287 protein-coding genes, 4 tRNA genes and 3 pseudogenes are annotated in these 354,196 nt (G+C 45.8%); 139 read left to right on the top strand and 155 right to left on the bottom strand.

What is annotated here, in order from left to right:
* On the top strand, positions 1 to 2,854 hold a 2,854-nt coding region (locus LRP50_RS00005), incomplete at its 5' end, for a tyrosine-type recombinase/integrase (protein WP_274162474.1).
* Positions 2,855 to 3,324: 470 nt separating this feature from the next.
* Here LRP50_RS00005 and LRP50_RS00010 read toward each other — a convergent pair.
* The 7 genes from LRP50_RS00010 to LRP50_RS00040 form a co-directional block, all read right to left on the bottom strand.
* The gene (locus tag LRP50_RS00010; RefSeq protein WP_274162475.1) at positions 3,325 to 4,008 is read right to left on the bottom strand and encodes an RES family NAD+ phosphorylase; all 684 of its coding nucleotides are present in this window, start codon (positions 4,006 to 4,008) and stop codon (positions 3,325 to 3,327) included.
* A gap of 6 nt (positions 4,009 to 4,014) precedes the next feature.
* Complete coding sequence (locus tag LRP50_RS00015) at positions 4,015 to 4,422, bottom strand: MbcA/ParS/Xre antitoxin family protein (protein WP_274162476.1); 408 nt, start codon at positions 4,420 to 4,422, stop codon at positions 4,015 to 4,017.
* Positions 4,423 to 4,744: 322 nt separating this feature from the next.
* Positions 4,745 to 5,236: a metal-dependent hydrolase gene (locus LRP50_RS00020; RefSeq protein WP_274162477.1), complete on the bottom strand. Its 492-nt coding sequence runs from the start codon at positions 5,234 to 5,236 to the stop codon at positions 4,745 to 4,747.
* Positions 5,236 to 5,412, bottom strand: coding sequence for a hypothetical protein (locus tag LRP50_RS00025; protein ID WP_274162478.1), 177 nt, complete (start codon positions 5,410 to 5,412; stop codon positions 5,236 to 5,238). Before LRP50_RS00025 ends, LRP50_RS00020 begins: the two co-directional genes overlap by 1 nt.
* Positions 5,413 to 5,455: 43 nt before the next feature.
* Positions 5,456 to 6,085, bottom strand: a complete 630-nt coding sequence (locus LRP50_RS00030) for a hypothetical protein (protein WP_274162479.1) — start codon at positions 6,083 to 6,085, stop codon at positions 5,456 to 5,458.
* A gap of 386 nt (positions 6,086 to 6,471) precedes the next feature.
* A complete protein-coding gene (locus LRP50_RS00035; RefSeq protein WP_274162480.1) occupies positions 6,472 to 6,771 on the bottom strand; it encodes a hypothetical protein in 300 nt (99 codons plus the stop codon).
* Positions 6,768 to 7,976 (bottom strand): site-specific integrase, encoded by a 1,209-nt coding sequence (locus LRP50_RS00040; protein WP_274162481.1) that lies wholly within the window; start codon positions 7,974 to 7,976, stop codon positions 6,768 to 6,770. The genes LRP50_RS00035 and LRP50_RS00040 overlap by 4 nt, the downstream gene beginning before the upstream one ends.
* Before the next feature lie 347 nt (positions 7,977 to 8,323).
* Here LRP50_RS00040 and LRP50_RS00045 point away from each other — a divergent pair, with 347 nt between their 5' ends.
* Positions 8,324 to 8,554 (top strand): helix-turn-helix domain-containing protein, encoded by a 231-nt coding sequence (locus LRP50_RS00045; RefSeq protein WP_274162482.1) that lies wholly within the window; start codon positions 8,324 to 8,326, stop codon positions 8,552 to 8,554.
* Between the two features lie 209 nt (positions 8,555 to 8,763).
* Here LRP50_RS00045 and LRP50_RS00050 read toward each other — a convergent pair.
* The 6 genes from LRP50_RS00050 to LRP50_RS00075 form a co-directional block, all read right to left on the bottom strand.
* Positions 8,764 to 8,839, bottom strand: a tRNA-Val gene (locus LRP50_RS00050).
* Positions 8,840 to 8,888: 49 nt separating this feature from the next.
* Positions 8,889 to 8,965: transfer RNA gene (locus LRP50_RS00055), tRNA-Val, on the bottom strand.
* Positions 8,966 to 8,997: 32 nt separating this feature from the next.
* A tRNA-Val gene (locus tag LRP50_RS00060) sits at positions 8,998 to 9,074 on the bottom strand.
* A gap of 23 nt (positions 9,075 to 9,097) precedes the next feature.
* Positions 9,098 to 9,174 (bottom strand) — tRNA-Val (locus LRP50_RS00065).
* 189 nt (positions 9,175 to 9,363) lie between these two features.
* Positions 9,364 to 10,380, bottom strand: a complete 1,017-nt coding sequence (locus LRP50_RS00070) for a DUF3080 domain-containing protein (protein WP_274162741.1) — start codon at positions 10,378 to 10,380, stop codon at positions 9,364 to 9,366.
* Positions 10,381 to 10,519: 139 nt separating this feature from the next.
* The gene (locus LRP50_RS00075) at positions 10,520 to 11,890 is read right to left on the bottom strand and encodes an MATE family efflux transporter (protein ID WP_274162483.1); all 1,371 of its coding nucleotides are present in this window, start codon (positions 11,888 to 11,890) and stop codon (positions 10,520 to 10,522) included.
* 417 nt (positions 11,891 to 12,307) lie between these two features.
* Between LRP50_RS00075 and LRP50_RS00080 the strand changes: the two genes are divergently transcribed.
* Entirely contained in the window at positions 12,308 to 12,916 is a 609-nt protein-coding gene (locus tag LRP50_RS00080; protein ID WP_274162484.1) for a riboflavin synthase subunit alpha, read from the top strand.
* A 90-nt stretch (positions 12,917 to 13,006) separates the two neighbouring features.
* On the opposite strand, the gene LRP50_RS00085 is transcribed toward LRP50_RS00080, so the two are convergent.
* The 8 genes from LRP50_RS00085 to hutC form a co-directional block, all read right to left on the bottom strand.
* On the bottom strand, positions 13,007 to 13,210 hold the full coding sequence (locus LRP50_RS00085; protein ID WP_028025481.1) for a CPXCG motif-containing cysteine-rich protein: 204 nt from the start codon (positions 13,208 to 13,210) through the stop codon (positions 13,007 to 13,009).
* Positions 13,211 to 13,539: 329 nt separating this feature from the next.
* Positions 13,540 to 14,190: a hexitol phosphatase HxpB gene (hxpB, locus tag LRP50_RS00090; RefSeq protein ID WP_274162485.1), complete on the bottom strand. Its 651-nt coding sequence runs from the start codon at positions 14,188 to 14,190 to the stop codon at positions 13,540 to 13,542.
* 97 nt (positions 14,191 to 14,287) lie between these two features.
* The gene (locus LRP50_RS00095; RefSeq protein ID WP_274162486.1) at positions 14,288 to 15,154 is read right to left on the bottom strand and encodes a fructosamine kinase family protein; all 867 of its coding nucleotides are present in this window, start codon (positions 15,152 to 15,154) and stop codon (positions 14,288 to 14,290) included.
* Positions 15,155 to 15,333: 179 nt separating this feature from the next.
* On the bottom strand, positions 15,334 to 16,866 hold the full coding sequence (hutH, locus tag LRP50_RS00100) for a histidine ammonia-lyase (RefSeq protein WP_274162487.1): 1,533 nt from the start codon (positions 16,864 to 16,866) through the stop codon (positions 15,334 to 15,336).
* Between the two features lie 10 nt (positions 16,867 to 16,876).
* Positions 16,877 to 18,571, bottom strand: coding sequence for a urocanate hydratase (hutU, locus tag LRP50_RS00105; protein WP_274162488.1), 1,695 nt, complete (start codon positions 18,569 to 18,571; stop codon positions 16,877 to 16,879).
* Positions 18,568 to 19,581 (bottom strand): formimidoylglutamase, encoded by a 1,014-nt coding sequence (hutG, locus tag LRP50_RS00110; RefSeq protein WP_274162489.1) that lies wholly within the window; start codon positions 19,579 to 19,581, stop codon positions 18,568 to 18,570. Before hutG ends, hutU begins: the two co-directional genes overlap by 4 nt.
* A complete protein-coding gene (gene hutI / locus LRP50_RS00115) occupies positions 19,574 to 20,782 on the bottom strand; it encodes an imidazolonepropionase (protein WP_274162490.1) in 1,209 nt (402 codons plus the stop codon). The genes hutG and hutI overlap by 8 nt, the downstream gene beginning before the upstream one ends.
* Positions 20,783 to 21,034: 252 nt before the next feature.
* The gene (gene hutC / locus LRP50_RS00120) at positions 21,035 to 21,739 is read right to left on the bottom strand and encodes a histidine utilization repressor (RefSeq protein WP_274162491.1); all 705 of its coding nucleotides are present in this window, start codon (positions 21,737 to 21,739) and stop codon (positions 21,035 to 21,037) included.
* Positions 21,740 to 22,091: 352 nt separating this feature from the next.
* On the opposite strand from hutC, the gene LRP50_RS00125 reads away from it, so the two are divergent.
* Positions 22,092 to 23,300, top strand: a complete 1,209-nt coding sequence (locus LRP50_RS00125; RefSeq protein ID WP_274162492.1) for a glycerophosphodiester phosphodiesterase family protein — start codon at positions 22,092 to 22,094, stop codon at positions 23,298 to 23,300.
* Positions 23,301 to 23,446: 146 nt separating this feature from the next.
* Here LRP50_RS00125 and LRP50_RS00130 read toward each other — a convergent pair whose 3' ends face one another.
* Positions 23,447 to 23,872 carry a hypothetical protein gene (locus tag LRP50_RS00130; protein WP_274162493.1) on the bottom strand — a complete coding sequence of 142 codons (426 nt, stop codon included), beginning with the start codon at positions 23,870 to 23,872 and terminating at the stop codon, positions 23,447 to 23,449.
* Between the two features lie 233 nt (positions 23,873 to 24,105).
* Here LRP50_RS00130 and LRP50_RS00135 point away from each other — a divergent pair, with 233 nt between their 5' ends.
* Positions 24,106 to 24,567, top strand: coding sequence for an RNA methyltransferase (locus LRP50_RS00135; RefSeq protein WP_274162494.1), 462 nt, complete (start codon positions 24,106 to 24,108; stop codon positions 24,565 to 24,567).
* A 103-nt stretch (positions 24,568 to 24,670) separates the two neighbouring features.
* Here LRP50_RS00135 and LRP50_RS00140 read toward each other — a convergent pair whose 3' ends face one another.
* Entirely contained in the window at positions 24,671 to 26,020 is a 1,350-nt protein-coding gene (locus tag LRP50_RS00140; RefSeq protein ID WP_274162495.1) for a magnesium transporter, read from the bottom strand.
* A gap of 56 nt (positions 26,021 to 26,076) precedes the next feature.
* On the opposite strand from LRP50_RS00140, the gene LRP50_RS00145 reads away from it, so the two are divergent.
* On the top strand, positions 26,077 to 26,232 hold the full coding sequence (locus LRP50_RS00145; RefSeq protein WP_274162496.1) for a hypothetical protein: 156 nt from the start codon (positions 26,077 to 26,079) through the stop codon (positions 26,230 to 26,232).
* A 346-nt stretch (positions 26,233 to 26,578) separates the two neighbouring features.
* Here LRP50_RS00145 and LRP50_RS00150 read toward each other — a convergent pair whose 3' ends face one another.
* From LRP50_RS00150 to LRP50_RS00165, 4 genes are all read right to left on the bottom strand, one after another.
* Positions 26,579 to 28,384, bottom strand: a complete 1,806-nt coding sequence (locus tag LRP50_RS00150) for a hypothetical protein (RefSeq protein ID WP_274162497.1) — start codon at positions 28,382 to 28,384, stop codon at positions 26,579 to 26,581.
* 242 nt (positions 28,385 to 28,626) lie between these two features.
* Positions 28,627 to 30,078 carry a UvrD-helicase domain-containing protein gene (locus tag LRP50_RS00155; protein ID WP_274162498.1) on the bottom strand — a complete coding sequence of 484 codons (1,452 nt, stop codon included), beginning with the start codon at positions 30,076 to 30,078 and terminating at the stop codon, positions 28,627 to 28,629.
* A complete protein-coding gene (locus LRP50_RS00160) occupies positions 30,075 to 31,784 on the bottom strand; it encodes an ATP-dependent nuclease (RefSeq protein WP_274162499.1) in 1,710 nt (569 codons plus the stop codon). The genes LRP50_RS00155 and LRP50_RS00160 overlap by 4 nt, the downstream gene beginning before the upstream one ends.
* 591 nt (positions 31,785 to 32,375) lie before the next feature.
* Positions 32,376 to 32,945, bottom strand: coding sequence for a hypothetical protein (locus LRP50_RS00165; RefSeq protein ID WP_274162500.1), 570 nt, complete (start codon positions 32,943 to 32,945; stop codon positions 32,376 to 32,378).
* A gap of 821 nt (positions 32,946 to 33,766) precedes the next feature.
* On the opposite strand from LRP50_RS00165, the gene LRP50_RS00170 reads away from it, so the two are divergent.
* The 5 genes from LRP50_RS00170 to LRP50_RS00190 all read left to right on the top strand — a co-directional run bounded on the left by LRP50_RS00170 (position 33,767) and on the right by LRP50_RS00190 (position 36,028).
* The gene (locus LRP50_RS00170) at positions 33,767 to 33,913 is read left to right on the top strand and encodes a hypothetical protein (protein ID WP_274162501.1); all 147 of its coding nucleotides are present in this window, start codon (positions 33,767 to 33,769) and stop codon (positions 33,911 to 33,913) included.
* A 274-nt stretch (positions 33,914 to 34,187) separates the two neighbouring features.
* Positions 34,188 to 34,610: a hypothetical protein gene (locus LRP50_RS00175; protein ID WP_274162502.1), complete on the top strand. Its 423-nt coding sequence runs from the start codon at positions 34,188 to 34,190 to the stop codon at positions 34,608 to 34,610.
* 393 nt (positions 34,611 to 35,003) lie between these two features.
* A complete protein-coding gene (locus LRP50_RS00180) occupies positions 35,004 to 35,282 on the top strand; it encodes an ankyrin repeat domain-containing protein (RefSeq protein ID WP_274162503.1) in 279 nt (92 codons plus the stop codon).
* A gap of 4 nt (positions 35,283 to 35,286) precedes the next feature.
* Positions 35,287 to 35,532, top strand: a complete 246-nt coding sequence (locus LRP50_RS00185; RefSeq protein WP_274162504.1) for a hypothetical protein — start codon at positions 35,287 to 35,289, stop codon at positions 35,530 to 35,532.
* 61 nt (positions 35,533 to 35,593) lie between these two features.
* The gene (locus LRP50_RS00190; RefSeq protein ID WP_274162505.1) at positions 35,594 to 36,028 is read left to right on the top strand and encodes a hypothetical protein; all 435 of its coding nucleotides are present in this window, start codon (positions 35,594 to 35,596) and stop codon (positions 36,026 to 36,028) included.
* A 388-nt stretch (positions 36,029 to 36,416) separates the two neighbouring features.
* Here LRP50_RS00190 and LRP50_RS00195 read toward each other — a convergent pair whose 3' ends face one another.
* Positions 36,417 to 36,857, bottom strand: a complete 441-nt coding sequence (locus LRP50_RS00195; protein WP_274162506.1) for a hypothetical protein — start codon at positions 36,855 to 36,857, stop codon at positions 36,417 to 36,419.
* Between the two features lie 281 nt (positions 36,858 to 37,138).
* A complete protein-coding gene (locus LRP50_RS00200) occupies positions 37,139 to 37,324 on the bottom strand; it encodes a hypothetical protein (RefSeq protein ID WP_274162507.1) in 186 nt (61 codons plus the stop codon).
* 421 nt (positions 37,325 to 37,745) lie between these two features.
* Here LRP50_RS00200 and thrS point away from each other — a divergent pair, with 421 nt between their 5' ends.
* The 4 genes from thrS (at position 37,746) to rplT (ending at position 40,916) form a co-directional block, all read left to right on the top strand.
* Positions 37,746 to 39,674, top strand: coding sequence for a threonine--tRNA ligase (thrS, locus tag LRP50_RS00205; RefSeq protein WP_274162508.1), 1,929 nt, complete (start codon positions 37,746 to 37,748; stop codon positions 39,672 to 39,674).
* 3 nt (positions 39,675 to 39,677) lie between these two features.
* Positions 39,678 to 40,223 (top strand): translation initiation factor IF-3, encoded by a 546-nt coding sequence (gene infC / locus LRP50_RS00210; protein ID WP_081796374.1) that lies wholly within the window; start codon positions 39,678 to 39,680, stop codon positions 40,221 to 40,223.
* Positions 40,224 to 40,326: 103 nt separating this feature from the next.
* On the top strand, positions 40,327 to 40,521 hold the full coding sequence (gene rpmI, locus LRP50_RS00215; RefSeq protein ID WP_017010327.1) for a 50S ribosomal protein L35: 195 nt from the start codon (positions 40,327 to 40,329) through the stop codon (positions 40,519 to 40,521).
* A gap of 41 nt (positions 40,522 to 40,562) precedes the next feature.
* Positions 40,563 to 40,916: a 50S ribosomal protein L20 gene (gene rplT / locus LRP50_RS00220; RefSeq protein ID WP_016962081.1), complete on the top strand. Its 354-nt coding sequence runs from the start codon at positions 40,563 to 40,565 to the stop codon at positions 40,914 to 40,916.
* A gap of 77 nt (positions 40,917 to 40,993) precedes the next feature.
* Here rplT and LRP50_RS00225 read toward each other — a convergent pair whose 3' ends face one another.
* A complete protein-coding gene (locus tag LRP50_RS00225) occupies positions 40,994 to 42,355 on the bottom strand; it encodes a polysaccharide deacetylase family protein (protein WP_274162509.1) in 1,362 nt (453 codons plus the stop codon).
* 486 nt (positions 42,356 to 42,841) lie between these two features.
* Between LRP50_RS00225 and pheS the strand changes: the two genes are divergently transcribed.
* From pheS to btuD, 6 genes are all read left to right on the top strand, one after another.
* Positions 42,842 to 43,825: a phenylalanine--tRNA ligase subunit alpha gene (gene pheS, locus LRP50_RS00230; protein ID WP_028025509.1), complete on the top strand. Its 984-nt coding sequence runs from the start codon at positions 42,842 to 42,844 to the stop codon at positions 43,823 to 43,825.
* 19 nt (positions 43,826 to 43,844) lie between these two features.
* Complete coding sequence (pheT, locus tag LRP50_RS00235; protein ID WP_274162510.1) at positions 43,845 to 46,232, top strand: phenylalanine--tRNA ligase subunit beta; 2,388 nt, start codon at positions 43,845 to 43,847, stop codon at positions 46,230 to 46,232.
* A 411-nt stretch (positions 46,233 to 46,643) separates the two neighbouring features.
* Positions 46,644 to 46,940 (top strand): integration host factor subunit alpha, encoded by a 297-nt coding sequence (ihfA, locus tag LRP50_RS00240; protein WP_016962084.1) that lies wholly within the window; start codon positions 46,644 to 46,646, stop codon positions 46,938 to 46,940.
* Positions 46,941 to 47,190: 250 nt separating this feature from the next.
* Positions 47,191 to 48,246 carry a succinylglutamate desuccinylase gene (locus tag LRP50_RS00245; RefSeq protein WP_274162511.1) on the top strand — a complete coding sequence of 352 codons (1,056 nt, stop codon included), beginning with the start codon at positions 47,191 to 47,193 and terminating at the stop codon, positions 48,244 to 48,246.
* Positions 48,247 to 48,309: 63 nt separating this feature from the next.
* Positions 48,310 to 49,296 (top strand): vitamin B12 ABC transporter permease BtuC, encoded by a 987-nt coding sequence (gene btuC, locus LRP50_RS00250; protein ID WP_274162512.1) that lies wholly within the window; start codon positions 48,310 to 48,312, stop codon positions 49,294 to 49,296.
* Complete coding sequence (gene btuD / locus LRP50_RS00255; protein WP_274162513.1) at positions 49,293 to 50,048, top strand: vitamin B12 ABC transporter ATP-binding protein BtuD; 756 nt, start codon at positions 49,293 to 49,295, stop codon at positions 50,046 to 50,048. The genes btuC and btuD overlap by 4 nt, the downstream gene beginning before the upstream one ends.
* A gap of 75 nt (positions 50,049 to 50,123) precedes the next feature.
* Here the strand turns inward: btuD and LRP50_RS00260 are convergent, their stop codons facing one another.
* From LRP50_RS00260 to LRP50_RS00270, 3 genes are all read right to left on the bottom strand, one after another.
* Entirely contained in the window at positions 50,124 to 50,582 is a 459-nt protein-coding gene (locus LRP50_RS00260) for a tellurite resistance TerB family protein (protein ID WP_274162514.1), read from the bottom strand.
* A gap of 218 nt (positions 50,583 to 50,800) precedes the next feature.
* On the bottom strand, positions 50,801 to 51,208 hold the full coding sequence (locus LRP50_RS00265) for a VF530 family protein (RefSeq protein ID WP_274162515.1): 408 nt from the start codon (positions 51,206 to 51,208) through the stop codon (positions 50,801 to 50,803).
* A gap of 105 nt (positions 51,209 to 51,313) precedes the next feature.
* Positions 51,314 to 52,918, bottom strand: a complete 1,605-nt coding sequence (locus tag LRP50_RS00270) for an ABC-F family ATPase (RefSeq protein ID WP_274162516.1) — start codon at positions 52,916 to 52,918, stop codon at positions 51,314 to 51,316.
* A gap of 537 nt (positions 52,919 to 53,455) precedes the next feature.
* Between LRP50_RS00270 and LRP50_RS00275 the strand changes: the two genes are divergently transcribed.
* The 3 genes from LRP50_RS00275 to LRP50_RS00285 all read left to right on the top strand — a co-directional run bounded on the left by LRP50_RS00275 (position 53,456) and on the right by LRP50_RS00285 (position 58,011).
* The gene (locus LRP50_RS00275) at positions 53,456 to 54,517 is read left to right on the top strand and encodes an AraC family transcriptional regulator (RefSeq protein ID WP_274162517.1); all 1,062 of its coding nucleotides are present in this window, start codon (positions 53,456 to 53,458) and stop codon (positions 54,515 to 54,517) included.
* Between the two features lie 380 nt (positions 54,518 to 54,897).
* Positions 54,898 to 56,355 carry a coniferyl aldehyde dehydrogenase gene (locus LRP50_RS00280; RefSeq protein ID WP_274162518.1) on the top strand — a complete coding sequence of 486 codons (1,458 nt, stop codon included), beginning with the start codon at positions 54,898 to 54,900 and terminating at the stop codon, positions 56,353 to 56,355.
* An 87-nt stretch (positions 56,356 to 56,442) separates the two neighbouring features.
* A complete protein-coding gene (locus tag LRP50_RS00285) occupies positions 56,443 to 58,011 on the top strand; it encodes an AMP-binding protein (protein WP_274162519.1) in 1,569 nt (522 codons plus the stop codon).
* Between the two features lie 550 nt (positions 58,012 to 58,561).
* On the opposite strand, the gene LRP50_RS00290 is transcribed toward LRP50_RS00285, so the two are convergent.
* From LRP50_RS00290 to LRP50_RS00310, 5 genes are all read right to left on the bottom strand, one after another.
* Positions 58,562 to 59,860 carry an outer membrane protein transport protein gene (locus tag LRP50_RS00290; protein ID WP_274162520.1) on the bottom strand — a complete coding sequence of 433 codons (1,299 nt, stop codon included), beginning with the start codon at positions 59,858 to 59,860 and terminating at the stop codon, positions 58,562 to 58,564.
* Between the two features lie 331 nt (positions 59,861 to 60,191).
* Positions 60,192 to 60,560: a hypothetical protein gene (locus LRP50_RS00295; RefSeq protein WP_274162521.1), complete on the bottom strand. Its 369-nt coding sequence runs from the start codon at positions 60,558 to 60,560 to the stop codon at positions 60,192 to 60,194.
* Positions 60,561 to 60,579: 19 nt separating this feature from the next.
* Positions 60,580 to 62,745 carry a lipoxygenase family protein gene (locus tag LRP50_RS00300; protein ID WP_274162522.1) on the bottom strand — a complete coding sequence of 722 codons (2,166 nt, stop codon included), beginning with the start codon at positions 62,743 to 62,745 and terminating at the stop codon, positions 60,580 to 60,582.
* A 666-nt stretch (positions 62,746 to 63,411) separates the two neighbouring features.
* The gene (gene trhO, locus LRP50_RS00305; RefSeq protein WP_274162523.1) at positions 63,412 to 64,395 is read right to left on the bottom strand and encodes an oxygen-dependent tRNA uridine(34) hydroxylase TrhO; all 984 of its coding nucleotides are present in this window, start codon (positions 64,393 to 64,395) and stop codon (positions 63,412 to 63,414) included.
* 189 nt (positions 64,396 to 64,584) lie between these two features.
* Complete coding sequence (locus tag LRP50_RS00310) at positions 64,585 to 65,421, bottom strand: calcium-binding protein (RefSeq protein WP_274162524.1); 837 nt, start codon at positions 65,419 to 65,421, stop codon at positions 64,585 to 64,587.
* Positions 65,422 to 65,843: 422 nt separating this feature from the next.
* Between LRP50_RS00310 and hrpA the strand changes: the two genes are divergently transcribed.
* The 4 genes from hrpA (at position 65,844) to LRP50_RS00330 (ending at position 72,943) form a co-directional block, all read left to right on the top strand.
* Positions 65,844 to 69,746 (top strand): ATP-dependent RNA helicase HrpA, encoded by a 3,903-nt coding sequence (hrpA, locus tag LRP50_RS00315; protein ID WP_274162525.1) that lies wholly within the window; start codon positions 65,844 to 65,846, stop codon positions 69,744 to 69,746.
* Positions 69,747 to 70,083: 337 nt separating this feature from the next.
* Complete coding sequence (locus LRP50_RS00320; RefSeq protein ID WP_274162526.1) at positions 70,084 to 70,695, top strand: murein L,D-transpeptidase catalytic domain family protein; 612 nt, start codon at positions 70,084 to 70,086, stop codon at positions 70,693 to 70,695.
* Between the two features lie 214 nt (positions 70,696 to 70,909).
* Positions 70,910 to 71,812, top strand: a complete 903-nt coding sequence (locus tag LRP50_RS00325) for a DNA ligase (protein WP_274162527.1) — start codon at positions 70,910 to 70,912, stop codon at positions 71,810 to 71,812.
* A gap of 126 nt (positions 71,813 to 71,938) precedes the next feature.
* Positions 71,939 to 72,943 (top strand): LacI family DNA-binding transcriptional regulator, encoded by a 1,005-nt coding sequence (locus LRP50_RS00330; protein ID WP_274162528.1) that lies wholly within the window; start codon positions 71,939 to 71,941, stop codon positions 72,941 to 72,943.
* 65 nt (positions 72,944 to 73,008) lie between these two features.
* Here LRP50_RS00330 and LRP50_RS00335 read toward each other — a convergent pair whose 3' ends face one another.
* From LRP50_RS00335 to LRP50_RS00350, 4 genes are read right to left on the bottom strand one after another with little or no spacing between them, the layout of a single operon-like run.
* Positions 73,009 to 75,858, bottom strand: coding sequence for an FAD-binding and (Fe-S)-binding domain-containing protein (locus LRP50_RS00335; protein WP_274162529.1), 2,850 nt, complete (start codon positions 75,856 to 75,858; stop codon positions 73,009 to 73,011).
* 2 nt (positions 75,859 to 75,860) lie between these two features.
* Positions 75,861 to 76,535 carry a LutC/YkgG family protein gene (locus LRP50_RS00340; protein ID WP_274162530.1) on the bottom strand — a complete coding sequence of 225 codons (675 nt, stop codon included), beginning with the start codon at positions 76,533 to 76,535 and terminating at the stop codon, positions 75,861 to 75,863.
* Positions 76,532 to 77,962, bottom strand: coding sequence for a LutB/LldF family L-lactate oxidation iron-sulfur protein (locus tag LRP50_RS00345; RefSeq protein ID WP_274162531.1), 1,431 nt, complete (start codon positions 77,960 to 77,962; stop codon positions 76,532 to 76,534). The genes LRP50_RS00340 and LRP50_RS00345 overlap by 4 nt, the downstream gene beginning before the upstream one ends.
* Entirely contained in the window at positions 77,959 to 78,732 is a 774-nt protein-coding gene (locus LRP50_RS00350; protein WP_274162532.1) for a (Fe-S)-binding protein, read from the bottom strand. The genes LRP50_RS00345 and LRP50_RS00350 overlap by 4 nt, the downstream gene beginning before the upstream one ends.
* Before the next feature lie 149 nt (positions 78,733 to 78,881).
* On the opposite strand from LRP50_RS00350, the gene LRP50_RS00355 reads away from it, so the two are divergent.
* Positions 78,882 to 79,787: a LysR family transcriptional regulator gene (locus LRP50_RS00355; protein ID WP_274162533.1), complete on the top strand. Its 906-nt coding sequence runs from the start codon at positions 78,882 to 78,884 to the stop codon at positions 79,785 to 79,787.
* Positions 79,788 to 79,878: 91 nt separating this feature from the next.
* Here the strand turns inward: LRP50_RS00355 and LRP50_RS00360 are convergent, their stop codons facing one another.
* The 6 genes from LRP50_RS00360 to LRP50_RS00385 all read right to left on the bottom strand — a co-directional run bounded on the left by LRP50_RS00360 (position 79,879) and on the right by LRP50_RS00385 (position 85,608).
* Entirely contained in the window at positions 79,879 to 80,703 is an 825-nt protein-coding gene (locus tag LRP50_RS00360) for an HDOD domain-containing protein (RefSeq protein WP_274162534.1), read from the bottom strand.
* Between the two features lie 161 nt (positions 80,704 to 80,864).
* The gene (locus tag LRP50_RS00365) at positions 80,865 to 81,587 is read right to left on the bottom strand and encodes a DUF3581 family protein (protein ID WP_274162535.1); all 723 of its coding nucleotides are present in this window, start codon (positions 81,585 to 81,587) and stop codon (positions 80,865 to 80,867) included.
* 145 nt (positions 81,588 to 81,732) lie between these two features.
* On the bottom strand, positions 81,733 to 82,182 hold the full coding sequence (locus LRP50_RS00370) for an NUDIX domain-containing protein (protein WP_274162536.1): 450 nt from the start codon (positions 82,180 to 82,182) through the stop codon (positions 81,733 to 81,735).
* 118 nt (positions 82,183 to 82,300) lie between these two features.
* Positions 82,301 to 83,836 (bottom strand): diguanylate cyclase domain-containing protein, encoded by a 1,536-nt coding sequence (locus LRP50_RS00375; protein ID WP_274162537.1) that lies wholly within the window; start codon positions 83,834 to 83,836, stop codon positions 82,301 to 82,303.
* Positions 83,837 to 83,918: 82 nt separating this feature from the next.
* A complete protein-coding gene (locus LRP50_RS00380) occupies positions 83,919 to 84,353 on the bottom strand; it encodes a type 2 periplasmic-binding domain-containing protein (protein ID WP_274162538.1) in 435 nt (144 codons plus the stop codon).
* Position 84,354: 1 nt separating this feature from the next.
* On the bottom strand, positions 84,355 to 85,608 hold the full coding sequence (locus LRP50_RS00385) for a hypothetical protein (RefSeq protein WP_274162539.1): 1,254 nt from the start codon (positions 85,606 to 85,608) through the stop codon (positions 84,355 to 84,357).
* 168 nt (positions 85,609 to 85,776) lie between these two features.
* On the opposite strand from LRP50_RS00385, the gene cobB reads away from it, so the two are divergent.
* Positions 85,777 to 86,502 (top strand): Sir2 family NAD+-dependent deacetylase, encoded by a 726-nt coding sequence (gene cobB, locus LRP50_RS00390; protein WP_274162540.1) that lies wholly within the window; start codon positions 85,777 to 85,779, stop codon positions 86,500 to 86,502.
* 106 nt (positions 86,503 to 86,608) lie between these two features.
* Here cobB and LRP50_RS00395 read toward each other — a convergent pair whose 3' ends face one another.
* The 4 genes from LRP50_RS00395 to potA form a co-directional block, all read right to left on the bottom strand.
* Positions 86,609 to 87,652: an extracellular solute-binding protein gene (locus LRP50_RS00395; protein WP_274162541.1), complete on the bottom strand. Its 1,044-nt coding sequence runs from the start codon at positions 87,650 to 87,652 to the stop codon at positions 86,609 to 86,611.
* Between the two features lie 129 nt (positions 87,653 to 87,781).
* Positions 87,782 to 88,552 carry a spermidine/putrescine ABC transporter permease PotC gene (gene potC / locus LRP50_RS00400; protein ID WP_274162542.1) on the bottom strand — a complete coding sequence of 257 codons (771 nt, stop codon included), beginning with the start codon at positions 88,550 to 88,552 and terminating at the stop codon, positions 87,782 to 87,784.
* Positions 88,549 to 89,403 carry a spermidine/putrescine ABC transporter permease PotB gene (potB, locus tag LRP50_RS00405; RefSeq protein WP_274162543.1) on the bottom strand — a complete coding sequence of 285 codons (855 nt, stop codon included), beginning with the start codon at positions 89,401 to 89,403 and terminating at the stop codon, positions 88,549 to 88,551. The genes potC and potB overlap by 4 nt, the downstream gene beginning before the upstream one ends.
* Positions 89,390 to 90,487 (bottom strand): spermidine/putrescine ABC transporter ATP-binding protein PotA, encoded by a 1,098-nt coding sequence (potA, locus tag LRP50_RS00410; RefSeq protein ID WP_035025614.1) that lies wholly within the window; start codon positions 90,485 to 90,487, stop codon positions 89,390 to 89,392. The genes potB and potA overlap by 14 nt, the downstream gene beginning before the upstream one ends.
* A gap of 358 nt (positions 90,488 to 90,845) precedes the next feature.
* Between potA and LRP50_RS00415 the strand changes: the two genes are divergently transcribed.
* The 3 genes from LRP50_RS00415 to LRP50_RS00425 are packed head-to-tail and all read left to right on the top strand — an operon-like array spanning position 90,846 to position 93,073.
* Positions 90,846 to 91,655 carry a DUF2189 domain-containing protein gene (locus LRP50_RS00415; RefSeq protein WP_274162544.1) on the top strand — a complete coding sequence of 270 codons (810 nt, stop codon included), beginning with the start codon at positions 90,846 to 90,848 and terminating at the stop codon, positions 91,653 to 91,655.
* Positions 91,656 to 92,432 (top strand): glucosaminidase domain-containing protein, encoded by a 777-nt coding sequence (locus tag LRP50_RS00420; protein WP_274162545.1) that lies wholly within the window; start codon positions 91,656 to 91,658, stop codon positions 92,430 to 92,432.
* A complete protein-coding gene (locus LRP50_RS00425) occupies positions 92,429 to 93,073 on the top strand; it encodes a DUF2987 domain-containing protein (RefSeq protein WP_274162546.1) in 645 nt (214 codons plus the stop codon). The genes LRP50_RS00420 and LRP50_RS00425 overlap by 4 nt, the downstream gene beginning before the upstream one ends.
* A gap of 75 nt (positions 93,074 to 93,148) precedes the next feature.
* Here LRP50_RS00425 and ttcA read toward each other — a convergent pair whose 3' ends face one another.
* The 13 genes from ttcA to ccoN all read right to left on the bottom strand — a co-directional run bounded on the left by ttcA (position 93,149) and on the right by ccoN (position 105,550).
* Complete coding sequence (ttcA, locus tag LRP50_RS00430; protein ID WP_274162547.1) at positions 93,149 to 94,075, bottom strand: tRNA 2-thiocytidine(32) synthetase TtcA; 927 nt, start codon at positions 94,073 to 94,075, stop codon at positions 93,149 to 93,151.
* A gap of 201 nt (positions 94,076 to 94,276) precedes the next feature.
* Complete coding sequence (locus LRP50_RS00435) at positions 94,277 to 95,803, bottom strand: hypothetical protein (protein WP_274162548.1); 1,527 nt, start codon at positions 95,801 to 95,803, stop codon at positions 94,277 to 94,279.
* A complete protein-coding gene (locus tag LRP50_RS00440) occupies positions 95,790 to 96,419 on the bottom strand; it encodes a hypothetical protein (RefSeq protein WP_274162549.1) in 630 nt (209 codons plus the stop codon). Before LRP50_RS00440 ends, LRP50_RS00435 begins: the two co-directional genes overlap by 14 nt.
* Positions 96,420 to 96,631: 212 nt before the next feature.
* A complete protein-coding gene (gene uspE, locus LRP50_RS00445; RefSeq protein ID WP_274162550.1) occupies positions 96,632 to 97,576 on the bottom strand; it encodes a universal stress protein UspE in 945 nt (314 codons plus the stop codon).
* 144 nt (positions 97,577 to 97,720) lie between these two features.
* Entirely contained in the window at positions 97,721 to 98,464 is a 744-nt protein-coding gene (locus LRP50_RS00450) for an FNR family transcription factor (RefSeq protein ID WP_274162551.1), read from the bottom strand.
* Between the two features lie 63 nt (positions 98,465 to 98,527).
* A complete protein-coding gene (locus LRP50_RS00455) occupies positions 98,528 to 99,202 on the bottom strand; it encodes a sulfite exporter TauE/SafE family protein (protein WP_274162552.1) in 675 nt (224 codons plus the stop codon).
* Positions 99,202 to 99,390, bottom strand: coding sequence for a cbb3-type cytochrome oxidase assembly protein CcoS (gene ccoS, locus LRP50_RS00460; RefSeq protein ID WP_274162553.1), 189 nt, complete (start codon positions 99,388 to 99,390; stop codon positions 99,202 to 99,204). Before ccoS ends, LRP50_RS00455 begins: the two co-directional genes overlap by 1 nt.
* Before the next feature lie 2 nt (positions 99,391 to 99,392).
* Positions 99,393 to 101,786 carry a heavy metal translocating P-type ATPase gene (locus LRP50_RS00465; RefSeq protein WP_274162554.1) on the bottom strand — a complete coding sequence of 798 codons (2,394 nt, stop codon included), beginning with the start codon at positions 101,784 to 101,786 and terminating at the stop codon, positions 99,393 to 99,395.
* On the bottom strand, positions 101,783 to 102,274 hold the full coding sequence (locus LRP50_RS00470) for a FixH family protein (RefSeq protein ID WP_274162555.1): 492 nt from the start codon (positions 102,272 to 102,274) through the stop codon (positions 101,783 to 101,785). The genes LRP50_RS00465 and LRP50_RS00470 overlap by 4 nt, the downstream gene beginning before the upstream one ends.
* 73 nt (positions 102,275 to 102,347) lie before the next feature.
* Positions 102,348 to 103,319, bottom strand: a complete 972-nt coding sequence (gene ccoP, locus LRP50_RS00475) for a cytochrome-c oxidase, cbb3-type subunit III (RefSeq protein WP_274162556.1) — start codon at positions 103,317 to 103,319, stop codon at positions 102,348 to 102,350.
* Entirely contained in the window at positions 103,316 to 103,489 is a 174-nt protein-coding gene (locus tag LRP50_RS00480) for a cbb3-type cytochrome oxidase subunit 3 (protein WP_274162557.1), read from the bottom strand. Before LRP50_RS00480 ends, ccoP begins: the two co-directional genes overlap by 4 nt.
* A 9-nt stretch (positions 103,490 to 103,498) precedes the next feature.
* Positions 103,499 to 104,110 (bottom strand): cytochrome-c oxidase, cbb3-type subunit II, encoded by a 612-nt coding sequence (ccoO, locus tag LRP50_RS00485; RefSeq protein WP_274162558.1) that lies wholly within the window; start codon positions 104,108 to 104,110, stop codon positions 103,499 to 103,501.
* 12 nt (positions 104,111 to 104,122) lie between these two features.
* Entirely contained in the window at positions 104,123 to 105,550 is a 1,428-nt protein-coding gene (ccoN, locus tag LRP50_RS00490) for a cytochrome-c oxidase, cbb3-type subunit I (RefSeq protein WP_274162559.1), read from the bottom strand.
* Between the two features lie 273 nt (positions 105,551 to 105,823).
* Here ccoN and LRP50_RS00495 point away from each other — a divergent pair, with 273 nt between their 5' ends.
* On the top strand, positions 105,824 to 106,234 hold the full coding sequence (locus LRP50_RS00495; RefSeq protein ID WP_274162560.1) for a hypothetical protein: 411 nt from the start codon (positions 105,824 to 105,826) through the stop codon (positions 106,232 to 106,234).
* Positions 106,235 to 106,347: 113 nt separating this feature from the next.
* Here LRP50_RS00495 and LRP50_RS00500 read toward each other — a convergent pair whose 3' ends face one another.
* Complete coding sequence (locus LRP50_RS00500; protein ID WP_274162561.1) at positions 106,348 to 106,971, bottom strand: hypothetical protein; 624 nt, start codon at positions 106,969 to 106,971, stop codon at positions 106,348 to 106,350.
* A 157-nt stretch (positions 106,972 to 107,128) separates the two neighbouring features.
* On the opposite strand from LRP50_RS00500, the gene LRP50_RS00505 reads away from it, so the two are divergent.
* Positions 107,129 to 108,322: an FIST signal transduction protein gene (locus LRP50_RS00505; protein WP_274162562.1), complete on the top strand. Its 1,194-nt coding sequence runs from the start codon at positions 107,129 to 107,131 to the stop codon at positions 108,320 to 108,322.
* Positions 108,319 to 110,412, top strand: a complete 2,094-nt coding sequence (locus LRP50_RS00510; RefSeq protein ID WP_274162563.1) for an ATP-binding protein — start codon at positions 108,319 to 108,321, stop codon at positions 110,410 to 110,412. Before LRP50_RS00505 ends, LRP50_RS00510 begins: the two co-directional genes overlap by 4 nt.
* Positions 110,413 to 110,512: 100 nt before the next feature.
* Here the strand turns inward: LRP50_RS00510 and LRP50_RS00515 are convergent, their stop codons facing one another.
* The 5 genes from LRP50_RS00515 to LRP50_RS00535 all read right to left on the bottom strand — a co-directional run bounded on the left by LRP50_RS00515 (position 110,513) and on the right by LRP50_RS00535 (position 116,930).
* Positions 110,513 to 111,415: a LysR family transcriptional regulator gene (locus LRP50_RS00515; protein WP_274162564.1), complete on the bottom strand. Its 903-nt coding sequence runs from the start codon at positions 111,413 to 111,415 to the stop codon at positions 110,513 to 110,515.
* A 63-nt stretch (positions 111,416 to 111,478) separates the two neighbouring features.
* Positions 111,479 to 114,106, bottom strand: a complete 2,628-nt coding sequence (locus LRP50_RS00520; protein ID WP_274162565.1) for a nitric oxide reductase activation protein NorD — start codon at positions 114,104 to 114,106, stop codon at positions 111,479 to 111,481.
* An 83-nt stretch (positions 114,107 to 114,189) separates the two neighbouring features.
* Positions 114,190 to 115,011, bottom strand: a complete 822-nt coding sequence (locus LRP50_RS00525; RefSeq protein WP_274162566.1) for a CbbQ/NirQ/NorQ/GpvN family protein — start codon at positions 115,009 to 115,011, stop codon at positions 114,190 to 114,192.
* A gap of 91 nt (positions 115,012 to 115,102) precedes the next feature.
* On the bottom strand, positions 115,103 to 115,462 hold the full coding sequence (locus LRP50_RS00530; protein WP_028025567.1) for a ribulose bisphosphate carboxylase small subunit: 360 nt from the start codon (positions 115,460 to 115,462) through the stop codon (positions 115,103 to 115,105).
* Positions 115,463 to 115,511: 49 nt separating this feature from the next.
* Positions 115,512 to 116,930 carry a form I ribulose bisphosphate carboxylase large subunit gene (locus tag LRP50_RS00535; RefSeq protein WP_274162567.1) on the bottom strand — a complete coding sequence of 473 codons (1,419 nt, stop codon included), beginning with the start codon at positions 116,928 to 116,930 and terminating at the stop codon, positions 115,512 to 115,514.
* Between the two features lie 571 nt (positions 116,931 to 117,501).
* Between LRP50_RS00535 and tkt the strand changes: the two genes are divergently transcribed.
* From tkt to LRP50_RS00655, 24 genes are all read left to right on the top strand, one after another.
* Entirely contained in the window at positions 117,502 to 119,607 is a 2,106-nt protein-coding gene (tkt, locus tag LRP50_RS00540; RefSeq protein WP_274162568.1) for a transketolase, read from the top strand.
* A 53-nt stretch (positions 119,608 to 119,660) separates the two neighbouring features.
* Positions 119,661 to 120,725 carry a class II fructose-bisphosphate aldolase gene (gene fba, locus LRP50_RS00545; RefSeq protein WP_274162569.1) on the top strand — a complete coding sequence of 355 codons (1,065 nt, stop codon included), beginning with the start codon at positions 119,661 to 119,663 and terminating at the stop codon, positions 120,723 to 120,725.
* A gap of 44 nt (positions 120,726 to 120,769) precedes the next feature.
* Positions 120,770 to 121,696 (top strand): phosphoribulokinase, encoded by a 927-nt coding sequence (locus LRP50_RS00550; RefSeq protein ID WP_274162570.1) that lies wholly within the window; start codon positions 120,770 to 120,772, stop codon positions 121,694 to 121,696.
* A 19-nt stretch (positions 121,697 to 121,715) separates the two neighbouring features.
* Positions 121,716 to 122,777: a class 1 fructose-bisphosphatase gene (locus LRP50_RS00555; protein WP_274162571.1), complete on the top strand. Its 1,062-nt coding sequence runs from the start codon at positions 121,716 to 121,718 to the stop codon at positions 122,775 to 122,777.
* 237 nt (positions 122,778 to 123,014) lie between these two features.
* On the top strand, positions 123,015 to 123,941 hold the full coding sequence (locus LRP50_RS00560; protein WP_274162572.1) for an inositol monophosphatase family protein: 927 nt from the start codon (positions 123,015 to 123,017) through the stop codon (positions 123,939 to 123,941).
* A 155-nt stretch (positions 123,942 to 124,096) separates the two neighbouring features.
* Complete coding sequence (locus LRP50_RS00565; protein WP_274162573.1) at positions 124,097 to 125,929, top strand: NAD(P)H-dependent oxidoreductase subunit E; 1,833 nt, start codon at positions 124,097 to 124,099, stop codon at positions 125,927 to 125,929.
* The gene (locus LRP50_RS00570; RefSeq protein ID WP_274162574.1) at positions 125,926 to 126,630 is read left to right on the top strand and encodes a 2Fe-2S iron-sulfur cluster-binding protein; all 705 of its coding nucleotides are present in this window, start codon (positions 125,926 to 125,928) and stop codon (positions 126,628 to 126,630) included. Before LRP50_RS00565 ends, LRP50_RS00570 begins: the two co-directional genes overlap by 4 nt.
* Positions 126,627 to 127,262: an NADH-quinone oxidoreductase subunit B family protein gene (locus LRP50_RS00575; protein ID WP_274162575.1), complete on the top strand. Its 636-nt coding sequence runs from the start codon at positions 126,627 to 126,629 to the stop codon at positions 127,260 to 127,262. Before LRP50_RS00570 ends, LRP50_RS00575 begins: the two co-directional genes overlap by 4 nt.
* Before the next feature lie 21 nt (positions 127,263 to 127,283).
* Positions 127,284 to 128,750, top strand: a complete 1,467-nt coding sequence (locus LRP50_RS00580; RefSeq protein WP_274162576.1) for a Ni/Fe hydrogenase subunit alpha — start codon at positions 127,284 to 127,286, stop codon at positions 128,748 to 128,750.
* Complete coding sequence (locus tag LRP50_RS00585; protein WP_274162577.1) at positions 128,734 to 129,288, top strand: hydrogenase maturation protease; 555 nt, start codon at positions 128,734 to 128,736, stop codon at positions 129,286 to 129,288. The genes LRP50_RS00580 and LRP50_RS00585 overlap by 17 nt, the downstream gene beginning before the upstream one ends.
* Positions 129,281 to 129,784, top strand: a complete 504-nt coding sequence (locus LRP50_RS00590; RefSeq protein WP_274162578.1) for a Crp/Fnr family transcriptional regulator — start codon at positions 129,281 to 129,283, stop codon at positions 129,782 to 129,784. Before LRP50_RS00585 ends, LRP50_RS00590 begins: the two co-directional genes overlap by 8 nt.
* A 460-nt stretch (positions 129,785 to 130,244) precedes the next feature.
* Positions 130,245 to 130,586 carry a hydrogenase maturation nickel metallochaperone HypA gene (gene hypA / locus LRP50_RS00595; RefSeq protein ID WP_274162579.1) on the top strand — a complete coding sequence of 114 codons (342 nt, stop codon included), beginning with the start codon at positions 130,245 to 130,247 and terminating at the stop codon, positions 130,584 to 130,586.
* 35 nt (positions 130,587 to 130,621) lie between these two features.
* Positions 130,622 to 131,461 carry a hydrogenase nickel incorporation protein HypB gene (hypB, locus tag LRP50_RS00600; RefSeq protein ID WP_274162580.1) on the top strand — a complete coding sequence of 280 codons (840 nt, stop codon included), beginning with the start codon at positions 130,622 to 130,624 and terminating at the stop codon, positions 131,459 to 131,461.
* Positions 131,454 to 132,935, top strand: a complete 1,482-nt coding sequence (locus LRP50_RS00605; protein WP_274162581.1) for a sigma-54-dependent transcriptional regulator — start codon at positions 131,454 to 131,456, stop codon at positions 132,933 to 132,935. The genes hypB and LRP50_RS00605 overlap by 8 nt, the downstream gene beginning before the upstream one ends.
* A 33-nt stretch (positions 132,936 to 132,968) precedes the next feature.
* Positions 132,969 to 133,277 carry a HypC/HybG/HupF family hydrogenase formation chaperone gene (locus LRP50_RS00610; RefSeq protein ID WP_274162582.1) on the top strand — a complete coding sequence of 103 codons (309 nt, stop codon included), beginning with the start codon at positions 132,969 to 132,971 and terminating at the stop codon, positions 133,275 to 133,277.
* On the top strand, positions 133,264 to 134,457 hold the full coding sequence (hypD, locus tag LRP50_RS00615) for a hydrogenase formation protein HypD (RefSeq protein ID WP_274162583.1): 1,194 nt from the start codon (positions 133,264 to 133,266) through the stop codon (positions 134,455 to 134,457). Before LRP50_RS00610 ends, hypD begins: the two co-directional genes overlap by 14 nt.
* Positions 134,458 to 134,479: 22 nt before the next feature.
* Positions 134,480 to 135,562: a hydrogenase expression/formation protein HypE gene (hypE, locus tag LRP50_RS00620; protein WP_274162584.1), complete on the top strand. Its 1,083-nt coding sequence runs from the start codon at positions 134,480 to 134,482 to the stop codon at positions 135,560 to 135,562.
* A gap of 75 nt (positions 135,563 to 135,637) precedes the next feature.
* Positions 135,638 to 136,249 (top strand): HupE/UreJ family protein, encoded by a 612-nt coding sequence (locus tag LRP50_RS00625; RefSeq protein ID WP_274162585.1) that lies wholly within the window; start codon positions 135,638 to 135,640, stop codon positions 136,247 to 136,249.
* Between the two features lie 7 nt (positions 136,250 to 136,256).
* Entirely contained in the window at positions 136,257 to 138,605 is a 2,349-nt protein-coding gene (gene hypF, locus LRP50_RS00630; protein ID WP_274162586.1) for a carbamoyltransferase HypF, read from the top strand.
* Positions 138,606 to 138,649: 44 nt separating this feature from the next.
* The gene (locus LRP50_RS00635; RefSeq protein ID WP_274162587.1) at positions 138,650 to 139,603 is read left to right on the top strand and encodes an NADH-quinone oxidoreductase subunit B family protein; all 954 of its coding nucleotides are present in this window, start codon (positions 138,650 to 138,652) and stop codon (positions 139,601 to 139,603) included.
* On the top strand, positions 139,603 to 141,123 hold the full coding sequence (locus LRP50_RS00640; protein WP_274162588.1) for a nickel-dependent hydrogenase large subunit: 1,521 nt from the start codon (positions 139,603 to 139,605) through the stop codon (positions 141,121 to 141,123). The genes LRP50_RS00635 and LRP50_RS00640 overlap by 1 nt, the downstream gene beginning before the upstream one ends.
* 4 nt (positions 141,124 to 141,127) lie before the next feature.
* Positions 141,128 to 141,613 carry a hydrogenase maturation protease gene (locus LRP50_RS00645; protein WP_274162589.1) on the top strand — a complete coding sequence of 162 codons (486 nt, stop codon included), beginning with the start codon at positions 141,128 to 141,130 and terminating at the stop codon, positions 141,611 to 141,613.
* Entirely contained in the window at positions 141,610 to 143,805 is a 2,196-nt protein-coding gene (locus LRP50_RS00650) for a PAS domain-containing hybrid sensor histidine kinase/response regulator (RefSeq protein WP_274162590.1), read from the top strand. Before LRP50_RS00645 ends, LRP50_RS00650 begins: the two co-directional genes overlap by 4 nt.
* A 79-nt stretch (positions 143,806 to 143,884) precedes the next feature.
* Positions 143,885 to 145,114 (top strand): response regulator, encoded by a 1,230-nt coding sequence (locus LRP50_RS00655; protein WP_274162591.1) that lies wholly within the window; start codon positions 143,885 to 143,887, stop codon positions 145,112 to 145,114.
* Between the two features lie 48 nt (positions 145,115 to 145,162).
* On the opposite strand, the gene LRP50_RS00660 is transcribed toward LRP50_RS00655, so the two are convergent.
* A complete protein-coding gene (locus LRP50_RS00660; protein ID WP_274162592.1) occupies positions 145,163 to 146,071 on the bottom strand; it encodes a LysR family transcriptional regulator in 909 nt (302 codons plus the stop codon).
* A 253-nt stretch (positions 146,072 to 146,324) separates the two neighbouring features.
* On the opposite strand from LRP50_RS00660, the gene LRP50_RS00665 reads away from it, so the two are divergent.
* Together LRP50_RS00665 and LRP50_RS00670 are read left to right on the top strand one after the other, a co-directional pair.
* Positions 146,325 to 146,837 carry an SLATT domain-containing protein gene (locus LRP50_RS00665; protein ID WP_274162593.1) on the top strand — a complete coding sequence of 171 codons (513 nt, stop codon included), beginning with the start codon at positions 146,325 to 146,327 and terminating at the stop codon, positions 146,835 to 146,837.
* A gap of 367 nt (positions 146,838 to 147,204) precedes the next feature.
* Positions 147,205 to 147,987, top strand: a pseudogene (locus LRP50_RS00670) (ISNCY family transposase); the annotation flags it as partial.
* A gap of 59 nt (positions 147,988 to 148,046) precedes the next feature.
* On the opposite strand, the gene LRP50_RS00675 reads toward LRP50_RS00670, so the two are convergent.
* The 8 genes from LRP50_RS00675 to matP form a co-directional block, all read right to left on the bottom strand.
* On the bottom strand, positions 148,047 to 148,520 hold the full coding sequence (locus LRP50_RS00675; protein ID WP_274162594.1) for a GNAT family N-acetyltransferase: 474 nt from the start codon (positions 148,518 to 148,520) through the stop codon (positions 148,047 to 148,049).
* Entirely contained in the window at positions 148,517 to 148,735 is a 219-nt protein-coding gene (locus LRP50_RS00680; RefSeq protein WP_274162595.1) for a hypothetical protein, read from the bottom strand. Before LRP50_RS00680 ends, LRP50_RS00675 begins: the two co-directional genes overlap by 4 nt.
* A gap of 81 nt (positions 148,736 to 148,816) precedes the next feature.
* Positions 148,817 to 149,350, bottom strand: a complete 534-nt coding sequence (locus LRP50_RS00685) for a phosphotransferase-like protein (protein WP_274162596.1) — start codon at positions 149,348 to 149,350, stop codon at positions 148,817 to 148,819.
* A 292-nt stretch (positions 149,351 to 149,642) separates the two neighbouring features.
* A complete protein-coding gene (locus tag LRP50_RS00690) occupies positions 149,643 to 150,311 on the bottom strand; it encodes a class GN sortase (RefSeq protein ID WP_274162597.1) in 669 nt (222 codons plus the stop codon).
* A 2-nt stretch (positions 150,312 to 150,313) separates the two neighbouring features.
* A complete protein-coding gene (locus tag LRP50_RS00695) occupies positions 150,314 to 152,416 on the bottom strand; it encodes a marine proteobacterial sortase target protein (protein ID WP_274162598.1) in 2,103 nt (700 codons plus the stop codon).
* Positions 152,417 to 152,705: 289 nt separating this feature from the next.
* Complete coding sequence (locus tag LRP50_RS00700; protein WP_274162742.1) at positions 152,706 to 153,140, bottom strand: PPC domain-containing DNA-binding protein; 435 nt, start codon at positions 153,138 to 153,140, stop codon at positions 152,706 to 152,708.
* Positions 153,140 to 153,430 carry a DUF3634 family protein gene (locus LRP50_RS00705; RefSeq protein WP_274162599.1) on the bottom strand — a complete coding sequence of 97 codons (291 nt, stop codon included), beginning with the start codon at positions 153,428 to 153,430 and terminating at the stop codon, positions 153,140 to 153,142. Before LRP50_RS00705 ends, LRP50_RS00700 begins: the two co-directional genes overlap by 1 nt.
* Positions 153,431 to 153,440: 10 nt before the next feature.
* Entirely contained in the window at positions 153,441 to 153,890 is a 450-nt protein-coding gene (gene matP / locus LRP50_RS00710; RefSeq protein ID WP_274162600.1) for a macrodomain Ter protein MatP, read from the bottom strand.
* A gap of 260 nt (positions 153,891 to 154,150) precedes the next feature.
* Between matP and LRP50_RS00715 the strand changes: the two genes are divergently transcribed.
* A complete protein-coding gene (locus tag LRP50_RS00715) occupies positions 154,151 to 155,824 on the top strand; it encodes a Lon protease family protein (RefSeq protein ID WP_274162601.1) in 1,674 nt (557 codons plus the stop codon).
* Positions 155,825 to 155,892: 68 nt separating this feature from the next.
* Complete coding sequence (gene fabA, locus LRP50_RS00720; RefSeq protein ID WP_274162602.1) at positions 155,893 to 156,405, top strand: bifunctional 3-hydroxydecanoyl-ACP dehydratase/trans-2-decenoyl-ACP isomerase; 513 nt, start codon at positions 155,893 to 155,895, stop codon at positions 156,403 to 156,405.
* 252 nt (positions 156,406 to 156,657) lie between these two features.
* Here the strand turns inward: fabA and rmf are convergent, their stop codons facing one another.
* The 10 genes from rmf to pepN all read right to left on the bottom strand — a co-directional run bounded on the left by rmf (position 156,658) and on the right by pepN (position 173,739).
* A complete protein-coding gene (rmf, locus tag LRP50_RS00725; RefSeq protein WP_274162603.1) occupies positions 156,658 to 156,828 on the bottom strand; it encodes a ribosome modulation factor in 171 nt (56 codons plus the stop codon).
* Between the two features lie 165 nt (positions 156,829 to 156,993).
* Positions 156,994 to 158,832 carry a DUF3466 family protein gene (locus tag LRP50_RS00730; protein WP_274162604.1) on the bottom strand — a complete coding sequence of 613 codons (1,839 nt, stop codon included), beginning with the start codon at positions 158,830 to 158,832 and terminating at the stop codon, positions 156,994 to 156,996.
* A 2-nt stretch (positions 158,833 to 158,834) separates the two neighbouring features.
* Positions 158,835 to 160,754 (bottom strand): ATP-binding cassette ATPase Uup, encoded by a 1,920-nt coding sequence (gene uup, locus LRP50_RS00735; RefSeq protein ID WP_274162605.1) that lies wholly within the window; start codon positions 160,752 to 160,754, stop codon positions 158,835 to 158,837.
* Positions 160,741 to 160,995 (bottom strand): glutaredoxin family protein, encoded by a 255-nt coding sequence (locus tag LRP50_RS00740; protein WP_274162606.1) that lies wholly within the window; start codon positions 160,993 to 160,995, stop codon positions 160,741 to 160,743. Before LRP50_RS00740 ends, uup begins: the two co-directional genes overlap by 14 nt.
* Positions 160,995 to 163,127, bottom strand: a complete 2,133-nt coding sequence (gene rlmKL, locus LRP50_RS00745) for a bifunctional 23S rRNA (guanine(2069)-N(7))-methyltransferase RlmK/23S rRNA (guanine(2445)-N(2))-methyltransferase RlmL (protein WP_274162607.1) — start codon at positions 163,125 to 163,127, stop codon at positions 160,995 to 160,997. The genes LRP50_RS00740 and rlmKL overlap by 1 nt, the downstream gene beginning before the upstream one ends.
* A gap of 978 nt (positions 163,128 to 164,105) precedes the next feature.
* The gene (locus LRP50_RS00750) at positions 164,106 to 164,654 is read right to left on the bottom strand and encodes a cell division protein ZapC (RefSeq protein ID WP_274162608.1); all 549 of its coding nucleotides are present in this window, start codon (positions 164,652 to 164,654) and stop codon (positions 164,106 to 164,108) included.
* 138 nt (positions 164,655 to 164,792) lie between these two features.
* Positions 164,793 to 165,803 carry a quinone-dependent dihydroorotate dehydrogenase gene (gene pyrD, locus LRP50_RS00755; RefSeq protein WP_274162609.1) on the bottom strand — a complete coding sequence of 337 codons (1,011 nt, stop codon included), beginning with the start codon at positions 165,801 to 165,803 and terminating at the stop codon, positions 164,793 to 164,795.
* Between the two features lie 58 nt (positions 165,804 to 165,861).
* Positions 165,862 to 170,679, bottom strand: coding sequence for an NAD-glutamate dehydrogenase (locus LRP50_RS00760; protein ID WP_274162610.1), 4,818 nt, complete (start codon positions 170,677 to 170,679; stop codon positions 165,862 to 165,864).
* A gap of 155 nt (positions 170,680 to 170,834) precedes the next feature.
* On the bottom strand, positions 170,835 to 171,062 hold the full coding sequence (locus LRP50_RS00765) for a DUF2835 domain-containing protein (protein ID WP_274162611.1): 228 nt from the start codon (positions 171,060 to 171,062) through the stop codon (positions 170,835 to 170,837).
* 67 nt (positions 171,063 to 171,129) lie between these two features.
* Positions 171,130 to 173,739 (bottom strand): aminopeptidase N, encoded by a 2,610-nt coding sequence (gene pepN, locus LRP50_RS00770; protein WP_274162612.1) that lies wholly within the window; start codon positions 173,737 to 173,739, stop codon positions 171,130 to 171,132.
* Between the two features lie 309 nt (positions 173,740 to 174,048).
* Between pepN and pncB the strand changes: the two genes are divergently transcribed.
* A complete protein-coding gene (gene pncB, locus LRP50_RS00775) occupies positions 174,049 to 175,215 on the top strand; it encodes a nicotinate phosphoribosyltransferase (protein ID WP_274162613.1) in 1,167 nt (388 codons plus the stop codon).
* A gap of 147 nt (positions 175,216 to 175,362) precedes the next feature.
* Here the strand turns inward: pncB and LRP50_RS00780 are convergent, their stop codons facing one another.
* The 4 genes from LRP50_RS00780 to LRP50_RS00795 form a co-directional block, all read right to left on the bottom strand.
* Positions 175,363 to 176,028, bottom strand: coding sequence for a lipocalin family protein (locus LRP50_RS00780; RefSeq protein WP_274162614.1), 666 nt, complete (start codon positions 176,026 to 176,028; stop codon positions 175,363 to 175,365).
* Positions 176,029 to 176,175: 147 nt separating this feature from the next.
* The gene (gene prc / locus LRP50_RS00785) at positions 176,176 to 178,179 is read right to left on the bottom strand and encodes a carboxy terminal-processing peptidase (RefSeq protein ID WP_274162615.1); all 2,004 of its coding nucleotides are present in this window, start codon (positions 178,177 to 178,179) and stop codon (positions 176,176 to 176,178) included.
* A gap of 17 nt (positions 178,180 to 178,196) precedes the next feature.
* Positions 178,197 to 178,853 carry an RNA chaperone ProQ gene (gene proQ, locus LRP50_RS00790; RefSeq protein WP_274162616.1) on the bottom strand — a complete coding sequence of 219 codons (657 nt, stop codon included), beginning with the start codon at positions 178,851 to 178,853 and terminating at the stop codon, positions 178,197 to 178,199.
* Positions 178,854 to 178,967: 114 nt separating this feature from the next.
* Complete coding sequence (locus tag LRP50_RS00795) at positions 178,968 to 179,426, bottom strand: GAF domain-containing protein (RefSeq protein WP_274162617.1); 459 nt, start codon at positions 179,424 to 179,426, stop codon at positions 178,968 to 178,970.
* A 345-nt stretch (positions 179,427 to 179,771) separates the two neighbouring features.
* On the opposite strand from LRP50_RS00795, the gene LRP50_RS00800 reads away from it, so the two are divergent.
* From LRP50_RS00800 to rsmF, 3 genes are all read left to right on the top strand, one after another.
* Positions 179,772 to 180,986 (top strand): paraquat-inducible protein A, encoded by a 1,215-nt coding sequence (locus LRP50_RS00800; RefSeq protein ID WP_274162618.1) that lies wholly within the window; start codon positions 179,772 to 179,774, stop codon positions 180,984 to 180,986.
* A complete protein-coding gene (locus LRP50_RS00805) occupies positions 180,973 to 183,597 on the top strand; it encodes an MlaD family protein (protein WP_274162619.1) in 2,625 nt (874 codons plus the stop codon). The genes LRP50_RS00800 and LRP50_RS00805 overlap by 14 nt, the downstream gene beginning before the upstream one ends.
* Before the next feature lie 193 nt (positions 183,598 to 183,790).
* Positions 183,791 to 185,224 carry a 16S rRNA (cytosine(1407)-C(5))-methyltransferase RsmF gene (rsmF, locus tag LRP50_RS00810; RefSeq protein ID WP_274162620.1) on the top strand — a complete coding sequence of 478 codons (1,434 nt, stop codon included), beginning with the start codon at positions 183,791 to 183,793 and terminating at the stop codon, positions 185,222 to 185,224.
* A 300-nt stretch (positions 185,225 to 185,524) separates the two neighbouring features.
* Here rsmF and LRP50_RS00815 read toward each other — a convergent pair whose 3' ends face one another.
* Together LRP50_RS00815 and LRP50_RS00820 are read right to left on the bottom strand one after the other, a co-directional pair.
* A complete protein-coding gene (locus LRP50_RS00815) occupies positions 185,525 to 186,361 on the bottom strand; it encodes a CvfB family protein (RefSeq protein ID WP_274162621.1) in 837 nt (278 codons plus the stop codon).
* Positions 186,362 to 186,686: 325 nt separating this feature from the next.
* Positions 186,687 to 187,490 (bottom strand): putative PEP-binding protein, encoded by an 804-nt coding sequence (locus LRP50_RS00820; RefSeq protein WP_274162622.1) that lies wholly within the window; start codon positions 187,488 to 187,490, stop codon positions 186,687 to 186,689.
* Positions 187,491 to 187,830: 340 nt separating this feature from the next.
* Between LRP50_RS00820 and LRP50_RS00825 the strand changes: the two genes are divergently transcribed.
* Positions 187,831 to 188,889 (top strand): 3-deoxy-7-phosphoheptulonate synthase, encoded by a 1,059-nt coding sequence (locus LRP50_RS00825; protein ID WP_274162623.1) that lies wholly within the window; start codon positions 187,831 to 187,833, stop codon positions 188,887 to 188,889.
* A gap of 62 nt (positions 188,890 to 188,951) precedes the next feature.
* Positions 188,952 to 189,431: a YajQ family cyclic di-GMP-binding protein gene (locus LRP50_RS00830; protein WP_274162624.1), complete on the top strand. Its 480-nt coding sequence runs from the start codon at positions 188,952 to 188,954 to the stop codon at positions 189,429 to 189,431.
* A 110-nt stretch (positions 189,432 to 189,541) separates the two neighbouring features.
* On the opposite strand, the gene LRP50_RS00835 is transcribed toward LRP50_RS00830, so the two are convergent.
* Positions 189,542 to 191,926 carry a helicase-related protein gene (locus tag LRP50_RS00835; protein WP_420791164.1) on the bottom strand — a complete coding sequence of 795 codons (2,385 nt, stop codon included), beginning with the start codon at positions 191,924 to 191,926 and terminating at the stop codon, positions 189,542 to 189,544.
* 360 nt (positions 191,927 to 192,286) lie between these two features.
* Between LRP50_RS00835 and LRP50_RS00840 the strand changes: the two genes are divergently transcribed.
* From LRP50_RS00840 to LRP50_RS00855, 4 genes are all read left to right on the top strand, one after another.
* Positions 192,287 to 193,978: an NAD-dependent malic enzyme gene (locus LRP50_RS00840; RefSeq protein ID WP_274162626.1), complete on the top strand. Its 1,692-nt coding sequence runs from the start codon at positions 192,287 to 192,289 to the stop codon at positions 193,976 to 193,978.
* Positions 193,979 to 194,107: 129 nt separating this feature from the next.
* A complete protein-coding gene (locus tag LRP50_RS00845; protein ID WP_274162627.1) occupies positions 194,108 to 194,800 on the top strand; it encodes a SanA/YdcF family protein in 693 nt (230 codons plus the stop codon).
* Positions 194,801 to 195,086: 286 nt separating this feature from the next.
* Positions 195,087 to 196,457, top strand: coding sequence for an SLC13 family permease (locus LRP50_RS00850; protein ID WP_274162628.1), 1,371 nt, complete (start codon positions 195,087 to 195,089; stop codon positions 196,455 to 196,457).
* Positions 196,458 to 196,644: 187 nt separating this feature from the next.
* The gene (locus LRP50_RS00855) at positions 196,645 to 197,733 is read left to right on the top strand and encodes a ketoacyl-ACP synthase III (RefSeq protein WP_274162629.1); all 1,089 of its coding nucleotides are present in this window, start codon (positions 196,645 to 196,647) and stop codon (positions 197,731 to 197,733) included.
* 133 nt (positions 197,734 to 197,866) lie between these two features.
* Here the strand turns inward: LRP50_RS00855 and LRP50_RS00860 are convergent, their stop codons facing one another.
* The 4 genes from LRP50_RS00860 to LRP50_RS00875 form a co-directional block, all read right to left on the bottom strand.
* Entirely contained in the window at positions 197,867 to 199,234 is a 1,368-nt protein-coding gene (locus tag LRP50_RS00860; RefSeq protein ID WP_274162630.1) for a GGDEF domain-containing protein, read from the bottom strand.
* Positions 199,235 to 199,341: 107 nt separating this feature from the next.
* Complete coding sequence (gene nagK, locus LRP50_RS00865) at positions 199,342 to 200,247, bottom strand: N-acetylglucosamine kinase (RefSeq protein ID WP_274162631.1); 906 nt, start codon at positions 200,245 to 200,247, stop codon at positions 199,342 to 199,344.
* Positions 200,248 to 200,398: 151 nt separating this feature from the next.
* A complete protein-coding gene (locus LRP50_RS00870) occupies positions 200,399 to 201,115 on the bottom strand; it encodes a tRNA-uridine aminocarboxypropyltransferase (protein WP_274162632.1) in 717 nt (238 codons plus the stop codon).
* Positions 201,116 to 201,234: 119 nt separating this feature from the next.
* Positions 201,235 to 201,579, bottom strand: coding sequence for a DUF3802 family protein (locus LRP50_RS00875; RefSeq protein ID WP_274162633.1), 345 nt, complete (start codon positions 201,577 to 201,579; stop codon positions 201,235 to 201,237).
* Between the two features lie 267 nt (positions 201,580 to 201,846).
* Between LRP50_RS00875 and LRP50_RS00880 the strand changes: the two genes are divergently transcribed.
* The 3 genes from LRP50_RS00880 to LRP50_RS00890 all read left to right on the top strand — a co-directional run bounded on the left by LRP50_RS00880 (position 201,847) and on the right by LRP50_RS00890 (position 206,439).
* The gene (locus tag LRP50_RS00880) at positions 201,847 to 205,119 is read left to right on the top strand and encodes an ATP-binding protein (RefSeq protein WP_274162634.1); all 3,273 of its coding nucleotides are present in this window, start codon (positions 201,847 to 201,849) and stop codon (positions 205,117 to 205,119) included.
* Between the two features lie 74 nt (positions 205,120 to 205,193).
* Positions 205,194 to 205,883, top strand: a complete 690-nt coding sequence (locus tag LRP50_RS00885; RefSeq protein WP_274162635.1) for a DUF3334 family protein — start codon at positions 205,194 to 205,196, stop codon at positions 205,881 to 205,883.
* Between the two features lie 88 nt (positions 205,884 to 205,971).
* Positions 205,972 to 206,439, top strand: a complete 468-nt coding sequence (locus LRP50_RS00890) for a hypothetical protein (RefSeq protein WP_274162636.1) — start codon at positions 205,972 to 205,974, stop codon at positions 206,437 to 206,439.
* A gap of 142 nt (positions 206,440 to 206,581) precedes the next feature.
* Here LRP50_RS00890 and fruA read toward each other — a convergent pair whose 3' ends face one another.
* The 3 genes from fruA to fruB are packed head-to-tail and all read right to left on the bottom strand — an operon-like array spanning position 206,582 to position 210,408.
* On the bottom strand, positions 206,582 to 208,321 hold the full coding sequence (gene fruA, locus LRP50_RS00895) for a PTS fructose transporter subunit IIBC (RefSeq protein WP_274162637.1): 1,740 nt from the start codon (positions 208,319 to 208,321) through the stop codon (positions 206,582 to 206,584).
* Positions 208,318 to 209,286 (bottom strand): 1-phosphofructokinase, encoded by a 969-nt coding sequence (pfkB, locus tag LRP50_RS00900; protein ID WP_274162743.1) that lies wholly within the window; start codon positions 209,284 to 209,286, stop codon positions 208,318 to 208,320. Before pfkB ends, fruA begins: the two co-directional genes overlap by 4 nt.
* 6 nt (positions 209,287 to 209,292) lie before the next feature.
* Positions 209,293 to 210,408, bottom strand: a complete 1,116-nt coding sequence (gene fruB / locus LRP50_RS00905; protein WP_274162638.1) for a fused PTS fructose transporter subunit IIA/HPr protein — start codon at positions 210,406 to 210,408, stop codon at positions 209,293 to 209,295.
* A gap of 242 nt (positions 210,409 to 210,650) precedes the next feature.
* On the opposite strand from fruB, the gene cra reads away from it, so the two are divergent.
* The 3 genes from cra (at position 210,651) to LRP50_RS00920 (ending at position 213,070) form a co-directional block, all read left to right on the top strand.
* Positions 210,651 to 211,631 carry a catabolite repressor/activator gene (cra, locus tag LRP50_RS00910; RefSeq protein ID WP_274162639.1) on the top strand — a complete coding sequence of 327 codons (981 nt, stop codon included), beginning with the start codon at positions 210,651 to 210,653 and terminating at the stop codon, positions 211,629 to 211,631.
* A gap of 236 nt (positions 211,632 to 211,867) precedes the next feature.
* A complete protein-coding gene (locus tag LRP50_RS00915) occupies positions 211,868 to 212,224 on the top strand; it encodes a YibL family ribosome-associated protein (RefSeq protein ID WP_274162640.1) in 357 nt (118 codons plus the stop codon).
* A 285-nt stretch (positions 212,225 to 212,509) separates the two neighbouring features.
* A complete protein-coding gene (locus LRP50_RS00920; protein WP_274162641.1) occupies positions 212,510 to 213,070 on the top strand; it encodes a type II secretion system protein in 561 nt (186 codons plus the stop codon).
* Between the two features lie 881 nt (positions 213,071 to 213,951).
* On the opposite strand, the gene LRP50_RS00925 is transcribed toward LRP50_RS00920, so the two are convergent.
* The 7 genes from LRP50_RS00925 to LRP50_RS00955 all read right to left on the bottom strand — a co-directional run bounded on the left by LRP50_RS00925 (position 213,952) and on the right by LRP50_RS00955 (position 221,743).
* Positions 213,952 to 215,508: a hypothetical protein gene (locus tag LRP50_RS00925; protein ID WP_274162642.1), complete on the bottom strand. Its 1,557-nt coding sequence runs from the start codon at positions 215,506 to 215,508 to the stop codon at positions 213,952 to 213,954.
* 247 nt (positions 215,509 to 215,755) lie between these two features.
* On the bottom strand, positions 215,756 to 215,992 hold the full coding sequence (locus LRP50_RS00930) for a putative periplasmic lipoprotein (RefSeq protein WP_028025650.1): 237 nt from the start codon (positions 215,990 to 215,992) through the stop codon (positions 215,756 to 215,758).
* 13 nt (positions 215,993 to 216,005) lie between these two features.
* Positions 216,006 to 216,329: a hypothetical protein gene (locus LRP50_RS00935; RefSeq protein ID WP_274162643.1), complete on the bottom strand. Its 324-nt coding sequence runs from the start codon at positions 216,327 to 216,329 to the stop codon at positions 216,006 to 216,008.
* Positions 216,330 to 216,434: 105 nt separating this feature from the next.
* On the bottom strand, positions 216,435 to 217,304 hold the full coding sequence (locus LRP50_RS00940; protein WP_274162644.1) for an aldo/keto reductase: 870 nt from the start codon (positions 217,302 to 217,304) through the stop codon (positions 216,435 to 216,437).
* A gap of 209 nt (positions 217,305 to 217,513) precedes the next feature.
* On the bottom strand, positions 217,514 to 218,632 hold the full coding sequence (locus LRP50_RS00945; RefSeq protein ID WP_274162645.1) for a lipocalin-like domain-containing protein: 1,119 nt from the start codon (positions 218,630 to 218,632) through the stop codon (positions 217,514 to 217,516).
* Positions 218,632 to 221,091 carry an ABC transporter permease gene (locus LRP50_RS00950; protein WP_274162646.1) on the bottom strand — a complete coding sequence of 820 codons (2,460 nt, stop codon included), beginning with the start codon at positions 221,089 to 221,091 and terminating at the stop codon, positions 218,632 to 218,634. The genes LRP50_RS00945 and LRP50_RS00950 overlap by 1 nt, the downstream gene beginning before the upstream one ends.
* Complete coding sequence (locus tag LRP50_RS00955; protein WP_274162647.1) at positions 221,072 to 221,743, bottom strand: ABC transporter ATP-binding protein; 672 nt, start codon at positions 221,741 to 221,743, stop codon at positions 221,072 to 221,074. Before LRP50_RS00955 ends, LRP50_RS00950 begins: the two co-directional genes overlap by 20 nt.
* Positions 221,744 to 222,098: 355 nt before the next feature.
* On the opposite strand from LRP50_RS00955, the gene LRP50_RS00960 reads away from it, so the two are divergent.
* A complete protein-coding gene (locus tag LRP50_RS00960; RefSeq protein ID WP_274162648.1) occupies positions 222,099 to 223,562 on the top strand; it encodes a DUF2867 domain-containing protein in 1,464 nt (487 codons plus the stop codon).
* A gap of 40 nt (positions 223,563 to 223,602) precedes the next feature.
* On the opposite strand, the gene LRP50_RS00965 is transcribed toward LRP50_RS00960, so the two are convergent.
* The 3 genes from LRP50_RS00965 to rsuA all read right to left on the bottom strand — a co-directional run bounded on the left by LRP50_RS00965 (position 223,603) and on the right by rsuA (position 226,481).
* Positions 223,603 to 224,256 (bottom strand): DUF2913 family protein, encoded by a 654-nt coding sequence (locus LRP50_RS00965; RefSeq protein ID WP_274162649.1) that lies wholly within the window; start codon positions 224,254 to 224,256, stop codon positions 223,603 to 223,605.
* A gap of 4 nt (positions 224,257 to 224,260) precedes the next feature.
* Positions 224,261 to 225,460: a Bcr/CflA family multidrug efflux MFS transporter gene (locus LRP50_RS00970; protein ID WP_274162650.1), complete on the bottom strand. Its 1,200-nt coding sequence runs from the start codon at positions 225,458 to 225,460 to the stop codon at positions 224,261 to 224,263.
* A gap of 325 nt (positions 225,461 to 225,785) precedes the next feature.
* Entirely contained in the window at positions 225,786 to 226,481 is a 696-nt protein-coding gene (gene rsuA / locus LRP50_RS00975) for a 16S rRNA pseudouridine(516) synthase RsuA (protein WP_274162744.1), read from the bottom strand.
* 497 nt (positions 226,482 to 226,978) lie between these two features.
* On the opposite strand from rsuA, the gene LRP50_RS00980 reads away from it, so the two are divergent.
* The 3 genes from LRP50_RS00980 to rplY all read left to right on the top strand — a co-directional run bounded on the left by LRP50_RS00980 (position 226,979) and on the right by rplY (position 229,857).
* Positions 226,979 to 227,446 (top strand): GNAT family N-acetyltransferase, encoded by a 468-nt coding sequence (locus LRP50_RS00980; RefSeq protein WP_274162651.1) that lies wholly within the window; start codon positions 226,979 to 226,981, stop codon positions 227,444 to 227,446.
* Positions 227,447 to 227,533: 87 nt separating this feature from the next.
* Positions 227,534 to 229,309: a DNA repair helicase RadD gene (radD, locus tag LRP50_RS00985; protein ID WP_274162652.1), complete on the top strand. Its 1,776-nt coding sequence runs from the start codon at positions 227,534 to 227,536 to the stop codon at positions 229,307 to 229,309.
* 269 nt (positions 229,310 to 229,578) lie between these two features.
* Positions 229,579 to 229,857, top strand: a complete 279-nt coding sequence (gene rplY, locus LRP50_RS00990) for a 50S ribosomal protein L25 (RefSeq protein WP_274162653.1) — start codon at positions 229,579 to 229,581, stop codon at positions 229,855 to 229,857.
* A 143-nt stretch (positions 229,858 to 230,000) separates the two neighbouring features.
* Here the strand turns inward: rplY and LRP50_RS00995 are convergent, their stop codons facing one another.
* Together LRP50_RS00995 and LRP50_RS01000 are read right to left on the bottom strand one after the other, a co-directional pair.
* A complete protein-coding gene (locus LRP50_RS00995; protein ID WP_274162654.1) occupies positions 230,001 to 230,282 on the bottom strand; it encodes a DUF1289 domain-containing protein in 282 nt (93 codons plus the stop codon).
* Positions 230,283 to 230,431: 149 nt separating this feature from the next.
* Positions 230,432 to 232,795, bottom strand: a complete 2,364-nt coding sequence (locus LRP50_RS01000; protein WP_274162745.1) for a DNA polymerase II — start codon at positions 232,793 to 232,795, stop codon at positions 230,432 to 230,434.
* A gap of 500 nt (positions 232,796 to 233,295) precedes the next feature.
* On the opposite strand from LRP50_RS01000, the gene LRP50_RS01005 reads away from it, so the two are divergent.
* The 6 genes from LRP50_RS01005 to LRP50_RS01030 all read left to right on the top strand — a co-directional run bounded on the left by LRP50_RS01005 (position 233,296) and on the right by LRP50_RS01030 (position 240,991).
* On the top strand, positions 233,296 to 234,039 hold the full coding sequence (locus tag LRP50_RS01005; protein ID WP_274162655.1) for a winged helix-turn-helix domain-containing protein: 744 nt from the start codon (positions 233,296 to 233,298) through the stop codon (positions 234,037 to 234,039).
* On the top strand, positions 233,985 to 236,552 hold the full coding sequence (locus LRP50_RS01010) for a PAS-domain containing protein (protein ID WP_274162656.1): 2,568 nt from the start codon (positions 233,985 to 233,987) through the stop codon (positions 236,550 to 236,552). The genes LRP50_RS01005 and LRP50_RS01010 overlap by 55 nt, the downstream gene beginning before the upstream one ends.
* Before the next feature lie 176 nt (positions 236,553 to 236,728).
* Entirely contained in the window at positions 236,729 to 237,751 is a 1,023-nt protein-coding gene (locus LRP50_RS01015; RefSeq protein ID WP_274162657.1) for a sugar ABC transporter substrate-binding protein, read from the top strand.
* Between the two features lie 273 nt (positions 237,752 to 238,024).
* On the top strand, positions 238,025 to 239,092 hold the full coding sequence (locus LRP50_RS01020) for an ABC transporter permease (protein WP_274162658.1): 1,068 nt from the start codon (positions 238,025 to 238,027) through the stop codon (positions 239,090 to 239,092).
* Positions 239,089 to 239,880 (top strand): ATP-binding cassette domain-containing protein, encoded by a 792-nt coding sequence (locus LRP50_RS01025; RefSeq protein WP_274162659.1) that lies wholly within the window; start codon positions 239,089 to 239,091, stop codon positions 239,878 to 239,880. Before LRP50_RS01020 ends, LRP50_RS01025 begins: the two co-directional genes overlap by 4 nt.
* A 166-nt stretch (positions 239,881 to 240,046) precedes the next feature.
* Positions 240,047 to 240,991, top strand: a complete 945-nt coding sequence (locus LRP50_RS01030) for a substrate-binding domain-containing protein (protein ID WP_274162660.1) — start codon at positions 240,047 to 240,049, stop codon at positions 240,989 to 240,991.
* A gap of 50 nt (positions 240,992 to 241,041) precedes the next feature.
* On the opposite strand, the gene LRP50_RS01035 is transcribed toward LRP50_RS01030, so the two are convergent.
* Positions 241,042 to 241,950: a DMT family transporter gene (locus LRP50_RS01035; RefSeq protein ID WP_274162661.1), complete on the bottom strand. Its 909-nt coding sequence runs from the start codon at positions 241,948 to 241,950 to the stop codon at positions 241,042 to 241,044.
* Between the two features lie 211 nt (positions 241,951 to 242,161).
* On the opposite strand from LRP50_RS01035, the gene LRP50_RS01040 reads away from it, so the two are divergent.
* A complete protein-coding gene (locus LRP50_RS01040; RefSeq protein WP_274162662.1) occupies positions 242,162 to 242,851 on the top strand; it encodes a DUF2786 domain-containing protein in 690 nt (229 codons plus the stop codon).
* A gap of 338 nt (positions 242,852 to 243,189) precedes the next feature.
* Positions 243,190 to 244,173: an OmpA family protein gene (locus LRP50_RS01045; RefSeq protein ID WP_274162663.1), complete on the top strand. Its 984-nt coding sequence runs from the start codon at positions 243,190 to 243,192 to the stop codon at positions 244,171 to 244,173.
* A 75-nt stretch (positions 244,174 to 244,248) separates the two neighbouring features.
* Here the strand turns inward: LRP50_RS01045 and LRP50_RS01050 are convergent, their stop codons facing one another.
* The gene (locus LRP50_RS01050; protein ID WP_274162664.1) at positions 244,249 to 244,815 is read right to left on the bottom strand and encodes a gamma-glutamylcyclotransferase family protein; all 567 of its coding nucleotides are present in this window, start codon (positions 244,813 to 244,815) and stop codon (positions 244,249 to 244,251) included.
* A 294-nt stretch (positions 244,816 to 245,109) separates the two neighbouring features.
* Between LRP50_RS01050 and LRP50_RS01055 the strand changes: the two genes are divergently transcribed.
* Positions 245,110 to 246,603, top strand: coding sequence for a carboxypeptidase M32 (locus LRP50_RS01055; protein ID WP_274162665.1), 1,494 nt, complete (start codon positions 245,110 to 245,112; stop codon positions 246,601 to 246,603).
* A 116-nt stretch (positions 246,604 to 246,719) separates the two neighbouring features.
* Here the strand turns inward: LRP50_RS01055 and LRP50_RS01060 are convergent, their stop codons facing one another.
* The 9 genes from LRP50_RS01060 to LRP50_RS01100 all read right to left on the bottom strand — a co-directional run bounded on the left by LRP50_RS01060 (position 246,720) and on the right by LRP50_RS01100 (position 255,983).
* Positions 246,720 to 247,157 carry a GNAT family N-acetyltransferase gene (locus tag LRP50_RS01060; RefSeq protein ID WP_274162666.1) on the bottom strand — a complete coding sequence of 146 codons (438 nt, stop codon included), beginning with the start codon at positions 247,155 to 247,157 and terminating at the stop codon, positions 246,720 to 246,722.
* Positions 247,158 to 247,219: 62 nt separating this feature from the next.
* Positions 247,220 to 248,014 carry a sulfotransferase family protein gene (locus tag LRP50_RS01065; protein WP_274162667.1) on the bottom strand — a complete coding sequence of 265 codons (795 nt, stop codon included), beginning with the start codon at positions 248,012 to 248,014 and terminating at the stop codon, positions 247,220 to 247,222.
* 13 nt (positions 248,015 to 248,027) lie between these two features.
* Positions 248,028 to 249,230 (bottom strand): MFS transporter, encoded by a 1,203-nt coding sequence (locus tag LRP50_RS01070; RefSeq protein WP_274162668.1) that lies wholly within the window; start codon positions 249,228 to 249,230, stop codon positions 248,028 to 248,030.
* Positions 249,227 to 250,417, bottom strand: coding sequence for an ATP-grasp domain-containing protein (locus LRP50_RS01075; protein ID WP_274162669.1), 1,191 nt, complete (start codon positions 250,415 to 250,417; stop codon positions 249,227 to 249,229). Before LRP50_RS01075 ends, LRP50_RS01070 begins: the two co-directional genes overlap by 4 nt.
* Positions 250,395 to 251,663, bottom strand: coding sequence for an aminotransferase class III-fold pyridoxal phosphate-dependent enzyme (locus LRP50_RS01080; protein WP_274162670.1), 1,269 nt, complete (start codon positions 251,661 to 251,663; stop codon positions 250,395 to 250,397). Before LRP50_RS01080 ends, LRP50_RS01075 begins: the two co-directional genes overlap by 23 nt.
* Before the next feature lie 4 nt (positions 251,664 to 251,667).
* Positions 251,668 to 253,092, bottom strand: a complete 1,425-nt coding sequence (locus tag LRP50_RS01085; RefSeq protein WP_274162671.1) for a hypothetical protein — start codon at positions 253,090 to 253,092, stop codon at positions 251,668 to 251,670.
* Positions 253,093 to 253,117: 25 nt separating this feature from the next.
* Positions 253,118 to 254,104, bottom strand: coding sequence for an iron-containing redox enzyme family protein (locus LRP50_RS01090; RefSeq protein WP_274162672.1), 987 nt, complete (start codon positions 254,102 to 254,104; stop codon positions 253,118 to 253,120).
* 18 nt (positions 254,105 to 254,122) lie between these two features.
* The gene (locus LRP50_RS01095) at positions 254,123 to 255,103 is read right to left on the bottom strand and encodes a thiaminase II/PqqC family protein (protein ID WP_274162673.1); all 981 of its coding nucleotides are present in this window, start codon (positions 255,101 to 255,103) and stop codon (positions 254,123 to 254,125) included.
* 493 nt (positions 255,104 to 255,596) lie between these two features.
* Complete coding sequence (locus LRP50_RS01100; protein ID WP_274162674.1) at positions 255,597 to 255,983, bottom strand: recombinase family protein; 387 nt, start codon at positions 255,981 to 255,983, stop codon at positions 255,597 to 255,599.
* 60 nt (positions 255,984 to 256,043) lie between these two features.
* Here LRP50_RS01100 and LRP50_RS01105 point away from each other — a divergent pair.
* The 5 genes and pseudogenes from LRP50_RS01105 to LRP50_RS01125 all read left to right on the top strand — a co-directional run.
* A pseudogene (locus LRP50_RS01105) lies at positions 256,044 to 256,310 on the top strand (carboxypeptidase); the annotation flags it as partial.
* A gap of 845 nt (positions 256,311 to 257,155) precedes the next feature.
* Positions 257,156 to 258,853: an ABC transporter ATP-binding protein gene (locus LRP50_RS01110; protein ID WP_274162675.1), complete on the top strand. Its 1,698-nt coding sequence runs from the start codon at positions 257,156 to 257,158 to the stop codon at positions 258,851 to 258,853.
* A gap of 88 nt (positions 258,854 to 258,941) precedes the next feature.
* A complete protein-coding gene (locus LRP50_RS01115) occupies positions 258,942 to 260,078 on the top strand; it encodes an efflux RND transporter periplasmic adaptor subunit (RefSeq protein WP_274162676.1) in 1,137 nt (378 codons plus the stop codon).
* Positions 260,065 to 260,727, top strand: a complete 663-nt coding sequence (locus LRP50_RS01120; RefSeq protein ID WP_274162677.1) for an ABC transporter ATP-binding protein — start codon at positions 260,065 to 260,067, stop codon at positions 260,725 to 260,727. The genes LRP50_RS01115 and LRP50_RS01120 overlap by 14 nt, the downstream gene beginning before the upstream one ends.
* Positions 260,724 to 261,968: an ABC transporter permease gene (locus LRP50_RS01125; RefSeq protein WP_274162678.1), complete on the top strand. Its 1,245-nt coding sequence runs from the start codon at positions 260,724 to 260,726 to the stop codon at positions 261,966 to 261,968. Before LRP50_RS01120 ends, LRP50_RS01125 begins: the two co-directional genes overlap by 4 nt.
* A 10-nt stretch (positions 261,969 to 261,978) precedes the next feature.
* Here the strand turns inward: LRP50_RS01125 and LRP50_RS01130 are convergent, their stop codons facing one another.
* The 10 genes from LRP50_RS01130 to LRP50_RS01175 all read right to left on the bottom strand — a co-directional run bounded on the left by LRP50_RS01130 (position 261,979) and on the right by LRP50_RS01175 (position 270,580).
* Positions 261,979 to 262,584, bottom strand: a complete 606-nt coding sequence (locus LRP50_RS01130; RefSeq protein ID WP_274162679.1) for a CPBP family intramembrane glutamic endopeptidase — start codon at positions 262,582 to 262,584, stop codon at positions 261,979 to 261,981.
* Position 262,585: 1 nt separating this feature from the next.
* Positions 262,586 to 263,188 carry a GNAT family N-acetyltransferase gene (locus LRP50_RS01135; protein WP_274162680.1) on the bottom strand — a complete coding sequence of 201 codons (603 nt, stop codon included), beginning with the start codon at positions 263,186 to 263,188 and terminating at the stop codon, positions 262,586 to 262,588.
* Positions 263,181 to 263,660, bottom strand: coding sequence for a GNAT family N-acetyltransferase (locus LRP50_RS01140; protein ID WP_274162681.1), 480 nt, complete (start codon positions 263,658 to 263,660; stop codon positions 263,181 to 263,183). Before LRP50_RS01140 ends, LRP50_RS01135 begins: the two co-directional genes overlap by 8 nt.
* Complete coding sequence (locus tag LRP50_RS01145) at positions 263,661 to 264,170, bottom strand: 3-hydroxyacyl-ACP dehydratase FabZ family protein (protein ID WP_274162682.1); 510 nt, start codon at positions 264,168 to 264,170, stop codon at positions 263,661 to 263,663.
* Positions 264,171 to 264,196: 26 nt separating this feature from the next.
* Positions 264,197 to 265,447: a beta-ketoacyl-[acyl-carrier-protein] synthase family protein gene (locus LRP50_RS01150; RefSeq protein ID WP_274162683.1), complete on the bottom strand. Its 1,251-nt coding sequence runs from the start codon at positions 265,445 to 265,447 to the stop codon at positions 264,197 to 264,199.
* Positions 265,440 to 265,727 carry an acyl carrier protein gene (locus LRP50_RS01155; RefSeq protein ID WP_274162684.1) on the bottom strand — a complete coding sequence of 96 codons (288 nt, stop codon included), beginning with the start codon at positions 265,725 to 265,727 and terminating at the stop codon, positions 265,440 to 265,442. The genes LRP50_RS01150 and LRP50_RS01155 overlap by 8 nt, the downstream gene beginning before the upstream one ends.
* A gap of 599 nt (positions 265,728 to 266,326) precedes the next feature.
* Entirely contained in the window at positions 266,327 to 267,361 is a 1,035-nt protein-coding gene (locus LRP50_RS01160; RefSeq protein ID WP_274162685.1) for a nuclear transport factor 2 family protein, read from the bottom strand.
* A gap of 3 nt (positions 267,362 to 267,364) precedes the next feature.
* The gene (locus tag LRP50_RS01165; protein ID WP_017009696.1) at positions 267,365 to 268,243 is read right to left on the bottom strand and encodes a carbohydrate ABC transporter permease; all 879 of its coding nucleotides are present in this window, start codon (positions 268,241 to 268,243) and stop codon (positions 267,365 to 267,367) included.
* A 9-nt stretch (positions 268,244 to 268,252) separates the two neighbouring features.
* The gene (locus LRP50_RS01170; protein ID WP_017009695.1) at positions 268,253 to 269,284 is read right to left on the bottom strand and encodes a carbohydrate ABC transporter permease; all 1,032 of its coding nucleotides are present in this window, start codon (positions 269,282 to 269,284) and stop codon (positions 268,253 to 268,255) included.
* Positions 269,285 to 269,335: 51 nt separating this feature from the next.
* Positions 269,336 to 270,580, bottom strand: coding sequence for an ABC transporter substrate-binding protein (locus tag LRP50_RS01175; protein WP_017009694.1), 1,245 nt, complete (start codon positions 270,578 to 270,580; stop codon positions 269,336 to 269,338).
* 440 nt (positions 270,581 to 271,020) lie between these two features.
* On the opposite strand from LRP50_RS01175, the gene LRP50_RS01180 reads away from it, so the two are divergent.
* The 14 genes from LRP50_RS01180 (at position 271,021) to LRP50_RS01245 (ending at position 285,231) form a co-directional block, all read left to right on the top strand.
* On the top strand, positions 271,021 to 272,112 hold the full coding sequence (locus LRP50_RS01180) for an ABC transporter ATP-binding protein (protein WP_102259073.1): 1,092 nt from the start codon (positions 271,021 to 271,023) through the stop codon (positions 272,110 to 272,112).
* Entirely contained in the window at positions 272,109 to 272,645 is a 537-nt protein-coding gene (locus tag LRP50_RS01185; RefSeq protein ID WP_274162686.1) for an ester cyclase, read from the top strand. Before LRP50_RS01180 ends, LRP50_RS01185 begins: the two co-directional genes overlap by 4 nt.
* 52 nt (positions 272,646 to 272,697) lie before the next feature.
* Positions 272,698 to 274,014 carry a histidinol dehydrogenase gene (gene hisD, locus LRP50_RS01190; RefSeq protein ID WP_274162687.1) on the top strand — a complete coding sequence of 439 codons (1,317 nt, stop codon included), beginning with the start codon at positions 272,698 to 272,700 and terminating at the stop codon, positions 274,012 to 274,014.
* Positions 274,015 to 274,020: 6 nt separating this feature from the next.
* The gene (locus tag LRP50_RS01195) at positions 274,021 to 275,076 is read left to right on the top strand and encodes an ester cyclase (RefSeq protein WP_274162688.1); all 1,056 of its coding nucleotides are present in this window, start codon (positions 274,021 to 274,023) and stop codon (positions 275,074 to 275,076) included.
* Positions 275,073 to 275,843 (top strand): SDR family NAD(P)-dependent oxidoreductase, encoded by a 771-nt coding sequence (locus LRP50_RS01200; protein WP_274162689.1) that lies wholly within the window; start codon positions 275,073 to 275,075, stop codon positions 275,841 to 275,843. Before LRP50_RS01195 ends, LRP50_RS01200 begins: the two co-directional genes overlap by 4 nt.
* Positions 275,843 to 276,862, top strand: coding sequence for a LacI family DNA-binding transcriptional regulator (locus LRP50_RS01205; RefSeq protein ID WP_274162690.1), 1,020 nt, complete (start codon positions 275,843 to 275,845; stop codon positions 276,860 to 276,862). The genes LRP50_RS01200 and LRP50_RS01205 overlap by 1 nt, the downstream gene beginning before the upstream one ends.
* Positions 276,859 to 277,827, top strand: coding sequence for a nuclear transport factor 2 family protein (locus LRP50_RS01210; protein ID WP_274162691.1), 969 nt, complete (start codon positions 276,859 to 276,861; stop codon positions 277,825 to 277,827). Before LRP50_RS01205 ends, LRP50_RS01210 begins: the two co-directional genes overlap by 4 nt.
* A gap of 41 nt (positions 277,828 to 277,868) precedes the next feature.
* Positions 277,869 to 278,831 (top strand): cupin domain-containing protein, encoded by a 963-nt coding sequence (locus LRP50_RS01215; protein WP_274162692.1) that lies wholly within the window; start codon positions 277,869 to 277,871, stop codon positions 278,829 to 278,831.
* Positions 278,828 to 279,535 (top strand): alpha/beta fold hydrolase, encoded by a 708-nt coding sequence (locus LRP50_RS01220; protein ID WP_274162693.1) that lies wholly within the window; start codon positions 278,828 to 278,830, stop codon positions 279,533 to 279,535. The genes LRP50_RS01215 and LRP50_RS01220 overlap by 4 nt, the downstream gene beginning before the upstream one ends.
* Positions 279,535 to 280,230, top strand: coding sequence for an RraA family protein (locus LRP50_RS01225; protein ID WP_274162694.1), 696 nt, complete (start codon positions 279,535 to 279,537; stop codon positions 280,228 to 280,230). The genes LRP50_RS01220 and LRP50_RS01225 overlap by 1 nt, the downstream gene beginning before the upstream one ends.
* A gap of 131 nt (positions 280,231 to 280,361) precedes the next feature.
* Complete coding sequence (locus LRP50_RS01230) at positions 280,362 to 281,345, top strand: TRAP transporter substrate-binding protein (protein WP_274162695.1); 984 nt, start codon at positions 280,362 to 280,364, stop codon at positions 281,343 to 281,345.
* 91 nt (positions 281,346 to 281,436) lie between these two features.
* Positions 281,437 to 281,937, top strand: a complete 501-nt coding sequence (locus tag LRP50_RS01235) for a TRAP transporter small permease (RefSeq protein WP_017017945.1) — start codon at positions 281,437 to 281,439, stop codon at positions 281,935 to 281,937.
* The gene (locus LRP50_RS01240) at positions 281,934 to 283,232 is read left to right on the top strand and encodes a TRAP transporter large permease (protein ID WP_274162696.1); all 1,299 of its coding nucleotides are present in this window, start codon (positions 281,934 to 281,936) and stop codon (positions 283,230 to 283,232) included. Before LRP50_RS01235 ends, LRP50_RS01240 begins: the two co-directional genes overlap by 4 nt.
* A gap of 196 nt (positions 283,233 to 283,428) precedes the next feature.
* On the top strand, positions 283,429 to 285,231 hold the full coding sequence (locus LRP50_RS01245; protein ID WP_274162697.1) for a DCC1-like thiol-disulfide oxidoreductase family protein: 1,803 nt from the start codon (positions 283,429 to 283,431) through the stop codon (positions 285,229 to 285,231).
* Between the two features lie 212 nt (positions 285,232 to 285,443).
* On the opposite strand, the gene LRP50_RS01250 is transcribed toward LRP50_RS01245, so the two are convergent.
* The gene (locus LRP50_RS01250; protein WP_274162698.1) at positions 285,444 to 285,929 is read right to left on the bottom strand and encodes a DUF1097 domain-containing protein; all 486 of its coding nucleotides are present in this window, start codon (positions 285,927 to 285,929) and stop codon (positions 285,444 to 285,446) included.
* Between the two features lie 625 nt (positions 285,930 to 286,554).
* Between LRP50_RS01250 and brnQ the strand changes: the two genes are divergently transcribed.
* Positions 286,555 to 287,871, top strand: coding sequence for a branched-chain amino acid transport system II carrier protein (brnQ, locus tag LRP50_RS01255; RefSeq protein WP_274162699.1), 1,317 nt, complete (start codon positions 286,555 to 286,557; stop codon positions 287,869 to 287,871).
* Positions 287,872 to 288,031: 160 nt separating this feature from the next.
* On the opposite strand, the gene LRP50_RS01260 is transcribed toward brnQ, so the two are convergent.
* Positions 288,032 to 289,285 (bottom strand): Y-family DNA polymerase, encoded by a 1,254-nt coding sequence (locus LRP50_RS01260; RefSeq protein ID WP_274162700.1) that lies wholly within the window; start codon positions 289,283 to 289,285, stop codon positions 288,032 to 288,034.
* Positions 289,273 to 289,680, bottom strand: a complete 408-nt coding sequence (locus LRP50_RS01265) for a LexA family protein (protein ID WP_274162701.1) — start codon at positions 289,678 to 289,680, stop codon at positions 289,273 to 289,275. The genes LRP50_RS01260 and LRP50_RS01265 overlap by 13 nt, the downstream gene beginning before the upstream one ends.
* 304 nt (positions 289,681 to 289,984) lie before the next feature.
* On the opposite strand from LRP50_RS01265, the gene LRP50_RS01270 reads away from it, so the two are divergent.
* The 11 genes and pseudogenes from LRP50_RS01270 (at position 289,985) to LRP50_RS01315 (ending at position 303,833) form a co-directional block, all read left to right on the top strand.
* Entirely contained in the window at positions 289,985 to 291,439 is a 1,455-nt protein-coding gene (locus LRP50_RS01270) for an NAD-dependent succinate-semialdehyde dehydrogenase (protein ID WP_274162702.1), read from the top strand.
* A gap of 661 nt (positions 291,440 to 292,100) precedes the next feature.
* On the top strand, positions 292,101 to 293,138 hold the full coding sequence (locus LRP50_RS01275) for a TRAP transporter substrate-binding protein (protein ID WP_274162703.1): 1,038 nt from the start codon (positions 292,101 to 292,103) through the stop codon (positions 293,136 to 293,138).
* A 111-nt stretch (positions 293,139 to 293,249) separates the two neighbouring features.
* Positions 293,250 to 293,804, top strand: a complete 555-nt coding sequence (locus LRP50_RS01280) for a TRAP transporter small permease subunit (protein WP_274162704.1) — start codon at positions 293,250 to 293,252, stop codon at positions 293,802 to 293,804.
* Positions 293,801 to 295,270 (top strand): TRAP transporter large permease, encoded by a 1,470-nt coding sequence (locus tag LRP50_RS01285; protein WP_274162705.1) that lies wholly within the window; start codon positions 293,801 to 293,803, stop codon positions 295,268 to 295,270. Before LRP50_RS01280 ends, LRP50_RS01285 begins: the two co-directional genes overlap by 4 nt.
* An 88-nt stretch (positions 295,271 to 295,358) precedes the next feature.
* Positions 295,359 to 296,279 carry a LysR family transcriptional regulator gene (locus LRP50_RS01290; RefSeq protein WP_274162706.1) on the top strand — a complete coding sequence of 307 codons (921 nt, stop codon included), beginning with the start codon at positions 295,359 to 295,361 and terminating at the stop codon, positions 296,277 to 296,279.
* Between the two features lie 254 nt (positions 296,280 to 296,533).
* Positions 296,534 to 298,207 carry a GMC family oxidoreductase gene (locus tag LRP50_RS01295; protein ID WP_274162707.1) on the top strand — a complete coding sequence of 558 codons (1,674 nt, stop codon included), beginning with the start codon at positions 296,534 to 296,536 and terminating at the stop codon, positions 298,205 to 298,207.
* A 431-nt stretch (positions 298,208 to 298,638) separates the two neighbouring features.
* Positions 298,639 to 299,541: an NAD(P)-dependent oxidoreductase gene (locus LRP50_RS01300; protein WP_274162708.1), complete on the top strand. Its 903-nt coding sequence runs from the start codon at positions 298,639 to 298,641 to the stop codon at positions 299,539 to 299,541.
* Positions 299,538 to 301,238, top strand: coding sequence for a dihydroxy-acid dehydratase (locus LRP50_RS01305; RefSeq protein ID WP_274162709.1), 1,701 nt, complete (start codon positions 299,538 to 299,540; stop codon positions 301,236 to 301,238). The genes LRP50_RS01300 and LRP50_RS01305 overlap by 4 nt, the downstream gene beginning before the upstream one ends.
* Positions 301,239 to 301,274: 36 nt before the next feature.
* A complete protein-coding gene (locus tag LRP50_RS01310; RefSeq protein ID WP_274162710.1) occupies positions 301,275 to 302,612 on the top strand; it encodes an NAD(P)H-dependent oxidoreductase in 1,338 nt (445 codons plus the stop codon).
* Between the two features lie 204 nt (positions 302,613 to 302,816).
* A pseudogene (locus LRP50_RS25685) lies at positions 302,817 to 302,930 on the top strand (integrase core domain-containing protein); the annotation flags it as partial.
* Between the two features lie 255 nt (positions 302,931 to 303,185).
* A complete protein-coding gene (locus tag LRP50_RS01315) occupies positions 303,186 to 303,833 on the top strand; it encodes a heme-binding beta-barrel domain-containing protein (protein ID WP_420791165.1) in 648 nt (215 codons plus the stop codon).
* A gap of 400 nt (positions 303,834 to 304,233) precedes the next feature.
* On the opposite strand, the gene LRP50_RS01320 is transcribed toward LRP50_RS01315, so the two are convergent.
* From LRP50_RS01320 to LRP50_RS01330, 3 genes are all read right to left on the bottom strand, one after another.
* Positions 304,234 to 304,476: a hypothetical protein gene (locus LRP50_RS01320; protein ID WP_274162711.1), complete on the bottom strand. Its 243-nt coding sequence runs from the start codon at positions 304,474 to 304,476 to the stop codon at positions 304,234 to 304,236.
* 434 nt (positions 304,477 to 304,910) lie between these two features.
* The gene (locus tag LRP50_RS01325; RefSeq protein WP_274162712.1) at positions 304,911 to 305,828 is read right to left on the bottom strand and encodes a mechanosensitive ion channel family protein; all 918 of its coding nucleotides are present in this window, start codon (positions 305,826 to 305,828) and stop codon (positions 304,911 to 304,913) included.
* Positions 305,829 to 306,116: 288 nt separating this feature from the next.
* Complete coding sequence (locus tag LRP50_RS01330; protein WP_274162713.1) at positions 306,117 to 306,461, bottom strand: hypothetical protein; 345 nt, start codon at positions 306,459 to 306,461, stop codon at positions 306,117 to 306,119.
* Between the two features lie 277 nt (positions 306,462 to 306,738).
* Between LRP50_RS01330 and LRP50_RS01335 the strand changes: the two genes are divergently transcribed.
* From LRP50_RS01335 to guaD, 9 genes are all read left to right on the top strand, one after another.
* Entirely contained in the window at positions 306,739 to 307,605 is an 867-nt protein-coding gene (locus LRP50_RS01335; RefSeq protein WP_274162714.1) for an urea carboxylase-associated family protein, read from the top strand.
* Between the two features lie 428 nt (positions 307,606 to 308,033).
* Positions 308,034 to 315,482, top strand: coding sequence for an Ig-like domain-containing protein (locus tag LRP50_RS01340; RefSeq protein WP_274162715.1), 7,449 nt, complete (start codon positions 308,034 to 308,036; stop codon positions 315,480 to 315,482).
* Between the two features lie 16 nt (positions 315,483 to 315,498).
* Positions 315,499 to 317,691 (top strand): type I secretion system permease/ATPase, encoded by a 2,193-nt coding sequence (locus tag LRP50_RS01345; protein WP_274162716.1) that lies wholly within the window; start codon positions 315,499 to 315,501, stop codon positions 317,689 to 317,691.
* Positions 317,684 to 319,066 (top strand): HlyD family type I secretion periplasmic adaptor subunit, encoded by a 1,383-nt coding sequence (locus LRP50_RS01350; RefSeq protein ID WP_274162717.1) that lies wholly within the window; start codon positions 317,684 to 317,686, stop codon positions 319,064 to 319,066. Before LRP50_RS01345 ends, LRP50_RS01350 begins: the two co-directional genes overlap by 8 nt.
* Before the next feature lie 26 nt (positions 319,067 to 319,092).
* The gene (locus LRP50_RS01355; RefSeq protein ID WP_274162718.1) at positions 319,093 to 320,457 is read left to right on the top strand and encodes a TolC family outer membrane protein; all 1,365 of its coding nucleotides are present in this window, start codon (positions 319,093 to 319,095) and stop codon (positions 320,455 to 320,457) included.
* Positions 320,454 to 321,053, top strand: coding sequence for an OmpA family protein (locus LRP50_RS01360; protein ID WP_274162719.1), 600 nt, complete (start codon positions 320,454 to 320,456; stop codon positions 321,051 to 321,053). Before LRP50_RS01355 ends, LRP50_RS01360 begins: the two co-directional genes overlap by 4 nt.
* A 62-nt stretch (positions 321,054 to 321,115) precedes the next feature.
* Entirely contained in the window at positions 321,116 to 323,065 is a 1,950-nt protein-coding gene (locus LRP50_RS01365; protein ID WP_274162720.1) for a bifunctional diguanylate cyclase/phosphodiesterase, read from the top strand.
* A gap of 393 nt (positions 323,066 to 323,458) precedes the next feature.
* A complete protein-coding gene (locus tag LRP50_RS01370; RefSeq protein ID WP_274162721.1) occupies positions 323,459 to 324,763 on the top strand; it encodes a solute carrier family 23 protein in 1,305 nt (434 codons plus the stop codon).
* Positions 324,760 to 326,124: a guanine deaminase gene (gene guaD / locus LRP50_RS01375; RefSeq protein WP_274162722.1), complete on the top strand. Its 1,365-nt coding sequence runs from the start codon at positions 324,760 to 324,762 to the stop codon at positions 326,122 to 326,124. Before LRP50_RS01370 ends, guaD begins: the two co-directional genes overlap by 4 nt.
* A 97-nt stretch (positions 326,125 to 326,221) precedes the next feature.
* Here guaD and LRP50_RS01380 read toward each other — a convergent pair whose 3' ends face one another.
* The gene (locus LRP50_RS01380; RefSeq protein ID WP_274162723.1) at positions 326,222 to 327,037 is read right to left on the bottom strand and encodes an SDR family NAD(P)-dependent oxidoreductase; all 816 of its coding nucleotides are present in this window, start codon (positions 327,035 to 327,037) and stop codon (positions 326,222 to 326,224) included.
* Positions 327,038 to 327,235: 198 nt separating this feature from the next.
* On the opposite strand from LRP50_RS01380, the gene LRP50_RS01385 reads away from it, so the two are divergent.
* Both LRP50_RS01385 and LRP50_RS01390 read left to right on the top strand, forming a co-directional pair.
* Positions 327,236 to 328,144, top strand: coding sequence for a LysR family transcriptional regulator (locus LRP50_RS01385; RefSeq protein WP_274162724.1), 909 nt, complete (start codon positions 327,236 to 327,238; stop codon positions 328,142 to 328,144).
* Between the two features lie 355 nt (positions 328,145 to 328,499).
* Entirely contained in the window at positions 328,500 to 329,411 is a 912-nt protein-coding gene (locus LRP50_RS01390; protein ID WP_420791166.1) for a 2OG-Fe(II) oxygenase family protein, read from the top strand.
* 683 nt (positions 329,412 to 330,094) lie between these two features.
* Here LRP50_RS01390 and hchA read toward each other — a convergent pair.
* Together hchA and LRP50_RS01400 are read right to left on the bottom strand one after the other, a co-directional pair.
* Positions 330,095 to 330,946 carry a glyoxalase III HchA gene (gene hchA, locus LRP50_RS01395; RefSeq protein WP_274162726.1) on the bottom strand — a complete coding sequence of 284 codons (852 nt, stop codon included), beginning with the start codon at positions 330,944 to 330,946 and terminating at the stop codon, positions 330,095 to 330,097.
* A gap of 57 nt (positions 330,947 to 331,003) precedes the next feature.
* Positions 331,004 to 331,945, bottom strand: coding sequence for an NADP-dependent oxidoreductase (locus LRP50_RS01400; RefSeq protein ID WP_274162727.1), 942 nt, complete (start codon positions 331,943 to 331,945; stop codon positions 331,004 to 331,006).
* 155 nt (positions 331,946 to 332,100) lie between these two features.
* Here LRP50_RS01400 and LRP50_RS01405 point away from each other — a divergent pair, with 155 nt between their 5' ends.
* Positions 332,101 to 333,033: a LysR family transcriptional regulator gene (locus LRP50_RS01405; RefSeq protein ID WP_274162728.1), complete on the top strand. Its 933-nt coding sequence runs from the start codon at positions 332,101 to 332,103 to the stop codon at positions 333,031 to 333,033.
* 101 nt (positions 333,034 to 333,134) lie between these two features.
* On the opposite strand, the gene LRP50_RS01410 is transcribed toward LRP50_RS01405, so the two are convergent.
* The 8 genes from LRP50_RS01410 to LRP50_RS01445 all read right to left on the bottom strand — a co-directional run bounded on the left by LRP50_RS01410 (position 333,135) and on the right by LRP50_RS01445 (position 342,368).
* Complete coding sequence (locus LRP50_RS01410; RefSeq protein WP_274162729.1) at positions 333,135 to 333,671, bottom strand: hypothetical protein; 537 nt, start codon at positions 333,669 to 333,671, stop codon at positions 333,135 to 333,137.
* A gap of 246 nt (positions 333,672 to 333,917) precedes the next feature.
* Entirely contained in the window at positions 333,918 to 334,055 is a 138-nt protein-coding gene (locus tag LRP50_RS01415; RefSeq protein ID WP_274162730.1) for a hypothetical protein, read from the bottom strand.
* 171 nt (positions 334,056 to 334,226) lie between these two features.
* On the bottom strand, positions 334,227 to 334,772 hold the full coding sequence (sigZ, locus tag LRP50_RS01420) for an RNA polymerase sigma factor SigZ (RefSeq protein ID WP_274162731.1): 546 nt from the start codon (positions 334,770 to 334,772) through the stop codon (positions 334,227 to 334,229).
* A gap of 60 nt (positions 334,773 to 334,832) precedes the next feature.
* The gene (locus LRP50_RS01425) at positions 334,833 to 336,284 is read right to left on the bottom strand and encodes a glutathione synthase (protein WP_274162732.1); all 1,452 of its coding nucleotides are present in this window, start codon (positions 336,282 to 336,284) and stop codon (positions 334,833 to 334,835) included.
* A gap of 76 nt (positions 336,285 to 336,360) precedes the next feature.
* Entirely contained in the window at positions 336,361 to 338,145 is a 1,785-nt protein-coding gene (locus tag LRP50_RS01430; RefSeq protein WP_274162733.1) for an ABC transporter ATP-binding protein, read from the bottom strand.
* On the bottom strand, positions 338,135 to 340,018 hold the full coding sequence (locus tag LRP50_RS01435) for an ABC transporter ATP-binding protein (RefSeq protein WP_274162734.1): 1,884 nt from the start codon (positions 340,016 to 340,018) through the stop codon (positions 338,135 to 338,137). Before LRP50_RS01435 ends, LRP50_RS01430 begins: the two co-directional genes overlap by 11 nt.
* Before the next feature lie 43 nt (positions 340,019 to 340,061).
* Positions 340,062 to 341,600 carry a glutamate--cysteine ligase gene (gshA, locus tag LRP50_RS01440; protein WP_274162735.1) on the bottom strand — a complete coding sequence of 513 codons (1,539 nt, stop codon included), beginning with the start codon at positions 341,598 to 341,600 and terminating at the stop codon, positions 340,062 to 340,064.
* A 246-nt stretch (positions 341,601 to 341,846) separates the two neighbouring features.
* Entirely contained in the window at positions 341,847 to 342,368 is a 522-nt protein-coding gene (locus LRP50_RS01445) for a DUF2058 domain-containing protein (RefSeq protein ID WP_274162736.1), read from the bottom strand.
* A gap of 417 nt (positions 342,369 to 342,785) precedes the next feature.
* Here LRP50_RS01445 and LRP50_RS01450 point away from each other — a divergent pair, with 417 nt between their 5' ends.
* Positions 342,786 to 344,069: an acyl-homoserine-lactone synthase gene (locus LRP50_RS01450; RefSeq protein ID WP_274162737.1), complete on the top strand. Its 1,284-nt coding sequence runs from the start codon at positions 342,786 to 342,788 to the stop codon at positions 344,067 to 344,069.
* Complete coding sequence (locus LRP50_RS01455) at positions 344,062 to 346,983, top strand: ATP-binding response regulator (RefSeq protein WP_274162738.1); 2,922 nt, start codon at positions 344,062 to 344,064, stop codon at positions 346,981 to 346,983. Before LRP50_RS01450 ends, LRP50_RS01455 begins: the two co-directional genes overlap by 8 nt.
* Before the next feature lie 123 nt (positions 346,984 to 347,106).
* Here LRP50_RS01455 and LRP50_RS01460 read toward each other — a convergent pair whose 3' ends face one another.
* Complete coding sequence (locus tag LRP50_RS01460) at positions 347,107 to 349,053, bottom strand: RecQ family ATP-dependent DNA helicase (protein ID WP_274162739.1); 1,947 nt, start codon at positions 349,051 to 349,053, stop codon at positions 347,107 to 347,109.
* Between the two features lie 823 nt (positions 349,054 to 349,876).
* Here LRP50_RS01460 and LRP50_RS01465 point away from each other — a divergent pair.
* Positions 349,877 to 354,196 (top strand): S8 family serine peptidase (locus tag LRP50_RS01465; protein ID WP_274162740.1); only part of this gene is annotated, 4,320 nt, incomplete at its 3' end.

Here is a 354,196-nt window from a genome sequence, read left to right on the forward strand (position 1 = left end):
ATATGATGTTCTTGAGTTTGTTCTCTACATGTCCCAAAAAAAGTATGGCTTTGAGTTTCCAGACTTACCCCATCTTGTTGCTCTGTCTCAAGATAAGCCAGTTATTACGCCATCAGGCTTTATAGCAGCCAGTCATGGGAAATTTCTCTATGAGTTGATGCGGGAGGAATCGGTTCGGCCAACAAACCTTCAAAGCGTTCACTATATAGCAGGGCGTCTTTTTGTTTCATTGATGCTCTATGACGGTATCATTAAGAAAAAAACGCTTGAAGCGATGCTGGCAAGTTCACGCAAGGGTTGGCGAGAGATTGATGGTGAACTGTACTTTGTTGACGATACTGTCCAAGTCTTTCCATGCAAAGTTACTCGCCTATGGTTAAATCAGTATTGGTTGCATCAACTCTCCTCACATAAATCAATATCGTTTGACCGGTCAATCGCCGATTTTTACGCCCATCACAACTTGCGGATTGGGAAATCAGCTTTTACTAAACTCAGACAAATTGCACGAGTGGCACTAGTTCTGAACTTGAACCCTGCTGCCCAAAGTATGGCGTTTGGAACGCTCAAATACACGCCGTTACCTGAACATGTCCTTCAAAGACTGATTGTGAGCTTACCTTGCAGCGCAATTAATACAGTCAAACCCTCATCATCGATGACTCATCGAAATTGGCGTAAATGGCAGAACCAGATAAAAATGGGCTACCAGGATTATGAGGTTTCTTTGGAAAGCCAACTAGGCCAGTTGAAAAATACGGTTTTATATCCGCTGTCGATGGTTTTACAAGAAAGTTGCAAGCCTGTAGCAAACGACATTCAGAACTGGCTTGATGAAAACAGTAATCTTACGAAAATGCCATGGCTTTGGTTAATTATCAGTTGGTCATGGAAGCTGATAATTTATGGAAATGTAAAAAAGAATTTGAGGGTGGATACTGTAAGGAAATACGTCAATGCTATCGCGACGCCCTTTTTGACGGAGTTTTCTAACACTGATCCTCAAAAGATGGATGATGATATCTGGTGTGAAAAACTAAACAATGTCATAGAGCAAATATCAAATGGTCAAAGCAAACAATATGTTCACTACTTTGCTAGATACTTGTCAGCAAGCGGTCATTTCTCAACAGCAGTATTTGAAAACCTTGATGCAACGTCAGTCAATGGCAGAGTAGACGCGAATTTGGTCGTGCCTAAAGATGTGTCTTATCTCTTGGATTATCTTAGGACGCTCCATGGGGAAATTTATGATATCGCTCGGTTGATCCTTTGCATGGGGTTCTATAGTGGCCTAAGGCGCGGTGAAGCAGGGGGGCTCAAAACCAAAGACATCGATCGTTGGATGAGTGACGTTGTTTTGTTTGTGAGGAGAAATCATAAACGAAATCTGAAATCGTCATCCAGTCGACGCAATCTCTATATTCATCACTTGTGGCCTTCGCAAGAAATTGAACTTTTGTTACTCAGGTTACATAAGCGTGGAGGTCGTAAAGAAGATTTACTGTTTCCTGACCAAGATGTCTTAGCGGATGCATTTGACTTGATTACCATGTTACTTAAGAAAGTTACGGGTGATCATTCCCTTCGTTTCCATCACCTGCGCCATGGGTTCGCCAATCTGATTTGGCTTTGCTTAAATCGGCATTCCATTAAACAGATCCCAGATTGGCTTGAAAACAGTTATCAGGAGTATTCCACGATTGCTGCAGCAGAACGTATTCAAAAAATGCTGGGGGTTTCCGCATATGGCAGAAAACGTTTGATGGTGCTCAGCGAGCTATTAGGGCACCAGCACCATGCAACAACCGTTGGCAGTTACATACATATCCAATCATTGTTGATGCCGATGCTACAGCATCACATACCCAGTGTTCGAGCCTACAAAGCAATACTTGGCCAAGCGTGCTCTAGTGAGCTTCATCATGATGAGGAGTGTTGGGAAGAGGCACTCAGGTGTCCTGAACCCAGTGTCGTTCGAGTTGGCGTTGTACCGTTTTCACAGATTGAAAGGGCCGAGATTGAAAGTCCTTTAACGATGACTTCCGTTCTTCAAATCTTGCATCGACTTTCTCAGCAAGAAACATGCGCAAAAATTGCAAATGACCTTAGTCTATCTTCGAGAGCAGTGACTGGTTTACGAACACTCGTGAGGAGTTTGGAGAACACACGGGTAGGAAATTCCAAGTCCAAGATTCAGATTATCGCGATGAAACAGAGGGACAGTAAAAAGGCTAACTTGATAGTTAGATTAGCCGACGCCTTTGATCGCAAGATAGACCCCAAAATTTCATTTTGTTACGTAGAAAGCGCAGCTTTACTTGCTCACTGTACTACACCAAGTAAAGACTGGCAGATACGAACGGACGATATCAACAGTATCCAATCATTTCTCAAATTGCTGGTGTGGTTAGGTATCAACAAAGACCATTTTAAAGTTAAGTGGTTCTTGCCTCGCTTAGAACGGCTCCACGGACAAGAACGGGCTGAGCTGTTGCTAGCTTTACGCAATGAAGTATATGAAACGCTTAATGAGGTTAAACCTGAAAACATCGAAATTCGAGCATTAGAACAACAAAGGCACGATATCGAAGTACTTAATCAGGGTAAGGTAACAGATGAAGGTAGGTTCCTCAGTGATAAAAAAATAGGGATATTTGCACTGTCTGTGGTTCGCATGAAAACATACAGAGGCGGTGGATATCATTGGTTCGATAATCCTCGACGATCAGAAGTTATTCCGGCTTTTGTGCAACTTATCCATCTTTGGAGCGAGGCAAGGTTCGCCTATTATGATTCCAGCGATCCAGGTAACACCCATCTATTCAAAGCCTTTGAAGAGGCAAAAGGCTGAGAAGCGAGAAGCTCTCTGTTACGCAAAGAAATATTGGTTACGGCAGTGCGCGAGTGAAAAAGGATTTAACACTACACAGTTAAGATGCGGCGAAAAGGGCGCTAATCTGTAACAACCAATGCCCTATCAATGCCTTTTCGGGATATCTCGAAGCCTGCTATCAGGCGTTGGACTCAGCCCAGTCAGTGCGAGATAGTGTGTTTAAGAGCCCTTTGATCTTTTCTCTCCATCAACGCACTTCATTGGGCTCTGATTTTAATAATGCCGCCAGCCTTCTGAATACCGACGGAGACTGGAAATCTCTCGTTATGAGCTGTCTTGTTAACGGGGAAGTGGACAGTCTGACACTGTGATCACCAGTTTCAGCTTTCCCCAATGTCATGATTTCAGCCATTTCCGTGCTGGCTGGCTCGCCTGCCGCCAAAGAAGCTCAGATATAGTTGATAACACCTTTTAGATAAACCTCTGGGTTAATCACTGCCTGGAGTCTTGATGGTTTTTGCAAGTGCGAGCTGAGATATTTTGGTTCCATTCCATGTCATGTCGATTTTCGTTGTCGGCTTGATAGAGGTAATGCGTTTGGGGCTAAACAGCACCCAATTGGTGGCGCCGGACAATCGGACTGAGGGGTATTGAATGCCATCATAGCCATCTGCGATCAATTGGTTTGCAAAAGCTTGCGACTGCACATAGCTCGTGGGATTGAGCACGGGATGATCTGCTGGGTATTCCGAGAAATCATACAGATTTGGCGCGTCAAAGCAGACCTCTAGAGTTTGCAGGGTAAATTTGTCGTAGTGCAGACTTTCAACGTTACGGTAGTAACGGTCATGGTGATAGAAGACTTCTGCTTGTGCGGTGGTTTCATTGTCAGCGATATAAAATGCGCCTCTGCTGCCATCCGCAAATCTACTGCCATCCTTATTGATGTGCGTAAACGGTGCCACAGCATAGCTCTTATGCGGACAATCATAAGGGATCTCGCTAGGATGGATCAGAGAAACGTCGCCGGCCTCATTTTGCAACCTTGGGTTGGTCAATGCCTGTAGGGCGTAGAGCGCCTCAAACTCCTCTTTTGAGGCGACATCTTCAAACAAAGCAATCTTTGGGTATTTAGTGTTGATTAAACGGTAACCTTTTAGCGTTTTTCCCATTGATGCTTAACTCCACTGACCACTTCTTAATTCGTCAATGCGAGATGCAACTTCGTATAAATCGGCCACACGGCCTTGCTTGATGACGTCGATTGGCGCTCGCCCTTCAAAATATGCGTTGTTATTGATCATATTCATAAATCCTTGAACGTTTTCTTGATTGTCAAAAACAATGCGCAAAGCACTATGGATATTTAGCAAGTAACTCACTCGCTCCAGTTGATCTTTTGTCAAGTTGGCTTTCTCTGGATCGGCTTTGTACTTGTGGTAGGTTGACTTGGCTAATCCCATGATCTTCATTGCATCAGCTGCCTCGATGCCCCAACCTTTCAATATGTTGTTCGCAGCTTTAAAGCCTGCGACAGACATTTGCTTGGTTGTGATTGGGCTTTTTTTTCCACTGATCTCACTCATTCTTAAATCTCCGTGCCCACTTTCTATCAGCACTCTTGGTGGTGCAGGAAAGTAGGAGTTGCGTCATCCATAACAGACTCATAAAACACACTGCAAAATGATAAATAGATTATCTGAAAATGGAGTCTCTTTATGTACTCTTTATGAATACAAGTCTACAAAGAGACTTGGAGTTGTCAAATTATTCAGCTCACTGAGCGCACCCTATTCACGTTTGAAGATTGAATGTCGTGCTTGCTGCCGTTTCCGCTCTCGCTGCCCTGACTCTCTGAAAGCTCGGAATATGGGGCGGGTTAGGGGACACAAAAGCAAGTTGTCCTGGCTAATTGAAAAGTGGACAAAGTCCTTTTTCATACATGCCGCCCCAGTCATAGAAAAATGGGGAAAATCCACTACTGCCTGTCAGGTGTGAAAGGCCAATGCAGGCGATCACCACTGCACCGACAATGGCGTATTCAATCGGGTCACCGGTGCGAAACCTTCCGCCGAATAAATGAAAGCGTCGGTCGCTGTAGGGTGAGAACGGCACGCCAGATACGGTCATGGCAACGGTGACAATGTGACTGACGCCACCCCAGGCAAAAGCGGCTAACAGGCCGTGCCAATCCCAAACGAACGTCGCAGCGAGAGCGAATATTAGCCAATGGGTGAATATATGGGTTGGCCCACGGTGCTTGCTACGTTTTCCGGTGAGTTTTACGACCCACTCCATCCAATCGGGTGCGGTTGCGCCGGCAACACAAGCGGCGACGTGTGGTGGCGATATAACTGCGCACATTGCACCGGCGATCAAGGTATGGCTAAACCAGCGCATTAGCCGTTGCTCTCGCCTGCGGCGGGTAACCATGCGAGGCGTTTGAGGTAGTTGTTTATCTCGGGTGCTTTGGCGTTGTCACACATGGCGGAAAGCGTAAGGCGGCGCTCTGTCACTTTGGCTTCAAATTTTAGGGTGTCGCATTGCGAGCTGGCCACGGTTTCAAGGTAGGCCACTTTTTCGGTGATTGATCTCTAGCTCACCTGCGTCTTAGTAGTATCAACTAGAGTTTTTCAAGTTACGAAGGGTACATTTATTGGAATATAGCCCTGCAAGATCTATGAGCGTATCTGCTTTCTCTACATCTAACACTGCTTCCATTGGTGTCATCCCCAAATCGTCATCGTAGGTCATAAACCAGGTAGCGACTCCCCAGTCACTCAACGGATGAAGGAGTTTCGCGATGGTAGGGATGATTGGAAGCACACGGTGGTTTTCGGGATCAAATTGAAACGCAGGAATACACATGCTCTCTTTATTGCCGAAGTTAAAAACTAGCAGGGTTTGAAGGTGTGCTTGTTCGGTAATCGATGTTTTAGCCTCTTGGGCATTGTGGCACGGCACATTTAGTATCTGGAGGGCATCTATGGGAGAGAGGGTTGGATGGCCTCGCATATTGGATTCGATGGTTTGCAGACGCGAAAGCAACGCTTCTTGGATATTTATGCCAGCATCTTCATAAAGATCAGTGGGGGGAGCGATCGGGTAGCTCTCTTCTTCATATACTTCAACGTTAGTAATCAACGCTTCTAGTTCTTCTCCCTCGGGCGTGTTCGGGTTGGCATCCCAAAGCTGCTCAATTCGCGATAACGCGGCTTGGTGATCATCTTTTGTTTTGATGGGTTTCACGGCATGTCTTACCTGCGTTGTATGTTGTAACTTTCGAACCAAGCACGATCATTGTGGTTGAATTCAACGTGTGTCTTCAGTGTAAACCATTTGCAAATGACGATTGATGCCTCACGCCTGATTTAATACCGCGATTTCATCAGAGTTAGCCATTTTTGTTTATGATTTTCTTTTTGAATACTCTGAAAATCGCAAATCCCGCTAACATAACAAGCTGAATACAAAAGAATATTGCAACCCACTGTCCATCAGTCATAAAGCCTACTCTTGGTTCGTTAGGATTAGCCCCATAGATTAACAATAACCGATTTGATAAAGATTGTGCCAATACTCACTGCTTTGGTACTAAGGCTATTTTGAGCATGGAATAACCACTGGCACATTCTCTAGTTCGAATTGGGCAACGATGAGCCTGACTCAAACCACTCCAATATCATATCAACAGTGGGGTAGTTCGAAGTTTTGCATTTTTGAAGGAGTGCTACTACTTTTTGAGCAATATCCTCTGCGGTATGTTTGTCACCTCCGAATGCTTTAGTTGACCCGTCCATTAAGCGCGCTTGAACCATATCAAGGATCTCTTGGTAATAGCCCGAAATGTCTTCTTGCGAAGCATTTCGAAAGTGCTCTGAGGATAAGATATCTAAGCAAAGACTTGTCGCGTGTACGCTCGTGGGACTAATCATAGGGTGTCTCCTTGAATGTGTTTAGACAAAAGCGCTTCAAAAGCACTACCGTCTTGTCGAGTGAGGTTTGGAACAAATCGGCTATAGACTTCAAATAGCATTTTTGTATTGGCGTGGCCCATTTGTCGGGCGATCCACTCTGGTGCTTCACCTGCTGCCAACCAAAGTGTTGCTGCGGTATGGCGTGTTTCATAGGGTCTTCGATAATCGAAGCCCATCTGATTTAGTGCAGGTTTCCAAATACGGTCACGCAGGTTTCGGTGGTCAAGTGGAGTACCTGACTTCGTGCAGAAAACGTATTCGCTCTTATCTGTGTTAATTCGCTTTTGCTCTAAGAAAGCTTGGCGTACGACCTGCGACATTTGAATTTCGCGAACAGAGCCGTCGGTTTTGGCGGTTTCGGGACGTCCGTTGACAAGAGTCTCCCGAATTCGAATGTAGCCGCTGTCAAAATTCACGTATCGCCACTTTAGTCCGTCAATTTCAGCAGTCCGCATACCGGTGAAAAATCGTACTGTGTAGTAGGGGAGAAAGTCTTTTCTGATGTGCTTTAGAAAGTGAGTCACTTCCTGCAATGAGAATGGGTTGACGTCCCGTTTGTTTAACCGTAACGCTTTGATGTTTTCAAACGGGGTTCGGAACTCATATCGATCAGCGGCTTCTGAAAGAATCATGCGCAGAGGTGTCATGATGTGGTTTATGTAATCATTTGAAAGTGATCTATCACGTTGAGATAGAAGAGCCCGAAATTTAAGAATGTCCGCTCGGGTTACGTTGGCAATAAGGTGTTCGCCAAATGTGGGTAGCAGATAGCGATTTAAGATGATTGTGATTGTTTCATAGTAGCTTTGCTTCCAACGCGGTTTGTTTTCCTCAAACCATTCATCGGCAAAAGCCCTAAAAGTGACATTGTCACACGCGGTGAGCTGACTATGTGTGGCGATATAGTGATGTGATATTTCTTGCTTTCGTTTTGCAGCTGCATTGTCTAAGCGATAAAACTTATTAGCTCGTTTTGAATCAGGAAAGTAATCTCGATAGACAAAGCAACCAAGGCGCATGTCGGCATCGATACTTGCCAACAGTTTGGTTAGCTTTCGACGATTGGTTTCCGTGTCATGCAATACTGTTTGTTCGCGGCATCTTTCTCCGTGAACACGAAAGTCTAATCTAAGCTTTCCAGAGCGTACGGTTATACTAGCCATTGCAAACTCTACCTCCCGCCATTGGAATATAGGTTTGGTTGCGATTAGCACTTCGATACATCTCTTCTTCGACAGCCTCCCAGATATAAAGAATTTTCCTACCGTTAAATGGGCGGATATAGTGGATACCCTCCACAAAAACTGAGTCTCTGAGTGTAGAGTTTATGTAGTTCGGGTTAAACTTGATCCTTAGTGCTAGTTCCCTTGCTGAAAGTAACGTCTGTGTCATCTTCGGCCTCTATGCGCTCAAAATTGATATATTGTGCCTAACAAGAACAATATAGTGGTTAATAAATGTTCCCGCAAGGAACGAAAGCATTAAATTAGGAATATTTTAGAGGGTGTAAATGATCCGGTTTCGCATCAAAGAGTTAATTGCTGAAAAAGAGTTCAGTGAGAGAAGAAAGATCACGTTGCAGGAAGTTGCTGAAGCGACTGGTGTAAACAGAACGGCTTTGTCGAAGATGATGAACCCAACATACGAATACTCAACGACGACGAAAGCTATTAATGCACTGTGTAAGTATTTTGCATGTACTGTTGGGGATGTAATTGTTTACGTTCAAGATGATATGTAGTGTTTAATTTAAAGTTGGGCCCAGTTTAGGGTAGGGGTCTAATTTTAATTAGTTATATCTAAATTAGATTTTCACGATGGTCCCAAAGTGGTCCCAAGTAAAATATTGAACAGAAAGTTAGCCGCTAGTGATAATTTGTCGGATTAGTTAAATTATCTCAAACACAAAAAAGCCTGCTCGAAAGCAGGCTTTTTTGTTTCTTACGAAAGTGGTGGGCGATACCGGGCTCGAACCAGTGACCCCCTCCTTGTAAGGGAGGTGCTCTCCCAACTGAGCTAATCGCCCGAATAATCGCGATTGGGATTCTCTAAAAGAGAGTGCGATTATTAGAATTTGGTGGGTCTAGGCAGACTCGAACTGCCGACCCCCGCCATGTCAAGGCGGTACTCTAACCAACTGAGCTATAGACCCAAATTCTGATTCCATCCTGGTTAGGGAAGGAATGGTGCGCCCGGGCAGACTCGAACTGCCGACCCCCGCCATGTCAAGGCGATACTCTAACCAACTGAGCTACGGGCGCATTACTTTTTCTAATGGAAAGCTTGGTGCGTCTAGGCAGACTCGAACTGCCGACCCCTGCCATGTCAAGGCAGTACTCTAACCAACTGAGCTATAGACGCATCGTTTGCTGAACTTCAGCGAGGCTTTCCGTGAAAGCGGGGTGAATATTAGCGAGTAGGGCGAAGGCGCGCAAGCGTAAAACACGACTTTTTTGCGCTTCTGCGTGCGTTTGATGCTTTGATGAGCAAATTGCTCTCTCTGTGTACATGAAACCACAAGTAATTGGTTTCACAAAGGTAACGAGTGGACTATTTTTTGATCGAATTGCCGATTTCCATTTGGCATCGAGCAAAGAGGGTTTGCCAATAGCTGACATGATCTTTGACGGATGTTTGAAATCTTCGGTAGTGCTCCCCACCAAAATACGCGCTATTGAAGTCTGAATTAGGTACGGTTGCTGAAACTTGGCGGTGAAGTGCGTCCAGTGAAGGCTGAGCATCTAGGTAAAGGCTGTTGAGTTTCGACAAGTAGGGTTGGACGGCACCAATAAAAAACGTATCGAAAACATTCCTCACATAGTTCAGTTTGGTTTGATTTCTATTAGCACCACATATCACCAAAGCGTCATCACGCTTAAGTTGCTGCGTGATGGTGTTAAGCCAACGTGTGCTTTCATCCATGGAGTAAAATAGTGCGCCGAGGTAGCGCTGTTTTTCGATAGACTCTTGCAACGCTATCACGTCCATATTGGTGAGATTTGCATGACTTATTTCCGAATATCTATGAATGGCCAGTAGGGCTTCACTGTGCGGGAAAGGCGTGTCGGGAGTGATAAGAGTGGTGCTTGGCGGCGTGAGTTGCTTTCTCCATGCATCACTGCCTATTAAGGTATTCCAATACACGCGTGCAAATTGTTGATTCTTTTGTTCTTGAATATCTTCGAGAAGCTCTATCAGCGTAGGATCTTCAATGAGACTTAAACAGCCTGCCAGTGTGTTGAGTAATTGGATCTCGTAGTCCAGTTGGTGAAAAGCATCCTGGACTTTACCGAGAATCGAATTTCGTTCTGCAATGAGTTGGAACAGACCACACTGGCGCAATTCATAGGCATCAAATAGGCCCATTCGTACGTCGTCAATAGGCAACATAGCATCCCGCTTTCGTGGTAGCGCGATAAATATGGATTCTTGAAGGAGAAGTGGGTCTGTATCGACGACATTGGCGAGACGCTGCTGGTAGGTATCAAAGGATTGTACGGCAGGATCGGTTCCGAAACAGCCACTGAGAAGGTGTGCCAGTAATGTAATGGTCAACAAGCGTAACATCTTCAAGCCGTCAGGTTCCCTAAGCAGCACCTACATAATGGTTGTTACGAAGTATATGAAAATGACGATCGAAAATCGTGCAGCACAAAGAAAAATCCCGACATGAAGTCGGGATTTATGAAGCTAGAATCTAAGAAGATTACTTTTCGGCCATCGCCAACTGGTAAGAATCCGGTTGTCGACGAATCCACTGCAGTCGCATACCAAGCATAATTGCCGCAGAGGTTAATCCGATAATAATACCAATCCAAAAACCGTACGCGCCCATCGGCTCCACGATCCAGTCAGTCATACCCAACACATAACCCATCGGCACGCCCAATATCCAATAGGCAATAAAGGTACGCTCGAAAATCGCGCGCATATCTTTGTAACCGCGCAGTGCACCGGCAGCGACAACTTGAATCGAGTCAGTGCATTGATAGATGGCAGCAAGCAACATTAGGTTTGCGGCAATGGCAACCACCTCAGCATTGTCCGTATATAGTCCAATAATTGGCTCTCGGAACAAAACAGTCAGAGCAGCGGTAAAAATCGCGGTGCATAAGCCAATCAGAATGCCCAGTTTGGCAGCGCGCGCAGCGCCTTCGATGGAACGCTCACCTAATTGATGGCTAACACGAATACTGACGGCTGTCGCCAAACTCATTGGCAACATAAACACCATAGACGAGAAGTTAATCGCGACTTGGTGAGCAGCAACAATGGTTGAACCTAACGGGGCAATCAGGAGCGCAATCACAGCGAATAGGGTGACTTCAAAGAAGATGGCAGCAGCAACAGGGACACCAAGTTTGAATATACGCCACAGCGCAGAAACATCTGGCTTACTGAAGCCAGTAAAGGCTTCCACACGGTTAAGGCGTTTATTGATTTTGATGTAAACAAGCATGGCTGCCAGCATGAGCCAATAAACAATCGCAGTAGCGACACCACAACCCACACCACCCAACTCAGGTGCGCCGAATTTACCGTAAACAAAGATCCAGTTTAGCGGCACGTTTGCAGCAAGACCGATAAAGCCAATCACCATCGCAGGAATGGTGAGTGACATACCTTCAGCAAGGTTGCGTAATGCTTGAAACAATAAGAAAGCAGGCACCGCCCAGCTCACTGCATGCAGATAACCAATGGTTTTCTCTGCAAGTGCGGGCTCGACGTCCATATAGTTAACGATATGACCAGCATTAATAAGAACCAAGATGATAGGTACTGACATAATCAATGCCATGTATATACCTTGCTGAACTTGAAACGGAATTTTGCTTTGACGGCCTGAACCATGCAGTTGTGCAATGATCGGTACCATGGCAAGCAAAATACCAATGCCAAACAGAATGGAAGGTAACCAAATACTGGACGCCACAGCAACGGCAGCCATATCAGTAGCACTCACGCCACCCGCCATAACGGTGTCGACGAACCCCATAGAGGTCTGCGCAAGTTGCGCGATAAAAACAGGAATACCCAACTTGATGATGGATTTGGCTTCTAGGCGATAATTTTGCACCTACAACTCCGAAATAAAAATGAAGCGGAAAAAAGGACAGCGCATTATACGTCCGCATAGATATTGGGCAATCAATACTATGGAGAAACTACAGAATATTCACATATGGTGTTGTGTTAGGGTTATGGCGCCGAGCAAGCTGTTGTTTTACTAATTGTTGCTGAAATTGTCTGAAAGCTTTGTTTCTGTTTTCAGACTTACAGATACTCAAGTCATCTGAAGATGCTCGATTTCAGAGGCCCTTCCGGCGAGGTTACTGACACTATGCTCGGTGTTATCTCTTTTTGATGGAGATCACTACAGGCAAAGGGACGGCTTGATCATAACGTCAGTAAAACTCGCTGAATCCTACATCTTCAGGTTGCTTGGGTATACACTGAGCGCTAAGCGTTTGAAATACAGGTTATGAGGGCGGATATGTTTACGGGAATTGTGCAGACAACGGCTGAAGTTGTTCAAATAGACAAAAAAGTGGATTTTCAAAGCCACGCTGTTCGTTTCACTCAGGAACTGCTCGATGGATTGGCGCTTGGTGCTTCGGTTGCCCATAACGGTTGTTGTTTGACCGTGACGAGAATTGAAGGTGATTTGGTGTGGTTTGATTTAATGCAAGCGACACTCAATCTGACCAATCTAGGCTCTGTGGAAGCGGGAGATAAAATCAACCTTGAAAGAGCAGCAAAATTTGGAGACGAAATTGGTGGGCACTCGATGTCTGGCCACATTATGTGTGCAGCTCAAGTCGTTGAAGTGATTGATTCGCCGAACAACCGTCAAGTGTGGATGGAACTGCCAGAGAACATAACAAAGTATGTTTTTGACAAAGGTTACATTGGTATTGATGGAATTAGCCTTACCGTGGGTGCTGTCGATGGTCGGCGGTTCTGCGTCAATTTAATTCCTGAAACCCTTCAGCGCACGAATATGGGGTGGAGAAAGCTGGGAGATAGTGTGAACATCGAGGTTGACCCTCAGACTCAGGCGGTTGTGGATACGGTAGAACGTGTTTTGGCAGCGAGAGGATAGTCGAACTAATCGGTTCATGTTGAACGGTATAGATGTAAAAAAAGCCAGCGAGTGCTGGCTTTTCAGTGTTAAACGGTTCGCCGTAAAAAATCAGAAAATTTGCTCGTCGTCTGCATCAACGAATAAGTTAATGGTCTTGTGCAGTGAATCTATCTGCAGGTTTAGGTGAATAGCATTACAGCATGCGGGGCAGTCATCATAAAATTCTTGGTCGCCGCCACTCGTGTCTAACGTAATTCGAATCTTATGCCCACAATGCGGGCAGTCGATTCCTCTCTCTGTATAATTTTGCATGTCCAACTCCCTATCTGAACTGCGAGCTTTTCAACATGAAGGTAAAAAGGTAGCTGTTTCCTCAACCTTTCACGTGTTCCCATTCTAAGAAGCTAAGAATCTTTGCTCAGTGAAATAAGGTCAAACTATGACCCGAGGCCAATATTTACGTTATTGCATTCAGTTGCATTATGTATAAATACAAAAACATAATTTGGTTGAAGTGGTTTACGTAAGAGGATGTTTCAATGTGTGAAGGGGTTTGTCTAAATGCGAGCGGTATTGGAATAATGGATGAATCAAGGGCGAAGCATACAGAAAACCTCACCCTTTTCGTCAAAAATTTGGACTTATTTCGTCAACATTTCGGCGGTTAATTCGTCTAGCGAGTTAAGTTTTACGTCACTAATCACCCACTGTTTTTGTGTTGCAACCTGATGCTCAGGAACAACAACAGTGCGCATTTGTGCCGATTTAGCTGCAAGCAACCCAGCAAAAGAATCTTCAAAAGCGATACAGTTTTCTGGTGAAATCCCTAGGCTTTCTGCTGCATTCAGGTAAACCTCAGGGTGTGGTTTGCCGTATTTCAAATGTTCAGCGGAATGGCAGTGCTCAAACCATGCTTCTAATTCAAGCGCTTTCAATGTGGTTTCAATTAGGCGAAGCGGCGAAGAAGACGCCAATGCAATGCGAAGGTTGGCTTCTTTACATAGTGTTAGTGCGTGTATCACACCCGGCATGATAGGTTTGTGAATGGCAACAAGCTCAATGACTTTGTCTAAAATCATGTCACAGACGTCATCACAAGAAGGGCCTTGCCAACCCTGAGTTTCAGAGTAGTGCTTGACGATTTGGTCAATGCGGATGCCAGTGGTATTTATTGTATCTTGTCGGGTAATGTTGATACCAAGATCACCAAACACAGCCAATTGTGCGTCTTGCCAGAATGGCTCAGAATTAACGAGCAGGCCGTCCATATCAAAAATTGCAGCTTTAATCATTGGGATAATCATCTTTCGAAAGGAAAAAACGCGCGCAGCAAAAGAGGGCGCTTAACGCCCTCAATCTAATTCAACTTATCGTGATTCGTAAATGACTTTATTCGGTTAATGCCAGTTTGTTGACCAGTGCTTCAGTTTCTTCTAAATAATGACCGCCAAAGAGCAAGCAATGGTTAATCATATGATAAAGATTGTAGATATCTTTGCGAGATTCAAACCCTTCATCGAGTTGCCAGACTTCGTTGTAGCCTCTGTAAAATTCGTCTGGGAAGCCGTTAAATAGAAGACTTGCCGCGATATCAACTTCGCGGTCGCCCCAATAACAGGCGGGGTCAAAAACTACTGGACCGTTAACGGTGGTTGAAGCATTACCTTTCCAAAAATCGCCATGTAGTAGGCTGGCTTTGGGCTGGTGTCCGTTCAACCTTTCCTTGACTGCTTCAACAATGGTCTCAACATCACCAAACGACATGCCGCGTTCTTCAGCCAGTTTTAACTGCCAGCCTATTCGATGGTCAGCAAAGAAGTTGGACCATTTTCGGTGCCAACTGTTACGTTGTTCGGTTGTTCCAATGTAGTTATCAATATCAAAGCCGTACTCCAATTGATCTCCCCATTGATGAAGCTTCGCCATATCTTTACCTAGCAAGTAGCCGCTTTCTGAATCTAGCGGCTTCATCGGTAAGTAGTCGAGAACCAACACGGCTTTTTCTTTGATGACACCCATGTAGACAACTTGCGGTACAGAAACCTCTCCACTATTTGCAAGGTGTCTTAGCCCTTCGGCTTCAGCCTCATAAGTAGGGAGGTTCTCTCGGGAGTTTATTTTGACGAAGAAGCGAATTTCACCGCAGCTGATGGCATAACATTCATTGATGTCGCCACCATCAATAGGCATTTTTTCTTCGACTTCAAACTCCTGTCCGAGCGCAAGAGAAAGCTGAACAGAAAGGGAGTGCCACATAGAAACACCTCTGCATAATGAATGAAAAATTGGTGAGATAACAAAATAGTAGCGCAATATGACAAGAGTGAAGTGTGGCGAACCTAACAATCTATGATAGATGTTCGAATTTTGTACAAAAAACACCGAAGCCTTTTACGGTTAAGGCTTCGGTAAGACAAGTGATAGAGATTGAACAGTTAGATGCTAGGTAACAATTGCGTGGGCATGTATTTATTGTGGCTAGCATCCAGTAGATGAAGATTCGCTTTCTCTATATCTGGCGCGAAATAACGGTCTTTATCATAGAAATCAACATGACTCCTTAGCTCCGCCTTGATTTGTTCAAGCTTTAGCGTGGTTTTTAGCGGGGCGCGAAAATCCAGTCCCTGACAGGCCGCGAGTAATTCAACGGCGAGAATTCCACGTGTGTTTTCAGCCATTTCGGCGAGTCGACGTCCCGCAAACGTTGCCATTGAAACATGATCTTCTTGATTGGCGGAGGTAGGTAGGCTGTCTACTGATGCGGGGTGAGCTAATGTTTTGTTTTCGCTCGCGAGAGCGGCTGCGGTTACCTGTGCAATCATAAATCCACTGTTGACGCCGCCATTATCAACCAAAAATGGAGGAAGCTTACTTAACCCGCTATCGATTAACAGCGCCATCCGACGCTCTGAAAGACTTCCTATTTCTGCAATGGCCAAAGCGAGGCCGTCAGCAGCCATGGCAACAGGCTCTGCATGGAAGTTACCGCCAGATATAATGTCGTCATCATCGGCAAAAACCAATGGGTTATCAGACACTGCGTTAGCTTCGATTTCGAGTACGTCAGCGGCTGTGCGAATTTGTTGTAAGCATGCGCCCATCACTTGCGGTTGGCATCGCAGTGAGTATGGGTCTTGCACCTTTTCACAGCTTTGGTGACTGCTGCCAATCTCGCTCTCGTCTTCTAATAGATAACGATAGGCTGCCGCAGAGTCAATTTGGCTAACGTGTCCACGAACTCGGTGAATACGAGGATCGAATGGACGACGGCTCCCCAAAGCGGCTTCGACCGATAAGCTGCCACAGGCCGTGGCTGACGCGTAAAGATCTTCTGCGGCGAATAAGCCTTCGAGAGCAAATGCCGTGGAAGCTTGTGTACCGTTTAATAGTGCAAGCCCTTCTTTAGGCCCAAGGGTTATGGGAGAGAGCCCAGCGATTTTTAACGCCACGGCGCCGGAAATGATTTCACCTTTGTGTCTGGCTTGTCCTTCTCCCAATAATACGGTGCTCATGTGCGCAAGCGGGGCAAGGTCGCCTGATGCGCCGACAGAACCTTTTTTGGGGATGCAAGGATAAACCTCAGCATTGATTAGTGTTGCTAGTGCTTCGACGACCGAAAATCGAATGCCGGAATAACCGCGAGCAAGACTATTGATTTTCAATACCATCATGAGTCGAACGGTTCTGTCGTCCATAAACGCCCCAATGCCTGCGGCATGTGAGAGCACAATTGAACGCTGCAGGGTTTCAAGGTCTTCTTCATTGATACGCGTGTTGGCGAGCAAACCAAAACCTGTATTGATGCCATAGACAACGCGATCTTCTGAGAGAACACTGGCAACCGTATCTATACTGGCTTGCATTTGTGATTCTACGTCGTCTGCAAACGACAATTGCACGCCTTCACGACTGATCGCGCGCATTTGTTTGACGGTGAGTTCACCCGGGGTAAGTGTCAATGCGTTCATGTATTTTCCTTTACTTAGACACTGGGATATTAGGGATATCGAGCAACGGCAAATCGAGTTGTTGTTCTTTGGCACAGTTAATCGCAATGCCATAGCCTGCATCTGCGTGACGCATCACGCCTGTTGCAGGGTCATTGTGAAGAACTCGGCCAATACGTCTGGACGCATCTTCAGTTCCGTCACACACAATCACGACACCGGAGTGTTGTGAGAACCCCATTCCGACACCGCCGCCATGGTGGAGCGATACCCACGTTGCGCCTGACGCGGTATTGAGTAACGCGTTTAACAATGGCCAATCAGACACGGCGTCAGAGCCATCAAGCATGCCTTCAGTTTCACGGTTCGGACTGGCGACCGATCCTGAATCGAGGTGGTCTCGACCGATTACGATTGGCGCTTTTAGTTCGCCATTTTTGACCATTTCATTGAATGCTAACCCTAACCGAGCACGATCTTTCAATCCTACCCAGCAAATGCGCGCAGGTAGACCTTGAAACTGAATACGTTCCTTAGCCATATCTAGCCATTGATGTAATTGAGGGTTATCGGGGATAAGCTCTTTGACTTTTTGGTCCGTTTTGTAGATGTCTTCGGGATCGCCTGATAGCGCCACCCAGCGGAAAGGGCCAATACCTTGGCAAAATAATGGGCGAATATAGGCTGGAACAAACCCTGGGAAATCAAAAGCGTTTTCGACGCCTTTTTCCAGCGCCATTTGTCGAATGTTGTTACCGTAGTCCAATGTTGCTGCGCCACGGCTTTGCAGTGTGAGCATGGCATTGACTTGTTCGGCCATGGAAGACTTGGCGGCTTCTACGACGCCAGCTTCATCCACCTTTCTTTGTTCAGCAGCATATTCCATACTCCAACCTTTTGGCAGGTAGCCATTCAGTGGGTCATGGGCTGAAGTTTGGTCTGTGACCACATCGGGTGTGATCCCTCGGTCAACAAGCTCTGAAAATACATCAGCGGCATTGCCCAGTAAGCCAATGGAAATGGGCTTATTGTCGTCAATAGATCGTTGCAAAAGTGACAAAGCATCATCAAGGTTGACGGCTTTCTTATCGACATAACCCGTACGAAGGCGATAGTCGATTCGGCTTTCATCACAATCAACCGCAATCATCGAAAAGCCAGCCATGGTTGCCGCAAGGGGTTGTGCGCCGCCCATGCCGCCCAAGCCGCCAGTAAGGATCCAACGGCCTGATGCGCTGCCACTGAAGTGCTTCTTGGCGACGGCAACAAAGGTTTCGTAAGTGCCTTGAACAATGCCTTGAGAGCCAATGTAAATCCAGCTTCCTGCGGTCATTTGCCCATACATCATCAGGCCTTGCTTATCGAGTTCGTTGAAGTGTTCCCAATTTGCCCAATGTGGTACTAAGTTCGAGTTAGCTATCAGAACGCGAGGTGCATCTTTGTGTGTAGGAAACACACCAACGGGTTTGCCGGACTGAACCAGAAGCGTCTCATCGTCTTCCAACCGTGAAAGGACCTCGACAATCTTGTCGTAACATTGCCAGTTTCTTGCTGCTCGCCCAATGCCGCCATATACCACCAATGCATGAGGATGCTCTGCGACATCAGGGTGTAGGTTGTTCATCAACATGCGAAGAGGGGCTTCGGTTAACCACGATTTGGCGGTGAGCTGTGTTCCTGTAGGGGCGTGTATGTCCCTATTAAGGTCCAAACGAGGGTCATTCATCGCGTTACTCCTTTTGCAATGTGGCTGGTGGGTTCAGATAGGCTGTGTGTGATGGTCCATACAAGGCGTGCAGCCAGTCTTGCTGTATGGTTATCAATATCGAATAAAGGGTTTAACTCAGCAATATCAGCGAGTTTTAGCTTTCGGTTTCCGCGTTTGTCATTGGCGTTGCTGATCAAGCGGATAAGGTGTTCTACTTGAGGGAAATCGACACCGTGAACAGCAGGGGCGCTAACACCTGGTGCAATACTGGCTGGGAAGACATCGAGATCGATCGTCAGATACAGTACATCAACGTCATTCATAAACGAGGCCAATTTCTCTGATATCTCGCTTAATCGCTGTGGTTGACACTCTATGTCTTCGACGGTGAGCACATTGAGTTCTTGAGCCTTTTTAAACAGCGCTTGAGTATTGCTTGCTCTGCTCACGCCGAGACACGCATAGTGAAAAGGCCAAGCATGTTGCTCACAAAACGCGGCAATTTGTGAAAATGGCGTGCCGGAACTGCCATGTTCCGATGAGCCAGAAGGTGTCCTAAGGTCAAAATGAGCATCAAAATTAATAATGCCAATGCGAGGAACGGAAGGTGTGTTTTGCTGCAAATAGTGGTTCGCCAAGCCTTGAAAGCTTCCCCAAGCAACGTCATGTCCGCCACCGAGAACCATTGGGAAAAGATGGTTATTGAGCGCGTGACTGACATTTGTTGCGAGTTTGGCTTGTGCGCTTGTAAGGTCATTATCATCACAACAAACATCTCCGGCATCAAAGATAGCCAGTTCGTTGTGGTGCCAAGGAAGGTTTGCCAGCATTTTCCGGATAACCACTGGAGCGTTGCGCGCACCTCTGCGTCCTTTATTGCGCTCGACGCCTTCATCGCTGGCGAAGCCAAGCAGCGCAACACCCGATGAGCCCGCATTTTCTATGGGCTGGACTTTTTGGTGAAAACGCAAACCCAGTTCGCCATCTTCATCGTCAACTCTGCCTTGCCATATGTTCTTATCAATCATTGGCAATCATCCCTTTTAGATAGCGAGCGTGGAGGGGAGAAAGGCCGATTTGATAACTGATTTCAGCGGGCGTTTCGACATTCCAAACGGCAAAGTCAGCGTCAAAACCTTCTGCTATCTGTCCTTTGGCAAGTAGTCCTGTCGCCTGCGCTGCGTGCCTTGTCACACCATACAGCGTTTCCTTTGTGGTCAACCCAAACAATGTTGAGGCCATGTTCATCATTAACGTAAGGCGAGCGAACGGCGATGTGCCGGGGTTGAAATCTGTCGCGACTGTCATCGGTACTTGGTGTTTACGCAGTAAATCAATGGGCGGCTTTTGAGTTTCTCGTAAGAAATAAAATGCACCGGGGAGTAACGTGGCAACTGTGCCATGTTCGGCGAGGGCCTTAACCCCGCTTTCATCGAGGTATTCGATGTGGTCGACAGACAATGCCCCCATACGTGCAGCCAACGCACTGCCACCCAAGTTTGATAGTTGCTCTGTATGACCTTTGATGTGCAAACCGTGCTTAAGGGCGGCATCAAACACTCGGGACATTTGAGCCGGAGTGAATGCCATGGTTTCACAAAATACATCTACGGCGTCCGCGAGGTTTTCCTCTGCTGCCGCGGGAATCATTTCGTTGCAGACAATGTCAATGTAGGCATCGGCGTTGTGGTTATATTCTGGAGGAAGGGCATGCGCCCCTAACAAGGTAGTTGTGATATTCACGTTAACGTTTTTCGCGATCATTTTCGCGGCTCGTAGCATTTTCAGTTCATCTTCTACCGTCAGGCCATAACCACTTTTAATTTCGATGGTTGTGACGCCGTCACGGATGAGGGATTGTGCACGAGGAATTGCGAGTTCGACAAGGTGTTCAATAGACGCTTCGCGGGTCGTTTTGACCGTAGAAAGGATGCCCCCTCCAGCTTTCGCTATCTCCTGATAAGAGGCGCCATTAAGCCGTTGCTCAAATTCGGTTGCGCGATTACCTGCAAATACAAGGTGAGTATGCGAATCAATGAAACCCGGTGTAACAAGTCGATTTTCCAGTGAATGGCACTCAAATCCATCCATTGGCAAGTCGTATCCGACACCGGTGATAGCTCCATTCTCTACCGCGATCATCGCGTTTTCAATGACTTGATAACCACCAGTCAGTTCAATGCCTGTGTGCATTGCAACTAAACGGCAATCAGTGAACATCCTTTTCATAGTGCGCCTCTCTAGTGTATATACAAATGTATAGACAAATGGAGCGCTGTTTTCAAGATGTTAAATGAATGAGTTGTGACCTAAGGTGTAAATTAAAGTAGCCGAAGGGGGATTTTGAGGGTTGGAAAGAGTTGGAAAGAGAGAGTAGTGGGGCCTTCGCCAAAATTGGTGATATGGGATTCATAACCTGTCGTGAGGGTACCGACAGGCTATCTTCTATAGGCATAGGCATAGGCATAGGCAATAGCCGAATCATAAATTGACGCTGGCGCTCAATTTATAGCGATTGCCTGGGTGAAACAACAGGGCAGAACTGACTAACTGATTGTCACTCCACGTGCGTCGATGTAATAACAAGCAAGGCTGGTCGGTGTCTATTTTCAGCAGGATTGCAATATGCTTGGGGGGCAAAATGGCTTCTACCGTGTGCTCTATGGTGCCGAGCGGACAATTCTCAGTGAGATACTGATTTGGGGTAATAACTGAGAAATCTTGATTCAGATAATCAGGGGCGAAAGCTGGGTTAATCCAACGAAGTTCAACCTGCAGTGGCACGTCATCGGCGTAATGAACAATTTCACTTTTGAACACGTCACTGCCGAGCTTTATGCCTAATCGCATTGCGACGTTTTCTGATGCACTGACCCTTCTCAGTGTGATTATTTCGCTGTTGTGTCGTCCGCCGCGCTCAGTGATTTCATCTGCAATATTGCGAATCTCCATCAGCGGGCTTTCTGCTTTTCGATGACAGACAAACGTACCTAACCGTGGGGTACGTTCAAGCCATCCCTCGCTAACAAGATCTCTAACGGCTTTGTTAGCAGTCATCCTGCTGACAGAGAACTGTTCGCAGAGTTCTGCTTCTGTAGGCACCTTCGAACCAACCGACCACTCTTTTGATTCGATTTTTTGAATAAGAAACTCTTTAATCTGTATATAACGCGGAGATTTAGTCATTACATCGCAACATTAATTCGTATATACAATTAATAGTTAACGAACTTTCTTTGAAAATCAAGAATGAATCGGTATTGATCTGACACTCTGCATGTCAGAAAAGGGATGAATTGTTCTATTTCTAGGAAGTGAATAGAACTCAGTCAAACAGTCAAATCGTTGTATTAAGATGTTCATTGCTATACGCAGGTAACCTGAAGATGCTCGCTGAATGCTGCATCTTCAGGTTGTTTGGATTAGACAGATCTTCGCTCAGTTTCAGGGCTCGTTTTTATTGCCAGTTTGTAACAATTGGCCCACAGTCATTTTCGAAGCTTTGGAATGAATCTTCCCACTTTTGGAGTTATGGACAATGAATTTCATCACCACCTTTGGTTTAGTGGCTTCTATTTTGGTCGCAAATAGTGCCTTCGCATCTGGTGACTACTCTCTGGGTCCTCGACCTCAATTTCTCGTGCTTGATATGGATGATGGGGAGCTCAAGCAAAAGTTAATGGCGTGCCTGAATCAATCGGCACAGAAAAGTCATTTTTCAATCGGGCATCGTGGTGCTTCCATGATGTTCCCTGAGCATACTAAAGAGTCATACATTGCTGCGGCAAAAATGGGGGCAGGCATCATTGAGTGTGACGTCACGTTCACCAAAGACAAAGTCCTAGTTTGTCGCCATTCTCAAAATGACCTCCATACGACAACGGATGTTTTGGCTCACCCAGATTTGGCGAGTAAATGCACCGTTCCGTTCACGCCAGCAAATCCAGAGGAGGGCAAAAAAGCGAATGTCGAATGCCGGACATCGGATTTTACATTGGCAGAGTTTAAGCGCTTGAAAGGCAAAATGGACGGTGCGGATGTGATGGCAACGACGCCGTCGGCGTACATGAATGGTACGGTTGGTTGGCGGACGGATCTCTATTCCAGCCGAGGCACGTTGATGACTCATGCCGAAAGCATTGAATTGTTTAAAGCTCTTGGCGTAAAAATGACGCCAGAATTAAAATCGCCAGTCGTCGATATGCCTTATGAAGGGCTTACTCAGCAAGGCTACGCGCAGAAAATGGTGGATGAGTATAAGGCTGCTGGGGTCAAAGCGGCTGATGTGTTTCCGCAGTCGTTCAGTATTGACGATGTGAAGTATTGGGTTGCCAATGCCCCCACATTTGCTCAGCAAGCCGTGTTTCTTGATGGGCGAATGTATAAAAATAAGATGTGGAAACCGACGTTAGCTGACATGAAAGAGATAAAGTCATCGGGTGTTCAGTACATCGCCCCACCAATGTTTGCGTTGGTGGAAGTGAATCAGGAAGGTCAGATTGTTCCCTCAGAGTACGCCAAATTGGCGAAAGAAGCTGGTTTAGGGGTGATAACGTGGACACTCGAACGTTCAGGGCAGTTAGGAAATGGCGGCGGTTGGTATTTTCAAACTGTGAAAGAGGTGACTAACAACGACGGGGATATGCTCACGCTGTTAGATGTGTTGGCAAAAGAGGTGGGAGTGAAAGGCGTATTCTCAGATTGGCCTGCGACCACGACGTTTTATGCAAACTGTATGGGGCTATGAACAAGCGGTTAGATGGGGCTGACTCCAGAATACGGACAAAAAAAACTGGTCTCGGAGACAGACTCGCGAGACCAGAAACTACAGCATTGCAACATCAAAAGTGAATACGATAGAGGCATGATTTTTGGTTCACTTTTTGTGCGATCTTATTCTTGTCCATCGAGTTCAGATAGTTTCTTGGCATATTTTATGTAGGCTCGTCGTTCGAGCGTCGGCAGTTGCCTGTTAACCGCGAGAAAAGAAATAAAGCCGTCCACAATAGGCTCTAGTGAAGTTTTAGCAGGGGAGTCGCAATCAATATATCTTGGCAACAATCTATGCATTTGTTCTAGCAGGCTGGGCGTAAGTTGGAACTCACGGTCCATTTCTTGCGCATTGGCCAGTGCGAGAGACACTTTAACAAATGCTTCTTGGTCTCTGTCTTCTTGTGTTACCGGAGATGAGCAGGTGGACATGATTAACTGGCTGTAACTGAATACGTGATGTTGTAAATCATTGTTGTTATCGTCGGCGAGAGTGACGCTTGAATAAAGTAGTGTTGCGATAAGCGAATAAATGGCTGTTCGTTGCATTCCAAGAAAATCTCTGTACGACCGTAAGGCTAGGGCGGGTTTATACCATTTTCCTGATTGTTTTCCTTTCAAAACAATTGTTTTGACATTTATGTGATGTTAATTCAGGCGTTTTTGACGCTTTCTAACGCTTGAATGAGAGTGCTTTTCTAATGAAACTGTCTTCAATTCGACAGAAGAAGGCTATTTTCATGTAGAATGTCGCCAATTTAATTCTTGGCGTTATCCGAAAAATGAAACAAGGCTACAGTTGTATCGGGTTAGTAAACCCTAAAACACCCGAAAATGTGGGTTCTGTTATGCGTGCCGCTGGCTGTTACGGCGTAAACTCGGTGTTTTACACGGGAACACGTTATGACAGAGCGGCGAAGTTCTGCACTGACACCAAAAACCGAGTGTTAGACACGCCGTTGATTGGCGTTGAAGATCTTAAGGCAATTGTGCCTGTAGGGTGTATTCCTATTGCTGTTGAGCTTGCAGAAGGTGCAAAACCTTTGCCGGACTACAAGCATCCTGCTCGTGCGTTTTACATCTTTGGCCCAGAAGATAACTCGCTAAAGAAGGATATTACTGACTTTTGTGCAGAGACCATTTATGTGCCTACCAACGGTTGCATGAACTTGGCTGCAGCGGTCAATGTGATTTTGTACGACCGCATGGCTAAGGGCACGAATTTTTCTGGTCACCTTAAGTAGAAATAGCGGGATTTCAGTTCGAGCTATTTGGATAAAAAGCCTCAGGATAACTGAGGCTTTTTTGATCCGGAATGCTGCGGGACAGTTCACACCGCTTTGTCTGTTAGCTAATCAATAACAAACTACCCAAACCTAAGAAAGCGACAAACCCTACAATATCAGTAACGGTAGTCAGTATGACTGAACCTGATAACGCGGGGTCGATTTTGAATTTGTCGAGTATGACAGGAATAAAAATCCCTGATATAGCGGCGCAAACAATATTGGCAACGATGGCGACGCCAATCACCACTCCTAGCCACAAGCTATCAAACCAATACCCAGCAACCAGACCAATTACGATTGACCACAACACCCCGTTTAGCGCTCCGACCTTTATTTCTTTCGTCAGTAGGGGTTTGAGGTTGGCTTTTGATATTTGCCCCAACGCCAAGCCACGAACAATCAGTGTGAGAGTTTGACTGCCAGCAATGCCGCCCATAGAGGCCACAACAGGCATTAACACTGCCAATGCGACAACCTGCTGAAGTGTTGCTTCGAACAAACCGATAAACCACGACGCCAAAAAAGCCGTCATAAGGTTTATGCCGAGCCAGATCGCGCGATTTTGAGCACTTTTGCGCACAGGAGCAAACAGGTCTTCGTCTTCATCAAGACCGGCTTTTGCCATTAATTGTGATTCCGCTTTTTCGCTCTGTAGCTCATAAGCTGTACCCATATCTAAGCGCCCAATAAGCAATCCACTGTCAGTTACAACGGGCAATGAAGACTCCCCACTTAACGCGACTTTATCTGCGGCTGAATAAATGCCTTCTTTCGCGTTCAGTGAAGGGAAGTCGTCTTCCGAAAACTCAGAAATTCTCAATGTAGGGTCGACACCAAACAGGCGATTGATTCTCACTGTGCCTTCCCAGTTGCCACGATTATCAACCAAAAAAATAACGTGGCTGTGCGGTGGCAGATGACGGCGCAACAATCGCATCACTACTTTGATTTTGGTTTTGGCGGGCACGACTAAGGGCTGATGATCACACCAGTGTCCAACTTCATCATCTTCAAACTGTTGTGCTGCTGAGTAGCGATGCTGCTGCTCTTCGTCCATGCGACCAAGAACATTCTCGAGCAAGTGATCGGGAATACTGTCTTGAAGCTCAAGCAGGGTATCTGCATCTATACCCGTGAAAAGCGACAGTAAATGGTCGTCGTCTTGATTAGAAAGAATTGAAGCGCTGGCATCCGTGCGCATTTCTACCAAAACGGGCACTTTCATTGAATCAGCGAGCTGATCCCATGTGTTTAGACGTTCCGCGAAAGGAAGTGACTCGAGAAGGAGTGCTAAATCAACCGGTGACGTTTCAAGTTTTAGTTGTTCAATAATGGCTTGTTGCGAATTCGCGTCGCCATTTTCTGTCAGTAGCTCACTGACAACATCCTGAATGGACTGGTTTTCCATATATCCCCAAAAGAAGCAGATAAGACATAGTGCAAGGGTAAGGAAGGGGTCTCACAATGGCAACCCTAAACGAGCCGCTGGTTGCATCGATTGAGAAGCGAAAACAATGGATAGTAGATGAGCGACAGAGGTTAGAGGAGTACGCAAAAGCCCAGGCAAAAAGAGCTGTCAGTGCCGAAGTGCGGGGGAACGGGAGTGACAAAGGTGGTTGATATCTATTCTGGATGTGGAGGTAGTGGAGGTGTGACGCTTAAGGCGGATGGGGTGCGAAAGCATTTGAGGCAGATGGGGATTTATAGCGTGTGGAGTAGGGAGCTAGAGGCGTTGTTTGAAAGGGTGTTGATGGGCCTGTGTTGGGGGAGTGCCTATTGAATGAGAATACTCAATAGGCAGGGAAATAGATGTCATTACTGAGCGCTGAGACGTTTTTGGACAAAAGTGGCTTAGAGCTAGAGTTTTAAGCCGTCATTTTCGGATAACTTCAGGTAGGGAAAAGTCAAATAGACGGCTTTGTTGTTCAAGAGCGATGCCTATTGAGAGGAGTAAGGCTCTTATGTGTTAGGCAGACTCATTACCCTCGTCATTTCCAATATAACGATTAAGCGATAACTCTCTATGAAACCGTATATAGGAGAGCCTCAAACTGCTACCGTCAAAGTAATCACAACGGTTATTGGACAATTTACTTAGCTCTTTACGCAAGTCTTGAGTAATAGTTGAATATTGATTTATTTCTATCTTACCTGTATCAGATATATAGATATATCCATTTTCAAACAGCTTATCGCAAGAAGCACACTGCAACATCGCAATATTCTTTATGTCTAATTTTTCTCGAGTGCTACACAAACTTCTCTTTTTTACATGAGCTGCTATCAATAACTCCACAGGATAAAGCTTATTACATATCTGACACTTTCCACCGTTGCTTAAAGACATGGGGTTTTGTTCAATTAAATATTTCCTTAATAAACTCTGCTCAAGCCTCAATTGACCCGCTGGTAGGTCATCAAAATCTATATCTTCTAGCTTTATATACAGAGAATTAATTTCTTCTTCGCAAGATTTTTGATTCGAAATCGTTTCATTAATTTGTTTTCCCGTCTCGTAGATATCATCGAGTGTTTTATAAAAATCATTTCTTCTTCCCTCTCCTTCCTTGTAGTATAAAACAGGATATGTATACAAACTTGATTTAAATGATTCTCTAAAATTCAGAACCTCTCTGTATATTCTACCAAATTCCATTGATGTAACGGGTTTACCATATTTTCTTAATTCATTAACAATTCTTATTTGAGCTTCATATAGCTCACCAGGCACATAACTTTCTAGATTTTCAATAATTTCTTTTCCTGGCTTGCGCATGACGTCGTCAACTGACTCTAAAAGCAAAGTTCGAACACAGAATTCGTCAATTGCTTCACCTGAATCATCAATAATTTCGAGTTCATGCTCCCTCAACTGACTATTTGGCTTCGACATGAATCTATGAGTAAGCCCTCTTTTAATCGAATTTATTAGAGTGTACTTGGGGATATGGCCATTATATGCTTTGAATATGGGTAAAAGCATAGAACTAATACGTTCGTCTCTTTGAATAAATGAAAAGTACTTTTCATCATTGAGAAGAATTAAATCAGACTGCATTCTCAATAAATCAATCTTGAATTTTTCATCAATCTCTTTATGTATGTAATTGATTTCTTCTGGTAAGTTACGGTGCCATTCAGGATTATAAAGCTTTGAAATGGGGAAAATTCCGCCCATATGTGTGGCAATTTTCCCTGCTTGCTGAATAAGATCTTTAGTAAAATGCTTTTGGTTAGAACCTTTTTTGAAAATTATTCTAAAACCATCATGATCATAAATTTCAAAGTTTGTTTCGATGGATGCTGATTCAGCAAGCTCTGCTACCAGTGGAAAATATAAGGAACTATCAATTAATTTACTATCTATAAGATCTTGTTGAATTCGATCAGCAAAAACAGGCAAAGAATATGACCTAATTGACTCGCAGATAACTTTAATGACTTTTATTAGATCTAATAAATCCTGTCTAGCCTCTGTAAGAATGTTATCTTCATATGTTATTCCCTGATTTAATAGCTTAAACTCCTTTGGTAAATCTACATTTTTGAACTTATGTAAAATCTGTCTAGAACGCTCTCGAGTTACTTTTCTATCTAAATTGTCAAGATTTCCAAGAGCTTCTAACGTAATTCTCCGACGTACATCAGCACCTTGAGTAAAATATTCTTTTAATATTATTGAGGCAGTGCGTTGGCCAACTCGAGGATAAAGTCTATCAATGACCTTTATGATACTACTGTGAAATGAAGCTCCGGATTTTAGATTGCTCATTTTTATAATAATCCTTATGTGACAATTCTATCTACAAGTTTACCAATTATTCATTTAGTCCTAAATCGAGGTTATTTAACATATGGCCATACGGTTTTTCTTGCTGAAAATTTCAATAAATCGCCATAAGCTTATCTTTCTTTAGACAGTCTATCGAAAAACTCTTGACATGAGGTTGAAAATAATTTTTCATGACCAGGTGTTGTGGAAATAAGTTAATAAACTGTTTTTGGTTAATATTATCACCCATCTGATTTTTCTTCAGTTTTGTGGTTTGGATGATTTGGATCTAACTCTTCAAACCCAATAGATTTAAGACTATTAACAATGTCTTCATGCTTATATTTTTTACCAAGCAAATCCATGTCTACAGCAATGACTAGCTCAGATTCTGCACGAGTTAATGCGACATAAACCATATTCCAAGTCTTGTTGAATTTTTCGACTTCATCTTGCATTAAGTACTTGAAAATCGGCGGTGTTAAGATTAGTACACACACCTCAGACTCTAAGCCCTTGGTTATTTGGATGCTGCTGATTGCGTACTTGGCTGAATTATCTTTGGATGAACTGTATTGTTCTGCTGATCGACAAAGCTTCTTGAATAGTTCTTTTTCGTACGGAATCTCTAGCTTATTAAGAAATAAACGTATTGATGTATTGTTGTCATTGTTGGTTAACAAGGTTGCAAAATAGCGCTGCAATGAGTATATGACCACACCTTCTTCGTATTCAGGAAACTTCACTGTAAGTGCCTCTTCTACCTCTGGGTCAAATTCGGGGAGAGATCCCGCTTTCTTGGTTGAGTAATTACCTTCTTTTCTGAATATGCTAACTAAGCTTCCATTCTTAATGTGATGACAGAGCACTTGGTCGTAATGCTCATCTTCAGAACAGATGTAAGTTAGGCGTCCTTCGACTTCAGACAAGCTAGTTTGCGCTTGGCCTTTGGGACAGAAGTTATTTGATAGATCAAGAATTCTCTGAGGAACCCTACGAGAAGTCGTAATATTCGGCAGTACTTTAACTTTTTCGTTGGCTTTGTTCGCAGCTAACCAGACTTTGAAAGATTTTGGATAATCTATTGCTTGCTTTGGATCGCCCACCATGTAGATGTCAACCGAATTCTCGCCGATTTGTTGAAAAGCTCTGAGAGCAATTTCATCAAGATCCTGAGCTTCGTCGAGGAAAATCTTATCAATAGCGCTACTTAGGATTTTGTGTACTTTCCTAACTTTAGATTTTTTCTTCTGGCTGCTGTGTTTGGAGTAGTTTTGATCTACAACTCTCCATGCAGCGGCATATGTTTCGTCAACGTGAATAACACCTTTCTTCTTTAGTCTACTAATGGTGCTTGCAGTTTCTCTTTTCTTTTGTTCTTCAGTTTTTCCAGGAGGAAAGTTTGAGAACGTTTTGCAGCGAGAGGAGGTAGTATGCATCTCATTTAGGACGAATGGAGAGTAAGGGTAAATGATCTCATTCAAAAGAAACGCATGAACTGTACAAACCACGATATTTTCTGGCAGAGATCCAAATCGATTGATAATCGCCTGTGAGATGTTCTTTGCAGCATTGTTGGTATAAGTGATGGCAAAGATCTTTTTATGCGATGTTGGGTCGTAGTGTGCGATGATCTTCTCTGCCAGGCCATAAGTCTTACCTGCACCTGCACCTGCTATTTGAACTTCAATCATTTCATGAAATCCAAAGCTTCTTGGATATGTTTGGGTAGTTTGATCGGGTCTTCGTTATTTTCGTCTAAGATCGAGTCGGCAATCTTAAGCATCCTTTCGGCTTTATTTTTCTTTAGAAACTCGGCCATTTGTTTAGAGGTTTGGTAGCTCTTTTTGAACAGTGTGTTTAAACGGTCAAGGTTCCCATCCGCCTCTGCAAGATCATCTTCGAGCGTATATTTGGTAGTGGTTCTTACTCGAATGTTATCATTATCTGTATCATATTTTTCATGTTTATTCTTGGTAGTATCATTCTCATCATAATCTCGAATGATACTTAGTCTCTTCTTAGTATTACCTTTGTTGACTTGTAACCAGACGTCCATGAATGTCGTGAAGCCTGTTTGCTCGATAGATATTACTTCAAGGCTGCTAACGTTTTTATTATCACGGTAGAGTATAGCGTTGATCAACATTTCTTCGGTGGTACCTTCAACGAGCACGGTCTTGTTGCTCAGTAGTAGTTTCAGTATGTCGAAGTTTGGTCGTTTTCGAAGGTAGTTCGTGAGCTGCTTCTTACTATCAGTTAGATGGATCGCATCGTTTCCAGATAAAACGATCACGTTAGTTAGCTCAAGTTTATTGATGACCTGTGGGCTATGGGAGCTAATGAGTGTTTGTAGAGATGATCCACCTTTTTGCGTACTTTTATATATGAAGTCAGTAGCGAAGCGCAGGTTGTTCACGCTTAGGTGCGCTTCAGGTTCTTCGATGCAACAAAGGTTGAGAGCATTCTTGTTGCCTTTAAAAAACTCAAATAGCAGGTAGATATATACGAGGTTACGATACCCAAGGCCACGCTGGTATAAGTAGCTTTCACCAGACTTCAGGGTGATATTGGACAGGATGCTTTTTAAGTTTGGTAAGTTGGGAATACATTCAAGCTTATCTACAATCTCGTCGAAGAAGTTTTCAAAGTCAGGGTCAGGAGTGACGATCTTCTCGAAAGTCTCGGTGTTTTCTATGGCATCAAAGAATGATGAGTACGCGCTATTGATTTTGGCCTTGTCAGCATCCACGAGCGAAGAGATCAGCATCTTAGTCAGAATGTCGTTTGATTTCTGAGTATTACTCTCAGCAAAATCGTCACGTTCGGCGTTAATCGAGTTGATAGATATCAGTCTTAGATCAGAATAGCTGACCTTTAACCCATTATTGCTTTGCGTTACGTCGTAGTCGTACAGCTCAATTGGAAGGTTGAACCAACGAGTATCTTTGATGTCCTCAATGCCTTCGAGTAGATCCTTGGCTGTCTTTACAAAGAGATCTGCATCTTTGGGTCTGAAGTCGTAGCGAATCTTATAGCTATCGTCGGCTTCCTCTCCGATTATCCACTTTCCAACAACGCCTTCTTCAATTATGTTCTTTGGCTCAGTGAACTCTACCTCAATTCGAACCTTTGGAATCAAGGCCTTGATTTCATCATCTTCCTTGTCGTCCATGATTGCTTGGTAAAAGTCTTTGATAGCTTCCCGATTGATATCTGATACTGAGAGACGTTTATTATTGAAGCTAATATCATTGCTGTTAAGAGGCAGGGTAAGTGCGCTAAAAAGGTTGGTTTTGCCTGCTTCATTTTCACCAATAATTAGGCTTAGCGGTGAAAGTTTAATCTCAAATTTTTTGAAGGCTCGGTAGTTTTCAATTTCGACCGTACGAATGTACATTTATGCTCCAACAACAGTGTATTAGGTGACAAAATGGCGGAGTGATACACTATTTTTTGTCTAAATTCTTCGGCGAAAATATATCACAAAGTGTATAAAGCAAGACTTGATTTTGATCTCGTCTAGTGACTTATCGAACACTATTCATACGCGGCGCAGACGAAGATTGTCCTAATAACAGGTCGACAGCAGTATTCACACTGTCACTTTGCATAACATTAACTAAGGCAAGCTAACGAAAACTAAGCGTTAGTGATCTTTTACTCTAAATGAGAAAGGGGCAAAAGCTACTTACGCTACCGCCCTTTGCTTATCGGGACGCAACACGCCATTACTGCCTAAAATTTCTAGCGGCAATGTACCATGAAGTGCATAAGGGTAGGCATGATTTAGATCGTGTTTACGGTGCTGGTGGGGAGGGGGTTATTCAAAGAAATTAGGCGGTTGTGATATGAGAGCTGTTTAGGGGGGAGAGGGTGCAGGTGCTTTTCAAAAAGCGTGAGAAGCGATGACTCTCAGTTAATCTGAAGAGAGTAGAGCGAATAAAGTGTCGGCTGCGCGACACTTTATTCTAGTGCTCAAAACTTCCGACTACATATCTCTCAATGCAGTAATTAGTTTGGTAAAAGTAAATGAAGCGCTAGGGGGCTCTGAAAGCGTCAAAGCTTGGTTTGCACTTACCTCATTTTCATCTTTAATCTTTCTGTCTAAAGCCAAAAGTTGCTCAATTACTTGCTGCGCTACCAGTGGCGAATCCTCTGTTGATAATAGATTGATTGTCTCGGTAGTAAGTTTGAACGAACTTTCACTGCCAACCCATGAGATTCCGGCTGTTCCGTTTAAAGCAACTCCTGTTTTCCAAGTGACATTCTCAGGGTTCTTTTCGGATGCCATGCTTTCCTTAATTTTGTCGGCTACGTAACTCAAAGTACCTGACCAAAGGATTTTGTCATTAAGTATAACTTCGGCTTCAGAAAAGGTTCGTTGCTCACTAATTACACCAATTTTCTTGTAACCACCATCAAAGTTAACAGTTGCGTAATCTTGTTTTGGCTGATCAAAAGAGCCCATCGCAAACAATGCAGTAACACAAATTGTTATGGTGATGATGATTGATGCGATTGGAGCAGTAATTAATTGCTTGGGACTTTCAGTACTCATATGACTTCTTTCCTGTATTAAAATGTGAATGAGATCTACTGCGCAAAGGAATCCAGACACTTTCGGCATTCGATATGTCATTACTGTCTAAGTTTGACGGCGAGAATTTATCATGAAGTGCATAAGGGTAGGCATGATTTAGATCGTGTTTACGGTGCGGGTGGGGAGGTTTTATTCAAGAAAATTAGATGGTTGCACGGTGAGAGGGTTTGATTGGTATTGGTATTAACAATTAAAACTTCGCTCAATTCTTTGAACGACCAATTCCCTCACTTTGGCTGAAAGAAAGTGTGAGGGGATGTATCTAAGGCAATAAGAGCGACGCGTTGGCCGAGACGTTTGCTTGATGTAATTCAGAATCGCCTCTGCGTGCTCTTTGTCCCATGCCCACAGCAATTTACCTCGGATTTCCCATTGCCAATATGCATCAATTGGCCAGTTCAATTTATGCTTTCTATTTGAGTGGCAATGAGAACATAGAACTAAACCATTCGTAAGCAGTGGGTAACCGGCATAACCAGAGTCACCACCACTTCTTAGAAACTGGCTGGAGCCTGATGGAGGCTTCCAGCTTATTTTAGAAGGAAACCTTTCGAGAACTCGCCAGCTGCCCCATCTATGAACCGGTCTTGTCTCATCAGGGTGAATCTTCCGGCTCGATAAGAACTTAAACGGTTCTTCGAATTTAGATAGCTCACCACAATCAGGGCACTTTATGTCTATTGGCTTGTCATTCATTCGGTGCTCAAGTTTGTATTGTTGTTCATGGAGGACAGCTTACGCGAGTAAAGGATGCACAGCAAAGGAGGCAATCTAAGGCCGTGACTTGGATTAAACTCTTACTCGTTCCTGATGGAGCGGAAAATATGGAATACTTCTTGGAGGTTTTTATCGTCAATCAATTGCTTGAAGACATTGGAAATATAGGCTGCCAGCGGATTATTGATTACGCCATTAAGGATGTTTAAGCTCAAACTTGGTCCGTAGCGAAAGTGACGTAAAAAGTATCTTTGAGTGTTTTTGGGCGCCTTTCAATGTAAGCATCGATATGAGTCCAACAGTCAGTTATCGAGAGTAGATTCTGATGGGCAACCAACATGTCGTTAACTGCTGAGCCCGTAACTACCCAGCAGTCTTATGTATAGGGAAATTTGAACTCCACATAATTTACAGACGATATTGTTCCGACACGGATGTGTGAGTGGAGTCCTGAATAATAGGAAAGGTGAAGAGAATATATTTATGAACGCTAGTTACAGCAAAATGCTTGGCCTGACTTACGAAGAGCTGTTGAAAAACAGTGCGTTTTTGTCAGCAATTGGTGGGAATGTACCGGAGAAAATATCAAAGGACTCGAAGAACTTTCATGTTTTGTCCCCATCAAAGAATATCTCATTCACCTTTGGTAATGATACCAGGTCTCTAAAATTTGCCTCTTTGTCACCTGACTCAAACGGTTGCTTTGCTTTTGGCTTAACAACGGAAATGAATGAGCAGCGGGCTACAGCAATGTTTGGCAAACCTCTTGAAGGTAGACCCGCGCAAAAAGTGCCTCTGCTAGGTCAGGTTGGAGCCTGGGGGACGCATGTTGTGGAAGGTTGTAAGCTTATGTTGATGTACTCAGCAGATACGGGCAATCTCGAGGTAGTGCGCTTTACGCTTTAAAGGGTAGAATCTGGCGTTCAAATGATAAACCGCGTGAACCTCACCAAAACGGCGCTATTTTCTTCTAATAATACATAACCTCGGCCTTTAAACAGGGCGAGGTTTTTTTATGCTCAATCTAACCCGCCACTGCGCGGTTTTTTTTGTACCTGAATTTTGAGCAGTGATGGCTATGGCTTATCGACCCGGCAAACGTTCTTCCACACGATTAGTGCCAGTTCACGCAGGTATGGTGCGAGTGGTTAAGCGAGCCATACAGATTACCCCTGTTAATTTTGCCATCTTGACGAATTGTGCGTACGACAGCGACTTCCGCTCAACAAAGCCGCCAAAAGGAAAGTAGACCAGGCTGCCGTCTTTGAGGAGCGCAGGAAGATTCTCGCAACGGGACACTTGATTTATGCGGTAAGGCAACGGAATATTCCGGCCATCAAGCTGCTTTTAGATAATGGTGCAAAGTCACTTATTAATCATCAAAGTGTACGTGGAACATCAGCGCTCAGTATGGTGTTTGACAGTAAGCCGTATTCCACGGAAATTGTTGCAACGTTACTCGAAGCTGGCGCTGATCCCGATATTAACCCCGAAGGTGGCAACTCTTTTAGGAATTCAGTTTCGATATTGGCTGATATGCCACCGGAGATACCAGAGTTGTTGGTGAATCGTGAGTAAAAGAATGACTTTATCTGACGTTATTAAGAATATTGCCAGTATAGATGCAGATATGACTATCTACGCCAAGACGCCCTGGCTAGAGGATTCTCCTGCATTTGTCGATTACGAACCAGATGACGGGAGCGTTCCTGATGGAGCGGAAAATATGGAATACTTCTTGGAAGTATTTATCGTCAATCAATTGCTTGAAGACATTGGAAATGCAGACTGCCAGCGGATTATTGATTACGCCATTAATGATGTTTAAGCTCTGAATTCGCCGAAGCAAAAAAACACATAAATATACACAAAGAAAACGGATTGTATTGATGAGTACGGAATATGGAAAGATGATAGGTCAAACGTACAACCAACTCATTAAGCAGGCTCACTTTACCTCTTTAAGTGGTGGAAACGTGCCACGCGATGTTGATCCTGCTTTCGATACGTTTTTCGTGACGTCTAAATCCAACAATGTTTCGTTTGTCTTTGATCGACCAACAAACACGCTCATTGGTATTGAAGTTAAACCAAATCAGGTTGGCGCATTACCGCTGGGAATAACGGTAAACATGAAATCGAATGAAGTGACGGATTTACTGGGTCAACCAACAGCAGCTATGCCAGCAAAAAAGGTACCAGTACTTGGGTTGGTTGGTGCTTGGGAAAGATTCAACGTCAGTGGCGACACTGTCCTAGTGGTGTATGACCCAGAATCAGAGAACGTTAGTCAGCTCCGTTATGAGCAACCTTCTTGCGACTAGTGTTCTGTTTAAAAGCATAAGCTGATGCAGTGTTGAGAGTCGCACCGCTCTATTTTCTTCTAATAATGTATAACCTTGACCTTTCAACAGGGCGAGGTTTTTTTATGCTCAATCTAACCCGCCACAACGCGGTTTTTTGGTACCTGAATTATGAGCAGTGACAACGATGACTTATCCGCTCGGTAGCCGCTCACGCCGCAGGCTTTCGTTACTTCATCCTTATCTAATTCGAGTGGTAGAAAATGCTATTACGCTCACTCAAGTTGATTTCACTGTTCTAGAAGGGATGAGCTGAAAGTGAGGGCAGGGTATACGTAGCCATCAATGACGGTAAGTTCAAAGATGGCGAAGCGTGTCGGGTGTTAGCCGTGTTGATGAAAAATGTGAGTTATCGATTTGCCCATAGGCGTGGGGATTTAAAGCCGTATCTGTATAAAGCATAAGAAAGTGGCAGGTAGATCGTCACAAAGGTAAAGGCGTAGTTTTCCAAAAAATATGATGAGTAGGCATAATCTCTTCTGCAATAAATGAGAGAGATAATCGCAAAAATTTCATAGATGGCGAATATCGGAAGGGCTTGCCGCCACACTTTTTCGGTGAAGATAGGTTTCCAAAACGCGTAGCCAAACAACCCGATGGATAAATACCCATAAGTCAGGATTTCGAGTAATAGTAAACCCTCTGGAAGGAACTGATTCTCATAAGCGCCCACCACCGCTGTGACCTCAAGGTAGACAAAGACGAAAAAGAATATCTTCCAGAAATAGCTGTTTGGTGGTTTAAAGGAGAAAATCCCTTCAAGAATGTTGACCTGTTCCTTGTCCCGCATAGGACGTTCCTATCTGAGTGGTATCTAAGCTCTCATCATGACCGAGTTCTCAATAGAAGTAGTGACTTGTTAACAAGAAAGGAAAGGCAAACAAGAGCATTCATCCGTTCTGTCGTTCCCATTCCTGTTGAATAGCAAAGCCATCAGTTACAGCGTACGTTCTTTTCACACGTAAACAGGGGCAAGCTAACTCGTGTTTGTTTACGAAACTTGCTTGAATAGCCTCTGAGAGCCCTTCACTCCTTTCTTCCTGTCAACGCGCTGTGCTTGGGCTCTCAAATTTATCGCGTAGAACCTTCAATCTCATCAAGGCGAGCTTCATGCCCGAGGATGGCATCAGCTTGTTCACTGGGCTTAGTCAGTTTATTGAGTGCTGCATCCAGCATTATGTCGAGGGTATCTACGGTTTTTGCTCGGCGGAAGAAAATTAGCCAGTCAGTTCGGCTATGTTTTTGATTCGTTGTCATGGATTGTCCATATAGTGATGATGGTGAGCATTATAGCCAATCCCTGTCCTGTTCATAGAAGATGAAGATAGAGAGGTGAGGGCATTGATAGCAGTCTGGTTTATTGTTTCCCCTCCAATACAGACTCATCATGCCTCATTCATCGCGTAGGCGGACAAATTGATGCCTTGTGGATGAGATAGGCGTTCGTCAAAATCCTCGCAGCGCTTTAAATACCTGTAAATTCTTTAGACTGGTTGCGTTATTCTTCAAGGCGGTTACAATTCTCGTCGTTTCAAATACGTTCATATTTTTTTGTACAAAGATTTGTACCAAATTCATTGGCGTAGAATTATCCCGCTCTTAACTTCTTGTTATACTGCGGAAAAAATACCAACAAGTGTTACTGCGTGTGTAACACCACTGTAAATAGGACAATAAAATGCCTGTAATTACTCTTCCTGATGGTAGCCAGCGTTCATTCGACAACCCTGTGTCGACGTACGATGTTGCTTTTGACATCGGCCCTGGTCTCGCTAAAGCCTGTATTGCTGGTCGTGTTGATGGTCAACGTGTTGATGCATGTGACCTTATTGAAAACGACGCAAAACTTGAAATCATCACTGCAAAAGACGCTGACGGTCTAGAAATCATCCGTCACTCTTGTGCGCACTTGCTAGGTCATGCGATCAAGCAACTGTTCCCTGATGCTAAAATGGCGATCGGCCCTACCATCGACAGTGGATTCTATTACGACATCGACTTGGATCGTTCTTTGACCCAAGAAGACCTTGATGCGATTGAAAAACGTATGAAGGATTTGGCGAAAACCAAATATGGCGTAGTTAAGAAGAATGTTAGCTGGCAAGAAGCACGTGATACGTTTGAATCACGTGGCGAGTCTTACAAAATTGAAATCTTGGACGAAAACGTTGCTCGTGACGATCGCCCAGGTCTTTACCACCATGAAGAATACATCGACATGTGCCGCGGTCCGCACGTGCCGAACATGAGCTTCTGCCAAAACTTCAAGATTCTGAATGTTGCTGGTGCCTACTGGCGCGGTAACAGTGACAATAAAATGCTGCAACGTATCTACGGCACAGCGTTTTACGATAAGAAAGAACTAAAAGCGCACCTTGTTCGTCTTGAAGAAGCAGCGAAGCGTGACCACCGTAAACTGGGTAAGCAACTTGATCTGTACCACATGCAGCAAGAAGCGCCGGGTATGGTGTTCTGGCACCACAATGGTTGGACTGTTTTCCGCGAACTGGAAGTATTCATCCGTGAAAAACTGACTGAATACGATTACCAAGAAGTGAAAGGCCCACTGATCATGGATCGCGTTCTATGGGAACGTTCAGGTCACTGGGAAAAATATGCTGATTACATGTTCACGACTCAGTCTGAGAGCCGTGAGTATGCACTGAAGCCAATGAACTGTCCTGGTCACGTTCAGATTTTCAACCAAGGTTTGAAATCTTACCGTGATCTGCCATTGCGTATGGCAGAGTTTGGCAGTTGTCACCGTAACGAGCCATCAGGCGCACTTCACGGTCTGATGCGTGTTCGTGGTTTCACTCAAGATGATGCACACATCTTCTGTACGCCTGAACAGGTTCAGAAAGAAGTGACTTCGTGCATTGAGATGGTATACGACACTTACAAAACCTTTGGTTTTGATGAAATCGTCGTTAAACTATCAACGCGTCCTGAACAGCGTGTTGGTTCTGATGAAATGTGGGACCGTGCTGAAACCGCGTTGGCTGAAGCGCTTGACGCTATGGGCATCAAATTTGAGATTCTGGACGGGGAAGGTGCTTTCTACGGTCCGAAGATTGAATTTACCTTGCATGATTGTTTGGATCGCGCATGGCAGTGTGGTACTGTGCAACTCGATTTCGCTCTGCCTGAGCGTTTGGGCGCAACGTACGTTGGCGAAGACAACGAACGTCACACCCCAGTGATGATCCACCGCGCGATTCTTGGTTCACTAGAACGTTTCATCGGTATTTTGATCGAAGAATACGCAGGGCATTTCCCGACTTGGTTGGCTCCTCAGCAAGCTGTTGTGATGAATATCACCGACAATCAGGCCGAATATGTTCAGGAAGTAGCGAAAAAACTGCAAAAAGCAGGATTTAGAGCATCAGCGGACTTGAGAAACGAGAAGATTGGCTTTAAAATCCGCGAACATACTTTGAAGCGCGTACCTTACATGCTTGTTTGTGGCGACCAGGAAATGGAAGCTGGCGAAATTGCAGTACGTACTCGCAAAGGTAAAGATTTGGGTAAATTCAAGATTGAAGATTTTGTTTCTCTGCTCGAGAACGAAGTTCGTACCCGAACGCTCAATATTTTGGAGGAATAAGGTATTAAAGGCGCAAGAAAAGCCCCGGTTAAACAAAATGCTCATCGCTTGAATGATGAAATTCGTGGTATTGACGAAGTTCGTTTGACAGGTCTTGATGGTGAAGCGATTGGAGTTGTTACTCTCCAGGAAGCGATTAAGGTCGCTGAAGAGGCGGGAGTAGATCTGGTTGAAATCAGCCCTAATGCCGAGCCGCCTGTCTGTCGTGTGATGGACTACGGTAAGTTCATATTCGAAAAGAGCAAGGCTGCGAAAGAGCAGAAGAAAAAGCAAAAGGTTATTCAGGTTAAGGAAATCAAATTCCGACCTGGTACCGACATTGGCGACTATCAGGTAAAACTACGCAACCTGGTTCGCTTTATTGAAGAGGGTAACAAGGTCAAGGTTACAATCCGATTCCGTGGTCGCGAAATGGCGCACCAAGAAATCGGTGTTGACGTTTTGAATCGTTTGAAGGAAGACACTGCCGAAATTTGTTTGGTAGAAAGCTTCCCGACTCGAATCGAAGGTCGTCAAATGATCATGGTTCTTGCCCCTAAAAAGAAGTAATTTCGGCATACAAGTAACATAAGAGGCTATGCCTTCTGGCATAGCCTCTTTGTTCGCCGGATTACATTGTTATTAACATGCATACAATGCGGAGTTATTCATCATGCCTAAGATGAAATCAAACAAAGGTGCAGCTAAGCGTTTCAAGAAAACTGCTGGCGGCTTCAAGTTCAAGCACGCAACTAAACGTCACATCCTGACTAAGCGTACTACTAAGAACAAACGTCAACTGCGTCCAAACGCGATTTTGCCTAAGTGCGAAGTAGCAGCAGTTGTTCGTATGCTTCCATACGCATAATTTTTCTTAGTTTATTAACGATTTAGTTTAGGAGAGAGTCCATGGCTCGCGTAAAACGTGGTGTACAAGCTCGTGCACGTCACAAGAAAGTTCTAAAACAAGCTAAAGGTTACTACGGTGCACGTTCACGTGTTTACCGCGTAGCTTTCCAAGCAGTTACCAAAGCTGGTCAATACGCTTACCGTGACCGTCGTCAGAAGAAACGTCAATTCCGTCAACTATGGATTGCACGTATCAATGCTGCGGCTCGTCAGAATGGTATGTCTTACAGCCGTTTCATCAACGGTCTGAAGAAAGCGTCTATCGAAATCGATCGTAAGATCCTTGCTGATATCGCTGTATTCGACAAAGCTACTTTCTCTGTACTTGTTGAGAAAGCGAAAGCTGCTCTGTAATTTTACAGAATAGATTTTGCAAGAAAGGGGAGCCTCGGCTCCCCTTTTTTATTGTCTAATTTTCACCAACTGTTTGATTATTGTTCTGGCGTGCAAGCATCGAGTGATTTCCATGGGGAGTTTTCGTATAACCCAGGGATCTGCTGCATTGTCCACCAAGCTGCTTGATATTGCTCACCCATGTATGTGACGCCGTCACCTTTTTTGTAGGCTTTATGGGCATCCCACTCTGACGTAGAGCATAGAGTGAGGGGTTCAGGTTCCTCCATCCAATCGACTAGCTGCTTGTGGCTAACAAATCTTACCTCAGGCTTGGATAAAGCATATTCGGTGAATTTTTCCAGTACACGGCGTCTTGATTCGACCGTCGACTCAGGCATGCCAAAGTGTTCTTGTCCGTTTTGGTATCCGTAAAATCCTGAATGCAAACCGAGTACAAGAGGGGATTTGTTTCCACTTAACCTCAGGTCGAGATTATATTTGTATATCGCAAGCACATCATTTTCATTCAAGCCGGCGGCGCCCCATGCGGGTTCAAAATACAAATTCCAATCGAAGTTATCTCCTTTTCCTGATATCGCATCAAACCAAGGAACGCGAGAAGCGATTTTGTCGCGCAATGAATAGGCTAATCCGTAGCGATCCATTTCATTGTCAGGTGGCACAATCAAGGTATGTAGCGGGATTTCCCAAAGATTAGGGTAGTTTGAGAGAGGGGGTTTCCAGCCATTGTTCACGCCAATATCGTGCTCTGGGCTTCCGTTATGCAGTGTATATGGCCAATAATTGTTAGTCCCGTCGTGCTCAGGTGTGTTTCCTGCCGGTAGGCTCACATCATATTGGATATGATTGTCGGAAAGCGCTCTAAACGTATTGTCGTTATAGGTTAAGAAGGGGGCTCGATAGCCACTGACGCTTGCCAGGCCAACACCGCCTTGCGCTTCTGATGCCATCAACAGTTCGTTACACTGTGTTATTTCCTGCTGCCACTGCTCTATAGTCATCCAACTTTCTAGTGGGTTCCAGTTCACCTTGTCATCAGGGTGAGTCTCGGTGTGGTTGCCAATGTCATGGCCTTCTGAGTGCGCTTGTCGCCATTTGGTTAGTACATCATCATTCCCACGTGCAGGCCCACAATGCATAAAGAAACTTGCTTTTAGCGATGAATTGGCGAAAGCATCAGCACCATCGGGGTTTTTGTTACTGCCGAGTAATCGAAGGACCCATGACATACCATCCACATCGAGATTGTCATCAAAGCCGAGGCTGACAAACATAGGTGTTACTTGGGCTGGGATGGGGGAGTGTTGCATGGGATCCACGCTTATATCTCCAGAATAGGATGGTAGAGAGAGGAACAGTATAGAGGGTGTAATAATGGCTTTCATCCAAAACAACTGCGTCAAGTTATGTCCTTTCCGCCGAATTAATGTATTCATTTTTATAACCTTATTAGTATTGCAGCGATTACGTGCTAGAACGGCGCACATTTACAACCTAGATGTTTTGGATAGAAATAAGAGGGTTATGAGCAAGTTGATAGGATTTTTTGGACGCTAAATTGAAAACCGAATGTTTGTTACATTTTTCGAATGAAATGGATTTGGTATAGGTCTCGTTAATGACTTGATCATGGTTGGCAATTGGATCAGTCGCGATGGATTTACAAGCACCTAACCGATTGCACCAGGATTCTTACTTCGTGAAAGCGGTAAATTGATGACGAATTGTCCATGACTCCTACTTTAACGCAGTTTCAGTTTGGCTTTGTCACGCGGTTTATTTACTATGTAGCGTTACGTCTATACCAATTCTCAGAGCGAAATCTAGGCGGTTGCTGTAAAAGCAACAAATCCAAATTTTGTTACGAGAATTGGTATTTTACTCACCGTAGGACACTGCCCGATTGGGTAGATGAGGAAACGATGCAACAACTAGAAGACATTCTGTCCAACGCAACAGTAGCCATTGAAGCGGCTGACTCTGTTGTGGCTCTGGATGAGGTACGTGTAAAGTACCTGGGTAAGAAGGGCGACCTGACTTTGCAACTTCAGGCTCTAGGTAAATTACCTCCTGAAGAGCGCCGTGAAGCTGGCGCGAGCATCAACAAAGCGAAGCAAGCTGTACAAGCGGCTATTTCTGAGCGCAAAAATGCGCTAGAAAGCGCAGAGCTTGAAGCGAAGCTTGCTGCGGAATCTATTGATGTGACCCTACCTGGTCGTCGCATTGAGAACGGTGGTATTCACCCAGTGACGCGCACCATCGAACGCATTGAAAGCTTCTTTGGTGATCTCGGCTTTGACGTGAAAACGGGCCCTGAAATCGAAGATGCATTCCATAACTTCGACGCACTGAACATTGCAGAAGATCACCCTGCACGTACTGACCATGACACTTTCTTCTTTAACCCAGATTTGATGCTTCGTACGCACACTTCAGGTGTTCAGATCCGTACCATGGAAGAAAACCAGCCGCCATTGCGTTTCATCGCGCCTGGCCGCGTTTACCGTAATGATTACGACCAAACGCACACGCCAATGTTCCACCAAGTTGAAGGTATGCTGGTTGACGAAAATGTTAACTTTGCGCAGCTTAAAGGCATCCTTCATGACTTCCTATGTAACTTCTTTGAAGAAGATCTTGAAGTGCGTTTCCGTCCTTCTTACTTCCCATTCACTGAGCCTTCAGCGGAAGTGGATGTTCGTCGTAAAGACGGAAAATGGTTGGAAATCCTGGGTTGCGGTATGGTTCACCCGAACGTGCTTCGCGCAGTGAACATTGACCCAGAGAAATACTCAGGTTTTGCCTTCGGTATGGGTGTAGAGCGTCTAACCATGTTGCGTTATGGCGTGAATGACCTGCGTGCGTTCTTCGAGAACGATTTGCGTTTCCTGAAACAATTCAAGTAAGCATTGGGGTAATTGAGAAATGAAATTCAGTGAATCCTGGCTTCGCGAGTGGGTGAGTCCTGCTGTAAATAGCGAAGAACTGGCACACCAAATCACGATGGCTGGTCTAGAAGTAGACGATGTTGAGGCTGTCGCTGGCGAGTTTACTGGCGTTGTTGTTGGTGAAGTTGTTGAGTGTGGTCAACACCCTGATGCAGACAAATTGCGTGTAACTAAAGTGAATGTTGGTGGCGAAGAGCTACTAGACATCGTTTGTGGTGCATCAAACTGTCGCCTTGGTATCAAAGTTGCCGTTGCAACTGTTGGTGCGGTTCTGCCTGGTGATTTTAAAATCAAAAAGGCGAAACTACGTGGTCAACCATCTCACGGCATGCTGTGTTCATTTACCGAGCTAGGCATTAACGTAGAATCAGATGGCATCATGGAACTACCTGCAGACGCAGTTCTGGGTACGGATTTCCGTGAGTTCTTGTCACTAAACGATGTGACTATTGACGTTGATCTGACAGCAAACCGTGCTGACTGTTTGAGCCTGAAAGGCATGGCACGTGAAGTGGGTGTATTGAACCGCGCTGAAGTGACTGAGCCTGCATTTGAAAACGTGGCTCCTTCAATTGACAACAAAATTTCGGTTGCTATTGAAGCGCCTACTGCATGTCCACGTTACTTAGGTCGTGTTGTTCGCAACGTGAATGTGAAAGCAACGTCACCGCTTTGGATGCAAGAAAAACTGCGCCGCAGTGGTATTCGTTCTATTGATCCAATCGTAGATATCACTAACTACGTAATGCTTGAGCAAGGCCAACCAATGCATGCATTCGACCTATCAAAGGTTGAAGGTGGCATCGTTGCGCGTATGGCGAAGCAGGGCGAGAAACTGGTTCTTCTTGACGGTAATGAAGCAGAGCTGAATGACAACACGCTTGTTATTGCAGATCACAACAAAGCACTGGCTATCGCGGGTATCTTTGGTGGTGAGTTCTCTGGTGTGACTGGCGAAACCACTGACGTATTGCTTGAAGCTGCATTCTTTGCTCCTGATGCAATCCGTGGTCGTGCACGTAGCTATGGTTTGCACACTGATTCTTCACACCGTTTTGAACGTGGTGTTGATTCAAACCTTCAGTACCACGCTATGGAACGTGCAACCCAACTACTGATTGAAATCTGTGGTGGTGAAGCGGGTGAAATCGTTGGTCAAGAGTCTGAAGATAATCTGCCAAAAGCGAAAACCATTGCACTACGACGCACTAAGCTGGACCGTCTTCTAGGTCACGCTATCTCTTGTGATGATGTGGTTGAAATTCTGACGCGTCTTGGTTGTGAAGTCGAAACCACAGAAGCGGGCTGGACAGCGAAAGCACCTTCGTGGCGTTTTGACATGGCTATCGAAGAAGATTTGGTTGAAGAAGTCGGTCGTATTTTCGGTTACGACAACATTCCGAACCAAGCGCCTCAAGCTCACCTGACCATGAATGAGTATAAAGAAGCTAACCAGCCTCTGAAACGCGTTCGTGATCTGTTGGTTGACCGTGGTTATCACGAAGCCATCACGTACAGCTTTGTTGAGCCAGCTCAGCAAGCGCTGATCGTGCCAGACGTTGAGCCCTTGATTCTGCCACACCCAATCTCTGCTGATATGTCAGCAATGCGTTTGAGCCTGTGGACGGGTCTACTTAACACGGTTGTTTACAACCAGAAACGTCAGCAACCTCGTGTTCGCTTGTTTGAAGCGGGTCTGCGTTTTATTCCTGAAGCATCTGCTGAAAATGGCATGCGTCAGGAAATGATGTTGGCTGGTGTGATTGCCGGTGCGCGTTCTGAAGAGCACTGGGACATCGCAACTAACACGGTTGACTTCTTTGACTTAAAAGGCGATTTAGAAGCGGTTCTTGAACTGACGGCTAATGAGCTAGCGTATAGCTTCAAAGCGTCTAAGCACCCAGCACTGCACCCAGGTCAAAGCGCTGCTATTGAAGTAGACGGTAAAATCATCGGTCACATTGGTACTGTACACCCAGAACTAGAGCGCAAGTTTGGCCTGAACGGCCGTACGATTGTGTTTGAAATCGAATGGGCTGCAATCAACCAACGTGTGATCCCTGAAGCCGTGGCTATTTCTAAATTCCCAGCAAACCGTCGTGATATCGCGGTCATCGTTGCTGATGAAGTAGAGTCAGAAGCTGTTGTTCGTGCATGTTTGAAAACAGACAATACGCTAATCACGGCTTCTAAATTGTTCGACCTTTACAAAGGTAAGGGTGTTGAAGAAGGTAAGAAGAGCCTAGCGATTGCTCTCACCCTTCAGTCGACAGAGCGCACCTTAGAAGAAAGTGATATTTCTGAGGCAGTTGCAGCAGTAGTTGCAACACTCGGCGAGCATTTTGGCGCACATCTACGCGATTAATGCCAAAATCATCAATAAAAAGCAGCCCTCGGGCTGCTTTTTTTTATGTCCAAAAGTTCTAACACCTATCGTTTTGATAAACCTATGTTTTATCGAACCATTGATAAATGATGGTTTGCAATGGATTAAAAAATGAATAAAAACATCATCTAAACGAATAATTGTGAAGTCTGTGTCTCATTTTTTATGCATGACTCAAGAATGAAATCCTCATAAACAGAGCACTGTTCTAAATAATGATATGGAAAAAAGTTGGCGCAAATCAGCCAGTTGGCTTACACTATTCGTAAGTTACTGATGCGGAATATGCTGCCCGACAGAGGAGCAAGTGAATATTTCCAATGCAGTGCAATTGGTAGTGTAGATACAGAGTATCTCATTTATGTTTAACATTTCTTGAGGGAATGACCTATGGCGCTCACTAAGGCCGATTTGGCTGAGAACCTGTTTGAAAATGTCGGGATGAGCAAGCGGGACGCCAAGGACACCGTTGAAGCCTTTTTCGAAGAAGTTCGAAAAGCTCTCGAAGGTGGCGAGCAAGTCAAGCTGTCTGGTTTTGGTAACTTCGATCTTCGCGAAAAGAACGAACGACCAGGCCGTAACCCAAAAACGGGTGAAGATATTCCAATCACTGCTCGTAGAGTCGTGACATTTAGACCAGGACAGAAACTGAAAGCACGCGTAGAAAACGCTAAAATCGACAAGTAATTGTCGACGAGGACTTCTTGAGTTGCCGTCTGTTTCTTAGACTTATCCTCGTTGAATTCTCGCTTACAGTGACAAACCTGATATGAAACCGTGGCTTTTAGCTGCGGTTTTTTATTGCTTGAAAATCGTACGTATGCCTTTCAATCTCTCAAATCTGGCGTCATTCCATGCCGTAAACATGAATCCTGTGATCGTTTGGGTATAGTAAGTGCTGAGATACGAAAAATAATATAGTTAGGGACGTATGAAAATGGACACTTACCTCTCTGAGGGCTTTCTCGAGCACACCTTATTTCCGCCTGAACAATTCAATCCAAAAACCTTCCAACTTTCCAATGGTACTGATGTAATTCACCATGATATTGGCGTTTTAGAGTTCGTACCGCCAAGTGCAGATCACGCTATTGTGCTCTCCTCTGGTATACACGGAGACGAAACAGCGCCGATTGAGCTGGTGAATCAATTGGTGAACGAAATACTTAACGAAGAGTGGGTGCCGAAGGCACGCACGCTATTTATCATTGCGCACCCAGATGCCATACATGCACATACCCGCTTTATTGAAGAAAACCTCAATCGGCTATTCGCGGGTGTGAACCCGGAAAGAAACAAAGAGTGTCGGTTGGCGAATCGTCTACAGCATCATGTTGGTCAATTCTTTACATCTTGCGAAGCATACATTGGCAAATGGCATTTTGATCTTCACAGCGCTATCCGTGAATCCAAGCACTATATGTTTGCTGTTGTACCCGCTTCGAGTCATGCCACCGATGTTCGCCCTTTGATTCACTTTCTAAGCGGCGCAGACATGGATGCCATGCTGCTCAGTCGTACACCATCTTCGACGTTTAGTTGGTGGAGTGCAGAGCACTTTGGGGCGCTAGCTGCAACGTTTGAAATGGGACGAGTAGCACCGCTGTATCAAAACAATATGGAAGAGTTTGCTGCACTTAAAGAAGCGCTAGTGGCGAGCTTAACGAAGAGTGAGTTGCCAGCGAGTCAGAATAAGCCAGCACTTGAGATTTACAAAGTCACTCGCACTATCACGAAAACGGACGAAGCTTTCTCTCTGGCTTTTAGCAACGACGCTGCTAATTTTACTTTTTTTGAAGAGGGGGAGTGTCTTGCCGAAGAAAACGGAACAGAATATAAAGCGATTAAAGGAGGGGAAGCCGCGGTGTTTCCTAATGCAAATGTCGCGATTGGTCAGCGAGCATGTTTGCTAGTTCAACCTTTCACTCCGGATGAATCTCAGCCACTTTTCGTGAATGTGAATAATGAGCCGGGGCCTTATGCAATCAGTTAAGGCTTTTCATTTTTCAAGGTTCTCTGTATGGTTGGCGGCTATTGATGTTTAAGCCTTAAAACCATGCATTTACTTGAACTTGTTGAGCGACATACTCGTCGTTGGCATATCGCGCTTGTCACTGCTTTTGTGCTTCTTATCGCCTGCGCGCTTCTCTCATTGTCGGCGGGTGAAATCTGGATTTTCCCATTTCATTCTGAATCTGCTTTAGCGCAGCAATTATTGATAGAACTCCGCGTTCCTAGGGTTATTGCCGCCATTTTGATTGGCGCTTCATTGGCTGTTTCTGGCGCAGTACTGCAGGTGTTACTCGGTAACCCACTTGCCGAACCGGGAGTTCTGGGAATTTCCGGTGGAGCAAGCCTTGCGCTTGTACTCGTGATGTTTTTCTTTCCAGCTATGGCTAGCCAATATGGCTTGATGTCAGCGGCTATGCTAGGGGCGCTGTCTTTCACTGGCATATTGGTTTGGCTAGCCAGAAAACGCACCATGTCGACAGCTCGTTTGCTATTGATAGGTGTAGCGTTAGGGATCTTGTCAGGCGCTATTGTGACGTGGGCTTTTTACTTCAGCTCAGATCTTAACCTTCGTCAGCTTTTATATTGGCTAATGGGCAGCTTGTCTGGTGTGCATTGGGCGCAACTCAGCCTTGCTGTTGTTGTTATTCCTGCTGTGCTTTGGCTTTGTACACAAGGGCACAACTTGGACTTGATGATGCTGGGTGAAACCCCAGCGAAACAACTAGGCTTGAATACTCAAACTTTACGCTGGCAACTTATTTTGATGGTGAGCATTCTAGTCGGTGCATCAGTTGCCATGGCTGGCGTGATTGGTTTTGTCGGGCTTGTGGTTCCACATTTCCTCAGGTTATGGCTAGGAACCGAAAACAAATTTCTATTGCCTCTTTCAGCGCTTGCGGGGGCTTCATTGCTTTTGGTCGCTGACACCATAGGGCGTATGGCGATTTCTGAAGCTGAACTGCCTGTTGGCGCAGTGACAACGTCACTTGGTGCGCCGTTGTTTATCTGGATGTTGTTGAGGCGCGTATGATTGACGTTAAAGATATCGCCTTAGGCACTCGTTTGTTGCCATTAAGTTTTTCAGTTAAACAAGGTGAAATCGTCCATTTGTTGGGTGCCAATGGTAGTGGGAAAAGTACGTTGCTGGAGTTGTTGTCTGGATTAACGGAGGGGCAAGGTGATGTCTTTTTGAATGATATCTCATTAGACAACATAGACAGTAAAACGCTGGCTAGACAACGTGCCTACTTGAGCCAGCAACAGAAACCAGCTTTTGCCATTGGTGTTTACCAATACCTTAGCTTGAGTCTTTCTGCCCTGGCGGTAAGCAGTTTTGAAACGCGAGATAAAGCGGTTAAAGACATATGCTCAACCTTGGGGATTGAAGACAAGCTCAATCGAAATACAGAGCAACTTTCTGGTGGAGAGTGGCAGCGAGTGAGGTTGGCGGGCGTGTGTTTACAGATTTGGCCGGACATTAATCCTGATGGGAAACTCCTCATTCTTGATGAGCCAGCAAGTGCTCTGGATATTGCGCAGCAGAGTGTGATGTACAAGATGGTCAGGCGGATCGCAGACCGAGGTATCGCTGTTGTGATGTCTAATCACGACATCAATCGTACATTGAGTGATGCGGATAGGGTGATGCTGTTGAAAAATGGACATCTAGTTGCCCAAGGTGAACCCAAAGACGTAATGCATGTTGATACACTGGAGTCCGTCTTTGGTACTCGATTACGCCGAGTGGAAGTGGATGGGCAATTACTGTTACTTAATACTTAGTTGGCGCACGTCTTACTATCGCACATGGCGATAGTAAGAAGGCTCGACCTCGGTGTTATCGAGATAACAATGAAATCAAAAATTGCTGTCTGCTTGCGCTTCGAGCTTCGCTTTGATGAACATTGCGTGATCCAGATAAAGTAATTCGGCAGTTTTGCGGATCACTGAATCTTCCAATGGATCCAGCTTTCCATCGGCGTACGCGACTCCCCACATTGCTTTTATCAAGTCAAATCGTTGTGGCTGTTCCAGCTGTCGCAACTTATCGGTGTAGTCGTAGAGCGAAACTGAATTAGAGCTATCGACTTTTGCGTCGTTAACTAATGCAGACGCGGCGGTTTCATCTATGTTCAGCAGGGCAGCTAAGAGGCGTGTTTTCGCCGCTTCTTCACGAGGGTCAAGCTCGTTGTCTGCGTCAGCCACCTCACACAGTAAGCCCGCCATCGCTCGTTGATATCGGTTCTCATTAGATGCGACACTTCCACCTTCCTCGGTGAACACTTCTCTAAGAATTGATGACAATTTTGAAAACATGATGGGTATCCAACTAAATCAATGAGTGATCTTTGTCAAAGAATATCAGTAGTTGAACCTATAACGCCAAAAAAATTAGCTCTTAATCATTTCAGTGAAGGTGTTAAAGCACGCGAAGTGACGTTTTGGATTCAACGGGTGTGGGGTCAGAATGGCGACAAAAAAGCCAAACCTGGGTAGGTTTGGCTTTTTAGATGAAAAGGGTCACAAGCAGATTATTAGCGACGGCTTGGTCGGCGTCCTGTACGTGCTTTATGTGCTGACGCAGCTTTGGCTTGAGACAGCAAAATGGAATCGACGGTGAGTTCCATTGGCTCGCGAGGCTCTAATCCGTGCGGGAAAGGGCGTGCGCGAGGTGGCAATTCAAATTCAGCTTCTGTCGCTTTTGGCATGCGCTTAAAACGATAAAGATAGAAGTTTTCTACTTTCTCTCTCGCCCAATCTGTTTTTTTCAAATACTTCACACTGCTTGTAATGCTTGGCTTCGTATTAAAGCAGTTTAATCGCATTGCAGTGTCCAGAATTTCCCAGCCGTAATGATCAACAAGCTGTTGCAGCATGTCTTCCATTTTCAGACCATGCAAAGGATTGTTCTGTTGTAGCTCGATTCTTTCTTGTTCTGTCATGAAGGAATTCTCCATTTTAGGTGAATCGCACGCAGTGCTGATTGGGTAGTCATCAGTGTGCGTGCGGTTCGAAATCATATTTCTGCGTTAGTGAGTTGTAACGCGTTAAGCAACGTTTAACATCTTTTGCTGGTGCGCGAGGTATTCGTCAAACGTACCTTGGAAATTCACCAGTGTCTTGTCTTTCACGTCAATAATAGACGTAGCAAGTGATGATACAAATTCGCGGTCATGGCTAACAAAGATGAGCGTACCTGTGTACGTTTTCAGTGCATTGTTTAACGCTTCGATCGCTTCCATGTCCATGTGGTTCGTTGGTTCGTCCATGACAAGTACGTTGATGTCTTGCATCATCAACTTGCCGAACAGAAGGCGGTTCTTTTCACCACCAGAACAATTCTTGGCTTTCTTGTTTACGTCGTCTGCAGTGAATAGAAGACGACCAAGAATACCGCGCACCATCAAATCATCATGCTTCACAGTACGCCATTGTGAAATCCAATCAAAAATGGTCATATCATTGTCAAAATCCGCAGTGCTGTCCTGCGGGCAATAGCCCACTGACGCATTTTCTGACCATTTAACGATACCGTTGTTAGGAGATAGCTCGTTCACCAGACAGCGCAATAGGGTGGTTTTACCCACGCCATTCTCTCCGATGATAGCGAGACGCGAACCCGCTTCTAGCAATAAGTTACCGCCTTCAAATAGCAACTCATCGCCAAATGCATGACCAACGTTTTGAAGTTCCAAAGCTTGGCGGTGAAGCTTTTTACCTTCGCCAAAATCAATAGAAGGACTCATACGGCTTGATGACTTCACTTCATCTAGCTTGATTTTGTCCATTTTCTTGGCACGAGAACTCGCTTGCTTCGCCTTGGATGCGTTTGCACCGAAGCGGTTAACGAAGTCCTGCAATTCGCTGATCTCAGCAGCTTTCTTGGCGTTACCTGATAACAACTGATCGCGGATCAGTGCAGATGCTTCCAAGAAATACTCGTAGTTACCTGGGTAAATACGCAGTTCACCGTAATCGATATCTGCCATGTGAGTACATACAGAGTTCAAGAAGTGGCGATCGTGCGAAATGATAATCATCGTACACTTACGCTGGTTTAACTCTTCTGCTAGCCAACTGATGGTGTGAATATCCAAGTTGTTGGTTGGTTCATCAAGCAACAGAATATCTGGGTTTGCGAAAAGCGCTTGCGCTAACAGCACGCGCAGTTTCCAGCCTGGCGCAACGTGTTGCATCAAGCCGAAGTGAAATTCTTCTTCGATACCCGCTTTAAGTAAGATGTCACCAGCGCGACTTTCTGCTGTGTAGCCATCCATTTCTGCGAATTCGCTTTCAAGCTCTGCGACCTTCATGCCATCGTCTTCGCTCATTTCTGGCAGCGAGTAAATACGATCTCGTTCTTGTTTGACTTCCCAGAGCTTTTTGTCACCCATGATGACAACATCAATAACGTTATGTTGTTCAAAGGCGAATTGGTCTTGGCTCAACACACCTAGCTTTAGTCCTGGCGTGATAGATACATTGCCAGAGCTCGGTGATAACGCACCGCTAAGAATTTTCATGAACGTTGATTTACCACATCCATTGGCTCCGATTAAGCCGTAACGGTTACCGTTACCGAACTTAGCAGAAATGTTTTCAAATAGTGGCTCGGCGCCGAATTGCATGGTGATGTTAGCGGTTGAAATCAAAGAAATATTCCTAGGTAGATGAGACGGGTGATTCTCTGGTTAAGTGTGTCTAGATCAAACAGTGTTAATGCACGAATGAATAGGGCGCGAATTATACAGACTTATTTAACAAATAACAGATGTGAGAACTAAGTCACGGAAAAAGAGGCGGATAACGACGCAGATATTGGGATGGGTGGTGTGTTGTAACAATGTGCGCTAACGATTTACGGGTTTCACCTTGCACGATATGAGCGCGATAGGTGGTTGTTTAACCGAGCTATTGTTACATCAATGTGTTGATGTGCCGTTTAATCTAAGGTGAATGCTAGATCTTAGAGATCTCACGGTCTCATTCTGTCTCAATATTGAAAGTATTTATGTAAAAATATTTGAATTTTGAATCGATACAAATCAATCATTTTAACAAACCTTAGTGGTATTAATATGTTATCAATATTCAGTTAGAACAAAGGATAAGAGCGACCCTGTACCTCCCTTTACAATTTGAAACATTGTGGTAACACTTGAGGCGTTGTAGAAAGAAAAGTGGCTCAAATGAACGCATATTACTCCACATTGAGTGGTTGGATCATTCCGGTAACGCGTGCAATCAAAGCGCTAGATCTCGACCCCGTTGAAACCTTGAAGCGGTTTGATATTGACCCAGCCGAAGTGAACAATCCTGAAGGGCGGATTTGCGTTGAGAGTTTGGGAAACCTGTTTACTTACTGCAATAAATATTCAGGTGCTCGCAATTTCAATATCGAAGTTGCTAAGTGCTTTCACCCTTCGATACTGCATGCTTTGGGTTACGCAGTGCAATCAGCTTTTTGCCTGCAAGAAGCACTAGAGCGTGTGAGTCAATATAAGCGCGTTGTATCAAACTGCAGCAATATGGAAGCGTACGAGATGAGAGATCACCTCGTCGTGGAGTTAGTGGTTTATCGTTACACCGACAGCGGGCGCTTAGTTCTTTCAGCCGATTTGATTGAGTCTTTTCTTGCGACGCTTGTCCAATTGTCTCGCGGGTTGGTAGGCGGCGATTTGAATCCAGTAAAGATCGAATTTACGTTCGACCGTTCAAGTGATGCATGTCCTACTGCCATGGAGTTTTTCAATTGTCCCATTGAGTATGGTTGTGAGCGAAATGCGGTGTTGCTTGACCTGAACCAAGCCAAAGAGAGAGCTTTTGGTAACAACCCTGCAATCAATCAAATGCACATAGAGCTTTTGAACCAGTTCATGACCCGGGTTGACAGAACCAACCTAACTTACCTGATTGAATCCAAAATTCTTGATGAATTGCCTGTGGGCGCGCCATCACAAGCTGATGTTGCTAAACATCTCGGGTATAGCCTTCGAAACCTGCAGCGTAAGCTTAGTGAGCAGGGGACTTGCTACAAAGATATTCTTGATAATACTCGTAAGCGCATCACGTTGAATTACATCAAACAGCCACATATGAGCATTAGCGAAATAGGATATTTGGTGGGTTTTTCGAACGTGGCAAACTTCAATCGTGCTTTTCGGCGTTGGGAAGGCTGTGCTCCTGGTGAGTATCGCACCAAATACCTTTCTACTAACGATATGGTTGAACACATCCAATCCAGAGTGTAGTGCTGATTATTGATGGCACTGATACTCAAGTAACCTGAAGATTTTTGAAATTGAGTCGCTTCAGGTTGCTTGGATATATCACTAACCGCCTGAATGTTTTCGTCTATTCCTGATAATTTTCCTTCCTACGCAATCCCCAATCTGCATCTGTCTTCATTCGAAACGAAAAGATAAGTCTTTGGCGCAAAATAACAACCTGATCGGATACCTCCTGATTCATATTGACAGAGAGGGCGATTTTCAGTCCTTCGCACTGTACGTGTAGTTGTTGCTATTGCTCTTAGGAATGTGCCGAATTGACGTATCAATTTTGACCAAGGGGCCGCTTCACATCACCGTTATTCAAAACAGTGCATCGCAAATACAAGGAGTTCTAATCCATGAGTAACGTTGAGCACATATCGGGAGTTGCGATAACTGAAAAGTCTGACTTGTCAGAAAGAGTGCGTATGCTCGCGATGTTTGATGCACAGAAAGCGGCCTTTGAACAAGATCGGTACCCTTCATTTGATTCACGAGTCAGTAGCTTGAAACAGCTCAAGCGCGGCATCTTGGCGCAGAAAGAGGCCTTGCTGGGTGCGTTGGAAAAAGACTTTCGCTACCGAAGTCATGACGAAAGTATGTTGGGTGACATATTTTCTTCGATATCAGCGATTGAATACACACTAAAGCACTTAAAGGGGTGGATGAAGCCGGAAAAGCGGGCTGTTGGCATTGTGTTTCAACCCGCGCATGCGAAAGTGCTTTATCAGCCCAAAGGGGTTGTAGGAATCATTGCCCCTTGGAATTACCCTGTTTTTCTCACCATTGGCCCATTGGTCGCCGCCATTGCTGCGGGCAATCGAGCCATGATCAAAACGTCGGAATACACGCCGAATACCAATACAGTGTTGGCAGAGATTCTGGCGGGAATTTTTGATACTGATAAGGTCTGTGTAGTTCAAGGCGATGTAGACATTGCTCAGGCTTTTTCAGCATTGCAGTTCGACCACATATTGTTTACGGGCTCGACTGAGGTGGGGCGTCATGTCATGAAAGCAGCGGCCGAAAATTTAGTGCCAGTCACGCTGGAGTTAGGTGGCAAATCCCCCGTCATCATCGACAACCATATTTCTCTGGATGAAGCGGTTAAGCGTTTTATCTATGGCAAAACCATGAATGCCGGTCAAACCTGTGTGTCACCGGATTACGTTTACTGCCCCAATGGGAAAATTAGAGAGTTGGTCGCCTCATTGAAACTCCGCTACGAATCGATGTATCCCGTCAATGACGGTTATGCAAAACGGACGCGAATTATTAATAGTAAACAGCACCAGCGTCTACTCGGTTACTTAGAAGAAGCCAAGAAGCGTGGAGCTGAAGTGATTTCGTTAGGCGACGCAACAGTAAACTCAGAAGAATGCTATATGCCATTGACCTTGGTAATTGGCACTGATCGAACGATGAAGATCATGCAAGAGGAAATATTTGGTCCAATCTTGCCCATTATCGGATACGACGACTTGAATACAGTGATTGAGGAGATAAACGCAAACCCACGTCCATTAGGCCTCTACATTCAGAGCTTCGATAAAAACTTTCAACAAACGGTTCTAAAGAATACGCATGCTGGAGGGGTTTGTATCAATGATGCTGCATTCCATGTGGTGATTGACGATCTACCATTTGGGGGAGTCGGCGACTCCGGACTTGGAAGCTATCACGGTGTCGAAGGATTCAAAACATTCTCACATGCCAAAGCGCTATTTAGCCGCGGTAGGCTGTTCTTTTCCGATATGTTGTACCCACCTTATGGAAAGCGAATGCATCATTGGTTCTATAAGCTATTTGTTCGCTAATCGTGTGTTTTCACTGGCTACATATTGGAAGTGATTTGGCTAATCATAACCTTGGTTATGTTTAGTTTGACGAAAGGAGAATTGCACATGTTGGAAAACGAAAGTACTACGGAAAATTTGGCGGGTTTTATCGTGCAAGCTTGCAAAGCATATGGCGATAAAGTGGCATTTTATTGTGGACCCGCGCAGTTAACTTATCGAGAGGTTGAAAGCAAATCTCGTGCATTGGCATGTTGGTTTCAACAGCATACCGCATTGCAGCCAGGGGATAGGGTCGCAATTCAGCTTCCCAATATATTGGATTTCCCTGTTGCGGCGTTTGCAGCATTGCGAGCAGGGTTGATCATTGTGAATACCAATCCTCTTTATACTCAAAGAGAAATGCAGCACCAGTTTTCAGACTCAGGTGCAAAAGCGATTGTTATCTTCTCTCCACTTGCTGAAAAGTTGTCTGGGGTTATTGATAAAACAGACATCGAAGTTGTGTTATGCACTTCCAGTGAGCTACCAGATATTGTCTGCGAAAAAGACATGAATATCTCATCCATTGAGCTCGCTATTGATAGCTGTGTCGACTCAAGCCTTATGCCTGTTATCGTGCCTCCAGACGCCGTTTGCATGTTGCAATATACAGGGGGGACAACGGGAAGAGCAAAAGGGGCATGTTTAACGCATCGATCTGTTTTGAGTAATATGGCGCAGTTATCCGAAAGGCTTAATGGTGTCGTCGAGCCGGGAAATGAGATCTTCGTTTGTCCTCTACCTCTGTATCACATCTATGCGTTTGCGGTGAATTTAATCCTCTTCTTTTCAATGGGTAATGCCAATATCCTTATCCCAAACCCTCGTGACTTAGACAGCATGGTGGCGTTGATGAAGCCTCATAAATTTACTGGTATGGCTGGGATAAATACCTTGTTTGTCGGGCTATGTCAGCACCAAGGTTTTCGTGATTTAGATTTTTCCCACTTAAAAATCACATTGTCAGGTGGCACGGCATTAATCGACAGTGCAAGACTTGCGTGGAAAGAAGTGACAGGTGGCGAAATTACAGAAGGGTACGGTATGTCTGAGACATCGCCCGTTATCAGCATCAATCATCCTGGAAAAGAGCATTACGGCACGGTTGGACATGCTTTGATAGATACCGATGTCCAGATTTGGGATGTGAATAATACCGTTGTTGCGAAAGGGGATGTTGGGCAAATTGTTGTGAAAGGCGCTCAGGTGATGAAAGGGTATTGGAACAACCCTGAAGAGACGTCGGAAGTTCTCACGTCCAATGGTTTTTTTAAGACTGGGGACATGGGAATGATCCTTGATGATGGCTCTATCCAAATTGTCGATAGACTAAAAGATATGATTCTGGTGTCAGGATTTAATGTCTATCCGAGCGAAGTTGAACAGGTACTGTCGTCACATCCGGATGTATTAGAGGTTGCGGTTGTGGGCGTGCCTGATGCTGTTACAGGCGAGGCGGTAAACGCACATATTACGGCGAAAGAGACCATCGATCTGGTCGCCCTCCAACAATATTGCCGTGAAAACCTTGCGGCATATAAAATCCCGAAACAAATCCTAGTTGTTAGTGAATTACCTAAATCGGCGGTCGGAAAAATTCTACGAAGAGAGTTACGAGCGACCCAAAGCGGTTAGTCACAATACCAGTATGATCTAACCCAGAGTGTGAAACTCCGAGGGATGATGTTTTTAGTGTTAATTTCTTGTCCATTACTGTTGTTTGATGACAGTTTGCACCCCGGCATGAGCCTGTCGAGGTGCTTTTTTTTATCTGAATTTTGTGGTTTATACCCAATCAATTCTGCATCTTATGGTTGTTTGGGTATCGTGTTATGTGTGCGAGTTTTGTCTAGTTAGAAGGTGATACTGCCCAAGACATATCACGAGTCGTTGATTTGCAACGTCCAATAGCCAATCTTGAACCGGTCATCGGATTGTTGAATGCGTGTAGTGAACTTTTTTCAGATGCATTTTCAGGAGCAATCACTGAGTGAGAGTTAACATTTCGTTATGTATAAAAAGCCTATGGCAGAGAGGCGGAATGGCGAAAATTAATGCAAATGCATACCAAGCATTTTAGTAAAGCCAGTAACAACGCAGATATATCAACAGCAAAAAGCCCAGCGAGCTGGGCTTCTTCGTTTTCAATCGGTGAGTCGTCCGTTAGTGACCAATATGAAAGGCTTTAGAAGCGATAGTTTGCCTGAGCACCCACAATAACTAGATAACCTTTTGTTTGGTATTCCTGCTCTCCCACGAACAGGCTTGTTTCTTTAAAGGTTTCCTTTGAACGATCCATGTAAGCAAGCCCAACATCAAATGACCATTCTGGGCTATATGTGTAATTTAAACCCGTAGAGAGCCACAATGCATCTTGGTCTGGAATGCTTAACGTTGTTGCGCCTGCTTTTTCATCCAACGCGACACCAGCTCTAAGGGTGACTGCTTGATTTAGCTGGTAGGTTGCGCCAAGGGCCCATCGCCAACTGTCATCGTACTTTTCGGGCTTAACAAAACAGGTACCGCCATTAATGGAACAGCCGGCACCGCTAGCCTTGAATTCTGTGTAATCACTCCATTGTGTCCAAAGAGCGCTATAGTGGACAGCCAATGTATTGTTGAGCTGGTGAAAGCCTGAGAATTCAATGGTTGCTGGCAATGGTACATTGGAAACACTGTCAGCACTGCCACCACCTGGAATAGCCACAAAACCGACCGTATGATCGATGAAGTCGCCGCTAAGTTCGAGATCGACCCCCGCACGATAAGCCAGACCGAATCGATTGTTCTCATCGAGCTCCACCAGAGCGCCTACGTTCCATCCGAATGCCCAATCGTCAGCGTCCCAGCTGAGTAACTTATCCGAACTGTTCTTGTTAAAGTTGCCACCAGAAGCGCCATAGTGACGGTTCACTTCCCCCGTTGCGTAGATAAGGCTAACACCACCACCAAGACTCAGCATGGGGTTGATCCGATATGAGACGGCAGGGTTGAAGTTGACCGATAACAGAGAGGTGTCACCCCCAATATCGCCCGCGGCAAAATCATCTTTTAGGTCAGTGCCTAAGCCATAATTTGAATAAACACCAAGGCCCACTGCGATTTTTTCATCGATAGGGTGAACGTAGTAAGTCGAGGGCACGAACTGTGCAGGCACTGTATCGTTAGATGAAAAAGCATCCGAGCCACCTTTCACATCAATACTGCCATCGAAATAAATGAGTGCGCCAGAGAGTTCAGCCTGCTCGAACAAAGACATTAGTGCTGGGTTTCTTCCCATCGCCGCCGCAGTGTCACCAATAGCTGCTTCCCCTGCATAGGAACGGCCAAGACCGCTGACGGAGTCAAATGCGATTTGGTAGCCGGCTGCGTTAGCAGAGCTAATGCAGAGTGTAGATGCGATGATAGACGAAGCTGCCACCAGAACAGTGATGGTTCGTTTGTTCACAGAACGTTGAATACTTGGATAATGCGTCACTAACATATGGACCTCCATGGTTACTCTCAATAATGTTGTGATCGACTCGTGAAACGTCGTGGTTAGTTTGATGTTATGTGTTTGCGAGGTAGGGTGTTTGTCTTGATGTGCCATAAGGCTATCTGCAAATCATCTTGTGTTGTGTGGATTTGAATTTTTCATGAAAACAACGTGTTGCCATGATGAAGTCTGCAGTTTAAAGGTGACAAAACGCCTGATTTTTTCGACACAAAAACCGATGGGTCCTATGACGTTTGGCAGTAAGAGAAGATTGGGAGGATGTGACAAGTTAGTTGAAGCGAAGAAACGGGCTATTTAGACATAGCCCGTGAACAATTTACGCGTTTACATAGCGAATGAAATAATCCATCAATTGAAACTCTTGCTGTAGGTTACTGAACGCAGCTTTGAAATCAGTACCTTTGGGACTTGTTTCCACCAGCTGTTTTGCAAAATCTGCAATTTGTTCGTCTTTAACCGTTTTTGAGTGAATCAGGTTTTGTTTAATAGCGATAAACACATCTTGCTCTGGCGTGGTTAGTGCTAATTCGTCAGCCACAGTGACAGGGGTAGAATGACTTCGTGCGGCGGCCAAAGCCTGTTTAGGCTGTTTCCAAATATTGACTTGTGATAACGCCAGGCATGAACCACTCGCGACTAAAAGTGTTCGCATTGTTGCTCTGCGAGATAGATTAATTTGTTTCATGTTGACCTCTCCTAAACAACTAATTCCAAGGGCTGACAGTGATGGTTGATGGCATTCTTAAGTCGTAACTCCAGCGGCGGTCAGCGTTTTTCGCACGAATATCGTCATCGAGTGATTGAAGTTGAGATTGGAACACATCCAAAAGCGGGTAAACATTGGGATCATGCTTGAATTGTCCTTTGGGGTATTTACCCAAAGAACGGTGCCAATCCTCTGGAAGATCGGTAAAGATCCTTGAGAAGAAAAAGAGACCAGCTCCGACATTCATTGGTGGGCAGACGTTCAGCCAATCTCTTTCTGAATAGCCATGAGTGGGCTCGATAGGGTGGTCGCGGTAAAAGCCGAGAGCGCCAAGCTTCATAAACGATGCAAAACTTGAAAAGCCGTGGTTTACAGACATCCAATAGATAATGCTCGAGATGATATCAACCAAGCGGTCAATCGAATCGGCATTGTCTGGGAAGCCACGAACCTTGCCATCATGAGTGGTTTCGTAGAGGAACGCTTGAAGTTCAGTGTCCTCGATAACGTCGTTATCAGAGTGATAATAAAGACGAAGGTAACCGTCTACCCACTCTCTGATAATGGGCATCATCTTGTCATCATCATGTTGTGGATAGTCGTCTATTTGGGCGAGGCTTGGATCGTCCATACGATCAAACGGTGTACCTTGCTCAAAAAAGCTGTAGTGGTTCTTTCTTCTTACCGTCGCGTTAACAAAGGTGGCACTGCTAAAACCAGATAGTTTTTGAATAGCGCCTGTTAGAAGACCGTTATAGGGATTCCCATAGGGGTCATCATCCCCGATGATTTGTGCACCTACCTCAGTAAATATTCCGGTGTGGTTGTTGGTGACCAATGCCATGAGGTGTGTGTCTAGCAACGGACGAAGCGGGTGGTAATCTGGAATGTTTCGAAAATAAGCAACTGGGATTGGCCCAAGATAAACATGGGTGGATAAATGATCAATAACCGAGGCCATCGATGTCATGGTAGTGATGGCGTTTTTGGCCATTTGCCATGCCCAATAATTGTCAGCAGGCGTGATAATTTTTGACTGAGGATGTTGATTGCCACCGTAACCAAAGATATTGGTGAGTGTCCAGCCAAGGCCATCCCAAAATGAATTTCCAACAGGGTTTTGTGTTGGCTGTATGGCGACGGTTTTTAAAGTATTGCTATGGGTAGGTATGGCAAACAACGCAATACCTGCATGCAACCTTGCGCCATAGTTATCCCAATTTCGCGGAGCGACGGTTTCTTCGTGAAAGTCTTTGAAATCAAGAATAAACAGTCGACCTTCCGCCATGGCTTGGTCGAGATTATCTGATTCAAAACCGGGCACACGCTTAAATTTATCATTGGTCATTGGGAACTTGCGCATGTGTTCGGTATACGGTTGAAGATAGTTGAACACCGGGGTTTGAGATGCGGTCATTAGCCAAGCAATCAAATCGTCGGAGCGGAAGTCGTTGTCATATGGGGCTTTGGGCCATTGTTTGATGCGCTTTTCGTACTCAGGATGAGACGGGCAAAAATCAGGGTAAAAATCGAGTTCCTCGACACTGTTACATTTGCGGTGAGGGAAAGTCACCAAGATAGGATCCATGATTTCAACGGTGAACCTTCCCAAGTTGTTGTCGAACACAGAACTGTAGATAACACTAAGGAAGCTCAAGAAACGCGCGGCAATGTCAGGGGTCAATACGATGGCTGCGAAGTGCTTACCCAAATAGGCAATCGTCCCCTCGAACATGCGAAGGCCTTCAAAATCAGGGTCTGCATCGTTAACCCCAAAATTATACTCTTGCTCTTCGAGCCCTCCGCGGTACTGCCAGTCTTTGGCTGTTTGTACATCCTCACAAGTGACATTTCCGTGTACAACAGCGCCAGGAAGTTTTGCGTATTCGAAGAAATTATCAATTTTGGCCTGAATCAGAGCTTGTTCGCGCTCGGTAAGTGTGGAGCTATCATATTGAGGAAGTGAGACACTGGGGTACGGATCTTTGAAAAACTCAACACCGCCAAGCCCAACGGGTGGGCCACCTTGTATGATGTCACCGCTATAACACTGAGGTGCATTGAAAAATCGAGCTGCTCTTAAGTCTGAGCTATTTACTGTTGCTTTAGGCGCATTGATGAGCGCCCTGAGTTCTTCAATTTTATCGTTTGTATCATCGCTCATTGTTTCATCCCTTCATCGCTGCTGGATACGTCACTTGATTAACTTCAACAGTACAAACCGCGGTTAGATCATCCTTTACGCTGAGTTTTATGTACTTGCTGAACAACAGATAACCTTTGGTGATGTAAGCCTTTGATGGATTGTCATGATCTTCTGCACAAATGGATTTTTCATGCGCTGTTGCTACTTAGCTGAAACTGCGAGTTTCAGTTTTTTGAGCAGAAGCCACATATATTCCTCGCCACTAAACGTAATGAGGAAATGCCATGTAAAGGTATCAGCAGATAATCACTAGGGTTTATCCGAACGCGAATAACTGTTGTCCGAGTAAACACGTCTTCTGGTGTAACGTCATTACCGTTCGATCTTTCAAGAAAAGTGTAAACTTTACTGACAAAATTCATCTCTTAATGATGAGATTCGACGCATGTTTGATGCAGGTAAGTGGATTCGCTAATTGAAAATATCAGGGTATAAATAGGTGCTAGGGCGGACTGGCGAAATCACGGATGGGGAATATCATCGGTCGGCAATAAGTCGCGGTGACTAACAGGCAGAACAAGGATAAATGAGTTCAGGTCATTACATTGTGGTGCAGTGATTTTACAGTGGCGAGATCAGTCTCGGCACAGGCTAAGTATGGGTTTAGCCTATGCCGCACTTTGTCTATTTACCGCGAGTACGTTGTTTCTGTTTTTGTGACAGCTTCTGAGCGCGCTTGATTTCTTTGTGCTTGACGGCATCAGAGCCCACGTGGACTTCGCCCCGTTGATTGGCGAGCTGCACTTGTTTCTCTCTCTCCTTGAAACTCGCAATTTGTTCGTCGCTATGCGTGCCAAAGCACTTCGGGCAACTCACGCCTTGCTCAAACTGAGGAGATTGCTTGTCTTCTTCGGTGATGGGGAAGCGACAAGCATTACATAGACTGTAATCACTTTGCTCAAGCTGGTGGTTGACTGCAACACGGCCATCAAAAACATAGCAATCGCCATTCCACAGGCTGTTTTCTTCTGGTACTTCTTCAAGGTATTTTAGAATGCCACCTTCAAGGTGATACACCTCGTCGAACCCTTGCTCTTTCATGTAGGCCGTAGACTTTTCACAACGAATACCGCCGGTACAAAACATCGCCACTTTTTTGTGCTTTGTTGGATCCATGTTTTCTTTTACGTAGCTAGGAAATTCGCGAAAGGTTTCGGTTTTGGGGTTCACTGCACCTTCAAACGTACCAAGTTCGATTTCATAGTCATTTCGTGTATCAACAACAAACACTTCTGGGTCTGCGATTAAGGCATTCCAGTCGGACGGTTTGACATAGGTACCCACCACAAGGCGAGGATCAATGCCTTCGATGCCCATGGTCACGATTTCTTTCTTTAATTTGACTTTGGTTCGGTTGAAAGGTTGTTCGTCACTGAATGATTCTTTGAAATTGATTCCTGCTAGGCGAGAGTCTGCATTGAGATAGGCCAGCAAAATATCGACGCTTTCACGTGAGCCAGACACAGTGCCGTTGATGCCTTCCTGTGCTAACAGGAGAGTTCCTCGGACTTGATGTTTTTCCATTAAATCTGTCAAAGGTGATTGAATATCTAGGTAATCTTTTAGTTCGACAAACTTATATAAAGCGCAGACAACAAACTGACTCACGGAGCTTCCTTTCTAAAACCATGTGCATAGACGGATATTGTAACTGAGGTCATCAGCAACAAACATGGAGAAATTATAGGGATATTATTACTGTGAAGAACATCCAATGCATAAGTCGGAGGACGCAATATGGACTAAAGACAAGAAAAGCGATGGTACTGCCTTTCTTATCTTTTTGACGTTTGCAGATTAAACGTTATAGAAAATGAAGTCATCCGACGAAAAATCAGAAAGCTGCGAATTGTTAAACACGATAGAGTGGGTATCCGAAAGCGTTAGCTGTACGGTTGGACCTGCCTGTTCAATAAGCAGATCGTCAAATGACTCTGCTACGTTGAGTAGGAAAACGGTATCGATGTCTTGCTCAAAATCGACAATGCGATCGACACTTTGTTGACCTTCAAACAGGTTAGTAAACATAAAATAATCTTGGCCTTCGCCGCCAAAATAGAAATCGTTACCACTCGTACCAACCAGATAATCCGAACCGTCATTCCCAAACAGGCGGTCGTTACCTATACCACCAATAAGAACATCATCGCCACTGCCACCCAATAGAGCATTGTCGCCAGCCAATCCGATCAATACATCGTTGCCGCTGCCTCCACGAAGAACATCATCACCGGCTCCTCCGTAAAGGATATCGTTGCCGCGACCGCCGACAACAGTGTCATCGCCGCCGTAAGTGGCGGCATGGCTCAACAGTGCTTGATTCTCGGCAAAAAACTGCTGAACACCAGCAACTGCATAACTAACATCTGACGGTGAGACCCAAGAGAAGTCTTGTTCTTTGACCGATTCATACAGAGCACTAAGCGTATCTGAAAACGTAGTGTCTTCTGTGTCTAAGTACTCATCAATAGGAATATCGTCACCGAGTATTACATCGTCACCACTAAACCCCACGATGGTGTCAGCACCGTCTAGGCCGTTGATAAAGTCGTCACCATCCGTTCCAGAGAGCGTGTCGTCAACGTCAGAACCTAAGCCTATATAATCAAAATCTATTCCATAAACTGTCGTCATGGTTACCTCCATTGTCTATATATGAACGACCTGTGTTGAATTTAGTGTACAGATTGAGTGATTCTGAAATGTGTCAATAAGTAGAGAATGTCTTTGATAGCAAGTGCTGCAACGGATATGTCAGTGATGAGAATATGTCTGCGCGTCTGGAGGGAAGAAGCGTTGTATATTACCAGTGTTGAGTGATCGCTAGACAAGGTTGATAGGAATGTTCGAAAAGATAAGAAGAGGTGTTAATAGTCAGATTGAGAGCGTTGTCGATTGAAGTAGTGATTTGCTTAGTGGCTGATATTGGGGAGAGAGTTTGTTTCGGTCTGTGGTAGAATCGTCGCAATTTTTTAAGACGGTATTGCGCCATTTTAAGCCGCAACGACGTACCGTGTATGGATATTCACCATTAACCGCATTTCTTGGATACCGTTTTGACTGCTTCAATCCATCAAAATAACGCGAAAACACTATTCAGTGCCCTTGATGACTGCATGCTTAGAGACAAGTTTCGTCTCAGTAAACGCATCAAGGGCGCTCAACGCATTAAACAAAACGATGCTCGTCAGGCTGTTTTTGACCAAATCGCGCTAGATATCGCTAAGTCGATGCAAGTGCGTATTCAAAGACAAACTAATACCCCGAAAATCACTTACCCAGAACAGCTGCCAGTTAGTCAGAAAAAAGACGACATTGCAGAAGCCATTGCCAACAATCAAGTTGTGATTGTGGCTGGTGAAACCGGTTCAGGTAAAACCACTCAGCTTCCCAAAATTTGTATGGAATTGGGATTGGGCGTTTCGGGTATCATTGGTCATACTCAGCCACGTCGTCTTGCCGCACGCACCGTTGCCACACGTATTGCAGAAGAGCTTGAATCTGAACTTGGCAATACCGTGGGTTACAAAGTTCGATTCAATGATCAGGTGTCAGAAGCATCACGAGTCAAACTGATGACAGACGGTATTTTGCTGGCTGAGATCCAGCATGACCGTTACTTAAATCAGTATGACTGTATCATTATCGATGAGGCGCACGAACGTAGCCTAAATATCGACTTTATTCTTGGCTACTTGAAGCAACTGTTACCAAGACGCCCTGATCTCAAACTCATCATTACGTCGGCAACCATTGACCCTGAGCGTTTCTCTAATCATTTCCGTGGTGCGCCAATCATTGAAGTGTCGGGTCGTACTTATCCGGTTGAAGTGCGTTACCGCCCATTGGTTGAAGACAGTGAAGACACTGATCGAGACCAGCTTCAGGCAATTTTCGATGCCGTGGATGAACTTCATGACGAAGGGCCGGGCGACATTCTGATCTTTATGAATGGTGAACGAGAGATTCGTGATACTGCAGATGCCCTAGAAAAGCGCAATCTTCGTGGTACAGAAATTCTTCCACTATATGCGCGTTTGTCTTCAGGTGAACAAAACCGTGTATTCCAAACCCATTCAGGTCGTCGAATTGTTCTTGCTACCAACGTAGCGGAAACCTCGTTAACGGTCCCGGGCATCAAGTATGTGATCGACCCAGGTACAGCGCGTATTTCACGTTATAGCTACCGTACCAAGGTTCAGCGACTTCCTATTGAAGCAATATCGCAAGCCAGTGCCAATCAGCGTAAGGGCCGATGTGGTCGCGTGTCTGACGGTATCTGTATTCGATTATTCTCTGAGGAAGATTTCCTTTCTCGTCCAGAATTTACTGATCCAGAAATTATTCGCACAAACTTGGCGTCCGTTATCCTGCAAATGACAGCCATCGGTCTGGGTGACATTGCATCGTTCCCATTTGTTCAGCCGCCAGACAGCCGAAACATTTCTGATGGTGTTCGACTGCTTGAAGAGCTTGGCGCTCTAAAAGAAGGCAAAACCCATGATGATAAGAAACAGCTGACTGAAACGGGTCGTGCATTGGCGAAATTGCCCATTGATCCGCGATTGGCTCGCATGGTGCTGGAATCTGCGCGCATGGGCGCACTGAAAGAAGTCATGGTGATTGCGTCAGCGCTGTCGATTCAAGATCCGCGAGAGCGCCCATCGGACAAGCAGCAAGCCTCCGATGAAAAGCATCGACGTTTCAGCGACAAAGAATCTGATTTTCTGTCGTTTGTGAACATGTGGGATTACATCCTAGAACAACAAAAAGCGTTGTCTGGTAATCAATTCCGCAAACAGTGTAAAAAAGAATACCTTAACTATTTGCGCGTGCGCGAATGGCAAGATGTGCACTTCCAAATTCGTCAGGTAGTGCATGAGCTTGGTTTTAAAATCAATCAAGAGCCAGCGGATTATCAGTCTGTTCATATGTCATTGCTGGCAGGTTTGCTCTCACATATCGGCTTAAAAGATCAGGAGAAGAACGAGTACCAAGGCGCCCGTAACGCAAGGTTCGGTATTTTCCCGGGATCTGGCATCTTTAAGAAGCAGCCAAAGTGGGTCATGGTGGCAGAGCTGGTGGAAACCTCAAAGCTATGGGGACGCGTGGCTGCCAAAATTCAACCAGAATGGGTTGAGCCACTTGCCAAGCATTTGATTAAGCGTAGCTACAGTGAACCGCATTGGGAGAAAAAGCAGGCTGCTGTTTTTGCTCATGAAAAAGTCATGCTTTATGGAATTCCAATTGTTCCGAAGCGCAAAGTGAACTACGGCAATATCGATGCTGTAGTCAGCCGCGAGATTTTCGTTCGCTCCGCGCTGGTGGAAGGAGATTGGGATACCAAGCACAAGTTCTATCATCAGAACCGTAAACTACTAGCCGAAGTTGAAGAACTGGAGAAAAAATCTCGTCGCCGCGATATTTTGGTAGACGATGACACTCTCTATGAGTTCTATGATCAGCGCATTGATTACAGCGTTGTATCTGGGCGTCACTTTGATTCTTGGTGGAAGAAGGCCAGCCGAGACGAGCCAGAGAAACTCAACTTCGAAAAAGCGATGTTGCTGGCGGGTGATGCCAGTCATGTGACTGAGCTCGACTACCCGAACTTCTGGTATCAAGGCAATTTGAAACTTAAATTGTCGTATCAATTCGAGCCGGGGTTGGACCACGATGGTGTGACAGTGCATGTTCCGTTGCCTGTTTTGAATCAGGTTGAACCTGATGGATTTGACTGGCAGATCCCGGGATTGCGTCATGAGCTTGTGGTGGCATTGATCAAATCGCTACCAAAAACGTTACGACGTAACTTTGTGCCTGCACCAAACTATGCGTCAGCCTTCCTGCAGCGCGTGACACCAATGGAAGCGCCAATACTGGATTCGCTAGAGAAAGAACTCAAGCGTATGACAGGCGTGACCGTGGTACGTGATGATTGGCAACTGACGCAATTGCCAGAGCACTTAAAGATTTCCTATCGCGCTGTGGATCATAAGAACCGCAAACTGAGCGAAAGTCAGGATCTCTATGCGCTGAAAGATGGCCTTAAAGAGAAAGTTCAAGAAACGTTGTCGCAAGTGGCTGATGACGACATTGAGCAACAGGGTTTGACAACGTGGAGCTTCGGGCAGCTTCCACAAATGTATCAGCAAAAACGTGGTGGGTTTGAAGTGAAGGCGTTCCCAGCCATCATTGATAATAAAGACTCTGTTGGCATCAAGCTGTTTGAAACCGAGGAGGAACAGCGTCAGGCGATGCAACAAGGTCAGCGTCGTTTGATTTTGCTGAATGTGCCATCACCGATAAAATATCTACACGACAACTTGCCCAACAAATCTAAGTTGGGCTTGTATTTCAACCCGTATGGGCGCGTGTTGGATCTGATTGATGACTGCATTGCTTGTGGTGTGGACAAGTTAATTGAAGCGCAAGGCGGCCTGAAATGGGAGCCTGAATCTTTCGATTCAATGAAAGAGTATGTGCGTGCAGAACTTGGCGATACCGTAGTGGATATTGCGAAACAGGTTGAGCAAATCCTAACAACGGCTTTCAGTATCAATAAGAAGCTTAAGGGCAAAATAGATTTCACCATGGCGTTTGCATTGTCGGACATCAAGGCGCAAATTGATGGTCTTATCTTTAAAGGCTTTGCAACTGAGTGTGGTTGGAAGCGTTTACCTGATATTCAACGTTACCTAAATGCCGTTGAACGACGTTTGGAAAAGCTACCTATCGATCCAAACAAAGACCGTTTGCATATGTTGAAAATCGAATCAGTGGCTGGTGAGTATAAAGAGCTACTGAATAAGATCCCGAAAGGGCAAAAAGTGCCAGTTGCAGTAAAAGAAATTCGTTGGATGCTAGAAGAGTTGAGAGTTAGCTATTTTGCCCAGCAATTGGGGACGCCATACCCGATTTCTGATAAACGCATCAAAAATGCAATTGACGCCATATAAGGCCTTTACAGCACTGTTTCACATCAGACGCAAGTTCCCATAAAAACAGAAGCCAGCAGCAATGCTGGCTTTCTCACATTTTGCCGCTATGGCAAGATCTTCACTATCAGATGTAAAAAGCGGCAAGCTAATGCCCCTGCATTCTGTGCAATGTCACCCAAATGATGAATAACAAATCAGCACTGGTGACAGATGATTTCTAACTCGTTGAATGACCATTATTATTCGTTGTCAGACGCTGTTTGGCACGAAATTTGGTATATCGATCACTAACGTTCAAAACGTTTCCGTTTTGGTACGTTGAAGCTGAATGATGTACTAATTGATAGGGAATACCATGTTTAGGGCTGTAAAAGCGCTGTGTGCGCTGATGTTATTGTTGTTGTCGACCAATGTATTTGCATCACACCTTTCTGATGCGAAAACCATGTATAGCCAACTTAGGCTATCGCATGAAGTGTCTTATGATAAGTTTGAAAAAGCATACAACCACTTCAGAACACATAGAGGAAATTCTTCTGTGTTTACGTTGATTGATTACAGTAAGCCTTCGTCGCAAAAACGCTTTTGGGTGTTTGATGCTGCAAAGCGAAAGACGCTTTATTCTTCTTATGTCTCTCACGGTAAAAACAGTGGCAACCTTTACGCTAAGACGTTTTCAAATCGTGTTAATTCACACCAAACATCGATTGGGGTCTTCCGCGCTGGGGAAACTTACTACGGTAAACACGGTTATTCATTGCGCTTAGATGGGCTTTCAAAAGGCATCAATGATAATGCACGCAAGCGTGCCATTGTGATCCATGGCGCTGCCTATGCGCACCCAAAAGTTATTTCGAAAACAGGTCAGCTTGGCAGAAGTTGGGGATGCCCAGCGTTACCGAGCTATTTGTCGAAAAAAGTGATTAATACCATAAAAGACGGCACGTATATTTACGCATTTGGGTAAAGCTTAAGCCTCACACTCACACTATCAGTCTATTCCCTGGCTAAACATTGTCAGTTTTGTTTTATTGGCGCGTATCGAGAGAACGCGCCATTTTTATGCATAAATCTGCAACGACATCAGTCTAAATATATAGACACTCTCAGCGTGAATCATTTCTGTGGTACTTCCCATTCACCAAGCGAAAATGGCAGCATAGTTTTCACTTGGAGTCGTGATGAATAAATACCTTCTCGCCGGTGCAATAACGTCAGTGCTGAGTTACCAAGCCTATGTAATGGCGACTGAAAGCCATCTGGCATCCGGTAAAAACAGTAAAATAGTGCAAAAAGACAAAGCTTACATTCCTATACAATTGGCCTCGGAATATCGACACGGTATGGCCATTGATTGGGCGGATTACTTATTCAGCGAAAAACTGGATGGGATTCGTGCGATCTGGACAGGAGAAAGGCTTATTACTCGTCAAGGTAATCAAATTTCTGCACCTGCTTGGTTCACAGAAGCTTTGCCACCTTATGCTGTGGAAGGAGAGCTTTGGTCGGGTAGAAATCGTTTCGAACACATTATGTCAGTGGTGATGGATGACACGCCCAACGACGATGATTGGCAAACCATTCAGTTTATGCTGTTCGATTTACCAACACTGGATGGAGACTTTACGACGCGATTTGATGCATTAGTACACCTTGTGAATTCGACTGATTCTGACCATATCCAGTATGTGCCTCATTTTCCTTCCTTGAGTGAGCACCACATTGAGAGACTGCTTCGAGATATTGATGGCAATGGCGGAGAAGGCCTTATGCTGCGAAAAATGTCTAGTGGATATTTGTCGGGACGCAGCGATAACGTATTGAAGTTTAAAATCTCAAAAGATGCAGAGGCCTTAGTGGTTGGTTATCACGAAGGAAAGGGTAAGCATCAAGGCAGAATGGGCTCACTGATGGTGAAAACGGATAGCGGCAAAGTCTTCAAAATAGGTACGGGATTTAGTGATAAGCAAAGAGAAAATCCTCCTGAAATCGGCAGTATGGTGACATTTCGCTACAACGGATACACCAAGAACGGTATTCCCAAATTTGCACGGTTTATGCGTGTTGATGAAACCAAGCAATGAAGGTCAGTGTAACAGTGCATTAAAGAGAAACCTTGAGTCACAGTTTGCAGATAAAACATGGAAGATTTCTGAATTTGTTCAAAAACTTAACAGAGTCACATTTGTGCTTTGTTAAGGGTTTTGGATATGCAAAAAAAGCGTCGGCCAACTATGCAAGATGTCGCTGAACGGGTAGGGGTTACGAAGATGACGGTGAGTCGTTATCTTAAATATCCAGAGCGCGTCGCTAAAGCGACTGGCGAACGCATTCAATCTGCACTGGACGACGTTGGGTATATCCCTAACCGAGTACCTGACATTCTTTCTAACCGCCGCAGTCATACTATTGGTGTCGTCCTTCCATCCCTAAGCCAGCCTGTTTTTCATCAAGTTATCAAAGGGATTGAGAAAGTGACTGAAGCCTCTAAGTATCAAGTGATGGTAACTCACTGTGGTTACGACTTAGAGGCAGAAGAACAACGTATTCAATGTTTGTTGTCGTTCAATGTTGACGGTCTTATCCTCGCAGAGAATCAACACTCTGACCGAGCATTGAGAATGATTGAAACTGCGGGTATTCCTGTTGTGGAAGTCTTGGATGCAGATACCTGTATTGAGCGAATGTCTGTGGGAATAGACAACGAGCAGGCAGCAACCGCGATGGTGACCTTAATGATTGAACGAGGTTACAAGAACATTATTTGTTTGAGTGCTAAAAAGGGGATCAGAACTCAAAGCAAGCTGCAGGGTTATGTGAATGCCATGGAGAGTGCTGGATTACAAGCGCGGAGTTTGACGGCAAAATCTGAATCTTCAGTTTCACTGGCAAAGAAAATGACGCGAAAAGTCCTTGAGCGATATGGTGATACTGATGCATTTTTCTGCACCGACGATGAACTGGCTGCGGGGGTGTTACTCGAATGCCAACGACAAAACATTGATGTACCGGAAAGAATGGGCATTGCTGGCATCCATGCGTTGGACATTGGACAATCCATGATGCCAAAGCTTGCAAGTGTTGTGACACCAGACGTTGAGACGGGCGAACGTGCGATGTTATCACTTCTCTCTGTGATAGAAGGGCACAGTATGCCTGTTGAGCCGCTAGAATTTGAAATTGATGAAGGCGAGAGTTTACTCTCGCCATATTAACCATATTATCTTATCACCGCAGCACCACTTCAGCGCTAGATGAATCAGACTAATAGCGCTTTTGCTCAGGCGCTTGTGGCAGGCACAGGTTGCTGGCTCGTTGCTTCTTCTAACAAGAATAAGATTGAACGATACGGTATCCCGCTATGCTCAGTTAAACCGATTTCACAGGTTCGACTATTGCTAAAACCGCGTGTACACCCGGATGGAATTTGCCCTTTAAGTGGATTCAATGCAGACGCATTAAGCTCTGGTGTAAAGAACCCCTTGTCGCCCGCGAAGCCGCAACACTCAATATGTTCCGGAACAATCACTTCTTTCGCACAAGCCTGCGCGGCATTTAGCAACGTATCTGCTAACCCCATGCGTTTTGTACTGCAGGTTATATGCAACATAACCGTTTCATCGAGCGGTGTGACCTCTAACTCCTTCAACAGATATTGAGTAATAAAACCCGCGGGTTCAAAGATATCCATTTCTTTTTCAAATTGTTCTTTGCTCAGTTTGCCGCATGGGCTGGTGTCCATCAGGATTGGCCATTTACCGCGTTGACTGGCATGCCACAAAACATCTTGGAGCTGATCACTCTTACTCTTGGCGACGTTGGTCATTCCCTTGCTGTCATAGGGCATCCCACAGCATTGGTCTTGTAGTGCATTAGGGATGATAACTTGATAGCCAGCACGCTCAAGTAGTGACATTGTCACTTCTGTAAGTGTTCTACCATCATGACTTCCCACTTCATTGGCCATATTTCGGCTGGCACAAGAAGGGAAGTAGACCACTTGCTTCTCTCGGGCGACTGATGAGCTTTCGATGTTACTTCGGTTGGCCGTCGGGAAGCTTTTGTGCCAAGACGGGCTTCGTCCTTTCGTGAGTGAGCGCAGTCCATTGACGGTTTTACTCATGACCTTCTCACCCAGTGACTTTTGCATCACCTTGTTAGCAGTGAGACCTACACGAGCGACTGCCGTGACTGCTGAGAAATGATCTGCCGTCCAGCGCGCAATCGGTTCATAGCGTTGGTATTTGTCTATACGAATCTGTTTGATGAGATCGCCAGTATTAATGCCAACCGGGCATCGATCAGCGCACAATCCTGTTGCTGCGCAGGTATCAACGCCAAGGTAGTCAAACGCCTTTTGGATTTCCTGATGACGAGACGTGTTTCCTTCCCGTTCTAATCGGCTTAACTCACGATAGATAACAATACGCTGACGGGGAGATAGGGACAGCGTTCTAGAAGGGCAGACAGCTTCACAGAAACCACACTCAATACAGCGATCGATAATGTCGTCCGCTTTTGGCATCGGCTTAAGATGGGTGATATGTGCGTTCGGATTGTCGTTGATGATCACGCCAGGGTTAAGCAGACCGTTGGGATCAAATAAGGCTTTAATGCGTCGCATCAATTGATAGGCGTCCGCGCCCCATTCAAGCTCAACATACGGGGCCATGTTTCTGCCCGTACCATGCTCTGCTTTCAACGAGCCGCCATATTTTACCGCCACCAACTGTGCAACGGCATCCATGAACTTGCCGTAGCGGGCAACTTCCTCCTCGCTTTCGAAGCCTTGAGTGAAAACAAAATGAAGGTTGCCTTCAAGCGCATGACCAAAAATGATCGCTTCACGGTAACCAAAATCGTCAAATAGCGCCTGTAATTCTCGAATACCTGCGGCAAGACGTTCAACAGGAAACGCTACATCTTCAATAATGACGGTAGTTCCTGCTTCTCTGACAGCGCCTACCGCGGGGAACATGCCTTTGCGGATCCCCCATAGCGTTGCGATAGTTGGCGCATGCTGGGTGAACGCAACTTGATGCGGAATACTGAACTCTGCCAGAATTGACATCACTTCATGACAGTGTGCGTTTAACGTGTCCTCTTCACTCGCTCTAGACTCCACTAGCAAAGCGCAATGCTCAAGGTTGAGTTGAGGGAGAAAGTCAGGCACTCCTAGATTGTATGCGACCGACTTAAGTGCACGACCGTCCATCATTTCAACTGAAGAGACTGACGCATTTGATAGTGCTGTCACTGCGTTAGAGGCCGCTTCAATGTCATTAAACACCAAAAGCGCGGAAGCCTTGAAAGGATGTTCTATCACCGTGTTGTAGGTGATTTCTGCAATAAAGCCCAGTGTGCCTTCTGAACCGACCATCAAGTGCGTGAGCACGTCCAACGGGTCAGAGAAGTCGATGAGTGCGTTAAGTGCATAACCAGTGGTGTTCTTTAGGCGGTATTTATGTGCAATACGCTGCTTTAATTCAGGGTTCTGGCTGACCTCAGCGCAAAGGGATTGAATACCTTCGAGCAAATATTTGTGACTTTCTTTAAACGTGGAAATAGACCGATAGTCTGCGGTGTCGAGGACAGTCCCATCATGAAATACCAGCTTCATCGAATCGACGGTTTTGTAGGTGTTTTGTGCAGTGCCGCAACACATTCCGCTCGCGTTATTCGCGGCGATACCGCCAATCTTACAGCTGTTGATAGAAGCAGGGTCGGGGCCAATTTTACGTTGGAACGGCATGAGGTACCGGTTGGCGTCTGCACCGATAACGCCGGGCTGCAGGCGTATTCTCTCGCCGTTGTCGATAATTTCATGCTGTCGCCAACTGTCAGTTAACGTGATCAACACGGAATCTGACACGGCTTGTCCTGATAGGCTCGTACCCGCCGCACGAAAGGTAAACGGTATGCGCATTTCGCCACAGGTGGTGATGATAAAGATGATGTCATCGAGTGTATCTGCCTGCACGACGACTTCTGGGATCAACCGATAAAAGCTAGCATCGGTGCCAAATGCCAGCGTTCGAGTGGCGTCAGTGATAAGCCGTGTGTCTGGAATTCTCAGCGCAAGCTGCGATAGAAGCTCCGTCTTCGTGTCGTTTGTCATCCTTGGTGACATGGTTACTCCTCAACCATAAAGACAATTAGTCGCTTAGGTCCATGTGCACCATAAGCCAATGTTTGTTGGATGTCGGCAGTTTTTGATGGGCCAGAGATGAGCAGTAAATTGGTGGGAGGCTGGGTATCCCATCCTGCTTCTGTCCAAAAAGGTGTAGCCATCAACTCATTGAAGTTACTAACAATGTCACATTCACGCAGTATGGCAATATGTGTAGGGGGAACGAGTGACAGAGCTCGCGGTTCTTTTTCACCCGTGACAATTGCAAGTGTCCCAGTATCAGCGATGCCGGCGGGAATAACCGAAAGACTGGCATCAATGTCGTTGAATAATGCAACTTTGTTATCATCTAATGGCTGATCATAGGTTTTCACGTCACAGGAAAGTCCTGTGTCGTTCAGTATGGACCCATAAGGATTGTCTTTCCCAAGCAGAATGGTGCTAAATGCGTTGTCGCGAATGAAAGTGACTAGTGAGTCATAAAGGCTGTCTTTTGTTGTTTGAATCACTTCGGCATGTGCAGCCGTCATGCAACTAATAAATCGCTCAACGCGGTGAGCTAAATCAGGATCATGCCATGCTTGCCAACCAGGAAGCTCGGTATCCGCTGATTGTCTTGGTGCTGCGTTCAGTTTTGCGAAAATCGCCGCACGCGCATTTTGGCTTCGAATATTCATTGTTTATCTCCTTTACGCTTGGCAATTCTCGCTTTCAACGACACGGTTGCGAGCTTGGGCTTGACGCGACATTGGGTCCAATTACCAAGATGATTGGGGATCACGCCATTCATCTTTCGCGCAATGCTGAGTGCGTTGTGATAAAGGGAGGGATGGCTGGCAGCATAAGCAAAACCTTTCATTGCCACCTTTTCTAACTTGCTTTCATCTGCATCCTGCCCCCGAAGTGGTTCGTGACCAGTAGAAGCTTTATGTTTGGCTTCCTGTCTGAGCCTTTGAAGCATGGCGGGAATAGGAATTCGGACGGGGCACACTTCTTCGCACGCTCCACAAAGACTAGAGGCTGTGATGATGGATTTTGTGCTTTCTAATCCCATCATGTGTGGCGAAATAATCTTTCCAATAGGGCCGGGATATACAGTGCCGTACGCATGGCCGCCTATTCGTGTATAAACAGGGCAGTGGTTCATACAGGCTCCGCAACGAATACATTGCAACGTTTTACGTAATTCTTCGTCGTGGTATGCCTGACTGCGCCCGTTATCTAGCAAGATAAGGTGAACTTCTCTAGGGCCATCAAGCTCTCCGTCTTTGCGTGGGCCACTGATCATATTGAAGTAAGTGGTAATATTTTGCCCTGTCGCGGAACGGGTCAGCGCACTGTACAGCGGAGGGATATCTGATAGGAACTCAACGACTTTCTCAATTCCGGTGATCGCAATGTGTACATCAGGAATCGTTGTACACATTCTTCCGTTACCTTCGTTTTCCACTAAACACAGGGTGCCCGTTTCAGCCACGGGAAAATTAACTCCGGAAATACCAATATCCGCATCTTGGTAAGCTTGGCGAAGCATCGTTCGACCGGTATTGATCAAGCGATCGACATCGGTGGTGGGCGTGAAATCCTGAATGTTGTGTTCAAAGGTATCGGAGACTTGCTGTTTGTTTTTGTGAATGGCGGGCATGATGATGTGAGAGGGGGTATCCCCGTCTAATTGAACAATATATTCGCCCATGTCGCTTTCAAGGCATTGTACCCCGAGTTTTTCCATGTGGTGATTGAGGCCGATTTCCTCACTGACCATGGATTTACCCTTCACCATGAGCTTGGCGCTATGCTTCGCGGCAAGTTCGCTAAATATTGCATTCGCTTCGTTCGAATCTTGCGCCCAATGTACTTGTATACCATTTCGCTGGCACTGAACTTCTAGCTTTTCGAGCAGTTCTGGTAGTTTGCTTAAGCAGCGTTTGCGTATCGCTTCCGAACGATCTCTGACAGCGTTTTCTTCGCTAGCATCAGGGAAAGCATCGCGTCGCTTGTTGCGCAGGTAATCCATTGCACCGCGAAAGTTCCCCCTTAGTTCGCTGTCTTTGAGTGCGTCATGAGCTTGTTGATGAAATCGTTCCGGGCGGTTGTGACTCATGATACTTCTCCATCCAAACACGTACGTTTCGCCAAAAAGCGAGCAATGTGCTGGCCTTTGATTGGTTTGCCTTGATATTCCAACGCGCCATTGATATTCAGCATGCAACCCCAATCTGCGCTGATGAGTTCCACTGCGCCACTGTTGATTAAATTTTGCGTTTTATCCGTTACCATCGCTTCACTGATATTGGGATGCCGTACTGAGAATGTACCACCGAAGCCGCAGCATTCTTCTTCATATGCCGCTTGTTTGATCTCGACGTTGGTTAACTGGTCGAGCAAATGCGATGAATAGCGATGAACATTCATTTCACGTCTCGCCGCGCAGGAAGTATGGATAACGACCGAGGTGGGTTCGCCGCTGTCCTCGAGTTTTACACGGCAAACATTGGTGAGAAATTCGGTAAATTCATAAACTCGTTGAGAGAATGATGTCGCTTGTTGCTCTAGCGAGTGATTTGCGAAAAGCTTCGGATAGTGGTGCACCATCATGCCGCCGCATGATCCAGACAGAATAACAATGGGAATGGGTTGAGGGAAAAGTGACATTTGGTGTGCCGCAACATCACGTGATTCTTCGGTATAACCTGAGCTATATGCTGGCTGTCCGCAGCAGGTTTGTTTTTCAACAAAGATGACCTCGATACCTTGTTTTTCTAGGACTGTTATGGCGTCAATGCCAGTGTCTGGGTCAAACATATCCACGAGACACGTTGCGTAGAGGTATATCTTTTGTGGTTTTGCAGGGTAAATTCGGGTCTGTTGCATAATTCTTCCTCGTTACACAGTGTTCTTTGATGACGCCGCCCAATCCTAGTAATGGCAACACCCACTTGCTGTTACTCGAGAATAGGTAATTGCTATAAGCGAATAAATAGCATTAAATGAATTTATTATTTCCAAATTAGAGATAATCAATGCGTGCTGATGATGTCATTTTATTTGCTCAGGTGGCGGAACTAGGTTCATTCAAGTTAGCTGCAGATAGGCTTGGCTTAGCCAACTCTGTCGTCAGCAAGCGTATTCAGAGGCTTGAACAAGATTTGGAGGTGCAATTACTTCACCGCACCACCCGAAAACTCTCGTTGACAGAAGCGGGTGTGTCACTTTTACCAACCGCAAAACAGATGGCACAGCTTCGGCAGGATGTTACTGAGTCTGTGACGCAACTCTCTTCAGTGATTAAAGGAACGTTACGTGTCTCTGTACCAACTATCTCAGGTGATCTCTTATTGGCAGAAGCCATCGCGGAGTTTGCTTCTCTGCATGATGAGCTAAGGATAGACGTAAAGCTCAGTAACCGATTCGTAGATCTTATTGATGAGGGCTTTGATTTGGCTATTCGGACGGGCTATTTAGAAGACTCTAGCCTGATCGCACGACATATTATTGATTCACAATGGTTAGTATGTGCTGCGCCAAGTTATATCGCTAAATTCGGTAAACCAAGCTCTCCTGAGTCGCTCGAGTACCACAACTGTTTACACTATACCTATCAGTCAACGGGTGAGGGGGATTGGGAGTTCTTTATTCCGGGCACGGAAGACAAAAGAATCGTGAAAGTGAACGGGAACTTTTCGACAAATAATGCGGCTGCATTGAGAAAGGCAGCGATAGCGGGACATGGTATTGTTTATGTACCTAAGTGTTTGGTTTACCATGATTTACAAGCGGGTATATTGATGGACATTTTCCCACATCAAGTTGCCAAAAAGCTTGGTATTTACGCGATATATCCTTTCACACGTCACCCATCCCCAAAATTGCGGGCACTCATTGCCCATATCCGAGATAGGTATCTCGCAATGGCTCACTACTTCTAGGTATGGACTGATAGATTAGCGTTATCACTAGTAATGCGTGGGTATTTGAAAAAAATTAACCGCCACTCGGCGGTTAATTACAAGGTATTGATTACGCGAGGGAGCTGGCTAAATCTCGACCTAGTCCTCTGTTGTTTTCGATGACGCTGATGATGTCTTCGCTCAATCCTAACATGCTGTATTCAAGTTGATGATTAAGCCAGGTTTGCCGTGCTTCTTCATCTGCGAGATCATCCCAACTATCATCAATTTTACGTGCAAGGTTGATATTCGCTGCGAGTTGAGAAAACTCATCACCTTGCACCGCAGAATATTGGTGTGCAATAGCATTAACCAATGTATCAGCAAATTTCCAGTTTTTTGCTAATAGCCCACCAAGTTCAGCACCATCAGTGCTCAATACAATTTGCTGTGCTTCAGCTTTGGACTTTCCTGTTTCCATATGAAGCTCAACTTTTTGAGCTTTGTCTGGATAGACGGTATAGATGAGTAGGTCACCAATGTTGTGTAGCATACCTGCTGTAAACGCTTCGTTTTGGTCTGCTTTTAACTCTTTGGCTATCACTTTACACAGAGTTGCCACTTCAAAAGTTGTTCCCCAAAACTTATTAAGGTCAAGGCCTTCTATCTTAGGAAAGGTACTCATTAAGGCAGAGGCTGTCACCAGTGTTCGAATCGGTCCAAGCCCAAGGCGAACAACAGCGTCATCGACAGAAGCAACTGAGCGACCACGTCCAAAATGCGATGAGTTTGATAACCGTAATACACGCGCACTGATCACCTGATCTAAGGCAATCTTCTCAGCGATATTATTCATATCAGAGTTATCGTCGTTAACAAGGTCCATAAGTTCTTGAACAACTTTTGGAATCTTTGGAAGCTTGTCAACGTGTGAGAGTAAAGAGGCAGTTGTCATATTCGACTCCAAGGCTAAGTCCACATTTTAAATATAGAACACAGTCTCGAATTTGTGGTTAAATATTACACATAAGACACTGACAGGTATAAAAAACCCCGATTAAATCGGGGCTTTTATTGTGCGCTTAAATGCACATGAATGCATAAAAATCGAACGTATTAGCTATGCGGTTGTGTTGAAAGAAATGCTGACTTTCTTACATTGAATTTATCTACCAATGCTTCAACTGCCGAATGTTCAAATTCTCTAAGTCCACTGCAAACCATTGTTTTTTTGCCTTCACCAATAATCTCGCCGTTTTCTTTGAAGCAAAATGCTAACGAGACAGTACCGCGTTTACCCGATACCAACATGTCGGAATGGGTAAGCTCGACGGTAGGTGAACTGAAATCAAGATGATGGAAATCAAGTTGCATACTTTCGTAGATGACGAGTGGGCGATCGGGGTTAATCATCATCCCGCTTTTTTCCATCAACGGAACCATAATATGCGGGAAGTTCATGCCGGAAAATTTCACATAGTTTTCCGCTACGCGGGCGGCGAGTTCTTGATCAACGAGGTTTTCACCACTGCGAGCCATTGTTAGATAACACTTACCGTTAGTATCAAGTACCTGCATATTTGCAGATTCATCTTCTTTAAAGATAAGTGGCATATTGTCAGACACCATACCTGCGAATGACACGTGCATTTTTTGGCTAATACCTGCTTTAGCAAGCAGGATAGAAAATAATAGGTCGCCTGGAACACAGAAACGCTTGGAATCTTCATCATGAATCGGGTTGTAATCACCTGCAACCAGTTTGGCAAAATGGCTTGCTTGCTGACGAGAAAAGGTTAACTGGTCGTCGCTTTGACTAAAGAAGTTATTTAATTGCATGATGCTATAGAAGGCTTTCTGGTTAATATTGTGGGCATTGTAACTGACTCAAGTGCGTCAAATGGTCTAGCCAGTTTAAATCAACTTGTTGTTATCACCTCTGAGACCAATTAATCACTGACAAAGCGAACCAGGCTGCCGAGCGTTACATAATGTGCCCTTGATACACACGGTCAAATTGGCGAGTTTGAAACGCTACCGTCATCGCCTTTGGGAAGAACAATAACTCGGGGAGTTTATCTAGTGGCATCCATACGTAGCCTATTTGGTCTTTGTCAGGGTTGGAGGGCGCCGCGACTGAGCGGAAATCGGTTGCTTCAACGAACAGTTCGATTTGATGCAAGTGTTTAGGCAAGAACGTGGTGTCCAACTTGTCTGCAATGACTTCTCTGACAAACAGCACATCTCCCATTGTGGCTTCGCCACCCGTTTCTTCAAGCAGCTCGCGTTGAAAGGCAATATCGAGAGTTTCATTATGTTGAATACCGCCGCCAGGTAAAATATACCAAAGACCACGTTCATCTCTGTGTTCGGCAAGTAAAAGCGTGTTGTCACGATAACAAACAGCCCGGACGGAAACGCGTAATGGATGCATGATTCTTCCTTTGAATGATGCCAGTTGGCTTAGGGTGATAGCAATTGGCTATGCTAAGACCCTTATCAACGAGGGAGGTTTGTTGAAGATTAGCGCGTGTGGCAGATCTAATTCAAGGCTAAGTGAGCTTTGATGTAGAAGCGGGTTCACTTTCTTTTTTATAGAAATTGAAAAAATTCTTTCCGTTGTTTTTCACAAAGTACATGGCTTCATCAGCTTGCTCTATGAGGGCGGGCACTGAACTTTCATTATCTGGATATACGCTTATACCTATGCTCGAACCCACGCTGGCGGTTTGTTCATGACCAATGTGAATCGGTTGAGAAATTTGGAATTGAAGATCCGTTGCAATATCTGACACTGCAGATTCATAGTTAGGGTTATATGAAAATGCGATTAAAAATTCATCTCCACCCCAGCGAGCCACCACATCTGACCCTCGGAAAAACTGTTTAATACGTTGGGCAACTTCGATAATGACTTTATCACCCGCATCGTGTCCGTAGGTATCGTTGACGTGCTTAAAACCATCGAGATCTATCATAAGTACCGCAAAATTACGCTCTTTCTTTTGCGCATCAATGACCGAGCTTTCGAGTTTACTCATTCCGGCTCTGCGGTTAAGCAATTGCGTGATAGGGTCATGCTCCGACTCATAGATAATGTTTTGCTCACGTTCTGCCCGTTCCGTGATGTCGTAAAGCACGACTTCTAATAGGCTATCGTCTGGATTATTAATGTCTTCAACCTTTGAAAACAGACAATGTACCCAACGGTCAGCTGCGCGTACTTTGTGTTTAAGTTGAATGTCTACAGCACTGAATTGATTCCCTGGCTTTGCCCAAAAGTCTTCAATAAACTCTTTGATCACTTGTGGGTCATGAAAAAATGCCGTGAAATCAGTTTTAGAAAATCGCTCAGTATCAACAATAAAGGTCTGTCCGAGTAGCCTTAAAAGAGCAGGGTTCGCAACAATAAGTAGGTTATTCGCGTCGATCAATCCTATGCCTGCACTCGCTCGTTCGAAAATGAAGCGGAATTTCTTTGACAGGTTCTCTGTCTGAGAGCGGAGATCTCGCTCGTTATCAATCTGACTATTGACGGCATCTAGTAATGTGTTGATATCTTTAACTAATGCGCCAATTTCGTTCTGGCTATTCCCCGTAGGCACGTTGATTCGTGTTGAATCCCCCGGGGTGATCAAGTGAAAACGATTTGCGACGTATTTGAGTGGTTCGGTCAATATTCTATTAACGATAAAAAGCGTTAATAACGCGATTATAATGGAGTAGGCGACCAATACGACGACTTGGATTTTTGCTAATGATATTGCGTTATTCTCAATGTACTTCTGATTCGGATAAATGAGGAGATCCCCGACAATCTCGTTTTGGTTGAAGGGAGATCGAATAGGAAAAATCACCGCGATATCAGAGTGGGTTAGGCTACCTTCACCCTCAAATGAAGCAGACAAACCGTTTTGACTTGTGAGCCGTGCTGCAGAGATGATGTCATTCGCTTCAAGCCCACGCAGGACTTCTTCTGCTAACTCTTTGTTACCAAGGTACATCGCAATAGATGCGGTTTGCTCTACCGTAACAACAATCTGATTAATTTGGTTTCGAGAGCGATTAACTTCCTCGTGGTACGACATATAGAACCAGATAACAGAAGCAATGATCGAAAATAGGAGCGCGCCACTTGCAACCCCTGAAGCTACACGTATGTGTACGTTTTTACTGAGGATTTTCAAATCGGTATACCACTTTTAGTCCTTGAGTGAGCTCTGCTTCATTAATATATGCAATGGCATTTTTATTTTTCTTTACATAATCGATAACGTCATCGATAGAGGGCACTGTTTGTGGAGGCTCTGACTTGCCAGTGAAAAGGAGTCGCGCCCAATAGGCATTAATTTGAGCAACTGATTTTCCAACCAACTGGCGGTAAAAGGCTTCACGCACTGGACTGTTATTGGGTAAGTCTGTGGTTAACACTTCTGATCCGTCAGGATAGGCGTTAAACCGCCCCATATAGAGGTCGACAACTTGGCGAGTCGATAGGTCAACGACAGGGTTTTCTTGATTAACAACAACAACCAGTTCGGCACGGACTGAGGGAGCCCATGCTAACCAAGTGATTGTGAGTAGTGCTAATACAAGTTTCTTCATATCAGAATACAAACGTTAGACTAATTGAGTAAGTGTCAATGTAGCTAGGTGGAACAGCACTGATGCCTTCAATGGTTGTTAGCCATGCTCCAGCATTGCCGTCATTTATCCACGTACGTTCTATTTGCCCCTTGAGTGCGATTTGAGAATCAAGATCAACACGAATACCAAAGCCAAGGCTTTCTTGGTCTATCACTCGCGTGTCTAACGAAGCCTTGGTGAAATTGTATAGCCCAGCAATAGCCGGAATTTGAAGTGCTTGTAGGCTAGGCGCTTCAAGTTCGTAGAACTCACCAACTGACTTGGCCCGTGAGACAAATCCAAATGCCGTCACATTGCTAAACGATTTACCCGCGCTCAGATAGCCTGCTGCTAGGTCAGGGAAGAATGGCCACTCTGCATCTGTGTAACTAAGTTCTGTTTGAAGTGTCCAATCTCCGGTTTCGTAAAATGCGCCGAGAGAATAATAATTAAAGCGAGAACCAATAAAGTTAAAATCCTTACTGATACTTCCAACTTCAGGCCAAAGTTGGGAAAGCGCAGGATCTTGTTGGAGAGAATCTATGATGCCTTCTGACGGGTTGCCTTCGTCAACTTTGGTTGTTGCCGCAACGCTGGAAAATAGCCAATCATCGATTGAATATGAGAGCTTTGCACCAAGAACAGGGGATAAGGTTACATCGTAAGGATCGCTCGTGGTCTCAATGGTGATGTTGGATTTTCCGCCAAAGAGACGTGTTTCTAATAAGCCTCCACCTATCTGATAGATATAAGCAATATCAGCACCATCAATACTGGCAATGGGAATGTTGGCGTAGAAATCGGTAATTGGCTTTGTCCAGAGGTAGGCAAAACCAACATCTCTATATTCAGAAAGCATGTAAAGAGGGGTGGCAATTCTGCCCACGCGGGCAGTGAAGTTGGGAGTCACCCTATATCGCAAAAAAGCCCATGCAATGGTTTTGTCTAAGTCGTTTTCGATGCGGTCTTGAAATACACCCTGGATCACGAAATCTACGTTTTGTGACACCTTTGCGTTAAGTTGAAGTCCAAATGCAGAACCTGTGTCTGCAGCCCAGCCACCATACTGTGCTTCTTTTGTTAGGTCGTATTTGTAACCGAAATCCTCTGTGCCTGATTTGATGAGGCTGATGTTACCAAATCCGCTTACTTGAATGTGCTCGTTAGCCGAAACGGTTGAGGCCGTCAGCAACAAGAGTACATGGGTCAGTAAGGGGAAAGTAAAACGCCGCAAATTTCCGTTCCAGTATCAAATTAAACACACCTATTAAATATAAGACATATTTCAGATTTCACGTGTAAATTCAATAAATCAAACCAAATTCGACCATGGTCTACCATCCTTGGTCTGTTTTGCTTATATCAACAATGTTATAAAGGTTTAAGTTCAAGTAGAGAAAGGATGCTCAACATGCAATTCCCATACAAAAACATAGTGATACTTACCGGTGCGGGGATCTCTGCTGAATCGGGAATTCGCACTTTTCGAGCGCAAGATGGACTATGGGAAGAGCACCACATCGAGGATGTCGCGACGCCTGAAGGGTTTGCAAGGAATCCCGCTTTGGTGCAAACATTTTATAATCAGCGAAGAATTCAGTTGCAGTCAGGCGTGGCACCCAACCTAGCGCATGAAGCATTATCACAATTGGAGCGCGATCTTGAAGGCACCGTTACTATCGTGACTCAGAACATTGATAATCTACACGAGCGAGCCGGCAGCGAGAATGTTATTCATATGCATGGCGAGCTATTGAAGGCCCGATGTAGTTATTCAAATCAGGTCGTGGACTGGACGGGTGATATTTCTGTGGATGATGCCTGCCATTGCTGCCAAATGCCTTCACCCATGAGGCCTCATGTGGTTTGGTTTGGTGAAATGCCGATTGCCATGGATAAAATTCATGATGCGTTACTAAAAGCCGATCTCTTCGTATCAATTGGCACGTCAGGCTCAGTTTATCCCGCTGCTGGCTTTGTCCATGAAGCTTCGATAGGTGGTGCAAAAACGATTGAAATCAACCTTGAGCCAAGTGCGGTCGAAAGTGAATTCGATGACAAACGCTATGGAAAGGCGAGTGTGTTGGTTCCTCAATTAGTTGCAGAGTTACTCGCACTACAAGAATGATCAGCGGTTTCATACCGTCGTGTTTTTAGTCAAACAAAAAAAGCGGCTATTAAGCCGCTTTTCTGTGTCTGCCACTCTATAGAGTGGCTTAGTATTTCTCGCTGATCTATTGACCCGCTTTAAGCTTTTGGAAGTACTCTTCGTAAAGCACATTTGCCTCACCGACAGAGCTTTGCCATTCGCCTTTTTCCATCACCTCTTGCGGTGGGTAAACGCTAGGGTCGTCCTTGAATGCTTTTGGAAGAAGCGGATAAGCCGCTTTTACTGGCGTAGGGTAGCCAATTTCAATAGCAAGACGCGCCGCGATTTCAGGGCGAAGAAGGAAATTAATCATTTGGTGCGCAGAATCCGCATTCTTAGCTGTTGCTGGAATGGCAAGGTTGTCCATCCAGAAAATCGCGCCTTCTTCTGGCCATACGATATCAACAGGTGCGCCTTCGCTACGAGCGATATAAGCAGAACCGTTCCAGAGCATACCCAGCGCTACTTCACCTGCCATGTAAGGGTTTGCAGGGAAATCTGAGTTGAATACCAGCACGTTTGGCATGATCTTCTTCAGTTCTTCGTAAGCCTGTTTGATTTCTTCTGGGTTGGTGGTGTTTGCAGAATATCCAAGCTTAGTAAGAGCAATGTGGAAGAACTCACGCGCATCATCCATCATCAACAACTGACCTTCGTAGTCAGGACTCCAAAGATCGGCCCACGAGCTAACACTGTCTTTTTCAAGGACGTCGGTGTTAACCCCAATGCCTGTCGCACCCCAAATATAAGGAATAGAATAATCGTTGTTTGGGTCAAAAGGTTTGTTGAGGTTGTTTGGATCTAGACCTGCGAAATGGCTCAATTTCGATTTATCGATAGGTTGGAGCATACCTTCGTCACGCATTTTCTTGACGTAATACGTCGAAGGTACAACAAGATCGTAGCCTTCAGGGTGCGTTTTCAGTTTGGCGTACATGCTCTCATTCGACTCATACGTTGAGTAAATGACTTTAATGCCCGTCTCTTCGGTAAATTCTTCTAGAACTTCCGTGGGAATATATTCAGACCAATTGTAGAAATAGAGTTCATTTTCAGCTGAAACAGCAGCATGAGAGAAAAGAGAGAAGGCTAGAGAGCTTCCCAGCACAAATTTAGACCAGAGTTTCATCGACAACTCCTGTGATTTTCGTCGGTATTGATTATTTAGAATAACGGGTAGGCTGCGCCATCCGTGACTGAATAGTGCGAAAACTAAAAAGGCGAGGGGGAGAAAAACTCACCACTCGCCTTCGTTTAGCTATCGAACTTTATCGCGTGCCAGCAGCTGAGAGAAAATAACTAACACGAGAGATACGATCAGCATCAGTGTTGCAAGTGCGTTCACTTCTGGCGATACGCCAACCTTGACCATCGAATAGATCTTCAACGGTAAGATTTCGTAACTTGGCCCAGTAACGAATGAACTGACAATCACATCATCCAAAGAAAGGGTAAAGCTGAGTAACCAACCAGCCGCCACGGCCGGTGCCGCAAGAGGAAGAATGATTTTAGTTAAAATTACCCACTCGCTAGCCGCCAAATCTTTAGCAGCTTCAAGCATACGAAGATCGAAGCCATTGAGTCGGCTGTAAACGGTGACAACTACAAACGGTAAACAGAAGGTAATGTGAGACAAAAGTAGTGTCAAAAAGCCTAACTGTGCGCCGAGTAGTACGAACAACGCCAGCAGAGAAATTGCCATAACGATGTCTGGAGACATCATCACTACAAATAGCATGCCGTTGACGAAGTTCTTTCCACGGAAACGATAACGATAGAGTGCCACTGCTGTCAGACTACCAATAACGGCAGCCGCAGTTGCGGAAAACACCGCAATCGTCAGAGAGTTTCCAGCCGCTTGTACCAAGCTATCGTTGCTTAGCAGTTGGGTGTACCACTTAGTCGTAAAACCTTTCCATTCGATACCAAACTTACTTTCGTTGAACGAGTTAACGATAAGGATGACGATCGGGATGTATAAGAATGCATAGACCAGCGACATAAAGCTGGTTTTAAAGAAACGACTCATTCCAGCTCTACCTTCTTGTTGATTAGCTTGCCGACACGCCAATAGGCGAAGAGCATTAGGCCCATCAATACTGTCAGAGAAATACTCGCTGCCGAACCAAATGGCCAGTCGCGAACGTTGAGTATCTGACTCTTGATGACGTTACCAATTAACAAGTTCTTAGCACCACCCAATAGATCTGACACGTAGAACATGCCAAGAGCGGGTAGGAGAACTAATAGACAGCCAGCAATAATGCCAGGCGTCGTCAGCGGTAGAATGACCTTTACGAAGGCTTGGAATTTGCTTGCACCCAAATCTTTCGCAGCTTCAAGGTAGCTGTTATCAAGTTTCTCGATGCTTGAGTACAACGGAAGAATCATGAAAGGCAGAAGAATATAAACCAAGCCAATCATCACCGCATACTCGGTGTACATGATGCGAAGCGGCTTTTCAATCAAACCGAGAGTGAGCAAACCATCGTTTAACAGGCCACGCGTCCCCAAAAATATTTTTAGACCATATGTGCGGATCAAGGAGTTCGTCCAGAAAGGGACGATCACCATAAACAACATAAATGGGCGCATTTTTTTTGGCATGCGAGAAATGATGTAAGCGAATGGGTAGCCAATCAACAAACACAGCAAGGTGGCTATGGCAGCCATGTAGAAGGAGTGCCATACCACTTTTGCGTAAAGTGGATCCATCAACTTGGCGTAGTTGCTCAAGGTGAAGGTCATCTCAATCAGGTTTGCATCATCGCGAGTTAGGAAACTGGTGATAATAATCATCAGGTTCGGGATCATGACGAACAGCAGCAACCAACCTACAATGACACCAATGATGGCGTTTTGGAGATTAAGCTTCTTCATCAGGTAGCACCACTTCCCAGCTTTCAACCCAGGTAATCGCCACTTTCTGATCTAATGAGTGATCAACATCTGGATCATCTTCGTTGAAGAACTCACTCACCATGACAGACATGCCGGACTCAAGTTCAAGCACAGAATCTAAAGTCATGCCTTTGTAGTTACGTTCGCGAACATAACCCACAATGCCATTGCCAGATTCTGAAGCACTGATTTCTTCAATGCGAAGATCCTCAGGGCGAAGCAGTACTTTCACTTTGTCACCAGCGCTCACATCAAGTTTGCAATAAACCTGACATTCCTGGCCTTCGACGGTGGCAGTAATGCGCTCTGCATCGATTCGAGCAATTACATGAGCGTCAAACACATTGATTTCGCCAATGAAGCGGGCGACAAAAAGGTTGGCGGGTTCTTCGTAAATTTCTCGCGGCGTGCCGTCTTGCACCACATCACCTGACTGCATCACTATGATACGGTCGGACATGGACAGGGCTTCTTCTTGATCGTGAGTCACGAAAATGAAGGTAATACCTAGCTTACGTTGAAGCTGCTTAAGCTCATTCTGCATCTGTTTACGGAGTTTGTAATCCAGTGCGGAAAGCGACTCATCGAGCAACAACACTTTTGGCTTATTAACAACAGCACGCGCAATAGCGACGCGTTGTTGCTGACCACCGGAAAGTTGATGCGGCTTGCGAGGGGCAAACTTCTCAAGCTGAACCATGCGCAATGCTTCCATAACACGCGGTTCGATTTCACTTTCGTTTACTTTCTGCATGCGCAGACCGAAAGCGACGTTTTCGAACACAGTCATGTGCGGGAAAAGCGCGTAGCTCTGAAATACGGTATTAACGTGTCTGTGTTCTGCGGGGATTGCAGTCACATCTTGATCGTCAATAATAATTTGGCCATCGTCTGCATCTTCAAGACCAGCAATCAAACGAAGTACTGTGGTCTTGCCACAACCGGACGGACCTAGGATTGTCAAAAACTCGCCGTTGTTTATCTCGAGATCAAATTTAGAGATGATCTCTTTACCATCGAAACTCTTACAAAGTCCCTTCAGTTGTACAACGGGTTTTTTCATTGGTTGTGTCGCGTTCAATTCTACTCTCTCTCCTTACACCACGGGCGATTAGCTAGAAAAAATTCCCCAAAAAGTAGACGGCGCATGATAGACGTGCAAACCATGAAGTTAAAGCGTTTTTTTGTATTTAGAGGGCAAAATAATGCCCATTATCTGCGAGATAACCGAGATGTGCGGAAACATCAACCAAAATGCGGTTTGTGAACTCCATCGCGAAATCCGCCACGCAAGCGTTGAGTAGTATAGCGCGTTAATTCGCTGCCTAAAAATGCATCACTTTGAGACGAGTTCAAAAAATATCACCTATAACTTTATAAAGACGGAATTTTCTTAGGCTAAAGACAAAAGTTACTTTGCTATGAATAAACAACAATTGAGCAATGCACTTCACGTTGGCGGGACATTAGAGAATGCACTGACAGGGGATTACACCCTGAGCGCATCGAGTGTGGTCCAAGAAGCCCTAAAATTGACGCAGAAGCACTTCTGGCGATTTTTACCAGCCACGTTACTGTTGGCTGGAGCCAATGTTGCCATTTTCTTGGTCGCGTTATCGATAATGCAAGACTCGCCCATGGTGCTGTTTGATGCGTTGTTAGGTAAAGCGCCGATGAATGAAGATTTATTGGCATCAGGGCGAATAGCGCTTTTCGCCACGACGGTGTTAAGTGCGCCGCTGTATGCGGGAGCGAGTTTAATGGGCTTAAGCCATGCTATTGGTTTCCGTACCAAGCCTAGACACATTATTAAAGGGATGGCCTTTGCGCTAGCCGTGACAATTGCGATGGGTTTCATTTCGGCCCTGCAAAGTGTAGGAAGCCAGATTATTCCATTGTTCGGTGTTTTCCTTGGTATTACATTTTCAATGACCATTCTACTAATCTGCGAAAAACGCCTGCGCCCCGTGGAGGCGATGATTGTTTCGTTTAGAGCGATCATCAAAAAGCTGATACCATTGAGCTTGGTTTACATCGTCATTGCAATTTTGTTCGTGTTCTCTTATGCGACAGGCGGTATCGCACTGCTGTTTGCTCTGCCTTTTATGTTTAACGTGAAAGGTGTGATCTATAGAGAAATGTTCGGTGTAGGTATTGAAGTGACCGTGTCACAAGAAGGGGATGATGATTCCCCATCGGATGGCGGTAATAAAGAGGTTTTCAACGCGTAAATGAAGCTCTCCTATGCTGTACTGGCTTCGGCTCTGTTTATTTCTGCGTGTAGCGACGCTCCCCAAGCACCCACAACTCGAATTGACCAACTTCAACAGGCTTCTCCGCCACCAGAAATGGTGGTGAAGCCCGATTTTGCTAAATATGAAATCGTGGATGAAAAGAAGAAAGCGTTTGTCGCTTTTTTAAAGCCAGGTGTGGATTACATCAATGGCTTGATTGAAAAAGCGAGAGTGCGTTTAACTCAATTGTCTGATACGGCGTCTCCGACGAAAGATGACCTGGCTTTCCTTGCAAAGGTGGCGGAGCTTTTTAATCTGCCTCTTCCAGAATCTGGTGCTGATAAAGCGTGGTTCGATGAAGCGTTGAAACGTGTTGATGTTATCCCGAGTGATTTGGTACTCAGCCAAGCGGCGAAAGAGTCTGGGTGGGGTACGTCACGATTTGCTCGTGAGGGTAATAACTACTTCGGACAGTGGTGTTACACTTCGGGCTGCGGCATGGTGCCAAGTGCACGAAGCCAAGGTAAAACACACGAAGTTGCCGCATTTAAAGATGCCTACCAGTCTGTTCGCGCGTATTTTCTTAACGTAAATCGTAACAAAGCATACTCGTCACTACGTGATATTCGAGCTGATCTTAGAAAACAAGGTAAGCCTATCACAGGGGTGGCACTTTCAAACGGTTTGGGTAGTTATTCGGAACGCGGTCAGGCATATGTTGATGAAGTGCAGGGCATGATTCGTTATAACGAAAAATATTGGAGCCAAGGATGATCAAAGGACTTACGGCTGCTGTCATTGCAGCTGTAATTTCACTGCCTGTCAGCGCAGTGCAGATTGAATTTAGTTACAGTAAATTGTATAGCCAATTAAAGCACAACCTTGGTGAAAACCACCCTGATGTGAAAATAGGTTACTTTATGGTTGCCCCAGAAACGGGGAAAGTTTGCACCATTACGAAAGCGTGGATGGTAAAAAAGAAAAACTACGAAGAATTTGTCATTCCTGATTCCCAAGAGCTCCCACTGCCGATTGATAGTCGACTCCGTCAGGTGAACCCTGATGTGTTTATCCAAACGGAAGGTGAGACGCCTTGTGATGTTTCTTTCCAAGTCTTGGCTAAAGAGATCTATGAGAAGGAGCTGTCTGAGCAGGAGCTAGGTCACCTAGTACCACAAATGACAGCAATGATGCAGGATTTGGGTGGCATGTTCTCATCATGGTTTATGCCAGATGTTGAAGGTGTTTCTGTCCACTTTGATCAAGCACCGAGTTCACTTTCAACTTCAGAAGGGAGGGTGATCGAAGTTGTTGGTAACGTGGCCGTTTTGAAGCTAGCTGATCTTAAAGAAGGTGAACGCGTGTTATTTGAGCGAACCCCAGTAAAAGTAACACCTTGGATACCGCAAAGCTGACTTACCTCGTGAGACGGTAATGCCATAAAAATAGAGCCCGCATTGCGGGCTCTATTTTTTTAATCGTTGGTTTTATCAGCTTACCTGAACAACGTTCAGCGCCATTGCTGGGTCAACTTCAATCACGTCGTCTTGTGACGGCGAAACATCAGTGAATTGCTCTTTGTCGAATGCGGTGTCACCGCCGTTGATCACGCCTGATTCTTTGTTGATGCTCTTGAAGTCGAACAAGTTAAAGTCCGCTAAGTGAGAAGGCACAACGTTTTGCATAGCAGTGAACATGGTTTCAATGCGGCCAGGGAAACGCTTATCCCAATCGCGAAGCATTTCTTTGATCACTTGGCGTTGAAGGTTCGGTTGAGAACCACAAAGGTTGCACGGAATAATTGGAAACTCTGCCGATTGTGCATATCGCTCGATGTCTTTCTCACGGCAGTAAGCCAATGGACGAATAACAACATGTTCGCCATTATCAGAAACCAATTTAGGCGGCATACCTTTCAATTTTCCGCCATAGAAAATGTTGAGGAACATGGTTTCAAGGATATCGTCACGGTGGTGACCCAGCGCGATTTTCGTGCAGCCAAGCTCTTTTGCCGTGCGGTATAGAATACCGCGACGCAGGCGAGAGCATAGCGAACACGTCGTTTTACCTTCAGGCACTTTGTCTTTAACGATAGAGTAAGTGTCTTCTTCCACAATCTTGTACTGAACACCAAGTTTCTCAAGGTACTCAGGCAAAACATGTGAAGGGAAACCTGGCTGTTTTTGATCTAGGTTTACCGCAATCAGTTCAAACGAAATTGGCGCGCTTTTCTGCAAGCTTTGAAGGATCTCTAACATGGTGTAGCTGTCTTTGCCACCGCTTAGGCAGACCATGATGCGGTCGCCGTCTTCGATCATATTAAAGTCAGCAATAGCTTGGCCTGTGTTACGGCGAATGCGCTTTTGCAGTTTGTTCTGATTGTACTTTTGTGATTTTGTGAGTTCTTGATTCAACATGGTAATACTGTGTGCCTCTGAAATATCTCTACGCCAACAAGCAGGCAATAGGTTGAAGAGTTCGCTGTGAGCTTATCTCGTCAGTGCTTGATGCGAGGGTTTGGCGCGTATGATACGGATTTCGCGACAGGATGCTAGTGTACCGTGTTCAAAGGAGAAGAAAGAGAGCACATACGTTGGTAGTGTGCTCTCTTATGACGGTTAATGGGGGACGCAGATTGGCCTTACTTCTTCTAGCTTCAATTTCGATGGTTTGGTTAGTTTATTCTCTTTGAACAACTTATCGTGGGCGTCGTAATCCGATTGATCCAAGGTAACCACAGTGAGAAGCGCCATATCAACGCAAGCTATGTAGTGATTAGAGGTGCTTCCCCCATTTCCGGGAAACAGAGCGTGCTTGATGTTTAACTTTTCATCAAATCTGTCTGTAATTTCAACCTCTGTAGCAGGCTGAGGGATACCATCGAGCCTCAGGTGTTTGGCTGAATTAAAAGGAAAATAGGTGGTTAACATATAGCTACCATGTTTAAGCCAGTCTCTCTCTTTTTCATCGCCACATTGTAATACCTCATAACCATTCAATGGTTTTGAATTGAGAGGAGTTGGTTTGAGGTCTTGGTTGGAAGAGAGCTTGAGTGAACCTCTATAGTCAACACCATCAGCGAGTTCTTGATTGTTAGGAGGGTTTCTCGGATCATAGTTGGTATATCCGGAACGATAGAGTTTGTTCTTGTAATCGGTTTGTCCAAGGACAGCAGTATAGTATCCACTGAAATTAAATATTGGCGTGAGTTTTAGCTCCACAAGATAATCCTTCATTTCAGGTTTACTAACACTGAGTAATTCAGATTTAATCATGGATACGACTCTAGACTTAAGCCCTGAAGGGGCATTGAGATAGACATCAATATAGTTATGCCCTAGAGGGTCAGTATGAAGGACTGCTGGCGGCCAAACGTAATTGGCTTTTAATCCACGACCTGTGAGTACATCAAGCGAGTTGATGACTGCATCACCACTAGAAAGTATATATGGGCCGTTTAGCGTTGGTGATGCGGGTGCTACGTGGACAGCTTTAACTGCGCCTGATGAATAAGCCTTGACGTTTTTTACATGTTCATAAGCTTTATTCATGAAAAGGTTGCCTTGTGAATGAGCCAACAAGACGACTTTGTTTCCTTGCCACATAAGCGCGTCTAACAGTGCTTTATGCTCTTGGCTTGTTTCGAGCTCTGCCTGATTGTCGTAAAGGAAACCCAGCATCTTGTTAATAACGTCATGACGCTGTTCAGTGAGAACCTCCGCGAATAGGTCTAGATAACTCGAAAGTACATCGCCCAAGTAGTCCCATATGTTTGATGATTGTTGTCCGCTAAGTACTAACCAAAAAAGCTCCCACCGATCAGATAGCCGGACATCAATTTCATCAGCTCGTTGCTCAAAGGTCTCTGCAAAGTCTCTCAATGCGCCGACAAAGCCGTCTCCCTTTTCTGTTTCGTTATAGGCGAGAACGTACGTAAGCTTTTCAGAGTTATATGAGTTATTGATTCCAAGAGCAAAACGCGTTTCTAACACATTGCTTTGAGCTTCATACTTGTCTGTTAAAACACCATTGAAAAATACGAGGCCATAGTCCTCCACTTTGCAGGTGTTGGGAGCGGAAGCAAAAGTTTGTACTGAAAATAGAGCGAGTAGTAAGGCGACAAAGGATGATTTATTCACATGCATCTTCGAATCCTCCTACTGTGAAAGCCATTCCATCAGCGATGCTATTACTTTTGATGAAATGCAGGGAGCGATTCTTAGTGTTATAAGTCAGGGCTTTTAGTATGCGAGAAGGGCCTGAAAATCCAGCACCTAGCGTTTCCCCCAAGCATTGAGACGCCTTAGACATATCTGAAAACAAGGTTCGCTGCATTGACTTCGCTTCTTCATCAGAAAGGACTCCCCAATCTACCGTCAATTCTTTTTGGTAAGAGGTCGCTACTTGCACGAGCGCTTCTTTGATCGGTGTGTCTGAAGTTATATCGTTGATGATTACATCGATATCATCTCTGACTCCATTACCATTGTTGTCAGTCCCTGTAAGGCTGCTATCCCGATCAAGGTTGGGAGCATGGCGCAGATAAGACTGTTCTAGCTCTCGTTTTATAACCTCGGCAGGTGATTCGGATAACGCTTGTTCCTCGTCCTCTTGTTTCTCTTTGTCTGCGCTATCATTTCCTGAGTCTTGTTCTGGTTCCTGCTCTTGGTTGGGGGAAGATGGCGTCGTTGATATGTTGTTTTCGTCATTACATCCAAAAAGGAATATGGCGAGAACAAATACAAGTGAAATCCGTTTCATTTTAATAGCCTACTGATATTGTTGTCAGATTAGACTAAAGGGGCATTTCCTAAAATTCTGGCTTAACAATGAGAATACATTCAATAGGATAGGTCGAATGATGGAACTGTGAAGCCTGATATTATTTCCGTGATAATGAATATGTTCCATTGGTGGTATCCAAGTAAAACAAGCGAAGAAAGCGCTTGTTTTACTTGGAGAAAGGTTTGTGACTAGGAAAGATTTGGTGCGAGAGGACTCACGTAGCCATCGGGCTTTATCGCCAACACATCACAGTTTAATTGGTCGATGGTATGCTCAGCGGTGTTGCCAATAAATATGGCAGATAAACCAACACGCCCCGTCGTTCCAAGTATGACTAATTCTGCATCGAGCTGTTTAGCCACTGCAGGAATAACATCTTCTGGCAATCCCTCCTGACAATATGTCTGCGCTTCGTCAATACCATGTTTTTGCCTTAGCGCTTTCATTTCAAGTAAATGATGGCCTCGAACAGCATCAGTGTAAGATGCAGGATCAAACTCTGGTAACTCAATCGTGACATTGACGGGTGTTGCAGGGTAAGCATTGACGAGGTTAACTTCTGCATTGAGCAATTTGCTCATCGCATTTGACTCATCTATGAGCTTGTCATTAAGCGGTATATGCGTTTCGTTTTCGGAAGACACATTGACGGCAGTGAGTATTTTACCGTTTTCTGGCCAACCGTGTTCTTTTACTAATAAAACGGGACAAGGACATTTTCGGAGTAAATGCCAGTCTGTCGGGGTGAAAATAACGGAGCCTAGTTTATCGTGCTCGTGTGTCGCTTTGACTAATAAGTCATGATTGCTATCAAACACTTGGGCAATCATGCTTTCGTAAGGGCGATTGTGCCAAACAACATGGGGAATCACTTCAACGCCTTGTGTGTCTTGGGCTGTCACCAATGAGGCAACCCATTCTTCACGTTGACGAAGTACACCGGAACGCATAGCTTGACGCTCTTCTGCTGATAGCATCGAGGTCATTTCGTAAGAAAAGTCGTAGATAGCAAGGAAAAGGGTAAGCTTAACACCGGCAGACGATTTTCTGGCGATATCAAGTGCTCGCGAGAGTGCGGGCTGTTCTTCGTGGTCGGGATCGATAGCCACGAGCAAGTTGGTATATCTGTTCATAACAAACCTCCAGCTTGGTGATGCCGATACTTTACTGTAACGCAATCTTAGCGGATAGTGAGATAAATTCAGATATATAAACGTAAAAAAAGAGAAATGGCGCGTAAAGCGCCATTGGGAAATTTGTCAATTTGTGAGAGCGAGTTACTTGCTGATTCCAGCGAGTCGGCCCAGTTCTTCTTGGTCTAGTATCGTAATGTATTTGCCTTTTACGCTTAACATTTCGCTTTTCTGGAAACGTCCAAGTAAGCGGCTGATCGTTTCAACCGTTAGGCCGAGATAATTACCAATATCACCACGAGTCATAGTAAGGCGAAACTCTTTTGCAGAGAATCCGCGCTGAGAGAATCGAGTAGACAAAGTATGCAGAAACGCAGCTAAACGCTCTTCAGCATTTTTCTTTGACAAAAGTAGGATCATTTCTTGATCCCCTTTAATTTCGCTACTCATTAATCGCATGATTTGTTGACGAAGTTTCGGCATTTTACCTGAAAGGTCATCAAGTATCTCAAAAGGGATTTCACAAACCATTGAGGTTTCAAGAGCTTGGGCAAAGCTAGGGTGAGACATGTGATTAATAGCGTCGAAGCCGACGAGATCACCAGCCAGATGGAATGCAGTGATTTGCTCATCACCTTGCTCTGTGATGGTGTAGCTTTTTATCGTACCTGAGCGAATGGCATAAAGTGAACGAAGTGCGTCGCCTGCTTGGAACAATGGCTGACCTTTTTGAATTGGCTTCTTCCGTTCAATAATTTGGTCAAGCTGATTTAGCTCACTTTCACTCAAGGTGAAAGGGATACAGAGCTGACTGATACTGCAGTCCTGACAATGGATTGCGCACCCGCCGGATTGAACTCGTTTAGTGATGATCTTGTCTTGAATCATGAGCCTGCTTTGCCAAATTGATTTGAGTCAATATTTTACCACTTCTACATGATAAATCGAGCCTTAGTACAACTGATTGTATACAGAATAAGCGGTAACTATTCCGTACATTAGTAGTATCATCGATGAGAATCTTCTAAAAATCAGGTTGTTAAGTAACTTTTTGGCTGCTTCAGCAAAAGAGCCAATAAGTAGCATTGCAGGGAGCGTTCCTAGGCCAAATGCGAGCATTATCAATAATCCATGTAACGCATTACCAGATACTGCTGCCCAACTTAACGCTGAATAAACCAATCCGCATGGCAACCACCCCCAGATCATGCCAAATGGAAGTGCTGCCCATGGGCTTCTCAACGGTAGAAATCTAGAAGATAGGGGAGAGATATGTCTCCACAGTACTTTACCAATTCTCTCTACATAAGACAGTCCGTTCCAGAACTGTCCTATATATAGTGCTAATAAAATCATCATGATAGCAGCAGCTAGTCGTAACCAAATGAGCCCTTGAGACATTTGACTAATACCGATAACACCGGAAACTACGCCGCCACCAATTGCTCCAATGACGCTATAAGACAACAGTCGTCCGCCATTGTAAAAAAGTAAAAATGGCATTTTACTTTTGTCAGTAGGCGTGCCAAAGGAAACGGCGGCAGCGACGCCACCACACATCCCTAAGCAATGGCCTGCCCCCAAGAGGCCAACCATAAATGCAGCAATGAAATCAGCGTACGGCATTACTGTTCTTCCGAACTATCAGGCTTATTTTTTTTGCTTGCTGGTTCGCTGTCGTCATCAAGAAGAATATTCATTCCCTGACGCTCCAGATCTTCAAATTGTTCGGTTTTTACCGCCCAAATGAAAATGCCAACAGCAACACAGACAAGCAAAATGGCTATAGGTATTAGAATATACAGGCTTTCCATAACTACTTATCCTTTAAGCGTTCGATAAGGTCTTTCTTAAAGAGACGCAAAGAGTTGGTGACCACAATGACGGAGCTGCCTGACATACCTGCAACGGCAATGTATGGAGCAACAAAACCCATTACGGCAAGCGGCAAAATAACGAGGTTGTAGCCTAGTGCCCAAGCAAGATTCTGGCGGATTATCTTTTGCGTAAAACCCGCCAAATGACGCGCATCAAGGAGCTTTGTAAGATCATCACCCAGTAATACCATATCCGCTGACGCTTTCGCGACATCAGTCCCGCCACCCATAGCAACAGAGAGGTGAGCACCAGCCAATACAGGGGCGTCATTGACACCATCTCCAATCATCATCGTGATTTGGTCTTTTGGCAGGGAGTTAAGGTAATCAAGTTTACCTTGCGGTGACACGCCAGAAACAAGCTCATCAATGCCAAGTTGTGTCGCAACGGCTTGGGCTGTTTTTGAGTTATCACCGGTTAGCATTGTTACCGCAATGCCAGCTTCATGAAACTTATCGATAAGCGTTTTACTGCTTACACGGATAGGGTCTACGAGTTGGAAAGAGGCAACTTTTTCACCTTCACAAGAGAGCCAAATCTGATGGTCTATCGTTTTGGCTTCATGCGCGTTTGTTAATGCAAACTCGGGCTTACCAATTCGCCATTCTTGACCAAGGTAAATGCCTTTCAAGCCTTCACCAATAACATTTTCAACCTGCGTAATGCCATCTGCCGCTTCAATGTCGCAGAATGCTTCTGCAATTGGATGGTTAGCGTATGATTCTAGTGCTGCAGCAATACTAAAAGCTTGCTCAGAAGATGTACCACCATAAGTCGCACTGTGCGATAAGGTGATATTGCCTTCTGTGAGTGTGCCTGTCTTGTCGACAATAACCCGGTTAACCTTAGTCAGCGTTTCAAAGACGTGACCGCGACGTAGTAAGATCCCGAGCCTTCCAAATGTCGACGTCGAGCATGTCAACGCAGTAGGTGTAGCTAGAGACAGGGCACATGGGCAGGTAGCCACTAATACCGACAACATGATCCAAAAGGCATCGTCAGGGCGATGGCTCTGCCAATACCACCAAGTTAACGCAGAGATCAATAAGATGACCGCCACGAAATACCTAGCGACGATATCGGCTATTTGAGCAACTCGCGGTTTCGCGAGTTGCGCTTCATCTTGAAGCTGCACGATATGGGCAATCAAGGAGTCCTTTTTCTCTGCTGACACTTTCACATTAACATTACCATCAATGTTGAGCGTTCCTGCAAATACTGAGTGACCAGACTCACGAGCTTCTGGCATCGACTCTCCGGTTAGCATGGATTCATCAACGGTGGTGACGCCTTCAGTAATAACGCCATCAGCAGGAAAGGGTTCTCCTGGAAGCACGCGAACGATATGACCGACCGAAAGTGATTTGGCCGGGATTTGCTCACCAGAATCGAGTGTTGCTAAACGCGGTATCAGCTTAAGTAAATTTGCACTTGCCGCTGCCGCTGTTCGACGCGCACGCATTTCAAGGAAACGACCAACAAGCAAAAAGAAGGTAAACATCGCAATCGATTCGAAAAACACCTCGCCGACGCCGGTGACAGTGGCATATAAGCTGGCAAAATAGGCGAATAACAACGCAATGGATACGGGAACATCCATACCGAGTGTTCTTGCTTTCAAGTTACGCCACGCATTGATGTAGAACGGCATGGCCGAATACAGCAGAACCGGAGTGGCAAAGATCAAACTGACCCAACGGAAATAATTTCGGAAAGATTCATCCATATCACCAAAGACTTCGAAATACATAGCAACGGCCAACATCATAACCTGCATGGTTGCGAGACCAGCAACACCCAACTTATAAAGGTATTGCTTCATCGTACGGTGATATTGCGCTTCTTGATTATCTGCCTCGAAAGGCGCGGCTTTGTAACCGAGGTTATGAATTTCCCCAAGTAACGTACTTAGCTTGGCTTTTGAGGGATCCCAGCGCAGTGTGGCGCGATTTGTGGTCGTATTTACTTGAATACGAGAGACGCCAGCTTGGGCACTGATTTGTTTCTCGATTAACCAAGCACAGGCGGCACAGGAAACGCCATCGACAGAAAGAATAACTTCATCAATACCGTTCTCATGGCGGACAAACTCTTGCTGAACATCTTCGTTGTCGTAAAGGCTGAGGGATTGAAGCTCTTCTGGGACGAGGTTTGCTCTTTCTGCAGGTGCAGTGCGGTACTCGTAATATGAGGTTAAGCCGTTCGCAACGATGGTTGTTGCAACGGCCTCACAACCCGGACAGCACATCGTACGGTTTGCGCCCTGAATTTCGACTTGGTAGGAGTCACCAGTTAATACTGGCTCTCCGCAGTGATAACAATCTTGCGTCATTCCTTGATCTGACCATACAACTTAACAGGTTCTGAAGATGGGAGGTTTGCACGTCCATTCAGTGCCCAAGAGCCATCAAACGCATTAAGTTCGATATACCAAGGTCCTTCAAGTGGCTCTGAGAGAGCGATACGATAACGACCGTTAAGGTCAGCATTGACCATTTGTTCAATATCTTTGTTAGCAAGGGTACGGTGCTGGAATGTCACTTTTAGGGTAGGGAATTGCTTGAGTTGACCCTTGTCGAGGGTGAACACGGCAGAGTCTTCTTGCATCGTTAAAAACGCAGACAGTGATAAGGAATCGGCATGACGAAGTCGAGAAAGGTCCTGATTAATGCCTTTGCCTTCTTTGTAATAATCTTCTGCGACGAGAGAAACCTGATTTTTGCTGAATAACGTGAAGGTGAATAAGCTAGCAACGACAACTGTGCCGGGCAATGCAATCAGGAACCAAGGCCAGAACTGCTTATACCATGGTTTGTTCATATCGCTTTCCTGTATTTACTAATTTCTTGGGTAAAAAAGCCCCTGAATGCAGGGGCTTAACAACAACGACTTCTTATTGATTTTGTGTATTGCTTAGTTGCCAAACATACGCAGAAAGAAGTTGGATCTTATCTTCGTCCAAAATATCTTTCCATGCTGGCATCACGCCTTGACGCCCATAGCGAACGGTATCTTCAACGGCTTTACGAGAGCCACCAAATAACCAGACGTTATCTGTTAGGTCAGGTGCACCAAAGGCAGGGTTACCTTTACCATCCGTACCATGACATGCGGCACAAACAACAAAGCGCGCTTTACCTTTCGCCGCTTCTTCTGCATTCACTTTACGACCTGAAAGGCTCAGAGCATACGCAGAAACTTCCTTAACACCATCTTCACCAAATGCATCTAACCATGCTGGCATGTTACCGACACGACCATGTAACAAAGTAGCTTTGATAGCTTCAGGCTCACCGCCATACAACCATGCTTTATCAGTTAGGTTCGGGAAACCTGACTGACCGCGAGCATCAGAGCCGTGGCACTGAGCACAGTTCTGAATGAACAAGCGCTGTCCCACTTTAACCGCTTCTGGGTTCTTGGCGATTTCAGTAATTTCAAGTAGCTCATCGCTACCAGGCTGGTAAGCAAGCTGACGGAAGGTCTCACCAAAGATCTCGTTTGCAGAAGATAATTCACGAGCATATTGGTCAATACCCTCGCTATTTACCATCAATTCACGAGATTGCTCGATGTTTTTGACGTTCTGCGCTGAACTCTGCCAATTGAATAACCCTTGGAAGTTTCCTAGGCCTGGATAAAGCGCCAAGTAAACGGCACCGAATACAATGGTTGCCCAAAACATGTAGGACCACCATTTCGGTAGGGGGTTATTCAATTCACGAATACCATCGTATTCGTGGCCCATATCTTCACCGTCAGCAATACCTTTAAGGTCTTTGCCACACCAAATAATCAGTGCAGCACACCCAACTAGCGTACCGACGACAATGACAGTGATAAATAGACTCCAAAATGTCGTCATTTGTTATCTTCTCCTGTCTTTTTTGCACCTTTTTCCTCATCCGCAAAGACAAGGTTCGCAGCGTCTTCAAATTCCGTTTTACGACGGCTGCTGTAGGCCCAAAGCACTATCCCAATGAAGCTCACAAAAATTACGAGTGTCCAGATACTATGGAACGAAACAATTTCCATAACGATTCCTTACTTCATTGCGTGGCCGAGAGACTGAAGGTAAGCAATTAATGCTTCCATTTCAGTTTTTCCTTGAACGTCAGCTTGTGCGTTCTCGATTTGCTCGTCGGTGTATGGCACGCCGAACATATCTCGGAAAACTGTCAGTTTTCTCTCTGTCGTATCGCCTGATAACACATTTTCAGCTAACCAAGGGAAGCCAGGCATGTTTGACTCAGGCACAACGGCGCGAGGATCAATCAAGTGAACGCGGTGCCATTCGTCAGAATAACGACCACCAACACGAGCCAGATCAGGACCAGTACGTTTTGAACCCCACAAGAATGGGTGCTCCCAAACACTTTCACCCGCTACGGAATAGTGACCGTAACGTTCGGTTTCAGCACGGAATGGACGAATCATTTGGCTATGACAAACGTTACATCCTTCGCGGATGTATATATCACGGCCTTCCATTTCTAGTGCAGTGTAAGGACGTAGGTTATCTACAGGTTCCGTTGTTTGCTTTTGGTAAAGCAATGGCGTGATTTCAACCAGTGCACCTAAGCTGATAGCAATAACGATTAGGATTGCCAACAGACCAACGTTTTTTTCTACTATTTCGTGACGACTAGTACTCATTCGTCGATCTCCTTATGCTGGTTGCTCAACGGCTTTCAGGCTAGCTTTCGGCGCGGAGATGGTTTTGTACGTGTTGTACGCCATCAAGAACATGCCAGAGAGGAAGATAGCTCCACCAACGAATCGAACGAAGTAAAACGGGTACGACGCTTCTAATGATTCTACAAAGCTGTAGGTCAAGGTGCCGTCAGTGTTAACTGCACGCCACATCAAACCTTGCAGTACGCCTGAAATCCACATCGCAACGATGTATAGGACAGTACCGACTGTTGCCAACCAAAAGTGAACGTTGATTAGGTTGAGCGAGTACATGCGCTCTTGATTGAATAACTTAGGGATCAGGTGATATACCGCGCCAATAGAGACCATGGCTACCCAGCCCAATGCACCGGAGTGAACGTGACCAATTGTCCAGTCGGTATAGTGAGACAGGGCGTTAACCGTCTTAATCGCCATCATTGGACCTTCAAACGTGGACATACCGTAAAACGACAGAGATACCACAAGGAAACGAAGGATTGGGTCATAACGTAGTTTATGCCAAGCACCAGACAGGGTCATGATACCGTTGATCATGCCGCCCCAAGATGGCGCGAACAGAACGATAGACATCACCATGCCCAACGACTGAGTCCAGTCTGGAAGTGCAGTGTAGTGAAGGTGGTGAGGACCAGCCCATATATACAGAGAGACAAGCGCCCAGAAGTGAACGATGGATAGACGATAAGAGTAAACCGGGCGACCAGCTTGCTTTGGTACGAAGTAGTACATCATACCTAGGAAGCCTGCAGTCAAAAGGAAGCCTACAGCGTTGTGTCCATACCACCATTGGATCATGGCATCTATTGCTCCAGCGTAAATCGAATACGATTTCATGCCAGAGACAGGGATAGCCATGCTATTCACAATGTGCAAAACGGCAACGGTGATAATAAATGCACCAAAGAACCAGTTTGCGACATAAATATGGGACGTTTTACGTTTTATCATGGTCCCAAAGAAAACCACGGCGTATGAAACCCAAACGACCGCAATAGCGATATCGATTGGCCACTCTAACTCAGCATATTCTTTACCACTGGTGTAACCCATAGGTAAGGTAATTGCTGCAGATAGAATAATTGCTTGCCATCCCCAGAAAGTAAATTCAGCCAGCTTTCCTCCGAACAGTTTTACCTGACATGTGCGCTGAACAACGTAATAAGACGTTGCGAACAGTGCACTTGTGCCGAATGCGAAGATCACTGCATTAGTATGCAGAGGACGCAGACGGCTGTAGGTCAGGTATGGAACATCGAAGTTAAGCGCAGGCCATACCAACTGAGCGGCAATGAGAACACCAATACCCATGCCCACAATACCCCACAAAATTGTAACGAGGGTAAATTGACGGACAACGCGGTAATTGTATTCGAGTTCAAGCTGCTTATCTTGGCTCATATTGCATGCTTCCACTTTTTAATTACTACACTCACGTATATACAAAGTGACTTAGTGTCACAATGCCACCCAGGAGCAATGCAATGCGAATAGTGCTTGATTTATACCCACTTGATGCATTCCATTGCTATTTTATTGTAAAAGTGGCATTTTCGGTGTTGATAATACTTCACTTATTCAGTTAAAAACAGGTCTCTAACCACACTCGGTTTACCCTTAGGTAACATTTCTACTAAAACTTTGAGCTCTGTAACACGGGAAAAGCAAAGTCATATGGCTGCAGAAAAATTAACCACCGGTCGTTTAATACAAATATTAGTCGTTATGGCTGCACTTATTGCGGCATTTATTTGGCGAACATTTGACTATTCGGATTCAACTAATGTCTTTCAATGTGAGATGTCTTCAGGGGGTTGTCAGTTCACTGTGAATGGCACTCAAGTTGAAGTTTTGGCTAAAAAACAGTCAGATAAGTCAGTCTTGCTTGTGGTGAATTCCGCCATCAATCCATCGTCTTTATATGTTAATAGAGGCTCAGTTAAGACAAAGATCGACGTGAAAAATATCGAGGTAACTGAGAACAATCGCGCTTATCTTTACGCTTTATCAGACAATGTTAAATATAGGGCAGGGGATAAATTGACATTAATCATTGATCGAGATCAAATAGAAATTAACTTTTAACAACAAATTAATATTTATGCGATTAGGGTTAACATTTTGATGATTGGTAACGAATATTGAGTGAAAGTTATAAAATCTTACATAAAAGCAGCGGAAGGCTGCTTTTTTACTGCTTATTTATCCCTCAGATTTTCAATATAGAAAGCCTGACGATAGATGGCGCGGGCATGTGAGGACGTTAGATAATGTATCAGGTTAGAGACATCAGTGGAGATATCCGAGAACACTGAGCTTTCCATCAGTTTTTCGTCCGCCTTTGTTGATATCACAACGTAATTTACTCGAAGCGCACTAGGTTTTTCGTATAAATGAGATTGGGCACACAAAGCTAAGTGTATCGCTTTTAGCGACTCTGTTTGTGTGTCGTCATTTGAAACGATGACATAGGTGAGTGGGAGAGTCTGTACTGATTCTTTCAACACCACGGACGAAAACAAGGAGTGGTCTTCAAGCGGCATTCGAATGCCTTGCACCTCGGCTGCAGACACCATGGCAACAATGCCATCAATGGATGAAACACACCGTTGTGTCCATTCAACTTCAGACAAAATCATGTTTTCATCTTTAGGCTGGCAATAACGATAGCGAATGCGAGGCTCTTCAGCCGCCAATCGATAGCCTTCTTGTTCATCGTCGTCAAGATAGACGACGACATTTCCTTTTTCTGCCAACCGTTTACTGACTTGTTGGCCCAAACATTGTATTTGGTTTACGACTAAATAGAGCTGGCTATCCATGGCGAGCGAAATATTGGCCTTCGATGTCGCAATTCTATCGTCTATTAATAGAGATTTCAGTGATTAAACGAAAAGATTAGACCGAAAAACTGGTGTTAGCCGAAAGGAGAGCGCTATTATTGATTTAACTGTAGAAAACACGATAGAACTGAAATCCATGAGAATTGCGACATCGTCGTCTACTGATTCAAATGCCATGTCTGCTGTGCAAGCGGTCGCTGAGGAGATACGTTCTGTTATCTCTTCACCTGCGCTCATCTTGGTGTACTACACGGAAACGCAAGACGCTGAAACATTAAGGCAAGCGTTTAGACATCAATTTCCAAATGCATATATCGTTGGATGTTCATCTTGCCGCGGCACAATGACTGAAAAAGGGTATGTCGGCGGTCATAACTTAGCGGCATGGGCGGTGCAAGATGACGCGGGCACATATGGAACAGCACTTTGCTCATTGTCTGAAACTTCTGATATAGACACGAGTGCAAAACAGGTTTTACAACGAGCCATTGAAAGCAGTGGTAGACCTGGAGAGCTTCCTGCCCTGATTGCCCTTCATGCCACACCGGGTAATGAGGAAACCATACTTCGTGCCATTCGAAGTGAATTAGGTGTCAACATTCCTATTATTGGTGGAACAGCTGCTGATGATGGTGTCAGCGGTAATTGGTCGTTGTTCAATAGTGACAGTGTCACGGACTCTGGCATCGCTATGGCGGTCTTTTTTCCTTCTGCCCGAGTGAGCTATTCTTTTCACAGTGGGTATGCGCCGTTAGGTGATTGTGCCGTAGCGACCAAAGTCAATGGTAGAACCTTGCTCGAGTTGGATAATGAGCCTGCTTCTGAGGTTTATGGGCAGTGGTTTCAAAATGCGACGGGACAATCTATTGATGAAGACGACTTGTTTGCTCAATCAACCTTGTTTCCATTAGGAAGGCAAACCGGAGAGATTCACGGTATGCCTTACTATACCTTGTCTCATCCTGCTTCCGTATCAGATGACGGCGGCATAAACATGTTCTGCAATCTTCGTGAAGGGGAAACCGTCCATTTCATGTCAGGAACTAAAGAGATGCTAGTGTCTCGTGCCGGGAGAGTCGTTGATTCTGCAAACGAGCATGAAAGGTATACGTGTGATCCGATAGGGGGCATTGCGATTTATTGTGCTGGGTGCATGCTACACGTTAGAGAGTCATTGGATGATGTTGCGGCGAATATGAACCGCGCGATGCAGAAAGCCCCCTTTATATGTCCTTTCACGTTTGGAGAGCAAGGACAGTTTCTCGGGGGCGAGATTGCTCATGGAAATTTGATGATTTCAGCTGTTTTGTTCCACAAGGATGAATTATGACGGGCGCTGTATCCGAGAAGTTGCAGGAAACGCTCTTTGAATTGAATCGCGTTGAAGAACGAGAGCATAAATTCAAAGAGGAAAACCGAGCGATCCTTTCTGCCATTTCCGCCATGTCAGGGGCCAGCAACAAAATAGAAGTGTTTAATACACTTCTTAAAGTGATCGAGCGTTACGTTTCATTTGAAAATGCTCTGGTACTCACACGAAACAAAGATACAGAAGATAGTTATTCGTGTCTTGTATCGACCTCGCACGAAGTTGAAAAATTCCAATGGCAAGATGGCGGCACATTTTCACGCTGTGTGAATGGCCAAACTGTTATCTTATATGCGCCAGATAGAGTACGAGAATTCGACTTGCTCGATGCATCAGATTTTGACTCCTGCCGTTCTGCTTTGGTGACTGGCATGACGGTGAATGCTAGCGAATCTATTCTTCTGCTCTTCTCTTCCCAAAAGGGAGGGTTCGACATCAAAGCCCAGCAAGTTATCGAACGCTTTCGACCACTGATTGAACGAACAATCATTGATATAGATTATCGAGAACGCCTCCAGTGCTTGGTTTCGGTTAAAACCCAAGAGCTTACAGCTAGTCGTCAGCGATTCAGAGATTTTGCTAAAACAGCGGGGGATTGGTTCTGGGAAATCAATAATAACCTGCAGTTTACTTATTTGTCGTCACCATCAAACGAAGCGCTTTCAACAGAACCTCAAGCTATTATGAGCCAGTTTGATCGGCAGCCTGAAGTAAAGAAAAGGCTGATGGATCTAATCCAACTAGAGCAGCCGTTTTCAGAAGTGGAATGGAAAGTTTTTAGTCAGGGAGCTGAGCAATGGATCAGCCTTTCCGGTAGGCCTTATTACGATAAGCGCGGAAACTGCTTAGGTTTCAGAGGGACAGCAAAAGATATTACAACGCGAAAGCAGCGATTGCATGAACTACAAATGGCGAGGAGACAGGCAGAATCAGCGAATGCCGCGAAATCACAATTCCTTGCCATGATGAGCCATGAAATTCGGACACCGCTTAATGCAGTAATGGGTTTGCTTGATGCCCTTCAACAGTCGCCAATTAATGAAGAACAAGAGCAATGGGTTCTCCAAATGGATAAGTCAGCCCATCTTTTGTTGACGATCATTAATGATGTTCTAGATTTATCTCGCGTAGAATCTGCTCGTTTTGCGCTACATCCCGAGAACATGAGCCCAAGAGAATGTATCTCTGTGGTGTTCAACCAGCTAAAAGAAGCGTCTTCCAGCAAGGACATAATGTTGGAAATGGATGTTTCTAATGATGTGCCCAATCTCATCTATCAAGACGGTAATCGTTTTACGCAAATATTGTTAAACCTGGTTGGAAATGCAGTGAAGTTTTCGGATACGGGTGAAATCAACGTATCAATGTGGGCGGAAGGGAGAACGCTAAAACTCAGCGTTCAAGATTCAGGGATTGGCATTGCTCCAGAAAGAAAAAGAGATATTTTTCAGCCATTTACTCAGGCTGATGGCAGTATTACCCGTAAATACGGGGGTACCGGTCTCGGGCTTTCTATTTGTAAAAAGCTTGTATCAATGATGCAAGGTACGATCGACTTTGAAAGCCAACTAGGCGTTGGGACGACATTCTATATCACCATTCCTCTCATTGAACCTCCGATGCAGGAAATCGTTCAAAAAGACAAGACGGAAAATAGCGAGGTAAAACCGCTGAGAGTTTTGGTTGCCGAGGATAGCAAAGCAAATCAAATGGTTGTTAGGCTCATGCTGGAAAAAGCAGGTCATTCTGTCGTTCTGGCAAACAACGGCCAAGAAGCGATAGAAATATTGGACCGTGAAGGGAGAGAGTCGCCATTTGATATAGTTCTCATGGATATGTCTATGCCTGTACTTTGTGGTATTGAGGCAACAAAACAATTGAGAGCAAAAGGCTTCGCACAACCGATTATCGCCTTAACAGCTAATGCAATGAACGAAGATAGAGAGAAGTGTCTGCAAGCCGGAATGGATGATTTTGTTACAAAACCAGTGCGCTCAGTAATCCTTAAGCAAGCATTACAAAGACACACAGTAGGGAATGTAACAACCTAAATTGTTTTTCTTCCTATTCGGCTTAGTGTCATATTACTACGCGGTGACGTTCTAATAATCTGTGGTTTTGATTGTTCAATAGTGTTCTATCGGCACGGTTCTAATTACGTGGTTTGTTAGATGTGGCACTAAGCAAGAACTCGCTAAACGCGAGTGCAATAGGCGAGAGTTTTTTTTCCTTTCGATGAACCAAATACCAATGCCGAATGATAGGCATGTTCTCAACATCAAGGACTTGAAGCCGTTTAGTCTCCAACTCCAACTCAATGGTATGACTAGATACAATGCCCAAGCTTAGTCCGGCTGAAACAGCTTGCTTGATGGATTCACTCGCACTCATTTCCGCAGACACGATGAGCGATAACCCGTGATTGTGAAAGAATCGCTCAATCGAAAACCGAGTACCTGATCCTTGCTCTCGAACTACCATTGGTTCTTTGGCAATCCTAGACAATGGGATATTGGTTTCAGCGCACAGCGGATGGTTAGCTGGGGCAACGACCACTAATGGATTTTCCATAAAAACGGTGGCGTTTAAATCGAGCTCTGCAGGAGGCTTGCCCATAATGGCCAAATCACATCCATTGATTTTTATGTCTTTTAGTAGGTGTTCTCGATTGGTTACTTTAAGACTGAGTTTTACATCAGGATGCTCTTGAGAGAACGATGCGAGTAGACGCGCAGCAAAGTAGTTAGCGGTACTTGCCACGGTAATGTTTAATTTCCCACGAGTTAGCTCTTTCATGCTGTCGAAAACATCTTCGGCATCGCGAAGCTGTTCTGAAATACGCTCGCAGTAACCGAGTAGCTCTTGACCCGCTTCGGTAAGAAACAACGATTTCCCCAACTGTTCGAACAATGCCAGCCCAATATTGTCTTCAAGTTGCTTGATTTGCATTGAGACGGCAGGTTGTGTCAGGTGAAGCTCTTCAGCTGCACGCGTGTAACTTGATTGAGTGGCTACGGCCTGAAAGATGTTTAGTTGTCTTAGGGTCAGATGCATACGACTACCTTGTATCAAACCACGAGATTAATGACCAAGATCCTGATTACTAGAACATCACCATCAACCTGCTCGTTTAGTCAATGAAGCAAACAAGCTAGGAAGAACGTCTGGCAGTTGAGTAACCTTATCGACAACCGTGTAATGACCTTGCCCAAATATCTGACCGACATAATTATCTGCGTCAGGATCGATCGTCAGGCAGTATGGGATCACACCTTGGCTGCATAGTTCGTCGACAGCACGCCTTGTATCGGCTTGAAGATATAGCGGGTCGCGAACATCAACATCTGCGGGTTCTCCGTCTCCTACTAATAACAGTAGTTTCTTTCGTTGTGGCTGTTTAGCCAAAAATGTTTTGGCATGACGCAATGCTGTACCCATCCGTGTAGATAGGCCGCCTTGTATACCCGCTAAACGTGACTTGGCTTTGTCGTCATATGCTTCGTCAAAATCTTTGAATCGTTGATATTGCACATCCTCTCTACCGTTGGATGAAAAGCCATGTATTGCGAAGGTATCTCCAATCCCATCAAGCGCTGATGCCAACATGACTGTGGCTTCCTTAGCGACATCAAGAATGGTACGGCTTTCGTCATCGTTGGGTATTGTATCAAGCGTTGATTGAGATAAATCCAACAGGACCAATACTGCGACATCTCTTTCTTGCCGCTTCAGACGTTGGTCAATGTTCATTTCTGGCAATGCGCCGCGACGTAGTTCTTTCATCGCGTCTATCGCAGCATCTAAGTCTAGGCCGTCACCGTCGTATTGCTTTCTCAGACGGGTAAGTCCTTTGGGCTGAAGTGTTTCAACCAGTGTTTTTATTTTTCGAACCAGCATTTGACGCTTGGCTAGAATACTGTCGATATCTTCAGAAAGACCAAGAGAGGGGCGCCGCTCTGTTAACGTTACCCAATCTGGCCGATGAGCTTGCAGTCCATAGTCCCACTCGGGGTACAAAATAGGAGGTGATATATTTTCGTTTCCCGCTAGAGCATTGGCATCTCGTTCGTTCATGCTGACATTTTCAGGGTCGCCGTCTCTGAAAAACTCAGAGTGTAATGTCCAAATCTCCTGTGCATTTTCATCGGCTAACTCGCAGTCAATTTCGTTGACCATTTGCGTGACTGTGACACTACGTCGAACTTGTTGATGTTGCTGCACTTCCCAGCGCACAAGTTCTGCTTCGCTGTCACACCACATCGCTATATTATCATCACGATAAGGCGCTAAAGGCTCCATATGGCTTGATGGTATTGAGGCCGAAATATCAAATTCTTGTATCACTTCATGGGCAAGCCAGCATCCCAAGCGCTCTATTTCTTGTGAGCTATCATGCTTATCATCATGACTTAACGTATTCCAAAATTTTGTATGTGACGCTGTAACTAATTGATGGCGGGTGTTGTCGGCCTCTATTGACGCGTCTTTATCAAGCAATGCATTTGCAATGTCTTTTAGGACCACCAAATAGCTTTCAGCCGAGGTGTTGTTGTTCTGATGATGTCGATGACATGGGTGATGAAAGCATTTCCATAAAATCTTTAATCCCGGAAACACCTCAATAGCCATTGCTTCAACGCGAGCGTCTTCAAATAAACCAATACAGATCCGCTCTAATGGTGAGAAAGCGTCACGTAAGCGAGGTCGACTGTATTTGACATGCGCTGCACAATGGGCAGACATAGCGCGGTAAAGCTGTTTGTTTAATGTTGCCTGTGTTGAGTGAGATTGCGCAGTTTCTGCGGCATTACGTGTGTTCAACGTTGCTATCGCGTCTACTGCGTCTGGCAATAAAATGACGCCATCCTCTATTGTCGCTAATTGAGTCGTCATGATAGGAGAGGTTGCTATTTTGGAATGGGTGTCTTTCATGGGGCTAACATCAGTCGTATCGCCGTTCGCGAATAACGACTTGTGCATAGATATAGGCCGCATAAAGAAATCGCTCCCCCATACTGCACGGAGAAAAAAGTGTACTTGTCGCTGAACATTGCTGAAAAGAGTGCCTTTTCGCTGTTTTTGAAACACGGTCAGGCTTTCAGTCGATGCCAGAGAAAAGTATGCATCAAGCGCTTCATATTGATGAGCATGCGCGTTGGCACCAAAGAGAACCCAGTATCTAAAGCCGCTAAACGGTAAAGCTTGTAAATACAAAGACGCGTTATCTAAAACAGATTTGAGATTGCGAGGTGCTTTCAATACCAGTAATTCAATGAGCTGCAGGTAAGCGAGGAATTCTTTCGATGAGTTCAGCTGAGTGGCGACTTTGGGCAGTGAATAGAGAAACTGCGCTTGCCGCGCCGAGCTTACCCATCGTCCAAGTTCCATTGTCGTTGAATAAATCTTTCGAGTGACGCTGTCACTTTTTGTCTGGGGTGTTTTTTCAGCGATACAAACATCACTTTCGAAGGGAATATCTTTGAGACCTGAAGCGAAAGATAAATAAGGAATAGTCAGGACCCATGCAAAGGTTATTGGATCAAAACGTTTATTAGACATAAACGATCGAATGGCCTGATAAAACGATGCGAGTTCATCTGACTGGAGCAAGTGTTGAGCATCGGATAGTGCCACCTCAATGTCTTCGAAATGAATGTCATCACTTTCGGAGTTGGAATTAGCACCATTGTGTCTCTCGACGACCAGTTTGATGTCTTGAATAGAAAGAGGCGTTCCATCATCCATTTTATGTGCTCCTATGCTATTTCTGCCCGCGTGTGTTTTGCCCGGCATGGCTTCATCAATCCGAGTATTCGCATACTGATTAGTTAGAAACAGCCCATGACCGTGGCTTCTAATGTGTCTCGAATATCTGGGTCATCGCTGAGTGGGCGTACCAACGCCATATGACAGGCTGATATGGCAGGGATGCCTTGACTGATCAACTGCGCGGTATAGACAAGAAGTCGCGTCGAAATACCTTCAGTAAGGCCATGCCCAACAAGGTTTCTTGCGTGAGTGGCGATTTGAATAAGACGTTGAGCAGTATCTCTATCCACACCGGTTTCATGGCAGACAATGAGGATTTCAGTTTCCTCGTCAGGATAAGTGAACTCCAACGCTGCAAAGCGTTGTTTGGTTGATGTTTTTAAATCCTTCATGATCGTTTGGTAACCTGGGTTATAAGAAATCACCAATTGAAAATCAGGATGTGCAGCAAGTAATTCGCCTTTTTTTTCTAACGAAAGAGAGCGACGGTAGTCAGTCAAAGAGTGAATTGCCACTGTGGTATCTTGTCTGGCTTCAACCACCTCATCGAGGTAGCAAATTGCACCCATACGCGCAGCGAGTGTCAATGGCCCGTCTTGCCAATATGTACCATTCGCATCCAACAAATAGCGACCAATCAAATCGGATGCCGTCATGTCCTCGTGACAAGAAATGGTGATCAATGGCCTTGATAGCCGCCATGCCATATGTTCAATAAATCGCGTTTTACCGCAACCAGTCGGGCCTTTTAACATCATCGGAATGCGTGATTGATAGGCCGCTTCATAAAGCGTAATTTCTTCGCCGGATGCTTGATAGTAGGGTTCTTTGTCAACCAAATATTGTTGATTGGCAGGCATCGCTTCAATTGTCTGAGTCATTGCTGGCTTCCTGTCATTCGCAAAAAAGGGCTAGGGCGACAGCTGGATAGGTAGCTGTGCCCCGCCAATAGACAGCGTATTATGGATACTGTCACTCAAATCCGGGCGCGCGATAGATAACCATCGATGCCCCTTGGCTTTGTTGATAATTGTCATAACCAACTAACCTGACATGGTGATTGGCGTTTAGGTTGTGACAAAGCTGAGCTTCATTGAGAATCGTATCGACGTTAGTTTCTCCGAACATGGGAAGTTTCCACATGTACCAGAATGAACCACTGGCTTCCTCAGGTTCAGAGTGCTCAATCGCTGGGTTCCAACCTTTGCTGACAATGTATTCCACTTGGCGTCGAATTTGCTCTGCGGTCATACGGGGTAGGTAGGAAAACGTCTCGAACTTCCGGCTATGTTTGTCGGTTAACCTTGACGGGTAGTCCATCACTTCACTCATAGTGTCGCTCCTTTTGTTGTTACGTTTCGGGTGAGTCGTTATCCATCAACTAGGCATGAACTACATCGAGTTTATCGACCGTATCGAATTCGAATTTGACCTCTTTCCATGTTTCCATGGCTGCTTTCAGTTCTGGGCTATGTTTCGCGGCGGCAGTAAGAATGTCTTTGCCTTCGCGCTCCAATTCTTTACCTTCGTTTCTTGCTTGTGTACATGCTTCCAACGCCACTCGGTTTGCAGCCGCGCCAGCTGCGTTACCCCAAGGGTGACCTAATGTGCCCCCGCCAAATTGGAAAATGGCGTCGTCACCAAAAATCGAAACAAGGGCAGGCATATGCCATACATGGATTCCGCCCGATGCAACGGGTAACACGCCAGGCATTGAGCCAAAGTCTTGGTCAAAGAAAATCCCGCGAGAGCGATCTTCTTTGATAAAACGATCACGCATGATGTCAATCCAACCCAGCGTTGCTTCACGATCCCCCTCTAGCTTTCCAACAACCGTGCCTGAATGGAGATGGTCGCCGCCTGAAAGGCGAAGGCATTTGGATAACACGCGGAAATGAATACCATGACGAGGGTTTCTATCTAACACCGCATGCATTGCACGGTGAATGTGAAGCAACATGCCGTTTTCACGGCACCAGTTAGCGAGCCCCGTATTAGCGGTAAAACCCGCGGTTAGAAAATCATGCATGATGATTGGCATATCCAACTCTTTGGCGAACTCGGCACGACGATACATTTCTTCAGGCGTTGCAGCCGTCACATTTAGGTAATGACCTTTACGCTCACCAGTTTCACGCTCTGCACGATGAATGGCCTCGGCCACATACTCAAAACGATCACGCCAGCGCATAAACGGTTGAGAGTTAACATTTTCATCATCTTTGGTGAAATCCAACCCACCACGCAAACCTTCGTAACAAGCGCGCCCGTAGTTTTTCGCAGAAAGGCCTAATTTCGGCTTGATGGTGCAACCAAGTAGGGCACGACCGTATTTGTTCATTTTGTCACGCTCGACCTGAATACCATTTGGTGGGCCACCACAGGTTTTTACGTATGCAATAGGGAAACGAACGTCCTCTAAACGCAGCCCGCGAATCGCTTTAAATCCGAATACGTTACCCACCAATGAAGTCAGTACGTTAACCACTGACCCTTCTTCAAATAGATCAATAGGGTAAGCAACAAAGGCATAGAAGGCGGTATCGTCTCCAGGCACATCTTCAATGGCGTAAGCACGTCCCTTGTAATAGTCGAGATCAGTAAGTAGATCCGTCCAAACCGTCGTCCACGTACCTGTCGAAGACTCTGCCGCAACAGCTGCAGCAGCTTCCTCCCTCGGTACTCCCGGTTGAGGTTCTATTTTAAAACATGCAAGAAGATCGGTGTCTGTGGGAATGTACTCAGGCATCCAATATGTTTCACGATAATCCTTTACGCCGGCTTGATAACTTTTTGCCATAATCAAATTCCTTATGTATTTCTGTTTAGAAGAATGAGCCTTTGAATCATGTGTGCTTCAATGCGTTAGGCTTATATTCAGTGTTGCTATTTTCACGAGGAAGTGAAATAGAAAGTTCTTATGGGAAATATAATAAATAATTTGGATGCAATAATGTTCCCGATTGGTGTTAATTTTTCCTGAGTGTTTTTTTGCTCGCCATTCACACTTTGAATTCGCTAAAGCATCACCTATCCATCTGATTTTAATAATTTAAATTGATATTCCAATGTGTTGGGTGATGCTAATTTACTGGCGGTTTAATATCTATAAAACTCCGATATAACTATTTCTTATCATCCTGGAAACTATTCCTGATTGGTTTGTTTTGAACTGACTGTTTAATTTCAATATTGATTTCCATGATTTTACTGTGGCTTTCTCTCTGTGTGTTTTGATCTAAATCGGTCAGTGAATATTTTTAATAATAAAAAATCTCGACTTAATAAATCATACGCGTGGAAATTATTTATGTCTGGGCAATCAGGTTCAAATGGGCGGCAGGAAACCTCTATAGTGAAAAGGAGTTTATATGAACAAAGCTAAATATCTCAGTGAAGTCCACAGTGGCCTTGGCACCGATCATAGCGCTATTGACGGTTTAACGAGGCACCCAGAAATATCCAATAATATCCATCTAGAGTGCGCTACCGCACTTCGTATGCTCTGCGTCGATATGGTGGAAGCGGCCAATTCTGGTCATCCGGGTGCGCCAATGGGAATGGCAGATATTGCGACCGTACTTTGGAGAGATTTTTTAAAACACAACCCACGAAATCCTCTGTGGAGTAACCGTGATCGTTTTGTCCTTTCCAATGGACACGCGTCGTCAATGCTTTACGCGCTGCTGCACCTCACTGGCTACGACCTTCCTCTAGACGAATTGCGTCGGTTTCGTCAATTGGGCAGTAAAACCCCAGGTCACCCTGAAGTAGGTGTTACTCCAGGAGTAGAAACCACAACAGGTCCACTAGGGCAAGGCTTGACCAATGCTGTTGGCATGGCGTTAGCAGAAAAAACACTGGCGGCCCAGTTTAATCGCCCTGATTTCGACATCGTCAATCACTATACATACACCTTCTTGGGCGATGGCTGCCTGATGGAAGGTATCTCCCACGAAGCCTGCTCTTTGGCGGGCACTCTTAAATTGTCAAAGCTGATCGCTTTTTACGACGACAATGGCATTTCGATAGATGGAGACGTTGATGGTTGGTTTACCGATGACACGCCACAACGCTTTCTTTCCTATGGTTGGCATGTCATCGAAAATGTGGACGGGCATGATCCATTAGCAATTCAAGAAGCGATTCTTGATGCGCAATCGACAACAGATAAGCCAACATTAATCTGCTGCAAAACCGTGATAGGTCAGGGCTCCCCAAAAAAAGCTGGTTCTCACGACGTACATGGCGCCCCATTGGGCAGTGAAGAAGTGACTCGCACGAGAAAAGCGCTGCATTGGATTTATGAACCGTTTGAGGTTCCCACAAAAATTGGCACGTATTGGAATGGTTCTGAACAAGGCGAAATGCGTGAAACGCTATGGAACTCTCAATTTTTCGCATATGCCAAACAATACCCAGAGTTAGCCGCTGAATACACTCGCCGTGTGGAAAATCAATTGCCTTCAAACTGGTCAGCAACTGCGGAAAGGCATGTGAGAACCGCCGCTTTACAGGCGCAGAGTATCGCCAGTAGACAAGCTTCTCAGGCAGCATTGAACGCTTTTGGCCCTCAACTCCCTGAATTGATTGGCGGATCAGCTGATTTAAGTCCATCTAATAATACATTCTGGAAAGGCGCTGCGGATAACACCCCTAATAACCCAGAGGGCAACTACATACGTTTTGGCGTGCGTGAATTTGGTATGAGTAGTATTGCAAATGGTATTGCACTTCATGGCGGTTTCATCCCGTATTGCGCGACTTTCTTGGTGTTTTCCGACTACGCAAGAAACGCACTCAGAGTTGCTGCTTTGTCTCATGTGCATGCCATTTTTGTTTATACCCATGACTCCATTGGCTTAGGGGAAGATGGCCCAACTCATCAACCTGTTGAGCACCTTACTAGCTTCCGAGCCATGCCAAATATAAGCGTTTGGCGCCCTTGCGATTCTGTTGAAACCGCGGTGGCTTGGAAAAAGGCCATTGAAGACCAAAGTGGCCCTCATATTTTGGTTTTCTCGCGTCAAACATTGGCGTATCAACTGCGTCGCGCAGACCAACTCTCCTTGATTGAACGTGGTGGCTATGTGCTTCGAGAACACGATGGTCACAGGGAAGATCAGCCTGATTTGATATTGATAGCGACGGGTTCTGAAGTAGAACTCGCTATTGAAGCCGCTACCAAGCTCAACCGCAAAGGAATTCGAGCACGCGTCGTATCGATGCCTTCAACCACTGAGTTCGACAAACAGTCCAAACAATATCGCGACAGCGTGCTTCCACCTCAGGTCACGCACCGAGTTTCAGTTGAAGCTGGCTCTACTTTGGGTTGGCACAAATATGTCGGTTCAAACGGGTTCGCAATGGGAATCGACACCTTTGGTGAATCTGCACCAGCCTCAGAGCTTTATGCCCATTTCGGCTTAACGGTAGAGAACATTATTGAACAAGCCGAGCAACTGACGGCGATATGACTAAGCGCCATGAAAGGCGACATTTATAGATTTTTAATTGCAAGGAGAGAGTTATGGCACTTATCAGCTTGAGACAGTTACTCGATCACGCCGCAGAACATGGATATGGCGTGCCGGCATTTAACGTGAACAACATGGAACAAGTACAAGCCATTATGGGGGCGGCGGCGGCATGTGATAGCCCTGTTATTCTCCAAGCATCAGCAGGCGCAAGAAGCTATGCAGGTGCGGGTTTTCTGCGTCATCTTATGTTGGCGTCCGTTGAACAATGGCCCGAGATACCCGTGGTTGTCCATCAAGACCACGGAGCCTCACCGGCGGTGTGCTTGCAGTCAATTCAGCAAGGATTCACTTCCGTCATGATGGATGGTTCGCTGCACGAAGACATGAAAACGCCAGCAAGTTATGAGTACAACTGTGACGTCACTGCACGTGTGGTTGAGATGTCGCACGCATGTGGCGTATCTGTAGAAGGTGAACTGGGTTGTCTTGGTTCTTTGGAAACTGGTACCGCAGGTGAAGAAGATGGTTCAGGAGCGGAAGGGGTTTTGAGCCATGATCAACTTCTTACCGATCCGAAAGAAGCGGCACTGTTTGTTAGCCAAACCAAGGTTGATGCGTTAGCCATCGCGATTGGTACCAGCCACGGCGCTTACAAATTCACCCGTCCTCCAACTGGTGACATTCTCGATATCGAGCGTATAGCGCAAATACACCAGCAAATTCCCAACACGCATTTGGTCATGCACGGCTCCTCATCTGTGCCACAAGAATGGCTGAAAGTCATCAATGAATTCGGCGGAGATATGGGGGAAACCTATGGCGTTCCTGTCGAAGAGATTGTCGAAGGTATCCGCCATGGTGTGCGAAAAGTCAACATTGATACGGACTTACGCATGGCGAGCACTGGTGCTGTTAGACAGTTTTTAGCACAAAACCCAAGCAATTTTGATCCACGAAAGTTCCTGATTGCAGCGACAAAAGCAATGGAAGCCTTGTGTTTAACGCGTTATGAGGCATTTGGCTGTGCGGGCATGGCGTCAAAAATCACCCCCGTGAATTTAGAAATCATGTCGACGCGTTACTCGACGGGTGAGTTAGATCCTTCCGTTCGATGAGTTTCATTTGAGTGAATAAGGTATCCACCTGTAGGAGAAACACTATGTCTATTAAACACCCCATTGTTGCGGTTACAGGCTCTTCTGGTGCGGGCACATCGACAGTCAAAAATGCGATGGAGCAAATCTTCCGTCGAAATCAATTCAATGCTGCCGTGGTCGAAGGAGACAGCTACCACAAATTTGATCGTGCTGAAATGCGAGACCGTCTCAGAAAAGCCGATGAGAAAGGGAAAAATCTGAGCCATTTTGGTCCAGAAGGCAATGACTTCAATGAACTAGAGAAGACCTTTAGATCCTATGGTGAAACGGGTTCTGCATTACGTCGTTACTATGTTCACAACGAAGAAGAGGCCGTATTACACAAAGCCAAGCCAGGCACCTTTACGGAATGGTCACCTATTCCAGAAGGGTCAGATCTTCTGTTCTATGAAGGTTTGCACGGCGGAGTGGTGACACAAAGCAGCAATGTTGCTCAATTTGTTGATCTACTGATTGGCGTGGTGCCGATTGTAAACCTTGAATGGATACAGAAAATCCATCGAGATACCCATGTTCGTGGCTATAGCCGAGAAGCGGTTACCGATACGATCTTACGTCGTATGCATGACTACGTGCATTACATTACGCCTCAGTTTTCACTCACCGATGTCAATTTTCAACGTGTGCCTATGGTGGATACGTCAAACCCATTCATTTCCAGAGACATACCAACGCTTGATGAGAGCATGGTGGTTATTCGCTTCCGTGATCCAAAGAAAAGCGGCGTCGATTTTCAGTATCTACTGAACATGATTGATGGGTCATTTATGTCTCGTAGAAACAACATTGTTGTGCCGGGTGGGAAAATGGGGCTTGCCATGGAGTTGATTATGCAGCCCATGATCGAAGAACTGGTGCTACACGGTTCCAATCGTGTGAGCGTTGCGACGACTCACGATCGCTTCTCGAAGCGCGTACCTGCTTTATAGGGAATAGGGAACATTCACGATGAGAACAAAAACGACCTTTACTCGATTTATTATTGAAGATCTTCGAAAGCTGCCGGAAGCGACAGGAGAATTTACACTGTTGCTCAACGCGATTGTCACAGCGTGTAAAGAAATTGCTGATGACGTTAACCGAGGTCAGTTAATCAATGTCCTAGGCTCAGCGAAAACTGAGAATATTCAGGGGGAGACGCAGAAGAAACTCGATGTGATTTCCAATGACGTTATTCTTCGCTCTCTGGAGTGGTCTGGGCACCTTGGCGGTATGGCTTCAGAGGAAATGGAGGAGGCTTACCCCATACCCAGCCGTTATCCAAAGGGAAAATACTTACTTGTCTTTGACCCGCTGGATGGTTCTTCAAACACTGAAGTGAACGTTTCTATCGGCACGATATTTTCCATACTACGTTGTCCCGAAGGGATTGAGGAGCCGACAGAAGAAGATTTTCTTCAACCGGGCTCTCGCCAAGTATGTGCGGGTTACGTGCTTTATGGCCCAGCAACAAATTTGGTTCTCACGACAGGGCAAGGCGTAAATGGCTTCACCTTAGATAGAGATATCGGCGAGTTTATTCTGACTCACAGAAAACTCTCGATTCCTGATCAAACCAGTGAGTTCGCGATCAATATGGCCAATCAACGCCATTGGGAGCCCGCGATAAAACGCTATATCGATGAAGTTGTTGCTGGTGAAGATGGTCCAAGAGGGCGAAATTTCAATACACGTTGGGTCGCGTCTATGGTTGCAGAAGTACATCGGATACTGATGCGAGGTGGCATATTCCTCTATCCCATGGATAGCCGTGAAAATGTTCAAGAAGGGCGGTTGCGTCTTTTGTACGAAGCCAATCCAATGGGCTTTATTATTGAACAAGCAGGGGGTATTGCATCGACAGGTCGGCAACGTTTGATGGAAGTGAAACCCAACCGACTTCATCAGCGTGTCCCGGTGATCATTGGGGCGAAAGAAGAAGTAGAACGTGTCGAGCTTTACCATTCATTGATGGATCAAGAACGATCTGACAGCACTCCTCCTCATAGGCAGGAGGCGAAACAGGCGTAGCATTTTCGTGCTGCTAAATGGCCCACTTCATGTGGGCCATTTCGTTATTGGAAACTAGGAGTCTGGAAACTAGGAATTTGGAAACTAGGTATCCGATTTTCTCGCTTTCTGGTAACTCGCTAACACCTTCAACGGCAGTGCCCACGACAAGTTGAATCTAACTAATTGAAAAATAGCCAATTAACACAGTGATAACAATTGGCATTGTGCTTGCTAAACATAAAGGAGGATAAGGTCATGAAGGGAGACACCTCACAGATGATCGCCAAGTTGCATTTATACACATTGCTGAAAATGACGGATAACACAGTGTTAGCTGTGCTTTATGGAATGATCAGTCAAGCATCGAAACAGTCCATTCTTCCGCGATTCGATGGCTCTGCGTTTAACGATATTAACTATAAAGCCAACATGGATATCGTCACCGATGCTGATACCGAAATGCAATCAAGCATCATTGATGGCTTACATCGTCACTGGCCTCATATCTCAGTGCTTGGCGAAGAACAATCACATCTTATGCAACATGCGGTAATGAGTAATGACAAGCAAGCTTTTTGGGTGCTAGATCCAATTGATGGCACGAGCAATTTCGCTTTTGGTATTCCTTATTTTTGCATCTCATTGTCGCTGATCTATCAAGGGGTCGTCAGGCTTGGCTTAGTGTATGACCCTATGCGAGATGAATGCTTCTTTGCTTCCCACGGTGCAGGAGCTTGGTTTAATGGGAACCGGTTACATTCCAGAGAATTGAAAGCCAAAGCAGATCTTAAGCATGCGATGGCGTTGGTAGATTTCAAACGGCTTCCAATGGCGCTATCTGCAGGGCTCGCATCAAGGCCGCCTTATCGCTCTCAGCGTAGCTTTGGTGCGAGCGCACTCGACTGGTGCTGGATTGCCGCGAATCGATGCCAGCTCTACTTGCATGGCGATCAAAAGCTGTGGGATTACTCTGCTGGTCAATTGATTCTTCGCGAAGCCGGTGGGATGTCCTGCGCATTTGATGGTAGTTCCGTATTCAACAATAGCTTGCAGTCTAGAACCGTTATCGGCGCATCTCATCCCTTCCTTTTTGAGCAATGGCGCGAATGGTTATCTCCGTATCTACATAGCTTTGATTCGCCAATGAAACGAGGAGATGTACGCCTTATAGATCCTGGCTAATCACCGTCACCAAACTATATCACCTCAATTAAAACATTATTTTAGGCCCATATTTCATCGAATAGGGGCAGGCATCGTCTTGCCTATCATCCGCCCGCTTATTCGCTATTACATAAACATATGCGACAGACGGAAGCAGGACAAAGGAGTAAGCAATGAGCAATAAAGTAGAAGCGATAATAACGCGCTATCAGCGTCGCCGAGAAAGGCTGATTGATATGCTAATAGCCGTTCAAGAGAGTGAAGGTTACATTTCAGATTCGTCAGTGAATGTGCTGGCATCTGGATTGAACCTTTCACCGTTGGATGTGAGGGAAACCTTGTCCTTCTACCATTTCTTACGTGACACACCATCGGGTAAGCATTCGATCTATCTCGCTGATACCGTGATTGCACGTATGAATGGGTATCAAGAGGTGAAAGAGGCGCTGGAAGACGCCGTTGGCTGTGCATTTGGAAGTGTGAGTGCTGACGGAGAGATTGGGTTGTTTGATACGCAGTGTATCGGGCTTTCTGACCAAGAGCCTGCCATGTTGGTTGATGGCATTCCATTTACCCGTTTAACACCAGATAAAGTGCGCACTTTACTCGCCGCTTTGAAGGCCGGCGTATCTCCCGCGGCACTGGCTAATCCAAAGGGCTATGCGAACGATACTTTTGATTACATTGAATCGTTAGTGGAATCCAATATACGCCAGCCGGGGCCAATTTTTTTTGGGCAGAAGGTAAATATTGAACGTGTAATTAGTGACGCTGTCACTCAATTGCCCGTCGAAGTGATAGATGCCATGAGCACTTCGAGATTACGTGGTCGCGGTGGTGCGGGTTTTTCTGCCGGGCTCAAATGGCGTCTGTGTCATGACGCGCCGGGAGAGACCAAATACGTCATTTGTAATGCTGACGAAGGTGAACCGGGTACGTTTAAAGATCGCGTTATTCTCACTCATTGCCCAGAGCAGGTTTTCGCAGGCATGGTGATTGCTGGACATGCTATAGGAGCAAAAGAAGGGATAATCTACCTCCGCTACGAATACCGCCATATGGTGCCTTATCTTGAAAAAACCCTGCAGTCTATGAGAGAGGAAAAACTCTTAGGCCGAAGAATTGCTGGCAACGCTAAGTTTGATTTCGACATTCGAATCCAACTAGGAGCAGGGGCATATATTTGCGGTGATGAATCCGCATTGATTGAGTCTTGCGAAGGCAAGCGTGGTACTCCTCGTGTGAAACCACCATTCCCTGTTCATAAAGGCTTTATGGGTTGCCCAACAGCCGTCAACAACGTCGAAACACTCGCCAACGTTTCTCGAATTTTCGAAAAAGGCGCGAAGTGGTATGAGTCCATGGGCACAAAGGAATCAGCGGGCACACGATTGATCAGCGTGTCTGGCGATGTCGACAAGCCCGGTGTCTATGAAATTGAGTGGGGAATATCACTGAGTGATGTGCTTGATTTGATTAGCGCGAAAAACCCCCGAGTCGCACAAATCAGCGGACCATCGGGCGAATGTGTATCGGTCGCGAAAGATGGAAATCGTATATTTTCTTACAAAGACCTTTCTTGTAACGGCTCACTGATGGTGTTCAGTTACGAGCGGAACTTACTGGATATCATCCAGCAATTCATGCATTTTTTTGTTGAAGAATCGTGCGGGATCTGTGTGCCGTGCCGAGCGGGTAACGTGGAACTCTACAACAAGATTTCATTGATCATCGAAGGTCGAGCAGTAGAGCAAGATCTGGATGAAATCCTAGCGTGGTCGAAGATTGTTCGTGGCGCCAGTCGCTGTGGCCTCGGGACCACCTCACCCAAACCAATCATTACTTCTCTTCTGGCATTTCCTGAAGAATACAATCAAAGAATCACGACGCAACACGGTCCATTGTTAGCATCATTCGATCTTAATGCCGCGTTGTCTGAGTTCACCGTCGCCACTCAAACCCTCAATAGCACGAGCAGTGACCAATCTGTGGAGGTATCGAAATGACTATCACGTTAACGATCGACGGAAAAGAAGTCACGGCTGAAGAGAGTCAATCCTTAATTGATGTCGCGTTAGATAACGGCATTTATATTCCTTCATTGTGTTATGAGCGAGGCAAACCCTGCTTGGGAACTTGTCGTGTTTGTACCTGCAAAGTGAATGGCACTAACGCTGCTTCATGCACGGTGCCAGTGTCCGATGGGATGGTTGTTGAGGTGAACGAACCTGAAACCAAAGACATTCGAAAAGCGCTGGTGGAAATGCTGTTTGTAGAAGGTAAACACAACTGCCCAAGCTGTGAAAAAAGTGGGCGGTGCGATTTACAGGCTGTTGGGTATGAAACAGGCATGATGGTGTCCCGTTTTCCATATCGTTTCCCAGTCACCCAGGCCGATTTTCGCTCCGAAAAAATATGGCTTGAGCGCGATCGCTGCATTTTTTGTCAGCGCTGTGTCGAGTTTGTAAAAGATCGTGAAACCGGACGGAAGATATTCAACATTGATGGGCGAGGAACCAATGCTCGGATCGAAATTGACGTTGCACTTGCGGACAAAATGTCTGACGAGCAAGTCACAGAAGCAATGGAATTGTGCCCTGTGGGTTGCATCTTGAAGAAAGGGGTTGGCTTCGATGCGCCAATAGGTCGACGTAAATTTGAGGTTGAGTCAGTGCGAGAGCGTGCAACAGAGAGGGATGGCAAATGAGCACACAATCAAAAACTAGCTGCGAAACGATATTTTCCCATGAATTGCCATGTACACCTTTGGACCCTGAAACCATTGCGCAGCGCGAAGGGAAAATCAAAGTCGCCATGATTGGTTTATGTGGTTGCTGGGGATGCACCTTGTCATTTCTCGATATGGATAGCCGCATTCTAGGGTTATTGGACAAAGTCACCATTACGAGATCATCAGTCACGGATGTGAAGCGTATTACTGAGCGCTGCACGATCGGCTTTGTGGAAGGAGGTGTCGCAAACGATGAAAACATCGAAACACTTGAGCACTTTCGAGAGAACTGCGACATCTTAATTTCAGTTGGCGCTTGTGCTGTGTGGGGCGGTGTTCCTGCAATGAGGAATCAAGTCTCTCTCACCGAATGCTTAGACGAAGCCTATATATCTTCACCTACACGTATTGCTGGCTCAGCTGATGTGATTCCACATGTTGATGTACCCAAAATTACGAACAAAGTGTATCCCGCTCATGAAGTCGTAAAGATGGATTATTTCATCCCTGGGTGTCCACCTGATGGGGATGCCATTTTCAAAGTTTTGGATGATTTGGCAAACGGACGAGACGTAGATTTGCCAACTTCCATCAACCGATACGATTGATACGAATAAAGGAGAGACACCATGAGTAAGACACTCGTTATCGATCCGGTCACTCGGATTGAAGGACACGGAAAAGTCACCTTGCAGCTAGACGATAACAACCAAGTTACCGATGCACGCTTACAAGTTATCGAGTTTCGCGGTTTCGAACGTTTTATCCAAGGTCATCCCTATTGGGAAGCACCTATGCTACTGCAACGTATATGTGGCATTTGTTTTGTTAGCCACCATTTGTGTGGCGCAAAAGTGTTGGACGATATGATAGGCGTCGGCCTGAAAGATGGCATTACCATGTTACCAACCCCAGAGAAGGTGCGCCGCCTTGGTCATTATGCTCAGCAGTTGCAATCACATGTGACTGCGTATTTCTATTTGATTGCGCCAGAAATGGTGTTTGGCATTGAAGCGGCACCAGAAAAAAGGAACATTTTAGGCCTTGCGGAAGCGAACCCTGAACTCGTCAAGCGCGTGATTGAACTGCGGAAATGGGGGCAAGAGCTAATTGTCGCCGTGCTGGGTAAACGAATGCATGGGATCAGCTCGATTCCTGGCGGAGTGAACAACAACCTAAGCATTGAGCAGCGCGATCGGTTTCTTAACGGTGACGACGACCTACTTTCTATTGATCAAGTTATCGACTATGCACAAGATGCCCTGAATCTTTTCTACGAATATCACGAAGAACACCGCGATGAAATTGACAACTTTGGTATCACGAAGTCGCTAGACATGTGCTTGGTTGATGACAATGGCGATGTGGATTACTACCACGGGAAAATGCGCGTCGTTGATGAAAATAAGCAAGTGGTGCTGGAAATCGACTATCACGACTACCTCGATTATTTTGCGGAAGCCACTGAGTCTTGGAGCTACATGAAGTTCCCTTACCTTAAATCGCTAGGTCGTGAAGCGGGTGCAGTCCGTGTTGGCCCGCTTGCACGCTTAAACGTAACTCGTCGATATAACACGCCAATGGCACAAGAAGCACTTGAACGTTTCCACGATTACACCAATGGCAAATCAAACAACATGACCCTGCACACCAACTGGGCAAGAGCCATAGAGATTCTTCACTCTGCTGAACTGATCAAAGATTTGCTCAATGACCCTGACTTGCAGGGTGAAAGCCTGACGATCACGCCCGAGAAAGGTGCATGGACCGGAGAAGGTGTGGGTGTGGTTGAGGCGCCAAGGGGAACGTTACTTCATCATTATCGTGCTGATGAAGCAGGAAACATGACCTTTGCAAACCTTGTTGTCTCAACGACCCAAAACAACACAGCGATTAACCGAACGGTTAAGGCGGTTGCTGAGGAATGGATCTCAGGCAATACGGAAATCACAGAAGGCATGATGAATGCGTTGGAAGTAGGCATTCGTGCGTATGACCCTTGCTTAAGTTGTGCCACTCATGCCATGGGAGAAATGCCACTTCACATCACATTGCTTGACGCAGAGGGAAGGCTACTCGATGAAAAATATCGATAACACACTCCAACTCAGAGACTTTGACCTGATCTACGGCATTGGTAATGTCGGACGCCAAGATGATGGGCTAGGTTGGGCGTTTATCGATGCTTTGGAGGAGATGCCAAGTGTCACTGCTACCTTAGTACGCAACTATCAACTCTTCTTCGAAGATGTAGATTTGATCCGTCGTCATCAGCGTGTTCTGTTTGTTGACGCCACCAAAAAGGCTGAAACCCAACAATTTTCGATGGAAAGAGTCTCGCCAAAATTTGATGACAGTTTCACGTCACATGCGATCTCCGTGCAAACGATAGTCGCAATGTGCCACAAATGTTATGAGGCCTTCCCAGATGTATGGCTGCTAACCGTGAAAGGTGAGGCTTGGGAACTGTCTTTAGGTTTGACGCCATCCGCAAGTTCAAACCTAGAGCACACCCTCACTTCTGTGGTCACCGAGGGGGTGAAAGAAATACCCTCAAAGCAGCAATTAGAGCCGGTTTCTCATGTACTACGGAGTGCCGAGAGACCCGTATTAACAAGGACTCAATATGAATAAACCCAATGTAGAAAATGTAGCGCGTTTGATTTTGGAAGCACCAATTGGGAAATATATTGGTGAATCTGGTGCAGGTGTATTGGCGCAACAAGCAGTACGAGAAATGACGTTAGAAGATGGTCAGTTTCTCTACCATGCTGGTGATGTTGCCAACAGTTTTTACATCGTGACGTCTGGTCGCTTAGCTTGCTGCCGTGAAATCAAAAACAGCGGAAAGATAAACCTCATTCATACCCTTCATCATGGAGATTTGATTGGAGAATTGAGCTTTATTGATGGTGAGCCGAGAACGATTTCGGTTCAAGCGCTCGGAACGGCTTCGGTCTTATGCTTTGATCGCGAAAATATCGACCCATTAGTTACCACGCACCCAGAGCTGGTGTTTGATTTCATGCGGGCGGTGGTTAAGCGCGTTCATCACACGGTGACAGCGATTGGTCAGCAACAGGCGGAGTTAGCGGAATACATTGCCACGGGAGGTAAAGGAAGGTTTTGATTAGGTAGTAACGAGAAGGTAAGGCCCACTAACTTTAACCTTTATTGTTATACGAGACCCCACGATGCATTTTCTGTGGGGTCTTTTTTTATTCGAGTGCTCGTTGTCATCCCTTTGTGAGTACTTGGCAATGGTGCTTATTGGTCATTGTGCGTCTAGGTATGAAAATCTAGGTATGAAAACGCTTCACTAAGAACACCTCTCGGTAATAACGATCTGGGCATGTTTTTCACATCACTCACTGAAAAACATAACTGGAAGTTTTGTTTCCACTTTTACGGATTCTTGGAAAGTAACCTTGCAAATAGTGAGGCCACTGTTAACACTTTGTATTGGGTCGTTTCTACCTTGTTAACCTGTGCGGCTTTGAATTTCAAGGGCGCAAGCCGTTTTACCGACGATGAGAAGAGGTTGGCACACTCCCTGCAGTAGTGTTTGTGATAAATGAGGGGATCGCAACATGCATGAACTGTCCATCTGCGAAAGCATAGTGCAAACGCTAGAAAAACAAGCCGAAACGCATGAGTTCTCGCGTGTATCTGTTCTTCGCTTGGAGATTGGTCAGTTTGCTGGTGTTGAAGTCGAATCGCTACGTTTTTGTTTTCCTGTTGTTGCGGAAGGTACCTTGGCACAGGACGCAGCGCTTGAGATTACCCATATTCCCGCCGTCGCTTGGTGTGATGATTGTAAATGGTCTGTTTCACTCAAAGAACGCTATTCATCATGCCCTGATTGCGGCGGAAAAGCGCTGACATTGTCGTCAGGAGAAGAAATGCGTATTGCTAATGTGGAGGTTGACTAATGTGTACGGTCTGCGGTTGTAGCGAAAGTAACAATATGCATCATGAACACGAACACCATGTTCAAGACACTCACGATCATGAGCACCATAGTCATCACCACCATCATCATTACGGAAAAGGGCCAGCGGGCGCACATGCCCCCGGACTTAGTCAATCACGCATGGTCAGCATAGAACAAAATATTCTTGCTCAGAATGATCACTATGCTGCGAAAAACCGCGCGCGTTTTGAGAGTGATGGCCAACTGGTGCTGAACTTGGTTTCTAGCCCTGGCTCTGGAAAAACCTCGTTGTTGGTGAACACATTGAATAAACTAAAAGAGTCAGTGCCGGTGGCTGTCATTGAAGGCGACCAACAAACCACTAACGACGCAGAACGTATTCGTGCCACTGGCGTGTCTGCCATACAAGTGAATACAGGAAAAGGGTGCCACCTTGACGCTCACATGGTCGGTCACGCGTTGGATGAGCTTGAATTACAGAAGCAGTCTCTATTGTTTATCGAAAACGTTGGAAACCTAGTATGTCCAGCGGCGTTTGATTTGGGAGAATATTGCAAGGTAGCGATTTTGTCGGTTACTGAAGGTGAAGACAAACCTTTGAAGTATCCAGATATGTTCGCTGCCGCTGACTTAGTGATCTTAAACAAAATCGACTTACTACCTTATGTCTCCTTTGATGTGTCTTTGTGTCGTCAACACATAGAGAGCGTAAATCCCCAAGCCAGCATTATCGAACTTTCAGCTACAAACAATCAGGGCATGCAAGATTGGTTAAACTGGTTAATTGAAAAGCACAACGTAGTGTTACAACGTCACTCACGTCAATCGACTCAGTCAATTGATGGGTGCGACGCAGGATCTGCTCGTGTCTGAATATAGCAATACTGCTAATCCGGTTCGGTTACCCATTGTACTGTTAGTGGATGATGAACCCATGTCGTTGCAAGTGTTACGACGTACTTTGGATGAAGAGTTCACCGTATTGACCGCAGATAATGTGGCCGATGCAGAGAAAGTCTTGTCGGAGATCCCTGTACAGGTTGTGGTGTCAGATCAACGAATGCCTGATATGAGTGGAACCGATTTTCTCACGCATGTAAGAACACAATGGCCAGACGTTATTCGTATTATTATTTCTGCTTATACCGATCCCGTTGATTTGATCAAAGGCATTAATGAAGCTGGCATTTATAGCTTTGTGCCCAAACCGTGGCAGCCAGAGCATCTTATTCTGACGCTGAAAAATGCAACGCGCCTATTTGCACTTCAAAAAGAAAACGAGCTACTCAATTTAGAACTGAAAGTGACTGCACCACAACTAGATAGTCAGCTTCAGCATAAACGTAGGGTACTTAAAGAGCGTCACCACTTTGACAACATAGCCTGTGCGCCAGATAGCCCAATGAAGGGGATATGCGCGCAAGTTGCCCGCGTCGCACCTTACGACATTTCCGTGCTCGTTACGGGCGAGTCTGGTACAGGGAAAGAGCTCATCACTCGAGCGCTTCATTACACCAGTCATCGCGCTGATAAACCCTTTGTGAAAGAAAATTGCGGCGCGATGCCTGTGCAGTTGTTGGAAAGTGAACTGTTTGGTCATACTCGCGGCGCGTTTACTGGCGCAAATACAGACAGAGTGGGGATTCTCGAAAAAGCGGATGGCGGTACGGTGTTTCTCGATGAAATTGGCGATACCTCTTTAGAGTTTCAGGTGAAATTGCTGCGATTTCTGCAAGAGGGAGAATTGCGACCACTGGGTAGTAACCGCAGAAGAAAGGTCAATGTACGTGTGATTTCTGCCACGAATAGAAATTTAGAAGCAGAAGTCAGAGCAGGACGTTTTCGTGAAGATCTCTACTATCGCCTTGCTACCGTGCCTATTCACCTTCCTCCGCTAAGAGAGCGAGAGATGGATATCCCCGTCATCGCTAACCGTATTTTGCAAAGCATCATGATCTCCTATGGCAAACCCGTTGAAGGGTTCACTGACGAGGCGATGGAGTGTATTTCCGCCTACCGCTGGCCTGGCAACGTGCGAGAACTTGAGAATGAAGTGAGAAGAATGCTGGTAATGGCTGACGATCCAGTATTAGGCGCTGATTTGCTCTCTCCGAAAGTGCTCAAAAACGTGAATAGCGATGAAGACGAAGATATGCCGGTTTCACTTGAAATTGGTAGCCTAAAAGATCGCGTTGAAGTGCTAGAGGCTCGAATTTTAAAAGAAACATTGATTCGAAATAAATGGAACAAAAGCAAAGCCGCTTTAGAGCTCGGGCTATCACGTGTTGGTTTGAGGGCCAAACTTGAACGCTACGGTCTTGAGCAGCACAAACTGGGAAATGAATAACCTCGTTTATCCAAATGGAATAGGAGAAAGCCAATGTGCTTGGGTATTCCCGGACAAATTACAGAAATTAAAGACAATGCTAACTGCATTGCTCTAGTGAACATTTCAGGTGTACATCGACCCGTCAATATTGCCTGCGTGCTTGAAGGACAAAGGCCTGAAGCATGTATTGGTGAGTGGGTGTTGGTTCATGTTGGGTTTGCAATGAGCAGAATAGATGCCGATGAAGCGACTAAAACTCTAGCACTATTGGCCGAAATCGGTGAGCTGCAAGAAGAACTGGATGCCATGGAGGCTTCTTCAGCCAGTCAAGAGGGAGAAAGACCGAATGAAATACGTTGATGAGTTTCGCGACCCGAGTGTCGTTGAAGGAATTTGTGATGCGATCAATCGTCAACTCGCTCGCATTGAAAAAGCGCGAGCCAAAAACAACGATTCCCCGATGCGACCGCTTCAATTGATGGAGTTTTGTGGCGGACATACACACACCTTATTTAAATACGGCATTGAATCACTGCTTTCGGAACGCATAGAAATGGTTCATGGTCCGGGCTGTCCCGTGTGTGTGTTGCCATCAGGGCGAGTGGATGACTGCATTGAAATTGCGGCTAACCCTAACGTCATTCTTACCACCTTCGGTGATGCCATGCGTGTGCCGGGCGTGAATGGGAATTTACTTGATGCAAAGGCACGAGGCAGCGATATTCGCATGGTCTACTCGCCACTTGATGCCTTAGCGCTGGCACGCCAACACCCAGAACGCGAAGTGGTTTTCTTTGCACTCGGTTTTGAAACCACCATGCCGAGTACCGCTCTTACGGTTTTGCAGGCAGCAAAAGAAGGGATCAGTAATTTCTCTATATTTTGCAATCACATTACGACCGCTCCGACGATAGATGCCATTCTCAACGAGCCAGATTTGGACCTTGATGGATTTCTAGCGCCAGGACACGTCAGCATGGTGATCGGTACGGATCCGTTTCAATTTATTGCCCAAGACTATGCCAAGCCAATTGTGATCACGGGTTTTGAACCACTCGATATTTTGCAATCTATCTTGATGCTCGTGACACAAATTGCCGAGAGTCGTTGCGACGTTGAAAACCAATATCGTCGTGTGGTTGAAGCGGGAGGAAACTCATCAGGTTTATTTGCCATGCAGGAAGTGTACGACGTATATCCTGTGACTGAGTTACGTGGTTTTGGCGAAATTGGTAATGCCGGTGTTTGTGTTCGTGATGAATACGCTGCGTGGAATGCCGAATGCAAATTTGACGTTCAGCGAAAACAAACGAAAGACCCTCATCAATGCCAATGTGGGGAGGTACTCAAAGGCCTTATTCGACCTTGGCAATGTGGCATGTACGGAAAGCAATGTTCGCCTGAAACCCCACTTGGCGCCTTGATGGTCTCATCTGAAGGGGCATGTGCCGCTTATTACAATCACGGTTTCCGAGTGCCGGATAAAGGCAAGGGTCGCATCGCCATTGTCGATACAACTCACAATAACCACGCCGTATGAGTGACTAAAAGGATGTCTGTCTATGATGCTCAATAAGCAGGAAAACGAGAGTAATGATGCTCAATCAAACGATGTTGCATGTATTACCTTAGCGCATGGCAGTGGAGGGAAAGCCATGCGAGATCTTGTAGAGAACGAGATCGTTTCCGCATTTGCTAACGAATACCTCACGCCACTTGAAGATCAAGCGCGCCTACCACTTAGTGCAATGAATTCGCTCGGTGATCGCTTAGCCATGACAACAGATTCATTTGTCGTGGACCCGTTAGAATTTCCGGGTGGAGATATTGGCACCTTAGCGGTTAATGGCACGGTTAATGATTTAGCGATGAGTGGCGCAACACCCTTGTACCTAACTTGTGGCTTAATTTTGGAAGAAGGGTTACCGCTCGACACACTACGTCGAATTCTATCCAGCATGAAAAGGGCGGCTGACTTAGCTGGCGTGACCATAGTGTCCGGCGACACAAAAGTGGTTCATCGAGGGGCTGCCGATAAAATTTTCATCAATACGTCCGGGATCGGCGTTATTCCAAAGCACCTTGAAATCAATGCCAATGCTGCACAAGACGGTGACGTTGTCATCGTGAATGGATGGGTTGGCGATCATGGAGCCACGATCATGGCAGAGCGGGGAGAACTGCAGTTAGATGCCGATCTTTATTCCGATTGTCGTCCTTTGCACCGTGAAGTGAACGCCTTGTTGGCGCATTGTCCTGATGTTCATTGTCTGCGTGATGCCACTCGTGGTGGGCTCGCCACTGTTCTTACTGAATTTGCAGAAAGTAGCAACGTGAAAATCGTGCTCGATCAGGCGGCTATTCCGGTGAGAGACGAGGTCCGCGGCGTGTGTGAGCTTCTCGGTTTAGATCCTCTTTATCTAGCGAACGAGGGCAAATTTGTTGCGATCGTTCCTGCTAAACATGCTCAGGCTGCGGTCAATGCACTAAGAAAACTCCCTGGCGCAGAACAAGCCTCTGTTATTGGACATGTTGAAAGCACCGAAACGTTAGGTACTTATGTAGGTGTCTCCTTGAAAACGACGTTTGGTAGTGAGCGAATGATCGACATGCTTATCGGCGCGCAACTGCCCCGTATTTGTTAACGCTTTACCGCGATATGCGATGTATTGTCACGATTAGCAGCCGTCAGGCTGAATGGAGAAATAGGAAGGATGAATATGAAACGTAATGGAATCCGAGCGGCAACGATATTAACGTCAGCCATACCGTTTGCTGCGTCAGCGCATACAGGGCACGACACTTACGGTTTTCTCGTTGGCCTTAGCCATCCGCTAACGGGTGCCGACCATATGATGGCGATGCTTGCGGTAGGTATGTGGGCCATGTCACTCAACGCTTCTGGTAGCAAAAACGCAACGCGTGCCATTCCTGCGATGTTTATAGTGGTTATGGCAATCGGCGCTTTGGCCGTAATGTCTGGGCTGGTGGTACCGTTTGTCGAAGTGGTTTCGTTTATTGAAACAGGTATCGCGGTATCAGTCTTACTTTTGGGTATGCTGCTGGTGGGAGGAACTCGCTTGCCACTATCAGTGACACTTCCTGCAACGGCTTGTTTTGCAGTATTTCATGGCATTGCACATGGCGCCGAATTGCCACTTTCAGCCCATGCTGTTGGTTACACACTCGGTTTTCTTTTCGCCACCACATTATTGATAGCCGTAGGGGGGGCGTTAAGCGCATATGCTCGTCGTCACAGCAATGCGCGCATCGCGTTGCCCGTGTCCGGTGGAGTGTTTGCCCTTGCTGGCCTTTATCAGTTAATGGGTTAACGCTTTAATGCAAGGCTATCGAGTTCGGATCCGCGGTGTTGTTCAAGGCGTAGGGTTTAGACCTATGATTTGGCACGTCGCGAATTCGTTAGCCTTGAATGGTTCAGTGCTTAATGATGGTGAAGGTGTAGTGGTTGAACTTTGGTGTTCACCTGACAATGTCGCCACTTTTCTAGAACAAATTCAATTAAACTGCCCAGCTCTTGCCGCAATAAATTCCATAGAAACAACACCTTTCCCTGATTTTGATACATTAGGCCAAGACATAGGGTTCCATATCGTTGCGAGTGATGAAACTTCAACGCTTAATGCGGGAATACCGGTGGATGCTGCCGTGTGTCGCGACTGTATAGATGAAACCTTTGACCCCAAAAGCCGCCGTTATCGTTATCCCTTTACCAATTGCACTCACTGCGGCCCTCGGCTTTCCATCATTAAATCGTTACCTTACGATCGTCCAAAAACCAGCATGGCAAATTTCCCCCTGTGCGCGGAATGTGAGCAAGAGTATCTCAACCCTGCAGACCGTCGCTTTCATGCACAACCTGTTGCTTGCCCAGCTTGTGGGCCAAAGGTGTGGTTGTGCGATAAGTATGGAGAGCCAATAAATGCCGACAATGAAGGGGGCAGCGATGCCATTCAACTCGCGGCTTCCTTATTGAAACAAGGCAAAATTCTCGCGGTGAAAGGCATTGGAGGGTTTCACCTTGTCTGCGACGCAACCAATGAAGAGACGGTGAAAAAGCTTCGACAGCGTAAATTCCGCCCCGCCAAACCTTTTGCTGTGATGATGCAAGACTGTGATCATGTTAACCGGTATTGCGATGTGACCCCTGAATCTATTAAGGCATTGCAAAGTCATGCAGCACCCATCGTCATTCTTCCGATACGTGCTGTGACAACGTCACTAATCGATATCGCAACATCGGTCATGCCAGACCTCAATGAAATCGGGGTTATGCTGCCAGCGACACCACTTCATGTTTTGTTGATGACAGATGTCGGCGTACCGCTGGTGATGACTTCTGCAAATCTGAGTGGCAATCCACAATGTATAGACAATGATGAAGCTCTGGCAGACTTGCAGCATATTGCCGATGTGTGGTTGATGCACGACCGCGAAATTGTAAGCCGTACCGACGATTCTGTTTTACGGCAAACCTCGTTAGGCACGCAATTGCTGCGTCGTTCAAGAGGTTATGCCCCCAGTCCGATTTCTCTACCCGTGGGCTTTGAAGAAACAGAGAACATAATGGGTCTGGGTGGTGAAGTGAAGAACGCCTTTTGTTTGTTGTCACGCCATGGCGCGATTCTCAGTCAGTACATTGGTGATCTTGAAAGTGTGCGCATTTGGCAGGACTTTCGGTCTACGCTGGGGCATTTTCAAACCTTGTACCGCTTCGAGCCCTACAGGGTTGCAGTGGACAAGCACCCTGAATATCTTTCGACAAAATACGGAAACGCAAATTACTCAAAAGACAGAGTGTTCGAAGTACAGCATCATCATGCGCATATCACCGCATGCATGGGCGATAACCAATTGCCGCGAAACAGTAAACCGGTTTTAGGCGTGGTGTTTGATGGACTAGGGTTAGGTGATGATGGCGGTCTGTGGGGCGGTGAGTTTCTACTTGCCGACTATACGAGCTTCCAGCGCTTGGCGCATCTATCACAGGTTGCACTACCCGGTGGTATGGTTGCGATTAAGCAACCTTGGCGAAATTTGTTGGCGTGGCGACACAAACTCAATTTAACTGAAGATGTCTGGCAGCAACTCATCGCTAAGCATGACATCGCCTCAAAAACGTTCGCTATTGATCAAATGATAGAGAAAGCGATCAATACACCTGTCACGACATCGGCTGGGCGATTATTTGATGCCGTGGCTGCGTCACTCTCCATTTGCTTTCAAAGCCAAAGTTACGAAGGCCAAGCCGCTATTGAGCTAGAATCTCTTGCTCACTCCAGCAACGAAGATAGCGGTTACACATTCGATATTGTCGCCGGAGAACCTGCACACCTTGATCCATCACCAATGTGGATTGAACTCGGAAAAGATTTGGCATCAGGAACTGCGCCAAACGACATCGCGAGAAGATTCCACCTTGGGTTGGCGTTGGGTATCGCTGACATGGTGGATCACCTCTCGAAACAAATGACGTATGTGCCAGATATCGTCCTGACAGGGGGTGTATTTCAAAATCGCTTATTACTTGAATACACCCATTCATATCTCACTAAACGTGGTTTCAGTGTGTTGCGGCATCAACAAGTGCCCGCCAATGATGGCGGCTTGGCATTCGGACAAGCCTTAGTGGTTTCCGCGCAGTCTTTAGCAAGAAACATCCAAACCTGAGCGCTTGAACCATAATTAATCATGCAGTTAAGCAGGAGTTCGTCATGGTGAAAGGCAAAATGACATTGCTATGGTTTCAAACAGGGAGTTGTGGCGGAGACACAATGGCACTTCTCAGTGCAGATAGACCGTCATTCTCTGACCTGCTGACCGAATATCCTATCGAACTTTTATGGCAGCCTTCGCTATCTATTCAAAGTGTCCACAGTCTCAACGAACTTATTGAAGAGATTATTAACGGCACGCAGCGGTTAGACATTCTTTGCATCGAAGGCAGTATTATTACCGCGCCTAATGGCACGGGAATGTTTGATACGTTTCAGCGAAAAGCAAAGAAAGAGTGGGTCAGCTTGTTAGCTGACAAGGCCCGCTATGTGGTCGCCATGGGCACTTGCGCAGCTTTTGGTGGTGTTCATGCTGCGCCACCAAACCCGTCTGACTGCATGGGATTGCAAATGGACAAGGAATCCCCTGGAGGTTTGCTCCCTCCTGAATGGCGAAGTGGAGCGGGGTTTCCTGTGATTAATGTGGCGGGATGCCCTGTGCATCCCAACACCATGACAAAAACCTTGGCAATGATTGCCAGCGGCATGATTTTACAACTCGATGAACTCAATCGCCCAAAAGAGTTTTTCAGTACTTTGGTCCATCAAGGTTGCACCCGCAATGAATACCACGAGTATGACGTCGAAGAATCGGAATTTGGCACAAACGGGTGCATGTTCTTCAATCTTGGTTGTAAAGGACCTTATACCCAAGCGACTTGCAATACTGATTTATGGAACGGCCGAAGCAGCAAAACGCGAGCAGGGGTGCCTTGTTTTGGCTGTACCTCACCTGCGTTTCCAGAAGATGAAGGGCTGTTTCAAACCGAAAAGTTAGGGCCTATCCCCTCCAAATTGCCTGTAGGCGTGGAACGTGCGAACTATATTGCCTACAAAAACCTCGCCAAAGCCGCAGCGCCCGAGCGCGTGAAAAAGCGAAAAATGGAGCCTTAATGGTTAAGAAAACCCTGAACATAGACCTTAACCGTGTTGAAGGCGATCTTGAGTTTGAGCTAGACGTTGAGCATGGAAAAGTGGTCGATGCTCGCTGTATTGGTGTGATGTATCGAGGGTTTGAGCAGATCATGATTGGTCGAACGCCACGTGATGCCGCCGTTATTACGCCGCGGGTTTGTGGTATTTGTGGCACAGCGCACCTCTATGCTGCAACGTTGGCCTTGGAGCAAATATGGGGAATTCATGTTCCACCCAACGCCACGTTGATTAGAAACCTTTGCTTGCTGACAGAGAGTATTCAAAACGATATTCGCCAGTCGTTTTTAATGTTTCTTGTCGATTTCTGCCATGAAGATTATCGCCATCATCCTTTATACCAAGATATATTGGCGGCGTTTGAACCTTTCAAAGGACGCCATCACCTTGGCGCATTAGAACAATCTCGTGATGCCGTAGGCATTATTGCATTGTTCGGCGGTCAATGGCCTCACTCGTCTTACATGCTACCTGGTGGTGTGGTGGGTAAACCCAGCCAACGTAAGATCATAGAGACTAAGGATGTGATAGCCAAACTGATACGCTGGTATGAACAAGCAGTGATCGGCGACACGCTGGAAAATTGGATGTCAGTCAGCTCTAAACGGCAGTTATTTGATGGGTTAGATGACAACGCTCACCAAGCCAATAGTGCGCTCGGATTGTTTACGCGATTTGCGCGCTCACTTGATCTTCACAAGATTGGGTTTGGTAGTCGGCATATGTTGAGTTTTGGCGCTGTCATCGACCCAGTGAAATCCGACCACCACGCGCTACGTTCCGGCGTCTATGACGCAGACACTGAGACCATCCAACCCCTTGACCAGTCATTGATCTCTGAGCATGTTCGCTACTCATGGTTTAGGCAATATCAAGGCGGACGCCACCCTCACAAAGGGGAAACGATTCCCGATTATCAAACACAATCTGACCGTTATACTTGGGCAAAAGCGCCGCGATATGATGGCAAGGTAATGCAAACTGGGCCTTTAGCAGAATTGTTGATTGGTGAGGATTCGCTCATTCAATCATTACACCAAGAAGAAGGACCATCAACTTGGCTACGACAGTTTGCTCGCTTGCGCCGCATTGGGTTCAGTTTGATGCAGATGAAAAAATGCGTTCAGGACTTATCAGAAGACATCAGTGGTGACTTCTTCCTGCCACCCAAACCACAAGACGAAATTGATGGTAAAGGGTTTGGCATGATCCAAGCTGCGCGAGGAGGGTTGGGGCACTGGATTAGTATCAAAAATGGCGTTATCGACAATTACCAAATCATCACTCCGACAGCATGGAATGCATCACCAAGGGATTCCGATGGTCAACATGGGCACTGGGAGCAAAGTGTGATTGGCTTGCAGGTTGATGATGCGGACAATCCATTACAGCTCAGCCATGTAATCCGATCACATGATCCGTGTTTAGTATGCACGGTACATATGCTTCCGACCGGGAAAAAGCTGCGCTTTGGAGTATGAGGTCATGAAGGCGCTGAATGTACTCTGTTTTGGCAACGCATTACATGGTGATGATGGACTAGGGGCCGCCGTAGCAGCAAGACTTAAGGACGTGTCACTGCCAGCAAACGTCAACGTATATAACGCAGGCACCTTGGGCCTAAATGCATTGCCATTGTTCGAGCATTGTTCGCATGTGTTAATCGTTGATGTGGCCGAACTTGGCCTATCGATTGGTGACTCTCGTTTCATCTTGCCCGATACGCTAGATAACAGCAGTTCTGCCGATCATATGGGAGGCGTCAGCTTTCTACTCCAAGCCGTTAATGCCATTGTTAAACCAACGCCAATCATTAATATTCTGGCCGTTCAGCCTGCAAAAACGTCCACGTTCTCACCATCGCTTTCTGTCGAAATGACTCTGGCGTTGGAACGTTTAGTGAACCAAGTTAGCGAGTTCACTGTTGAGTGGGAAGTCAATAATATTGAGCTAAAAGGGTGTTCAACATGACGCCGCCTAAAGTCATGAATAGCACACAGCAATTGGCATCAGAAAACGAACAGTTGCGACAAGAAATTGAAGCCTTGTATGCCGCAGCTGAAGCCAGAGAGCAACAATTGCTTGCTGCGACACATGCTATGGATGAGATCTTATTGGAGATGGAAACGCAGCGAAATACGCTTAAGCGTAAAAACAAACAACTGCTTGAACTCAATGCTTATATTCGCAGTATTAACGACGCCATGAATAGCATGCTTGTTGTTGTCGGTGTTGACGGGCTAGTCACTCAAACCAACCGCGTGTTTACTGAAGACCTTGGCTGGGCAGATGAAGAGCTACCTGATATTCACATTGATTCGTTGTTTCCTCATTCAATGCTGACCAATTTGAGCAACACCACAGCGGATACGCAGGAATCGAAAGTTGTCTCGACTATCACTCAAAGTGGTCACTTGGAATTGGAAATGCCTTTGATACGCTGTAACGGTGAATTGACTCATGCTGTTTACCTCGTTAAAGGCGAGCAGTTTTATAGCCATCAGGGTAAGTTGCAGGGTATTTTGCTGACAGCGACGGACATTTCTGAGTTAAGACAGCGAGAAGTCGCCCTGAAGCAAAGTGAAATAGCGTTGCAAAAAGCCAAAGCGGAAGCGGATGCAGCGAATCAGGCAAAAGGGGATTTTCTGGCTAACATGAGCCATGAAATACGAACACCACTGAATGCAATAATCGGTTTCACCAAGCTCTGCTTGCACTCTAATTTATCAACAAAACAGCGTGGCTATCTCAATACGGTAGACGTGGCTTCCCACTCCTTGTCTCATTTGATTAATGATGTCCTCGATCTTTCCAAGATAGAAGCAGGAAAGCTCACAATGGAAAACGTGCCTTTCAACCTTCACCAAGTGTTGAGCAATGTTCGGCACGTCATGTGGTTCGACGTATCAAAAAGAGGGCTAACATTCGACCTGCTGGTTGACGAGGATGTTAATCCATTACTCAAAGGTGACCCGCTACGTTTGCAGCAGGTGTTGGTTAACGTGGTAGGGAATGCGATTAAATTTACCGACCACGGCAGCGTATCGGTGACGGTCAAAAACAAAGATACAGATGATATAGATAAAGAATCAGACAACCCCACACGACCACAGTCACTGCAGTTTCAAATTACCGATACAGGAATAGGGATGACAGCACCTCAGCTTGACAGACTATTCAACAAATACCATCAGGCAGATCCTTCAACGACTCGACGATTTGGAGGGACGGGATTGGGGCTAAGTATCAGCGAGAAACTGGTGAATTTGATGAATGGAGATATTCAGATTCAAAGTATTTATGGTGAGGGCACACAAGTGACATTTTATGCTTGTTTTGAATCTGTGAGTGATTCAGGCCAAACCGATGTGCCTTTACCCCAGCCAAGTGATTACACCGAATTACCGAATGTCAACGAGCTAAGCGGTGCGCGTGTACTGGTTGTGGATGACAACGCCATCAATCGTGAAATGATCAAAGAGTTATTATTATCCCTCGGTATGTGGGTAGAGCAGGCGAGTTCTGGTCAACAAGCATTGGAGGCCATTGAATCTCATCCGTATTCGGTTATCTTGATGGACTTGAGCATGACCAACATGGACGGCATTGAAACCACGCAAGCGCTACGAAAACTGGATTTGGGTAAAAAAGTGCCAGTCATTGCATTATCAGCCAACACTTCTGAAAACATCCTTGAAACCTGCCTAAACGCAGGGATGAATGATTACTTGCCAAAACCTATTGATTTTCAAAGGCTAATTCAGGTTATTGCTAATCATATGACAAAGCCTGAAACAAGCACGACAAATCAACAAGAAATAGTCGAGCAAGTATTCCAGCCGGAACATGCGCTGCAACGTTTAGGGTTTAATTATACGGTCTACAATAAGATGCTTAAGCGCTTTATCGACCAAACTGATCAGCGACTACAAACGTTACAAGAAGCGCATGATTCGCGCGATCTCGCTGTGCAAAAGCATATATTCCATGAGCTGAAAGGTATTACTGCCACGCTTGGCGCCGACAAGTTAAGCATGCTTTGTGGATCACTTGAAGCAAAGTGCCAGTCTGTCTCCGTTGACGAGGAAACGCTCTTCGAGGTGGTTTCGGCGTATCTTGATCTTACTAAAGAGCTGACTGAATACTTGAAAACGCATTCATAGCGCATTAAAAACACGCGATATTAGATGTTGATGCTCCACGCTATTACACTGAAATAATGCGCAATACCAAGGACGTTTAATGACTGAGCCAAAATCTAAGGCAGCCACCATTGCCATTGTTGACGACTCCGCCCCCTTGTGTGAAATGCTTTGCGACTTACTCGCCGATGAAGGGTATGACACCCAAGCGTATACTTCGGGGGCAGACGCATTAGTAGGAATAGCCGAAAGCCTGCCCGATCTGGTGTTATTGGACATAGATATGCCCAACATGGACGGCTTTGAAGTGTGCGAAAAGCTCAAAGCTTCGCCGGCCTCACAAGCTATTCCCGTGCTTTTTATCAGCAGTTACAGTGAACTTGATGAGAAACTCAAAGCCTTTAGTTGCGGAGCGATGGATTACGTCACTAAACCGATTCACCTTGCCGAAGTCACTGCCAGAATAAAAACACACCTATCACTGCGCTATTATCAACAGGAGTTACAAGCCCAAAACGACATACTCGCATCAACGTTAAAGCAATTAAAAGATGCCCAGAAGCAGCTCGTTCAATCTGAAAAACTCGCCTCACTAGGGCAAATTGTCGCGGGCGTGGCGCATGAAATTAATAACCCGATTAGTTTTATTGTTGGTAATGGACATGTGCTGCAACGAAACATTGACCGCATCAATCAATATCTGGACTGTGTTCATGAACAACCGCTCAATGAAGAAATAATTGAACAACGTCAATCTCTTAAGGTCGATACGGCGAGCAGTGACCTTAAACCCGCAATAAACGACATCCTTGAAGCAGCGGGTCGAGTGAGTGCTATTGTCGAAGATTTGAGTTTGTTTTCCGCGCAACAACAAACAGAAACCACTCTGGTTAACCTCAGCAGCGTGGTGTCATTGGCCGTTAAATGGGTGAGTGCCAGCCGTCAGTGCATGAACATCATTACGCTTGAAATAGATGAAAATGCGACTGCATTGGGCCACAAAGGGCAACTAGTACAAGTGATTGTTAATGTACTAAACAATGCGCTTGATGCGTCTAAATGCCGCACAAAACCAAAAGTGATTATTCAATGCGGAGCTAACAACAATACTGGATGGATTTCTGTCACCGACAATGGCACAGGCATTGATGAAGGCCATCTCAACCAAATTTTTGATCCTTTCTTTACGACCAAAAAAGTGGGTGAGGGCAGCGGTCTAGGTTTGGCGATCTCATATCGATTAATCGCGGAACAACACGGAACGCTCACCGCCTTCAATCATCCTGATGGTGGTGCTAGCTTTTGCGTATCACTTCCTTTATCTCACTAACTTCTATGTACCATTAGTCTCCTATACATCACTAACCCAAGAATCTTGTTAACTATGTATAGCCTCTCGAATATTGGCTTCATCGAGTAAGAAGTCACAAAACGCATGGGCAATTGGCGTGAGCTTTTTTCCTTTTCGATGAACCAAGTACCAGTGGCGTATGATGGGCATGTCAGCAACATCCAATTCAATTAACCTTCCTGTCTCTAGTTCTTGCTCAATAGAATGCCGAGAAACGATACCAAGGTATAAGCCTGCAGAAACCGCCTGCTTGATGGCTTCAGTTGCACTCATTTCGGCTCCCACGTTTAAGGTGAGATCTTTGCTTCGAAAAAAACGCTCAATCGCAAATCGTGTGCCTGAGCCTAACTCTCTAACAACCATGGATTCACTCGCTATACGCTGAACGGAGATACACGCTTCCTTCCCAAGTGGATGATTTGGTGGCGCAATTACCACCAAGGGGTTTTCAATGAACGGCGTCGCGTTGACTTCAATGTCGGCAGGAGGCTTACCCATGATAAGAAGATCACAGTCGTTATTTTTGAGTTCATTGATCAAAAACTCTCTATTTGTGACATTCAGTGAAACTTGAATATCCGGATGGATATGTAGAAAGGATGCCAACAAGCGGGCAGAGAAGTAGTTTGCGGTGCTGGCTACAGTGATTTTTAGCTTGCCACTTTTAAAAGATTTTAAGCTTTCAATGGCTCGTTTCGCGTCCGAAAAATCTTGCATAATGCGATTACAATGAAGCATAAACTCTTCGCCAGCACTGGTTAAATATAGAGATTTCCCCATGACCTCGAACAATGCTAAGCCAACATTTTCTTCCAATTGGCGAATTTGCATTGAGACAGCAGGTTGAGTCAGAAACATCACTTCAGCGGCTTTGGTATAGCTAAGATGACTCGCGACCGATTGGAAAATATGGATCTGACGAAAAGTGATGTGCATATTTAAGCCTCACGAACTTCAAACGTAAGTAGTTAAAGCACAATGCTTGCCAGTCTTGTTAAGGTATTGATTATACGAGCGAAATTGATAAATCCAGATGATCACGCCAATGATTAAATCTAATGGGAGTGGAAGAAAGCTTTCCAGTTTGGACACTCACTTTTCGGCAGAGATTCCAACATTGTAGGCAATGAACCTGGCAAGACGAACTACGCTTTTCCCATCTATATTATTGATAGTTGGAGATCTTGTCGTGACATTCGAAGAATTGAGCAAAATGTTTGATAAAGCGGTGTTAGATGCAGAGAAACAAGCTCGATATTATGATAGATATCAGAAAGTATTCAGACTTATATCTTTCGTAATACGCGCAGCAGTCGTCATTGCGCTTTTTAATGCTGCCATGTTAGCACTTGAAAGCGAAAAACAAATGCAGGCGGACAGTCTGACATGGATAGCCGCAGCGGGTGTACTAGCAGCCACCGATCAGCTTTTTGTTGTAACCAAGAACTGGAGAAGACTCACGAAGGCTAATTTGGAAATTATGTTGCTAATAGCCTTAGCTAAAATCGACTGGGATGAATTCAAAAGTAAGTTGAGCGGCGCCCAGGCAACAAATGATGATATCGAAAAGACAGCCAAAATTTGTAGAGACTTGGTTCAAGAAGCCAGAGAGGTCTCGATAAGAGAGACAATGAATTGGGATGGTGACTTAGAAGCTGCAATGAAGGAGCTAGTAAAAATGACCAAGAAGAAATCTGGTTAGCGCCATCAGCAATCAAGCCAGATTTGTTTTATTGATAATTCACCAAAGCTAGAAGAACTCTGTTGGAACAGAATGATCCAACATGAGCGTCTTAGAGAAGTGGTAATTATCTACTTTATGGTAAATAGCCAATTACGTTCAATAGACTGATATTAATGAAGAATAAGGGTAGTTAGAGAGCTGAGTGACGTACATTTCAATCTACCGCACATCTTATTTAACATAATATACATAATGCGCACTGGTGATGTAAGGGCAAAGTAGTAATGTCACTTTTTAGCAAAGTTAAAATGTCTCCTTAATCGCACGTCTCAACTAGGTTTCTGTTTTGATCTGACGTTTAAGGAACGATGAGATGCTGGTAGTTATGAGTGACCAAGAGTTGACACGTTTTAAAGTAATTCAGGATGTTTGCGATCATCACATTCGTCGTTGCGATGCGGCAGATATTTTGGGACTCAGTGAGCGTCAGGTTCAACGACTGATGAACCGGTTTCGAAAATTTGGTGCGTCAGGTTTAGTACATCGTGCTCGTGGAAAACCAAGTAACCACCGATTGCCTGGCGAACTTCGTAAATCTGTTTTGTCCTTAATTAGAGAGCGTTATCCAGATTTCTCACCAACGTTGGCGCAAGAAAAGCTCACCGAACTGCACCAATTATCGGTGTCAGTTGAAACATTGCGAAAATGGATGACCGCCGATGGTCTCTGGGTACCACATGCTCAGCGAAAACCTCGCATCTATCAACCACGCTACCGCCGAGATTGTCTTGGCGAACTTATCCAGATTGACGGCTCCCACCATGACTGGTTTGAAGGTCGTAGCCCCAAGTGCTGCCTGCTGGTGTTTATGGATGATGCCACTGGCCGCTTGATGAACCTGCGTTTCAGCGAAACTGAGTCAGCTTTTGACTACATGATGGCGACTCGTGAATACCTAGATGTGCATGGCAAACCTGTCGCACTTTACAGCGATAAGCATTCTATCTTCCGTGTGAATCAAGAGCGTAATAAACAAGTTGGTAAGACACAGTATGGACGGGTTCTCAACGAGTTAGGGATTGAATTGATCTGTGCAAACAGCTCTCAGGCCAAAGGCCGTGTGGAGCGCGCGAATCAAACGCTGCAAGACCGCATGCTCAGAGAAATGCACTGCTGCTTTCAATCTTCAGTAAACAAAGTGACGTGGTAACACTTTAATTTATCCCATCAACTTAGAGACTTAACCCTAACTGACACATCCACTCCCCGACTTTCAACTTGTTCGATCTCCTGCCAACCTAGTTTTGCATATAATCCGCCATTGAGCTGTTCGGTTTGAAGATGGAGTTGTGAAACGCCAAGACGAATGGCGATGTTTTCTATGTTTTGAACCAATGCACTGGCAATATGTTTTCCGCGATATGGGGCATCAACATATACGCCCCCTATCCAATGTTCTTTGTCTGGGTAGATACTCATTTCATGAAATCGCAAATGAGCGGCACCAATCGCTGTTGTTCCATCCATAGCAATCACCAACAGCGGGATTTTGTCGGTGTTTAAGTAGTCATCGAGTTTTTGTGTGAAGGCTTCAAGCGAGGCATTGGCAAGTGCGCCCCATTCGTTGAAGTACCAATTTGCGACTGTAGGAATGAGTTCGGGTTTGTCTGCGAGGAAAGCGAATTCTATATGCTTGGTCATTTAGTATCTTCCAGTTCAGCGAATTGGCGCTTGGTTTTGATCCAAGAATACAGTCCGTAGAAAATACCACCAAGCGGCCATATGACGATGGAAGTTGATAGCGCGGCTAGGAAGCTTTGTTCTGTGAGTAAAGAGTTAATCAACGCATAGATGAAAGCAGTCGGCAGCCCCCAAAGCAATAAACCGAAAACGAAAACATGTTTTGGGAGCCCCATTGTGATTTTTCTTTTGAGCTTTTCCCTATCTTTATGATTAGTCATTATGACGGTTCTGCAGATTGAAAACACATCCCATCGTTATGCCTCGTGCTGTTCCTCGTGAACAGTAGCTGCAACAATGGTTGCGAGGTCGCTCACAGACATCGAAGTGCTATCGATCTCTAAGTCATACTGAAGGTGTAATGGTGATGTGGCGAATCCGTGTCTGACTTCTTCTAACGTGCGATCTCCACGTAAACGAGTGCGACGTTCAAGCTCTGACAGTTCGCAGTTTACGCCAACATAGAATCGTTGATGCTGCTCAAAAGCCAGATCCATTTGAAGTGCACGTGTTGGCGTAGAAATCACAGTATCAAAAATCACCTTGTTACCTGCATTAACCAGGGCATCGACGCAGGCGAACGCACCTTTGAACAAGGTATCAGCATCCACTGATTGCCAATCATTTTCCTGATTACACCGCTCCAATATAGACGAAGGTAATGTATAGACCAGTGTGTCGATTGAAAGATATAACCAATTTTCTGGAAGCAATGTTTCCTGCAAAGCTTTAGAGAGCGTTGTTTTCCCCGCCCCAGATGGACCATCAAGTACGATAAGATTTGGGCGCATAGAATAGACTCTTTATTATGTTTTTCGTTGAGTACATGATTTGCCCCTAACCGTCTATTTGAAAGAAATTACGCGTGAACGCCCTAAAAACTGCGACTCATATCCACACTGTTTCACATGTGAGCCACAGGAAGCGTGACTTTACTCACGAAAATATTTACTTGCTGTTGGACTTTTGTGTTTTTCCACCTCGACAATAACGGCGAAATGAATACTAAATAAAACAGAGTAAGCAGGTAATATTAACGCATCACTTTTAAGTTATAGTGCGTTACAGTTATATTATATATATCTACAGCCAATAGGTCCTCTCTTGTCCATAGTGTGTAAACAATACAGGTAGGTTTCGTTGGTTATGTGATTCTATCTCAGCGATTGGCTTTGCCGTGACAATATACCTTAATGGACCATTGAGTGTCATAGAATCAAACGGATAGCATGTCACCAAGGTTAATCGATCGTCTGTTGTATTATCAATCCATTGAACTTCAGATTCATGAGCAACGGCGACATTAGAAACCCGAAATCTCCTCAGCATCCCGTTAGAGGCTTCTAGTTGTAATTCATCCCCGATTTTCGCTTTAGCCAACAATGAAAAGTGCGTGTCATTGTGTCCAAAAATGACTATGTTGCCCTTTTCATCAGGACGAGCCGTATTCATTTGCAACGTTGGCCCGAACGCTAGGTTTCGCGCATTGGCACCGGCTAGCACCCACAAAGGTTTGTGCCCATCCATTAACAAGGTAGCGGTTGGAAATGTATCAGCCCAAGGCCAAGGCGGTTGTATCTTCCCTGTCTCTTGTTGTTTGTCCCATGCATACACAATGAGAAACTGCGCCAATTGCGCTTTAGCCTTGATGTAAATGCCATTGACCATGAGAACGCTGCCACCAAGAAACAGACCAACCATCATCCATTGCCACGCTCTTATCGGCCAAAACCGTGAAATTAGCTTTCTCATTCTCATACACCCTGTCTTCTCGAGTGGCTGCGTACCGGAGAAAAGTGCAAGACAGTAAAACTCACTAACATCATCAATAAACCACCCAATAAAAACGCATCACTACCCAGCCCACTTTGCAGCATAACAGCACCGTTTTTGGGTGCATGAGGCCTAATTTGATGAGCTTTAGCATCTTGATCCAATGGCCTGCTAGGTGTTTTATCAATAGCAACAAGAGACGTGTGCTTGGTGACAATATGGTGAGCTAATCCAAGTTCCGTGATTTGATTTTCTTTCTGTGCTGCGCTCAATGATGGGTTTAATGAAAGACTTTCAATTTGTTTTCTGGCCCATAAAACGTTAAGTCCTGAGGTTTTAGTGTCTCGATTTACAGGGAGATCGATTTGGTATTCCCAAGAGTCTTGGTTAAGTACACCTTCCAGGTTCAGTGTTTCTGCTCCCTCTGGTATTTTGAATGATTGAACAAGTGGCTGGGTGTGGTACAAGTCAGGAATAGGATTCGGCCAAGCATCTATAGGACTTTCATCCTGCCATTTCATGACGATATCTTGCATGATGGGTGCCGACAGTTTCTCAAACAGTGGTTTTAATGAGCTTTTAACCTCAGTAATGTTACTAATAAATGTGTATGTCCCCTTTCCACTGATTGCTGCTCGCTGCATAAATGCGCTATTCGGCGCAGACCCAATGCCCACCGTAAACAAACGACGACTTCCGAGCTCTTGTTGAATGAAATCGTAGAGTTCATCTTCATTGCCAATGGCGCCGTCTGTAATAAACACAAGCTGGTTGAGATGTTGCTGCATCGATTCAGATGCAAACGCCAGTTCAAGCGCCCCTAGCATTTCCGTCCCGCCATCAGCCACTATCCCGCGTACAATTCTCGACACCTTTGCAATATTTTCACGGGTTGCTTGTAGCGGGGTCGGTGAAAGAATCTCTGCGTTTTCATTGAAGACAATCAGGTTAAAGTGATCAGATGCATCCAAGGTATTTAACGCATAAATAACCGCTTGTTTGGCTTGATCAATGGAGTCGCCATACATGGAGCCCGACACGTCTAATATCAAGGTGATATTTTGAGGAAGCGTACTCACTTGATTGGATTGGGGTGGCATGGCCATCAATAGTCCGTAGCGCTCTCCTTCGATCTCTTGTACAAACATTGCAGCCACTGGCATTGCTGTAGCAATGGGTCTCCAAGTGAGAACAAAATCTTGATTGGCGATCTGCATATCGCTTAACGACACCAAATAGCGGCTTTCAGATTGTTTATCAATGTTTAGCGAAGCATTAGGACTCGATACGCCCTCTATTGGCAGCCCCATGTTGATGTCAGCATCCAATGTGAAAACAATGGCATCTTCCAGCATGGGGTCACGATACTCTGTCGTGATCTCACTAGCATCCGGCACTTGTTTGGTCGCTACCGCCCATCCATTTTGAAGCTCAGCTAACGGTTCAGGATTGTTGCTGCGCTCGTCTGTTGTCGCTTCGAGTTGAGTGACGTTTTCAGGTAGACCCGGAATGTAGCGTTGAGTGAATGTGGTAGGAAAACGTAGGCTGAACTCGCCATCTTCGTAATGCACTGTCTCTTGATATTCAATTTCCACCACAATAGTTTCATTCGGAGCAATATTGGCCACTTGTGTAGAGAACAAGTTGGTACGATGCTGCTCAATCAATGATGCTTTCTTGCCCTCGCTAGCCGCTTGATTAAATGCTTTTCTTGCGTCTTGTTTCTTTTGGATTTCACCTTCAATAATGCGTTCGCCTACTCGAATGATAAGGTGGTCCACAGCGGCGTTTTGCGGCAAAGGAAATAGGTACCGAGCGTGAACCCAATCATCAGTCGGGTTAGTGAAGTGCTGCTCGACTTTGACGCGATTAACCAAACCATTGATGACCATACTTACATTGGTTGCGAATTGTGGAGCTTGTGTCCACATAGCGTCTTCTGAGCCTTCTATTTGAACATACAATCCCCCCTCATCTTCATTGGCAAGCACTACGCTAGGAAGAAGCAATATAAACAGCGCTGTCAAAAGCCAGTCAGAAAGTGGCGCTCTAAAAGTTATTTTTGATAGTTTTACGGATAGCATTGCTGTGCCCTCACTCTTGTTGATGGACACAATTACATCAAATCAATCTGTCACTTCCAGGGTGATATTCAGGCAAATAAAGACCAAATGTGGCCAAAATATGGCAATGCAAACTAATAAGTTATAGTGCATTATAGGTTTGAATTAATCCAAATTCGATAAAATATAGATGCTAGGAATCTAACGAAATTGTTGCTGAAAACTCATTGTCTCTATTCATGTTTTTATCAGTTCTATTCAAATCCCAAGGTGTTTCCCCGAGGATTTTCTCACCCAGGCGCTTGATTAGTCACTTGGTTGAAAAACAAGAGGAATTTACGCCAGGCTTAACAACCAGTTCGGAGTAGCCCGTGTCCGCGTCAAACTCCCGATTAAATTGGTAATTTGAGAAAGCCAATAAGCAAATTTCGGCGGTGTGACTAACGATGGTGCCATCAAGCAAATGTCCCCCCCATGCACCCCCTTCTTCATCTGCCACAGAAATATGAAGGTGAATATGCTCGGGTGTTAATGTGCCGGACAATGACAGTATTTCGAAGCAAGCATCCTTTTGGAAGACTGAAACACTGTCTGCTAAACGCATATTGATAGACGATAGACAACCAACCACGGAAACAACGCATCCCGCTTGGATGTCATTGCCTTTGACAGCGTCGAAGATTGATTGCTTTAAGTCAGCCCCTCGCGTTAATCGAAATGCAATGGGCTGAACGGATGATGGGATCACTTGAATGACTTGTGCGGAAAGATGTTACGAATGCGCTGCTGCACTTTAGTATCAATGCCCTTTGAGAAAACCAACTTGGCGGGCTTAAAGCGGTTGCGGTAAACCTTCACCGTACCATTGATGGGGTTTCGCTTGTTGATTTCTGTACAATCATGCAAAAAGCCCTGAGGGATTTTGCCCTTGGTTTTGACTAACGAGCCGTTTTTGAACGAAATGAGAATGATTGGGCGGTCAATGGCGATAAACACAAACAACGCGATAAAACTACCCGCCAGAAAGTACTCCATGAATGTCACCTTACATATCTAACAAACTGCTTAAATCTTTTTTCAACGCATCCACTTTCTTGTTTGCGTTTTGTGATCGGTTTGCTTCACCAATCAAATACTCAATCGTATCTGATAATGTGGCATCAAGCTCTTGCGCTTTAATAGACAGTTTTTCCCACACGCGAAAGTCTAAATCGATAGATTTTTTACGCGTATGTTCTTGTTCTGCATTGAAATGACGCTTTCGTTTAGCACGAATAGCCTGTTTAAGCTTGATATCAAGCTCTGAAGACATGTGCTCGGCAATCCATTCAATCACTTTGGTAGGCTCGTGCTCTAGCGCAAGAAGCGATTTAACCGATGCGTCAACTTCGCTGGAATCCACATAACGGGACACGTTGAAGCCTTCTTTATGCTTCTTGACTAGATAGCTCCATTTCCATCCAGCTTCTAGGTTTTCAAGTTGTTGATATTTCATATTTTTAATTATTTATTGTTGAGAGCGAAAATTATGTGAAATACAGTGACAGCGTAACAGCAGATTACTTTTTAATCAAATATTAAGGCCGTTATCTTATTGATATTTTCGTTGACTAGCTCACAAAGTCAGCGATGGGCAGCACTAAATGTCAATTTGGTTTCTCGAATCATGACAAGCGCTTATCTTCGCTACTTTGCCGAGTGTTATTCATCTATAATGCCTCCATCGCAAACCCCCAAAGGTAGAAACCCAGACGTATGCAAGAAGTTACCTGGCAGTCCGTTGTTCCTCAGTTCTCTCACGTAGAGCAGCACATAGAAAACTATGCTTCGCTAGACGCCATTGCGCCAAGCGCCCTACAACCTCGGCTGAAAGACAGCATCCAACGAACTGTTCACGAGTCGCGTTTCCCTCGCCTTTTGCTCGTTACTGCGCCTGATGTTCACGACTATTTTACCTTGATAGAGAAAATGGTGACTGACCACCTACCTCGCCCAGATATGCCTGTTGTTTTGGCAGAGAATTTTAATGAAACTCAACTGTTTGGCGCAGTTTATCCTAACCAACAGGATGTGACAACGTCACACTCTGTAAGAGGGCTTCTTCATCAAGCCAACGGCGGTGTACTGGTTATCTCTCTAACAGGCATCATCAGCCAACCTAACATATGGAATCGCCTTAAGAGCGTTATCTCGACGAATACGCTTCATTGGCACTGTGCGAAAGCTGACACGTACTGCGATCTGCCTGCCCCCGAAGACGTATCAGTGAGCGTGATCGTTATTGGTGATCGCAGCCTAATGGCTGACTTTGAATCTGGGGAACCTGAATTACATGGAATCAGCAGCTATTGCGAATACGAGCAGGATTTCCACGTTAATGCTGACAACATTGATGATTACCTGTCCGTCATCAAAGGCTTTCAACAGCAATTCAATGTAAAGCCTTTAACAAATGGTGCAGTGAAGCGCTTCATGCAAGCTGGTGCCCGTTTTGCAGAAGATCAGGAACGTTTGCCTCTTTGCCCATCGTGGATTCAAACCATTTTGCGTGAAGCTGATTACCAATCGAACGATGACGTGATTTCTGAATCGGATCTCGATGCAGCCATCTCTGCAAAATATTTCCGTGAATCTTATCTCCCCCTTCGCGCTGTCGATGACATCCATAAGGGTCAGGTGTTTATTGATACAGAAGGCGAACACATTGGTCAGGTGAACGGTTTAACCGTGATTGAGATGCCAGGCCACCCAATGGCATATGGCGAACCCGCCCGTATCTCATGTGTTGTGCACTTTGGTGATGGCGACATTGCCGATGTTGAGCGAAAAGCGGAACTTGGCGGAAATATTCATGCGAAAGGCATGATGATCATGCAAGCCTTTGTTAGTGCTGCTTTAGACTTGGACGAACCGCTGCCTTACTCAGCATCGATCGTGTTTGAACAATCCTACTGCGAGGTTGACGGCGACAGCGCATCACTCGCGGAGTTATGCGCGTTTGTCAGTGCCCTTTCTCAGCAACCGATTAACCAAAGTATTGCGATCACAGGCGCTGTTGACCAATTTGGTCGCGTTCAAGCTGTTGGCGGCATCAACGAGAAAATTGAGGGCTTCTACCACATTTGTGAGCATAGAGGTCTATCCGGTGAGCAAGGTGTCATTCTTCCAATGACCAATCTCAATGCCTTATGCCTAAGCAAAGACGTGACCGAAGCAATCCGTGAGGGTAAGTTCCATATTTGGGCGGTCGAGAATGTCGAAGAAGCTTTTCCTCTGATCACTGGCATGCCATTCAGTGGCGAAGAAGATGATGAAGAAACTGAAACTCTGCTAGACAAAATCGCGTTAAGAATCGATATGTTCCATCATGGTGAGCATCGTCACATATCCCTAATAAATAGGTTAAAAAACTGGTTCAACAAACACTGATCAGAGTTGTCTAGCGTACACGTGTACGCTAAAGTGCATTTAACTTATTTAGGAGCTGTGTAACGCCGATGAAACCGAATTCTTATGACCGCAATGATCTGATTGCCTCTAGCCAAGGCGAACTTTTTGGCCCTGGACGTCCTCAACTTCCAGCACCAAATATGCTGATGATGGATCGCATCTCAAACATCACTGACGAAGGTGGTGATTTTGGTAAAGGCTTTATCGTTGCAGAATTGGACATTACACCAGACCTTTGGTTCTTCGATTGCCACTTCCCTGGCGACCCAGTTATGCCAGGTTGTTTAGGTCTTGATGCTATGTGGCAGCTCGTCGGCTTCTTCCTTGGCTGGATGGGCGGCGAAGGTAAAGGACGTGCTCTGGGTGTTGGCGAAGTGAAGTTCACGGGTCAAATTCTACCTACAGCTAAGAAAGTCACTTACGAAATTCAAATGAAACGCGTGATCAACCGTAAATTGGTGATGGGCGTTGCTGATGGCCGCGTACTGGTAGATGGCAAAGAAATCTATGTAGCGAAAGACTTGAAAGTAGGATTGTTCCAAGACACTTCTTCTTTCTAATGATATTGCCAGAAAGCTCTTAAACCGCCCTTGTGGCGGTTTTTTTATGTGTTCAATAAACCAAGCCATTTAACCTTGTTCAGCGAGACTGCGAGCCTGTTAGACAACCAGAACCTCACATTGTCTTTAAACTTGATTCATTCAATGAGTACTCTTAGTTAACTTTGTTCAAATACTTAAAGTTATAGTGCGTTAATATGTTAAATAAAAGCCCCGATAGCGGGGCTGTCAAATGTGCAAAAAAGAAAAGTATTATTTCATCGACGACGCTTTAGTATCTCTGCCATCTCGCCAACCTCCTAGCCATTGGCTGCGCGCGTCCATGGCTTGATAAGGACATGTCTCAGAGGATCGACCGCTTACACCGGCTTGATAGCCTTTAGCTTGTGCTCGCTCTAAACGATCTCGCTTCTGTCTTTTCATATTTCCGCCCTCTTATCCTTCGATAAACGATTCTTTACAGTACGGCTTCACTAAGGTTGCTCATTTGTGAATCGCACCATTTAAGAGTCAGGCATGGTCAATAAATAATCAAGTATGAACTGGCCCATCCAACAGAAATTTGTGAGGATGAGCCAAAAACAAACATTACTTTCTTTTTCTGAAAAATCCGCCTAACCCAATAAGAATAAGGCCTAGCATACCGATACCACCACCACTTCGTGTGATAACGTTTTCTTCAACTGGACGAGGTGTAATCTCACCACCAGGTAAACGTGTCAGTTTCACAGCCACCAGCTCTTCTTCAACGTCACAACGTGCATTTTGCGCTGTTGAGCTATAGCCACCGTCACAAAAGAAAGCCGACGCTGCGATATCGCCATTGTCCGCAATATCAAACGCTTCGGCGATACGGAACTGGTTTGCACCACCAGATCCATTGGTCAGATCATCAAGTAGCCAACCACGCTTTCCATCAAAATCTGCATTTGCTGTGCCGTGGGCGTAAATATAACCACGCTGGCGACGTTCTCTGTCTCGTGAACTCTCGATATCGACTTTACCCACCAGCTCACTGCTGGTGTTTAGCGCCGCGGCTGTCGCGTTATAACCACTAAAGAACAATTCACTCTGTCCAGTACCAAGGAGCGTCGTAGAAGAGCCTTCGTTCACGAAGATAGTTTCTGAAAATGAGCCACTGTTTGAATTTCTATATTTTGCGATACCAACAATCGCACCGGTGCTATTAGTATCGGTAGCCATGCTATAGCTAAAACGCTCGCGTTGGTCCTCGAAACCTTCAATTGGCTGTAAGGTCCAGCACTTAGCTTCTGTGGCATCACTCTGTAATGCACTAATACAGGTTGCAAAATCAGCCACTGGCGTGAACTTCACGGCTCTCGCATAAAAGCGATTGTCGTCATAGGTTGAGTAACCCACCAAATAAGGTTTATTGGTGTCGCCCCCTAACAGCGCAGCACCAAGAACACTGGCTTGGGCGGTGTCGTCGTCATGACCCGTATTCCCACTAGGAAAACTACTAACGACTGTCGTCGCGTTGACGTCAACGAAGGGTTCATCCGTAGTCAGCCAAACCGACGCTTGGTTAGCAAACTGGAAGTACTGGCAAGCACGGTTTGAGTAATCAACGCTGCTCTGGCAACTGGCTAGGTTAGGCAGGCCAGAATCTTCAGGCGCTTTAGCTTCTTCACCGACATCTGCCATATTGGCAACGGACGCTGAACCATACGTAATGGTGACGCCTGCTGCTTCAATCACGCCATGCGCATTAGTTTGGCCAATCTTTGGGATAACACCCGTAGCTGAAGCCGGAGGCAGCAATTCTACGTCGTTAATAAAGCCACGGCGCGCAAATGCACGAGCATTGTAAGATCCTGCATCGTAGTATGGGCTGCTAGACGCGCCAACCGGAGAACCATTCGCAGTAATCGAGTTAATCACGACATTTGTGGAGTCAGCGTTAACCGTTCCCGCAGGAGGTGAAGCAACGCCAGCGCCAAATGGGTTCACCGCGCTACCAAGGATTGCCTCGCTATTACTTGCGAAACCCTGCGACCAGGCGTCAATTTCTTTTTTCAAGCCACCAAGGCAAGATTGCTCAGCATCGTCACTTTTACAGACGGTCCCAGACGCTTGGATTCCATACCATCTTTCGTCAGCCCAAGTATCACAGGTGTTATAACCAAGGTAGTCTCGACAGTAGCGATAGAGATCATCTTGGCTATTTATGAAATGCTCTACATCAACCATGTAAGGCAATTCCTGAGAATAGTTAAGACCAACAGGGCCACTTAACACTTCTACCGCAACCTCACTACCATCAGGAGAAATGGCAGTCGCTGCGGCTGATTGGCTAGCCGAAGCATTATCGACACGAGCGACAGAATACAAAGCTGCATTGGCTACTAGGGGAAAACCAGCTATCGCAAGTGCGACAGCTGAAAGTTTGAATTTGTTGAACTGCATTACTATTCCTTCTGCATCTCTTCGAGTTCTTCCCATCGTTCAAACGCTGCATCTAATTCAGCTTCAACCTCACTCAAACGCTGTAAGATTGGCTGAGTCTCCTCAGTGCTTTTCTGGAAGAACGCAGGATCGTTCACCGATTCCTGTAACTGCGATATTTCATTTTCCAAGTTTTCAAGAAGTTGTGGAAGTGCTTCTAACTCTCTTTGCAACTTGTAAGACAGTTTTTTGCCAACTTTCACACTTTCAGTTTGTTTTTTAGGCGCATCCTCTTTTGGTGCGTCTTTCTTTGCTTTAGGTTTATCGGCTCCAATTGTCTGACGATAGTTTTCACGTTGCTGCATTGCGTCATGATAACCACCCACAAACTTATGAATAACACCGTCCCCTTCGAACACCCAACTATGTGTCACGGTGTTATCAACAAACTGACGATCGTGACTCACCAACAACAATGTACCCTGATAGTTGGCAAGTAATTCTTCCAAAAGTTCCAACGTTTCGATATCCAAATCGTTGGTTGGTTCATCAAGAACCAATAAGTTACATGGTTTAAGGAAAATTCGCGCAAGCAATAGACGGTTTTTCTCGCCTCCAGAAAGAGCTTTCACAGGCGTTCGCGCGCGGCGTGGATGGAACAGGAAGTCTTGTAGATAACCAAGTACGTGGCGTTTACGTCCACCCACCTCAACTTCCATCTTGCCTTCTGCTAAGTTATCGACCACGGTTTTCTCAGGGTCGAGCTTTTCACGATATTGGTCAAAGTAAGCCACTTCGAGCTTTGTACCGACATGAAATTTACCTGTTTCTGACGTCAGATTACCCAGCATCAGCTTCAGTAAGGTACTTTTACCACAACCATTAGGCCCAATCAGCGCAATACGGTCACCACGCATCACATTAAAGCTAAAGTCTTCAATTAAGTTCTTACCATCAAACTTAAAGCTGATGTCTTTCGCTTCAAATACAATTTTGCCCGACTTAACCGCTTCATCAACCATGATGTTAGCATTACCTAACACTTCAACACGCTCTGAACGTTCACGGCGAAGCTGTTTAAGAGCACGCACACGGCCTTCGTTACGGGTACGACGGGCTTTGATACCTTGGCGAATCCAGGTCTCTTCTTGAGCTAGTTTCTTATCAAACTCGGCGTTCTGATCAGCTTCAACGCGAAGCGCCTCTTCTTTACCTTCGAGATACTTCTCGTAGTCGCCCGGCCATGAAGACAACTGACCACGGTCCAAATCAACGATACGCGTTGCCATAGAACGGATAAATGCACGGTCATGCGAGATAAAGATAATCGCGCCTTTGAAGTCTTTGAGGAAGTTCTCTAGCCACAAGATCGTCGCAACGTCTAGGTGGTTAGTCGGCTCATCCAGCAGAAGGACATCAGGTTCACACACAAGAGCGCGTGCGAGTGCAGCTTTACGTTGCCAACCACCTGATAATTCGGACAGCCTCTTCGAACCATCCAGCTTTAGCGCATCAAGCACCATGGTTAGTTGGTTTTCGAAATGCCAAGCGCCGCTATGATCGAGTTGATCCTGCACTCTAGCAAGTCGATTAATGTTCTTCTCACTAGGGTCCGTTTCCATCAGCCCGAGCAATTCGTGGTACTGCTTAAGTAGCGCACCAGCTTCTGCCAAACCTTCAGACACGTAGTCGACTACCGTCCCTTCCGCATCACGCGGTGGATCTTGCTCTAAACGAGAGACTTTCAAATCTTGTTGACGATTAATACTGCCGTCATCCAGTTGCACCGTTCCGTGAATGACTTTCATTAAAGTCGATTTACCGGCGCCATTTCGACCGACGAGACACACACGCTCATTAGGCTGCAATACAAATTCTGCGTGATCGAGTAAAGGGTTGTCGCCATAAGCGAGTTGAGCGTTGGTGATGTTAATCAATGCCATGTTTAACTAACCATGTTGTTAAAGCGAAAGAATCAAAAGGCCAGTTCAGTTCTTCAATCACTGAGCCGTCTTGGGTTTGAAATGAGATAACAGGAATAGTGACGCCGTAACGAGAAAACAGCGTGTCATCAAACGCAATGTCTATAACGTTCAAAGCAGCGGTTTTACCCGCTGCTTGATACAAAGCCATTGCCTCTTCACAAAGGTGACACCCTTCCGTGCTGTAGAGGACTAAGGCCATTAACCTTCCTTGTGGGTAATAATCCAGCAGTTATGGATCTGCTTGTTACGTTCAAAATCCAATGGAATTGAACGATGTGTAATATTCTGAGCAGATAGACCGAGCTCGCTGAGTGCTTCAAGGTCCATCTTAAAGTTACGTTTATTGTTCGAGAACACGATCTCGCCGCCTTGACGCAAAAGACGCTTAAGGTCTGACATCAGTTTGATGTGGTCGCGCTGTACATCGAAGTTATCTTCCATTCGCTTAGAGTTCGAGAACGTCGGCGGGTCGATGAAGATAAGATCATACTGGTTTTGCTCGCTCTCGAGCCATTTCAGGCAATCAGCATGAATGTATTGATGTTGACGGCCAACTTTGCCATTCAACTTCATGTTACGTTCAGCCCAAGCAAGGTAAGTCTTAGACATATCAACCGTCGTGGTTGATTTAGCCCCGCCTACTGCTGCGTGAACAGTCGCGGTACCGGTGTAAGCGAACAAGTTAAGGAAATCCTTACCTTGTGCTTTCTCACCAAGCATCTTGCGCGTATAGCGGTGATCAAGGAACAAACCAGTGTCAAGGTAGTCTTGAAGGTTTACTTCCAACGTGACGTTGTATTCAGTCACCTCGATGAAGCGCTTAGCTTCACCCAGTTTCTGATACTGATTCGTGCCTTTTTGCTTTTCACGTGTTTTCAAAATCACGTTATTCGCATTCACACCAGTAATAGCGATCGTAGCGCGAACTGTGTCCATCAATCGGCGGCGAGCTGTTTCTTCTGGAATGGTTTTAGGTGGCGCATATTCCTGAATCACGATGCTGTCGTTGTAGCGATCAATTGCAACGTTATAGTCAGGCAAATCGGAATCATATAAGCGGTAGCATTGAACACCCTGCTGTTTCGCCCATTTTTCCAATTTTTTAAGGTTCTTGCGAAGACGGTTTGAAAACTCAGGTGCAACGTCTGGTTGACTAACCACACCTTCTGGTGACACTGTCACCTCGCCACGTGCAGTGATCTGATAAGTTTTCATCTCACAATCAAGTGCGCCGTTACGCAACTTGTAGGTGCTTTCAGCGCGCATACGAATACAACTCAGTAATTCGTTAGAACCTGAATAGATGGATGCCACAGAACCTTTAAATTGCGTTTTAAGCTGAACACCTAATTGTGTATACAGTGCAATCAGCCCTGGGGTTGTACCCAGACGCTCACCATAAGGCGGATTACAGATGATATGCCCTTCACCAAACCCTTCAGGGTTTTGCAAAGTACTTGCATCTGCTTCTTCAAATTGGATAAGACTACCAACACCCGCGCGGTTTGCATTCGCTTTTGCGGTTTCAAGTACGCGACGATCGTTATCAAAGCCAAAGAAACGCGTTTCGCATTTCGCTGGGCCTTTCTTCGATAGGAAGGTCACTTCTGCGTGGACTTCCATCCACTCTTCACGATTGAATGATTTCAGTGACTCAAAGCCCCAACGCTTGCGCTTTAGACCTGGAGCAACTTGAGCAGCAATCATAGCGGCTTCAATAAGCAGAGTCCCTGAACCACACATTGGGTCTAGAAGAGGTTTCTCTGGCGTCCAGCCACTTTTCATCACCAGCGCTGCTGCATTGGTTTCACGCAGTGGTGCTGCACCGGCTTCAGTGCGGTAACCGCGCTGATGCAAGCCGCTACCAACCATGTCGATGCCAAGAAGGCCGTCTTCACGAGACAAGCGCATGTGAATGCGCAGATCGGGTTGCTCACGGTCGATACTTGGGCGCTCGCGGTCAGCTTTGATGAAGCGATCGACAATCGCGTCTTTCACTTTCAACGCGCCGTATTGACTGTTACGGATTTCACGGTTTGTACCGTTGAAGTCGACAGCAATGCGCTTCTTCTCGCTAAAATATTCTGGCCAGTTAATGGCAGTAGCACCCAGATACAGGTCCATGTCATCACGCACGGTGAACTCGCTTAGTACGAGAATGAAGCGTGATGCAGTGCGGCTCCATAGACAGCACTTGTAGAGGGTTTTCTCATCTGCTTTAAAGCGTACGCCCGCATTAACCGCTTTAACGCTGCTTGCGCCAAATTGTTCGAGTTCTTCTGCAAGCAGGTTTTCGAGTCCGCGAGAGGTGATAGCTAAATATTGATTCATGGAAATGTATTCTGAGGGATTTTGCGCGGGATTATACCTGATTTCGTGACGTAGCGCTCTATCCCGCAGGCATTTCTTTTTTCGGTGATTTGCCACCGTAACAAGCATAAAAGCCTTCGTTCGGTTTTACTCCCATTTAACCAACTCCCATGCCATACATCCTGTTATCCACAGTGATGTAAAAACCAAAACACTGTTTCCATAAGGAAACTATCCTCTTCCTTCACTAACCTTCCTAGTCCCAATCACAAACATAAGTAAATCGTGAATGCTGACATCTTCAATCTGTATATGAAGTGAGCACACACTTATTCACAGAAGCGTTGTTTATAAGATTATAGATGTAAGAGTAAAGTGGCCATCTTTCCTAAATGGAAATCAATTTACACCCGAAAATCTGGTATATACCAGAGACACGGCAACCTCAGTTTAAACGTGATAAATAGGGAAATTTCACTAGAAATGTTTCTATGGATTATCAATAAATGGCGATTTCATATGCAATCAAACTAGAAACGAGGCCGATTCTGATAGCAATTACGTGATAAAGATCACGTAATTATTTGCATGCAAAGCGACCATCTGCGGTGGGAATTCTCATATTTGCATATAAGTGAGACAACGAAATCGCATGGGCACAGGTGATGAGATTGAGATTATGCGGATAGATTAAGGGAAATAATGATACAAGCACTCGCCTCTGTTTCAATGCAAGGCGTATCTGCTCGCTTATTTTAGCAACAATATTGCTCGGTACTCATCCCCCATATGCGCACCATAACCACATCTAAATAACTTATAACAGCGCCATCGTTTCGCGTATACGACACAAGATAGCGCAACTTGCATTAACTAATGGATGGTCCAGGTATGTATGTAGGGAGTGTCTGTTACAACCGTATGTCGGTACAAGAAATCGGTAACGAGGAGCAGATTGGATTGGGAAGGAAAGAAAAGAGGCTGATAGAGAAATCTCTATCAGCCTACCAACGCATAATGACCACTGCCGCTATCGTATTGCTGTTGGTATATTGATAGCCGATCATTCATTACTTTAATAGCTTCACAGAACCGCATTTGTTTTGTGTCAGTCAGTGCCAATGGTGACTCGCCTGCATGTATACACAATGAAGCGATACCTGCATTTTCAATCACCAAAAAGGATTCACTGCCGTGCTCAGTTTTCAATGTCACAAGCGAGCCAGCTTCTGCGGCTGAGTACCCTTCTTGTTCCTTAAAAAACCAGCTTTTTGGTAGGAGCGGTTTATGGAAGCGATTTGCTGCCACTGCGTTCAAAACGAGTTCGGCCTTGCGAGGGCCTGATAGAGAAAGCGCATCTACTGCATCAAAATACGCTTGAAAAAGTGATGCGTCATCAACTGAAAATGGGGTTTCAGCAAACGCATCGGGGATGAGCTGTTTGCATTCAATGGCGACTTGGAAAACCATGTCTTCGCCCAAATCTAGCATCAATGCTTGTGCTTCATTATCGAAGTACCACTTCCATGCGTTATTTGGTTTCAACATCGTGTTCGCTCCTGCGTTTGCAGAGAATCGGTCCGTGACCACTGAATAAAAGGTGCTTTGGAAGAAGTGTAATCGGGTTGAGATAAAAAAAAAGGGGAAGTAAACTCCCCCTTTTTGTTGGATTCTTATTTATTTTGATTAAATATTTCTAACGATATCTTTAACCAAACGTGGACCGTGGTAGATAAATCCAGAATAAACTTGAACAAGCTCCGCGCCTGCCATCATTTTTTCTTTTGCAGCCATCACTGAGTCAACACCACCTACACCAATGATTGGCAACTTGCCATTCAATTCTTGATGTAGACGACGGATCACTTCCGTACTCTTATTTTGAACAGGACGACCACTCAACCCACCCGCTTCATGAGCGTGAGGCATCCCCTCAACCATGGTGCGATCTAACGTAGTGTTGGTAGCGATTACACCATCAATATTGTGACGTACTAACGCATCAGCAACTTGTACCAATTCGTCTTCGCTCATATCTGGTGCGATCTTCAATGCAACGGGGACATACTTGCCACGACTATTCGCTAACTCCCCTTGGCGCACTTTCAATGCAGCAAGAAGATCATCAAGCGCATCTCCATATTGCAGAGAACGAAGCCCAGGTGTATTTGGTGAAGAAATGTTTACTGCGATATAACCTGCATGGTCATAGACCTTATCCATACAGATCAGATAATCGTCCTTGCCGTTTTCTAATGGCGTGTCTTTATTCTTGCCAATGTTAATACCAATGATACCGTCGTATTTGGCTTTTTTAACATTTTCAACCAGCGCATCGACACCGTGATTATTGAAACCCATACGGTTGATAATGCCTTCGGCAGGAATGACGCGGAAAAGACGTGGTTTATCATTACCATCTTGTGCTTTAGGCGTTACCGTCCCTACTTCAATAGAGCCGAATCCCATTGCACCAAATGCATCAATACATTCGCCGTTCTTATCTAAACCTGCTGCGAGCCCAACTGGGTTTTTGAAATGCAATCCCATGACCTGAACGGGACGAGGAGGTAAGTTTTGACGATAAAAAATATCGAGAGGAGTACCAGTGAAGCGAGATAAATTCTTGATTGCCAGCTCATGAGCATGCTCTGGGTCTAACTGAAAAATTGCCGATCTGGCGAGGCGGTACATCATGTAACCTCCAAAAAAAAGCCCCGTATAAACGGGGCTGTATTATCAACACTTTGTCGATCTAATTCAAATTTAAAAGTGTAAGTTCCCGCAATGCAACGGAGAATTTAGCAAATTCGTGGGCTGTGCCTACTTTAAACTCAGCAACAATGCTTTCCCAACGCCCCAAATTCACCGCATGCTCAACCATCCAAGACTCGAGACCCAACTCTGCACTCTCACCTTTATTCATATCTTCGAGGATATGCGCGGTCAAAACACGTTGTTGCCAATCAAGATCTTCTCGGAATGAAGCGCGAGCCAATGCTTGCCAATGGTTTTCCACTGGTTGATTGGTGATTTGTTTGAGGAACCAATGCAATGACAAGGTATCGCCCAATACAAAGTACAAACGCGCAACCACATCGAATGGTTTGTTCATCTGCTCAGAAACTTGCGCCAAATCAAGACCAGCAAACAAGCTGCTCAAACGGGCAACCTTATCGGCAATTGCCTTTGGCACACCAAGAACAATGTACTCTTCCGCTTGCTCTTCGTGTTCTTTGATTTCAGCCGGAACCAAATAAGTTTCTAGGTTATCCGTTAAGTTCTTAACCGCAGGTTTATAGAACGCAACTTGATCCTCTATGCCCTTGCCTTTCATTGGATTACGCAAGATCCAACGCGATGCTCGACGAAGCATGCGACGACAGCGGTACATTACGGCGTATTGCACCTGTGCAGGCAATTGATTGTCGAGCGCACGAATGTCTTCAAAGGTCTTGTCGAACTCAAAGACTTCATTGGCAATCGCATAAGCAGAAGCAATGTCACCGACGCTCGCGCCTGTTTCATCTTGCATACGAGTGACAAAATTAAAGCCCATCACGTTCGACATTTGGTTCGCCAACGTTGTAGCAATGATTTCACCACGTAGCGGGTGCGTTTCCATCGCTTCTCGATAGTTACACTGTAACTCTTTCGGGAAGTAAGCCGGTAACATTTTGCCAAAGTGCGGGTCTTGAGTGATTTGCTCAACCACTAGTTGCTCTTTTAGCACCATTTTACCGTAAGCCACCAGCACCGCCACTTCTGGGCGAGTCAAACCTGTACCGTGTAGTTGGCGTTCAGCCAACGTTTCATCATCAGGTAAGTACTCCAATTGTCGATCAAGCTTGCCGTCTTTTTCCAAATAATGAATAAAGCGGATTTGTTCTTTCAACAGTGCAGCTTTTTGATTACTGGTCACAGAAATGGATTCGCTCTGGCAATACGCATCATCCAATACGATATCGCCAACTTCATCTTCCATTCGTTCTAGCAATTCATTGCGTTGCTTATAGGTAAGATCCCCTGCTGCAACCAAACCATTGAGCAAGATCTTGATGTTAACTTCATTATCCGAGCAATCAACACCACCCACGTTGTCAATGAAGTCAGTATTCACCAGACCGCCATTCATCGCGAATTCGATACGGCCTAACTGAGTCATACCCAAGTTGCCGCCTTCACCGATGATTTTAGCTCCGAGCTCATTGCCGTTCAAACGCAGACCGTCGTTGGCGCGGTCACCCACCTCGGTATGCGTTTCAGACTCGGATTTCACATAGGTACCAATACCACCATTCCAAAGCAGATCCGTTTTTGATTTCAGGATCTGTTTGATCAACTCGTTTGGCGCCATTGATTGCTTACGCACGCCCAACATCTTCTGAATTTCTGGAGATAAATCGATAGATTTCGCTTTGCGCGAGAAAATACCACCACCCTTAGAAATCAGTTTCGTGTTGTAGTCTTCCCAACTTGAACGAGGAAGCTTGAACAAACGATCGCGCTCTACCCACGATTTTGCTGAATCCGGTGTTGGATCAATAAATATATGGAGGTGGTTAAACGCGGCTTGTAAGCGGATATGCTTAGACAGCAACATGCCATTACCAAACACGTCACCCGCCATATCACCAATGGCTACACAGGTGAAATCTGTTTCTTGGCAGTCAATACCAATTTCACGGAAGTGACGTTTTACCGATTCCCAACCACCTTTAGCGGTGATACCCATCGCTTTGTGATCGTAACCATTCGAACCACCTGAAGCGAACGCATCACCCAACCAGAAGTTGTATTCTTCAGATACCGAGTTAGCAAGATCCGAGAACGTCGCCGTCCCTTTATCTGCTGCAACAACCAAGTATGGGTCATCTTCATCATGGCGTACTACATTGACTGGCGGCGTTAACTCGCCTTCAATGATGTTGTCCGTAATGTCGAGCAAGCCACGAATAAATATACGGTAGCAACGCTGACCTTCTGCGAAAATTTCATCTCGACCACTCAGAGAGTGCTGCTTTTTACAAACAAAGCCACCTTTTGCTCCAACAGGAACGATAACTGTGTTCTTAACCTGCTGAGCTTTCACCAACCCCAGCACTTCTGTTCGGAAATCTTCTTGACGGTCTGACCAACGAAGACCACCACGTGCAACCTTGCCACCACGTAAGTGAACACCTTCAATGTCTGGTGAATAGACGAAGATCTCAAAGAATGGAACAGGTTTTGGAATTTCAGGGATGTTTGAAGGCTGCAGTTTCAAAGACAGATAGTCTTTAAACTCCCCCGTCACCTCGTCTTTTTGGAAGTAGTTCGTACGTAAAGTCGCAAGGATCATTTCCATGTAACGACGGATAATACGATCATCATCCAAGCTCTCAACGTTCTCGAGCTCTTCTTCTATCTGAGCGATGATTCGAGCCTGTTCTTTATCACTAGTCTTTGACGGCTTGAAGCGAGTATTAAACAGGTTAACCAGATATTGAGCCAAATCAGCATGAGACGCTAACGTGTCTTCGATGTATGTTTGGCTAAATGGGAATGCCACTTGACGCATATAACGAGCATAAGAACGAAGGATCGTGACTTCTCGCCCTGTTAAACCAGCATTTAGCACCAAACGGTTGAAACCATCGCTTTCTAATCGACCATGCCAAATAGCCGCGAATGCTTCTTGGAAACGATCACGCGCTTCTGAAAGATCGAAGCTGTTACTCGCACTATGTAACATCGAGAAGTCGAGGATCCAGAACACATCACCTGTCGTTGTTGTTACCTTGTATGGCGATTCACCAATAACACGTAAACCAAGGTTTTCGAGCATTGGCATCACATCAGACAAGTGAATTGCTTCATCTTTTTGGAACAGTTTTAGACGAACAGCGCGAGACGTTGAAGGTTCTTCCTGTGGTCGGTAGAACAGCATATCTAGCTTATTGTCTTCGCCCAAGTTTTCCAGTCGCTCGATATCAGCCACCGCCGAACCTGGCAACATGGCTTCTTTGTATGAGCGAGGGAAAGCACCAAGATAGCGTTTCGCAATTGGCGTACCGCTATTCTCACCAAAGTTTGCAATGACAGATTCTTGTAGACGATCATCCCAAGAAGACGCGGCTTCAGTCAGGTTCTGCTCCAATTTCTTCACATCAATATCAAAGTTGTTGTTATCAACACGCACAATGTAATGCGTTCTCGCGAGCGGGCTTTCAGAGAAGAACGTATTGAATTCCACTTCCTGTTCAGAGCCAAAGTAGTTCTTCAAAATACGTTGAGCTGCGATACGGAATTCAGTGTTATAGCGTTCACGCGCCACATACACCATGCACGAAAAGAAACGTCCAAATGGGTCACGTCGTACGAATACACGCAACATATCGCGATCTTGTACCTGTACAATGCCCATACCAATATCGAGCATTTCAGCTTCAGATGCTTGGAACAGCTCATCACGAGGGAAGTTTTCAATAATGTTGGCGAGCGCTTTCCACGAATGAGATCCTTGGTAGTAACCACTGATCTCTAGGATCCGCTGCACTTTATTACGCAATACAGGGATCGCATTGGTTGCCTGGTTGTATGCAGCTGAAGCATAAAGGCCATGGAAACGGTGTTCACCTATCACATTGCCCTTTTTATCAAAACTCTTGAGGCCAATGTAGTCCATGTATGCGGGACGGTGAACTCGAGATTTACTGCTACCTTTGTTGATAATCAGCAATTCTTTACGAAGAGCAGTCGCACGAGCTGACTCTGGCATTGCAGATAATTTAACGCCCGGTCGTTTAAGATCTAGCTTCTTAGCCAGACCCAAACCTTGTTCACTAGACGGTTTGAGTTCATGGTCACCCTCTATGGCATTCAGCTCATAATACTTGTAACCCATAAACGTGAAATTGTGGGAACCAATCCACTGAAGAAACTCAACCGCTTCATCTTTACGTTCTTTATCGACAGGCGGCTTATCTTTCTTAAGTGCTGCAATCAATTCCTGCATTTTGGCTTGCATTGGTTGCCAATCATTAACGATTAGCGCAACATCAGTAAGCGTTTCTGTTACCTCTGCTTCCAAAGCTGCCATTTCTTTTTTGCTGGTCATGCGGTCGATTTCTAGATGGAAGACGGTTTGACGAACCCCCTTCTCTCCGCCAATCTCGACAACATGCCCACCACTGTCTTTTAATACATGCAACGGCCCATTGAGCATGAGGTGCGAAGCTATATCAAGACGATTCAAAGCCATGCGAACAGAATCAACCAAGAAAGGTGCATCCGGCGTGACTATCTCAACGATTGTATGTGTTGACTGCCACCCATTGCCACTCAATGTAGGGTTGAATACCTTTACAAAGATCTTATCTTGTTCGAACGTATTTAGATGATGCCACAGGCTGATAACAGCGCCGTAGAGGTCGGATTCATTCCTTTCCTGTAAATCATCATCTGAGATGGGACCCAAAATCCTTTTTGCCAAAGTTTCTACGAGTGGTTGTTGTTTCTTGTCCAGTTTTTCAGCAATGAGGTGATAAACTTTCTCAAGCAACACCGGCACAATAGGGTCACGCGCGGTCATGGTTTACTCCATATATTTTTTATGTAATCGCTATGAGTATAGAAGTTAATTAGTCTTTGCGACGTATGGAGTAGTTTACGACTTTGTTAATAATTTCGTTACATCAAATAACGTTAATTACGTTCGAGTTTTTGGATATGTGATTGCCGTACGGTTTACGCTATTTGCTCGAGAGATTTAAAACGATTGGCACCATCAACAATGAGACGAAAGTTCCCTTTTAAGCCTCTTTGAGTAAGGTATGGACGTAGGCGCGATGCAGGCAGTTGCAGTGTTAACCCTTTGTCTGTTCTAACGACAACGGTTGAGGCAGCACCCGCATAATGTTGCAGAAAGACATGGTATGAGATATCCAAAGTAAATAAATAGACATTCGCGTTCATAAAAAAAGCCGTCTCCTGTGTGACGGCTTTAAATTACTTATTCCAGCGATTTTATCAAGTGCAGTCTTTACACTTCGAGTGCTTTATTGATTTTCTCGTAAAGATCTTTAGCAAGGTTATCTAACAATGCCAGTCGTTCGAGTTGAGCTCGCATCAATGACTGACGATCACTATCAAAGCGCTTAAATTTCAGCAATGGATCTATAAGCCTTGACGCGACTTGAGGGTTAGATTCATTTAGTTGAATCAAAATATCAGACAAGAACTTATAGCCTGCCCCATCTTTTTCGTGGAAATGAACAGGGTTATTGTTACAAAATACCCCAATCAAAGAACGCGTGCGGTTTGGGTTCTTCAAGCTGAATGCGGGATGAGACATTTGCGCTTTCACATTATCCAATGCCCCTACTGATGGATTACACCCTTGAAGAAGGAACCACTTATCCATAACCAAACCATCGTGCTGCCATTTGTCACTAAATGCCGCCATCACTGCGTCACGATTTGTTAATTCTGCATGGGTTGCTGCAGCCAGTGCCGCTGCTGTATCTGTCATGTTATTTGCAGTTTCAAAATGTGCAGATACCAATGCATTGCCTTGCTCACCAAGAGCAAGATACCCCAAACACACATTGCGAAGACTACGTTTGCCAATAGATTCATGCGTAATGGTATAAGTTCGTTGATTCAATGAATGGTAGAGCGCGCTCAATTCATCAGCCAGTGCAGTTGAAAGACTAAGCTTGATGGCATCACGTACTTGGTGAATAGCATCCACATCAACAACATCGAACCAACCACCGATTTCATTCTCGCTAGGCAGGGTCATGACTTCAGCAATAAGTGCGACATCAAGTTCTTCACTCAGTAACACGCCACGAAATGCATCGACAACTTCTTCTGGGAAAATGATGGTTTCACCCGCTTGAACACGAGCTACATTAGCTTTGATATGTTTAGCCAGTAACATCTGTCCCGCGTCCCAACGCGCAAATTCATTACGAGCATGGACCATTAAGAAGGCCAAGTCTTCGTCTGAGTATTCATAATTGAGCGTCACTGGCGCAGAGAACTCTCTAAGCATTGAGATAACAGGATTCTCTTCCACGTTATCAAACACGAAAGTTTGCTCTGCTTCTGTAACGCGAAGAACGTTATCTACCGCCACTCCGTTACGCTGTAACTCGATAACATCACCATTTGCCGCGTACAACTCAATGTCGAATGGGATGAGTAGAGGGAGCTTCTCTTTTTGATCTGCCGTTGATGGTGTGTACTGCTTCACTGTAAGAGACAAGGTATTAGCCTTGTCGTCAAAATCACTGGTAACCGTTAATTCGGGAGTGCCCGATTGGCTGTACCATAAACGGAATTGCGCTAAATCTGCGTCTGAAGCGTCTTCCATCGCCTTAACGAAATCTTCGCAAGTCGCTGCAGTTCCATCATGGCGTTCAAAATACAATTTCATGCCACGCTGAAAGTTCTCTTCGCCCAGTAAGGTGTGCATCATTCGGATGACTTCACTGCCCTTTTCATAAACAGTTAGTGTGTAAAAGTTATTCATTTCGATAACTTTTTCAGGACGAATTGGGTGCGCCATTGGGCTGCGATCTTCTGCAAACTGAGGACCGCGAACGATACGGACATTATTAATACGGTTCACAGCACGAGAGCCAAGATCAGAAGAGAACTCCTGATCACGGAAAACCGTTAGGCCTTCTTTAAGGCTCAATTGAAACCAATCACGACAAGTAACACGGTTACCCGTCCAGTTGTGGAAATACTCATGACCAATAACAGCTTCAATACCCAGATAATCCGTATCTGTTGCTGTATCTGAATTAGCCAAAACATACTTGGAGTTAAAGACATTCAGGCCTTTATTCTCCATGGCACCCATATTGAAAAAATCAACTGCAACGATCATGTAGATATCAAGATCATATTCAAGATCAAAACGATCCTCATCCCACTTCATTGAGTTCTTCAAAGATGTCATGGCATGTTCAGCGCGATTTAAGTTACCTTTATCAACAAAGATTTCTAGGGCTACATCTCGCCCGCTTCGAGTTTTGAATTTATCGCTTAACAAATCGAAGTCACCCGCGACTAGCGCAAACAAGTAACTCGGTTTCGCATAAGGGTCGTCCCACTGCACCCAGTGGCGTCCATCGCTTAATTCACCAGCACCAACATTATTGCCATTACTTAAAAGAAAAGGAAACGCTGCTTTATCGGCGGTTATCTTTGTCGTAAATTTTGCGAGAACGTCAGGTCGGTCGAGATAGTATGTAATACGGCGGAAGCCTTCTGCTTCACATTGAGTGCAATACGCGCCATCGGAAAGGTACAGACCTTCTAACAAAGTATTAGCTGCGGCATCAATGTGGGTTTCAATCTCTAAGTCAAACTCACTTGGTAATTGCGAAAGATGAAGGCCTTCAGAGGTTTCTTCATAGTGCGGCCACGGTTGTCCATTAACTTCTACGCGTTGCAGTGACAGCGCATCGCCATCCAGAAACATAGAATCTGCGCCAGTAACCTGCTGCGTTACTCGGCTTTTCGCGATTACGCGACTCATTGATGCTTGAAGATCAAAATCCAAGTCGATATGCGTTATCGTAAAGTCAGGAGCTTTGTAATCTTTACGGTACTTAGCCTGAGGTTGTTGCGTCATGTCAGATTCCTTTTATTGCATAACGAATATCAGCTTGGCAGTTAAATACGCCAAGCTTATGTCTGATTTTCGGAGTAATCTTCTAAGATACTCACTAACACAGCCTATTGCTATAGCTTAACTGTGTACTGAATAACCAAACACGCTAGTACGATAAGAAAAAACAGAGCGAGATCTGATTATCAATAGGTTGACTACATAGGCCAGTTTGACGTTAAATTTGCACCCTTAAATATAAACGGCCTGGAACAACTAGGCGAGAATTGCCGCGACCGCGCGAACACTCAATTCAGAGGTACTTTTTAAGGCATGCAAACGCCCATTATTTCGTCATTGATAGACACGGATGCCTATAAGTTAAATATGCAGCAAGCTATCTACCATCACTACCCTGATGTGATCGCTTCTGCCGAATTTCATTGTCGCAGCAATGAAAGTCTTTCTGCGTTAAAAGAGAAAATAGAGTCTGAAATTCGGGCCCTATCCGATTTACGCTTTACCTCTACTGAGCTTGAATATCTTTCTACACTTGGTTTGTATCAACCTGATTACTTAGCATTTTTATCATGTTTTGCATTGAACAAAGACCAAGTAACCGTTTCGATTTCAGACAATCAATTAGCGATACACATAGAAGGTAAATGGCTCGATATCATCCTATGGGAAGTGCCTCTTCTTGCTATAATTTGCGAGTTACGTTGTCACGAAAAATATCCGAAATCAGGACCTAAACAAGCCGTCAATTTACTTAAATCCAAACTGGCTTCCTTATCTGTGGCCGATGCAGACAAAGGGTTTCAGTTCGTTGACTTTGGAACACGTCGTCGTTTTTCAAAGGCTGTACATCATGCCATTGTTGAGCACCTCGTCCACTACTCTGCACACTTTGGTGGTACGTCAAATTTACTACTGGCTATGAAACATGGTATCCCAGCCGTAGGAACTCAAGCGCATGAATGGTTCCAGGCGCATCAGCAATTGACCGGTGACTTGGCAGATTCGCAGCAATTAGCATTGAACCGATGGTTACAAGAATATCCCAATAGACTTGGGATCGCGCTAACTGACTGTATCAATATGGACGCGTTCTTAAACGACTTCACCCCCTATTTGAGCCATCAGTTTTCGGGACTTCGCCATGACAGTGGTGATCCTATTGCATGGGGTGAAAAAGCCATTGGACACTATGAGAGCTTAGGCATCGATCCGATGGAAAAGACGCTTATTTTTTCTGATGGCCTCACGATCAACAAAGCACTAGGTATTCACCATCATTTTTGTGGCCGAATAAACACATCGTTTGGCATTGGCACTCAACTCACCTGTCACCTACCCGAGGTGGAAACACTAAACATTGTGATTAAGCTGGTGTCGTGTAACGGAAAACCCGTGGCCAAAATTTCTGATGAACCCGGTAAGTCAATTTGTCGTGATCACGAATATCTTGATGCACTTAAAAAGGCCTTTAATATCTAACTGTCTTTGAAGGCGCTCATCATAAATCACGTCATCCGAATCCGAACCATTCATCAAACTCATCAAAAAGGGCGCTAACCATTAGCGCCCTTTTTCAGTTTCCTAGTCGTACATATAAAATTGAACAACCCGCATAACAAACATTCGTCACTCTAATTGGCGTCGAAGTACGGCTTCCATTCCAAATTGCGTATTGGTTAGCGTCAACGTATTTGAATCCAACTCAAACTGAGAATCTTGTTGTCCGCCACGATAAATCAAAACAAGATGATCATTCTCTAAAAAGTACACGCCACGATGTGTAACCTGTTGCCCTTGCTTACCGGACACGCGAACGGAAAACAGAAAGTCTGGACGTAGCATTAACGCAAGTTCATCCACTCGCTCATCGACATCCTTTCCGCCAATCACATCGCTGAACCAAGCTCCAGATAAGTTGTGTGGCAAAATTTTAGTGAACTTAGCGCCTTTCAACTTTAACTGATTATGGCTGAGCTTGTATTCATGCTGTTGGGAATCTCCGAAGTCATCGTTAAGAACCAACGTATTTTCGTCTAAATCGTAGAATCCTTCTGCCTCTTCGATTTCACCGTCGCTTTTAAGAAGCTTCACATCGAAACGATAATCAGAACCAAAGGATATATTGATGGCTTTATATGTGGTTTCTTCGTTTGTGTTGTCTTGCTGCTGATCAGGGCTGAACCAGTACCAATCTCCAATGAGTAAAGGAAAATCAAACTGGGTGAGGTCTTGCGCTTTCACTGGCATCGACACAGAGATAACGACAATCATTAGGCTAATCCACTTACTCATCCGCTTCCCCTTAATTTGATTACGCACTGTTAATTTTAGACGCATATCACTGTAAGGGACGGTTTTATTCTGGATTTTGAGAATATAACGATTGAAAAAAAAGCGGGCTAATGCCCGCTTCAACTAGGTAAGTTCAGAATACCATAACTAGCTATTCAGCTTCTTCGCAAGATCAAGCGTGATTAACGTCGCCTCATTGAGGTAAGCGTCAGGTTCTTCATAATCTTTTGGAACATCGTCCAATGTCTTGAAGACAGGCTTGCCCAACTGAGATTGACGTTCGTTCAATCGCGTAAGACGCTTTACATCCGACTCTTCTTGCTCTTTGATTCGCACTTTTTCACTAAGAGAGATCGTATTGATGTCTTTCAATGATTGATACTCTTCAATATCACTTAATATAAACGCAAACTCAGGGTCGGCGTTTATTCGAGCCTGATGTGCTTTGTCCAATTTAGACAGTGAGCCTTTAAATTCTCCGACGGTTTTATAAGCTGCTGGTGCAATGCTATCCCAAGGAAGTGCATTGTCTTCAACACTCTCACCCGTTTCAGCCGGATCGATGGCTGTTGGAAATGCGATGTCTGGCACTACACCTAGGTGCTGCGTGCTACCACCATTAATACGGTAGAATTTTTGGATCGTGTATTGAACATGACCCAATGGCTTATCAGGAAAGTCATATATCTTTTGCAGCGAACGGTGTTGTTGAACGGTTCCCTTACCAAAAGATTGCTCACCCAATATCACCGCGCGACCATAATCTTGAAGTGCAGCAGCAAAGATTTCAGACGCAGACGCAGAATAACGGTTAATCAACGCAGTGAGTGGCCCATCGTAGTAGATGGCATTATCATTATCGCTGTTAACTTTTACTCGACCGTAAGTATCGCGTACTTGAACAACTGGACCGCTTTGAATAAACAGGCCAGTCAATGCCGACGCTTCACTCAGTGCACCACCGCCATTGTTTCGAAGATCTACGACAATACCGCTAACGTTTTCTTTCTTCAGGTTCGCAATTTCTTTCTTCGTGTCTTCAGCCAGCCCCACATAGAAGCTTGGTACTGAAATCACACCAATTTTGGATCCTGCCTGCTCAATCACTTCTGATTTCACCGCACGATCTTCAAGTCTGATTTTGTCACGAACTAAAGTGACATTGTAACTTTTGGCATTTGCACCTTCAGGAAGTATTTGAAGTTGAACCTCACTCCCCTTGGGCCCTTTAATCAATTGAACAACGTCATCCAATCTCCAACCGATAACATCAATAACCTGCTCGGCTCCCTGAGCTACACCGATAATACGATCGCCAGGAGAAAGCTTTTTGGATTTTGACGCTGGTCCACCAGCAACAAGCGAACGGATAACCGTAAAGTCATCTTCGACTTGCAGCACAGCACCGATACCTTCAAGAGACAGATTCATCTCAGACTGGAATTGCTCAGCGTTACGCGGAGAAAGGTAGCTAGTGTGTGGATCGACTTCACGAGAGAAAGCATTCAAGTAAACTTGAAACACATCTTCGCTTTTTGTTTGGGTAAGACGTTTAATGGCACTGTTGTAACGCTTTGATAGTGTTTCCTGAATTTCAGGCCACGTTTTCCCTGCCAATTTCAAATTTAGTGCATCATTTTTAACGCGTTTTCGCCAAAGCTCATTGAGCTCTGCCGTGTCTTTTGCCCAAGGCTCTTCGCTTCGGTCAATCAACATATTTTCATCTGCATCGAACGTAATTTCACTGTCGAGCAAAGAAAGCGCGTACTGGTAGCGTTCAAAACGCTTCTTCAATGACGTATTGAAAATGTCATATGCGGCAGACGTATCACCAGAACGAAGTTGCTCATCAATGTTATTACGCCATTTTGACAGCGCATCTACCTCTACCTGCGTGAGGAATAGGCGATTAAAGTCTAATGTTTCGAGATAGCGGTCAAAGACCTGAGAAGAAAACTCATCATCCAGCGTGAACTGTTTGTAATGCGATTTTTCAAAACTGTTGGTTATCCGCATACTTGCGGCCTTGTGCTGAGGTTCTGAAACCAGCGTAGGTAACTCAGCAGTGTCGTAACTGGCCTCTAGGGCCTGAGTGGATGCTGCCAGCATCAAGCTGGCAGCAATCACGGAAAAGCGGAATCGACCTATCATGCGTCGAGGTATCTCCTTTACGAACTGAGGTGCTCCGCTTTTACTAGCATGGTTAGACCATTGCTTAAACGAACGCGAACCTCGTCCTTGTTGAGTTCTACAATCGTAGCAGGCATGTTGCCATTGCCCATATTAACGTTTACGTCTTTACCTACGACAATATCTTCAGCCTTGAGTTCACGACGTGGCTCAACTGGCTTCTTAACAAGCTTAGTATTCTTTGCCTTAGCTGGTCGAGAATTTGCTTGGTTAGCTGTTGATTTATTTGATTTTGGCGCTCTTTTCTCTTTTGCGTTGGCTTTTTTATCGCCATTCTTCGCTGCTTGCTCTTTACGACGTTCTGCAGCGCGTGCTTTGCTTTCTGCCAATGCAGTTTGAGCATGGTCAACATGCTCTTGCTCTAGCTCACCACAATCGTTGCCGTCAAGATCAACACGAACAGCGCCAGCTTTTACGCCGTATAGGTAACGCCAGGAAGATGTATATTGGCGTAGTGCCGCGCGAAGTTGAGTTTTACTGACTTTAGCATCATCAGCAAGACGTTCAGCCAAGTCTTGGAATATGCCTATTTTCAGTGGACGCGCTTCACCTTCAAGGGTAAAGCACTTCGGGAAACGTTCAGCGATATAGGCGATAACTTGCTTGCTGTTAGCTAATTTTTCAGTGTTTTCCATTTTTCTTCCTGTCTCTTAGCGCAATGGCGACAACAGAGATCATGTACGAGTTAACAAATTTAGTGCTGCGTATTATAGATACCTGTGCCTGAAAAACCACAGAGAACCTTAAATTTAGAGGTGTTTTTGCAATTCATTGACCAATAAAGTGAGTCCGGTTTCATCATCGCGATCAAATCTTGCATTTTTTGGCGAATCTATGTCCAAAACACCCAATAGCTTCTCACCTTGATACAAAGGTAAAACAATTTCTGAGTTACTTGCTGCATCACATGCGATATGACCTTCAAAAAGATGTACATCATCCACCCTTTCAACACGTTTGTGACTGAATGCACTTCCACAGACCCCTCTCTGATAGGGAATTCTCACACAAGCGGTTTTCCCTTGGAATGGACCAAGAACAAGTTCGCTCCCGTCATCGAGATAAAAACCAGCCCAATTGATATCTTCTAACGATTGAAACAAAAGTGCACTGATATTCGCGAGGTTAGCGATAAGATTTGGTTCATTTTCAACAAGCGATACAGCTTGTCGGGCAATTAGTGCATAGAATTCTTCTTTGTTATTCATTTATCATGGTATCCGTTATGTCATAAAGACTAAAATAAAACCTATTGTGGAAGTGTTCAATAACGGTACCTTGCCTATGTTTTACATTGACATCAATACATGGCGAAAAGAAACGCGAATTTGATAAAAAGTACGTGTTCTTAAGTAACAGATTGATTAAGATGCACATTTGCCAAAACACTCGAATTCGATGAAGTATCGATAAGTGATGTAGGTAGATTCAGCGCTAACTGAAGTATCCCAAGGATCGGGGCTCGATATAAACACCCCAGAATATGTGGTGTTAGGTTATAAATTATATCCACGCCTAAGGGTAACTCGAACCACCAAAGGGGAATAGACGCCATGCGCGTGCTTAAGTGCACATCCTGTGATTTGTTACTGCAACAAATCCCCACACAGCGTGGGTTCAGTGCTTGCTGTCCGACATGCGGCTCCCGTGTAATCAAAAACTCATCACTGAGTCGTTCGGGTGAGATTGCGATTACGTTTGCAGCGCTTGCTCTATTTTTACCTGCCCAGCTTTTTCCTCTCATTTCAATTGATTTATTCGGTGTGACACTTAACACCACAGTCACCAGCGGCGGAATCATGCTGCTCAACACATTCCCTTTTGTTGGCGTGTTGGTGATTGCGACGACTGCCATCGCCCCTTTGGTATTTTTAATCTCTATTCTCGTGGCGAACCTCGCCTTAAAGGCTAAGCACGTTCGCTCTCTATATATAGCGACTTACTTACTCAAGGTTGTTAAGCATTGGGTTATGATTGATGTCTTTTTGGTCAGCCTTGCAGTTGCTGGGTTTAAGGTCATAGAAATTGCCGAGCTTTCAGTCGGTCCCGCCTTACTGAGTTTTGTGTTTCTGCAAGTGTTAATGGCTTACCTACTCTCTCGCGTATCTCCAGCTCGATACTGGGAGGCGTTGAGCAGAAATAATGTCGCCCTTCAAGACATTGAACTTGGTGATACCGACACAACATCAATCATTCGTTGCCAGCATTGTGGGTTAACACAACAATCCGACCACACGCACTGCAAGCGATGTACCGCAAAGCTAGAAAAGCGTACCTTTCAAAGCCTGCAAAAGACGTGGGCATCCCTGCTTGCAGCCATTGTGTTTATCTTTCCTGCCAACTTCTACCCGATATCTGTATTACTGAGTAACGGTAAACGATTTGAAGATACGATTTTTTCTGGCGTGGCAGGTCTTATCAAACAAGGAATGTATGGCATAGCCATCATTATATTTACAGCCAGTATTATCGTTCCCGTCGCTAAGATTATCGGCCTTCTATACATTTTGATTTGTATTCATTTGAAAGTTGATTCTGGTCGCGGACAGCGAATGAAAATGTACCGTTTCGTCAAATGGATAGGCAAATGGTCAATGATGGATCTCTGCGTCATTGCTATCATGGTGTCTCTGATTGATCGCGGTAACCTATTAGATTTTACTCCTGGGCCCGGCGCTATTGCCTTCGGATTGGTTGTGGTATTAACCATGATTTCCGCTGGTAGCCTCGATTCTCGACTTATTTGGGACAAACATGAGCAACGTTGAACACTCTCCAGTGACCACACCTCAACTCAAAAAAGATAGAAGTATTTCTCCTCTTTGGATTTTTACCGCTCTCGCCTTCTTACTTGCTGGCTGGCTGCTATACAAATCTGTCAATGAAGCAGGCGAACGCATTCAAATATACTTCACCGATGCACAAGGTATCGAAGCGGGTAGAACCGCTATTCGTTACCAAGGCTTGGAAGTCGGTATCGTCCGAAAGATCACACTGTCTGACGATTTAAAGAGCATCTCTGCCGAAGCTGAAATCTACCCAGAAGCCACTAAAATCCTTCGCCAAAACACTGTGTTTTGGGTGGTACGACCAAAAGCATCTATCACAGGAATCTCAGGACTAGATACGCTGGTTTCAGGTAATTACATCGCGGTTCAACCGGGTAGCGGGGACGTACGCAACACTTTTGTGGCTGCTGAAGAACCGCCTGTGAACATCTCTGAAGATGGCAACTTGCACATCCAGCTGCAAGCACCTGACTTAGGTTCGTTAAGTATTGGCTCTGGGATTTATTTCAAGAAAATCCGCGTTGGCGAAGTGGTGGACTATCGATTAACGTCAGACAGGCAAGGCGTGACAGTGTCACTAAGTGTTAAGAAAGAATATGCCAAACTGGTGATGAAAACATCGAAGTTCTGGAATGTCAGCGGCGTGAGCGCTGACATTGGTTTTAGTGGCGTAGATATCAACGTAGAAAATCTTGCTTCAGTTTTGGCTGGAGGTATCGCCTTTGATTCGCCACAAGGCGGAGAGTTAGTGACGCCGTTACACACATTCACATTGTATCGCTCTATCAATGACACAGATCGTGGCCTTCCTATTTCGATCGTGCTCCCTGAAAACCATGGAATCACTAATCCACACTCTCCTATTGTTTATCAAGGCTTAGAGATTGGGCGTCTCAATGGTATTGATTTTAATAACTCGTTTTCCGGCACAGTCGCAAAAGCCAATATCAATCCTTCCATGGCATGGACACTCACCACTGGGTCTCAGTTCATCATCAATGCTCCAGAAGTCTCATTAGGCGGCGTTAAGAACATCAGCAACTTGGTGACGGGCAATACCCTCTCCATTGAACCAGGTGACGGAGAAAAAACGCACGATTTCGTTGCTCAAACAACTCAAACCGTACTTGCCAATGATCCTCGTGCATTAACCATTACACTCAACGCCGAGAACATCTGGGGGCTAAAAGAAGGCACCAAATTAATTTATCGCGGTATCCAAGTGGGCTTTGTGCATAAAACACAGTTAAACCCCAATGATGTTTCGATCAGTCTTGTCGTTGATCCAAACTACAAGCACCTCGTAAAGAGCGACTCTCGCTTCTATGTCTTAGGTGGAATTAACGGTCAAATCAATGCCGAAGGGATCGAGTTTAGCGTGCCAACATTTACGCAAATGGTGGATAAGAGCATTGGATTCACCAGCGAAGGCGATCATCAAGCACAATCAGAGTACACCTTGTTTGGGTCAGAAATTCTTGCGCGAAACGCTAAACAAGCATTGAGAGGCTTTAAGCGCATAACACTCATCGCGAATAAATTGCCGTCAGTTTCTGAAGGCAGCCCTGTGATGTACAAAAACTTTAACGTAGGCAAGGTTGAACGCTTTGAACTCACCAAACAACAAGTACATGTAACGATTCAAATTGATAATAGATATCACCATTTGGTTACACCAAACTCTGTGTTTTGGAACCATTCAGGTGTGGATATCAAAGCAGGCTTATCTGGCGTGCAAATTGATACTGGCTCATTGAAATCCATGATTGCCGGTGGAATATCTTTTGGTGAGATAGAGGGAATTGACAATAAAGTCGGTAAGCATTGGAAACTCTATGACAGTTTTACTGATGCGCAAAACTATGGCGTAAAACTGACATTTACCGCAGATAACGCAATTGGCCTCTCTTCAGGTAGCAAAATTCGCTACCAAGGGGTGGACGTGGGTGAAATCACTAAGCTCTCTCCAGCGTTTCAAGATGATGGCGTAATGATCAATGCGACTATCTACCCTGAGTTTTCGGAACAACTTGCACGCGCAACCAGTTATTTTTGGGTAGCGCAGCCCTCGCTCAGCCTGACTAAAACAGAGAACCTAGATTCGTTGTTTGGCGCATACATATCTGTCGTACCCGGTAAAGGGGCGAAACGTCAGTCATTCCAGCTACACAAGTCGGCTGAATACGCTGGTGGCTTAACATTGGTATTAGAAAGTGAAAACCGAGGCTCTGTTTCTATAGGTGCCCCTATCCTATTCCGAGACTTCGAAGTGGGTGCAGTGACAAACGTGACCTTAGGCCGCTTTGCCGATCGCGTACTGATTGAAGTAAAAATCAGTGATGATTACAAACACCTCGTTAGAAGCAATACGGTATTCTGGAACCAATCGGGTGTCGATGTTTCTATTGGTTTGACTGGCGCCAACATTCGCACGGGTTCGTTGGATAGCATTTTGAAAGGCGGCATAGCCTTTGCTACCCCTGAAGGCGAAAAGCTCGCTAACCCCGCGAGAACTGATCAGCATTTCTTACTTCATAAAACACCCAAACCGGAATGGACATCTTGGCGCACGGCTATTCCGTATTTCTGATCACCAATAAACCATATACCCATATAACCTGAAGGCGCAGGATTCAGGTTAATTGGGTGTAAGTTGCCCTATTAAGGCGCGAATCCTTCAGGTTTCGCGCCTTTTTATCAGCTGACAAACGCTTCCATCTGGTTTCTCAACCACTTTCCTTTTACACTCCCCCGTTCAGAAACCCCATAGAGAGACCGTTCAGGTGCATCCAAATATCGACATGCCAGCATTGTTCTTAGCGCAAATAGAGCAAATCCTGCCTTCCCATCTTTCCATGACAGATTTTGTGGCCGCCTGTCAGCGCCCACTGCGTCGAAGTATTCGCGTTAATACACTTAAAACGTCAGTTGAAGATTTTAAGGTCAGAGCGGCAGAGAAAGGCTGGACGCTAACACCCGTACCTTGGTGTGAGACGGGTTTCTGGATCGATGAAGATGAAAACGAAGCCGTACCACTAGGCAATACCGCCGAGCACATGGCGGGACTTTTCTACATTCAAGAAGCGAGTTCTATGCTGCCGGTAACGGCGCTGATGGAGAACAACCAAGGTGAGTGGGAACGACTACTCGACATGGCGGCCGCTCCTGGCTCCAAAACTACCCAAATCGCCGCTGCTGTGGGGAATTCGGGCTTACTGGTTGCTAATGAATACTCTGCCAGTCGCGTAAAAGTGCTGCACGCCAACTTGCTTCGTTGCGGCGTACACAATGTTGCCTTAACAAAATATGACGGCCGTGTATTTGGTGAATGGCTACCAGAAACATTCGATGCCATATTGCTTGATGCACCTTGTTCTGGCGAAGGAACCATTCGTAAAGATGCCGACGCATTCGCGAATTGGAGCCTAGAAGCGGTTAATGACATCGCTAATACGCAAAAAGACTTAATCGTCAGTGCGTTTCATGCGTTAAAAGCAGGCGGAACCTTGGTGTATTCAACCTGCACATTGAGTCACGAAGAAAACCAAGATGTTTGCCATTTCTTAAAGCAAACTTTTGGTGATGCCGTCGAGTTTGAATCACTCAGTACACTGTTCAACGGCGCAGACGCTGCATGTACAGAAGAAGGCTTTCTTCATGTGTTCCCGCAAATCTTCGACAGCGAAGGTTTCTTTGTCGCTCGCCTTCGTAAAACACAGAACGTCGGCAGCGAAATGATCAAAAAACGCCCGCGTAAATTCCCATTCCAAAAAGCCAAACCAGCCGATGCAGAATCGGTTGAAGCGTCACTTAAAGCGACGTTAGGTATTGAGATTCCTCAATCATCAAACGTTTGGTTGCGCGAAAAAGAAGTATGGATATTCCCAGCCGCCGTGGAATCAATCCTGCCGGAAATTAAATTCGACCGTATTGGCCTTAAGCTCGCAGAGTCTCACAAAAACGGATACCGCTGGCAGCACGAAACCATTATGGCGCTCGCGGATGGCTCGGAACCGCTATGTGTGAACCTATCGGCACAAGATGCTAAAGAGTGGTACATGGGGAGAGATATTCGTCCTGAGAACCTATCGGGGAAAGGTGAAGTGATTGTGTGTTACCGAAATCAACCTATCGGCATCGGTAAATGGGTAGGCAATCGGATCAAAAATGGCCTTCCTAGAGAGCTAGTTAGAGACGTCAATTTATTCATTGCTTAAGTGATGCTAAAAGTCTTAATGATGCTACAACCCTTGTGCCTTGCAGCGACTAACTTTTAAAAGGTTATTAATCTCCATTTAAACCAGTTAGCGCAAGGCTCTAACGAGCCATTCCCCTAAGCTCGGAACAGGAATCGTTCCGAGCTCTTTTTTTGTCCTTAATTTGCAAGCAGCTTGCTCCTCCGTAGAGAACTTGATGTCTTTTCCTACCCGTTTCCATCGTTATGAACCCCAATATATGACGTACAGGTACAAAAAAAGCTGCCAAAGCAGCTTCTCTTCTATACATGTCGTGCGGGTTTACTTGATAAGGTAAATGCCGTCTTTTTCGATACGAATTCGACGCTCTTTGTACAGACTACCGATGGTTTTCTTGAAGGTCGCCTTGCTGGTGCGGAAAATTTCGAAAATTTCGGTTGGGCTGCTCTTATCGGTAACCGGTAAGAAGCCATCTTTCAGCTCCAAACTACGAATCACTTTGTCAGCCAAGTCATCAACCTTTCCTTTGCCAAGCTTTTGAAGCGACAAGTCAATTTTGCCATCTTCACGAATCTGCTTAACAAACGCTTTCAGTGATTTACCGACGAAGATCTTTCCGAACGCTTCGGTTTTGAAAATCAGACCTGAGTGAGCATCGTTGATAGCACATTTGTAACCCAAGTCAGTCTGCTCGACGACAGTAACATGCACTTGCTCACCCACTTTGTATCTCGCAGGGGTTTTATCAAGAAACTTGTTGAACTTAGTCGTGCCAACAATTCGACCAGACGCATTATCCATGTATAAGTAAACAAGGTACGAATGGTTTTCTTGCATCTTCATGCGTTGTTCACTGAACGGCACCAACAAATCTTTTGGTAGTCCCCAGTTCAAAAACGCGCCAACCGGTGTCGTGCTAATGCAATTAAGCTTTGCAAACTGGCCAACACTCGCCAATGGCTTTTCTGTGGTGGCGATAATTTCATCTTGTGAATCAAAATAGATGAACACCTCAATCTCATCGCCCAGTCGCGTGCCTTTCGGGACATATCGCTTAGGCAGTAAGATATTGCCATAGTCCTCACCACCATCGACGAATACGCCGAAATCTACTTCTTTGACCACAGTAAGAGTGTTCAACTGACCAATTTTAATCATTGAGGTTTTGCTCATCTATTTTAACTACCGCGCAGTATACGAGATTTATCGCTTTGACGGTTGTAGTAATTTAAAAACCCACACTTGATTGGTTTTTTATTGCACGTTTCTCCTTGTTTTCACCACTAGCAAAAAGAAAACGACGCCTGATTGCTTTACGTGTAGAGAAAACCCAATGCACTTATGCGAACGAGAACAAGGAAGCAGAAAGCAAGAAAGCAAGAAAGGTTACGGCAAACATAAATGGCGGCAATGCGTTGAGCGACGAATGAAACTAAGACGCCACGTTAGACGTGGCGTTTAGCTAATGTTCTGGTCTTCGTATTTACTGATATACAACAGACACGTTGGCAGCTTCGGCCAGTTCAACAATGGCACTATCTGCTTGCTGAACTAATACTTGGACAGGCTTTTCCGCCAATTGGGTTTTTCTGATGGTATCCAAAATCAAACTGCGCACCGCTTCATTGTTCTTGTTGAACCCGTATGGCAGTGCATTATCATAAAAATCCACACCGAGAGTGAACGCTGCAAGATTGTCCACGTCTATGACGATGCCATCAAAGTAAGCGAGCAAAGGTTCAGCAAGTACCGCATTCGATGGCAGTTGGCATGCAAGTAATACCTTTAACCCATTTGCACCGCGGCAAAGGCCTTGTTCCGCGAGTAAATCAATAATGGTTGCGGCTTCGCTAGACGTACGAACAAATGGTACCACGATCTCAATGGGAAGTTTTTTGTCATAAATCGCCGATTTCAGCACGTCACATTCAAGTACAAACCCCGGCTTCCCGACTTTACTGGCAAAACGAGAGACACCTCGCAACCCCATCGCAGGATTAGCTTCACTCGGTTCAACGTTTCCATGCTCAAGGTCACGTAAAGAAAACGCGCTCTGCTCATTTAACATCACACGGAAGGGTTGTTCTGGCGCACGTTTGTAGGCTTGTTCAAGCAATTCCACCAACGATTCAATGGCCTGTTTTTTATCTTCGAGCGATGCAGGGTGAACACCAACAACATTATTATATAGCTGCCCCAATGCCACGAGCCCTATGGTCTGATCAGGGTTATCAAGCTGAGCGGGAATTTTAAGAACGGTAGAATAATTCAAATCCATCTGAGACATAGCGCACCAATACTGCCTTGTAAAAATCAACATGCCTAAACGGCACAAATAGCTGTTGAACTGTTGGCGACTTTTTCGCAAGCGCCTGATTTTCGTCCATCTACTTCAAAACATACCCAGAGTAGTAATGCGTTACAAGCGAAAAAATCAATTTGTTCATAGTTTTACTTATCAACGATTATTACGGCGCGAGCCGTGTAAAATTGCAGCAAAAATAGTACAAATACCCACCAATACCTAGAATAAATCGCTGAAAGATAAACTCGTTGCTTCTCTGAGTCCGAATTTTTGGTATCTTACTGCCTTTGCAACAACGCTGAAGTAAAGGAAGGCAGTGTCCATGCCGATTAAAACCGACGAACTAAGAACGCAACCTGTTGACACATTGCCAACGCCAGCAGAAGTGGAAGCTGCGTCTCCACTTTCTGATCATGTTGCAAACCATATCGCTCAAGCACGTCAGCAAGCTGAAGACATTTTAGCTGGACGTGATAACCGCCTGCTTGTCGTGGTAGGCCCTTGCTCTATTCATGACCCAGAAGCAGGGCTGGATTACGCAAAACGCTTAAAAGCATTCGCTGATACCCACCGCGACACGCTGCATATCATCATGCGCACCTACTTTGAAAAACCACGCACCGTCGTTGGCTGGAAAGGCATGATCAATGACCCGCACCTTGATGGAAGTTGCCACCTTCGCGAAGGCCTCTTCAAAGCGCGTAAATTCTTGTTGGATGTGAACGAACTTGGTATGCCAACCGCCACCGAGTTTCTCGACATGATCACAGGTCAATACATTGCCGATTTGGTGTCATGGGGCGCCATTGGTGCGCGTACGACGGAATCACAAATCCACCGTGAAATGGCGTCTGCACTTTCTTGCCCAGTTGGTTTTAAAAACGGCACCGACGGCAACACGAAAATCGCAATTGATGCCATTCGCTCGAGCCAAACGTCACACCTTTTCTGCTCGCCAGACAAACAAGGTGTCATGACTATTTATCGCACCAGTGGCAACCCATATGGGCATGTTATTCTGCGAGGCGGACATCAGCCTAACTATCAACGTGAACATGTTGCGAAAGCTGCTGAGGATCTTAGTGCCTTTGAATTAACGCCACGCCTAGTGGTTGACTTCAGCCATGCTAACTGCGAGAAACAGCATAAACGCCAAATTGATGTGGCAGCCGATATTTGCCAGCAGATCACTGATGGCGATACCTTTGTTGCAGGTATTATGGCGGAAAGCTTTATCGAAGAAGGTAATCAAGCCGTCGATAAAGACAAAATTGATAGCTTAACTTATGGTCAGTCTATTACTGATCCATGTTTAAGCTGGAACGATACGACGACAATGCTACAAATGTTGTCAGATGCTGTAGAAAAACGTAACAGCTAACGCATAGAAAGCGTTAGCATCGTTACTCATATTATTAATTAGATAAACATCAGGAATACACTATGCCTTCTTTTGATATCGTGTCGGAAATTGACAACGTTGAACTAAGAAACGCCGTAGATAACTCAAAGCGAGAACTCGCTACTCGTTTTGATTTTCGTGGTGTTGAAGCCAGCTTCGAGCTAAACAAAGAAGTCGTGAAAGTGTCTGCTGATTCAGACTTCCAAGTCACCCAAATGATCGACATTCTTCGTGGTAATTTGGCAAAGCGTGGCGTAGACGCCAGATCAATGGAACCAAAAGACGTCGTTCATACTGGTAAAACTTGGTCGCAAGAAGTTCACTTCAAAAACGGCATTGAAGCATTGGTTGCAAAGAAACTGGTGAAAATGATCAAAGACGCCAAGATCAAAGTGCAAGCGCAAATTCAAGGCGAACAAGTGCGCATCACAGGAAAAAAACGTGATGATCTACAAGCTGTCATGCAGTTGGCACGTGAATCTGATCTTCAGCCATTCCAGTTTGATAACTTCCGTGACTAAGAATTACGTGACTAAGACTGCCTTGACTATGACTTCATTGACTAAGTTACACACATAAACGTATTAGCGATGTATATACAAAGCCACTTCCCTTTGGGTAAGTGGCTTTTTTATTTCACATCTACCACTCGGCTCGCTTTTTTATACTGCACGCGCCACCCATTCCATGAAGGAAGCTCCCAACGTTTAGGCCCGTCTTTTCGGTTTCCACAAACATGGTGAACAACAACTGTGCGCTTAAACCTAAAGTATTCTGCGCTTAACGTCAGTTCAGGCAATACAACCCGTAACGGGTAGGTTTGGACAAAATCATCGAACTCCCATGAAGGGATGCCATCGAAATGAAGGTCATCATCACCAATGAGTTCCATGTCTTCGACAGTTTCAACCCCTAACTCTGACAGTTTGTCCTCTAGCCATTCAGCAACATCAACGGGAGCTAATGGTTTTTCCGCGATCAATTGTTGATATAAATTCCAGTAAGCTATTTGGGTGCGACTCGTTTCACCAACGCCTTCCATTAAAGCGCCATCAAGAATCTGATTTACTATCGCCCTAAGCAAACTCGCCCCTTCAGCTTGATGCTCAAACTGGGCAATGACTCTCCCTGCATACACTTGATGGCGAACATCAAACACTTCACCATTGCGCTCAACCTGTGCAGCAACCTCTATATTCCCGATGTTGGCATCCGCGAGCCAAGAATAAGGCAATGGAGACATACAGGTCGCGTATGACGTGGTCTGTTTAGCGCCTCTTCCCGCTAGGTGGAATTGATCAAACACTATCGCCGCTTGATATTCTGGTGCGAAATCACTGTCTCTGCTCAATACAACTTCACTGATCCCATTGCCAAATGCCTGTTGACGTTTTTCTCTTCTAACAAAGGCCAACTCTGGAGCAATGTCTATGACATTACGTAAAAACGATTCTCGCTGGAAACAGCTAGCAGCCTCCCATTGTGGGAGTTCAAACGCCTCACGTAACGACACAGCCAAACGCCTCGCTTCATCCAACCCAAGCAGATCAACATCAATTTCTTCTGGCTGCTCACCACGAAGCACTGCGATAGATGTGACAGCGTCACACAGCGTTTGATTCCAAGCTTTGACGTTATCTAGCGCCAAATCACCCGCTTTTCTTTTCCATACAGACATTGGTGTTTGAAGTATCGCCACGAGATCACACATGGCTTCTTTGTTGGTTTTACTTGTCATACCGGAGATTAGGTGGGCAAACAATGAATCTATAGGCAATGGATAAAGCAACTTGCCATGCTCAGTCACAGAACCATTGTCTTCAATGGCCCCCATTGTGATGAGTCGGTGATAAGCCGAATTCAATGACTTGTCAGGCAACGCAGAAAGAAAAGACAATTCATCTAATGTGAATCCGCAACATGCCGACGCAAGCATGGTTTCAATCAAATCTTCACGCTCAAGTTCCGGTGGCGTAAAAGCCTCCAACGGCGCGTGCTCGCCATACAGCCTTTCACAATAACCAGCGCTTATCCGGCCTGCTCGCCCTGCTCGCTGTTTCGCACTGGCTTTTGATATCGCATGTAGCGCGAGCGCGGTACGACCATTGCGCTGGTGCGTTCGTCGCTCCATCCCTGTATCTATTACCGTCACGATACCCGGAATCGTCAAAGAAGTTTCAGCGACGTTAGTCGCTAGCACAATGCGTTGATGGCTCGCTGAGTGCAGTGCTCGTTTGCGGTCACCGTCCGTGACAGATGCATGAAGAGGAATAACATCAGCCCCAAACTCTTCTTCCAGCCCTTTTAATGCCGACGCACATACGTTGATTTCTTTTTTTCCCGGTAGAAAGACCAATATATCGCCACCACGCGCCAGTGCCAGTTCGACAATTGGCTTTACCCGCAATTCAAGCTGCTTGCCTGAAGGCATCAATTGGCTGTCATTCGCGTGATGCGATATGGTGACACCGTAACTACTTACATCTGCTTTTATCAAATCCGCATTAAAATAGTGACTGAGTTTTTCGCTTTCCAACGTCGCGGAAGTAATAATCAATCGATGCGCATTGTGTTTGACTAACAAGGCCGCGAGTAAATCGGTTTCTGCGCGGCGTTCATGAAATTCATCAATCATTATCACGTCAAACGTCGCCAGTTTGTCTTCACTAAACCAACGTAAAACCACACCAGGCGTGGCGAATACTATTTGGGTATCTTCGCTGAATCGATAATCAAACTTAATGGCGTAACCCACTTGTTGCCCAATTCGGTCCGCCGCTGATTTGCCCTTTTCACCGCTTAAGGTTTCCGCCACAAACCCGGCGAGAGATGTGCACGCGACACGACGCGGTTCAATCACGAGCACCCTACCTAATTTAGATGCCCACACAGGTAAACGTGTCGATTTTCCTGTGCCAGTGTCCGATTGGATTATCACGTTGCGATGCGCTAATACGCTTTCAACCTCGGATTTAATCGAATCAATAGGAAGATGAATGACTTTAGAGGGAGTCATCTGAATTGGGTTAGATTTGCTCATGAATTCAATACGAAGGCGTGTGAATGGGAATGCTGCTAGTGTACCTCAGAAAAGAAGGTATGCACCTTCAGGATGAGTTTTCTCTGTTATGTGTCGTTTCCCACCCAATGCCTTTGGTGTAGCTCACTGTTTATGTGAACAGCAGACGCGTTTATTGACAATGCACTTGAACCAATAGGCTCTATCCCTCTACTATTGACGTTCTGGATAATTATTCCAACGTCCAAATTACTCACATAACCAACTAGCCTTATATTGTCGAATCCTGCGTATTCAAGGTGCTTGGTTATACTTACTATTAAAATATCATTCTGAAAGAGTTGAGTTGTCTCCTCCATGCATAATCAAAAGCGCCCTCTCTACATTCCATACGCTGGTCCAGCGTTGCTTGAAACACCGCTCCTCAACAAGGGCAGCGCATTCTCTGTTGAAGAGCGCATGTTCTTCAACCTAGAGGGGCTTCTGCCAGAAGCTATCGAATCTATCGAAGAACAAGCTGAACGTGCTTATAAACAGTATCTGCGTTTTGAAAATGACATGGATAAGCACATTTACTTACGAAATATCCAAGATACCAACGAAACCCTGTTCTACCGTCTGGTGAATAACCATATCAGCGAAGTGATGCCAATTATCTACACGCCAACAGTCGGTGCGGCTTGTGAGAATTTCTCTGAGATCTACCGTCGTGGTCGTGGCCTGTTTATTTCATACCCTAATCGCTTCCGTATTGACGACATGCTTAACAATGCTTCTCGACAGAACGTCAAAGTTATCGTTGTCACTGACGGTGAGCGAATTCTCGGTCTGGGTGATCAGGGCATTGGCGGTATGGGGATTCCAATCGGTAAGTTAGCACTGTACACCGCATGTGGTGGTATCAGTCCAGCTTATACCCTACCTATCGTACTTGATGTCGGTACCAACAACCCACAACGCCTTTCTGATCCTATGTATATGGGTTGGCGACACACGCGCATCACTGGGCAAGAGTACGATGACTTCATTGAAGAGTTCATCCAAGCAGTTCAACACCGCTGGCCTGATGCACTTATTCAGTTTGAAGATTTTGCTCAAAAGAATGCCATGCCGATTCTTGAGCGCTACAAAGACCGTGTTTGTTGCTTTAACGATGACATACAGGGTACGGCTGCCGTTACTGTTGGCTCGTTAATTGCTGCATGTAAAGCGGCTGGCACCAAACTCTCTGAGCAACGTATTACCTTTCTTGGCGCGGGCTCAGCAGGTTGCGGCATTGCCGAAGCAATCATTGCGCAAATGGTCTCTGAAGGTATTAGTGACAAAGAAGCTCGCCAACGCGTGTTCATGGTCGATCGCTGGGGCTTGTTGATTGACGCCATGCCTAATTTGTTGGATTTCCAACAGCGCCTGGTTCAGAAATCATCTGCCATTAAACACTGGGAGCTGGCTGACCAGAACATCTCATTGGTTGATGTCGTGAAAAACGCCAAGCCCACTGTACTTATCGGAGTATCCGGCGCGCCGGGCTTATTCAGTGAAGAAGTGATCAAGACAATGCATGAGCATTGTGATCGTCCGATTGTATTCCCACTGTCTAATCCAACGAGCCGCGTTGAAGCGACACCTTTTGATATTCTTCGTTGGACAAATGGTGAAGCACTTGTGGCAACGGGCAGCCCGTTCGAACCAGTGGTATTGGACGGAGGTAAAACCTTCACCATCGCCCAGTGCAATAACAGCTACATCTTCCCAGGTATTGGGCTAGGTGTATTGGCGACAGAAGCAAAGCGTGTCACGGATGAAATGCTGATGGAATCAAGCCGTGCATTGGCAGAATGCTCTCCTTTAGCGAAATTTGGTCGCGGGCCTTTGCTTCCGCCTCTCGAGGAGATTCAAACCGTATCTCGTCATATTGCGCTTGCTGTTGCAAAGAAGGCTATTGAACAAGGCGTCGCCCTTGAGTTAACAGACGAAGCATTGCAAGAGCGTATTGACGCTATTTTCTGGCAACCTAAGTACCGTCAGTACAAACGTACCTCGTTCTAATACTTCATGGATTGAGTCATTACAAATAACCTCCGCAGATCTTAATTATGCGGAGGTTATTTTTGTCATTTTCCAAATTTTAGTTTAACCTTCTGGTTCCTCACTGGTTTTAGTGCCTTTCAAATTGTGATGTCATTTCGTAAAGCGTCAATTTTTGTCTCAATCATTATTACTGCTTCGCTACTGAGTATTGTGGCGATGGATCTCTGGGTGTCTTTTCAGGCAAGGGATCGAATTTATGACTCTATTGAGGCGACCCCTTCACGCAACATAGGTCTCGTATTGGGCACCAGTAAATACATCGGCAAAACACTAAACCCTTATTACACGTACCGTATTGAAGCCGCGCAACAGCTATACATGAACGACAAAGTTGATGTGTTACTCCTCAGCGGCGATAACGCGCATCGCTCATATAACGAGCCGTGGACGATGAAGCGGGATATGCTCAGAGCAGGGATTCCCGATGATCGCATCTTTCTTGATTACGCAGGGTTTCGAACACTCGATTCCATCGTAAGAGCCAAGAAAGTATTCGACGCCGATGAGTTCACGCTCGTCACCCAAGCTTTTCACTGCGAGCGTGCACTGTTTATCGCCGATTTCTACGATATCGACGCTATTTGCCTTGCAGTTCCAAGCCCAAAAGGACTTGCAGGCCTTAAAATTCGTACTCGTGAAGTTCTTGCTCGTGTTAAGGCGATACTAGATATCTATGTCCTAAACGAACAACCCAAGTTTTTGGGCCCAAAAGAGACCATCAAAACAGATTCGCTCTCTATTCCTCAACAGGCCGATGAGAGTGTAAACACGCCTAACTGATCCCTTCGTGTTCAACGATAGCTATACAACAAACAACAGCACTAAACATCCGGCCCTATGCCGTGCTAAACGAAATTCATCCCTGCCATTTCCTCACATTGAGTTACATCCCCCAACCTTATGGGTAGAAAACCACCCATTAAGAAATCACGCCATCCCAGTTTTAAACATCCGCGCTACATCTTGTTCATAATGTGGCTTTACGCTCTCTACAACTCCATTAACTAACGCAATAATGCTTTCGATTTCAACAGAAAAACCCTACATATAATTAGAGGAAGTCGATATGACAGCATTAACCCTTGCTTTCAAACATTGGCTATTTAACAAAAATAGCCTAATTCTCTTAGCCGACGTGGCACTGTTTGCCATATTAATGAACGTTCTCCCGTACGAGAAAGATGTTGTTATAGGTTTAAGCTTACTCGTTTTTGTCGCCATACTTTGGCTGACGGAAGCTCTACACGTCAGTATTACCGCCCTACTTGTTCCCGTATTAGCTGTAGGCTTAGGCGTGTTTAATACACCCGCCGCGCTCGCCAATTTCTCAAACCCAATTATCTTTTTGTTTTTGGGCGGCTTCGCACTCGCCGCGGCACTTCATACTCAAAAGCTTGACCAAGCCATTGCAGATAGAGTGCTGCTTCTAGCTAAGGGTCGAATGAGCGTGGCGGTAATGATGTTATTCGGCGTCACCGCAGGCCTCTCCATGTGGATTTCAAACACGGCAACAACCGCCATGATGCTTCCTTTGGTACTTGGCGTACTGGGCAAGGTGAATGCTAAATCTGAACGTGGAACCTATGTGTTTGTACTACTTGGTATCGCTTATTGCGCAAGTATCGGTGGCATCGCAACGATTGTAGGTAGTCCGCCAAATGCGATTGCAGCCGCAGAAGTTAACTTGAGCTTCGTCGAGTGGATGAAGCTAGGTTTACCTATCACAGTGACACTATTGCCGATCACCATTGCTGTGCTGTATTTACTGACTAAACCAAACTTAAGCCACACCTTTGAGCTGGACCACAAGCCCGTTGAATGGACCAATGAACGTCGCATTACCATTGCAGTTTTTGCACTTACCGTGTTCTGTTGGATATTTAGTAAACCTATCAATCAAATGCTAGGAGGCTTAAGTAAGTTCGATTCATTGGTCGCTATTTCAGCCATCATCCTTCTCGGGGCTTCTCGTGTGGTTAAATGGAAGGAAATCGAAAAAACAGCAGACTGGGGCGTACTATTGTTATTTGGCGGCGGTCTATGTCTCAGCAATGTCTTAAAAGCAACAGGGACCAGTGTTTTCTTGGCTGAGGGTTTGAGCAGCTTCCTCTCTTCTGCAGGGATGTTCTTTACTCTGCTTGCTGTGGTTGCCTTTGTCGTATTTCTAACAGAGTTTGCAAGTAACACTGCCAGCGCAGCCCTGCTTGTTCCAGTGTTTGCCACTGTTGCTGAAGCACTCGGTGTTTCCCCCGTGATCCTTTCGGCATTGATAGCAGTCGCTGCATCGTGTGCATTTATGCTCCCTGTCGCGACACCACCAAATGCGATTGTGTTTGCATCAGGCCACATCAAGCAATCTGAAATGATGCGTGCTGGTATTTACCTCAATATTGTCGCTATCACCGTACTCGCCATCTTTGCGTGGATGTTCTGGTGATCACTGAAGGCGCTATCATTTGAATTCATATCATTGGTAGCATTCTGCCGTAACAATCATATCAAGTGGCCTTTTGGCCACTTTTTTGTTTAACCACTTATTTTACTGGTGCCAAAGCGTCGGTTATTTGTTTCAGCCATGCGCAAGCGTTAGACTGAGTGCAATTCCATTAGAACAAGAGACTATCATGCCATTTGCAGAAATTACGGGCTGGGGGAAATGTTTACCTCAGGCTGAGCTTACAAATAATGACATCAGCACAATCATCGACACGTCCGACGAATGGATTTCATCACGTACAGGTATCAGCGCTAGGCGTATCAGCCACGTTAACACTTCCGATATGGCTACCGTTGCAGCAAAACACGCGTTAGCAAGCGCAGGCATCAATGGCGAAGACGTTGATTTAATCATAGTGGCCACCTGCTCTCCAGATACGCTGATCCCGAACATTGCATCGAAAGTCCAGCTAGATATTGGCGCGAAACGCGCTGCAGCCTTCGATTTAAACGCAGCCTGCACAGGGTTTCTTTACGCATTAGAAACCGCAACGCGAATGATCCAAGCTGGCGCATATAAACACGCAGTGGTTATCGGTGCAGAGCGACTGACGTGGTATCTCGATTGGAGTAAGCGAGATACCGCCGTATTGTTTGGAGATGGTGCTGGCGCCGTTGTTCTCAGTCAAACCGATAAAGAAGTGGGTTTGCTTGATGCACAATTAGGCTGTGATGCTGAAGGGCGTGACGTCTTGGCCATTCCAGCCTTTGGTACTGCCATGCAGCGTTTTGAAGAGGACAGCGGATACTTCAGCTTCAATTTCGTGGGTCGTGAAATTTTTCGACGTGCAGTGAAAGGCATGGGAGCAGCCGCCGGTGCTGTCCTGGGTCGCGCTAACGCAACCGCCAATGACATTGATCTTGTTATCCCTCACCAAGCAAACAAACGCATTATTGAAGCGCTTTGCGATCACGCTAAGATTCCGTTAGACAAAGCATTTATCAATATACATAAGTACGGAAATACCTCTGCCGCCACCATTCCTATTGCGCTATGTGAAGCAGTAGAAGAAGGTCGCGTAACACCAAACAGCACTCTATTAATGGCAGCTTTCGGCGCTGGCTTAACATGGGGTGCAGGCATGATTCGTTGGGGCGATCGTATCACTCCAATTGCAAACTCAGACGCAGCATTACCCCCGCCGGAAACATCGGCACTAGGCCTACTGGAAAACGCTGTCAAACATTGCAAAGAAAATGCCGAGAAGAACCAATAGTGCTGGCATAGGCTAGCTGGACAAAACGGCTCTCTCGATAAAGAAAAAGCAGCGATTATCGCTGCTTTTTTTGTGCTCTTTCTGTGCTTTTTTACTTAACGTTTAGTGCGCTGGCGTAACAGTACAAATTACGTCAGGCATCGGCTGGTATAAGCGATTCAGCAAATACCTCTACCCTATTTCTACCACCGTTTTTCGCTCGGTATAATGCGTCATCGGCGTCAGCAATCATTGCTGCGATACTCGCTTGACGCATAGAAGAAACACCAATACTGCATGACAGTAATTCACCATGAGGCCAAGTTGCCGCTTCAAACGCCCAACGGATTTTTTCTGCAAGGAATGATGCTTGTGCTAAATTTCGTTTCGGACAGAAAATCACAAACTCTTCGCCACCCCAACGCACGATAACATCGCCACCTGAAGCAGATTCTCGCATGATGTCTGCAGCCAACACGAGCAAACGATCCCCCATATCATGTCCGTAGGTATCGTTAACGCGTTTAAAATGATCGATGTCTATGCACAATACGGTGCAACTTCTGTCAGCACGTGACGTAATACGCTCTTCAAGCGCTTCATAAATATCCAGACGGTTTCGTAGCCCTGTCAGCGCATCCGTCGTTGCTAACACAGACAAAGTTTCACTTTTTTGCTTTAACGCCATATTGATAGACTTGAGACGCTCCGCTCGCGAGCGCTCCTGCTTATACGTGAGTCTGCTTTGTCTGTACTTGAGGGCCAAAATCACCACAACAACCAGTAACCATAGTGACGTAATCCCTCTAAATAGCTGCGATTCGGATAACCAAAGCCCTTCAAAACGTATACTTTTAATCACCAACACATGATCACCAATAGTTGGAGTACTGCTGGTTGCTATTTCGATTAGTGGTACGTTTGTCAGTTCTGGTCCTGCATGCTCTAGCGCCAAATTCCGATCTGCAATCCACCATGATAGAACCTGAAAGGCATTCAATGGCAACGTATATTCAGATAAGACATCACTAGGGTTATATTCCAATCCATTGAATTTCATGGACACTGGATCTTCTACACTCGAATATTGCGGGTTATAGTTGCGAAGGTAAACTCGTAGTCGCTCATTGGGCATTGGCGCCTTATATGCGGCTTCAATCACCAATGAATGATAATGCGTCAGATCGACACCTTGTGTTACATCATCACTGATGCTAATCGCGACCTCGCAAAACGGCCACTTATACGCTTCACCTAAAGTGCAACTTAATACGGCATTCCCTGATTCATCTGTAGTAACAATACCGCGAGTATCTCCACCCATCGGGGTGTCATCAATATAACGGTAGGTTAATTCCGTCGGTGACAACGTAAATGTTGATTTAGCGCCACCAGCGTAAAACCACAAAATTGAAGTAATAGAAAAAAATACGAGAGTGAACAGTACGATCAATGTTCTCGACGTGGATGCACTTGAAATCACAGAATCATTCATCCATTTATTATTAACACCAATCTTCACAGCGAGTTCGTCAATGCCTCAAAACAAGAAGGTTAATCAAAATGCCATCGTTCCATGCATACAGAAAAGGCATCAGTATGATGCCTTTCAATATCCGCCCGACAGCACTATATATTTAAGAAAGCAGCGCCACGAACGCCACCTGAATCACCGTATTTGGCTTTAATGATTTTTGGAGGATTGGCGATTGACAATAAGTATTTTGGCAAGCGTTTTGGCATTTCTTCATAGATATATTCGAAGTTTGACAAGCCGCCACCTAGAACAACAACATCGGGATCAATGCCTGTAAACAGACCACCGAAAACCATCGCCAACATCTCAATGTACTTGTCGACAAATTCCGCGTCGCGCTCAACGCCCGCTTTGAAGTCAGAAATAATATCAATGGCTTTTTTGTCTTCGCCGTAAAAATGCGAATAAAGCATTTCGAAACCACGGCCTGATAGATAATTGTCAATACAGCCTTTCTTTTCACAACCACAGTCAAAAATTGGCGCGTTGTCACCAAGATGCAACCAGGCATCGATAGGCATACGCATATGACCTAGTTCACCAGCCACATTATTTTTGCCAGACAGCACTTTGCCATTTACAACGATGCCGCCACCAAAGCCAGTGCCCAAAATCAAACCAAGAACAATCTTCTCGCCCTGAAGTGATTTATCCCATGCTTCTGATAACGCAAAACAGTTCGCATCATTATTGAGCGCAACCGAACGTCCGATTTTTGCTTCTAGGTCAGCGCGAAGTGTTCTGCCCTTTGCAGCAGGAACATTCACTGTCAAAACCGAACCATCCTCGGCTTTTTCAATACCAGGAATACCAAGACCCACAGTGCCTTCACACCCCAATTCTTGATCATACTTTTCAACCAAGTTCGCGAGCGTTTCAATCAATAGTGAGTAGTTGTCACCTGGCGTGGGCACGCGTTCCGACGCCACACGATTCAAATCGCGATCAAACGCGCCAAATTCAATTTTTGTCCCACCCACGTCAAAGCCGTAATACATCCTTTACTCCATTGTTCCTAAACTAAAATCTATAATCTGTCTGAATTATCCCTGTTTCAAACGCTTGGGAATGTGATTAAAGACAAAATAACCTTTCGTATGCGTGACTGACCACTGTGATTATGAGCGGTAAGTCGCAATAATCTATCGACTATGCTGGCCGAATCTCTCTAAATTTATCCAAGGCACCTGGAATGGGAAGGTCTAGTTGCCGCTTACCGGTTAAATAATGCTCACGAAACACATCAAACCAAGCGTCGAGACAAGCGGATGCTTCTTTTTCACCCGCTAATTCAAGCACTCTCGCGGCCACTTCAGCCGTCGCTAGCTGACATTCGCCAGCCGCTTCTCGCATCTGATAACGAGATTGCGCATCGGGTTTGATGCTAAGCACTGGAATAGTATCCAACCAAGGGCTTTTGCGGAAAATCTTTTTCGCCTCACTCCATGTTCCATCTATCATGATGAACAAGGGTCTTTTCCCTTCTTGAAGCACGGGCTGACTAACAACACGCTGCTCATCAGCATATTGCCCTGGGAATACAACAAAGGGTTGCCAGCGAGGATCCTTGATAAGAGCGAGCATCTCTTCATTAGGCTGTTTACGCGACCAAATGTAGGCAAAAGTATCCTTGACCGTATCCGCAATCAACCGGCCAGTGTTACTTGGCTTCAATACTTCATCATCATACATGACAAGTAAAAATCCCGCGTGTGTCGCCAAAGTGCGTCTTTCTGCGCAAATACAAAGCCTTTCAACAACCATACAATGAATACAACGAACCACGCTAGCACCTCGCGCACGAAAAGGTTTCGTGGACTGAGCTAAGCGTTGATCATAAAGCTGATGAATTGAATGGAGTTTCATTAAAGGCGCCTAAAGAGAATAAAGGCGCATTTTAATCAGAGAATGGTTGGGTGCAACAACAAGTTAGTGATTGTACGAAAACAGGTGTTAGGCATCAATCACCGATAAGGCGTCAAAACCTAAGCGCACTCAGCAACAGCAGCATCAAAGAGGTTCTTAACAAGGCCGATATACTCTTCGAGGACATTGATCTGCGCATAGGTAGGTTTTTGCTTCCAAACTGAACTCAAAATCTCTTCCAGATCAGCAACGACCTTATCTGCTTCACTCATCACCTTAAAGCGAAGAGTCTGAGGCATATCCTTGATTTGATCACAGATTGTCATGATTTGGCTGGCGACTAATTCATGAACAAGGTCTTCAATTGTTTCAGAGCCGACTTTGTCTCCAGCGGCAGAAAACGAACCTAAGTTCTCAACAAAATACTCGATCAAAGCCTCATACCCACTTGACTCAACGACCATCTAATTTCTCCGTTACATAACTTCTTTGGCCCAATTTTATTGTGCTAATTTGAAAATTGATACCAATAAATTGGTCACATGTCACTTATTTGAATCATAGCGCTCACAACCTAATCATGCGTACTACATTATAAGCTCATGTTGTCTGAATGGATTTTCAGAGACTCGTCTATTCATAATATTTGAATTGTACTCATAACGGTGAAAGCGCTTAAAAAACATACAGATCGCACTTGAGGACAAAGTGCACTTCATCAAGGATTCGAGATGTCAGAGAAGCAAATTCAACGCGCAAACCAATTTCCTTTTTCAAAAAGCATTGTCGGAAAAGTCGGTTTCATCATGGCAATGATGACGCTTTGCGCCATGCTACTTTCCGTTTCTACTTATGTTATGCATGACAGTGCAAGCATCGATACGACAAACACCAGTCAGTTAGAAATCCCAAGCGCCCTTTTGTCAGTATCAATGCTGCGGTATGCGGGTGAAATGAATCGGAGTATGTTGAGTTATGCTCTTGGGCAAGATGGCGCGCTAGACACTTACTACAAAAAAAAGAATAAGTTTGAAGTCTCTCTGCTTGAACTTCGCAAGATCCATAAAAGTGACACAACACATCTTGAGCAAATCGAATCAAATTTCGAAGCCTTCGTTAGCAAAATTGAAAATGACGTGATCATGCATTATGACCCACAGAGAGAGAAGTGGGCCATGAACGAAAAACGGCTCATCAAAGCGCAATTTGGCGTTGAGTTCTTTCGAATGATCAGCCTATTCCCAAGCCAGGCACAGCTTCATACCCCGCAAGTACACATTGAACGGGAGTACACAATCAAACTTCTCAAAGAAGAGGCGGACGACATGATGACGTCAGTCTTTTTCTATCTCAACGGAGAAGATAATCAAGTCAAAAAATTCAACGAGAACTCGGCATTCTTTGCTAGGCATATTGCGCAATTAAGAGAGACAACCATCGATTCAGAAGAATTGAAATCACTCAATGAGATCCAATTATTAAACGAAGCACTTGCCATTCGCACTACACGTATTTTCAACGAGTATGAGCCGTTGAAAAAAGAACAAGCCATACAATCTTTAAAAACGATCAACAACCTTGAATACAAAACGCTCGAGTCGTCACTGACTGAATTCTCTAGGGATGCAAGTTTTAGCGCAGCAAACTCGATGGCTAGCTTGCACAGCGTGCTTAAAAACAATCAGATTTCATTCTTTGCCCTGTTCGCCATCATGTCATTGGTGAGCATCGTTTTAACCGTCTATATCTACAAAATGGTCACTCAGCCAATTGCTCGACTCGCGGATACCATGCGAAATTTGGCGGATGGCAATACTGAAACCCCAATCCCATATAAAAATAGGCCCGATGAAGTCGGTCAGATTTCACATGCGTTAAGTTCGTTCCGCGATCACATCATTTCGCGTAATCAGGCAAGAGAACAATTGCTCTATCAAAAAGAGTTGGCTGAATCTGCATCAAAGACCAAAGCTCAATTCCTTGCAGCAATGAGTCATGAAATTCGTACGCCGATGAATGGCGTGATAGGTATGATTGATATTCTTCGTCGTTCGAAACTCGACTCCACGCAATTAGGCGTTGCCAACACAGTTCGTGATTCCGCGCTATCATTGCTTTCCATCATTAACGATATTCTCGATTTTTCTCGTATCGAAGCCGGAAAAATGCGAATTGATGATGTGCCATTCTCCCTTCGTAACATTGCAGAACAAGTGATGGACAACTTAGCCACTGAAGCCAGTGACAAGAATGTCTCTTTAACGCTTTATGTGGCACCTACTCTTCCCTCTTCCCTGTCTGGCGATCCAACACGAATCCGGCAAATTTTGTTTAACCTGATTGGTAATGGCATCAAGTTTTCTGGTGGGCAACCGCACCGAGGCGAAGTTCAAGTGTGGATTCGCAGCCAGCTCGACGAAAATAACAATTCATTTGTATCAATCGAGATCCGAGACAATGGTATAGGCATTGGTCCAGACAAACTCGAAGCGATATTCATGCCATTTACCCAAGCAGAATACTCCACCACTCGCCGATATGGCGGTTCAGGGTTAGGTCTAGCGATTAGCCAGAACATCGTCTCATTGATGGGTGGTCATATCAGAGCAGAGAGTGAAGAAGGCATTGGCTCAACATTTACCGTTAACTTTAACCTTCCGTTGGCGAAGAATATTAACACGCCGAGCAGTTGCAACATCGACCAACTGAAACAAGCGGCAGCTTCTTTAAACAATATCATCTGCGTCAACACATTAGAAAATGGTGCGCTTAAAGTCGGTATTGATAATTACTTACAGCAACTCAACATCTTGAACCATAGTCTTTCGGTTGAATTGCTCCATCAGCAGAAATTTGAAAGAAACGATGTTAAGTACGTCATTATTTGTCGTGATTATCTGCAAACTAAGCAGCTCATGCCTCCATTCATTTCAACCAATGCCGATATTCGCTATCTAGAATTAGACATGACACTCCCTGTGCACCGCTACGGTGGTATTGACGTGTTTGCCATCTATGCATCTCCAATGAAGTTATCTATCCTTATTAGTGGACTACGCATCTGTGTTGGCTTAGAAAGCCCTGACTACCCCGCACTTGATACCACTGCTCGGGAAGCATTTATCGAACGCTCAGATCAAGACAATGGCACCATTTTAGTCGCAGAAGACAACGTGACTAACCAAACTGTCATCAATAAGCAATTGACGTACCTTGGGTATAACGTCGTCATGACATCTGACGGCTTAGAAGCACTGCGCGCCTATCGAAAACAATCTTTCACCCTCGTCCTTACCGACTGCCACATGCCTAATATGGATGGCTACGAATTAACTCAAGCTATTCGTGTCGTTCAAAAAGAGCGTAATGAGTTCGTTCCTATCATTGCACTCACGGCCAATGCCCTTGTGGGCGAAGCCGAGCGTTGCATAAAAACTGGCATGAACGATTTCATTGCCAAACCAGTAGAAATAGACGTTATACAACGAGTACTCAGCAAATGGTGCTCTAAAAGCGAACCTTATTCGGACGTTGCTCTGCGTGCACCAGCAGATAAGCACGCAATGGAAGAACACTCGTTGGAATTGGCTGGCACCGCGCCAATGAGCAAATCAATAGTGGGAGTTGTTGAACTCGAACCCAGTGTACTCGACAAGCTCTTTTGGGGAGACAAAGAAACCTATTGTGATGTTCTCGGTGAATACATCAAACACTGTGTGCCAGAGCTAAAAGATCTCGCTGTCTCACATGCCCCTTATGACTTTGAACAAATCAAAGCCTCTGCACACAAATTAAAAACATCTTCTCGGAGTATCGGCGCGTTTGATTTGTCTGATCTCTGCGTGTCATTGGAACAAAGCGCTGATACAAAAAATAAGGATATTGAATCACTTCTCTTTGCCTTAGGAGAGCAACTTGAAGGCACCATTCACGCCGTAGAAACTAAAAGATATGACCTCCTGACAGAGCTTGATTATGGGAAAGTCGACACACCAAACACGTGAGAACTCAGCACGTTTCTAAATTTAGTGCCAAACTTGACGAGATAAATCTAATAAAACCAACGAGCGAGCCATTTATGAGAAAGACAAAAGTTGTCACGACAGAAGATATTCTACTAAAGCTTTGTCAGTCAGTGACTGCCGTGCTGAGCAAAGCGACAGACTCATCGGTTCATCATTCTGCCATGGTGCAGAAAATCACTAAAACCAGTTTGAAACCCGATTTTGGCTGTTTCGTGTTGTTTGACGGCGGATTCTCTGGCCTTGTTGTCATCAATTTCGACGCTAAATCTGCGCTTGAGCTTTACAAAAAGTATATGTCTCACATGGGTATGCCCGAAGAAGAGCTTGCGACACTTCACACATCAGACGAAGTAGCAGACGTGCTTGGTGAACTTATGAACCAAATCGTCGGCGACTTTACAGGCAAAGTGAAGCGCTCTCTACAAACAAACATTACGCAGAATCAACCCAAAATGATGGCCATTAATAAGAACATTAATGTCACGATTGATAGCAATATCGAACGACCTCAAGCACGTAGAGTGAGCTTTAGCACTGAAGACAACAATATCTTCTATCTTGAGCTGGCGATGGAACGCACCGAATTTATTCAACTTGAAGAGTTCGAAGAGGCAGAAGAAATTAACCCAGATGCCATTTTAGAAACAGAAGTGGCCAAGAAACTGAATGGAAAAGACGCTAAATCTGCCAAGAAACAACCTGTAGATGAAACAGATTCTTTGATGGATGACCTCGGCATCTAGATGCCTGCTCACCGATAAATCTAGATAGCCTAGTGGCGAATATCCGCCACTATCGAGCCACTTCATTAACATCAAGGAGCTCAGGTCTATGCTTGTGAACGAAAGTTGGTTTGAAGACATACAAGCCTGGTATCAAAAAGGCAGGAATGCCAGCAACCAAGAGCTTGTAACGCTTATTGCTAACACCCCTAGCTTCCTGTTTTCGCCTCCTATCGATGATCGCCAAAGTGACGCTATTGCTTATTTTGTCGATGGATGCGATAAGTTACAGCGTCACTACGAAAGTGAAGGACAAGTAGAAGAAGCGTATAATCACATGCAATTTTGTTATGCCAAACTCCAAGCTCTTGCTACACACGCCGATGCTGAAAAAGATGTAAAAAGATGGAGCCTTAAAAAGCTCGACACTCTCATCGTCTCGATGATGGAGTTTTGTCAGCAACAACACGATAATTCATGGCTAAAAGAAAGCGAATTACTTGTGGAGTTACACGTCGCATTTATGCAAGGTCAAAATGGGTTGAACCTCTATCAATCACGACGATCTTTGCGATAGGGAAGCTCACAACCTAATAGAACAGCGTTAGCCTTAGGAAGAAGAGCCGACATCACTGTCGGCTCTTTGTTATTTCATCTTTCGTATCGGATCTTTACTCATCACTTTCGTTCTAAGTGACGCCTTAAATACCGCTATACCGCTATACCGCTTGTGGCAAGGCTTGCACCCCTTCTCTCTGCTTCAGCGCTGCATACGTCACACCCGTCACTATCGTACCTGCGGCAATGGCACCCAAATAGAACAAAACTGGCGTAATTGCATTCGGAATAAACAACACGAAGATCCCACCGTGAGGAGCCATTAGTTTTGCTCCCACCAGCATAGATAACGCACCCGTTAATGCGCCACCCGCAATACATGAAGGGATCACTCTCATTGGATCGCGAGCTGCGAACGGAATTGCCCCCTCAGAAATAAAGCAAAGACCAAGAACAAAGGACGCCTTACCCGCTTCACGCTCCTGCATAGAGAACTTACTTCTCGCTAACAGCGTCGCTAGGCCCATACCCATTGCTGGAACCATACCCGCTGCCATTACCGCAGCCATTGGCGTGTATGTCTGTGACGCGAGCAAGCCCACACCAAAAGTATAAGCCGCTTTATTAACAGGGCCACCCAAGTCAAAGCACATCATGGCACCTAGAATCACGCCCAGTAACACGGCATTGGTAGAACCCATGCTGTTCAAGAACTCGGTCAAACTATTCATAACGCCAGCAACAGGACCACCAACAACAAATATCATCACTAGGCCGGTGATCAAACTCGCCAGCAATGGAATGATAAGAATCGGTTTTAATGCCGCCATGGAGTCAGGCAGCTCCAGTTTATCCGCAATAAATTTGGCGGTATAACCTGCCAAGAAGCCCGCAACAATACCGCCAAGGAAACCCGCACCTGTCGAACTGGCTAACATGCCACCAATCAAACCCGGCGCTAAACCAGGACGGTCTGCGATTGAGAAAGCAATAAAGCCTGCCAAAACGGGGATCATGAGTGCAAACGCACTCCCACCGCCAATTTCCATCAATGCGGCAGCTAACGTGCCTTGTTCTTTAAACGCTTCAATGCCAAAAACAAAAGAGAGTGCAATACACAGCCCACCAGCCACAACGAGCGGCAGCATATGCGAAACGCCTGTCATCAGATGCTTATAGGCGCCGGTGCGTTCGTTTTTGTTCGCGTTAGCCGATTTCGCTCCACTATGCATATACACTTGTGCTTGCTCGAACGCATTATCTAATTCTTGTTTGGTTTTCTTAAGCGCCGCCCCAGTGCTTGTTCGATATACTCGCTTTCCATCAAAGCGAGACATATCCACTTCAATATCAGCGGCAATAAACACCAAATCGGCCTGCGCTATTTCTTCCGCCGTCAGTTGGTTCTTTGCCCCCACCGAACCACGAGTTTCAATTTTCACCCGCATCCCTTGGGCTTTTGCTTCCTCTTCTACTGCTTCCGCAGCCATGAAGGTATGAGCGACACCAGTAGGACAAGCGGTAATGCCTACAATGTGTTTTTGAGCAGGTAGTGATGCGCAATCCACTGACTCTGTATTTTCTTCACTGTGCACGTACGATTTCGTATTTTTCGCTGCACGTTTGAGCAAGTCGCTCACATCGGCATAGCATTCTTCCAAAGAGGCCTGATAGACCTTTTTGCCATCAAAACGCGCCATACCAGATACTGGACCCACCGCAATGACCACCTCTGCTGATTCGAGATCTAGCTCAGAAATAGTTTCCACCGCTTTAACTGTGTTTTGACACTCAATAACAGCCTGCCATTTCAACGCTGACGCTGCTTTTTCTATCAGACCGGCTGCAATAATGGTGTTGGCTACGCCACTTGGACACGATGTAATAATTACGGCTTTCATCTCTCTACCCCTGCTTGATTGTTCGCGGATAACGATTCAACGCGAATTTCATTTTGTATAGCGGTCACTTGGTGAATATCAGACACACCAACATTAATTTGGGTAACAGCCAATGCAGATAATGCCGTTGCAAAGCTAAGTGACTCTTCTTTTGTCCATTGATTGAGTTCAGCCCAACACATGCCTGCAACTAACGTATCGCCCGCGCCCACGGTACTAACCACCTCCATTTTCGGAGGCTTACTCGCAAACCACTCACCATCAGAACACCACAGCACGCCATCAGCGCCTCTCGAAATAACAACGTTCTGAATACCTGTATCTGCCAATGCAGAACCTGCATCTAGTAACGATTGATAGTCACTCAACTCTCTTCCCGCCCATTGAGATAGCTCTTCATCATTTGGTTTTACCAGCCAAGGAGATGCTTTTAACCCCTCAACCAATGCAGCATTGCTGCTGTCGAAAAAGACTTTCTTCCCTTTCTCGCGCAATGCAGAAATCCAACCGTGTAAATGTTCAGGTGTGACTCCAACAGGAAGGCTGCCCGCAATCACAAACAAATCATTGCTTTCAGCTAGCTCCAACAAGGTGTTTTCAAATGTCTGCAATGAATCATCGTCAACCGTGACACCGGGAAAGTTCAGATCCGTCACACGGCCAGTATCTTCCACCAATTTCACGTTGATACGAGATGCTCCCTCAACACGAATAAACTTGTCATTCACCCCAAGTAGTTCAAACAGATGCGCGAATGGATCTTGGTTTTCAGCACCTAGAAAACCGGTTACTGTCACCTTTGCACCAAGCTCAGCGAGAACTTTGGCGACATTGACGCCCTTTCCCCCTGGATTTAGGTTGGATGAATCGATCAAGTTAACGAAACCCGCCTTCAGTGTTCCCATAGTGCCTGTCATGTCTAAAGCGGGGTTTAAGGTGACAGTCACGACACTGTTACTATTCATCATCATTTAGCCCTCACCCAAACCATTGCTAATGGCTTCACCAATGGCATCAATTGCTTGCTGTGCATCAATGCCATCCGCCGTAAATTCCAGTTCGTGCCCATGTTTGACACCTAACGCAATCACTTTCATCAAACTCTTGGCATTCACTTGCTTAGCGTCAGTGCTGACATTGGATACCCAAATCTGTGACTCGTATTTTTTCGCCACACTCACCAACATCGCGCCTGGGCGTGCATGTAGGCCATGCGCATTTTTTATTTTGTACGTTTTGTTAATCCCAACTTGGCGCAGTTCTGTCAGCGCTTTAATGACATCGCTGGAAGACTTTGCATACAAATCAGCCACGCTTGTGTTGAACAGAAGTACACTTAGGTTATTCATTATTTCAACGTGCTCCGCACCTAACACGGCAACCGTCAATAAACCTTTGACGGGCTTACCATCGAGTTCAAATGGAGTTTCAACTGAAATAAATGACAGTGCGGGTTGGATAACGCCCGATGCAGAAGAAGCTAACCAAAGTCCCTGCCCTAAATATGTTGCTGAATTCGTCAGCAAATCAGTAATAAAAGCATCATTGACGGTTTTCGCATTCTTTAACTTGCCCGCACTCACGGCGAGCATTGAAATGACATCCGCTGCAGGAAAATCTATGGTGATAACGGAATCATCCAAAAATAGCTTTTTTTGATTGTCACCATTTAATATGGCGAGCACATCGTTAGCTGACGCTGCGTTCTTCAGCGCATGTTCGACACCATCTGCAGATAACACATGGGTGAGCTGTTTCAATATGCCCAAATGCTCATCAGATTTGGCAGCGATACCAATGGCAAGGTAAACCGTATTGCCATCTTCCCAATCAACACCCTCAGCAAAATGGTGGATTTGAACGCCGGTTTTGTTGACTAAATCTCGTGTATCCGTCGTACCATGTGGAATAGCAATCCCATTGCCAAGAAACGTCGAATTTTGTGCTTCACGCGCTAACATACCTGTCTCATAGCCTTCAGCGACTAGCCCTTTGGTGACTAAATCTCGGCCAATGCCCTTTATGGCTTCTTGCTTGGTTGTGGCGTATTTACCTAAGAGAATATCGTTTGATGTCAGTTCCAACATGTTGCTACCTCGCCGTTAGATGAATCGTAGTCACCCATTGTTACGTATCTCATTCATGTCTATCACCCCAAAGCTGAATCGTTTCAGCCTTGGATTAAAAAAATGGGTTTCGCGCACATTTTTAAACATGCTGAAACCTTTCAGCCCTTGATGCTGAATCCTTTCAGCTTATAATGCAAAGAATGAAGAAGATCCAATTTGCGTTTTTTGATCACGCGCACAGACTACGGACATGAAAAACCATGAAGCTTGATGAAATTGCCAAACTGGCGGGTGTTTCACGTACCACGGCAAGCTATGTTATCAATGGGAAATCTGCCAAGTACCGCATTAGCGAACGTACCCAGCTGAAAGTGATGGCCGTAGTGAATGAACACAACTATCGACCGGACCATGCAGCCAGCGCACTAAGAGCCGGAACTAGCCGCTCTTTTGGCTTAATTATTCCAGATTTGGAAAACACCAGTTATGCCAAAATCGCCAAGCTATTGGAGCGAGATGCTAGACAGGCAGGCTATCAGTTGATCATTAGTTGCTCTGATGACAACCCAACCACGGAAATGCAAGTAGCAAACACTCTACTCAATAGAAAGATTGACGCGTTAATAGTTGCCACTTCCTTACCCGCAGACAATCATTTCTACCCAGCGATCCAAGCATCTGGTACACCAGTAATCGCCATTGACCGCGCATTAAACGATGAAGACTTTGCCTGTGTCATCAGTGAAGATTTAGAAGGCGCATTTGCGTTAACTGAAAAGCTACTGGATGGAGAAATAAAGTCTGTTGGCTTAATCGGTGCTGTTCCAGAATTAGGTATTTCACGAGAACGCGAGCGCGGCTTCATTTCTGCGGCTAACAAAGCTGGCGTTGCTACTCAGGTCATCAACGGCGAGCACTTCAGTCAAGAAGAAGGCAAGCGACTGATGCTTTGTTGGTATGAAAACAACCTGTTGCCCGACGCCGTTGTCACCACATCTTATGCACTGTTTGAAGGCGTACTAGACGCCATTCTTGTTCACCCAGAAATTGCTACACGAACACGATTTGCCACCTTTGGCGATAATCGCATGCTGGATTTCATTCCCATGAAAGTTCATTCGCTGCCTCAGCAATTTGAACTTATCAGTGAACACGCACTGGAACTCACGCTGAATGCCGTTGCTGGCCGATATCAGCAAGGTGTAGAAGTTGTACCGAGAAAACCGAAATGGCGCTGTTGATTGATTTAGGCTGAAAGAAGAACGTTGATTCGTCGTTTCTGCTGGTGAACTGTACAGATTTGCGCATGATGTGATAACAAATGCGCAAGCTGGCGGATTAAGGTCACATTTTTAGGAAAAGACAAAACACTTGCTGGTATACTCCCACACATCAAATTAATGACAGATAAACGCCTTAAAGCAGGCCTTTTGATTTGGAAGGCACCTGAACAAGGCATGTTTAAAAAGGCAAAGCCATGAATTTAAAAACGACCCTGCAAGAAGATAACGCAAAGCTTGATTTGTGCCGCCGTCAGCTAGATGTTGCTAACGTGACCAAAAACCACGAAGACATTGAAACGCTGACTACTCAGATCAATGAGCTGACGATGAAGATTTCTGATACCAAAGCGAAGCTTCAAAGCCAGCTTAGTGAAAAAGCTCAGAAAATCGTCGCGTTGAAATTCAATCGAGCGTTATCAAAAGCAGAACAAGCAGACATGGGCAAGTTGAAAAAATCTGTCCGCGGTTTGATGGTTGTGCACCCGATGACAGCATTAGGTAAAGAAATCGGTGTTGAAGAAGTAACAGGCTACGCTCACAAACCATTCTAATCACACCAGCATTGAAACAGTGAGAATCCACTTGGCAGCGAGATCCTACTCCGCATCATGGGATTCTCACTATTCATTCCATTCCATCGAAAGCGTGTCTGAAGCTCTTCCTTGATGATGTTATCTGCAATAGCGACAAAGCCGTAATTTACACTATTTTATAGACCTGCCTCGATAAAACTATCTAGGTCTCTCACCTTCGACTCCCGCTTTGCCTACCCTGCACAAGTACTCATTTTGCCTTAACAAAAAGGCTATGAAAATCCATTGAGTCAGGAGTCACTCATGAGGCGTTTCAACGGACTGACACTCATTGAAATGATCGTTTCCATTTCAGTACTGGGTGTGATGATGGCGGTTGCAGTCCCTGTTTTTAATCATCAATTTAACCAAGCTCGCGCGGAAAAACTTGAACACGATATCAACCAACTCGTCGATTCTGCGACTTCGCATTCAGTGCTTCGCTGGAAGCCCACATACATCCATTTAATCAATATTCCATCTGACGAAATGACAACGGACAGCTCTTGGTGCCTTGTCGCCTCCACTTATACCTCAGTCACAGAATGCTCTGATAAAGACGATACCCCAGATGAAATAGCCAATGAAAAACGAATTGCAACAGTTTGGGGAAAACAGCATCAAAACCTACAACTAAAGCGGTTAACCAGCCAAACAAAAATCAAGTTCGATAACAATAGCCATTCACTATTCTTAGGTGACGATCGCCAATTTGACATCAGTTTTATAGATGCACAATCAGGTCGCAATACGTTTACTGCCAAAGTTACGCACTTTAGGGATTTCGAATTTAAAGAAGCAATACCTGAAGAAGATGGTAGTTAATGGAGTAAATGATTCAACGGTGATCCGCTGCATGTGCCAATTTAATATATGAGCATTTATTCTTACCACATCGCACTAATTTATGTAAAACCAGAATCTTACAAACAAAACAGTGCGTCGTTGGACGATTGAGAAAAATATGTTTAGTATGACCACAAAAGGCGTCGCTAAAACTAACGTGGTTACATAAACGCGATATTCGGTTTGTGCATGGGTGAAAGTCTATCGATAGGCTTTTATATCTCGCCGAAGCCTTAGGTAAGGGTTATCCGTTGACGATCGAAGGCCATTTAAATCCGGGTATCTCCCAATCTGAGAAATCTACACTGTCTGCCGTTATTGAAGCTTGCAGTAAACTGACGAAAAATCTTGTGGAAACTAGTATGACTCTCACTAATATGGCTATCTATCAGTTTTTTGCTTGGATGATTTGGTTATTCACTGTTTCGAGTGCCTCTCTCAGCCTAATGTATTACTTCTTTATTGCTTGGCTTGCCTTTTCATTTTCACTCTCTGTTTTCCTTCACTACAAACAGAGAGGTATAAAAGGACCTGAGTATATATTTTTCGGATACGTACTTTCAATTTCGGCATGCTTATCTGGGCCTTTGTGGCTCCTAATGATAATGGGAAACGGACACAAATAACACATATTCCTGACTACTAGTATCGTGCAAAGAAAAAGAACCAAATGCCTTAGATTGTATAGATGGGTGAGTCATATTAATGCTAATAAAGAGACAAAAATAGCAATCTGGATAGGCGCGACTTTCTTATTTATGTTGATGTGAAAACCGAATTTCAAAGCATTCATATATAACGTAATGCATATTACCCAAGATCAGCCCATTGGGAAGCCGCGCTACTGAACAGTTGATATATCATTGAGCATCAACACTACCATCTACCAATATAGCTTGCCAATCGGTTGCCAGTATCTCCTTAATCAATAAAGCCACTCTGATATTTGTGAGGTAATCATTGAGATAAAAATACTTTTCAAACACATGACTTCTCCCCTTATATTCAATCACAAAATACAAGGTTGTACGTCCTTTACTGGGTATAGTTAGTAAGTTGATCGTACCACTAGAGTGTTGATACTCATTGACGATAATGGTTTCAGGCGAGTATTTACTATTGAAATCGAGAATATCTTCCACATGACTTGCTAGAGCGGATACATCACCTTTGGAATACACTTTATAGCTCAAGTCGGCAAACATCGAAGGTGGAGCTTGTATCATACCTTGCAGTTTTTGGTTGTTATCAGCGTTTAAGAAATAGTTGGTGATAAGGTCGTAGTAATGAGTTGAAACTAAATTTTTCCCATAACGTTGATTAAAATCCGAATCAGACAGAGCAATTAACTCCGCGACAGTAAATTGTGGCTCAGCTTGGCGTAAGCTATTGAAAATAGAAAATCGCTTGCAGACCTCAAGTTGACTTCCCATAGTGAGATCAACACCAGCACCCAGAAAGACATGAACTTTGTTTATGGGATCATAATCGCGTCTCGTCAAAATGATCTCATCAAGATATGGGCCTATGTATATCAAGTTATGGTCATCTTGATACAGGACTTGGATGGGACTGGCAACGACGTTACGTTGCCAAGCAGCCCAGTCAATACTATCTTTTCCTGCATCTAATTCATGAATTTGAATGCCCACGTCGTCAATAGATAAGGCTATAGAACGGGTATTTGTTTCACCTGCACTTTTAGTCGCTTTTGCCATTAAGTAGTCACTATTCTTCCTACTGAAGAATCGTTGAATGGCAAGTGGATCAATAAAATGATATTTACTTCGGCTAGAAACACGGCTGAATTGGCTTTCAATATCAATTTTCTGTAACGGTAACTCAACAGAAAACGAAGACCAAGTGTGTGGGCTACTAGTATCAGCCAGTGTAGACAAGGATTGTAAATAACCTCCATCACCCCAAAACTTATCAACCAAACAGGCGTTAATATTTTCGACCAATGACTCTTTGTGAAACATAAAATCATCATGGAGTTGCTGTTGGTTGTCTCGAGCTTTTACCAATCCCTCATTTTCTGGCTGCACCAGACGCCAATATGAACGATATTGCTCGCCAAATATCCCGCCAATAACGAGATCATCAATTACCAGTAACTCAGGCACATCATCCTTGGTGTTAATATGGATATTGCTACCAAACAAGTTGCCCGATACAACAGTAAAGCCCTGTTTTATCGGTTCGCTAGCTTTTAGAATCTCGAGATGATTGTCATATTTTTCAGTGTATTGATAAACACTTAGCAGGCGTTGTTCAATATCCAAATAGAGAATTTGATCTTGCAATAGTTCATATTGATAATCTAGCCCTAGAGACTCCCTATCACTATCTTGATAATGAGATAAAGAGTCAAACAAATAATAGCCCGACTTCATTTCAGTTGCTGAGGCTTTCATTGAAGACACTAACAAAATAACCATTATTGTATGACGAGAGATTTGGCTGAAAACTGGCAAGTGAGACCTCTGGAATTGACTGACTAACTCTTCTCATTGAGACGAATTGATGGTTAGTGTATTTAAACAGCAGAATAGATAATTTCAAAAAACGATCTGTGAATTTAGATACAGCTCATCAGACCCTACAAAACAAAAGCGCCGACAATCGTCGGCGCTTTTCAAACAGGCAACACCACTGACCAAATTACTTCGCGATATTGAAGAACGCACCGTCTTTGCAGGTGAAGGTATAGTATTTCTCTCTTTCCATATACTTTTCAAAGCCTTTGCCTTCACAGTAGGTGGCGTTAAGGTCTGTTGAAATATTCAAACGTCCATCAACCACACGTTGATCTGGGTTTGGCATTGATTCCGCAGTTTCAATTGAGGAGCAACCTGCCACTGATGCGACAATGGCCGCCATCATCAATATCTTTTTCATTGTCATTCTCGCTTTATAAAACGTAACTTGAACCATCGATGCATGAGAGTTTCACTTCGCCTTCACGGCTTGAAACGAAATCCCGAATTCCCATGCTTGAACAATAGACCCTGTCCATCTCGACTATGTCATCCAGTGAAATGTCACCACGTATCACATAAGACGAACCGCTGTGACACATTACGCGTAGACCATCAACCGTTTGAGAAAAGGCTTTAGCACTATCGCTATGGCAAAGTTTTATCGCTGCTTCAATGCGCTCATCCACTGGATCAGGAGAGGTTGAACAGGCTGCAAGCGACAAAATAAACCCTAAGGTAAAAATTGGCTTAATCATTAGGCAATTTCCATTTTTGCTTTTTTGAGTGCTGTAACAAGATATCGTCATTACAACATATTCAATACATTAGCACACCCTCTCAGTCGGATGTAGCTCAACATATTAGACAAGCAATTGGAGGTTCGATCTCAGTCGCTCTGGTGATGAAGCCGCAGTTACGGGGGTAATGCCATAATCAAAAATGGTTTTCAATATCAGTGCTGATGGGGAAGAATGGTGTTGTTGCGCTTGCACTTGGATATCTTCTATCAATGCACAATTGAGCAAGTTGTCGTAATCGTCTGGGAGCTCATCAGGGGACTGTTCATAGGCACCATCAAGTAATGGGCTGTAACCAATAATCTCTGGTCGACAATCCAAGGCTTTAAGTGCTCCAAACAGGTGTTCATTGAGGATCACTTGGGGCCCGAAATCTGCAATGGCGTTTGGCGTGATTAGTGAATAGCGATACTGGGCATAGGCAAAAGGCGTTAGTTGATTTTCTTTGATAACATCAGCAAGCTCTAGCAGGCGCGGTTCTCGATAATTCGATACCCCCAATTGTTTGACAATGCCTTGCTCCACCAGTGAAGAAAGTGCTTTCCAAGAATCAAGTAATGGCGTATCAAGATCATCCACATGAGCATAGAGGACATCTATGTGGTCGGTATTGAGACGAGCAAGGCTTTCATCCACCGAGCGTTTAATATTGTCTGGAGACAATCCATCAAGCTTGTCGTAGGTAAAACCGTCCACAGAACGTGCACCGATTTTCGTCATAATTTCAACGCTGTTACGCTCTTTCGTTGTTAACCACTCACCCAGAACAGTCTCACTTTCTCCTCCGATCCCTTCAGGGTGCCAACACGCATAGTTATTGGCCGTGTCTAATCGGCCTCCTCCCATTTCTATAAACGCATCTAGCACTGCGAAGCTGTCTTCTCGACTAGTGTAAGTACCAAATCTTGCTGTACCTAAAATAATGGGAAACATGCAGAGACTCCTTGCCGCGCAAAGTGATCAGTATTCAACCTCATCACGTGTTGCTATATTGTTAAATGTCTATTTAACAATAGCCTTTGTCTGTGTTTACAACAATCAACCACATAGCGATTCGAACGACAATCGTTCTTAAAATGGATGATTTCCCAGAATTGAAGCGACGTTGGCACTCAAGACAAATGTGTTCAGAGACCTTTCGATCAGTAGCCAGTAGCTTCCATGAACCCAACTCCCGGCGCTGAACCCTCAACGAAAATTGGCCCCTCCCAATATGGAAAAGCAAACGGCAGCCAGTTATTGGTATTTAGCGGAGAAGTGCGTAATGAAATATCTTCTTTTTCTATGTCGATTTGCCATTCAGTTGGTAAATGGCGTGATGTTGGCATTTTTGAAAAAGACAGTGGCAACATGGTGATATCGGTGTGTGACAGTATTTTCGTTTCACCGTTTGGCTGTGTCAGCGATCCGAATCGATAAGGGCCGTCATCGGCTCTTACCTGCACCACCATTAATGCACGACCATCGTTAAGTTGTATTGAAAACCAATCCCACCCTTGCTGATCTTCACTTAATGCTTGTGTGCTCCACTCTCGATCGACCCACCCTTTTCCATTCACGGAAATCTCTTTCCCTTCAAAGGTCAATGTCCCTTCCAATGTAATGGCCGGAACACTGAAGTAGTAGGAACCTACGTCTTTATTGAGGTGTTTTCGACTATAGCCATTATCACCTTGAAGGATTTCAGGCTGAGTTTGTGCCATGGTCAAACTAATACTAAAGGTATCATCTTGCGCTTTCAGCGCAGCAGGGAACGGCGCTTTGGTTTCGCTTTGCCATTGCCAATTGTCTAACCAAGCATGAAAAGGTTCACTTTCAACACCTGCTTGCCCTATCCCAGCGCGAGCAAATCGTTCCGCATAGAAGGTATGATTTTTAGTAGTAACAACCGCATGAGCCATGTAAACCTGTTTGTTGTTCCAACCTTTACCTTGCTCTGGAGATAACGCACTGCGAAACAAGGTCCATTGAACACCGTAATCATTGCCCTCTTTGTCAGTTAGGTTCGCGGTGACATACCACCACTCTTGGCGAAAATCGTCATGACGACCGTAGTCAGCCGGAAATTGAATATTGGCGTTGCGCGTAACCGCTGTAAACCCTTTGATGTCCTCCGCCACTAAGATATCCACGGCTAATTTGTCAGGATCATCACTTCTCAGAAGAATCGAACCAAATAGCGCAAGCGCCGAAACGAAGATCGCTAAACTCCAGCCAATAATGGTCAATATAAAGGGCTGAGGTGTATCTTCGTCGCGCATTACTGAGCTTCCCGCAATGAAAGAATGGCCGAGCGCTGAATCAAACGCCAAACAGGCCAGCAACCCGCCACCAACAAAGTGAGCAATGCTCCCCCTAGCGTAGTGACATAGCTAAATGGAAAGTAAGATACCGACATCGTCCAACCAAATGAATACTTAAGAACAATATTGATCAGCACCTCGGCAATGAGAAGCCCCAACGGCAAAGCAAACAACGCTGAGAACAATCCAATTAGCATTAACTGCCCACCGCCGAGAAAGGCTAACTCTCGGCCTGATATGCCCATATACCGTAATAAGGCATATTGACGCTGGCGTGACAGTTCTGTCGCCAACGTAGAAAAGAACAGTCCACAAATCGCGATAATGAGCGTTAACGTGCAAAGCGTGTCCGTGACAAGGAATGTTCGGTCAAAAATCCGCATTGCTCTAGCAAGAATGTCCCTCTGATTACTAACCTGAGTTTCCATCAAACCAAACTCTTTACGCATTTGGTCAACGAGTTTCTTTTCATCATCATCGTCGTTGAGAAGCGCTGCCACGCCCACTCGCCCTTCTTTTTCCATCCAAGGAACCAGCGGTGAGCGATCAGAGATCATGACCTGACTATATGGATTACCATAATCGAAGTAGATACCAACGACATTCCATCCCTCTCCAAAAGGGCTAGGGAGTGTTATCGTGTCGCCTGGATGAACATCGAACTTTAAGGCTAGAGATTCACTCAGCAGCATGCTCTTATTCTGGTGTAAATGACTCCAATAGTCTGGCACCGTCACTTTCAACGCCAAAGCTTCACGCTCTTCTTTACTGGTACCAAGGGTAAACACTTCAACCACACCCTGTGCGGTATCAATCTCGTGTCGCCACTGCAATAGGCTCTGCTTAACACTGCTCTGATTTTCCAGCCATGTTGATAGCGGTTGAGCCATTTCTTTATCAGGGCGTACATAAATATCCGCGGCGAGGCGCTGTTGCAACCACCCTTCGGTGGTGCTTCTGAAACTGCCAACCATGGTTTCCATGCCAATATTTGTGGCAATTGCCATCATAAAGGCCATGGCAGCTATGCCTCGGTAACTCAGGCTGGCTGATGCATCAGACAAAAACCAACGTAAACGAGCAATGCCGATTTTTTCCGAGATAAGAACAAACGTCTTTCCCATGATATATGGCAGCAGCAAACCGCCACTGATCAAAATGAGTGCAATCAAGGTGAAGCCTTGAGCTTGGCTTTGTGGAGCGCTATACACAACCAATGCGATCACAATGAAGGCTGCTGCCACTATGGCTTGCCAACGAAATTCGGCATGGGAGAAACGAACCAAAGACATGCGTTTAGACAAACGTGCAGGGGGCGTTGTGAGTAGTCGATAAAGAGGCCAACCGGATGCCATTGCAAAGCCACATACACCCAACAAGAAGCTATAAAAACCCCATTCCCATTGCCAATTGAGAGTAAGCTCAACATTAGCGCCATAGAGATCACTCAAGGTCGTCGCTACGGTCGGGATCAATTTCTGCGCAAGAATTAAGCCCGCAACATTGCCACTGACTAAGCCGAGTAACAGCCAAATTAACATTTCGCCTGAAACGACAAAAGCCAGGGATTTCCTGCCGACTCCGAGCTCTCGCATGATACCAACCAGCGGTTGACGTTGAGCCATCGACAGAGAAATTGCTTGATAGAAAATGAACAAGCCCACGACGAATGCCAACAAACCCATTGCAAATAGGTTCAAGTGAAACGCTCGAGTCAGCGGGCCTAGTTGCGCAGTTTCTGTTCGAGACAAGGTGATTGTCGGCGGGAGAGACGCTCGAAGTTGGTCTCGTTTCGCCTTGTCCATTTCGCCACAATAAACCAGTGCAAGGCCTGAATGATCAGAGATATTCCGTATGACAGATATATCACCAATCAAACGCGTTCCGGCACCAATTCGGCCGCCATCGATTATATTCAACGGGCCAACTTCTTGTCCCCCTTTCAAGGTAAGCGTCTGCCCATCCCTCCAGCCAAAGTGATTGGCTAGCTCTGTACTTGCCCAGAGTGTTCCAAAGCTGTTATTCAAGGGGATAGTGTTGGCGAATGAAGCAGGGTTGGCATTATTAAACGCGAACATCGCGATGGTATCGATACCCATTAGTTGAATATCTTTCCCGCTTTGGGTTGATGTTCGGTAGAGGTCAACAGGCACACATTGGTTGTAGCCCTCTTTCCGCAAAGACACATAGAGGTCTTCATCAATGCGCTTTCCACGCTCTCGATGGTGGAGCACATAGGGAAACGGGTTACTAAAGAGGCTCGCGCCTTTCTTATAGCTGTCTTGCGCATGTTGGTTGATAGACATAACACCAACCAACAACGCAACACCGAGGGTTAAACCTAGCCATACGAGAAAGACTTGAAATGGGTGACGGCGATAATGACCAAAGAGCGCTTTAGCGACAGGAACGGACATTCAACACGCCCCCTTGTAGCGTGACACGGTGCCCGAGATAATCAGCCACCTTTTCACTGTGCGTAACGACCAACAAGGTGCAATCAAGTGACGTCGTCAATGTGGTTAGTAGTCGCATTACGGCATCGGCGTTACGTTCATCCAAGCTCCCCGTGGGTTCATCCGCGAGTAGAATTTTGGGCTCCATGTAGAGAGCACGAGCAATAGCAGCCCGTTGCTGCTGGCCTCCAGAAATCTCTTCAGGGTAACGCCCCAACAAAGGCATAAGATCTAACGCTGAAATGATTTGTCGCCAAAGGCTGTCGTCTTCATGTAAGCCCTTGAGCTGACGACAAAAACGAATATTGTCTGCGACGGTAAGTGTCGGGAGCAGGTTATATTGTTGAAACACCATGCCAATGTAGTGTCGGCGATAGCGTGTTCGTTCGCGCTCAGTGAGTTTGTGTATGGCAGTACTATCGATCCACACTTCACCGGAATCAGGATTATCAAGCCCGCCAATAAGATTAAGCAGCGTACTTTTTCCTGACCCGCTCTCTCCCATCAAAGCCACTTGATCATGGTTAGCTAAAGATAGCTCTGCGCCTTGCAAAACGGGGTGGAATTCACCGCCATCAAGATATCCTTTGCAAAGTCTAAGTAGCTCTAACATTTAAACCCCTAACAATAGCTTTTTTATCGATGCGAGAACGATCACGCAAACGATTGGTCAAGCAATTTACCCCAATATCGGGCGTCAAGAAAGCAATTTGAACCAAGTGCTCATTTTGACAATTTATCTCGGTCACTCATCCCCATCATTTAACCCGTGCTTTTTTTGTCCCGCGGTGTGCCTACATATTCATTCAGAACCCCCATGCTGTCTCGTTTTCACGGCAAATGCATGATATGGTCATTTCTCTGACATTGTGCTGACAATACGATGTAAAAACGAAAGATGTTCACTTTTCCAGCAGAATTCAAGAATGCTGAATGCTCACTTTTTCACCAATTAGACTCGGGGTAACATGCAAGCAGTCACTGGTAAAGTTCTTGTCATTGGTGCAACAGGATACATTGGCCATCATTTAGTGTCAGAGTTACTGAAGAACCAATACACTGTTGTTGCCGCGAGTCGTCGGCTTTCTAGGGTTCGTAATCAGCCATGGTTCGAACACCCTTGTCTCGAGTCACAACAAGTAGACCTTTACCATGGAGATGGGCTTTCACGTGCATTAGAAGGTGTCTCTACCGTTTTTTATCTTGCTCATGGCATGGCGTCGGGTTCTGACTTTTACCAATACGAATTGGATATGGCACATCACATGTCTCGAGCTCTTGCCAACAGCATGGTTAAACGCGTTGTTTATCTCGGCGCAACCCAGCCAGAGGGAGTGTCATCAACGCACCTCGCGGCTCGCAAAGCCACTGGAAACATACTGAGAGACTCAGGTAAGCAAATCATTGAAATAAGGGCTGGTATTGTCATTGGTTCAGGCTCGGCAGCCTTTGAAGTGATGCGTGATATTGTTTCCCACCTCCCTATTATTACGGCGCCCGTCACCATTCAGTCCCAGTCTCGCCCTATCGCCCTCGACACCATGATTGGTTATCTCATCGCTGCCATAACCTTCCCGATACAAGATTCAGCTACCTTTGACGCCTCAGGGCCTGAAGTCATCAGCTACGAGAATCAAATGAGACGTTTTGCTCGGATCATTAATAAACGTATTACTATTTTCAAAGTACCATTCTTAACGCCAAACATGGCGACGCACTGGCTAAGCATTGTCACCACAGTACCTAAGCCCATTGCCCAATCTCTCATTCACGGTTTGAATTACAATTTACTTCCGACTGGAACCGACTTATCAACGCAGATTTCTTTGCCCCAAATCAGTTTTGAGCAAGCCGTTGAATCCGCATTGTCTAATGAAAGTGATGTGGTGAAAAATGACATTTGGGGGTTTGACTCTGAAGCTCTCGCTAGGTGGCACAAAGGCTATGGCTATTACCCTAAACAAGCGGGATTCTGTGTCGACACTGATGCAACCGCACATGATCTTTGGCACAAAATACGCCATGTTGGCGGCGACGAAGGGTATTTCTTTGGCGACGCGCTGTGGACGCTTCGTGCTTATATGGATGCAGCGGTTGGGGGAAATGCGCTGAAGAAGCGACGCCCCGCTCCTGATTCACTAAAGGTGGGTGATTACATCGACAGCTGGAAAGTCATTCGGTGTGAAGATAACCTCCACCTTTCGTTACTGTTTGGTATGAAAGCGCCCGGTCTAGGTAGACTTGAGTTTACCATCGTTGATCATGGTGAATATCGAACATTGGATATTCGCGCATGGTGGCACCCTGCAGGATTTCGCGGGTTATTGTACTGGTTCGCCATGATGCCAGCACACTTATTCATTTTTCGCGGTATGGCATTCGCATTGGCAAAAAAAAGCGGTGCCAAGGTTATTACACCTTCACACCGCTGATTTTGCTAAATCGTCACTAAATATTGTTTAGAGCAACAAATTACGCTTTTAGGCTCTCAGGTAACACCACTAAGCAATTTGCTTGGTTACGCGGCCAAAATTTGTATTCGCCATGGTATTTAATGATCGACTTGTAATCGGTAACTTTGGTCGCCAAGAAGCCATGAGACAAAAACATCTCGATAAACTGCGGCTCGCGGCCTCGGACATACACACTCAAAGGCTTCACAAGCTCACCCTCTTCGTTGAAGCTCTTTTCAAGCGCAGCGCTGTTTGCGACAAAAGAATGCTGGCCATCCGAAATCACGCGCATTTTACGGTTAATTTCCTGATCGGTATGCACCATCCAGTCATTCTCTTCAAGATCAGTCAATAAATCCTCGAACTGACTAAGCATGATCGGAGCATGCTCATCCCCCTCCGGGAATTGATCGTGATAGACTGCCGCGATGTGCTCCATCTGGCCTTTGATGTTGGCATTTTTGCCCATGCTGCGGCCTTGTTGAACCCATGAGGTCAAATCTTTAACCACAATGGGATCAAAACGCTGTCGTTTAGCCGACTGCGCAACCCAACGGCAAAGAAACGAATCTTCACTCACTGGATTACTTTGTATTTTCCCCGCCGCCTTCGCGTCGTTAAGTTCGCTAAGCGCGGTATCCACCACGGATTTAATTTCTATTATGTAGCTCATGATCTTATTTTTTTGCTAAGCCCCAGTAAAACAGAGCAGATAGAATCGCACACGCAGCCATAGCACCCGTCATGGGCCAAGCTGAGTGAACAGGAATGGCGGCGACTATACCACCAACAAGTGTACCTATGCCAAATCTCATTGTGCCAGCCAATGACGATGCGGTACCTGCCAGCTCTGGGTATGCGCTCAATACGCATGCCATCGAGTTACTGCCCACTATCGAAATGGTACCAACAAACAACATGACTGGAATAACAGTACCCCACAATCCGAGATTGAGGAGCTGACAAACGATGAGTGCAATACCCGCCACCAGCTGGATCATCAAACCGATTTTCAACATGTTTTCGCTACCGATACGGCGCACAAACTTGCCGTTGAATGACGTCATCACAATCAAACACACAACGTTAAGGCCGAACAGATAACCAAAGTTCTCCGTGCTTACACCGTAATAGTCGATGTAAACGAATGACCCTGCCGTTAAGAAGGAGAACATTCCCGCGAACGAAAAACCGGATGCAATGATGTATCCAATCGATTGTTTGTTTCGCAGTATTTTTAGGTAGTTACGCAACGTCGAACCGATTCTAAGAGGCGGACGCCCTTGAACTGGAAGGGTTTCAGGAATTAGTGTCACCACCAATACGATAACCAGCGCGGCAAAACCTGCTAACAACCAAAAGATTGAACGCCAACCAAACCAAACCGCCAGGTAACCACCAATCATAGGCGCTGCTAATGGGGCGACGGTCATGACCAAGGTGATGAACGACATAGTTCGAGCAAAATCTTCTTTATCGAACATGTCACGCACTAGCGCTTGTATGACTACTGCAGCAGCAGCACCACAGAAGCCTTGTGCAGCTCGGATGTATGTCAGCGTTTCAATGTCATTGGCATTGGCACTCACCACCGCGCCAATCAGGAACATGATAACGCCAACGATCAAAACAGGACGGCGACCATAGCTATCAGATATCGGCCCATGAATGAGCTGTCCGAGCGCAAAACCGGCTGTGTAAGCGGCAAGTGTTCGCTGAACCAAACCAGGGGCTACATCAAGTTCTCTCGCAATGTCTGGCATTGCGGGTAAATACATGTCTATAGCAAGCGGCGTCAAAGCCGCTATCGCCCCGAGAACGAGGATCAAAAGAAATGTCAGCTGTTGAGCTGGCGGATGTATCGCATTCGTTGTCATGTATACCTTAAGAAGAAAAGATGAAGAAAAAAGAGGGACAGTTCAAAACTGTGTCTGGCTCACATAATAGCACTATGATTAATTCCCTTGAGGAAATAATGAATTTCTATTCAGACACAAACGAAATCATCACTAACCAACAGATAATTAAGAAGAAAATTTCATCATCACGATAAGATATATCCATCGCACTGCCATGCACAACTCCCCGGTCTGGTGACTGACTGGAAAGCGCATACAAAAAACGCTGCGAGAACATATCTTCGCAGCGTTTTTGAATTTGAACCAAGAATCGTTAAATAATCAGTGCGTTCTAGGCATTATTTTATGGCAGAAAGAACGCAATCTCTTCTTGCGTTAGCGAGCGGTATTCACCCGGCTGAAGTGATTCATCAAGCACCAGTTCGCCCACTGATTCACGGTGCAGGCCAACAACTTTGTTTCCTACCGCTGCAAACATACGTTTCACTTGGTGGTATTTGCCTTCGTGGATCGTCAACAAGGCTTCTTTTTCTGCCAGCACTTCAAGTTGAGCAGGCAAGGTGTCCGATTTCTCGCCGCGAAGTGCAACGCCGTCTGTGAACGCTTCTGCAGTGTCATCAGAGATAGGATCGTCCAACCAAACGCGATAGGTTTTATCGCACTTGTGTTTAGGTGATGTCACTCGGTGAGACCATTGTCCGTCATCAGTCAGAAGTAGAAGACCGGTGGTATCACAATCTAGGCGTCCAGCAATGTGCAGCTTTTCTGCACCAACTTCTTCTAGTAGAACAAAAACCGTAGGGTTATGCCCGTCTTCATGTGAGCACACATAGCCCTCAGGCTTGTTCATCATGATGTAACGAGGACCAGACAAACGCAGCGACGCACCATCGAACTCAACATCTGCATCTTCTGCAATTTTCACTGCGCCACTCTTAACGATGTCACCGTTAACCGTCACGCGTTTTTCTTTAAGCAGCCTAGCTGCTTGAGTACGAGTAACGCCTACCGTTTCACAAAGAAATTTGTCTAGCCTGATCATTGTCTATTGTCCGTGATGCTCTTAAAGCGCGCATTATAGGAAGTTCGACATAAAGGTACAGTTAAAAACGCATATTCAATCTCATATTACGAGAATGAAATTGCACTCTTGCTCCGTCTGTCTATAACTAAGAGGTGGCGAACTTAACATATTCGTTACAGTCTAATCCTGAGATCTTCTTTTTATATTTATACCCAAGCAACCCGAAGATGCAGGATTCAGCGAGCTTGACTGGCACGATGCTCAAGGCATCCCTTTGTCGGTGTAGCGATCTCCATCAAAAAGGGATAACACCGAGCATAACGTCAGTAAAATCGCCAGGAGGGAGGTCATCAGAGTGTTCGATTCAAGGCAAATTCGTGTAGGAATAGTCATTCTATTTCACTGGAATTTAACGATGAAGTGGACACTCTGATGACCTCGAAATCTAGCATCTTCATGTTGTTTGGGTATATACTCTCGCATTGGTTAACATGTTGATTAGGGAAGAATTTATGAATATATCTCTGCAGTCTCCTTCCACAGAGTCAATGCCAAGGCTCCTTGAGCTGTCAAAACACATGCATGATCACGAAGCACTCTCCTTTGATGTAGAGCATGTCACGTCCGCTTTCAATTTCTTGATTGCGAATCCTGCACATGGTGACGTATTCCTAATCGCCCTAGAGCAAGACGGCGAGGAAGAAATCATTGGCTTTGTCGTAATTTGCTACAGTTTTAGCATTGAGCTAGGTGGTCGAATCGCAGTGATAGATCAGATTTTTCTATCCCAAGATTGGCGACGTCAAGGTGTCGGTTCGTATGTATTACCGAACATTGAATCTCACGTACAAACACGCGACTGCCATGCTGTGATTCTAGAAGTGAATATCGGTAATAGTGGTGCACGTGAGTTCTATGAGCAATTTGACTACATGCCGCGTCGCCAACATTGTCTGATGACAAAGCGAATGGTGCGTTAGAACGGGAAACGGAGTTGCTAGATCGCTAGCTAAAGTCCCCATCCCTCGCTACACTGGGCAGCCAAAAACAGCTGCCTTTTTAATTGCATGTATACCCTTCGTCCTTACCAATCTGACACTGTAAAAGCGGTTGTTCATTACTTCCGCCAACACTCCACGCCTGCCGTTGCGGTACTGCCCACGGGTGCTGGAAAGAGCTTAGTGATTGCTGAATTGGCCAAACTTGCCCGCGGTCGGGTTCTTGTGCTTGCTCACGTAAAAGAACTGGTTGAACAAAATCATGAAAAATACGAAGGATATGGGCTTAAAGGCGGCATTTTTTCTGCAGGTTTAGGCCGTAAAGAGAGCTCGGACAAAGTCGTGTTCGCCTCTGTGCAATCTGTTGTTCGAAATCTTGACGCATTCAAAGATCAATTTTCACTACTCGTTATCGACGAGTGCCACCGCGTACCGGACAACGAAGACAGCAGTTACCGCAAAGTGATATCCCACCTTCAGCAGGTTAACCCTGGCATTAAAGTACTCGGTCTAACAGCAACACCGTACCGACTGGGAATGGGCTGGATTTACCAATTTCACACTGCCGGACGGGTCCGAAGTGAAAAGTTCCGCTTCTTTCGTGATTGTATTTTCGAGCTGCCTATTCGCTTCTTGCTGGATGAAGGGTTTCTAACTGAAGCAAAAGTCTTAGATGCTCCAGTACTGAGCTATGATTTTTCCTCACTAAAGGCGTCTCCTACTGGCTTTTATAAAGAAGCGGATCTCGACCGTGTCATAGAAAATGCGCCACGAGCCACCCCTCAAATCGTTGAGCAGGTAATGCAGTACGCGAAAGATCGCCATGGCGTGATGGTGTTCGCAGCAACGGTTAGACACGCCCAAGAAATCCTTACACTGCTTCCCCCTGAAGAATCCGCATTAGTGATCGGCGACACGCCCTTGGATGAGCGTGACGACATCATCCAACGCTTTAAGAAGCGGCAAATTAAATACCTGGTCAATGTGTCAGTTCTCACCACGGGGTTTGATGCACCCCATGTCGATCTGATCGCCATATTACGCCCTACTGAATCTGTCAGCCTCTATCAACAAATTGCGGGACGAGGTTTACGCCTTTCTCCAGGCAAAAAAGATTGCCTCATTCTGGATTACGCCGGCAACGTCTATGACCTTTATCAACCCGAGATTGGCGATCCAAAGCCGGATAGTGACAGTGAGATTGTGACCGTTCCTTGCCCTGCGTGCGGGTTCAATAACAATTTCTGGGGAAAACTCGACGATAACGGCTATCTGATTGAACATTACGGTCGTCGCTGTCAGGGATATTTTGAGGACGACGAAGGCGAACGGGAAATCTGTGGTTATCGCTTTCGCGCCAAGTATTGCAGCGAATGTGGTGCAGACAACGACATTGCCGCACGACGTTGCCATCAATGCGATCATATTCTTGTCGATCCAGACAAAAAATTACGTGATGCATTGAAGCTCAAAGATGCCATGATCATGGCATGCGCCGACATGCGTCTGGTGGCGGGAAGAAATAAATTCGATAAGCCGCAGCTTAAAGTCACTTACATTGGGCATGATGGTGCCGAGATTCATGAAGTCTGGCCGCTTTCAACAAAACGACAAAAAGAAGAGTTTCTGGCTAAGTTTATCAACCCGCACTTGGTTGACCGTCATCGCCCGTTTACCGACACTGCACCGTCAAAGATCGTTAAAGCCGAGCACAGGCTTCGACTTCCAGATTTTGTCGTAGCGCGTAAAAATGGCCGATTTTGGGCGATACGCGATAAAATATTCGACCTCGATCAGTTTGCATCACAACAGCAAGTGACCGAGATGATCAACAACGCGGCATGATTAATGAGCCATTCGCTTCGCCGTTTGGCGACTCACCAATAAACGAGTAAAATCACCGCCACAACATATTATCTAAGCGCAATGACACGCATAACGTAGCGTTATCGCTCAAAGCTCCACCAATCGGGCGCCAGATCTAGCATAAGCCCCCGATAACACTTGTTAATCTCATAGGTGGGTGGTAGTATCCGCGCTCGATTTACTTGGTATCTAGATTGGTCGCAAGCTGGGTACTTATTTTCAACTCTCTATTTTAAAGAGTATTTATTATGAAATTCGAAGCAGTAGTACGTACTGAGCAGGGTAAGGGTGCGAGCCGCCGCCTGCGTCTAACTAACCAATTCCCAGCAGTAGTTTACGGTGGCGAAGCAGCTCCAGTTGCAATCGCACTTGAGCACAACATCGTGATCAACCAAATGGATAAGCCTGAGTTCTACGAAGCGATTACTCTAGTAATCGACGGCCAGGAAGTTAGCGTTAAGCCACAAGACATCCAACGTCATCCGTTCAAGCCTAAAGTCATGCACATGGACTTCATCCGCATCTAATTGCGTTTGAGCTTGAAGGCTCTTCACTCTTTCAAGATGTGAATGAGACGAAAAAAAGCGCCGTTTATCGGCGCTTTTTTTATGTCTATTACTTGGCACTTGGCAGATAACTCAGGTAAAAAGCCAAACAATGCTACTTCGTTTTAGGCGTCATCACCTGGCGATTCATCATCAGCAAACAAAGATTGCTGTGGGTTGGTCTCTTCTGCACTCTGCATTGCGTCTTTGGCGAGCTTGGCCTTCAAAATACGCTGGTATCGTTGCTTACAAAGACGAACCACATTACGTCTCTGTTCACTGCTAAAGTCATTCCATTGAAACCGCTCATCCCTGCTGCGAAAGCAACCTTTGCAATACCCTTTGTTATTGGCCTGACAAACACCAATACACGGGCTGGGTACTGTAAAGAAATCAAGTTGCTCCAATTTCGCACCTCGTTGCGTGGCTAGCGTTTGTATTCATTCAAACGACTTTCGGCAAGAAAAGCAAATCAGATAAGAGACTGAATGCACAAAGTGATGCAGCGCTATCACTCATCACTCCAACTCATAGTAATAGTTATCGTCATCATTTGTCAGAACAGCCCCAATTGAGGCATCGACAATGCGTCGAAGCTTTTCCCTATGAAAGGCAAGATACCGTCCGCAATCGGTTTCAACTGTTTATCAACGTAATGCTGGTAGTCATACTGACTTTCTAACGCTTCCAATGGTTCAGGTCCATTCAACGTAATGACATACTCGATCCAGCCACAATGCTGATATTGCTTCGCCCTGCCCAGCTTTTCATTTACCGCATCGGCTTTGCGTGCCGCTCTCACATGCGGAGGAACATTCTTTTCATAATCCGACAACTTACGGCGAAGTCGCTTTCTATATATCAGCTTATCATTATTGTGACCGCGTAATGTATCTTCCACCATTTGTCGGACATAGTCTTCAATGTCTTCTCCATCGAAGACCCGTTGGTACAAAGTTTGCTGAAACTCTTGGGCAAGTGGCGTCCAATCTGTTCTCACCGTTTCTAACCCTTTGTAAACAATGTGGCGCTCGCCATGTTTATCGACCAAACCGGCATAGCGCTTTTTGCTTCCCGTATCCTGACCACGGATGGTTGGCATCAAGAATTTCTGGTAATGCGTTTCGTACTCGATTTCGAGCGAAGATGGGATCTGATATTCATCACTTAAGTGCTTATCCCACCATCGGTTAATGTGCACCACCAGCGCCTGCCCCACTTCGTCAGCTTCTTCATTACTGAATTCTCGCCCCAAAGACACAAAGGTTGAATCCGTGTCTCCGTAGATCACTTCATAGCCTTGGTTTTCAATCAACTCTCGCGTTAGCTTCATGATTTCATGACCACGCATGGTAATTGATGATGCCAAGCGGTGGTCAAAGAAACGACAACCGGATGAACCCAGAACCCCGTAGAAGGAGTTCATGATGATCTTAATCGCTTGAGAAAACGCCTTCTCACCTTGTCGCTTAGCTTCATCTCGCGCTTTCCAGAGATTTTCAATCATCGCGGGAAGAAAATGTTTCTCTCGGTGGAAGATACCGCCCCGAAATCCAGGTACTGTCGTGCTTTCATCTTCGGATTTCAAACCTTCGATCAGGCCTAGCGGATCAATCAAAAACGTCCGGATAATGGAGGGATACAGGGATTTGAAGTCGAGAACCAATACCGAACCATATAGCCCCGGCTTACTGTCCATCACATAGCCACCCGGGCTAGCTATCCAGTTCTCACTGGTCAGCGTCGGGGCGACATAACCAGCACGGTGCAAACGTGGCATATAGAGGTTGGTAAACGCAGCCACTGACCCACCAATACGATCAAGCTCAATACCAGTTAAACGACTGCGCTGAATGAGAAACTCCATCAAATGCGTTTCTGAAAATATACGGTTTACCAGCACGCAGTCTTGCAGGTTGTATTTGGCCAGCGCGGGCTTATCGTCACGAAACATACGGTTGATAGAATCCATGCGGTCATACGGATTATCTATCGCCTTTCCTTCGCCAAACATGGTTCTAGATACGGACTCCAAAGACCAAGAGCGAAAACTGTAGGTCGCGGTTTTCAAGGCATCAATTCCGTCAATCACCACGCGTCCCGGCAAGGTAATAAATCCCTGACGGCTGTTATTCGAATCACGCCAATGCGCTTTTTCTCTGCCTCTACCCAACCGTAATTCAATGTTGTTAAACGCCGCGCGCTTCATGAGCAGGCGGAAATCAAAGTCAACCACACTCCAGCCCACCACTACATCGGGATCAAAGCGGTCAAACCATGTATTCAGCGCCTTAAGCAACGCGAGTTCGTTTTCGACCCAGTCAATCCAAGGCATTTCATCAGCATTATCTGGTGTGGGACCAACTATGATCACTCGGCTATCCATTTCACTGTCGAAACCAATGGAGTACAACACGCCTTTCTCGGAGCATTCAATGTCCAACGAAACTCGAGAAAGCGACGTGGAATACTCTGACGCTTTGGTTTTGACATTTCGATACTCAACGAAACCATTGCGCTGTGAGGCTGTGCCTGAAAACGTCAATCCACCACAGATAAAACGCTCCATCAGATATCTGTCTGATAACCGAACATCTGCTTCAAAGGGATCGAAGCCTTCCGCTTGCAGTATTCTCGACGCTCGCGTTGCTGCGCTGATCGTATTGAAATAGACACCAGAAATAGCTCGGTGCGAAAAGTCAGAAAGGCCAAGTGGTTTGCATTGAAAAGAAAGACCAGAGGATGACAAAGACTGCTGCACGGAATCAGCATCTGCGCTTGCCACAAAGAATACGGGTTTCTCGCCAGTGATGACGAGCTTGGCAGGGCCTGTCACTGTCTGCACCCAAAGAACAAGCTCAGTGGTATCACCGATGTCGCGACTATGGCGACTGATTAGAAATCCTTCTTGGTATTGCAAAGTAGCCTCAGAGATTAGATTGACCTTGGCAGTATATACCCAATCAACCTGAAGATGCTCGATTTCAGAGGCCATCAGGACGTTCAATTCAAGGCAAATTCTTGTAGAAATAGTCATTCTATCTCACAGGAATTTAACGAAGAAGTGGACGCACTGAGGGCCTCCCTTCGGGCGAGTTTACTGACGCCATGCTCGGTGTTATCCCTTTTTGATGGAGATCACTACATCGGCAAAGGGACGCCTTGACCACGACGTCAGTAAACCTCGCTGAATCCTGCATCTTCAGATTGTTTGGGTATATACCCAAGCAACCTGCAGGTCTCCGCGGATAACCAAGCCTAACTAAAATCAATTCACGGATATATCAAAGACAAAGCGGGTGAAGTCTACAACGTTGGACGCCTTTTATTGTTTCAGTCTTCTACTTTTAAAGTCTTTACAGGCCACAGTAACGAGAAACACTGGACGGCGGAAAAGGAATTAAAAGTAAAGGAGCTACTATGAGCAGTGTCGCTTCCCACATTGTCGTCGTTGATGACGAGCAAGATGTCAGGGCTGTATTAACAGACGCATTACGTCAAATTGGTTACACTGTCACACCAGTTTCGAACAGTCAGGAAATGCAAGCAACCACCGATGTAGACCTAGCAGTGATTGACCTGCGCTTGCACAATGAAGACGGCTTGCAACTGGCGCGACAGCTTAGAGCGAGCAGCGACATTCCCATCATGATGTTAACCGGCAAAGGCGACGAAACAGACCGTATCATTGGCCTTGAAGTCGCGGCGGATGACTACATGATGAAGCCATTCAACCTTCGCGAATTTACAGCCCGTGTCAATGCACTATTGCGCCGAAGCCAAAACACCTCACTGCAACGCTTACCGATTGAAAACAATGAAACCGTCTATCAATTCGCCGATTGGACGTTGTTTCTTTCTCGCCGCCAACTTCAGCATGCCAACGGGAATCAACCTTGCCTGACTTACGGCGAGTTTTCTCTGTTGGAGGCGTTCATCTCTTCACCTCAACGCGTACTGACTCGCGAACACTTGATGGAGCGAACACATGGCTACGATTCAGATTCCATGGATCGCACCATTGATGTCTTGGTTGTTCGTCTTCGGCGGAAAATTGAGGCCAACCCGAGGATCCCTCGCCTCATCAAAACTGAACGAGGGGTTGGCTATTGTTTCGATTCGCCCGTGACAAAACGAGTTCAACGAGCGAACAACGCCAGTTAATGCGCAGAAAGAGTATTCGCCCTCACTTAATGCTGACGCTATCCGTGTTGCTGATACTGACGACACTGATGGCGGGGTTTTCTTTGTTCACACTTTGGCAAAACCAGTATCTTTTAGACAGGATCACACAAACCACACTGGTAGATACCCAAACCGCATTAAACCTTTCAGAAGGTGTGGCGCAAATCGCTGCTTTAGCACCATATACCGCCGCCTCCGCAAGGCCTCATCAGATTCAAAATGAGAAGAAACAACTCCAAGCGAGAGCTGATGCGCTGAGCGATGAAGCGCTGAGTTTGACAACAGCCACTTACGCAAGCGAATTAAGCCAGCGCATTCAGGAAGTAGAAGTCACGCTCGACAAACTCATGTCGAATGTCGAACGAGAATTGTTTATTCGTGAAGATCTCATGGCGCAGCAATTTTCGCTGGATTCACTGAACGAACACCCTTTCGGTCAACCTTTTATAACGGCTTTTCGCCAAGACCCTACACGTATTTCTCAAGGTTGGATTCAGCAGGTAACCCGTTCTTTGGAGCAAGCTCACTTGAAATCGCCGCTGCCCGTCCAACAAATCATGCCGGTTCTTGCATCACTCACACGAGGTAATGCGCATATCAAGTCCTTGAGAGCTGAAAACGCGTTTCTATTGGCTTCCATCAGAGCTCACTCAGATAGGATGACAGAGCATGTCCGCGACATAGTCGCAGCCCACCAGAAAGAGGTGAGTGAACAGCAACGGCTTGCCCAATCCGCCATTAACCGAGTGATGTTGGTGATGGTGTTGATATTGCTATCATTGGTGATTGGGGTGTTCTACCTCTATCGCTTTAATGATCGCATGGCAAAGGATCTGGTCAGCGTCACCGATGAAATGCTCAACCTCGTGCACGGTGATACAAACCAAACACCAATCGAACTTTCTCGCCAAGATGAAATTGGAAAACTAGCGACCGCTTTCTTGGCTTTTCAGAAAAATGCCGTCGAAAAAGCGCGTATCACACAAGACCTTTTTAACCAAAATGTCCTCCTCGAAACGATTTTCCACGAAATGCAGGATGGCCTCAGTGCATTTGATGGCAACAACCGTTTGTTAGCGTGGAACAATAAATATGCGTCTTTGCTCGGTCTTGAACACAGCCAACTTGCGCTAGGTATGTCAATTGAAGAGATCCAACAGCAGCTATCCCCTCGACGACAACAAGTAGTGACAGAGAATGGGCTACAAGATGATGCTTACACCCATCTAAGGCATAAAGAGCCGCTTCTTTTTGAACGTCACTTTAAAGATGGGCGAATTATCGAGTATCGCAGTCAACCTATCCCTTCTGGCGGCTTTATTACGCTATATCGAGATTTAACAGAAATTCGTCAGATCGACTTGGCGCTCAAGCAATCACAGAAAATGGAAACACTCGGGCAGCTTACTGGTGGCATAGCCCATGACTTCAACAACCTACTATCCGCCCTAAATGGCAACCTCGAGTTGCTTGATATCTCTAACGCCCTCGACGACACCAGCCGACGTTATTTAACAAGGGCCTTGTCGGTGACAGAAAAAGGCAGTCAACTCATTGAACGCCTACTTTCATTCAGCCGAACACAACCATTAAACCCTGAGCCCGTCAACTTGATGCAAACCATCGATGAATTATCCGATCTCATGGAATACTCTTTGGACTTCAACCAACAACTCTCCATCATTCATTACCCTCAAGACATCGACATCTATGTCGACAAAAGTGGTTTGGAGAATGCACTGATGAATTTACTTCTCAATGCCAATGCCGCCATGTCTAATGGGGGAACAGTCACCCTCACTACACGTCTGTGTTGTTTGCTTCGCCAACAACAATTGGCAGTTATCATTGATATTGAAGACACAGGCTGCGGCATTCACCCCGAATATATCAGCAAAGTGATGGAGCCGTTTTTCTCTACCAAGGAAAAAGGCAAAGGCAGCGGTTTGGGGCTCAGTATGGTCTATGGGTTTGTCGAGCAATCATCAGGAGACATCACGATTGAATCCCGTCAGGGTAAAAGCACGACAATCAGCATGCTTTTGCCCATCTACGACTCCCAATCAGTCCGAGTGCCTCAATATGACCATTCAACCCCCACAAATATGGACACAATCGATCTCAACGGGGTATCAATTCTCTTAGTGGATGACGACAGTGACGTTTCACAACCCATCGCCCAGCTACTCGAAGAACAAGGCGCAACGGTCATGTTGGCAAGATCAGCCAAAGAGGCGCTAACGCTCAGTGATACCACCAAACATGACTGCGTGATAAGTGACATCAACTTAGGCGACACAGAAACAGGGATCGGATTAAGAAACACTCTACAAGGCCACCACCCCTCTTTGCCCGTTGTTTTGATGTCAGGACTGCCTAAAGCCCAACTTATCGAGCAGTTTGGTTATGATACGAACTGGGAGCTGATCACAAAACCCATCACTCGCTACGCCCTTTTCACCGCGCTGAATCGCGTTTTATCAATGCATTAGCGTCTTTGTTTCAATTGTGAATGAAATGATTTTCTGATTGAAACTAACTGTTCGTTTTCATTTGCCAATCTCTTTAGCGAAGCAACCTCACGGATTGTGGTTTTCACAGAAGGGATAGACAACATTACCCCTTTAACCCGAGCCAGAGGAGCATGTCGTTTATAAGGAGATCTGTCATGAAATCACTGATACGTAAAGCCGTTCTCGCCGCCTTCATCGCCGCTGTTCCCCTCTCACAAGCCGCCGCCGAGGAAGTGCTTGTCGGCTTAATTACCAAGACCAACACGAATCCCTTCTTCGTCAAAATGAAGGAAGGTGCGCAAGAGAAAGCGGAAGAAATGGGCGCAAAACTCAGTTCATTCTCTGGTCGATTCGATGGCGATACCGATTCACAAGTTCAAGCAATTGAAAATCTGATCGCTGCGGGAGCAAAAGGCATATTGATCACCCCGAGTGATCCTCAAGCCCTTGCGCCAGCGGTTAAGCGCGCCCGAGATGCTGGTGTGATTGTCATTGCTTTAGATACTCCCTTTTCACCTGCGAACGTCGCCGATGCAACCTTTGCCACCGATAACTTCAAAGCCGGCCAGCTTATCGGGGAATGGGCGAAATCCAAAATGGGTGACAACGCAAAAAATGCCAAGATCGCTCTGCTTGATTTGAGCACCGCAAACGTCACAGTAGATGTCGCTCGTGACCAAGGTTTCCTCACTGGATTTGGCATTGATACCAATGACCCGAACATAAATCGCGACGAAGACGATCCTCGTATCGTTGGCAATGACGTAACACAAGGTTCTGAAGAAGGAGGTCGTCGTGCGATGGAGAACCTTCTGCAAAAAGACCCTGACATCAACCTTGTATATACCATTAATGAGCCTGCAGCTGCTGGCGCTTATGAAGCCTTAAAAGCACTAGGTCGACAAGATGATGTGTTGATTGTGTCTGTCGATGGTGGCTGCCCTGGTGTCGATAACGTTGAAGCTGGTGTGATCGGCGCAACGTCGATGCAGTTCCCTCTTCGGATGGCGTCATTAGGTGTAGAAGCCGTGGTGGAATACGCAAAATCCGGCGTGAAACCGGGTGCTACACCGGGTAAATCATTTTACGACACGGGTGTTGAGTTGATTACTGATGAACCCGTGGCGGGTGTGGCTTCTTCAACTGCCAAACAAGGCAAGGCTAAGTGCTGGGGTTAAGTACAGGTTGAGGGGCTTTTGCCAAACACATTGGCTAACCACTCCTCCAACAGCGAAATCAGAGAAGGCATAGTGCCTTCTCTGACAGATCAGCAATCCTGAAATACCAAGTGACAACGTCACCAAATAGTGGCTCACACAGCTGTTGTAAACCTGCTAAGTCTCTAAGTTAATTGGATGTAAGTTAATTGGCTGTAGTTTGATTGGCTGTAAGTTACTTAGCGGTAAGTTGCTTGGATATTTTGAATCACGGACGCACTCAGGAGCGCGTAAATGTCATCACCTCAGCATCCCTCACCTCACAGTTCCTCGGCTAGTCATCGAACTGCGGGTGACCAACTCCCAAACAATGACTTGAGCTTTGTTCAACGTATTCAACTCTACCTTCACAACCATCCAACCGCCATTCCCTGTTTGGTTCTGATATTGGCGGTACTATTTTTCTCCAGTTTAGTTGGGGACCGATTCTTCCACCCCTTCAACCTTTCGTTGGTGCTTCAACAAGTCACCATCATTGGCGTCATTGGCATAGCTCAAACCTTGATTATTTTGACTGCGGGCATCGACTTGTCTGTCGGCGCCATCATGGTGCTTTGCTCGGTCGTTATGGGCAGAGCAGCCATTGAGTTCGGACTTCCAGCGCCTGTAGCATTGTTTGCAGGGCTTTTGGTGGGTGCATTAGCTGGCATGGTTAATGGCTTGTTGGTGGCAAAAGTTAAACTGCCGCCGTTTATCGCCACATTAGGCACATGGAATATCTTCTTCGCACTGAATCTTTGGTATTCAAACAGTCAAACGATTCGCTCTCAGGTCATCGATCAACAAGCGCCACTTCTGCAATGGCTAGGTCATACCGTTGAAATTTTTGGTGCTCGCATTGCCTACAGTTCCATCTTCATGCTCGTGCTGTTTATTGTATTTTGGTACGCACTCAACTGGACAGCATGGGGACGGCATGTTTACGCCACTGGCGATGACCCAGACGCAGCAAGACTTGCAGGTATCCGAACCAAACGTATTCTTCTGTCGGTTTACATTACTGCTGGTGTGGTCTGTGCCTTGGCGGCTTGGGTACTAATAGGCCGAATTGGTTCTGTCAGCCCACAAGCAGGCTACACCGCGAACCTTGATTCCATTACCGCGGTGGTAATTGGTGGTACCAGCCTATTTGGCGGCAGAGGTTCAATTTTTGGCACCCTTATCGGTGCTTTGATTGTGGGGATATTTAGAAACGGCCTTGCCCTGTTGGGGGTAGACGTATTGTGGCAAGAATTCACTGTGGGTGTGTTGATCATTGTCGCCGTGAGTATTGACCAATGGATCAGGAGAGTATCGTCATGAGTGAATCGAATCCCCCCCCAGTTCTACAAGCGCGCGGATTGGTCAAACGCTATGGACGAGTCACCGCGCTCAATGGTGCCGATTTTGACTTAATGCCCGGCGAGATTTTAGCGGTTATTGGCGATAACGGTGCGGGTAAATCAAGTCTCATCAAAGCCCTTTCAGGTGCGCTTATTCCCGATTCGGGAGAAATCATGCTTGATGGCAAGCCTCTTCGGTTTAGCAACCCAATGCAAGCAAGAGAAGCCGGCATAGAGACCGTGTATCAAAATCTTGCCGTAGCCCCCGCTCTCAACATCGCTGACAACCTCTTTCTAGGGCGAGAAATTAGACGTAATGATTGGCGCGGAAAATGGTTTCGCATGCTCGACAAAAAAGCCATGCGAGAGCAAGCCAAAGAGAAACTCACCGAATTAGGCTTGCTGACCATTCAAGACATTACACAGGCGGTAGAAACCTTGTCTGGGGGACAACGACAAGGCGTGGCAGTTGCGCGATCCGCTTTATTTGGTTCCAAAGTCGTGATCATGGATGAGCCCACAGCCGCTTTGGGTGTAAAGGAATCAAGAAAGGTGCTCGATCTGATACTAGAAGTCAGAAACCGCGGCATGCCCGTGGTATTAATCAGCCATAATATGCCCCATGTGTTTGAGGTTGCTGATCGCGTTCATATCCATCGACTCGGCCAGCGTGTTGATATTATTTCGCCTCAGACGCATTCCATGTCAGATGCCGTTGCCATTATGACGGGCGCAATGGAACCCGGGACAACCGAATATACACGGTAGCACTACACCGCACTCACACAAAAGCTATAGGTTTTGGGTTTTGGGTTGTGAATGATGAGTTGTGTGGAGGGGCGAGGAACTATGGGCATGATCATTAATACCATCAAGAGGATGAAATGTGGTCGGTTCTTGGTTAGCGATTTGCGTGAAAGCCATGTATAGAACGATGCGTACATCAAAAGCAATATGCGGTTTACTGCTTTTTATCGGTTGCGTGTTATCGCCTTGGTCACAGGCTGGCGTTGTGGCTGGCATTAGCGTGTCAGACCTGACTAACCCCTACTTTGTGACCATGGTTCGCAGCCTGCGAGATGAATTACAGACGACATTTGGAGACGATGTTCGCCTCCTGGTTCGTTCAAGCGCTTATAATCACCCAAGACAAGTGCGGCAGCTTGAAGAGTTTGTCGCTGAAAAGGTCGACCTTATTTTTCTGGTCGCGTCAGATGAATATAAAATTGGCCCCGCAGTGAAGAATATTGTCTCTCAAGGCACCCCGATTTTTGCCATTGATGTACGCGCAAGTGGCGCAACAGCGACCATTACAACAGATAATATGCAGGCTGGCGAAATTGCGTGCGAAGGCTTGGCATCAGGGTTAAAAACTCAAGGGAACATTCTGATCATTAATGGTCCGCAAGTGTCTTCTGTGATTGAGCGCGTCGAGGGTTGTAAGCTCGCTTTGAAGCAATACCCTCACCTTGTTGTCATCAGTGATTCCTTAAACGGAACGGCGAGCATTGAAGGCGGATTAGAAAGCATGGCGTATGCATTGCAAGCTTACTCTCAAATAGACGGTGTTTTCGCGATCAATGATCGGACAGCATTAGGCGCTGAGCAAGCCATTGTTCAGGCAAACGCCAATACGCTCATCATGTCAGTCGATGGCAGCCCTGCAGCCAGAGACGCATTGATTCAAAAACGAAAAAGTTGGCTGGGCACTGCAACGCAGTTTCCTGATGCCATGAGCAAAGAAGCCGTCAAAATTGCAGCACACTGGCTCGAAAGCCAAGACGATGTCGATGTCGATGTCGATGAAATGAGAACAGAAGTGCTTATCCCTACCAAACTGATGACCCCGAACAACGCACAGTCGTTCACGGCTTGGTAGTCTATCGAGCCGTAATATTCAGTTGATGTCCACTCACTTCATGCCAACCATTACGCCACGGATGACTGTTTTTGTTCGCGACCAACAAAAGTCACAGTAATACCAAGCAGAATCACAACGGCGGAGATCATCATACGCATAGTGATCTCCTCTGACATAAAAGCAAATCCCGCTAAAGAAGCGAGGATAGGCACAGTCAATTGCATCACTCCGGCTTGCGTCGCTTTAAAGTGCTTCACAACGCCATACCAAATCGCATAGCCAATGGCTGAAGCAATAGCCCCAGATGCAACAGCAAGCCACACACCGTCTTTGGACAATGTATTCATCGGGATATTGAGCAAGAAAAACGGGACGACAAAGAAAAGGCTCAAACGAAAGTTAATACAATTCGCTTTCAGTTGCGGCACCTTCATTTCTTTGCCAAGAACACTGTATACACCCCACGCCACGCCTGAAATTGACATCAGTATCGATCCCCACATATGAGGCGCATTGACACCCGGCGACACCAGATACCCCAAACCACAGATAGCCGTTAATGCACCGATGTACTCCAGTCCACTGGCACCACCCTCTCTGTAATGCGCATAGGCAAACATGGTCAACTGCACAAATGCGAATAAGATGAGAGCCCCCATCCCTGCGTCTAAGTAGAGGTAAGCAAAAGAAAACGTTGAAGCATAGAGGAAGAGCATTGCTGCGGCGAGCCAATGCTCCATTGAGTGGTTGGCTAACTTACAGCTTTCTTCAGGTACATCATTTTTTTTGCCCATCACTGAAGCGAGAACAAACAACACAAACGCCCCAGAAGCGAGCCGAATGGACGTAAAGGAAGCAGGGTCAATATCTGTACCTGCAAGTGCCAATCGACACAGTACTGAGTTAGCCGCAAAGAGAGTCATCGCGAGAACCGCCATCAATATGTATTTCAGAGAAAAAGACCCTTTTTGCTGCATGAGATTCCCGCCCTAGCTATCCGTGCCAATAATGACCGTGGCGTGCTTCTCTATCTTTCACAAGTTTGAGAAAAAGAAAAACATTATTCGATGATGCGGAACTATCAGTCACTACTAAAAATGAAATTTCCTGCAACAATTAAACAATGCCATTTGGTTATTTGGCGATGAGAAGGTAAAATACTGCTCCCGTTTTTCAGTGGTGAAGTGAATGTCTGACGCTAAACGCAAAGCGCTTAAAAAGATTGCAAAATGTTTGGAACTGAGCAACTCATCCAACATAAACGAAGCCGCGCAAGCGATAAAAATGGCGCAAAGCCTGATGAAAAAATACGGCTTGGATCAAGACGATATTGATTTCATCAGAATGGGCAAAACCACGTCAGAAACCTTACTACCGACATCTATCAGTGACGCTATTCTTAAGATTATCCGTGGTATCAACACCCGATTCGGAGTCGAGTGCGTCCTGACGAATCACAAAGGTTTAAAGAAAGCAGAGTTTATCGGCGATGCTGATAGAGCCATCTTTGCCGCATTTGCATTTGATATTGTCTACCGTGAAATGAATGAGCACGTCGGTCAATTCCGTAACAGTTTCCAAGGCACGGGAACGTCACAGACCGAAATCACCCGTCGCATTGGATCGTTTACATTCGGTTGGCTTGACGGCGCACTTGCTAAACTCCCAAACATTGCCCCCGACGGCGATGCCGACAAAAAAATCAAAGACTATATCGATAGTCAGTTCAAAAACATCGACCGTGAAACTTTCAAGCAACAACTTCGCGATGCCATGAAAGGTATTACAGACGACTACGAAAAAGGCATGAAAAAAGGCAAACAAGTGTCGGTCAGTCGACCAGTGTCTGGAAAACAAGCAACAAAACGCCTTTACTGATAGTGAAAAGTAGGCGCTTCTGGGCGCCTCTACACCTTATTCCAATATATAAGAATCGTTCTCAACGCTGTAAATTCCACGCCTAATCTAACCGCAAGTCACTGAGTTTTAGTCACCTCTCGCCAAATTGAACTTTTTTTGAACACCGTTGTATTAAAAAAGCCTGAATTTTGCTCATATCTATTGTGTTGCAGTGTCTTCCCACCTAGCCTAGCTTTAAATCGCCGTAGGCTCGGTGATCAACAAAATTGCTAAATACGAACGAGTGATTGGTGACTTGTTAAGCAGTACCTGAGTCTCTTTTACCAAACCCTCTCTAGAAGGAATGGAGAAAACAAATGAAAAAAGCAGTGATAAGCCTTGGATTGATGGTGGCCTTGAGTCCAGTGGCAAGTGTATTCGCCCAAGATGATGCCAATTTTTATCTTGGTGGTCGAGTGGGCTCTTCCCAACTAGACGACGCATGCCAAATTGGTAGCTGCGACGACAACGATGTCGGTGGTGGTCTAATTCTGGGTTACGATTTTGGGAATAGCTTTTCAATCGAATCAACCTATGACTACCTTGGTCATTTTGATGCCAGCTACTCTCCAACCCCTGGCGCAATCAGCGGAGACCTAACTTCACTTACCTTAGCACCTAAGCTCGGCATTGGTATCACAGATGCCACCGACTTATACGGTAAAATCGGTGCAGCTTGGTGGAATTGGGATAGCAAAGCAGGCAATCAAGACGACCTTTCACTACTAGGTGCTATCGGTATTGATCACCGAGCGAATGACCTCGTTAACGTTCGTCTTGAATACCAATATATTCATGACATGGATGAAGCATACTTCAACGCTGATAATCATTTGATCAGTGCTGGTTTGACCTTCCATTTCGGCCGTACATCTGCGCCTGAACCAGTAATGGTTGTCGAAGAAGTCGTTGTTGTTGAAGAAGTGATCGAAACGAAGAAATACGTATTCTCTGAAGCTGACGACGTAGAACTTTTCGCATTCGGTAAATCAACACTTTCAAACGAAGCAACTCAACAACTGAACCCAATGCTTAAGCGCCTTCAAGATTTTGAAGAGTCTACCGCTATCATCATTGGTCACACTGACAGCGTTGGTTCAGAAGCATTCAACCAAACGCTTTCTGAAGAGCGTGCTCAAACCGTCGCTAACTACTTTACTGATAACGGCATCAGCGCAGACCGCCTGAGTGTTGTTGGTATGGGTGAAGGTGAGCCAGTAGCGTCTAACGATACTGAAGAAGGCCGTGCGAAGAACCGTCGCGTTGAGATTGAATCTCCTGAGTTTGTTTACGAAGAGTAATCACATTTAGTCAAACGACACGCCAAATCAAAAGCCACGTCTTATGACGTGGCTTTTTAGATTAATTGAACAAAATCAAATGCCAGTCGTCGGTTCACAGCCTAAAAGCAAAGCATCAATAACCGGACGGTCTTCGCTTCGCACACCCGCAACACGCTGATAAAGAGGACGAGAACGATCATTCAAACGGGGATATTGCCAACCGTGAGTGGTTGTTACGAATGTCTGTGCAAAATCAGCAGAATACCGAAGGCAACCAGCCATCACAGTATCAACGTAACTCTGCACCACTGGCTGAACCTTGCACGGAGTAATCACCTCTTCTGTCACGTAGACATAAACAGGCCCATCAATAACAAACGCATCATCCAATACCTCTACGCGTTCACTGTCCAACAATACCCGTTTATACCCTGCCTCACGAATATCAAAAACATCGAGCGCAGAGTCATCAATATGAATCAAAACGCCATTGCAGTAACCATCCCCTTCACGAACAACAAGTGGAGACATCTTGGCTGAACTCACTTTACTCCAATGACGCTGCAAACCAGACACCAGCGCTGGAAAGGTTTTCCCAGTCTCACCCGTCAGTCGTCTAGATTCGCCATTAATTAAACTGCCATATCCAAAAATGTACATAAATCCACTTCTTCTTTGTATTTCCTACAGAATACTCGACATACGCGTGCTAATGTCAAACAAACGAGGACATTGGCTGCACTAAGATAGGATAAAACACCTCGAACGCACTCTCAATCGGCGATTTTTCAAGCAGATAACGTTTGATTTCGTCATCATCATCGAAAAATTTAAGCTAAATAATAACAATGCGTAGTAACAGGATTATCATCGTCCTGATGAGCCTACCATGTTGGAATGGTTAGAATGGAATCTTTCACTGCTCACATTTGAGATACGAGATGGAATAACACTATGAAAGCGATAGAAAAATTAGAAAAGCAATTTCAAAAACTCGCAAGCTATGAACACTTAGCCGCCATTTGTGGTTGGGACCAAGCCGCAATGATGCCTTCAGGCGGCAACGAAGCACGCTCTCATGCAATGAGCGACCTTGCCGTGCTATGCCATGAAACACTCACCGACCCAAACATGAGCACTTGGATTAAAGAAGCGGAGCGAGACACGGAAACACTGACTGATGAGCAAGTCATTAACCTTCGCGAAATTAAACGCGTATGGACGCAGGCCACGCAACTGCCCTCTGAGTTGGTTGAGAAAAAATCCCTTATTGGTTCAAAATGCGAGCACGAATGGCGCAGCCAACGCACCAACAACGACTGGAACGGATTTGCAGAAAACCTCAAGAAAGTTGTTGAAGCAGCCAGAGAAGAAGCTAACACACGCGCTGGGCTTACCGGCATGCGACCATACGACGCCATGTTGGATCTTTACGAACCCGGTATGACAACTGAAAAGCTTGATGTGCTTTTTGGTGAACTGAAGACATGGTTACCAGCGCTCATTCAACAAGTGCTAGATAAACAAAGTAGCGTCAAGTTAAACGAACCTAACGGTCCATTCGAAACGGACAAACAAGCCGCGCTCGGCAAACAAATGATGCAAATTCTTGGCTTCGATTTCAATCATGGTCGCCTTGATGTCAGTACACACCCATTTTGCGGTGGCGTGCCTACAGATGTTCGCATTACCACTCGCTACGACGAGCAAGATTTCACCTCAGCTCTGATGGGTGTTGTTCACGAAACGGGTCATGCCCGCTATGAACAAGGCTTACCAAAAGCCTATCACGGTTTCCCCGCAGGCGAAGCCCGCTCAATGGGCATTCACGAAAGCCAGAGCTTGTTCTTTGAAATGCAAATGGGAAGAAATCCGCTTTTCGTAGACCACCTCGCCAAGCTATCTGCAGAAGCCTTCAACAAACAAGATGACGCTGCATTTAGTAGAGAAAACATCAACGCCCTCTACCAGCGCGTCCGACCTGGATATATCCGCGTAGATGCTGATGAAGTGACCTATCCTGCACACATCATTCTTCGCTTTGAGATCGAGCGCGACCTAGTCGAAGGCAAAATTGAAGTTGAGGATATTCCAACCCTGTGGAATGAGAAAATGCAGGAATACTTGGGCCTAACAACCGACGGCGAATACACTAATGGCTGCATGCAAGATATCCATTGGACCGACGGCTCATTTGGCTATTTCCCAAGCTACACGCTGGGTGCTATGTATGCCGCCCAATTTATGGCAGCAATGCGTAAAACGGTGGATGTAGATGCGTGTATTGAAGCACTGGATTTCGCGCCAATCAGCGCGTGGCTGGAAGCCAATATTTGGTCAAAGGGCTCAACACTGACCACTGACGAGTTGGTGATTCAGGCTACAGGTGAACCGCTGAATCCGGAGTATTTCAAACAGCACCTTATCGATCGCTACCTGAACAATTGATGAGAACTACCAGCGCAGCCATTGGCTGCGCTGGTGAATTCTGTCATATGGGGTTTAAAAACAGAAAAGAGGTTCAATTCATCATACAACGATGGCTGAGGCACGTTTGCACTCTATTACTGATAAATTAAAGGGAAAAAACGCTCCATAAAAATCTCTGGCTTAGAAAGTTCGGCGAACCCAATTTTTCTGTACAGGTTTTGGCCTTCAGGCGTGGCTGCCAGGGTCCACCGTCTTAACCCTTGTAGATCTGGGTGTTCAACAATGCAGTTAAGCAACCAGGTCGCTATACCTTGGTGGCGGTAATCAGGCAACACAAAAACATCAACCAGATTTGCAAACGTTGCACAGTCGGAGATCACTCTGGCAAAGCCAATTTGTCGATTCTGACTATAGATACCAAAGTTGACTGAGCGCGAGAGCGATTTTTCTACCGTTTGGAGAGGGATACCTTTGGCCCATCTTGATTCTTCACATAGAAACTGATGGATCAAAGAAACATTTAACCTCTCGATGTTGGTGTCTATCTCAAATGCATCTTTTTGCCATTTCATGGCCATCTCCCTATTCGTATCAATGTTGAATTCCATTTCACTTAAAAACAGTAGTAGAAGCTTCAGTAAGTTCTGAGCGAAGCGCAGTCCAAAAGAGTATTGCACAGAGGAAGAACCCTCTCTTCAATTTCATCAATGACTTCTTCATAGAGCATGTCATATCCCCTTCCTACGCTATCCGCATCAATGATCTTCCTTGTGTCAATCATTGGGTCTTCGATGCCTCGTCTTCGCTCAGAAGATTGCCAACCATTTAACATGCAATCTTCAAAACTCTCACCGATTGAGTGCATGAGCCTTGTGAGGTTTGCCTTTGGATCAAACACGAGATCTTCATATCTGATGACATGTATGTTCGAACCATTTTGAAGGCGCTCTATGATGGTCTTCAGATCAGTCATGTACCATTCCATCTTTGCATCAAATGATTCTGGAACACTGTATTTGAACTCAATTTCGGCCAAAGAAGCCAATGTATCTACAGGATGTCGTTGGATGTAAACAATGTCGTAGCAGTCTCTCCCGAGAAGATCATCCCATTGAGGGAGATAACGAATTGAGTCAGGGTTTTTGTCCGCCCAACGCTGCTTTTGGTATTTTTTGCACAACAAATCATAGGTTTTAAGCAGCGCCTCTCCCCAAAATGGAAGAAATTCCTGCGTAGCCAATCCCTGATCTTCCAGCGTGCGAAAAAGTCGATTACTCGCTAACGGATCATCAAAGCTATCTCCAAATACATTTGAAAAAAACTTTATCTGAGGTCCACAGTAAATGCGGCTGTGAGCGTCAAGCAACCGTCTCAACAGTGTTGTCCCAGACCGGTAGAAACCAGTGACTATAATCGGCGTGTTTCTCATTCAGTTGTACTCTTTATGAATGTGTACTTTGTACGACCTTTCTAGAACTCAATGACAGAAAAATCACAGTTAAGAGAGACAATATGCTGCATGCGCCCCAGAGTAATTGCGTATTCAGACCATATAAATATCCACCTGCAATACTGCCAACACCGCTTCCAAGCAACGAGAAAATGCCGAGTAGGCCGTACGCACTTCCTAAATTGTTGCCATCAACGCTTTGCTTTACCTGTGCATCGACATTGGGGTCTATTGTTATCTCTCCGATGGTATAAATCATAATCATGATTAGAAAAACAAACAGTGGCGGAGAAAAAAACAAACCTGCAAAAGCAATACTTGAAGAAAGGAATCCCACCTTAATGACACCGATAAATGTGGTACGTTTAGATAAGTATATATTGATGGGAATTTGCAGTAACAAAACAACGACTGAGTTGATAACAAACAGCATACTAACTGCTTGCTTTGAATATAACTCCGATGCATACATAGGCAAGCTCATTTCCAACTGCACATAAATAACACTGAACGCAAAATAGACAGCACCAATATAAACATACTGCCTATTTCTTAAAAGTTCCTTAATATTAGCAGTGAGCAGATTTTTTTCTTCATGTTTTTTATCAAGAATTACTACATTCTTTCTCTTTAGGTAGATAAAAACAAGTATTGGTATACAAAAGACATGAATAGCAGAGGAAACAAAAAACACAAAGAAAGCTGATAAATCAATGAGAAAACCACCCACAACCCCGCCAATAGCGACACCCAAATTATTCACTGCACTGCGAACAGAAAAAAGTAACACTGCATTCTCTGTGGTGGAGTACTCAGAGATAAGGGCCTTGGCTGCCGGAACAAATAACGCAGAACTGATACCCAACAAGACCATAGAAATAAAAATCCCCAAATGCGTAGTAGAGTACAAAAAGCCCAAATAGCTTAAAATACGCACGAGTAAAGCGAATAGCATAATGGGCAAAGGCCCGTACTTATCACTCCATACACCACCAAAGTACATAAACCCGCGCTGGCTGATAAGTTTAATGGCAAACAAAACACCAACAGACTCTATTCCAATTCTGATGACCTCAACCAAATAAATTGCCAAAAAAGGGATAACAATAAAAGAGCCGACACACACAATAAACTGCAGAAGCAATATGCATTTAGCTTCTAATGGAAGCTCCTTTATTTCAGACAGCATCTTCATTCAATCACCACATTTATTGATTGCTCAGCTTTAGACTTAAGCTTTCTAAGCGTGTCTTTGCTATCTGCTCGAATTATAAAAAATCCATGACGTTCTTGGGAGTGACTAAATGCCTTAATTGTCGTGCCTTCTTTAACGTTAAACTGATATCGAAATACTTCTGAAACACTATCCAACGTATGATTTGCGGCAATCACCAACCCCGGTTTAAAGTTTAAATAATGAATCGCAACGTGGTATTTTTCTTGGGTAGGAGGTAACGTTTTTTTTCCTTCAACAAACCAGCGTGCCGTCGCAACAATTTGATTAACTTGCGTTGCGAGATCGACTAACTCCCATATTCTGTCTCCTCCCGGACGCACATGTGTTTCTATTAAGTGGCACTTACCATCTGCATCTATTTTCAATTCGGTATGACTTGCTCCATTGCAAATCCCCAGCTCGGACAGCACTTCTTGAACAAAATCACCTACCTTCACTTTTGTATCAGTATGATCGATGCCGGGCACTTGATGGCCTATCTCAACAAGGCCTGTACTGCCACCAACAAATTTCTTTGTGATAGCAATAACATGGTGCTCACCATCATAACTTAGGCATTCGCAGCTATATTCATCACCATCTATAAAGGCTTCTGCAAGAACAGGGAAAGCGACACTGTTGATCTGATCAAGATGTGTAACATGAAGCACATCCTGACTACCCGTACCATTGATAGGCTTCACTATCACGCCATCTTTGTGGTTAGCAAAGAAGGCCTGAAGCTCTGCTTTGGTCGAACATACAAGGAAAGAAACAGTACCCAGACTCGTTCCTGCTAAGTGTTCACGCATCATTATTTTGTTGCGTGTCAACATAGCCTCTTGAAGTGCTGGGCCTTTGCAGTTAAGAAACGTTGAAATGAGAGCGGCAGGCAAGGTCCCATATTCGGTAAACGTTAATACGGCATCTACCTTCTTAAACTGATCAATTCGACTGGAAAGAAAAAGAAGTGCTTCTATGTCTGAAAATGCGCAAACATTGCCTTCAGCAAGTATTGCTTTTTGGGTGGATGTAATTCGGTGTTCTTCTTGAATCACCGTGACTGAATAGCCAAGGTTTTGAACTAATAAAAAATAGTCATCCGTTGGAGCGAGCAAAATAACATGGTGGCAAGACGTATCGTTAAGTGTGAGGAAAGGTTTCAACGAGAGCCTCCAAAGCCGATTCAAACAAAGACAGAAAAGTATCCACGTGTTCCAAAGTGAGTGTCAGTGGCGGTGTGAGCTTTAAGGTGTTGGGGCAATTTGCACACATGTTGACAAGCACGCGATTGCAAAAAAGAAAATTAAATAGGTAATAGGCTAATACGTCAGAATCAGCGCCTTTGACTGAAATGTAATGCAAAGCCCCAAAAGAGGCGGTGCTCTCTATCATGTGCGGATAGGTCTTTTTTAACGCTTTGAGTTTCTCTGCCAAATAGTGATGTGTCGTTAATCCCTTAGAAAGCACATCGTGCTCTTCCATATACGTCATTAGACTTAATGCACTGCTCACGGCAATACTGTTCCCACAAAAGGTGGAACCATGAGCTTTCTCAAAACCTGCCCTTCCAAAAAAGTGGCGATATTCGGACGAAGAAGAAAGCAAAATAGACAGAGGGCTAAAACCAGCGGTGAGATTTTTAGAAAGTACAAGATGGTCAGGTTCGATTGACCAGTTGAGAGATTGGCTTGCAAGGAAACGTCCGGTTCGCCAAACACCGGTCATGACTTCATCGACAATTAAACGCGTACCTGCTTGCTCACAGGCGGATTTAATTTTTTCTATCTGCTCTGCACTCCAGTACTGTCCTCCTCCCATCCCCTCTATAGGTTCTGTGACATAAGCAGCAAATTTTCTCGTGGAAATTTTTTCTAACGTCAGTGCCAAATTACCGCAGTGGGTATAATCAATGTGATCACACACAAAATTGGGTAACCCCTGCCGCCAATGCGCGTTGCCTGTCAGGTTCACATTGTGGATGCTCAAACCATGAAACCCGGTGCGATTGCACAGCAGGTTACTTCGCTGCGTGCTAACTTGAGCAACCTTCACCGCACACTCAATCGCTTCTGCGCCTGTGGTCATGATCCAACATTGGTGATTATGCAACGCGCTTTTCTCAATCACTTTGGAACATAAGGCGGCACTGCCTGGGGCTATACCGAAAGGCGTGATTATGGGTAAATCTTTGCAAATGTCCTCGAGAAAATTCGCCCGAATCTCTTGAGGGTTATGTCCTAAAAGTGCAGAGCCGTACCCCATAACGAAATCGAGCCATGTATCACCTTTGTCATCGGTTAAATAGCTTCCTTTCGCCTCATTAAAAACAGGACAGTGATCTAACGCTTCCAGAGCACCTACCCAGTAAGGATTAACACAGTTCCTGTATTCTTGAATAAACCTCTGCATACGACTAATTCTCAGTGGTAAAAAACGCACGCATTGACATCGGGCATAAAGGACGTTTTTCCTCGACATGGTGTCTATAAAGCTCATCCCATGCTCTGCAGTTTAACTCGAGTACAAGGAGGAAGAGTTTGATGGCTCTCTCTTGTTCTGCTTCCGATACGTAGCTAATTTGAGACAACACTAAACGAGAGATCATTTGATGATTCAGTTCATCGTTTAAATCTTCGTGTTCAAGCGATGCCCGATTTACATCATCCGGAAAAATAGACGAACTGGCCAATACGCTATTAATGATGTTCTTCTCACCGGGCAAACCTTCAGTGATCACAATCGAAAGGAAGTAAGCCAATACCTCTTCATTAGCCAGCCACGTGAACACATCACAAAACGCCTGAGTCAAAGGAAGGGGGATCATGCTATCCAGATCTGTGCAATTTACGCCAAGCGTGATGCAAGTTTGCCTTTCGAAGGCCTCATGCCCTATCTCTTCCGCGTAGTAACGTCTAAACAGTGCTTTTAAGGGAAGAGGAAGTTTCTTGGCGATCGCCGGTGCAATTATTTCCACAAAGCGTTCATTAATAAAATACTCTTGGATGTAAGTCGCCCGAGCGAGTACTGCCTGATGTTCAGGTTGATACAGAGCTTTCATATAGGGAGAGCTACTCACGGCATCAAGGCAATCTCTAGCTAACTTTTCAGATGTTATACCGAGATTCAAACCCGTGTCAGTACAATCAATCAGGATGTCCTCTCGGAAAAAATGCCGTTCGCTATCCTTACCCTGAGAACGACATACGCACCAAACAAAACTCGTCACACACTCCTGAATTTCTTTAATTTGATCTTTAATGACGAATCCAATTTCTAAAGTATGATTCCCGACATCTTTATTTAAAACTTCTTCGAGGATTCGAGATACCACCTCCAACACAAACGAATTAGAGTACTTCCAGGAGCAAAATAGCCCCTTCAAAATCGCCAGGTAAAAATTATGCTCATTGACGACTTCATTAGAGGAAAACTCTCCTTTTCTAACGTTGTTCAGATCTATCCATATTGATTCAAGTATCTTTTCATCTATCTCTTCATCATGCTGATTTAATATCTCTAATGCTTCAAAAACAAGACTGTCAACACGTCGTCTAAACGTCTGCAAGTGGTCGAGTGATTGGTTCTCTTCTCGAATAATCCCCAGCTCATCCATTTGTTCAACGAGGTCACCCAGTTCGCTTTCTTTTTTTCCACTTAATAGCAACTGCCAACATTCATCACGTGGATTAATTAGCCTTAAAATATCACACCCATCTAAACTCGATGCTTGAATTTCGAATGACTCACCTTGGCTTGTTATTTCCAAACACTCACCTTGTGAGGAAAATTCCGCATCTAAATAGGGGTTTTCGTATTGATGTATTGACCAACTTTCCAAAGCACTTATCCTCTTCACTGAATTTTCATGAAAATATTCTAAGCGTGTTTTCGGCATTTGAGTAATATTCAGAAATTTGACGATCTTGCCAATACATCGTTTCCACTAGTGCATGGATATTTATCTTAATTACATTCTGTTCATGATGAGATATTGCCGTATAGGGTTTCAGCAGTTCTTCTGTAATATTTTGGTGCTCACCGGACTCATTGATATCCGCATGGCGAGCAATGGGTTCGAAAAACGTTTCCGGCAACCCCAATCGATGACATGAGTCGACAAATGCACTGTTAAAACTTGGATATGGTTCTTCAAATAGAAAAAGGCATGAACAAAAACTGAGAAAGTGCTGCCTTGCTAACGTCTCTAAAGTACTGTACAACGCAAAAGTTGCAGGAAGTGGCGCTGTTGCATCAAGCTGATTTTTCGTAATCCCGATTGAGGCTGCTGTGCTATATAAAAGTTTATCGTGGTCATGTTCATCGATAAATAACTCCATGAGAGCACGCCGTGTGCTATTTGGACATTGCTTTGAAAGTGCAGGCCCTAAAGCCATAGGAGCATTCCTGACAATGTGGAAGTATTCGAGTGCGTACCCGACAAGCTCCTGTTTAGTGACTTGCTCGGAAACCATGCGGTCATAAAGTACAGAATTACCTTTTTTATTCATCAACGCTGTAACCATGCGTTGCAGGTCTTTAACAAACTCCATTCCCGACATTACCTTATCTGGCAACGTCGGTACGGCTTCGGTCAATAGCGACAACCTGTCAAGTTCTCTAATAAGATCAGGTATATGGGATGACAACGCCGGATACTTTGCAGGCAATTCTCTCTCTGCAATCACTCCTTCCGATAAATCAGCCAAGACATTGGGAAGTTCTACAAAATCAGAAGTAGAGATTTCACATCCTTGATCTCTGTAGTTTATATGTACTGTATCTTCACTCTTGGTAATAGATACACCCTTTCGGAAAATTGGCGTGTCAAACAGGCTATTAGACATGTTCATGAATTATGTTCCTCAGCATTAAACCTCAGAAAGTCGACGAAGTAGTGGCATATTTGGATTAGAGTAATATTTCCAAACCGCAGAATGAAAATCATCGTATAGTTCCACAAAAAGATGTGTTTCTCTGCGAAAACGGGTCATGTCTTCTTGTGTGACAAGCGGTATCTCTTTGAATATTTCTCTCGTCAAGGCACCATGCTCCCCATTTAAATTTATAAGAGCATGATCTCTAATTGGTTTAATAAACCCCTCTGGAATATCAGGTCTTGATTCCATTGCTAGAACATACGAATCAATTTTTATATCCTTCCCTTCCAATACTCCCAGCGTTGTAAAGAAAAAGAGAGGGTCATTGGATGCCCAATGCGCGAGCGCATTGCAAAGGGCCAATGTCTCTGGAAGTGGAATCGTTTCCGCCAAGTCACTTCTTGTGCAGCCCAATTCGTTTAAAGCTTTGAGGATTAATTCATCATGCCCATATTCCTCAGCGTAAAACTCATTGATCAACAATCTCGCTTTTGTACTTCCCTGATATGAAAGAACAGGGGAATCAAACCAACTCTCTCTAAATAAAAAGTGGTAATTTTCAACTGCCATACCGTGAAAAATACTAACAGGTACATTCTCTGGGTTTAAACAAGCTTTCCAGAAATGATTATTATAAAGCGTTTCATAAAGCAATTTAGATTGTATGTCTTCAATTTCCATTAGCGCTTCAATACCGCTAACATATTGACTCGCTGAATTACATGAACTCACAAGCTTTGAATCATCCAAACTTTGTACCATATCAACAATGGTCTCTTCACCTAATTCAGGAAAGATTTTTGCGATGGTTCGAATACTTTTATTACCATCAAATTCCGATAGTAATTGATGAAGAACCTCAGAATCTATCCCTTCAAATTCAAGTTCGAACTCAGTGTTCATGGCATGAAAACAATTACCGCCATCAGGTAGGGTCATGTGTAGACTGATACATGTATTTGCATCGATCATCTTGGTCACTCCTTGATAATAATCAATTAATAGCCCTTTAGATAAGGGCTAGAGTTTTGGAGTTTTTCAACCTATAGATGACACGCCATTAAAACTGGGCGATCTTTTTTAGGTTTGATGACTATACGTGGTTTAGCTTTCTGCTTATTACTCATATATATATCCTTCAGTAATTTCCAAATCACTTCCAAAAACTTACGGATCCAGTTCAATAGAGCCTTTTACATGCAAACAGTAATTTCATACAGAAATTCATACAGCATGCGCAAATAAGACTACATATCGTTACTCACATGAAGTGTCTAATTATTAATACTATTAGTGAATTTTATTTTTGTAGCGTTCACTGCCACGGAAGCGATTTTCTTCGAACTTGAACTGCATGGGCGACTGCGCCTCCCCCCTTAAACAAGGCTTTTCAGGCCCCGATAGTTCTCCTCTATCTGCATTCGCCTCTGGTAGAGCTTGATCAGGTGAACCTGCAGTGTTCAACTCACTCCAGCAATGCTGCCCGAGTTGTAAACCAAGCCGCTATTCGCAGTGATGACGGTGATGCCTTTCCAATCAGCTCATTGAACTGTTGCATTGCGTCCAAGGGCTTGTCGCGGCTCAGACGATCGAGAGATTCAACAATCAAAATTGAACCGCGCTCGACTAAGCCTTCTTCAACTGCCTTTATAAAGATACCCAATGCTCCTCGCGAAACGTGATCGGCATGGAAGGCTGACAAACCTTCATCCGTCATTACGAGCTTTTCATTGAGAGTTAAACCATACTCCGTGGCTATCTGATTGGCATAGTCATTCTGCCTCTCGATAGAGCCACCGAATTTCTGTTGAGGGCTTGAGAACCTACGATAAGAATATACCTGCGCGACCAATGCCCACCTCCAAGTGTCTAATATTCAACCACTTTAGATGTAGTAGACATTTTAGGCTAGACCGACGGCTCATTTGGCTACTTTACAAGCTACACCTTAGGCGCAATGTATGCCGCGCAATTTATGGCAGCGATGCGCAAAACGGTGGATGTTGATACGTGTTTAAAGAACCTAGATTTGGCGCCGATCAATACATGGTTGCAAGAGAACATTTGGTTAAAAGGCTCAACACTGACAACGGACGAGTTGGTGACTCAAGCGACGGGTGAACAGCTCAACCCTGAGTATTTCAAACAGCATTTGATTGCGCGTTACTTGAAGAATTGATGAAAGCCACCAATAACATTGATACAAACACAATGCTGCTGTCCACTTGCAGGCCCAAAAATATGCGCCCCCAATTAATAACACGTTCAGATACATTCACACACTTTGAAAATGGTATAATACCGCCACTAAATAATAGGTTAAAGTTATTATTATCAATAGCTTACAGCCATTACATGATCGTCAACTTCCTTTTTCGCTACTAATGTTTGAGTTAACCATTTAATCAAAAAACCATAATAACAAATGAGATAGCAATTAAATCCCATTAGAAATTAATTGTAAAACGATACTAATTAGATGGAAAATTAGTGAGAAAATGCGATATCAATCACTTGTTTATAAATTGAAATTCTCACTTTATAAACAATATAAACATTACATCTCAATCATCTCAATAATGGGAATTTGACTTTCAGACAAACCTTAACAACAATAGGGTGGCATTTGTTTGGCGTTTAAACTATGTACACACATTAATTCCGTTAATCATTAATTTAATTAACACAAGGAAAGAACGATGAAAAAAATCAAATTTGCTGCAAAAAAAGGACCTGTGTTGGCTACAAAGAAAGAGCCTAGCAAGCCAGGACCTAATCCAGGCCCTTGCTGTACGCCTTAGTATTTCACATTAGGCTCCATGCATCCACACTTGTCTATTTCATACCATTTAGAGAACAGCTCTATTTTTTGGCATTTAGACCTTTAAATTAGGGGGATGTTTCACATCCCCACTTTATAGTTGAGTTGCGACATTTGCGATTACAAATATTATTTTTTGATTTTATAGTCAAAGCATTTTCTCAATACATTCAGACATTTTCTCAATACATTCAGATAAGACTGTGACCAGAATTTCTTATTTATATCAACTTATCTATAAAACAAGAAAATCTCATTCTTTGTCTTTTTTGCTATTGGCTTTGTTGTTGACAGCATTTCAAGCCCCACTTCCTTACTTGTCTGGTCATCTCATCGATCAGGTTCTACCCAGTGCAGATTCACACTTGCTACTTAAGACCGTCGTTCTGCTCGCCACCCTTTACAGCGGTTACTTGATAACAAGTTATGTTAACGCTTGGTTTCGTCTAAAAGTGCGCAAAGAGATTATGATTGATTTTAACCAGGATGTGGTTAAGAGCATTCTTGGCTTGAATTATAATCAGCGACTTAAAATCAACAATGGCGACCTGTTGTCTCGTGTCACAAGGGACATAGACCAGTTTGAAGTCATTATGCCCTACGGATTATCAAGTGTAGTCCACCACTTGGTGTTGTCTGTCGCCTTATTAATCATCGTTTTTTTCATGAATTGGCAATTGAGCGCCATACTTCTTGCCCTTTTACCCGCTGCCGTCATTGTTTATATGAGATTCGACAGTGCGTTATGGTCATCATCTAAAGATGAAACAGATGCCTCGGCAAAAAAGATGACAGTCTTGCAAGAAACTATTGAAGCGGATGCAGAAATAAAAACCTATGAAGCTGAAAAATTCTTTCTAAGTCATACCCGAAAAGCCGTGGAAAACTTGGAAGATAAGCGTTTCATCCGGCAGTTATACGACACCAAAGTTAGTATGATTATTATGGGTATTCCTATGCTGGCTATGGTCATTATTTGGTATCTTGGTGGTGCCATGGTCATTGAGGAGCAACTCAGTATAGGTTTGATCATCACCTATACAGCGACATTGAACTTAATGGTGCCCTCACTAATCAGAATTATTGAGTTTGCTTCAAGCATTCCCAATGAATTAACCGCTTTAATGCGCGTGAAGGAATTGTGTGATTTAGCTAAGATACAATCTGAGCAAGGTTCTGCTGTTAATACTGCTCTTCAAATGAAACAAACTGTTTCTTTTGAGGCAATTATTTTAGATGATATGAGTTTTTCCTATCATCATGACTCCCCTTTATTCTCCAACCTAAATTTAGTTTTCGACAGAGGTCGCGCTCATTTGATTAATGGCGGTAACGGTGCTGGTAAGTCGACACTACTAACAATCCTGAGTGGAGAACTTAAACCTCAGGCTGGGATCATTAAACTCGATTCCATTCACCTAAGCGGCATATCAAATCGCTCTCAGTCGATTTCCATGGTCCCCCAAAAAATCCACATTATTTCTGACTCCATTCGCAACAACGTGACGTTTGGGATGGATGTTGACCAGGATAAAATCCAGAAAGCCCTAAATCAAGTTGGTCTTAGCAAGTGGATTGATCGCCTCAATCAGGGAATCGACCACGTCATAAAAGATGCGCATTCAGAGCTCTCAGGTGGTCAAATTCAAAAATTGGGTCTAGCGCGCGCCATATTGCGAGATACACCTATTTTGCTAATGGATGAGCCAACTAATAATTTAGATAGTGAGGCCGTGAAAATGCTCATTGAAATTGTTCGAGCACAAAAGCAGTCAAAGATCGTCGTGATTGTGAGCCATGATGATCGCCTATTTGATGCGGTCGATCGCATTGTTTACCTTGAGGATGATAGCCTCCGTCATTCTACACGTGTTACGGAAACTGAAACTAAAGAAGGTTAATCGGATGATACCTTTGTTTATATAAGTTCTGACAGACACTAAAAGAAGTCATATTCATCATCGTTTGTGAAGTATTAGGGATAGAGAATTGAAAGCACCTCTTATGAAGTCAAAGCAGTCTGGTAAGCAACCCATGAGAGGCTATTTTAAGACCACATTCGCTATCCTTATTCTATTTTCCGCTGTTGCTACAGGTTACTTTCTCTATCAAACGCCCCCCCTTGATGTATCAGGTGTACAAGTAAAACGAAATGATATGGCCTACATCATTCGAGTGACGGGTGAAGTCATTAATGATCGTACCGTGTCTTTGACCGCATTAGTGAATGGTCGCGTTGAGGAGGTTTATGTTGCGCGTGGTGATCGGGTAAAAAAAGATGACACTTTGGCATCGATGGATAACCGAGCATCAATTGCCCGACTCAAACGCGCTCAAGCCGTTGTTCAGCAAGAAACTGTTCGAGTAAAAGAGCAACTGCAACGCTACAACAGGTTGTCAGAGCTATCTAACAGAAAGCTGGTGTCTGTGGAGGCACTGGACCAAGCTCAATATGAATTGGAAACCGCTAAAGCAGCAGTTGCTATAGCTAAAGCAGATGCCCAAATGAGTGCGCTTGAGCAAGACTGGCAAAAGCTAGATGCCCCCTTTGATGCCGTTATCATCGATAAATCGACGGAGTCAGGACAATGGGTAGAAGCCGGAACAGAGCTTTTCCAACTCGTTGCTATTGAAGGATGGGAAATTGAAGCCAATTTAGATGCGGTTGATAGTGGAAGAATTCACCTTGGTCAGTTGGTTAACCTAGCATCTGACGCTTTTCCCAACCAACGTTGGCAAACTCAAATCCATTGGATTGGTCCCGCTATCGAACGTACATCAGAACGCTATCTAAATACCTTTCCCGCTCGCATGGGATTGGGCTCAGAAGCCCCCCAATTACTATTGGGACAACAGTTGGATATAGAAATCGTAATAGAGGAACGTGGCAATGTGCTTAGCCTGCCTTACAGTGCTTTACGCGAGCGCGAACCAGGACTCTTTGAGATTGCACTGATCGAGCAAGGTACCATTCGCCTGCAAACTGTTGAATCAGGATTGGAAACAGATACGCATGTAGAAATACTCAGCGGCGTTCAGGATGGGCAATGGGTTGCTCTGTTTGATAGCGAATATCTTGAAAATGGGCGTACAGCAAGGTTTATCGATAAAAATGATCAAAATTGAATCCTTGCACAAATCCTACTTCCGAGGTGAAACCTCACTCCCCATTATTCAAGGTGTTGACCTGAATATAGAACGGGGGGAATTTGTTGCAATAATGGGAGCATCTGGCTCCGGTAAGAGTACCCTACTCAACATTATTGGCTGCCTCGATAATGCTGATAAAGGCACCTACTACTTAGACGATACAGCCGTCCATCAAGCAAACGATGATGGGCTTGCAAAACTACGTTCTTCACTCATTGGCACGATATTCCAATCATTCAATTTACTATCAAGACGTGACGCATTAGCCAATGTCATGCTCCCATTGGTGTATCAAAGTACCCCGCCTTCACAGCGACAAGCGCTTGCTTTAGCCGCGCTTGAACGAGTAGGTTTAGCCGATCGTGCAACGCATTTGCCCAATCAGCTTTCTGGTGGCCAGCAACAACGTGTTGCTATTGCACGCGCGCTGGTCAATAAACCCAAGTTGCTTATCGCGGATGAACCAACAGGCGCTTTAGACAGCGTAACTGGGCAGCAGGTTATGCATCTCTTTAAGGAATTGCACGCTGAAGGCAATACCATTGTTATGGTCACTCACGATGCGCATTTAGCTGAGACGGCTGACAGGGTCGTGCACATGCGAGATGGTAGGATTGTCATATGAACGAGTGGCGAATTATGCTTGATCTATTCAGAGAAGCGCGACTTGCCATGTTTGAAAACTGGGGAAGATCATTGCTCAGCATGATTGGAATTGCTGTGGGTATCGCTGCAGTCATGACAGTTGATACTGTCAGTATTGGAGGCAAAGCCTTCGTCATGAAGGAATTAGAGACCTTTGGTCTCAAATCCGTTTGGGTATATCGAGCTCAAAGTAACAAAGATCCACACAAACGAACACGCTCGGGGACGGGCATCAATAACAATGACCTAGTGGCACTTCAGGGAGATTGTTGTCCATCAGTTAAGCTCATAAGCCCCATCGTTACACCCAACGGCCGACCGCCCATCGTCCAAGTGGGCAATCGTTACAGTAACGCACAAGTCACTGGCGTCAATACAGATTTCATAACCATCAACAATGACCAGCTACGCATAGGAAGAGGCCTTCGAGAAGTAGAAGTTAGAAACCGAAGACCTGTCGCCATTATTGGCGAAACAGTGTTATCCCATCTATTTCCTGGCATTTCGAACCCTGTAGGACGTTCGCTTCGAATATCAAGTCGAGAATATCAGGTGATTGGTGTTCTCCGCTCGAAGAGTCGCGATTTACTCGCCAGCATCGGCTCTGCGGGAGGCGATGTGAATAACCGAGTTTTGATTGGCTACCCCCTAGTACAAGCACTCAATGGGAATGACGATATCAGCTATATTCAGGCGGAAGCCGCATCGGTAGAAACAGCGGAAGCCGCCACTGAGCAGATAAAAGGCGTGCTATCGAGGCGTTATCACGGTGTTTTCGAATATGAAAGCAGCACCCTCGCCTCTTACATCGATACCACAGATAACATTCTTGGCGGTGTCACCATCATCGGTATTATTGCTGCATCTAGCGCATTGATCGTAGGTGCCATTGGTGTTGCAGGCATTATGAGTACGGCTGTCGCTGAAAGAACGCGGGAAATCGGCATTCGCGCTGCCGTTGGTGCTCATCGCGACCATATAATGGTTCAATTTATCGCCGAGTCGGTGTTCATTTGTTTGATTGGCGGTTTAATGGGCTTAGCCGTTGGTGTGCTCATTGGTTTTATTTTGAATTTCTTTACCGGCTTTCCATTGTTTCCTGGCATCGGGGGAGTCAGCATTGCGCTTGGTGTGTCAATTTTAGTGGGCTTAATTGCAGGGTATTTGCCTGCACGGAGAGCTGCACAGATGAAGCCAGTAGACGCGCTCAGGGATTCATGAAAACAGGCTGTTAGCCAAGGCTAGCCTCGTGTTCTTCATAAAATGAAGCGGAAAGGATCAGAACATTTCTGGTTAGGTGGACAATCCAAACAAACAGCACTGAATCAGTCACGACGTAAGCAACACCAAGTAGTGCTGCAAAAATAAAGAACTCTAACGAGTGCCACCCTATCGGTCTGTTTTCTGTGTGGACTGTCCAGAATAATACCGAAGATATACAGATAGCAGCCCAAACGGGAAGCGTTAACATTAATGTACTGACTAAAAACACTCGCCAAATGAGCTCTTCGTAGCACGTAATTCCCACCTGAAAAAAAAGATAATTTCTGTGTTTTTTAAGCTGTTTAAACCCACGGACACTATCGATAACAAATTGTCTTGGTTGAGGCGAACTCATTGGTAATCCAGCCACCAATAGGGCTAAACCAACACATATGCCGCCTGAAACAATCGCAATAAGTTGAAGCGAAGGCGCAAACTGCCAATCCACATAGAAATATGCCGTGTAGGCGATGACGGGTAACATTAGTATGAAGCCAAAACGATCGCCAATGACTCGCGGGTATAAAAAAGACAAACTGACAACTGCGATAAGCAGTAAAACGAGTAAGGACACTCTAGAAGAGCCCCTGTTTAAAATGACGACGCAATACACCCTCTTTGTGTTCTTGCAAAAAAGCGCGGAAGTCATCTGAAAACATGGCATAGAGGTGGTAGTCGTTCCATCCATCTCCTACAGGAACATAATTTTTTAGCACACCTTCTTTTATGCCACCAAATTCTGCAAGACGTATTGAATCCTCATTACCCGATAAAACATACCCATAGACTTTATGTAAATTCATAACGTTAAAAGCCATTTGCAAGCTTAACAGAGCTATCTCAGGCCCAAATACGCTGGTACGGTAAGCCTCTTCTCCTACTAAATAGCGAAGATCTGCAGTACGGCTTTTCCAGTCAATGTTGTTAAACCAGATCATCCCTATTGGCTTGCCACTCTTGACCGAGCACACCAAACCTAAAAGGTTATCTCCGCCATAAACAGCCGCATTCTGTTCTAGCCAAGTCATCACTTGGTCCTTAGCACCATTGACAAAAGTCGAGCTATCAAAGACGGTCGAATTCAGGTAGGGGTCATCTAGCCAGCCAGCAATGGTATCGAGGTCTTCGAGGTTAGGTCGGCGCAAAGCACAATAGATTCCACGAACACTGTCAAACACGCTTATCCTCACTTCCCATCATTAATAAATCGTAATACGTTCCCTCAACAAACAGCTGGCTCTTTAATCGAGCTTCCTCAGTAAAACCTAACCGTTTTAAGCAATCTATTTCTAATTGTTCACTGGGGAGTAACTGAATGTAATACTTACCTATATCATATTGTGCAGCTAGCCAGCCCATCACTGCCTGAATGTCACCATCAGCAGTGTCAACATCAGCAAAGTCACCATCAATAAAGTCACCTATCAGATGGAGGTCAAGATAGGCAATGCGAGAGAACATGGCTTTTATTCTGATAAATCCGACTTTGGCGGTATCATTAAACACAACAAAATCACCGTCACCCAATGCAGAATCTAACTCTGACTTTGAACAACCAAGCGGATAAGCAAGGTTTTTATAACTCGAACACTTAAAGCTTGATGATTCTAAATCAATAAAATCATCCAAAGCGGCTAACCTAAAAGACACTCAACGCTCCCTATATTTAGAAATATGTTCAATGAGGCTTTTTCTTTTTATAAAAGTGAGATCAAAAGTCGCAGATAATACTTCTTTCCCATTTACATAGGAATTTCCGGTCAACCTAGCACCCAGACGATTGATTGCCTTAATGCTGACATGTGCTTTTAAGATATCCCCAGGTAATGCTGGCGCCTTAAATCGCATTTGACTGACGGTACTGGCTACAACATCCGTCAGTTCGTCAAACTCACTCCGGTAGTGAATTAAAACAATACCGGCCTGCGCTAATGCCTCACCCATCAAAACGCCAGGCATCATGTTTACATGTTTGAAATGAGCATTGATCAGCTCAGAAGATACGGGAATATTGTATTGTGCGATGACTTCCGATTCGGATAAATAACTCACTGAATCTACGAATAGAAATGCATCACCATATGGTAAAATTGAGCTAACTGCCTCTTTACCCAGTACACCTTGTGAATCCCTCAGTTCGTCAATAGAATTTCTATCCATAGTCTCGATTCACAAACGTACTTGTGTCAGTCCATTTTTCGCAGGATAGTCGCTGCATTTGTCCCGCCAAAGCCAAAGTTCAAAGACAAAACTGTTTTCAAATCAGCTAGTGTGGTTTCGCGCACGATAGGCGCATCAGCAAACAAGGGGTCAATGTTTTCAATATTGATTGATGGCGCGATAAAGCCCTCTTTCAACATTGAAATGCATGCAATCAACTCGATGGCCCCTACTGCACCAATCGCATGTCCAGTCATCGATTTCGTCGACGAAAACCTCGGAATATTCTCTCCAAACGCTCGGCGTAACCCATTAACTTCTGCCACATCACCCGGCCCTGTTCCTGTACCATGTGTATTAATAGCATCTACATCGTCAGAGGAAATTCCGGCGTCTTTCAATGAACTTGAAATGCAATCAACAAATGTACCGCCATCAGCTTGAGGTAGCACCAGATCATAAGGGTCAGAGTTCGCCGCATATCCTGCGATTTCAGCATAGATTGGCGCATTACGTGCTAAGGCAGAATCAAGCGACTCTAGGACAAGAACACCCGCGCCACCGCTAATAACAAAGCCATCTCTATCACGATCGTATGGGCGTGATGCGCTCTCAGGCGTGTCATTAAATCCCGTAGAGAGAGCCATTCTCAAGGCTTGAAAAGAAGCAACGATGAGCTCGTTCACTTCCTCACAGCCACCGGTTATTGCTCTGTCTATAACCCCATCGCGGATGAGTTCGTAAGCATGTCCGACATTGTGCGCACCAGTAGCACAAGCAGACGATATCGAATAGCTCCGCCCAGTAATACCAAATAGTTTAGTGAGTATTGCACTCGCAGTGCTGCTCATGGACTTGAGTACGGTATAGGGTTCCGTTCTGCGAACATTCCCTGCGTAATACCTTACCCCCTCTTTGTGTATCACACCGACGTCAGCCACACCGCTTCCAACAAGACAAGCTGTTCGCGGGTCAGCGAGTTCTTCAGAAGTCAGGCGAGAGGCCGAAATCGCCTCACTGGCGGCAACACTGCAATAAAGCGTTGAGGTAGGCATCGCTCTGCGGAGTTTCAGAGGAATGTTCGCGGACTGTATTTTAGACTCGTCGAGGTCAACTAAACCCGCAACACGACTCGTTAACCCATATTCAGACCAAGATTCAACTGCGCGAATACCACTGCGACCGAGCTTCAAAGATTCAGTTAACGTGTCAAAATCATTTCCTATTGAGGAAACAACACCAACACCAGTTACCACTACCCGTCTTCGATTATCCATCTTTTTGGCTCAACTTCGATTCGATGATTTCCAAAAGATCACCCACCGTATCAAGCTTAATTAGGTCTTCATCATCAACGGATATAGACAGAGAATCTTCCAAGTCGAGAGTCAGTGAGACCGCTTGCATTGAATCCATTCCAAGATCGTCACGTAGAGACATGGAGGGTATGATGTCTTTGGCTGCAACAGTACTTTCTGATTCCGACTCTAATCGACTAAATACTTCCATTATCATCGCGTCCGTCAAATATTTTTTGTTTTCAAAAGAAACGCTCATGTTAACACCATCAAAGTCCATGAATTAATTACACTAACAACAATGTATTTGTGCACTTTTATCCTTAACCGAATGCTAACAACGCCTTTAAATAGCGTCAATCCGATTGGAAGCACATATGCCATCACAAACAGCATGGCGCACCGAAAAATCCGTGCCATTATTGTTTTTGAAATTTAGGATTCAATAGGAAGCAAAACACCACAAATTATTTTCAAATAATTGTTTTTATAGAATTAATGCCACAATTAAGAAATATCAGCGTGCGCATTTATTATGTACAAAAAGGAGCTAACTCATCTGCAATAAAACACTGTCAGATAACCCTAAAATCTCACGACTGAGTCATAATATCGAAATGAATGCCAATTATGTCCAAATGAGAAAGATGGCTTATTTTAAGCCTTTGTTGTATTAACTGACCCTTACAGTAAATAAAAACAATTCGAGTTTCATTTAAATGAATTTGGTCTAATATTTTCGAACCTGAACACATTTAAAATCACGAAAGAATACATAAGCCACTCATTAGGCAGCATGTAGAACGGACAATTGATGCGTACCATGCGTAAACTTATCTTCATCGGAGCGTCTCAGCATTAGATCCTCAGTGCTATGTCACATTGCGTTTCTGCACTGAGATACTGGTTCCTAGCCAGAAGATCTATCCCTTGCTGATGGAAAAAATGCAGTAAATCGATAAATACCCAGTTTTCAGCCAATTTTTCACCGTCACGTCGATAGATATCAATCACACGCATGTCGAAGAACTTGTCACTGGCCGGCAGCCCCATGAATCCACCAGAAGGTTTAAGCGAGAGATTTGGCCAACCAAAAAAGCCACCAAACTCCCCTTCCGCAAATTTACAGACATGGCCATTAAAAACACGCTCAGAGAAACTTGACCTGAACACCCCTGAATGTTGCTTGGCATAACGTTCAATGGTGTAGCTCGCACCAATACCGGTTGGCCCCCACCAGATCATGTCATCATGCCAACTCAAGGCTAGCTCTTCTTCAAGGCTCAAGTCATGATCCCAGTTGCCTAAGTCGGTGATCATTTGATTAATCACCGACAGTGTTTTTGCCGATGCCTCGGCGTTTTGTTCATCCAACATCAAGCCAGAATGATTCATTGGTCCTGGCTGAATAAGCTGTGCGCCGGTTTGCGGCATGAAGGGGTTCACGCCGGCTTGCACCATCAAGCCTGGAATATCCATAAACATGGCTGACTGCGCGATCTTGCCTTCCACCACTTGGGTGAACTCGCAATAGCGCAGAAATGCCATCCGTCCGGTTTTGGCAATGCCGAGCCAGTCATTATCAAACAGCCCCATAAGATGGCCCATGGACACCACCCACACTGAGCCGTCAGACGCCAAGCTGTTTTCACCCGCCATGAAAACATCCTGACGGCGTTGCAGTTTTTTCAAACTGGTTTTCAACGGTTGCCAGAATTGATCGCTGACGGCGTTTTGCCCCTCCAACTCATTGAAGGGGTGGCAACCACGCCACTGATAGTCAGCACTGCAATACGTTTCCAACACCTTCGGTACATCTTGAACAGTTGCACGATCAAGCGCTTGATAAAACGCAAATACGCATTGCTTGGCATCTTGTAACGCTTGCGGCATGACCTACCCCTTCACCGCGCCTGCGGTTAAACCCGACACGATTTGTTTTTGGAAGAACAGAACAAGGAAGAACAGCGGGATCATCGCAGAGACCACCGCAGCAACAGCAAACATCACGTTTCCTTCCACCTGCGTGGTACCCAAGAAGCTCGCAATTTTTGGCACCATGGTTTGGTTATCTTGGCTCAGCAACATGCCTGTTACAGCAAAATCGTTGTAAGCGAGCAAGAAACTAAACAGGCCTGTGGTGATTACCCCCGGCCACATGACAGGGATGATCACATGTCGGAATGCTTGGAATCGCGTGCAGCCATCGACCATCGCGCTCTCATCCATGTCTTTCGGAATATTCAAAAAGAAGGAGTGCAGCATCCATAGAGTGAAGGGTTGGTTAATCGCGACCAACACAATGATTGTCGTGCCTAGGTGACCCCATAAATTCCATTCGAAAAAGGGCAACATATAGCCTGATACCAAGGTGATATGCGGCATCGCGCGCAGCACCAAGGCAATCATCAAAATCCACAGGGAGTATCGAAAACCAGAACGGGCCAACGCATACCCACCTAGAGTGCCTATGGTGAGTGAAATAATAACAACAGAAAAAACAACAACGAATGTATTGATCCCTGCGAGCCAAAAGTCCTGCTCAATCCACGCGCCGTAATATCCCTGCCCCGTAAATTCACCGCCTGTTTCAAGCAAGGTTTTCACCCCGTAAATCGCGTTCATCCAATCAGATTTCGAGAAAAAATCCGCCTGAACCTTGAACGAGCCCCATGCGGTCCAAAGGAACGGGCCTGCTGCTATTAATAGCCAAACAATCACGAACCCTATCGACAATGTTTTAAGCCAAATCGGCTTTCTACGTACTTCTTCCATGATGAACTCCTACGCCGATTTACGGTTGAAATCGCGCCATGTCCGGATGAACACAGGCATAAGCAAGATAGCCACACCAAGAATAGTGAGCATGGAGGTCGCTCCAGCGGAGCCAAACAATTGCGAATCAGTGCCGCGCAGATCGTTGAAGATCAACCAACTTAACGAGGTCGCATGAGCCTCTGCCGCAAAACCAACAATGGGCTCGAATACACGGAAGTTGTCCATCAACTGCATCAAGGCAACAAAGGTCACCAGTGGTGCCATGTGCGGCATGACAACATAGCGAATCGTTTCCCAGCGAGATGCGCCATCTATCATTGAGGCTTCCAATGTGTCCGTCGGCACTGTTTGTAATCCGGCGTAAAAGACAATGAAAGAGAATGGAATAGATGACCAAATCCCATACACAAACAGCGTTATCCATGTCAGTGCGGGTGAGGCTTTTAACGACAAGCTATCGTCTTGGAACCAATTTTGGATGGTGGCACCAATCACGCCATCCGCATCGATCATCCAGAACAAGATTAGTGACCCTATTAATGGCGTCACAATCATGGGGAGAAGCGATAAGAAAATCGTGGGGCCTTTTACTAGCTTCGGCAACGCATTCACACACAGGGCGACCACCATGCCGAAGAAGATTACGCAGGGTGTAACGATGAAGGTGTATGCCAAGGTGAAAACCAGTGCCTTGTAGAAAGGCAGGTTCATCAAGCCGTTGAAGAAACCGCCGAGCGAATCTGTCGAACGCCACGCTTCTGACACATTTTCAAACGCCAAATGGCTGCGATTCGTATAGGTATCTAACCCGTTAAAACGCCCAAGGGGCTCTTCTTCACGCAGTTGGTCAGTCGCTTCTCTATCAACGGATACCGTTTTCTTACAGCCAAACGGCCCGCAGTTTTCCGTCTCAAGCACTATCTGTTCATGCTCTACGTGCAATGACTGAACGAACACCGACACGATAGGTAATGCGATGAGCAGAAACATGACCAATAAAGACGGCCACATAAACTTCATAAACGTACGATGTGGCATGGACCCACTCCTTTGCCGTTAGACGCCCCGATTCCTATCGGGGCAACAAGATTAAAGGAAGCCCTGCTCGCGTGCAGACGTCATGTAAGCATCTTCGACATCTTTAAGCGCTTGCGCTGCCGATTCATTTCCAAGTAGAAAGTCTGGAAGTTCAGCACCTAACGCTGAATGCAACAGACCCATGTATGGCAACATCGGATAAGGATTGGCTTGTTGTTGTACCGTGCTGATGACGCCCATCGCAGACGCATCGGGTTCATAACCTTCAATCAACCACACGGCTTTTTGGGAATTTGCCTTCATCATGTCAGGGGAGATAGCTTGCACCATCACTTTGAAGGTCGCTTCGGCATCTTGCTCAGAAAGATTGCTGGCGATCGTCCAACCGTCCCACCACAACGTGGCACCTGGGGTGCCATCTGCCGTAAACGCGGGCGTATTGGTTAAAACCGTTGAACCAACAATCTCTGGCGTCGACCCTTCATCGTCTAAAATCGCAGTACCTCTAGAGCCCCACATCAACGCAAAAGCGACTTTGCCTTCTTCCCAAAGGGCTTGAGTGCTGTTGGAATCAAACGTTAAAAAATCAGGGTTGGACAATTCGGTCAGCGCTTTCAATGTGTTCAGCGCCTTTATTCCCTCAGCATTGTTTAGGTTCGGTATGGCACTACCTGGTTTAAAGAACCCTGCCCCTGTTGCACTAAATACGTTGATGAATTCTTCCCCTAGGTTCCAGCCCGTTTTGGTGTTCAACGCGATGGGGTATTTCATCAAACCGTCTTTTTGTATTTTCTTCGCTGTCGCGATCAACTCGTCATAAGTTTTAGGCGGCTGCGCACCGACTTTTTCTAACATGTCTTTACGGTAAAAAAGGTGTTGAGAGTTAGCCATGAAAGCCACCGCCATCACGCTGCCATCAATTTTTATCAACTGCGTCGGCTGCAAGCTCTGACCATGTTTTGCCACTAACGCATCAAGGGGTTGAATCAGCCCTTCATTGAGTAACGGAACAATCGAGCTGGTAGAAACAATCGCAGTAGAATATTTCGAGGGCTTGGCTTTCAAGGCGGCGGATTGAATGTCGCGATGATCTTTCGATTGGTTTTTGGTCACAACAACCTTGTCCGTCGCACATCGCTCAGCCATCGCGGCAACAGCATGCAATGCTGGGAAATCATTGGACAGAATACTCACGTTTCCAACATCAACACCGCAGTCAATTTGTTCTGCACTGAGTGTGTGGCTGAACAAGGTGACCAATCCCGCCGCAAATGTACTTATCAATTTGACTTTCATTTTCCTCTCCAACTTCTCAAGAAGGGTTTTCGTCTTACAGTAACAAGCACTCTAAGCACGACACACTTGAAGCCAGATCTTCCTTGAGACCACGACAACAAGAATATTTTTGATTACGTATGCAAAAATAATTATGCCTAACAGAGATATTGGCAAGTAACAAAATTCACGCAATTAACCATACGTTAACATTCCCACACTTTGCCATTACTCACAGATTATCAATAAGTTAATTGATCACCCTTCGTAAAGCACCTCTCTATAACTTGCTGATTAACATAAATTTCTTGTCTTTGAGAAACCAACACATACAGATTTATTTATGTGATCACACGCAAACATACAGCATAAGCATGTTTGCGGACGCGCATTTTACTGTTTATTTTGAATACGTACCCAGTCACCAAAATTCAGACCGCGTTGGAACATGGAGAGCAGTCATGGCAGAAGTGCAATTACGTCATATCGACAAGCGATGGGGAGATTTTGTCGGGGTTAAAGATTTCGACTTAACCATTCCCGATAAAGAATTTCTTGTATTGCTTGGCCCATCAGGATGTGGAAAAAGCACCACGATGCGCATGATTGCTGGCCTCGAAGATGCCACCAGCGGCGACATACTGATTGGCGGCAAGGTCGTGAATGATTTGGAACCAAAGGATCGCGATGTCGCCATGGTATTCCAAAGCTACGCGCTCTACCCCAACATGACCGTGTATGAAAACATTCGTTTTCCCCTCAAGGTAAGACACATCGACCCCGCAACGCATGATGAGAAAGTCATGCGAGCCGCAGAGATGGTCGAACTGACAGACTTTCTTCATCGTCGCCCTGCTGATCTCTCTGGCGGGCAACGTCAGCGTGTTGCGTTAGCCCGCGCCATTGTTCGCGAACCCAATGTGTTTTTGATGGACGAACCGTTATCAAACCTTGATGCCAAACTTAGGGTCTCTACACGCGCTCAAATCAAGAACCTGTCACACGAACTACAAATCACCACCATTTATGTCACGCATGACCAGATTGAAGCCATGACCTTGGCTGATCGTGTTGTCGTAATGAGTGCTGGGAATGTACAGCAAGTCGGTACGCCGACAGAAATCTACAACTATCCGGCAAATACGTTTGTGGCGAGCTTCATCGGCTCACCTGCCATGAACCTTGTCAAAGGCACGATCAGTAATGGTGTCTTCACTGCAGAAAACATGACCATTCGAGGATTAGATACCGCTTTATCAGGAGATATCACGCTGGGATTTCGCGCAGAAGATGCCGAGGTAAACCCCGTGGGTAGTGCACCTGATGTGACGGAAATCAGTGGCATTAAGGCCAATGTGTTTTCTATCGAGTTGCTCGGGGAAGCCACGATGATCACCGTAAAAATAGGTGATGCACTCGTCGCAGTGAAAGCGGGTAAGGACTATTCCACTGAAATCGGTCATGTGTTTTCAACAAACATCCCCGCCTCGATTTGCCATCTTTTTGATGCAAGCACAGGCCTAAGACTCAATAACGGGAGCCAATCAGAATGAGAGGCTCAAGACCCGAACAAGCGAGTTTGACCAAAGACACCGATTTGAGCCAAACGGACGAAACACGCCGCGTTATAGAATCCATGGTTGATGGACTTAATGATCATCGAATCGGCGATATTGGTGAGTTTTTCGCAGAGACCTTTCGCTGGTTTGGCAACCAAGGCTGTGGCACCAAGGTTGGGTTGGAAGAATTTCAACGCAACTGGCAAAAGCCCTTCCAAGCGGCATTCTCAGACAAAATTTGTGTCGATGAAGCCCGACTCTACATGGGCGAATGGGCCGCGGCGTTTGGGCATCAGACTGCCAAACATACTGGCACGTTTATGGGTGTAGAACCCACGCATCAAACTGTAGAAATCCGCTACATGGATTTCTGGAAAGTTCAGAACGGAAAGATCGTAGATAACTGGGTGATGGTGGATTTTCCCCATGTTCTTCATCAGCTTGGCGTGGATGTATTTGATGGCGAAGGCTGGGAGGCGTTCGATACTCATCAAAAAACACCCCCCGTACCCGCTCAATCACATTGAGCTTCTCCGTTTGCTCCGTTAATGGGGAAACACGATTAATAGGAACACATTGATGGCTATCACGTACCTTAAAACGGGAAAATCTGAATCAGACAAAGTCAGCGATAACGAGAAAGTCGTTCAGATCGTTTCGGACACATTGAAGAAAATTGAAAATGAAGGGGATAATGCGGTTAGAGAACTGGCGATAAAGTTCGATAATTACGCACCAGAATCCTTCCTTCTTTCAGAGCAAGATATTGCGGATCTGATTGCAAAAGTGTCACCAGAAGACATGGCGGATATTCGCTTCGCCAATGAACAAGTCACCAACTTTGCCCAGATTCAACGCGATTCGATGACTGACGTCGAAGTTGAAACGCTACCCGGCGTCATATTGGGACACAAAAACATTCCGGTTCAAAGCGTGGGCTGTTACGTACCAGGAGGGAAATTCCCCATGGTTGCTTCGGCACACATGTCTGTCGCCACCGCCAAAGTGGCGGGTGTTCCCCGTGTGATTGCGTGTACTCCACCTTTCAAAGGGGAACCTAACCCTGCGGTTGTGGCAGCCATGCATCTTGGCGGGGCAGACGAAATCTATGTGCTGGGTGGAATTCAGGCCGTCGGTGCCATGGCGCTAGGAACAGAAACCATTGAGCCCGTGCATTTGCTCGTTGGCCCTGGGAACGCCTTTGTGGCTGAAGCGAAACGTCAGCTATTTGGTCGTGTCGGAATCGATTTGTTTGCAGGCCCGACCGAAACCATGGTGATCGCAGATGACACTGTGGATGCAGAAATGTGCGCCACGGATTTACTCGGACAAGCAGAACACGGGTACAACTCCCCTGCCGCATTGGTCACCAATAGCGAAAATCTCGCGAAAGACACCTTGGTGGAAATTGAACGTTTACTGAAAATATTACCCACGGCAGATACCGCCAAGGTGAGCTGGGAAGATTACGGAGAAATCATCCTCTGCGACTCCTATGAAGAGATGTTGCAAGTATCAGAGGAAAAAGCCTACGAGCATGTTCAAGTCATGACTGATCGCGATGATTGGTTCCTTGAAAACATGACGTGTTACGGCGGCTTATTCCTTGGCCCACGTACCAACGTGTCTAATGGTGACAAGGTGATTGGCACGAACCACACCCTGCCCACTCAAAAAGCGGGGCGCTACACGGGCGGACTTTGGGTAGGGAAATACCTCAAAACCCACAGCTACCAGAAGATCACCACCGATGAAGCCGCCACGCTCGTTGGCGAATACGGCTCTCGTCTGTGCATGTTAGAAGGTTTCGTTGGCCACGCTGAACAATGCAATGTACGCGTCAGACGCTATGGGAAGAAACACGTTCCTTACGGTCAACCAGCGCCTCGGGGTTAACGTGTGATGACTCAGGCCGCTGACCTCACAACATGGATGCACATGCTGACGCGCTGGCGAGAAAGCCAGCAGCGTGTGAATGTCATTGAACTCGATGACATCGCATCAAAGATGTTCAGCGATAACGCCCGTATTCACATGTGTCATCCTTTTGGGGAGCAGCCTAGCGCGCGCGCATGGATAAACACCAGCTATCGTGCTTTGGTCGACGCCATCCCTGATGCAGAAAGAAGAGACACCATTGTCATCAGCGGGCAAGACCAACAAGACAGTCGTTGGGTCGGTTGCTGTGGGTATTACTGTGGCACCTTCATCGCACCATTTTTAGATATTCCGCCAACGGGCCAATTCGTGCACATGCGATATCACGAGTTTTATCGCGTTTCAGAGAATGGCATCGAAGAGGTACAGGCAATTTGGGACATCGTTGAAGTCATGAAACAAGCCAACGCTTGGCCCATGGCCCCCTCACTAGGCCGCGAAGGTTTGGTGCCTGCTCCTGCCACTCTCGACGGCATTAAACCGATGAATGGGGAGCTAAGCGGAAGTGACAGCCTTGATATTGTCATCCGCATGCTCGACAACCTCGGACGACATCCCTCTCAAGGTGGCCCTGAAGTGATGAAGCTGCCCGAGGCGTGGCACGAAGATTTAACCTGGTATGGCCCATCAGGAATCGGGACATGTCGCGGTTTTTCAGGGTTTCGCCAATGGCATCAAATTCCTTTTTTAAGCGCGATGCCCGACCGTGGCTTGGACCATGAAAACATCACGCTGCATTTTTTTGCACAAGAGAACTACGTCGCGGTGACAGGTTGGCCAAACATGATTCAAACCTTGTCCGCCGACGGATGGTTAGGTATTGCACCAACAAACCAGAAAATCACCTTACGCAGTCTCGACTTTTGGCGCATCGAAGATAAGAAAATCAAAGAAAACTGGGTGCTTATCGATCTATTAGACATTTATGCGCAACTTGGGGTCGATGTTTTTGCGAGACTAAAAGCATTCAACACATCAAGACCGACAGGATCCGTCGTTTTGCCAAAGGAAAGGTTATGACCATATCGCTACCCATCACACCCTCTTTTGATCTCTTTAACAAACGTGCACTTGTCTCCGGTGCCTCCTCGGGTATTGGCCTCGCTTGCGCGACGGCACTCGCTAGGGCGGGTGCCCACGTCACCTTAATCGCTCGCCGCGAAGAAAAGCTATTAGAACTAAAAGAAGCCCTCGACCAAGAAGGTTACCAATCTGATATTTTGGTGTTGGATGTCACCCAACTTGATGCGCTTGAGCAGGCTCTAAATGCGCGAGAACCTTACGACATTGTTTTAAATTCTGCGGGGCTCGCGATTCATTCACCCGCGCTCGATACACAGCAAGCTGATTTCGACACGGTCTTCGATCTGAATGTGAAAGCCGCGTATTTCTTATTCCAATTTGCCGCTCGTCGTCTAATGGAATCGCAGAAGCCCGGCAGTTTTATTAGCATTTCCAGCCAAATGGCGCACGTTGGCGGCATCGATCGTGCAGTGTATTGCGCCAGCAAACACGCCGTTGAAGGTTTCACCAAAGCCATGGCGATTGAATGGGGCAAACAAAACATTCGTGTAAATACAATTTGCCCCACGTTCATCAAAACCGAACTCACCGCAAGCACCTTTGCAGATCCAGAGAAGCTAGCATGGCTGCAAAGCAACATTAAGTTAGATCGTGTCGGTGAAGTGGAAGATTTAATGGGCGCAGTGCTTTACCTCGCCTCTAGCGCTTCAGGCATGGTCACGGGAACCTCGCTCAAAGTTGACGGAGGCTGGACAGCAGAGTAATGGCAAATGATAAGATCACCTCAACCGATGTAGCAAAACATGCCGGCGTCAGTCAGTCTGCCGTCAGTCGTGTCTTTACGCCCGGCGGATCCGCATCCAAGAAAACCATCGATAAAGTCAAAAAGGCCGCCGAAGAGTTGGGTTATCGCCCAAACGTGCTTGCACGCGCCATGGTCTCAGGTAAAAGCCGCGTGATTGGACTTGTGGTGGCCTACCTCAACAATCAATTTTACCCCGAAGCATTGGAAAAGCTTTCAAATTTATTGCAAGAACAAGGCTATCACGTCCTGATTTTCATGGCGAACAATGTCGACAGCGTGGTTGATGAAGTCATTGAAGAAATTCTGGATTACCAAGTCGACGGCATCATCGCCGCTTCCGTCGAGTTGTCATCTGAATTGGCCGTGAGATGCCGTTCGGTAGGCGTCCCGATCGTACTGTTCAACCGCGCCCAACAAGGCGGTGAATTCTCTTCCGTGACCTCTGACAACTTTAGTGGCGGCATGGCTGCTGCAGAGTTTCTGGTGGCAGGTGGACATAAAAAAATCAGCTACATCGCTGGGCTGGAATGCACCTCAACGCAGCGCGACCGTGAAATTGGTTTTCGCGCCGGCTTACAACAAGCCGGCATGGCATTGCACTCACGTGGCGAAGGCATGTTCGATATGGCAAAAGCCAGTGCGGCAACCAAAGCTATGTTTCAGGACGATCCGCCTGATGCTGTTTTCGTCGCCAATGACCACATGGCACTCGCCGTGATGGACACGCTGCGTTTCGAACTAGGGTTGCGTATTCCTGACGATGTTTCCGTTGTGGGGTATGACGATGTACCTGCAGCAAGTTGGCCGAGTTATGGCCTCACCACCCTCGCCCAGCATGCAGACATCATGGTCAATGAAACAGTACGTATTCTGTTGCAACAAATCAGCCATGAGAACGATACCCCACAGAAAGTGGCTATTGGTTCGCCGCTCTTGGTTCGCACATCCGCAAAAATCCCCGCAGGTTGGAAATCATGAAAGGCTTTGATGGCAAGTTCACAGACTTTCCCGACTATATCTTGTCCATCACGGAAGAGATTTGGGAAGGGAGAAATATCCACTCACTGCATGACTACTATTCGTCAGACATTGTCGTGAGAACCCCTGCTGGCATTTCGATTGGCAACAAAGACGTTATCGCGCAAACCAGCTCAGTGCTCAACGAATTGCCCGATCGGATATTACTGGGCGAGGACGTGATTTGGTCGGGTTCACCGGAAGAAGGCATGTTGTCTTCCCATCGTATTTTATCTCAAGCTACCCATACCCGTGATGGCCAGTTTGGGAAAGCCACAGGCAAGAAACTTTGTTATCAAGTGATCGCCGATTGCCATGCCATCAACAACCAAATCAATGATGAATGGTTGATTCGAGACCAAGGATCGATCGTTCGACAGCTCGGTCATGACCCCAAACAATTCGCTATTGACCAGATTCATGCCGAAGGCGGTGCCGACAACTGCAACAAGCCTTTTACGCCAGAACAAGACACCTTAGGCCCCTACCTTGGCAAAGGTAATGACAACGTATGGGGCGACGCTTACGTCAAAACCCTGAAACGTTTGATGAGCGCGGAATATTCGTGCATTCCAGAAGATTACGATCGCGCATGTCAGGTCACGCACCCTAGCGGTGAGTCAGGTTATTCATGGTCTGCCGTTGAAGCCTTCTGGCTCGGATTACGCGCAAGCTTTCCCGGCGCAACGTTCACCATCGAGCACCAAATTGGCCGAGAAGACCCGTTAATGCCTCCCCGTGCCGCCATTCGATTTTCTCTCTATGGGAAACATGCGGGTTGGGGTCGCTTCGGGCAACCGACGGGCGCGAATGTCTATGTCATGGGTGCAGCCCATGTTGAATTTGGGCCGCGCGGCATTCGACGTGAGTTTGTCGTTTTTGACGAAACGGCCATTTGGAAACAAATCGCCCTGCATACGGGTTAGCTATTGCGATTCAAGAGAACCGCCACAACAAGGAGTGTTAAATGAAACAACCGCAATGGGTAAGGTTTGGAGACCTGATACCGTGTCGTTCCGCCTTTATCGACGCGCATACGCCGGGCTCTGATCAGAAAGAAAACTTTACCATTATCGGTGGTGGTGTGTCTGAAAGCCCCGACCAGCACATTCATATTCAAGCCACACCGGGCTTCAATATTGGCGCGGCTGGCCAACCACCGCGCTGTTTCAATTCTCTTCACTCTCACAACACCGCTGAAGTCTTTTTTGTGCTCAAAGGTCGTTGGCGCTTCTTTTGGGGAGAAACCGGAGAAGATGGCGAAGTGGTGCTCGAAGAAGGCGATATTTTCAACATTCCCACCCGCATGTTTCGCGGCTTCGAAAACATTGGCAGCGATTACGGCATGATCATGTCGATTTTAGGTGGCGATGATGCAGGTGGCGGCGTCATTTGGGCCCCTCACGTTCGAGCTGCAGCCGATGCGCATGGCTTGGTACTCGGTGAAAGTGGCCGTTTGTACGACACAGAGAAAAACGAAACCTTGCCAACCGGCGAGAGTGAAATGCCACTGCCAGAAGCACAGTGGCTCAACGCCCTGCTTCGTCCAGATGCAGCAACCGTGGTGAAGCACTATGTTGCTCGCTACTGGGATATGGTCGCCATCTCGGCAAAACAACCGGTGCTGGTTATTGGTGAAAATGGGTTACTCAAAGACAAACCAGGATTCACCGTGGATTTTCTCACTCGCACTTCTTTCAATCAGCAAGCACAAACGGCGGAAAAAGATGTGGTGTTAATGGTGATGCGCGGGCATTGGACGCTTGCTTGGGAAGACGAGTCACTGACCCTCAACCCCGGCGATACGGTTTGGCTGCCAGAGGGCACGGATTATCACCTCGACGTCAATGTATCTGGTGAATCGAGTCTTTTCCGCGTCACGCGAACAGAAGATGCAGCAGGGTTAACCTGGACAGGTGATGCGAAATGAACAACGTCTCTGTTGAGCCTTTGGTGTTTCTTCCCGGCATGATGTGTGATGAGCGTCTGTTTGCGCCACAAATAGCCGCATTCCAAGCGGATCGAAACGTCATCGTCATGGATATTTCTTCTGAACAATCGATGGCATCCCTCGCCGAAAAAGTGCTCAAAAATACTCCTGAGCGTTTCGCGCTTGCGGGCCTGTCAATGGGCGGCATATTAGCGATGGAAGTCTATCGGCAAGCACCTCATCGCATCAGCAAATTAGCACTCATGGATACCAACCCACGTGCGGAAATGGACGAGGTAAAAGCAGGACGACAAGTTCAACTTGATCGCATCGCCAAAGGGGAGCTTCTGAGCATCATGCAAGAGGTGATGATTCCCAAATACCTTCATCGCGAACACCCAAACCCCTATATCGAAGCGCGCTGTCTTCACATGGCGAAAAGCCTCGGCGACATGGCATTCGTCAATCAATCGCTGGCGCTCAGAGACAGACCCGATCAACAAGACACGCTGAAGCATGTTGATGTTCCCACGTTGATTTTAATGGGTGAAGACGATCAGCTGTGCCCAAAAGACAGGCATGATGCGATCAAAGCACTGATCCCTCATGCAGATTATGTGGTCATCAAAAAAGCAGGCCATCTTCCCACTCTCGAACAACCGGAGGCAACCACACGCGCGCTCGCTACGTGGTTGAACAGTTAATGGATAAAGCGCTCTACGAATTACTGATCAGTGTGGACACCCCTACGGTATGTAACGCCATAGAAGTCGCCCAAGGAAAGCGCGGATTCAACGATTTCACGCGAGGCACGTTACACGCTTCAGCGCCCGAGAGTCCCGCTATCGTCGGCTATGCAAAAACAGCAATGATTGCGGCGCTAGAACCTTCTAGGTTGCCCGTTGATGATGTCAGAAAACTGCGAATGGACTACTACCGATACATGTCGGAAGCCCCGTTCCCTTCCCTCGCGGTGATTGAAGATTTAGATTTTCCCGATGCTATCGGTGCGTTTTGGGGGGAAATCAATACCAATGTCCACAAGGGCTTTGGGTTGAGTGGCGTGTTAACCAACGGTGTGATGCGCGATCTTGGCGACTTACCTGAGGAATTTCTCGTTCTCGCAGGGTCAGTGGGCCCTAGTCACGGTTTCGTGCATATCGAGAGCATTGGCGAACCTGTCGAGGTCTTTGGTTTACGCGTGTCGCACGGAGACCTCATTCACGCCGATCGACATGGCGCGGTGGTGATCCCTACCGACATTGTTCCTGTGCTCGCTGATGCAATCGAAACCTTACTCAGCAACGAACAAATCATTTTGAAAGCCGCAAGAGAAGAAGGCTTCAACTTTGACCGATTCGAACAAGCATGGGCTGAATTCGAGCGCGTGCGAACTTAGCGTTTTTCATCGCCTCGCGTGATCTCGATGCGCTGAGACAACACCAACGCAATACCCATGAACACAGAAACACCACCACGCTGCTCATACTGAGCAGTGCAGGCATTTACGGCTCAAAAAAGGAGTACACCATGAAATTTTCATTGATGATGACCGTCATAGCCGGATTACTCACCACCAGCGCCTCATATGCTGACACCACGATTCGCATTGGTCACGCCACACCCGAAGTGTCTCCCATTCACCAATCGCTGCTTTATTTTGAGGAAGAATTAGAGAAACGATCTAACGGAGACATTGATGTTGAAATCTATCCCGGCGGCCAACTCGGTAGCGTGAGGGAAATGACGGAACTTGTTCAGTCCGGCAACATTACCATGGCAACGGGCGCGTCCGTTCACTTGTCTTCCACGGTGAATGAGTTGGCTGTACTTGACCAATTCTTGCTGTTTGCCGATGAAGACACTGCACGAAATGTGCTTGATGGCGAAGCAGGCAAATCATTGGGCACCGCCATGGAAAAACGCGGCTTGAAGTCAATGGGCTTTATGGAATTAGGTTTTAGAAGCTTCACCAACAACCGCGCACCGCTTGATAGCTATGACGCATTTGCGGGGCTGCGTATGCGATCGGCGGATAACCCTATCGCCATCAGTGCATGGCGTTCTGTTGATGCCGTGCCCATCCCGCTGGCATGGGGAGAGATCTATTCATCGCTCCAGCAAAACCTGATTTTCGGACAAGAGAGCGCCCTGTCTTCCATGCTTGTTGAACGCTTTTTTGAAGTGCAGAAATACGTATCGCTCACCAATCACATTTACTGGCCTGAACTTTGGATGGCCAACCTCGAGTGGTACAACGATCTTGATGACAAAGACCGTCAATTGATTGATGAAGTTGCAAGAGAAACCGTGCTACTTCAACGCGACTTAACCTTGAAGACAAATAACGAAACGTTAGCAGCACTCAAAGAAAAAGGGCTCAAGGTTAACAGCCTACCGCTAGAAGACCGCGAACGTTTGGGTAAAACCATGAACACCGCGATTGAAGCCGACATACGTAAAAAAGTGGGCAGTGATTTCTACGACCAGTTTATGTCGAACATTCAACCTTAGTGACGATGCAGGGCTTCTAAGAGATTGAGAAGCCCTGTGTTTAACGAGTGTCCACCGCTCTCAAACTGGTTGTCATGGAGAATTACCCACCATGTTTCGGATAATCGAAAAGTATTTTGAGCCTACCATCATCGTCACCAGCCTCTTCGCGATCATTGTGTTGGTGTTTGCGGATGTGATCGCGCGCTTTGCCTTCTCAACCTCTATCGTTATCGCCAATGAAATCGCAAGGCTGTGCTTCGTCTACCTCATTTACTTTGGGATCAGTTACGCCATCCGCGAACATCGGCACATGCGAGTCACTTACTTTGTCGACAAGTTCTCGCAAAAGAAGAAACGGATTGTGATGTTTATCAGCGAATCCATCTTCCTCATCTACTCCGTCACGGTGTGCTACCTTGGCGTACAAATTACGCAACAAGCCATCGAGCGCGGTAAAACCTTATCAGCCACACAATGGTCTACGTCTGTGCTTTACGCCGCCATCATCTTTTCAGGGTTGCTGTGCAGCTTGCGACTTCTCTATTCGTTGTACCAAATTGGTGTACGTGGTGATCTGAGTCTGTATAACAGCGAGGAGAAACCATCATGACATCACTGATTCTCTTCGCAGGTTTCTTTAGCATGTTACTCATTGGCGTACCGATTGGTATCGCCCTAGGTTCAGCATCGCTTCTCGCCATTATGTACATCCCTTTTCTCAAGCCTGATTTATATGCGCTTGGGCTCGTGAGTGGCATCAACAGCTTCACCTTGATTGCTGTTGTGTTGTTCACCCTTGCAGGCAACATCATGAGCAAAGGGGGAATTTCCAAACGTTTGATTGCCGTTGCCGATACCTTGTTTGGTCGCGCACCCGGGGATTTAGGTACCGTCACGATCATGGCTTGCCTATTCTTCGCAGCCATATCAGGTACAGGCTCTGCCACAGTCGCAGCGGTCGGTTTAGCGATGATCCCCGCCCTTGTTCAGCGAGGGTATGACCGTGCCTATGCTGGCGCTATGGTAGCGAGTGCTGGCGGATTAGGCGTGATGATTCCCCCTTCCGTGGTCATGATTGTGTACGCCGTTGCGGCGGGCGTATCAGTGACGGCGCTGTTTATGGCAGGGATTCTGCCCGGTATCGTGATCGCCATTACTTTGATCACTTACAACTACTTTCACCGCAAACAAAACCGCCACGCTCACATGGTAGATACTCGAGCACCCGCGACATACAAAGAAATCTTCCATGTACTCAATGAAGCAAAGCTCGCACTCATCATGCCCATTGTTATTCTCGGCGGCATCTACGGCGGCATTGTCACGCCAACGGAGTCTTCTGCCGTAGCCGTGGTATACGCCTTGATCGTGTCTTGTTTGGTGTATCGCGAACTTCCGATGAAGCAATTACCCAAAATCATGCTGGAATCCGCCATGCTGGTCTCCGCAGTGCTCGTGATTATCGGCGCATCCGTGGCCTTTGGTCGCATTATCGCACTAGAGAAGATCCCCACCGAACTGGCGCAGTTCGTTTTATCGAGTACGGAAAACAAATATTTCGTCCTCCTCGCGATACTCGTATTGCTCCTTATCATCGGCACCTTCTTGGAAACGCTCGCCTCGATTGTCATTCTGACGCCAGTGTTATTGCCAGTTCTCACCAAGCTAGACGTGGATTTGGTGCATTTCGGTATCGTGATGATCGTCGCCCTCGCCATCGGTTTCGTGACACCTCCGCTTGGCGCAAACCTCTTTATGGCGGCCCAAGTGGGAGAGATACCCTTCGAGAAAATAGCCAAGCGGATACTACCCTGGGTTATTACCTTGATTGGAGCGCTTCTGCTTATCACTTTTATTCCGCAAATATCTCTATTTTTGCCGGAATACTTTCTTGGGTACAAATAGCCTAAGCTATCGGGTGAAAGTATTGAAAATTGGAATAATATAAATACACCACAGCGTCACAAGCAAATATAAGGTCAAGCACATAAAAGCAGATCTTCAACAACTATAATAAATACCATTATTAAGAGTGATACTTTGGTTATGTCCATTTTCATTCACTTAACGCATGCATAACTGGTAAGCATTGGAATCGTTGATGAGTTCTTTTAAAACAGTATTCGGTATCGATCTACGTACATTGGCATTGTTCCGTATCGGTCTCGCCTTAATGATTCTAGTTGATCTTATCAGTAGAGCCCGTGATATCACTGCGTTCTATACTGATGAAGGGCTGCTTAGTCGCACCGCGTCCATGGCGCTGTCCTCAGACTATCGACTTTCACTTTATTGGATGAATGGCAGTGAATGGTTCGTCACGTTGCTTTTTGTCATTTCTGCGTTCGTCGCTATCTTGCTCCTCATTGGCTACAAATCCAGAACCATGGCGTTTATTAGTTGGATTTTTCTTTTCTCTATCGTAAATCGAAACAGTGTGATTGTAACCGGCGGTGACGTACTGCTCGTAATAATGTGTTTTTGGGCAATCCTTCTACCAATTGGTGCAAGATTTTCAATAGATAGCTCGCTAAATCGTCGATATAAAACAGACGAAAATGCAGTACCTGATGACCACAGATACTTTTCGATCGTCTCGGTCGCCGTTCTTCTTCAAGTGATGTATCTGTATTTCTTCACCGCATTACTAAAAACGTCAGATGACTGGCAAGTCACCATGGATGCCGCGTACTACGCCGTTCATATCGAACAACTCGCCACCGTATTTGCCATTTGGATGAGAGGTTTTCCTGAGCTACTCACATTTGGCACTTACTTTGTTTGGTATCTAGAAATCATTGCGATATTTCTGGTTTTCTCTCCTATCTTCCACGTTCAATTGCGATTGTTCACACTTGCACTGTTGATCGTCATGCACTGCGCCTTCTTTCTGTCTCTCCACATCGTGCTTTTCCCATTTATCGACTTTATGTCGCTGAGCTTACTCATTCCAGGAGTGTGTTGGGACTGGTTAGCCAAATTCAATGCCAAACCCAAACGGAGAGACATCGTTATTTTCTATGATGAAGGCTGCGGATTCTGCAAGAAAACCTGCCTAATACTGCGAAACTTTCTTCTTCCTGACAGTGTGAAGATACACCCTGCACAGAAGAACCCCGACATTTATCCAATCATGGAAAAGGAAAATAGCTGGGTGCTTCGTGACCATCAAGGTGGCTTACACACTCACTGGAATGGCGTTCAATATCTGTTTAGGGTATCACTACTTTTTAGACCCATCGGAGTAGTGATGGGATGGAAACCCCTATTAGGGGTTGGAAATAGACTCTATCGTTGGATAGCCGATAATCGTGACATGATGGGGCGAATTACTGAACGCTTTCTGCCTTATAACGACCAAAAAGACCGCGCCGGTTATGTAGAAAATTGCGTGGCCTTGGGGGCACTTTATATTGTGACTTACTACAACGTTAGCGGTATTCAACAATTTCACGTAAAACGCCCGCAACATGTCTCGATACCCGCTAAGGTGCTACGCATTGATCAACATTGGGGTATGTTCGCTCCTTCACCCCTTAAATTCTCTTTGATGCCCGTTATCGAAGGTAAAACCCGAGGTGAAGACGTCGTTGATGTTTGGAGTATGAGCTTTGAGCCACCAAGCCGAGTGATACCTGAACTTCTATCTGCAGAGTTCAAAAATTACCGTTGGCGTAAATACTTTGGAAGATTGCATTCAAATCGTAACAAGAAAGTACTCGCAGGTTATGGCGGCTATTTATGCAAGCAATGGAATGAAGGAATCTTAACAAAAAACAAACAGTTAGCATCTTTCACAATTGAATTTGAACGACTAAGAACCATGCCAAATTATAGGCCGCGTAAACCCTCAACAGTAAAAGTGTGGACCCATTGGTGCTTCAAAGAGTACGCAAAGAAATAGGTTTGTCAGTTTCGGCAATATAGTGTTTCTTGTGGTGTGCGTTATATCAACGCTCATTCCAACGCCACTGGCTGAAAATCGTCTGAGCTTTTGCTTTTCAAAAGTTACTTAAAACGCTAAGAGCCTTATCACAATCGATGATAATTGCCGTTCATTGCTGAATGCAGAGCTAACGAACTACCTGAAATAAGAGTCGAGTTGCTTATTCTCGATTAATGTTCGGGATTAAATCCAGCCGCATCCGAAGACTGATTCGATTTATTGTGAAGCCATAGTCCTGTTGCTTTCATCAAGTATCCAAACACTCCACCAAGCAGCAACGACGGCAAAACAAGTTGCCAGTCACCACCCGCTGCGAATGTGGCGCAACAACCAATAAAAGTACCTGGGATATATCCCAACCATGCTTGTTTCGCTTGGATACACATAAAAAATGCAACAACAGCAGTAATTACGTAGCCTAAAATGTCTAGCCCAACAAAGTTGGAGCTTTCGATAATCACCATTGCCCAAAATACACCAGTTGTGTTGGTTAACAAGCTCGCTGCAAGTCCCTTTACACCGCCAGTAGGCGACGCAAAGTAGCTGGTGCATCCCAAGAAACCTGCCCATGACAGTAAGCCGAAAGAAACGGCAATCCAGCCCCATAGACCTGACAAAATACCTGTTGTTAACGAAATCGCGACCAATGTACTCATGTTGCTTCTAAAACCTCACTGCAAGATCTCTGCATTCGGTTTTAGCCTCACTAATAATCAAGCAAGCATACTATGGGATAACAGCCCTCAATTAATAGATCTAAATCACACCATTAATGTACTGAATAGATACCATCTCAAATATTAGTGACATGAGTCACTATATAAGCCGTCAAATTGTTAGCGAATTGTTTAGTACGTCAACACGCATCCTAACCATTAACGCGATTGCAATTGTGGCACTGAATCCCTCACCCCATCATAAAATGTCATTAATAACCATTACGACCAAATTTCCGATCATACGCTGAGTTATAGAAACTTAAACATTACAATTGTAATACACAAATAACCAAAAGATTGTACTTTACAAAGAATCTCTTTCACTCTATGTTGTCAGCTCCTTAACCAACAAGTGCATGAGTTATGTCCCTAACTGCTCACAACAATTTGGCCCAGCTACACACTGCATCAGCCAAGAACGTTGCAGCACTTGTCTCTGTCGTCGTCGTCATTATCTGACGCTGACGATGCTACTATTCGTCAGCAAAAAGCTGGCGGATATAAGTCTCTCCTTTTACATCTTCCAGCAAACTGACTAAACACTTTATATAAGGTACGTCGTTTGAAAGGAAGAGAACTCGCAGCCGTAGGTTTCATGACATTCGCCCTATTCTTGGGCGCTGGCAATCTCATTTTCCCACCGTTAATGGCACAGCAAGCTGGCGAGAACTGGCTATCTGCAATTGCAGGCTTCCTCATTACTGCAGTAGGCTTACCGGCATTAACCTTGATTGTACTTGGGAAGTTGCCTTCAATAGATCGGCTCACGTCAGCATTGCCAACATGGATGGATCGTGGCTTTTGGATCTTAATCCTTACCACCATTGGCCCTGCGTTTGCCTTACCTCGTGCAGTGACGGTTGCCTACGAAATGGGGATAAAGCCATTTAGCTCTGGCGATGGGCTTTTTCTCTTTTCTATACTATTTTGCGCACTTACGCTTGTTTTAGCGATAAAGCCCGGGAAACTCATTAATTACATTGGTCGGATAATGACACCAGCACTCATCGCGATGCTGGGTCTACTCACTGTATTTGCGCTGTTTAATCCCTTGGGGTCACCCTCAAAAGCTACGGATATTTACCAATCGGCACCAGTTGTTAACGGCCTCATTCAAGGTTATATGACGCTAGATGCTATCGCGGCGGTGGTGTTCGGTTGGGTTATTATCAATACTATAAGAACCACTAGCAGTCAGGACAAAGAAACGTCATTTCGCGATACGCTAATTATCGTCGGTATATACGCTGCCTTGATGGCGCTTTGTTATCTTTCTATGGGTTACTTGGGTGCGACATCATCAAACATTGCGCCGAATGCTAGCAATGGTGGAGAGATTTTAGCCGCTTATGCTGCTGGGCAGTTTGGCGCATTTGGACAAATCTTATTGGCATCAATCACACTCATCGCATGCCTAACCACAACGGTAGGTATTACAACTGCCAACGCCGAATATTACAAAAATACTTATGGTATCAATGTTAAATTAAGCGCCATTGTTGTCACCTTTCTCACTGCGACCATTTCTAACGTTGGGCTAGAAACTATTATTCAGGTGAGCTTGCCCGTTATCTTGATCCTGTGTCCAATCGCTATTGCTTTGATCCTATCGGTGATATTTATCCCTAAGGCCAGTGAACCAAAACAACGTTGCGCATCGATGGGACAAACCATGGTGGTGCTTATTTCTGGCGTATTTGGAACATTGGATGCTTTGAACATTTTGGGTAAATTACCCGACTTTGTAAGCGACACAGCAACTCACTACTTACCACTGTTCCCAGACAACATGTCTTGGTTGATGCCATCATTGGTCACCATGGCATTGGTCCGGATCACCCGCCAATTCATGGCGAGTAAACAGCCACTGTTCGGCTAATCCAACATAAGTAAAATGGAGGCGCAACCATGCGCCTCCATTTTCATTCCAAGCACTGCTTCTCATCCCTGCTAGATTTCCCATTCACAGCCTCAATCGCTTCTGCCGTGTGAACAGCATGTTCCATCAATGAATCAGGCCAGGGCTTACTCCTGCTCGCTCAACATCTCACCAACGGTACGTCGCCCCAACGTGTCGTATACTGGGGCGACAAGAATTCACGCCGCATACCCCACTTCGGGTCAATTCCCTGTGCGCCCATAAACACAGCGCCAGTACCATAGCGTTGATTTAGACCATCAAACGCCTGCATCAACGCTGGGTTACCGGGCTGCGAGTTAAACAAGTCAGGCTGCACGTGCTTTGCATTTACCAAATCAAGCAATCCGACCCCGACCTTGTAATAGCGCACGCCCACTTGAAACAACTGCGGTACCATCGCTGCCACCGCAGAAGTGATCACCGCGGTGTCATCTGCCGGAAACGCAAAATGCTGCATTTGTTTAAAGCTCTTGGGTCTTTCATCAAACGGCGAATTTCCCGCGAACACCATCAATACAGAACAGAGCGAGCCTTGTGCTCGAAGTTTGGCAGCAGCGATTCCCGCGTGTTTACACAAAGCTTGGCGGAGCGATTCTTGATCCTGTATCCGTTCCCCCATCGAACGTGTCGAAAAGATCTGCTTTTTGTCCGCTCTGGCGACGTCCCACCCTTTGCAGACTTCACCGTTTAACTCCCTGACCGTACGCTCCACTTCAACGTTAAATTCCTTACGCGCAAGGCCAAGTGGCATGCGAGACAATTGCAGGGCGGTATTCATTCCTTGTAACTTCAATCTCGCGGCAATTTTTCGGCCAATGCCCCACACATCCCCCGTTTCCATGTGTGAAAGCACCGCAACACGCTCTGATTCCGAGTCCAACACGCACACGCCGTTGTAACCCTGTAACTTTTTCGCTGCATGATTTGCCACCTTAGCCAGAGTCAGAGTCTTCCCCATACCTACGCCGACTGCCAAGCGACACTCTTTCCACACTGACTGTCGCAATGCCTGCCCTTGCGCACGTAAATCTGGCACCGCACTGCATCGATGAAACGACAGGAACGATTCATCGATCGAGTAGACATGCTGCTCAGGCGCAAAGCGCCCGATCACCTGCATCATACGATCAGACAAATCCCCATAAAGCTCATAGTTCGACGAACACACAATCACCCCTGCCGCCTCACAACGGGCACGAACCTGAAAGTACGGTTTGAACTTCTCGATACCCGCTTCTTTTGCCTGACGGTTCGCCGCTACGACACAACCATCGTTATTAGAAAGCACAATGACTGGCTTGCCGCGCCAATCTGGTCTAAACACCTGCTCGGCACTGCAATAAAAGGAATTGGCATCCACTAACGCGAACACAAAAGCGGGCTCTGGCGGTGACAGCGGATAGAGCGAATCACGACACCTTCAATGGTAAAGATGTCATGTTGAGTAATGGCCACGGAAGAATACATATCATTGGCCGAAAGCAGAAGGCGACGCGGCACATCAAGCAGTTTACAGATAAACTCGCCGTTTAAGTTTGCCACAATCACATCACCATCCCTGGCGGTAACGTGCCGATCGACGATCAAAATGTCACCATCGAAGATGCCCACGCCCTGCATGGAATCACCCGACGCTTTACCAATAAAGGTCGCGCTTGGATGCTCGACAAGCAGCTCATCAAGGCTCAAAGGCAATTGGCGATAATCGCCCGCTGGCGACTCAAAACCAGTAATACCGGCGCTAGCAAGAATAGGGATAATGGTCATAAAATATACTGTTTATATATACAGTATTCATTTTAGCGCTTTTCGTCTTACAAGCAAGATCCCACGTTTCTGACAGCCGGAAATTTGAACAGGACTAACACGCAGCAGGCGCATCATCACGCAAGGATGTTCATTAGATACAGACATCCCATTCTGAGGTCTTCCCTGCTAACTCCTAAGTTTCACGATGGGGGGCATACCGAAGCAATAATGGCGTATAAAACAGGGGGTCACTATCCTAACTGCATAATCACTCAACTCATTCGCCCAATGGTATACGGCGGATTCACCATAGGATTTTTTTATGCAGCTTAGCGACCCACAGCTTTACCGCCAACAAGCTTATATCAATGGCAACTGGACTGATGCAGGAGCGCAGAGTGTCATTGATGTGAAAAATCCTGCGACTGGCGAGAGTATTGGCTCTATTCCCAATCTGGGCCGAGTTGAGACCGTAAATGCCATTGCATCCGCTGAGGCTGCTTGGCCTGCGTGGAGGGCCAAGACAGGAAAAGAACGCGGTTTGATCTTACGTCGTTGGTACGATCTCGTCATGACACATATCGATGACCTCGCGATGATTATTACCCTTGAAAACGGCAAACCGCTTGAAGAGGCCCGTGGTGAGGTACTTTACGCGGCATCATTTCTCGATTGGTTTTCTGAAGAAGCACGTCGTCACTATGGTGATGTCATCCCGCAGACGAAGGGAGACCAACGTTTGTTTGCTATACGCCAACCTGTGGGAGTATGCGGTGCGATCATTGCGTGGAACTTCCCTTGCACACTGGTGACACGAAAGGTAGCACCGGCACTGGCTGCAGGCTGCACGGTTGTCCTTCGGCCTGCTAGCCAAACACCGCTCTCCGCCCTCGCACTTGCAGAGCTGGCTGAACGCGCTGGCGTCCCTGCGGGTGTTTTCAACGTGATCACAGGTGACGCACGGGCTATCGGCGCAGAACTGACCGCCAATGAAACGGTTCGCAAAATCACCTTCACGGGTTCGACGCCTATTGGGCGCCTACTCATGCAGCAAGCAGCGCCCACTGTTAAACGCTTATCACTTGAATTAGGTGGCAATGCGCCATTCATTGTGTTCGAAGATGCAGATGTGGAAAAAGCGGTCGACGCGTTAATGGTGTCCAAATTCCGTAATGCGGGGCAGACTTGTGTCTGTGCTAACCGCGTTTTTGTTCATGATTCAGTCTATGAAGAGTTCGCTCGCCGAGTCACGGAAAAAGTGCTCGATATGAAGGTCGGAAACGGGCTTGAAAGTGATGTTTCAATCGGCCCCTTGATCGATGAAGCTGGCGTCGAAAAAGTATCGGAACTGGTTGAAGATGCTATCGGAAAAGGCGCCCGCTTGCTGGCAGGCGGCAAGAGACACGCGCTGGGCGGCGGTTTTTATGAACCAACCGTGTTAGCAGATGTGGGTCAGGATATGGACGTCGCAAGCGAAGAAATTTTCGGCCCAGTGGTTACCCTGTTTCGTTTTGAATCGGAAGATGACGTGATAGAACGAGCGAACTCGGTAGAAACAGGACTCGCTGGGTATTTCTTTAGTCGAGATGCATCAAGAGTATGGCGTGTAGCCGAAGCGCTTGAAGTGGGCATTGTAGGCGTAAACACCGGCATGTTTTCAAACGAAGTTGGTCCGTTCGGCGGCGTTAAGCAGTCAGGCTTCGGACGCGAAGGCTCCCGTTATGGCCTTGATGACTTCTCAGACCTGAAATATATCTGTCTCGGTGACGTGAATTAATCACCTGATTCTTCAATATGCCAGCATCCCAATGAATAGGATGCTGGCATCTTAACTTTCGTCGCTGCCCTACAGCTAAATGAAAGGCTGCCTTTACCGTACGGTCCATACCTCGATACCGCGATGTGGAACTCAACATCCACACAGTCAAGGTTCTGAGGGCAAGTTTTCAGAGAGTGATGTTTCAGAAAACAATATTTCAAAGGGTAAAGTTCATATAACTAAGTTCTAAATAGCAAAGTTTTAAAAAGCAAAGGTTCACAAAGCTGAAGTTTAAAAAGCTAAGATTCACAACGCTAAGTTTCATACAGTAACGGTGCACACAACAAAAGCCTTGTGGTTAATCCAGCTAATCTCTGTGCTCAGATGCGCACTCCCCCTCTTTTGTCCAAGCAGACCAATCTAAGATACTGATTATTATCAGCTTATCTCTTTCTTTTCCCTCAAACTGCCGATACTCGCTCTCCACTCTTACCACTATTCATTTATTGAAATCGGTATATCACCCACCTTCTGTTTCTCAAATTTACCAACCATCACGAAATACGATGCCCGCCATTCCGGATGGCTTGTTCGGAAGTGCTGCGAATTGGCGTATAACTTAATGTAGATGATGCAGTTTCATCTAAAGAACTTCTTAAAAGTCAATAGGGACATTTTCATGAAGAGTATTAAAAAATTAGCAACAGTTTCTTCAATTGTATCGGCACTCTTTGCCCCACTAGCATCCGCTGATCCCGTGAAGTTAAACATGCCATCGGTTTACCCAGGATCGCTGACCCAGCTTGGTACAGCGGGGGTGCGTGTAGCAGATACCGTCAACCTAATATCTGGCGGCGAAGTAAAGATAAAGTTCTTTGAACCGGGTGCCCTTGTTCCAGCGCTAGAAATATTCGACGCTGTTTCAAATGGCTCTGTTGATGCAGGTTGGTCTACCTCCGGTTATTGGGGTTCGAAGAATTCTGCGTTGAATATTTTTGCCACTGTTCCCTTCGGCCCTCAAGCGGGCGAGTACCTCGCATGGATGTGGTATGGCGACGGCGATAAGCTTAAGAACGAAATCTACAATAGACACGGTATCCAGAGTATTACCTGTGGTATCCACTCTCCAGAAACGTCAGGCTGGTTCAAAAAGGAAATCAACAGCCCAGCAGATCTTAAGGGCTTGAAAATGCGCTTCTACGGCATTGGCGCTAAGGTCATGCAGAAACTCGGAGTCGATACGCAATTGTTAGCCGGCGGTGATATTTTCCCCGCATTGGAGCGCGGTACCATTGATGCGACCGAATTCTCCATGCCCGCAATTGATCTCAAGCTCGGTTTCTACAATGCGGCCAAACATAACTACTTCCCTGGCTGGCATCAGCAATCCACGATTCAAGAACTGCTGGTTAACAAAAAGAAGTGGGACGGTATGACCGAACGACAGCAGGCGATAATCGAAACCACTTGTCGATCTAACATTGCCACTCAATATGCGGAAGGTGAAGCGATTCAGGCTCCCGCGCTGGCTGAAATGAAGGAAAAAGGCGTAATAACGCACCGTTGGAATGACGAGATGCTCGACGCGCTTAGAGGCGGTTGGATTACCGTTCTTGCTGAAGAAAAAGCCGCCAACCCTGAGTTCGAGAGCGTCTGGAATAACCTCGAACAATTCCGAGAGCAATATGCAGTCTGGAAGAACCTCGGGTACCTCTAGTCACATCTTAGAAAAACAAGATCAGGCCGCCGCGTAGTCGGCCTTTAGTTTCTAAGCTGTAGTAAGTGCTTATGAAATAAACGCTTTGGTGAAAAAGCCTGGAGGGGTATCTTGCAATTTTTTATTGGTTTTTCTGAAACTATTGACCGAGTCATGAGGTTTCTCGCGATGTTTGGCGGTTGGCTGGGCGTCATGTTGATTGTCGCTGTTTGTTATGATGTGGTCACACGCTACTTCGGTGTTCCTAAACCCGACGGAATAAATTCCACTATGATCCAAGAGTCAGAATACTGGCTGCACAGTTTTCTCATTGTTTTTTCGATTGGTTACGCTTATCTCAAGAATGCTCATGTTCGCGTTGACCTTTTTCGGCCCAGTTTCTCGCTAAAAACCAAGCTCTGGATCGAACTCATCGGTCTTTTGACAGCGGTCATTCCATACTCGCTATTGGGCATCTGGCTCGCCTGGCCTTACACGGTCAAATCGTATCTTTCCGGCGAAATTTCCAAGTCACAAAATGGGCTTTCAGACCTCTGGATTCTGAAAGGCGGACTCGTCGTTCTTTTTGTACTCATCTTTTTTGCAGGCCTTTCTAAGCTCATTAAGATCATCGCAGCACTCCGCGGCGACCTCTCGATGGAAGCAGCAAATGGAGAAGAATTATGACGCTGATTGAAGCGCTTCCGCTGTTCATGTTCGCCGTGCTTGGTTTACTACTATTCACCGGTTTACCGGTCACTTTTGTCCTTGCCGGTGTCGGTCTTGGGTTTGCCATAATTGGCATCGGGTTCGGCGAGTTTTTGCCCATTCAATTCAAAGTACTGCCCTCACGGATCTTTGGCAGCATTTTCGAAAATGCAATACTCACAGCAATTCCGATGTTCATTTTCATGGGGACAATGCTCGAAAAATCTGGCGTAGCCCGTGATCTTTTAAATTGTCTTCAGGTGCTACTGCGCCGCGTACCCGGAGGGCTTGCGCTTGGCGTGACACTGATGGGGACAATACTGGCTGCAACCACAGGTATCATTGGCGCATCGGTGATTATGATGACGCTGCTCGCACTACCAGTGATGATAGAGCGCAAATACAATCATGAGTTAGCGACGGGCACCATTGCCGCCTCAGGCACGCTCGGGATTTTAATCCCACCATCCATCATGTTGGTAATCATGGCCGACCTGCTCTCGCGTTCGGTCGGTGATCTCTTTATGGCGGCAGTATTCCCAGGCCTATTACTGGCTGGACTCTATATCGCCTATATCGTCATCCGCTGCACGTTAAATCCCAAGTTAGCCCCTACGCTGGATGCTGATCTTGGGCCGCAGAACCTAGCCGCGGTCTTAGTCATGGTGTTCCGCAGCTTCGTGCCTCCCATTCTTCTCATCTCTATGGTGCTCGGTTCGATCCTTGGTGGCTTTGCGACGCCGACAGAAGCGGCTGGTGTGGGTGCCATGGGCGCTATCCTGCTCGGTTTTATCAACCTTGTTCTTTTGCCCTCAATGGGTGTTGCCGAAGTCGCAGGCCTTAATCCGAATGCTGACGATGGCATGGGTGATCACGCCGTTGGCGGTGGCTTTATCAAAGAGCTGCGTCATTTTGGTAGCATCCTCACTGAGGTTGTAGAACGTGCGATGCTAACAAACGCCATGATCTTCGGCATTTTTATTGGGGCAACGCTTTTCAGCTATGTGTTCCGAGCGCTCGGTGGTGATGATATTGTCATTGAACTGGTGCATTCGCTTGGTCTTGGCCCTTGGGGATTCCTGTTCCTGATTATGGGGCTCGTATTCATACTCGGATTCTTCTTCGATTGGCTCGAAATCACTCTGATTGTGCTGCCGGTCTTTGCACCGATCATTGCACAACTTGATTTCGGCGATCACATGCCGCAAATCGAAGTCACCTATTGGTTTGCGATCTTGCTGGCAATGAATCTTCAAACCTCATTTTTAACTCCGCCCTTCGGCTTTGCACTCTTCTACCTGAAAGCAGTGGCACCACCCGCGGTCAAGATCAGCGAAGTGTATCGCGGGATCATTCCGTTTGTGATGTTGCAACTTATCGGTCTGGCGCTCGTGATTGCCTATCCGGACATTGCGCTCTGGTTGCCTAGAGTTCTGCAGGACTAATGCAAAGAGCTAGTGATATCTTAATTCTCGTTTGAGGTATGTTGCTATTATGAATAAGGAATCGACACCTTTAGACCGGAGACTGAACGTGACAATAGTCGGTACGAGATCCTCGACAGCGAACTTCGACATTACCACTTTGCGTTTGTTTGTGTGTGTGGCTGAACAAGGGAATATCGCGGAGGCGTCGCGGATTAATCACATCGCGGCGTCAGCGATCAGCAAGCGGATTTCGGACCTTGAAGCACGCGTTGGCGTTAATTTGCTCTATCGGTTGCGCGGTGGTGTGGAACCCACACAGGCTGGCAAGGCAATGCTGCGGCATGCAAAACGTGTTCTGCTGCTTATGGAAGACATGGACGCCGAACTGAGCGAATTTACACACGGCATGCGCGGACAGGTGCGATTGTGGGCCAATACGTCGAGTATCACGCAGTTTCTACCAGAAGATATATCACGTTATGTGGAGCGCTTCCCTGAGGTTGGCATAGAGTTACGGGAGGAAACCAGCCAGATCATCATTGATGGTGTTCGCGAGGGCCTTACTGACTTAGGGATATTTTCCGGTCATACCGATAGCGGCGATCTGGAAACTCGTGTGTACCGTCATGACACTCTCATGGTCATCCTGCCCTCAGGACACCCCTTGGAAGGGCATGAGAAGTTAAAGCTGACTGACATCGCAGCCTATAATCAAGTCGGTCTGCAAGATGGCAGTTCACTGCAAAACCAACTCTTACACGAAGCCTCCTCGCTAGAGGAGCCACTCCGGCTTCGTGTAAGAGTGCTGAGTTTTGATGGCATTCGACGCATGGTAGAAGCTGGCTTGGGATTGGCAGTGCTGCCTGAAGGCGCTGTTATCCCTTTCCTCGAAATGGGAACCTTCACTGCCGTTAAGCTCGACGAACCCTGGGCAAAACGTTCACTGATACTGGGTTTCAGAGACTATAAATCATTGCCGGTGGTAGCCCGGACACTGATTGAATGTCTGGCTCCAGAATCCTCGTAGAACGCCTACCCAAACACATTTAGAGGCAACCTTATCGTTTCATTACGCCCTTACTCACTCTGTGTTGTAGACCAATAGCACAGAGTGAGTAAGGGCGACCGTCCCACTCGACCATGCTGCGTTCGCGATCCGATATGTCCAACCTCTTTATTGGGAAGTGGTGAAGGGAAGAAAAGTTTGCAATTCTTAATTAAAAATCAAATACGTTCGACGTAGACCCTTTCCAATTACTCACACAGTTAGGTAGATCTCATATGCCCCTCGTTAAAGAAATTTTTGATTACGTCATCATTGGCGGCGGAACAGCTGGAGCGCTGCTCACCAATCGCCTTAGCGAGAATGGCGCTAGCGTTTGTCTCCTTGAGGCCGGACCTAGTGATATCAATCCATTAATCCACATCCCTGCCGGCTATATAAAGAATGTCTATTCGAAAACACTGACTTGGGGTTTTGAGGCGGAGGCCAGTGCAGGCACGGCGGGGCGTCGATTTTCTCTGCCTCAGGGGCGAGTGCTTGGAGGTTCGAGTTCCATTAACGGCCTGAATCATAACCGAGGACAACGTGCAGACTTCGACCATTGGGCAGCGCTTGGAAATCCGGGTTGGTCCTACAACGAAGTACTTCCCTACTTTCGCCGTTCAGAGCACAAAATAGGTAAGGCTGACAAACGATACCGAGGGCTTGACGGTGAGCTATCAATCACCGACCTTGATTGGCATCATCCCGTGTCTGAAGCGTTCGTAAAAGGCGCGCAAGAACTTGGGATCCCCGAAAATCCAGACTATAACGGCGCACGGCAAGACGGTGTCGGATATTACCAACGCTGTATCAACAAAGGCTTTCGTATTTCATCGGCTCGTGCCTTTCTGGGAACAGCTAAAAAACGGCCTAGCGTAGAGGTGCGCACCAACGCCCAAGCGACAGCGATTCTTTTCGAAGGTAAGCGTGCGGTGGGCGTAAGCTACATGAAAGGTGGCCCCTCCGGGAAGGCGCACAACGTCATGGCTCGTCGCGAGGTTATCGTTTCTGCAGGAACCATCAATACCGCGAAATTGTTACAAATATCGGGTGTCGGCGACGCTAAACTACTGGCTGAGCTCGGTGTTCCTGTGGTCCATGATTTACCGGGTGTCGGCAATAATTTACGTGATCATTATGGGGTACGCATGGTGTCACGTGTAAAAGGTATCCGCACGATAAACAGTATGGCACAAGGCCCACGACTGCTGCTGGAAATTGGCCGCTGGTTGCTCCGTAAACCCAGCCTATTGGCGGTCAGCCCTTCTCTTGCCCATGCTTTCTGGAAGTCGGATGAGACAATGGACAAACCCGACTTGCAGTTTGTGTTCTCGCCAGCAAGTTTCCGTGAGGGCGTGGTGGGTTTGCTCGATAAAAAGCCAGGGATGACAACGGGAGTGTGGCAAGAGCGACCAGAAAGCACAGGTTTCGTTCGCGCCCGTTCTTCGAACCCATTCGACACCCCCATTGTGCAGCCCAATTATTTGGCTAACGAGAAAGATCAGCAAGTGTTGCTTGCAGGAATGCGCCTCGCACGACGACTAATGCGTACTTCTACTCTTGCGCCCTACTTTGACCATGAGACTGCGCCGGGTGATGATGTGCAGACAGACGAGGAACTCCTAGATTTTGCACGCAAAAACGGTACCACGGTCTATCACCTCATTGGCACGGCACGCATGGGGCCTGATTCGGATCCCGAAGCCGTCGTCGACGCTCAACTGCGCGTCCATGGGCTTGATGGGTTGCGCGTCGTTGACGCCTCCATTATGCCATCGATGCCTTCGGCAAATACCAACGCGGCGACACTCATGATCGCAGAAAAGGCTTCCGATATGATTAGAGGGTTAACGCCTCTTGCGCCAGCCGAAAACATCGCGAACGAAGAGGCCACGGAAACTCTCTGTTGATCGTTTTTTGAGCCTCTCGGGACTGAGATACCTCTTTCCCATGAAAGGTTCAAGTAGTCGGCTGAGGTAGACGCCAGATGCGCTGACAGGCAACCCTTCGCCTTCGAAACGCATCCGATTTTATTTCTTCTCACTATGCCGGTTTCCCGGCTCTCAGGCGCGCTTTTCTAACCTTGAAACGGACGTATACAGACGATGTTCACCACAGCGAACATCGTCTGTATGCCATGGTTTTGTCGCACCCAAAATCTAGCGCTCACACCAAGACCTGGCAGTCACATCAAGATCTTGCACTCACATCGAGATCTTGCGCTAACAATAGCGGCAACGTATTTCGGTAACGGGGGCATCGTTATTGAACGCTTCGGGAGTCATTCCTTACCCATTATGATCAAGTCATAGATAACAATGACAAGGACAGAGGTGTATTGATGAAAGCTGGTTTTGTGGGCGTTGGTCAAATGGGTGGCCCTATGGCTGTCAATCTGGCTTCAAGCGTTGAGGTAATTGCATACTGTCGAAATAAATCCGTTCGTCAGTCTCTCGCAGTATCTGGGGTGGTCACTACGGAAAATTTGCAGGACGTCGCAGAAGCAGACGTTATTTTCTTGTGTTTACCTAGCGCGAACGTCGTCGAACAGGTTCTTTTTGGCGCAGATGGATTGGCTGACGTTTTACGTCCGGGAACGGTTGTTGTTGATACCAGCACCGTCGAATACAGCACGACGATTTCTATTTCAGAGAAGCTTGCTTCACTTGATGTGAAGTTTGTGGATGCGCCCGTATCCGGTATGAGAGCACGCGCTGAAGATGGCACCCTAACCGTCATGTGTGGCGGCGACCAAAGCTTGGTTGAGGATCTCAACCCGCTTTTTTCCAGCATGGCATCAAAAATCCTGTATATGGGCCCGATTGGTAGTGGGCAACTCACCAAACTGATTAATCAGCTGCTCTTTGATATCAACGCCGCAGCCTTGGCCGAGATCCTGCCGCTGGCGGTCAAGCTTGGGCTTGACCCAACCAAAGTCGGGGATGTTGTTAATAGCGGAACCGGACGAAGCTATGCGTCAGAATTCTTCATTCCCAATGTCTTAAAAGGGATCTTTGATAAAGGATACCCCTTAGAGCATGCCTACAAAGACTTGATCAGTGGGGCTGAAGTATCGGCACAACATCAAATACCAACACCTGTCTTATCGGCTGCAACAGCAACGTATCAAATGGCATTACTTAACGGACATGGCGCAAAAGATAAAGGCGCAATGATCCGCGTCTTCGAAGACCTGCTCAATGTCAAATTTCGCTCCGACAATACGGAAGGAGATTCTAAATGACAAAAGAACGTGGATTAAAACGCAACCTAACCAACTACGGTGACAAAGAGTTCGCGACCTATTTGCGTAAGTCTTTTGCGCGTTCAATGGGTATTTCGAAAGAAATGCTGGATAAGCCCATTGTCGGCATCGCAATGACACCTTCGGGTTTTAATAGCTGCCATAGAGGCATGCCTGAACTCGTAGATGCCGTATCAAGAGGCATTCTCGCGGCAGGTGCCCTTCCTCGCCCATTCCCTACCATCTCACTCGGTGAAGTTTTTCTCAGCCCCACCAGCATGGTTTATCGCAACCTGATGGCAATGGACACAGAAGAAATGGTGCGTGCTCAGCCTATGGACGCAGTGGTGATGATCGGCGGATGTGACAAAACCGTACCTGCCCAATTAATGGGGGCAGCTTCCGCTGATATTCCAACGATTCAACTCGTGACGGGGCCAATGTCTACGGGTCGCCATCGAGGGGAGCGTTTAGGGGCCTGTACAGATTGCCGTCGCTTTTGGGGGAAATACCGCGCTAACGAGATTGATACGGCCGAGATCACTGAAATTGAAGGCAAATTATCAACGACCTCTGGCACCTGTGGAGTCATGGGTACCGCCAGTACAATGGCCTGTATAGCAGAAACGCTGGGGATGTCTCTGCCCGATACTGCGGCGATTCCATCGGTGCATTCAGAACGTTTGGTCGCCGCTGAAGCAAGCGGTCACGCCATCGTCCAACTTATTGATAACCAGATTCTTCCTAGTGAAATCATTACTGAAAAATCGGTTGAGAACGCCTTTCGCGTCCTCATGGCCATCAGCGGCTCAACCAATGCGATCGTTCATTTAACGGCTGTCGCAGGTCGATTGGGTATCAAAATCTCTGATGAGCGACTCAATGAAATTTCTGATGAAACCCCAGTTCTGGTGAATTTAAAACCCGTTGGTGAAGGTTACATGGAAGATTTCTATGCTGCGGGTGGCCTTCGCGCCGTGTTACACGAGATTAAGCACCTGCTTCACCTTGATACCATTAACGTTCTCGGGCAAACCCTGGGAGAGATCCTTGAAGAGCCGATGGATTGGGTTGATCGAACCTATATCAAGTCACTCGATGATCCGGTCTCCAACGTGGGCGGATTGATTTCGGTGAAAGGTAACATCGCCCCAGACGGCGCGATATTCAAACGTGCTGCAGCCACGCCTGAACTGTTTGAAGTTGAAGGTCGAGCCGTGGTGTTTGAAAATTTAGAAGACCTAGCAAACCGCATCGATGACCCTGATCTTGATGTAGAAGCCAACGATATTCTGGTGTTGAAAAACGCAGGCCCAGTCGCTGCTGGCATGCCCGAAGCCGGATATCTCCCCATTCCAAAGAAGCTTGCTCAACAAGGCGTGAAAGACATGGTGCGCCTATCCGATGCGCGCATGTCAGGAACCGCATTCGGCACCATTCTTCTTCATATCTCACCTGAAGCCGGTATTGGCGGCCCATTAGCGGCAGTTGAAAACGGCGATCGCATTCAATTTTCCGTGAGCAAAAAGCGAATAGAGCTATTGGTCGATGACAAGACAATAGAGATGCGTTTGAAAAACAAAGAACCCCTGAAGATGCCTGAACGCGGCTACCGGGCGCTATATAGCAAAACGGTTTTACAAGCCCCGGATGGTTGTGATTTTGATTTCCTTCGTCATACATCAGCTGATTCCTGATGCCGTCCTCAACATATAATTTTCTAGGAAACTAAGATGAACCTTTTCGCCAAACTCAAGCAGCGTGAACAAGAAGGCACTCCCATTAAGGTCGGACTGATCGGGGGCGGTAAATTCGGGACCATGTTTTTATCGCAAGTCGCTCGCTTGCCTGGTATTCACGTTGTTGGTATTGCAGACTTATCACCAAGCGCTGTTCAATCAAATCTCGAACTCGTTGGCTGGCCGAAAGAATCCTATGCTGCAGCGACTTTAGACGAGGCCGTCAACAAAAGGTCGACGCATGTCACCGATGATTGGCGTAGCCTGATCGAGCAGCCTGAGATTGAAATAATCATTGAAGCGACAGGCAATCCAATGGCCGCTGTCGAGCACTGTCTTGGCGCTTTTCGTCAAAATAAACATGTCATCAATGTAACGGTTGAAGCTGATGCCTTTTGTGGTTATGGGCTGGCATTAAAAGCCAAGGAAGCAGGCGTTATCTACAGTATGGCTTATGGTGATCAACCCGCATTAGCGTGTGAGTTGGTAGACTGGGCCCGCGCCAGCGGATTTAAGGTGGTTGCGGCAGGACGTGGTCATAAATGGTTACCTCATTATCGCCATTCTACGCCCGACACGGTTTGGGACCATTGGGGGTTGACCGCAGAACAGGCAAAACGCGGTCGTTTGAACCCAAAAATGTTCAATGCATTTCTGGATGGTTCAAAACCTGCTATTGAATCGGCAGCCATTGCAAATGGCACAGGACTGGATGTTCCGACGAACGGACTGCTCTTCCCCCCTGGCTCCGTCGATGACATCCCTACCCTCATGCGCCCTAAAGAGCTAGGCGGCGTTCTCGAACGCGCAGGAATGGTGGAAGTTGTGTCTTGTCTAACATTAGACGGAAAACAAATCCCAAATGACATTCGAAAAGGTGTTTGGGTATGTATCGAAGCAGACACGGATTACCACAAGAACTGTTTTGAAGAATATAAAGTGGTCACCGATCCATCCGGCAGGTACATGGTGAACCATAAACGCTGGCATTTGATCGGGCTTGAACTCGCCATCTCGGTCGCATCTGTTGGGCTACGTAGAGAGGCGACTGGCTTTGCCACATCATTTAGAGCAGACGTTGTCGCTATTGCAAAAAGAAACCTCGCGGCAGGCGAAACACTTGATGGTGAAGGCGGTTACACCGTTTCGGGAGGATTACGCCCAGCGTCCATCTCCGTTGAAAACCGATATTTGCCGTTGGGTCTTGCGCATAATGTCATCCTGAAGAATACAGTTCAGGAAGGCCAGCCAGTGAAATGGGATGATGTGGATATCGATATGACGACCGCCGCTTATAAACTGCGCAAAGAGATTGAATTAAAATACGTGTAGTCAGGACAACGCTTTTTGCTCTGGCAAATATCGTAGATGAGTCAATTGAGCAAACAGACTATCAGTCCGTCCGCAGGCCAATAAACAGGCCTGCGGATGAACACAGCGCCCAAGCAAAAACTCCGACTCAGTAACACCCTCCCCCACAACACTCCCATCATCAAAGCCATGTTCGATGTCATTAGATGCTCTCAAAGGAGCACGAAACAAAGTGGTTTTATCGAATGCCTCAATGGGTCATACCGTAGAGAGTTATTGAACGCTTACTTGTTTGACTATCTCGAGCAGGTACGAGATATGGCAAGGGTATGGGTATGGAATTAAAAAAAAGAACAACAGGCTGCAAATAAATCGCGTTAAATAAATGCATTATTCGTAAAGTACATATAAAGCAAACAGAGTGACCCGCATTGCGATAACAAAACAATAAATTACATTTGGTTTCCATTGCGCCAAACTCACTTCACGCAAATACACTTAATTTCAGAAATTATATTACGCATCGAAATAAAAACACCAATCAACATTTCCTTTTCACCAAGCACATAAATACACTAAAAAGGAAAAAACATGATCAAGAAAATTTGTCTGTCTGCTGCTTTAATGGCTCTTCCATCACTCTCTGTGGCTGAAGAGTCGACCATTATCAACGGATTAGATTTTGGGCCTTTGGCTGGTTTGGTTGGAACATGGAAGAGTGTCGACTCAGGTGGCGTTGATGTCGCCCCAGGGCAAGAAGGCACCAAGCAAGGTAAAGGTGGCCCGTCGGTGAAGCCTTTCTATGAAACCATCACATTTACCGCTGCTGCAGATGCAACAAATGCAAGCGACCAGTACCTAGTCTCGCTTTACTACGAGCAAGAGGTATTCAAAAAAGAAGATAATGCCAAGTTCCATGACCAGCGTGGCTACTTGATTTATGACAAAGTGAATCAGGTCGTTTACAACTCATTTTGTGTACCACGCGCAGTGTGCATTGTGACTCAAGGAGATGCTGGGAATCATATTCAGTTTTCCACAGCCAAAGAGGGAATGGCGCAAAGCCAGTATATGTTTGAGAATGCAACAACATCTGATTTTACAATGGTGTTAGACTTTTCCGAGAAAGATATTCTTCGATACACACAAACTACAAGTCTCAATATTTATGATAAGCCTTTCTCTCATAGCGACTCGAGTACGCTAATGAAAATTTCTAACCCAAACAGCCCAAAGACATAATAAATACATCACACAGGGGAAGCATTAACCATTCATGAAAACATATTAAATATATAATCACATCACATGATCATTCCATATTAATTATTATGCATCATATGTGTCATACCCAATAGACCTGAATCCTGCATCTTCAGGTTGTTTGGGTATAATGTTTCGCTCTAAAGAAAATAGAGAGCATTATTTTATATAAGGCAAAAAATGAAGACCGAGATCTGTTTCGGGTTTTATTCCACTAGGAAAAGCAAAAACCAGCACCCCATACAGAACGGTATCAGAAAGTGAATAACTACAGAAAGAGGAAGAGTCATCTTACGAGAAGTTGCTGAATTGACTGGTTATAGCCGATAAGTTTGTCCGCTAATCTCATCGGCAACGGTAAATAACAGTGTGGCAAAAATCAGTAGTTGTCGATTGGTCCTTGCTGAGTATTGATTGCACTTTGCTCTTTGACGTGCAGTTCCACATAAAGGGGAGCCGAAATGCCAGAAACTGCCACAAAGATGATTAAAGACATCACCCACTGTGGGTTTTTTGGCATATAGCTAACACGCGCGTAGCTTAACGTTAGGTAAGTGATAGCAACAAAGCCAGCGAGCATACTGCAGGCTAAGACGTAGTCGTTTGTGATTACCGCTAACATAGACTGTGAAACATTCATTTGATTTGGGGTCTGCATTTATAAGGGGGCGAGATGGTAAATTTTTGTGACTGAAATCACAAGAACATATTCATGCGGAAATCAAAATGAAATTTTTAGGGCCGATCAGTAGGGGTTGAAAGCGAACATTCGGTCCAAGGCTCGACACTCTCTAACGAGGAGTTGATGATGCACCGGCGTCTCAATCACCAAAGCCAACGGAAAGCACAAGAGTGAGCAAGCCGGCACCAAAGCGTAAATCGCTTTAGATAGATGACATAAGCGATCGGCAATAGCCGACCGTAAATTTATAGAATGCTCGCAAGTGAATGTAGACTTTCATATTAAAGAGTTACATTACAATTACGTTTTATATCCATGGCGTTAGTTTGTCATTCAATCAATGAAAGACAACACCTAAACCGTCTGAGGAAACATCAAGAACCGTTTAGCGCGTGGATCTTGGATTCATGCTCGGCATGCCCCTCATGTGGCGCCATCTTAACCTGAAAATTGTGTGCCTTAATTCCCGCTGCCTGAAAGCGTATTGCGATTCCCGTACGAATATCACTGGCAAGATTCCAAGCTCTTGAAGCTGAATTGGTCCAACCCGCCACCCAGCATTGATAGGCATCTTTCTCGAGGTCCATGACCCAGAATGCAGGCGCATCCTGAGAAATAAAATGCTGACTGTCTTCCACTGCCTCAATCGCCATCTGTCGTACTTGCTCTAAATCATTTTCGTAAGAAGTATAAAACTCTACGTGAACCCAGATATAGGGATCGTTGTAAGTGAAGCTTTCCAACTCAAGTGACAGCATTTTGTTGCTGGGAATGATCAGGCGCTTCCAGTTCCATAGCTTGATTATCGTGTGGTTTAAGCTGATGTCCTCAACCGTACCATATTGATTGTCAACCACAACGGTATCCCCTACCCGAATTGCCTTAGAAAGAGATAGAACCACACCAGCAATAATATTTTCAATAACAGGCTTAGCTGCAAACCCCAGAACCGTGGTAGAAACAGCAACAACAATAGAAACCAAAGCAGCAGGTATCGAGTTTAGAAAAGGAAACGATAACGCAATACCAAACACAACAAAGATGAAGAAAAAGGCTATCTTGCTGATAATGGAAAAACGATTCTCAATTTTCTCTACCGCTGCATCAATTTCTTCAGGCTTTCCCGGTACTTTCGGAGATGTAGTCTGGACGCTATTAAAGTTCTTAAGACGCCGGAGCCTTTTTTCACGGTTTGATTTTGATTTTAGTAGCGCAGTAGCCGCCCACCAGATAACAACTACCCCGATAAGGCAGACTGTACCAAGATAGATATAAAGATTGTCTATCACCATACCCGCACCATTTTCTGTTTATTGCCCAAGAACAAACACGCCAAGATCGCCAAAGTTCTTCTCCCTATCAACAATGACAATGACCTAAGAAATCCAACACGATGGGATAGCTCGGGCTGTGTTCAGAACGCTTTTGATAAACCAATCAAAAATGCTATCTGCATGTTAGGCCTCAAGGAGCAAAATGACCAGCATGAACGTGGTCACCTTAATTTCTTAGCGTCGCACTGTCATGGCATCTGGCAAAAAGTATCTTCTAACATTTGGTAAAAAAGCCTGAATCAGGCATTAATTCAAGCCGCGCTTCTGAAAGCGGTCGTTCCATTTACCGTTGTTTTCAACGTTGCACCTCTCCTCTGTGTCGAAGGTGACATGTCGCGTGAAGTCTTTCAATTTGATATCTATAACGTTGAGCTTTTCTTTGATGAACGCTAGCAGCACATCGGTGTCTGCATTGGCTAAATGCGCATTGGAATCAAAAACGACCACTATATTGAGAGAAATGGGAAAACTATCATAGTTAGCAAAATGCGTAAGCCATTCAAAGCCTTCATGTTGTTGCTGAGCAATGTCACATACCTCCGTCAGTACTTCCCTAAGCGAGTTATCTATTTTCTTGTCTGTTTTTCTCACTCAAAAAACCCCTTTACCAGTAAGAATCTAAAATTGCAGGTCGTTGGATGAAATTTCCAATGCCTTCTAGTACACGCGCCAAATCTTGGTTGCATGGTAAACACCATGCAACCCAAACTCCACGACCAATAAAAATAGTCTGGATTTTTGGAGCGTTCATTTCTATATCTGACAGCTTCACGTTGATTGGATATGGGCCCTATGACTCGCTTATGAAACCTCACAATTGAAGAGGCCGGATATACTTACTTCATAGTGATGACATAGAGGAAACAACATGACGAAAAACAGAGAAAGTGATGGTACTGCGAATGTTTCACCAACGGATGCACACGAACGCCGCGCTGCTAAACCCGTTATCTGTTACGCCACAAGTTCTCTGCCTCCCTTTGATGTCAATTTTTATCACACAGCGAGAGTTTCAGCCACTCGCACTGTTTTACTAGAGATCCCACCAAGAGAGGCACGCTGCTTTGTCGTTCCCGAGGGGTGTTTTTTCCGTATATCCTGCCAGCACGGCTCACAAGTTGGGGATTTGAATCTCTGGCAACGAGATGATCTCAGTGAACACTTTTTCAGTGGAAAAACCCGACAACTGCATGCCACCCATCTAACCACCGGTGACAGATTGTGGAGCAACATGCCTTATTTACGGCCAATAGCAACGATTACGGATGATTCATTGAGTTGGTATGGATGGGATGATGATGGCGCGGGCATACATGATGTGATTGGAACGCGTTGCGACCCCTACACGCACAATCGGCTCCATGGAGAAAACTACCATCATTGCTGCCACTCTAACCTCACCCGTGCACTGGCGGATAAACGAGGCATCAGCCAAAAAGACGCAGAAACACACATTCATGATGTATTAAATGTGTTTATGTGTACGGGTTTTACCAAGGATTCGCACCAATATTTTATGAAAGCCAGCCCAGCGCGCAAAGGAGATTATATTGAGTTCTTTGCCGAAACCGATTTGCTTGGAGCACTTTCAGCATGTCCAGGGGGAGATTGCAGCAGCACCCATTCCAGTGATGACGCGCAGTGCTATCCGCTGACCGTAGAGGTATTCACCCCAGAAAAACAATCGCTTGATACGTGGCAACCCTTCCAACGTAGTGAGTATATTGCTAAATAGCTCACATTAACCCTTGGCACAGCAAGTTGAAACTGACGCCTTAGCGTCAATGTTTAATAACATTGACGTGATACTTATTTATCGGCACGTAAATTCACTTCGACCATGATGGCTCTGGTCAACACAAAGACTCTTAGCGCTTCCCCTTTGACGTCACCATTAACTTCTCAATATTTCATGATGTTACTTTAAAAAATCATCTGTAAAAGCTTTCATCTTTCTTGACTAACAACACCCTCTCACTTTTCTCCTCTGCTCACACCGCTCTACAAAATCTTAAGTTGAACTCTCGTTTTATGAATTGCTTCTACTGTTCTTGTTCGTATGTCAACGCATGCACTACTCTTACTAATGACTCTAATAATTAACATTTTTACAACTTTTAATATTCATTCTTATTTTTGTGCTTAGTTTGGAGAAATACGACTATGAGCGAAGTCAAACTTCCATTTGGTGCAAATGTCCTATTTGTCAGTGGCGCAGCTTCTCTCAATCAACTCTCAACAAAAGTTGAAGTTGAAGTCGGTAAACACCTCAATAAGGGTCAAATACTTAACGTAGAAAGTGACACTATCATTGCTTTTCAGGATGACAACGGAAGACCATTCATCTATAGCAATAGCGATATACATACTTTAAGCGACGTACTTAGCTCAGATAATTCCCTCAATGTCGGCGATCAGGATATCGCTCAAATTATCGAGTCAATCATTAGTGGACAAGACCCAACTCAAACTGACGAGAATACAACAGCATCAGGGATGACAGTAACGAGCACGGGGACGCATGGCTTTTATGCTCTTAGCCGGGATGCTAACGAAACCATTGCCAGTGCTGGTTATGATACCAAGGCTTATGATGGTGATGAGACCGCAGCAAACACACAAGAACAACAGACTTCAAACTTCTTCGTTAAACCAGAACTAGATGTTTCAGTTGATGCGCTGACAAAAGACAGCACGCCAACAATAACCGGTACGACTAATCAACCATCCGGTTCCAGTGTCCAAATAACTATTACTGATGCGGATGGAAATATCCAAACTATCACTGCAATCGTTCAAGCTAGTGGTAGTTTCTCTGTAGATGTTCCTCAAGGTTTAACTGACGGACAGTTCTCAATTACTGCATCCCTTGTTGATTCTCAAGGTAGCCGTGTTGTGGCATCTGCTTCAGGAATTATTGATACTACCGCCCCCGGTGAAGGCACTGGCTCGGGCGGCACTGATGATTTGCCTCTCATAGCGATCCCTGAAGCCATCGGCGGTGTCGGCGAGACAGAGGTCTCAGACGGAATTGAAGTACAGGTCACCCCGCCCACAGGCACAAAACCCGGCGACACCATCACCCTCACGGTCACACAACCCGATGGCGATACCACCTCAGTCACCGCTACCGTCCCGAACGGTTGGATAAGTGGCAGCAGTGTGCCTATCATCGTCTCTCCTGAGGCATTAGGCGGCGGCAGACGTCGTTTGCCTGATGAGGGTGACTACACCATTACCGCCACCGTCACGGATTCGGCGGGAAACACCTCGGCACCCAGCGCCAACGCTGACTTCAGCATTGATACCACGGCCCCTGGTGAAGGCACGGGCGTGGGCGGCACCGATGAATTACCACTCGTGGCGATCCCTGAAGCCTCCGGCGGCGTCGGCGAGAACGAGGTCTCTGATGGTATTGAGGTACAAGTCACGCCCCCCACAGGGACCGAACCCGGCGATAAGATCACGGTCACGGTCACGCAACCCGATGGCGATACCTCCGCAGTCACTGCGACCGTCCCAAATGGCTGGACAGGCGGCACCAGTGTCTCTGTGACTGTTTCGCCAGAAGACTTAGGGGCAAGCAGCGGACAATTGCCTGACGAAGGTGGTTACACGATTATCGCCACCGTCACGGATTCGGCGGGAAATACATCGGCGTCTAGCACCGATGCTGATTTCACCATTGACACAACCGCACCCGGTGAAGGCACGGGCGTGGGCGGTACCGATGAACTGCCTTTGGTTGCGATCCTCGAATCCACCGGCGGTATCGGCGAGGCTGAAGTCTCTGACGGCGTTGAAGTACAAATAACGCCCCCCACAGGTACCGAGCCCGGCGACACTATCACTGTCACGGTCACGCAACCCGATGGTGATATCACCTCGGTCACTGCGACCGTTCCAAATGGCTGGACAAGCGGCACCAGTGTGTCTGTCACCGTTTCGCCAGAAGATTTAGGGGCCAGCAGCGGTCAATTACCTGACGAAGGCGATTACACGATTTCCGCCACCGTCACGGATTCTGCGGGAAATACATCGGCATCTAGCACAGATTCCGATTTCACCATTGATACCACTGCCCCCGGTGAAGGCACGGGCGTGGGCGGCACCGATGAACTGCCTCTTGTGGCTATCCCCGAAGCCTCCGGCGGCGTCGGCGAAAACGAAGTCTCTAATGGCATCGACGTCCAAGTGACCCCTCCCACAGGCACAAAACCCGGCGATACGATCACTGTCACGGTGACACAACCCGATGGGGATATGACTCAAGTAATTGCCACCGTCCCGAATGGCTGGGCTGGCGGGAGTAGTGTGTCAGTTACCGTTTCGCCAGAAGATTTAGGGGCCACCAGCGGGCAATTGCCTGACGAAGGTGATTACACGATTACTGCCACCGTCACGGATTCGGCGGGAAATACATCAGCATCTAGCACAGATTCCGATTTCACCGTTGATACCACTGCCCCCGGTGAAGGCACGGGCGTGGGTGGCACCGATGAACTGCCACTCGTGGCGATCCCTGAAGCCTCCGGCGGCGTCGGCGAGAACGATGTCTCTAACGGCATCGATGTCCAAGTGACGCCACCGACAGGCACAAAACCCGGCGACACCATCACTCTTACCGTCACGCAACCTGACGGGGACACCACCACGGTCACCGCAACCGTCCCAAATGGCTGGACAGGCGGCGACAGTGTCTCTATTACCGTTTCGCCAGAAGATTTAGGGGCCACCAGCGGGCAATTGCCTGACGAAGGCGATTACACGATTACCACCACTGTGACTGACTCCGCGGGTAACACCTCGGCATCTAGCTCAAGCTTTGACATCACGGTTGATACAACGTCATCCGCGACACCCACAGTTACTATTACTGACGACGCAAACAACGATGGTTTAGTCAATAGCCAAGAACATGGGAGTGATGATGTTCAGCTGACAGTCTCCGTTGACCATGGGGATTTTTCGACTGGCGGTTTAGTCACGGTCGTTGTCAATAATGACGGCGTCGTTCGAACCGAAAACCTCAAACTCGTTAGCGGTTCCTTGCAACATGAAGATGGCTCAGCCGCATCCGATTATAGCTATAACAATGGCACCATTTCCTGGAACGAGGTGGTCGCTGCTGGAGACAGTATTTCCGTCAATGCTACACAAACAGACTCTGCTGGAAATGTTTCAAGTTCTGGTACTGATTCTGCCCTCGCGACACAAGCGAGCAACGACGCTTCGTCTACACAAGAAGACGTTGCACTAAATGGCAATGTACTCACCAATGATCTTGGCAACTCCAGTGTCACCAGCTTTCTGGTAACAGGTTCTTCAACCGTTTATACCGCAGGTCAAACCGCCGTTATTTCAGGCATGGGATCATTCGCATTAAATGCCAACGGAAGCTACAGCTTTACACCTGAAACTGATTGGAACGGTACCGTTCCAGATGTGACCTACACGACCAATTCCGGTGACACCGCCACTGTTGGCATTACCGTCACAGCCGTTGATGATTCAGTAGATGCTGTAGATGACACTTATTCAATGAACGAGGACGATACGCTTGTTCTAAACCTTCTGGGGAATGATCAAGCCCCTGATGATGGGCTTGAAATAACACACATCAACGGCATTGCACTCACTGGTAGCGCTGAAAATATCGCCGTGAGCAACGGCACCGTTGTGATAGATGCTGACGGCAGTATGAGCTTTAAACCGGACGCAAATTATTTTGGTTCAGTCAGTTTTAATTATCAGGTCAAAGATAGTGATGGTTCTAGCGATACGGCCAGTGTGAACATCACGGTTAACAGCGTTAATGATGGTCCAGATGCTGTTGATGACACAACCATATTGACGGACGCCGGTGCCTATACCACTGGGTATTCAGGTCCAGCCAACGATACGACGAGGGTTGAATCTAATGGCTCAAATGCAGTCGAAGACTCCGCTTATCTAACCACAACCAAAGCGGATGGCAGCTATACCGTCGTATGGAGAGGATGGAATGGCAGCTATAGCGGTGATAATAAAGTCTTCTTGCAGAGTTTTAATGCAGATGGCTCATTGCAAGGCGATCAGGTTCAGTTGGGCTCTAGACAAAAAATCGAGTCTCCTCAGGTAACCCAACTTAATGACGACGGTGATCTATTAGTCACCTGGACGGGATACAATAATAGCGCGACATTGAATACCCACTCCTATGCCCAAGTGGTATACGCAGACCCCAGCGCACATGGCGGTGCGACCACAGGACCAGAAATCGATCTAGGTACATCGGCGCTCAGATGTGTCACCTCTGAGCATTCAGAAGATAACAGTATGCTGGTCTGGGTAGATAACTTTACCTTGTACATGCAAGTGCTAGACAGTTCCGGCGACAAAGTTGGCTCAGCGCAAGTCGTCGGCTCCGTTTCCGCCAACAGCAATGGCTATCCCATTGTATCTAATCCTGAAATCACGGTTCTCGACAACGGTAACTATGTCGTTTCTTGGAGCCAAGGTTCAACGGCAACCGCGACCAACACCGCCATGTTTTCTTCCACTGGCAGCAAAATTGGCAGCACTCAAACACTAAACATTGGCGGCACTAACGGTAATGCAGATCAAGAAACTAATATCGTCAGCACTGGCGACGACAACTATGCGGTTGTTGGGTCAAGCGGTGGTGTCGTAACACTCACACTGATTGATGCGACCACTAACGCGCCCATTGCCGGTTCAACCCAGACCTTGAATTTAGCTGGCACCACTGGCAACGACATGCCATCCATCACCAATATAGGGACGGACGGCGAATTTGTTGTCGTGTGGCGTGGCATTGAAAGCGGTGAGTGGTACACCTACATCCAGCACTTTGATGCAAACGGCGTGAAAGACTTACCCACCGAGAAGTTCCACGCCCCAGGCGGCCATGGCCCAGCAAAAGTGGTTGGTGTTGGTGATGATGGCGACTATGTCATTGTTTGGTCGAGCATTAACGGAAGCGGAAACTACGACGTACATACCCAGAAGTACAATGCGGATGGGACAAAAGATGGGTCAGAATTGACGTTCACCGGCCAGAAAGTGAACGAGAATGACCTGAATTTTGACATTATCCCTATTGGAGATAACGGTGCCTACGCGATCTCGTTTCTAGGAACGGATTCTGACGCCAATGGCGGTGATTACACAACATATATCGGTCATGTAGATGAGAATGGCAGTAAAGTCGTCACCTACCCCGATGGCAGTTCTGGTGACTTCACTGTCGCCACAGATACAGTGATTAGTTCGGGTACATACACAGTCACCTATAGCACGGGAACCTTGTACGCAAACGGTACTGCCTACCCAAGCGGCAGTCAGGTTCCGGCAAATGAATGGGTAAATGTGACGCTAGTGGGCGCGGTTGCCGCGGACTATGACTTGGTCGTCACCGCAGCCGAAGCGATCACCACCGATGAAGACACTGCCCTAGTGATTAATGTGTCCGATCTGTTACTGAATGATACCGATCTCGAAGGCGATACACTTACTGTTGTTTCAGTTCAAGCCCCCGAAAACGGCACTGTCACTCTCAATGGCGATGGCACCATCACCTTTACCCCAACGGCTGATTACAGCGGGCCAGCAAGCTTTACCTATACCGTCAGTGATGGAGAAGGTGGAACCGACACGGCCACTGTCAACTTGAACGTAACACCAGATGCCGTCGATGCAGTGAATGACGACTACACACTGAATAATGGAGGATCTGTTGCTCTCGACTTGATCAGCAATGATACGTCATCAGATAGCGGTCTCGAAGTCACACAAATCAATGGCGTCGCCTTAACTGGAGGCGCACAAAATATTGCCGTAGATAATGGCTCAGTCGTCATTGCTGGCGATGGCAGCATGAGCTTTGTTCCAGACAGTAACTTTTATGGACAGATTGACTTTGACTATCAGGTTCAAAGTGATAATGGCGACTCTGACACAGCGACAGTGACCATTGCCGGTGACGCAAACAAACCCACACTTTCTGTCGTGAACACAAACACCGATAACGAAGTCGGTGAGTCATTTTGGGCAACATTTACAATAAGTCTCAGTGACGCCGTCACTGAGCCCACAAAGGTCAAGGTCTCACTGCTTCTGGGAGTTGGCTACGACGTCAGTAATGAAGATCTAGGCAAATATGAATATTGGACGGGGTCAACGTGGGCAAATTTCAAAAACGGAAGTGAACTTACCTTATCAGCATTTCAAACTGAACTTAACGTAAGAACCCAGCCCATCAATGACTCTAAAGCGGAAAGTGCAGAGACACTCATCGTCAGGGCGGAACCCATTGCATCAGAAACCAACATTCAAAGCGGTCAAGCTGAAGACACCGTCGTTATCGTTGAATCTTATGACATCGATACAAGTGGCCTTAATTCAGGTTTTGTGCATTGGCATATTGACGCAGATGGAGTCCAACATGTCATGGGTAACCGATGGCATCCCAATGAAAAGGTCACTCTCAACGGTCCTGATGGAAGTGAAAAAGTGGTCTATGCCGATAGTGATGGCTTCTTCCATGAAAGCGGCGTGGACTATTACACCTCAGCAGGCACACTCTCTGCCCAAGGCGAATCTAGCGGAAACTCTAAAAACAATATCGAAATCACTCCCAGCATCACCCCTATCGTTCTTGATCTGGACGGCGACGGAATAGAGACCTCTGATGTAACTGAAAATCCAGTCAACTTCGACTATGACGGAGATGGACAGGCCGTTAACACTGGTTGGGTCTCAGGAGGAGATGGTTTACTGGTCCGTGACATCAATAAAGACGGTGAAATCAACGACGGTTCGGAACTCTTTGGGTCGAACACCGAGCTCCAAGATGGAACCAATGCAGCAGATGGTTACGAAGCATTAGCCCAGCATGACACCAATGCAGACGGCATCATTGATCAAAACGACACAATCTACTCGGAACTCGGTGTCTGGGTTGATACAAACATGGATGGCAAAACCGACGAAGGAGAACTTCTAAGTTTGGAAGAGGCTGGAGTCGCTTCGATTAGTCTTGATGCTCAAACCACCGACGACACACAGAACAATAACACCATAGGTAAAACATCCACCTACACCACTACCGACGGTGAAGAGCGCGCAGCTGCGGACGTCTGGTTTGCCACCCAGCAAACTGGAGAGGAAGAAACAAATATTGCTGGTTTGGTCGAGGAGCACAGTATCAGTGGCTTAGATAACAGTGAACTTGTCTGGAACAGCGATAACGTTGATGACCAACCTTGGTCTGACACGGTAACTGACTTCACGGTGGGTGAATCTCATCTTGACCTATCTGACTTAGTGACAGACCACGAAGACAACCTTCTTAGCGAAGCAGATGTTGATATGTTCGAGCAAGACGGCTCATTGGTGCTCAGGGTAGACACAGATGGTGACCATGCGTGGAACCAAGAGATCATTCTTCAGGACGTGTCGTTACAAGACATTGTCGATGAAAACGGAATGATCAAAAACGGCGTGTTTGGTGATGACAATACGAAAGAGCTCTTCCAAAAGGCAGCAGCGACAGATGTTGTAGAGAACACGCCAACGCTATTGGACGACCCAACTGTCGATCACCACTAAAAAGGGGCCATTTATCGTGCGATTAGCTGATGATGTAAAACCGCAGTGGAGCATTCCTAGCTCAGCCCAAACCACCGCGGATCCTTTGTTGGATTGCTTGGTGATACTCACCGAGTACTACGGATCTCCGTGTTCGGGTGAAGCCCTCGTGGCTAGTTTACCAATGAGGGAGGCTCGACTTACCCCAGACCTATTTCCTCAAGCATCAGCCCGAGCAGGTCTGGTCTCTAAACTCGCGAGAAAACCGCTCAATACCATTAGTGAAATGCTAACACCCTGCATTCTTCTATTGGCAGATCAAAAAGCCTGTATTTTGCGTTCTCTGGACAGTGAAAACGAACAAGCCATTGTTCAACTGCCTGATACTGGTGGAGAAACCACGCTGAGTTTGGAAGATCTCGAAGCGCAATACGTCGGGTATTCCATCTTGATAAAGAAGCAATATCGAGGTGATAAAAGCGTCGATATACATCAGCATACGAAAAAAGGTCACTGGCTATTTTCAATGCTGTGGGAAGCGGCTCCCATATACCGTGAGGCGTTACTTGCTTCAGTGATTGTCAACATTTTTGCGTTAGTTTCCCCCCTCTTCATGATGAATGTGTACGACAAGATCCTACCCAATCAAGCCTTTGAGTCCTTATGGGTACTCGCTAGCGGTGCCGCATTGGTATTTGCCTTTGATTACATTCTTCGCTACGTCAGAAGTTCGTTGATTGATAATGCGGGAAAGAAAATCGATATTGTCGTGTCTTCTCGCTTGTTTGCCAAATCCATCGGTATACCGCTAGAAAAACGCGGCCCCAGTGTTGGAGGCATGGCAAAACAAATCAGCGAATTTGATAGCGTAAGGGAAATGTTAACCTCTACGACGGTGACGGCACTGGTCGACCTCCCCTTTGCTATCTTCTTCCTTTTTATTATCTACATTTTCGCTGGTGATTTAGCCGTCGTTCCTTTGGCAGCAGGCATCATCATTATCGGCTATGCCTTTGCTATTCAGCCAAAACTTCGAGACGCCATTGAAGAAAGCAACAAGTTTGCAGGGCTGAAAAATGGGCATTTAATTGAAAGTCTCTCTGCTATGGAGGCCATCAAAGCGAACCTCGCGGAAGGGATTGTTCAAAAGACATGGCAGCAAATGATAGCGCACTCTGCAACATGGGGATTAAAGGTCAAAAAAATATCCCAGTCAGTGTCCTACCTCGCCACATTTATTACGCAAATGACTTCAGTCGTGGTGGTGATCCTAGGGGTATATCTCGTCTCTAAAGGCGATATTTCCATGGGGGGGATCATTGCCGCAGTGATGCTCTCCGGTCGAGTCGTCTCGCCTATGGCGCAGTTAGCCAACTTGCTCACACGGTCGAATCAAACAATGAGCTCTCTTCGCCAACTCGACGCGCTCATGGACCAAAGTGACGAATTTGAAGATAAAGGTCATTTGATCAGCCGACAACAACTCAAAGGCCAGATTGAAGCCTCCGCCGTCAGTTTCACGTATCAAGACACCGAAGAGCCTGTGCTTTACCCCTCTACTCTCAAAATCACGGAAGGTGAAAGCGTCGCTATCATTGGCAAGAATGGTTCAGGGAAAACCACACTGCTTAAGATGTGCGCGGGGTTATACCAACCCACGCAAGGTAGCTTGAGATTTGACGGTATTGATTCCAAGCAAATACACCCAGCCGACCTTCGCCGAAATGTGGGTTACATGCCGCAAGACATCACACTTTTTCATGGCTCTATTCGCGACAACATCCTTTTTGGTACTCGACAAGTCACTGAACATCAACTCATCCGCGCCGTTCAACTCTCGGGGGTTAGTCAATTCACGTCTTTGGATTCTCAAGGGCTAGATAAACAAGTGGGAGAACGAGGGGAATCTCTCTCGCGTGGACAGCGCCAAGCTGTCGCTCTAGCTCGATCCATTTTGAATGACCCTTCAATTTTATTAATGGACGAACCCACGTCATCCATGGATGCATTTGCTGAAAAGCAATTCATCCGCGCTATGCATCACGTCAGCAAAGAAAGGACCTTGTTGTTGATAACCCACAAAATGTCCCTGTTGGAAATCGTCGATCGCGTCGTGGTGCTCGATAAAGGACGTATTTTTCTAGATGGCCCAAGAGAGATCGTGTTGAAGAAACTGGCTCAAGGCCAGAGATCTGCTGACGAACCACGGAGACAAGCCAACAATGAGTAAAACTAAAGACCGCGAACACATCGACATGGCAGATGACATTTATGGGGCCATGATGATGGATGTGCCCCATCGCTATCGTGTGGTTGTCTGGCTAATTATTGTCATGGTGGCCGCATTCATCACTTGGGCATCAGTGTCATCACTCGATCAAGTGACGCGAGGAGACGGAAAGGTGATTCCTTCCTCTCAAGTTCAGCTCATTCAAAGCCTTGATGGCGGTATATTGCAAGAAATGTATGTCGAAGAAGGCATGATTGTTGAAAAAGGTATGCCACTTGTTCACATTGATGACACGCGATTTCGCTCAGACGTCGCGCAGCAGGAAGAAGAGGATGCAAGCCTCAACGCAAACATCATTCGGTTACAAGAAGAATTAAACAGTATTCAACTACAGGGCTTAAACACCGCTTGGCAAGATCAAATCCAGATTGATTCTACGCCACTTGTGTTTCCCGATGACCTAAGAAATAACGAACCCGAATTGGTGAAGCGCCAGCAACTTGAATATCAAGGGCATATTGATGGTCTAAAAAATAAAATAGACATACAGTCTCGCCAAGTTCTTCAAAAACAGCAAGAAATCAAAGAACTAGCAACCAAAATAAAAACACTAGAAAGCGGGGCCAAACTGGTAGCAAGAGAATATGAGCTCACTAAACCTCTCGCCAAGAAAAAGATCGTTCCGGAAATTGAGCTTCTCAAATTACAACGCCAAGTCAATGATATTCGAGGTGAAATCGCAGCGCTCTATCAGCTCCAACCCAAACTAAAAGCGCAGCAAGACGAAGCTATGTTAAAACGACGTGAGGCCGTTCTGTTGTTCATTAATGAAAACCGGACACAGGTCAGTGAGCTGGAAGCCAAGTTATCACGCCTTCAACAGGCCAAAGTCGGTTCGCAAGACAAAGTCGACAAAGCCATCATCACCTCCCCCGTCAATGGCACCATCAAAACCATTCATATCAACACACTAGGCGGCGTTATAAAACCGGGAGATAACATTCTAGAAATCGTCCCCACCGAAGACCAACTGCTTATCGAAGCAAAGATCCAACCCAAAGATATCGCATTCCTTCGTTCTGGTTTACCCACTGTGGTTAAGGTGACGGCCTATGACTTTACGCGTTATGGCGGATTAAAAGGCAAGCTTGAACATATCAGTGCAGATACAACGCAAGACGAGAAAGGCAACAGTTTCTACCTCGTCAGGATAAGAACTGACGTTTCAAATCTCGCAGACAATGACGGGTCAGATTTACCCATTATTCCCGGCATGTTAACCAGCGTGGATATTGTCACAGGAAAACGGACGGTACTTGACTACATATTGAACCCTATTTTACGCGCAAGAGAATCAGCACTTCGAGAACGATAATGAATAGTGCCCAGGAGTTTGTATATATGCTTAATTTCATCGCTATCAAACGTTTCACTAAATTTATTGTGGGGTCTTTACCTTTTGTACTATTCATTCCAACAACAGGCTTTTCCCAGTCGTTAGAACAAGCAGTCGCCAATACTCTTGCATCAAGTCCTGAAGTACGACGAGCATTCAATGCTTACAAAGCGCAACAAGAGCAAGTAGGTCAAGCATTCTCAGGATACTTACCGACGGTAGATATCACTGCTGGTTATGGCTGGGAACAAACTGACAGCCCTTCCACTCGTGCCGGAGGTAGAGAAAATGAAGCGCTGAATCCGGGCGAAGCAGGAATTAGCATTAGACAAGTACTGTTTAGCGGCTTTCAGACTCAGAGCGAGGTCGAGCGTTCGGAAGCTGAAAAAAACTCAGCGTATTGGAACCTCGTATCCGCCTCCGAAGAGCAAGCACTAAAAGCGGTCAGAGTGTATATCAAATACATTCAAGCTAAAGAGGTCGTCTTGCTCTCTGAAGAAAATCTGAAGAGTCACAAAACCATTTATGGCCAAATTAAAGAGAAGACAGACTCTGGGCTAGGCTCAGCCGCAGACCTCTATCAAATTACTGGCAGACTGGCGCGCGCAAAATCAAATGTCATCGTAGCAAAAAACAACCTGATGGATGCGGAAAGTAACTTTGTCCGGGTTGTTAACCTTACCCCCCAAAATCTCAGCCCGCCACAACCGGATATGGCACTCATTCCCACAACACGACAGCAAGCTATCTCTGCAGCAGAAAAAGAACATCCAACACTCAAGGTTTCCAACTCCGACATTACGGCTGCCAAAAAACAACGTGAAGCGGCTAAATCGGCTTATTACCCCGAAGTGAGTCTTGAGGTAAACGGCAATTGGAATAACGATAATGGCGGAACGTTAGGTCATGATAACGACATCCGAACCATGCTGCGTGTGCGTTACAACCTCTACAGTGGTGGAAGAGATACTGCGCTTGAAAAAGAGATGGCATACCGCATTGGCGAGTCACAAGAAATCAACCAAACCGCGGTGAGAGATGTCATTGAAGGAACAACATTGGCTTGGAACGCACGTATTAATCTCATTGAGCAAATAGGCTACCTGAAAGAACATGTTGTCGCTGCGCGACAAACTCAAAGTGCCTACACACTTCAGTTTGGTTTAGGACAACGCACGTTGATCGATTTACTTGATTCGGAAAACGAAGTCTTTGAATCAAGAAAAGACTTCATCGCAGCAGAGTATGACGTTCTCATCGCAGAATATCGCATACTCAATTCAACAGGACGCCTGCTCTCCTCTCTAAGGGTTCAATCTCCCTTCGCTTCCATCAACAAAACACAAAGTGAAAGTGGAGAAACAAAATGAAAATTGTATTAATGGCTCTACTTCTCCCTCTCATTGCTGGATGCAGCGGACATAGCATTGATTCTTTTCCGGAAGCCTATGTACAACCCAATGATTTAAAAGACCTAGATCTCGATGGTGTCATAAACGAAAGAGACAAGTGCCCCGAGACAATCAAAGGTGCAATCGTAGACAATGACGGTTGCTCTGGGGCCAAACACATAAATCAACGCATTACCTTGAATGTAAGGTTTCAAAGTGGCTCCTCCTATATCAACCCAGCCGACCTCCCTGAGATAGAAAATCTGGCCAACTTTCTCAAAAACCACCCTTACACAAACGTAACCGTTGAAGGCCATGCCAGCACACATGGAGATGCCCGCACGAATAAATGGCTTTCCTTGAAGCGTGCAAAAAAGGTCTCATCAGTGCTCTCATCCACCTACGGCGTTGAGCGACATCGAATACGCGCTGTGGGTTATGGAGAAGAACGACTGTTAGACACAGCAAATACACCGGATGCCCATCAACGTAATCGGCGCGTCGTTGCAGACATTAGGGTAAGCAACAAAGAAACACCGTTGAAGTGGACAATCTACACACAACTTGATGACTAAATTATCACGGGTATTGCGACTTGGAGGACGAGTAGTCCAAGCCCCAAAACATGGAATTGAACATGACGATAACCAATAAAATAACGATTGTTGTGGTTGGGATTCTCCTATTCCTGTGCTCTGTACTAGCAGTGGCCGAATTTGCTATTAATCTTGCCTTTCTCAAGCAAGAAATTCAGCTCCACGCAAAAAGTGCAATGCAGAACATGAGTGTTGCTTTGATCCCTATTCTAGAAACAGGTGACCGAGAAAAAAGTGACATCTTTTTCTCAACCGTCATGTCCGAAGGCACATTGCTGAAAAATGTTACCCTGCAGTGGATGTTTGAAGGGGATTTACAGCAATGGTCGTATGACTCGGATGTGAGTCAAAAGGTGCCCGAATGGTTTATGTCTCTTGGTTTTATTGAGCCAATCTGGATGACCTCTACGATCAATAACGGTTGGACAGATTTAGCAACATTATCCATCACGGTCTCGTCCGATCACGCCTATTTGGCGCTTTGGGAGTTATCAGGGCCTTTCACGCTATTCGCCATCTCTGTCATCGTTATCGCAACCTTGCTTGTTCGATATACGCTAAAGCGCTCCCTCTCCCCGGTACTAAAAATTACCAAAGAAGCCAAACGCATTGCACAATTCGATTTTTCGGCGAGATTACCTACCCCCAAAGCCAGCGATCTCTCTGAACTGACCACTGCTTTCAACGAAATGTCGTCCCAGCTCCACGGTTTATTTGAAACACTTAATGAAGAGATAAATGCGCTCAGGCAGAAATACTTGTTTGATCAGCCATCTGGGTTCCCAAACAGAAGCTTCTTTATGCGACAACTGGAAAGTTGGCTTTCAGATGGGGACTGTGGTGTGGTCATGCTCATCAACCTTAAGTGGCTAAAAGAAGACCATCGCAGTGAGGGGGCGAAGAGTGTAAATGATTGCATGCGTTCTTTGAACATAGCACTTCAGAACGTTATTCCACGTTCTCACGATGCATTTGGCGCAAGGCTTGGTAAAGCTGAGCTTGCTGTTCTTATCCCGAGCGTTCATGAAAAAGAGGCAAGAGCGATATTGAGCAGACTCATTCGCGCGTTTAACAATGAAGTATTAAACAATGGGTTACCCACCGCGAATGCATTCATCATTGGTATCGCCGAAAAACAAGGAGGCGATACCTTATCTTCTCTACTGTCACGAGCCAATGACGCTTTGCAACATGCAGAGCGATTCCAAGCTGTTTTTCACTTTTCAGAAACTGAGCACGAGTTTTCACAGACCACGTTGAACACACAACTTGAGGAAGCCGTAAATAACGAAGCCTTCAGTTTGATGGTGCAGCCTATTCTTTCCAGTGCGTCTCACCAAACCCAACATTATGAGGTTTACGCCCATATCCAACTGGAAAATAAGTCAGTTCCTGCATCGAATTTAATTTCAGACCTTTCACGATTCTCGCTTTCTACTAAATTTGACCAATCTGTCATATCACTCGCAATAGACATATTGAAAAATGACGAAGCCATTCCGCCGCTTTCAATCAATTTGACGCCCAGCAGTGTCAAAGATCTGAAGGTAATATCATGGGTAATCAACAAAGTTCGAAAAAACAAACTCAAAGATCGTATCTACTTTGAATTTGCCGAGGTACTGGTTTGTCTGCACCTTAACGACTGTGAAAAAGCATGTGCGATGATGAAAGAAGAAGGCATTCACTTTGGGATAGATAGGTTCGGGCAACATTTGTCCTCAATCACCTACCTAAGGTCCTTGAAGCCTGATTTTATCAAATTAGACCATTCGTTTTTGGAACACAGTGATGACGACAATAACCATCTTCTACTTAAACCTATGATAAAGATGGCATCGAGCCTTGGGATAGACGTGATAGTGTCAGCCGTAGAATATCAGCAGCAATTGAAGTTGTTCTCCGATACAAACATCGATGGTTATTTTGGCTATATATCCCCCCCAACTCCCATTGAAGGGATATCGTCTCACGTTGCCAAAAGTGCGTAATAATGCGCGTGCGCCCAGCTCATCAGTCTAGATTGTTATATACATTCTAAACGCCCTGCTGAGCAGGGCGTTTTCTATTTCATCAAGCTTGAATGAGCCAATCGTCGATACTCCTATGCATTATAAATACTGAATTAGACAATTTGTCTGTTTCGGACAAATGGATACGACGTATCCACTTAATTCTGCTCCCAACATCCTAACATGCCTACAAAACCACCACTCAAACACGCAATCGGAAGATATCGATAAAAACCCATACGCAAACGATTGCCTTCCTTCAAAAAGCGAGTAAGATGCGCGCCAATTTCAAGGTGTTACTGACGTTGGTTGCTCACCAAAGGGCCAAGTGTACGCCTGCTGATTTCTAGACTCACTTTGGTACTAAAACCTATGAAAACTGCTGTTCCACTGAATATCGATGAAAAGATCTCTCTGCCGAAATCTTTGTCTCTTGGCGCACAACACGTGTTGGCGATGGACCTTTATATCGTCCCTATCATCCTCGCCGGTCTCATATCTCTTTCTGTTGGCGATACGTCTTCTCTCATCCAAATGACGTTTATCGTCGCGGGTCTGTGTACCATCATCCAATCTGGATTCTTACTCAAATTACCTGTCATGCAAGGCCCCTCTTACATTCCTATCGGCGCCATTGCCGCAATTGGTAAATCTATGGGTATGGGCGCAGTGTATGGCGCGATGATCCCCGTCGCGATTTGTGTTGCACTACTCGGTCGCCCTTTGAACCTGTTCAGTAAATTGGTTAAAACCTTCGTACCCCCAATCGTCGGTGGCACAGTAATCATCGTGGTGGGTATCTCTTTGTTGCCCGTGGCATTCAATGGCATTTACACCGCTGACCGTCCTGCTGAGAACATTCTTATCGCTATGGCGAGTATGTTCTCCCTAAGTGCGTTCATTTTACTTGGCTGCTTTATTAAGCAACTGCATTGGCTTCGTTTGGCATCCGTTCTAGGTGCCATTGTTGTTGGTACACTAGTGGCTGCATCAATGGGCATGGCTGATTTCTCTGCCGTATCCCACGCCGCATGGATTGAGCTTCCAAGCTTGCTGCCGTTTGGCAAACTGGTATTCGACCCGCTCGCTATCATGACGCTATTGTTCGTCACCATGATCGTACTGGTTGAAACCACAGGCACTTGGTGCGCGGTTACAGCGGTTACGGGCTCTAATTTGGATGACAACCGTTTGAATCGCGGCGCAACGGGTGAAGCGGCAGGTCAATTTATCTGTTCCCTACTGGGCGGAAGTCCTGTGACAGGTTATTCCACCAATGCGGGAATCATCGCTGTAACTGGCGTGGCTTCACGTCGCGCGATTATCGCAGGCGGCTTTATTCTTCTCGTTCTTGGCCTTGTTCCAAAGCTCACTAGCCTGATTGCTTCCGTACCGCATGCGGTGATTGCTGGCATATTTGCGGTTATTTGTGTGGTGATTGCCATGAACGGTTTTCGCGTTGTCCAGAACATACAGCTTACCGAACGCAACATGCTGGTGATCGGTTTGCCTATTATGCTTGCGCTGGGAGCGGTTCTGATGCCTCGTGAAATCATTTATGCGCTCCCTGAACTCGTGGGATATTTGGCGAACTCAGGCATTGCCATTGGTGCGCTGGCTGCGGTTATTCTCAATTTCATTCTTCCAGAAGAAGCATCACAAGAGGCCAAGGCATGATTAACATGACTGAGATTCAATTCGGCATTTTGGCGGACACTTTCCATGCCCCTGTAAAAGGCGAGTTAACGTTCATTCCAGACTTCTTGATCCTTGTTGATTTACGTGGCGACATTGTAGCTACCTTCCATTCTGACGATGTGGATTATAGCGTTCATCTGAACGCATTATGCGACTCACTGAAGCTGATCACCGTTGAGAAAGGCCAGTACCTGATGCCAGGTTTGGTTGACTTGCACTGTCACGCTCCGCAGTGGCCACAAGCTGGAAAAGGGTTAGATCTGCCGCTTTACGATTGGCTCCAAAACTACACTTTCCCACTGGAAAACCGTTATAGCGACTTGGCATTTGCTGAAACGGTATACCAAGACGTGACCCGCACACTTTTGGCGAACGGAACCACCAGCGCAATGTATTTTGCGTCTATACATCGTGAAGCCTCAGAACTTCTCGCAAACATCAGCCTTGAACAGGGCCAACGCGCGTTCGTGGGCAGAATCAACATGGACAACGCGGAGCAATGTCCTGCGTTCTATTGCGAGTCATCTGTTGAGCAATCACTCGCTGACACGGAAGTATTCATTCACAACGTGCGAGGCATGAAAGGCAATGAACACGGCTTAGTGAAGCCAGTGATTACTCCTCGCTTCGTGCCTAGTTGCACCGAAACATTGCTCCGTGAATTGGGCAAACTGGTTCAGCACCACGATGTTCACATGCAAACGCATTGTTCTGAAAGCGATTGGGCACGGGATTATGCACTACAGCACTATGGTAAGTCCGACATTGAAATCTATGCAGAAGCTGGGTTGTTGAACAACAAAACTGTACTGGCACACTCGATTTTTCTGACCGACAACGACGTTGCTGTGATGAAAGAATTTGATGCGGGGATTGGCCATTGCCCGCTGTCGAATATGTATTTTGCCAACGCCGCCATGCACACCCGTGAATTACTAGATAGCGGCGTGAGCATTGGTTTAGGCAGCGATATTGCAGGCGCACCATCTCCTTCGATATTCCGCGCCAGTTTTGACGCTGTTACCCATTCTCGCGTTCGCGAAGACGGTGTAGATTCACGTTTGACGGCAGAGGAACGCGGCGTTGTTGGTTCGCGTGTTAGCTTTATTGAAGCATTCTGGATGGCAACCGCGGGCGGTGGGCGTGTGTTGAATGAAAAAGTGGGTCTATTCGAGAAAGATTTCCACTTCGATGCGCTCGTTATCAAACCGAGTGCTATGGGTAACCTGCGTATATGGCAGGATATGGACACCCCTCGCGATATTTTGGAGAAAATCGTGTCATTAGGCCAAAGCTGCGATATCGACAAAGTTTGGGTACAAGGCAAACAAGTTCGATAGCGTTTAAAACTCACGCCTAAACCACAAACAAAAACCTCCCCTGCTTGCGCATCGGGAGGTTTTTATTTTGCAGAATTACTCGCGCATTTATGACGATTTAGGATTGGATGCCAAGCTTGCCCAGCACCTCGTTCATTGCGACAACCAGTGCTTCATTCTTGTTTGAATCTAGGGCATCAGAATGCGGCCGAGTAAATGCGCCAATGTCATTGTCAAAGTAACGACCAGAAGCATCAGAAAACTTCTCACTCAGGGCTGCATCAACTAACACATCAGCACCAATGCTTAAGTCCTTGCCTTCAGAGCCGTAAGCCTCTTTGACCATTTTACTACCCAAAAATGACGCCGGATTGACAGCAATTAGAACGGGTGCATCCGACCCCAAGGTCTGAGCCAACAAGAAACTCCACATGGTGATAGCTAATTTGCTCTGTGCATAAGCAGCGTTATCAGACAATTCTTGTCTGCCTCTCAGCGCCTCCAAGTTCACAGGTGCTTGAGCCGCCGAAGACAAGTTCACCACGCGACTGTCTGCGTCCATCAAGGGCATCAGTGCTTTGGTCAGCACATAAGGTGCCAATGTATTAACCATAAAGCGCACGTCGTAGCCATCTTTGGTCACGGCAGTCGGCACTTTAAATACGCCAGCATTATTGATCAGCACATCGATGCTTGAGTACTTCGCTTTAATTTGTTCAGCCATCGTAACCACTTGAGACAAATCCGACAGGTCAGCCAAATAGGTATCAAACTTTGCATTCGGGTAAGCATCAGCCAGTGCAAATTTTGCCTGTTCTAATTTGGCACTATTACGACCATGCAACAACAGCGTGTGGCCGTCGGCTGCCAGCTTCTTCGCCGTTTCAAAGCCGATGCCATCTGTGGCGCCTGTCAATAATAGGGTCTTTTTCATCATGCTCTTCCTTTAATCATTGTTTGGTACGCGGCCTTTTCCTGATCGAGTATATCAATCAGACGTGGATTCGCACTCTATCCTCCAAACGCTCGTACATCAGGTGTTCAACGAATTAATGGAACGAGTCTAATACTTTGGTTAAAGTGTATAAATGACAGATAAATAAAATCAGAATTCGGATTTTGGAGATAATAGATGAACACCAATAGCATCAAGTTATTTGTTCTCGCCGCAGAAACGCTGAACATCAGCGCTGCAGGTCAGCAGCTTGGGCTTGCCCCTTCTGTCGCAAGTGCTTGGCTGTCCAAACTGGAAATGGAAGTCGGTGCGGATCTTTTTCATCGAACCACCCGCAAAGTAACCCTATCTATTGAAGGCACCGAGTTTCTCCCTTACGCCAAAGAAATCTTGGCGCAGCAAGAAGCCGCTTTTGCCGCATTAGGTCGCGGTAATCCCGATGTCAGTGGCACGTTACGATTTGCCGCTTCCAGCACATTCGCACAACACTATGTCGTTCCAATCCTTGCAGAATTTCTAGCACGCTATCCTAAAATCAACGTGGAACTGATGCTCTCGGACACTCAGGTCAAACTCATTGAAGGGGGTTATGATTTGGCATTGCGCAACCTTGCTGCCGAAGACAGCAGCCTGATTGGCCGACGCCTTGCCAGCGATACCCGAGTCCTTTGCGCATCGCCCGAGTATTTAGCGGCCAAAGGCACTCCGCAAGCACCAGAAGATCTCATTGAGCATCAACTACTGGTATTTATGAAATCCAAATCCAGAAAACTGATCGCCAGCAACGGCAAGCGAGAATGCACATTTCCCCCAGCGAGTGCCAAACCAAGAGTTGTTTGTGATGATGGCGCCAGCATACGCATCGCCGCTAAAGCCGGCGTCGGTATCTGCATGAGTTCGATCTGGAATATCCACAACGATCTAAAAGACGGTACTCTAGTGAGGGTTCTTCCTGACTATCATGTTGATGACCAAAGTTCCGTGTGGCTGGTTTACCCTAAATCCAATGTGCTGACAGCCAAAGTTCGCGTCTTTATTGATTATCTCGTTGAGAAAATTGGTAAACCGCCAGTGTGGGAACAATAAATCCGGTAAACGGCGAATAATAGGGCGGTTCAAGTTACTCAGCGATGCGCCGCCCTAGTCTTCCGGCTAGTTCCTTCGACAGCTATCTACTTGAACACAAGAATGCTGAACAGATGCACGCTCAAATATAACGCTACCACCACTTCTTCTATCTACTCTTTCTCTATCATCGCCTATTTATTATCGTTGCCTTCTTATTATCTTCTAAATCAAAATAGTGATTCCTTAATTAGCTAATTTATTCGTCTTTTGAAGTGAATTACACTTCTCCCATCCAAAATTGTTAGCCGATAATCGGCGACTGTTTAGCAAAAGGAGAAGCGAGATGAAAAACACGGCCACTCACAACGACAACGTGACTTATGATCCCCTCACTGAGGCTCGCGCGCTAGCATTGCCTTCTCGCGAATCCATGTTGCAGCGTGCACCATCGGTCAAACGTTTCTGGGACACCAACACCCATTTGCTCACCGAGGCTTGGCGAGCATGGGAAACGAGTGAAGAATCACCTAACTTCGAGCCTGACACATCACTGCTCGACCCAAAACTCAGAGAAGCCGTTGAGCAAGCATGGCTTGACCCAACGAAGGAAGTCGCCGTCCAAGATCTCTGGGAAGAGGTATCTGCCGGCGTCTACCAGGCGCAGTTCTTTGACCCAGAGCGTCTAGCCGATCTGCGTGAATATCTTGAAGCAGTGGCTGATGCAGGTATTCCCACGCGTCCACCTTACGGAATCGCGCTAAATCGCCATGGTGCCATGCTCGACCCACGTTCTGAGGGCTATTTAGCTGCGCCAGCATTTCAAGCGTTTTACCGACAAGTCATGGATCAATACATGCGCCCTATCGCAAGACTATTGTTCCCCGACGTGATGGGTTATGACAGCCAGACTTTTGGCTTTTCGATTCAGTATCAGGTAGGAATAGACACATCACTGCAACCACATACTGATGCCAGTGCAGCGACGTTGAATATCAATATGAACTTGCCAGATGAATCGTTCGCAGGGTCGGAAGTTGATTTCTATGACAGAGTCTCGGGCGAGGTGAAACGCATCACGTTCAAACCGGGTACTGCGATGCTCCACAGAGGTAACATACCTCATGCGGCTCATCCTATTACCAGCGGCACGCGAAGCAACATGGTGCTTTGGCTATACGGTGACCGAATGCAAATCCCGGTTGCTGGCCAACACATTGAGCAAGTCGATGCCAAGCTGCGATGGACTATACCCGCGGATGAAGCAGACAAATTTGCGCCGTTCTAGTCCGTAAATAAATGCCGATGAACGTCATATAATGATCCGATAAATAGGCCAAGTTCGACACTATAACCAAACAGTATCAGTATTGACGATACCTTTTGTGTTTATCTTTGTGGAACAAGGGGAACCAATGATATTGGTTCTCGCCTTCCTCTTTTTTTGTGGTTTTTTCTACGATCATTTCCGTTATTTGTTTAAGGTTGATCATTGGTACCGTAAACAGATAATCGCGATCTGCTCTATCACAGTGGTAGCTGGCTTTCTTATCAATCCCAGTGTTGTAGCTATATTTTCGGGGGCTTGGATGTTTGCGTTAGCCATGAAAGCAAATGAGAGATACCAAACATTAGATTTCTAATGCCCTTGTCCAATGGCGTTCTTTTTTAAACATAAAACGATAAATCAAAGGCAGTTGCTCACCTGCAACTGCCTCCGTTGGATTCACTACCGAGGTAAATTTAGCCGAGCTTCCCCATCACTCAAGGTCAATGGCTGGCGATAGTGTAATGTAGTTAACAACATTACACTCATTCAGTAAACCAAGCTTGAAACTAGCATGCTATGTTGAGAGTGCGTAAAAACAACATTTTCTCTATCGATCACGTAAAGATTAGATAGACGATGTCTCTTTCGTCTGTCTCTTCTCTCACTGTTCACGACATGACCAAGATAAGTACAGGTGAACCTTACAACGCATCTAACAAAGTGCTAGCGGCTAACTTCCCAAGTGCATCTGCAGCCTGTGGACTTGCACCTGTAATAAGTTGTCGATCTACACAGACCGTGTTGTCAGATTTGGTGTTCATCAGGGTCACACCCAAGCTCTCAAGTTTCTTGCTCAAGCCCAAAGACATTTTGCCCGGTAAATACCCCAACTTTGGTGTCATATCATCAACAGAGTCTGGGAATACCGCCATGTTGTAACCGGCATAGAGAAATTCTTTTCCCTCCAATGCCGTAGCAAGCAAAGAAGCAGGACCATGGCAAAGTGAAATAGTGAATAAGCCATTCTCGTTTGCCCAATGTAAGACTTTACCCACGTTAACGTCATCTGGAATACCCAGCATAGCGCCGTGTCCACCCGGTACAAAAACCGCTGCAAAGTCATCATTCTGGCTCAGCGAGGTGCTGACGAAGTCCTGCAATGAACCGGGTTGTTCAAAGCGTGATTTGTACTCGTTGTAGATTGCCTTAACATTCTCGTCTTTCTCTGGGAATGCCCACATTTCAAATACAACGGGTTTACCCGTAGGGGTAACGATATCAAAATCGAAGCCTGCATTTTTTAAATGCAGCATAGGCAATAAGGCTTCAACTGGGTGGTTACCCGTAGAGAACAGTTTGCCATTTTGCATTTCCATGTTCTTTTGTTCGGTGAAAATCACCAACACTTTTGAACGGTGACCTTGGTACGGTTTATAGCTAACGTGGTCGTAATCCGTTTTGTCGGAAGTAGCTAGCTTCAATGCCAGTTTTGACGGTGAATAAGACCCGTCTGATTCGAGCTTTGGCGCAAGGCCCAACAACTTTTTTAACATATCCCAATTCCCTCAATAGCGGTTTGCTAGAATGGGCATCACAGCCCCAATGCGACATTACGCAGAAACATTAATAATAATTTTGCCTTGCGCTCGACCTGTCTCACTGCGTGCATGAGCTTCAGCCACTTGATCTAAGGTGAATTCGCTATCAATGTTTACTGTCAATTGACCCGCATCAGCGAGTGCAGCTAACTTTTCCAACTGAGCACGGTTTGGCTGAACAAAGCAAAAAGAAGCCTTCACACCAAATTCTGCCGCTTTATCTTCTTCTGGTGATTTAGCAATCGACACTAAACGCCCGCCGCTTTTCAGCGTCTTAAAGCTGTTATCTTGTGTTTCTCCACCGATGGTATCAAACACGACATCCAAGTCTTCAAGTGTTGAAAAGTCTACTTCACGGTAATCAATTACATGATCAGCACCAAGACCGAGTACAAGTTCAGAGTTTCGTGAAGAGGTCGTGGTATATACCGTTGCTCCACGTAACTTGGCGAACTGAATAGCAAATTGACCCACAGCGCCAGAGCCGCCATGAATAAGTACACGCTCGCCAGCTTTCAATTGAACGTATTCGTCCAATGCTTGCCAAGCCGTCAATGCGGCAAGTGGCACACCCGCCGCTTCTTGCCAACTTAGTGAATCAGGTTTAATTGCCACTTCATCAGCAGCCACCGTGACGTACTCAGCATAGGTGCCGTTGTTGGCAATTTCTGGTCGGCTATAAACCGAATCGCCCACAACTAGACTTGTCACATTTTCACCTATCGCCACGACTTCACCAGACACATCCCAACCAAGTGTTAATGGGAGCGTATGATTGAGCAAAGGCTGCAAATAACCTTCTCGAATTTTCCAATCAACAGGATTTACCGACGCTGCACGCACTTTGATCAATACTTCGTTTGCCCTGGGTGCTGGAATCTCAACCGTGTTCAGCGCCAGCACATCTCGACCGCCAAAGTTGTTAATCTGTACTGCTTTCATCACATTGCTCATCAATCATCTCCTTGGGTTTTGTTTATATACCCAAACTACCTAAAGGCGCTGAGCATCAATGTGAAGAAATAATACACACCCTTTACTGCCTTGATTAGATACTAAACCATCACTATATTGTTTACTTAAAAGAAACAATTAAAGCGAAAATGGCAATGTTAAATGAAAGAATGCAGGAATTGGTTCTATTTTCTCACATAAACCGACAAGGCAGCTTATCAGCGGCGGCACAGCATTTGGGGATCAGTCGATCCTCCGTTAGCAAACAACTCGCTGCACTGGAAAAAAAGATTGGAGCACGACTTTTCAACCGAACGACGCGCAAAATCATGCTCACAGACGTTGGGCGAAAAGTACTGCAAGAGGCTCACAATGTTGAATTAGCACTCCAACGTATCGAACACATTAGTGAAGACTCTCGCTCCGTGGTGGCTGGAGAACTAACGGTGTCATGTCCCGCCGCACAAGGCCGAATACACATTGCGCCATTAATGACAGAATTTCTAAATCGCTACCCGAGTGTATCGGTCAATTTGCAGTTGGAAGACCGCGTCGTCGATATGGTTGCCGAAAACATTGATGTGTCAATTCGTGTGGGGTATTTGCCCGACTCAACGTTAATTGCGCGGAAGCTGAGTGATGTGTCTTGGGTGCTTTGCGCCAGCCCAACCTATTTAGAGACTGCACCTTCATTAGATAAACCGTCAGATTTACTCAATCACCCTTGCCTCTACTATCGCAGCGCCAAAGTCACGATGAATACCTGGTCATTTAGCAGTAACGACGGTGAAGAGGAGATCACAGTGTCAGGCCCCTTTGCCGTAAATGATCCTGGCGTTCTGGTCTCGGCGGCCTTAGATCATGCCGGAGTGCTACTGCTCGACAAAGGATTATTGGGGAGCACCATTGAAGAAGGCAAGCTGGTGCCCTTACTTGAAGAGTATCAAGCCATCGGGGGTCTTCCGACCTATGTGGTTTACCCTGAAAGAGAATACATCCCTGCGAAAACGAGGGCATTGGTAGACTTCTTATTGGAGAAAGTCCCAGCGGCTATTCATCGTGCCCACGAGATTCGCTCGCTAACCTAACATCGATGTCATCGGGCAGTTGTTTTTACACAACTGCCTTTGCTGTTCACTGTCACATTGAGCGTTCGACAACAATCAGTCACAGCGCCAAAGCCTGTACATCACTCAAGAACAATAGAGATATAATTCGTTTTATACGGCGCTATAGTGGCCTCTCCGGTCGCGTAATACTTTGTGCCCGTCTTATCTGATTTCACTTTGAAATAGTACTTGCCCGCCGCAACGGTAATAGTTTGATATGTCCCCTCGCTTGCAATGAAAATACTATCATCCGCCAGCCAGCCTTCCGGCGACACTTCAAAGAGATTCCCATTGCATTCCAAAGAGCCCGTTCTCGGCTGAGAGCAACTTTCGATAAACACTTCCGTTCTGGATTTTGGGTTTTTTACTGCTTTGGTCACGGTTATCGAGCCATAGTCTCGACTTGACCTTTCCGCGTCGTGAGTCCAAATAGCCTCTTTCTCTACGCTAAAGCCTTTATCATTTTTTACCACGGTGCCATTGCCAACGCCCCCCACAGAGCCTAAAACACCATTAATTGCGCCGTTAACACCATCGTTAACTACTTGTCCTAAATCTTTATTCGCGCAGCCGGACAGAGTTGCTGTTACCGCTATCGCCAACACTAATTTCTTCATACTCATTCCTTTTCGTTCTTTCTTATATCCAACGCCGAGAAAACATTACCACCACTGAAAGCACATGAGATGTCTCAAAATAGAGTTCAACGGCAACCAAAGAACTGGCGTTCACATAAGTCACTGTTTGCTGACAGGGGACGTTGTTTTTGCAGAGAGAAGTCAAAGAGAATGTCATCAAAGTGATACAAAAAGAGCCACAATAAGTGGCTCTATGACGATGTGACTAAATCACTCAAAAAACGGTTAGTGATGACCACCATTGTGGCAATCAAAAAATGAGAGGCTTGGCATTGACCAGTTGTGTGTCAAATGCGTATCTAGCGCATACGCTGTACCTGTTAGACCGAACAGTACAAGTGCAGCAATCGCGAGTTTTTTCATTGAGTTAATCCTTCTTATTTTTTGCTTATACCCAAACAACGCAGCAAGTATCGTTATTTTCACTGCAAAAAGAAGGCGATTTACTTAGCTTTACGCTTTGTGACATTCAATGACATAGGGGCAAAAATTGACCATTCAAAAGCGATTTTAAACCACGGATTGATAGAGCAGTTATTGGCAGCGCACATCGCCTTTCTGACGCGCTTCGTAATCAATCACACTGCCATTCTTATCGAGCGATAATTCACAGCACTCGTGAAATAGAGAGTTAATCTTTTCTCGGCTTTTTTTAAGGCGTGATTTCAGCGTCGAGTAATTGATTCCCATTTCTTCTGCATACGCCTTTTGAGACTGTCCATGAAGCTCAATGGACGTGAGCATTTCTGCGTCTTCTTCTGGCAGCGCTTGAATAAAAGGCAGCAGGCAAGTGAGAAGATCTTCGCGCACTTGTTCCTTTTCTTTTTCAAACCAAAGATCATCATGACCAATCTGATTTGAGCGGCCCTTTTGACGATAGAAATCGATAATGGCGTTATTCGCCACCTGAAACAGCCAAGACTTCACTTTCGTCCTGTCTTTCACTTCATTGAGATGAAGATAAGTTTTCAACAAAATATCTTGCAACAAGTCATCGACATCATCAGGGTTCGACACTTTCGAATGCAGAAAAGATTTCACACTCGATTGGTATTCACCCCAAACCGTTTCAATTGTCATCGTTTCACTCTTTAAGAGCCGCGATCACTCGCGGCTATCGATTTTCATTGTCGACAAAGTCTATTCGATAAGCGTAATGGAATCTAATATCCCCTTACCGCTATGAATGCCACCTTCGTTTTCTCGTGCGGGTTTACTGCGAACTAGGTAGCCTGCGTAGCCATTGTACTCTGTGACAGGCGCGCCGTTAAAATAGGCCGTAAACAGACCAATCTCACTGACCAAATCATCCACCAGCGTTTGCTCGCCATTGCGCACGGCAATGGTCGGGCGCTCTCGTTCGTGTGGATATAACCGCTGCATCAATGCCCACGCATCATAATCTTCAGGCTTTAAGCTGGCGAGCTTATTTGCAATATCGTCCCCGAAGACACAGTGACCACCGCCCTCGCCTTGGTTTTTCAGCACCCAAGCGTGTTTGTCAGCATCTGATTTAAACCATTCGAGGGTTTGGGCGCTGACTGGCAGCATGTCTGCCAATACACTTTTCACTCGCAACGCTTCTTCTTCGCTCAATGCCCAACGGGTTAAATCTCGCGCCGTCATCATTGTAAGGAGCATCTGCATGGTTTTGCTGGTTGCCAGTTGTTGCCCTACGGTCGCGTTCACTGCCACATGGTGTTGTTCAATAAATACGCGGGTTTGGCTCAGCGTTTCACAACACTCTTCTTCGCACAATTCAGGCGCAAAATAGTCTGAGTATTGGTAACCGGCGCGGAGATATACCACATCAATCGCCCCAATGTCTTTCAAGATCAAGCGTTGGTTTTCGCCAGTCGATAATTGCGTCGCTAATTGATCAAACGTACGGCGTACCGTGCGAACACCACGTTGTTGTAATGCCACTTCCAATAGATGCTGATCATAAACATTGTCTTCATTTTTTTGCACCACCATCAAGAACGTGCGCTGCCCTTCGCCACCAAAATGCGCTCGAATTTCTTGCGCAGCAATAGCAATACCGTGCGCCAATTGGTCTAAACAGGCATTGTCTGCAGGGACAGCAGTTGGCGATTCTACCCATGCGTTATAGGTATCGGGCCATTGGCGGCGCATGTAATCATGCAGTTCATTGGCACGTTGTCCAAAAGGCCCCATTCCCGCTGCAATACCATTGAATTCGATCACTTTCGCGCCTTGTTGACGGTCATCCATGTAATCGGTGCGCATCAAAAGGAGCGGCTTGCGCTCCGCCATTATCGGCGCGTGTTCCGTCCCATGAATTTGCGCATGCATTTTCAGCAAACGGCCAAAGAATGGATCCGCGTTTGCCATGCTGCGAAGTGATGACTGCAAAAAGGCGTGGTCTTCTGACACTTGGCTGATCAATTTGGTCAGCAACGGCGTCACATTCATTAGGTGGTCGAATACATGACGTTTCATGGTCATCGGGGCAAGGCTATACGGACAATGTCTCGCGGTTCCATCCGCATTTTTTATTGCCACGCCATGCATGATTTGCCACTGGCATGCTTCGTCTGTGATTTGTTTATCAACGATTGGAGAATTCACTGTGTTCACCTTACTACTACCTTCGACGCATGTTGTTTGTGTATTAACGCTGCGTATAACACCATTTGATGACGTTTCATGCTGTTGCCAAGCCGAGATGGGCATTTTCTGTTTCATGTTCTTCTTGTTCTTTCTGTGCAAGATATAACTCTCGGTACTCACCAATTTGAGCCACTAGCTCGTCATGGGTACCGCGTTGAACAACCTTCCCTTTGCTCATTACTAATATTTGATCCGCGTTCTTAATGGTTGAAAGGCGATGCGCCACTGCAATAACTGTTCGTCCATGTTGAATATTTGATAACGCGCTTTTAACAGCTTCTTCGGTTTCGCTGTCAATGTTGGCCGTCGCTTCATCCAGCAAATAGATCTCGGGCCCATGAGCAAAAACACGTGCCAACGCAATCAGTTGCTTTTCACCCACAGACAATGATGAACCGCCATTGCCGGGTTGATGTTCATACCCTTCAGGTAAGCGCTCGATAAACGCTGATGCGTTCACTTCTCTGGCAGCATCAATCGCAGCATCTGAGCGGCTTTCACCCTGCATTAAATCGATGTTCTCTCGAATGGATCCGCTAAACATGTAAGGGTCTTGCGAGACCAAGCCAAACAGACGACGAATTTGCGCATCAGGCAGATTGTCGATGCGTCGTCCACCCACCAAAATGTCGCCTTCATGATGCGGATAAAAACGCATCAGCAAGTTCACCACCGAACTTTTCCCACTACCACTAGGGCCGACAATGGCTGTGAACTGGCCACTTTTTGCCACGAAACTGACATCATCCAGCGCGTTAACACCCTCTTCATACGCTAAACGCACATGCTTGAACTCGATGTCTTTTCGCGGCGCAAGTTCGACCATTGGCGCATCGTCTTTTTGGGCGTGATGAACAGGCTCATCAAGGATTTCGAAAATACGCGCGGAGGACACCAACGCCACCTGCATCTTTCGAAGTTCCATCGACAGCTGCCTAAACGGTTCGAAGAAGCGTTCGATGTAGTTCAAGAAGGCGTAAAGCGTACCGACTTCGACCACGGTTTGTAGCGAAGCATTACCAAACCAAGCCACGATGCCAAGCGCGGTTAATGAACCCACCAAACGCGTGAATGGCAGCAGCATCAAACTGTCTACGGCGATCGAGCGGGTGCGGAAGTTAAACCATGTATCGTTGTCTTTTTCGAAGCGCGCTTTAAACGCGTTCTCTTGGCGAAATGCCTGTACCAATGACATGCCTTGAAGCGATTCACTGATGGTGTTGTTGATATGGCTAATCTGAATGCGAATCCCATCAAACACGGGCGTCGACACCTTGCGGTAAATCTGCATGGTTGCTAGCAACACCGGAATCAATGCCAGGCTGATAATCGCCAAACGCCAATCCAGCAACGCTATCGCAACGAAAATACCCACGATGCGCAAACTTCCCTGAATGATAGTGGGAAAGGTCGACACAAACAGATCACGCAGCGATTCGGTGTCATTAGTAACATAAGACACCATACGACCTGTTGATAGGCGATCAAACGCCGCAATCGGCAGTCTCAATACATGATCAAACAGCTGCTTGCGAACATCGTTGACCACTAACAAGGCGCCATGTTTGAACGAGAGAGACTGCAAATACTGAAAGCCTGCTTGGCACATATAAAGCACCAACACTGCAGCGCTCAGCACGCCTAAGTGCTTCCAATCAAACTGCTGAGGCACGATCACTTCATCAATGATGACTTTTGCCAACCAAGGAATCGTCATTTCCGCTGTTACAGACACCATCAAGAATGCAAAGGCGACGGCAAATCGCGCCTTGTGTGGCAAGGTGAAACGGACGAGTCGCACCATAGATTTACTCAACATGGCTTACCTCTTCCACATTAGCGTTATTAACGTCGTGGTTGTCATGCGTGATTGACGTGTGTAACTGAACATGTGTGTGGGCTTGGCGTTCATACACGGTGGCGTACCACCCCTTTTCTGCCATTAATGCCTGATGTTTACCGCGTTCAACTACCTTGCCTTGATCGAGCACGAGAATGTCATCGGCATTGCGCAAGTTAGGCAAACGTTGTGTCACCAACAGCATGGACTTATGACCATAGTGTGTCTTCAAGTTCTGACGAACGATGGCCTCTGTTTTCATGTCTAGCGCACTGAATGGGTCATCCAACAGCAAAATATCGGCATCCACTAACAATGCACGTGCCAACGCTATGCGCTGTCTCTGGCCACCTGAAAGGTTCGTCCCATTCTCACTGAGCTGGGCATCAAATCCATCAGTCATCGCTTCAATTTCCTGCTTGATGCCTGCCATTTCGGCAACAAACGCGACTTCTTCATCTGTTGCATGAGGTTTCCCCATGGCGATATTTTCTGAAATTGAACCTGAGAACAACAACGGCTTTTGAGGCACCCAAGCGAGTTTTCCCCGGAGTGAATCAAACGTCAGGTGCTCGGTATTTATGCCAGCCAATGTGATCTCAGATTGCACATCGCCCAAACCGTATTGACGCATGATCAGGCTGATCAAGGTACTTTTCCCACCGCCTGTTGGGCCGGTGATGCCAACAAAACCACCCGCTGGTATCGTAAACGCCACGTCTTTGAGTGCCGGTATTGATGTGCCAGAAGATGACGTATCAATAGTTGAGGTATCAGTAGATGAAGTGCCAATAGATGAAGCACCTACATATGAGGTGTAAGCAAATGAACGCACATTCACAGAAATGTTCGAAGGGGCACCGTTAGGAATCACGGCGTGTCCTTCTACCACGTCTGGCTTTTGAGCAAACAACGCTTCAAGACGCTTCCAAGACGTATTACCACGTTGGAACACGTTGAACTGCCAGCCAAATTGCAGGAACGGACCCAGTAACTGCGCAAGGTACAAGGTGAAGCTCGTAAACAAACCAACGGTAATGGCATTTTCGCTGATCATCCATCCGCCATACGCAAGGGTGATGACAAACGAGGTGCCGTAGATCAATTGAATAGTTGGCCCAAACAATGAATCGACTTTCGCAACATCAATGTTAGCTTCTAGCGTCTCATCCAGCTTTTCATCAAAACGCGCTTTTTGTCGCGGGTTAATGCCATGAGAACGCACGGCACGAATACCTGCCACAGTTTCACGCACTTCTTCGTTCAAGTGAGAAAATGCCTGCTGCGCGCGTCCAAAGTGTTTTTGCATACCTACGCCGTAACGATTGGTAACCAGTACCAATAGCGGAAACGGCAACAATGCGACGGCAGTAAGATGGCCGCTAACCAAAAACACCATGCCGAAGATCACGGTAAAGCCTGCAATTAAAGAATCCACCAACGTCATCACGCCATCACCCGCAGCGGATTCCACCGCATTCAGATCGTTAGTGGCGTGTGCCATTAAATCGCCTGCTGTGTGCTTGCCATAGAACGACGGTGACATGGCTGTGAAATGCAAAAACAAATCGCGCCGGATCACACGGGAGACCTCTATGGCTGCCCCATAAAGCTGGCTATTCCACACATACCTGAGCGCATACATGGCGATCGCTGCGAAAAAAATACCCGCTAAGTGGGTCATCAATAATTGGCTTGTGAGCGCATCATTACTGATCGCATCAACAATACGTCCAATCAACCAAGGTGGTGCCAAGTTAAGTATCGCGACGGTTTGCAACGCAAAAAACGCGATCAGATATCGGCGAGTACATAGCTTCATGTAGCCGCGCATTTTCCAAATTAATTCCATGGGGTCATCTATTTGAATGAGTAGCTGAAGTTATCAATCACAGTTAGCAGTCACACGTAATGGCTGTTTTCTTCGTCAAGAACGTGCTGAATGGCAATTCCTGCGCATTCTCCAATTCGGCTTGTTGATCAAGTGACGTTGTCACAATCTCATTGAGCTGACCGACGGTCTCAGCCGAAACGGGGTACGCGCTGTGCGTCAACATATGTCCTTCAGACAATCGTTGAACCAGTTCACGATAACCAATGTCATTAACTACCATGTCGGCCAGCATCATCGCAGAAGGCGTTAACGACATATCGGAAAGCTTCTGTTTTTCTAACGAAAGGCTCAACGAATACGCCTGCGTGTTGAAACCGCTATCAAACAAGGCGGCAACATTACCCATTGCACCTAATAGCGCTTCTCCTAATTCAACAAGCGACACGTCACCATCAACCGTAGGCAGCATGAGATCTGGTTTTCTTCCCATTGTTGTCACTAATTCAACACGCTGTTGAATCATTAATTGCCCCTCACGGGTCAATGATGGGCTCGGCGCGAGCGCACAATGCGTGAGGAAGAGATCGAGGAAATCGCTCTGGGTTTCACTCAGGCCCAGCGGCAAATAGGGATTGTTGTCTACCGTGCGAAGCTCAACATACTCAACACCATAACGACACATAGCTTCCAAAGGACGCAGTTCTGCATTCACAACTTTCGGTCTCACTGAGCCGTAGAGTTCGTTTTCAAGCTGCAAAATGGCGTTGTTGAGTTGCTGATTGTCATTCAAGTAGCGGTATTTCTCACTCGGCATCGCCAACAACGCTGAAACGCCTTTCAAATACGCCATTTTATCGTCGTAATTGATTGGATATTTCGATTGTTCGCTGTTGGTGTAACCCAAACTACTCAATCGCAGCGATGTCGCCCACGGCAGATAAAACGAGTGATCACCCATCGGTTCGAGTTGATGCTCTCGCCCTTCCAAATAGCTTTTATCCAGCGCAGGAGATGCACCAAATAAAAACGGAATTATCCATCCGTGACGCATCACGTTTCGGATTAGATGGAAGTACTTCTCAGACACATAGTCTGCAAGAGAAAGCTCAGTCTTTTCATACGCATGCATCCCCTGCCAAAACGCTTCTGGCAACGAGAAGTTGTAATGAATTCCCGAAATAGTTTGCATGCGCTTGCCATAGCGATTCGCCAAACCTTGGCGATAGCGCATTTTCATCCTGGCCGAGTGCGACGAACCATATTGCGCTGGACTAATGTCACTGTCTGCTGGCAACACGGGTGGCAAGCTACCCGCCCACAACAACTCGTTTTCTGGCAATGCGACTGCAACGAAATGATGCAGTGAGGACAAACAATCAAACATCTGCTTTTTGTTTGTGTACGCTGGCGTGATCAGCTCAAGCTGCGCTTCGGCAAAGTCAGTGGTGATAAACGGATGCGTTAAAGCAGAACCCAAGGTTTTAGGGTGTAAGGTTTGTGCCAATGCGCCTTTAGGGGTTGTCCGAATGGTTTCCTTTTCAATACCGCGGCGGATGCCTCCTAGCGTGCCTACCAATATTTTTTCTAGTGTTTTCGTCATCTTTCTTATATTCAGCAATGAGTGACATAAAATCACCACATAAAACATGCGTGGTGTTTCAGTGTTCTTTACCTATAAGACGAAGACAAACGAGAAAAGACGACGAAAAGTGACATTTATTTTCGCCTCCATAATGTTAAGGGTTCTAAAAATTTTTCCACCTTCAAACACGCAAATTTGGGCAGGATAAAAAAGGCCTCACCCCGAAAGGTAAGGCCAGAAGTTATCTTCCAGATGCGGGGGCGCTTACCACATCAAATCATCTGGGATTTGGAAATCTGCGTACGGATCATCTTCATCAATTTCCTGCTCCGACACGGCATTGTTCACTATGATCGTTTCTTCATCGCGCTGGCTGATTTTGTCTGCAACCACGCCTGGAACAATGGCATAGCCATCAAGGTAGCGGGCAATGGCTAAGCGACCATTCACGAGTTGCGCTTGGATATCTTTGGTGACGTATAACTTTTTCACTAACGTGCCATCGGTGAAGTTATATCCAATATCGCCATCTTTACGATCGATTTTGTTCATCTCAACCAGTTGCTTCACCTGAGCAAGAATGGCTTTTTTCTGGGCTTCTAACTGCTTCTGGCGATTCAGTTCCTGATCCTGAGCCATTTGAGCCGTGCGATTTTCTTCTACTGCGGCTTTTGCTGCTTTCGCCATTGTGCGGGATTTTTTCGACGTCTTTCCCGCTTTCTTCATTGCTTTTTTATCAATAAGACCCGCTTTAAGCATTTGTTCTTGAAGTGTTAGTTTTGCCATTTTGACTCCGTCTGCGCACACCTTGTCTTTATTGAGCGTGCCTGTTTTTGTTCGCCAAACAGTAATTTCGTTTGTTTCTATGGCTCAATAATACCATTGGTTATTGCAGATCCCACATCGATTCCTGCATGAGTTGAGATTCAAATTTCACGTTTTTATTGATGTCGCCTCTCTCCGCACATTATTTCGCCAAATCCCTCAATCAAAAGCACGCTGTTCAGGTCCACATCAAAGCACAACTAATAATTTTTTTATCAACAGAATCGGAAATAAACCAAGGCTAAATGCCTTTCCCCAAGTGGTTCCGAATCGAAACACTTGTGTAAAAACATCAAATATATTTTTTAACATCAGAATTTGCCTTACATCATTCGTACACTTATTTGGACTTTTCAACATTATGTCGAGGATTTATGTATGTACGACAACACAGCTAACCAACACACATTCACACAAGCACCTCTTTTAGCGAATATTGCGACACCAACGCTACCTTTACCAGCCGATTTTCAACAAGGTATTTCTACACCACAAGACATCTTTCTTACCTATATTAGCGACTACATGCTAGCAACACATCATTATGATCTGTTTGAAAAAATCGTTTCCAATCGGACACAAGAAATCACTCGATCACAACCTGCCGACACGCCCAAAGGTAACCTCTATACCACGCTCACGGGCAATATTGCGGCTTCAATTTGTGGAGTCACTTCCCTAAGTGGGCTTCCTGATGATTTTGCCATGATAGAAAAAACAGCCATTGCCCTGTATGGCGACATACTAAGTTGTTGGGCTGCATTTAAAGTGCATCAAATTATTGCTGACGCTCAAACACACTTAAACTCTCACCAAGATTCAAATGAAGATGCACAAACGCTAGAAGTAAAACCGGAGAGTTATCGCTACGAAGTGGTGAATAATATTCGTCATGATGAGCGCTTGTTCATGACCAGTTACAGCGATGTACCCATGAAGCTTTCACTCGCTAATGTTCTGATCAACTTAGAAACATTCGTGAAGCAGCAGCATTGGTACGAGATGCTCTACTACCTCGATGTCTCATCTTCAGGCGAACACTTCATTTTGTATCAAGAGCAACATGATTACCCGCTACTATTATCATCAGCACTGATTCAACGCTGGGGTCAGCGTGATAATTGGCTGACATTTGATCCTTTTTTTCAAACAGAAAGTTGGACACTGAGTCTATCCAGTGAGAAAATCAACACATTGGAACGCTCCGGAATTTTCTCTAACGGACTGAAAAATAAGTTAAAAACATCATCTGTATCTGCATTCGACTATTCATTGTTGCAAGCAACAAAACAAGAGTCTGCGGTCTGTGAGATCATTAGAATGGCCATCGCTGGCCCACGAGAGAAGTTAAATCACATTCTATATTTAACCCTTAAATATCTAACACTTAAACTTGCCGACATTGGTATTGAAGCGGCTTATACCATCGTGGAACAGCCTTCCATATTGGGTTTTTATCAATCAGTGAATAATGACGGCGACGGAACCTTGCCGTACGTGTCTTTGTGTCACCAAAAAGTGGAAGGTACTGCTTTAACCACTTATCAAGGTATCGTTTTCACTGGACCAATGAGCCAAGCCTTTGAACAGTGCAGTTTCAGAGACTACAACAAGAGAATTATAGCGATGCGCAAGCAAGCGAGAGTAATGACGAATGCTTGAATTCCTTTACACTATGTCGGCGAGCTTCACGGCGGTTTTTCTCGTCGTGATTGCCGTCGTCGTCATGCTTTGGGCCTCTCACTTTGCTCGAGCACTAAGTAAAAATAGGTCTGGAATCTTCCGGCCTATTTACCTCCCCTATACGCTTTATACCGTGTTTATTTCACTGTGGATTCTTTCTAACGCATACTTTCAATCAGATCTTCTTGTGACCTCTAGTGCCAAAACCACCCTGGTGATGGCGCTACTTGCGAACGCATTTTCTGGCCTTGCATTTGCATTGGCCTATCTTTTCTCGTGCAGATTGATTTCAGAGCGTGAAGGGCTTGAATTGAAACGCCGGCAATGGATATTGTTTGGCACAACTTGCACCATCATCTTATTCACAAATGTACTGCCCGGAATGAATATCACGCATGTTGATGTCTACGATGTTGGTGATTTTATCATTCATTTCGGGCCAGCGAGTGGGTTGTTCTTTGGCATTCTTCTGCTTTTGGTCGTACTTACGCTCGCTAATTTCATCCGCTCGAGCCGAAGTTCTCAGAGGCTTAAGAAAGTAAAAGCCTCCTACATGGTCTTTGGCATGGTCGGGTTTATTCTCTCGACCTTTCTCGCCCACTTCCTGATACCCGTATTATTCAACGACTTTTCGATGGCTTGGGTGCCACCTGCTTTATCAATTATTGAAGCCATCATGGTGGGTTACGCTTTACTTCATAATCGATTTTATAGCAGTCGATACATTGCTATGGTCACCATCAGTTTCATTGCTAACGCAACATTGTACGTGACACCAATCGTTTTCATTGGCATGCAACAACTCAAACAAGCCACGCTGCTCATTGTCGCTTGGACATTGCTCACGGGTATATTCTGGCCCCGCTCTCATGCAGCAATTCGAAGGGCGGTTAACCAATTACTTTACCGCAAGAATGGTAACCCCGTTGAAAGCATTTGTAATTTGATTGGGGAGTTTCGTTATTCCACTGACGAAGCCGTCGTTAAACTCAATCACGTACTGAATGCGAGAGATGGACGTATTCAGAAAGTCGGCAATAACGCTGAGACCAACGTTTTTGTATCCTGCTTTCAAGGCGATCGCTCGGTACTCGTCAAGGAAGAACTTGAGTATCAAATTCGGCACGACAAATCTGATGATTGCGAATCATTGACGAGTCTTGCCAAGGAAATGGGCAACACTGGCACCTCTTTGGTCTTACCAATCACCAACGAAAAAAACGAAGTGACTCACTTGTACATGGTGTCCAAACAGAATGAGAACGAGCTATTCGCCAGTGAAGAGATCATGGGCTTGCAGCGTCTTTTTGACGAGGCCAATCGATTCATTATTACCGAAGATAAGGTCCGGAAGTCCCAAGTTTTGGCGGGCTCCATCGCCCATGAAATCCGTAACCCACTGACCAAAATCAAATACCACTTTGAACGTATAGATGCAGACATGTTTAACGTAGAGAGTGGCTCTATCAGCCCATTTGCGTCACACAACATGAAGAAAATCTATCAAGAACTCGCAGAAGGACAGAAAGCAGTTCAACTTGGTACACGCTTTATCGACGCCATTCTTGATGAATTGCGCGGAGAAGGGATCAAAACAGAAGTATTCGAACACTACTCTGTGGCGGAGTTGACTGAGCAGGTTCTCAGTGATTTCAGCTTCTATAGCGACAATTATCGTGATCGCATCAATCTAAGCATAAAAGATGATTTTATTTTTAAAGGTAGTGACACCTTATTCAGCTTCATGCTGTTCAATCTGCTAAAGAATGCGGTGCACTACTTTGAAGCTTACCCAAACAGTCAAGTCAACATCCAGTTCAAAAAGAATGGCGAATACAATGAGCTGCATATCGTAGACACAGGGCCCGGTATTTCTATCGAACATCAGGCTCACATCTTTGATGATTTTTACTCACATGGCAAAGAGCAAGGCAATGGGCTTGGCCTCTCGTATTGTATGCGTGTTATGCAATCGTTCGATGGCAACATCGTTTGCCGCTCATTGCCAGAAAAATACACGGAGTTCGTCCTCTATTTCCCTTCAGTGGACGAACAAACATATGACGAAGAAACCAAGGGGATTGTTTCTTCTTACCTCGAAACAAAATCCATCATCGTTGTCGGTGACAATCTCGCGAGTAACTGGTTGTCCAGTGAGCTGCAATTATTGACCAATAACATCCAACACGCTGCAGACATCGAAACAGGTATTAGTCATGCGTGCCAACACCCTGTTGACATCATCGCTATCGATAGCGCACTAGTTGTACAAGGGAGCAATTTACTCAAGGCCCTGAGAGCGGGAGATCTTGGACACGACTTACAAGTGACTCCGATTTTGTATTTCAGCAATGACACTACCAATGAACACGATCGGTCATTGAACAGTGTCGATTTGATACAAGGGCGAATAGCAGGCATCAACAACCGCTTCGCACTTCACCGATCGCTAGAATGCCTTATTGACGAAGGCCGCCTAACAAAATTGGGAAGTTTAATTGGAAAACGCGTTCTCGTTGTCGACGACATGCAAGTCAACCGGCTCCTCGTTCAAGCGTATCTAACCAGTGAAGGGGTTATCGTCAATCAAGCAGTCTCTGGAGAAGAAGCGGTTGCGAAAGTCACTGCCGAGACATTTGATCTTGTTCTTATGGATATTCACATGCCGGGAATGGGAGGCATTAAAGCCGCCCAAAAAATACGTGATTTAAATGCCAGCACAATTATTGTCGCACTGTCTGGCGAATACAGTGAGGATACTAGGTCATCGATTGAATGCGCGATGCATGATCACCTTGTTAAGCCCATCACCAAACAGCAACTCATCAAAACACTGACCAAATGGTTAGCCACGAAAAAACACCTCGTCGATAACGCTCAACGTCAGGCGTAGTAATCCCTTTCAAAATATCTCTCCCCCAACAATCTAGTCTCTTTAGATTGTTGGGGAATACATGAGACTCGACCTGTCGACTGATGAACCGAACAATACCTATCAACTCTAGGACAGCTTGCCTTAGAATTGCTCACAAAGTGCTTTCACATCAGCAAACGGATAATGGCTAAATTGACCAAAACCAGCGGTTCGTCCCACACGAAGCCGTCCCGTCAATGGAGAGGAAATACCACATAAGTACCTCGCAACCGCTTCAGCTGTCACTACTTCCATCTTGGCGGCATCAAACAAGGGTTGGCAAGCTGCCTTAAGTTGATCTAACTCCAACTGGGCTAGCGGTGAACCACCAGGCAATACCGCAATTTCACCGCGACACACAGAGCAATGACCACATTGTTCTGGAGCATGCTCATCCGCAAAGTAACTGGCTAAACGATGGCTCAAACAAGTTTGTGTTTCAAACAATGCCAGCATGGCATGAATTCGCTCTACTTCACTCTGCTCCTTGTTTTGAAACATTTGATGGATACGTTCACTAAGATCACTCGCCTCTTGCCCTTGGCACGCCTCAGGACGGCAGATATTAAAAACATCCGTCATCTGTTTGCTTTCTAGTTCAATCCACCCACGTTCTGCAAAGTAATCCAATGCTTTGACCGCACGCTGACGGTCTGCCTGATAACCTTGCCAAAGCGCTTCAAAATCCACGGTATGCCAAGTACGAGATTTGGGGGATGAATCAAATACGGCTTTCACAAACTGCTGACGTTCACCATCGAACTTCGCCAGTATATTGTCGGTGCTAACTAAAGCCTTAAATCGATAATCGGCGAAGTAACTAAATTTCGGTTCTATCACCCCTTCTAGTTCTAAGTACACCAACAATGTTTTAAGCGGTAGTTGCCGTATGTTGGTATCTCTAGACAGTCGATTGAGCATCACCTCCCAAGCACTGCCCAGTGGCGTTGTTCCTATTTCATCGATCACTGCACGAATGGCAGAATGATCCGGCGTATCGCCGTAGACAAAATTTTCCAACACACTTAGGGATTCTCGATTGGCTAACACGGTACATGTAGAGGATTGACCATCGCGCCCTGCTCGACCGATTTCTTGGCTATAGTTTTCTATAGACTTTGGCAAGTCGTAATGGATCACAGAACGAATATCAGACTTGTCGACGCCCATACCAAATGCGATTGTCGCCACAATGCAATTAATACCGCCTTCCATGAAACGACTCTGAATATTTTGACGTAGTTCATTTGGCAGACCAGCATGATAGGCGTGCGCTGGCACACCGTGTTGCTGAAGAAAGTCAGCGACAGATTGCGCGGTATTTTGCAGTGTCACATAAATAATCGTGGGAGCCGAATCATGACGATGAACTTGCTCTAACAATACCTCAGATTTTGTGTTCTCTGTGCACGCAATGACATTGAGATCTAAGTTCTCACGATAAAATCCCGTAATAACAATATTTTCAGACTCAATGCCAAACTTATTACCCATATCCTCTATCACTTTCGGCGTCGCCGTTGCCGTTAGCAATAACACCTGGGGAATATTAAGTTGCCGGCAATATACCGGCAACTTTAAATAATCAGGGCGGAAGTTATGCCCCCACTCTGAAATACAGTGAGCTTCATCTATTACCATCAATGAAATAGAAACTGATGATATAAACTGTCTAAAGCGTTCATTTTTTAGACGCTCGACAGAAATCATGAGTATTTTTATCTCTCCCGCCTTTACGCCACGCATGACTTCTCTCGATTCATCATACGTCAGAGAGGAGTCAATCGATGCAGCCGCAATGCCTCGACTTTTTAGAAAGTCGAGCTGGTCTTTCATCAGTGCTAACAGCGGGGATATGACAAGAGTTAGATTTGGGAGGTGTAGTGCAGGCAACTGATAACAGAGAGATTTACCAGACCCAGTTGGAAAAATAGCCGCGGAAGAGTGTCCAGACAGCACATTATCGACTACCTGTTGTTGCCCGCCTCGCAAGCTTTCAAAACCAAAAACCTGATTCAGTGTATGTAAATAGCTGACACTCGTGCTCATTTCCGCCCCGGCAAATCAATTAGATAAAGCAATGCTGGAGTTTACACGTCCCTGAGCCTAACGACGAGCGATTGATAGCAAAAAATATAGGTGCTTATATTTTACAAGCAAGTCATTTCAACATACAGAAAGTGTTGAGTTTTTCCTAATAAGCATAGAAAAACATGCATGATTTACAGAAAACCGACATGAGTCATAGAAAGCAGAAAATTAAAGTACATCATTCTATTTAAAGCCTCATTTTACACTCAAAAAAATGCACATTCTCTCAAAGAACCAAACGCCACTTTCATTGAAAAACCAGCCCACTTACAAACCCATACAAAAAACCAGAGTATTTCCTACTTTATCTAATACAAATAAGGGCAATCCCTAAATTAGATATTCATAAGAAAACCATTTTCTAAAGTTTGCAACAACATTGTAAGCATCACTTCAACTAGCCTTTTAACCAACAAAGTCTGCGTGAATCGAATCAAGGTTATCACGCTAGAAAACGACGACATTATGTAAGAGAAATTAGGCTCAAATAACTAACCATCTCTGTCATTTCAATACAACCAAAAGGATTGTAACTTTGGCCATGTTGAATCAAAATTCTCAGAAAAATAAAAGTGAACCAAGCCAAAAACAAAACAATGAAGTGAATAAAAACAGACAGAGAAGACGACTTATCTCCTTAGGCGTTTTTTTGTTAAGTTCCGCTTTTGTTATCGGTGCTAACCAACCTTTAAACCTCCACACTATTCCAGCTCCGTTAAGCGTTTCAATTTCAAACGCAGCGATACTTGACACAAAATCAAACACTTCAAAAACGAAAAAAGTGCCATTTGTTCAACCAATATCAACGATTCCTTTTAAAGAGACCCTTGCAGGAAATGGCATTGATCATGGTGATAACCCTGATCGACCTTGGCTCAAAGCGTCCCTCAGCAATAGACCTTTTAGTGAATACTGGCTCAAGCAGGTCGATGCCCACATTAACCAGGCACGCACACCCGGCTGGTTAAAGTTCGAGCGTTATCATATCAACCAAGGCCGCGACCCCCTTCAGTTACCCACTTTTGCGCGCATGGTTGAATCCAAACACGTTCCAGACGTGTTAACCATTCGATTACTGGATGGTGTTGAAACGACAACTGCATTGGCAGATATCGGTTTCGAGCATAAAACATCACTAGACCCTACATCTCCTGACACTCGCGTTCATGTCTATCAAATCCCGGAAGGTATGAGCTTTGAAACGGCGCTAGAAGTGGTCAATGCGCACCCCAATGTGGCATTTGGTGAGCCTGACTATTTGATCGAGTGGGCGCTGGCACCAAACGAATCAAACAGCGGTATTAGCAATGGTTCCGCGTGGTGGCTAAACCAATTGAACGCCTATGAAGCATGGGAAACCATCACGGATGCGTCCGCTATTGGCCCTATCGCTGTGTATGACCAAGGTATATTACGAAGCCACGAAGATCTAAAAGACAACTTTTGGGTTAACCCTGATGAAGTCGCTGGTAATGGCGTCGACGATGATAACAATGGCATCGTCGATGATATAAATGGTCGCACAAATACTGTCTTCGGCGGCCATGGTACGCCTGTCGCTGGTACAATCTGTGGACGTGGTGATAACGGAATCGGCTATGTGGGCAGTGCGTGGCGCTGTCAGCTTATGGATACAGGTGGTCCGTTGAGTTTTGCAGCAGCAGTCTCTGATGCAATGGCCTCACTGCGTTATGCCACCGATAAAGGCTCAAGGATTTCAAACCACAGTTGGGGGATCAGCGGAGATTACAGCCAAGCATTCAAAGACTTGATCACTGAGATTGCAGACGACGATCACCTGATGGTCATTGCATCACACAACTTCAATTCCAACATCGACAATAGCCCCGTTTATCCAGCGTCTTATGACAATGACAACATTCTAAGTATCGCTGCATCCAACCAAAGTGAAGGTCGAATCAGCTATTCAAACTATGGTGCAGTCAGCGTTGATATTGCAGCACCGACAGAGTTCAACACGACCAATTCCTCGGGAGGCTACTCTGGTTTTAGTGGCACCTCGCAAGCAACACCAGTTGTCACTGGTGTCGTGGCACTCGCATGGTCAATGGATCCGTCCATGACCTACAGAGAAATCAAACAACTCGTCTTGGATACCGCACGTCCAGTTTCCGCTTGGAATGGACTGACTGTTTCTGAAGGTATTATTGACATGAAAAATCTCGTCGAATCAGTGATTGTGGACACTGACGGCGATGGCATTCTCGATGATGTTGACCCCGATGATGACAATGATGGCGTTCCAGATGAAGAGGACGCCTTTCCAAAAGATGCCACCGAAACAACAGATACGGACAATGACGGTATCGGCAACAATGCCGACAACGATGATGACGGCGACGGCGTAAACGATGAGGACGACTGGAAGCCACTAGACCCCAATGAGCAATATGATACGGACGGTGACGGCATCGGTAACAGCGTTGATGACGACGACGACAATGACGGCGTACTCGATGAGGACGATGCCTTCCCGCTTGACGATTCAGAAACGACCGACACTGATGGCGACGGCGTCGGCGACAACAGTGATGTATTCCCTTCAGATCCGAATGAGTCTAAAGACTCTGATGGCGACGGTGTGGGAGACAACGGAGATATTGACCGCGATAACGATGGATTGGCCGATGATTTAGAGTCTCGTACGAGTGCAGAAATCGTAGATTGGCCGGTGCTAACGGGCGCAACCTACAACGATGGCATGCTCAGAGCTAACGGCGGTTCGTGGAGTTACCAAGCTAACTCAGCCCGTGCCTCTACCTATGGCTTTAACGACAATTATCGCTTTAGCTTCAAGATTGATGCGCTTGGCACCTACAACATGATTGGTTTGGGTAGCGTTGAAAGTTCAGCAAGCTATACCGACATTGATTATGCACTTTACCTCGTCAATACATCGCTCAACATCTATGAAAATGGTGCTTCAATCGGTTCGTTTGGTTCTATCGCTGTTGGCGATACGTTATCCATAGAAGTCGCGCAAGGCACAGTCACCTATCGCATCAATGATGACATAGCTCGTGAGGTCACTTACAGCGGTCAAACGCCTGATTTCTATGTTGACTCCAGCTTCTATAGTGGAGAAATTCGACTCAGTGACTTGTCTCTAACGCCGCTTTCTGGCGCAGGTTTAACCGCCGATGCGGACAACGATGGCGTGACCAACGATATCGATTTGGACTCGGACAACGACACCATTCCTGATGTCATTGAGGCAGGTTTGGCTGACAGCGATGGCAGCTTGACCGTTGACAGAATTGACCAACAAGCCAGCGTCGATCCTGCCCCCGATTCTGACGGTGATGGCATTCCAGACTTCCTCGATCTCGAAAGCCAGAATGCTGAAAACGACGGCACCGCCTTTGACATGCACGGCTACCACTTCGCGGCATTCGACACCAACGGTGACGGCATGCTAAACCTTCAAGATGGTGAAGGCGGCGGCGATGTGAACGGCAATGGCGTTGACGATCGTGCCGAAGACTCGGACGGTGATGGTATTTCTAACCCGAACGATGAAGACGACGATAACGACGGTACGCTCGATATCTACGATGCCTTCCCGTTCGATCCGAATGAAGACACGGACACCGATGGTGACGGCGTGGGCGATAACGGCGATGCCTTCCCAACAGATGCCACCGAGACAACCGATACTGACGGCGATGGCGTGGGCGACAATGCCGATGCCTTCCCTGACGATGCGTCTGAGACCACCGACTCTGACGGTGACGGTGTGGGCGATAATGCCGATGCCTTCCCTGACGATGCCACGGAAACGTCGGATTCCGACGGTGACGGTGTCGGCGATAACAGCGACATTGACCGCGATAACGATGGCTTGTCGGATGATCTTGAATCGCGCACGAGTGCCAACATCACCAACTGGCCTACCCTGACTGGCAATGCCGACTTCACTGACGGTACCCTCACTGTCAATGGTGGCAGTTGGTCATGGCAAGCCAACTCTGATCGTTTCTCCGAGTATGGTTACAACGACAACTATCGCTTCTCGTTTGTGGTGGACTCGTTAGGCAGCAACAACATGATCGGTATCGGCAGTGTCGAAAGTTCGGCCAGCTATAGTGACATCGATCATGCTTTCTACGTAGTAGGAACAACCGTATATCTCTTTGAAAACGGCGGATACCCGAGTGGTTACAACAGCACATTCTCTATCGCTGCGGGTGATACTTTAGCTCTACAAGTCACTGCGGGTACCGTGACGTACTTGCACAACGACACCACCATTCACACCACCACACGCTCGGGAGAGACACCAGACTTCTACGTTGATTCGAGCTTCTACAACGGCGCATTCCAACTCAGTGACATCGTGCTTTCCCCGCTGTCGGGGGCTGGCTTGTCAGCCGATGCTGACAACGATGGCGTGACCAACGATATCGATTTGGACTCGGACAACGACACCATTCCTGATGTGGTCGAAGCCGGTCTGACCGATGCGGACGGTGATCTGATGGTCGACAGTATCGACCTACAAGCCAGCGTCGACCCTGCCCCCGATTCTGACGGTGATGGCATTCCAGACTTCCTCGATCTCGAAAGCCAGAATGCTGAAAACGACGGCACCGCCTTTGACATGCACGGCTACCACTTCGCGGCATTCGACACCAACGGTGACGGCATGCTAAACCTTCAAGATGGTGAAGGCGGCGGCGATGTGAATGGAAATGGCGTTGACGATCGTGCCGAAGACTCGGACGGTGATGGTATCTCTAACCCGAACGATGAAGACGACGATAACGACGGCACGCTAGATATCTACGATGCCTTCCCGTTCGATCCAAATGAAGACACGGACACCGATGGTGACGGCGTGGGCGATAACGGCGATGCCTTCCCAACGGATGCCACTGAGACAACCGATACTGATGGTGATGGCGTGGGCGACAATGCCGATGCCTTCCCTGACGATGCCACGGAAACGTCGGATTCAGACGGTGACGGTGTGGGCGATAATGCCGATGCCTTCCCTGACGATGCCACTGAAACGTCGGATTCAGACGGTGACGGTGTCGGTGATAACAGCGACGTTGACCGTGATAACGATGGTTTGTCG

The sequence above is a fragment of the Enterovibrio gelatinilyticus genome, from assembly GCF_028683095.1.
GTDB classification, from domain to species: domain Bacteria; phylum Pseudomonadota; class Gammaproteobacteria; order Enterobacterales; family Vibrionaceae; genus Enterovibrio; species Enterovibrio gelatinilyticus.

Bases quoted from the DNA above. Each gene is read 5' to 3' on its own strand.
- fruA (WP_274162637.1), bottom strand. From the start codon at position 208,321: ATGAAAGCCGTAATTATTACATCGTGTCCAAGTGGCGTAGCCAACACC.
- LRP50_RS01430 (WP_274162733.1), bottom strand. From the start codon at position 338,145: ATGTTGAGTAAATCTATGGTGCGACTCGTCCGTTTCACCTTGCCACAC.
- LRP50_RS00840 (WP_274162626.1), top strand. From the start codon at position 192,287: ATGCATAATCAAAAGCGCCCTCTCTACATTCCATACGCTGGTCCAGCG.
- LRP50_RS00800 (WP_274162618.1), top strand. From the start codon at position 179,772: ATGCGCGTGCTTAAGTGCACATCCTGTGATTTGTTACTGCAACAAATC.
- LRP50_RS00705 (WP_274162599.1), bottom strand. From the start codon at position 153,430: ATGGAGTACTTTCTGGCGGGTAGTTTTATCGCGTTGTTTGTGTTTATC.
- sigZ (WP_274162731.1), bottom strand. From the start codon at position 334,772: ATGACAATTGAAACGGTTTGGGGTGAATACCAATCGAGTGTGAAATCT.
- LRP50_RS01380 (WP_274162723.1), bottom strand. From the start codon at position 327,037: ATGAAAAAGACCCTATTATTGACAGGCGCCACAGATGGCATCGGCTTT.
- LRP50_RS00585 (WP_274162577.1), top strand. From the start codon at position 128,734: ATGAAAAATATCGATAACACACTCCAACTCAGAGACTTTGACCTGATC.
- LRP50_RS00965 (WP_274162649.1), bottom strand. From the start codon at position 224,256: ATGAGCTACATAATAGAAATTAAATCCGTGGTGGATACCGCGCTTAGC.
- LRP50_RS01145 (WP_274162682.1), bottom strand. From the start codon at position 264,170: ATGGATAGAAATTCTATTGACGAACTGAGGGATTCACAAGGTGTACTG.
- pheT (WP_274162510.1), top strand. From the start codon at position 43,845: ATGAAATTCAGTGAATCCTGGCTTCGCGAGTGGGTGAGTCCTGCTGTA.
- LRP50_RS01090 (WP_274162672.1), bottom strand. From the start codon at position 254,104: ATGAACATGTCTAATAGCCTGTTTGACACGCCAATTTTCCGAAAGGGT.
- cobB (WP_274162540.1), top strand. From the start codon at position 85,777: ATGCTCAACATGCAATTCCCATACAAAAACATAGTGATACTTACCGGT.
- LRP50_RS00925 (WP_274162642.1), bottom strand. From the start codon at position 215,508: ATGAAAGCCTCAGCAACTGAAATGAAGTCGGGCTATTATTTGTTTGAC.
- LRP50_RS00095 (WP_274162486.1), bottom strand. From the start codon at position 15,154: ATGTGGCACTCCCTTTCTGTTCAGCTTTCTCTTGCGCTCGGACAGGAG.
- LRP50_RS00185 (WP_274162504.1), top strand. From the start codon at position 35,287: ATGACTTTATCTGACGTTATTAAGAATATTGCCAGTATAGATGCAGAT.
- LRP50_RS00190 (WP_274162505.1), top strand. From the start codon at position 35,594: ATGAGTACGGAATATGGAAAGATGATAGGTCAAACGTACAACCAACTC.
- LRP50_RS00420 (WP_274162545.1), top strand. From the start codon at position 91,656: ATGAAGCTCTCCTATGCTGTACTGGCTTCGGCTCTGTTTATTTCTGCG.
- LRP50_RS00175 (WP_274162502.1), top strand. From the start codon at position 34,188: ATGAACGCTAGTTACAGCAAAATGCTTGGCCTGACTTACGAAGAGCTG.
- btuC (WP_274162512.1), top strand. From the start codon at position 48,310: ATGCATTTACTTGAACTTGTTGAGCGACATACTCGTCGTTGGCATATC.
- LRP50_RS00740 (WP_274162606.1), bottom strand. From the start codon at position 160,995: ATGGCCTTAGTCCTCTACAGCACGGAAGGGTGTCACCTTTGTGAAGAG.
- LRP50_RS01215 (WP_274162692.1), top strand. From the start codon at position 277,869: ATGAAACAACCGCAATGGGTAAGGTTTGGAGACCTGATACCGTGTCGT.
- LRP50_RS01340 (WP_274162715.1), top strand. From the start codon at position 308,034: ATGAGCGAAGTCAAACTTCCATTTGGTGCAAATGTCCTATTTGTCAGT.
- btuD (WP_274162513.1), top strand. From the start codon at position 49,293: ATGATTGACGTTAAAGATATCGCCTTAGGCACTCGTTTGTTGCCATTA.
- LRP50_RS00675 (WP_274162594.1), bottom strand. From the start codon at position 148,520: ATGACCAAGCATATAGAATTCGCTTTCCTCGCAGACAAACCCGAACTC.
- LRP50_RS00085 (WP_028025481.1), bottom strand. From the start codon at position 13,210: ATGCAAAATTATACAGAGAGAGGAATCGACTGCCCGCATTGTGGGCAT.
- ccoO (WP_274162558.1), bottom strand. From the start codon at position 104,110: ATGAGTACTAGTCGTCACGAAATAGTAGAAAAAAACGTTGGTCTGTTG.
- hutG (WP_274162489.1), bottom strand. From the start codon at position 19,581: ATGATTGATAAGAACATATGGCAAGGCAGAGTTGACGATGAAGATGGC.
- LRP50_RS01165 (WP_017009696.1), bottom strand. From the start codon at position 268,243: ATGGAAGAAGTACGTAGAAAGCCGATTTGGCTTAAAACATTGTCGATA.
- pepN (WP_274162612.1), bottom strand. From the start codon at position 173,739: ATGACGCAACAACCTCAGGCTAAGTACCGTAAAGATTACAAAGCTCCT.
- LRP50_RS01285 (WP_274162705.1), top strand. From the start codon at position 293,801: ATGACGCTGATTGAAGCGCTTCCGCTGTTCATGTTCGCCGTGCTTGGT.
- LRP50_RS01360 (WP_274162719.1), top strand. From the start codon at position 320,454: ATGAAAATTGTATTAATGGCTCTACTTCTCCCTCTCATTGCTGGATGC.
- LRP50_RS00915 (WP_274162640.1), top strand. From the start codon at position 211,868: ATGAATTTAAAAACGACCCTGCAAGAAGATAACGCAAAGCTTGATTTG.
- LRP50_RS01200 (WP_274162689.1), top strand. From the start codon at position 275,073: ATGACCATATCGCTACCCATCACACCCTCTTTTGATCTCTTTAACAAA.
- LRP50_RS00815 (WP_274162621.1), bottom strand. From the start codon at position 186,361: ATGATTAAAATTGGTCAGTTGAACACTCTTACTGTGGTCAAAGAAGTA.
- LRP50_RS00570 (WP_274162574.1), top strand. From the start codon at position 125,926: ATGACTATCACGTTAACGATCGACGGAAAAGAAGTCACGGCTGAAGAG.
- LRP50_RS00640 (WP_274162588.1), top strand. From the start codon at position 139,603: ATGGTTAAGAAAACCCTGAACATAGACCTTAACCGTGTTGAAGGCGAT.
- hutC (WP_274162491.1), bottom strand. From the start codon at position 21,739: ATGACTAAATCTCCGCGTTATATACAGATTAAAGAGTTTCTTATTCAA.
- LRP50_RS01210 (WP_274162691.1), top strand. From the start codon at position 276,859: ATGAAAGGCTTTGATGGCAAGTTCACAGACTTTCCCGACTATATCTTG.
- LRP50_RS01020 (WP_274162658.1), top strand. From the start codon at position 238,025: ATGTCATCACCTCAGCATCCCTCACCTCACAGTTCCTCGGCTAGTCAT.
- rlmKL (WP_274162607.1), bottom strand. From the start codon at position 163,127: ATGAATCAATATTTAGCTATCACCTCTCGCGGACTCGAAAACCTGCTT.
- prc (WP_274162615.1), bottom strand. From the start codon at position 178,179: ATGATAGGTCGATTCCGCTTTTCCGTGATTGCTGCCAGCTTGATGCTG.
- LRP50_RS00850 (WP_274162628.1), top strand. From the start codon at position 195,087: ATGACAGCATTAACCCTTGCTTTCAAACATTGGCTATTTAACAAAAAT.
- LRP50_RS00880 (WP_274162634.1), top strand. From the start codon at position 201,847: ATGTCAGAGAAGCAAATTCAACGCGCAAACCAATTTCCTTTTTCAAAA.
- LRP50_RS00575 (WP_274162575.1), top strand. From the start codon at position 126,627: ATGAGCACACAATCAAAAACTAGCTGCGAAACGATATTTTCCCATGAA.
- pncB (WP_274162613.1), top strand. From the start codon at position 174,049: ATGCAAACGCCCATTATTTCGTCATTGATAGACACGGATGCCTATAAG.
- fabA (WP_274162602.1), top strand. From the start codon at position 155,893: ATGAAACCGAATTCTTATGACCGCAATGATCTGATTGCCTCTAGCCAA.
- LRP50_RS01320 (WP_274162711.1), bottom strand. From the start codon at position 304,476: ATGTTAGCGGTAATCACAAACGACTACGTCTTAGCCTGCAGTATGCTC.
- LRP50_RS00320 (WP_274162526.1), top strand. From the start codon at position 70,084: ATGTTTAGGGCTGTAAAAGCGCTGTGTGCGCTGATGTTATTGTTGTTG.
- LRP50_RS00290 (WP_274162520.1), bottom strand. From the start codon at position 59,860: ATGTTAGTGACGCATTATCCAAGTATTCAACGTTCTGTGAACAAACGA.
- LRP50_RS01015 (WP_274162657.1), top strand. From the start codon at position 236,729: ATGAAATCACTGATACGTAAAGCCGTTCTCGCCGCCTTCATCGCCGCT.
- LRP50_RS01305 (WP_274162709.1), top strand. From the start codon at position 299,538: ATGACAAAAGAACGTGGATTAAAACGCAACCTAACCAACTACGGTGAC.
- potB (WP_274162543.1), bottom strand. From the start codon at position 89,403: ATGAAGAAGCTTAATCTCCAAAACGCCATCATTGGTGTCATTGTAGGT.
- guaD (WP_274162722.1), top strand. From the start codon at position 324,760: ATGATTAACATGACTGAGATTCAATTCGGCATTTTGGCGGACACTTTC.
- LRP50_RS00340 (WP_274162530.1), bottom strand. From the start codon at position 76,535: ATGAATATTCGAAGCCAAAATGCGCGTGCGGCGATTTTCGCAAAACTG.
- LRP50_RS00360 (WP_274162534.1), bottom strand. From the start codon at position 80,703: ATGACAACTGCCTCTTTACTCTCACACGTTGACAAGCTTCCAAAGATT.
- LRP50_RS00345 (WP_274162531.1), bottom strand. From the start codon at position 77,962: ATGAGTCACAACCGCCCGGAACGATTTCATCAACAAGCTCATGACGCA.
- proQ (WP_274162616.1), bottom strand. From the start codon at position 178,853: ATGGAAAACACTGAAAAATTAGCTAACAGCAAGCAAGTTATCGCCTAT.
- LRP50_RS00200 (WP_274162507.1), bottom strand. From the start codon at position 37,324: ATGACAACGAATCAAAAACATAGCCGAACTGACTGGCTAATTTTCTTC.
- LRP50_RS01080 (WP_274162670.1), bottom strand. From the start codon at position 251,663: ATGCAGAGGTTTATTCAAGAATACAGGAACTGTGTTAATCCTTACTGG.
- LRP50_RS00515 (WP_274162564.1), bottom strand. From the start codon at position 111,415: ATGCATCTGACCCTAAGACAACTAAACATCTTTCAGGCCGTAGCCACT.
- LRP50_RS00690 (WP_274162597.1), bottom strand. From the start codon at position 150,311: ATGAGAAAGCTAATTTCACGGTTTTGGCCGATAAGAGCGTGGCAATGG.
- potA (WP_035025614.1), bottom strand. From the start codon at position 90,487: ATGAAAAAACCCGTTGTACAACTGAAGGGACTTTGTAAGAGTTTCGAT.
- LRP50_RS01335 (WP_274162714.1), top strand. From the start codon at position 306,739: ATGACGAAAAACAGAGAAAGTGATGGTACTGCGAATGTTTCACCAACG.
- LRP50_RS00285 (WP_274162519.1), top strand. From the start codon at position 56,443: ATGTTGGAAAACGAAAGTACTACGGAAAATTTGGCGGGTTTTATCGTG.
- ihfA (WP_016962084.1), top strand. From the start codon at position 46,644: ATGGCGCTCACTAAGGCCGATTTGGCTGAGAACCTGTTTGAAAATGTC.
- LRP50_RS00730 (WP_274162604.1), bottom strand. From the start codon at position 158,832: ATGCAGTTCAACAAATTCAAACTTTCAGCTGTCGCACTTGCGATAGCT.
- LRP50_RS00835 (WP_420791164.1), bottom strand. From the start codon at position 191,926: ATGACTCCCTCTAAAGTCATTCATCTTCCTATTGATTCGATTAAATCC.
- LRP50_RS01415 (WP_274162730.1), bottom strand. From the start codon at position 334,055: ATGAAAAAACTCGCGATTGCTGCACTTGTACTGTTCGGTCTAACAGGT.
- LRP50_RS00245 (WP_274162511.1), top strand. From the start codon at position 47,191: ATGGACACTTACCTCTCTGAGGGCTTTCTCGAGCACACCTTATTTCCG.
- LRP50_RS00505 (WP_274162562.1), top strand. From the start codon at position 107,129: ATGAGAATTGCGACATCGTCGTCTACTGATTCAAATGCCATGTCTGCT.
- LRP50_RS00610 (WP_274162582.1), top strand. From the start codon at position 132,969: ATGTGCTTGGGTATTCCCGGACAAATTACAGAAATTAAAGACAATGCT.
- LRP50_RS00530 (WP_028025567.1), bottom strand. From the start codon at position 115,462: ATGAGTGAAGTGATGGACTACCCGTCAAGGTTAACCGACAAACATAGC.
- LRP50_RS00870 (WP_274162632.1), bottom strand. From the start codon at position 201,115: ATGAAACTCCATTCAATTCATCAGCTTTATGATCAACGCTTAGCTCAG.
- LRP50_RS00980 (WP_274162651.1), top strand. From the start codon at position 226,979: ATGAATATATCTCTGCAGTCTCCTTCCACAGAGTCAATGCCAAGGCTC.
- LRP50_RS00510 (WP_274162563.1), top strand. From the start codon at position 108,319: ATGACGGGCGCTGTATCCGAGAAGTTGCAGGAAACGCTCTTTGAATTG.
- LRP50_RS00795 (WP_274162617.1), bottom strand. From the start codon at position 179,426: ATGAATAACAAAGAAGAATTCTATGCACTAATTGCCCGACAAGCTGTA.
- LRP50_RS00890 (WP_274162636.1), top strand. From the start codon at position 205,972: ATGCTTGTGAACGAAAGTTGGTTTGAAGACATACAAGCCTGGTATCAA.
- LRP50_RS00150 (WP_274162497.1), bottom strand. From the start codon at position 28,384: ATGAGCAATCTAAAATCCGGAGCTTCATTTCACAGTAGTATCATAAAG.
- potC (WP_274162542.1), bottom strand. From the start codon at position 88,552: ATGAGTCGTTTCTTTAAAACCAGCTTTATGTCGCTGGTCTATGCATTC.
- LRP50_RS01025 (WP_274162659.1), top strand. From the start codon at position 239,089: ATGAGTGAATCGAATCCCCCCCCAGTTCTACAAGCGCGCGGATTGGTC.
- LRP50_RS01095 (WP_274162673.1), bottom strand. From the start codon at position 255,103: ATGATCGATGCAAATACATGTATCAGTCTACACATGACCCTACCTGAT.
- LRP50_RS00765 (WP_274162611.1), bottom strand. From the start codon at position 171,062: ATGAACGCGAATGTCTATTTATTTACTTTGGATATCTCATACCATGTC.
- LRP50_RS01005 (WP_274162655.1), top strand. From the start codon at position 233,296: ATGAGCAGTGTCGCTTCCCACATTGTCGTCGTTGATGACGAGCAAGAT.
- LRP50_RS00380 (WP_274162538.1), bottom strand. From the start codon at position 84,353: ATGAAGAAACTTGTATTAGCACTACTCACAATCACTTGGTTAGCATGG.
- LRP50_RS01450 (WP_274162737.1), top strand. From the start codon at position 342,786: ATGTACGACAACACAGCTAACCAACACACATTCACACAAGCACCTCTT.
- LRP50_RS01160 (WP_274162685.1), bottom strand. From the start codon at position 267,361: ATGCCGCAAGCGTTACAAGATGCCAAGCAATGCGTATTTGCGTTTTAT.
- LRP50_RS00635 (WP_274162587.1), top strand. From the start codon at position 138,650: ATGGTGAAAGGCAAAATGACATTGCTATGGTTTCAAACAGGGAGTTGT.
- LRP50_RS00805 (WP_274162619.1), top strand. From the start codon at position 180,973: ATGAGCAACGTTGAACACTCTCCAGTGACCACACCTCAACTCAAAAAA.
- LRP50_RS01070 (WP_274162668.1), bottom strand. From the start codon at position 249,230: ATGAAGATGCTGTCTGAAATAAAGGAGCTTCCATTAGAAGCTAAATGC.
- ttcA (WP_274162547.1), bottom strand. From the start codon at position 94,075: ATGTTGAATCAAGAACTCACAAAATCACAAAAGTACAATCAGAACAAA.
- LRP50_RS00435 (WP_274162548.1), bottom strand. From the start codon at position 95,803: ATGCATGTGAATAAATCATCCTTTGTCGCCTTACTACTCGCTCTATTT.
- LRP50_RS00165 (WP_274162500.1), bottom strand. From the start codon at position 32,945: ATGAGTACTGAAAGTCCCAAGCAATTAATTACTGCTCCAATCGCATCA.
- LRP50_RS00045 (WP_274162482.1), top strand. From the start codon at position 8,324: ATGATCCGGTTTCGCATCAAAGAGTTAATTGCTGAAAAAGAGTTCAGT.
- LRP50_RS01050 (WP_274162664.1), bottom strand. From the start codon at position 244,815: ATGTACATTTTTGGATATGGCAGTTTAATTAATGGCGAATCTAGACGA.
- LRP50_RS00325 (WP_274162527.1), top strand. From the start codon at position 70,910: ATGAATAAATACCTTCTCGCCGGTGCAATAACGTCAGTGCTGAGTTAC.
- matP (WP_274162600.1), bottom strand. From the start codon at position 153,890: ATGAAATATCAACAACTTGAAAACCTAGAAGCTGGATGGAAATGGAGC.
- LRP50_RS00195 (WP_274162506.1), bottom strand. From the start codon at position 36,857: ATGCGGGACAAGGAACAGGTCAACATTCTTGAAGGGATTTTCTCCTTT.
- LRP50_RS00355 (WP_274162533.1), top strand. From the start codon at position 78,882: ATGCGTGCTGATGATGTCATTTTATTTGCTCAGGTGGCGGAACTAGGT.
- LRP50_RS01060 (WP_274162666.1), bottom strand. From the start codon at position 247,157: ATGAAATGGCAAAAAGATGCATTTGAGATAGACACCAACATCGAGAGG.
- LRP50_RS00260 (WP_274162514.1), bottom strand. From the start codon at position 50,582: ATGTTTTCAAAATTGTCATCAATTCTTAGAGAAGTGTTCACCGAGGAA.
- LRP50_RS00350 (WP_274162532.1), bottom strand. From the start codon at position 78,732: ATGCAACAGACCCGAATTTACCCTGCAAAACCACAAAAGATATACCTC.
- LRP50_RS01035 (WP_274162661.1), bottom strand. From the start codon at position 241,950: ATGCAGCAAAAAGGGTCTTTTTCTCTGAAATACATATTGATGGCGGTT.
- gshA (WP_274162735.1), bottom strand. From the start codon at position 341,600: ATGACGAAAACACTAGAAAAAATATTGGTAGGCACGCTAGGAGGCATC.
- LRP50_RS00525 (WP_274162566.1), bottom strand. From the start codon at position 115,011: ATGACTCAGACAATTGAAGCGATGCCTGCCAATCAACAATATTTGGTT.
- hypB (WP_274162580.1), top strand. From the start codon at position 130,622: ATGCATCATGAACACGAACACCATGTTCAAGACACTCACGATCATGAG.
- LRP50_RS01400 (WP_274162727.1), bottom strand. From the start codon at position 331,945: ATGAGCAATGTGATGAAAGCAGTACAGATTAACAACTTTGGCGGTCGA.
- LRP50_RS00440 (WP_274162549.1), bottom strand. From the start codon at position 96,419: ATGAAACGGATTTCACTTGTATTTGTTCTCGCCATATTCCTTTTTGGA.
- LRP50_RS00935 (WP_274162643.1), bottom strand. From the start codon at position 216,329: ATGATTAAGCCAATTTTTACCTTAGGGTTTATTTTGTCGCTTGCAGCC.
- LRP50_RS00140 (WP_274162495.1), bottom strand. From the start codon at position 26,020: ATGGAAAACCAGTCCATTCAGGATGTTGTCAGTGAGCTACTGACAGAA.
- LRP50_RS01405 (WP_274162728.1), top strand. From the start codon at position 332,101: ATGTTAAATGAAAGAATGCAGGAATTGGTTCTATTTTCTCACATAAAC.
- LRP50_RS00295 (WP_274162521.1), bottom strand. From the start codon at position 60,560: ATGAAACAAATTAATCTATCTCGCAGAGCAACAATGCGAACACTTTTA.
- LRP50_RS00655 (WP_274162591.1), top strand. From the start codon at position 143,885: ATGACTGAGCCAAAATCTAAGGCAGCCACCATTGCCATTGTTGACGAC.
- LRP50_RS01265 (WP_274162701.1), bottom strand. From the start codon at position 289,680: ATGACCATTATCCCTATTCTTGCTAGCGCCGGTATTACTGGTTTTGAG.
- LRP50_RS00125 (WP_274162492.1), top strand. From the start codon at position 22,092: ATGAATTTCATCACCACCTTTGGTTTAGTGGCTTCTATTTTGGTCGCA.
- LRP50_RS01435 (WP_274162734.1), bottom strand. From the start codon at position 340,018: ATGGAATTAATTTGGAAAATGCGCGGCTACATGAAGCTATGTACTCGC.
- LRP50_RS00280 (WP_274162518.1), top strand. From the start codon at position 54,898: ATGAGTAACGTTGAGCACATATCGGGAGTTGCGATAACTGAAAAGTCT.
- LRP50_RS00560 (WP_274162572.1), top strand. From the start codon at position 123,015: ATGAAGGGAGACACCTCACAGATGATCGCCAAGTTGCATTTATACACA.
- LRP50_RS00885 (WP_274162635.1), top strand. From the start codon at position 205,194: ATGAGAAAGACAAAAGTTGTCACGACAGAAGATATTCTACTAAAGCTT.
- hypA (WP_274162579.1), top strand. From the start codon at position 130,245: ATGCATGAACTGTCCATCTGCGAAAGCATAGTGCAAACGCTAGAAAAA.
- LRP50_RS00415 (WP_274162544.1), top strand. From the start codon at position 90,846: ATGAATAAACAACAATTGAGCAATGCACTTCACGTTGGCGGGACATTA.
- LRP50_RS00035 (WP_274162480.1), bottom strand. From the start codon at position 6,771: ATGATTAGTCCCACGAGCGTACACGCGACAAGTCTTTGCTTAGATATC.
- hutH (WP_274162487.1), bottom strand. From the start codon at position 16,866: ATGAACGCATTGACACTTACCCCGGGTGAACTCACCGTCAAACAAATG.
- LRP50_RS00130 (WP_274162493.1), bottom strand. From the start codon at position 23,872: ATGCAACGAACAGCCATTTATTCGCTTATCGCAACACTACTTTATTCA.
- fruB (WP_274162638.1), bottom strand. From the start codon at position 210,408: ATGTTGGAACTGACATCAAACGATATTCTCTTAGGTAAATACGCCACA.
- LRP50_RS00715 (WP_274162601.1), top strand. From the start codon at position 154,151: ATGCAAGAAGTTACCTGGCAGTCCGTTGTTCCTCAGTTCTCTCACGTA.
- LRP50_RS01205 (WP_274162690.1), top strand. From the start codon at position 275,843: ATGGCAAATGATAAGATCACCTCAACCGATGTAGCAAAACATGCCGGC.
- LRP50_RS01250 (WP_274162698.1), bottom strand. From the start codon at position 285,929: ATGAGTACATTGGTCGCGATTTCGTTAACAACAGGTATTTTGTCAGGT.
- LRP50_RS00365 (WP_274162535.1), bottom strand. From the start codon at position 81,587: ATGCAATTAAATAACTTCTTTAGTCAAAGCGACGACCAGTTAACCTTT.
- LRP50_RS00335 (WP_274162529.1), bottom strand. From the start codon at position 75,858: ATGTCACCAAGGATGACAAACGACACGAAGACGGAGCTTCTATCGCAG.
- LRP50_RS01220 (WP_274162693.1), top strand. From the start codon at position 278,828: ATGAACAACGTCTCTGTTGAGCCTTTGGTGTTTCTTCCCGGCATGATG.
- uspE (WP_274162550.1), bottom strand. From the start codon at position 97,576: ATGAACAGATATACCAACTTGCTCGTGGCTATCGATCCCGACCACGAA.
- ccoN (WP_274162559.1), bottom strand. From the start codon at position 105,550: ATGAGCCAAGATAAGCAGCTTGAACTCGAATACAATTACCGCGTTGTC.
- LRP50_RS00330 (WP_274162528.1), top strand. From the start codon at position 71,939: ATGCAAAAAAAGCGTCGGCCAACTATGCAAGATGTCGCTGAACGGGTA.
- fba (WP_274162569.1), top strand. From the start codon at position 119,661: ATGGCACTTATCAGCTTGAGACAGTTACTCGATCACGCCGCAGAACAT.
- ccoP (WP_274162556.1), bottom strand. From the start codon at position 103,319: ATGACGACATTTTGGAGTCTATTTATCACTGTCATTGTCGTCGGTACG.
- thrS (WP_274162508.1), top strand. From the start codon at position 37,746: ATGCCTGTAATTACTCTTCCTGATGGTAGCCAGCGTTCATTCGACAAC.
- LRP50_RS01235 (WP_017017945.1), top strand. From the start codon at position 281,437: ATGTTTCGGATAATCGAAAAGTATTTTGAGCCTACCATCATCGTCACC.
- hypF (WP_274162586.1), top strand. From the start codon at position 136,257: ATGCAAGGCTATCGAGTTCGGATCCGCGGTGTTGTTCAAGGCGTAGGG.
- LRP50_RS00470 (WP_274162555.1), bottom strand. From the start codon at position 102,274: ATGAACAAACCATGGTATAAGCAGTTCTGGCCTTGGTTCCTGATTGCA.
- LRP50_RS00930 (WP_028025650.1), bottom strand. From the start codon at position 215,992: ATGAAAAAGATATTGATGATGGCGGCCATTGTCGCATCAGTGGCAGGT.
- cra (WP_274162639.1), top strand. From the start codon at position 210,651: ATGAAGCTTGATGAAATTGCCAAACTGGCGGGTGTTTCACGTACCACG.
- pfkB (WP_274162743.1), bottom strand. From the start codon at position 209,286: ATGAATAGTAACAGTGTCGTGACTGTCACCTTAAACCCCGCTTTAGAC.
- LRP50_RS00565 (WP_274162573.1), top strand. From the start codon at position 124,097: ATGAGCAATAAAGTAGAAGCGATAATAACGCGCTATCAGCGTCGCCGA.
- LRP50_RS00155 (WP_274162498.1), bottom strand. From the start codon at position 30,078: ATGATTGAAGTTCAAATAGCAGGTGCAGGTGCAGGTAAGACTTATGGC.
- LRP50_RS00465 (WP_274162554.1), bottom strand. From the start codon at position 101,786: ATGACGCAAGATTGTTATCACTGCGGAGAGCCAGTATTAACTGGTGAC.
- LRP50_RS00370 (WP_274162536.1), bottom strand. From the start codon at position 82,182: ATGCATCCATTACGCGTTTCCGTCCGGGCTGTTTGTTATCGTGACAAC.
- LRP50_RS00950 (WP_274162646.1), bottom strand. From the start codon at position 221,091: ATGTCCGTTCCTGTCGCTAAAGCGCTCTTTGGTCATTATCGCCGTCAC.
- LRP50_RS01045 (WP_274162663.1), top strand. From the start codon at position 243,190: ATGAAAAAAGCAGTGATAAGCCTTGGATTGATGGTGGCCTTGAGTCCA.
- LRP50_RS01240 (WP_274162696.1), top strand. From the start codon at position 281,934: ATGACATCACTGATTCTCTTCGCAGGTTTCTTTAGCATGTTACTCATT.
- LRP50_RS00455 (WP_274162552.1), bottom strand. From the start codon at position 99,202: ATGCCGTACGCTGATTTCATTGCTGCATTTATGGTTGGCCTCTTGGGG.
- rmf (WP_274162603.1), bottom strand. From the start codon at position 156,828: ATGAAAAGACAGAAGCGAGATCGTTTAGAGCGAGCACAAGCTAAAGGC.
- LRP50_RS01300 (WP_274162708.1), top strand. From the start codon at position 298,639: ATGAAAGCTGGTTTTGTGGGCGTTGGTCAAATGGGTGGCCCTATGGCT.
- LRP50_RS00960 (WP_274162648.1), top strand. From the start codon at position 222,099: ATGCAAGCAGTCACTGGTAAAGTTCTTGTCATTGGTGCAACAGGATAC.
- LRP50_RS00650 (WP_274162590.1), top strand. From the start codon at position 141,610: ATGACGCCGCCTAAAGTCATGAATAGCACACAGCAATTGGCATCAGAA.
- LRP50_RS00780 (WP_274162614.1), bottom strand. From the start codon at position 176,028: ATGAGTAAGTGGATTAGCCTAATGATTGTCGTTATCTCTGTGTCGATG.
- LRP50_RS01295 (WP_274162707.1), top strand. From the start codon at position 296,534: ATGCCCCTCGTTAAAGAAATTTTTGATTACGTCATCATTGGCGGCGGA.
- LRP50_RS01230 (WP_274162695.1), top strand. From the start codon at position 280,362: ATGAAATTTTCATTGATGATGACCGTCATAGCCGGATTACTCACCACC.
- ccoS (WP_274162553.1), bottom strand. From the start codon at position 99,390: ATGGAAAGCCTGTATATTCTAATACCTATAGCCATTTTGCTTGTCTGT.
- LRP50_RS01310 (WP_274162710.1), top strand. From the start codon at position 301,275: ATGAACCTTTTCGCCAAACTCAAGCAGCGTGAACAAGAAGGCACTCCC.
- LRP50_RS00945 (WP_274162645.1), bottom strand. From the start codon at position 218,632: ATGCGCGACGAAGATACACCTCAGCCCTTTATATTGACCATTATTGGC.
- LRP50_RS00645 (WP_274162589.1), top strand. From the start codon at position 141,128: ATGAAGGCGCTGAATGTACTCTGTTTTGGCAACGCATTACATGGTGAT.
- hutU (WP_274162488.1), bottom strand. From the start codon at position 18,571: ATGAATGACCCTCGTTTGGACCTTAATAGGGACATACACGCCCCTACA.
- LRP50_RS01195 (WP_274162688.1), top strand. From the start codon at position 274,021: ATGACTCAGGCCGCTGACCTCACAACATGGATGCACATGCTGACGCGC.
- LRP50_RS00480 (WP_274162557.1), bottom strand. From the start codon at position 103,489: ATGGAAATTGTTTCGTTCCATAGTATCTGGACACTCGTAATTTTTGTG.
- LRP50_RS01055 (WP_274162665.1), top strand. From the start codon at position 245,110: ATGAAAGCGATAGAAAAATTAGAAAAGCAATTTCAAAAACTCGCAAGC.
- hisD (WP_274162687.1), top strand. From the start codon at position 272,698: ATGGCTATCACGTACCTTAAAACGGGAAAATCTGAATCAGACAAAGTC.
- uup (WP_274162605.1), bottom strand. From the start codon at position 160,754: ATGGCATTGATTAACATCACCAACGCTCAACTCGCTTATGGCGACAAC.
- LRP50_RS01040 (WP_274162662.1), top strand. From the start codon at position 242,162: ATGTCTGACGCTAAACGCAAAGCGCTTAAAAAGATTGCAAAATGTTTG.
- rplY (WP_274162653.1), top strand. From the start codon at position 229,579: ATGAAATTCGAAGCAGTAGTACGTACTGAGCAGGGTAAGGGTGCGAGC.
- radD (WP_274162652.1), top strand. From the start codon at position 227,534: ATGTATACCCTTCGTCCTTACCAATCTGACACTGTAAAAGCGGTTGTT.
- LRP50_RS00955 (WP_274162647.1), bottom strand. From the start codon at position 221,743: ATGTTAGAGCTACTTAGACTTTGCAAAGGATATCTTGATGGCGGTGAA.
- LRP50_RS01275 (WP_274162703.1), top strand. From the start codon at position 292,101: ATGAAGAGTATTAAAAAATTAGCAACAGTTTCTTCAATTGTATCGGCA.
- LRP50_RS00300 (WP_274162522.1), bottom strand. From the start codon at position 62,745: ATGAGCGATGATACAAACGATAAAATTGAAGAACTCAGGGCGCTCATC.
- tkt (WP_274162568.1), top strand. From the start codon at position 117,502: ATGAACAAAGCTAAATATCTCAGTGAAGTCCACAGTGGCCTTGGCACC.
- LRP50_RS01245 (WP_274162697.1), top strand. From the start codon at position 283,429: ATGAGTTCTTTTAAAACAGTATTCGGTATCGATCTACGTACATTGGCA.
- LRP50_RS00495 (WP_274162560.1), top strand. From the start codon at position 105,824: ATGGCTGCAGAAAAATTAACCACCGGTCGTTTAATACAAATATTAGTC.
- LRP50_RS00450 (WP_274162551.1), bottom strand. From the start codon at position 98,464: ATGATTCAAGACAAGATCATCACTAAACGAGTTCAATCCGGCGGGTGC.
- LRP50_RS00040 (WP_274162481.1), bottom strand. From the start codon at position 7,976: ATGGCTAGTATAACCGTACGCTCTGGAAAGCTTAGATTAGACTTTCGT.
- LRP50_RS00225 (WP_274162509.1), bottom strand. From the start codon at position 42,355: ATGAATACATTAATTCGGCGGAAAGGACATAACTTGACGCAGTTGTTT.
- hxpB (WP_274162485.1), bottom strand. From the start codon at position 14,190: ATGATTAAAGCTGCAATTTTTGATATGGACGGCCTGCTCGTTAATTCT.
- LRP50_RS00145 (WP_274162496.1), top strand. From the start codon at position 26,077: ATGGCAACCCTAAACGAGCCGCTGGTTGCATCGATTGAGAAGCGAAAA.
- LRP50_RS00010 (WP_274162475.1), bottom strand. From the start codon at position 4,008: ATGGGAAAAACGCTAAAAGGTTACCGTTTAATCAACACTAAATACCCA.
- LRP50_RS00015 (WP_274162476.1), bottom strand. From the start codon at position 4,422: ATGAGTGAGATCAGTGGAAAAAAAAGCCCAATCACAACCAAGCAAATG.
- LRP50_RS00660 (WP_274162592.1), bottom strand. From the start codon at position 146,071: ATGCACATCACTTTTCGTCAGATCCATATTTTCCAATCGGTCGCGAGT.
- LRP50_RS00875 (WP_274162633.1), bottom strand. From the start codon at position 201,579: ATGGTCGTTGAGTCAAGTGGGTATGAGGCTTTGATCGAGTATTTTGTT.
- LRP50_RS01270 (WP_274162702.1), top strand. From the start codon at position 289,985: ATGCAGCTTAGCGACCCACAGCTTTACCGCCAACAAGCTTATATCAAT.
- LRP50_RS01350 (WP_274162717.1), top strand. From the start codon at position 317,684: ATGAGTAAAACTAAAGACCGCGAACACATCGACATGGCAGATGACATT.
- LRP50_RS00685 (WP_274162596.1), bottom strand. From the start codon at position 149,350: ATGCGCCCAAATCTTATCGTACTTGATGGTCCATCTGGGGCGGGGAAA.
- LRP50_RS00625 (WP_274162585.1), top strand. From the start codon at position 135,638: ATGAAACGTAATGGAATCCGAGCGGCAACGATATTAACGTCAGCCATA.
- LRP50_RS00555 (WP_274162571.1), top strand. From the start codon at position 121,716: ATGAGAACAAAAACGACCTTTACTCGATTTATTATTGAAGATCTTCGA.
- LRP50_RS01410 (WP_274162729.1), bottom strand. From the start codon at position 333,671: ATGAAGAAATTAGTGTTGGCGATAGCGGTAACAGCAACTCTGTCCGGC.
- LRP50_RS00395 (WP_274162541.1), bottom strand. From the start codon at position 87,652: ATGAAACTCTGGTCTAAATTTGTGCTGGGAAGCTCTCTAGCCTTCTCT.
- LRP50_RS01150 (WP_274162683.1), bottom strand. From the start codon at position 265,447: ATGGATAATCGAAGACGGGTAGTGGTAACTGGTGTTGGTGTTGTTTCC.
- LRP50_RS00970 (WP_274162650.1), bottom strand. From the start codon at position 225,460: ATGACAACGAATGCGATACATCCGCCAGCTCAACAGCTGACATTTCTT.
- LRP50_RS00825 (WP_274162623.1), top strand. From the start codon at position 187,831: ATGCCGATTAAAACCGACGAACTAAGAACGCAACCTGTTGACACATTG.
- rpmI (WP_017010327.1), top strand. From the start codon at position 40,327: ATGCCTAAGATGAAATCAAACAAAGGTGCAGCTAAGCGTTTCAAGAAA.
- LRP50_RS01370 (WP_274162721.1), top strand. From the start codon at position 323,459: ATGAAAACTGCTGTTCCACTGAATATCGATGAAAAGATCTCTCTGCCG.
- LRP50_RS00940 (WP_274162644.1), bottom strand. From the start codon at position 217,304: ATGTTTCCCATTATTTTAGGTACAGCAAGATTTGGTACTTACACTAGT.
- LRP50_RS01170 (WP_017009695.1), bottom strand. From the start codon at position 269,284: ATGCCACATCGTACGTTTATGAAGTTTATGTGGCCGTCTTTATTGGTC.
- LRP50_RS00520 (WP_274162565.1), bottom strand. From the start codon at position 114,106: ATGGATGATGGAACGCCTCTTTCTATTCAAGACATCAAACTGGTCGTC.
- LRP50_RS00920 (WP_274162641.1), top strand. From the start codon at position 212,510: ATGAGGCGTTTCAACGGACTGACACTCATTGAAATGATCGTTTCCATT.
- LRP50_RS00820 (WP_274162622.1), bottom strand. From the start codon at position 187,490: ATGTCTCAGATGGATTTGAATTATTCTACCGTTCTTAAAATTCCCGCT.
- LRP50_RS00080 (WP_274162484.1), top strand. From the start codon at position 12,308: ATGTTTACGGGAATTGTGCAGACAACGGCTGAAGTTGTTCAAATAGAC.
- LRP50_RS00535 (WP_274162567.1), bottom strand. From the start codon at position 116,930: ATGGCAAAAAGTTATCAAGCCGGCGTAAAGGATTATCGTGAAACATAT.
- LRP50_RS00830 (WP_274162624.1), top strand. From the start codon at position 188,952: ATGCCTTCTTTTGATATCGTGTCGGAAATTGACAACGTTGAACTAAGA.
- LRP50_RS01185 (WP_274162686.1), top strand. From the start codon at position 272,109: ATGAGAGGCTCAAGACCCGAACAAGCGAGTTTGACCAAAGACACCGAT.
- nagK (WP_274162631.1), bottom strand. From the start codon at position 200,247: ATGTATTACGGCTTTGACGTGGGTGGGACAAAAATTGAATTTGGCGCG.
- LRP50_RS00680 (WP_274162595.1), bottom strand. From the start codon at position 148,735: ATGGGGCTCCCAAAACATGTTTTCGTTTTCGGTTTATTGCTTTGGGGG.
- rplT (WP_016962081.1), top strand. From the start codon at position 40,563: ATGGCTCGCGTAAAACGTGGTGTACAAGCTCGTGCACGTCACAAGAAA.
- LRP50_RS01225 (WP_274162694.1), top strand. From the start codon at position 279,535: ATGGATAAAGCGCTCTACGAATTACTGATCAGTGTGGACACCCCTACG.
- LRP50_RS01175 (WP_017009694.1), bottom strand. From the start codon at position 270,580: ATGAAAGTCAAATTGATAAGTACATTTGCGGCGGGATTGGTCACCTTG.
- LRP50_RS00760 (WP_274162610.1), bottom strand. From the start codon at position 170,679: ATGACCGCGCGTGACCCTATTGTGCCGGTGTTGCTTGAGAAAGTTTAT.
- LRP50_RS00590 (WP_274162578.1), top strand. From the start codon at position 129,281: ATGAATAAACCCAATGTAGAAAATGTAGCGCGTTTGATTTTGGAAGCA.
- hypD (WP_274162583.1), top strand. From the start codon at position 133,264: ATGAAATACGTTGATGAGTTTCGCGACCCGAGTGTCGTTGAAGGAATT.
- LRP50_RS00855 (WP_274162629.1), top strand. From the start codon at position 196,645: ATGCCATTTGCAGAAATTACGGGCTGGGGGAAATGTTTACCTCAGGCT.
- LRP50_RS00070 (WP_274162741.1), bottom strand. From the start codon at position 10,380: ATGTTACGCTTGTTGACCATTACATTACTGGCACACCTTCTCAGTGGC.
- LRP50_RS00750 (WP_274162608.1), bottom strand. From the start codon at position 164,654: ATGTTGAAACCAAATAACGCATGGAAGTGGTACTTCGATAATGAAGCA.
- hchA (WP_274162726.1), bottom strand. From the start codon at position 330,946: ATGTTAAAAAAGTTGTTGGGCCTTGCGCCAAAGCTCGAATCAGACGGG.
- LRP50_RS00550 (WP_274162570.1), top strand. From the start codon at position 120,770: ATGTCTATTAAACACCCCATTGTTGCGGTTACAGGCTCTTCTGGTGCG.
- LRP50_RS01445 (WP_274162736.1), bottom strand. From the start codon at position 342,368: ATGGCAAAACTAACACTTCAAGAACAAATGCTTAAAGCGGGTCTTATT.
- LRP50_RS00580 (WP_274162576.1), top strand. From the start codon at position 127,284: ATGAGTAAGACACTCGTTATCGATCCGGTCACTCGGATTGAAGGACAC.
- pyrD (WP_274162609.1), bottom strand. From the start codon at position 165,803: ATGATGTACCGCCTCGCCAGATCGGCAATTTTTCAGTTAGACCCAGAG.
- LRP50_RS01455 (WP_274162738.1), top strand. From the start codon at position 344,062: ATGCTTGAATTCCTTTACACTATGTCGGCGAGCTTCACGGCGGTTTTT.
- LRP50_RS00265 (WP_274162515.1), bottom strand. From the start codon at position 51,208: ATGACAGAACAAGAAAGAATCGAGCTACAACAGAACAATCCTTTGCAT.
- LRP50_RS00425 (WP_274162546.1), top strand. From the start codon at position 92,429: ATGATCAAAGGACTTACGGCTGCTGTCATTGCAGCTGTAATTTCACTG.
- LRP50_RS01155 (WP_274162684.1), bottom strand. From the start codon at position 265,727: ATGAGCGTTTCTTTTGAAAACAAAAAATATTTGACGGACGCGATGATA.
- LRP50_RS00160 (WP_274162499.1), bottom strand. From the start codon at position 31,784: ATGTACATTCGTACGGTCGAAATTGAAAACTACCGAGCCTTCAAAAAA.
- LRP50_RS00275 (WP_274162517.1), top strand. From the start codon at position 53,456: ATGAACGCATATTACTCCACATTGAGTGGTTGGATCATTCCGGTAACG.
- LRP50_RS01460 (WP_274162739.1), bottom strand. From the start codon at position 349,053: ATGAGCACGAGTGTCAGCTATTTACATACACTGAATCAGGTTTTTGGT.
- LRP50_RS00310 (WP_274162524.1), bottom strand. From the start codon at position 65,421: ATGACGACAGTTTATGGAATAGATTTTGATTATATAGGCTTAGGTTCT.
- hypE (WP_274162584.1), top strand. From the start codon at position 134,480: ATGATGCTCAATAAGCAGGAAAACGAGAGTAATGATGCTCAATCAAAC.
- LRP50_RS00135 (WP_274162494.1), top strand. From the start codon at position 24,106: ATGAAACAAGGCTACAGTTGTATCGGGTTAGTAAACCCTAAAACACCC.
- LRP50_RS00375 (WP_274162537.1), bottom strand. From the start codon at position 83,836: ATGTCGTACCACGAGGAAGTTAATCGCTCTCGAAACCAAATTAATCAG.
- LRP50_RS01180 (WP_102259073.1), top strand. From the start codon at position 271,021: ATGGCAGAAGTGCAATTACGTCATATCGACAAGCGATGGGGAGATTTT.
- LRP50_RS01365 (WP_274162720.1), top strand. From the start codon at position 321,116: ATGACGATAACCAATAAAATAACGATTGTTGTGGTTGGGATTCTCCTA.
- pheS (WP_028025509.1), top strand. From the start codon at position 42,842: ATGCAACAACTAGAAGACATTCTGTCCAACGCAACAGTAGCCATTGAA.
- LRP50_RS00845 (WP_274162627.1), top strand. From the start codon at position 194,108: ATGTCATTTCGTAAAGCGTCAATTTTTGTCTCAATCATTATTACTGCT.
- LRP50_RS01120 (WP_274162677.1), top strand. From the start codon at position 260,065: ATGATCAAAATTGAATCCTTGCACAAATCCTACTTCCGAGGTGAAACC.
- LRP50_RS01355 (WP_274162718.1), top strand. From the start codon at position 319,093: ATGCTTAATTTCATCGCTATCAAACGTTTCACTAAATTTATTGTGGGG.
- hutI (WP_274162490.1), bottom strand. From the start codon at position 20,782: ATGAAAAGGATGTTCACTGATTGCCGTTTAGTTGCAATGCACACAGGC.
- LRP50_RS01065 (WP_274162667.1), bottom strand. From the start codon at position 248,014: ATGAGAAACACGCCGATTATAGTCACTGGTTTCTACCGGTCTGGGACA.
- LRP50_RS01125 (WP_274162678.1), top strand. From the start codon at position 260,724: ATGAACGAGTGGCGAATTATGCTTGATCTATTCAGAGAAGCGCGACTT.
- LRP50_RS01030 (WP_274162660.1), top strand. From the start codon at position 240,047: ATGCGTACATCAAAAGCAATATGCGGTTTACTGCTTTTTATCGGTTGC.
- LRP50_RS01325 (WP_274162712.1), bottom strand. From the start codon at position 305,828: ATGGTGATAGACAATCTTTATATCTATCTTGGTACAGTCTGCCTTATC.
- LRP50_RS00695 (WP_274162598.1), bottom strand. From the start codon at position 152,416: ATGCTATCCGTAAAACTATCAAAAATAACTTTTAGAGCGCCACTTTCT.
- LRP50_RS01385 (WP_274162724.1), top strand. From the start codon at position 327,236: ATGAACACCAATAGCATCAAGTTATTTGTTCTCGCCGCAGAAACGCTG.
- LRP50_RS00500 (WP_274162561.1), bottom strand. From the start codon at position 106,971: ATGGATAGCCAGCTCTATTTAGTCGTAAACCAAATACAATGTTTGGGC.
- LRP50_RS00020 (WP_274162477.1), bottom strand. From the start codon at position 5,236: ATGCGCTGGTTTAGCCATACCTTGATCGCCGGTGCAATGTGCGCAGTT.